The sequence below is a fragment of the Paraburkholderia sp. BL9I2N2 genome (assembly GCF_004339745.1).
In the GTDB taxonomy this organism is placed as follows: Bacteria; Pseudomonadota; Gammaproteobacteria; order Burkholderiales; family Burkholderiaceae; genus Paraburkholderia.
Map to the genome: position 1 here is coordinate 230,687 of NZ_SMGP01000002.1, position 461,373 is coordinate 692,059.

Sequence of the window (461,373 nt, forward strand, 5' to 3'; positions counted from 1 at the left end):
ACGCATCTAACTCTCCATTGCAGTGACTGGCAAAGCGGTAGGGCCGGACTGAAACTTTTCGGTCCGGCGCCGTCTCATCGCGGCGGTGACGTACGCCCCCTTTTCATGATTCCGGCGTTCTAGTCTGGCCTCCGCGAGGCCCTTGTGCGCGAAATCTCCACAAATTCCGCCAGTTCGATCTCGCCATTGACGTATCGGAGAGCAAGGGCATCACATTCCCCACCGACCTTGAATCTTGAAAGCCCCAGTGATGCACGCGCGAAATCGATTGCCTTTTTTCGTTTCCGGCGCTCTGCATCTGAAATGGTGCGACTTGCCGGCTTTGCCGCACTCCCCTCTTCCGACTCACGCTGCTGCACGGGTAAATCTTCGATGCCGGCCATGAAATCCTCAGCAACGCGATAACGATCCTGTTGGAGAAACTCTAACCATGCCGGATAGGATTTCTTGTTCATATCTTTGCCATGCCCCCTTCTTGAAGATTTCAAGACTCCCGTTGGATCATGCCTCGGATAATGGAATCCAACGGTAAGAAAAGACGGCGACGGTCGGCTAGGTAGTGCCTCGCGTGTATGCGACATCTAGCATCCGCTTCGATGCGCAACCACCGGTTCAAGCCCCTTGCTACTCGTTGCCGCTTTTCCACTTCTATGCGCCCATCCTGGATCGCTGCGCGTTTGGTGACAGGACCATTGGGCATCCTCGTCGACGAGACAAACTGAGAGCTGTGTCAATGCTCGGCGTTGCATGGGCCGCCTGCGAAAAAGTTTTGCGAACTAATTGCCCGATGAGAATTGGGTCGTAAATGCCGTGGCCAAAACATGATGATAACTCGACCATCGTGGTATGCAACGGCTATCTGCAAAACTTGATCACGAGCGTCATTTGGCTGCGATTGGCGCGGCACTTCGACGTCATCGCATCGAGTGCGGGTTTTCAAGAAGGCTTGGCGTTGGCCACAGGAATCGACCGTAGTCACATGGGCAAAATCGAGCGCGGTGAGCGCAATCTGACGATTCTAAACTTGATCCGCATAGCTCAAGCACTGCGTCGCACGCCATCTGAGTTGTTGGCGTCCGCGGGGATGTAGCAGTGTCGGCCGCGCTGGCTTCGCTTTTTCGCCGAAAAGAGTCGGCTCTTAGGCCGACTCTTTTAGAGCAATCACATCCCTGCGACAACCGGGTTATTGGCCGTCGCAGACTCGCCTGCTGCTGTACAGATTGTGCGAGTCCCACGCGGTGACGTCTGCAGTGAACAGGCAGAAATCAATTCCCGGCCGGAGGACCCGACGACACTGCTTGCACTGCTGCCTGCCGCGCAACAGCTCGCAATCGACATCAAAGCAGTGCAACGAGCTGCGCCTTTCATGACTATTTCGAAATGCACGTGACTCAGTGCGAGTCGCCGGTGCAGAAGGCCCCAACAATCAAGCCGTGAGTTCGGTGATCTTCCTGTCTACCAACCGACATATTGCCAAGGTCAGATATCGAGCAAACTGGACGAGGTCCATGATCGTACTCGGTTGCGGCACGTTCGTTGCAGTACCCGTATGCGCGCTTTCGTTTCGAAGCTCGGTCAAATTGTTCAGTAGCTGCGTCATCGTCGACGCGGAGTACTTCCTCCCGATCGCGTCGTCCAGCGCGGAGAACCCGCCCTTAATGCCAAGTCCGGCAAGGATTGCGGTTACCACGTCGCTTGACGGGTTACCTTGCGTCCGTGCAAATGCTTCCCAAACAGGGGCCTTAGTCGGGTCCATGATCGGCGCTACAAGTCGCCGAACGAAAGCAGAAGAGTCTGAAAGCGACTTCTTCCGTTTTTGTTCCCGTTTCACCATATCGGAAAGATGCCCGGCTCCCTCCCGCAGGTGAATCTTTAGGAACTCATCTCCCAAGCTATGCATACCTAAACCCTTATTCGACAGCTCAGCAAAGTAACTTGCGCACACGGAGCGGAGAAAAGACTCTAAGAAGCCACTTAACAGAACGACACTTCCAAGCTGAACCGTATTGTGCTGCGCCAGCAAAGCCCTGTCACGCATCGCGTTTGCGGATTCACTCTGAATGCGCTCCATCAATTTTATAATGGGCGCTGCGGATTTCGAGAACTCAGAATACGAAGATCGGATGGACTCGCGCATAGAACTTTAGATCAGAGTTGTTGCAGCATATTTCTCGACAATTTCATTCAAACGCGCGATTCGCGTAGATATCGCGCCTTTACCGTTTGTACCGGTAGTGATGGAGTCACGGAATGCCTTATCATTTCGCCCCAACTCACCTAAGCCTTGCCTTAACGCCTGCGCGGTTTCGTCATCGATCTTGTCAGGGTCGATCCTGGAAAACGCAACCATTACCGCGTCCGCAAGAGGCGCGGACTTCGCTTTTCTCTCCACGTCATCGGGTCGAACGAAAGCATCGGCGACCCCGAATACGCGCTTGATCGAAGCGACGGCGCGATGAAATGCCCGAGCATCGTCCTCGAGTATCTGTTCGTCTGTTTCAGCGGACGCGTTGCGCAATTCCAAATACTGCCCCAGCCACCATTTAAAGCTTTTGCGAATTTTTGAGGGATCTCGGAGGGCAAAGAAGCGCAAAGCCAACTCAACGTCACGCATGTTTGAATAAAGATTATTCTGCTTTCTTTCATTATTGTTTTGCGGAATATCCCACAACTCACGGAAAATGACGTCATCGGTAAGTTTGTGAAGCAATCGATTAAATTTCCCCTGGAAAACTGCATTTCTGATTTCCATGGAGTTAAGTGGCACCCCTCCAGTATTGAGTCTATCAAAGACGTCGTATTTCACCTCCGGCGACGACTCTCGAAGCAATAACACCGCGGGGATGAACCGGCGCTTGATTGTCGGTGCGAGCCCCTTGTCCTCCAGTTCAGCGTACCGCATACCGTTAAGTTCCTTCCAAACCTCAAGACGTTCGAGCGCGTAACTGCCACGAAGAAACTCATAGATAGCCGTCAAGCGCTGTCTGCCGTCCAATACTACGTACGACCCGTACTTATCTTCCCCCAAGAACACCGGGGGTACGGGCACGTTCATGATAATAGACTCCACAAAGCGAGACTGCTTCCTTACGTCCCATCGGTCACGCCGCTGAAAGTCTGGGTTGAGTTTAATCTGCTCCTCGATCATGGTTTTGAGCGTCGAGATTGGAAGCTCTATCTTTTGCGGATGAATCTGCCGCATTTGCTTTGCGTATTTCCTCTCAAGCGCTTCATCCGCATCAAAGTCGGAAACAACATCCTCGTCGGGGTCGTCAATGAAGTCGATCTTTACGTCTGTCATTTTTTGCCTCACGGATGCTTCGAAAAAATTAAAACATCTTCAACGCGAACGTTGGAGTCTCGGTACAGTTTGAACCTCGGATTCGAGCCGGCAATAGTTGGTCGAGAAGGATATTTTCGCGATGTATGCAAGGAAAAACCTGTATTCTCGACCAACTCAATGATTATCCCTCTAAGATCGATTTCCATTTCTTTAAAATACGAATTCTGAACGACAAAAACCAAATGCCCTTTCGGGACAGCGTTGGCAATTTGACCGACTGAAAGAATAAGATCGTTAAAATAGCGCGAAAAATATCTAGTGTAGTACGTCGAAGCGGCTTTCGTGTGATGTTGCCTAATCGCGTCCATCGTTTTCTGCAGTAAATTGCTGCCACAGTCGTCGGAAAATACGCTATTTACATCAGTAACGACCGCGCCCATGATTCGGCGTCGAAGGCTCTCGAACCCCTGCTTCGTCAATTCGCCAAAAGCCAGCAACTCAGGGGTGGTTGCCACTGCATAATCGATCCGTGTGCAATATGGCGGCGACGAAATCACTAGATCAAAAGGGCCGAGTTCGCCTAAATCGTTGCAAGAGTCGCCAAGCACAATTTCAGGCCACCGATGGTCCGGCGACCTTTGGGCCTGCGGTTCACCCGCTGCGTTGCACATCGATCGAGCCACTCCGTCTACCATCGCTTTTATTGAACCGGCGTCCAAACAAATCCTTTGTGATTCGTTCTTTGGACGGCTAAACCAGGACGGATTCGTACCTCGCAGCGGACGAAGCGCTTCGCGTAGCACCTCGGCTAACACCACAAATGCTGCTCCGCAGATCGCCAGTTCTTCTGGCGAACCCGGATCGGAAGCCAGGTCGCGTGAGTAGCCAATCAATGTGCTTCGAAGCCCGCGAATAGCAGCACACGCAGCTTCGTCGAAAAACGTTGCAGCAAAATCCTCCCCGGCTGTCACACCCGGATCGAGGCATAGCTCGGTGGCAGCAGTTCCGATCAGACGCCGACAAAGCTCTTTGGTGAGATCAGGACGAGCCAGCCTTGACCACGCAACGGGCACCATGCCCGGATTTATGTCCACCCCCACGCTTTGAAACCCGCGAGCGGCGCAAGCGCTCGTCGTAGCGCCGCTGCCGTTCCAAGGATCGAGAATTCGCGCTCCAGAGTGACCGTATTGATCAAGAATATCGGAGACGAATCCGGTGGTGTACCCCGCGTAATACTGATACTTGGCAGTTTGCTTTGATGATTGTTTTGGTGTGCGCATCCGCAGAAACACTTGCTGTGCTCGTCGAAACGAGTCTTCACTGGGCGTCAAGTTTACTTGACCTTGTCATTTCCCGACACCGGCTACGCCGTTGGGCGTGATTATTGCATCAATTTAAGCCATCTCCGCCGTTCGATTCCGAGCACCTGCGGCAACTGATTTGGTTGGCCATCAATCGGTCGCCAGCCAAAATTCACTGAGTCCATGCTGCCAGAGCGACCGGGAACGGTCTAGCTGTGCATCGCTGCACTTTACCTATGTTTCCGGCGACGTTTCGCGAGCGAGCGTCAGCCGGCTGAGCCCGAAAGTGCTCGTCTCGAAATCGAGCGACTGCGCGAGCGTACAGGGATTGAACCTGTGCCCCCTGCCGTGTGAGAGCGGCCTCGGGCCCAGTGTGGCCCGTTTGCGGACGTTGGCGCCGCCTTTCACACGGACATTCGAACGTCTGCTCCGCCTTGGCAAAGACTTCCTCACATGAACAACATCATAACGGCGCGAGAAGCGACGTCGCCAAAACAAGAGATACGACGATCGGGCTTGATGCGCGTTTCCAGATAAGGCGGTGACACAATTATTGCGATCTATGGACGCCGGCTGCGGCATGTCGTTAGCTGAGATGCAGGGCGCTCACCGCACTGAAGCCGCCAGAGAGGGCGGCCACAATACACGTGGCCTCGATGATCAGCATCACTAGGACGAGTTCGGCCATTAGAGGCGTCAGGTGCCACCAGCGTTTCGCTGATTGTTTAAGACGCATTGTTCGACTGCCCCCGATATCGGGGTAAGCCGCCCGCGCCCGCTCCTTCCCGGGTTTGACGTGGCCTTCCTTAAGCGGCTCAAAGAAGAGGCTGACACTACACCACGCCGCAAAGGCAGCCATGCCCCAGAGGACAACCCCGATAGCGATCTTCTCCGGTGTCGGCTGCCCGTGGAGTCCGCCGTGCACAAAAACCGCGCCGATGAACACGAGCAAAGCCTGCGGGGTGATATTCCTGAGGAAATCGAGGTAGTGCTTGCGCCCTTCCTTGCACAAATACATGTGTGCCTCCTTGATGCACATGAAAATGAATGCGGCAACGTCCGCGAACCTGGCGCTCGCAGCAACCGCGCTGCCAATCGTAGATGGCCACGACATTGGTTATCGGTAAAGAAGGGCTTATCTAAAGAGCGCCCGGAAGATATTTTTGTCGTCGTCGTCGTCGTCGTCGGGGCGCGGTCGGATGCCCGATCGCCGGCGGGAGCCAGCGCCTGACGACTGCCCCATGCGAATCACGGGAGCGGTTTTAGTAGTCGCGAGGGCTAGCGATTTGTGGGTGAGTCGTCGCCCCAAGCGCTAAATGGCGAGTTCGTCGGAATTGCTCGGACACGGGGCGAGCATCTGTCATCCGGCCAGTACGAGGTTCACGCTGGGTTAGTGCCGCGGACCGCCGTGAGGCAGTGACCGGACAATTTGAGACATTCGACACGTGTTCGAGGATGGTCGACAATCCGATCTAGAGCGTAGACGGAAGGCGCAGTCGAGGCACCCAGAGGTATCGCACCTGAGTGGGAATCTTGAGCGTCAGCTTTCCCAATATCCTGAATTTCGAAATCGGATATGGAATGGTAAATTGGTGACGATCGAGATGGATTCAAAAGGTGTTAAAAGACAATAAAGGATATGGAAAATGAATGAATTGGCTCTGCATTTTTTTTACAAAAAGGGGCATATCCTCAGAAATTGACACTAACGAATATATTCTAGAAGCGGCGAAGACAATTGAGCTGACGCACGACATCGTCACAAATTTGGTTAGAAATAATATCGATCGCCTTCAATATGAACCTGTTTGGTCGATACTTCACGACATGTACTTAAAGTGTCACGAATTTACAAGTGGGTCTTTGACGTCATTTCTCGTCGCGCACATTTCGTCTGCCGAGGCTTTGTGCCGAACCGCTATCGAATCAGCGGTCAACCTCCAATATGCCAGCTACGGCGACGATGTTGGAAATGTTATCGCCTATTTTCGATTGTATCTCGCAACAGAGCGCGATCAAAATAAATCGTGGCTAAAAAGCGTGGAAAAATCAAATGGCCCGAATGAAGAGAAAGAATATCACAGAGATTGCATTAGAAAAAAATATGAGAATCTTGATGTGTGTGAGAATGCACTTAGAGAATCGTTTTCAATTATGGGAATCGACTTCGATAGCCGGCGCGGATCTTGGCCGAGTATATTTGACAGATTTTGCAAAATAAATAAAGAAATTGATTATAGAACAATCTATGCCGCGTTGTGCTCGCAAGCGCACAACGACCCGGAAGACATATTGAATAATTTAATGTCTAGAATCATTCAGATAGATGGAATTGAGGAGAATGGTTACGCGCAGGCTGTTGAGATCGAGCAGTATTTTTTCTCGCTAAACATGGTGTTGACGGCCATCAGCTTTTACGTTGAGGCGACGGCTATGTATCTGGCAAAATACAATATTCCGGTTTCAAAAAATATAATACCGATACTAATCAAAACCAAAGATTTGATTATTGATCTACAGACTAATTCTAAGAGCAGGATTGCGAATCCGGTCCGATTAGCCATACAAGCATCTTTGACGAAGGAGTGAAGATTACGCGATTGAGACCACCCTAAAATGGATTAGGCAGACGCAACCGAATCGGATTGAATACCGCGCCACACCTGACGGTGGCCGCGAGAAAACTGACAATTGCCCAATGCTTGTGTCTCTCCGCTTTGGGTCGCGTGCAGCCAATCTCAGCCTTGCAAGTTTACGGACTGCGTATGCTCATTGCATGAGGCGGCAGTCGGTGGCGGATTCAACCGGTCGATGCAACACCTAGAATCTGCGTGAGCAGCGGAGGTGTTGCAAATGAAACAGCGACCGAGAATTCATTACTCCGAGACTCAGAAAGCGCTGATGTGGGACCGATGGCGCAAGGGCGACACGATTCATCAGATTGCCAAACTGTTCGATCGAGGCCATTCTTCGATTCAGCGGATACTATCGGAGACCGGCGGAATCCAGCCGCCGCAAAGGCACCGCGCGCCACAGGCATTGACGCTGGCAGAGCGCGAGGAGATTTCCCGTTCTCTGGTGTCGGGATTATCGATCCGGTCGATAGCGGCCAGGCTGGGACGCGCTCCTTCCACTATAAGTCGCGAGTTGCAACGCAACGGGGGCAGCCAAGGCTATCGGGCAAGCCAGGCGGACGCGATTGCCTGGGAGCGGGCACGTCGGCCGAAGGTCTGCAAATTGGTGCAAAACCAGACGCTGGCACGAGTTGTCGCTGCGAAGCTGAAGCTGCAGTGGTCCCCTGAGCAGATTGCTGGTTGGCTCAGACATGCGTACGCGGTCAACAAGGACTATCTGGTGTCGCACGAGACAATCTATCGGAGCCTCTATATTCAAGCTCGTGGCGCCCTGAAAAAGGAATTGCTCGAGCACTTGCGACGCTCCCGAACCATGCGCCGATCCCGTCATCACACACTGAAAACCGAGGACCGCACGAACATTCGCGACGCCGTGTCGATCAGTGAACGTCCCGCTACGGCGGAGGATCGGGCAATACCCGGGCACTGGGAAGGTGACTTGATTTATGGCAATGCTACCAGCCAGATTGCGACTCTCGTCGAACGTCAAAGTCGATTCGTGATGCTGGTGAAAGTAGCCAGCAAGAATTCTGAGGCTGTGGTTGACGCTCTGATACGACACGTCAGCAAGTTACCCAGGGAACTATATAAATCGCTGACCTGGGATAGGGGCTCGGAAATGGCCGACCACAACCGCTTTACCGTCGCTACAGACATTGAGGTCTATTTCTGCGATCCTCAACACCCTTGGCAACGCGGTTCGAACGAAAACACAAATGGGCTTCTGAGGCAATATTTTCCTAAGGGTACCGATCTCTCCGTCTACTCGCAGGCCAGACTGGATGCCGTAGCAAGGCGGCTCAACGAACGTCCCCGAAAAACACTAGACTTCGACACCCCGGCTGAACGATTTAACCAAATCGTTGCATCGACCGGTTGAATCCGCCGTCGACTTCTGACCGACAGGGCCGATCAACGGCCCACCACGCCGGCCGCTCTGTGCCGGACCGGGTTCGGTCATCAACGGACGTTCGCCAATGCGCCTTGATAATCGTAAGTTTGCCGTCGCCAATGTATCATTAGGGCTGTTTTTCTATACTGCTAGCGACCGACAATTTTTACGTTTTGCACCAAGACTAGATTAGGAATATCGGGCGCGTACTCACGCCGAGGTTTTCTGACAAAACGGATAACCATAAAAAATTATGCAACCTACAGTAACTGTTATTCCTATTGCCGTAATTTCTGCTATCGCACTATTTTTCACAAAAGAAATACTTGAGGGAGTGCGACGCTATCGCGGAGAGCAACGAAAAATAAAAGCAATTAAAATGCTTATTTCCCGTGAGTGCGAATTAAATCTCTGGACCATAAAATCTATTAAATATATTGTCGAAACGATTCGAGACGAAGCAGAGCTCGGCGCCGAGTTCGAATTCATTTTCCCCAGAAGTGGAAAGACTTTATTTCGTGTAAAACGGAAGAATGACGATACTAAAAGCGGATCATCATTGACTGAGACGCATAGGGAACTTATGGATCGATATCTATTAGACGCGGCGACATTAGACAAAAAACTCTATGCTGCGCTGCAGTCAGCTTATGCCGCAGTTGCTGAGCTAGAGCATGTCCGCCAAAGCTTGATTTATTTTGTTGAACCAGAAGATAATCAGGATGAGATGCATTTGTTTGGTTTTGTTGATTACGCATTAGGTACACTTCAGGAAGTTTCTGACGGACTTGCCGTGCTCTATAAGGAATGTACTGGGGATAATTTGACGAAACATCGATTGCGGTAATAATCGCATCGAATACCCTAGCACTGCGAGACATGTTTCCTAGTGGTAGATGCTCACTGTTTCACCCGATTGAAGACACTGCTTGTAAATTACGTCGTTTTGATTTCGAACCAACTTGGCACTGGCGACGTACAGCCGACTATCTCTTTTATTATTTCATCAACTTCAGCATCGCTCTCTCCCTCCTGGCGTATGAATCGCTTGCGCAATTCGCGTTCCAAGATAGCCGACGCCTGCTTAACGATAACGTGCAATCGCCTTCCCACCTCTAATATGAAAGACCCCTCTAACACAAGCTTTCGATCGCTGAATCTCCGCAACGATGATACTTTGGCGGCGTCCTCCCGAGTAATGGTGCCGCCAGTATGTACGATAGAATGCCGAAGTTGCCACATTAACTCCAGTTCCGCTATGACGGAATTTGAATATATATTGATTTTCGGAAAAATAATTTGAAAATATTGATTCACTCTAGATGGATTGTGCCAAGATACCAGTGAGTCTGCGACTATTTGACCGGGTTCACGAGGTTCTCCACGTGCAGCAAGTATCCGATAGAGCGTGATGTTACATCCTTCTTTTTCGAGTCGCTTTGCCAACTCGAGATCGTCAAAGCCATCCATAAAATCATTCGAATCCACTAGCTCTGAAAACTGCTGTTTTTGAAATACTTCAAAATTGCTCATCAGCATCGCGAACGCTGCCATCACAAACACGCGAAGCGATTCAGACGATTTATCGATCATCGCTTTATCGCCACTGTTCTCAAGAGCGCGCTCACAGTGGGTTACCGAGTCACATATTTCTACGACGCTGCGCAAGAACACCGTTGCTGTCGAGGGTGCATTCGTTATATATGTCCGCGGGCTTGCCGCGTCTTTATGAAAATATGACGTAAGACTCTCGGAAAACATAGACATCCTTCTAAGTAACATTGATTAATAACGTGTATCGCAATATTTAACGAACTGAAGCGGCAGTATATCAACGTTGTGCAGTAACGGAATGATTCGCCTCACTCAAGTGAATACCCCGAATTGTTTTCCGCGACCGTCCGCTAACAAGAAAGTTGAGCGTCTCTTTAGGGGCGGTCCCGGCCCTTCGCTAACTGAGGGAGGGGAGCCTCTCCGCCGGACACCTGCGCCTTTCGAACGCCGCTGTCGAAAACCTGGACTGAAAGCATGCGTCAAGCGCTACGACTGGCCGCCCACGCTCTTTTACCTCGACCCCGCCGCAATTTGAGCCGGAAGGCTACGGCGTGCCGTTTGCCGAATGGAATGGGGACATTTGCGCGGCCATGATGCGGAGCCAGCGAGCGGCGCCTCATGCGCCGACTGCCGACTTTTCAACATGTTGCTTGGTCGCTCAAAGACTAGATTCAGTGCTTTCGCAGACAGCATTTGCCAAAGCAAGAAATTGGCGCAGCATGGTCAGATCTCTTAGCCACGAAATAGCCGAGAGCCGCGGCGGAAGCTGCTTCTCTCCCGAAAGGGGTGTGAAATGTCCTACTGTCCCTTCTTCCAGACGCTGCATGACGAAACACAACCAGTGGGGCATTTTGGCCGGGGAACCCACTATTCGGTTCTGCGGGCTCCGGTCTGGCACGATGAAGCGATCAATCGGCTTGAGCGGTGCGCGTTCCTCGACTTCGCCATCATCTGGGATGAGGATCATGACGATCGGGTGGTCGATGTAATCATGGTCCTTTACATCAGTGGCCTGCTTGCGCCGGTACGGTATATCGGCGAGAGGAAAGGCACGCTCTCAGTACTGTTGGCCCCTGATGTTGCTCGGAACTGGAACCTAGGCACACTGGAGCAGTATCGCGACGATATCAACGACATCTGCCAGTGCTTGGAAGACCCATGGTCGGCAAAAGTCGACAGCGTTGACGTCCACGAACATTCGATCATCCACGGTTCAGCCGAGAACGTCGCTACGTATCTCAGAAACATCGACATTTTGTGGGAGCTGGGTGTGAAACCGAAAAGCCGCCCATAGGTCGGCAGCAAGGGGGATGAGAACGCAACACTGAGTCGGGTAAAACCACGTTTACCGGTCTCACACTGTTGCGTCCTCGGGTAGCCACGGACGCAACAAATAGCAGCGTCACGGTCACGCAACAGGAATTTCCAGAAAAGTGGGCAACTTGTGGATAACTCGGCCGCCTTACCCGTTGAGAGATAAGAAAAAACTGAAAAACTACACCAACGCAACATGTCACCATAGGTGCCAAGAATCAACCATTTAACTGTCAGGGCTTTTTAGAAATGTCCGGTTCTGGCTCATTAGAAATGTCCGGTTCCCGGCTCCGGGCTGGCTGCGGTGGCGCATGCTGCGGCATCACAGCCAGCCCGGAGCCAGACCATGAAAGTGCATTAACAGAAACCGTTATAGAAACTCGACAGAAATCGTTTAGAAATGCGGTCACCGTCCTTTCTATATGGCTTACGTCAAAAAAAGTACGCCCGGATGCTCTTCGGGCATTTCTGAGTGAATTACGTTAAGTCTCCCAAGCCGCCGTGACCGTTGGGCCTCCGTGGTTGCTCCACATCCCTACTGATGTGACGCGAGAAATGGACCATACTGATGTCACCATTAATGCGAGGGCCTTCCAATGCGTATCACCGTGACCATTGACGACGCCCTTTACAAAAAGGCGCTGGAACTGGCCGACCCCGACATGGACAAGTCGGACATTTTTCGCGAAGCCATTAAGACCTTCGTGCGGGTGCAGGCCGGCAAACGCCTCGCGGGTCTGGGCGGCTTGGCGCCAGATATGCCGGATGTCGCGCGGCGGCGCTCGGAGACGGGATCGCAATGAGCGTGCTCGTTGACACGTCGGTATGGGTTGACCACTTCCGTGGTGGCAATTGCGCGTTGGTTGACCTGATCTGAACGGGTTATGTCGTAAAAAGTAACCCCCCAAACCGACATGCGGAGTTTTTGAACGATTGATGTGATTGAATCGTTCACCACTTACAAATAAAGTCATGGTATCCGCCGGTCAGAAAATGTCTTTCCACAGACGCTCGGTACGGCACGATCTGCCAGATCAACACTCCGACCGGTTGACCATCGCTCAGTGCAAAGTCACGAGACGGCGCCATCTGGTCAATGAAACGATATAGAAGACGATCGAAAGCCGTCTGCTTTTCTGCACGCTGGAACACAGGTCTCAGCAGCCCCCGCACTAACGCCAACAGTTCATGGTTCTGCGTAACCCAGCGCTCAAGTCCATCCATGCGAGCGCAGATTGCCGGGGCTTGATCGAGTAGATCCAGATGTAGATCGAGATCAGGCTCTGCTCCTGCCAGATATTGACTACAGGACTTGCAACAAAACGGCTTGGCACGGCAATTCAAATGCTCAGACAGCGGAGCAGTAGCATGCCCACAATAACAACATTCAGACCTCAGAGGGACATCGTGCAACGGGCAGGACCGTAACGCTCTGAATTGATGCCAGACGCTGTGGTAGGCGCATTCGAGACAAATGGGACAGTACCGCATGTGAGTGTCAAATAGCAATTCTCTCGAAGGAAGCCTCTGGAGTCTGAGTTCGATTGTCTCTGGGCATCTCCAGCCCGTGACACGTTTAAACTGTGCCCAGTCGATGGCCTGTCCGCTAGCGCCAAAATGCTCGCTCACTTCTCGCTCATCGAGGGTGTTGCGCCAACAGAATCTCCAAAAGACCGTTAGTGACGACTCATGTGGTAAGGGGCCGAGGTCCCCTCCCGCCCAGCGCGTCCACCGCTTGTTTTCCTCTGAGGACATCAGTTGGAGTTCATTCATCGTTAGCTCGTGCATCAAAGCAATTGCCTCTGACGTTCATAGCGCGGCCACGTTGGCCACATCAATCGGCCGCTGGCCGAACTAGGACATTTTATCGATGCGTTAGCCTATTCGGTCCAGTGAATTGTAGACGTGTCGCATCGGCAAGACGAGTGGCAACGCTGTTTCTGATAGAAGCACATGTTCGAAGTTTCGTACGCGTTTCCATGGACTCCGACTTGGTTCCTCTCTGCATTTCTCAACGGTTTGCGTTAGCGCTCGGCGCTCGGAAGAGTCGCTCTGCATTTCTAAATAATTTACGTAAAAATGTGTAGAGCGAATGCCTCTTGAGGCATCCGACATTCGAAGGAATCTCATGCGTTGAGAGAAAAAACACATGGGGGAAGTAATGGAAGCCTTGCGCAGCAAGGTTCGCCGGGGCGCAAATTTATTAACAGTTTCCGTTAATGCACTATGAACGGACGTGGATTCATCACGATCAGCATGCACGAGCTCGAGCGCGTGAAGATCATCGAGGCGGTCGTCCAGCATCGCCAGACGATCGTACTGGCGGCTGAACGGCTGCAGCTGTGTGAGCGTCAGGTCAGCCGGCTGGTACGGCGCTACGAGGCTGCAGGACCGGCCGGGCTCGTGTCGGCGCGGCGTGGGCAGCCCAGCAACCGCGAACTGCCGGTGGATGTCCGTGCGCGTGCGATGGCGCTGGTGCGTGAGCGCTATGCCGATTTCGGGCCGACGCTGGCGTGCGAGAAGCTGGCTGAATGTCATGGCGTGGTGCTGGCGAAGGAAACCGTGCGGCGCTGGATGCGCGAGGCCGGGCTGTGGATTCCCCGCAAACAGCGGCCACCGAAGCTTCACCAGCCGAGAAACCGTCGGGCGTGTCTGGGCGAACTGGTGCAGATCGACGGCAGCGATTACCGCTGGTTCGAGGACCGCGCGCCGGCCTGCACGCTGCTGGTATTCATCGACGATGCAACGGGCCGGCTGATGGCACTGCACTTTACGGCAACCGAGTCGACCTTCAGTTACTTCGAGGCGATGCGCGCGTACCTTGAACAGCATGGCAAGCCGGTTGCGCTGTACAGCGACAAGGCCAGCGTGTTTCATTGCAACAGCCATTCGGTGACGCCGGGCAAGGGCGTCACGCAGTTTGGCCGCGCGCTGTACGAGCTGAATGTGGATACGTTCTGCGCCAATAGCAGCCAGGCCAAGGGGCGCGTCGAACGCGCCAATCTGACGCTGCAGGATCGTCTCGTGAAGGAACTGCGGCTACGCGAAATCAGCACGAAGGAGGCGGCCAATGCTTACGCGCCCCACTTCATCGCTGACTTTAACGGCCGGTTTGGCAAGATGCCGCGGAGCACATTCGATGCGCACCGGCCGCTGCGTGCCGACGACGACCTTGAGCTGATCCTGACGTGTCGCGTGCCACGGCGCGTGTCGAAGGTACTGACGGTGCAGTACGACCGGGTGATCTATCTGCTGGAGGATACGGTGGCGAACCGCAGCCTGATTCATCGTTATCTGGATGTGTTCGAGTATCCGGATGGGCGCATCGAGATTCGGGTGAATGGCGCTGCCCTGCCCTGTGTACCGTATGACCGGCTCTCGGAGATCGATCAGGCTGCTGTGGTCGATAACAAGCGGCTGGGACACACGTTGCAGATGGCGCAGGTCATTCAGGCGCAGCGCGATGACCGGCGGGCATCCGGATCACCATCGAGGACCAATCAAGGTGAAGCGCCGCGGCCAAAGGAGCGCAAGGTCGGCACCCGCAAGCAGCGCGAGCTGACCCGGGAACAGTTGAATGAAGCGATTCTGGGAACTGCCAGAATGCGGGTTGGCTCGGTGCTTAAAAGCCCTCTAACATAGAGATTTCGGAACCTCAAAACCGGACATTTCTAAAAAGTCCAAACCCGGACATTTCAGAATGGCCTCGACATGAACTGTAGCGGCTTCATGTAAATGTCGTGTTCTAGCCAGATAGAAATGTCGTGTTTCGGACCTCGGTATGCTTGCCGGTTCCTCGTGGGACTGCGGAGCCGGCGATGCATGCAACTGCACTGGTGACACTGAACATGCGCGAACTCAATCGTTTGAAAGTGATTCAGGCGATTGTGAAGTTGGGTCTCAAGCCACTCAGGCCCATCTCCCAACACATGCCCCCATTCCTCAATGCTTCCCATACGTCGCCAGATACTCCGCCAGCCCCGTCCACTGCGGCGAGCTCAGCAATTGCGGATGATCTCTTGCCACCTGAAGCGCGACATTATGAAAACCCTGCGTCGTATCCGACACGCCCGCTTGCACGACTCCATTGAATGCAATCGCGGCGGCATGTATCGGCGCGCCCGTGAACGCTGGCGCAGGTTGAGCCACAGGCTGACCATTAAGAGCACTTGCCAGCCGGTCAAGTTGCGCATTGCGAGTAGTGACAGCATCGGAATACTTCTTCTGCGCGTCGAACTTCTCCGCAAGCATCTGAAGCACCGCAGTATGGTCGAGTCTCCCGGAGAAGACGCTCCCCGGAGTGACAAACGGCGACACCAGAAAAGCCGGCACCCGCAGCCCACTAGTCTTGAACGAAAACCCCGCGATATCGACCGCAATGTCCAACGGCGCCACATGATCGAAGAACCCGCCGTGCTCGTCATACGTCACGATCAGCAGCGTCTCTTTCCACCTGGCCGGATTCGAAATCAAGGTCCGGTAAATATCGGCGATGAACGCTTGCCCACCAGCCATCCCCGTTGGGCAGTGATCGTCGTTGGCGGTGTTGTGAGGGCCGTCCGTATATTCCGGTTCGATGAAAATCACTTTCGGGAGAATGCCGTTGCCCTGCCAGTCATGGGCAAACCTCGAATACCGCCGGAAGTTTCCGCCGGCGTCGTTGAGCGGCAAGGTCAAGGACAGCAGGATCTCCGGAAGCCATTCCTTCATCATGCTGAAGAACGGAAAGAAGCTCCCTGACTGATAGACACACCAAGGTATGCCGCGCTGGCGCAGCCAATCATAGACAAGTGGCTGATCCGGCAGAAAGCTCAGCCCTTGCACGTTATCGTTGATCAGGCTAGTCCCCGCCATCGCCATCAGACGATTCGCCTGAGTCCCTGACGGCAACGGAGCAAACCAGTTGTCGCACACGGTGAAGTGTTTCGCGAGAAAGTCGAAAGTGGGTACAGTGCGAGCGTCGTAATAACCCATCACGTCGGCCAGATTCGACGGTGCCGGCTTGCGGGTTGCATAGCTTTGCACGAATCCACCGAGTTCCGGGCATCCTCCCGGCACACACGGAGTGTCGATCTGCGTGGCGATCGGGCCGCGGTCGTGAGGCGGGTCCGATATGGCGGGTCCATTCGGACTCAATGCATGAATGGGATATTGCTTGCCGTTGTATACGTTGATGAAGTTCGCCTGCCACGCCGGATCCGCGGAAAGGCCGTTAACCTGGCTGCCGTTCAAGCTTAAATAACCGAGTGTGTGATCGAAGGAACGGTTTTCCATCATGGCGATCACGACGGTGTCAATCTGGTCCAGAGCAGTCATCAAAGCTCCTTGAGCACCTGGCATTCAGCGTAAACCGACTCAGTATCGGAAAAGGTAGACGAAAACCATTGTTTTCGCGTCTCAGGTAATTCCCTGAGGTCATGACACGAAGTGCCTGATGTGATCGACTTCCCTCCCCTCTGGTGTTCAGCAGAGCGATGGGAACGACGCCCGGCCGATATCTCGCGGCGAAGGCGCAAGAGTCGCGCGCTGCGCTTGCGTGGCCTTCAAAAGCGACTTGAGCGAGATGATCGTCGATCAGCTCGCTCAACTTGATGGCACACAGCGCGAACCCACAGCGCGAACCTTCAGGCTCTTTCAAGGCGTGCAGTTCGAGCCTAGTTTCACCTTGCGCTTGTCCAGTTGCAGACGATTGCCGCTCAGTTTGACCTTGCCGGAAAACGAAGCGCTCTTCCACTGGATCTTGCAGGTCGCTGAATCGATCGCGTAAACCACCTGCTCGCTGCCGGAATACGTGGAGACGACAAGCTGCTTGCCGTTCGTATAAAGCGGCCGCTCGACGATGCTGACGTTAGGATCCACGGAGCACGATACCCCGCCCGCACGGCTCAGCGTGACCGGACCGAGCCAGGCCGTCGGACTATCCGTGCCGTCGCTCTGACCCAGATCGATCGACAGATCGCCGACGCTGACCTTGCCCGTGCCGGGATTCACTTCGCTGTAGTGACACGATTGCGCGAGGGCAACCGGACCCGCGATCAACAGACCGGCAACGGTCACGACCGCACGCGTGATAAGACTCTGCTTCATGGTTTGATGGCGTAATACTGGACATTCGCGAGATCCGCATGCGTCCAGGAAAAGTTAATGGCGGTGTTTTTCCGTCCGACGCCGCCATATCGGCCCCAATACGCAAGCGGATAAGGTTTCGATTGACCCGGCATGATAATCACGACATGGCCGTGATGCGTCGCCTTCAATCCGGCAACCACCAGATAGCCGAGTCCGGCATAAGCGACGGCCTTATCGGCATCCGAACCGAGTTGAGTCCACGGTGCGCGGCCAATGGCGTCGATAATGCTGTTCGCATCACCCGTCAGCGTAATATCGAGGTCTGCGGCGACGGCCTTCAGGAAGCCGCTGCAATCGGCTTTCCATTGCGTCCAGTGGTTCTCACACAGGGTTTTGATACTTTTTACGCCAGCCATTATCGTTATCCGTTTCGCATGTGATGTTGTCGGTTTTTCTCCGGTCGCAAAAAGCCGCGCCGTAAGCGTTCGGATTATAACGAGGCTTACAGAAATGTAAATAAATGAATGGTGTGGCGTGCTGCGAATTAAAAAATCATGCATCCATGCTGAATGCAATCGCAATCGTTTTCCGCCCCATGTCTTTCTCCGCGATAATCGCGCATTCCGCCCGGCCCGCCGCCGATCAAATAGACGCCTCGCTTCATTTAACAAATCGACGCAATAAAATCCAACGCCCTGCTCGCTTCAGCCGCATTCGCATTGAGCATCGCCAGCACTGCTGCGTTTGCCAGCTGCGGCATCGGCGGAACCAGGAAACGCGTGCCGCCGGTCCTCTAAATCGACCGATATCTCGCTCGCCGTGCGCACCGCCTCTTGTTATAATTCTTTCACCAAATCGAACAAAACATAACGCCCTCCCACACTGCGCGACAGGAGCCTCCATGCTGAAACCCGACCGCCTCCGCGCCCTTGCCGATGCGCTGGCCAGGCAAAACGTGATGCGCCTGCGCGACGCCGCCGGCCTGCTGGGCGTTTCGGAAATGACTGTCCGGCGCGACATTGCCGGCAGTCCCGAGCGATTCACGTATCTCGGCGGCTATATCGTCAGCGCGACCGACGTACCGAATAACGCCGGCTATTCACTCGAAGAAGAGAAAGACCACTTCGCGCAGGCCAAAGCCGAGGCGTCGGCGATCGCGGCGGGACTTATCGGCAACAACGAAACGCTGTTCATCGACTGCGGCACGACCCTCACTACGCTGGCCCGGCTGATTCCGGTCGAGCGGCATGTCACGGTGGTGTGCTATTCGCTGAACGTCGCGGAAATTTTGCGGCGCAAGCCCAATGTGCGGATGATTCTGCTGGGCGGCGTCTATGTACCTTCGTCAGATTCGTTCGCAGGTGAAGAAAGTCTGGAGATGCTGCGCCGCATGGGCATCAACAAGGCATTCATTTCCGCCGGCGGCGTGGACGCGGCGCGCGGTGTGACGTGCTGGAATTTTCACGAGGTCGCCCTCAAGCAGGCGGCTATGGCGAGCGCAGTCGAGCGGCATCTGGTGGTGGATCAGAGCAAGTTCGGCGTCGTCAAAGCGGTGCGTTTCTCGCAAGTCGACGACTTCGATTCCATCATCACCGAGAAAGGCCAGGAACTCCGCAAGCGCCGGTAAGCGCGTATGCGTGCCTCTGCATCGCGGCGTTAGCAATGCAAAGGCCGCAACTCTTCTAGTTCTTACGCTGCAACGCGAACAGCGTCCCGGCGATCAGAATAAACGCGCCGATAATCACCTTCTGCCAGGTGCTCGGCACGCCCACCAGAATCAGCACGCTATTGATCAGCGTGACCAGCACCACGCCGAGCAACGTGCCGGCTACCGTGCCCGTGCCACCCGTAATGCGCGCGCCGCCCAGAATCACCGCCGCGATCACATCGAGTTCCGAGCCCACCAGATCGAACGGATTCGCAAGCCGGTTGTTCGACACATGCAGAATGCCCGCGATGCCGGCGAGCATGCCGGTATAGCCGAACACGAACAGATGGATCGCGCGCAGGTTGTAGCCGAGCCGCTCGGCAATCGCGAGGCTGCCGCCCATCGCATAGACGCCGCGTCCCATCATCGTGCGATTCAGGAGCCACCAAGTGACCACCGCGGCCGCCACCAGCGCTATCACCGACACCGGCAACACGGCGCGCAAGCCATCAGCCGTGTGATAGAAAAACAGCGGAATGCGGCCGAAATGATCCATGCTGTGCGGAATGTTCATAAAGAACGTCGTGCCGATGAACGTCAGCAACAGCCCGCGATACAGATACTGCGTGCCGATCGTGACGATCAGCGAAGGCGCTTTTAGCCGATGCACCAGCACCCCGTTGACAACGCCAAGCACGATGCCGCCGAGCGCGCCCGTAATCAGGATCAGCGCAAACGGCGCGTCCGGCCACCACGCGAACACGGCCTTGGTGATGCCGTACATCGTCAGCGCGGCAATGGCGGTGAACGACACGTCGATCCCGCCGGACGCCAGCACCACCAGCGTGCCTAACGCGAACAGCGACATCGTGGTCGCCGAATGCAACAGGTCGAACAGCGTCGCCAACTGGAAGAAACGCGGATTGATCGCACCGACAATCAGGCACGTCACCGCGATCAATGCCAGGGTGAACCATTCGGGATTGCGCGCGAGCTTGGCCCGCAAGCTCGGCGGCTTGACCTCGGGGGCGACTTCGACGACGGTCGGGGTGGTCATGGTCTGGTTCAGGCGCGAATCGAGGCGCGAGTTCATGAGTAGAGACGTCCTTTATGCGGCTTCCGAAAGCAGCGCGTGATACAGATCGGCTTCGCTCAGCGTGTCGGCCTGGTATTCGCTGGCGACACGCCCTTTCTTCATCATCAGGATGCGGTCGCAGTTCTGCAGCAGTTCCGGCAAGTCGTCGCTGATCAGGATGATGCCGATGCCGCGTTGCGACAGGCGCTGCATGATGCGGTAAATGATGTCCTTCGAGCCGACGTCGACACCGACTGTCGGTCCATGCAGGATCAGCACGCGCGGGTCGATGGCGAGCCAGCGGCCGATCAGCACGCGCTGCTGGTTGCCGCCCGACAGCGATTGCACGGGTTTGTCGACACCCGGCGTGGCGATCTGCAGATCCTTCACCGTCTGTTCCGCGAGCGCCTGCGCGCGAGTGCGGTCGATCTGCCCGAAGCGGTCACGCAGGCTGGAGATCATCGCGGTGATCACGTTGTCGCGGATCGGTTTGTCGAGAAAGAGCCCTTCGTTCAGGCGGTCTTCCGGCACATAGCCGATGCGATGCTCCTTGGCGTCCGAGGGCGTGCGCAGCGAGACGGCCTTGCCGTCGAGCATCACGTGCCCGGATTGCGCCGGCGCGACGCCCGCGAGCGCGCGTGCAAGTTCATTGCGCCCCGAGTCGAGCAGACCCGTAATGCCGAGAATCTCGCCGCCGTGCAGCGCGAACGACACATCGCTGAATTGGCCGGCGCGCGTATAACCGCGTACATCGAGCACGACGTTGGGCTCGCAGGCGCCTTCACGATAACGCTCGTTAGACAGATGACGCCCCGTCATCAACTCGCTGATCTGCGCCTTGGTGAATTGCGCGATCGGTCCTTGCGCCATTTTTTGGCCGTCGCGCAGCACGATGACTTCGCCGCCGATCGCATAGCACTCGTCGAGCTTGTGGCTCACGAACAGCACGGTGACGCCCTGCGCGCGTAAATTAGCGAGCACGGCGATCAGATTGTCGACTTCCTTCTGCGTGAGCGACGTGGTGGGCTCGTCCATGATGACGAACTTCGCCTCGCTGGCGATCGCGCGGGCAATCGCCACGAGCTGCCGCGTGGCGAGCGGCAATTGTTCGATCAGCGTTGCCTGAAACTCGGCGTTGCCGGGCAGCCCGACCGCTTCGAGCGCGCGCGCCGCCGTGCGTGCCAGCTCGCGCCGGTCGAAGGTGCGGGCCAGCTTGCCCGCGTGCGTGGCCAACTCGGACGTGAGCGCGACGTTTTCCGCCACATTCATATTGGGCAGCAACGAGAGATCCTGATAAACGGTCTCGATACCGGCCGCGAGCGATTCGAGCGCGGAGAGCCGCGCATGCCGCACGCCTTCGATTACGAGTTCGCCTTCGTCGGGTGGCTGTGCACCGGAAATGATCTTGATAAGCGTGCTCTTGCCGCAACCGTTTTCGCCGAGCAGGTGATAGATCTGGCCGCGCTCGAACGACAGGCTAACGCCGCGTAACGCATGCACGCCGGTGAAGCGCTTGTGCACGCCGACCACCTCCAGGAATGGCTGCGAAACGTCGGACTGCGGTGACTTCGGTGAGGTTGCGTCTTGATTCATTGTGGCGAGTCGCAGGTTGGGGCGTCCCCTTTCGGGGACGCCGTGACACATGAAACAAAAGTCAAAGCCGCCAGAAAGCTCAGAACGGATACTGCTTGTAGTTCGTCTTGTCGACGTTCACCCAGCCCTGGCCGCGCACGATGATGCCCTTGCCCGGTCCCTTCGCGACCGTGACCTTCGTGTAGCCAGGAATGCCGAGGTCGGCGCCGTTCTCGACCGTCTTGCCGTCCACCAGCATCTGCGCGACCTTGTTCATCGCGATGCCCGCGAGCTTCGGATCCCAGAACGCGATGCCGTTGATCGCGCCGCTTTCGAGGAACTTGCCGGCTTCGGTCGGCAGGCCCGTGCCGTAGACGCAGATCTTGCCCTGCATGCCGGCCTCTTCCACCGCGCGGCCGATGCCGATCACGTCGAGCGACGACGAACCCTGGAAGCCCTTCAGGTCCGGATGCTTGCGCAGCACTTCCTTGGCGACTTCATAGGCGCGCTCACCGTCGTTATTGGTTTCGAGCTTGGGCTCGACCAGGTTCATCTTCGGATACTTGGCCTTGGCGTTGCCGATGCCGCCGTCCGCCCATTGCACCTGCGAGCGGCTGCCGAGCGAACCCACCAGCACGGCCCACTTGCCGTCGTCGTGCATGCACGAGGCGAGACGCTCGTTCAGGCCGGCGCCGTAGGCGGTGTTGTCGAACGCCTCGATGTCGACCATCGTGTTCTTGGCATTGTCGGCTTCATGCGTGACCACCTTGATGCCGCGATCCATCGCCTTCTTCAGCGCCGGTTCGAGCGTCGGCGGATCGTAGGGCACCACGGCAATGGCGGTGACCTTCTTGGCGATCAGATCTTCGATGATCTTCAGTTGCTGCGCCGCGTCCGCGCGGCCGGGCCCGGTCTGATACGCGTTTATGTTGGGGTTGTCCTTGGCGAACTGCTTGACGCCGTCGTCCATCCGGTTGAACCAGTTGATGCCGGTCACCTTGACGACCGTGACGATCGTTTCGTTCGTGGCAGCCTGCGCGGCAGCGATCACACCTACCGTCAGCGCGGCCGCTGCGAGCGCGGCACCCAGTCGAGTCAATTTCATGCAAAGTCTCCTTTATCGTTCGATGTCGCCCACTTGATCGTCGCGGACAGCCAGGGCTCGTTGTCCGCCGCGTACTGAAACCTTGTCGCGCGCCACTAACGCTTAGGCGCTGCACTTGAAGCGCCGGCATTGCTTGCGCCGCCGAAACCAAAGATCGCGCGCACCCGTTCGCCGCCCGCAAACGCCAGCGACAGCAGCAACAGAAACCCCCATGCGCAATCGCCGAAGAACTGCGACACGCCCATCAGGTTGAACAGGCTGGACAGAAACTGCAGCACCGTCGCGGCGAAGAACACGCAGATGATGCGGCCATGCCCGCCCGCGGGATTCACGCCGCCCATCACCGCGATCAGGATCGCGATCAGCAGATAGGAATTGCCGTAGTCCCATTTCGCGCTCGACGTATGCGTCGCGCTGATCAGCCCGGCCAGCGACGCGAGCACGCCGCACATCGCATACGTCGTGATCAGCATGCGCGCGCGGGGAATGCCGGCGTAGAACGCCGCCTTGGGATTGGTGCCCATCAGATAGAGACGCAGGCCGAATGGACTGCGCTTGAGCAGCCACCCCAGCACGATCACCGCGGCGATAAAAATGCAGAACGCGATCGGCACCTGAAACACCGTGCCGTTGCCGATATTCGACAACGGGTCCACGTAGTCGACATGCACCGAGGCGCCGTTGCTGAGCACCACCGCGAAGCCGGTGAACAGCAGCTGCGTGCCGAGCGTGCAGAGAATCGGCGTGAGTCTGAGGCGCGCGATCACCACGCCGTTCAGCAGTCCGCCAAGCAAACCCATCACCACCACGATCACGCAGAACAGCGACGTGTAGAGCGCGGGCGAATCGTCGCCGTTGACGAAGCGCGGCACGATCAACGCGGCAACCATGCCCGACAGGTTGGCGAGCCCGACGCCGGACAGGTCGATGCCGCCGTTGCCCGACACCATCGAGAGCATGATGCCGAGCGCGAGCAGGCCGAGCTCGGGCAACTGGCCGCCCATCGACTGCAGATTGTCGATATCGACGAATTGGCCGCGCGAGAGCCACGTCGCGACCAGCACGACGAGCACGTTGACGATCAGCAGGAAATTCAGTTGCCGGTCGCCGAACAGTTTTCCAGCGGTGAACGAAGACTTCATGGTGACGACACGCTCCTTCAGGCTTCGCAAACGGTCAGGATGACTGGGACACGCCGGCCGGTTGGCTCAGCACTTGATTCACTTCGTCGAGTGTCGGCATGGAAGGCGCCGTGCCCGGACGCGTCACGGAAATACCCGCGAGCGCGCAACCGAAACGCAATGCCGTAATGGCGTCGTCGCCGCGTGCGAGCGCTGCCGCGAAGCCGCCCGTGAAGCCGTCGCCGGCGCCGGCGGTTTCCACCACGCGGCCGCAGTGGTAGGCGGGAACAAGGATCGATTGCTCCGCCGAATGCAGCAGCGCGCCGCCCTCGCCTAGCGTGACGATGACCGTGCCGACGCCCTTGGCGAGCAGCACGTCAGCGGCGCGGCGGGCGTCGTCGGCATTCGCGATCGGCACGCCGGTGAGCGCGGCCGCTTCGGTTTCGTTCGGGGTGATGTAGTCGCACAGCGGGAAGATGGCGTCGTCGAGCGGCATGGCGGGCGCCGGATTGAACACGGTGATGACACCATGCTTACGCGCCACTTCCAGTCCGCGCCGTGCGGCTTCGAGCGGCTGCTCGAGTTGCGTGACGAACACGCGGGCGGCGGCGATATCGGCTTCGATTGCGTCGACGTCGGCGGCTTCCATCGTGCCGGCCGCGCCGGACGCGACGATGATCGCGTTCATGCCAGTGTTGTCGTCCACGAAAATGTGCGCCGCACCGGTCGAGACGCCGTCGATCACCGACGCGCGCGCCGTGATGCCTTCAGCGGCCCACGTGGCGCGTGCGATAGAGCCGAACGCGTCGTTGCCGATGCGCGTGCAGAACACCACTTCCGCGCCGACACGCGCGGCCGCGACCGCCTGATTCGAGCCCTTGCCGCCCGGCCCCATCGCGAACGCCGTGCCCGCGATGGTCTCGCCGATCTGCGGCATACGTCCGGCGCGAAACGTCAGATCGGTGACGTAGATGCCGAGAATGACGATGCGACCGTTTGGTTGCGAAGACGTGTTCATGCGCGTTGCCCCTGTTCCTGAACAGCCGGGTTAAAGGGAACGTCCTTCGATGCCTGAAATGCGCGCGGCACTTCGGCATGCAACAGCGGATCCAGATTCTTCAGCACGTTGTCTCCTCCATTTTCTGGTTGGCGTGCGTGTCTTTACTTTAAGACGTTTGGTACGGCTGCCGGCTTGGCGGTCAATCTCCGTACGGTATCCAGATGTTCTTGACCTGCACGGCCTGGCGCAGAAACGGCCGGCCTTCGCTCGAACAATCGAACCATTCGAACTGGCGGCCGTGATCGACGAACGTCCGTTTCAGATTGCCGACCGATTCACGCTCGACCAGCGTCGAATCCGCCGCGCTGCCGAAGCACCAGACCGCATCCACGTCGTCGTGTTTGACGAGCGCGGGCAGCAATGCGCCGCGTTCGCCCGTGACGATGTTCAGCACGCCGCCGGGCACGTCGGACGTCTCGGCCACCTGATAGAAGTCGGTGACCGTGAGCGGCGACGCCTCGCTCGGCAACACCACCACGCGATTGCCCATCGCCAGCGCGGGCGCCGCCAGCGAAACGAAGCCGAGCAGCGGCGCTTCGTCCGGGCAGGCAATGCCGATCACGCCGAGCGGCTCATGCATGGCCAGCGCGACACCACGCAACGGCGGCGTATGCACCGCGCCGTCGAACTTGTCGGCCCAAGCCGCGTAAGTGAAAAGACGCTGCACCGAGGCGTCCACTTCGGCACGCGCTGAGGCTTCCGTCGCCCCGTTTCGCACCACGAGCTGGCGCACGAATTCGTCCGCGCGCACGGCCAGGTTTTCGGCCAGATAGAACAGCACTTGCGCGCGGTTATGCGTGCTCGCCTGCGACCACTTCTGCGCCGCGCGCGCCGCTTCGACCGCGTTACGGATGTCCTTGCGATTGCCCGCGGCCACTTCGCCAACGGGCGTGCCGTCCGGCGCATGCACCGGCAGCGAATAGCCGCTATCAGGACGCGCCTGCTTGCCGCCGATAAAGAGTTTCGCGGTGCGATCGATCGACGTCACGTTCGACAACGGATCGAGCGTGGCCGCGCTCTCCACGAGACGCGTCTTGCGACGCTCCGCAAGATTGAGCCAGGCTCGCGGTTTCAGATATTCGTAGATGCCCTCACGTCCGCCTTCACGGCCATAACCCGATTCACGATAGCCGCCGAAGCCGACCGCCGCGTCGAACAGATTCGTCGCGTTGATCCAGACGACGCCGCTTGCGAGCCGCGGCGCAACATCGAGCGCGCGGCCGATGGTTTCGCTCCACACGCTCGCGGCGAGTCCATAACGCGAGTTGTTGGCGAGCGCGATCGCTTCATCGGGCGTGCGAAAGCTCATGGTCACCAACACCGGACCGAAGATTTCTTCCTGTGCCAGCGTGGAAGCCGGCGCCACGCCGGTGACGAGCGTCGGCGGATAAAAACAGCCGTTAGCAGGCATCGTCGTGTCAGGCGACTGCCACACCGAGCAGCCTTCACGGCGGCCGGTTTCCACCAGCGACTGAATGCGCTCGAGTTGCACCGGATCGACGATCGCGCCGAGGTCGATGCTCTTGTCGAGCGACGTGCCCACGCGCAGCGTCTCCATGCGCCGTTTCAGTTTGGCGATGAAACGCGCTTCGATGCCTTCCTGCACGAGCAGCCGCGAGCCCGCGCAACAGACCTGCCCCTGGTTGAACCAGATCGCGTCGACGACGCCTTCGACCGCGCCGTCCAGGTCCGCATCGTCGAAGACGATGAAGGGCGACTTGCCGCCCAGTTCGAGCGTCAGCGATTTGCCCGAACCGGCCGTGGCCGAACGGATCAGCCGGCCCACTTCGGTGGAGCCGGTAAAGGCGATCTTGTCGACCTGCGGATGCTCGACCAACGCCGCGCCCGTGCGTCCGTCGCCCGTGACGACGTTCAGCACGCCGGCGGGCAAGCCCGCGCGATGCGCGAGTTCGGCGAACAGCAACGCGGTGAGCGGCGTGTATTCAGCAGGCTTCAACACGACGCAGTTGCCCGTGGCGATGGCCGGCGCGATCTTCCACGCGAGCATTAGCAGCGGGAAATTCCACGGCACGATCTGACCGACCACGCCGAGCGGCGCGTAATCTGCGAACTCGCTCGCCTGCAACTGCGCCCACCCCGCGTGATGCAGGAAGTGACGCGCGACGAGCGGCACGTCGATGTCGCGCGTTTCGCGGATCGGCTTGCCGTTGTCGAGCGCTTCGAGCACGGCAAAGAGCCGGCTATGACGCTGCACCATGCGCGCGAGCGCATACAGATGCCGCGCTCGTCCCGCGCCACCTAGCGCGAGCCAGCCCGGCTGCGCGGCGCGCGCGGCGGCCACCGCTGCGTCGATGTCGGCCGCGTCGCCCTGGGCGATCTCCGCGAGTTGCTCGCCCGTCGCGGGCGCGTGCGAGGCGAAGCGCTCACCGGCCGCGGGCGCATGCCACACACCGCCGATGAAATGCCCGAAGCTGCCCTCATGCTGCGCCAGCCAGGCGCGCGCGGGTTGATCGTCCTCGGGTGCGGGACCGTACTCCATCGATGAAAAATACTCGGCTACGCTCATGGGATCGGTCTTCTGTTCAGGCTACGGGGTGACGGTTGAAAGCGGAGTAACGCCCGCTCACGTAATGTTCGAGCTGGCGTTCGATATCGGCCAGCAGGCTCGATGCGCCAATGCGGAAGAGCTCCGGTTCGAGCCACGCGCGGCCGAGTTCTTCTTTCATCAGGATCTGATACGACAGCACCGACTTCGCAGTCGATACGCCGCCCGCCGGCTTGAAGCCGATCAGCACGCCGGTGCGCTCCTGGTATTCGCGGATCATGCGCACCATCACGAGCGACACGTCCAGCGTCGCGTTGACGCCTTCCTTGCCGGTGGATGTCTTGATGAAGTCGGCGCCGGCCATCATGCAGACCATCGACGCGCGCGCCACGTTCGACAGCGTGCGGATGTCGCCGGTGGCGAGAATGGTCTTCAGATGCGCCGCGCCGCAAGCCGTGCGGAAGTCGCGCACTTCGTCGTAGAGCGCCTGCCAGTTGCCGGTGAGCACATATTCACGCGTGACGACGATGTCGATTTCCTGCGCGCCGTCCGCGACCGACGCTTCGATCTCTTTCAGCTTCAACGGATGCGGGATCAGGCCGGCGGGAAAACCCGTCGATACCGCCGCAACCGGAATGCCGCTGCCGTGCAGCGCGTCGACCGCCGCCGCGACGAACCGGTGATACACGCACACCGCGCCCGTCGTGATGCCTTGCGGTGCGATGCCGAGCGCTTCGAGCAGATCGGCGCGCACCGGTTGGCGCGCTTTTGCGCAGAGCCGGCGCACGCGGCCTTCGGTGTCGTCGCCGTTGAGCGTGGTGAGGTCGATGCAGGTGACGGCTTTGAGCAGCCAGGCCGCCTGCGCGTCTTTCTTCACGCTGCGGCGCGTGCCGAGCGTGGCGGTGCGCCGTTCCACCGCCGACTGATTGACGCGCAGGCCGTCGAGCCAGGACGCGTCGAACGGCATACCCGGATTGCGCTCGGGATGGACGATCGGTGTGCCGCGCAGCGCGACGACCGAGGAAGACTGCAATGGGGCTTCTGGCATAAGACATCCGAAAATATGATGCGACGCACAACAGCCGCCGACAATTTGTTCGCACTTATGCTACAACGATTGATAGAATCATAACAAGCTTTGCGAGCAATCGTTACACGAACAACCGCTGAAGCCCGGCGAAGGCCCGTGAATGTTATTGACGCACCATATTCATGATGCGAAGATCACAACACGGTTTCGGCCGGCTAGCGTGATACAAAGAAAAGAATTTCGTCGCGTGGACGAAGGAGACATGCCAGATGAGTGAGCCGGTTGCGGTCGCGGCCGCGTCATCGCCTCAGGTTCCATTGATCCGTGTTGCGGGCGTCACCAAGCGATTTGGCGGCGTGCAAGCGCTGCGCGGCGTCGACCTCGAAGTGTTGCCCGGCGAAGTCCACGCCCTGCTGGGCGAAAACGGCGCGGGCAAATCCACACTGATCAAGATCCTCAGCGGCGTGCATGCGTACGACGACGGCGTCATCGAAATCGCCGGCCAGGCAGTGGCGTTCGACTCGCCGGCGCAATCGCGTGATGCGGGTGTCGCCGTGGTCTACCAGGATCTGAGTCTCGTCGAATCGCTGTCGGTCGGCGCCAATCTCATGTTGGGCCGCGAGCCGCGCACGCGTCTGGGCTTCGTGAAGAACCGCCAGCTCATGGCCACGGTCGGCGAGTTTTTGCGCTCGCATGGCATTCCGCTCGATCCGAAAGTGCCGGTCGGCTCGCTGCCCTTCGCCTACCGGCAAATGACCGAGATCTGCAAGGCCCTGATGGGCGAAGTGCGCGTGCTGATTCTCGACGAACCCACTTCCGCGCTGACCGGCGGCGAAGAGCAGATTCTGTTCGACGCGATCCGCGCGGTCACGGCTCGCGGCGTCGGCGTGATCTATGTGACGCATCGGTTGAACGAGGTGTTCCGGATTTCGCAGCGCGTCACCGTGTTTCGTGACGGCGCGAATGCCGGCACGTTCACGACGGCGCAAACGGATATGAAGCAACTGGTGGCGGCCATCGTCGGTCCCGCTCATGCCGCGTTGCAGGCACGGCAGAAAACAGCGGTGGGCGATGGAGCGGTTGCCGCAGCCGCAAGCACTGCGGCGACCTCCGAAGAAGCGTCCAATGCCGGCGCTGCGCCCGTGCTCAAGTTATCGAACGTCAGCAACGACCGCCTGCATCACATCGACCTGGTGCTTCGCCGCGGCGAAGTCCACGGACTCGCGGGATTGATCGGCAGCGGCCGCACCGAGATTCTGCAAACCATCTTCGGCCTTCGCTCCGTCGACTCCGGCGCCATCGAGATCGACGGTCGAACGCGTGCCCGCATCACGCCCGCCGAGGCCATTCAACTCGGCGTGGCGCTGGTGCCCGAAGACCGCCATCTCGAAGGGCTCGTGCTCGACCATTCGATCGAACGCAACCTGACGCTGCCGCGCTTGCCGCATTTTTCCCGCTGGGGATGGCTGCGCAGCCAGGCCGCCGTTCAGCAGGCGAAGCGCTCCATGAAAGAGCTGGCCGTCAAGGCGCCCAACTCCTCCACCGCGGTCAAGTTTTTATCCGGCGGCAATCAGCAGAAAGTGGTCTTCGCGAAGTGGAACCATCCGCGCCCCAAGCTGCTCATGCTCGACGAGCCGACCGTCGGCGTGGATGTCGGCGCGCGCGAGGAAATCTACGGCGTGGTGAGCGACGCCGCGCAGGCGGGCACCGGCGTGCTCATCGTGTCGTCGGACCTCGACGAACTCCTGCGCCTGTGCGACCGGATTTCGATTGTCGCGGACGGCTGCATTGTCAACACCGTCGAGCGCGCCGAACTCGCCAACGCCGAAGCGCTGCATCACCTGATCCAACTTTCCCGTTCTTCCCTCGAGGCGCCCGCAACATGAATGAATCTGTCTCGCCGCTGACGGCCGAACGGCAGGCATCGCCGCCGCAGAAAAGCCGTATGCGGCGCATCGCGCAAGCCCTGCTGCAAGGCGACCGACCCTATGCGCTGTATGCCGCGTTCGCGATTCTGCTGGTGGTGTTCAGCTTCGCGTCGCCGTGGTTCTTATCCATCGACAACTTCCTGAATATCGGCCGGCAAACCGCGCTGGTCTCGATCATCGCGATCGGCATGACCTTCGTGATCATTGCGCGGCAGATCGATCTGTCGGTCGGCTCGACGCTGGCGCTCTCGGGCATGTCCGCGGCGCTCGCCATGGCGTATGTGGGCAACAACTGGGTCATCGGCGCGATTGCCGGCATCGGCACCGGCGCGATCGTCGGCGCGATCAATGGGATCGTGACCACGCGGGTCAATATTCCTTCGTTTCTCGTCACGCTCGGCACCCTGAGCGCCGCGCGCGGACTCGCGCTGATGGTCACGACCACCAAGCCCGTGATCATCGACAACGACTCGTTCATCTCGATCTTTGGCGAGGGCGATATTTTCGGCGTGCCGGTGCCGATCATCTGGACGCTGCTCGCCGTGATCGCCGGCATTCTGCTGCTGCACTACAGCGTGTTCGGCCGGCAGATCTACGCGGCGGGCGGCAATCCGACGGCGGCGCTCTATTCGGGCATCAACACGCGGCGCGTGACCACCCTCGCCTTCATTCTCACCGGCATGCTGGCCGGACTCGCCGCGCTCGTGCTCTCGGCGCGCTCGCACGCGGCGCGGCCCGATGTCGTGCAAGGCATGGAGGCTGGATGTGATTGCCTCCGTCACGCTCGGCGGCTGCAGTCTGTTCGGCGGCCGCGGCTTCGTGCTGGGGACGCTGCTCGGCAGTCTGATCATCGGCACGCTCAATAACGGGCTGGTGCTGCTCGGTGTGAGCTCGTCGCTGCAACTGGTGATCAAAGGCGTGATCATCGTCGCGGCGGTTGCCTTCACCAGGAAGTAGGCAAGAATCAGAGTAGTTCGGACGTGAAGACGCGAAGCACAGACATGAAGACCAACGGAGGAGAAACATGAAACAACGTCGTGGCTCAAGAATAGCGTTAGCCAGTGTCGTGGCGGCGGCCGCCGCCGCTTGTCTGGCTTCCTCGGGCGCTTACGCGCAATGCGTAACCAGCCTGCCTGCGGGATCGATCGGACCGAAGACGATTGTCGGGCAAGGACCGAACGGCGAAAAAGCCGCCTCGGTGGATGCCGTGAAGCTGACCGACGCCGACATCGCCAAGATCAAAGCCGGCAAGTTCAAGGTCGGCATTTCGATGCAGACCATGAATCTCGACTGGTCGCAACTGCAGGTGGCGGGCATCACCGATACGCTGAAGAAGTACGGCGTGGAAGTGATCGGCACGGCGTCGGCCGAATATCAGGTGGACAAGCAGATCGCCGATATCGAGAACACGATCCAGCGCCACCCGAACGGCATCATCTCGATTCCGGTCGACGGTACGGCGACGGCCGCCACCTACAAGAAAGTGTCCGCGGCCGGCATCAAGCTCGTGTTCATGGACAACGTGCCGACCGGCCTGAAGCATCCGGAGGAATACTCGGCGATGATCTCGGCGGACAGCGAAGGCAACGGCCAGATCGCCGCCAAAGTGCTTGCCTCGTGCGTGCCGCAAGGCGCGACGGTCGGGCTCGTGAATTTCGGCGTGGATTACTTCAGCACGACGGAGCGGACCAAGGCCGTCAACGACTGGCTGAAGAAAAACCGTCCGGACATCAAGATCAAGCAGGTCGCTTTCACGGACCCGTCCAAAGTCGGGCAGATCGCGGGCGACTTCCTCACCGGCAATCCTGACGTGAAGGGTCTGTTCGCCGTCTGGGATCAGCCGGCGCTGGATACGCTCACGTCGATGCGCGCGCAAGGCGTGAATATCCCCATGACGACGGTCGATCTGGGACTTCAATCCGCGATCGAAATCGCCAAGGGCGGACCGTTGAAGGCCACCGGCTCGCAGCGTCCGTACGATCAAGGCGTCGCCGAGGCGATGGCGATGATGAAGGCGCTGATCGGCCAGACGCCGCCGGCATGGATCGGCGTGCAATCGTTGCCGGTGATTCAGTCGAACGTGCTCGAGTCTTATAAGACCGTGTTCAAGAAAGATCCGCCGCCGCAACTGGCCGAGGCGTGCAAGAAGGCCGCGCCGGCTTGCGGTTGAGGCGGGCGAGCCGCACTTCGTCATCGCGCTGTTCTCCTTCAGCTTCCGAACGCCGGCGCGACCAGCCGGCGTCGGGCGCGAATCCTGCTACTCGATAGACCTACTACGTCGACTCGAACTAGGAGAAAAGATGACCCTGCTCATATATCTGGTTGGCTGGATCATTCTGATCGGCGGCGTGTCCTGGGGATTGATGGCCATGCACGTCGCTCAACATACGATCGCCATCGTGGCGGTCATTCTGCTCGGCGTCGCGGTCATTACCGGCGCAACGCGGGCGCGCAACCGCGACCGTTCGTAGCGTCAGCAACCGGTCGCCGGCGGGGAACCGGACCGTCCCACCTCAATTCGAAGCCGGTTCCCCCTGCGTTGCCGGCATCTGCGCCGTGCGCGCCGCAGCGGCGTCATCCGTGCCGTGCCGAATCGCATAGATCTCCCGATTTCGCGCCACTTCGGTGGCCGACGGCGGATAGTCGTTTTTGCTTGACGGCACCAAACCTTCAGCCTGTGCCTGCTGCAACTGCGCCATCACATCGGCGCGCGTCAGCCCAGATGGACTCGTTTGCGCAAAGGCATTCGCGCCGAACACCAGGCTAAGTGCGGTGACGGCAACAGCGGTAAGCAATTTCATGATGTCTCTCCGGGTTAGGGGCAAGCAATGCGTGGCCTGAACCACGCTTGCCATTCTTGTCATTTCCCCTGTCGAAGCACTGACCTGCCGATTACCGTTTTGTTATCTACGCGCGCCTGAAGACACGCGACGCCACGTCCCGGCGCATTCGCATCAGCGCCTACATAACAGAACGGTAATCTAGCCGACGGCAGCCCGTCAGCGCCGCCACGCCACACTCCTGAATCACGAAGCCCGCGTCACGCGCCCCCCGCAGCACTGCATCGACGCGTGCCTCCATCGGCCTTTTTTCAGGAATCCGTCATGTGGATAGTTAGGCTCGCGCTGCGCCGCCCTTATACCTTCGTGGTCCTCGCCGTGCTGATCTTTATCGTCGGCCCGCTGGCGATACTGCGCACGCCAACCGATATCTTTCCGAACATCGATATTCCGGTGGTCAGCATCGTCTGGAGCTTTAACGGTTTCTCCGCCCAGGACATGGCGAACCGCATCACGTCGAACTACGAGCGCGCGCTCACCTCGGACGTCGACGATATCGAGCACATCGAGTCGCAATCGCTGAACGGCGTCTCCGTGGTGAAGATCTTTTTTCATCCGGGCGCGGACATCAATCGTGCGATTGCCGAGGCGGCTTCCAATTCGGCGTCGATCCTGCGCGTGCTGCCGCCGGGCACATTGCCGCCGAACATCATCACGTATAACGCGTCGACGGTGCCGATCCTGCAACTCGGCCTGTCCAGCAACACGCTCTCCGAACAGCAACTCTACGATCTCGGCAATAGCCAGATCCGCACGCAACTGGCGACGGTGCAAGGCGCGTCGGTGCCGTTGCCGTTCGGCGGCAAGGTGCGGCAGATCATGGTGGATATCGATCCGCGCGCGCTGCAGGCCAAGGGACTCGCGCCGCTCGACGTGGTCAACGCGGTCAACGCGCAGAACCTGATCCTGCCGGGCGGCACGGCGAAGATCGGCACGAAGGAATACAACGTGCAGATGAACGGCAGCACCGACACGGTGGCCGCGCTCAACGATCTGCCGATCAAGACGGTCGCCGGCGGCGTGGTGTACGTGCGCGACGTCGCCCACGTGCGCGACGGCTACGCGCCGCAAACCAACATCGTGCGCAGCGACGGCAAACGCGCGGCGCTCCTGACCATCGAAAAATCCGGCAGCACCTCGACCCTCACGATCATCCAGCAGGTCAAGGCGATGCTGCCGCATATCGCCGCCGGCCTGCCGAGCGCGCTGCACATCACCGCGCTGTCCGATCAATCCGTGTTCGTGAAGTCGGCCGTGATGGGCGTGGCGCGCGAGGCGCTGATCGCCGCCGCCCTCACCGCCTTGATGATCCTGCTCTTTCTCGGCAGCTGGCGCGCCACGCTGATCATCGCGGTATCGATTCCGCTCGCCGTGCTGACCTCGCTGATCGCGCTGTCCGCGCTCGGCCAGACCATCAACATCATGACGCTCGGCGGCCTTGCGCTCGCCGTGGGGATTCTCGTCGACGACGCCACGGTCGCCATCGAAAACATCACGCATCATCTGGAGAACGGCGAGCCGTTGCACGACGCGATCCTGAACGGCTCCGGCGAAATCGCCGTGCCGACTTTCGTCTCGACGCTGTCGATCTGCATCGTATTCGTGCCGATGTTCCTGCTCTCCGGCGTGGCCCGCTATCTGTTCGTGCCGCTCGCCGAAGCGGTGGTGTTCGCGATGATCGCGTCGTACTTTTTCTCGCGCACGCTGGTGCCGACCCTCGCGATGTATCTGATGCGCGCGCGCAGCAACGCGCCGGTCACCGGCAACGGTCCGATTGCGTGCCTGATCCGCTTTCAGACCGGCTTCGAGAAGCGCTTCGAGCGGCTGCGTGAACGCTATCGCGGCGTGCTAGGCGCGGCGATAGCGAGTCCGCGCCGCTTCATCGCGATCTTTCTGCTGCTTTGCATCGGCTCGCTTGCGCTGGTGCCGTTCACCGGGCGCGACTTTTTTCCCCGGCGGTGGATACCGGCGAAATCCGCCTGCATCTGCGCGCGCCGACCGGCACGCGGATCGAGGACACCGCGAGCATTACCGACCAGGTCGAAGCCCGCGTGCGCGACGTGATCCCGAAGCAGGAACTATCGGCGATGCTGGACAACATCGGCGTGCCGGTGAGCGGCATCAATCTGACTTACGACTCGTCGGACCCGATCGGCTCCGAAGATGCCGACGTGATGATCACGCTCGCGCCGAAACACAAGCCGACCGCGCAATACGTGGCGACGCTGCGCACCACGCTGACGAAAGACTTCCCCGGCGTCACGTTTGCCTTCCTGCCGGCCGACATCGTCAGCCAGATTCTCAACTTCGGCCTGCCCGCGCCGATCGACATCCAGATCGTCGGCAACAAGCTCGATGCCAACCGCGTGGTGGCGAACCGCCTGCTCGCGCAACTGCGCGGCGTGCGCGGCCTCGTCGATGCGCGCATTCAACAGCCCGGCGACGCGCCCGCGATCAACGTCAATGTCGACCGCACCCGGGCGATTCAGGCCGGCCTGCTGCAACGCGACGTGTCGCAGAATCTGCTGATCGCGCTCTCCGGCAGTTCGCAGACTTCGCCGAATTTCTGGCTCGATCCGCGCAACGGCGTGAGCTATCCGCTGATGGCGATGATGCCGCAGTACGACGTCAACTCGCTGCAGGCGCTCGCCAATATTCCGGTCGCGCAGAGCGGCGGCAGCTCCGGCGCGACGACGGCAGCGGCCTCGGCCTCGGCGGGCGGCGCCGGTCCCGCGCCGCAGAACCTGCTCGGCGCGTTGAGCACGCTGACACGCGGCACGCAGCAAGCCGTCGTCTCGCACTACAACGTGCAGCCGGTGCTCGATATCTTCGCGTCGGCGCAAGGGCGCGATCTCGGCGGCGTGGCGGCGGACGTGAACCGGCTCGTCGATCAGATCCGGCCGCAATTGCCGCCGGGCGCGTCCATCGTCGTACGCGGCCAGGTGCAGGCCATGCACGATTCGTTCAGCGGCCTCGCGAGCGGCCTCGTGTTCGCCATCGGCCTCGTCTATCTGCTGATGGTGGTCAATTTCCAGTCGTGGCTCGATCCGTTCATCATCATCAGCGGCTTGCCGGGCTCGCTCGCGGGCATCGCGTGGATGCTGTTCAGCACCGGCACCCGCCTGAGCGTGCCGGCGCTCACCGGCACCATTCTGTGCATCGGCATTGCCACGGCCAACAGCATTCTCGTCATCAACACCGCGCGCGAATTCCACCACGGCGGCCAGCCGCCGCTCGCAGCCGCGCTCGAAGCCGGCTTCAGCCGCTTCCGTCCGGTGCTGATGACGGCGCTCGCCATGCTGATCGGCATGCTGCCGATGGCGCTCGGCCTCGGCGACGGCGGCGAACAGAACGCGCCGCTCGGCCGCGCCGTGATCGGCGGCCTCGCGCTCGGCACGGTGTCGACCTTGCTGTTCGTCCCCGTCGTCTACGGGATGGTGCATGCGTGGCTCGACAAACGCCGCGCGGCTCGCAGCGAAAAACACGAATCCGCCGTCCCGGCCCGCACTCTTTGATTTCGACGAGACCTATCCCATGAACGATTCATCACTTCCGCCGGAGTCGGGTAAGCAGGCAACCACGGGCGTGGCAACCGCCGGCACCGCTCACACCGCTGGCGCTGCGCAAGCCGGCGCGGCCGCTCAGCCTGCAAGCGGCAACGAAAGCATGCACGCCGCCGACCCCACGTCCCACCGCGACCCCACCGTCAAACCGCGCCGCCGTCTCTGGCCGTTCGCGCTGAGCGGTCTTGCAGTGGCCTTGCTGATCGTCGGCATCGTGCCGCGTCTGCATGCAAGCGCCGCGCTCACGCAGCAAACACAGGCGCAAAGCATGCTCAGCGTGTCGGTGGTCGCACCGCGCGCCGCGCCGGCCGTCAACGAACTGCTGCTGCCGGGCGCCGTCACGCCATTTGCCGAAGCCTCGATCTACGCGCGCACGAGCGGCTACCTCGCGCACTGGAACACCGACATCGGCGCGCAGGTGAAAAGCGGCCAGACCCTCGCGACGATCGAAGCCCCGGATCTGGACGCGCAACTGCGCCAGGCCCGCGCCGACGAAGCCACCGCGCAGGCTAATTTCGACTTCGCGAAGACCACCGCGCAGCGCTGGCAGGAGATGTTGAAGACTCAATCGGTCGCGCAACAGGACACGGACATGAAGGTCAGCGACATGCAAGCGCGCCGCGCGATGCTGGCGTCGGCGCAGGCCAATGTCGCGCATCTCGCCGAGCTGGTTTCGTACGAGAAGATCACCGCCCCGTTCGACGGTGTGATCACCGCGCGCAACGTCGACGTCGGCGCGCTGGTGACGGCGGGCGGCACGCCCGGCACCGCGGGCATGTCGGGCGAGCTGTTCCATATCCAGCAGAACGGCGTGCTGCGCGTGTTCGTCGACGTGCCGCAGAACGACGCGCCGTACGTCACGCCGGCCACCGGCGCGTATCTGACCGCCCAGCAGTATCCGGGCCGTCGCATCGCGGCGAAGGTGGCGCGCAGCACCGGCTCGATCGATCCGACGAGCCGCACGCTGCGCGTCGAGGTCGACGTCGACAACAAGGACGGCGCGCTGATGCCCGGCGCTTACACGCAGGTGCATCTGCAGTTGCAATCGACCACACCGGCGCTCGATCTGCCCGTCAGCGCCCTGCTGTTCCGGCCGGACGGCGTGACGGTCGCCGTGGTCGACAGCAACGGGCGGGCGCTGCTCAAGACCGTGCACATCGGCCGCGATTTCGGCACGCACGTGGAAATCACGACGGGACTCGCCGCCACCGATCGCGTGATCGACAACCCCGGCGATTCGCTCGCCACCGGCCAGATGGTGCAGATCATGCCGGCCATGCACAGCTGAGTGCCTCGTCACGTCACAGAAAGGATTTGCCGATGTTTTCCCTGTCTCTTTCAAGGCCGCTGCCGCGCCGCGCGCTGGCGGCCACGCTGATCGGCGCGCTGCTCAGCGCGTGCTCGACCTTGCCGCCCTACCAGCGCCCGAGCGCCGACATTCCGGCGCATTACGCGGGCGCCGTGCATGCGGGCGCCGCACCCGGCTGGGCGCAGGCCGCGCCGGCCGACGCCGCGCCGCGCGGCCCTTGGTGGACGCTCTTCAACGATCCCGTGCTGAACCAGCTCGAGGCGCGCATCGACGTGTCGAACCAGACCGTGCGCAAGGCCGTCGCGCAGGTTCAGCAGGCGCGCTCGATGGTGGACTATCAGCGTGCCGGATTCTTCCCGACCATCACCGCCGGTGTCGCGCAGGAGCGCTTCCGGACCTCGCAGAACGTCGAAGGGAGATCGCTCGCGGGCAAGACCGTGCCGGACTATTCGGCGGGCGTGGCCGCGAGTTGGGAACCGGATCTGTTCGGACGGGTACGCGACAGCGTCAACGGCGCGCAGGCCGACGCGCAGGCGAGCGAAACGGACCTCGAAGGCGTGCGCCTGTCGATGAGCGCCGATCTGGCCGTCGACTATTTCTCACTACGCTCGCTCGATACGCAGAAGAAGCTGCTCGACGACAGCGTGAGCGCCTACGCCGCCGCGTTGAAGCTGTTGCAGCAGCAGCTGAAAGACGGCGCGATCGATGCCTCCGCCGTCGCCCAGGCCACGACGCAGCTCGAAGCGACGCGCACACAAGACACCGACATCGACGTGACGCGCGCACAGATGCAGCACGCGATCGCCACGCTGATCGGCGAGCCGGCGTCGACCTTTACGCTGCCGCCGAACGGTTCGGCCGCGACGCCGCCCGCGATTCCACCTGGTGTGCCGTCGCAACTGCTGGAACGGCGTCCCGATATCGCCGCCGCCGAACGGCGCGTGGCGTCCGCGAATGCGCAGATCGGCGTGGCGCATGCGGCGTTTTTTCCGGATCTCGTGCTGTCCGCGAGCGCCGGTCTCGAAAGCACGTTTTTCGCGCCGTGGCTGAGCGCGCCGAGTCTGTTCTGGGCGCTCGGTCCGCAACTGGCCGGCACGCTGTTCGACGGCGGCAAGCGCAAGGCCAGCCTGCATGGCGCCACGGCGCAATACGACGGCGCGGTCGCGGACTATCGTCAGTCGGTGCTGGTGGCGTTCCAGCAGGTCGAGGACAACCTGTCCGCCTTGCATGCGCTCACCGACGAAGCCGCCAGCCAGCAGCGCGCCACCACGGCCGCGGACCTGTCGCTGCGGCTCACGACGAACCGCTTCAACGCGGGCGCGGTCAGCTATCTCGACGTGGTGACCGCGCAGACGATTGCGCTGACGAACCAGCGCATCGCGGATCAGATTGCCGAGCGGCAGCTGGAGTCGAGTGTGTTGTTGCTGAAGGCGTTAGGCGGGACGTGGGGTGGCGAAAGCCAGAGCGCGGCGGGGACTGTGTAACCGGTTGCGCGTCCTCACCTGGCGCGCGGAAACCTCAGCACGAACCGCGTACTGCGCGCATCGCTCTCCGCATGCACCGAGCCGCCGTGCAGTTCCATGATGGTGCGCACGATGGCAAGCCCGAGTCCCGTCGACCCCGTGGACCCTTGCGACAACCCCGCCGACGGCAGCGAACTGCGCGACGGATCGACCCGATAGAAGCGGTCGAAAATCCGTTCGAGATGCTCAGCGGGAATCGGCTGTCCCTGGTTCTCCACGGTCACGCGCACCGCGTCGGCGGACGCGCTCGCGTCCAGCACGATCTCGCCGCCCTGCGGCGTATAGCGAATGGCGTTGGCGAGCAGATTGCTCACGGCGCGGCGGAACAGTTCGAGATCCGCCGTCACGCTGGCCGCGCCGTTCACGCGCACGCGCACATTCGCCTCTTCGGCAATGCCTTCGAAGTAGTCGGCGATATGGGTCAACTCCTGCCCCGCGTCGAATTCGCGCAGTTGTTTGACGAACTGCGGATGCTCGGCGCGCGCCAGAAACAGCACGCTCTCGATCATTCGCGAGAGCCGGTCGCACTCTTCCAGATTCGAGGCGAGTAGCGACTCGTATTCATCGACGGAGCGCGGCCGGGCGAGCGCGACTTCAGCGGCGCCGCGCATGTTGCTGAGCGGCGTGCGCATGTCGTGCGCGAGGTCGGCGGTGAAACGCGACAGACGCTGGAAACCATGCTCGACGCGCTCGAGCATCGCGTTCAGCGAGGCCACCAGCGTCTCGAGTTCTCTCGGCACGCGCGCCACCGCGATCCGCGTATCGAGGCGATTCACCGTGACGAGGCTCGCGCTCGCCGCGATATCGCGCAACGGCCGCAGCGCCGCACGAATCAGCAGGTAGCCGAGCAGCATGGCCAGCGCCACGCCCGCCACGCCCGCCATGTTGAGCTTGTCGCGGTAACGGTCCAGCAGGAGCCAGCGGTCGCTCATGTTGCGCGCCACCAGCACGCTCGCCGTGTCGCCGTTACGCAGCCGCGCGTCCGTGAGAATGCCGCGGATCGGCGCGCCGCCGCGGCCGGTCCAGTCGCCGATATCCGTCTCGGTGATGCGCGCCGTCGCGGCAACCCGCGCGAGCGGCGGCAATGCCGCAATGGTCGCGGCGCCGCTTGCCGCATCCGGCACGGCGAGCGCGCCGGCGATGTTGTGTTCGATCGCCCGCGTGCCGTCGGGATCGAACACTTCCATCGACATGGCTTCGTTGCCGAGCACGATGCTGGTCAAGCGCTCGCTGTGCTCGCGAATGCCCTGCGCGGAATCCAGTTCTTCGGCGAGCCGCCGCGCGTGGCGCGCGGCGAGCACGATGTCGAGATTGTCCTGCGCCTTGATCTGCTTTTCGAGCGCGACATACAGAAAGCTGCCGACGAGCACGAAAACCGCCAGCGTCGTCGCGCCGAACGCCAGCGCAAGCGCCGCGGCAAGCGAACGGCCGCGCATCAAGCGATGTCCTTCAGTTCGAGCACATAGCCCACGCCGCGCACGGTGTGGATCAGCTTGACGGGAAAGTTGTCGTCGATCTTGGTGCGCAGGCGGCGGATCGCCACTTCGACCACATTGGTGTCGCTGTCGAAATTCATGTCCCACACATACGACGCGATCTGCGTGCGGCTCAGCACTTCACCCTGGCGGCGCGCGAGCAGTTGCAACAGCGAGAATTCGCGCGGCGTGAGATCGATGCGCATGCCGCCACGCTTTACGCGCCGGCGGTTCACATCCATTTCCAGATCGCCCACCTTGATCAGTTCGCTTTCGCGTGGCGGGCCGCGGCGCGCCAACGTGCGCACGCGCGCCAGCAATTCGACGAAGGCAAAGGGCTTGACGAGGTAATCGTCCGCGCCGAGTTCGAGACCGCGCACGCGGTCGTCGACGTCGTCGCGCGCGGTGAGGAACAGCACGGGCGTGGTGCGCGTGGCGCGCAAGGTCTTGACGATGGTCCAGCCGTCCATGCCGGGCAGCATCACGTCGAGCACGATCACGTCGTACTCTTCTTCCTGGGCGAGGATCAGCCCTTGCGGGCCGTCGTTCGCCACGTCGACCGCATAGCCGGATTCTTCCAGGCCTTTCTTGAGGTAGGCCGCTGTTTTCAGCTCGTCCTCGATCACCAGGATTCGCATCGGTTGCTCCGCGTGGGCGTTGACGGTGAAATCATACCGTCAAGCACTCCGGCGGGTGATTACGATCCGGTAATGTTCACGCGCTCACTCCGGATGCGCGCCAGCCGTTTGCGACGAACCCTGCATGGTCGGCGCCAGAGCCCAGCCTGTTTCCCCCGCATGCGGCGCCGCAGCACCGGCATACCGTAGTTTCTTCACCCGGCCGAACAGGCCGCGCGCCGCCCGCTGCAACGCGGTGTAACGGCGGCACCGCCGCGAGGGTTGCAACCTATTCGACGTTGTCCGCGACATCGGTCATACGGATCATGTGCGGTTTGACGACGTCGTCCTCGTCGTCATGGGTGTCCGTGGGCGGATGGATCAAGGCCTCGAGCCGCGCCTTGGTCGCCAGAAACTCGGGCGACGTGACCTGCGAATAATCGCGCGGCCGCGACACCGGCACTTCGATCAGCTCCTGCACCTCGCCGGGATTCGCCTTCAGGACCAGGATACGGTCGGCGAGAAAAATCGCCTCGTCCAGATCGTGCGTGATGAACAGCACGGTCACGTCGATGTTGCGCCAGATATCGAGCAGGTGCGTCTGCATCTTCGCGCGCGTTTGCGCGTCGAGCGCGCCGAAGGGTTCGTCCATCAGCAGAATGCGCGGCCGGTTGGCGAGCGCGCGGGCAATCGCCACGCGCTGCTTCATGCCGCCCGACAACTGATGCGGATAGGCATTGGCGAATTTCGTCAGGCCGACCAGATCGAGCCATTGCAGCGCTTCGCGTTCCGCATGCAGGGTGCTGTGGCCGTTCATCTTCAGACCGAACATGACGTTCTTCTTGACCGTGAGCCACGGAAACAGCGTGTAGCCCTGAAACACCATGCCGCGGTCGGCACCCGGCCCCTGCACGGGCTTGTCGTCGAGCAGCACGCTGCCGCTCGTCTGCCGCTCCAGCCCGGCGAGAATGCGGATCAGCGTGGACTTGCCGCAGCCCGACGGTCCGATCACGCAGACGAACTCGCGCCGGTGCGTCTTGAAGCTGATGCCGTCGAGCGCCGTGCGCTCGCCTTGCGGCGTCTCGAAGCGCTTGCCGAGATCGCGCACCTCCAGAATCACCTCGCGCGATTTCAGGCGGTCGAAACGCTCGCGTACCGCTTCGGACTGGATCAGGTACGACGGAATCGGTTGCGGATTTAACATGATGGAATCCTTTGAATGCGGTGCTGTGCTTGCAATAGGCCGTGTCACGAAGCCGTCCACTACGCCTTGAGCGTGCGGTCCCACGGGAACAGCTTGCGGCCGAGCAAGGCCAGCACGAGATCGGTGCCGAGCCCGATGATGCCGATCATCATGATCGCCGCGTAGACGTTGTCGAAGTGCTCGTAGCGCGCCTGCTGCGTGATGTACCAGGTGATGCCGGAACTGGTGCCGACCAGTTCCGCCACGATCAGGTAGGTCCACGCCCAGCCGAGCAGAATTCGCTGGTCGCGGTACAGGTCGGGCAGAATGCCGGGAATCACCACGTGGGTGAGCAGCTTGAGCTTCTTCGTGCCGAGCGTCATGGCGGCTTCGAACAGGCCGTACTCGAGCTTGCGGGTGGTGTTGGCCACGATCAGCACCTGCTGGAACAACGTGCCGATCACGATGATCGCGATCTTCGGGCCGTCGTAAATGCCGAGGATCGCCACCATCAAGGCGCCGAACGCGGGCGCCGGCAAGTAGCGGAAGAACTCGAAGAACGGCTCCTGCAGGCGGGCGATCGCGCTGTACGTGCCGCACACGATGCCGATCGGCACGCCGATCACCGACGACAGCACGAAGCCCCAGAAAATCACCTGAATGCTGTGCCACAGGCTCTGATGCAGCCACACGCCATCGCGCGATGCGGGCGGCGTGGTAAACGCGGTGTAGAACGCGCGCAGCACTTCATGCGGCGCGGGCAGATACACCGGGTTGACCGGCTCGCCTGCCGGCAACGCCGTATGGGCCTCGCGCGCGTGGGCGAGTTCGTCGGCGAACACCTCCTTGTCGACGCGCATGCCCGGCTGGAAATAGTCGACGCTGCCCGGGCTGTCGATCAGCACCTGCGGATGCCAGATGATCGGCACGTAGCTGACCAGACACCAGACGAGAAGCGGCAGCAGAAACGAGCCCGCGCCCAACAGCCATTTGCCGCGCACGGAGAGTTCGCGGCGCACCGCGAACCATTCGGTTCTGTCAATGACGGCCATGTGATTCTCCGGGGCGGACTGCGGTTGCGTCGTGGGCTGACGTCGGGACCGCGGCCCTTTCGTCGATTTTGTCGATTTCGTCGTTCTCGTTGCTTTCGTCGAGCCACGCACGCGCCAGATCGAGCAGCATGGCGTCCTCGTGCGCGCGCGCGACGAAGGTCACGCCGAACGGCAGGCCCGCGTGTTTGCCGACCGTGCAGACGCCGGCCGGCACTGCCAGCGCGGACAGGTCGAGCAGGTTGACGAAGTTCGTGTAGTAGCCGAAGCGCGAATTCACCCGGATCGGGTCCGCTTCCAGTTCGTCGACGGTGGCGGTCGTCGCCGAGGTCGGCGTGACGATGGCGTCGATCCGCTGCCAGACGTCGGCGGCCTGCATGCGCAGGAACGCGAGGCGGTCGAAGGCGGCGAACGCATCGGCCGCGCTCCAGCGCGCCGCGCCGCCGATAATCTCGCGGATCACCGGATGCAGCGCGTCGGGCTGCGTGTCGACGAACTCGCGGATCGCCGCGAGCCGCTCCGCCACCCACGGCCCTTCGTAGAGCAGCCGCGCGGTGGCGAGGAACGGCTCGAAGTCGATTTCGATCAGTTCGGCGCCGGCCGCACGCAAGCACGTCAGCGCGGCGTCGAAAGCGTGCGCGTACGAGGCGTCGCCGAAAAATTCGAGCTGGCTCGCGCGCGGCACGCCGAAGCGCACACCGCGCAGCGACGCTTGCGTGGCAAGCGGTGCGGATGTCTGCGGCGGCTGGAATTCGCGCGCATAGGGGTCGTCCGCCGTCACGCCGCGCGCGGCGTCGAACACGCACTGCGCGTCGTTCGCCGAGCGCGCGAAGATCGACACGCAGTCGAGTGATTTGCACGCCGGCACCACGCCGAGCGTGCTCAACACGCCCTTGGTCGGCTTCAGCCCGATCAGGCCGTGGAATGCCGCGGGCACGCGTCCCGATCCGGCCGTGTCGGTGCCCAGCGAAAACGCCGCCAGCCCGAGCGCGACCGATACCGCCGAGCCGGAACTCGAACCGCCCGACGCGTAACGCCGATCGAGCGCGTTGCGGCACGCGCCGTGCGGCGAGCGCTGGCCGGACAAGCCGGTGGCGAACTGGTCGAGATTGGTCTTGCCGATCGGAATCGCGCCGGCGGCGATCAGGCGCGCGACCACCGGTGCGCTGGCCATGGGCGTGTACGCATAGGCGGGACACGCGGCGGTGGTCGGAATCCCCGCCAGATCGATGTTGTCCTTGATGGCGAACGGCACGCCGTAGAGCGGCAGCGTGTGCATGTCACGGCCTTCGAGCGCATCGGCGTAATGCATCATCTCAGCGCGGCTCAACGGGCGGATCCACGCGTGATGCGGGTCGTCGCCCGAGGTGCGGGCGGCAATCGCGTCCACCAGTTGCGCGGGCGTGAGACTGCCGGCGCGGTAGCGCGCCCGCAGCGCGGCGATCGACATGGACGGGAACAGATCGTCGGGTGATTTCATTTGCACGTAGCCTCCTCGGCGGCGTCGGCTGCAATGCCGGCGCGCATTGCCATCAAGCGTTGACCCGCGACGACCGCCGCGCCCTCCGCGCAGTCGATCGTTTCGATCACGCCGTCGCCGATCGCGGTGACGGAGATTTCCATCTTCATCGACTCGACGATCGCGACCACTTGCCCGTCGCTCACCCGTTCGCCTTGGCCGACCAGCAGCTTCCAGACGCTGCCCGACACGTCGGCGACGATGCCTTGCTGGCCGGCCGCAAGCGCGTCGTTCGCCGGGTTGCCGGCGGCGGCATCGCCATCCGTTTCGCCGACGTACTCGGCATGTCCCGCCGCGTTCCAGCGCTCGCGTTCCGCGTCGAAGGCGGCTTGCTGCGCGCCTTTGAAGGTTGCGATCGACTCGGCTTCGTCCTTCAGGAAGCGGTTGTACGCGCCGAGGTCGAACACGGACTCCTCGATCTTCAGGCTCGCGCGGCCCGCGATGAAATCCGTGCGCAGCTCGGCCAGTTCGGCCTCGCTGACTTCGTAGAAACGGATCTCATCGAAGAAGCGCAGCAGCCATGGCTTGCCCGCCTCGAACTCGCGCGTCGTGCGATAGCGGTTCCACATCTGCACGGTGCGGCCGACGAACTGATAGCCGCCCGGCCCTTCCATGCCGTACACGCACAGATACGCACCGCCGATGCCCACCGCGTTCTCCGGCGTCCAGGTGCGCGCCGGGTTGTATTTGGTGGTGACGAGCCGGTGGCGCGGATCGAGCGGCGTGGCGACCGGCGCGCCGAGATACACGTCGCCTAGACCCATGACCAGGTAGCGCGCGTCGAACACGATGCGCTTCACGTCGTCGATGCTATTGAGCCCGTTGATGCGGCGAATGAACTCGATATTGCTCGGGCACCACGGCGCGTCGGGACGCACCGATTGCATGTAGCGTTCGATCGCGATCCGCGTCGACGGGTCGTCCCAGGAGAGCGGCAGATGCACGATGCGGTTGGGCACGCGCATCGCGTCCACCGCGGGCAGCTCGCGCTCGGCCTGCTGCAGATGCGCGAGCAAAGCGTCGTGCGACAGCACGCGCGGGTCGAAATGCACCTGCAGCGAACGGATGCCCGGCGTCAGATCGACGATGCCCGGCAAGCGGTGCGCGTCGAGCCAGTTCATCAACGCATGCACGCGAAAGCGCAGGTTCAGGTCGAGCACCAGCGGACCGTATTCGATCAACACGTTCTGATCGCCGGAGCGGCGATAGACCACGCCGGTGCCCTCGCCCGCGGCGGGATCGCGATAGAGGATGGCCGGCTCGCTCGTCTGCGTCACGCGTTCCGCCGCCAGGACCGGCACCCGTTCGAAGCGCACCGTATCGCCGGGGCGCAGTTGACCGAGCTTCCACAACTCCTCGCCCACCACGGTGACCGGACAGACGAAGCCGCCCAGGCTCGGACCATCAGGGCCGAGAATCACGGGCATGTCGCCGGTGAAATCCACCGCGCCGACCGCATACGCGTTGTCGTGAATATTCGACGGATGCAGCCCCGCCTCGCCGCCGTCCGTGCGCGCCCATTGCGGCTTCGGGCCGATCAGGCGCACACCTGTACGGCTGGAGTTGTAGTGCACTGTCCAGCGCGTGCCGTAGAGCATCGCGATGTCCTCGGGCGTGAAGAAATCGGGCGCGCCGTGCGGGCCGTCGAGCACGCCGAGCGTCCAGTCGTGCGTCAGCACCGGCACCCGCGCCGGATCCAGTTGCGCGCCCGCTTCGCCGCAGCCCGCGCCGTCGGCGAGATGCAGCACGTCGCCCTTGCGCAATGCGCGCCCCGCGTGGCCGCCGAACTGGCCGAGCGTGAAGGTCGCCTTGCTGCCCAGATAGTCCGGCACTTGCAGACCGCCCTTGAGCGCGAGACACGCGCGCATGCCCGCGCCCGTCACGCCGCCGAGCTTGAGCACCGAACCCGCCGGCGCGCGTGTGACCTGCCAGAGTACGACCGCTTCGCCGTCGAGCGTGGCGGCAAGCGGCGCGCCACCCAGCACGAAGAGTGTCGCGGTGTTAAAGCGCAGCGTGGCGCCCACCATCGCGCATTCGAGCCCCGCAGCGTCGGCGGGATTGCCGAGCAGTTCGTTGGCGAGGCGGAACGACAGATCGTCCATCGGACCCGACGGCGGCACGCCGATGTCCCAGTAGCCGGTGCGCCCCGGCGTCTGCTGCACCGTGGTCTGCACGCCGCCGTCGAGCACGTCGATCGTATGCGGCGCGAACATGAAGCGCGACAGGAACGCGGTGGTCTGCTCACCACGCGCAAACGTCGCCGAGCCGGCTATGGCGCGCAGATAGTCGAGATTCGTCTCGATACCGTAGAGCTGCGTTTGTTCGAGCGCGGCACGCAACGCGGCAAGCGCCGCCTCGCGCGTCTCGCCTTTGACGATCAGCTTCGCGAGCAACGGATCGTAGAACGCGCTGATTTCCGTGCCGGAATCGACCCAGGTGTCGACCCGCGCGTCGGCGGCGAACGCGACATGCGTCAGCACGCCCGCGCTTGGTTGAAACTGCTTGTGCGGGTCTTCCGCATACAGGCGCACCTGGATGCTCGCGCCCTGCGGCGCCGGCGCCAGCGTGTCGAGCGGCGCGAGCTCACCCGCGGCCTCGCGAATCATCCACTCGACCAGATCGATACCCGTGACTTCCTCCGTCACGCAGTGCTCGACCTGCAATCGCGTGTTCACTTCGAGGAAATAGAAACGGCGCGTGTCGGCATCGAAAACGAACTCCACGGTGCCCGCGGATTTGTACTTCACCGCCTGGGCGAGCCGCACGGCGCTCGCATGCAGCGCGCTTCGTTCCGCGTGTGTGAGTCCAGGCGCGGGGGTCTCCTCGATCACCTTCTGGTTGCGCCTCTGTACCGAGCAATCGCGTTCGCCGAGCGATATCACGCCGCCACGGCCATCGCCGAAAATCTGCACTTCGACGTGGCGCGCGTTTTCCACGAACTTTTCGAGGTACACGCCCGCGTTGGCAAAGTTCGCCTCGCCGAGCCGCGCGACCGACGCAAACACGCTCTCCAGTTGCACCGCGTCGCGGCACAGCGACATGCCGATCCCGCCGCCGCCCGCGGTGCTTTTCAACATTACCGGATAGCCGATCGCCTCCGCCTCGCGCAACGCCGTGCCCACGTCGGGCAGGAGCGCGGTGCCGGGCAGCAAGGCGACGTCGTTGGCTCGCGCAAGTTCGCGCGCCGTGTGCTTCAGGCCGAATTCGCGCATCTGCGCGGGCGTTGGGCCGATGAAGCGAATCCCCGCGTCGTCGCACGCTTGCGCGAAGGCCGCATTCTCGGACAGAAAACCGTAGCCGGGATGCACGGCGTCGGCGCCGCACGCGCGCGCCGCTTCGAGAATCGCCGCGCTGTTCAGATAGCTCTGTGCCGCGAGCGCCGGGCCGATGCACACGGCTTCGTCGGCGAGCATCACATGCATGGCGTGGCGATCGGCTTCGGAATATACCGCGACCGACGCGATGCCAAGCCGCTTGAGCGTGCGTATCACGCGGCAAGCAATCTCGCCGCGATTGGCGATCAGGACTTTGCGGAAGCTCATTGGGCGTCCCATATCGTCAGTCGCACGGGCGTCGGGTTATAGCCGTTGCACGGATTGTTCAACTGCGGGCAGTTCGAAATCAGCACCGTGACATCCATCTCGGCGCGCATCTCGACGTATTTGCCCGGCGCGGAAATGCCGTCCTCGAAAGTCAGTTTGCCGAGCGGCGTCACCGGCACGTTCATGAAGAAGTTGATGTTGCTGACGATGTCGCGCTTGTTGAGCCGCGTCCCCACGCCGCATGTGCAATGCGTGATCGCATGCAGGAAGCTGTCGCGGCAGCTATGCATGTAGCGCTTGTCGAGCGTGTAGCGCACCGTGTTGCTTTCGGCCGCGCAAGCGCCGCCGAGCGTGTCGTGGCGGCCGCACGTGTCGGCCACGATGCTCAGCATCGGCTTGCCGAGGTTGGACATCAGTACGCTGCCGGCGGACAGATAAAGATTGCGTTGCGCGCGGATCGTGTCCTGCGCGCTATAGCGTTCGAGCGGATCGGCGCTGTTATAGAACAGCGTGTCGACCGCCTGATTGCCTTCCAGGTCGAGAATGCGGAACACCTGTCCGCGCTTGACTTCGTGCAGCCACGGTTCGCCGGAAGGCAGCGTGAGGTCGTAGACCGCATGACGGAGTTCGAGCTTGCTTTCGATGATAGGCATCGCGGGTCTCCTTAAACGAACAGACGGTCGGTGTTGACAAAGCCGCGCCCGTTCTCGGGGCACGCCGAGCGGCAGGGATCGTCGGCCGGTACGCAGGCGTCGGCCGCATACGCGCGGTACGCGATCAGCTTGACGGGCCTCGGTTCGTATTCGGATGAAGGGTCGAGCGGATGCGGCGCGCTCGAAAACACCGCGAGCGTATCCATTTCGAAGCGCAGGTCGAACGCGGTGCCGGCCGGCGAATGGCCCACTACGAAGTCGAGCGCGCCGTCCTCGCCGATCGCGAGTTTGCTGAAGAAGTTGATGTTGGCGACGAGGTCGCGTGTGCCGAGCCCATGCTTCGCCAGTTCGAGCAGCAGGCTGTCGCGGCCGTTGCGGATCATCGCATTGCGATGCTGCTGATAGCGGGCCACGCCGTATTTAGCGGCGAACAGTTCCGCGTCGCCGACGCCGCCGAGCGGGTCGTGCCAGCCGAGCGTGTCGGCGGTAATCGAGGCCAGCACGCGGCCCATGTCCGAATAGAGCACGTGGCCGCGCGTCAGATGCGCGGTGTGCTGCGCCTTCAGCGTATCGGCCATGTTGTAGCGTTCGAGCGGTTCGTCGTGCCGGTAGAACACGGCGGCCAGATTCGCGCCGCCTTCGGTATCGACCACGCGCAACGCCATGCCTCGGCGCAGCACGCCGGACCAGTGCGTGCCGGCGGGAATCACCGTTTCCCACGCCACATGCGGGATCGGTGCGAGTTCGACAGGGGATTGCGTCGACATGGAGGCTCCAGGTATCGGTTGGGAATAAGCGTGAGAGGGCGATTGACCGACATCGCGACCTCCCGGGCTTTTATCCCTCCGTGGAGCCTCGCCGGCGCCTTGAAAGAAGGTGAACGGCAAGACCGGATTGCTCTCGGACCAGGCATCGTGCGCATCAAGCGTTCGATCGGAACCCTAGCGATCCTGAAGATGATGCAAATTACTTCGCACCTCTCGCTGCGTAGCTAAGCGAGTTGTGTGCCAGGCTCATGTCGAGCATGCGGCAAGCGCGGCGTGGCAAGGGATTGGATGTGATGAGCGATTCAGTTTGGTATGGGAGAGTCGATGGTTCGCGCACCAGCGTCGTTTGTGAATCCGCACCAGTTGAATGCGCCGGGCACCACGATTGGGCTCGATATGAGCGCGCGCGACACTGGCGATGGCTCGAGCCGATGGCATGGTGTGTGCGTATCGATGCACCACGTCCACCACCTTCATCACACGACCATGCCGACGCTTGCCGCCATTCGACGCGCGCTGTATACCCTGATGTCGGCACGTTTCATCGAACTGCAAAAGCAGCAGCGCCGCTCGTAGCCGGAGCGGCGCTGTTGTCGTGACACTCAACCTTGGGCATCCAGTTCCGGGCTCGCATAGCGCGCCTGCTGGCCGAAGCTCGCCAAGGCCTTCGAACCGTCGGGCAACACCAACTCCCCTCGTTCGAGACGTTCCTTCAGATAGGTAAAGCTCTGCGCCGTCTGCGCGAACAGATGGTCGCCGGCCGACACGGGCGGGTATTTCGCCACCGCTTCGGGCGTCGCGAACTGCGGCAGCGGTGCGACGATCGTGTGATAGTCGCAGGCAAAAAAGAGCGGGAACGAGTAGCGCTCCTCCCTCACTTTGCGCACGCGATGCGACGTCGCGACATAGGTCCCGCCTGTCCACACTTCCAGCATGTCGCCGATGTTCACGACGAACGCGTTCTCGACCGGCGGCGCATCGATCCACTCGCCCTCGCCGTTCATCACTTCAAGTCCGGGCGCGGTCGGCAGCAGGATCGTGAAGCATTCGTAGTCGGTATGCGCGCCGATGCCGGGGCGGTCTTCCACGGATGGATCGAGCGGATAGTGGATCAGGCGCAACTGGCTCGGCGGCTTGCGCAGATACTGGTCGAAGTGCTGTTCGGGCAAGCCGAGCGCAAGCGAGAAGCCGCGAAACAGGGCGCGGCCGAGTTCGAACGCCGCTTCGTAATAGCCGCCCACCGCCTCGCGAAAACCCGCTTGTTCGGGCCAGCTATTCGGGCCGAGCATCGGCGTGCCGGCGCGTACGTCGGGGTCGTCGGCGGGCAGTTCCCGGCCGGTGTCGAAGGCTTCCTTCCTGTCGCGCTTGCCGGCCGCGAAAACTTCCTCGCCTTCGGGCACGTAGCCGCGATGCGCCGCCGACTTGCCGATGTAGTAGCGCATCTTCCAGTCATGTTCGGCGGCGAAGAAGCGCTTGGCCTGCTCGATCAGCGCGCGCTGCTGTTCGCGTGATACCTGGTGGCCGGTGACATAGAAGAAGCCGGCCTCGCGTGCCGCGCGATCGAGTTCGCGCGCGGTCGCGAGGCGCCGGTTCTGGTCGTCGCTGAAAAGGCCGCTGACGTCGACGATGGGTAACTGCTGAAAACGGGTGTGAGTTTGGCTCATGAGAGGCGCCTAGGCAAGCTGCGGGTTAGTGTGCGTTTGCCGTCCGCCGCGAACCTCACGGGCGGCGAGAAATGCAGCCAGATGGCGCCGTTCCTCGTGGCCCATCCATGTGTTGATCTCCCACAGATCGGCCACCGGCGCGTTCGTAAACGGCAGCGTGTGCAGATAGCCGTCGGGGCCGAACTCCGGCGTCATCGTCGTGACGGTGTAGCCCTGCTCGATCTGCGCGGTCCACAGCGCTTCCCAGATGCGCTGATGCGAGGCGAGGCAATCCGCGTACTCGGGCGCCGCCGGGTGCGGCACCTGCGGACCTTGCGGATAACCGACACGTCCATGCAGATGATGCGCATGCGGCGCCAGTTCGAGGATCGTGTCCCACTCGCTGTCGAGCAGCCGCTCGCACACCGACACCCAATGGCTGAAGTCGCAGGTCAGCTTGAGCGCGGGCACGGCGCGCGCGACGTCGCGAGTGATCCACGGGTTGTAGAACGAGCGCCCGCGATGCGTTTCGAAGCTGCAGATCACGTCGTGCTGCGCGGCGATCTCCACGGCGCGCGAGAAAAAGTCCACCTGTACCGACGCCGGCCACGCGTCACAACCGGCCATCACGTTGAAGAAGCGCGGTTCGAGCGGCTTGCCCCAGACGATCTTCTCCTCGAAGTCGCGCAGATGATCGGCCGGCGTCGCCGAACGCTCCGGCACATAGCTGCCGGCCGTCGTAATCTCCGCGATGAAGCCGAGGCCTTCGTCCGCGATGGCCTGCGCAAACGCATCGCGCGCCGCGCCGCCGGCCGGCACCGGCGCTTCGATGCCGTCGAAGCCGGCTGCCCGCACGAGCGGAGCGGCATCGCGAGGACCGCCGTCGAATCCCCAGAACGTTTTGAACAATTCGAATTTCATCGCCTCTCCATTTGTATGCAAAATTGCATGCAATAGTACACATGAAAAGCACGAATCAATAAACTATCGGAGCGCGGCCGCACATTATTTCCGCGCGCCCGATTTCCGGCTCAATTAGCACTTAAACTGTGCAGCCCTCCTCCTCGTGGTGAATCGATGAAGAAGAAAATTGCGCGTACCAAGGGGCAAGCCGTCGCGCGCGCCATTCTCGACATGGACTGGCAGTGGTCGGCGCATTTCGGCGATCTTGGCCTGAACGACCTGAACTACAGCGATCTGTTCTGCCGCATGTGGGTGGATCAGGACGACTACTTCGCCAAGACCGCGCTCTACGAATTCATGCCGGGCGTGAGCCGCCGCACCGCCGTGCGCTACGTGCAGGAGTTGATCGACAGCGGCTGGCTGCTGGAGACGAGTTCCGCCGCGGATCGCCGCATCAAGCAGGTGAGCCTCGCGGCCTCGATCGAAGAACGTCTGGAGCAGTTTCTTGCCTATGTGCATCAACGGTTTGCGGCGCTGGATTGACAGTGCCTACGCGGGACCTGGGGGTGAAGCGTCCGCATACCCTCCGTCGCAAATCCCGCTGGCATATTTCTCGCTAGATGTTTGACCGAGAGGTGCGGCAGCGTCGCATCTTAGGGATGCTAGGGTTCCGGTTCGCGAGAATGTCTGGTCCGAGAGCAGCCCGGTGCGCCGACTGGTTCGATGCAGGCTTCATTGCAAGCACGAACCGACGGCCGCACTACACGGCGGGACAAAAGCCCGGGAGATTGGCGATAGCAATGTCTATCGTGCCTCTCCGTGGCCGGTGTGTGTCTCCCGCAGTTTCCGCGCTTGATCGTAGCTTGCTCGCGGGAACCGGTCATGTTGTTTCATCGCGCAGTCGCCGCGCGGTCCAACTCAACAATCGCAATTGACCGGTCTCCTGGAGAAAACGATGAAACGCTTCGAATCCGTCCGCACTTCCCGTGCTTCACTTGCCGCGCCTGCCCGCTTCGCCTCGGCCCTTCGCGTGCGTGGCGCCCTCGCCGCCGCCGCACTCGCTCTCGGTCTTACCGCGGGTCTTGCCGCCACGCCGGCGCAAGCGGCCGCGCCGCTCGCCATCGGCTATAGCGACTGGCCCGGCTTCGTCGCCTTCCAGGTCGCCATCGAAAAAGGCTGGTTCAAGGAAGCCGGCGTGGACGTCAATTTCCAGTGGTTCGATTACTCGGCGTCGCTCGATGCGTTCTCCGCCGGCAAGCTCGACGCGGTCGGCGCGACCAACGGCGACGCGCTCGTGACCGGTGCAAGCGGCGCGAAGAACGTGATGATCCTGCTGACCGACTATTCGAGCGGCAACGACATGATCGTCGCCAAGCCGCCGGTGCGCACAGTGGAAGGATTGAAGGGCAAGAAGGTCGGCGTCGAAATGGGCCTCGTCGATCACCTGCTGCTCGACACGGCGCTCGAAAAACACGCGCTGAAGGAATCGGACCTGACGCTCGTCAATGCGAAGACCAACGAATTGCCGCAGGTGCTCGCCTCGTCCGGCGACGTCGCCGCGGTCGGCGCCTGGCAGCCGAACGCGGGCGAAGCGCTCAAACGCGTACCGGGCTCGCGGCCGATCTTCACCTCCGCCGACGCCCCCGGCCTGATCTACGACGCGATCACGGTCAATCCCGTCAGCCTGCAATCGCGCAAAGCCGACTGGGCCAAGGTGATCAAGGTCTGGTACCGCTGCGTGGCCTATATCAACGATCCGAAGACACAGCCGGACGCGGTCAAGATCATGTCCGCGCGCGTCGGTCTCACGCCGGCGCAGTATCTGCCCTTGCTGAAAGGCACGCATCTGCTTGACTCCGCCGCGGCCAGGAAAGCCTTCACCAAGGGCGACGGGCTCGACTCCGTGTACGGTTCGAGCGTGAACGCCGACAAGTTCAACGTGCGCAACGCCGTGTACAAACAGTCGCAGAATGTGAGCGCCTATATCGATCCGGCACTCGCCAACGCGCAGTAAGCGACCCGCCAGGCACGGCATCCATAACCGCTGAAATAGCCCGCAGACCCGAAACTGTTATTCTTGCGTCTCTCCCGACCGTCAACTGGTCGCCTGCCGCCTTCGGGCGGCACTCCAAGCGGCGCTTTTGCGCCCGACTTCCGAGAGACAGGAATTTGCATGTTCGGTTTTCTGCGCGGCTATTTTTCCAACGACCTGGCAATCGACCTCGGCACGTCGAACACCCTGATTTACATGCGCGGCAAGGGCATCGTTCTCGATGAACCCTCGGTGGTCTCGATTCGTCAGGAAGGCGGTCCGAACGGCAAGAAGATCATTCTGGCCGTCGGCAAGGAAGCAAAACAGATGCTCGGCAAGGTGCCGGGCAATATCGAGGCGATCCGCCCGATGAAGGACGGCGTGATCGCCGACTTCAACATCACCCAGCAGATGATCAAGCGCTTCATCCAGATGGCTCACGAGTCGCGTATGTTCGCGCCGTCGCCGCGCATCATCATCTGCGTGCCGTGCGGGTCCACTCAGGTGGAGCGGCGCGCGATCAAGGAGGCGGCGCATAGCGCGGGCGCCTCGCAGGTCTATCTGATCGAGGAGCCGATGGCCGCGGCCACCGGCGCGGGCTTGCCGGTCTCGGAAGCGACCGGCTCGATGGTGGTCGATATCGGCGGCGGCACCACGGAAGTGGGCGTGATCTCGCTTGGCGGCATCGTCTATAAAGGCTCCGTGCGCGTGGGCGGCGACAAGTTCGACGACGCGATCGTCAACTACATTCGCCGCAATTACGGCATGCTGATCGGCGAGCAAACGGCCGAAGCGATCAAGAAGGAAATTGGCTCCGCCTTTCCGGGCTCCGAGGTCAAGGAGATGGAAGTCAAGGGCCGCAATATGTCCGAAGGGATTCCGCGCAGCTTCACGGTGTCCAGCAACGAGATTCTCGAAGCGCTGACCGATCCGCTCAACCAGATCGTCTCGGCCGTGAAGATCGCGCTGGAACAGACGCCGCCGGAACTCGGCGCGGACATCGCCGAGCGCGGCATCATGCTGGCGGGCGGCGGTGCGCTGCTGCGCGATCTCGACCGGTTGCTCGCAGAGGAAACCGGCTTGCCGGTGTTCGTCGCCGAAGCGCCGCTGACCTGCGTGGTGCGCGGCTCGGGTATGGCGCTCGAACGGATCGACAAGTTCGGCGGGGCGTTCTCTTACGAGTGAGCCTGGCGCGCATCAGGACGCTCAGGCCGTTCAGGACACTCACGACACGAACGGCAGCTTGCTATCGCGCGCCGCGGCGAGCATCGACAGTGTGATCTTGCGCACTTCCAGCTTGCTCTGCGTGATATGCGCGCGCAGCAGAATGATGGCTTCGGTCAGGCGGTTGCGTTCGATCAGGTTGAGCATGGTGGCATGCTCGTCGTAAGTGGCGCTGGTGCGGTGCGGCTTCAGAAAATCGAGCCGCCGCACGATGCGGATGCGCTCGGTCACTTCGTTATGCACGCGCAGCATTTCCGCATTGCCGGTGGCGGCGACCAGTTGACGGTGAAAGTTTTCGTCAATGCCGAACATTTTCACCGGATCGCTCTCACGCAATTCCGGCGCGACGCACCAGATCGCTTTCAATTCCTCGACGGCCGCATGCGCGATATCGCCGCCCGCGCCGACCCGCTCCACCGCCGCGACTTCCAGCACGATGCGCAGATCGTAGAGCTGATCGAGCTGATCGAAGTTGATCGGCGACACTTTCCAGCCGCGCCGGAAACCCACTTCCAGATAGCCTTCGCGTTGCAGACGGAACAGACCGTCGCGCATCGGCGTGCGTGATACGCCGTAGTGTTGCGCAATGCCGTTCTCCGAAAAACGGTCGCCGGGAAACAGGCGAAAGCTGAAGATGTCGTTTTTGAGCTGCTGATAAACCTGCTCGGCGAGCGGGTTGGCCGCGGCCGGCGCGGCGGGCGTCTCCAGCAGATTGGTCGGGTCGTCGTTCATGATGCCAAGATCCCTTTTTCTTATTATCAGCGTTTCATGGCTTGGCGATGAAGCTCACGTGCGCGGGTTGCCCTGCTTCCACAAACCGCCGCAATGAGCGAATCGCACCTTCGGATACTTCGCGGCCATCTTCAGCACGGGCGGGTCGAAGTAGCCGAACGAAGTCGCGAAGATCAGCGTGGCGCCGTCCTGTTCGATCATCGCTTCCATCGTCTTCTGCGCGGCGATGGTCTCGGGCACGTTCTCTTCTTCCACCACCTTCACGTCCGGAATCTTCTTGATCACCGCGGCGGCTGGTCATGGTGTCCAATTCCCGATTGAAGGTTAAAGAGCGCGGGTTCGGGGATCGGTTGACGTGTTTCACTTCAGGCTGGCGAGATACGCGAGCCAGCCGCCGAACGGCGTGATGTCGAGCGCGCCGCTGTCGTCATCCACGGCCGACGGCTCGCAGATGAAACCCTTCACGCTGTGGCCGTCGGCGAGTTGCAACGTGCCGATGCCGAGCGGCGCGGGCACGTCGGCGACGAATTGGCCGAAGCTGCGCAGCGGCACTTCCCATAGTTCGATGGCGATCGGCTGGCCTTGCTGCTGCGTCGCGCGCACGAGACCGGGTTTCGGCGGCTGCGTGTTGGCGAGCGCGTAGAGCTTGTAGCCGGGCGCGGTGTGAGTCGCCTTCACGAAACGCGCGCCGGCTTCCTGGAGCTGCCAGTTCAACGGCTGGCCGCGCAGATGCGCGCCGACCACCGCGAGGGTGATGGTGGGCTCCTGGAACGGCAACGGCGGGATGAGCGTGGGCGTTGCTGCTGACGCCTCGGGGGCATTTGCGAACAAGGCCTGAATCCGTGCGCCGAGTTCGGCGAGACGGCGGTCCGCGCCACTCGGTGCGATCAGCGTGACGCCGGCCGGCAAACCGTCGCTGCGCCGCTGGCACGGCACCGCCAGCGCGCACAGATCGAGCAGGTTGACGAAGTTGGTGTAGTAGCCGAGCTGGCTGTTCAGTTCGACGGGATTGGCCTGCACGTTGGCGATCAGCGGATGCGTCGGCGTGGTGGGCACGATCAGGATATCGATCGTGCCGAAGAGCGCTTCGGCGTGCCGCTTGAGATCGGCCAGCGCGTACTGGCCATTGAAGGCATCGGCGGCGCTGAACTGCTCAGCCTTGCCGATCACTTTGGCCACGACCGCATCTATCGCTTCGTGATGGGTTTCAAAGAATGTGCCGAGCGCCGCGCGCCGTTCCGCGACCCACGGGCCATCGTAGAGCAACGCGGAAACGGCCTTGAGCGGTTCAAAGTCGATAGCTTGCGTCGGCAGATGGAGATGCGTCGTGAGCGTGTCGAGTGTGGTTGAAAACGCCCGGCCCGCGATGGCGTCGCCGTAAAACTCCAATCGCTCCGGCACACCGATGCGCGGCGCCGAGCGCAGCAGGCCAAGGCTCGGCACCTTGCGCGAATAGCCGTTGAGCGAATCGAAGCAGGCGATTTCGCGGAGCACGCGCCAGGCATCGTCGACGTCGTGGGCGAACACGGAGATCGTGTCGAGGCTTCGACACGCGGGCACCACACCGCGTTTGCTGACCAGTCCCAGCGAAGGTTTCAGACCGACCAGACCGTTGAATCCCGCCGGCACACGACCCGAACCCGCGGTGTCGGTGCCGAGCGAAAACGCTACGCAACCCGCCGCTACCGCGACCGCGGAGCCCGCACTCGAACCACCCGACACGCGCAGGGGCGACTCAGTGTGCCGCACGGCGCCATACGGCGAACGCGTGCCGACCAGGCCGGTGGCGAACTGATCGAGATTGGTCTTGCCGATCAGGATGGCGCCGGCGTCGATGAGCCGCTGCACGGCGAAGGCCGATGTGTCCGGCGTATAGGCGAAGGAGTCGCAAGCGGCCGTGGTCGGCAGGCCGGCGACGTCGATGTTGTCCTTGACCGCGAACGGCACGCCGAGCAGCGGCATCTGTTCGAATACAGCGCTGCCCTGCGCTTCGTATAACGCTTCGAGCGCTTTCGCGCGGGCCTGCACGTCGGCTGTAGGCACGCGCAGAATCCAGACTTCCGGGCGGTCGATGGCGTCGATCTGCGCCAGCGCCGAGGTCACGACTTCGGTCGGCGTGAGGCTGCCCGCGGCGTATGCCGCGAGTAGACCTTTGACCGTCATGGGTGAGGAAATGGGCACCTGTTTTTCCTTGAGTTCAATCTTGAATACAAGTTTGGAGTCAAATTAGCAGTAGCTATGCCAGTTGCTTATTTGATCGCGGAAAATCGGTTCAAAGCCAAGCCGGACGGCGCTTCACTACTTCAGTCACAGTGGCCGGGCCGCGCTTGAAACGACGCCGCGCCGCGCCGCCGATGGTGCAGCGCTCACCAACTCGGGGCTCACGCGCCCTGGATTCGCGCCGACGCGTGCATCGGGAACGCCGGCTGCGACGCGACGGCCATGATGAACGCACGCACCTTTTCGCGCGCCTCGGTTCGTGATCTTGCCGCTTACGCGTTTGACCGAAGCATTCGCGGCACGCGAGCGCAATGAACCCGACGACGCAACGCGGTTCGCCGCGCGGGTCGAATCGCCAGGCGCGCAGACATCGCGCGTATGCGTAGCGTTTGCGATGCGCGCTGGCCCACGTGCGATTCGCGGCTCACATCATCTAACAATTGGCGGTCTATACTCGCGGGCACCTTCCGGCGAACCTTCAGTAGCGGAGCTTCGATGAACAATCCAAATCCCGCCGGCACCCACGGCGGCATGGTCACCAGTCCTCATGCGTTAGCCAGCGAGGCCGGCCGCGATGTCTTGCGCGCGGGCGGCAATGCCATCGAAGCCGCCATCGCGATCGGAGCGGCGCTATGCGTGACGTACCCGCACTTCACGGGCCTTGGCGGCGACGCCTTCTGGGTGATCGGCGACCGGCAAGGCACGTTGCGCACGTTATCGGGCATCGGCCAGGCCGCGGCGCAACTGCCGGCGTTCAACGGTGCGATCCCGTTGCGCGGTCCCGCGTCCGCGATCACCACCGCCGCGACCGTCGATACATGGAATCAGGCTTACGAAATCAGCCAAAGCGTTTGGGGCGGCATGCAGTCGTGGTCGTCGCTGTTCGACCGAGCGCACGAGCTTGCCGCTGACGGCTTCCCCGTCACGCCGTCACAGCATTTCTGGCAAACCATGCGCGCCGACGAATTGCAGGCGTTGCCCGGTTTCGCGGCAACTTTCGCGCCGCATGGCCCTATTCCCGCGATCGACGAGCGCTTCGTGCAACCGGCGCTGGCGAAAAGCATCGAGCGCATTGCGCGTTTCGGCGCGCGCGAATTCTATGAAGGCGACCTCGCTGAACGAATTGCCGATGGTCTCCGGCAAGCCGGTTCGCCACTCACTGCCAGCGACCTCGCCCGCACGCATGCGCGCAACGAAGCGCCGCTGCGTGTCGCTTATCGCGGCGGCGAACTGGTGAGCCTGCAGCCGCCCACGCAAGGCGTGACGACCTTGCAGATCATGGGCACGCTGGAGCGCTTCGATCTTGGATCGATTCCGGAAGGCAGCGCCGATTACTATCACCTGCTGGTGGAAGCCGTTAAATGCGCGTTCGTGGATCGTGACCGCTTCGTCTGCGATCCCGAGTTCAACATCGTGCCGGTCGAAGAGATGCTCTCGCCCGCCACGCTCGACGCCCATGCCCGCTCGATTCATCAACGCAAAGCACGCGCATGGCCGCATGTGTTCCGTCCGGGCGATACGGTATTCATCGGTGCGACGGATCGCGAAGGCCGCAGCGTTAGCGTGCTGCAAACGGTTTACTTCGACTGGGGCAGCGGCGTGGTGGCGGGCGACACCGGTATTCTGTGGCACAACCGCGGAGCGTCGTTCAGCACGAACCCCGCGCATCACAACGCCGTGCAGCCGGGCAAGCGGCCTTTCCATACGCTCAACCCCGGCATGTACGTGAAGGACGGGCGTCCGCAACTGCTGTTCGGCACGCAAGGCGCGGACGGTCAGCCGCAAACGCTGGCCGCGATTCTCACGCGGCTGATCGACTACGGCATGGACCCGCTGAGCGCCCTCGCGCGCCCGCGTTTTCTGCTCGGCAAGACCTTCTCCGACACGCGCGATGCATTGAAACTCGAAGCGGACGCCGGCGCTGACGTCTTCGCTGCGCTCGCCGCACGCGGACATGAAGTGAGCGCGATCGATGCGCAAAGTCCGTTGGCGGGGCATCCCGGCGTGATTCGCATCGAGGCGGACGGGTCGGCGACGGGCGCGCACGATCCTCGCAGCGATGGCCGGGCGCTCGCTGTTTGACGCGATGGGCGGCAACGCGTCACTCTAACGTGAAGCGGTCCCGCGTCGTCACATAGTCGCTCGCGCCGAAACGGCCCACCGGGAAATAGTGTTGCAAGCGCACGCGCCACGTTTGCGTGTCGATCAACTCGTCCCGCGCGTGCAGCCGGTGCACGCGTCCGATGAAAATCTGCCGGCTCGTGGTCTCCAGCGTCTCCCATGTCGTGCACTCGAACGCGACCGGCGCTTCGGCGATGCGCGGCGGCTTGACATGCGAGCTCGGCACCGGTGTCAAGCCGACCTCGGCAAGCTCGCTCACATTCGGCGGCAACCGTTCTCCGCAGCGGTGCATTTTCCCGGCAATGGCTTCGTCCGCGAGATGCACCACGAACTCGCCGGTGCGCACGATATTTATCGCCGTGTCCTTCAGCGTGCCGTCGGCCACGCGGTTGACGCTGATCATTACGATCGGCGGCTCCTCGCCGAGCATATTGAACATCGAGAACGGCGCGGCGTTGATCGTGCCGTCCGCGCCGAGCGTGGTGACGAGTGCGATCGGACGCGGCACGATCAGGCTCGCCATCAACTTGTAACGTTGGTATTCGGTGATCGCTTCGAAGTCGATTTCCATGTCCGCCGCCTAGTTGGGAGTCGCTGATGCGGTGATGCCGAGCAACTGGCCGAGGCTTTTTTCGCCGCGCATCCGCGAGGTTTCGATGCGTTCTTCGAGGTCGCGCAGATGCGCCTCCATATGCGCGATCGCGCCCGCTGCATCGCGCGCCTCGATGCAATCGACGATTGCCGCATGCTCCGCGTGTTCGCACGGCGCATGCCCCGGCGGTTCATACACGCCGACGATCAGCGAGCAGCGCGAGACCAGTTCCTTCAGATAGTTTTGCAGAATCGAGTTGCGCGCCAGCGCGGCGATGCGCATATGAAAACCGCTGGCGAGCGTCGCCCACGAAGGCTGATCGAAGCGATGCATCGCTTCATGTTCGCTCGCGAGCTGTTGACGCAATGCCTTGATGTCTTTGGCGTTCGCGCGCTGCACGGCCAGCTCGACCAGCATCCGTTCGACGGAGCGTCGCGCCTCGAAGATCTCGCGCGTTTCCTCGGGCGTGGGTTCGGCGATCACTGCGCCCTTGTTCGGCCGCAACACGACGATGCCGTCATACGCGAGCTTTTCCAGCACGCGCCGAACCACCGCGCGGCCCACGCCGAACAACTGGCACAACTCGGGCTCCGGCAGCTTCGTGCCCGGCGTCAGACGATGATTCAGCACGCCGTCGAAAATCGACTGGTAGATGCGTGCGTCTTGATCCGCGTCGTCTTTCACGACTTTCTTTGCGGTGGCCACGCCGGCTTTCGGGCTCACGCAATGGCCGGGCGCACGATACCGTCCCGCTCCAGCACGTCCATATAATTCGCAATCGCGCCCGGCGTGGTGATCCACGCGTCGCCTCGGGCGCGTGCCGCGGCGATATGTTCGAGCGCGCGGCGCAGATGCCGCAAGCGATACGGCTGCCCGACCAGATACGGGTGCAGTGCGATACCCATCACGAGTGCCTGCGGCTGCGCGCCGCGATTGGCCTGTTCGAGCATCTCGTCGAACTGGTCGATGATCATATCGGCGAAGGCACGGCCATCCATATGGCGGCCCACCATCATCGGCAGATCGTTGAGTTCCTGCGGATATGGGATCGACCACAGCGGTGCACCGCGCGTGGCCATTCGCACGGGACGATCGTCGTGACACCAGTTCAGCGTATAGCGATAGCCGGTCTCGGCGAGCAGATCAGGCGTCAAGTGCGACTCCGAAATCCACGGCGAAAGCCAGCCGTGCGGCGCTGTGCCGGACACTTCCGCGATCCGTTCGCGGCAATGCCGAAGCAGCTCACGCTCGCTGGTTTCGTCGAGATCGCTCTGGCGATGCGCGTTCGTGTGGCCGTGGCCGATCAGTTCGTCGCCGCGCGCCGCGCAGGCCGCGATCAGCTCCGGGCAATGATCGTAGAGCGCGGTGTTGATGAGCGTGCCCGCGGGCAACTCAAGTTGATCGAACAGTTCGATGCAGCGCCACGCACCGACGCGATTGCCGTACTCCCGCCAGCTATGGTTCAGCACATCCGGCTGCGGCGAGACCGGACCGAGCGCGGCGCCGAGCCCTTCCCCAAAGGCAAAGTGCTCGATGTTGAAGCCCAGATAAACCGCGAGGCCGCTGCCGCCAGGCCAGCGGTACGCGTCGCTGTCGGTGATCGGGCGGTACGCGAAGCGGCCATGCGTGGCGAGCAATTGACGCGCGCGGTTCTCTGCAGCGGGCATGTTCCGTGTGTCGTTCATTTGAAGAAGCCGTGGGTGAGGAAAAGCGCCGGGCCGCGGCAGCGCATGAACCGGAATGGCCAGTTCATGCCCCGCGACGGACGCGGCACGCACCGTGATCGCGCAAAAAGAATCGTTGAAATCGCTAACGATCGACGCTGCGGATCGTTTGCAATATGTGAGCCAACTCGTAGACGTTAAGCACACCGGCGCGTCGGCAATTCGTCAACCTCGCGATGCGAACGATGGCACATGTCTTGCATTTGCTTGGCGTCGATCAGGCGCGGCATTGGTTTTCGTGCGCCTTGCTCTGCGTCGCTTCTTCGCCGCTTCTTCGCCGCTTTTTCGTCGTTCACGAGGACACCTCTTCATGATTCAGCCTGCTTCAACGGTGCTCGAAACCAAAGCCGCCGACATCGAACTGGTGCACGTGTCGAAGCAATATGGCGACTCGCTCGCCGTCGACGCGATCGATCTGCGCATCGCCGGCGGCCAGTACTGCTGCCTGCTCGGGCCGTCGGGATGCGGCAAGACCTCGACCTTGCGCATGATCGCCGGGCATGAATCGGTCACCGAAGGTGACATTCTGATTGCCGGCCGCAACGTCACGCGCGCCGAGCCCGCTGCTCGCGGCACGGCCATGGTGTTCCAGAACTACGCGCTGTTTCCGCATCTGAGCGCGCTCGACAACGTCGCGTTCAGCCTGAAGATGCGCGGCATCGCCAAAGACGTACGGCGCAAGCGCGCCGCTGAGTTGCTCGAACTGGTCGCCATGTCGGCGTATGGCGAACGCAAACCGGCGCAGCTATCCGGCGGCCAGCAGCAACGTGTCGCGCTCGCCCGCGCGCTGCTGAATCAGCCGGGCTGCCTGTTGCTCGACGAACCGCTCTCCGCGCTCGACCCGTTCCTGCGCGTGCAGATGCGTGCCGAACTCAAGCGCTGGCAGAAGGAACTCGGCATTACCTTCGTGCACGTCACGCATTCGCAGGAAGAAGCGATGGCGCTGGCCGATCTCGTCGTGGTGATGAGCCATGGCCGTATCGAGCAGAGCGGCACACCGCACGAAGTGTTCAATCGTCCGCGCACCGAATTCGTCGCGCGCTTTCTCGGCGGCCACAACGTCTTCAATACCAACGGCCGGTCGTTTACCGTGCGCGCCGATCATCTGCGCATCGTGCCGCATGGCATTACGCCGGTGCAGACCGCGAGCGGCGACAACGGCTTGACGCGCATCGGCGGTGTGCCTTGCACAGTGCGTGAAGCCGAATATCAGGGCACGCATCTACGCGTGACGCTCGATCCGCTCGACGGCTCGCCCGAACTGGTCTCGCTCGTGAGCGACGGCGATTACGACCCGGCGCGGCTCGGTCCCGACGCGCGTGTGGTGGTCTGGTGGGAGGAGCGGGACGCGCATCCGCTCGCAGCCTGAGTATTGAATTTCGCGCATCAGCCAGGCGATAAGCGACATCAACGAACGTCAAACGAACGTCAAACGAACGTCAACTGAGGAGAAAGCAATGAGTGAAGCGAACGAAAGCCCGGCAGCGGCCGCAACGGATGTGAAGGAAAAAGGCCTGTCGCGCCGCACGTTCATCAAAGGCGCGGTGGCGGCGGCCGGCATTGCCGGTTTTCCGTACGTGCACGCGCAGGAGAAAATCACGTTGCGCTACCTCGGCACGGCGGTCAACCAGAGCGCCGACATCGCGAAGAAATTCAAGGAAGACACCGGCATCGAGATTCAATACGTGCCGGTAACCACCGACGACGTCGCCAAACGCATCATCACCCAGCCGAACTCGTTCGACATCGTCGACACCGAATACTTTGCGCTCAAGAAGCTGATTCCGGCGGGCACGCTGGCCGGCATGGACGCAAAGCGCATCAAGCTCGCCGACAAGATCACGCCAGTGCTCACGCGCGGCGAAGTCAACGGCAAAAAGATCGGCGATCAAGGCACGGCGCCGAAGAAGGTCATGTTTCTCACCGGCCCGCGTTCCACGGAATTCTCCGCCACGCCGACCGAGTGGATGACGCTGATTCCCACGACATACAACGCGGATACGCTCGGCATCCGGCCCGACCTGATCAAACGGCCCGTCGACAGTTGGGCGGAGCTGCTCAATCCGCAGTTCAAGGGCAAGGCCGCACTGTTGAACATCCCCGCGATCGGCATCATGGACTCGGCCATGGCGATCGAGGCGATGGGTCACATGAAATACGGCGACAAAGGCAACATGACCAAGGCCGAGATCGACCAGACCATCAAGATCCTGATCGAAGCGAAGCGCGCCGGCCAGTTCCGCGCATTCTGGAAAGACTTCAACGAGAGCGTGAACCTGATGGCCTCGGGCGAAGTGGTGATCCAGTCGATGTGGTCGCCTGCCGTGACGAAAGTCCGCACCATGGGTGTCGCCTGTAAATTCCAGCCGCTCAAGGAAGGTTATCGCTCGTGGGCGTCGGGCTTCGGTTTCCCGCGCTCGTTGCAAGGCAAGAAGCTCGACGCCGCCTATCAGTTCGTCAACTGGTTCCAGGACGGCTGGGCGGGTGCGTACCTGATGCGTCAGGGCTACTACTCGGGCGTGCTGGAGACCGCGAAGACGCACATGCAGCCCTACGAGTGGGACTACTGGATCGAGGGCAAACCGGCCGCGCAGGACATCAAGGCGCCGGACGGCCAGTTGCTCGAAAAGACCGGCACCGTGCGTGACGGCGGTTCGTACAACCAGCGCATGGGCGCGATTGCCTGCTGGAACGCGGTGATGGACGAGAACATCTACATGGTCCAGAAGTGGAACGAGTTCATCGCAGCTTGATCGGCGCCGTGGTTCGATATGACAGCCGGCACGCGACACGCCGGCTGTCACCAGCTGTCCGAATCAACGCATAGTCATTCTTTAGAAACACGCCCATGGCAACGATCGACCTTCCCTCGCACGCGCAGGACGAGCCCGTCAAACACCGCCGAGCGCCGGCGTGGTTACAGGCGACGCCGCTCTCGCTGACCTTCCTGCTGTTTTTCATCGTGCCGCTGGTCATCACGCTGATCGTCAGTTTCTGGGACTTCAACGAATACCAGATTATCCCTGCGTTCACGTTGAAGAACTACGCGGCGATCTTCAACGGCTGCTCGTCGCTGACGGATGTCTGCGTCACCTTCAAGACGTACTGGTCGACACTCAGGTTCTGCGCGATCGTGTGGGCGGTGACCTTGCTGCTGGGGTTTTCGATCGCCTACTTCCTCGCCTTCCATGTGCGCACCACGAGCATGCAGACTGTGCTGTTCCTCGTCTGCACGATTCCGTTCTGGACTTCGAACGTGATCCGCATGATTTCGTGGATGCCGCTGCTCGGGCGCAACGGTCTCGTGAATCAGGCTCTGCTCGGCACGCACGTGATCGATCAGCCGCTGGAATGGCTGCTGTACTCGAACTTTTCGGTGGTGCTCGCTTTCGTTCACCTCTACACGTTCTTCATGATCGTGCCGATCTTCAACGCGATGATGCGTATCGACCGCTCGCTCCTCGAAGCCGCGCGCGATGCCGGCGCGAGCGGCTGGCAAGTGGTGCGCGACGTGGTCCTGCCGCTGTCGAAAACCGGCATCGTGATCGGTTCGATCTTCGTCATCACGATCGTGATGGGCGATTTCCTGACCGTCGGCGTGATGGGCGGCCAGCAGATCGCGTCGGTGGGCAAGATCATTCAGGTGCAAACCGGCTACCTGCAATTTCCCGCAGCAGCCGCCAACGCGATCATGCTGCTCGCCGTGGTGCTGATGATCGTGTGGGGTTTGACGCGGGTCGTCGACATTCGCAAGGAGCTGTGAAGATGCAGGCCATTCGCCCCAAACATCGGGAGCGCCGTCCGGCGAGTTTCTACTGGCTCGCGCTGCTGTTCGGCCTGTTCGTGCTGTTTCTCTACGGACCGGTGATCACCATTTTCATTCTGTCGTTTCAGGGCCCCGAGGGCGGCCTCACGTTTCCGATGCGCGGTGTGTCGCTGCACTGGTTCGCGATGCTGCGCGACGGTGTGGGCGATGTCGACATCTGGGGCGCGTTCGGGCGTTCCGTGCGGCTCGCGTTGGCGGTCACCGTGCTGACGGTGCTGTTTTCCGTCGCCGCGGGCCTCGCGTTTCGCCGAAAGTTTCGCGGCGATACAGCGGTGTTTTATGTCTCCGTGGCCAGTCTGATCATGCCGTCCATTATCGTTTCGCTCGGCATCGGCCTGACGTTCCGTCTGCTGGATAACGGCGTGAAGTACTTCGCCTCCGCGTGGGGCTATCAGTCTTTCGCCGACAGCTATACCACTTCGATGGGCCTCTTCACGTCCGCACTCGGCGCACATCTGACATGGACGCTGCCGTTCGGTTTGCTCGTCATGTTCGCGGTGTTCAACCGCTTCAATCCGGCTTACGAAGAAGCGTCGCGCGATCTGGGCGCAACGCCGTGGCAGAGTTTCCGGCACGTGGTGCTGCCTATCATCGGTCCGTCGGTGGTGGGCGTCGCCATGTTCGGCTTCACGCTCTCATGGGACGAGATTGCCCGCACCTCGCAGGCGATCGGAGATCAGAACACCTTGCCGCTGGAATTGCAGGGCCTCACCACGTCGGTGACTACACCGGTGATCTACGCGCTGGGCACCATGACGACGGTGTTATCGTTGACCGTGATGGGCGTGTGTCTGCTTGCCGTGCGATTGCTGGCGCGCAGGCGCGCAGTGGCAGGATTGAAATAAGCCGCGCGCCTTGCGGTGGCAAGCGCCCGGACCATTTCACTCCTGCTGCTAAGAATCGGCCAAATACTTGGTTGCTAGCACCCTGCCGCGTCCCTTACCGTTCTCTGATTGCGCCTCACGCGCACCCCGTTTCGGAGAACCCATGTCCGCAGTTCAATCAACGAATCCCGATCACAGCATCGCCGACGCCGCGCAACTTTTCGGCGACGACCCGCTGACGCGTCGCTTCGCGCCGGTTTTCGCGCGTATCGCCGAGGGCGCGGTCGAACGCGAGCAGCATCGCGAACTCGCTTATGCGCCCGTCGAGTGGCTGCGCGAAGCGGGCTACACCAAACTGCGCGTGCCGAGGCAGTACGGCGGTGAAGGCATCTCGCTCGCGCAGTTCTTCGCGCTGGTGACGCGCCTGGGCGAGGCGGATTCGAATCTGCCGCAAATCCTGCGCGTGCATGGTGGCTTTATCGAGTCGCTGCTGGAACAAGACGACGAATCGCTGCGCGACCGCTGGCTCACGCGGATTGCGCAAGGTCAGATCGTCGGTGGCGCGGTGTCCGAGCGCACCAGCGTCACCAACAACAGCGTGCGTCTCACGCAAACCAACGGCGCATGGCATCTGGATGGCGAGAAGTACTACACCACGGGCACGCTCTACGCGGACTGGGTGGACGTCACCGCGCACGACGGCCAGAGCGACGTGCGCGTGCTCGTCAAAGCCGACGCGCCGGGCCTCGAACGCATCGACGATTGGGATGGTTTCGGACAACGGCTCACGGGCAGCGGCACGGCGCGCTTCACACATGTGCCGGTTTCGCACGACAACCTCTACCGTCGCTATAACGCATCCGAGCCGCGTCGCAACAGCCTGCTCACGGCTTACTACCAGGCGCTGCATGTCGCGAATCTCGCGGGGATCAGCCGCGCGGCCTTGCGCGATGCGGTCGCGTTCACGCAAGCCAGGACCCGCACGTTCGGTGTGCCGGGCGAATCGAGTCCGCGTGACAATCCGCTCGTGCATCGCGTGGTCGGCCGCCTCGCGAGCCTGGCTTACTCGACGCAGAGCATCAGCGCGTCGCTTGCGCGCGCCATCGACGATGTCTCGGTCGCGCGGCATGAAGGCCGCACCAGCGAACAGACGTACATCAACCTGGACATCCAGACCTTCCAGGCGCAACAGATCGCCATCGAGCAGACGCTGCAAGCCGCGACGCTACTGTTCGAAGTGGGCGGGGCGTCGGCGACCAGCGAGGCGCGCCGCTTCGATCGCTACTGGCGCAATGCTCGCGTGCTGGCGTCGCACAATCCCGCGATCATTCGCGAGGCCGCGATCGGTGATTTTTACCTGAACGGCAAGGCGCATAGCGAGCGCTTCGGTGTGGCGCGGCAAGCGGCATCGGCGACGGAACTGGCAGCGGCACCGGCATAAAGACCATCATCGCGCGACCGGAACGCGGGTCGCCGGCTTCATGTGGCACAGTATCGTCAGACGCATGCGCTAAGCTTGCGCAACCGAACAGCCCTGACGAGCGACATGAAGAATCTGCCTGCCTACGAGCCGCCGGTCGACGAGAACCAGCTTCTGCTGAAATGGATCCGGCGCGCGCGCGAATCCCAGATGAGCCATTACGACATGGCCGACCTGCTGTCGGCGCGCGACCGCCAGGTCGGCTGGCTGGTGACCGCCCTCACCGCTTTCGTCGGCACGGCGGTGTTCGCATCGCTGAATTTGTCCGCGGTTTCGCCGGGACTCAGGATTTTCATCGGCTTCGTGAGCGTGACGGCCGCGGTCTCGGCCGCGCTGCAAACCTTCCTGCGCTACGCGGAGCGCGCCGAAAAGCATCGTGCGGCCGGCGCGCGCTATGGCGCGGTGCGCCGCAGGCTCGAAGCGATTTTCGCGGGCGATGCCGATGCGCGTGACGGCCACTACCTCACCGCGATCCGCGACGAGCTCGACCGGCTCGCCGAAGATTCGCCTAACGTGCCGCCGCGCGTTTTCTATCGCACGCAGCGGACGCTGTCCGCGGATCGGCAGCGCAACCGCGACAACTAATGCGTGAATTCAACGCGCCGCGGACACCAGCATCATCATCGGGCGTTCGCGTTCTTCCGCGGTTCACGGCTTTATTCGCCTGCGGTGAGGTCGCTGGCGTCGATCCCCAACTCCGCTGCCATGCGGCGGACTACCGCCTGCAGCCGGCTGACTTCATCCGCGAGACGCTTCTGTTCGGCCTTGACCGCTTCGAATGCGGACAGCGGCACCGAATCGTCTTCCTCACCCGGCTGCGCCAACTCGCTTGCGCTCACTTCACCGCACAGCAGATGCGTCCAGCGGTTCTCGCGCTCGCCCGGCACGCGGGCAAGTTTCACGACGCGTGGCGGGTCGTTGGCCGCGAGTTCGTCGAGAAACGCCTCGACCGACGAGATATCCGCGAAGCCATGCAGACGCGCGCTGTTCAGGCGCAATTCGGCCGCGGTTTGCGGACCGCGCAGCAGCAAGGTGGTGAGCAACGCCGCCGACTGGCTCGGCAGCCCCAACACGCGATTCATGTTGTGCTCGAAACGCGGCACTCGGCTGCTGCTGCCTTCCATCACGAGGCTGAGCCGTTTCAATCCGTCGACGGCGGTCAGCACCTCGGCTTCCGTGGCGTTCATCACCGGCGTGCGGCCGGTTTTCTGGTTGCAGCCTAAAGTCAGCGCGTTGAGCGAGAGCGGATAGCTGTCCGGCACCGTGTGCTGCTTTTCGACGAGCACGCCGAGCACGCGTCCTTCAAGCAAGGTCAACGCGCGGATCGAAGGACGGGAAAAAGCGTCGGGAGTGGAGTTCATAGATGATGTCGCGGCATGAGCCGCCGGGTCTCGTAAATGATGTGCTTTACCGCTGCACAGCCGGGCGGCGCTTTCTGGTTTGTGGGCACTATGATAAACGGCCCAGGCCGCGCAGGTGTATGAATCTCCGCTACGGCAAGGCGCGCGTGAGGCTCGTGTGGCATGGGTCGAGCGGGCGTTGTCTGTGGATGCTCTCGAGCGTGTCGCCACACCCGCTACAAGCGTGAAAGACGCGTTGATCGAGCGCGTTTGCTCGTTCCGTTACGACACGTCGGCGCTGCGCATGAACCGGCACGCGTAAGCGGAGCCGCCGGGCCCGTGCATTTTTTCGTTGTTGACGGCCTTCCGTATTAGAGATAATTTCCCTAATATGGAAAAAATACTCTCCGACGACAACGCCATCGACCGCCGCATCGCCCATCGGCTACGTGCGCTGCGCGCCGAACGCAACTGGTCGCTCGACGACCTCGCCAAACTCAGCGGCGTCAGCCGCGCGACGCTGTCACGCCTCGAAAACGCCGCCGTGAGCCCGACGGCGAGCGTGCTCGGCAAGCTCTGCGTCGCGTACGGCCTGCCGATGTCGCGCCTCATGCACATGGTCGAAGAAGACTTTGCGCCGCTCGTGCCGCGCGACGCCCAGCCGCTCTGGACCGACGCCAGCATCGGCTTCCGGCGGCGCTCCGTGTCGCCGCCCGCGCAGGCGCTAAGCGGCGAGGCGCTGGAATGCGAACTCGCCGCCGGCGTGCACATCACCTACGACGCGTCGCCGCGGCCCGGTCTCGAACATCATCTGATCCTGCTCGAAGGGCAGTTGCAGATCACTGTCGACGGCCAGAGCCACGATCTGCAACCGGGCGACTGCCTGCGCTATCAGTTGTTCGGGCCCAGCGCTTTCGTGACGCCCGCGCATAGCGCGGCCCGCTACATTCTCTTCATCGTGTGAGCCAGAGCATGAGCAAGACCACCATCACCCCATTCACCGCCGACGACCTCGTGCGCCGTCTTCCGGAACTCGGCGCACTGCTGCGCGCCTGTGTGCATGACGGCGCCAGCGTCGGCTTCGTCATGCCGTGTGGCGTCGACGAGAGTGAAGCGTTCTGGAACGGCAAAGTGCTGTCTTCGCTGCGCGCCGGCGGGCTGGTGCTGTTGGTCGCGCGTCAAGGGGAGACGATCGCGGGCACCGTCCAACTCGACTACGACACGATGCCGAATCAAAGACATCGCGCCGAGGTGCGCAAGCTGCTGGTCCATCCCGCGTTCCGCCGTCAGGGCATCGCGAGGGCGCTGATGACGGAACTCGAACGCCATGCGCATGGGTTGCAGCGCAGCCTGCTCACGCTCGACACCCGCACCGGCGACCACGCCGAGCCGCTTTATACCGGGCTGGGTTATCGGACGGCCGGCGTGATCCCGGGCTATGCGCGCGGCACGCACGGCCACGAGTACGATGCGACCACCATCATGTACAAGGCGCTATGACGAGCGTGCAGACTGGTCGCTATGGCTCAAGTCGTCCGTGAATACTTGAACGTGCCCTGCGCGCTGGCAATCAGCAGCTTGCCGTCCACCCAGGCCTCGCCGCGCGAGAAGAAAATCGAACGGCCCGCGCGCTCCAGAAAACCCTTCGCGGTGACCGATTCGCCGAGTCCCTTGTCGAGGTAATTGGTGGTCAGCGACAGCGTGAAAGCATGCCGTGCCGGTTCGCCGCTTGGCGCAAAGAGTCCGGCATAGCCCGCCGCCGCATCGAGCAGCGTCGCGATCGCGCCGCCTTGCAGCACGCCCTGCCGATTGAGCTTGCTCGCATCGATCGGCATCAGCAGTTCGGCGTAGCCATCGCGCCATTGCGTGAGACGAACGCCGAGCGATTCGAGAAACGGATTGTCGATGGGAAAGTCGGACATGGGCGTGCCTTTGTGTTCGAGATAAGAAATGCCGGGGCGCGCGTGGTGCGCGGGCAATGATGAACAGTCAGCATACCAGGGTTCACGACCGGCAATTGTCTGAGGCGGCACCAGACTGCGCCGGTTAACTGTTTTCGGCTTGCGCTCGCTACATCGCTCGATGACCCATTGATCGGCCACGCCCCTGCCCGCTTCACCGGCCCGATTGCCCGCTCTCAGGCACAATCGGTTTTTCGCCGCGCCTGCGGCCCGACGTCATTCGCCCGCATTCCATCCTGCCTCGATGAGTTCAGCCACTTCCACCGACGGCGCGCCGCACTGGCAGCGCAATCTCTATGTCTGCCTGTTCGGCTCGTTCACGACCATCGTCGCGATGACGTTGCTGCTGCCCTTCCTGCCGCTCTATGTGCAACAGCTCGGCGTCCATTCGGCCGCGGCCGCCGTGCAGTGGTCCGGCGTCGCGTTCGGCGCGACGTTCCTCGCCGCCGCGCTGGTGTCGCCGCTGTGGGGGCGCATGGCCGACCGCTACGGACGCAAGCTGATCCTGATTCGCGCGAGCCTCGGCATGGCCATCGTGATGTCCTTGCTCGGGCTCGCGCAGAATGTCTGGCAACTGGTGGGGCTGCGGTTTCTGGCGGGTCTCGTCGGCGGCTATGCATCCGGCGCGACCGTGATGATCGCCACGCAGACGCCGCGCTCGCGCACCGGCTGGGCGCTCGGCACGCTGGCTTCGGGCGTGATGGCGGGCAGTCTGGTCGGCCCGCTGGTGGGTGGCGCGCTGCCGCCGCTGATCGGTATCCGCAACACGTTTTTCATTGCCGGCGCGATGATCTTCTGCGCGTTCATCGCGACCACGCTGCTCGTCAAGGAGCAACCGGTCGAGCGCACGCGCGGCAAGGCGCACACACCGGACGCGGCGACCGGCTGGGCCAGCGTGCCCGACCTGCGGCCGGTACTGGCAATGCTGTTCACCTCCGGCTTGCTGATGTTCGCCAACATGTCGATCGAGCCGATCATCACCGTGTACGTCGCCCAACTGGTGCACGACGCAAGGCACGTCACGCTGGTGTCCGGCTTCGTGATGTCGGCGTCTGCGCTGGGCAGCGTGCTGGCAGCTTCGCGTGTGGGGCGTCTGGCCGACCGCATCGGCGCGCCCAAGGTGATCGTGACGTGTCTTGCCGTGTGCGCGGCCTTGCTGGTGCCGCAGGCGTTCGTCACGAGCGGCTGGCAACTGGTGGCGCTGCGCTTTCTGATGGGTTTGGCGCTGGCCGGCCTGCTGCCGTCGATCACGAGCGTGATCCGCCACAACGTGCCCGACCGCTCGGCCGGCTACATTCTCGGTTATGCGACTTCGGCGAATTACGCGGGCCAGGTGGCGGGTCCGCTCGCGGGCGGCTTTGCCGGCGCGCATTTCGGCATGCAGGCGGTGTTCCTAATCACCAGCGCGTTGATGCTCTGCGGGGCGCTGTTCAACGGCTGGGTGTTCAGAGGCTCGGGTGCCGGGTCTGGCTGACCAGGCAACGGATAGCGCGTCTCAAGCGAATCAACGACGCGAATCGAACGCGATGCGTACCGCGAGTCCGGCGAGCACGGTGCCCATCAGCCAGCGCTGCACCAGCAGCCACACCGGACGGCCGGCAAGAAACACGGCGATCGAACCCGCCATGCTTGCGATCAGCGCATTCACCGTCACGCTGATGACGATCTGCACGCAGCCAAGCGCAATGGACTGCGCAAGCACGCTGCCGTGCCCCGGCGAAATGAATTGCGGCAGCAGCGACAGATACATCACCGCGATCTTCGGATTCGCGAGATTGGTGACGAGGCCCATGGTGAACAGCTTGCGGCGGCTGTCGTGCGGCAGATCGCGGACCTGGAACGGCGAACGGCCACCCGGCTTGACCGCCTGCCACGCCAGATACAGCAGATAGAGCGCGCCGCCGAAGCGCAACGCGTCGTACGCGTACGGCACCGTCAACAGCAGCGCCGTGATGCCGAACGCGGCGCAGAACATGTAGAACACGTAGCCGAGCGCGACACCACCGAGCGAAACGAGGCCCGCGCGCCGCCCCTGGCAGAGCGATCGCGAGATCAGATAGATCATGTTCGGCCCCGGCGTGAGCACCATGCCGAGCGAGACCAGACCGAAGGCGAGCAGCGTTGGGAAAGCGGGCACGTCATTCTCCTTTGCAAATGAAGGTTGGGCGGTGCCGCCAAATATAGCCGATGCCGGCCATTTCGGCGCGACATACGGGCCCGAAAATTCGTAGCGACGCATGCCCCGCCTTCATCTCCACTCAAGCAGTTTCAGACCGCCGCTTGCGCAGTGCATAGCAGGAAAGACTTGCGGTGAAATTTTTTGAACGGTATTGTCGAGCCGTTCTGCAATGCAGCGCGGGAGAGATCGTCAGACGTTCGTGACGACGCCGACGGAGCAACCGCCCCGGAAACTCTCAGGCAAAAGGACCGCGCAGCAGGAACATCTGGAGAGCGGCGCACTGGACTACCCTGTGCGCCCACCGAAGGGGATTCCCCGCACACGGCTCGCATCGGGCCCGGCTGCCGCGGGGAAGAAACTCTCAGGTACATGGACAGATGGGGCATCGACGCCGGTTTCGACACGAAATCGACACCGGTGATGCTCAACTACTCTGGACCATGTCATGTCACGAATCGCCATTATCGGCGCCGGCATTACCGGCGTCACGACTGCTCACGCCCTCGCTCAGCGCGGCCACCACGTTACCGTCTTCGAGCGCCATCGCTATGCGGCGATGGAGACTTCGTTCGCCAACGGCGGCCAGTTATCCGCCAGCAATGCCGAAGTCTGGAACAGCGCGGCCACCGTCATGAAAGGCCTGCGCTGGATGCTCACGCGCGACGCCCCCTTGCTGCTCAACCCCACGCCCACCTGGCACAAGTACTCGTGGATGGGCGAATTCCTGCGCGAGATTCCACACTACCGGACGAACACGGTTGAAACCGTGCGGCTCGCGATTGCCGCGCGCGAACATCTGTTTTCGATCGCCGAGACCGAAGGCATCGACTTCGATCTGGAGCGGCGCGGCATTCTGCACATCTACAAGACCCGCAAGGAATTCGACGCCGCGAGCAAGGTGAACGAACTGCTGTGCGAAGGCGGGCTCGACCGCAATCCGGTGACGGCGAGCGAGCTGCATGGCATCGAGCCCACGCTTCACGGCGATTTTTACGGCGGCTTTTTCACACCGTCCGATTCGACCGGCGATATTCACAAGTTCACGCGCGGCCTCGCTCAGGCGTGCGTGCGGCACGGCGTCGAGTTTCATTACGACGCGCAGATCACGTCGATCGAGCAGCCCGCCGAGGGCCGCTTTACGCTGACGGTCGATCTCGAAGGCGAGTCGCAGCGGTTCGCGTTCGAGCGGATCGTCGTGTGCGCCGGCGTGAAGAGCCGCGATTTCGCGTCGATGCTGGGCGATCACGTGAACATCTACCCTGTCAAAGGCTATTCGATCACCGTCTGTCTCGAAGACGAACTCAGCCAGCAGCGCGCGCCGTGGGTGAGCCTGCTCGACGACAGCGCGAAGATCGTCACGAGCCGGCTCGGCGTGGATCGTTTTCGCGTGGCCGGCACGGCGGAGATCAACGGCTTCAACCGCGATATCCGTTCGGACCGGATCGCGCCGCTGGTGGACTGGACGCGGCGTTATTTCCCCGAGGTGTCGACCTCGCGCGTGATTCCGTGGGCGGGCTTGCGGCCGATGCTGCCGAGCATGTTGCCCAAGGTGGGCCGCGGCAAACGGCGCGGCGTGTTCTACAACACCGGGCATGGACATCTGGGCTGGACCTTGTCGGCCGCGACGGCGCAGGTGTTGGCGGGCGCGATTCAGTAGCGCTTGCTGACAGGGTTTTGCAGGCGGCGGTAGCGCGATGTCACCACTGCCGCCGCCGAATGCAAAATTCGCCACTTCTGCTAGTGTTCTCCCCATACGCATCAGTGCCGCGGAGAACTCCATGCCCTACACCCGTGCAGCGAACCACAAGGCAGGCAGCGCACGCCTGAGCGACGCGCAGATCGCCGCGGAGGCGACCCGGCGTCTCGCCTGGGACGCCGCGGTCCCCGAACACGCCGTGACAGTCCACGTCTCGCGCGGCCGCATCACGCTGCGCGGCGAACTGCAACGCGATCAGCAACGCACCGCGGCGCTCGAAGACGTGACACGCCTGTTCGGCGTAACGGGCGTGTCGGATCACACCGTCGTCAAGGCAAAGTGAAGGTCAGCCGGTCTGCGTTTGCCGCAGCAGCGTGCGGCAATGCCGCGCGATCTGCTTTTCCTCTTCGGTGTGAATCGCCCTCACCTTGCCCGCCGGATCGCTTTCCGTTAGCCCCATGAAAGCCAGCCCGTCGCACACGCGCCTGCGAATCTCTCCGCTGTGCTCGCCGATGCCGCCGGTAAACACCAGCAAATCGATTCCGCCCAGCAACGCCGCATAGCCGCCGATGGTCTTGCGCACGGCGGTCGCGAACGCATCGAGCGCGAGTGACGCATTGGCATCGCCCGCTGCTGCGCGTTTTTTCCAGAGCTTGCATATCGCTTTCGCCATCCGCGTAACCGGCGAGGCCGCTCTGGCGATTCAGCAGCGTCTCCAATGCGCCGGCATCGAGCTTCTCCACGCGCATCAGATACAGCAGCACGCCTGGGTCGAGATCGCCGCTGCGTGTGCCCATCGGCACGCCGCCGGTCGGCGTCAAACCCATCGACGTGTCGATCGATTGGCCGTCGCGCAACGCGCAGACGCTCGAACCGTTGCCGAGATGCGCGAACACGGCGCGCGCCGGCAAGTCCGCGCCGAGCCGCGTCACCAGCGATTCGTACGAGAGACCGTGAAAGCCGTAGCGCATCACACCGGCTTCCGCGTAGCGGCGCGGCAACGCAAGGTGTGCCGCGCGCGGCGGCAGCGTCGCGTGAAACGCGGTGTCGAAACAGGCGAAATGCGGCGCGTCGTCGAAAATCTTCTCGGCCTCGTCGATCAACGCAAGCGCGGGCGGAATATGCAGCGGCGCGAAGTGCACGGCATCATGCAATTGACGGCGCACGTCGGCGGTAATGCGCTGATGCTCGCGCAGATGGGGCCCGCCATGCACCACCCGATGCCCCACCGCCGAAGGCCGCGCATGGTGCTGCTCCGTGAGCACCTGCGCGAGCTTTTGCAACGCATCGACCTGCGATTCGAGCACGCGCTCCTGCTGCACCAGCACCTGGCCATCGGGCGCCTTGATCCGCAAACTGCCGTCGTCGCGCCCGATGCCTTCCGCACTGCCTTCCAGCAACAGGGATTCGTCATCGCCCGAGTGCCTGAACAGCCCGAACTTCAGCGACGACGAACCGCTGTTCAACACCAGAATCGTTCGATCGTCAGCGCTGTTTTCAGTGTGCATGGTCATGCCTCGCTCAGCCTTTCCACGTCCAGTTGCGGATTTCTTCCTTATCGATGCCTTCGGAATGCGCATAAGCCAGATGTTCGATGATCTGGCCACGCAACCATTCCTTCGCATGATCGCCGACACCGCGCAGCTTCGGCACGCGGTCGATCACGTCGATCGCCAGCGAAAAGCGGTCGACCTGGTTGATGATCGCCAGTTCGAGCGGCGTGTTGATGTTGCCCTTCTCGTGATAGCCGTGCACATGCAGGTTGTCGTGATTCGTGCGGTTATAGGTCAGCTTGTGAACCAGCGACGCATACGAATGGAAGTTGAAAATCACCGGCTTGGTCGCGGTGAACAGCGAATCGAAATCGCGGTTGGACAAACCGTGCGGATGCGCATGCTCGGGCATCAGGCGGAACAGATCGACCACGTTGACAAAGCGGATCTTCAGGTCGGCGAACTGCTCCTTCAGAATCTGCACGGCGGCGAGCGCCTCCATGGTCGCGATGTCGCCCGCGCAGGCCATCACCACATCCGGCTCGACGCCCTGATCCGTCGACGCCCAGTCCCAGATGCCGATGCCCTTGGTGCAATGCGTGACCGCCGAGTCCATGTCGAGATACTGCAGGTGCGGCTGCTTGTCGGCGACGATCACGTTGACGTAGTCGCGCGAACGCAGGCAATGATCGGCGACGCTCAACAGGCAGTTCGCGTCCGGCGGCAGATAAATACGCACCACGTCCGGGCTTTTATTCGTGACGACATCCAGAAAGCCGGGGTCCTGGTGCGTGAAGCCGTTGTGATCCTGACGCCACACGAGCGACGTGATCAGCAGATTGATCGACGGCACCGGCTGCCGCCAGCCGAGATCGCGCTTGGCCTTCTCCAGCCACTTGGCGTGCTGGTTGAACATCGAATCGATCACGTGGACGAAGGCTTCATACGTGGCGAACAGACCGTGGCGGCCGGTCAGCACATAGCCTTCGAACCAGCCTTCGAGCGTGTGTTCGCTGAGCATTTCCATCACGCGGCCGTCTACCGCGAGGTCGCCGCCGTCCGCGTCGCCCGGTTCGGTTTGCGCGAGCCAGGTTTTTTCCGACGCTTCATAGATCGCGGTCAGCTTGTTGCTCGCGGTTTCGTCGGGGCCGAACACGCGGAAGTTCGTCATGTTGTTGCGCATCACGTCGCGCAGGAACTTGCCGAGCACCTCGGTCGGCGACGTGTACGAGCCGCCCGGCTTTTTGACCGCCACCGCGTAATCGCGAAACGGCGGCATGTCGAGCGTCTTGCAGAGCAAGCCGCCGTTTCGCATGCGGATTGGCGCTGATGCGGCGCGCGCCCACGGGCGCGAGTTCGCGCAGTTCTTTCACGAGGCGCCCTGCTTCGTCGAACAGCGTCTCAGGCTCGTAACCGCGCAGCCAGCTTTCCACCAGCTTCAGGCTCTTGCCGTTGGTCACCGGATCGAGCACGGGCACCTGATGCGCGCGCCACGAACCTTCCACCTTGTGCCCGTCGACTTCCTTCGGGCCAGTCCAGCCTTTGGGCGAACGCAGCACGATCATCGGCCAGCGCGGCCGCGACGCGTCGTTGCTTTCACGCGCACGCTGCTGGATCGCGCGGATTTCGCCGATGCACTGTTCGAGCGTCGCGGCCATCTGCTGATGCATGACGGCGGGATCGTCGCCTTCGACGAAATACGGTTTGTGGCCGTAGCCGGTCAGCAAAGCTTCGAGCTCCTCGCGGGGAATGCGCGCGAGAATGGTCGGATTGGCGATCTTGTAGCCGTTCAGATGCAGCACCGGCAACACCGCGCCGTCGCGGATCGGATTGAGGAATTTGTTCGAGTGCCAGGAGGTGGCGAGCGGGCCGGTTTCCGCTTCGCCATCGCCGATCATCACGGCGACGATCAGATCGGGATTGTCGAACGCGGCGCCGTAGCCGTGCGAGAGGCTATAGCCGAGCTCGCCGCCTTCGTGAATCGAGCCGGGCGTCTCGGGTGTGCAATGCGAGCCGATGCCGCCGGGAAATGAAAACTGCCGGAAAAAACGCTGCATGCCGGCTTCGTCTTCGCTGCGGTCGGGGTAGATTTCCGAGTAGTGCCCTTCCAGATAGCAATGAGCCAGCGTGGCCGGCGCGCCATGACCGGGACCGGCCACGTAGATCATGTCCAGATCGAGCTTTTTGATGAGCCGGTTCAGATGCACGAGCAGGAAACTCTGTCCCGGGTCCGAACCCCAGTGGCCCAGCAGGCGGTTCTTGATGTGTTCGGGCTTCAGCGGTTCGCGCAGCAGCGGATTGTCGCGCAAATAGATCATGCCGGCCGACAGGTAGTTGCAGGCTCGCCAGTAGCGGTCCATGTTGCGCAACGTGTCGGCGTCCAATGTTTGCGGCGGCGTGGGATGAGAGGTTGCTTCAGCCATGGTGTCACTCCTTGGAAAGGACTGTCAGGCAGGTTGGCGGATGCGGCAACGGTGATTCGTGAGGCGGCCGGCGCGAAAGAAACCAGTGGTACCGGCCATGCTGTCATGCGGATGACACAACGAAAGCGTAAGGGCAAAGGCCCGTGGCAGCGGGCCTTTGCGCCCTTGTCTGGTGATCGTCAGTGTGACAGGAAGCGGGCCGCATGGTTCGACGCAATCGTCCAAAGCTTGATCCATCTGCGACTGCGCGACCGTGATGACATTCCGCCTCATGACGCATGCGTTAGACTTTAAGCGCGTATTAAGCGAATGCCTTTAAGCTGCTCATGCTTCATGCGCGACGGCGGACCGCATCTGGCGCGTACCACCTTGCTCGCCCCTTACCAAACATTCCATCATGCCGACACCCAGTCGCCTCAAAGCGCCGTTGATCCTTGTTCTGACATTGGTGTTCCTGTTCGCGGGTGTGGCCATTCTGGTCGGCGTGTTCGGCTTGCTGGTCAAGCTGTTCGGCCACGCCTGAGTGCCGCTGCGCGGGCGTCGCCGGCGCAAAATGTGTATCCTGAGCAATCTTCCCGGCGCCTTCACGTGTGGTCTCCCGCCTTCCCGAGACCTGGGGCGCCCAGCCTGATTGCAAGGAGATTCCATTGACGGACCACGCTGATACTTCCCCGCCCTCCGGCCAGCCGATCGACCCGGAGTTGCTCGAACTGGCGCACCAGGTTTTCGACCTCGCGCGGAGCGGCGATGCCGCCATGCTCGCGGCGGTGATCGAAAAAGGCGTGCCGCCGAATCTGCGCAACGACAAAGGTGACAGCCTCGTCATGCTCGCCAGCTACCACGGTCACGCGAACGCCGTGCGCACGCTGCTCGAACACGGCGCCGATCCCAATCTGCGTAACGACAACGGACAGACGCCAATTGCAGGCGCGGCGTTCAAAGGCTTCGACACCGTGATCGAAACCTTGCTCGCGCATGGTGCGGATGTCGAAGGGGCGTCGCCGGACGGACGCACCGCGTTGATGATTGCGGCGATGTTCAATCGCACGGCGATCATGGAATTGCTGATAGCGCATGGCGCGGACCCGAAGGCCCGCGATGCGAACGGCGTGACGGCACTGGATGCGGCGGCCCGCATGGGCGCCGGCGATGCGCAAGCGCGCCTGAAGGAACTCGGTTCATAAAGCGAACCGGTATTGGCCCGCGGCGCTGTTGCTCTCCATGTGCATGACATATTCATGGAGACGCGCCAGCGCCGCGAACCCTCTAGCGTTTCTCAGCCAACAACGACTCCACGTCGATCTCCGCCAACTCGCCGATCCGCTCCACCGTCACATCCGCCGGCGGATTGCTGGAGATCTCTTTCGGATCGAATGCATAGTGCCCCTGGCGGGGAAACACCGTCGTCAGTTTCGCGCCCCATGCCTTTTTCATGGCTGTGAGAATGCGCAGCTTGTCGTCGACCATGACATAGTGGCGCGCGGGATAGCACTCCATCACCTGATCGAGCATCAACTCTTTGTGGATGTAGATCAGCACGCGCCCTTCGACCTCGTCCCATAGCCCAGAGCGGGAGATCTTGCGCGGTTGGAACACCACGTCGCCGTCGGAGAGAATCACCGTGGGACCGCGCTCGCCCACATGCCGGAGCGCATCCAGCGCGCCCGGATACAGGCGGTTCGCAAACGGATAGTCGATCAGGAACGACGACATCAACAACAGCCGCGTGTCCCGCGGGTGCTCCGAGCGATAGCGCTGCAGCGCGCCCAGGTAGTCGGCATAGCCTAGCTCGGTGCGCAGGTTCTCGAAGATTTCCCAGTACCGCGCGCTGTTCTCCGCGCCGAACTCGCGCATCATGTGCGCGCGCAGATCCGAGAGCACATGGTCGTTGTCCAGCAAGGTGTTGTCGCAGTCGAACAGAAACACGACGTCGTGCGGCGTGGAGGTGGTGGCTTGCATCGCGGCTCCCTGGAATCAGCTTTTCGGCTTATCGGACGGCGTGGCCGATTTCTCGGCGTGGCCACCGAAATCCTTCCGCATGGCCGAGAGCACCCGGTTCGCGAAATCCGCCTCGCCGCGCGAACTGAAACGCGCGAACAGCGCCGCGCTCAGCACCGGAGTAGGCACGCCTTCGTCGATGGCGGCCGCCACGGTCCAGCGCCCCTCGCCTGAATCGGATACGCGTCCTGCGTAGTTTTTCAGCTCGACATCGCTAACGAGCGACCCGGCGATCAGATCGAGCAGCCATGAACTGATCACGCTGCCGCGCCGCCAGACTTCGGTGACGTCGGCGAGATTCAGATCGTACTGGTACAGCTCGGGTCGGCGCAGCGGCGAGGTTTCGGCGTCAGCCTCGCGCGCCTGCTTGCCGGCGTCGGCGTGATGCAGAATGTTCAGACCCTCGGCGTACGCGGCCATCATGCCGTACTCGATGCCGTTGTGGACCATCTTGACGAAGTGCCCCGCGCCCTGCGGCCCGCAATGCAGGAAGCCTTGATCCGCGGTGCTCGAGCCGGCGACACGGCCCGGCGTGGCCGGCTCTGAGCCGGCACCCGGCGCGAGCGTCGCGAAAATCGGTTCGAGCCGCTTCACGATCTCCGGTTCGCCGCCGATCATCAGACAGTAGCCGCGCTCGCGGCCCGCCACGCCGCCGCTGGTGCCGACGTCCACATAGTGAAGCTTGCGCTCGGCCAGTTCGGCGCTGCGGCGGATGTCGTCGTGGTAATAGGAGTTGCCGCCGTCGATCACGATGTCGCCCGGCTCCAGCAACGGCACGAGTTTCTCCAGCGTCATGTCGACCACGGCGGCGGGCACCATCAGCCACACGGCGCGCGGCTTCTCGAGTTGCGCGACGAGGTCTTCCAGCGACGCCGCGCCCGCTACGCCGTCCTGTTTCAGCCTCTCCACCGCCGCCGGTTGCACGTCGAAGGCGATACAGTGCTGACCGCCGTTCGTCAGGCGCCGCACCATGTCGGCGCCCATGCGCCCCAATCCAATCATGCCTAGCTGCATATCTCGCTCCGGAAAGTGCCTCGTTGCGCTGCTGGATTTGCTTCGATGTTTTGCTTCGTTCTACCGCGGCTATGTTGCGTTTTCGCTGAGCGCTTCAGTGGCGGCGTCAGGAATCGCACCTGGCTACACTCACTGTAGTGGTGTTTCTTCGCGTGCGCCGGACACACGGTAGCGGCCCTGATTCGCTCTTGCAGCGAAGCGGGCATCGCCCATGCATCGAAAGACGATACGCCTTTTTGCAGAGGTTTTGCGCGGCGTAAAGTTCCTGGGCAGCGTGCGCTTGCGTCAGGGTTGCGCGGCATGACGCCCGCGCAGGCTTCGATTCGGCTGACCGCTTTCTTGCAGTTCGTGTTTTGCGCTTGAAGCCGGCGCGTCTAGCGTTGTCGCTGTCGTGCCTGGAGTTTGCCGTATTGCGAACGCGCAAAACGCTTCACGGCGTTCCACATCAACGGATAGCGATAGCCCGGCACGGCGAACAGCACCAGCGCGCACAGCGCCAGCAGGCCGCAGAACAGAAACGTGCCGCGATAGCTGAACGCCTGCACCAGCAAGCCCGACAACACGCCCGAGAGAATTGAGCCGACGCGCGCCGCATTGAAAAACAACGCGGTGGCGCGGCCCGGCGACTGTGGCATCAGATCCTGCACATAGGTCATGCCGAGGCACGAGGTCACGGCGACCACGAATGCGTTGAGCATCTGCATCGGGATCAGCACGTGGACATTCCCCGCCAGCGACATGCCGACGAAATACACCGCGTGCACCGCGGCGCAGGCGGCCAGCCAGTTCGGCTTGTGCAGCGCCGACGACTTCGCGCCGAGCGCGAGCATCATCGGAATCTCCATCAAGGCGCCGAGGCCGAGCATGACCGACACGTCCAGATGCGTGCCGTTCAGCCCATGCACGATGTAGAGCGGCAGCACGATCATGGTCGCGTTCGCGGCGAGGCCGAGCAAGGTGAGCGCGGCGACCGCGCGGCCGATGTCGTTGGCCGAGGCGACGCCCGGCAAGTCCTCGTGCGCATCTTCGCCGGGCGTGGTCAGGGGCGGCACGGTGATCGAAGCCGACGGCTCCGACGCCGTGTCTTCCACCGTGTGATCGCCCAGATGGCCCTGCGGCTCCCGCATGCGCCATACGATCGTCGCGCAGGCGCCGAAACTGGCGGCGGCGAACAGGAAGAGCCCGTAAAAGCTGCTGGCGGCGAGCACCAGCGCGCCCACCGACGGCCCAAACACCCAAGCCGCCGACAGAATGGTCCGCAAGGTCGCGCTGGCGAACACGCGCTCCGCCGGGTCCGCTACCGGCAAGGCCGCGCGGCTGAACGAGAACACCATCGAAATGGCCGAGCCGCCCGCGCCGATGAAGACGATCCCGACCACCAGCAGCAGCCGGTAGTCACGCACGACGCATAAGCACAGATAGCCGAGCGCCGCCGCGATCAGCGCGGCCAGCAGCAAGGGCCGGTGCCGCCCGCTCGCGTCGCTCCAGCGGCCCGCGAAGGTGCTGGCGAGCACCCCGCTCGCCGCGATCAGCGTCATGAAGACGCCGAGCCTGAACGGCGTCATGCCGGCGCGCTCGACGCCGAACAGGGAGAGATAGGGAGCGGTGAACGACATCGCCACACCGAGCATGAGCGTCGCGGCGGCGAGCGGCTTGAAGCCGGGAATGCGCAGCAGGTCGAAAAAACGTGAGGTTTTTAACACGAGGGGCGGTGGGTCAGGGAAAGCGAGCCTGCGACGCGCTATGCACGCCGCACACTTCGTGGCCGGAACGACCGGGGCATTATCGGCTTAGCTCGCGGGCGCGTAAACCCGCGCCACCGCATCCCAAAATTGCAGACCGCACCGTTGCCGCGGCACCGACGGCGTGGAGCACGCTACTTGCCGTCCGCCGCGCGCATCTGCTGCGCTTGCGCCTTGTAGTCGTAGGTCGGATAAAACTCGGTGCGATAGCCGCCCCACGCGGTGGTTTCGATCGCCCGGTTCACCTCGCGCAGGCGGCTCGCCGGCACGCGCAGCGTGACCACCTGGCCGATGCCCATCATCACGTACCACGACACCACTTCGATGCCGGGCGGCGGAAAGGTCTTGAAGAATCCTTGTGCGCGCAACTGGTCGTTGATCTTCGGCAACGGCTTGGACTCGTCGTGCCGCAGGAAGATGGTGAGCAGAAAGGTGTCGTCGGGCGCGGATGCGGCGGCCGTTGGCGGTGCCGTGGCGCTCGAAGCACCGGAGGCGCCAGCCATGCCCGCGCCCGGCGCGGCGCTCGGCTCGGCGCCATGCGCAAGCGGCGCGACGCCGAGCGACACGGCCAGCGCGGCGCCGGCCAGGTTGCGGCGCAGCAGGTTGAACAACACGGCGGAACGGCGTGAAGCAACTGCATTTGGCATGGGATGCCTCCATGACGCGTTGGGAATCGGTTCGACGGCGCGCGCTTCGTTGTTTTTGTTTCGCTTCGGTGCATGCACGTGCGGCGTGAGGGTAGCAATATCCGCTCCCGCGCTGCAACTCCCGACCGCGCCTTGCAGCGCGCGTTACTGCACGACGTAACCGCGTTTTTCGAGCGTCCAGCGGTGCCACTGATTGCCATACATACCGCAAGCGATACCGAACAGCACCGACAGCACGAGTCCGATCAGGTCGGCGGTTTCGCCCCATAGACCCGAGCAGAAGAGCAGCAAGTTGATCGCCAGCATGACGAAAGCAGCAAACCACATCTTCTTCGACAAGGCCCAGACGAAGCCCAGCAGACACGCACCCCAACTGAAACCGGTAGCCACCGCGACGGTTTCTTCCTTGCCGGGGTAGCGCAGATAAATCCTTTCGCCCATTTCTTTCCCTTCCTGCCTTCGATGATTCGCCGCCTGCCGGCAGCACCGGACGAATGTTTAACACGCCATGGCGGCAAGAATATGAGTTCGCGTGAAATTTACGCCGCCGCGCGCCGGGCCGCGCATCGGCGGAAGCCAGGCTCACTGACGATCCCGGGGATAGCTGCTACTCTTGGCAACTCCAGCCGCAGGGGCGCCACGGCGGCCCAAGCCCCTGCCTGCACAGGTTAAACCGCTCCGGAGCAAGCATGGCAACCCAGACAGCCTATTCTTCCAAAGCCCCCTCGCGAGCCCAACTCGACGCCCTGGCGGGCGCCACCCTCGTCGAATTCGGCACGGACTGGTGCGGCTACTGCCAGGGCGCGCAGGCGTCGATTGCGCAAGCCCTCGAACCGCACGACGGCCTCAGGCATCTGAAGATCGAAGACGGCCCGGGCCGGCCGCTCGGCCGCTCGTTCAAGGTCAAGCTCTGGCCCACGCTGATCCTGATGCGCGACGGCACGGAAGTCGCGCGGGTGGTCCGTCCGGCCAACGCCGCGGAAATCGCGGACGTGCTGACGTCGCTCTGAGGTCTAGCGGCGCACGCTGCGCCTCACGCGCCGCGCCATCTCCACCCGCCACTATCATGCGACAAGCCATCCACCACCTGAGCGTAAAGGCCCGCAGCCGCGGCCTCGTCGAATTCACTGACGAAGCGCGCCGCTTCGTCGCCGCGCAGGGCATCGACACAGGGCTGCTGACGCTGTTTTGCCGCCATACGTCGGCTTCATTGCTGATTCAGGAAAACGCCGACCCTTCGGTACAGCGCGACCTGGAGCGCTACTTCGCGAGCCTCGCGCCCGAAGACGCCGAGCGTTACGAACACGACGCCGAAGGCCCGGACGACATGCCGGCCCATTTGCGCACCGCGCTCACGCAAGTGCAATTATCGGTGCCGGTCGAACATGGGCGGATGGTGCTCGGCACCTGGCAAGGGTTGTATCTGTTCGAACATCGCCGTCACACGCAGCATCGGGACATCGTGCTGCATCTGATCGGCGAATGACGGCGCGCTCCATTGCACTCGAAAGTTCGATAGAGAACCAAACGGACCGCTCACCGCCTCAAAGCGGCGCCCCGCCGAACGCCTGGCGCTGCGCGAGCGACACGAAGGCCTGCGCGTCGCGCGCCGCCTGCACCACCGCTGCCATGCCGAAGAACTCGTGCGTCGCGCCCCGATAGTTGCGATGCTCGACGGGCACGCCCGCGCTGTGCAGTTTCTGCGCGAGCTTCTCACCGTCCGAGCGCAGCGGATCGATGCCCGCGGTCACTATCACAGCCGGCGGCAAGCGTGACAGATCCGCGCTCACCACGTCGATCAACGGACTGGTGAGATCGCTCTCGCTGTTGATCACGTTATGTATGAACCACAGCATCATGGGCTTGTTCAAGGGCTTGGCATTGCGATTCTCTTCATAAGAGATCGACACGATGTTGTTGCTCGCCACCGGATAGATGAGCGTCTGATGCATCGGCATGCGGATGCCCGTGTTGCGCGCGCGGATCGATACGTTGATCGCCAGATTGGCGCCGGCGCTCTCGCCCATGATCGCGATCTTGTCCGGGTCGCCGCCGACGCTCATTGCATTCCCGATCAGCCAGCCCCATGCGGCGAACGCGTCGTCGTGAGCGGCCGGCAGCCGGTGCTCCGGCGCCTGCCGGTAGTGCGTGGACACCACGATCGCCCGGCTCTGGGCGGCCATGGAGCGCGGCGTGGCATCGTAGGTATCGAGGTCGGCGATCACCCAGCCGCCGCCGTGAAAATACAGAATCAGCGGGAATGGTCCCTCGCCTTGCGGCGTGTAGACCCGCGCGGGATTGCTGCCGGCCGCGCCTGGAATCATGATGTCTTGCGTGCGCACCGCCTCCAGTTCCAGCGCAGGCCGCGCGCTGAACGCGGGGTTCTGCATCAGTTTTTTGACGGCGTCGGCGGGCGTGGGCTGGTGCCTCGCCTCCTCGACCGTGCAATCTTCGATGGGCTTCGGGTCCAGACTCTTGAGCGCGTCGAGTACCGCCTTCATGTCGGCATCGGCATGTCCCGTTGGATCCATGCCGACCATGCCTTTGATCGTATCGCCGAGTGTCATGTCCATGCTCCTGCAGAAAATGAAGGGCACGGACTCATCGGAGGCTTTCAGGACCGGCGCTCGACAACCGTGCATGCTGTCAATTTCAGCAAGCGCTATACCCGTCGACGGCAAGTCGCGCGGGCTGTTCAAAGCCCGCGCCAAGACGAAAATCAGATCGAACCCTCAACGGTTCGGAGTGGTTGCGCGCGCAATCTTATCGAGCAGCGCCTGCAGCGAAACCGGCTTGCCGAGATGCGCGTCATAGCCCGCGCGAATCGCACGCGTGGCATCCTGCGGGCGGCCAAAGCCGGTGAGCGCGAGCGCGGGCACCGACGCCGTGGCCGGCAGTTTGCGCAACGCCGCGATCAGCTCATAGCCGTCCATGCCCGGCATGCCGATATCCGACAGGATCAGGTCGAACTGTTGATGCGCGGCAACCTCCAGCGCGGCCGCGCCATTGGTTTGCGGCCACACTTGCGCGCCCTCCATTTCGAGCAGGCTCTGGAACGCCTGCAGGCTTTCGACCGCGTCGTCGACCAGCAGAATCCGCATGCCCTTGAGCAGACTGACGTCGCCCTGGCTTTCGCGGGGTTCGGCTTGCACTGCGGCGCTATCGGCGGGCAGCCAGACGCGAAAACGCGCACCCTTGCCCGCACCCGCGGACTCCGCCTGCACATGCCCGCCATGCATTTCGGCAAGTTGCTTGACGAGCGCGAGCCCGATGCCCAGACCGCCGCTATGCCGCCGGTGCGCGCCTTCGGCTTGGCTGAACATATCGAACACGTGCGGCAGGAAGGCCGGTTCGATGCCGCGCCCGGTGTCGCGCACCTCGACACACGCGAAGCCGTCCTCATGCGCGAGCCTGATCGTCACGCTTCCGCCCTGCGGCGTGAATTTCACCGCATTGCTGACGAGGTTCCACAGAATCTGCTCGAAGCGCACGGCGTCGGCGTCGATAAGAAACGGTTCGGCCGCACCCTCCACGCTCACCTCGACCTGATGCGACAGCGCATCGGCTTCGATCGCGCTCGCCACCGACGCCGTGATCGCCGCGATATCCACCCGCGAGCGCTCCAGCGCCAGTTTGCCGGTGCGCACGCGCGACAGGTCGAGCAGGTCGTCGATGATCTTCGCAAGGCTGATCACCGAACGGCGGATCGCATCGGCCGCATCGCGCACTACCGGCAGGCCTTGGGTGGACGGCGCGCGGTCCAGCATGTCCGCTTTTACATGAATCAGGTTCAGCGGGTTCTTCAATTCGTGCGAGAGCACCGCGAGGAATTCGTCCTTCAGACGGCTGGCCGCTTCCATTTTCTGCCGCACCGAGCGCTCCAACGAAATCTTGCGCTGCTCGAGCGCCTCGGTGCCTTTGCGCTGCGTCAGATCGCGCACGATCTTCGCGAAACCGCTGAAGGTGTCCGACGCCATCGGCGTGATCACGCCGCTGCAATAGAGCCGTGTACCGTTTCTGTGGATGTACCAGCGTTCGTCCTCGCAACGGCCGTCGGTCTGCGCGCGCCGCCGTTCGTTCGCGGGTTCGCCGGCTTCGCGATCTTCCGGCAGATAGACGCGGTCGAGCGTCTGCCCCGCCATCTCGCTCTCGCTGTAACCGAAGATGCGTTCCGCGCCCTTGTTCCACGTCACCACGCGGCCATCCATGTCCTGCACGATGATCGCGAAGTCGTTGGTGCTTTGCGCGGCGAGGTGCAGGCGCTCCTCGCCGACGCGCACGAGCTGCTCCGCGCGCCGCAACGCTGTGATATCGACGATGGTCAACACCGCGCCGTCGATGTGATCGTCCGTGGTGCGATAGGGCGAGAGGCGCGTGAGGAAATAGCCCCCGTCGGTGCCGCGAATCTCGCGCTCGATCAGTTGCAGCGACTCGAACACAGTGAGCGTGTCGTCGTTCAGTTGCGGATAGTGGAGCCGGTGCGTGATGTCGTGCAGCGGGCGGCCGAGGTCGGACGGAATCACGTTGAACAGATCCGTTGCAGCCGGCGTATACCGCTTGATCCGCATCTCGCGATCGACGAACAGCGTGGCGATGCCGGTCGAGGCGATCACGTTCTGCAAGTCGTCCTTGGCCTTGCCGGTCTCCTCGATCTTGGTCTGCAATTCCGCGTTGACGGTGAACAACTCCTCGTTCAGCGACTGTAGTTCTTCCTTGCTGGTCTCGAGTTCTTCGGTAGCCGCGCGCAACTCTTCATTGATCGCCTGCAATTCCTCGTTCGACGCTTTCAGCTCTTCCGTCGACGCCTCCGACTGCTCGACCGTGGAGCGCAACTCCTGTTTCGTGCGATGCAGTTCATCCTCGAGATGCACCAGCAGCGAATCCTGCGCCGCCGGACCGGCGGGCTGCTTCGACGGTTGCGCGGCGGCGTCGGCCGCAACTTCCTCGAACAGCACCAGCGCGAATTCCGGTGAATCTTCCGTGCGCCGATAAGGGCGCACGACGATCCGCACCTGCGTGCCGGGCGTGAAATCGATCGGCGGAGTGGCCGCTTCGCGGTTGCCGCGCAAGGCCTGAAACAAGGTCGCACGCAGTTGCAGACGCAAATCCGGGTGGACCAGCATGATCAGGTTGTACGACGGCTCGCCCCGCACGAAGCGCAGAAACTGGCCCGCGTGCTCGGACATATGCAGGATGTTCGCGTCCGTATCGACCACCACGCTCGGCGGTGCGTACGACTCCAGGATCCGGTGATGCAAGGCCGAAAACGGCAGCGACTGCGGTAGCGGCGCCGCGGGCCCGATGTTGGCGATGCTGGCCGCGCCGCCTTGTGCAACGACCGGCATGCTGATCGGCGGGCGAACCGTGCTGGCCACGACGTTGGCGCGATAGATCCGGTTTTTCTTGTCGACCGCCGTGAACAGATCGCCGGCGGCCTCGGCGGATTCCGAACTGCCGAGCAGCAGATAGCCGCCGGGCTGCAGGGAGAAGTGAAACATCTGCAGCACCTGGGTTTGTACGCTGCGGTCCAGATAGATCAACAGATTGCGGCACGACACCAGGTCGACGCGGGAAAACGGCGGATCGCGCAGCACGTTATGCACGGCGAACAGCACCTTTTCGCGGATCGCCTTGGTGACGCGAAAGTGTGCGTGCTCGGCCGTGAAGAACTGGCGCAGCCGTTGGGTGGGCACGTCCGCGGTGATCGATTCGGGATACAGCCCCGCGCGCGCGAATGAAATCGCGCGTTCGTCGATGTCGGTCGCGAACAGCTGCGCCTGAATGCCTTCATGCCGCTCCGGATGATCGGCGAGCAGCATGGCCAGCGAATACGCTTCTTCGCCGGTCGCGCAGCCGGCGACCCAGGCGCGCACCGGATCGTCCGCGGACTTCTTCTGGAACAGCTTCGGCACGATCTCGCGCTCGACGACTTCGAAGGTCTCCCGGTCGCGGAAGAAATTGGTCACCCCGATCAGCATGTCCTTGAGCAGCGCCGGCGTCTCGTCGGGATGCGTGAGAACGTAGTCCTGGTAGGCTTGCAGATCGGGAATGCCGTTGACCTGCAAACGGCGTTCGATACGCCGCAAAATCGTGGCGCGCTTGTAGTGCTGGAAATCGTGGCCGGTGCGTGCGCGCAAGGTGGCGAGCACGCCGAGCAAGGCCCGTTCGGCGATTGAAGCCGCATCGGGCTCCTTGACGGCGAGCGTTTCCGGTTCGTCGTCCGCGGACGGCAGGCGGATGGCGCGCGCGTTTTCGGCCAGCTCGCGGAGTTTGCGCGGCATGTCGGCCGCCGGCAACGTGAGGTCGACCATGCCGGTGGCCATCGCGTTCTGCGGCATTTCCGGGTACTCGGCGTCGGCCGGGTCCTGCGCGATCGTCACGCCGCCCTGTTCCTTGATTCGCCCGATGCCGGTCGCGCCGTCCGCGCCCGTGCCCGAGAGCACGATGGCGATCGCCCGCTCGCGGTGCGCGTCGGCGAGGCTACGAAAAAACAGGTCGATGGCGATCGGCCGGCCACGCGGACGATCGGCTTCAACGGGCGTGAGATGGCCGTGGTCCAGCGAGAGATCGTGTGACGGCGAAATCACATAGACGTGGTTCTTTTCCACCTGGACCGGCCGCTGAACCTGACGCACCGGCATGCGGGTGGCGTGCTGCAACACCTGGTCGGCGCTGCTTGCATGGTCGGGCGACAGGTGCAGCACCACCACGAACGCCATGCCGATATCGGCCGGCGCGTTCTCGAAGAAACGCAGCAGCGCCTGCACGCCACCCGCGGATGCGCCAATGCCGACTACCGGAAAGTCCAGCGAGCCTGAAGCGGCCGCCCTGCTCCCCGCGGTATCGGAGTTCGTCTGTGTGCCTGATTGCGTGCTCGTTTGCGCAACGCTCTGCGTGTTCGTTTGAGACGCTCCTGCTTCACTGCCAGCCATACTCATCCTTGTGCGCTGCGCTGCGTCTCAGCCGACCTCGTCTCTTCCTGGCACGGGCCTGTGCTGTATCAACTCATATTGTCGCGTGTGTTGCACCGCATTGCAAAGCCAGCCCGGCTTCGCGCCCGTGCGAAGCGCGCCTGCCGAGGCTGGGTGCGGGAGTTTCGTGTCATCGGTTGGGATCGGAGGCGCCCGCAGCAGCAAGCGCTCCGGAATCCTCGTTCAGCTTTGCCCACTGTGCTTCTCTACGTTACTGCCCCTTCGTATCGCTGCTCGCGTCCGCGCCCGGCATATTGGTCGAGTCGGTAGCAGGCTTCGCCTTCGACGACTTCATGTGATGTTTCTTGGTCGACTTCGAATGCGCCATCGCGCCCGATGCCTGCATGTCGCCACCCTCACGAGTCGCGCCGGCATTGGTGCCGCCACTTGGGTCATTGCCGGCCGGACCGCCACCCCCGCTGCCTTGCGCCATCGCAATTGAGGAAGCGGCGAGCAAGGCCGAGATGAGGACTGCGCTGCGAGTCTTGTTTCTGAGGTGCATGACTTTCTCCTGTGCGAAAAGAAGTGGGTTGCGCCGGCCGGTTCAGCCAAATACGCATACCTCGTCTTCCTCTCAGCAAGGGGTGTGCCGCGAGTCATGAAACACTTCGAACATGCAAGGCGTGCGCCGCGAATGGCGCGCCTTACGGTTCACACGCCACCAGAGCGTGCAATTCGTCGATGTTGAACGGCTTGGCGAGTATCGCCACGCCCAGCCGCCGCGCGCGTTCGAGTTCGTCGGCATAGCCGGTCATCAAGGCGATCTTCTGTGACGGCCACGCGCTGCGCACCTTCTCCGCGAGGTCGATACCGTTGAGCTTGCCCGGCATCTGGATGTCGGACAGCACGAGCTCGAAGCGCGCGCCGCCGGTCAGCACATCGAGCGCCTGGTCGGCGGTCGGTTCATGGCGCACCTCGCAGCCGAAGGTCTCCAGCACCGCCGCCACGCCCGCCGCGACATCTTCGTTGTCTTCCACCAGCAGCACGACGCCGCTCGGCGCAGGCACCGGCGCTTGCACCGTCTCGGCTTGCACCACGGACGCCTTCTGGCGTTCGCGATATCGCGGCAAATACAACCTGACCGTCGTACCGCTGCCCGGCACGCTGTCGATCTTCGCCGTGCCGCCCGCCTGTTCGCACATGGAAAGCACCTGCGCGAGGCCGAGGCCCGTGCCCGAACCGCGCAGCTTGGTGGTGAAGAGCGGCTCGAAGGCGCGCCGCGCGACGGCCTCGGGCATGCCCTCGCCGTCGTCGGAACAGGCGATCAGCACGTATTCGCCGTCGGGCAGCAAGGTATCGCTGCCGACCAGCCGGTTGTTCTGGCAGCGAATCACGAAGCGTCCGCCACGCGGCATCGCGTCGCGCGCGTTCACGGCCAGGTTCATGATCGCGAATTCGAGGTCGGTCGGATCGGCCAGCACCTGCCAGACCTTATCGACCATGTTCAACGCCAGCTCGACGTTGTCGCCGAGCGCAGCGTCGATCAGCGGGGCGGCGCCGGGCATCCACGTGGCGAGATCGAGCGGCTGCTGTTTGAGCGGCTGCTTGCGCGCCACGCTCAGGAGGCGCCGCGTGAGCGATTCGGCGGTGGCGGTGGCGCGCTCCACCGCCAGCACTTCCTTCTCCACATTGTTAAAGCGCTTGAGCCGCGCGAGCTCCGTGTTGGCGGCGACCACCATCAGCAGATTGTTGAAATCGTGCGCGACGTTGGCGACGAGATTGCCGAGCGCGCCCATGCGCTGCAGTTGCCGGCTCGAGGCTTCGGCTGACAGACGCATCGCCACTTCGCCCTGCCAACGTTCCCACGCGCGGCGCTCGCCTTCCAGTTGGCGCAGCGAGTAGAACACCAGCAGCCAGATGGCGATGCAGGGCACGGCCGTGAGTGCCGCGATCATGATGAAGTGCCTCCGCCATGCTTCGCCGATCGACGACGTCGCGTAGGCGCTCATCACATAGAGCGGATAGTCGCCGACACGGCGAAACGCCAGCAGGCGCTCCACACCATCTACCGTGGAATTCAGACGGACGTGGCCGGACAGCTGTTTGTCACGCAACGCCTGAGTGAACTTGCTCCGCGGGCTGGGCTTCGCGCCCGCCGGCCACGGCGGATAGCGCACCAGCAAATTGCCGTCCTGCCGGTACAGGCCCAGCGCCAGCGACGAATCGCCGTTGGTCAGTTCACGATAGAAGCGCGAGAAGTACTCGTTGCGCAGCGCCACCGTGACCACGCCGAGGAACTGGCCGTCGGCGCCCGAACGGCCCGTCGCGGTGGTGAACACATCGGTCTGCGAGAGTGGGCCGAACATCGGCAACGAAAAATACGGATGCGGGCGCATCGCTCTCGCGCTCGTGAAATCCTCGCGCTGCGCGATCGACATGACGGGCGCGGGAAACGTGCGGCTCGATACCAGCAGATCGCCATTCGCGCCAAGCAGATAGATCGACGCGACCTGCGAAAAGTCGCCGCCGATGCCGCGCAGACGGTCGTGCAACATCGCTTCGCGCGCGCGAATCTGCGCGTCGTTGTCATTGCCGAGCAGTTCCACGATGCGCGAGGACATCTGCTGGTTCAGGTCCAGCACCTTGACGGCCTGTTCCTCGGCGACGCGCGCGAGGCGGTCGATCATGTCGTTCGAATCGGCGATCCGGCGCTGGTAATCGAAATAGCCGTAGCCGGCAAGGCAGATCAGAGGAAAGACGACCGAAACGGCGAGGACGATCAGCAGCATGCGCCGCGTCGCCGCGAAATTGCGCGACGGCATGGGGAAATCGACTGCGGCACGTTCCGCACGCTGCACGGTCACGATCTCCATGAAAAGGTCAATTCAGATCAGGGACGCCACGGCACGGCATGCTCGGAGCATGTTCGTGCGCTATTTCCTTTTCCGGAATTTACCGCACTTCGGCCGTTCTCCAAAGCGTGACGGGCGACGAAACAGCGCTCGTGCAGGCGCGCGCATTCGGGCACATGAATTGCTGAACCATTGGCGTTCGGCGGCCTGTAAGGCGTGTTGCACCGCGGCGTGCTGATGCGGGTCGCGCGCCGCCTGCGCTGCCATTGCTCATGCCACCATCCGCGAGGAACCGGCCATGCCCACGACTGCCCGATGCGTCGCTCAGCTCTCGCAATTGCGAACCGACCGCGCTGAACGTGTCGTGGTGAACGACGAAAAGATCCTGCTGGTGCGCGACGGCGATACCGTGCATGCCTATTCCGCCGATTGCCCGCACGCCGGCGCGCCACTCGAAGAAGGTGCGCTATGCCACGGCCGGATCATCTGCCCGTGGCACAAAGGGACGTTCGACGTCGCCACCGGCCACGTGCTCGAACCGCCCGCGCTGGTCGCGCTCGACCGCTATCCCGTGGTCGTGACAGGCGACGACGTGATGGTCACGCCGGAAAAACTCCCCCAGCCGACGCGCAATGCCAGCGCGAAAGAACCGCATTACGTGGTGATCGGTGCGGGCGCGGCAGGCGCAGCCGCTTGCGCCACGCTGCGCGAATGTGACTTTGGCGGCCGTATCACGCTCGTGGGCGATGAGCCGCATGCGCCGTACGACCGCACTTCGCTGAGTAAATTTGTCCCGTCTGGTGAAATGGCGCCTGCCGATGTGCCGCCGCTACTCGCGCCGGACTGGCTCGAGCGGCACGATGTCGAGCGGATTGTCGGCAAGGTCGCGCGGCTCGATGTGCCCGCCCGCACGATTCATTTCGAAAGCGGCGGCGAACTGACTTACGACACCGCCTTGCTCGCCACGGGCAGCGTGCCGAAGCTTCCACCGACTCCCGGTGTGGAACTCGGCGGCGTGCACGTGCTGCGCAGTCTCGACGATGCCGCCGCGCTCGTCGACGCCATCGGCGACGATGCCGGTCAAACCCAGGTCGTCATTCTCGGCAGCAGCTTCATCGGACTCGAAACGGCTTCCTCCCTGCGCAAACGTGGCACGCAAGTGACCGTGATTTCGCCGGAGAAAGTGCCGTTCGCGAGGCAGTTCGGTGAGCGCGCGGGCGCCATGTTCCGCACGCTTCACGAGCGCAATGGCGTGGTGTTCCATTTCGAAGCAAAGGTCGCGTCCCTCGAAGGCGAAGAAGGCAACGTGCATCAGGTGATGCTCGAAAACGGCGAGCATATCGCCGCCGACATCGTGCTGTTAGGCACGGGCGTCGCACCGGCCACCGGTTTTATCGAAGGACTGCCGCTGCAAAAAGACGGCGGCGTGCTCGTCAACGCGGGCATGCAAGCCGCGCCTGGTCTCTATGCAGCGGGCGATATCGCCGTGTTTCCGTTGCATGAAGATCAGGAACCGTTGCGCATCGAACATTGGCGCGTCGCGCAGCAGCATGCGCGCATTGCCGCGCAAAACATGTGCGGCGCGCGGCATCGCTACGCCGGTGTGCCTTATTTCTGGACCTATCACTTCGGCAAGAACTTCGAATATCTCGGCCATGCGAGCGAGTGGGACGAGATCGTGACCGACGGCGAACTCGATAAGCAGCAATTCGTCTCGCTGTACGTGAAGAACGACATGGTGGTCGCTGTGCTCGCCTGCGAACGCGAAGCGCAGACCGCGCGCCTGATCGATGCGATGAGAGGCGGCGTGTCGCGCGCGGATGCAATGGCAATCGTCGGCGGCGCATCGTGCGCCACGAAATGAACACCCGTAACCTGAAGGAGAAACGCGATGACAGAACACAAGGAAAAGCACCCGCACTCGAACAAGAGCGAAAAGCAGATCGACAAGCAGGTCGAGGATAGCTTTCCCGCGAGCGATCCGCCTTCCACCGGCGGCACCACGAAGATCGTCCCCGACAAGGACGCCGCTTCGAAAGACAAGTCGGCCGCAAAGAAACCGGCCAGGCATTAGGCCTTGCTGACCGAACGTGAACCGCCCGACGCGCTGCCGACGGGCGGTTTTCTCCACTTCTGCAACTGCAACCCCTCTGACCGACACTCGCGACCCTCATCACCTTCGCTTTGATGACGTGTCAAGGCGGGTGACGTGCAGGGATTCGTGGCACGCTAGCTATTGACCACGAGCGGCAGTTCTTCCTCGGTCTGGGTTCTCGCCGTCTCGACACGCCGGCAAGCAGCGACGATTTCCTGCAATGAGGTGGCGTAACATTCCGCACCCATCGCGCTTTGCAGATCCGCGCTCCACTTCTCCGTATCTTCCGCCGCCCACAGTCCGACCACGATCGACACCTTCGGCAATCGCGCGCGAATGCGCCTGACCAGATAACGCAAATGCGATGGGATGCCGTCGATCTGCAAGTAAAGAATGCAGACGATGCCGACATCGTCCGCGTCGAGTTGATCGATCGACGCGCGCGATGCGGCCTCATGCGGCAACGCGCGTGACGTAAAGCCGTGCTTGCCGAGCAACTGCAACAGGATCGTTGTCGCTAATGCGTCGAGTGGACCGCGGCCGGGAATGCACAGCACACGGTTGCTGGCTGCGAGCGGCGACGGGTCTGTTGCACGTTCTTCTTTCGAATTGCCTGGAGAAACGAGCCGCGTATTCGCGGGTTGAGCTTGTGCATCGTCGGATGTCCCGGACGCTGAAGAAGGTGCCAACGGTCCCGCCGCGCTCCAGTTTTGTTCCGCCGCGGACGTGACCGGCTCGCGGTCGTCGTAGCCGTCGAGGCCGTCCACGAGGTCGTTCGTCGTCGCCTCGATGCGTGCAAGCTGGGTTGCCGTGACGCTGCCGCGCTCGACGTCGTTGGCCGCGAGCTGCAAGCCCTTGATCGCAACCTCATCGTAGTACGCGGACAATGAGCGCTCACGCAGCAGCACTTCGGCTTGCTCGATCGCCTCGTCCGGGTCGCCCGCCAACGCACGCTGGTAGAAGTTTTCGATGGGCGTGAGCGCCGGCTGGTCGCCCAGCAGCACATCGAGAAATTCCAGGCGCCGCACATGCCGGCCGAGCACGAGCAGGCAAAGCGTCAACGGCGTCGACAGAATCAGTCCTATCGGCCCCCAGATCCAGCTCCAGAAAATCGCCGCCACCACCACCGAAAATGGCGAGAGCCCCGTGCTGCGTCCATACAGCAGCGGCTCGACGATCTGCCCCACCAGCAACTCCACAGTGGCGAATAGCGCCAGCGACCAGATCGCCATCGCCCACCCCGGACTCACGGCGGCGGCGAGCGCGGTGGCCAAGGTCGCCGAGATCCAGATGCCGACGTAAGGCACGAGCCGCAGCAACGCCGCGAGAATGCCCCATAGAATCGGACTCGGCACACCGATCATAAAAAGCCCCGTGCCGATCACCACGCCGACGCCCGCATTCAGACCGAGTTGCGACACGAAGTAACGGCTCAGACGGCGTGCGGCTTCATCCATCACCGTGGTCGTGCGGTGCAGATCGCGCGAGCCGAACAGACGGATTGCGCGGTCGCGCAGATCGTCGCGTTGCAGCAGGATCACCACCATCACGACGAAAACGATAAACGCCGTTTCGAGCGGGCTGATAGCCGGCGACAGCACGCGTCTCGCGAGTTCGAACGGCGTCGGCACCGGCTCGCGCACTTCGACGGGCACGGCGGCGGGTTCACTGGCCGTGGTGTGCGCGCTGCCGCGAGACGCCGGGCCAGCCTGCGGTGCCGGTTGCGGCGGCTCGACGGTCGCGCGTTGCAGCGCCTGACCTGCCGCGCTGGCAAACCGGTTTAGTTTGCCGATGGTCAGGCTGTGCGCCGTTTCCATCTTCTGCTCGATGGTCGCCTGATAGCGTGGCATGCCGGCCGCGAGATCGGTCAGTTGCGTGGCGATCACCGCGCCGAGCATCCCGATCACCGACACCGAGATCACCACCGCGGCGAACACGGACGCCACGTGACCGAGCCGCAAACGCGTCAGCGCATCGGCGAGCGGCGCGACGAGAAAGCTGAGCAGGATGGCGAGCGTAATCGGAATCAGCACGGCGCTCGCAAAGTAAAGACAAGCGACCACCGTGACGCCCACCGCAAGCGCGATCAGGCTGTCCAGGCCGAAGGCCGTGGCGGGCGCTTGAATGCGGGCGGCCGGCCTCACGCCGCGCGGTTGGGGTATGTCCTTCATTTGCGCGAATCTGTCCGGTTACGTTCGGTTGCCGTTCTTGTGTCTTGTGAGGCGTGACAATCTTGTTGGCCAATGCCGGTCAATAGGACTATCGGACCGTCGTCGAAGTCCCATTGCGATAGCGCACTTACTTCAAAGGCTCGTCAGCGATCGGGCCACTTTCTACCGGCGGTGCTTCCTTTTCTATCTCGGCGCGTGCCTGGTCCCAGTACTCGTCAGGCGTGCCTTTCGGATCGTCTGCCTGCTCCCACAGGTAATAAGCGCGCATGCGGATCTGTTCCTCTACAGAGGTTTGTTCCTGTTCCATTTGATCACCTCGGTTAAACCTGGCGTGGGCCGATGTCGGCTGCGCTGCGCGTCCGCCGCAAAAAGAGCGGCATGGCGCGCAGTCCCTTGCAATCGAGCAAGCGCTATACCCGGCAGCGCAAGCTCGACGGCGTTTTACGCCTTGGTGTGTCAGGCTTAGGCGGAGGGTTCGCTTTCGTCGGTAGTGAGCTGCTCTTCGAGGCGGTCGAAAACACGCTGCGTCGCGCGGTTCGGTGCGTCGAGCGCGAACAGCAACAACGAGCGTGCCGTCACCTGATACGCGTCGCCGGCACTGAAGAGCGGCAACTCGGAGCGCACCGGCATGTTGGTATCGAGCAGGCAGGTCCACTGGTCGCCCTCGGGAATATCGGGCAACGTGAAGTTGACGACATCGTGATGCGCATTCAGCACCAGCAGCAGGGTCGCATCCGAGGCCGGACGGCGAATGCCGCTCGCCTGCGCGCGGCCGTCGATCACGAGGCCGAAGCAGCGCATCGACGGATCGTCCCACTGCTCCTGCGAGAGATCCGTGCCGTCCGGCGAGAGCCAACGTGCGTCAGTCACGTCCAGCGCCTCGTTGTATTCACCGATGATAAAGCGGCCACGCCGCAATACCGGCAGACGGTGGCGCAACGTGGTCAGATTCTTGACGAATTCGATGAGCGCACGGCCGTCGTCGTCGATGGCCTCCCAATCGACCCAACTGATCTCGTTGTCCTGGCAATAGGCGTTGTTATTGCCCTTCTGCGTGCGGCCGAATTCGTCGCCCGCGAGAATCATCGGCGTGCCTTGCGAGAGCAGCAGCGTGGCGAGCAGATTGCGTTTCTGGCGCTCGCGCTGCTGACGAATCTCCGCGTCGTCGGTCGGACCTTCCACGCCCATGTTCCAGGACTTGTTGTCCGAGTGGCCGTCGTTGTTGTCCTCGCCGTTGGCGTCGTTGTGTTTGTCGTTGTACGAGACCAGATCGTTGAGCGTGAAGCCGTCGTGCGCGGCGATGAAGTTCACGCTCGCCCACGGGCGGCGGCCACGATGATTGAACCTGTCGCCCGAACCGGTGAGACGCGTGGCGAGATCGGCGACCTTGCCTTCGTCGCCCTTCCAGTATTCGCGCACCGTGTCGCGAAAGCGGTCGTTCCACTCGGCCCAGCCGGGCGGAAAGCCGCCGACCTGATAGCCACCGGGGCCGCAGTCCCACGGCTCGGCCACCAGCCGCACGCTCGAGAGCACCGGGTCCTGCCGGCAACTGTCGAGGAAACCGCCGCCTTCGTCGAAACCATGCAATTCGCGCCCGAGAATCGTGGCGAGGTCGAAACGGAAACCGTCCACCTTCATTTCCGTCACCCAGTAACGCAGGCTGTCGGTCACCATTTGCAGCACGCGCGGATGCGACAGGTTCAGCGTGTTGCCGGTGCCGGTATCGTTGATGTAATAGCGCGGCTCGTCGGGCATCAACCGATAGTACGACGCGTTGTCGATGCCTTTGAACGAGATCGTCGGGCCACGTTCGTTGCCTTCGGCAGTGTGGTTGTAGACCACGTCGAGAATGACTTCGAGATTGTTGTTGTGAAAACGGTCCACCATCTCCTTGAACTCGCCCACTGAATCAATCGACGACGCGAAGAAGCGCGGATCGGCGGCGAAGAAGCCGATCGTGTTGTAGCCCCAGTAGTTGGTGAGGCCCTTGTCGAGCAGATAGCTGTCGTTGACGAAGGTCTGGATCGGCATCAGTTCAACCGACGTCACGCCCAGGTTTCTGATGTAGTCGAGCACGACCTGCTGACCGAGCCCAGCAAAAGTACCGCGCAAATTTTCCGGTACTTCCGGATGTTGTTTGGTAAATCCGCGCACATGGGTTTCATAAAAAATCACGCGCTCCCACGGCAGCGCGTTGCGTTCGGGATGACTCCACGAAAAATTGGCGTCGACCACCTTGCACTTGGGCACGAAGGGCGCGCTGTCGCGCTCGTCGAACGACAAGTCGCCCTCTTCGGAATCCAGCGTATAGCCGAAGATTTCCGGCGCCCATTTGAGTTCGCCGATATGCGCCTTCGCATACGGATCGAGCAGCAGCTTGTTCGGATTGAAACGATGGCCCTTTTCCGGTTCATAGGGGCCGTGCACGCGATAGCCGTAAACCGCGCCCGGCTTGAGGTTCGGCACGTACACGTGCCACACCTCGTCGGTGTATTCCGGCAGTTCGATGCGTTCGATTTCGTTTGCGCCGGTTTCATCGAACAGACACAGTTCGACCTTGGTGGCGTGCGCCGAGAACAGCGCGAAGTTGACACCGCTTCCGTTCCATGTCGCGCCAAGCGGAAAAGGCGTGCCTTCCGAGATGCGCGTCGAGTAGTTGGCCTGGGATGACATAGTGGGTCCTGTGGAAGCAAGAGGCGCTGACGCGCGTGTTTTAGCGTAGGCAGAGGATCCGTCGATGCAGGGATTTCCGTCCGCATGGAATGCATCATCGGAACATCAAACAGCAAGCCCGTTGATTTAGCAAGTTCCGGACCTGAGAGGATTGACGTAGGTATTGGCGCTGCGCGGCACAACTTTTGCAGCAAGCAAGGTGAAAGCTGACTCAATGAAGCGGCGCGGTACAAGAAGCGCCGGACATGTCATCAGGGAGAACAATCACCATGCAACGAATACAGCTCAATTCACTGGCCGCCACCGCCCTGCTCCTCGCCACGCTCGCGTCGTACGGTAATGCGTACGCTCAGGGCGCGCCTCAGGCGATTACGGAAAAACGGACGGACGTGGTGCAACTCGCAAGCGGCTACCGCGCGTCGAAGTTGAGCGGCGCCGATGTCTATAACAAGAACAAGGACACTATCGGCACACTGGACGATCTGATCGTCTCGCCAAGCGGAGACCGCAGCACGTACGCGATCCTGTCGGTAGGCGGATTCCTCGGCATGGGCAAACATCTGGTCGCCGTGCCGTTCAACGACCTGCAGATCAATAACCGGCGTGTGGTGCTGCCTGAAGCCACGAAAAAGTCGCTCGAGGCGCTGCCTGAGTTCAAGTACGCGCCGGACTAAGCGCGGGTCTCTGGTCCGGTCGACCGGTTGCAAGGGACTGCCCTTGCAGACCGGTTAGTTGCGCTGATATCTGTAACAGGTCAACGGCCCGTCACGGCGATATATTCAATTAACCTAAATAATCTGAGTGCCCCTTGACACTCTGCATCTGCTTCAATCTGCGGCGAATTCCATAGCTGCCGCATGGTGAATTTCTTTCAAAGCGCACGCAGCCTTTACGGCGGTCCCGCCGCATGCAGCGCCGCAGCCGATTCGAGCACACGCAACAGACGCTCGGGCGTCAACGGCTTCGCGCAATGCGCATCGAAACCGGCGGCCTTGGCACGTGCCCGGTCGTCGCGCGAGGCGAATGCGGTGCACGCCACCAGCAACATATGCGAAGTCGAAGGATGGGCGCGCAGGCGGCGAGCCAGTTCCAGGCCATCCAGGCCCGGCATCTTGATGTCCAGCACCACCGCAAACGGCTGCCATTCATGGGCCATCGCGCAGACGGCAAAGGGATCCTCAAGCGCGCGGCACTCGAAGCCGTCAGCAGTCAGCAACATCTGCAATGCCTCGGCCGCTTCCCGGTAATCGTCCACCACGAGGACGCGCCGGTGCGACGCCATCGCATACTGGATAGGTCGCCACACTACGACGTCTTCGTTATCGTCCATCCGGTCGTCGAACGTCACCATCTTCTCCTTGGCTTTTTCCGTGCGCCACTCGCGGGCACTTCGGAACACGCGCGCAAGATTCGCTCCCGACGCGCAGACAAAGCTCATCGTTCTCCAGACGATGGTTTCTGTTCGCGTCGCACCGCGCTTGCAGCGCCGCAGCGTACGCCTTACCTCACCATAGCTCACGCAATAAAACGCCGCTGGCTGATTTAGGTGCGTTGAGGCATTGAGAACGGACGTTCACGCATCGGCGAGACGCACTCGCGTCGTGCAGGCCGCCCTTGCCGCGTGCGCTGGATGGCACGCCTTGAGGCTATCATCGATAACGCAGGAATCCTGTCGAGAAAAACCCGGCACCCTTTTAGGGATTTGTACTCAGCGGGTTATCCCGCACGATCATCGATGAAGCCCTTGAGCATGGCCAGCGTATCGGCGTCGTCGATATGTTTGTCGGTGCGCCAGCGCAGCATGCGCGGAAAGCGCACCGCCACGCCGGATTTATGACGCGGACTTGCCTGAATGCCCTCGAAGCCGATTTCGAATACCAGGGTGGGGGTCACACTGCGCACGGGGCCGAACTTTTCGATCGTGGTCTTGCGAACGATGGCATCCACCTGACGCATCTCTTCGTCGGTTAGTCCGGAATAAGCCTTCGCGAACGGCACCAGCGTACGCACGCCGTTCGCTTCGTCCCACACCGCGAAGGTGAAATCGGTGTAGAGACTGGCACGGCGGCCGTGGCCGCGTTGCGCATAAAGCAGCACGGCATCGACTGCATACGGATCGATCTTCCATTTCCACCATGTGCCAGATGCCTTGGTGCGGCCCACGCCATACATCGATTCGCGTTGCTTGACCATCAGCCCTTCCACACCGCGTGATCGGCTCTCGTCGCGTAACGCCGCGAGCGCCTTCCAGTCCGCGGCGCGCACTAGCGGCGACACACGCAGCAGATCGCGCGCGAGCGTGCCGTCGATGGAAATGGCCAGCGCATCCAGTTGCGACCGCCGCTCGGCGAGCGGCGTCATGCGCAGATCCTTGCCGTGCGCTTCGAGCAGATCGTAGGCAAGCAGCGTGGCGGGCGAATCGGCGAGGATTTTTTTAGTCAGCGTTTTACGGGCAATCCGTGGTTGCAGGCGCGCGAACGGCAAGGGCGCCATCGCGCCCGGCTCCCACGCGAGAATCTCTCCGTCGATCACGCAACCGTCCGGCAACGCTTCGCCTAAAGCCGCCACCTCGGGGAATCGATCCGTGATCAGATCCTCACCGCGTGACCACAACCAGACACGTCCACCACGTTTGACAAGTTGCGCGCGAATGCCGTCCCACTTCCATTCGATCTGCCACTGCGACGGATCGCCTAGCGTCGCCGGATCGGCCTGCAATGGATGCGCGAGAAAGAACGGATACGGCAGGCCGAGATCGCTCTCCTGCGGGTGATCGCCGGACTGCGTCTCGTCACCTGTCGCTTCGGGTGCGATCAATCGCAGATAGCGCGCGGCATCGGGCTTCTGTTGAGAGTCGGTCCAACCGACCATGCGTTGCGCGATCCGTTTATGATCGACGCCCGCTACTTCCGCCAGCGCCCTCACCACCAGTTGCCGCGCGACGCCGACCCGAAACCCGCCGCCGATCAGTTTGGTCAGCAAAAAACGGCCGCCCCAGTCGAGTTCGTCCCAGTAGCCGATCAAACGCGTGCGCAACTCTTCCGGCGCGACGCCACGCAAAGTCAGCACGCGTTGCTCGATCCATTGCGTGAGGCCCAATTCGGAACTGCGTTGCGCGGGCGGCAGGATATGGGCGATGGTTTCGGCCAGGTCGCCCACCGCGTGATAGGACTCCTCGAATAACCACGCGGGCAAACCGGCCCGCTCGCGGGCAATCTCCGTCAGTAGACGCGTCGGCACCGACTGGCGCGGTTTACCGCCGGCGAGAAAATACGAGGCCCACGCCGCATCTTCCGGCTCGGCCACGGCGAAGTAGCTCGTGAGCGCTTCGAGTTTGTCGTGCGTGGACGTGGTCGCGTCGAGCGCGGTGTAGAGGGCGGCGAAGCGTTTCATGCGCGGCTCGACGGGTCGGCGGCGTTGGCCGTGTCGTCAGTGGCGGCGTCTTGCTCGGCGGCCTCATGGAACTCGTGTGGCACGCTACCCGTCGTGGCTGTTTCATCCGCGCCCGCGGCGTCGGCCTCGACGGTATCGTCGCCATATTGTGTTTCAAACGCGCCGGCCTCGAGCCCTTGCTCACGCAACCAGCGCACCATCGGCTCGACTGAGCCATGCGTGACGATCACACGTTCAGCGCCCGTCGCCTGAATGGCCGTTTGCAGGCTGGGCCAATCGGCGTGATCCGACAGCACGAAGCCACGGTCGACGCCACGCCTGCGGCGCGCGCCACGCAGACGCATCCAGCCCGACGCGAACGCGTCGCTATAGTCGCCGAAGCGCTTGAGCCATGCGCTGCCCTGCGCGGACGGCGGCGCCACGATCAACGCCTGTCGGAATGCCGCCTTGTCCTTGAGCGGGATCTCGCTCACGAGACGCACCGGCGGCAAGCGCACGCCGGCCTCCCGATACGCGCGATTGAGCGGCTCCACGGCGCCGTGACAGAAAATCGGCCCAATGCCGGCATCGACGCTCGCCAGCACGCGCTGCGCCTTGCCGAACGAATAGCAGAACAGCACCGATGCGCGTCCTGCGGCCGCGTTATGACGCCACCACGAATCGACACCGTCGAACACGGTTTGCGGCGGGTCCCATCGATAGATCGGCAGGCCGAAAGTCGATTCGGTTATGAAGGTATTGCAGCGCACCGGTTCGAAGGCATCGCAGGTCGGGTCGGGGTCGAGCTTGTAGTCGCCCGATGCCACCCATACGCGCCCGCGGTGTTCGATCCGCAGTTGCGCCGAGCCGAGTACATGCCCAGCGGGATGCAGCGACACCGTCGTGCCGTTGAGATCGAGGCGCTCGCCGTACGCCAGGGTTTGCAGTGATATGCCGGGCAAACGCGACAGCAGCACGGTCGCCCCCGCTTGCGACGTGAGATAGTGCCGATGCCCGAAGCGCGCGTGATCGGAATGCGCGTGCGTAATCACCGCACGTTCCACGGGGCGCCACGGATCGATATAGAAGTCGCCGGGCGGGCAATACAACCCCTCGGGCCGTGCCACCACCAGGTCCGCGAAATCTGCTTCGTCAGAGGCTATAGTCAATGGCGGTTCCGATGGAAAAAATGGCACGTCGTGTCTGCGAGTGATAGATGTCTATATGACAATCGCCGTTTTCATACGTGTTGAAGCATGTCGACGCGACGTCGATACAGCCGCCAAGCAAACTGCATTCCTGGCGCGCATTGGCGCACCGGCGTGACAGCAAGAAACGGCAACGCCAGCGTGGCTGCATTCTTGCTTAAGTATGCATGAGCAACAAGGCAAGCGCGTCGGCAAAACCGGCATTCCGGCAGGCCAGCCACGCGCGCTGTGAGGTCACATGCAATCCATCATCGACGACCACGCGTTATATGTGGCGAAACATCCCGGTACATTCGCGCTGCAAACCTTGAAGGCATTTCGCGCCAACCAGGGCTTGCTGCTCGCGGGCGCGGTCGCGTATTACGCGTTGCTTTCGATCGTGCCGCTCATGATCCTGATCGTGATCGCCCTGTCGCGCTTCGTGCCCCAACATACTTTGCTCGCGGCGCTCGCGCATCTATTGCAATGGCTGGTGCCGGGCCAGTCAAATGCGCTGGTGCGCGAACTGGCCAATTTTCTCGCACATCGCGCGGTGATCGGCTGGGTCTTGTTGCTGACGATGATCTTCTTCAGTTCGCTGGCCTTCACCGTGCTCGAAAACGCGATGTCGCTGATTTTCGTCCACCGCGTGGTGGTAAGGCGGCGTCACTTCCTGCTCTCGGCGATGCTGCCGTATTGCTACATTCTGTGTCTCGGCGTCGGCCTGCTGATCGTCACCTTCGTGTCGAGCGGCCTCGAGGCGATCGGCGCCGAAGGCATCGAACTATTCGGCCTGCATGTTTCGTTGCAGGGACTCTCGCGCGTCGTGCTGTATCTGCTCGGCCTCGCGGGCGAGGTGTTCGTGCTGACCTCGATCTATATGGTGATGCCGGTCGGGCGCCCTTCGCTCAAACATGCGCTGTTCGGCGGCGTGGTCGCCGCGGTGCTATGGGAGATTACGCGGCACGTGCTGGTCTGGTATTTCGCGACTCTCTCGCAGGTGAGCCTGGTGTACGGATCGCTGACAATGGCCATCGTGATCCTGTTCAGCCTGGAGTGGCTGGCGACCCTGCTGCTGCTGGGAGCCCAGGTGATTTCGCAATACGAACGATTCGGAAGCGAGCCGCTTCAGGCGCCGCAACCGGAAATCAAGACCGATTGAGCCTCGCCGCGATGCGCCCTACGCCTCGGGCAACATGGCGAATGGCAAGACTGGGGTAACATTCTCCTGAATACCGGCCGGGGCGCACGCCTGGCGTAACCGCCTCCACCCGGCAGGCTTCAGGACCCGACAATGAGCATCACCCTACGCAACAACATACAGATTTCCGGCAACGGCAAGCGGACCATGGTGCTGGCGCACGGCTTCGGTTGCGATCAAACCATGTGGCGCTACCTCGCACCGTCGTTTCATGACGAATACCGGACCGTGCTGTTCGATCACGTCGGCAGCGGCTCGTCGGATCTGAGCGCCTACGACATCGACAAGTACGACTCGCTGTACGGCTACGCCAGCGACCTGATCGAGATCATCCGCGAAGTCGCCGAGGGTCCGGTGGTGTTCGTCGGCCACTCCGTCAGCGCGATGATCGGCCTGATCGCGAGTCTCAAGGCGCCGCAACTCTTCTCCGCGCTCATCATGGTGGGCCCCTCGCCCTGTTATGTGAACGACGGCGACTACGTCGGCGGCTTCTCGCGCGACGATATCGAAGACCTGCTGCGCACCCTCGAAAGCAACTACCTCGGCTGGTCGAGCACGATGGCGCCGGCCATCATGGGCGCGCCGGAGCAGCCGGAGCTCGGCGTCGAACTGACCAACAGTTTCTGCCGCACCGACCCCGAGATCGCGCGGCAATTCGCGCGCGTCACGTTTCTCTCCGACCATCGCGCGATACTGTCGCGCGCCACCACGCCCACGCTGATTCTGCAATGTAGCGACGACATCATCGCGCCGTGCGCGGTCGGCGAATATCTGCACCGCATGATGCCTGGCAGCACGCTGCATCTCATCGAGAACGTCGGCCATTGTCCACACCTCAGCTCACCGAGCGCAAGCGCGGACGCGATGAACGCCTTTCTCGGGCCGATGAGCCTGTAGCACGATGCAAAGCACGGACCGCCCGCTGCCCTCAGCCGACGCACTATTCGAGCACGCCGCCTGCGGCCTGCTCGTCACCGATGCCAACGGACGCATCCTGCGCGTGAACGCGACCTTCTGCGGCTGGCTCGGCTATGAGACCGCGGAGCTTGCCGGGGCGAAGCAAATCCAGGATCTGCTGAGCGCCGGCGGCAAGGTGTTCTATCAGACGCATTGGGCGCCGCTGCTGCAAATGCAGGGTTCGGTGGCCGAGGTCAAGCTGAACATGATGCATCGCGACGGCCACATGGTGCCGATGCTGCTCAACGCGGTGCGCCGCCGTCATGGCGACGTGACTTACCTCGAAGTGGCGGTGCTGATCGTCGCCGACCGCCATAAGTACGAGCAGGAGCTGCTGCTCGCACGGCGCAATGCCGAGGCGTCCGTGGCCGCGCATCAGTTCGCGCAGCGGGAGTTGCAGGAAAGCCGCGACGTGTTGAGTCTCGCCATGCGCGGCGCGCGCATGGGCGCGTGGTCGCACGAACCGAATTCGGGCAAGTTCTGGTGGAGCCGCGAACTGGAAGCGCTCGCGGGCTATGCCGAAGGCCGCTTCGCCAGCACGCCCGGCGGCTTTTTCGAACTGATTCATCCGGGCGATCTGGTTGCGCTGAACGAGGCAGTGGACCATGCGGTGGAAGCCGGTGACGACTACGTCGCCGAATTCCGCTTTCTGCATGCGAGCGGCGACTGGTGCTGGATGGAAGGCCGCGGGCGCGCCACGTATGACCGCCACGGCGAGCCGCTGATGATCTACGGCCTCGGCATCGACATTACCGAACGCAAGGAAGCGCAGACGGTCCTGCTACGCCAGGCCGCGATCTTCGAGCACCTGAGCGATGCGATCGTGATCACCGACCTGCGCGGCAATATCACCGACTTCAACGTGGGCGGCGAGCGCATGCTGGGTTATCGCATGCGCGAGATTCTCGGCAAACCGGTCGCGCTTTTCCTGCCGCCGGAAGAAGCGCTGAGCATCCGCCGGGTAGCGCTCGCGGCGCTCGCCGCCGAAGGCACGTGGCGCGGCGAGTTGCCGTTCGTGCGGCGCGACGGTTCGCGCGGCGTGTGCGAAACCGTGGTCAAGCCGCTCGCGAACGCGCGCGGCGATATTTACGGCGCGGTCAGCATCAACCGTGACATTACCGAGCGACGGCGCGCCGAGCAGCAACTCACGCGGCTGAATCTCGAACTCTCGAAGGCCGATCGCCGCAAGGACGAGTTTCTCGCCACGCTCGCGCACGAACTGCGCAATCCGCTGGCGCCGATGCGCAACGTGCTCGAGATTCTGCGTCTCAAGGAATTCGCCGATCCACAATTGAACTGGTCGCGCGACGTGTTCGACCGGCAACTGCAACATATGACACATCTGGTCGACGATCTGCTGGAAGTCTCGCGCATCACTCAGGGCAAGCTCGAGTTGCGCAAGCAACGTCTCGAACTGGCGCGCGCAATGCAATCGGCCATGGAAGCGGCGCGGCCGACCGTGCAGGCCTCGTCGCATCATCTGAGCGTGACGCTGCCACGCGAACCGCTTTATCTGGTTGCCGATCCCACGCGCCTGTCGCAGATGATCCTGAATCTGCTGAACAACGCCGCCAAGTACACGCCGCCTGGCGGCAGCATTTCGCTCGCTGCGGAACGCGAGGGCGATGAAGCGGTAATCGTCGTGCGCGATTCCGGCATCGGTATTCCGGGCGAGCATCTGGACAGCGTGTTCGAAATGTTCTCGCAACTCGCGCCCGCGTTGGACCGCTCGCAAGGCGGCCTCGCCATCGGCCTCGCACTGGTGCGCGGCCTCGCGGAACTGCATGGCGGCACGGTCGCGGCCTTCAGCGACGGCCCCGGCAAAGGCAGCGAGTTCGTGATCCGCCTGCCGCTGACCAAATCCGCTTCGTTGCCGTCCGACAGTGCGCCGACCGAGACGCCGCACGCGGCGGGTTTGCGCGTCGTGATCGTCGACGATAATGCGGACGCCGCCGACAGTCTCGCGATGGTGCTCGAACTCGAAGGCCACGAAGTGCGCACGGCCGGCGACGGCATCGCCGGTCTTGAACTGATCGGCGCGTTCGCGCCGCAGGCGGTGATTCTCGACATCGGCTTGCCGCTTCTGAACGGCTATGAAGTGGCGCGGCGCATTCGCCACGATTACCAGGACGCCGGCATTGTCCTGATCGCCGTGACCGGCTGGGGCCAGCAGCAGGACAAGCAGACGGCCGTGGCCGCCGGCTTCGACCATCACTTCACGAAGCCGGTCGATCCGGGCGAGTTGCAACGGGTGTTGAGCCGGCAGCGGGTATGAGCGCGCCTTGTTAAACTGACGCGATTTCCGCCCGCCGCCCCTTTATGCCCATCGACACCGCTGCCGCATTCGCCGCCATCTCTTGCGAAACCGTTTCGCCACGCACCGGCAAGCTTGCTCATGCTTGACGGCGCTCAAGTCACACGCACCTTGGCCGCGCGTGGCATCGCGCCCGATGCGAGCCAGCGCGAAGCGATCGGCGCGCTCGTTGCACTGCTCGGCGCGAATGGCCGGCGCGCGCGGTCCAACTCGCCAGCGGCGCATCGAGGCGTGTATTGCCACGGCCTGCCGGGGCGCGGCAAGAGCCTCGTGGTCGACACGGTGTTCGAGTTGGCGACCTGCCGCAAGCGGCGTCTGCACTTTCACGAATTTCTGCGTGAGATGAACCGGCGGCTCGTGAGCGAGCCGCGCGGCGACGACCGCCTCGGCTCGGTCTCGCGGCAATGGCTCGACGGTGTCGAGTTGCTGTGCTTCGACGAATTCCACGTACACGATATCGCCGACGCGTTCCTGATGGGCCGCTTTCTCGATACCGCAATCGGTCTCGGCACACACATCGTGCTCACCTCGAACTACGCGCCGGATGGCCTGCTATCCGACCCGGAGTTTCACGAGCGCTTTCTGCCGACCATCGAACAGATCAAACACTGCTTCACCGTGATTCATTTCGACGGCGCGCGCGACTACCGTTTCGGCGGTGAAGAAGCACAAGTGCCGCATTTCTTCGCGCCGCTCGATGCCGCCAATCGTGAAACCATGCGCCAGATTTTCGTGCGTTATGAAGGCAGCGAAACGCTGGATCCGGTTACGGTGAGCGCGGCCGGCCGCCCGCTTGCCGCACGCGCGGCGGGCGCGGCATTACTGTGGGCGGACTTCGAGAATCTGTGCATGGCGAGCCGCTCGCATCTCGACTATCTGGATCTCGCCGAGCAATGGCACGGTCTGATTCTCGACAATCTGCGCACCGAATGGCTGAGCCAATCCCACCCGCTACAACGGCTGATCTGGCTGGTCGATATTCTCTACGACCGCAAGCGTGCGCTGTTCATCGCCTCGGACGAACCGATCGAAGCGGCGCTCAGCGGCCTGGAAGGCGCGCACGATCTGTCGCGCACGCTGAGCCGGCTCGCCGAAATGCAATCGCGCGCTTATCGCAACACGCTCGACGGGATGGACGAGGACTCGGCGGACACGCCGGCAGATGCAATGGACGGTTCCTCTTAAGCTGCCGGGCAGCTACTTACGTGCGTATTCTGCAAATCTTGCAAAACAATCGCAAATCCTGCGCACCCTCTTTGAATCGCCATCGTCGAGAGAAAACCCCGCTATTCATAGGATGAAACGGCGGATGGCGCCTGCGCGCCGCCATTCGGGAATAGGACCTGCTACCGCCGTTGCGGGCCCATTCTTCAGCGGATAGCGTTCCGCTCTTCCCGTCCTCATGATCAGAACCGCTTCTGTCGCCGCGGCATTGTGCGCGGCCTGCGTCACTTCCGCCTGCGTCCACATCGGACCATCCCGCCTCAAAGCCGATCAGGTCGACTATGCGCGCGCCCTCGGCGATGCGAAGAAACGCGAGATTCTCGCCGCCGTGGTCGGGTTGCGTTACGGCGACGCGCCCGCGTTCCTGACGGTCAGCAGCATCATCGCCGCCTATACGTTCGATGCCACCGCGGGCGCCACGGCCAACGTCGGCTCGGGCAGCCAGCCGAATTACGCGCTCGCAACGGGCAGCGCTTCGTATTCGAATCACCCGACCTTCACCTTCACGCCGACCACAGGCGAAGCCTTCGCGTCAGCGTACATCCGCCCGCTTGCGCCGTCGCTGGTGTTGCCGCTTGCCGAAGGCGGCATTCCGATCGATCTGCTGTTGCGCATCACCGCGCAATCGGTGGGCGGCTTGCAGAACGGCAATGCGCTCGGCGGCGAAAACAGCGCGGGTGCGCCGGGTTTCTTCGAGTTACTGCAAGCGCTGCGACGTCTGCAACTGGCCGGCGAACTGAACGTCGAGTCGCGCCAGGCGGACGGCAAAAGCGGGGCGATGGGCGTGTATCTGGTGATGGGCGCAACCACCAGCGGCGAGTCGCCGGCCACGGCGGCCGATCTTGCCCGCGTGCGCAAACTGCTGCATCTGTCGTCGAATACGCGGACCTATGAGATTGTCTACGGGCCGTCGTCGGCATCGCAAAAGGGCGACAAGATACCGATGGTGACGCGCTCGGTGCTCGGCATCCTTTCCGACCTCGGCGCCCAGGTGCAGGTGCCGGTCGAGCGGATCACCGATGGCTCGACCAAGCCGACCGTCGGCCTGATCGGCGGCGAGACCAGGCCGACCATCATCGTGCACTCCGGCAAAACACCGCCTGAGAATGCCTACGTGATGATCGCGTATGGACCGTCGACGTATTGGGTCGATCGCAACGACTTCGATTCGAAATATGCCTTTACGGTCGTGCAGAATCTGATGGCGCTGGCCGAAGCCGATACGAGCAGCAAGGCGCCGGTGGTGACGATTCCGGCGAATTGATCGCGCGATAGCGGCGGCGGCCCGCGAGTTCGCGGCGGCGGATAAAAAAGCCGGCGGCTCTTATCAAGCCACCGGCTCTTTCCCGCGGCGGACCTATCCGTGCCTTACTCCTGACTGCGCTTGGACTGCACTCGCGCGATCTGCTGCTTCGCCGCTTCGTACACACGCTCCGGCGTGAAGCCGAACTTCTTCTTCAGATCGGCGAGCGGCGCGGACGCGCCGAACGTATGCATCACCACCTGCGCGCCGAGACGGCCCACATAGCGGTCCCAGCCGAGCGAGGCAGCCTGTTCGACAGCGACACGCGCGTCGACGTCCGGTGGCAGCACCGAGTCCTGATACGCCTCGTCCTGGCGCTCGAAGATGTCCCACGACGGCATCGACACCACGCGCGCCGCGATCCCCTCGCCCTTGAGCTTCTCGTACGCGTCGACGCAGATCGAGAGTTCGCTACCCGTCGCCATCAGGATCACTTGCGGCTTCTGTCCATCGGGCGCATCGGCGAGTACATAAGCGCCCTTCTGCGTGCCGCTGGCGGCGGCATAGCGGCTGCGGTCCAACGTGGGCAGCGCCTGACGCGACACGACGATGCACGACGGCCGCCGCGGATCCGACAGCGCCACCCGCCAAACCTCGGCGACTTCGTTGGCATCGCCCGGACGCAGCACGGTGAGCCCCGGCACGCCGCGCAGCGAGGCCAGTTGCTCGATCGGCTGATGGGTCGGGCCGTCTTCGCCCACGCCGATCGAATCGTGCGTGAACACGAAGATGGACGGCACTTCCATGATCGCCGAGAGGCGGATCGGCGGCTTCATGTAGTCGCTGAAGATCAGGAACGTGGAGCCGAACGGCCGCAGATTCGACAGCGCGAGGCCGTTCACCGCCGCACCCATTGCGTGTTCGCGGATGCCGAAGTGCAGATTGCAGCCGCCGTAGCTATCGTGCTCGAAGCTGCCCGCGCCTTCGAATTTCAGGTTGGTTTTGGTGGACGGCGAGAGATCCGCCGCGCCGCCGATCATCCACGGCACGCGCGCGGCAATCGCGTTGAGCACCTTGCCCGACGAATCGCGTGACGCGACGCCCTTCGGATCCGCGTCGAATGTGGGGATGTCGCTGTCCCAGCCCGCCGGCAGTTCGTGCGCTTCCATCTGCGCGAATTCACGCGCGAGCTCCGGGTACTTTTTGGTGTACGCGTCGTACTGCGCCTGCCATTGCTCGCGTGCCGCCTTGCCGCGCGCGCCGATGCCCGCCGCGAAGCGCTCGTGCACGCCGTCCGGCACATAGAAGAACTTGTCCTCCGGCCAGCCGTACGCCTTCTTGGTGAGCGCCACTTCTTCGACGCCGAGCGCTTCGCCATGCGCCGACGAAGTGTCCTGCTTATGCGGCGAGCCCCAGCCGATGATGCTGTGCACCACGATCAGCGTCGGCCTGTCGGTGATGCTTTTCGCTTCGACTAAAGCGGCTTCGAGCGCGGCGGCGTCGTTGGCGTCGTTCACACGCAGCGTATGCCAGTTGTAACCGTGGAACCGGCTTTCCACGTCGTCGCTGTATGCGAGGTCGGTATGACCCTCGATCGTCACGCGGTTGCTGTCGTAGATCCAGATCAGATTGGACAGCTTCAGATGCCCGGCGAGCGAAGCCGCCTCGTGCGAGATGCCCTCCATCATGTCGCCGTCGCCGCACAGCGCGTAGACGCGATGGTCGAAGAGCGGCGCATCCGGCTTGTTGAAGTGGCTCTCGCACCAGCGCCCCGCCATCGCCATGCCGACGCTGTTGCCGAGCCCCTGGCCGAGCGGCCCGGTGGTGGTCTCGACGCCGGTGGTCATGCGGTACTCGGGGTGCCCCGGCGTGTTGCTGTCGATCTGGCGGAAATGCTCTATGTCGTTGAGGGAAACGGCGGGCGCGCCGGTCGGTTTGCCCTCCTCGTCCACCGCCTTCACGTTGGCCAGATGCAGCAGCGAATACAGCAGCATCGACGCATGTCCCACCGAGAGCACGAAGCGATCGCGGTTCGGCCACAACGGCTCGTCCGGGTCGTAACGAAGATGGTTTTGCCACAGATGATAGGCAACGGGTGCCAGTGCCATCGGCGTGCCGGGGTGACCAGAATTGGCCTTTTGCACAGCGTCCATCGACAGCGTGCGGATCGTATTGATGCACAGCTGATCGAGGGCGGGATCGTTTTGCATGGGACACTCCTTGTTCGGCGGTTGAAGAGAAAGCCGGGACGCTCTGTTTCGGCGCACCCGGCGAACCGTGTTACGTGGAAGAACGCATGAGGAACCGCTGCGAGGCTCAACGATGATGCGCCGATGCGCGCAAATCTGCACGGAGCGTTACACGCGGCATCAGATGGGTTCGCTGCGGGGAGCGGATCTTTCGGAGGGCTTGGGACGCGAGCCCGTTCCGATCGGGGCGGACAAGGGGGAAGAAACGGCGTGCGCCAGCATCAAGCCGCGCGCAGCCAGTGCTCGACTAGTGGACCATGTTTGCCGTCGATCGGATCCAGCGGCGGAAAAGGCAACGCCTCCATGGCCGCGAGTTCGTCCGGCGTGAGCGCCTCGCGGCGGATGTCCCACTGCTGGCCTTCCGGATAGCCGGCCACGACCCGAAAATGCCGGGCGAACGATTGCAGGCAATGGCCAGTCCCGGCCGGCAGCAGGATCGCGTCGCCGGCGGATAGCGTCACCACCTTGCCGCCCGGTCCGCCGATGATCACTTGCGCGGAGCCGTCCGTCACGCCGAGTATTTCGTGCGCGGTGGCGTGGAAATGGTGGTAGTCGAAAATGCCGTCGCGCCACTGCGGCGGCCACGCATTGCGTTCGAAGAGAATTTCGAACGCGGCCGCCAGATCGCCGCTATCCGGCATGAGGGCGCGCCTGTAAATCACGACCGGCAATGTGCGGTTGTTCGGCACCCAGTCGTGCGGCTTGAGCATGAAGGCCTCGTACTCGGTCTTGGCGGCGTCGAATCCATGCTTTGAATCGTTGAACATGGTTTGCTCCTTTGCGTCCTGAAGATCGCTGTGCTCCCCTGCAGCCGGCGTTGAAGACAACGCGCCAGCCGGCTCGGGCGATCTTTTCAGCGCCGCATAAAGCGCGCCTGCTTTCGCGCGCGCTTCTTTTTGGGCAATTCTGTGCGCGCTGCCGTGGCGATGGACGAATTTCGCAAACATATGAAGTATTGCTCGCTTAGTCTGTTTATCTCAGTCTGCGTGGCACCGGCCGCGAGGGTCGAGTGCCGCGCATGCCCGTCACCGTTGGTCAGCCGCCGCCGACGCCGGGCGCATCCGCCGAGGCTTCGTCGCCGGGGCTCAGCGGTTCGTTTTCCTGTTGCATGCATCTCTCCCTCGGATTTCCGGCTTGTACTCCGGAACCAGCATACGCCGCATCATTGCTTGCGCTGCGATTCACGTCCGCCGCCTCCGGGCGGCTCGGCATGAGAGCCGGTGCCGAGCGGGACTTCGGTGGTTTGGGCCGGGCGCTCGTTCGAGCGCGGCGGATTGGTCGCCTTGTCCACGCCGGTCTGTTCGACGGGCTCAATACCAAGCGGGCTCGGTTCGACATAGTGCGTGCCGCTCGGCTTGTTGCGCTGTTTCACTTCGTCTGTAACTAGCGCGTCGAGCTGGTCCTGCGGTTTGGTGTCCTGCGGTTTGGTGTCCTGCGGTTCGGTCTGCATGCCGCCCTCCTTCTGATTTCGGATATGTCTTCGATGCAGCAACATCCGGTCCCTCTCCGTCAACACGCCCCTCAGCACGCCAACGGCAAGCTGGGCACAGCCGTTGCGGCAAGTGCGGTGGAGGTCTGGACCGACATTTGTAAAAAGGAGAAGCTCATGACAATGACGACGATTCGCGTATCCGATACTGAAGTACAAGTCGAACGCACCCTGTACACCTTCGCGCAAAAGAACGACGCGGACTCATTCCAGCGCTGCCTCGCCGATACCTCGATCGACAGTTGCTATCGCACGCATCCACCGCTCTCGGCGCGGCCGACGCTGCCTGACGAACATCCCGACGACCCCGGTCGTGGCAGCACGATTTCTCCGTCGCTCGGCGGCATGCCATAAGGCAATCCCTTCTACGGGCGGCGCGAGTGCGCCGCCATCCGTCAGTTCTCAGGGCTCGCGCGATCCGCTGCCACGATCTCACGGCCATAGTCGATCGCGGCGCGGCGCGCCTCGTCGGCGGTCGCGTAGGGCCCGATTTCGGGCGCGCCATCGAATGGAAACAGAATTCTTCTGTCCGCTTTTCTGACAACCTTCAGTCCACCTACGTAACGGCCGTCGCCTGTTCCGTGATAGCTGGCGTAAATCTCGAAGTCATCGTCAGCAACGTCGGCCTTATGTCGCGCCATTTTTCTTTCCCTTGTCCCTGCACTTCAGTGCGTCATATCCAGAGTGATATCGCGGCACGTATCGCCTCTGTGGCGCGACGCGCATGCTGTGGTCGAGCAATAGCTGTTCCACGCGGCGCGGGCTCGCATTCGCGGCGAATGAAGCCGGTGGCATGCCTGTTGCGATTGACAGGCATGCACATCACGGAGACCACGATGACTATGACGAGCAAGCGTTGCATGCCGAGTCTGCATCTGCATACGCCGATGCCACCGGAAGTCGACCCCGACGCCCCGCGCCCGACGAGCGATCCCGATCCGTCGCCGCCGCCCGACGACGTGCCGCCGCATGATCCGGATCGTGCGCCAGACGGCGATCCGCCTGCCAGGCCGCCGCCAGTCAGCGCCGCATGATCCTATGCAAGTGGCGTTGCAAGGCGAGGGCTGGGCGGAATGCGTGTAAGCGCAAATTAAACCAGTGGTCCGGTAATTGCGGACTCTTCGGGTAAGCCGGCGCTCAGGGACCGGCAACCCGCCAGGAGTCAACATGAGCACCGATCACATTGTCGAAGCAGCGCCGCAGAGTGCAACGAAAGGCACACCCGGCACGCCCGATAGCGCGCCCATCAAGGAGTACCGCAACGCCGCGGGCGGCTGGGGCTCGGTGAAAGCGGTCGCGTCGATCCTCGTGCAGGAACACGTGACGTTGAACGGCAGCCGCATCCTCTCGCAGCAAAACAAGGCGGATGGCTTCGCCTGCGTAAGCTGTTCATGGGCCAAACCCGCGGACCCGCATCTCTTCGAGTTCTGTGAAAACGGCGCAAAGGCGACCGCGTGGGAAATCACCAGCAAACATATCGATACGGACTTTTTCTCCGGCCATACGCTGGCCGAATTGCGCTCATGGAGCGGTCTGGAACTCGAGTCGCGCGGGCGGCTGACCGCGCCGATGCGCTGGGATCCGGCGACCGACCGCTACGTGCAGACCACCTGGGAACATGCGTTCGCCGAAATCGCGAGCGAACTGCAGGCGCTCGATCCGAATGAAGCGGTGTTCTATGCATCGGGCCGGGCGTCGCTCGAAACGTCCTACATGTATGCGCTGATGGCGCGCGTGTACGGCACCAACAACCTGCCGGACAGTTCGAACATGTGTCACGAAAGCACCTCGGTCGGCTTGCCGAAGTCGATCGGCGTGCCGGTCGGGACCGTGCAACTCGAAGACTTCACGCATACCGACTGCATGCTGTTCTTCGGCCACAACACCGGCACCAACGCGCCGCGCATGCTGCATCAGTTGCAGGATGCGCGCAAACGCGGCGTGGAAATCATCACGTTCAATCCGCTCAAGGAACGCGGGCTCGTCACATTTGCGAACCCGCAGTCGCCGCTCGACATGCTTACCCCGGCCGATACGCGGATCAGCACGCAATATCATCAGGTGAAGATTGGCGGCGATGCGGCGGCGATTGCCGGACTTTGCAAGCTGCTGATCGAATGGGACGACGACGCGCAACGCGACGGTGAGCCGCGGGTGCTCGACGCGGCTTTCATCGCCGAACATACGCATGGCTTCGAAACCTTCGCTAACGCGATGCGCGCCACTTCATGGGAAGAGATCGAACACCACTCGCAACTCAGCCGCGGCGCGCTCGAAAGCGCGGCACGTGTGTACGCGAAAGCGAATGCCGCGATGGTGCTGTACGGCATGGGCATCACGCAGCATCGCAGCGGCGTGCACAACGTGCAGATGCTGTCGAACCTGCTGCTTCTGCGCGGCAATATCGGCCGGCCGGGCGCGGGCATCTGCCCGATTCGCGGTCACTCGAACGTGCAGGGACAGCGCACGGTCGGCATCACGGAAAAGCCTGAACTCGCGCCGCTCGACAAGCTGAAGGAACTCTACGGCTTCGAGCCGCCGCGCGACAAAGGCATGACCACGGTCGAAGCATGCCGTGGCGTGCTCGACGGCAAGGTCAAAGCCTTCATCGGCCTGGGCGGCAATTTTCAGGTGGCGATTCCCGATCATCATGTGATGGACCCCGCGTGGCAGCGGCTGCGGCTCACGGTGCAGATCGCCACCAAACTCAACCGGAGTCATCTGCTGCACGGCGAGGTCGCGTACCTGCTGCCGTGCCTCGGGCGCATCGAGATCGACCGCCAGGCGAGCGGCGAGCAATGGGTCAGCGTGGAGGACAGCACGGCCTGCGTGCATGGCTCGCACGGACTCGCCGAGCCGGCCGGCGACATGCTGCTGTCGGAACCCGCGATCGTCGCGGGCCTTGCAAAAGCTCTGCTGCCGCGCAATCCGAAGATCGACTGGGATGCGTGGGTGGACGACTACTCGCTGGTGCGCGATGCAATCGAACGCACCTATCCGGATCAGTTCAAGGACTTCAACCAGCGCTTCAGGCAACCAGGCGGGTTTCACCGGCCACTCGCCGCTTGCGAGCGCAAATGGAATACGGCAAGCGGCAAGGCGAATTTCATCGTGCCCGAGACGCTCGACGAAGACGCGGACATGCCGTCGCGAGGTCCAGACGTACTGCGCCTGATGACGGCACGCGGCGACAGTCAGTTCAACACCACCGTGTACGGTCTCGACGACCGCTTTCGCGGCGTGCGTGGCAGCCGCAGCGTACTGCTCATGCATCAGGACGACATGACGCGGCTCGGCTTTTCGGAGGGCGACGCGGTGTGCATCTCCACCGTCTCAGACGACGACGTGACGCGCGAAGTGGACGGCATGCATGTCCACGCGTTCGACATTCCACTGGGCTGCATCATGGGCTACTACCCTGAGTGCAATCGCCTGATTCCGCTCTCGCATCACGCGCAATCGAGTCAGGTGCCGGCGTCGAAGTCGATTCCGGTGCGGCTGCGCAAGTCGGCGGCGAGCGAGGATTTGGCGGCGTGAGAATGCACAAAGGGCGCGCCGGCCTGAACCGGAGCGCCCTTTCTGCGATGCCAAACTGCCTGCAGCCTACGCTGCTTCAGAACTGATGCAACATGCCGACATAAGCACCGGTTTGCGATTCACCCACGAGCGGACTCGTATTGTTGCTCGCATCGCGCGGCGATGCTTCGAGCGAGAAATTCGAGTTGCTGCCATTGCGCACGTAGCCCACGGTGCCGTACAGGAAGGTGCGTTTCGACAGGTTGTAGGTGGTGCCGAGCACATACATCATCGCGTGGCCGGATGGGTCGTGGGCGGCATCGCCCGAGCCGTCGCCGACCTTTATATAGAAGCCGCCCGCCGTCATGGCCCAGCGCGGCAGGAAGTTGTAGGTGGCGCCGAGCCAGTAGTGATCGGCCGAGTCGGCGACGCCGACCGGCGAATCGGGCGCCGAGTAATGCGTGTAGGCGCCCTGAATCTTCACCGCGTCGAAATGCACGTTGACGCCGGCGAAATATTCGCGCGATGCCTGGAAGATGTTGCTGAAGCGGCCGTTGTTGTCACGCAGTTCGTCGTAAATGCCGCGCACGTCGAAGAGCGGCGAGTGGTAGCTCAGCATGATGCCGTCCGAGCGGCCGAACTCGCCGGCCGCGCCGCTGTTGAAAGCGCCCGCCTGATTGCCGAACGCATATTGCGCCTGTACATCGAAACCCCAGAAGACCGGGCTGTGATACTCGACGTTGTTGCTGGTTTGCTGCCAGTTGCGCCCACGCACGAGCGAGGCCGACGAAAACGCCTGCTGCACGAACGGATCGAATTCCCAAACGCCGTCGCTGTCGATAAACAGATTACGGCCAGCCTGCAAGGTGCCCCACTGCTCGCTCTTCAATCCGACGAACGCGCGCCGCGACCAGAGCCGCCCGCCGCTCGTCGTGCCGTTCATGACCTGCAAACCGGTTTCGAGGTTGAAGATCGCGTTGAGCCCGCCGCCCAGATCTTCGTTGCCTTTGAGGCCGAGCATGCTGGTGCCCCAGTCGCCGCCTTCAGCGCTCCAGCGGCTCGAACTGCCGCCCGCGCCATTGTTGATGTGGTTCAGGTATTCCAGACCGGCGTCGAGGCGGCCATACAAGCTCACGCTGGTTTGACCATATGTCAGCGGACTTGCCACGGCGAGCGCCGCCATTAATTTTGTATGTAGTCTCATTGTTTTGCCGTCAAATTTTTGTGTCGCGATGTAGGGCAAAGAGGACTGCGGATGCTTCAAACACGATCCGCGAGAAAGACGTTTGTAAACTACAGCGCTGGGTTCGTCGAACTATAGGCGATACGCGCTCCACGGCCTATTCGTTTGACGCAACAAATATTTGCCCGGCCTAGGCTCGACAAGGCCCGGTTGCCAATGGAATGGGAAGATCGAAAGCCGCTCAAGATAAGATAGTCGCTCATTCGGCCCCAGCCAAATTGCAATGCACGATTCGTTATTGACTATTCAACTTTCGCCATGAACTCGCCCGAACTGACCGAAGACGAAAACCGTGGCCTTTACCAACGCGCAACGGAACACGGCGCCGAATGGTGGCGCGTGAGCGTGGCCGACCGGCCGGAAAATTATCGGCTCGAACATGGCGTCGACAATGGCAGCGGCCCTGGCGCGGTCGATATCGATCTCGTGGTGGACGCGGAAAATCTGCGTGCGAAGCTGAAGAAATGGCGCCGCGAAGGCTTCGCCATCGATACGGACGACGCCGCAAGCGAGCAGTCCGCGGCCGGCCGCGTCGCCTTCATGCCGGAATTGCAGCGCGTCGCGGCGCGAGCTTCCGCGGCGAAATGTAGGCAGTTGGAAGGCGCCGGCGCGACCGTGCGCATCGGTCATGTGGAGGTGCCTTGCGGTTTCGACAATCCGCTCGTGCCACGCCTCAATCCGGCCTATCTGTTCTCCGAGCGCTTTAACGACATCGTCGAGGACATCGTCGAGAACCGCCGCGTGATGCTGATCGGCCACACCGGCGCCGGCAAGACCAGCCTGATCGAACAGGTCGCGGCGCGGTCGCGTCACGGCGTGCTGCGCTCGAACATGAACGGGCAGACCACGGTTGGCGACTTCGTCGGCTTCTGGACCGTCAAGGGCGGCGAGACGCTGTGGGTCGACGGCGTGTTGCCCACGGCCATGCGCGAGGGGCTCTGGCTGATCGTCGATGAAATCGATTTTGCCGAACCGTCGATTCTCGCCGCCCTCACGGCCGTGCTCGAACCGCACGGCCGCCTCGTGCTCAAGGAAAAAGGCAACGAGATCGTTACGCCGCATCCGGCCTTCCGGTTGTTCGCGACAGCCAATGCGGTCGGCGCGATGAGTCAGTTCCGGCATCTGTATCAGGGCGCCAATCTGATGAACGAGGCGTTTCTGGACCGCTGGCGCGTGTATCTGCTCGACTATCTGACGCCCGCCGAAGAAGCCGACGTGCTGATCGCCACCCTCGCCCCGCACATGACGCGCGCACTCGCCACCACGCTCGCCGCGATCGCCGCCGACTGCCGCGCGGCGTTCGCTCGCGAAGATCTCTCGAGCGCGTTCTCGACCCGGCGTCTGCTCGACTGGGCCGAACTGATGCTGCGCACGGGCGACCCCGAACGCGCAGCCGGGCCGGCCATCTACGCGAAGGTGAGCCCGGAAGACGCCGCGTTGATTCGCGGCATCGTTCGCCATCACATCGCGCCGGCTCCTGAAGCGTGAACGCGATGCACGCAACGCGCGACACGCGCGGCTTCGCCTTCGAATCCACGCTCAGCAAGGTGGCCCGCGTGCTGACCGGGCAATACGGCGTGACGGTCGCGTTCAGTCCGGACGGTCCGCGCGTTGAGCCCGGCCGCATTGTGATTCCCGACTATGAGTTCAATGGCGAAGTCGAGCGCGATGTGCTGATCGGCTATCTGGATCTGCTGGTCGCGCGCGCCAAGCATGCGTCGCTCGCGCAACTCGATGCGCTGCCCTCGGGCGTCGCCGCGAATCTCGCGCAGGTGATCGAAGACCGCCGCGTGTGTGGACGGTTGCTCGACGAATATCCGGGCGCGCGCTGGTTCATCGGCAAGCTGCGCGTGCATGCGGCCGAGCGCGTGCGGCAGCGCTGGCCGAAGCTGCACTGGCGCGACCGGCTGGTCTGGCTGGTCGAACGCGCGTTGTGGGATGAACCGCCCACCCGGACCGAAGCGAGCCATTCGCTGCTCGCCGCCTTGCATGCCGCGGAGGATCTGCTGCACGAAGCGCGCGCGAGCCGCTCGACCGCGCAGAGCATCGCGGCGGCGCAGGCGCTCGTGGCGCGCGTGCGCGCGTTGTCGGCGGGTGAGGTGAACAGCATGGCGTTTACGGCGGATCCGGTCGAGGACATCGATACGGAAACGGCCGCTTCGTCATCCGTGCCGCTCGAAGACGACGACACCGTGCTCCCCGATCAGGACAGCGCGAACTCGCCACCGTCCGATCGAAGCGGTGGCGCGCAGGCGGACAACGCGGTCGGCATGGGCCAATCGCTGGCGGACGCGCAGCAACCGTCCGCGCGTTCGGAAGGCGAAGCAGGTAACGTCACTGCGGCTGCATCACAAGCCCGGCTGTCGATTCCGCTCGCCACCGAATTCGACGACATCCGCGATCTCACAGGCCAAGGGGACAGCGCCGCCTGGCGCGAGTTGCGGGCGCAGGCTCGCGCGGACACCGCACCGCTGAAGGAAAAGCTCGAACGCGCGCTGAGCGCCGACGAGCGCACGCGCTGGCGCCGCGAGCAGGAGCGCGGCGAGATCGATCGCACCGCGCTGGCGAAGCTCGCCACCTCGCCCGGTTATCGCACGCCGTTTCGCACGCAGCGGCCCGCCAAAGGACGCGACGTCGCCGTGACGCTGCTGATCGACCGCAGCGGCTCGATGGCCGGCCGCAAGATCGAACTCGCGCGCCAGTGCGCTGCCGCCTTGTGCGATGCGCTGACGCAGCTGTCGTTCGATTGCGAAGTGCTCGGTTATTGCTCGGTCGAATCCGCGCCCATGAAGCAGCTCTACGAGCGGCAACGCGCCGCCGGCGCGGATTTACGACGCTATAACCGCTTCGTCGAACGGCTCGATCTGAAGGTCTATAAGCGCTTCGGCGCGACGGACCTGAGCGGGATCGCCGCGATCGACTGCGGCCACGAGAATCCGGACGGCGAGGCGCTGGCCTGGGCCGCGACGCGGCTTGCCGACCATCAGGCCGAACGGCGCATCCTGATGATGTTCTCCGACGGCTACCCGTCCACCGGCGACGGCGATCCGCAGGTTTTGCGCAGCGATCTGCGCGAACGCGTCGCGGCCATCGGCAAGCGCGGCATCGAGCTGGTGGGCATCGGCGTGCTGACGGACGCGGTCGAGGACTTCTACCCGCACAACGTGGTGGTCAGCCGCCTCGCCGAACTGCCGTCGACGGTGTTCTCCGTGTTGAGCTCGATGCTGCTCACGCGTTGATGGCGGCGCTCACGCGGCTCACAGCGCTCACGCCGACTGCGGCTTGAACGGATACCGTTCGATTTCACCGCCGCGCGCCACCACCGCCGTGCTCTCCGGAATCTCCTGCCACCAGCCCGGCAGGTCGGCGAGCGGTTCGGACAGCACCAGAAACGCATTCGCGCCGGCTGCCTCGATGCGTGGATCGTCGGGATACAACGCGTGCAGTTGCTGAAACGAGCTGCTGTGAAAGAGCGAGCGCGACTGCCCTTCGCTCGAATAGCGCACTGCGACGATCTGCTCGCCGTCGGTGGCGCACACGGTCATGTTCAGCGGTTCGTCCACGCCATGCTTGCGGCCGGTGTCCTCGACGAAGGCCACCATCCGCTCGAGTGCGGTGACCGGCGCCACTTCCAGGCCGAAGGTCAGCGCGAGGAAAAACATCACCTCGGAATCGGTCGAGCCTTCAATGGACGGAAACAGATCGGGGTCGATCGCCACCATCAGATCGCGGCGCACGGACGGATAGTTGCGTATCAGGCCGTTATGCGCGAAGAGCCAGCGGCCATGGCGGAACGGATGACAGTTGGTTTCCTGCGAAGGCGTATCCGTCGCCGCGCGTATGTGCGCGACGAACAGCGGCGCGCGGATCGCCCGCGCCGCTTCGCGCAGATTGCGGTCGCTCCACGCCGGTTGAATGCAGCGGTAGCGAAACGGAATATCGGTCGGCTGGCCGTACCAGCCGATGCCGAAGCCATCGCCGTTGGTCGTGGTCTGGCCGAGCCGCGAATGCAGGCTCTGGTCGATCAGGGAGTGTTTGGCGTTGAACAGCACCGTTTCGAGCTGAATCGGGTTGCCTGTATAAGCGAGCCAGCGGCACATGAGCTTTTCTCCTGTCGACCAGAGTTGGCGCTTTAGCGCCTTACTCTGGTCCCATGCACTTGTTGCGGTCGACCAGAGTTGGCGCTTTAGCGCCTTACTCTGGTCCCATGCACTTGCTGCGGTCGACCAGAGTTGGCGCTTTAGCGCCTTACTCTGGTCCCATGCACTTGCTGCGGTCGACCAGAGTTGGCGCTTTAGCGCCTTACTCTGGTCCCATGCACTTGCTGCGGTCGACCAGAGTTGGCGCTTTAGCGCCCCGGCGCGGTGTGCCGCCGGGTACACGACGTCTACTTCACTACCGGCTGCATCGTCGCGATCGGAATCAGGAATTCGGAGAAGCCGGTCAGCATGATCTGCACGCCGATGCACAGCAGCAGAAAGGAAGATACACGCATCGCGACCTTGGTGCCCTCCACGCCAAGGTACTTCGCGAACACCACCGCGCGGCTATAGATCAGATAAACCGTCACGGCCACCGCCAGCGAGATCACCACCGACGCGATGCTCGAAATCACAAATTCGGAGAGCTTATGCGTGCGGTTCGCGGTCAGCGCGACAGCCGTGGCGATCGAGCCCGGCCCGGTGGTCAGCGGAATGGTGAATGGGAAAAACGCCTTCGACATCGCATTGTCCGCGTCCACCCGCTTGACCGCCGGCTGCTCGGCCGGTTGCGTGTCGGGCGCATTGAGCATCTGCCAGCCGCCCACCGCGACGGCGAGCCCGCCGCCGATGCGCAGCGCCTGCATGGAGATGCCGAAGAAATGCAGGATCGGCGTGCCGATGAAAAACGCCACCAGCAGCACGCACATCACGTTGATGGCGATTTTGCGGGCGAGCGCGGTGCGCTCCTCCGTGGTCAACGAAGCAGTCCGGTCCAGGAAAACGAAAGCAATGCCGATTGGATTGATGATGCTGATCAACCCGGTAAAGCCAAACAGAATGTCCGAGATCAGACTTTCGACCATATGCGTTCCGTGTCGAGCGGCGGCTCGGGTGGCTCCACTGCGCACCCGGCATGCCGCGCCATGTTGATGAAACCGGACTCTCTCCGGTGCTCCAGATGATGCTCGCGCTGCGTGGCGAGATGATATCGCGGCGCGCCAGGGAAACCGTAAAAAAGCCAGCCGCTAGCGCGCCTGCCGCGGCGCGCCTCACTATGCAGCCCGTCTTGCAGCGCAGCAACCGACCCCATAAAGATGCGCCCGCAACTTTCAGAAAGCCTACACTTTTTTGACCTGCTTTACGGGACCAAAGCATCCGGCATACAGTCCCCAGCGAAGCCGCACTTTCAACGAGACGTACTTACCGGTTCGAGGAGTTGCCCCCATGTTGCTTCGTGTACTTGCCGCGCTGCCGTTCATCGGCATTCTGCTCGGTGTTCCGTTTGTGAATCGTGTCGAGCCGCTGATGCTCGGCATGCCGTTCGTGCTGGCCTGGATCGTCATGTGGGTCGTGCTCAGTTCGATCATCATGGCGATCGTCTACCGTCTGGATCCGTCCAACCGTCAGCTCGCCGCCGATGGCGAGGAGGCTAGTTCATGAGCGCACTCATCATCATTGCTGCGATTACGCTGTTTGCGCTCTACCTGGGCGTGCGCGCCAAGCGCGGCCACGACATGAGTCTCGAACAATGGACCGTGGGCGGCCGCAGCTTCGGCACCGCCTTCGTGTTCCTGTTGATGGCCGGTGAAATCTACACGACCTTCACCTTCCTCGGCGGCAGCGGCTTTGCTTATGGCAAGGGCGCGCCGGTCTATTACATCCTGGCGTACGGCACGCTTGCGTACATCCTCTCGTACTGGATGCTGCCGCCAATCTGGCGTTACGCGAAGAATCACCGCCTCGTCTCGCAGCCGCACTTTTTCGCGCGCAAGTATGAAAGCCCGGCGCTCGGCACGCTTGTCGCGCTGGTCGGCGTGGCCGCGCTGATTCCCTACCTCGTGCTGCAACTGAAGGGGCTCGGCATTATCGTCGCAACGGCCTCGTACGGCGCGATTTCGTCGACGGCGGCCGTGTGGATCGGCGCCTGTGTCGTGACGGCCTACGTGATCGTCTCCGGTGTGCGCGGCTCGGCGTGGAATTCGGTGGTGAAGGATCTGCTGATTCTCGCGATCGTGCTGTTCCTCGGCATCTATCTGCCGCTGCACTACTACGGCGGCTTCAGCGACATGTTCCGCGCAATCGACGCCGCGCGCCCCGGCTTCCTGACCTTCCCGGCCAAGGGCTCGAGCGTGACCTGGTTCCAGTCGACCGTGCTGCTGACGGCGCTGGGCTTCTTCATGTGGCCGCATACCTTCGGTTCGATTTTCACCGCGAAAGACGAACGCATTTTCCGTCGCAACGCGATGGTGCTGCCGCTGTATCAGCTGATTCTGCTGTTCGTGTTCTTCGTGGGCTTTGCGGCGACGCTGAAGGTGCCAGGTCTGAAGGGCGGCGACATCGACCTGTCGCTGTTCCGCCTGTCGTTGCAGACCTTCGACCCATGGTTTGTCGGCGTGATCGGTGCGGCCGGCATACTGACCGCGCTGGTGCCGGGCTCGATGATCCTGACGTCCGCGTCGACGCTGCTCGCCAACGACGTGTATCGCGGCATGGTGAGCCGCAAGGCATCGGATGCCACGGTGGCGAAGCTCGCGCGATTCCTCGTGCCGGTCGTGGCGCTTGTCGCGGTCGGTTTCACGCTGCAAGGCGGCGAAACGATCGTTGCGTTGCTGCTGATGGGTTATAGCTTCGTGACCCAGCTTTTTCCGGCGGTGATCTGCAGTCTGCGTCCGCATAACCGCGCGACCAAGCAAGGCGCGTTTTGCGGGATTCTGGCCGGCGTTGCCGTGGTGGCCGTGACGACCACCATGCACTTGAGCATCGGTCAGTTGATGCCGTTCCTGCCCGATGCGTTGAAGGACATCAACATCGGCTTCCTGGCGTTGGCGGTGAATATCATCGTCTTCGCGGCGGTGAGCGCGGTGACGCAGGCGCGGCCGGTCGAGCAGACGCATGCGTCGGTGAATTGAGTTGTAGTTGGGGCAGGTTGTGTTGGCTCGTGATTGAGTCTTCACAGACTGATTAGCTGGATAGTGGGCTCTTTAGTCATTCAAATACGGCACGGGATAACGACCCGTGCCGTTTGCGCTTGTTTTTTCTAAGTTGCCGGCTCGACGCCATCTACGTGAGGATCCAGATGATGCGCTATCGGCGCAACTGGCGAAGCCAACCATCCCGCCGCTTTATCCCTGGATGAAGCTCGCAGGACGATGGATCGAGCAGGCAGGATTCCAAGCAGGGCATCGCGTCAGAATCGCCGTTGAGCATGGACGGTTGACTATTGCCGCTGAATAAATGAAGGGCCGCAATGCGGCCCTTCATTCATACCAAACTCTGAACCCATGCCTCATAAGCAGCACGTTGCTCCGCAACGCTGCAAACTTGCTCGATACTTGCCGAACCAAAAATATCGACCAAATCCTCGCGCTTCGCCGACTTCCCGGAGTGAAGTAGGTAGATTTTTCGACCGCCCCCCATCTGCAAGGCCATTTGTGATGGATAAGCATCCTTGCGAGCGCCATTGCATAGAATAAGATAATTGCTCTGCTCAAGCACACTGCGATAAGCCGACAGCGCATCAAACAAATTGTTGTCAGTAAATGAGAGTTCGCCAAAGCGAGCACTGCGAACCACAATTGTAACGGGCACGCCTTGTGTATATTCAATTTCGCAACATTCTTTTTCACCAACCAAGGATGAAATTTCTACGGAGATATTTGTCATGACTAGTTCCCAACATATACGGGGTTTTTGATAAATGGGCCTATAAAACTACCATTCGGATCAACTTGCCGCGCCCCCATAATGGAAGACGGATGAATCCCGCCGGGAACAGCAATTTCAAGCTCGTGAGGGAACGGACTCTTCGACCCAAGTACTGCGTTCACATCTATCCCCCCAGGTTGACCTTTAATCGTATAGACATATCCTCCACCCTGCATTTCTGCAAACTCTCGAGCTGCGGTCGGGGACTTAGACGTAGATACAAAAATACTTGGTTCGTTTTTTAGGGCGTAATTGTACAAATCAGTATTCTTGCCGAGAGGCTGAAATCCCTCACTGAAAACCACATCCGGTGAGCGGCCATCACCCCGGAAAACAAATCCCGGCTTTCCCGACGGTTTTCCTGCACCATCACCTTCACATGCGAGCCCCCACGGATCAATCCACGAAACCGGATTGGGCGCATACCGATAAAGATTCAATCCCCCGCAAGCCCAATCGGATCCTGACTGACAAACCGCCCCGTTCCCGGATCATAGTACCGGAACGTGTTGTAATGCAGCCCGGTCTCCTCGTCAGCATACTGGCCGGCGAACCGTAGCGGCTCATCGAAGACCCTGTCATCGCGCCACTCAGCCCCTCTGAATTCCCCAAAGCCAGAGAAGCGGGGCTCCCACACCACATCGCCGCTCGCGCTGGTGACGTCGTACACCTGACCGTTGTCATGCGCATGGTGATGCCAGACCATGCGCCGACCACCGGCACGACACTTTCCGTCAACGCTGACGACAGGCTGATCCACCCGCGCCATCGGCCGGTAGGGCGAATCCGGTGAGTAGACATAGGTGCGCACCGTCTCATCGCGCAGCACCTGCACCATACGCATGCCTTCCCACACAAAGCGCGTCTCGTCGGTGGCCGGGCTGCCATCCGCTGCCATGCGGCGCGTGACCTTGGCCGTTCGTCGACCGATTGCGTCGTAGTGATAGACCGTACTGTGCCCGCCATGCCGACCCTGACCCGAAGCGCGAACCATTCGCCCCTCGTCGTCGTAGACGAAGTCCTGGACCATGCCGTCCTGCACCCGGCGCGTGAGCTGGCCAAAGCCGTCGTAACTGTAGCCGGTCCCCCGGAAACGGCCCAGCAGATCGTCCAGAATCCGGCTGGCCGTCCGGTCGCGCGTCGCGTCAATCAGGTTGTCCGCGGCGTCGTAGATGTAACTTTCGTGCAGCCCCTCCTCGTCGTGACAACCCGTCATCCGACCCATCACGTCGTATGCGTAATTCACGACGCTGCGCCCGTGCCGCCCGCCGCCATGTCGGGTCACTTGATGCAGGTTGCCGGCGAGATCGTACTCATAGGCCGACCCGAGCGGCTCGCTGCCCATCATGCCTTGCCGTCCGGACCGCTCGCTCAGCCGCGACACCGTCCGCCCGCGCGGATCGTAAGCCGTCCGGCATACGCGAGGCCCCTGCGTGCGTTGCACTTCGCGGTGCAGCGCATCGCGTTCGATATCGCTGAGCGTTTCGCCGTCCAGACTGATCTGGTGGACATGCCCCGAGCCATAGTGCAGCGTCGAGATTCTCTGGCCCAGCGGAAGATGGCGTTCGGTCACGTTGCCGAGCGCGTCATGGCGCGACTCCGAACGCTGGCCGTCCGCGGTTTCCGCCACCAACCGGCCTAGCGCATCGTACTCAAAGGTCAGCTCGCTGGCGAGGATACCCAGCGCCATGCCGGCGGCACCCGGCTGCCTGTGAACAGCCGTCACGCGATCGAGCAGGTCATGGCTGTAGCGGGTGACCGAACATCGGCTGTGTTTGGACACCAGTCGCCCGGCCGCATCCCGTTCGAGGCCGATCGACTCCGATTCGCCCTGTCGGCCCGTCATCGTCTGTGCGATCGCTTCGCCATTCAGGTTGTAGTGCAATTCGCGCCACACGCCGTTCAGCCGGACTTCATGGGTCATGCGGCCCATGGCGTCGTAAGCGAAGCTGTAACTCGCCCCGTTCGCGTTGGTCAGCCTGACCAGCTGCCCGCGCGCATCGTAGCGATATTCAAGGCTGCGCCCCAACCGGTCCGTAAAACGGTCTGGTTGCCCGCGCGGGCTGTAGTCCCACCGGGACACGTGCCCCAAAGCATTACTGTGCCGCCTGATCTGCCCGAGCGCGTTGTACTCGAAAGTCTCACGGGTGCCGTCGGCATGAACGACGGTTCCGACCGCTCCGCCCGCGTTCCGTAGCAGTTGAGTCACCTGGCCGAGTGCATCGGTCTGGCGAACCAGCTCGCCCTCGTCATTCCACGCGTAGCGCGTGGTCGAACCGGAGCAGTCCGTGCGGCTCAGGAGCAAACCGTAGCGCTCATCGTAGGTGAACCTGCTCGTGCCGCCGCGTTCGTCGGTGTAACACGTGAGCAGCCCGTGCCGGTCGTGTTCGAACCGCGCGACCTGCCCCAGGGCATCGATCCGCTCAACGGGTAAGCCCTGTTCCGTATGCTTCCATTGCCAGACGCTGCCATCAGGCAGCGTGTCGCTCGCCAATCGCAGCGTTTTCAGGTGATACGTGCTTTGCCAGACCCGTCCCGTGGCGTCCACGGCGTCGGTTACGCGACCCAGTGCGTCGTAACCCAGGCGCTGCACACGCTCATCGGGAGATTCGACGCGCACCAGTTGCTGGTGCCCGTCATACTCGAACTGATAACACGCGCCTAGATAGTCGGTCCATTGCGTCACCAGATGATCCGCGTCGTACTTCCAAACCTGCGTACCCTGGTCTTCGCTGCTGACGCGCGCCTGCCCTGACTCGATGTCATAGGTAAAGGCGTACTGCTCGCCGGAACCGGTGCTGTGTTCAACCACCCGCCACCCGTCTTCGTACTGCGCATATCGATAATCACAGGTGAAGCCGAGCGCGTTCACATGCCGGGTCATCAATCCGTCGGTATACGCGAACTGACGCACCAGTTCGTCGGTCCGGCCACGCACGCGGATCAACTGCCCATTGCCGTCATAGCCGTAACGCACGAGATTGCGCCTCGCACCGTCGATCCGGTCGACACCCGTCAGACGGCCGTCGTGATGCTGCAATTCAAGAATGACATCCGCGTCGCTGCGCACTTCGACGAGCACGCCGTGTTCATCGCGACGGAATTCGATAAAGTGTCCGAACTTGTCCTCGATGCGCTCCAGCACGTGGCGCCCTTTCAGCGGTTCCGCGCTGAATCCGTAAAAGGTATCGTCCAGGCCGTTCAGGATATAGCGGCCGTCCAGCGCATGAGACAGATAGAGTTGCTCAAACGGGTTGTACTGGTACTGACCGGTCGGGAGATCGTCAAAGCCGACTTCACGCCCCTGAAATCCCACGTATTCGAGACCACGGCTACTGCGTTTCAGGTGAATGTCCCAGTTATGCTGCCAGCCACGGCCCAGCATGCCACCCGTGTCAATCGCGCTGGAATACGAGCGCGAACCGAAGAGCGGCAGCAGACCTGGCATGCTGAAATCCAGTTCGTTGGTGAGAACTTTCTGGCCGGTCGGGACGTGAACCGGGTGACCAAACAACCCGGACAGCCCCTCCATGACTTTTGAACCAACGTAGATTCCCGCCACCTGGCCGGCGATGAATTTCAAAGCGCATGGCGCCGTTGCCTTCATGCCGTTCTTCAGCGCGCCACCCAGCCCGCCAGCAACGCCCGCAACCATGAACAGGCCGTTTTTCAGATTAACTGCCCACGGCGGTATTTCGCTGGCAACGGCTATTTCACAAGCCTTGTCGCTGCCAAAAAATACGCTCTTCGATCCCTTTGCAATCGTCGCGCCGCATTGAATCTCGTCACCTTTACGCGCCGCAACGTGCTGATTGATAAAGACGGTGCTGGCACCGCAGGCCACCGGTTCGTGCGGCGTATCCTGGCCGCACATGGCGACGCCTATCTGGGCGGGAACGGCCGCGCGCCCGTTGACGAACACATTGGGCGAACCCGCTGCAATCGTGCCAGTTGGACTGGCGAACATGCTTCCTATTCTGGTGGCGATATCAACAATCTGTTCGGCAATCATGCTAGCCAGAAAGCCCGCAATAAAGCCGACAAGAAATGGGCACGCGAACGTCAGCATTGCCACGGCAAAAAATCAGCGCTGCCCCAAGGATCGCGCCGATCAGGAAGCCAGCCAGGGCTGACGTGTGCTGTATCTCGTCTCCAACACGTGCTGCTTCAAACATGCTCCTCCTCTTGACCCGGGTTCCGAAAACGGGGCGCCTTGCGCGGCGCGACACAGGATTGACCTGCTGAACGGCATCGACAGTCGATCAGGCCGGTATGAACGTATCGATCATTCGCCGCCAGATCGCTAACTGAGCTGAAGTGAAGGGAACCGTGTTGGTCGCGGTGAAGATAAGCGCCTTGCCATTGGCGAGGAGAATCGCGCATTGCCGCTGATAAACAGACTTGCCATTGCTGTTGTAACGGGTCTCAATCTCGATGCCGTCTGCGTCGCAACCGGCAAGCACGACTGTCTCGCGCGACTTGATAGACAAGCCCTTGATCTTCCGTTTCAGCAAGCCGATCTGGCGGTCGACATATTCATCAAGGGTTTCATCGTGCCGGGCGGTGTCACGCGCCACCTGAAGATTGGAAAGACCGTCCGTCAGCGGTTCCTGTACAAAGATATTGACCGTTCGGTCGGTGTAGCCAGCAGGCAGGGTGATGCTGCCTTCATCCATCGCGTATTGCACTGTCATCGTCTGTTCGGGAGGCGGGTTGGAAGTTAGCAGTTAAGATTTATCTTGCTGCCTTTCATATTCGTCTCGCCCGTGGATTTGCTGTCGATCGTCTTTGAGATCAGACTGAGCAGCTCCGGGGTCAGGACGACGGTCGTCCCCTCGACAACCAGTTTGATCTGCGTTTTCGCGGAGATCGTCACCGTGCCTTTCTCAGACGTCACGCTGATATCCCCCTCCGTCGAGGTCTGAGAGATGTCATGCTTGATGGTCTCCGTGTGCTGTCCGTTGACGGTCTGTGTCCGGTCGCCCTTCACGGTTGTCACTTCCTGTCCTTTGACGATCTTCGTCCGGTCCGCACCGACCACATGCGTCTCGTTATTCTTGATGGTGCTGTTCATGTCCTTCTCGGCCTGCAACATGAACTCTTCCGAACCCTGCGTATCGTCAAAGCGAATACCGCTGTAATTCGATTTGCCACCCTTCATCGAGCGGCTGATGATCCCGCTTTGTGTCGCACTGCCCGGCAGCGTCCACGGCGGCATGGAAGCCGCATTAAAAACCCGCCCCGTCACGATCGGCCGGTCAGGATCGCCATTCTCGAAATCGACGATCACTTCCTGACCCACGCGCGGTATGTTCACTCCGCCGAAGCTGCTCCCGGCCCACGGGTACGACACGCGCACCCAGCACGATGAGTTCTGGTCGTTCACGGGCGAACGGTCCCAGTGAAACTTGAGCTTCACCCTGCCGTACTTGTCAGTCCAGATTTCCTGCCCGGGAGGTCCTGTCACGATCGCCGTCTGCGGACCCGTCGTACGCGGCTTGTCCACCGTGCGCGGCGCGCGGAACATCGTGGTCGCCGGCTGCACCTCGAACGTCGTGTTGATGCTGTGTTGGCCCGCGCCGGTTTGATCGCCGGTTTCTTCCGCTATCACCTTCGCGCGGATCACGAGGTATTCGCGGTTCGCCGCCTGCTGGGGGTAGCCCGCGAGCGTAAAGGTCGTGCCGCACACCACGTTGCGCAGATGGCCCTTGCCCGTAGCACGCTCGCCTTGGGCGCGGATTTCTTCCATGCGTACCCGTGCGAACCGTGCGCCTTGCATCGGGTCGGCATAGTCGCCCGGCCACTCATAAACCGTCAGCTGGTTATGCGAAGTGTCCCGCGGCAGCGCATTTTCCACCGCCAGCTTCGCACCCGGCTGCGTGAAGTCGAAATCGTCGGTGGTCCAGATGCCCGACTGGATGCTTTCGGTCGTATCGAAGTGTTCGACGTGCTCGCGATCGACCTTGTGCCCCGGTGGGTAGTACCACAGCGTCTGATACGCGACGCTCTCCACGGGTTTGTGCGCACCGAGATTGTCGACGAGCACCATCCGGTGCACCTCCCTGGAGTGCTCGTAAAACCAGTAGATGCCGTGTTCAGTCATCAGGCGCTGAATAAAGGCGAAGTCCGACTCACCGTACTGGACCTGATAGACCAGCTTCGAATACTTGCCGCCCAGACGCTTGACATAGCCGTAGAGATAATTCGCCTTGAGCACCTCGTCAATGATCTCGACTACCGTCTTATTCTGGAAAATCCGGTAATCGGTGCGCCGCTCGGCAAGCACGATCCACGGCTGCAGTTTCAACCGGTAGAGGTACTGGCGGTTCAACTGACTCACCAGACTCGCCGCCGTAACAATGCCGCTAATCTCACGTATCCCGGCACCGAGATTCGCAGCGCCGCCGCCGGCGACGCCCGGCACGAATGTTCCCATGCCATCGAGCTGGATGGTGACAGTCAGCTCCTTGCCAATCATCGCCTTCAGGTCGAAGTTGGCAGCCGTGCTGTCCGGCAGCAGCGGATCGACCGGCGTGACGAGGCTCAGCTCGTATTCATAGATTGTCGACAGGGCTTCTTCGCCCACGATAGCGCGTAGCTGCAATGCCGGCTCGCCATCGGGCAACGTCGGCAGCGCCGCCCCGCTGACCGTCAGCGTACGTGGCGTCACAAAGTTCAGCATATGCAGCTTCCTTGCCGTGCGACCGGCTCGCCACAGGCTGCGTCAGACACGTCGCCCTTGCCGCACGTCATGACGCGCCTTGTCATCAATCCTTGCATTTTTGTAGCCATCCTAATTATTTTGATTCAAATCAAGACACTGCTTCTCACTGCCTATCCCTGAATTGCACGATTGTTCAGGTCACCCCACGCGTGCCCATGCGCACCGGCCACCCCGCGACGCGGCCGCGCTGCACCGAATGCAGTTCGGTTTGAGTAAACGAATGGCCCGATACGTGTCGCGCCAGATAGTGTTCAAGGATCAGGCCGAACAGATATGGGCTGACGCCACCCAGACCGGACTCGTCAACGGTCAGCGTGCACTCGATGCCGCGCCCGAACACGAGATCGTTGGACGGCGGAAGCTTGCGTGTCACCGGCCGGCTCACAACTGTCACCAGACTCCCGATCTGCTGCCGGTAAGCCGTGTCGTCCGCGGCGAGGAACAGTCGCAGCAGATCACGCAGGCCCGCGCCCGACGCCTCGTCAGGTTGTGCTCCCAACGTGAGGTAGTTGAAGTTCAGTTGGCGGATCAGCGACCAGGCCGCCTCACGCTCTGCATAGGGTGCGCGAGGGACACTGGGCGCGCGGATCAGGCCCACGTGCTGAACCGGTGAGGATTGCACCAGCGTGAGATCGCTAACGCCGTTGCACGGGATCAGGTTGGGCAGGTCACGGTTGGTTAGCCACGCGTCAATCGAGAGGTAACGCATGCGCTGTTCATAGGGCCGCTCGTCCTGGCCCACTAGTGAAACGAAAGCCTCCGTGCCGATGTACGGCGTGCGCGTCCCGTAACGGCGCAACGAGTCTGACGTCTGCTGGCGCTCGCGACGCAGCGTAAAAAACTGCCTGTGATTGCCCTCGTCGTTGGTCAGCGCCTGATACAGCGGACGGAACTCAAGGGGCTCCGATGTCTCGCGGACCTGACCATACAATGTCGCGACAGAGAACACTTCATAGTCCTGCGGCGCGAGCTGGTCAGGCACCAGTTGGAATTCAGCGCCTGTGTCGTGCACTTCCACCGGATCGGATCTGTTCCTGAACAGGTTGACGACCGGCGTGCAGAACAGCGCAAATTGCGAGGCATCCACCTGCTCCGCCAACGCACCGGGTGAGCGCTCCAGCAGCACGACAATTTCCGCTTCGCATCCGCGCACCTGGCGCAGGCCTGCATGGAGGCCGGTCAGTGTAAAAAAGTAGAAACGCGACGGGCATGCCGCAAACTCGTGCAGCAGGTTGTGTCCGTGAAACTTCGGCGCAACGAGTGGCAACAGCCCTTGTCCGGCATCAAGCCCCTCATGAACCACCGCCTTGTCGCTCACCGCGTGAAAGAGACCACCGGGCGTGCCGAACTGTCCTGGCTCGCCGATGATCGATGCGAGTCCAGCTGCGTGCAGCAGTTCGAACAGGTGTGACGCAGTCCGCTCGTCGCCCGCCAGATAAACCGGCAGGCGGTTCAGCCCCTGGAGGCGGGCGATCGGTATGGAATTCGTGGTGCGCAGGCGCAGCCGTAGAGCGCCCCGAACCTCGGCGCCGTGGCGCACGTAACGATCGAGCGAGGGAATGTCTGGCGGGATGCCGGTCAGCCGCGCGCCGGTGATCTCAAGCGGATACAGCGTCACGTCCTGGCTGCTGCGGAACTGGCAGGGCGTATTCTCGCCATCGAGCACACCACTGATGAACGACGCACCGCGTGCGATGTGCAAACCTTCGGCAAGATTGCCTTCGTCACTGCCCGGAAACAGTCGGGCAACCGCCATGGATGGCGTGGGTGCAGCGTAGTTCGGATAGACGACTTCGAGCAGCCGTTCCGTGAGGCGCGGAAATTCAGCATCGAGCCGCAACTGCATGCGTGCGGACATGAAACAGAACGATTCGATCAGCCGCTCGACGTATGGGTCGCCAATCTCACCCGCCTGCATGCCCAGGCGCCGGGCGATCTTGGGATGGGCCTGTGCGAATTCGCCCGCCAGCTCACGCATGTAGAGCAGTTCACTCGTGTAGTACTCCAGCAGTCGCGGGTCCACTTTGGCTCCGTTTCATCAAGTCCGGGGGCAGGTACGCACGAGCGTTTCGCCGTGACACATTCCGTGGTCACGCCAGGCGGCACGGTTGGATATGGGCGACAAGCCGGCTTGGCTCTTAAGTCTCTCGCCGCTGCGATCGGCGATCTCGTCCAGAATCTTTGCCCGTCTTTTGTCGCTGTTCATTCCGCCTTTCCGTTCAAAACCCTCGCCCAGTGGCCTCATGGATATGGCCATCCTGGTCACCTTTCCAGACCCACGTGTGCCCCGAGACAGAACAACAAGGCTAACCGATATTCATCTGATGAATTGTCAAGATGTGCAACGATGAAGCGACGCCAAGCGACGCATCCGATGCTTAACCGTGGAATGTCAAATCTACACACGGATGCAAAAACGCTTTCCAGGAGCGACGCGTCAAGACAAAAAAATAGGCCATCCAGGCCAAACAATCGCTCACCCGCACTGCAACACAAACCCTCCTCACTGCCCTTGTAAAACCACGCACCTCAGGCACACCCCTTGCTGAACTGACGCGTCCGCGAATCCCACCGCACTGTGCAAGTGCACAAAACCCGTCCTTGGGGGCCACTTTGCCGCTTAACGTTCTTCTTGTCGCTTCCGAAGCCCTGCCGCTCGCCAAATCCGGCGGCCTCGGCGACATGGTCAGCGCATACGCCGCCGCTCTGCGCGATGCCGGCGTCGATGTCTCGATCCTGATGCCCGCTTATCCGGCCGCGCTCGAACGCGCGGCCGACGTCGCGCCGGTCGCGCGCATGACCGGCCTGCCCGGCGGTGACGCCCGGCTGCTACGCGGCCAGATGCCCGACACCGGCGTGCCGGTGCTGCTTCTGCAGATGGATCACCTGTTCGCGCGCGAAGGCCTCTATCGCGATCCGCAGGGGCGCGACTACCTGGACAATCTCACCCGCTTCGCCTCGCTCGCGGCGGCGGCCGCGCGAGTGGCGCGCGGCGTGCGCAACGTGAAGCGCCCCGACATCGTGCATGCGCACGATTGGCATGCAGGATTGACGCCGCTCTATCTGCGGCTCGCGGGCGTCGCCGCGAAGAGCGTCTTCACGATTCACAACCTGGCGTTCCAGGGCAACCATCCGCTCGCCATGGGCGGCTGGATCGGTGTGCCGCCCGAATTGCTGGCGCCCGCGCTCTCCGATGAACGCAGCATCGAGTTCTATGGTTCGCTGAGCATGATGAAAGCGGGCATCGTCCATTCGGATCGCGTCACGACGGTGAGCCAACGCTACGCGCGCGAGATCCTGACGCCGCACTTCGGCCATGGCATGGAAGGCGTGTTGCAGGCGCAGGCCGGGAAGCTGTCGGGCATCGTCAACGGCATCGATACCGCCGCCTGGAACCCGGCCACCGACAACCAGATCGCGCGCCCCTATTCCGTCGACGACACCGCCGGCAAGCAGGCCTGCAAGCGCGAACTGCAACAGGCCTTCGGTCTGACGCGCGATCCGTTCGCACCGCTGGTCGCCGTCGGCAGCCGCCTGACCGAACAGAAGCTCGCCGATGTCGTCGTGCATACGTTGCCGGCGCTGCTCGAACTGCATCCGCGGCTGCAGTTCGCGATTCTCGGCCAGGGCGAGCACGGTCTCGAACAGGCGCTGCGCGACGTCGCGGCCGCATGGCCGGGACGCGTCGGCGTGCAGATCGGCTACGACGAGCGGCGCGCGCACATGCTGCACGCGGGTGCGGACATTCTGCTGCATGGCAGCCGCTTCGAACCCTGCGGACTCACCCAACTCTATGCGATGCGCTATGGCACGATTCCGGTGGCCTCGCGTGTCGGTGGCCTGGCCGATACGATCGTCGACTATGTGCCGCACGATCCTCGCGGCGAACAGCGAGCGACGGGCTTCCTGTTCGACGGCGAAAGTCCGGACGACGTGATGCACGCGCTCGGCCGTGCATTGGCTGCGTTCGTGCAGCCGTCGTCGTGGCACGTGTTGCAGCGGAATGCGATGAGCCGCGATTTCGGTTGGGATGCGTCGACCAAGAACTATCTCGCGTTGTATGCGGATCTGGTCGATGCACGTCCGGCGGTGCGCGATACGCGGGTTCGCAAGACCCCGGTTCGGGCGCGTACGGCGGCCTCGGCAGGTACGCGCAGGGAAGAGTTCAACGCGGGCGTCGGGGAGATGGCGCGTAGCGCGTGAAGCGCATGAGGCACTCGGGCGTGCTTTGGCGCGCTATGCTATACGGCATTCCAACGTGCCGCGGAGTTGCCCATGCAGCCGCCCGTTCTCCGAGTCGCCCGTCCTACTAACGATCTGCACAAGGTCGCTGATTTCTATACACGGGGATTGGGCTTCGAAGTGCTGGCGAGCTTCGAGAATCACGAAGGCTTCGATGGCATCATCGTCGGACAACGGGGCTGCCCCTGGCACATCGAGTTTACGCACCAGCACGGCGTGACCGTCGAACGGGCGCCGACCACCGAGCACCTTCTCGTGCTGTATCTTCCCGAACGCGATGCATGGAGCGCGGCCGTCGAACGGCTCGAAGCGCTCGGCGTGTCGGCGTGCGAATCGGAGAATCCTTACTGGGACCGTCAAGGCAAAACGTTCGAAGATCCGGATGGGTATCGGATCGTTTTGCAGAATGCGGCTTGGGTATAAACGCGCCGCTGGCCCCGACACCCGCATGCTGACGCGCGATCACGCATGGCGTCATAGCTTCTCGCGCATCCCGTTCCCTCCACCATCCGCTTTGCAGAAAGCTGCTTGACAGCTAACACCGACGTTAGGCAAGCTGCGGCGTGCAGAAGCTTGCACCGCGAGTCCGGTTTCCTGTTGCGCCTGTAGTGCCGCGCTGTTTTGAACGCGCGGTATGAACGAACGATCACGCTGCCGTCGTCCACGGCTCATTCCCGAGGGTCGCAATGCACAGAACACGAACCATCGCTGCCGCGCTACTGGCCATCGTCCTCACCGCCTGCCATACGCCGCCTACCAACGACTTCTCCAAAGCCCCCGTCGCACCCATCAGCGCCAACCGCGCCGACATCCGCTCGATTGCCAAAGACGCGTATATCTACGGCACCCCGATGGTCAATTCGTACGCTGTCATGTATGCGTTTTCGGTGGACACCACCAACCCGCAATACAAAGGCCCGTTCAATTCCATCCTGAACATCTCGCGTGTCTTCACGCCGGACGACACCGCCTTCGTCACGCCCAACTCCGACACGCCCTATTCGTTCGCCGGCCTCGATCTACGCGCAGAACCCGTGGTCATCACGGTCCCGCCGATGGACGCGAAGCGCTACTTCGTGTTCCAGTTGATGGATCTCTATACCTTCAACTTCGCGTATATCGGCAGCCGCACCACGGGCAACAACGGCGGCAAATTCCTGATCGCGGGACCGCGCTGGAACGGCCAGACACCGAACGGCATCACTCAGGTGATCCGCTCCGAGACTGATCTCGTGAACGTGGTCGGACGCACGCAACTGTTCAATCCCGACGACCTCGATAACGTCAAGAAAATTCAGGCGGGCTACAAGGTGCAAACGCTGTCGGCATACTCCGGCAGCACGCCCGCGCCGACCGCGCCGCCGGTGCAGTGGGTCAAGCCGATCGCACCGGCCGCCGCGCGAACATCGCTCGAATTCTTCAATCAACTCGCGTTCGTGTTGCAGTTCGCGCCGGTCAATCCGAGCGAGGCCGGATTGCGCAACCGCCTCGCGCAGATCGGTGTGGTGCCCGGCAAACGGTTCGATGCGAACGCGCTCTCGCCGGAGCAGAAAGCGGCATTTCAGGCCGGCATGCAGGATGGCCAGAAGGCGATCGACGACAAGCGCGCGTCGCTCGGCGGCAAGACCGATACGCTATTCGGCTCGCGCGAGTCTCTGAAGAACGACTACGTGGCGCGCGCCACCGGCACCCAGGTCGGAATCGGCGCGAACTCGCGTGAGGAAGCGCTATATCCGGTGCTCGACAAGGATTCGACCGGACAGCCGCTCGACGGCAGCCAGCGTCGCTATGTGCTGCGCTTTCCGAAAGGACAGTTGCCGCCTGTGAATGCGTTCTGGTCGGTGACCATGTACGCGCTGCCGAGTCAGTTGCTCGTGAAGAATCCGATCGATCGGTATCTGATCAATTCGCCGATGCTGCCGCAACTGAAGAAGGATCGCGATGGCGGTTTGACAATCTACATCCAGGCGAATTCGCCGGGCAAGGCCAGGGAGGCCAACTGGCTGCCGGCGCCGGAAGGACCGTTCATGATCACCATGCGGTTCTACTGGCCGAAACCCGTGCTGCTGGATGGCAAGTGGAAGACGCCGGTGGTCAAGCGGGTGAAGTAGTTGGAATCAAGCGTGCGTGGCGTGAGCCGTGAGTGGCTCACGCTGCTGGGTCGGCCATGTCGCTATCTGGCTCAGCCAGGCCCGTTCGTCACCTTCGTCCATCCATCCGCGCTCCACGCTTCTGAATTCACACCGTGATGAACGAAGAACAGGCCATCGGGATCGTACCGGTTCTTCACGGCAGCCAGCCGCGCATAGTTGCTGCCCCAGTACGCCTGTTGCCAGTCGTCTTCGAAGAAATCGCTTTCGGAAAAGTACGCCCCCGGCACAGCGACGATTTCGCGCAGCGTTCGCGTGGCCTGCTTGATGCGACCAGCGTAACGCCGCCCTTTCTGCTCGTCCGGCTCGTGCCCTTCGATGCCGGGAAAGGCCGGCGGTCCCTCGGCCGCGATGATCGCGAGCGCGAAGGCGTCGAGTACCGCGGGGTTCATCGCCGTATCGCGCGTGGCGTTCAAGGCGTCGTCCGGTGCGCCCGCCAGCCCTTTGTTGAAGTGCAAGTTGACTGTCCACTGCCGCGTGCCTGCGAATAGCGTGTCGGCGAGACGGCCGCGTTGCGCCGCACTCAGCAACGCAGCCGGCAGCCATGTCGAGGTGTAGCCATAAAGATACTGGCCCGCTTCGACGACGTTATCCGCCCAGAACACATTGTCCGCCGGCGCGCCCGGACGGTCGTCCGCGACGAGCACGCCGGGCAGGTGCTGCATGATGAACGCGGCGTCCCAGAAGTGGCGCGCCGCCACGGCAAGAATCTGTGGCGGGCTCGTCTCGCAGCCGTGCTCACGGTTCGCGATCCAGTCGAAAAAAGGTTGCCAGACGCGCGACGCCTCATCGCGGCTCAGTCCCTGGTACAGCATTGAAATGCCCAACGTATTGTCGCCATGAAAGGCGACCGTTTCGCCCCAGTGTTCGTTCATCAGGTTATCGGCATAGAAGGCCATGAACTCGCCGATCAATGCGCGGAACGCCGCGTCGGACGAGGCCTTCACCGTCGCGCGCACGACGCCGACGGTGTCGGGCAATGCGTGCGTGCGCAACGTCAGCCGCGTGACGACGCCGAGACTGCCGCCACCGCCACCCTTCAAGCCCCAGAAGAGGTCCGGGTGCCGGCACGCGTTGGCGATTCGCACCACGCCGTCGGCGGTCACGACTTCGGCTTCCAGCAGACCGGCCGCGGCGGTGCCGAACTTCTTCGAAAAGTTGCCGAAGCCGCCGCCCTGCACGAGACCGGCGACGCCCACCGTCAGACAGCCGCCGCCTTGCACGTAGCGGCCGCCTCGGGTACTCACGGCGTCGTAGACATGGCCCCACAGAGAACCGGCGCCGACCGTCACCGCGGCTTCCGGCTCGACTCGTCCTTCGCAACCCGCCGGCACGAAAGCATCATGCAACGCGATGTCACGCATGGACCTGGTCCAGATCAACAGAGAGTCGGCCGCGTTGGATGTGCCCTGATAGCTGTGGCCGCCGCCCTTCACCACCAGCCGCAGACGATGCCGCCTGGCGAAGTCGACGGTCCTCGCGACGTCCTGCGCGTTGGCCGCCGCCACTACATACACGCTCGGCGCGGATGTCCACGCGTCGAGCCATCCGGCGCTCTGCGTCAGCGCGGGCGTATCGCCGATGTAGTAGGGATTTTTCAAACGCCGGAACAGGTCGAGGCACGCGGCGCTCGTTGGAGATTCCGCGCAGGTTGCCAGCGGCGATTCAACCAGGCTCAAGCGGCCGCCTACAGCCCGGTCGAGGTCCTGCCAGGCGTTCGCCGAAGGCCACGCTGGGTCGCCGGGCCGCACGCGGTGCAGTGTCGGTGTGGTCGTCGCGTCTTTGGAACTTGCTGGCGAAGGCTTTGCGTGTGCCAACGATGCCAGGAACGCATTCAACCATGGCGCGGCCAGCACGCCCTTGAGCAAGGTCCGACGGTCCAGTGCGCACATACGTTGCTTCACCTCCGCAAACATGACCGCGTGCCTGAGTGCCCGCACAGGGCTCGCGCGAGTGCATCGCGCGAATAATCGCGTGCGGGTCGCCGCCTCGATCAGTCGACAAAAAATGAGTGAAGGGATGTTAGTCGCGAAAACGCGAGCGCGCCACTACGAGACTGCGCGTTCCTTCGGCGTTTGCGCATGGGCATCTGTCAGCAACGGCGGTAGACTGTCCGCCGGATCGACACCGGACATCAACCCACTATGCACAGCGATTCCACACCTTACGTGCTTTACTATTCGCCCGGCGCGGCGAGCATGGCCGTTCACTGGATGCTGATAGAACTGGGCATCTCGTTCGAATCCCAGTTGATCGACATAGACGTGGGCCAGCAGCACGACCCGGCGTATCTGCGGCTCAATCCTGCGGGACGGGTGCCGACGCTAATGATCGACGGCGCGCCGCGCCACGAGTCGGCCGCGTTGCTGATGCTGCTGGCCGAGCGGCATCCCGAAGCCGCGCTCGCCCCCGAGCCGAACTCCGTCGATCGCGCCGCGTGGCTCGAAATGATGGTCTATCTCGCCAACACGATTCTGCCCGCCATGCGCGACTGGTTTTATGCGGACTCCGATGGCGACCCCGCCGGCGCCGAAGCGGTTCGCGCGCTCGCATGCCGTCGGATCGACGCAGCGTGGGACAAGCTCGATAGCCATCTCGGCGAAAGCCATGATTATCTGATCGGCGACAAGCTCAGCACGGCCGACTTCATGGCCGTCATGTTGATGCGCTGGACCCGCAATATGCCGCGCCCCGCGCTCGGCTGGCCGAATCTTGCGCGCTATATTCGAAAGCTACGTGCGCTGCCTTCGTTCATCGAATTGAATGCGCGCGAAGGACTGACCGAATGGCGTAACGAGGAAGATTGACCCGCGTCTGAATGTCGTGGCCGCCTCGGCAAGCAGACATCAATTCGGCCGCTTGCCGATGATCACGATGCCGCGTGAAAGCCCGCTCACGCTATCCACCGCCAGCGCCCCCGCGTACAACTGCGCGAGCGGCACCCAGACGGCCGGATATTTGTAGCGCGCCACGTCGAGCAGCAACGCGCTGTCGCTCGCCGAGTCGTAAGCGGCGAGCGGCGACCAGTGTCCGCCGCCCGTCTCGCCGATTTCCACCCGCCTGAAATTCAACAGCACGAAGCGGTCGCTGTGGCCCGTGGTCGCGCGCACGAGGTCGCGAAACTGGCCGAGCGACAGGTCCGCCGCGTGGTATTTCCTGACATCGACCGGAAAGGCATTCAGCGCCGTGCTGAGCTGGTCGAGCGTCATGCCCTCGTGCGAGACCCGCGCGGCGTTGGCCACCTGCGGATCGATGCCGTGAAAGAAATCCTCCTGCGAGAAAAACGGGAAGTCGGGGTACTGCGTCGACTGGGGCCGGCGGATGCCCAATGCGTTGAGCGCCATGACCGAGGTCGCGACGGAGCAATAAGCTTCGTTGCGCTGGGTTTCGAAATACTGCGAGAGGGGCCAGTACGACTGGTTGGACGCGGAGCTCGTCAGCCGTTTCTGGCCGGCCGGCTGCGCCAACGCGACGAGGTTCGGCGGCACCGGCAGCGGGCCGTCCGCCGGGCGTGCAGTAGCTTGTGCGTCGGCGCGGCTGGCGGGCTGAACAGCGGGCTGAATTACGGCAGGCGGAACGGCCACCTGACTGCTGGCCGGCGGCACCGGCGCACACGCGGACAGTGCCGCAGCCACGAAGGCGACGATCCACTCAGGCTGGCTCAAGCGCCCGACGGCGCGCATCAACGAATATCTGGACATGAATCTTTCCGCTGTGGATGAACCCGGAATGACGGCCGCTGTGCCGGTGCATGAAACAGCGCTTACTGGCAAGCCTCGATTTTGTAACACGAAACAAAGTTCAGCGTGCGCGACAGTGCGCGAGCTTCAATCCGCGAAGCGCACTTCTCCCCTACAATGCTGCAGCATTTTTTAACCGACTCTCGCACATCACCGTCGAAGTCAACCCAACGGAAGCGCTGGTCTGAACATGACAATCCAGTCACCCTGCATCGACATTTGCAAACTCGACGGCAAAACCGGCTTCTGCCTCGGCTGCCTGCGTACGCGCGACGAAATTCGCGGTTGGAAGACCATGAGCGATGACGTGCGTCTCGCGGTCATCAATGAACGGCCAGGTCGGGAAGTGATGCTGAGAACGGAAACGCAAGCGCAAGCGATGCAAGCGGTACAAGAGACACAAGAGACACAAACGTCCTGAGCGCTCCGCTCAATCAGCCTGCACCGCAAACGCGTATCCGTTCTTGCCGCCGCGCTTGACGCGATACATCGCGTCGTCCGCCGCGGCGACGAGGCGCTGGTAATCGCTGACGAGATCCGGATAGCTGGCAATGCCGATGCTCGCGCGGACCACGCCGACACCCATCTGCTCGTCGGTATCTACCACACACGCGATGAGCCGCTGAGCAATCTCGGCGAGTTCATACGCCGTCGAATACTCTCGAACCAGCACCGCGAATTCGTCGCCGCCGATGCGCGCGACAACATCCACCTTACGCACCGACTCGCGAAAAGCGTGCGACACCGCAATCAGGAATTCGTCGCCGACGCGGTGGCCGAGCGTGTCGTTGACCTGCTTGAAGCCGTCCAGATCCACATACAGCACGGCGATGTTGCGATCCGTGGGACCGGCTTGCAGATTCGCAGCCGCCTCGTCGAGCGTGGCGAACAGCTTGCGCCGGTTCGGCAAGCCGGTCATGGGATCGTGCAACGCGGCGTACTCGAACTCGTGCGACTCGCCCGCCAGTTGACGATTGCGTTTCGCGTACATGCCGAGCGCGGTGAGCAGCATGCCGAACAGCAGCGCGGCCAGCGCGATCAAGACGTTCGCGACATGGGCAATCCGCAGGCGCACGTCGGCGCCGTCGGCATCGCGCTGGGCGCGCCAATACGGCGGGATCGTGGCAAGCAGCGCATCGGTTCCAGTCAGGCTGGCATCCGGCGTCAATGCCGACGCCGGCACCCGCGGCGCAGCGGACGGACTGGCATTCACCAATGCCGCGAGCGAGTTCAGACGATCGGCGAGTTCGATGCGTGCATGAAGGTAACCCTGTGTTTGCGGTTGACTGTCGCCGGAGTGTAGCTGCCACACGCCGACCATCGCGCGAGCACTTTCCGCGCGCTCCGCCGCTTCGAGCACGAGTCCGGCGTATTCCTGCTTCAACTGATCGGAGAAGATCGTCCTGATCTGCAAGGCGAGATAGAGAAGGCCGACCAGCAGACACAGCAAGGACGCGCTCGCCAGCATGGCGGGAACCCGCCTGAAGCGGCTCATGAAGGCGCCTTTTGAACCGGCACGCCCGGCTCGGCGCCGCTCACGGATGGGAGTAGAGGTCTTGCCGATTTGCGTTGCCATGCTGCCGGTAACTCACACGACGAAAGAAGAGCCCCATGCGGGCGAACAGACTGTTCTTATGCCGCGCGGTCTCGGAGGCGCCGCGGCGCTCCTGCGGCGCGGCCCGGGCATCTTTACCCGGACGCGACGCGGCGAGTTGCTGAGTCGGCGCAGTGGTTGAGCCTGCCGAACGGTGGCCCGAAATAGACGGCGTAGCGGCAGATGCGGGCGTGTCGGGTGCCGCATCCGCCACGACGTCAGGCTGCGCCTTCGATGCCTTGACCTGGCCTGCCCAGGACGCGAACTGCCCGCCCGCTTCCGGATCCGCGCCGGCTGCCGATGCCGCGACCGCCACGCCGCTCGCGGACGTTGCTGGCGACGGTTGCGGCGACTTCGCGAGCACAGCCGCTGCCGGCAACGCCGTCACGCCCGCGCTTTTCGCCATCGCAGCAGCACTCGCCGACGTGCTGTTGCCGAGCGCTCGCCGCGCGCCGGCCATGGCTTCGGCGTACGCCTGCTGATCGTGATTGAACCAGACGCTATACGCCACCGTACCCATCACGCCGATGGCGAGCGCGCTGGCCGCGGCCACGCACATGGCGAGGCGTCCGAACCTCGCGGCGTGGCGGAAAATGACAGACCGCTCGTCTGGCCACCGGCATCCTGGCCATCGAGCACCGATTTGGGCGAGTCCGTATCGTTGTACATCGCAATACTCTCCGGAATCCTTACGTCTGCCCTGCGGGCCGACTTTATTCACACGATTTTGCAGGTCCATGCAAAGCCGTTCGAAGACTGAAACCCGCTCATCGCGCGAACAACCACAACACGGCAATGCTGCGCTTTAAACGTCGTCTTTGCGAGGCAGTTTTGCGCGGAAGAAACAGGTAAAACGTTCCACGCCGCGTGTAGTCGCGCGCGCTATGCGGGAAAGCTTCGCAGGGCAACGGAGCGAGCCGTACAGGGCGTGAGTAGCGGGTATCGCGCAAGTGGCTGCAGGTGGCCGTCAGTCATGCAACAACCACGCCCGAGCACAGCAGGTTTTTCTGTGCTTCGGGGCCGCGTTTTAAACGCAAGTGGCGTTCCTGGTCACCGGCCTGGCGGCGGTAGCGGTTGCCCTAAAAGCGCGCTGTGCGCCGGGCGAATCGCGCAGCGCATAGCAGCATACGTGTTGCTTAATTTATCGCCCCGCCCGGCTGTCCAGAACCGCCGTTTCTCTGGCCGGATCGGCCATACTCCGGCTTGCGCGCTAGCCGTCGATTTCGGCGGCACGCAGCGACGTCTATAAACGCATGGCGTCGAGCGTCGCCGCCATGCCGCCGGGGGGCGCTGCCGATCAAACGTCCCGGCATCAACTCCGTGTTGCGTGCGCCGAAGGCGCCACAGGCAAGACACGCAGCGATGCTGCATGCAATGCGTGAGCGCCCTGGCCGCACTCTATACATTGGTCTCCTACAACGCTCACTGCACGGTAATGGTCTCCTTCATATTCGGGTGGATGCCGCAAAACACCTTGTACACGCCCGGCTTGTCGAACTTGAACTGGTACGTGTCGTTCTGATCGAGTGCCGCGGAGCGAAACATGCCCGCGTCGTTCACGACGGTGTGCGGTTCGCCGTCCAGATTCTTCCAGGTCACGGTCGAACCGGCTTTGACCGTGAGTTCCATAGGCGAGAACATGAAGTTCTTGATGACGACCGCGTTCGGCGTCTCCGCCCGCGCCACGGAGAACCCGGACGATGCCGCGAGCAACGCCGAACTTGCGGCCAATGCCAACCATACGCGGCGAATATTTTTAGTTTGCATAACTGATCTCCTGCGATGAAAAAGTTCTGACTATCAGACGAGCGTCGTGTCGTTGAGCGTGGCTTTCAGCGGATGCCGCGCGATCTTGATGCTGGTCACGCCGAGCATTTTCGGCAGCTGGTCGCTCGCCACCGTCAACGGTCCGGGGCCCGTGCCGTTGCCGGCGGTCGGCTGCGGATAAGCCGTCGAACGCGCCGTGTGGAAGGTGATGTTGCCCTCCACTTTCGACACGATCTGATGAATGTGGCCGTTCAGTACCGTCACCGAACCGAAGCGTTTCAGGTAGCTCATTGCCTGGCCCGCGTCTCCGGTGCCCCAGCCCCACGGCTCGTAGATCGTCCACATCGGCATGTGCGCGAACACGACGATCGGCGTGCTGGACGAGCGCCCTTTCAAATCGTTTTCGAGCCACTCGAGTTGTTCGTCGCCGAGGCCGCCCAGGCCGTTCGGCTTGAAATGCATCACGTTGACCAGGCCGACGAAATGCACGCCCTGATGGTCGAAGCTGTAATAGCCCTTGTTGTCCGAGGCCTTGCCGAAGCGGCTGAAGTATTCGGTTCCGGGGCCGTCCGTCACGTCGTGCTCGCCGGGAACGGTGTGCAGTTCCGTGATGTTCAGGCCGGACATCAACTGGGCCGCGAGATCGAACTCCGCGGGCTTGGACAGATGCGTGATATCGCCGGTATGGATAGTCAGCGCGGGCTTGACCGGCATCGCATTGACGTACTCGATGGTCTGCTTGAGCGTGCCCGCCACGTCCGGATTGGCTTCCTTGTTAAAGCCGATATGCGAGTCGCTGATTTGCAGGAAAAGCGGCACGCCGCCAGTAGCAGCAGATGGTTTCGGGTCGGCGGCGAGTGCCAGTTCCACCGGCGTGAGAATGCCGCCGGCGAGAACGAACACGGTACCCAAGCCACCGAAAGCAAGACACTTCAGTGCGCCGCGCCGCGACGCGTCGAATGATTGATGTGACGACATGTTGACCTCACGATAAAGAGTCGCAGCCGAGCCGTGGATCATCCGGCGGCCCTCGCGAGTCGGTTCGTCAGGCATGACTGAGCCGGCGCCGGTTTTATTCCAGCTTCGATCAATCGGCAGATGAATTGTCTTGGGACGTTGGCGGATCGGCAGAGGGACTCAGGTCGCTGCCGCCGAACGGGCAGCCTGCGTCGAGCGCCTGCATTGTCAAATGCTTCTCCATGCCCGTCAGGCATGCCAGCCAGCTTATAAAGTCTTTTTACTCCGACCGGGAAGCCACTAAATTGCACTCAAGGCAATGATTTGAAGCAGATCGCAACCCGTTTAACCGTACGCCGCCTGCTTCGCTCTCATACCGCAAATACATACCCTCCAGGAGTTGAATATGAGCCACCCCGTCATTCTGATCACCGGCGCACTCACCGGGATCGGCCGCGCCACGGCCCTTGCTTTCGCCGAAACGGGCGCCCGTCTCGTCGTCTCCGGCCGTCGCGAAGCCGAAGGCAAGGCGCTCGAAAAAGAACTGCGCGAACTCGGCGCGGACGCACACTTCATCCTGGCCGACGTGCGCCGCGACGAGGAAGTCGCGAACCTCGTCGACCAGACGGTCGCGCGCTTCGGCCGCATCGACGCCGCCGTGAACAACGCCGGCACCGAAGGCCAACCCGGCGCCATCACCAGCCAGACCGTCGAGAGCTACACCGCGACGTTCGACACCAACGTGCTCGGCACGCTGCTCAGCATGAAGCACGAACTGCGCGTGATGTCGGCGCAAAAGAGCGGCAGCGTGGTGAACGTTTCGTCGACTTACGGTCATGAAGGCGCGGCCTTCGCGTCCGTGTACGCGGGCAGCAAGCATGCGGTGGAAGGCATGACCAAGTCGGCGGCGCTCGAAGTGGCGTCCAACGGCGTGCGGGTCAACGCCGTCGCGCCGGGGCCGACCGACACCGGCATGCTCGACCGCTTCACCGGCACGCCGGAGAACAAGGCCGCGCTCGCCGCGAAAGTGCCGCTCGGCCGTATCGGCAAGCCGGACGACGTGGCGCGCGCCATCGTGTTCCTGGCATCGGATGCGGCGTCGTTCGTCACGGGGCAGATCGTGACCGTCGACGGCGGCAAGACCGCCGGCTGATTGCGGCGCCCCGCTCCACTGCGGCACGTGAAGTGCCATTGAAACAGCGGCCCGCATCGCTGCATCACGATGCGGGCCGCTGAACTACCCAATACCCAACACTGCCGCTTATTGGCCTTGCTGCGCCTGCGGCTTCACTTTGAACTTACCCTGATAGCGGATCGTCGGACGCTGCGATTGCGTCGTCGGCGCCGTCATCAGCAACTGACGCGCAAGCGGTGTGGCCGCCGGACTCAGCGAGCCGATGCTGGTGACGCGCGACGGGTCCGCGAGACCGTTGTTCACCAGCAGCTTCGCCTCGAGTTGCAGACTGGTCAGCAGAACCGGATCCTTCAGCGCGTTACCCTGCGCGAGCAACTGGCTCCACGCGTTGTTGCTGTAGTTGGTCACGTAGTAGTCGAGACCGCTCGGATCGGCGAGCACCGCGGAACAGCCGTTCAGACGCACCTGCGTTTGCGTGTCCTTCATCGCCAGCGTCTTGCGTGAAGTCAGACCGTCGCCGTACGCGAGCGTCAACGGAATGGTCCACTGCGTGCCCGGGTACTGATTCTGGTTCGGGAACGGCGACTGTTTCAGGGTGACCACGGTCTGATTGGTCGTCAGATCGCACTGCGTGTCGAGCGAGATTAGCGGCACGCCTGTTTGCCGCACGAAACTGTCGCCGATCGCCACCATCGGCTGGCCGCTCGCCTTCGCCAGTTCGTCCCACAGACGCTTGGGCGTGACGTTGCCGAACGAATAGTCGGCGAGATACGACTGCAGACCCTTGCGCATCACTTCTTCGCCGAGGTAGTTCTCCAGCATCTTCAGCACGTGACCTCCCTTGTCGTACGTGAAGGCGCTCGCGCTCAGCACGAAGTCGTTCGACGCCCAGCCGTTGAAGTTCGGCTGCACCGGGAACGCGGTGGACTTCAGGTCCGCATTGATCACGGCGTACTTGTTCTTCACGTCGTCGACCCAGCTGAAGCGGTCCGGGAAGAAGCGCACCTTGGTCTTGTTCTCGAAGAACGTCGCGAACGACTCGTTCAGCCAGACGTCGTCCCACCAGTCGAGCGTGACGAGGTCGCCGAACCATTGGTGCGCGGCTTCGTGCGTGAGCACCGTCACACCGTAGTCGGACATGGTCGTGCCGGGCGCCGGCAGAATGTCGTCGGCGAATTCGAGAATCGCGCCCCAGTTCTCCATGCCGCCGAAGTTCAGGTCCTTCTGCTCCTTGAACGCGTCGTTGGCCGCGACGGTGTCGAACTTGGTGAGCGGCAACGGAATGCCGGTGTAGCGGTAGTAGTAATCGAGCGCCTGCTTGGTCTGTTGCATGGCCGGCTTGGCCCAGTCACGCATGCCGGGCGGCGTGAAGATGCGCAGATGCAGCCCTTTTCCGTCGGGCAGCGGGCTCGAAAAGTCGTCTTCGAGAATGTCGAACTGACCGCCGCCGAAGAACAGCAGATACGACGGCATGGGCGGTGTCTTCTCGAACGACACGAGCTTGTAGCCGCTATCCACGTTCACCGCCGGTTTCTCGGCCGCATTCGAGACGACGTTCCAGTTCTGCGGGACTTCCGCACTCACCTCGTAGGTGGGCCGGAAAGCCGGCTCGTCCCAGCCCGGGAACCATTGACGCGCCAGGTTCGATTCGCCTTGCGTGAGGATTGCGCCGCTGGTCGTGCCGTCGGTCGACTTCAGATCGACGCGGAACACCCCTTCGGCCGCGGAGCAGCCCGGATAGGGATCGTCGCCGCAACTACCGCCGGTCTTGGCGACCGGATCGTCATAGGTCTTGAAGTTGATGATGCCGCTCCACTCCATGTGCAGCGAGTAGTTGCCGGCGGCGATCTGCCCGCTCACGGGGCGCAGTTGATAGAAGTCGCCGTCGTCCTGCGGCGTGGCGATCAGCGGGATATTGCCCGGCTGAAGCGTAATCGTGCCGTTGGTGAACTTGACCCGGTGCCCGGCGATCGTGATCGCGTTGACGGCTTTCTGCACCTTGATCTGCACGTCGGCGCGGCCGTCGAACGAAGACAGCGCGGGGTTCGGCCGGAACCATAGCTTGTAGTTGACCGGTGTGACCGTGTCGGGCAACTCGACCGGCGGTACCGTCTTGTTGATCGATGTGTCCGCCACGACCGGCGCGGCGGGCGGGGCCAGCGCCACTTCGGAGGCGGCCGGTGCGGCCGCGGGCGCCTGCCCGGATTTGCTCGTCAAGGACGACGAGCCGTCGCTGCCGCCGCATCCCGCCAGAACCGCAATTCCGGCTAGTGCGAGGCACTGCATCTGCAATCGGAAATTTATACGCATGATTAATCCTCGACTGACAATATCGGCAAAAGAAAGTGCGTTGAGTGCTTATGCTGGTTTTCTCTTTTTTTCAGCGAAAAAGGTCTCCCGCACTAGCACCGAATTGCTAGCGAGAATATAGGGACGTGTTGGCGCCTCAGCACTTGTGGCTGATTTTAGAATTGCGACACACGTTTATTACAATGCTTTCACAACGACAGCTTGGGCCATATTTTCCGGCCTTCATTCGATCGTCCGGCTGACCGGCAAAGCGGCGGCTTACCTGCGTCTCCGGGCAGGTGGATTAAACCGAGGTCAGTTTTTGACGACAGTGCGTAGCCTAGTTTGGCAAACGTTCCCGTGTCAACTTCCTTTCACAATCTTTCTTTGACTTGTGTTTTGCGTATGCAAACCGAATGGCTTCAGTAATGGGACTGAGTTAATCCTCTAGAAATCGCAATATCGTTCTCGACTACGGGAAACTTTATTTTTCTTTGCGCAGTATTGTGCTAAAGCGCAATGGCGCGAGCGAGTAACCGCGAGCGAGGTATTAATTTGAACTAGCTGGAGAGTTCACAAAGCAATTAGCGCGATTACTACGCAAATGATCGGCTAGCCATTCACCGCTGCCACGATTCGTGCGCACATCGCCTTGTCGGGTAATGGGCCAGAACCGGCCCGAACGTTGTCCGCCATGTATTGCGGACGCCCCGTACCTGGAATCACCACCGTCACCGCCGGCTGCGCGAGCACGAACTTCAAAAGAATCTGCGCCCAACTCGTGCAGCCGATTTCCGCAGCCCACGCAGGCAGCGGCGTTTTGCCGACGCGTGCCAGCAGGCCGCCGCCGCCGAAGGGCTGGTTGATCACGACGCCGATGCCCAACTCCGCCGCGAGCGGCAAGATGCGCGACTCGGCGGCGCGGTCGTCGGCTGCGTAGTTGACCTGCACGAAGTCCGGCTTGTCGCTGCGCATGACGGCGGCGACTTCATCGAAAGCACTCGACGTGTAGTGCGTGATGCCGATATAGCGAATCCGGCCGCGCGCTTTCCAGTCGCGCAGCGTGGCGAGTTGCGTGCGCCAGTCGAGCAGGTTGTGAACCTGCATCAGATCGATACGCGGCTGCTGAAAGCGGCGCAGCGATTCTTCCATCTGCGCGATGCCCGCCTCGCGTCCGTCGGTCCAGACCTTGGTGGCGACGAAGGCCTTGTTGTGCGCGTTCAGTTGCGTGAGCAGCGCGCCAGCGACGGCTTCCGACGAGCCGTACATCGGCGATGAATCGATCACCGAACCACCGGCTTCGAACAGGATGCGCAGCACGTCGGCGAGTTGCGCGCGGCCGGCGGGATCGTTGCCGACATCGAAGGTCCGCCAGGTGCCGCAGCCGACCACGGGCAAGCGTTCGCCCGTGGCGGGAATCACGCGTTGCGCCATGCGTGGCAGCGGCGTGCTGGCGGATTCGGTTTGCGACTGAGACGGCGTTGGGGTTTGACCGGCCGCCAATCGCGGCAAAGCGAGCGACGCTGACAAGCCGATTGCGGTGCCGCGTGCCGTGCGCAGAAAACGGCGTCTGCCGGAAAGCCCTACAGCGGTTTTCGACGAAAGTGCCATGACGTGCCCTCGATTCGCGCGCAGTACAGTGACTCCGTACGATACGGCAAATCGGCACAGCACGTTGAAGCCACCCACAGCGCCCTGCTTCGACGATCACACGTCACGCGCCATTAGCGGATAAAGTGCCCGCAAATCGGCATGCTGGCCAGCCGCGCGATCAACGACGATTGTTGTCCGCCATCCGCCGCCGCGAACTGATCCGCAGCCGTCGCGGACCCCGCCGCCGCGCCGATCGCGATGACCGTGATCGCGATCCCGCGCAGCCGCCCGGTGCGGCCGACGAGCGAGCCCGACACGCCGCGCCAACTGGCCAGCAAGGTCATCGATAGTGCAACTATCGCGCAGCACATGGCTCCTCCTCAGGCGTTCGCCGTGGCGCGTTCCTGCCGCGCGGGAAACGGGTCGCGCCATGCGTCGATCGCGTTCAACTGATCGTGCCAGCGCACTAATTCCGGAAACTCTTCAACCGGCATTGCCGCGCTTTTCGCATACGGCAGCGCGATGCCGACCGAGAAATCCGCCACCGACATCTCGTCACCCAGCAGCCACTTGCGCCCCTTCAGATGCTGGTTGAGCACGGCAGCATGCTTGCGGAAAAAACCTTGCGCTTCGGCGACCTTCGCGGGGTCGGGTTCGCCGAGTCCGACCCACGGTTTGATCAGGTACTCGAAGTAAAGCGCGCCGGCATGCCGGAGCAGATGCTGGCTATTCCAGCTGAACCAGCGCACGATTTCGATCTGCTGCTGCGCGCCCCGCGGCCAGAGCGGGGATTCCGCGCGCTGCGCAAGATGGCACAGGATCGCGTCGGCCTCCCAGATGATCTTCTCGCCGTCGACGAGACAAGGCACCTTGCCGTTCGGATTGATCGCCAGATAGTCCGGCCGGGTTTGCTCGCCTTTGCCCAGATCGACAAATGCGTAGTCGATTGGCAAGCCTAAATATTTGGCTAGCGCACAGGATTTTCTGGGAGACAGCGTTTCAGCATAGTAAAGCTTCATGGTCGACCTCGGTATGCGTTGACTTCGGTGGAATGTGCTTCATTCGGCTTCGTTTTCCAGCTCGGCAAGCAGTGCGTCCAGCTTCTCGAATGCACCAGTCCAGCCGCTTTGATGACCATCGCGTGCAGCTTCGTCGAAGAACTGCGCGTGATTGAAATGCAGTTCGGTGCCCTCTTCGATCGGACGAAACCGGATCGTCACCAGCGACCGGCGCTCCGGCAGCGTGACCCACTCCCACGTGAAGACGAGCTTGCGCTCCGCTTCGACCTCCTGGTACTCGCCGCGGCAGTCGTGCGTTTCGCCATCCAGTGTCTGAAACACCACACGAAAGCGGCCGCCCACGCGCGGATCGGCTTCGGCGCTCAGCACCGGCCCGGCGTCCGGTCCCCACCAGCGCGCCATCAACTCGGGCCGCGTCCATGCTGCGTAGACTCTTGCAGGTGGCGCCTTGATGCGCCGCACGATGGTCAGGCTGGGCTTTTCGTTCATTCGTCGTTCCTCTCAACAAAATCGGCGAGCCGGTCGAGACTCGCGGACCAGAAGCGTTCGTAGCGTCGCAACCACGCCATCGCTTCTTCCATCGGGCCGGCAACCAGTTCGACCGAGACGGTTCGGCCACTTTTCGTGCGCGCCACCAGACCCGCGTCGCTCAGCACGTCGAGGTGCTTCATGACGGCGGGCAGTTTGAGCGGCAACGGACGCGCGATTTCCGTGACCGACAGACCAGGCTCACGCTCCAGACGCGCGAGGATGGCCCGCCGCGTGGGATCCACGAGGGCGGAAAACGTACGATCGAGTTGACTGACTGGAGACTTTGCCATATGGTGAACTATAGGCCGTGAGTTCCGGGAGTCAAGGTTTTTTGCGGCCGACTCCGCGAACCCGTAGGCCGGTTTGCACTGTCCGACATCAACGCGCCGCGGCTATCATTCCAACGATTCGCGAGTAGGTCTTCGCTCAGCTTCCAGAGGACAGCACCGTATGGACCTTCTTCAAGGCATGGCAGTGTTCAAGCGCGTCGTCGACGCGTCCAGTTTCACGAAAGCGGCCGATTCGCTGGAAATGCCACGCGCCTCCGTGTCGACGGTCGTGCAGAATCTGGAGAGCCACCTGGGCGTGCGGCTGCTGAACCGCACGACGCGCCGCGTGCAGGTCACCGACGACGGCGCGCTCTACTACGAATACTGCGCACGCATTCTCGCCGAGGTCTCCGACGCCGAGTCGGCGTTATCGAGCAAACGCCAGAGTCCGCGCGGCACGGTCCGCGTCGACACGTCCGCCACATTCGCGGCTCACGTGCTGGTTCCGGTGATGCGCGATTTCAACGCGCGCTATCCCGACATCACGGTGAAGCTGGGATTGGCGGACCGCAACGTGGATCTCGTGCAGGAAGGCGTGGATTGCGTGATCCGCATCGGCGTGCTCGACGATTCGAACCTCGTGGCACGCTCGCTCGGCAGCGTGCGCATGACGATTTGCGCCGCGCCCGCCTATCTCGAGCAGATGGGCGAGCCCGCCACGCCCGACGATCTCGACCGGCATCACGCCGTGAATTATTTTTCCGCGCGCACGGGGCGCGTCTATCCGATGGAGTTCGAAGCGGACGGCATCCTCATCAAAAGACCGATCGAGGGCAAACTCGCGGTCAACGAAGGCCTGGTCTATGTTGCGTCGGCAGTGGAAGGCTTGGGCCTGATCCAGACGCCGCGCTTCATGGTGGCGAAGGCGCTCGAATCCGGCGCGCTGCGTGAGATTTTGCGCGACTGCCATTGCGCGCCGTTGCCGCTCTCGATTCTTTATCCGCACCGTCGTTTGAGCATGTCCGTGCGGGTGTTCAGCGAGTGGGTGCACGAACTGGTACAGCAGAATCCGGACTTCAGCGATTAGCGACTTGAAAACCGCCACAGCCGCTATGTCAACCCGCGACGCTGCAATTCGTCCGACAAAGCGGCGACGCTGACGAACAGGTGCCCTTGCAGTCCCGCATCGACCGCGCCGTTCACGTTGGCCGCCGTATCGTCGACGAAAAGCGTTTGGGCTGCGGGCACGCCGAGTTGCTCCAGACAGCGAAGATAGGTTTGCGCCGCCGGTTTCGCGGCACCAAACGCCGCCGACGAGTAAACGTGCGTGCCGAACAGCCGCGCGACAGGCGGATTCAGATAAGCGATGTGTTCGGTCAACAAGCGGCAATTGTTCGTCAGCACCGCGATACGGTGCCGCTCGGCGACTTTGGCGGCAAGCGCGAGCGCTTCCTGGTTCGGAGTAATCGACGCGTGGCGCGCAGCCAGCCAGTCGTCGCGGCTGACCGGGTAGTTCAGTAGCATGCCCAACTCGCGCAGATACTCGTCATCGCTGATCTGGCCTGCGTCCGCACGCGCTTCGAGGCCCGATCCCCAGATCGCGTGACGCACGATGTCTGGCGAGCACCCCGCGGTGGCCGCCAGATGATCGACCCGTGCGGCGCGGTCGTAATGGGTCAGAACACCTTCCATGTCGAACAGAACCAGCGTGATGGATGCGGTCATGCTGTCGGCCTCGCGTCGAAAGCTTTCAGAAACGAAGCAACCGCGCGGCGCGATGACGCCGAACGGTTGCCTGTTTCCATTGTGCCTCGACAAAACCGCGACTGCCGGCAACAGCCGGCGTCACGGTTTTTTTCTCAGACCTCAGCCAAGCGGTGAAATATGGCTTGCTTCCAGACCTGCCATCATGCGCCGCTGCCGCCCACCGTCTTGACGCTTTTCCATTGGCCTTGCTCGACCTGGAATAAGGTGTACGGCGGCTTGATCAGATCGCCGTACGGATCGAAGGTGATATTGCCGGTGACGCCCGTGACCGTGACCTTGGCGAGACTGTCGACGATCTTCGCGCGATCGAGCGAGTCGGCGGCGTGAATCGCTTTCAGCATGGCGAGCGCGGCGTCATAGGAAAACGGCGCGTACAGTTCGACATCCTGATTGAAGCGCGCCTTGTAGCGCTTGCCGAACGCCTGCGCGGCAGGCAGCTTGTCGAGCGCCGGGCCCGGCTCGAGATCCTGCGTCCCGTTGCCCGCCGTGCCGGCGATCTGCAGGAACGCGTTGCTCTTCAGCGCACCAGCACCGAACAGCTGCGCGGACATGCCAAGCGACCGCATTTGCTTGACCAGCATCGCGCCTTGCTCATCCAGCCCGCCGAAGAAAATCAGGTCGACGTTCTTGCTCTTGAGCGTGGTCAGAATGGCGCGAAAATCGATCGCTTTGTCGTTGGTGAATTCCCGATCGACGATGTTGCCATTCGCTTCCTTGACGCCCTTCTCGAACGCATCGGCCAGCCCTTGCCCAAAAGCGGTGCGATCGTCAATGATGGCAATGCGCTTCGCCTTCATCTGCTCCACCACGAAATGCCCCGCCACGACGCCGCCTATGCCGTCGTGGCCCATCGTACGAAACACGTTCTTGAAGCCTTGCTTGGTCAATTGCGGATTGGTCGAGCCCGGCGTGATCATCGCCACGTTCGCCTGGTGATACACCGTCGACGCCGGAATGCTGCAGCCCGAGTTGTAATGGCCGATCACGCCGACCACGCCGTCGTCGACCAGCTTCTGCGCGACCTGAATCGCCACGCGCGGATCGGCCTGATCGTCCTGCACGTCGAGCACGAACTTGACCGGCTTGCCGCCGATCACCGGGTTCTTCGCGTTCTCTTCATCGAGCGCCAGCTGCGCGCCGTACTGCAAGTCCTTGCCGACGCGGGCAACCGGCCCCGTCAACGGTCCGACGAAACCGATCTTGACGATCTGGGGGTCGGCGGCCCACGAAAACGGCATATACGTGGCGAGTGCACAGACAGTGGCACTCAACAGCCAATAGCGGCGATTCATGATGCGCTCCTTGCGAGATGTGACGTCGCGCGTGTGTGTGCAGGTGGGCCGATCCGATGCGCGACGCGTCGAAACCGCTCTGCGATGCTTGCTGTAAAGCCTGAATAAAACGACTCCGAACCTGTCCTCTGCTGCAATCAAAAGCGCGTGGCCGCGTAGGGCGCGAGATCGAGCGGCGGCGCACGCCGCGCGATCAGATCGGCGACGATGCGTCCGCTCACGCCCGCCAGCGTCAAACCCAGATGCTGATGGCCGAATGCGTAGATCACGCGCTCGCTCGCGCGTGAGCGTGCGAGCACCGGCACGCCGTCGGGCAATGTGGGGCGAAAGCCGAGCCAGTTGCTATCCGGTGTGTCGAGTGCGGGCAACGCCCGTTTCGATGAAAACGTCAGCAGGTCGAGCAGCGAGCGGTTGCGCGTGTCGCCAAAGCCGGCGAGTTCGACCGTGCCCGCCACGCGCAAGCCGTCGCTCATCGGCGTCATGTAGAAACCGCGCTCGGCCCAGCCGACCGGCCGCGACACCAGGTGCTGCGCGCCGGGAAAGCGCACGTGATAGCCGCGCTCCGTGTCGAGCGGAACCGGGTCGCCGCACTGGCTGGCGAAATGGGCCGAACGCGCGCCGGTCGCCACCACCACGTGATCGAAACGCCGCGCCACACCGCCCACGCTCAGGCTCGGGCCATCCGCGCCGGGTTGCACCGCATCGACAGTCGAGCGTTCGAGCTTCAGCCCCTGCGCGGCGAGTTGCTCGTAAAGCGTCTGCAGAAAGCCTTGCGGGTCGGAAAAGTGCCAGCTATTGCTGAACAGCACGCCGCGCTCGAAGATCGGCGCCAGTCCCGGTTCAAGCGCGCGAATAGCGGCGCCGTCGAGCACATCGAAAGCCACGCCCAGTTTTTTCCGCAGATCGAGCGCGGGACGCGCGGCATCGAACGAAGCCGCGTTCGAATACAGATAGAGACACTCGCGCGGCCGGACGAAACGTGCCAGCTCCGCATTGGCAAGCAGCGGCGCGTAGCCGTCCTGCGCGCAATCCAGCAGCGCGGCGAGCGCACCCGCGCTCGTTTCGTAGCGGCGCGGCAGGGAGCTCATCATGAAGCGCACGAGCCACGGCGCGAGATGCGGCAAATATCCCCAACGCAATCTGAACGGACTTTGGTTCGACAGCAGAAAACGCGGTAAGTCTCGAAACACGGTCGGGTTGTTGACCGGAATGCACGCATAGTGCGCGAAGGTGCCGGCATTGCCGAACGACGCGCCCTGCCCCACGCCTGCCGGATCGAACAGCGTGACCCGATGGCCGTCGCGCATCAAAGACGCAGCGCTCGCGAGGCCGATGAATCCCGCACCGATGATGGCAATCTCCGACATCATTTGCGCCCTTCAAATGCTTCCTGGCCGATCTGCGACCGATAGCCCGTCGCGGTGCCGCCGCTCTGCTGGCGTTTCGCTACCAGCATATAAGCCGCCGACGCCACCGCGAGACTCGCCGCGCTCGCCATCAATTGCGGGCGCAGCGACGGATCGGAGCCCATCGCGACGAGCACGCCGACGATCGCCGCCACCACCGCATACGAGAGCCCCGGAAACAGCCACATTTTCAGCGTGAGCCGTTGCGGCTCGGTGGCCTCGATGCGGCGGCGGATGCGGATTTGCGCAAGCGCCGTCGCGAGATAGACGAACAGCATCACGGCGCCCGACGCGTTCACGAGGAACAGGAACACGCCCTGCGGCGACACAATGGCCGCCACGATCGCCACATAGCCGACGACACTGCTCAGCAGCACGGCGAGGCGCGGCACTTTGTGCGGGGTCAACTTCAGCAGCGACTTCGGCGCGTCGCCGCGTTCGGCGAGCCGGAACAGAATCCGCGACGACACATACAAGCCCGAATTCAGCGCCGAGAGCACGGCAACCAGCACGATGGCGTTCATGATGTCCGCCGAGCCGGGAATCCGCATCGTTTCGAGCGCGGCGACGAACGGCGAGTGTCCGGTGACGATGCTGCCCCACGGTACGATGCATGCGATGAGGAACATCGACCCGACATAGAACGTGATGACTCGCAGAATCACCGAGCGCGTCATGGCCGCAACGCTTTTGGCCGGATCATCCGATTCGGCGGCGGCGATGGTGGCGATCTCCGCGCCGCCCACCGCGAAAATCACTGTCGGCACGGCCGCGAAAATCGACATGGCGCCAAACGGCATGAAGCCGCGATTGCTGCTCAGGTTCGCCACGGCGCTGCCGGTATGGCCGAAGCCGAACACATAGGCCGCGCCGATGGCGATAAAGACGATGATCGCCGCGACCTTGATCGATGCGAACCAGAACTCGAATTCGCCATACGATTTCACCGACAGCAGATTGATCAACGTCATCACCGAGAGCAGCACGAGGCCGATCATCCACACCGGTGCGGGAATCCACCGCTGCAGGATCGCCGCGCCCGCCACGGCCTCGACCGCGACGACGATCACCCAGAAGTACCAGTACAGCCAGCCGCTGGTGAAACCCGCCCAATTGCCGAGGCCGATGCGCGCGTATTCGGTGAACGAGCCGACGCCGGGCACTGCCAGCGCCATTTCGCCGAGCATGCGCATGACCATCAGCACGACGATGCCGGCCACGAGATACGACACGCACGCGGCGGGTCCGACGGTGGCGAGCGTCGCGCTGCTGCCGACGAAAAGGCCCGCGCCGATAATGCCGCCGAGCGCGATCATCGTGACGTGCCGCTGACGCAGCGCGGCGCCGAGTTTCGGCGTGGTGTCGGGTGCGGAGGACTGGGGAAAGCTCATCGGACAACTCCTGCTGACAGATTGCTGGACACAGTCCGGCGACGTCTCCTGATTCACGCCACCAGACAAAACATGACATCTAGAATCACACAATATTTTTTTGTGTGCAATTAAAACGCACATTGTGTGGCCCTGGCACTTTCCCTGGATTGCCGCGGGTCTGCTCTTTGCCAGCGCCCTGCGGCCGCGTGAGTAATCGGTTGAAGGCTTGCAGTCAGGCATGTCTGGTATAGAATCGGCAAACCTCCGCACAATTGCGGACAAAGCCGGTTTTGTATGGAGACACCTGATCTTATGGCTTCTGACAAAGACGCCGCCCGCTCCGCCCTTGGCGCCCCGGAGCAGGCGAAACGCTCCACCTATATCGAGGTGTCCAGTTCGATCGAGAACGAGATTCGCAGCGGTATCTATCCGCCCGGCAGCCGCCTGCCGCCGCAGCGGCAACTCGCCACCGAACTGGGCATCAACGTGTCGACGGTTTCGCGGGCGTACAAGGAGCTGCAGTTGCGCGGGCTGGTGATCGGCAGCAAACGGCGCGGCTCGCTCGTGACCGGCGGCGCGATGCCGAGCGTGGAGCCGGCGCAGGCCATGAGCAACGCGGCGATCGATCTGACCGTCAACCGTCCGGCCACGGGCGAGTTCCTGAACTGCCTCGCTCGCACGCTGGCCGAATTGCCGCGCGATCCGCGCTACCCGCAATTGCAGGAGTACCAGCCGCCGCAAGGGCCCGCGTGGGCACGCGTGGCCGGCGCGCGGTGGATGGCCGCGCCCGGCTTTGTGCCGTCGGCCGATCACGTGGTCGTCACGAGCGGCGCGCAGCATGGCTTGTATGCTGTGCTGAACAGCCTGATCGGCACCGACGGCGTGATTCTCGCCGATCAACTCACTTACTACGGCCTCAAAGCGCTGGCGCCAGTGTTCCAGTTCGAGATCGTCGGTATTCCTAGCGATCGCGACGGGCTGCTGACCGACGAAGTGGAGCGCGCCTGCCGGCGCATGCCGGTGAAGGCGATTTTCACGGTGCCGAATCTGCAGAACCCGACTGTCACGACCATGAGTCTCGAACGCCGCATGGCGCTCGTCGATATTGCACGCCGGCACAGCGTGGCGATCATCGAGGACGACGTGTACGGTCCGCTCGTCTCGCAACGTCTGCCGACGATCGCGAGCCTGTGTCCGGAACTCACCTTCCACCTCGCGGCGACCTCGAAGATCCTCGCCCCCGGCCTGCGGCTCGGCTATCTGCTGAGCCCGCCGGACAGCGCCGCGCTATGCGCGGAAGCCGTCCGCACGACGGCATGGATGCCCGCGCCGATGTCGATGCTGATCGCGTCGATCTGGATCGAGGACGGCACCGCGCGCCACATCATGGACGCGCAGCTCGCCGAGATTCGCGCGCGCCAGGACCTCGCGCGCGAGCTGTTGCCGCAGGAGTTGCTGCAGACCGATCCGGCCTGCATGTTCGTGTGGCTCAAGTTGCCGCCGCCGTGGCGCGCCGACGACTTCGCGGCCAATGCGAAGGCGCGTGGCGTCGTGGTGATGCCGTCGTCGGCGTTTGCGGTGGACCGGTCTGAGATCGAGCACGGGGTGCGGATCAACCTCGCCTGTGCGACCAGCCGCGATCAGCTCGTGAGTGCGCTGCGGCTGTTGACCGGCACGCTCAAGGATCGTCCGCGCGCGCTGTTCGGCACGATATAACGCGCCGCCCAACTGGCCGCCCGACACGGGTCGAAAAAACTTCTTTGCCGAAGGAATAAAGCCGCCACGCCACGCGTTCATTAGGCGCAATGATCATTGGTCTGTCAGAGAGGTGCGGCCATGAAATCTGTGCTTAAGTCATTGGGCATCGTCGTGGGCGGCGCAGCATTGGTGGGTCTTATCGCAGCGTGCGGCGGTTCCGATTCGGTCAATAACCAATCGTTTACGTCGACGGCACTCGTATCGGACGGCGCGGTCGCGGCGGCGCATACGGACCCGAATCTGAAAAACGCGTGGGGCGTTGCGTTCAATCCGAAGGGTTTCGTCTGGGTGGCGGACAACGCCACCTCGCTGGCGACACTCTATGACGGCAACGGCACGCCACAAGCGCTTGTCGTCAGCATTCCGAATGGAGTCAACGGGCCGGCGAATCCGACCGGCATCGTGTTCAACGGCACGACGGACTTCGTCGTGACCCAAGGCGGCAAATCGGGCGTAGGCGCATTCATCTTTGTCGGCGAAGGCGGCACGATTACCGCGTGGGCGCCGGCCGTTGCGCCCACCACCGCCTTCGTCGTATTCGACAGCGGCAGCAGCGCCGCGGTCTACAAGGGCCTTGCGCTGGCCAGCAACGGCGGCGCCAACTTCCTCTACGCCGCCGACTTTCACAACAACAGAGTCGACGTCTTCGACAAGAACTTCGCGAAGGTTTCAACACCGGGCAAGTTTCAGGACACGTCGCTTCCGGCAGCCTTTGCGCCGTTCGGCATTCAGGCAATCGGCGCGAAGCTCTTCGTGACCTACGCGAAACAGGATGCGGAGGCGCACGACAACGTCGACGGCGCCGGCCTCGGCTTCGTCGATGTCTTCGATACCGCGGGCAACCTCCTGCAGCGTTTTGCCTCGGGGGGCGTGCTGAATGCGCCGTGGGGCGTCACGCAGGCGCCGGCCAATTTTGGACGGTTCAGCGGCGACGTGCTGATCGGCAACTTCGGCGACGGCACGATCAACGCCTTCGATCCGGCGAGCGGCCAGTCGCTCGGCGCCATCAATCTGCCCGACAACACTTCGTTCGTGCAGCACGGCCTGTGGGGGATCGCGTTCGGCAATGGACTCAGCAATCAGCCGGTGAACACGCTGTTTTTCGCCGCCGGGCCGAATGACGAAGCGAACGGCGTCTATGGTCGTATCGACGTGAAAATGTGACGAGCGGAGGCGCGGTGGGGCGCTCACCGTAATGCGTATGTGACTGACGCGGCTAGCTCTTCACGCCGCGCAGCGCACACGCGGACAGCATCGCGAGCCGCTCCGCGCTCAGCATCCTCGCGATCCGCTTGACCGCGTGGCGCACGCGCCCACGCAGGTGCGCCACGCGCATGTGGCGCCAGAAACGATCCGGCGCGAAATCGTCGAAACGCGCTTCTCTTTCGAGCAGCGCCTTGCCGCCAGGCAGATGAACGAACGAACAGCAGCGGAACCAGCGCAAGTCGCGATAGTTGTTGCCGGGCCAATGGCGCCCTACCGCCTGATACGCGCCGACTTCGATCAGCACCTGTCCTTCGTCGCTGAGCGCATTGAGCGCGGCCGAGATGAACGCTTCGTCGCCGTGATGGCTCAGGTGCTCGCTTTCGCTGAGATAGCGTGCGTAACTGGCTCGCGCGCGCGGCACCAGACGGCGCAGCGAAGCGGGTGTCGCGAGTAGAAATTCGCCGCCGTACCAACGCGGATTCATCAAGCGCTGGTCCGCAACGATCTCCAGATCCGCGACCACGCGTTCGCTGCCGTAGGCCGGAAACACCTGATCCGAAATATCGAATACGCCGAGGCCGGCTTGCGCGCATCGTTCGATCAGATCGTGATCGAGCGGCAGCAGCGCCACCATATCGGCGTCGAGCAACAACATCATCGTGTCGGCGGGCAAGGTCTCCGCCACCTGGTCCATCAGATCGAGTTTGAAATGCGCGGCGTAGAACGGCGTGTTCTTCGGCAACTCGATCGTTGCGGCGAGAGGCGTCACTGCCGGACGATGCTCGGTCGGCATGCCCGCGAGCCGGCGCGCGACCAGGTCCGGCGCGTTAGTCATGATGGTCAAGGTCGGCATGCCCACGCGCCGCAAGCTGTTATTCAGGCAGATCGCCTGGCTCACATACGAGAGCGGATCGCGACTCGTCGAGTTGGGCCCCGGTTTCGCATCGACATCGACATAAACGAGAGTGCACGGAAAAAGATTCACATTGCTCCTCGGCACGCGTGAGCGACAGATCGCCTTTTGAGCGCTGCCGTTACTGTCGGAGGTGGATCCACATGTTCTTGCCTGGGGCACGGAAGCCCCCACAAGGTGCGCGGCATTTGAAATTGCGACTCGTGCCATCGTGGCGTCACATTCGAGCCGGGCACGCTGATCTGCGGCGATGGAGTCGGATGAACCGGGGCGCAGGCATCAGGTATGGTCTATCGTTTCACGTCCTTGCATTGCCTTTCCGCCAAAACGCAGAGAGACATGACGCGGAGAGTGTCGCAGGTTCATGTGGACCATCGGCATCGCGCAAAAATTGCGGATGCGTTATTGAAGGCAGCGAAGAACTTACTTGTGAGCGATTCCGTCGATGTGCTGACGATTGGCAGACACGTCATTTGCGTACCCGGGCGCTCGCAACTTTACGACAGACGACAGCGTTATTCCGCCGCATCCGGTTCATCTCCGTATCGCATGCCATGTGATGTGAGCAGACGGTAAAGCGTGGTGCGTGAGATGCTGAGTTCGCGCGCGGCATCGCCGGGGCGGCCGCGATGACGCAGCAGTGCGAGTTCGATCGCCTGCCGCTCGGCGGTTTCGCGTGCCTGAGCGAGCGTCATGGGTACGGCCGTGGTATAGCTCGACAGTTCGAGGTCGTCCGCCGTAATGGTGCGTGCCTCCGACATCACGATGGCGCGCCGAACCCGGTTGATCAGTTCCCTCACGTTGCCAGGCCAGTCATAGCGATGCATCGCCGTGATCGCGTCCGGTGCAAAGCCGAAGACGCGGCGGGTCGCGTCCTTGCGGTAACGGTCGAGCGTGTATAGCGCGAGCAATTCGATGTCCTTGCCGCGCGCGCGTAGCGGCGGCTCGTCGATCCTCAGTACGCACAGGCGGTGGTACAGGTCCGCGCGAAAGCGGCCGTCTTCGATCGCCGCTTCCATATCCACATGAGTTGCGGAGATGATGCGTACGTCGACATCGATCGAGCCACTGCCGCCCAAACGATTGATGGTGCTCTCCTGCAGAAACCGCAGCAGGCTCGACTGACTCTCGAACGGCAGATCGCCGATTTCGTCGAGAAACAAAGTGCCGCCGTTCGCCGCTTCGACGCGACCGACCCGGCGTTGATTCGCGCCGGTGAATGCGCCGCGCTCGTAGCCGAACAACTCGGACTGCAACAACTGCGCCGGAATCGCGCCGCAATTGATGGCGACGAACGGTGCGTCACGGCGCGGCGAGCGCGCGTGAATCGCCGCCGCGGTCAGTTCCTTGCCGGTGCCGGATTCGCCGGAGATGAAAACCGGCGCGTTGTTGGTCGCAACTTTGCGGATCGAGCGGTACAGCGTGAACATCGCGTCGCACGTGCCGATCATCTCGCCTTCAGCGGTGGACGTGTCGACAAAGGCCGGCTCGCCGAGCGAAATCATGCCGCAGGCGTGGCCCACGGTGTCGACGATCCGCTCATTCGCAGCGGGGAGCGTCACGTAGTCGAAACAGTAGTCGCGCACCAACCGGCGTGTGCTTGCGTCGTCGAGGTGCGGGGCGGCCGCCATCGCCACCCAGCCGATGTTCGGCATGGCGAGACACGCTTGCAGCGCGGCAAGCTGACCTGGTTCGAACACGCTCGACAGATCGACGAGACCACCGGCCAGCGAGCCGTCATGCGCGATTTGCCGAACCTCGCGCACCGAGCCGATGACCTCGACGTCCCACTCGCGTTCCCGAAAGCTCGCCAGCAATCCCGGCACGGGATCGCGTGTGAGATAGATGACGCGCCGCGTAATGGCCTTCGTTTTCTGCATCGTCTTTTTTGCTTGTCCCTCAGCACCTGCCCTGAATCGTATGGCGAAGAGCGCACGCGCCGCTCGTTGTGCGGGTGATCCGTGCCACCGCCCAATCATACGTGCTGATACGAAGCTGAAAACACCGCCTGACCAAATTTAATGGTTGATCGAGATGACGAACAATGCAATGTCTTGTCTCAGGGCGACACGCGGAATCGCAGACTCGCCGAGCGTCGCGCCATCGACTAGATTCCCGACGCCAAACGTCACGGCAGCGTCGTGGCCGCGTTTAACTAGCGCCGCGGCTGCCGCAGCGGCCGAAAGAACTGGCGAATTTCGGCGGCGAGCAGATCGGGCTTTTCCATCGCAGCAAAATGTCCGCCGGACGGCATGTCGGTCCATTGCAAGACATCAAAGGTTCTTTCGAGCCAACTGCGCGGCGGGTGATTGATCTCCTTCGGGAAGTGCGCGAAGCCGACGGGCGGCGCGACGCGTTGTCCTTCGGCAAAACGCATCGGTTGCAAGCGGTTTTCCCAGTACATCTGGATCGCTGGGCCAATGCACTGCGTGTACCAGTAGAGCGAAATGTTGGTGAGCAGTTCGTCTTTCGAAAACACACGCTCCACGTCGCCTTCGCAATCGCTCCACGCCCGAAATTTCTCGCCGATCCATGCAGCCAGTCCCACCGGCGAATCGTTGAGCGACGCCGCGAGCGTCTGCGGCTTGGTGGTGTGCATGTGCGCATAACCGCCTTCGAGCGCGGCCCACTCGTTCTTCTCCCGCAGGAAATTTTCCTCGGCCGGCGTGAGCGGTTTCTGCGCCGCGCCTATGGCCGGCTCATACGAGCTCGGCAGGAAGTTGAGATGAATGCCGTCCACGGCTTGCGGATGCCGCGCGGCGAGCGCGATCGACACACCGGCGCCGAGGTCGCCGCCTTGCGCGCCGAAGCGCTGATAACCTAGGCCTTGCATCAGCGAGGCCCACAGATCCGCCACCTGGAACGCGGACATGCCGGGCTGCGCGGGCGCCTGCGAAAACGCGAAGCCAGGCAGCGACGGCACGACGACATCGAACGCATCGGCAGGATCGCCACCGGATGCGGCCGGGTCGCACAAGCGGTCGAGCAAAGCGTGGAACTCGAAGAACGATCCGGGCCAGCCATGCGTGATCACGAGCGGATAAGGCGCTGGGCCTACGCCACGCCGATGGACGAAATGCACGCGCTGCCCCTGTACATCGGCGAGAAATTGCGGCTGCTGATTCAAGCCGCGCTCGGCCGCGCGCCAGTCGAAATGTTCGGCCCAATACGACACCAACTCGCGCAGCCACGCGGAATCGGCGCCCTGTTGCCAGGCCGGCGACGGCGTCGCCGGCGCCCAGCGGGTCGCGCGAATACGGCGGCGAAGATCATCGATATCGTGATCGGCAATTGCAATCTGAAACGGTTGTGTCTGCATGGCAACTTGTCCGGTACGGGGTGTTGGTTGACGTGCGCGGCTACCTCTAACGGCAAAGTCCACGCTTAGCTCAGGCAGCGAACAAGCACGAGGCAATCCGCATGGTACACAACAGCGAATTTTCTGTTTCGCGTTCTGGAGACCGCCATGCTTCAAGCGCTCGCTGCGCTGCCCGCTGCGGCGCATCGCATCAAACGATAGCGTCGCTCGCACCCAGATCGGCGACCCGCCGATCGCGATGGCGCTCGCTTCCGAGATCGGCGGCATTCCATGCTTGACCGCCGTGCTCGTCATTTCGACGGTGTATTCGGCGCGGTAGTTGACGCCCGCGCCATAGGTGCGTTGAGTGCCGCGTTGAAGGTCGAGTCGCCGCTTGCGACCGCGCCGCTGCTGTTGGTGCTCGAACCGCCGCCGTTCATCTGCAGGTAGCCTGTCGCGACCGCGACCTTCAGTCCGCCGAACACATACGATGCGCCGACGCCATACGCGCGATTGTCCGCGAAGCTGCCCGCCGCATTCGAGAAGCCATACAGCGCGCCGACCTTGAAGCCGCCGTAATCGACGCTCTGGAACTTGACGGCGTTGTTGATACGCACCGAGTCGTTCAGGTTGTCGTTGTCGTACGGATGCGAGGCGAGCGTGCCGCCGTATTGCGTGCCGTTCAGCGCGAGCGGGCCGAGATAGTCGACCACGCTGTCGTACTGGCGGCCGAGCGTGACCGCGCCGTACTGGTCGTTCGACAGGCCGACGAATGCCTGGCGGCCGAACTCGCGGCTGTTCTGACCCAACTTGCCGGTCGAGAGGTTGAAGCCGTTTTCGACGACGAAGATCGCCTTCAGTCCGCTGCACAGATCTTCCGAACCGCGCAGCGTGCAAAGCAATTGATTCCGGTCGGAAAGGCGCTGTTCTGATTGCATCAAGGCAAGCGAGAGCCGATGACAGGATAATGAGGCTTCCCTTCCCTTACCCACCGAGAGGAGTTTGCCGCGATGTCTGCCTATGAATCCAAAGTGCCGCGCGTACTGTTGACGAACGACGACGGTATCGACGCGCCCGGCCTCGCCGTGCTCGAAGCCGTTGCCGCCGAGCTCGCGCACGAAGTCTGGGTGGTCGCGCCCGAGCACGATCAGAGCGGCACGTCGCACTCGATCAGCCTGCATTCGCCGCTGCGCGTGAGCCGCCAGGGCGAGCGGCGTTTCGGCGTGGCCGGCACGCCCGGCGATTGCGTCGTGATGGGCGTGCGCCACCTGATGCGCGACACGCCGCCCACGCTGATTCTTTCCGGCATCAATCGCGGCGGCAATCTCGGCGTGGAAACGATGTTTTCGGGCACCGTCGGCGCCGCCATGACGGGCCTGCTGCTCGGCTTGCCGTCGTTCGCGTTGAGCCAGACTTTCAGCAACCGCGACAACGTGCGCTGGGACACCGCGCGTGCGCTCGCGCCGGACGTGATCCGCCAGTTGCTCGCCATCGAGCATGCCGCGCCCACCTGTCTGAACATCAACTTTCCCGATGTCGATGCGGCGCTTGCCGGTCCGCTCACGCCGGCCCGCCAGGGCGTTGGACTCGTCGAAGATATCGACGTGTTGCCGCAAGTCGATCCGCGCGGCATGGCCTATCACTGGTTGCGCTTTCAACGCGGCACACGCGCGAACGATCCCGATAGCGAAACAGCCGTGGTGGCTTCGGGGCGCGTGTCAGTCACGCCGCTCGCCTTCGATCGCACCGACGAACCTACCTTCGCGCGGCTCGCGGCTTCGCTGAGTTAAGCCTCTGGTCAGCCTCTGCCGATCGCCAGTTTGCGCAGCCTCACGGACGCGGCGCGCCGGTGAGGCTCGGCGCCCCGCCTGGCCCCGCGGGATCGGGATTGCCGAACGCGGGAAGGCCGCCGGTCTCCCGGGCGCGGGCGAGCTCCGCGCGCACCTGCGAGCGTGTCTTCGGGCCGTCGTCCGTTTTCACGCCCGTGGCGGCGGACGGCGTGGACTGAACCAGCGGCAGTGACGGCAGCGTGGCTTGCGTGGTCAGGTCGGCTTGCGGCTGCGCTGGCACTAACGATGCAGCTGGCGGTTTTTGCTCCCGCTGTTGGACCGGTGGTGCCGGCACGGCAACGGGCGCGCTGCTCGTGCTCTGCATCACCTTGAGCCCGGTCTGAATCGACGCCGGTTGACTTGCCATAGCAGGTCCACCGGTAGCTGGCGTTCTCACGTTCGGCGCGCTATTGCTGTCGAGGCGTGCCACCAGCTTGTCCAACGCCGCCTGACTCTTCGCATAACTCGATGAACGGTTCCTATGCTCGCGGCCCGCAAGGCGGCCCTCACGCGACCGCGCATGTTTCGTCGAAGACATCCGGGCTGGCTTCGCGGCAGGTTGCGGCGTCTTCTCGACTTGCCCCGCGTTCACTGCATGCTGCTCGTTATCCGTGCGCGTCTGCACTTCCTTTTGCAGCGCGCGAACCTGATCGTCATCCTGATGGGCCGAATGGACCGCGTCCAATTGCGCCTGTGCGGCGGCAAGATCGTTGCGTTGCAGGCTATTGTGCGCCGCCTGCAGGCTGCCGGCCATCGCACTGCTCGAATCGCTGCGAGCGGTGACCGGACCGGATATGACCGCACCGCTGATGGTGTCGCCGCGCGTGCGGTAAGCCGGCGTGTCACCGCGCGCCGAGCCGAATTCGTCCGTCGACGTCCAGGGTTTGCTGGCGTGCGAAACATACGCGGCGATTGCAACAGCACTGACGACGAGGCCCGTGAGAACGATCTTCCTGGGTTCGCTATGCATGACGTCTCCCCCTTCCAGCCGTGGTACGTGCGCGTCTGCGGAATCAAGTCACGTACGATGTCGCACGCGAACTGGATGCGCCCATTTTCTATTTATATTCTTCAGGCGTCGAATCGTCCGATTGTGCCTGCCTCGTTGGCCGAAAAAGCCAGCTTCGAGGCACGCTTTCCGTTGGCGACTATTTGGAACTGCGAAGCAGTGCCGGGAGCGCAGCGCGCACGCCTAGACGAGCGGCCCCTCTTCCTGCTTCCCACGCATCGCAACGGCAATCGAACTGCCGACAATCAACGCAATGCCGAGCAGCGACATGGCGCCGATCGTCTCGCCCCATGCCACATAGCCGAACAGTGCCGCCCACACGATGCTCGTGTAGTTGTACGGCGCGAGCGCGCCGGCGTCGGCCTGGCGAAACGCCATGGTCATCAGCAATTGTCCGGCGGTGGCGAAGCCACCCAGCAAGGCCATCACCGCGAGCGCCTGGAGCGAAGGCGTACGCCATGCGAAAAACAGCGACGCGCCGGTGACGATCGTGCCGATCACCGTGAAATACAGCACCGTGGTGCCCGAATCGTCGGAGGCGCGAATGCGCTTGATCTGAATGATCGATAGCGCGCCGAAGAAGGCGCTCGACATCAGCAGGACCGGACCGAGCCAGCTCGAATGCGAGCCGTCGGGGCGCACCACGAACAGCACGCCGACAAAGCCGACTGCCGCGGCCACGGCATCGCGCGGCTTCAGCGCCTCCTTCAGCAACAGCGGCGCGAGCACGATCACCAGCAAAGTTTCCGAGTAGACGATCGCCACCGCTTCGCTAAGCGGCATGTACGGCAAACCGGCGAAGAAGAGACCCGAGGCGCCGAGCAACGTCAGCGCGCGAATGGTCTGCCCGCGCACGTCCATATGCCTGATCCGCTCGACGATCGGCTTGCCGCGCAGGCACACCGCCACGGCGGGCAGCAGGCCAAACAGCATGCGGAAGAACGTCACCTCGTTAGCCGGATAAGCAAGCGCCACGGATTTGGCGAGCGCATCGACCAGCGCGAAACAGAACATCGACACGAGGATCAGCGCAACGCTGCGCAAGGGCGCGGCGCTCGTGCGGACAGCGGTGATGGGCGGCATGGAGTGTCCTGGGAGCGAGCAAAACGACGCTTCGCCCCGGTTTTGCGTGCCGGCTACGCGGCTCGCAATGTTGGAAAAACGGATTATGCCTGCGGCTCCGTGAAGGATCGACGGGCGCGCAAGACATTGACCCGGTCCGCCTCGCATTCGCCTCCGGTTTCCACTTCGCCTAGCGCAATCTTTGCCGTTCAACAATTCGGGGTAAGTACGGATACAGGTCCGTCAAACTAATAATATTATTCATATCTATTTCCATATTCATAAGGCTACGACTCACTGCCTCTGGCCCTATGCAGAATTAATAATAATTATGACCATCAATTAAGCGGGGACATCAGGAGATACAGGTGCGCAATTACCTTGTGCTTGCGGCGCTCGCCATGCTGGGCGCTTGCGGTGGCAATGACGGTTCGCCGAACGCGTCAGCGTCGGCGGACAAGCAGGTGGCCGCAGTCGATTCCTCTGCCGCTTCGGCAGCTTTGGCGGCCTCGGCGGCCGACACGGCCAACGTCGAAAGCGAATTCAAGGCCGCGAAGGCCATTCCGGTCGGCATGAAGACGACGACCCCGCCGCTCGTGATCGCCGACCCCACCCTCAACCTTCCGCCCTACACACCGCCGGCGCCCCCCGCGCCGGTCTCCACTACCACCCTTTCGTTCGGCGACCTCACGAACTACCTCGCGCCGGGATCGACCCAGGGCTGGGCGCCGGGCGCCACCAATTCCACCATCACCATTTCCGCGCCGGCCACCAACGGCACCGGCGCGGGCGACAAAACGGTGGCGCTCGCCAGCACCTACGCGAGCGCGTCGTATGAAGCGGACGTGACGGTCAGCGCGCCGGTCGGCAGCGGCGCCGCGAACGCGGGCTTTATCGTGCGCGTCACGAACCCGACGGCCGGCGGCCCCGACAGCCTGACCGGCTACTTCATCGGCCTCGATACGGGTACGCATTCGTTGGTGGTCGGCCGTCAGAACAACAGTTGGACCAACTTCATCTCGTATCCGGTCAGCACGATCGTCGGCGGCAGCACGCACCATCTGAAGGTCACGACGAGCGGCACGGCCATCACCGTCGACCTCGACCAGCAGCGCGTGATCAGCGTGAACGACGCCACCAACGCCCTGCCCGCCGCCTTCCAGTCGGGCAGCTTCGGGCTGCGGCGCTTCGGCGTCGGCGCGACCTTCAGCAACATCACGATCCGCACGTATCCGACCGTGACATCGCCGAGCTACGATTTCTCGAAGGTGGTCGGCGCGGTCTACACGCCTTCCAACGCGGTGAACGCGATCGACTTCTGGGAGAACTACGATCCGGAGATCGTCAATCGCGAACTGACGTACGCACAGACCTACGGCATGAACACAATCGCGGTCTATCTGCATTACCTGGTGTGGGCGAACGACCGTGTGGCATTCCTGAGCAAGTTCGAGAACCTGCTGAAAATCGCCGCGCGCCACGGCATCAAGGTCTCGCCGATCTTCTACGACGACTGCTGGAACCCGACGCCGCAATTCGGCCCGCAGCCGGCGCCGGTCTGGGGCGTGCACAACAGCCAGTGGGTGCAGTCGCCGGGTACGCCGGTGGAACAGGCGTATTTCCAGCCGACCGCGTCCAATTCCGCCATCACGTATAAGGCGAGTCTCGCGAGCTACATCACCGACTTCGTCGCGCCACACCGCAAGGACCCGCGCATCATCTTCTGGGAAACGATGAACGAACCCGGTTGCAGCGGCAATGGTGCATTGCAGGAAACCCGCGCGGCGCTGATGAACGATGCGCGCATCGCCATCCTGAACGCGGGCGCGACGCAGCCGATCAACGCGCCGCAAGTGCAGGAAGACGAAGGCACGTACTTCTCCGACTTCTATGCGTTCCATCCGTACGGCAACCCGTACACGGGTCCGGTGAACGGCAGCAATGTCAGCGCGCTGAATTCCGAAACGCTGCAGCGCGGCTTCCCCGGCACCACGGGTCAAACCATGCCGGGCATCGTGTCGAACTATGGCGGCACGACGGGGTTCATCGTGTGGGAGCTGATGATCGGCCGCACCAACACGCGCTTCCACTGGGGCCAGGTGCCGGGCGCGCCCGCCACGGTCGAACCGGCTACGCCCTTCCAGGGGACGATCTATCCGGACGGCCATCCGTGGCAGACCTCGGAGACGCAGGCGTTGACAGGTGGCTTCAACGTGAAGCTGCCGGTGCTGCAAGTTGGCTACTACAACGATCCGACGTTCGCGAGCGCGCCCGTCAAGACCTCGGTTACGCCGTTGATCGACTTCGATCTGAACACCGAGCGCGGCACCGATTCGCCTGACGCCTCCGCGGGCATCAACGCGACTCACTACGGCGTGCGCTGGACCGGGGCGATCCAGGCGGCACAGGACGGCCTCTATACGTTCTCGATCGACAGCGACAACGTTGCGCGCCTGTGGATCAACGGCGTGAAGATCATCGACAAGAAGACCTCGACGCAATCCACCGTAAGCGGCAAGACCTGGCTCGCCGCGAAGCAGCGCGCGTCGATCAAGGTCGAGTATGTGCACGGCACCGGTGCGGCCAGCATGCATCTGCTGTGGTCGAACCCGGCGGCGAGCAATCCGAACACGCTGCGGATCGTGCCGTCCGATTCGCTCGTGACGTCGAACTAGAGGAAGTCGAACTCAGCGGGCCGGCAGCAAAAGTAAAACCGCCGGCGCGGCTGGTTGTGCAGCGCAGCGGCATGCGCATCTCGCGCATGCCGTTCGCATAGCCGTTTGTAACGCCCCGTAATTTGTGCGATGCTAGCCACGCCCTGGTCATCCCAAGAAGAAACCGTGGGCGCGAGGCAGACCAATCCTGTTGTCCATTCCTCTGGAGGAGACATGATTGAGTCATCGCAATTGCGCAGCTTCGGGCGCGCCGACATCGCATCTCGCACCTCTTTCCGCACCACTGAATCCATCAGGCTGCACCGCATAGCGGCCGCTTCAAGCTTCGTTTTCCTGATCAGTCTCGCCGGCGTCTGCCACGCCGACACCCAGGTCGGCGGCACGCTTCCGCCCGCGCCCGACAAACTCTACGGCGACCTCTTCGTGGCCGTGCAAACCGCGCAGATTTATCCGGACCAGAAGACCTTCGTCGATGCAACGCCGAACGCCGATCCCGCCACGATCGTGCAGTTGTACGAGCAGCAGAAGAACACTACCGGTTTTTCTCTGGCGAACTTCGTCAACCAGTACTTCACGCCGCCGAGCGAGCCGGTCATCACGCCGCCCGCCAACCAGACGCTGCGTGAACACATCAACTGGCTATGGCCCGCGCTGACCCGCACCACCACGAGCGCGCCACCGAACAGCTCGTTGATTCCGTTGCCGAAACCGTATGTGGTGCCGGGCGGCCGGTTCCGCGAAGGCTACTACTGGGATACCTATTTCACGATGCTGGGGCTGCAGGAATCGGGCAACGAAAATCTCGTCGACGACATGCTCGATAACTTCGCGTACGAGATCAAAACCTTCGGCCATATTCCAAACGGCAATCGCACGTACTACCTCGACCGTTCACAGCCGCCGTTTTTCTCGCACATGGTGGAACTCGCCGCGAAGGTGGAAGGCCACGGCGTCTACCAGAAGTACCTGCCGGCGTTGCGCAAGGAATACGCGTACTGGATGCAGGGCGAGAACACCACGCAACCCGGCTCGGCCACGCGCAACGTCGTCGTGATGCCGGATCGCACGGTGCTCAACCGCTACTGGGATGAGCTCGACACGCCGCGCGACGAATCGTATCTGGAGGACATCCAGACCGCGAAACAGGCGAGCGGCCGCAATCCGAACGACGTCTACCGCGAATTGCGGGCGACCGCCGAAAGCGGCTGGGATTTCAGCTCGCGCTGGTTCGGCGACAACATGACGCTCGCGACGGTGCGCACCACGTCGATCATTCCGGTCGACCTGAACAGCCTGATGTTCCACCTCGAGATCACCATCGCCAAGGGTTGCGGCGAGACGCGGGATTTCCGCTGCGTCGGCGAATTCGCGCAACGCGCCGCGAAGCGTGCGCTCGGCATCAACCGCTATCTGTGGAATCCCAACGGCTATTACGGCGACTATGACTGGCAGCTCGCCAAACCGCGGGACAACAAGACCGCGGCGATGGTGTTTCCGCTGTTTGTCGGCGCGGCGTGGCCGGATCGCGCGCTGAGGACGGCGAAACAGGTGCAGTCGACCTTGCTGCAACCGGGCGGCCTCGTCACGACGACCTACAACACGACGCAGCAATGGGACGCGCCGAACGGCTGGGCGCCGCTGCACTGGGCGGCGATTCAGGGCTTGAAGCGTTATGGCCAGGACGCGCTCGCGCAACAGATCGGCACGCGCTTTCTCACCGACGTCAAAGGCGTCTATGCGTCAGATCAGAAACTGGTCGAGAAATACGTGGTGGAAGGCGCGGGAACGGGCGGCGGCGGCGGTGGCGAATATCCGCTGCAGGACGGCTTCGGCTGGACGAATGGCGTGACGCTGAAGCTGCTCGACCTGTATAGCCGAGGCGAGTGAAGCTGCACGGAGGGCGGTCGCGCGGTCGTGGCAGGTCATGAATACTGTATAAAAACACAGTATAATGATTTGCCCGAGCCGCCCTTCGTTTTCCGACCGGCGGCGCCCAGCACACGTCGGAATCATGGTGTCCCAGCAAGCCCTATTCGCGCCCGAGCCCGTCGCTCTCCTCCATGACGAGGAAGGCGGCATCCGCTATCTGCCCGAGTCGATCCCGGCCGACACGGCCCAGGCGTGGTTCGAGGCGGCGCTGCGCAATGTCGGCTGGCTCAGTCAGCAGCGCATGATGTACGAGCGCGAGGTCGCCGTGCCGCGCCTGCTCGCCACCTTCGCGCGCGAAGCAGACGATCTGCCCGCGCCGTTGGGCGAAGCATTCGAAGCCGTGCGCGCGCTCGTGGGCGCGCCGTTCAATCGCGTCGGTCTCAATCTCTATCGCGACGGCAGCGACAGCGTCGCGCTTCACAGCGACAAGACAGAGAAGCTCGTGCCTGCTCAGCCGATTGCCATCGTCTCGCTCGGCGCGACCCGGCGCATGTCGATCCGGCCCAAGGCCGGTGCCGGTGCCGGTGCCGGTGCCGGACGAATCGTGCACGTCGAACTGGAGGCCGGCAGTTGTCTTGTCATGAGCTATGCGTCGCAATTTACCCATGAGCACGGCATTCCCAAACTTGCGGGTATGACGGAGCCGCGCATCAGCCTCGCGTTTCGCTGCTTCAGCGGCTGACGAGCGAGAAGCGCGTCAGAGCAGCGTGACCTTGCCCGTCGCCAGATCGTAAACGCCGCCGACAATCTTGACCCTGCCGCTCTTCACGTATGGCCCGATGAGCGGTCTGGATACGATCAGCCGGTTGGTATTCAACTTGACGTTTTCGATCGTGGCTTGCTCGACGAGATCCTCGCCGTGGCCCACTTTCGCCATTTGCACGGCGGGTTTGAGCGCGCGGACCAGTTCCGGCAGATGGCCGGGCAAACGGGTTCTGTCCTTCAGCGCCTTGACCGTGGCGGTTACCGCGCCACACTGCGTGTGCCCGAGCACCATGATAAGCGGCACGCCGAGAATCTCGACGCCATACTCGAGGCTCGCGAGAATATCGTCGTTGACGAAATTGCCTGCCACGCGCACCACGAACAGATCGCCCGGACCCTGATCGAAGGCGAGCTCCGGCGCGACCCGCGAATCCGCGCAGCCGACGATGGCGGCAATCGGATACTGCGCCGAGACACGCGCCGCGCGGTCAGCGGAATAGTCCTTGTTTGAAGGGGTATTCGCGGCGTAGCGGGCGTTGCCCTGCATCAGGCGGTCGAGCGCTTCAGCTGGTGGAATCGAATTCGGCGCATTGCCGGACGCGGGCTGCGCCGCCACGGCAACGTGCCGCGACAAACCCGCCAGCGTGATCGACGACGCACCAGCCAGCAGCAGATTGCGCCGCATGGGGGAAGCCAGATGACGGCCGCACATGGCTCGCCTCCTATGTCATGAGCAACGCCCCAGCGGTACCGTTCGAACCGGCATGAGCCGTGAAAGTTGGTCGCGCACGCGACGCCTCATCGTGCGCCTCTCACGTTCAAACATCAAGCTAGACGGCGTAAATGTCCGGGTTGTCCGCCAGCGGCAAAAACTTGCCGGTAGGTCCGTCGAGCGCGAGCATCGCACCGCTTTCGATATCGAAGATCCAGCCGTGCAGCCGCAGCGTTTTGTTCGCGAGCCCGACTGCCACCGACGGATGCGTGCGAATGTTCGCAAGTTGCGCAATCACGTTGTCTTTGACCAGGGCTTCGAGACACTCCGCGTCCGAATGGTAAGTGCGTGATGCGTTGATGGCCTTGGCCGCATCCGCGTGACGCAGCCAACCCGCCACCGCCGGCAGATGGTCGAGGTTTTTGCACGTCGAGATCGCCGTCATCGCGCCGCAATTCGAGTGGCCGCAAATCACGATATCGCGAACACCCAATACGGCCACCGCGTACTCGACGGTCGCCGACACGCCGCCCGGCTCCGGACCATAAGACGGCACGATGTTGCCCGCATTGCGGATCACGAACAGCGAACCCGGCTCGGTCTGCGTCAGCAGCTCCGGCACGACACGGCTGTCCGAGCACGTCACGAAAAGCGTACTGGGACTTTGCGCCATCGACAAACGCTTGAACAATGCGCTCTGCTGCGGAAAGACTTCTCGTTGAAAGCGGATGAAGCCTTCGATGATTTCCTGCACGGTTGTTCTCCAGATAAATCAAAGAATGAGCCTGCGGTGCCCGCGACAATACGAAAGCCGGGAGCACGCAGGCGATCTATTCGCGCGACTATACCGCAGCCGCAACCACGAACTCGACGAACCTGCAGGCGCGAGCAGCAACGAGGCCCCTTCATCACGACATCTTCATGCCTCACTGAAGCACAAAAAAAAGCCCCGGCTGTTACCAGCCGGGGCCAACTCTCTCGCTCGCACACCGGAAACCGTGCGTGCATGACTACTTTACCGATACCGACGAAGCCTATCTATACGCCGCGCTGGAAGAGTCCTTTCCAACGTGGCCCAACACACACTGCGTCGGGCCAGTCGAATCAACGGCTGTACATTGCGTTCCAGTCCGCTGCGGACACAGCCGGGCGGCCGCTTTGCGACGAACCCACCACGCTGCCGCCATAACCGCTGGTCTCGCCGTTGCGCGCCGCGACGCGCGCTTGCGCGGCCTGAATCGCTTCCGGATAACGCGTCTGATCGCCGTCGCCGACGTGATAGCCGGCCTGTTGCAGTTGAACCAGTTCCGCGCGCACCTGCTCGCGCGTGATGCGGGAATTCGATTGGGCGAATACAGTGGCCGAAGCAGCCAGCGATGCAACGATAACGACGGCCTTGATCAGGGACTTCATGATGGAAACAACCTCCGGGAATTGATGGTCAGCGGCACTTCGAATCACTCTCCGTGCAACCAGTGAACTCAATATAGGCGCCGATTCCTCAGAGAATAATGGCCGCCCGTCGAAGGGATTGTTCCTGAATCTGGAGAAATCACGCTTAGAAGCGCGTGCGGATCCCCACCGTGCCGACCACCTGATTGCCCGTCGACGACGCGCCGCCCGCCGTGTTGATAAACGCGGTGTAGCCCTTGCCGCTCACGTGCTGGTACATCGCTTCGGCATACACGTCGGTGCGCAGCGACAGCGCATAGACGGCCTGCAGGTTCACCTGATTCCATTTCGGATCGGAGCCGAAGCTCGACGTGCCGCTCACATGCGCGTTCGTATACGTGTAGGCCGCGCCGAGACTCAGCGCCGGCGTCACGGTGTACTTGCCGTTCACCTCGTAGTTGTCGAAGCGCATCGAACCATGCGTGGCGCCGAACGACGCGGTGTTCTGGAACTGGCTATGCGTATAGACGAAGCCGGCCGTCACGGGACCGAAGCCATAGCTCAACGCGGCGCCGGCAGTGCGTTGCACATCGGCGCCGAGCTGGAAGCCGCCCGTGCCGTTGGCCGCGGATTCGCCGAGATCGACTGCGCCGGCCGTATTGGTAGTCGAGTTCGAACCGTTGATCTGCAAATAGCCTGCAGCCGCCTTGAACGGACCGTTGGCATAGCTCACGCCGGCACTATAGGCACGATTGACCGCAAAGTCCGTGTTGTTCGAAAACGCATACATCCCGCCGAACTTCAGACCGGCATAATTCGCGCTCGTGTATTTCACGGCGTTGCTCATGCGCACCGAGTGGTTCAGATTGTCGTTGTCGAACGGATGCGCGAACCCGGTATCGCCGAAGGTGCCCGCCGTGCCCGAGAGCGGCGCGACGAAGTCGACCAGCGAGTCGTACTGGCGGCCGAGCGTGAACGTGCCGTACTGCTTGCTGCTCAAGCCGACGAATGCCTGACGGCCGAACAGCCGGTTATTCTGGCCGAGCTTGCCGTTCTGCACGTTGTAGCCGTTCTCCAGCACGAAGATCGCCTGCATTCCGCCGCCGAGATCCTCGGCGCCGCGCAAGCCGAAGCGGCTGCCGTTGATGTTGCCGCTCGTCGCCTGAACCAGCGCACCCTGCGAGTTGCCCTTCTTCACGTTGTTGGTGTACATCACGCCGGCGTCGATGAGGCCGTACAGCGTGACCGAACTTTGCGCATGCGCGGTGGCGGCGGCGAGTCCTGCAAACGCCGCAACCGCGGCGGAAATCTTTTTCACGTCAATGCTCCTGCGTAGCTGAAATGTCAGGTTGAACAGCGACGCGAGTATAGAAACGCGGGCATCGGAAACGAATGCCCGTGGCCTGGAGCAGTCCTTTATGGAATCTGGAAGAATCGGTCATCGAAACGCAGCAATCGCGATGCGCTGCGCTTTGACGAGGCGTTTTTGAAGGTAAAGACGCGCGGCGATGGGTGTGCGCGGCGTGAACGGGTTGCGTGTGAACAACAACCGTCGAGTGGCTTACGAGCCCGGCGCGCGCGCCGGACTCATCGTCAATCAGAAACCGGGCCGCTCAGGCCCTGTTGAAATCGCCAGTCTCGAGTTCCACGGACTGTCCCCCGTTTTTTTCGAGGACCCGGCGTGTAGCGTTTTCAATCCGCGTGCGATTCGCCTCGAAGGTATTGACAAGGTTGTGGGCCGATGGGCCGTCGTTGCCGAAATGGTCGTTCAGCGCATCCAGCGACACGCTACACCAGACGTCGGCCCCGTCGACATTGGCTTCGAAGGCGACGCGTGCCGCTGCTACGACTTCACGGCGTCCGGTGAATTCGATCCTCATGATGACCCTCCATTTGTCGAAAGAAAGCTTCGAACGCGCAAACGCTGTGCCAAGGCGGCGTGGTCCGCAAGGCCGCCCAGGGTCAGCGCACATTCTCAGCAGGGTGCATACTCGACACCGGCCGTCCTCGTACGGTCGTGCTGATGCGTCACGGTGTGCCCGCTTTTGGCCACGCCGCCCGACGTGCCTTATATCCTAATACTAACTCCTGGCCCATGTCCCGCAACCCGCAATCGTCGCGTCCTCTCGTCATTGCCGCCGTGATGGCGTCCATGGCGATGGTCGCCATCGAAGCCACCATCGTTTCCACCGCCATGCCTCAGATCGTCGCGCAACTCGGCGATCTGCATCTGTATAGCTGGGTCTTCTCGTCGTTCCTGCTCACCCAGACCGCGATGACCGTGGTCTTCGGCAAACTCGCCGACCTGTATGGCCGCAAGCCGATCGTGCTGGCCGGCATCGCGATCTTTCTGATCGGCTCGGTGCTGGCCGGCTTTGCCTGGTCGATGCCGGCGATGATCGCGTTCCGTCTGATTCAGGGCGTCGGCGCGGGCGCGATCCAGCCGGTCACGCTGACCATCGTCGCCGACCTCTATCCCGCGCGCGAACGCGGCAAGGTGCAAGGCTATCTCGCGAGCGTCTGGGCGATTTCGGCGGTGGTGGGTCCGATGGTCGGCGGCTTCATCATTCACAACATGTCGTGGGCCTGGATCTTCTGGATGAACGTGCCGATCGGGCTCGCCTCCGCGGCGGGCTTCATCGCGTTCCTGCGCGAATCGGAACGGCATGCGCGCCCTTCGATCGATTTCGGCGGTGCGGCGCTGTTCATGGCGGCAATCGCCGCGCTCATGATGGCGCTCACTTACGCCGGCGACGACCAGGTCGCGCAAGCCTTGATGGCGGGCGGAGCCTTCGTGCTGTGCGTGCTGCTGTTCGTGTGGCAGGAGCGCCGCGCGGCTGAACCGATGATCTCCTTCGCGCTGTGGAGCCGCCGGCCGATCGCCGCCTGCAACGGCTCGACCTTGCTGTCCGGCATGATCCTGATGGGTGCCACCACGTTCCTGCCAATGTACGTGCAGGGCGTGCTGCATCGCTCGCCGGTGATCGCCGGCCTCGCGTTGACGATGATGATGGTGGGCTGGCCGACCGGCGCCACGTTCGCAGCGAAGTCGTTTCATCGCCTCGGCTTGCGGCGCATTCTGATCGGCGGCAGCACGTTCATTCCGCTCGGCGCGGTGCTGCTGCTGTTTCTGTCGCCCGGCGGCTCGCCGCTCGTCGCCGCGTTCGGTTCGCTCATCATGGGCTTCGGCATGGGCACGTCGAGCGTCAGTTCGCTGGTGCTGATTCAGGAGATCGTCGGCATGGACGAGCGCGGCAGCGCCACCGCGTCGAACCTCTTCTCGCGCAATCTCGGCAGCACGTTGGGCGCGACGCTGTTCGGCGCGGTACTCAACTTCGGGCTCAGTCATTCGAATGGCGCGGCCGTGGTCACCTCGGATCAGTTGAGGGCGCTGCTGCAGAATCAGGCCGTCAATCTCGGCGAGAGCGACATGATCCGCGCGGTATTGCATCAGTCGCTGCACCTCACGTTCATCTCGCTCTTCGTCATCGCGATCTTCGTGGTCGCGCTGCTGTTGTTCGTGCCGTCGATCAGCATCGGGGCGGAGAAGAAGATGCCGCTCGAGGCGTTGTCGCCGCTGGAAGATTGAAATGCGTGGTGAGCGCGGCGCCGCACTGCGCGCTGCCACGCTCGGTTCGATAGCGCGACGGCGCTGTTGCTAGCGTCAGCGCGCGCGCAACGTCGCCGCGAAAAAGCGGATCGCCCGATCAGCAGCCAGCGCATGCACCGCATCACGATCGACGCCCGGCCCGTCCTCGCAGATGCCCGCGAGATGCGCGACCACATCCGCGAGACACGTATCCAGGAATGTGTAGTGCGACGCGCCCGGCACCATCTCGACATGCGCTTTGGGCATCAAGCCCGCGATGCGGTGAATGTTGGTGGCCACGGGCGCGGTGACGTCGGCCTCGCCCGCGAGCAGCGAGACTGGAATCGTCACGTCGGCGAACGAGGCGCTGTCGAAGGCTTCACCGAGCGCGGGCGCAATGGCGAACACGGCTTTAACGCGTGGATCGCGATACGATGCGCCGGACCGTGCGCGCGACGCCCTGGTTTGCGGCGAAAGATCGTCGAGCGTCAAGGGCGTCGCGCCCGATGCGTCGCTGATCCGCGCCGCCTCTGGTGGATGGCAGATGGCGTCGGCCTGGGGTGACGTGCAGAAGCGCTCGAACGCCTGCAGATTGGTCCGCGCACCCGCCAGTTCGAGCACCGTGTAACCGCCCAGCGAGAACCCCACCGCGCCGATCCGCTCGCGGTCCACATGCGGGCCGAGCATCGGATCGGCGAGCACGCCGTCGAGCACTTCGCTCGCGTCAGTGGCGCGCTCCCACCAGAGCATGAAGCCGTCGCGGGTCAGCGGCGCCGCCGCGGTGTTACCCGGATGATTGGTGCCGGCCACGACATAGCCTTGCGCGGCGAGCGCCGCGGCCAGCCAGTCGAGACTGTCCGCGGTGCCGCCCGTGCCGTGCGAAAGCACCAGCAACGGGTAGCTTGTGCGCGCGGTGGACAGCGGCGCATCGTCGGCGGCGGCGTGGCCGTGAAAAATCGGATGACCGGGCGCGCCGATCTCGCGCGGCGTCTGCGGCACCGACGTATCGGCCGGATACCAGATGCGCGTCACCAATGCCTCGGTCTTCGCCCCGCGCCAATTGCGGGCTACAGCGGGATGAAACACCCGCGTCGTCTCGCCCACATGCAAGTCGACCTGATCCGCCGACGCGGCACCCGCCCAGCACAACGCCGCCGCACACGCCAGCCTGGCGATGACGGCACAGCTCACACGAAACATGGTCAGTCCTTGCGGATTGGAATCATCAGGTCGGTCACGCACGTCTGCTGCAGACCGGCGACCAGTGGACTGCGATACAACTCGAGCGCGGGACGCCGGTCGCGCAGAAAGCCGCTTTGCGGCAGCCAGCCGCCGTAAAGTGCGCGAAAGGTCGGCGAGATCAGCGCATACGGGCCGATCAGCCGATGCACCGCATACAGTCCGCCTTCGAGCCGCAAGGGTTCGACGGCGTCGTCCATCTCGACGGCCACGGCATGCGGCCCCGTGACAATCGCCGCGCGATAGCTGAAGCTGTCCTTTACCGCGGGATCGCGCACGCAGATGCCCACGCGCTGATCCATCGCCGCGTTTTCGTCGCAATGCAGCATCGTCATGAGCGAGCGAAAGGTCTGGCCGATGGTCGCGACCGGCCCGTCATGCCGAAGACTGAGCACGTCGAACGGCGCGATCTCCGTGAGTTCGACGGCAGGCAACGCCGGAGCCGGGGCGTTGTTCCGTGACGCGGCGAGCGGTGCGTCCGCCGACCTGCCCGTGCATGGCGCCGCCAGACGTTTCTGGCGCGCCTTGAACTCGCTCGGCGAAACACCGGTGAAGCCGCGAAACGCCCGCGCGAAAGCCTGCGGGCTGTTGTAGCCGGCATCGTGCGCGACCGTGGTGACCGACGCGGCGGCATCGGTCAACCGTTGCGCCGCTTGCGCAAGCCGCAGGCGTTGCACGGTCTCCACGACGCTCTCGCCCGTCAGCGCGCGGTAGACGCGATGAAAATGAAACGGCGACAGATGCGCCACCGCGGCGAGGCTCTCGAGCGTGTGGTGCGCGCCGGGTTCGAGCAGAATCGCCTCGACCACGCGGGCGATCCGTCGGCGGTAGTCACGTTCGGTGCTGGGCTTCATCATGGCGCTAGGATAGCGGCGTCGCTGCCGCAAGACGGTGCAGAGCTTGCGAAATTTCAGGCGGCGCGTGATCGAGCGCCCCGAAGTGCACGCCGACATTACCAACACCGTGTTCTATCCGAGCGCGGATGCCGCCGCGCGCAAATTCGTGCGGCCGGAAATTCTCAACGACCCGACCGTGTATCCGCCTGAGCCCGTGCTGAAAACGTTGTTTCTGCTCAAGCCCTTGCCCGCGCAGATCAAGCGTCTGGAAGGCCGCTTGTGGGCGCAGCTGAAATCGGGTTCGTGATGTACCGCTGAAGTGACCGGGCGGCCGTCAGGCCGCCTGGCCTTCCGCCGTGAGCAACTCGATGCCGTCGAGTTGCGCCGCGCAGGTATCGCGCACGATCGTGACGAAATCATCGAAATAAGGCCGGCTCGCGAAGCCTTTCGCGGCCACCGCGTACAGCTCGCTCCACAGTCCCTGTGTGCCGACGCGTTTGGCCAGCACGTAATCGTGGTCGACGTAATTTTTCACGCCCCAGTTCGGCAGCGCCGCGATCCCGCGGCGGCTCGCCACCAGTTGCATGATGGCGATGGTCAGCTCCGCCGTGCGCCGTTCGAGTTTGATACCGGCCGGCTCCAGCACCTGGCGAATCAGATCGATGCGCGCCTCGGGCACCGGATAGGTGATCAACGTCTCGTCGCGCAGATCGTCCGACACCACCCGGCGCTTGTTGCGCAGCCGATGCTCGTTGGCCATCACCACCAGGATCTCGAAGCGAAATAGCGGCGCGATATGCAGGCTGCGCCGCGTGGCCGGTTTCGAGCCGATCACCACATCGGCCTTGCCGTCGCTCAGCAAGCGCAACGGGTCCGCGTGGAAGCCGGCGACCAGATCCACTTCGACTTCCGGCCAGCGCCGGCGGAACTCGTCCATCACCGGCATCAGCCAGTCGAAGCAGGTATGGCATTCCAGCACGATGCGCAACTCGCCGCGCGTGTCGCCCTTCAGACGCACGAGATCGCGCTCCGCCGCACTCACCGCCGCGATCGTCTCGCGGCCGAGCGCCAGCAGCCGCTCGCCGGCGGCGGTAAAGCGCAAGCCCTGTTTGGTGCGCTCGAACAGCGACACCTCGTAGTGCGCCTCGATATCGCGAATCTGATGCGAGAGCGCCGACTGGCTCAGATGCACGCGCTCGGCGGCCGCCACCAGCTTGCCCGACTCGGCAATGGCAATCAGCGAACGCAAGTGGCGAAGCTCAAGCATGGGATGGCTCCGCGTTGAACGAATCAGGTTGGATATGAATCTGGCTCATACATTGGTGAAAACATGTCGCTTGATGAATCATAGCGTGACTTTCACACTGGGCGCCAATTCACACAACGAACAACAGGACTTCACATGGCCCGCACGCATATTCCCGGCTTTCCTCGCATCGGCGCGCAGCGCGAACTGAAATTCGCGCAGGAATCGTTCTGGCGCGGCGAATCCGACGAACAGTATCTGCGTGGCGTCGCGCGCGAACTTCGCGCCCGTCATTGGCAATTGCAGCAGGATGCCAGGCTGGATTTCGTCACCGTCGGCGACTTCGCCTACTACGACCAGATGCTCAATCTGAGCGCGCTGCTCGGCGCATTGCCGCAGCGGTTCGGCTTCGATCCGAAGGCGCTGTCGCTCGCGCAGTACTACGAGCTCGCGCGCGGCAACGCCGCGCAACCGGCGATGGAAATGACCAAATGGTTCGACACGAACTACCACTACCTCGTCCCCGAACTGGGCCCGCAGACGAGTTTCGACGGCGGCGTCGAGTGGCTGTTCGAGGAGATCGATGAAGCGCTCGCGCTGAATCTGCCGGTCAAGCCGGTGCTGATCGGCCCGATCACTTACCTGTGGCTGTCGAAGAGCCATGTCGCCGGTTTCGACCGCCTGTCGTTGCTGCCGAAGCTCGTGATCCGCTACAGCCGTCTGCTGGACAAGCTCAAGCAGCGCGGCATCGAATGGGTGCAGTTGGACGAGCCGGCCTTGTGCGTCGATCTGCCCGCTGAATGGCTCGACGCGTTTTCCGCCGCGTATGACGTGCTCGGCACGTCGGGTGTGAAAGTGCTGCTGGCCACGTACTTCGAAAGCGCCGCGGAGCAAGCGCCGCGCGTGGCCGCGCTGCCGGTCGCCGGCGTGCATCTCGACCTGGCGCGCGCCCCGCAGCAACTCGACGCGTGGCGCGCGGCCTTGCCCGCGCACGCGGTGTTGTCGGCCGGTGTGATCGATGGCCGCAATATCTGGCGCGCGGACCTCGGCGAGATCGTCGAATCGTTGCAGGCATTGCATGCGGAGTTCGGCGAACGGCTGTGGGTTTCGTCGTCGTGCTCGTTGCTGCATGTGCCGGTCTCGCTCGACGCGGAGAAAAAACTCGACGCCGATCTGAAATCCTGGCTCGCCTTCGCCACCGAGAAGCTCGACGAAGTCGCCACGCTCGCCCTCGCCTTGCGCGATCCCGCGGCAGCCGAAGCGACGCTTGCCGCCACTGACCGCGCGCTCGAAGCGCGCCGCCACTCCAGCTCAGTGGTCAACGCGCTCGTGCAAAAACGCGTGGCCGCGGTGAGCAGCGCGATGGCCGACCGGCAAAGCCCGTTTGCCGAACGCAATCGTCTGCAGCGCGAAGCGCTCGGCCTGCCGCTCCTGCCGACCACCACGATCGGCTCGTTCCCGCAAACGCCGGCGATCCGCCAGGCGCGTGCCGCTTACAAACGCGGCGAACTGCGCGCGCTCGACTATCTGCAGCGCATGCGCGCCGAGATCGAGATCGCCGTTCGCAAACAGGAAGAGTTAGGTCTCGACGTGCTGGTGCATGGCGAAGCCGAACGCAACGACATGGTCGAATATTTCGGCGAACAGTTGTGGGGCTATGCGTTCACGGAAAACGGCTGGGTGCAGAGCTACGGCTCGCGCTGCGTGAAACCGCCGATCATCTACGGCGATGTCTACCGTCCCGAACCGATGACGGTCGAGACCACGCGTTACGCGCAATCGCTCACGCAGCGGCTGATGAAAGGCATGCTGACCGGCCCGGTGACGATGCTGCAATGGTCGTTCGTGCGCGACGACCAGCCGCGCTCGAGCACCGCGCTGCAACTCGCGCTCGCGATCCGCGACGAGGTCGTGGATCTGGAAAAGGCCGGCATTCGCATCATCCAGATCGACGAACCGGCTTTCCGCGAAGGCTTGCCGTTGCGTCAAGCCGATTGGGCCGCCTATCTGGAATGGGCCACGCGTGTGTTCCGCATTTCCGCAGCGGGCGTCGCCGATCAAACGCAGATTCATACGCATATGTGCTATTCGGAGTTCAACGACATTCTGCCGTCGATCGCCGCGATGGATGCCGACGTGATCACCATCGAAACCTCGCGTTCGGCGATGGAACTGCTCGACGGCTTCGGCGCCTTCGCGTATCCGAACGAAATCGGCCCGGGTGTCTACGATATCCACTCGCCGCGCGTGCCGGACGCGCAAGCCATGCAACGTCTGCTGGAACGCGCGTGCGAAGTGATTCCGGCCGAACGCCTGTGGGTCAATCCGGATTGCGGGCTGAAGACGCGCGGCTGGCCGGAAACGGAAGCGGCGCTGACGAATATGGTTCGGGCCGCCAAGGCATTGCGTGCGAAGCTGGCGGCGAGGCAGCCGGATGCATTGACGGCTTAAGAGATCAGCCATTGATCTGGCGTTGGTCGCCCATCCGTGCGCTGTTTCGTGTCGCGCGGATGGGTTTTTTCACGTAGACAGGTTCAGTCTTTCGCGTACAGCGTCGAGTCCGCGAAGCCTTCCGCGGCGAGCACCTGTCCGACCAGAATCAACGCGGTCCGCTCGATGGATGTCGACTGCACCTTGCTGACGATGTCGTCGAGCGTGCCGGTGATCTTCTCCTCGTCCGGCCAGCTCGCGCGATAGATCACCGCGATCGGACATGCGCCGCCGTAATGCGGCCGCAATTCGTCGACGATGCGCGCAAGGTGCCGCACGCCGAGGTGAATCGCCATCGTCGCGCGATGGCGGGCGAGGTCGGCCAGTTGTTCGCCTTCGGGCATGCTGGTTTTGCTCGCGAAGCGCGTGAGGATCAGCGTCTGCGAAACGTCGGGCAGCGTGAGTTCGCAACCCAGCGCCGCCGCGCTTGCCGCCGTAGCGGTGACACCCGGCACGATCTCGTAGGGAATCTTCAGTTCGCGCAGTCTGCGGATCTGTTCGCCGATCGCGCCGTACAAGGACGGATCGCCGGAATGCACGCGCGCCACATCCTGGCCTTTGGCATGCGCGGCCGCGAGCAACGCGATGATCTGATCGAGGTCGAGCTCGGCGGTGTTGACGACCTGCTGCGCCGCGTGACCTTCGAGCACCGCGGCCGGCACGAGCGAACCCGCGTACAGGATCACCGGACAGCTGCGCACGAGGCGCTGCCCTTTTACCGTGATCAGTTCCGGGTCGCCGGGACCCGCACCGATAAAAAACACCGTCATTCACTACTCCATGATTCGTTGAGGCGGCATGGCATGCATGCGCGATTCAGGCTACGGCTTGCAGCGCGTCGAGCAGATCTGAAACGCTTTCGAATTCCCGCTCCGCCGCCGGTAACTCGGGACGGCGCAGCATCACGACTGGCAAACCGCGTTCACGCGCGACTTCGAGTTTCGCCTCGGTTGCGTTGCCGCCGCTGTTTTTACTGACGACCACGTCGAAGGCTTGCAGCGCGAACAACGCGCGCTCGCCTTCGAGCGTGAACGGACCGCGCGCCGCGAGTATCCGCGCACGCGGCGTGTCTGCGTGTGCTTCGAGACAACGCACGATCCAGAACTGATGCGGGGGAATCTCGTCGAGATGCGCGAGCGGCTCGCGGCCGAGCGCGAAGAGCGGCTTTCTGAACGGCGCGAGCGCATCCGTGAGCTCGTTCCAGTTGCCGACCATGCGCCAGTCGTCGCCGGCTTGCGGCTGCCAGGCCGGGCGGCGTAGCGCCCAATATGGCACGCGCATGGCGCGGCTCGCCTGCGCCGCATTCGCGCTGACTTGCGCGGCATAGGGATGCGTCGCGTCGATCACGAGACCAATGCCTTCGCTTTCGATGTAGCGTGCCATGCCTTCGCTGCCGCCGAAGCCGCCCACGCGCACCGCGCACGCCAGATCGTCCGGCACCTTGCCGAGGCCGGCGAGACTATACACGTCCTTAGCGCCGAGTTGCCGCGCGATCCGCAGCGCGTCGCCGGTGCCGCCGAGCAGCAGAATCCGCTTCATTGCGCGGCTCCGATCAGCAAGCCCTGGCGGTCGATCGCGAACATTTCGACGTTGACCTGCGGCGGCACGATCTCGCGCGCCACCGCCAGCGCATGCCGGCAGACGATATCGCCGAGCGGCACCTGCTGCGCGCGCGCCAGCGCAACCGCCTGCTGACTTGTGTTGGCCGCGCGGATCGCAGCCTGAAGCGCGTCGTCGGCACCCTGTTCGGCGGCCCATTGCGCGAGCCGTTCGAGGTCGATGCTCGAATTGCGGCTATGCAGATCGAGATGACCCGCCGCCAGCTTGCTGAGCTTGCCGAAGCCGCCGCACACGCTCAGGCGCTCGACGGGCGCGCGCTTCATATGCTTGAGCACCGCGCCGACGAAGTCGCCCATTTCGATCAATGCGATATCCGGCAGGCCGTAATGCGCGCGCATTGCGTCCTCGCTCGCGTTGCCGGTGCAGGCAGCGAGATGCGTGTAGCCGTTCGCGCGCGCGACGTCGATGCCCTGATGGATCGACGCGATATACGCCGAGCACGAGAAGGGCCGCACGATACCGGTGGTGCCGAGGATCGACAACCCGCCGAGAATGCCGAGGCGCGGGTTCATCGTTTTCAGCGCGAGCGCTTCGCCGCCTTCCACGCCGATCGTCACTTCGAAGCCGCCGCCATACGCATGCTCCGCTGCGAGTTCGGCGAGATGCTCGGTCATCATTCTGCGCGGCACCGGGTTGATGGCGGGTTCGCCGACCGGCAGCGTCAATCCCGCGCGCGTCACCGTGCCGACGCCCGGCCCCGCGCGAAATATCACGCCCGGTTCGGCGACGAGGCGCACGCGAGCGAAGACGACCGCGCCGTGCGTGACGTCGGGATCGTCGCCGGCGTCCTTGACGGTGCCGGCTTCGGCGCCGCCGCTGCCGTTGTCGATCAGGCGGCAGAACACCAGCGGCATTGGCACATGCTGGCCCTTCGGCAACACGATCTCGGCGACCTCGCTGACGACACCCGCGAGCAACAGACGCGCCGCCGCCAGCGACGTCGCGGTGGCGCAACTGCCGGTCGTGTAGCCGCTACGCAGCGGCGCGGGGTGTTCGGGCGTTTCTTCGCGCATCAGGGTTTTTGCGGTAAGTCGGTGTTGGTGGTGCTTGTGCCTTTCGTAGCTTTCGCTTCGTTCGTGACACTCGTGGAGCTCACGGCGTTCGTGGCACTCTTGGCGTTCGCGTCGTTCTTGGCGTTCGTGCCGGTCTTAACGTTGGTAGCGTTCGTGAAACTCCCGGCAGTCGCGGCGTCAATCGCGTTAGCGGTTCCAGCGGCGTTCACGTCCCCGCCCCCGACCGGCTTCGTCGCCTCCAACAGCGTAATCGGCAACGCCTGCCGCCACGTATCGAAACCGCCGAGCGGTTGCGCATCCGCCAACGCGATCCGCGTCAACGTCCCGCCATGCCGCTCGCGCCATGCCGCCAACGCCGCCTCGCCTTGCAACGTGACCGCATTGGCGACCAACCGGCCGCCTTCGCGCAGACTGGCCCAGCAAGCCTCCAGCACGCCCGGCGCCGTCACGCCGCCGCCGATGAACACGGCGTCCGGCACCGGCAACCCCTGCAGCGCTTCAGGTGCGCGGCCCGCCACGAGTTGCAGGCCCGGCACACCCAGCGCATCGCGATTGTGTTCGATAAAGCGTTGCCGCTCCGCGTGTCCTTCAATCGCGATCGCGCGGCAGGTGGCATGCGCGCGCATCCATTCGATGCCGATCGAGCCGCTGCCCGCGCCCACGTCCCACAGCAATTCGCCCGGCGTCGGCGCGAGGCGCGCGAGCGTGATCGCGCGCACGTCACGCTTGGTCAACTGGCCGTCGTGGCGAAAGGCGTCGTCGGGCAAACCGCAGGTCAGCGGCAGACGCGGCGCGCCTTCAGTGGCACGGCAGTCGAGCGCGATCAGGTTCAGCGCGGCCACCTCGCCCGCGGACCACTGATCCGCGCGGCCGTCGATGCGCCGTTCCAACGCGCCGCCCAGGTGTTCCAGCACTGTCATGCGGGTCGCCCCGAAACCGCGTGCATTCAGTAGTTCTGCGAGCACCGCGGGCGTGCGGCCGTCCGCGCTCAGCACGAACACGCGCGCGCCGTCGTGCAGATGCGCGTTCAGCGTGGGCAACGGCCGGCCCACCAGCGACACCGTCGCGACGTCCTGCAACGGCCAGCCGAGGCGCGCGGCCGCGAGCGACAACGACGAGGGCGCGGGCAGCACCCGCAACTCCCCCGCCGGCAATTGCCGCGCGAGCGTCGCGCCGACGCCGAACAGCATCGGGTCGCCGCTCGCCAGCACGCACACGGCGCCACCGCGCTCGGCGAGCAGCGGCGCGAGATCGAACGCACGCGGCCACGCGGCACGGCGCGCGGTGAGGCGCGCGGGCAGCATCGCCAGATGGCGTTCGCCGCCGTACACCACTGATGCTTCCAGCAAAGCACGCCGCGCGGGCCTTCCCAAACCGGCGAAGCCGTCGTCGCCTATGCCCACCACCGTCAGCCACGCCGGCATGCATCCATCCTCATTCTGTGTCTTCAAATAATGCGCTGTGCCACGCCGATCAAAGCGTCCAGCCTCGTTGTGCTGTTCGAAAAAAGGCATAATACAGCCGCCGGTGCCCTTCGGGGCCGAAGAGGGAACACAGTGCCGCTGTGGCTGCCCCCGCAACTGTATGCAGCGAGTCCGCCTGCGCTCCACGCCACTGGTTCGACCGGGAAGGCCGCGGCGGACCACGACCTGCCAGCCAGGAGACCTGCCGGCGAGACTGTTCGTGCCAGCCAACATCGGGCGGGGTGTACCGATGCCGTAGCAATGCCCGCCTCGCGGCTTGCTCGGGCCGTCGCGCGACGCTAAACCCGGTGTCCGTCTTGAATCAAGCTTCGCCTTCCACCGTTTTATCCGACGCGGCTCTCACGCTGCGGCCCTCGGCGTGTCCGGGGCTGCTGCGCATCGTCGCCGCGCGCGACGGCGGGATTTGCCGGATCAAGTTGCCCGGCGGTGAATTGAGCGCGGCGCAGGCTCGGGCGGTCGCGCAGGCCAGCGCACGGTACGCGGCCGGGGTGATCGAGCTGACCAATCGGGCGAATGTGCAGGTGCGTGGGGTGAAGCGCGGTGACGAGGCGGCGTTGATTGCGGCTTTGGTCGATGCGGGTCTCGGGCCGATGCCGGCGACCGGCGCGGGGAACGCTGCGGATAGGACGGTGGCGGATAACGCTGTGGAGACGGGGATAGCGGACGCCGTGGATGCGGAAGGCGAGAACGCGACGGATGCAACGATCGCGAACGCAGCGAATACGGAAGCTGACAGCAAGAGCGCTGCGGACGTACTCGCCGCAGCCGCAGCCGCAGCCGCAGCCGACGACGTGCGCAACGTAATGATCAGCCCCGCTGCCGGACGCGATCCGTTCGCCCTGTTCGACACGCGCCCGCTATGCGCCGAGTTGCTCACGATGCTGCAAAGCGAAGCGCGTTTCGCGGCGCTGTCGCCGAAATTCGCGCTGCTGCTGGACGGCGGCGAGCGGCTCGCGAGAGTGGATCATCCGCACGATGTGTGGCTGGCGGCATCGCAAGAGGCGGATGGCGTGCGGTTCGTGTTCGGGTTGGCGGGTTGTCCGCCTGTTAGCGAGTCTGCTGGCTCTTTAGCACACAACGAGCGCATCGCGCCGGACAAGCCCCGTGCAGACGGCACAGGCGCATTAGCCGCGATACTTCCTTCGCAAGTCACCGCACTAGTCCGCGCGCTGCTCCTCACATTCCTCGACCTCGCTTCCGCCGACGCCACGCGCATGCGCCATCTGCTAGCCGCGCATTCCGTCAATGCTGTACTGAGTCACGCTCAGCGATATCTCGACTTCCCGCTGACGCAAAACGCGAAGCTGGCCAAGTGGCATCGCGTTGCACCGGCCGACGCCAGCCTCCGCCTCGGCGCCCACGCTCAACGCGTGGCCGAAACCTGGCACGTCGGCGGCCAGCCGTCGCTCGGACGCCTCGACGCCGACACCCTTAACGGCCTCGCGACACTTTCGCAACAGCACGGCAACGGCACGCTTCGCCTAACGCCCTGGCAGAGCGTGCTGCTACCCGACATCGCCACGCACGCCGTCCCGACAGTGCTGTCCGGTCTGAACACGCTCGGTCTCGCCTGCGATCCCGCGCAAGCCATCACGCGCCTGATCGCGTGCGCCGGATCGAGCGGCTGCGCGAAGGGCCTCGCCGACACCAAGTCCGACGCGCTGCGCCTCGCGGCCCGCCTGCCTGCGGACGTCGACGTGCATCTGAGCGGCTGCTCGCGCTCGTGCGCCGCCGCGCATTGCGCACCGTACACGCTGCTCGGAGCCGCGCCCGGCCTCTATGACCTTTATCGACGCGACGGCCAGCCCGGTTTCGGCCAGTGCGTCGCGCGCCAATTGACGATCGGCCAGGCCGCCGACATGCTCGAACGCCTCGCCCGGAGTGACACCGATGCTTGATTACATTCGCGACGGTCAGGAGATCTATCGCCAATCCTTCGCGACGATTCGCGCGGAGGCCGACTTGTCGCGCATTCCCGCCGACCTCGAGAAACTCGCGGTGCGCGTGATCCACGCGTGCGGCATGGTCGACGTGATCAACGATCTGCAATCGTCCGCAGGCGCGGGCGCAGCGGGCCGCGCGGCGCTCGCGCAAGGCGCGCCGATCCTGTGCGATGCCGGCATGGTCGCGCAAGGCATCACGCGTGCGCGGCTGCCGGCGCACAACGAAGTCATCTGTACGCTCGCGCATCCGGACGTGCCGTCGCTCGCACGCGAACTCGGCAATACACGCTCGGCGGCGGCGCTCGAATTGTGGCGGCCACATCTGGCGGGCAGCGTCGTGGTGATCGGCAATGCGCCGACCGCCCTCTTTCATCTGCTCGATATGCTCGACGCCGGTGCGCCCAAACCCGCGCTGATTCTCGGCTTTCCAGTGGGTTTTGTCGGCGCGGCCGAATCCAAAGCCATGCTCGCCGACGACAGCCGCGGCGTGCCCTTCGTGGTGGTGCATGGCCGGCGCGGCGGCAGCGCGATGGCGGCAGCCGCGGTGAACGCGCTGGCCACGGAGGTCGAATAAATGACGGCGCAAGGACGTTTGTTCGGACTCGGCGTCGGCCCCGGCGACCCGGAACTCATCACACTGAAAGCGCTGCGTTTGCTGAAGGCGTCGCCGGTGGTCGCGTACTTCGTCGCCAAGGGCAAGAAAGGCAACGCGTTCAGCATCATCGAGGCGCATTTGCACGACGCGCAGCAGCATCTGCCGCTGGTGTATCCCGTCACGACCGAAGCGCTCGAACCGCCGCTTTCGTATGAAGCGATCATCGCCGACTTCTACGACACCGCCGCGGAAGACGTCGCCGCTCACCTCGATGCGGGCCGCGACGTCGCGGTGATCTGCGAGGGCGATCCGTTCTTCTACGGCTCGTACATGTATCTGCACGATCGCCTTGCGGCGCGCTACGAAAGCGAAGTGGTGCCCGGCGTCTGCTCGATGCTCGGCGGCGCCGCCGTGCTCGGCGCGCCGCTGGTGTATCGCAACCAGAGCCTGTCGGTGCTCTCGGGCGTGTTGCCGGAAGACGAACTGCGCCGGCGTCTCGCCGATGCCGACGCCGCCGTCGTGATGAAACTCGGCCGCAACTTCGACAAGGTGCGGCGCGTGCTCGGCGAACTCGGTCTCGCGGACCGCGCGCTCTACGTCGAACGCGCGACGATGGGCAATCAACGCATCGTGCCGCTCGCCGAAGTGGATCCGATGGCGTCGCCGTATTTCTCGCTGCTCGTGGTGCCGGGGGAAAAATGGCAAGGATGAGCGCGCCCGCGATCGTGATTCTCGGCACGGGCGCGTTGGCGACGGCGCGGCGCATTCAGGCGTTGTATGCCGGCAGCCAGGTGCATGCGTTGCAAGGACGCGTCGAAGCGGACGTGTCGTATAACGAACTCGGCGCGCATCTGCGGGAACTGTATGCGCGCGGCACGCCGATCGTCGCGTTGTGCGCGACAGGGATCGTGATTCGTTGCCTCGCGCCATCGTTGTCGAACAAGGGCGTCGAGCCGCCGGTGCTGGCCGTTGCCGAAGACGGCAGCGCGGTCGTGCCGCTGCTCGGCGGTCTCGCCGGCGTCAACCTGATGGCGCGCGAAATTGCCGCGATGCTGGCCGTGCCGGCCGACATCACGACGAGTGGCGAATTACGTTTCGGCACCTGCGTGCTCAATCCGCCCGACGGCTATACGCTCGCCGACATCGGCCAAGGCAAGCGCTTCGTGTCGGACCTGCTGGCCGGCGAAAGCACGCGCATCGAAGGCGAAGCGCCGTGGCTCGACGACGCGCAACTACCCCGCTCCGCCTCGGCGCGTCTTGCGATTCGCGTGACGCCGCGAGCATGGGACGGACGCGAGGATGAGCTGGTGATTCATCCACGCAGCGTGGTCGCGGCGGTGACGGGCGTGGATGGCGGCATCGTGGCGCGCGTGCGCGAGGCACTGGACTCGCATGGTCTCGCGCCGCTGTCGCTCGCGGCCTTGCTGGCATCCTCTGATCGCATGGCGGACCCGGCACTTGCCGAAGCCGCGGCGAACCTGGACGTGCCGTTGCGTTTCGCGCTGGCACGCCCCGAAGATGGCGAGCCGCCTGCCAACCTGCTGCACGCCGCGCTGCACATTCCCTACGAGACGTTGCACAACGATGCAGTTGCTGGCGTCGCGCTGGCGTTGGCGCCGCTCGCCATCGATGCGGACACGATCGGCCGCAAGCGTGGTCGCCTGACCGTGATCGGTCTCGGGCCCGGCAGCGCCGATCTGATGGTGCCGGCAGCTCGCACGGCGCTGAACGTTGCCACCGATATTCTCGGCTACGACACCTACGTAAAGATGGCCGGCCCGTTGCGCGCCGACCAGCGCGTTCACGGCACGGACAATCGCGAGGAAATGCAACGCGCGCGGCATGCGTTCGAACTGGCCAGCGAGGGACGCGCGGTGGTCATGGTGTCCTCGGGCGATCCGGGAGTGTTCGCGATGGCCGCGGCGGTGCTCGAAGCGCTGGAGTCGTCGGATAACGCGGATTGGGCCACAGTCGAACTAAAGATCGTGCCGGGTGTATCGGCGGCGATGGCAACGGCGGCGCAAGCAGGTGCGCCGTTGGGTCACGACTTCTGCATGCTGTCGCTGTCCGATAATCTGAAGCCCTGGACGATTATCGAAAAGCGTCTGAGGCATGCCGCCGAAGCGGACCTGGTGATGGCGTTCTATAACCCGATTTCGCGCGCACGGCCGTGGCAGCTGGATAAAGCGCTGGATATCGTGCGGGAGTATCGTGCGGCGCAAACTCAGGTAGTGCTGGGCCGAGACATCGGTCGACCCGGCAGCACACTGAGGACGATCACGCTAGGCGAACTGCGCTCGTCCGATGTGGATATGCGCACGATGGTGATCGTGGGGTCGTCGACGACGCGGCGGTTTGGCAACGTGGCAGAAGGTCGTGAGTGGGTTTATACGCCTCGGTGGTATGAGTGAGTGGGCAGGCGGTGGTTATGGTGTTTTTCTGTGTATGAACCGGCGTATCGCGAGGCAGCAGACGAGCACAGGTGTGCCGATAAGTAGCGTAGCCACGGCCCAATAAAGGTTCATGACATACGACAACATATCGCCCTCGTTATCTGCCTTACTGCCTTCGCCCGTGACTGACAGCCAGAGTCTGACTATCGCACTGACAGATGACGGGATATGCAACGGGTATGTTGTGTACGGACTCGACAGGTACCATCCAAGATCACTAATGGCGAGAAGTGCAAGTAAAGATGCAATGAGGGTTACGGAAAAAGGCATCCTGGGAGTCTTCTTGCCACTCTTTCTTGCAACGAGATAGCGAGGCAGCCACCCTTTGAATTTCGCCAGAGCTAAAGCAATCAATAACGTAGAAACTAGCCAGTAGAGCAGCCACGCAAGCACGTTGATGTCATCAGGATTTGCCAGATATTCCGTGTTCGTGCAGCGTAGCCAGAATAGGATAAATGCTTCCTCGCTGCTGGACATTTCGACCGGAAGTATGTCGAGAAGATGCACTGCGTACCAACCAGCAATCCCCGATATCATGGTTAAAACGGTGTAAATCGAAAGACGGATTGCGAATCGTTTTTTCATTTCACGTCGATCGTTCCGTAAGCTCGTAAAGCTGTGCCTGGCACTGGCACAGTCTGTCCCCTCGAACGAATGAATTTCTGAAGTCGATCGAATTCCTGAGGGTTCACGACGGTGATACATCCGTGACTCAACCTCAAGTGCCCCATTGGATGCAGTCGGAAGTTACCGCGCTTGATGCCATTGATATTGGTCGTGTCTCCCGTTGCTGGATTCCAGAGCGTGAACCACTTTCGACGGTCGGTAGTGACGGAGTCGGTCGCATACAACCAATCGTACAGAAAACCCATTAAGCCCCCTGACTGACGATCAACCAGACAGTAGGTTCCCTTCGGAATCGGTCCAACGTTTTCTATCGCAGTATCAGCTGGGTTATCCCGGCCGTGACCGGTTCCCGAGAAGGCAGCAACGGGGATGCTTCCCTCGCACAAAAGGACCGAATCCGTCTGCCCATTAAGAACAAAAGTACATTTAACCGGCATCTCCTCTTCCCCCGCCCGGTCACTTCGTAGTGTTGTTCTTGATATACAGCGTCGCGGTCACCGCACCGCCGCTTCCTCCCTGGGCGTTTTGCACGAAGTACTCATGCTTCATCGTAGAAAAAGACAGATGAACATCTTCGTGGCATTCGTCGCCGCCGCCGATCGGCTCGACCTGGGTAATGACCACGTCGTACATCGTGATCATCAGGTATTCGAACGGCACTCCCCGGCCTTGCGCACGGTCAGTTTCACCTGGTCAATATGCTTGCCGGTGAAGCAATATCTGGCCAGATTCGGACTCGCACGGTCCAGCTTGTGCGTGAACTCCAGATCTGAAACGGTGGCCTTGCCCGCGCCACCGCCGGAGCCCGACATCATGGTTGCATCCTGTGAAACCTTCCAGCGCCAACCGATTACGTCGATTTCGTTCAGATGCGAGGCGTCCTGCGATTCGCCGTCGCAGCCGTTAATCTTGATGAACGTGTCTTGAGCCATTGACCACCCCCGTGACATTTGCGACTGTTCAGACGGTCGTCACGCGGAGATGCATAAGCATTCGACACAAGCAGATTTGACTACTGTTGGCAAAAGGCGCAGACCGCAGCGAAGACTCGAATCAGTAGTGTCGGGGGGAATGCCGACTGACGGAGATGCGATCTTTCTGCAAATGTGCGTGGATTTACGCAAATTCATCGGCCGCATGCCACGATTCATGCGGTCTGGCCTGTTCATCCCGACACCGTGCTCGCCTGGCCCGGCGCCCAAGCAGCCACCTTTAAATCCTCAATCGACCGCTGCCTCACGCCGAGATCGTCCCACAGCTCCGGGTGGCACGTGAACACCAGAATCTGATGCCGCGTGGCCGCGTCGATCAGCGCGCGCTTGATCGCATCGCGCCGCGCGGCATCGGTATGCACGGCGGCGTCGTCGAGCATGAGCAAGGTCGGCCGGCCCGACGCCTTCAGCAGATCCGCATACGCGAGCCGAGTCAGAATGCCGAGTTGTTCGCGCGTGCCGAAGCTCAGCGCATCGAGCGTGTCCGCGCGGCCGAAACGGTCCAGCGTGGCGGGACTCAGATCGTCGCCGAGCGCGATGGTCGACTGCGGGAAAATCCGCTTCAGATAATGCCCCAGCCGTTCGGTCAACGGCGCGCGCAATTGCGCCACCGCGGCATCGCGTTCGTCGACCAGCACTTCGTCGAGCAGACTCAACGCGCTCGCGCGCAAGCCGAGTTCGTCCTTGCGCCGCGTGGCCTGCTCGACCTTGGCCTCGACCGCCGCCAGACGCTCGCCGAGACCGGACGCGCCGACCGTCTCCAGTTGACTGCGCAATCCCGCGATCTTCACTTGCCGATCGTTCTGCTCGCCGCGCGCAAGTTCCGCCGACGCGCGATAGCGCTTCGCCTCAGCCGCCGGATCGTCGAGGCGCGCTGCTTCCAGTTCGCGCTCGCGCCCTTCGCGCTGCTTGCGCAATGCCTCGACCTGCACGCGTTGTTCGACGATTTTCGTCAGCCACTGCGCGCGATTGCGGCGGAACGCTTCGTCATTCAACTGCGCTTCCTTGCGCTGCAACTGAGCCGCGAGTGATTCCTCATTCGCCATGCCGGTCGATTTTTTATCGGCCGCCTGGGTCAGCACTTTGCGCGCGGCCTCCAACGCGTCGCGCGCGATCTCGGCGTTGCGGCGCGCTTCGTCGAGCGGCGGCGCAGCCGACACGTCTGGCAAACCCGCGAGCCGCTCGTTGGCGGCCTGCATGCGCGCCGCGGCCGTTGCCGACGCCGCGCGCAACGCCTCGATGCCTTGCGGCGCGTGCACGTCGAGAATCTTCGCCTGGCTTTTCTGCTGCGCGACCGCGGCCTTCCAACGCTCGTGCCTCGACTCGCCCTCGGCGAGCGAAGCGACGCCGAGCGCCTGCAACAATTGCGCATGCTGGGCTTCGAGCGACGCGAGTTCGGACAAGCGCGCCGGCAGATCGGAGACGCCCGGAATCACCTGCAAGTCGCCTAACGTGCCGAGACTGATCCGCTTCTCCTCGTCCAGACGCAGCACGCCTGCGCCGCTCAGCGGCTCATCGTTGACCGTGATCGCGCCGTTCAGGCGGTATTCGATGCGCGTCATGGCAGCTTCGGTGCGGGCGCGCAGCACGCTCAACTCGCTGCCGAGCGAGGCAAGCCGCTTCAGTTTCGCCTCGTCGATTTCGAGCGTGGCCGCCTCGCGCGCGGCTTCGAGCACGGCGTCGTTCGCTTTGCTGGCAGCAACGATCGATGCTTCGAGCCGCTCGCTCTCAGCGCGATAGAGTCCGATCTGGCTACGCAGATCGGCTGCGGTCACTGCCGCGTTGGCCAGTTCGAGCGCGCGGCTGGCATCGGCGAAAGCCTGCTCGAATTGCGTCACGCTGGAGACTGCTTGCCCGTGCTCGGCCTGGACCGCCGCCACGCTCGCCCGCTGTGCGTCGAGTTGCTGGCGCTCGCGCGCGACGGCCGCTTCCAGTTCGAGCGCGTTCTGCTCCTGTTGCAACGGCAGCGCCAGTTCGGCTTCGCTCGCCTTCAGCGACTGCTCAAGTCCTCGCAAGCTGCCCTCGAGTTGCACGACGGCGTCGGCGCGTAACTGCGCCTGCAAGGCCTTCTGCTCGTGAAGCTCCCACGGACGCTTGCGCTGGGTATCGTCGAAAGCTTGCTGCTGCGCGGCGAGACTCGCAATGTTCGCCTCGAACTGTTGACGCTGCTGTTCAAGATCCCCACGCTCTTCGATCAACCTGGCCAGCGCCTGCTCCGCCTCCGCCAGCGGCCCAGTCGGCTTCTGCGTACGCGCGGTGAGCAGTTGCCGAAGCTCACGCTGCACGGCGGCGATCAGCGCATCTTCGCCCGCCGATTCGCGGCTGCCCGAGAGTTGCGACAGCGCATCGCGCAGATACTGCGCCGCGTGACCGGTGGAATCGCGCATCTCCTGCGTGCTGCCTTGCTGCACCCACAACAAACCGGGCACGCCCGCGTTCTCGGCCTTCAACGGCCCACGCGCGGCGCGTGAAAAACCGAGCAAGGCCGCGAGCCTGTCTTCGGCTTCATCTTCGCCGAACGCGCTCTGGCCGATCTTCAACTCGCAGCGCTGCCGCGTGACGAACTGCTTCGACAATCGGCACGCCGTGCCGTCCAGATCGAAACTCACTTCGACCGACGGCTGTCCGCTCGCCTTGCCCCACGGCAACAGGTCTTTCAGATGCGAGGCCTTGTAGCGCTCCAGAAACACGGCGCGTACGGCTTCGGCAATGGTGCTCTTGCCGGCCTCGTTCGGACCGACAAAGAGATTCAAACCAGGCTGCAGATCGTCGATGACGAGCTTGCCGGTGAACTGCTTGAATTCCTGAATCGCAATGCTTTGCAGCTTCATGCGGACCTCGCTTCGCGCGGCAATTCACGTTGAAAACGCGCCAGAAGCAGCAATGCCTCGGCCGCGCGCTTGACCTCTTGCGGGTCGGACTGCGGGTCTTCCTGCAAGCCACGCAGACGCGCCACCACCTTAGCGAGGTAGCCGCTTTGCGCGCCGAGTTCGGCGAGGTCGTCGTCGGTGGGCAGCACTTGCAGGCCGCTCAGGTCGACGCGCAAGGCCCGCACGCGGGCTCGCGCTTCTTCCACCGCGACGTGAAGCGCTTCGGCGTCGGCCAGCGCGGCCGTGCCTTGGACCGTCACGCGCAGCACGTCGTGGCTGCCCAGCGTGGCGAGGCGCGCCTTCAGCGTATCCACATCGGTCGGCACGGCGATGGTTTCGTCCCAGCGATGCCATTGATATTGACCGACCCGCACCGGCTCGACCACCGGCGACGCGCCCGGCTCGTTCAGCGTGACGTCGAGCATGAAACCGGGATCGTTGGCGCGGAAGCGGTCCTGCTCGTGCGTGCCGGCATACCAGATGCGCTCATCGACACGCAGATGGCCGTGCCAGTCGCCGAGCGCCAGATAGTCCAGACGCGCACTCGCGGCACGCGACGGCGCGATCGGATTCGACGAGTCGATGCCTTCCTGCAGAATCCCACTCACGCTGCCGTGCGCGAGCCCGATGCGGTGATAGCCGGGCGGCGTCTCCGTCGTATCGAAGAAACCGGTGGTGTCGTCATACGTGATGCGTTGCGTGAGCGGCGCGCATAGCAGCGCGCAGCGGCACTCGTCCAGTAGCACCACGCCGGGTTCGAGCACGAGGCGCACATTCGGCGCGACGCAGTTCAGGCGCTGCGCGCGGGTCCACACGCTCTCGACGAGCGCGGCGTCGTGATTGCCCGGCAGCATGATCCACGGCCCGGTGAAGGCTTGCAGCGCGCCGAACAGACGGCGGATCACCGTGTCCGAGACCGTTTGCAGATCGAATACGTCGCCGGCCACGAGCACCGCGTCGACCTTGCGCGCGGCGGCTTCTCCGGCGATCCGGCGCACGGTCTCGAAGCGAGCCTCGGCAAGATGCGCCGCTTCGTCCGGCTCGAACTGGCCGAATTGCGTGCCGATCTGCCAGTCCGCGGTGTGCAGAAACCTGATCACTGTGCCTCCCTTCCATTCAATTGCAATCTGCCTCGCCGGGCAAGGCGGCGCAGTCTAACCGCAGATGTTACCGTGCCCACGCGGCAAAGCTAGCCCTTGACGGCCAGCGCGGCCTGGCCCATGCGCTGACGAGCGGCGCTACACTCGCGTTTCCGGACGCGCGAGCCAAGCGCTCCACATTATTTCAATCGACCTAGACCCGCTGCCCTGCCGCCGATGAACAAAGCAATCGAACTGAAGAAGGCCAAGCGCACGCCGTTACTGCTGTTGCTCGCCGCCGCCTGCGTTTTCGTGGTGACCGCGTTCATGCCGCGCGGCATCTGGGTGGACGGCATCAAGGCGATCGCCGAGGCCGCGATGGTGGGCGCACTCGCCGACTGGTTCGCGGTGGTCGCCCTGTTTCGCCGCGTGCCGATCCCGATCGTCTCCGCGCACACCGCGATCATTCCGAGGAACAAGCACAAGATCGCCGACAACCTCGCGGTGTTCGTGCAGGACAAGTTTCTGGATGTGCCTTCGCTAGTCGGCCTGATCCAGAAGCACGATCCGGCGCGCAGCATCACCGGCTGGCTGACGCAGCCGGCCAACACCGCGCGTTTGGGCGACTACGTCGTCAAGCTCACCAGCGGCATTCTTGAATTGACCGACGACGTGCGTATCCAGGTCTTCATCAAGGACGCGCTGCGCGACGTACTGGCCAAGGTGGATCTGTCGCAATCGATGGGCGCGATTCTCGACACGCTCACCAAAGACGGCCGTCATCAGGAACTGCTCGACGCCGGCATCGAACAGGTCGTGGCGCTGCTGCGCGAACCGCATGCGCGCGAGTTCATCGCCGAACGGATCGTCGACTGGGTGAAAAGCGAGTACCCAACGATCGAAAAGATTCTGCCTTCGGCATGGCTTGGCGAGAAAGGCGCCGAAGCCATCGCCAAGGCGGTGAACCGCATGCTCGAACAGATCAGCGAGAACCCCACGCATCAGTTGCGCCAGAAGTTCGACGACGCCGCGCACAAGCTGATCGTCAAGCTCAAAACCGATCCCGCGTTCCTGCAAAAAGGCGAGGAGCTGAAACGCTATCTGGTGGAAGGCGACGCGCTCAGTTCCTATGTGAAAGACATGTGGGGCGAATTGCGCGCGTGGCTCAAGCGCGATCTGCAAAGCAGCGACTCGGCGCTGCATGCGCGCGTGGTGGCGATGGGCCAATGGGTCGGCCGCGAACTCGCGCACGATCCGGCGTTGCGCCAGTCGCTCAATGACCACCTGGAGGAAGCCGCACGCGCGATGGCGCCGGACTTCGCGAAGTTCCTGACGCGCCATATCAGCGACACCGTCAAGAACTGGGACTCGCACGAGATGTCACGGCAGATCGAACTGAACATTGGTAAGGATCTGCAATACATCCGCATCAACGGGACGATTGTCGGCGGCTTTATCGGCCTGCTGCTGTATGCGAGCTCGCAATTGCTCGGCTTGCTGCGTCTGCACATGGGCTGAGCAATAGGCTGTCCCGCGTCAAAGCGCCTACAATCCGGGCATATGAATTGCTCATGCGTATGGCCCGGACTTCCTCTCTGTGTCCGCGAGCGGCGAGCATAAGAACGACAGCGCGTCTCAATCGGAAAGTGTGCTCATGAAAATATCCTTACCGCCGCACGGGCGGCCAAACCGCGTTTACCCGCCGGGCACGCCCAGTCTGCATGGCCTCGCGTCGGTGATTACCGGCGTGGTGGTGGTGTGCGGGTTGTACTTCGGCCGCGCGGTGTTGATCCCGATCACGCTCTCGGTGCTGCTCAGCTTCCTGCTCGCTCCGCTCGTGCAGATGTTGCGGCGTTTCCATATGGGGCAACTGCCGTCGATCTTCATCGCCGTGTTGTTCGCATTGGCCAGCCTGCTCGCGGTGGGTGCGCTGATCGGTGCGCAACTGGTGCAACTCGCGGCCGACCTGCCGCAGTATCAGGAGGCGATCGAGCAAAAAATCGAAACGGTCCAGGAGAAAACCGTCGGCCGCGCCGATTCGCTGATGAGCCGCGCCGCCGTCGCCTTGCAGCGCGTGGCCCCGCCCAAGCCGAACCCGCCGCGTCCCACCGGACGCGCCGCGCGCAACGCGCCCGCCGTGCCGCAGCAGGTCGAAGTGCACGAGCCGTCGCCCACGCCGATGCAACTTGCGCAACGCGCGCTGTCGCCGGCTATCGCGCCGATCGAAACGACCTTCATCGTGCTGGTCGTGACGATTTTCATCCTGCTGCAACGCGAGGATTTGCGCGACCGTTTGATCAGTCTGTTCGGCTCGCGCGATCTGCACCGCACCACCACCGCGATCAACGACGCCGCCGTGCGCCTCTCCCGCTACTTCGTCGCGCAACTCGGTGTGAATCTGAGCGCGGGCGGCGTGATCGCTATCGGTCTGGCCATCATCGGCGTGCCGGGTGCGCTGCTGTTCGGGGTGATCGCCGCGTTGCTGCGCTTCGTGCCGTATATCGGCATCTGGATCGCCGCAATTCTCGCCGTGTTCCTCGCGGCCGCGATTCAGCCGCAATGGACCATGGCGGTCTATACGCTGATCCTGTTCATCGTCGTCGACGTGGTGGCCGGGCAGATCGCCGAGCCGCTGCTGTATGGCCACCGCTCCGGCCTGTCGCCGCTCGCGGTAGTGGTGGCGGCGATTTTCTGGAGCTGGCTGTGGGGACCGGTCGGCCTCGTGCTGTCGACGCCGCTCACGTTGTGCGTGGTCACGCTGGGGCGCTACGCCGACCGCCTGAACTTTCTCACGGTGCTGCTGGGCGATCAGCCCGCGCTCACGCCCGCGCAGAACTTCTATCAGCGGCTGCTCGCGGACGATCCGCACGAGGCCATCGTGCAGGCGGAGCGCCTCTTGCGCGAGATGTCGCTGATCGACTACTACGACAAGGTCGCGCTCGAAGGCCTCAAGCTCGCCCGCAACGACGCGATGCGCGGCGTGCTGATGCCGGACCAGTTGCAGCGTATCAACGACGCGCTGGTGGACATCGTCGAAAACCTGGAAATCGCGGACGGCTTGCCGGACCGCCTCGCGCGCAGCGAACCCGCCGACACCGCGAGCGCGCTGCTCGCTTCGGCCTCGGCCGATCTTTCCGAGCGCCACGATAGCCACATTTCAGCGCAGCCACAGATGCGCCGTGAAACCGAAAAAACGTCGGTGCTGTGCGTACCCGGACGCGGTTCGTTCGACGAAGTCACCACCGCGATCGCCGTGCAGTTGCTCGGTCGCCAGGGCCTCGCGCCGATGATGGCCACGCACTCGGGTTATCGCAGCGCACGCGCCGACGAACCGAGCTTCAAGGACGCGCCGATCATCTGCATCGTCTCGCTCGATGCGCCGGAATCGCCGCCGTATCTGCGCAACATGCTGCGGCGCACGCGCGAATGGCGGCCGCGGGCGACGCTGGTGGTCGGCGTCGGCGGCGCGCCGGAAGGCGGGCCGGAGACGGGCGCGACCGGCGCTTCGCACGCGGCCCCCACCTTCCGCGCGATGATCGAGGAATGCCAGGCGGCCTCGAGCCTGCAGCATGCGCGCCAGCCTTCGCATGTGGGCGGAGCGGACTGAGAGCCTGCTTCGCCGCCGCGGCCTTGCCCCGCTCTTTGTACCCAAAATGAGGACAGCCGCACGCGCGCCCTCCTTCATACTTCGTTATCGATTCGCACCGCCTTGAAGAGCTAACCAGCCCCGGCGGGCAATTCCCGGCATCGAAGATCCAGGAGACACGCATGAGCCGCCCCTTCAAACCCTATCCGTTTTCGCCTCGTCACTATGAGGGCGTGGTGCCATCGCTCGTCGACGGGCGCGACTCGCTCAGGCGGTCCGTGGCGATCGTCGGCGGCGGGCCGGTCGGCATGACGCTGGCGCTCGCGCTGGCTCGCCAGGGCGTGCGCTCGGTGCTGATCGAAGCCGACGACGGTGTGTGCACCGGCAGCCGCGCGATCTGCATCTCGCGGCGCAGTCTGGAGATATTCAAGCGACTCGGCGTCGTGCAAGGCTTCCTGCAAAAAGGCTTGCCGTGGACGGGCGGCCGCAGCTTCTACCGCGACACCGAAGTGTTCCGCTTCGCCATGCATCAGGACGACGAGCAATCGCTGCCGCCGATGATCAACATCGCGCAATACCAGATCGAACAGTTGCTGCTCGACGAGGTGGAACGGCATGCCGATCTGATCGAGATCCGCTGGCAGACGCGCGTGACCGGCATCGAACAGCACGCGGCGGAAGGCGGCCGCGGGAACCTGGAAAGCACGGGCGGGGCGACGCTCGCGCTGCGCACCGGCGACACCGCGTGGCAGATGCACGCCGACTGGGTGGTCGCCTGCGACGGCGGCCGCAGCACGATCCGCGAGGCGCTCGGCCTCAAGCTCACCGGCACCACATATGAAGGCCGCTACGTGATCGTGGACATCGAACTGGACAGCGCACGCGCCACCGAGCGTCTCGCGTATTTCGATCCGCCCTCCAACCCCGGCTCGACGGTGCTGGTGCACAAGCAGCCCGACAACGTCTGGCGCATCGACTATCAGCTTCGCGACGACGAAGACCCGGAAGCCGCCGTGCGGCCCGAGAACGTCATGCCGCGCGTGCAGAGCGTGCTCGACTCCATGGGCGAAACCGGCGCATGGTCGCCGATCTGGGTCACCGTCTACAAGGCCAACGCGCTAACGCTCGAACGCTACCGGCACGGCCCGGTGCTGTTCGCGGGCGACGCCGCGCATCTCGTGCCGATTTTCGGCGTGCGCGGCGCCAATTCCGGTATCGACGACGCGGACAACCTCGGCTGGAAACTGGCCTGCGTCGTGAACGGCGTGGCATCGCCGCGACTGCTCGACAGCTACAGCGACGAGCGCGTGTTCGCGGCACGCGAGAACCTGAGCTACGGCATGAAGAGCACGGAGTTCATGGCGCCGCCCTCGTTCGCCTACGATCTGATGCGCCAGGCGGTGCTCGGCCTCGCGGAGCATCACGCGGCCGTGCGTCCGCTGATCAATCCTCGGCAGACACATGCGATTGCCTATGTGAAGTCGCCGCTCAACGAAGCCGCGGGCGACGTGGCCGATGCTTTCAAGCAAGGCCCGGCGCCCGGCACGGTGTTGCCGGAATGCCGGCTCAAACGTACGGAAGACGGCGTGGTCGTCGATATTCATCTGACGGATCTGCTCGGGCCTTGCTTCACCGCGCTGTGCTTCGGTCCAAACGCGAACGGGAACGACGACTCCGCTCAAGACACAGCGTGGCAGCCATTGCAAACCACGCTGGCCGAACAAGGGATTCCGTTCAAAGCCGTCATGCTGGTCAGGAACGACACGCAAAACGCTACGAGCTCAAACGTGATCGACCACACCGGCCGTCTGCACGACATGCTCGACGCCACGCCCGGCACCGTCTATCTGATCCGCCCCGACGGCCACGTACTCGCCCGCTGGCGGGACGGCAGCGCGGCGGCCACGCAGCGCGCCATCAGCACGGCGCTGACGACTTAACAAAAGGAGACCCACCTCATGACCGATAGCGATCTCGATCTCGTCTACACGACGCTCTGCAAGACCCTCACGAACGAAGGCGAAGCTCAGGCGCCGTTGTATCTGGCCCGCCTCGCGATGCTGTGCCTGACCGAACTCGACAACCCGCGGCGCGCGTTGTCGTTGATCGAAGCGGCACGGCTGCCGGCTTCGACCGCGGTGACGGCATAAGGCGTAAAAAAAGCCGCCGCGCCTCTCATGGCACGGCGGCCTTTCATCGAGGCTGGTGTCACTGCTTCGGATACAAACCCAGCGTGCTCGCGTGCAGGCGCGCGAGACCGAGCAGCGCATCCGTGTACGGCGTAGCGACGCCTGTCAGTTGTCCCAGTTCGCGCACCGCGGCCACCAACGCGTCGAGTTCGACCGCTTTACCCGCTTGCACGTCCTGCAGCATCGAGGTTTTCATCGCGCCGAGTTTCAGTGTGACCTCGTGGCGATCCGCCGGCTCCTGGTCGATCGGAATTCCGAAGCGCGCGCCGATTTCCTTTGCCTCCAGCATGATGCTCGTCACGAAGTTGCGCGCCAGCTCGTCGCTGAGAATCCGGTCGGTGGTCGCGCCGGTGATGGCGCTGATCGGATTCATCGTCATATTGCCCCACAGCTTGTACCAGACGTCGCGCTGGATCTGCGCCGACACCGACGCATTGAAGCCCGCCGCCGCGAGCGTGGCCATGAGCGCCGCGACACGCTCGCTCGACCGCCCCGACGCTTCGCCGATAATCAGCCCATTGCCCTGATGATGGCGGATCATGCCCGGCGCTGCGACCAGACAACTGGCGTGCACCACGCAGCCCACGGTCTGCGCGGAGGGAATCGCGGCGGCAATCGCGCCGTCGGGATCGATCGACTTCAAGCGCCTGCCGGCGAAGTCCGCGCCGAGCCCGTCGCAGAACCACCATGGCACGCCGTTCATCGCGGTCAATACGATCGTTTGCGCGCCAAGCAGCGGCGCGATCTGCGCGGCCACCGACGCCATCGCCGGTCCCTTGACGGCGACCACGACGAGATCCTGCACGCCGAGGTCCGCGGGCTTGTCGCTCGCCTTCACCTTCACGGCATGCGTCACGCCGCCTTCGATCAGACGCAAGCCGTGCTCGCGCAGCGCGTTCAGCGTCCCGCCGCGCGCCACGACGCTTACGTCATGGCCGGTCTGCGCGAGCTTCACACCCATCCAGCCGCCGATCGCGCCTGCGCCGTAGATAGCTACTTTCATCGTTTCAATCCTTGTAACTGGCGTCGATGCGGTCCACTCGCCGCACCAACGCATCGAACACGTCTTGCCCCGCGCCGTGACGCGGATCGAACTGCAGCGCGTCGCGCGAGCAGCGAATCGCCACGTCTTCCGGCACCGGCCGTGCGCGGCCCATCGCGAATGTCGCCATCTGGATTTCGCAGGCGCGGTTGAGCGTCCACAGGACCGCGAAAGTTTGCGGCAAGGTGTGGCCCCACGCAAGCAGGCCATGATTGCGCAAGATCACCGCCTGCCTGTCACCGATGTGCTTCAGGAGGCGCGGACCTTCTTCGGCGTGAACCGTGATGCCCTCGAAGTCGTGATACGCAATGCGGTCGTGCAATTGTGCGCTGTAGAAATTGGTCTGCTGCAGACCGTCCTCCAGACAGGCCACGGCGACGCCCGCCGTGGTATGCGTGTGCATCACGCAGTGCGCGTCGGGCAAGCCTTCGTGAATCGCCGCATGCACGACGAAGCCGGCCGGATTCACCGGATACGGCGAGTGATCGAGCACGCGTCCCTGTGCATCGATCTTCACGAGGTTGCTCGCGGTCACTTCGCTATAGTGCAGCCCGAACGGGTTGATCAGGAACTGCCGCTCGCCGCCGCTCACGCTGGCGGGGACGCGAAGCGTGATGTGGTTATAGATCATCTCGGTCCAGCCGAGCATGTCGAAGATCCGATAGCACGCCGCGAGTTGCACGCGTGCATGCCATTCGTCCGGATGCATCGAGTGGGCCTTCGGCGCGCTCGGCGCTTGTATGTCGAGGGTGGTCATTTGGGTCTCCCTTGTCGACCGGAGTTGGCGCTTTAGCGCTTACTCCGGTCCCATGCAAAGCGGTCGACCAGAGTTGGCGCTTTAGCGCCTTACTCTGGTCCCATGCAAAGCGGTCGACCGGAGTTGGCGCTTTAGCGCCTTCCTCCGGTCCCATGCAAGATCGTTGCTGTTATCGTTCTGTTGATCGAAAAAACGCGCTTATGCGCCCGACACCACGGCCGCGATCGACGCCGCCACATACTCCGCGTTGCGTTCATTCAGACCGGCCACGCACATGCGCCCGGAACGCAGCACATACACCGCGTATTCGCTGCGCAGGCGCTCCACCTGGCTTTCGCTCAAACCCGTATAGGTGAACATGCCGCGCTGCGCGACGTAGCGCGCGCGCATCACTTCATCCACACGGCCCGCGAGTCCGGCGTGAATCGTTCCGCGCATGGCGAGAATCCGCTCGCGCATGGTGGCGAGTTCCGCTTCCCATGAAGCGCGCAACGACGCATCCACGAGCACGTTGGCGACGAGCCGCGCGCCGTGCGTCGGCGGATTGCTGTAGTTCGCGCGCACCGTCGACATCAATTGACCGAGCACGCGGCCGGCCTCTTCCGCGCTCTTGCAAACCACGCTCAACGCGCCGACGCGCTCGCCGTACAGCGAGAAATTCTTCGAGAACGAATTCGCGGCGATCAACGGAATGCCCGCGTCGGCCAGCAGACGCACGCAGGCGGCGTCTTCTTCCAGACCGGCTCCGAAACCCTGATAAGCCATATCGACGAAAGCGATCAGCTTGCGGCGCTGCAAGACCGGCACCAGCTCGGCCCATTGCGCCGGGCTCAGATCGACGCCGGTCGGGTTGTGGCAGCACGCGTGCAGCAGCACGACGCTCTGTTCAGGCAAGCGGCCGATCGTCTCGATCATGTCGGCGAAACGCAAGCCGCCGGTGTGTTCGTCGTAATACGGGTAGGTGTTGACCGTCAGCCCCGCGCCTTCAAACACGACGCGATGGTTTTCCCAGTTCGGATCGCTGATCCAGATCTGCGAGCTGGGGAAATAGCGCTTCAGGAAATCGGCGCCGACCTTGAGCGCGCCCGAGCCGCCGATGGTTTGCAGCGTCGCGATCCGGCCTGCCTTGCGCGCCTCGCTGTCCGCGCCGAATACCAGCGCCTGCGCCGCGTCGCGATAGAGCGGCAGGCCGGCCATCGGCAGGTACGAGCGCGGGCCGATCGAATCGAGCAGCGCGATTTCGGCGCGGCGCACGGCGTCCATCACCGGCAGCTTGCCGGCGTCGTCGAAATAGATGCCGATACTCAGATTGACCTTGTTGGTGCGCGGGTCGAGTTGAAAGTCTTCGTTCAGGCTCAGAATCGGGTCGCCTGGATAAGCGGGAATGTGGTCGAACATGGCAGTTCCTTGAATGCGGCCGCGCTGCGGCCTTGGTGTGACGCTTGGTGTGGCGTAACGACAGCCCGGCGTGAACCGCCTTGCGTGCCCGCCTGGCTCAGACGGCAATCAACTTGCAGGACCGGAGTAAGCACGAAAGCGCCAACTCAGGTCGACAGAGCGAGACCGAAGTCTAAGCGGGTTTGGCTGGGTGCGTCGATTAGGAGAAGTCTCCGCGCATGGCGCACGGCGCACAATCAATCGATTTTTCACGATTCGTTAGTTTTTCTTTAGAATTGCCGAATGCCACTCACGCGCGTCACCATCCGTCAGTTCGAAGCGTTTCTCGCCATCGTCGATTTGCATAGCATCGGCGCGGCGGCGGACCGGCTCGGCCTGACTTCGTCGGCGGTCAGCCAGTTGCTGGCCGACCTCGAAACGGAACTCGGCTTTCGCCTCTTCGACCGAACCACGCGGCGCGTGAATCTGTCGAGCGCGGGGCAGGATTTTCTATCGTCGGCGGAATCGGTGCTGCGCCATGTTCGGGCCGCCGCGCAATCCGCCGACGATATCCGCAACCGCGCCGCGGGCATCGTGCGGATCGGCGCGCCGCTGGTGCTGGCGGCGACCGCGCTGCCCGCGGCCATCGCCGAATATGCGCGCGACAAGCCGAAGGTGGTCGTGCGCATTTGCGACACCGTGGTCGAGCAACTGGTGGAACGCGTGGAAAGCGGCGACGTGGACCTCGCGATCGGACCCGACCGGCAAAGCGGCACACGCGTGCGATGCGACCCGGCGTTCGCGAGCCCGTGGGTGATGTGGTGCGCGCCGAGCCATCCGTTGAACGCGCGCCGCCGCGTGCTGTGGCCGCATTTGCGCGAGGTGCCGATCGTCGCCACCGGCCGCGACCACGAACGGGCGGTCGGTCAAATGCTGGCCAATCTGCCTGCGGAGGCGCGCATCATTCCGGTGGACGTGGTGGACAACGTCACCACGGCGTTCGGCCTGGCCTCGCAAGGGCTGGCCGTTACGCTCGCGCCCGCCTATGTCGCGCCGCTGGCTCGGACCTTCGGGCTGGTAATGAAGCGCATCGTCGATCCCGAAACGATCCGCGAGGTGTGCGTGTATCGCTCCACCGAGCGCGCATTGTCGCCGCCCGCCGACGGTTTCGCGGATTTCATCATGCCGTGGCTGAAGCGCTGGGATCGCGAGACGCAGGCCGATGTGCGGCCCAAGCGTGCGTGACAGGCGACTGCTGAACGCGTCGGCTCAAGCCCGCTCGGGCACCATGCACAGCGCGAACAACTGGCGCTGGCTAGAGATGCCAAGGCGCGCGTAAGCGCGCTTTTGATAGGTGACCACACTGGCAGGCTTGACGCCCATTTGCACAGCGATTTCCGCGGCGCCGGCGCCTTCGAGCGTGCCGCGCAACACATCGAGTTCGCGCGGCGTGAGTGCCGGGCAAGCGCGTCTGACTCGCGCCAGCATCGCGGCGGCCGAACCCTGCTGATGCTGTCCATTCAGCGCGTAATGACTCTTCGCCGCGTGCGCGAACAGATGCGCGAGGCTTTCGACGCGTTCCAGCTCGCCCGGCTGAAACACGCCATAGGCGCGGTCGCGATACAGATTGATCGACAGCCAGACGCTTTCCATCGGCTGCACGAGCAGCGATAGCCGGTCGGACACATTCGGCTGCGCGTAACAGGCCGCGCGATACGCTTCGTTTTCGATCTCTTCGCTTTGTTGCTGGTGCAGCACCAACGCGTCGCGCGCCGGTTTTTCATGCGAACGGCCGATAATGGCGCGATTGCCGTCGAGGGCATAAAAGTGCGTGGCGTAGCGATCGGCGACGTCGCGCAGAAAGCGGCCGCCGCGATGATCGGCGGCTGACACGGTGCGCGGCCTCGCGTCGAATTCATAGGCGAAGATGGTGCACTGCGAGACAGGCAGCGTATCGCCGACGGTTCTAAGGATGCTGGCGGCGAGCGCGTCGGCATCCGCGTGCGAGATCGACATGACGAGCTCGGTCGCGCGCGAGGTGCTGATCTGTTCGTTGCGGTGCGGTGCGGAGATGCGCCAGGAACGCATGATGAGAGTCGGGTCGCCGTGCAAGGGGTTCGGTTCGCCAAGCGTAGCACAGCGCAACGCGGGACTGTTTCCGGTGGTCTGCAAGAACGCCTACAGTTGTCCAGAACGCGTGATCTCACTGACTGAGCAAGGAGCACTGGCATCGCATCGACATGCGCGGACATGCGCTATCGCAGCATCGAGATCGACCGCGTGGACATTTTCTACCGCGAAGCCGGCCCCCGTGACGCATCTCGCCCGCTGATTACCGGACCCTGCCCGTGGCATCGGGCGCTTACTTGCCCGTAAACGACCCGCGCTGGAACGTCACCATTCTCGGCAACTCGATCGTAAAGATCGTCCCTATCGCCTCGTCGGAATGCACGCTGACATTGCCGCCGTGCATCCGCGCGATCTCCTGCACGATATGCAGGCCGAGCCCCAGCCCTTCGCGCGAGCGCGCACCGCTGTTGTTCGGGCCAAACGCCTTGAACAGATGCGGAAACACCTCGGCCGGAATCGTGCCGCGATTGGCGACCTTCAGACGCACGGACTCGACCGCTTCGCCATCCACCTCGACACCGATATCGCTGCCCGGCGCGCCATGATGCAGCGCGTTGCTCACCAGATTCGACACGGCCTGCCAGACCAGGTCCGTGTCCCACGCGCCCGACGTATTGCCCCGGCTCGCGAACACGATCTGCTTGCCGTTCTCGCGCGACGCGAATTCGTCGATCACGGAACGGCACAGCGTCGCCAGTTCGATCGAGCGCGGTTGCAACGGCAGGCGCCCGCCCTGCAAACGCGCGAGATTGAGCAACTGGTCGACCATACGCGCCATGCGCAGCGAACTGTTCTTCACCCGCGCGGCCACTGTCACCGACTGTTCGTCGGCCGCCGTGCGCATCAGATATTCCGCCGACGCCAGCACCGCGCCGAGCGGCGTGCGCAAGTCGTGACTCAGCACCGCCATCAGCATCTCGTTGGCTTCGAGCATCTGCCGCGTGGTGACGAGTTGCGCCGCGAGCTGGCGCTTCTGCTGTTCGAGCTGCACGAACACATCGACCTTGGATTGCAGAATCCGCGGATCGAACGGCTTATAGAGAAAGTCGACCGCGCCGGCTTCGTAGCCGCGGAACGTGCGCGACGCATCCTGCGCGGTCGCCGTCAGAAAGATGATCGGCACGTGCGAGGTGCGCGGGCTGCCACGCATCAGCGCGGCAAGTTCGAAGCCGTTCATGCCGGGCATGTTGACGTCGAGAATCGCCAGCGCGACTTCGTGCTTGAGCAGCAGGTCGAGCGCCGCCGTGCCCGAGTCGGCCACCAGCACGGCGAGATCCGGCCGTGCCAGCAAGGCTTCGAGCGCCGTGATGTTGTGGACGATGTCGTCGACGATCAGAATGTTCACAGGTGAGTTCGTCATGGCATCGGGTCAGAAAGAGGCCGGCAATGCGGCAAGCCGCCGGGCCATGGTTTCGGGAGTGTAAATAAAATCCGCCACGCCGCGTTCAATCGCGGCACGCGGCATCTCGGGGGAAGCAGCGGTGTCCGGCGCCTGCACCCAGGCCGTGCCGCCGAACGCGCGCACGCGCTTCAGGCCTTGCGCGCCGTCGTCGTTGGCGCCGGAGAGCAGCAGCGCCAGCAGGCGTTCGCCATACACGGGGGCGGCCGACTCGAACAGCACGTCGATCGAGGGACGCGAAAAGCGCACGGCGGCGTCGGTCGACAGCGCGACGGTGCGGTCCACCTCCACCAGCATGTGATAACCAGGTGGCGCAATATGCACGCGGCCCGGCATGATGCGTTCGCCCGCATCGGGCTCGAGCACCGGCAACGCGCAGCGATGCGCGAACGCATCCACCAGGTAGCTCGGCGGATCGGGCGGCAGGTGCGTGACGATCAAAACGGCCGGCGCGAAGTCCGCAGGCAGCGCGCCGAGCAGCACGTTCAGCACTTCGATGCCGCCCGCCGAGCCGCCGATCACGACGAGCTCGTAGCCGCGCGCCGCTTCGGCGCGCGGTTCGGAATCGACGGCTGGCTGGACGGTTAAGCGTGGCATGGTGAGCGTGCTAGCGCTTCTGATAAATGCGTTCGCTCGGACGGAATTCGTCGAACGCTTCGTAATGACTGGAAAAACGCAAACTTTCCTTGCTGCCCAAGCCCAGAAAACCACGCCGCACGAGCGCGTTCTCGAACAGACCCAGCGCGCGATCCTGCAAGCCGCGATCGAAATAGATCAGCACGTTGCGGCACGACACCAGATGCGCTTCGAGAAAGACCTCGTCGGTGGACAGGCTGTGGTCGGCGAACACCACGCGCTCTTTCAGCGAGCCCGCAAAACGCGCGCCGCCATAGGCAGCATGGTAGTAGTCGGACAGCGAACGCTTGCCGCCGGCCGCCAGATAGTTCTGCGTGAAGCCCTGAATCCGGTCCAGCGCGTAGATGCCGGACTCGGCGCGCGCGAGCGCGTCCGGGTTGATGTCGGTCGCGTAGAACAGCGTGCGCTCGGTCAGGCCCTCCTCGTCGAAGAGGATTTTCAGCGACCAGAGTTCTTCGCCCGTGCTGCATCCCGCTACCCACACCTTGATCGACGGATAGGTGCGCAAGCGCGGCAGCACGTGTTCGCGCAGCGCGAGGAAATACGCCGGGTCGCGAAACATCTCGCTGACCTGGACCGTGAGGTACTGGAACAGCCGCGAAAACTCGTCGCCGTTGCGCATGATGCGGTCCTGCAACTGCGAGAGCGTCTTCAACCCGAATTCCTCGAGCGCCTGCGACAGGCGGCGCCGCAGCGACGACATCGCGTAGTGCCGGAAGTCGTGCTGATACTTGAGATACACCGCCTCCAGCAGCAGCTTCAACTCGATGTCGAAGTCGCTGATGCGTTGCGGCGCGTCGAATTCGGACTGGCTCATTCTGTTCCCGTGTTCCTGCTACCGTTGCCGCAACCAGACGCGGCACAGCGCGACCAGCTTGTCCACGTCGATCGGCTTCGAGACGTAGTCGTCCGCACCGGCTTCGAGGCAGCGCGTGCGGTCGTTCGCCATGGCCTTCGCCGTCAGCGCGATGATCGGCAGATGGGCAAAACGCGGATTGCGGCGAATCTCGCCCATCGCGGTCAAACCGTCCATCTCCGGCATCATGATGTCCATCAGGATCAGATGCACTTCGGGACCGTTTTCCAGCGCTTCGAGCGCTTCGCGGCCGTTGCGCGCAATCTGCAGTTTCGCACCGAGCGGCTCCAGCACGTGCGAGAGCGCGAAAATATTGCGGACGTCGTCTTCGGCCAGCAGGATCGTGCGGCCCTCGAAGGCATTGTCGCGCTGCCGCACCGTGCGCAGCATGCGCTGCTGCTCGGGCGCGAGCGACGACTCCACGCTATGCAGGAACAGCGTCACCTCGTCGAGCAGGCGCTCGGGCGACTTCGCGCCCTTGATGATGATCGATTTCGAATAGCGGCGCAGGCGGTGCTCTTCCTCGTCGGACAGCATGCGGCCCGTGTAGACGATCACCGGCAGCGCGGCATGCGCGGTGTTCGCGGCAAGCCGTTCGAGCAGATCGTAGCCGGTGCCGTCGGGCAGCGCGAGATCGGTCACCACGCAGTCGAAGGTGAATTTGCCCAGATACTCCAGCGCTTCGGCCAAGGTTGCGACTGCAACGATCTCGGTGTTCTCGCTTTGCAGGAGCGCGCGAATGCTTTCGCGCATCGGCGCGTCGTCCTCGATCACCAGCACGCGTTTGAGGCGCTGCTGCAGACGCGCTTCGAGGCGGCGGATCGCGGCTTCCATCGTGCTGCGCGCGGTCGGCTTGAGCGTATAGCCGATGGCGCCGAGGTGCAGCGCCTTGTCGGCGTGATCGGTGGCCGAGACGATGTGGATCGGGATATGACGCGTGAGCGGATCGTTCTTCAGCCATTCCAGCACGGTCAGGCCGGAACGGTCCGGCAGGCCGACGTCGAGCAGCACCGCCGCCGGGCGCATGTCGCGCACGAGGGCGAGACCGGTGGCGGCACTGCTGGCGTGGACGAAGTCGAAGTCGAGGTCGTGCGTCAGATCGCGCAGGATTTCGGCGAAGGCGAGATCGTCTTCCACCGCGACGATCAGACGGCCGGCGCGCGTGCGGTTGTCGCGGTCGTCGGCAATCGGGCCGTTGGTGGTTTCGGGCGCGTTGCCGTTGATGAAGCCGCTCGTCAGGCCATTGGCCGGCGTGATCACCGTGGGCTGATTACCGCCCGAAGACGGGCGCACGAGCAACGGTTCCATCGTCGATTCGGCCGCGGCCGGCGCGCCGGCTGACGTCTGAGCCGAGGCGAAGGCCGGCGCCGGCGCAGGGTGCGCGCCCTGGCTTGCGTTCAAGGCCGCCTCTGCATCGAGCGGCAACCACAGCGTGAACACACTGCCCTTGCCGACCTCGCTGGCGACGGTGATCCGGCCGCCCAGCAAGCGCGAAAACTCGCGCGAAATCGATAAGCCCAAGCCGCTACCGCCGTATTGTCGGCTGGTGGAACCGTCGGCCTGCTGGAACGCTTCGAAGATCATATCCAGCTTGTCGGCCGCGATGCCGATGCCGGAGTCGCGCACGTCGATACGCAGCATGTCGCCTTCGGCCGGTGCCACCGAGAGCGCCACCTCGCCGCGTTCGGTGAATTTCACCGCGTTCGAGAGCAGGTTGCGCAGAATTTGCGTGACGCGCTGGCCGTCGGTGATGAAGGTATCCGGCGTGCCCGGCGAGCGGTCGAACGCGAGACGCAAATGCTTGGCGCTGGCCATCGGCCTGAATAGTTCCTCCAGTGCCTGCAGGGTTGCGTCGATCGACACCGTTTCGAGTTCGACCGTGACCTGCCCGGCTTCGACCTTCGACAGATCGAGAATGTCGTTGATCAGCACCAGCAAGTCGCTGTTGGAAGCATGAATCGTTTCCGCGTAGCGCACCTGCTCTTCCGTCAGATTGCCGGTGCGGTTCTGCTGCAGCAGCTTCGCGAGAATCAGCGAACTGTTCAGCGGCGTGCGCAGTTCGTGCGACATGTTGGCAAGGAACTCGGACTTGTAGCGGCTCGACTGTTCGAGGCGCGCCGCGTTGGCCGCCAGGTCGTCCTGCGCGCGCAGCAGATCGGACTTCTGCCGCTCGAGACGTTGCGCGTATTCCTCCAGCTGCACGTTGGTCTGTTCGAGCTCGGCCTGCTGCGCCTCGAGCCGTGTTTGCGATTCCATCAGCGCGCGGCCGCGCTCTTCGAGTCCTTCATTGGAGACGCGCAATTCCTCCTGCTGCACCTGCAGTTCTTCGTTCAACTGCTGCGTTTCGGCCAGCGCGTCCTGCAGACGCTCGCGATACAACGCGGCTTCGACGAAGTCGCCCATGCCCTTGGCGATCAGTTCCATAAACTCCTGGTCACGCGCGGTCAACTCGCGCATGAAGCCCAGTTCGACGACGCCATTGACCTCGCCGTCGTTTTCGATCGGCATGACGAGCAGGTTCTTCGGCGCGCTGCTGCCGGTCGCGGATACCACCTGCACGTAATTCGCCGGCACGTCGCGCAAGATCAGCGTGCGGCGCGCGAGAGCCGCCTGGCCGATCAGCGTCTCGCCTTCGGCGAAATTGCGCGCGCTGGCCTGCTCGCTTTCGCGGCTGAAACCATAAGTTGCGATGCGCCGTAGCGCGCCGTGCTGCCTGTCGCGCACGTAGAGCGCGGCCACGGCGGCGTCCAGATATTGCGCGAGAAAGTCGAGCATCGCGCGGCCCACCAGCGGCGAGGTCGCCTGACCGACCACCTTTTCCGCAAGCAGGCGCTGCCCCGAGCGCAACCACACTTGCCCTTGCAGCATCTCGGTCTGTTCGGCCTGCTGGCGCAGCGCGCCGTCATACGTGGTCGACAGGCCCATCAGTTCGCGGCGGCCCATCCACGCGAGCAGGCCACTCACGCTCAGGCTGAACAGCAGGAACACGCTCACCAGCGTGGTGGTGACACGGCGCGTCGCTTCACTGCGCTCCTGACGCAAACGCAACTCGACGTCGAGAAACTCCGCAAATTCACGGCGCGTTTCGTCGAATTCGGTCTTGCCGCGACCGCTCGCCAAGGCGTCCTCGAAATTCTGATTACGACGGCGTGCGTCGATCATCTCTTCAGCGAAACGGCTCCAGCGTTGCTGAATGGCCTCGATCTGCTTGAGCTTCTCGACTTGCGGCGGGTTGTCGGCGACCATCTCCTGCAAGGCCTCGATCTGCGTCTTGAAGCGCGGGCCGCCGGCTTCATAAGGCGCGAGGAAGCTCTCGTCGCCCGTGATCAGGAAGCCTCGCATCGAGGTCTCGCGGTCGACCGCGAGGCGCAGCATTTCATTGGCCTGGCCGATCACGCGTTCGGAATGCTCGGCCCAGTTCATGGTCGAGACCAGGTAGGCAATCAGTCCAACGAAGACGGCCATCGTGACCAGGCCGACACCCAGAGGCAAGGCAATGTTGCGGCGAATGATGCTGCGAAAACGATTCTGGTCGACGGCCTGGGATGCGGTCATTTTTTCTGTCTTCGGCTTGGCGAATCGAGTCGATTCGGAATATTTTTCGGGTATTTCGCGTGATTCATTTTGTCGCGATGCGACGCGCGTAATCATACAGGATGAGGGTTGTTTTTGAGGCGCGTGTCAGCGGTTCAGGCTTGCTGGACGGGCCTGTTGCCGACTCACGCAACTTTGCACCGCTCACGCGGGTCAATCGTGCGAGGAATGCAAATCCGCTCTCTTCGATCAACCGATCGCCGTCCACTCTCTTCCGGTAGCCGATGCCTTCTCACGCCCTCACCGATTTCTCCCGCGCGCCCTTGCGTATCGCCCTCGCCGCCGCGTTCATCTGGCATGCCTCGTTGAGCGGCGCGGCGCAGGTTGCCGAGCCGCCCTCGGCACACGGCAGCATCGTGGCCGCCACCGTGCACGTCGAGGCGCCCACGGAAGCTTCGCCGGTCGTGCCCATCCCGCCGTCAGAACAATATCCGACGCTCTATCGCGATGTGCAGCTCGCGCATCTCTATCCCGACAGCAAAACTTTCGCGGACATGGTGCCGCTTTCGGCGCCCGCGCAGATCGCGGCTACGTATAGCACCGCCAGGCAACAGCCCAACTTCAATCTCGCCGACTTCGTGAAGCACAATTTCACGCTGCCCACGCGCACGGCGAAGGTCTATGTATCCGATCCGAATCAGGACGTGGTGGGCCATATCGATACACTCTGGAATGTGCTGCGCCGCGAGCCGGATGCGACCGCAAGCCCATGGTCCTCGCTGCTGCCGCTGCCGTACGCGTATATCGTGCCGGGCGACCGCTTCGATGAGATCTACTATTGGGACTCGTACTTCATCATGCTCGGCCTCGAACAGAGCGGGCAGCATGCGCTGGTCGTCGACGAACTGAAGAACTTCGCAACCCTGATCGACCGCTACGGCCATATTCCGAACGGCAATCGCACCTACTACCTGAGCCGCTCGCAGCCGCCGTTCTTCGCGCAGATGGTGCGGCTCGTCGCCGAAAAGGATGGCGACGCCGTCTATGCGCAGTATTTGCCCGAGTTGCAGCGCGAGTACGCCTACTGGATGGACGGCAGCGATGGCCTGGCCGCCGGCCACGCGAACCGGCATGTGGTGCGCATGACCGACGGCACGTTGCTCAACCGCTATTGGGACGAACGCGCCACGCCGCGCGACGAGTCGTATCGCGAAGACGTCCTCACCGCGCAGCAGACCCCACAACGGGATGCCGCGGATCTCTGGCGCAATCTGCGCGCCGGCGGCGAAACCGGCTGGGATTTCAGCTCGCGCTGGTTCGCGGACGGCAAGACGCTCGCTACCGTGGACGTGACTTCACTCGTGCCCGTCGATCTGAATTGCCTGCTGGCCGATCTTGAGCGCACGCTGGCCAAGGCCTATCGTCTGCGCGGCGACGTCACGCATGCGGAAAATATGGAGCAGCGCGCCGCCTCGCGCGCCGAAGCCATTCGCCGCTTGCTGTGGGACCCGCAATTGCAGGCATTCGGCGACTACGACTTCGTGCATCACACGCTCACGCACAGGCTCACTGCCGCGACGGTCTATCCGTTGTATACGGGGATAGCCAGCCGTCAGCAGGCGAAAACGGTCGCCGCTACGTTGCAGCGCGAATTGCTGCGCCCGGGCGGACTCGCCACCACGCAAGCGGCGACGGGCCAGCAGTGGGACGCGCCGAACGGCTGGGCGCCGTTGCAGTACCTGGCGGTGATCGGCTTGCGGCGCTACAGCGAAGCGGCGCTTGCGCAAACCATCGCCACGCGCTGGATCAAGACCAATGTGTCGTACTACCAGCACACCGGCAAGCTCGTCGAGAAATACGATATCGACACGGCCACGCCCGGCGTTTCGGCGGGTGGTGGCGAGTATCCGCTGCAGGATGGTTTCGGCTGGACCAATGGCGTGCTGCGCGCGTTGCTCGTGCTGTATCCGCAGACGGTGCAGGCCTCGCGTCCTAGCGATATTCCCGAGGGTCCGGCGGGCGTGTCGGCAGCCGCGGCTTCCGCGGCCGCCGCGCCGAAGAATACGCATCGGCTGCATGGCACGCGGGTGAATCCTTAAGGCTGCGTCATGAAAAAAACCTGGCCGGTGCGAACCGGCCAGGTTTTTCCAACGACTCTTGTGACGTTTAGGCCGGCACTGTCTCAGCCTGCTTCGCACGCGACCACACGCGATGCTGCTCAGCCGCCTTGATGAAGGCCTTCAGCACGTCGGCGGCCTGGTTGTCGTCGCCGGTTGCGACGCCGTCGGCATGGTCCGGCAAATGCGCGGCAGTCAGCACACCACGCCCCGCGCCGATCGCCGCGATCGCCTTCAGATGTTTGAACGCCTCGAGCACGAAATGCCGCGCGTCGCCCGATTCCGCCAGCGTCTTCGCGCCCTTGTCGCCGCCCACCACGATCACCGCGTCGAACATGATCGACGGCAAGCCGGCAATCGTGGCGTCCGGCGCCATGCCGTCGATCGCAGCAAGCGTCGGCGCGATCAGCATGGGCGCCGCGCCTTCGCCTTGCAGCGCCTGCTGCAGCTTCTTGATGGCTGCGCTATCGGAACCCGGCGCGGCCAGCAACGCGATCTTGCAGGTCTTGATGCCCGGCTGCACCCGGTTGAGCAAACTCAGCGCGGGCGATTCCTTGGGACCGGTCAGCTTCGCCGTGCCTTTCTTAGGCGCCGGCAAACCCAGACCTTCAGCCACCTGCGCGGCGAGCTTCGCGTCGAAGTTGGCGATAATCTCGTTCACCACGCGTGCTCGAATTTCCGGCTTCGTCACCTTGCCGAGTTCGAACTGATAGGCCGCGGCGATATGGTCTTTCTCCGGCTGGGACATGCTGTTGTAGAACAGCGCCGCCTGCGAAAAATGATCGGCGAACGATTCGCTGCGCACGCGGATCTTGGTGCCTTCCACGCGCTCCTGATAACTTTCGAAGCCGCCATCCGAGGGCGCCGGATCGGTTTCCTTCGGCCAGCCGCCACTCACCGAATTCGGCTCGTACGAGGCCTGGCCGACGTTGATCGCCTGGCGGTGCATCGCGTCGCGCTGGTTGTTATTGAACGGGCACACCGGCCGGTTGATCGGAATCTCGTGGAAGTTCGGGCCGCCCAGCCGGCTGATCTGCGTATCCGTGTACGAGAACAAACGGCCTTGCAACAGCGGATCATTCGAGAAGTCGATACCCGGCACGATATGGCCCGGATGGAACGCCACCTGTTCGGTCTCGGCAAAGAAGTTGTCCGGATTGCGATTGAGCGTCATCTTGCCGATGATCTTGACCGGCACGATTTCTTCCGGAATCAGCTTGGTCGGATCGAGCAGATCGAAATCGAATTTGTGTTCGTCGGCTTCTTCAATGATCTGCACGCCGAGTTCGAATTCGGGGAAATCGCCGCGTTCGATCGACTCCCACAGATCGCGCCGATGGAAATCCGGGTCCTTCCCGGCCAGCTTCTGCGCTTCGTCCCACAGCAGCGAGTACGAACCCAGCACCGGGCGCCAGTGGAATTTGACGAAACGTCCCTTGCCTTGCGCATTCACGAAACGGAACGTGTGAATGCCAAAGCCGTCCATGGTGCGCAGACTGCGCGGAATCGCGCGGTCCGACATGGTCCACAGCACCATATGCGCGGATTCGGGCACCAGCGAGACGAAGTCCCAGAAGGTGTCGTGAGCGGAGCCGCCGGTCGGCATTTCGTTCGGCGCTTCGGGTTTGACCGCATGCACGAAGTCGGGAAACTTGATGGCGTCCTGAATGAAGAACACCGGCATATTGTTGCCGACCAGATCGTAATTACCTTCCTGCGTATAGAACTTCACGGCAAAGCCGCGCACGTCGCGCACCGTGTCGGCGGAACCGCGCGGGCCCTGCACCGTGGAAAAGCGCACATAAACCGGCGTCTGTGCGGCGGGATCCTGCAGGAACGCGGCCTTGGTGTACTCCTTCATCGACTCGTACACCTGAAACACGCCGTGCGCCGCCGAGCCGCGCGCATGCACGATGCGCTCGGGAATGCGTTCGTGGTCGAAGTGCGTGATCTTTTCACGCATGATGAAGTCTTCGAGCAACGAGGGGCCGCGCGGGCCCGCGCGCAGGCTGTTCTGATTGTCGGAGATCTTGACGCCCTGATTGGTTCTCAGCGCCTGGCCTTCAGGATTGACTCGAAACTGTTCGAGATCTTTCGATTTCGGATCCGCTTGCGGACTATTCGCCTGCGCGTTCTTCGCTGCGGGCTTCGGCGTATTCGTTTTACCTGCCATGAGAATCTGCTCCTTGCGTTCGGGGGCGTGCCGGTGGGGAAATCCGGTCTGACGCACCGAAACAAGGGAGCAAGCGCTGTACCCGCGCGGGCTCCATCGCACTATATGATTGCCGATGAACCAGCCATGCGGGACGAACGATGCGGCGCGCCGCGATTGCGCGCCGCCGGCCATCTTATGCAAGCGCCGAAGCGCGCCATCAGAAACGGTAGTTGATCGAAATATCCGCTACGCCATTGGCTTTGCGGTGCGTGACCGGGCTATTGCCCGCGCTGCCCACCAGTTGCTCGAAGGCGCCGTCCGCGGTGGCGAACCAGTGCTTGTCGAACAGCCACACTGCGCTGATGCCGAAGCCCACCGATTTGAAGCCCGCGCTCGCGTGATACTGCGGGTACTTCGAGTTCGCCGCCTGAGTCTGATTCACGCCGAACCAGCTATTCATGTAAGTGGAGTCCGCGAGTGTCACGTTCGGACCGGCGAACCAGAAGAACTTCTTGGTGCTGCCCGGCATCGGCATATACGCGCCTAAATCGCCGATCCAACCATTCGAGCCGCCAAAATAGCGCCTGACGTCGGCACGCAGCACGAGCGGGAAATCCTTCGACACCACATACTCACCGGACAGTTTGACGCCCGGCGCGGGGTTGATGTTGCCGAGACCGTCCAACTCCTGCGGGTCGTCGTGGCCGCGGCGTCCGAGGTCGTAGACAGCGGCGAGACTCGCGCGCCCAGTTCTCCCCTTGTGCGAAGTTGACCCCGAAACCCTCGCCGCTCGACAGGAAGAACAGATCCTTGTAGCGAACGTCGACGCTCGGACCCGCCATCAGGTGATAACGATCGGAGCCCTCGTAGCGCGGCTGGAACGACGTCGCCGCGCCGACGCGCACCTGCCAGTCCGGAATGTTCGGCTGCCACATCTTCTGCAGCGGAATGCCGACCGAATATTGCCATTCTCCCAGCGGCGAAGGCGTTTGGGCCGAGGCCGAGCCCGGTAGGACGGCGACGCCGCCGATGGTCACGGCGACCAGGGAAGTTGCCGCGATGCCTGTTTGTTTATTGCGGAGCTTGCCGCCCCGCTTTCTACGGCTGTTAAACACCAGAAGCCTCCGATCTCGCGTATCGCGAAGAGGGTTTATGTTCTCGCCCCGGGTCCGCAAGGGGATAAAAAGCACCCGGGCGACTGCCGCATCGTTACTTACGGCATGTAATTTTTTCAGCGAACGCCACGCGCCGCTCGACAAAATACGCGACTCGTTCCGATCGGGAGCCCGTCAATTGGGCATTTGTCTGAACAGACCGGTACGAAAGATTTGCCGACGGACGCACTGGTGCAAAATGCGGGCCTGGTCGCTGGAGAGCGGACTCGATTGGCTGAAGAACAAGAGGCGAATGCGCCGCGCTGCCAGAACGACGACGAAACCCAGGTATGCGGATGCGATGAAGAAAGACACGGCCGGCGTCGCATGTAGCGACGCCGCGCACATTCGCGGCCTACTGCGATGCTTCGACCAGCACCGGCTTGTCGCGATACAGATTCGGGAACAGGCGCTTCAGGTTGGCGACCTTCGGCATGTCGTTGATCGCGATATACGCGGAGTTGGGATGCAGCGTCAGGTAGTTCTGGTGATACGACTCGGCCGGATAGAAGCCCTTGAACGGCTCCGTCTTCGTCACGATCGGCGCGGGGAAGGCGTGCGCCTTGTCGAGTTGCGCGATATAGCTTTGCGCGACGCGCCGCTGCGTGTCGTTCAGCGGAAACACCGCCGAGCGATATTGCGTGCCGCTGTCCGGCCCCTGGCGGTTCAACTGGGTCGGATCCTGAATCACGGAGAAATACACCTGCAGCAACTGGCCGTATGTGACCTTGGTTGGGTCGAACGTGACCTGCACCGATTCCGCGTGCCCCGTCTCGCCGCCGCTGACCGTTTCGTACTGCGCGGTGTCGCGCTGGCCGCCCGAATACCCCGAGACCGCCTTGGTGACGCCGCGCACGTGCTGGAACACGCCCTGCACCCCCCAGAAGCAGCCGCCCGCGAACACCGCCGTTTCTTCATGCGCGGTCGAAGCCGCGACCGGTTCGTCGAGCGCCGGCGGCGCGATCACGACGGCGGCCTCCGATGAGAACGCCATGCGCTGCGCCAGCAGCAGCGCGAGCGCACCGAATCCGACCGAGAGTGAAATCGCCGCCATGCGCGAGCGGGCCGGCCTGCCGTCAATGCGTTTGTCGAAGTTCATGAGGTCCATCCTGATTCGCTCAGTTCACGCGCCCGATGCGGGCGTAAATGTCATCGCCAGACCGTTCATGCAATAGCGCAGGCCGGTCGGCTTGGGGCCGTCGTCGAACACGTGGCCGAGATGGCCGCCGCAGCGCTGGCATAGCACTTCGTCGCGCGTCATGCCGAACGACTTGTCGGTATGCGTGATAACCGCATGGTCGAGCGGCTGCCAGAAACTCGGCCAGCCCGTGCCGCTGTCGAACTTGGTCTTCGACGAGAACAGCGGCAGTTTGCACCCGGCGCATGCAAAAGTACCCGCGCGGTGCTCGTCGTTCAACGCGCTGCTGAATGGGCGTTCCGTGCCCGCCTCGCGCAGCACGCGGTATTGCGCGTCGGTCAGCAGTTTGCGCCATTCGGCGTCGCTGTGCACGACCTCGTAGGCGGCTGCCGCGCTGCCGTTTGCTGCTGCCTGTGCCGCTTGTGCCGCTTGTGCCGGCTGCGCCGCGCGCGCCGTGCGCCACATCGAGGCGCCGCCGGCCAGCGACATGGCGCCAATCAACCTGAAGAAAATCCGTCTGCTGCAAGCCATGATGATCGCTCCGGAAAGTCCGTACCGTTCACCCGTTCCGGCGCTGATCGCGCCGCCCGCGAGTGTTCCCGATGCTTGGTCGCACGAGAGCGGGATAAATGACAGCATGCGCGTCTTTTTGCATGGCGGTGGCAGCAGCAGCGGCGATTACAGCGGAAATTTGGTGGTCGAGAGAATTTCCTTGAGCACCATGAATGAGCGGATTTGCCGGACGCCCGGCAGATAGAGCAGTTGCTCCGCGTGCAGGCGATTGAAGCTGTCGCTGTCGCGCGTGCGGATCGTCATGAAATAGTCGAATTCGCCGGTCACCACGTGGCACTCCATGCAGCCCGCAACCTTTTGCGCCGCTTTCTCGAACTCGGCGAACGACTCCGGCGTGGAGCGATCCAGCACCACGCCGATGATCACCAGCATGCCGGCCCCCGCCGCCTTCGGGTCGATCAACGCGACGACCTCGCGGATCAGCCCGGACTCCTTAAGCCGCTCCACGCGCCGCAAACACGCCGGCGCACTCAGCTTGACCTTCGCAGCGAGCGCGACGTTCGAAATCGACGCGTCGGTTTGCAACTGCCGCAGGATCGCGCGATCGATGCGGTCGAGCGCCTGCAGCGGATCGGCCGGGACGGCGGCAGCAGTTGTCACCGTTGTCGAAGGTCGACGAAATTTTGTTGCGTTCATGAGTTCCTGCACGTTTCTTTTTTGATCTGATTAAGGATTTTCCTTTCCAAAAGTATGCCGAACCCAATTTTTTCGCAAGCTCATTTCCAGCGGATTTCCCTACCATCTGCTTAACGCGACCGGATGCCGTTCGCGTCCCCCTACCGACTACGGAGCTGCCATGAACCTGCAACGATTCCCTCGTTACCCGCTGACCTTTGGGCCAACGCCGATCCAGCCGCTCAAGCGCCTGAGCGACCACCTCGGCGGCAAGGTGCATCTGTATGCGAAGCGCGAAGACTGCAACAGCGGCTTTGCCTTCGGTGGCAACAAGACGCGCAAGCTCGAATACCTGATCCCCGAAGCGCTCGCGCAGGGCTGCGACACGCTGGTGTCGATCGGCGGGATCCAGTCGAACCAGACGCGCCAGGTGGCGGCCGTGGCGGCGCATCTGGGCATGAAGTGCGTGCTGGTGCAGGAGAACTGGGTGAACTACTCGGACGCGGTCTACGACCGGGTCGGCAACATCCAGATGTCGCGCATTCTCGGCGCCGACGTGCGTCTCGTCGCCGACGGCTTCGACATCGGCTTTCGCAAGAGCTGGGAAGATGCGCTGGAAAGCGTGCGGGCCGCCGGTGGCAAGCCGTACGCGATTCCGGCCGGCTGCTCCGACCATCCGCTCGGCGGTCTCGGTTTCGTCGGCTTCGCGGAGGAGGTTCGCCAGCAGGAAGCGGAATTGGGCTTCAAGTTCGACTACATCGTGGTCTGTTCTGTGACCGGCAGCACGCAGGCCGGCATGGTGGTGGGTTTCGCCGACGACGGCCGCGCTGAGCGTGTGATTGGTATCGACGCTTCGGCGAAGCCGGCGCAAACGCGCGAGCAGATCACCCGAATCGCGAAGCAAACCGCGGAACAGGTTGGGCTGGGACGCGATATTACGAGTAAGGACGTGGTGCTCGACGAGCGCTTCGGCGGCCCGGAGTACGGCTTACCGAACGACGGCACGCTGGAAGCGATCCGCCTATGCGCGCGTTTGGAGGGCGTATTGACCGACCCCGTCTACGAAGGCAAATCCATGCACGGCATGATCGAGATGGTGCGCAACGGCGAATTCCCCGAAGGTTCGCGCGTTCTGTATGCGCACCTCGGCGGCGTGCCGGCGTTGAACGGCTACAGCTTTATTTTCCGCAACGGCTAAACGAGGCGCTTCCTCAGATGCTCCCTCAGGAATTCCACGAACGCCCGAATCGTGAGGGAGCTTTGCCTGTGCTGCGGATAAACCGCGTAGACGCTCGTGGCGGTAGGCAGGAATGCTTCGAGCACCGGCACGAGCTGACCGCTTTTGAGCGCGTCGGCAACGATAAAGTCAGGAAGCCGAACAATCCCCAGGCCCGCGACCGCCGCATCGCGCACCAATTCGCCATTGTTGGCGCGCAACGGACCGTGGACCTCGACGCCCTTCGTCGCGCCATCGACGACAAACTCCCAGCTCACGGCGCCGCCGTGGCCATACAACAGGCACGCATGGCGCTCCAGGTCAGCGGGCACCTTAGGCGCGCCACGACGCCGCAAATAGCCAGGACTGCAGCAGGCCACCATCCGGATATCCACGAGCTTCTGCCCGATCAGCGTGGAATCCGGCAAGGTGCCGATGCGGATCGCCATGTCGAAGCCCTCGCCGACCACGTCGACGGTACGGTCGCTCAATTCCATCTCGAAGCGCACGTCGCCGTGCTCGCGCAGGAACATCGCCACCAGCGGCGACAGATGCGCCATGCCGAACGACATCGGCGCGCTCACGCGTAACAGCCCGCGCGGCCCGGCACGGCGCAGCGACATGGCCTGCTCGGCGTCTTCCACTTCGCCGAGGATGCGTTTGGCGCGTTCGTAGAACTCCTGCCCGAGGTCGGTCACCGCCAGCTTGCGCGTGTTGCGGATCAGCAATTGCACACCGAGCCTTTCCTCCAGCGCCATCACCCGGCGGCTGACGAACTGCTTCGACAACGACAGCCGGTTGGCGGCCGCCGTGAAGTTATGCGCGTCGACCGTGGCCACGAAGATCCGCATGTCATCGAGTTGCATCGTATTGTCCACTCCACAGTGACAGTGTTTCCGGTTTGATGGCGATTATACCCATCCGGATTGACCTACACTCTCATTCATGGATCGCGGACAAACATCTGGCCGGATCGCACAACCCAAGGAGAAAAAAGATGCTTGAAATCAGACATGCCAATCAACGCGGCCGCGCGGAGCACGGCTGGCTCAGCTCGCGTCATACGTTTTCCTTCGCTAACTATCACGATCCGAAGCAGAATGGCTTTTCCGACCTGCTCGTGATCAATGACGACCGTGTCGCGCCGGCGCAAGGTTTCGGCAAGCATCCGCACCGCGACATGGAAATCTTTTCGTACGTGCTGGAAGGCGCGCTGGAGCACAAGGACACGATGGGCACCGGTTCGGTGATCGTGCCTGGCGACATCCAGTTGATGAGCGCGGGAACCGGCGTCGCGCACAGCGAATACAACCATTCGAAGAGCGACCCGGTGCACTTCCTGCAAATCTGGATCGCGCCGGGGCAAAAGGGTACGGCGCCGCGTTATCAGCAGCGTCACTTCGGCGCGGATCAGAAGCGCGGTGTGTTGCGCCTCGTGATCTCGCCGGACGGCGCAGACGATTCGCTGGTGGTGCAGCAAGACGCGCGGGTCTATGCCGGTCTCTTCGACGGCGATGAAACGGCGCGGCTCGAACTGGCCAGCAATCGCTATGCGTATGTCCACGTGGCGCGTGGCAGCGTGAGCGTGAACGGCGTCGAGTTCAAGGTAGGCGACGGCGCGCGTGTGCGCGGCGAAGAAGCGCTGACCTTCACGCAAGGCCACGACGCGGAAGTCCTGGTGTTCGACTTGCGCGACATCGAAATGTCGGAGTTGTGGGCTTAAGCGTCTGAATGAGCCCAGTGCGGGCTCGCCGGAGACATTCCGGCGAGCCGCCCTCTTCCTACCCTGTTGAGAAAAAATCATGCGCTATACGCTGTTTGAAAATCAGAAAGACGCGGTCATACTCGTCGCCCGCATCCTGTTGATGGTGCTGTTCGTCATGTTCGGCTGGTCGAAGCTCGCCGGCTTTTCCGGAACCGTGGCTTATATGACGTCGAGCGGTGCGCCGGTGCCCGAGTTGTCGGCGGTGATCGCCGTGGTGATGGAGTTTATCGTGGGCATCGCGCTGCTGGTCGGTTTCCATACGCGGCCGCTTGCCCTGCTGCTCGCGGTTTATACGCTCGGCGCCGCGTTCATCGGCCACCATTACTGGAACATGACCGGCGCGGTGCAGTACGACAATATGATTCACTTCTACAAGAACATCAGCATCATCGGCGGATTATTGCTGTTGTGTGTGACGGGCGCCGGGAAGTATTCGATCGACCGGCGGTGAATCTGCTGTCTTGCACGGCACGCCAGAAAGAAAGCCGCCCGGTTGACGCCGCGCGGCTTTTTTCTCGTGTTGCGCGGTTCATGCTAGCGCGCGAACGCGCTTGCGAATCGCCCGGTGGATATTCGACTGCGCCATGTCGCCACGGTAGTGCGCGGCAGAAACGCCCAGAACGATTCGCCATAGCGCGCACTGGCCGGATCGGATGGCGTCGCCACCCGCACGTAACGCCCACGATTGTGCTCGACGAAAAAATGGCCGTAAGCGACCGGCGCCAGCGTGATCCTGGCGAGCCATCGCTCGAAGCGATCGGTCTTGTGGCCGAGTTCGTGCGCCGTGTCGATCGACACGCCAATTGCCGCGTGGAGTGAGAGCGAGAGCGCGAAGCCCTGGTAGTCGTGCCAAGTCATCGCATGCGTGCCCACGATCCATAAACCACAAACAAAAACGGCGGCCCAAAAGGCCGCCGTCCACTACTCACACAACCGCATCAGGCCACTACCTCAGCTTCAGCTTCTCCAACCACTTCCACTTCTTCACTATTACGGATCAGATGATCGAACGCGGAGAGCGATGCCTTCGCGCCTTCGCCCACGGCGATCACGATCTGCTTGAACGGCACCGTGGTCACGTCGCCGGCGGCGAACACGCCCGGCACCGACGTCGCACCGCGTGCATCTACGACGATCTCGCCGTGCTTCGACAACTCGACCGTGCCCTTGAGCCATTCGGTGTTCGGCACGAGGCCGATCTGCACGAACACGCCTTCCAGTTCAATCTGCTTCACTTCGCCCGAACGCAGATCTTTGTAGACCAGACCGTTGACCTTCTTGCCGTCGCCGGTGATTTCCGTGGTCTGGGCCTGCGTGACGACGGTCACGTTCGCGAGGCTGCGCAGCTTGCGTTGCAGCACTTCGTCAGCACGCAGCGTGGCGCCAAACTCGAACAGCGTCACTTCACGCACGATACCCGCGAGGTCGATCGCCGCTTCGACGCCGGAATTGCCGCCGCCGATCACCGCGACACGCTTGCCCTTGAACAGCGGACCATCGCAGTGCGGGCAGTAAGCCACACCATGATTGCGGTACTCGCGCTCGCCCGGCACGTTGATTTCGCGCCAACGCGCGCCCGTCGCCAGAATGATGGTCCTGGCCTTGAGCACCGCGCCGTTTGCCAGACGCACTTCGTTGATGCGGCCCGGGATCAGCGCTTCGGCACGCTGCACGTCCATGATGTCGACTTCGTAGCTCTTCACATGCTGCTCGAGAGCCGTGGCGAACTTCGGCCCTTCGGTTTCCGTCACGGAGACGAAGTTCTCGATGGCCAGCGTGTCCAACACCTGGCCGCCGAAGCGTTCCGCCACCACGCCCGTCGCAATACCCTTGCGCGCCGAGTAAATCGCCGCAGCCGCGCCCGCAGGACCGCCACCGACGATCAGCGTATCGAACACCGGCTTCTTTTCCAGTTCCTTTGCGGCACGCGCACCGGCGTTGGTATCGAGCTTCGCAAGGATTTCCTTCACGCCGCTGCGGCCCTGGCCGAACACTTCGCCGTTCATGAACATGGTCGGTACCGCCATGATCTGGCGCGCTTCGACTTCGTTCTGGAACAGCGCGCCGTCGATCGCCACGTGGCGGATGCGCGGGTTGATCAGCGCCATCACGTTCAGTGCCTGGACGACTTCCGGGCAGTTCTGGCATGACAGCGAAAAATACGTTTCGAATTGATAGTCGCCGTCGAGGTTGCGGATCTGTTCGATCACGGCGTCTTCGAGCTTGACCGGATGGCCGCCGACCTGCAACAGCGCAAGCACGAGCGACGTGAATTCATGACCCATCGGAATGCCGGCGAAACGGATGCCCGTATCCTTGCCCGGCTCGCCGATCGAAAACGACGGCTTGCGCTCGGCGTCGCCACGACGCTCGATCACGTTGACGCGCTCCGACAACGTCGCGATATCGTTCAGCAATGCCAGCAGCTCTTGCGATTTCGCGCTGTCGTCGAGCGACGCGACGATCTCGATAGGCCTGCTAACCTTTTCGAGGTACGTTTTCAACTGAGTCTTGAGATTGGCATCAAGCATGGCTATTCGATTCCGTGACGATGGGTGTTGGGTTCCCGGCGCCGCACGCTTCCGGGTAGGATAGGTGCGGCCCGGGGACGTGCGAACCACTGTAAGAAGCGGTCCGCACGGTGATGCGCCGCGAGGCGCTAACTGCGCAAGGTGGTGAGACCTTAGATTTTGCCGATCAGGTCGAGCGACGGGGTCAGCGTTTCTGCGCCCGGCGTCCACTTGGCGGGGCACACTTCACCCGGGTGAGCCGCGATGTATTGCGCAGCTTGCACCTTGCGCAGCAGTTCGCCGGCGTCACGGCCGATGCCGTTGTCGTGAATTTCGGCCAGCTTGATTTCGCCTTCCGGGTTGATCACGAACGTGCCGCGCAGTGCCAGACCTTCTTCTTCGATCAGCACGTCGAAGTTGCGCGAGATTGCCAGCGTCGGGTCAGCGAGCATCGGGTACTTGATCTTCTGGATCGTGTCCGACGTGTCGTGCCATGCCTTGTGCGTGAAGTGCGTATCGGTCGACACGCTGTAGATTTCGACGCCGAGCTTCTTGAATTCGGCGTAACGATCGGCCAGGTCGCCCAGTTCGGTCGGGCACACGAAGGTGAAGTCAGCCGGGTAGAAAACGAAAACCGACCACTTGCCCTTCAGGCTTTCTTCGGTGACGGTCTGAAAATCGCCATTGTGATAAGCCTGTGCCTTAAACGGTTTGACTTGACTGTTGATGATCGGCATTTACTGAGTCCTCTTTCGAAGTGGTTGGAAAGTGGAGTCAGTATGTCAGACGACGCTTAATAGGTAAAGCGGTGTGTTTTAATGGTAGCGATAGTCTGACGCTATTTATCTCGCTACGGCTGCCTATCACGCCATGGATCAGTCCTTCAGAAGCCGCCAGAGGGTAGTGCGGCCGATTCCCAGCGCCCGGCTGGCCGCGGCGCGGTTGCCGCCGGCCTGTTCGAGGGCGTGGAGAACGTCCTCGCGGGTCGGGCTGCTGCGGTTTGGCGCGGGGTCTGCGGCGGCATTCGCGCCGTTTGTACCGTTTTTTGTGCCAATGGTGCCGTTAGCGCTCGCCATAAAGGCCGCCGCCTGCCTCATGCGCCCAAATTCCGGAAACACCGCCTGCCAATCCTGACCGGCAACGCCCGCTGCGTCGCCGAGATAGATCGCGGCGCGCGTCAGCAGATTTTCCAGCTCCCGCACGTTGCCGGGCCACGCGTACTGCTCGAACAGGGGCGCGAGAAACGCCAGCACCCGCTCGAGCGCGGCCTCCAACAACCCATATTGAAGCGCGCTGCGGCTCAACAAGTGCCGCGCCAGTTGCGGAACATCGTCGCGCCGTTCGCGCAACGGCGGCAATTCTATCTGAAGCAGGTTCAGACGAAAATACAAATCCGCGCGAAACGCGCCCTGCTCGACGAGCGCGTGCAGATCTCGATGAGTGGCGGCGATCACCCGCACGTCGACCGGCGTGGCGCGTCCCGAGCCGAGCTTCATCACCTCGCGCTCCTGCAGGACCCGCAGCAGACGGCTCTGCAGCGCCGCCGGCATCTCGCCGATTTCATCGAGGAAGATCGTCCCCGTGTGGGCGATTTCGAACAGCCCCGGCTTGCCGCCGCGCCGCGCGCCCGTGAACGCGCCTTCCTCGTGGCCGAACAGTTCGCTCTCGATCAGCCCTTCCGGCAGGGCCGCGCAGTTGAACGCTACGAACGGATTGCCGCGCCGCCGGCTGGCGTTGTGGATGCCTTGCGCGACCAGCTCCTTGCCGGTTCCGCTTTCGCCGCTCAGGAGCACGGTCGCGTCGTGCGCCGCGCCTGCGCGCGCCAGCCGCCGCACGCGCTCGAGCGCCGCCGAGTTGCCGATCAGATCGTCCAGTTGATGCCGCGCGACCAGATGCTTCGGCCGCTGGCTGGTGCGCAGCGACCGGTCGATCCGCTGCGCGACCAGTGCGTCCTGCAAGGTCACCACGGAGCCGGAGCGCACGCCCTGCTCCACGATCGGCACGCAATTGACGATCAGCGCGCGTCCGCCGATCTGCTCGATACGCTCCTCGATCGGCAGGTCGTGCTCGAGCGTTTCGCGCAAGAGCGGCCCGACGGCGCGTTCGACTTGCGCCGGCACGTCCTGGTCGCGGTCGAGACCCAGCAGTTCGAGCATGGCCGGATTGACGGCTTCGACCTGGCCGGCATCGTCGAAAGCGGCGACGCCGTCGCGCAGATGCGCCACGATCGTGTTCAGGCGAACGCGCTTCGATTCCTTCTGGCGGCTCACGCGCGCCAGTTCGACCGAGCGCTCGAACGCTTCTTCGACCGCCCCGAGCGAGTACAGGAAAACGCTCGCGAGGCCGGCCTGCTGGGCGAATTCGCAAGCCATGCCGGGCCCGATGATGACGCTGCAGCCTTCTGCGGCGAGGCTGTCGACGGCGAGCCGCACTTCGTCGATCGAACGGTAGGCGCGCTGTTTCAGGCTGACTTTCAGCCACGCGCTCAGGTCGGCCAGTTCGTGCGATATCGTTTCGTGCAGCACGAGGCCGATCTGCGCGTTCGGCCACGTGGTCGTGGCGCGGGTGATCGCGCTCAGCACGTCGAAACCGTTCACCTTGACCATCACGACCGGCACGTTCAGGTTGTCGCGCAGGTAGGCGCCGTTCGATCCGGCGGCCAGCACGACATCGACCGAGCCTGCGTCCACGTAGGCCTGCAAGGCCGTGACGGCCGCGCTGTAGCCTTCCCGGACCGAGAAGAATTTTGCGCGCCCGGCGTAGCGCGGCGCGACGGTCTCGCAAAGCGACTGCAACCGGCTGATACTCACCCATGCAATGCCTGGGCGGCCCGGATCGGAATTCGCAAGGGACGGCGTGAAAGCGGACATCGCGGCACTCGGTCTATGTTGAAACGTTCCATGGAACGTTTCATGGAACAGTACGTTCATTGTGCCACAGACCGCCGCGCCGCCGCCTTCCAGCTAACTTATTGATTGTTTGGGACAAACCACCAAGGCCGCGAAATGGCACGCTTCCTGCGATTTTTCGTTCGCGCCATTTATCCGACTTCCTGAAAGGAGACACACCGTCATGACCACATCCGCCACCCGCCGCGCCGCCTTCCGCGCCAAAGTCAACCAACGCCAGGGCCTGCTCGTGCCCGGCGCTTTCAATGCGATGAGCGCCCGCGTAATCGAAGATGCCGGTTTCGAGGCGATCTACATCACGGGCGCCGGCGTCACCAATATGTCGCTCGGCCTGCCCGACCTCGGCTTCATCGGTCTCGCCGAAGTCGCCGAACACACGGCGCGGATTCGCGACGCGGTCGCGCTGCCGCTGATCGTCGACGCCGACACCGGCTTCGGCAATGCGCTGAACGTGCGCCAGACGGTGCGCGTGCTCGAGCGCAGCGGTGCCGACGTGATCCAGTTCGAAGACCAGATCATGCCGAAGAAATGCGGCCACTTCTCCGGCAAGGAAGTGGTCAGTGCGAGCGAGATGGTCGGCAAGATCCGCGCGGCCGTCGATGCCCGCGAAGACGGCAATCTGCAGATCATGGCGCGCACCGACGCGGCCGCGGTGCACGGCATCGAGGACGCGATCGAGCGCGGCCATCGCTTCATCGAAGCCGGCGCCGACATTCTCTTTATCGAAGCGACCGAATCGCTCGCCGACATCGAACGTTTGCCGGCGCTGTTCGACAAGCCGCAACTGATCAATATCGTGATCGGCGGCAAGACCCCCGTGCAATCGCGCGAGGCGTTAGCCAAGCTCGGCTACGGCATCGTCCTGTACGCGAACGCGGCGCTGCAAGGCGCGGTGCTCGGCATGCAACGCGCGCTCGGCACGCTGAAGAGCAATGGCCGGCTCGACGAGGACGCCACGCTGGTCGCGCCGTTCAGCGAACGCCAGCGGCTCGTCAACAAGCCGTTGTACGACAAGCTCGATCGCGAGTACGCCGCGAAAGACTGAGCGGTATAGAGAAAACAGTATTTCCGGTAGATGGGGGGATGGGCGCTCCCGCTTGCGGGCACGCCGCTTCCGCCTGCGGTCGTCAGCGGTATGGCGCCGTTTATTGCGTTAGGATTCAGGGCTAGCAGTCGTTTGCGACTGCTGGGGTGCCATTTTTGATGGCTTCGCCGGCGCGTCAACTGCGGCGCGATCCTGTCGCTCGTCCGCCTCGTCCGGATACCGGAAACACGTTTTCAAAAGGTAGTCGCAAGAACATGAAGGCCAAACCATCGCGCGCAAAGCGCCGGCACCGCATCGGCGCTGATACGCGTTCGCACGACACTGCAGGCAGCGCGGCGGGAGCAGCGCAATGAGCGGCAGCGACGCACGCAACGCGCACATCGGCTGGCTGCCGTATATCGTCGCGGCCACCTTCTTCATGGAGTACCTCGACACCACGGTGATCGCCACCGCGTTGCCGCAGATGGCGCGCTCGTTCGGCGTCGGTCCCAACAGCCTCAGTCTCGGCATGACGGCCTACATGCTGGCGCTGGCGATCTTCATCCCGGCCAGCGGCTGGGTCGCCGACCGCTGCGGCTCGCGCACGGTGTTCTTCAGCGCGATCGGCGTGTTCACCGTGGCTTCCGTGTTGTGCGGCCTGTCGCAGAACGTCACCGAGTTCACCGCTGCTCGTCTTTTGCAAGGCATGGGCGGCGCGATGATGGTGCCGGTGGGACGGCTGATCGTGGTCCGCAGCACCGAAAAAAGCCGCATGATGCAGGCGATCTCGACCATCACGTGGCCGGCGATTGCCGCGCCGGTGGTCGGGCCGCCGATCGGCGGTTTCATCACGACCTACGCGTCGTGGCGCTGGATCTTCCTGCTCAACGTGCCGTTCGGCCTCGCGGCCATGGCCGTTGCGCTCGCGCTGGTGCCGAACCTGCGCGGCACCGAACGCAAGCCGCTCGACGTGGTCGGCCTGCTGCTGAGCGGCACGACCTTGACGGCGATTCTCTACGGCGCGGAGTTGGCGAGCCAGCCGGGCGAGAATCCGTGGATAGCCGGCGCGATCATCCTCGGCGGCTTGCTGATGGGCGTGGTGGCGTTCCAGCACGCGAAGCGTCATCCGCATCCGCTCGTCGACGTCTCGACGCTGAAGATTCCGACCTTCTCCGTGACGGTGGTGACGGGCTCGTTCACGCGCATCGGCATCGGCGCGGTGCCTTATCTGATGCCGCTGCTGTTCCAGGTGGGCTTCGGCTTGTCGGCGTTCAAGTCAGGGCTGCTGCTGCTCGCAAGCGCACTCGGCAACCTCGGCATGAAAGCGCTGACCACGCGCATCCTGCAGCGTTACGGTTTTCGCATGGTGTCGATCGTCGATGTGACGGTGGCCGGCGTGTTCATCATCGCGTGCGGATTGCTGAGCCCGAACGTGCCGCTCGCGCTGGTGCTGTTCGTCGTGTTCATCTACGGCGTGGCGCGTTCGATGCAATTCTCGACGCTCGCCACGCTAGCCTATGCCGACGTCGCGCAACCGCAGATGAGCGCGGCGAGCACGCTGTGGAGCGCGGCCGCGCAGATGACGATTGGTCTCGGCATCGCCTTCGGCGCAGTGTCGCTGCGGGCGGCGGCCTTCTTCAACGGCGAGAGCACGGGCCGCGTCTTCACGCTCGACGATTTCCGCCTCGCGTTTCTGTTCGCGGGCGTGGTGACGCTGGCATCCGTGATCGGCTACATGGGTCTTGCACGCGATGCCGGCCAGAGCATCGGCGGCGGTTCGCGCGGCAGCGAAGATCCGGCGAAGGGTTGACGGCGAAGCACTCTGATAAAACGGGCGGAGATACGCGGTGCAAGCACAAGAACTGACTATTTCAAACGACAAGGCCGATCTCGACATCGAGATGGTCTACACGTTCCTGTCGCAAGTAACTCCGTGGGCCAAGGGCATGCCGCGCGAGACGTTCGAGCGGGCCGTCGCGGGCTCGATGTGTTTCGGCGGCTATATCGATGGCAGGCAGATCGCGTTCGCGCGCCTGATCACGGACGAGGCGACCTTCGCGTACCTATGCGACGTATTCGTGCTGCCGGACTATCGCGGCCGGGGACATGCGTCGGCGTTGATGAAGCACGTTTTCGCCAGCCCCTCGCTGCAGGGTCTGCGAAGAATCGTGCTGGTGACGACAGACGCGCATCGCGTGTACGAGCCGCACGGCTTCACCGGACTCGCGACGCCGGAGCGTTACATGGAGCTGCACAACCCGGACGTCTACAAGACGGCCTGAGCGCGGCGCGCGGCGCGAACCTCGCGGCGTTGTCATCGGCGTGCCACGTTGGACGGTTAATTTGCTGCGGGAACACAAACCGCAAAAACAGCAAAAACCGTCCCTAGCCCATGGCACAGCATTTCGCGCGCGAGTCCCGCAGTGATTCCGTCAATGGCGGCCGCCTTGTTTAAGGCCGCCTCCGCCAGCGCGCTGCTCAACGCCTTCCTTTCGGCGATGCAGATCGCCATCGGCCTCATGGCGCATTCGGACGGACTCTTTGCCGACGGCGTGCACACCTTGAGCGACCTCGCCGCCGACGGCGTCGTGCTGATCGTGCTGTACCTCACTACGCGACACCAGCGTACGAAGCTGCGCGATGCTGGCCAAAGCGCCGACACCGGCATCGAGCAGGCGCTGGCCGCGCTGTTCATCGCCGCCGTATTGATGATTACCGCCGCCGACATGCTCTGGACCAGCATCGCGCAGACCTCGACGCTGAGCGGCGGCACCGCGATGCATATCGGCGCGCTGGCCGTGAGCGGCTTCGTGATGCTCGCCAAAGAAGCTCTATTTCGCTATATGCGCGCCGAAGGCGCGCGCACGGGTTCAGCGATTTTGCTGGCCAGCGCATGGCATGCGCGCGTCGACGCGGTGTCGGCGCTGGTGGCGACGTTGGGACTCGCCGGCAGTCTGGCCGGCATGCCGATGCTCGATCACATCGCCGGCGCGGCGATCGGCCTGATGATCATGCGCATGGGCTACGCAAGCGGCCGCGGCGCGTTGAAGCAACTGTTCGCCGGCGCGCCGGGCAACACGACCGCCGGCCAGCCGGCTGAATAGAATCTGGGTTCGGTTTGCGTCAGCCGTAAGCGCGTTCGCGCATCCACTTCGTCATGATCCATTTATCCCCGCCGAGCACCGGCGCGCCGCCATGCAAGGTCAACGGATCGAGTTGACGCTGGCCGTTCATATAGCGGAAATACACCGCGCCGCCCTGCCTTGCCGCGACCGACATGCCCGCTTCGGGAAAGATGGTTTCGCCGCCGTCGGACACGTCGTTCAGATAGATCACCAGCGTGGCGACACGCTGGCCGCCCTGCGCGGTATGCACCGCGCTGCCGGGTTGATCGGGCGGGAAATAGTCGAAATGCGGGCGGTATTCGCCGGTCGTGCCGTAGTGCAGAATCTGCAGCCCTTCGCCGTTCTCGACCGGCCAGTTCATAAGACTCGCAATGCGCCGGTCCATCCGTTCGATGAACGCGTCTTCGCCGCGCTGATACCAGATCCCCTCGCTGGTGCGATTGCGGATCACGTCTTCCTTGCCAGTATCGGGATTGACCGTGGTGGAGCGCTTTAACCGATGCCGCGAGCGCTCGATCATCTCGGCGCATTCGTCCGGCGACAACACGTCGCCGAATACGATCACTTGCGGCCGCTCGCAGCGCATCAGCACACGCACGTCACGATCGTGCGCGCGGATCACATTGCCGCGCGCGACGGGCGGGTCGTCGTATTGGTAAGTCTGTGGCGCGGCTTTGGCGAGCGCCGCCTCGGTCGCGGCCGCCGCGGCAAAGGCCGGATTCGCCGGATTCGCCGGATCCTGGCTGAAGGTTTTGTGCACGGCCGCGCGCGCGGCGTCGGTGGCGAAACCGGCCTGCACCATGGCGTCGACCATCGAATCGGGACTGCAGCCGCGCGCCACGTTGCTGCTCAGCCACTCTTCCCATGCGGCATCCACTACTGGCATAGCATTCCTCATTCGTCCGCTTGAACAAATTCAGCATCACGTGGCTGAATAATAGCAAGCGGGCGTGGCTAGGCCTGATGCTAAGCCGCAGATCAACCGCGCTGCTGCCGGTGCCGGTACAGGTCGAGGCCCTTTCTTGCCTGCGTCCGAATGGCGCGCTGCACGAGCGGCGACCAGCCGAGCAGCGTCCCTTTGAGGCCGAGCGCCTGGCGCGTCCAGCTCCACAAGTCGAAGCTGTCGCGATGTTCGACGATGCGGCCGTCGCGGAACACGAAACGGGCGTCGATGTGGTTGACCACCGCGCGCCCTGTCTGGCTGAAGAGATAACTGGCCACCCAGTGGGCGCGGCCGCTGCGCTCGTCCGCTTCGACGCCCTCGAACGTCAGCGAGAAGTCCTGTGCGCGGGCCACCAGCATGCGCCACATGTCGCGCGCTTCCTCGCCGCGCAACTCGCCGAACGCGGGGTCGCTGAAGACGACGTCGTCCGCGTAACAGGCCACCATGGTTTCGGCGTCGCGTTGCTGAAACGCCGTGTAGAAACGCTGGATCAGTTCGGTGTTGGTGTTGGGATGGCTCATTGTTTTGATATCGTGCGATGCCCGTGTTTGAAGTCGATCCGGAAAAGGCGCCCGGCGACCATTCGATGGCGGGCACGCCGCACACGATATCGGAAAACTGAGCCCAACGGGCGACGCGGCGTGCCTACCCGTTCGAGGCCGCGCCACGCATCCGCGCGGCCTCGCTTTTGCCGGCCAGCAGCCAGACGCCGGCCGCGATCGACACCGCAATGAAAGCGGCCAGACCCAGCGCCGCGGCAAAGCCGCTCGCAAAGCTCGCATGCGCGGCCGACATCAGCGCGGCCCGTACGGCGGGCGGCAAGCTCGCCGTGGCCTGCGCCGTGTCGCCGGCCAACACGCGCGACATGAAGCCGGCGTCGAGCGCGGTTTTCACCTCGGGCGTCAGCGGCGCCGCGGCGAGGAATGCCGTGTGAGTGCGCGCCGCGAGCACCGCGCCGAGTACTCCGACCGAGGTCACGATGGCGGTAAAGCGCGTCGTCGTGCTGATGCCGGAGGCCATGCCCGTGCGATCCGGCGGCACGCAGGCCATGATCGCCTTCTGCGTGTCGCCGTTCAGAATCCCGGCGCCGAGACCCGTCACGATCATGCCGAGCGCGACCAGTGCGTAGCGTTCGTCGCTCGCGATCAACGCCGTCAACAGGTTGCCGAGGGCGATCAGCAGCAAGCCCATCGACAGCACGGCCATGCTCGAAACACGCCTGCCGAGCGCGGCGCCGATGTACGGGCCGATCACCATCGACAGCGCGAACGGCAGCATGCCCACGCCCGCGGCCACCGCCGACAGACCGAACGCGTTCTGCAAATACAACGGCAGGAACGTCATCATCACCTGGGCGCAGGCGGCGTACCCGAACATGGCGAGCACCGCGGCGACAAAGCGCGGTTGCCGGAACAGCGCGAGATCGACCATCGCATGCGCTCGCACCCGCTGCACCTGAACGAACGCGCCGAACAACAGCACGCAGGCCGCGAGCCGCATGGCGGTCGGCCAGCTTGCGAGGCCGTCGGCCGGCACTTCGATCAGCGCCCAGATGCCGAGCGCGAGCGCGCTGCCGAACAATAGACTGCCGGCGATATCGAGCGGACCGGGTTTCGGATTGCGCGACTCGACGATTGCACGCGACGCGCACCACGCGAGCACCGCGCACACGGGCAGGTTCAGCAGAAAGATCCAGCGCCAGCCGAACCATTGCGTGATGACGCCGCCGACCAGCGGCGCCACCGTGGTCGCGAGGCCCATGCAGGTGCCCCACACGGCCCAGGCGCGCACGCGGGCGGGGCCTTCGTGAAACGTGTTCGCGATGATGGCGAGGGCGGCGGTGAGCAGCATTGCCGCGCCGACGCCCTTGACCGCCCGCGCGATGTTCAGCACAGCAGCCGTCGGCGCCACGCCGCAACCGAGCGACGCCAGAAAGAACACCGCCAGCCCGAGCAGCAGCATTTTCTTGCGGCCGACGCGGTCGGCGAGACCGCCCGCCGGCAGCAGGCACGACGCGAACGCGACCATGTACGCGCTGACGACCCATTCGACGTCGGCGAAACTCGCGTGGAACGAGCGCGCGATCGACGGCAACGAGACCGCCACGACATTGGTGTCCAGCACGATCAGCGCGCAGGTGGCCGACGCGGTGGCCAGCACGAATGCGGGGTTGGCCGGCGCCGGGCGGTGGTCTGAGGAAGGAGACGGCATAGGAAGGCGAATGGCGGCGAGTTGAGGTCGACTCAATGTTAGCGACGCCTCTATTTCCTGTCATTGGCATAAAATCACAAAATAATTAGCTCAGGCGGAAATACAGAAAACCATGCGGCAACTCGAACTCCGTCATATCCATGCCTTCGTTTGCGTCGCGAAACAGCTTCATTTCTCGCGCGCCGCCGACGAATTGGGGATCGCCGCGCCGTCGCTGACCAAGCTGATCCAGGAGGCGGAACGGCTGCTCGGCGTGCGGCTCTTTCATCGCACCAAGCGCTCGGTCGCGCTGAGCGCGGCGGGCAGCGCCTATCTCGCCGAGGCGCTGGTCGCGCTCGATCACCTCGCGCGCGGCGAGGAGCGCGCGGTGCTGGCCGAGCGTGGCGAGCTCGGGCGCGTCGAAGTCGGCTATGTGGCGTCGGCGGCGTATGCGGGCGTGTTGCAGCGCGATGTCGGTGGATTTCGCGGCGCGCATCCGGGCGTCGACATTTCGATCCGCGAGGTGCCGATGGACAACGTCGCCGCCATGTTGCGCGACGGCCTGCTCGACGCCGCCTACGTGCGCCCGCCGATGCTGCTGGCCGACGGCATTCAGGCCACGACCGTGCATCGCGATCAATTCGTCCTCGCATTGCCGACCGATTCCGCGCTGGCGGCCTCGCCGAGCGTCAAGCCGGCGCAACTGCGCGACCAGTGCTTCGTGCTGCCGGAGCAGGAAGCCGGCACTTTCGAAGTGGCGCGGCGCGGGCGCTTCTCCGCGCGGCTCGGACCGCGCCCCGGTACGCTCGCCTCGGTGCTGGCCTGCGTGTCGCTGGGCGGCTATGTCGCCATCGTGCCGCATACGCTGGCGGACTGCATCGCTTTGCCGGGTGTGGTGTACCGCGACATCACCGGGCAGCCCATCCCTTCGGAGATCGCGATTGCCTTCCGGAAGTACGAGCGGGCCCCGGCCGTCAAGGCGTTTCTCGACTTCGCACGGCATAAGTGACACCGGTCTGAAGGCGGCTTGAAGCCTGTCCGACGGGTCGGGAAACGGCGTCTGTTCAACACGCCGGCCGCTTTTCGTTATATCCTGCCGAATATCACGGTAGGCTTCGTGGTGCGTGGCGGCGCGTCTTTCAGCGCTTCTGAGAGCCCCGCGCGACGAGGCGAAACGAGCCAGCAGGAGCCAGTAGCGGTGCGCAGTCGATCCATTTCATCCGCCCCGGCAAGACGCCGCGAGCGTCTGCCCAACGAGCTTTCATCGACCATCGTCGCGGTGAAGTCGGCGTCCGAGCGCGGCCGCGCCGAATCGATCCGCGATGTCGTCGACGCCTACCGGCGTCTCTACGGCAGCGTGCAGCGCTTCGTGCTGATGCTGACCGAAGACCGGTTGAATTTCGCCTCGGTCGGCACGTCCGGCTCGCATTCGCTGAACCAGTTGCTGTCGATCCTCGCCGAGCGGGCGAGAGCCGCGGCGTTCGCGCGTCTGCGCGACCTCAAAGCGGCGATCGAGGAAGCGCGCTGCGCCGAACAACTGCGCGACGCGATTTTTTCCGATACGTTCAGCAACGACCTGGCTGCCTTGCGCAAGGTGGTCGCGGAACTCGAACGGCTCGACGCGGCCTTCGTGGGCCTGTGCGTCGGGCATGTGCTCGAACAGCACGCACGGGCCGCGAATGACATGAACCCGACGGCAGGCAAGCGCGCCGGAACCGCGCGAAGCCCTGCGGACAGGGTGGCCGTGCGGCGCAAAGCGCGCGTCGCCGAGCCCGCCCTCGCCTCCTCCAACGACTGATTAACGACAGCCGCAGATGAACGCTCTCTTTCGCCCATCGTTATATCTTTCCGAATATATCGCCGGCCGCGCTTGCGCGGCGAAAGTGCGCCATGAGCTTCACCTGCACTTTCAACCCGCCTGACACCGAACCGGATTCGAGATTCCCATGCACACGCCCCCGTTCCGTCTCGCCCAGCCCGCGCGCCTGAAACTATCCGGCGACGAACTTGCCGGCACCGGCATGCACGTCGCCGACGCATGTTGCGCCCCCGCCAAAGTGTCGTTCTCGAACACCAAACGGCGCGCGCGCCTCGCCGAACTCGACAGCCATCTGCATTGTTCGATCATCGGGACGTGTCTGAGCACGCACGAGTTGCGCAAGCTGGTGCCGAAATTCACGGGACTCGATCGCCGCGACGCGAGCGATCTGGAGATCCATCACTCGGCGGTCGAACTCGCGATCGAAGGCGGCGCGGCCGCCAAGGCGCTGCACAAACTGCTCGACGAACACTATGCGGGCGCGATCCGCCGCTTCGAGAAAGCCACCGACGACGTCGACCTGCTCAATCTCTGGGACGAAGCGCTGAAGAGCGGCGACATCCCGCCCGCCTACTGGGCGTTGATGACGCATCCGTTTGCGACCATGCGCGTGCGCCAGAAAGCATTCGGCGACTTGCACATGCTGTCGCATCTGGTGGGCGCGGCCAATCGCGCGGACATTCGCCGGCTGGTCGCGCTGGAAGAGGAGAACGCCGCATTGAAAGAGAAAATCGAGCGTCAGCAGAGCCGTTTGCAGGAACTCAGCCTGCAACGCGACGCGTCGATTGCGGCGCTCAACGAGCAGATCGCGCAGCTCACGGCGCAGACAAGCCGCCAGATCCCCGCCGATGTCGCCGGTCACGAAGCCGAAACGCAACGGCTGCGCGACAAACTGGCCGACGCCGATCAGCGCGTCGCGCTGCATACGAGCCGTCGCGAGGCCGCGGAACAGCGCGCGCTGCAGGAACAGGACGCGGCGCTCGCGCTGCGCAGAAGCCACGATCAGACGCTGACGCTGCTCAAGCTGGTGCAAAGCGAATGCGACGCCCTCGAACGCGCGACGGTGGACGCAGCGGACGCGGCGAGCGGAGCCGGCACGCGCCGGGCGAGCCTCGACAGCGTGCAAGGCAAACGGATCGCGTATGTGGGCGGCAGGCCGGGTTCCAACGCGGCGCTCAAGCGGCTGGTGGAAGCGGCCGGCGGCGAACTGATCGTGCACGACGGCGGTGTGGAAGATCGCAAAGGTCTGCTTGCCGCGGCGTTGCCGGGTGCGGATCTCGTCGTGTTTCCGGTCGATTGCATCGACCACGATTCGATGAATACGCTCAAGCGCGTCTGCGAACGCCATCAGATCGACTATCACCCGCTGCGCACGGCGAGTGTGGCGAGCTTCGTCGAATTGATGGCGCGCCTGCACCCCGAGCATCTTGCGCAATTGGGCAATCCGCCGCCTTCGGCGTTTTGCCTGCGCCACGGCTGAGCGCACTTGCGCGACCCGGCCCGCTCAGGAGCGGATTAGCCTGGTCAACTCGGCGATCTGTTTCGCGCAACTTCGCTGCGCCTCGACTTCGACGTCGCGGTACAGGCGAATGATGGTTTCGCCCACGGGCGTGAGCGTGCAGCCGCCGCCGCTCTGGCCGCCCTGCTCCGAATGCGTGGCAGGCGACTTGAGCGAACGGTTCAGTTCATCGATCAGCAGCCAGGCGCGACGGTACGACATATCGAGGCTGCGCGCCGCCGCCGAGATCGAGCCGAATTCGCGCACGGCTTCGAGCAATTCGACTTTGCCCGGCCCGAGCGCGACCGCGTCGCCGCTACGGATGCGCATTCTGAAGCGCACTTCTGGACGCGCCTTCGCGGCTTTTTTTGCCGCGGGTGCGGGTTTGGTTTTTGGGGTGTCAGCCATGCGCGAAAGCATACACGAACCGCCTCGTACTGCCACCCTGGCCGAACGGCCATCACAATCCTCCCTGAAGCTCCGGGAAGCAATGCCCGTAGTCTTCACAGCCGGGACAGCCTGGCGCCGGGCCAGGCTGCAAACCCAGTGACAACGCGCGTTGTTCAGCGAGGAACTTCTTCCACCGCAAGTTGGCGGTATTGAGCGCGACGAGCGTGGGGAAATAACGCGTCAGCATCCACGTGACTTCGGCGCGGCCGGCGAGGCCGAGGTCGCGCCACAGGTGATCCGGACGCAAACAGGCATGGGCGATGATCGCAGCTAGACGCTGCGCGTCGTCTGCATGGATCGTGGCGCTGGCGTACGTGAGCAATAGCGCGTGGAGCGTGCGGACGAATTCCGCGTGCTCGCTCGAAGTGACCACGAGCGGCAGCGCGGCCGGGACAGCGGCACGCGCGAAGTGCCGCGCCAGCAGCGCGCGCCACGCCGGTTGCTGAAGTCCGAGCAGCGCGAGTTCGTTGCGCGCGTCGCGCTCGGCGATCAGTTTGGCGAAGAGTTGTGTGTCGGGTGATGCGGCGTCCGTGGCCGCGTCCAGCCAGTGGGTCATCCGCGCGGCGGTCAATGCGTCCTGCGGCAACGACAACGACCGCACCCACAAAGGCGCGTCTTCGCCAGTTGCGGCAACACCAACAACGCGTGCAAGCGGATCGTCAGACATGGCGGCAACGTGATAAGGATCAGCGACCCATGTTACGCCTACCGGCTGTGCCTCGCGTTCACCTATGCCAACGGTCCCAACACATGCGCCTCGATCCGCGCGAGCCGTTTGACATGGCGCGGCGCGGGCAGGATGTCGGATCCGGAAAACAGAATCGGCGCGCCGTCTTCAGCGTCGAGCGCTTGGCCGCCGCACTCGTAGGCGACCATCACGTTCTCGCCGATCGGTGTGTTGAAGAGTTCGTGCCACGAAAACGTCACGACATAGCCGTCGCGCCCCATCGCGACGAACACCGTGCGCTTGAATTCGCCCGGCACGCTATTCGGCAAGCCCGCTTCCGTGATCAGCGTCGTCAGGCGCACGCCGCGATACGGCTCGACGCTGCGAATAAAGCGGTTGGTCGTATAGCAACGCAGATCGAACGGCGTGGCCACCACGCTTTCGTAGCGTTTGAGTTCATCGAGCCCGAATGAAAGCGGCCGCTGGAATCGTCCGCTCAGGACGAGCGCGCTGTCGACAGCGGGCGCGGCAATCACATTCTCACTATCCATATCCGTTTATCTCCAGCATGTGCGCCTGAGCGGCTTGTTCACCCGTTATGTCCGTGTGTATATTACGCTGCGATGGCGGCTTGCGCGCAAAACCGCGTCGATACGCGTCATATCGCCGGGAATATAGCCCGGCCTCACCCTCATTCATAACAATCACGGCCCGCGTGGGCGCGCCGGCATACGGCCGGTGCGCAGCCGGGCCGCTCAGGAGGTCACATGCGCTTCTCACCCGCCTGGCGACGCACCACGTGTCTCGCTTTCGTCTCCCTCGGCCTGATCGCGGCGCTCGCCGGCTGTGGCGGCGACGAGATTACCGTCACGCCGCAAAAGGCCGCCGTCAGCGCGTCGCCGAACGGCATCGCGGTGCGCGCGGCGGACGGCGCCGTCTTCATCACCGACGACCAGACCAATAGCGTGCTCTCCTCGCCGGACGGCCGCACGTTCGCGCATTACGCGAGCGTGCCCGCGGTGGCCGGCCAGTCGAACAGCCTGAGCCAGTTGAGCTTCGCCGACGCGTCCACGCTGATGATCGAACGCTTCGGCTTCGGCACGGCGAGCGCGGTGTTCAGCATCAAGGGCGTCGATGCGGTCGCGGCGCTGAGCGGCCCCGATCCGGCGCGCCGCCGCCTCGGCCTGATCTCGATCGGCTCCAATCGTTTGCTCTCGACGTGGTTCGTCAAAATCGGCAGCAATCCGCTGCAAGGCGGCCTGAGTCTCATCACGTATGATCCGGCCGCTCACACGGCGGTCGAGCGCGATCTGCTGAGCGGACTCGGCAAGCCGGTCGGGATCGCCGTGTCTGGCGACGCGGTCTACGTCTCCGACCAGGCCAACAACGACATCGTCAAAGCGAGTCTGAGCGCGTTGCTGGGCGGATCGCAGGCCGTGACGCCGAGCGGCGCGTTCGTGCGGATCACCAGCCCGGACCTGATGGCCGTCGACGCGGGCGGCAAGCTGTACACCAAATGCAATACCACCGGCCTGTGCCGGATCGCGCCGGACGGCACGATCAGCGTGCTTGCAAACGACTTTCAGGACGCCCGCGGCGTAGCCGTCGACGCGCCGCGCGGCCGGCTGTACGCCATCGACCGCGCCGCCAGTGCGAGCGGCACCAGTTACGTGCGCAGTTTCCCGCTTAACTGATGCAGAGCGGCGTCGTCACACAAGATAATGCGATGACGTCGTAATATAGCGCTCTTAATAACGTATCGGGGTTATCGCATGATTCGCAAGCTGCTCGCTTCTCTCGTCGCTCCTCTCGTGGTCGTTACCGGCATCGTGACGGCCGCGCCTGCTTTCGCGCAGGACAACACGGTCAACGTGCTGTACGCCGGCTCGCTCGTCAATCTGATGGAGCGCAGCATCGGCCCGGCATTCGAGAAGGCCACCGGCCAGCATTTCCGCGGCTACGCGGCGGGCTCGAACAAGATCGCCAACGAGATCAAGGGCAAGCTGCGCCGCGGCGACGTGTTCATCAGCGCGAGCCCCAAGGTGAATGACAGTTTGACCGGCGCTGCAAACGGCGATCACGTCACGTGGTATGTGAACTTCGCCGAATCGCCGTTGATGATCGGCTACAACCCGCAGAGCAAGTTCGCGCCGCAATTCAAGAGCAAGCGCTGGGACCAGGTGCTGCAGGAGCCGGGCATCCGCATCGGCCGGACCGACCCGAAGCTCGACCCGAAGGGTGCCTTCACCGTCGAGATGGTGACCAGGGCGGCTGAGCTCTACCACCAGCCGGACCTCGTCGAGAAGACGCTCGGCGCGGCGGAAAACCCCGAGCAGGTTTTGCCCGAGGAAACGCTGGTTGGCCGCCTGCAATCCGGCCAGCTCGACGCCGGCTTTTTCTATTCCACCGAAACGTCCGACCTGAAGATTCCGGCGATCCGCCCCGCACCTGAATTGCAGGCCAAGGCAAGCTACACGCTGACGATTCTCAGCGACGCGCCGAACCGTGAAGGCGCGAGCAGCTTCGTCGACTTTCTGTTGAGCGCGAAAGGCCGCGCGCTGCTCAAGCAACATGGCGTGGACGTCATCAAACCCACGGTAAGCGGCAACGGGCAAGCCATGCCGCCTTCGGTGCAAGCCGTGATCGACGCCGCCGCGCAGTAAGCGCGGTGAAACGTACCGCTGCGCGTCCGCTGCTGTGGCTGGCGGCGCTGCTGGCCGTCTATCTGTGCGCTCCGTTCGTTGCGAGCGTGCCGCAGCTCGGCCGGGCGGACTGGGCGAATGTCGATTGGCGCGCGACGTGGTCGGCGGTCGGCATCTCGGCGGCGAGCGCGAGCGTGGCCTCGCTCGCGATTCTGCTGGGCGGCGTGCCGCTCGGCTATTTCCTGGCGCGTTCGACTTCGCGCAAGGTGGCGCTCCTCGGCTTCGTCGTGCAGTTGCCGCTGGCGCTGCCGCCGCTCACCAGCGGCGTGCTGCTGCTGTTTCTGCTCGGCCCGTATAGCTGGGTTGGCCGCTTCACCAATGGCGTGCTGACGGATTCGTTCGCCGGCATCGTGCTCGCGGAAGTCTTCGTCGCCGCGCCCTTCCTGATCATTGCCGCCAAGTCCGCGTTCACCACCGTCGACCCGGTGCTCGACGACGTGGCCGCGACGCTCGGCCATCACGCCGGCAGCCGATTTTTCCGCGTCATGTTGCCGGTCGCGTGGCCGGCGATTCGCGCGGGACTCGCGCTCGCGTGGCTGCGCGCGTTCGGCGAATTCGGCGCGACCGTGATGGTGGCCTATCACCCGTATTCGTTGCCGGTCTATACGTACGTCGTATTCGGCGGCCAGGGGTTGCCGGCGATGATGCCCCTGTTGCTGCCGACGCTCGCCATCGCGATCGTCTGCGCGGCGCTGTCGATTTACAGCCTTCGGCAAAAGACCACGCTCGAGCAAACCGAAAACGGCGACGACGCGCTCGAACCCGGCGCGGACCTGACGGCGAGCCGCAGCGAAACCGCGGACCTGCGCCTCGCTTTCCATTTGCAACGCCGGCTGGGCGCGTTCGATCTCGACATCGCATGGACGCCGGTCACACGACGCCTCGCGATCATCGGGCCGTCGGGCTCGGGCAAGTCGTTGGCGCTGCGTCTGATCGCGGGGCTCGAATCCAACGCGTCGAGCAGCGTGACACTCGGCACGACGCCATTGAACACGCTGCCGCCCGAGCGCCGGCAGATCGGCTATATGCCGCAAGACTACGGCCTGTTTCCGCATATGACGGTGGCGCAGCAACTGGCCTTTCCCGTCGATGCCGATCCCGCCAGCGCGCGTTACTGGCTCGATCATCTGGGCCTCGCCCAACTGGTCGCGCGCCTGCCCCATCAATTGTCGTTCGGCCAGCGGCAGCGCGTCGCGCTCGCGCGAGCGCTGACACGGCATAGCGAACTGCTGCTGTTCGACGAGCCGTTCGCCGCGCTGGATACGCCGCGGCGGCGCCGCTTGCAGCAGTCGTTGCGCGCCTTGCAGCGCGAGATCGCGGCGGTGACGATCATCGTCACGCACGATCCGGATGAAGCCGCGTTGCTGGCCGATGAAGTTCTGGTCGTCGAACAGGGCCGCGTGTTGCAAGCGGGTTTTATCGACGCCGTATTCGAGCGGCCGGCGTCGATGCGAGTGGCCGGCCTGCTCGGCTTGCACAATGTAGGCGAAGGCGTGATGAGTGCTTCAGGCAAGGTCGAGATCGCTCAGGGCCTCGTGATCGGAACGGGCGACAGCGGACTCGATCTCGCCGCCGGTCAGCGGGTCATGTGGCGCGTGTCGTCGCACGCCATTGTCGTGACGGTGGACGGCACACATGCCGGTGTGGTCGACGCGGTCGAATTGCGGCGCGGCGAGCGCTATGTCCGCGTGAATATTGCCGGAGTCCGCTTCGACATCGCCAATGAAGCTGGCCGCCTGCGCGAAGGCGCGCCGTGCCGGATCGAGATCCGCGCTTCAGGTGTTGCCGTCTGGCAAGCGAGCGATTCGCATTAACCTTCGTGCGCGTGAGCGCGGCCTCTGATTTCGGCAAGCGACATATCGACCAGCAGCTTGCCGGAATCGAACACCGTCACCAGCGCATCTTCCCAATCGCCTTCGACGGTGCGCTCGTTCCACGCCACAGGCAACGTCGTCGTTCGATATTCGCCCGTGTGGCGATTCACCAGCAGCGTCAGGCGCCCTTTCATCGAGCGCTTTCCGGCGTCCGTGACCGGGTCCTTGAGCACGTCGTGCCACTCGTCGCCTAAACGGATCGCGGAACACTTCATCGCGAAGCGCTGCGTGTCGCGGTTGATCTGCTGCAACAACGCGCCGCCCATGCCGAACACGATGTTGTCCGCCGCGAAGCCGGCTTCGTCCATAGCGGCAAGAATCGCTTCAATCGAATCGGGGTTCACGCCGTCGCCCTGGATCACCCGCACGTTGTTGAGCACGCGCCGCCCTTTGCCGTTCACTACCGATCCGAACGACGTCTCGAGTGCCCGCAGGGTTTGCAGCACGATCGTCCGTGGATCGCCGGAGTCGGGCCGGATCACCAGCGTGCCACCGGAGTCGAGCACCGCCTGCTTCAACTCCGTGCCCCAGGCGTCGAGCGCGGCGAACAGATCGTAGGAATCGGACACCACGGAAACGATTGCCCCTGGCTTGCCGAACTGCGCAATCATGTTGCGAAACGCGTCGGTTTCGCGCTCGCGGCCCCATGACGTGATCGTGCTGTGCTCCGCCGCCGGCACGGAAAACGCCGCCATCGTCTCGTTGTAGTAGTGGTTCGCCGCGACCACGCCGAGCACGGTGTCCGAGCCCATGAAGCTGACGAGGTGCGCGGCGCCGCCGATCGCCGCCGACTCCGCGCTCGACACGCCACGCGCGCCGAAATCGTGCAGCTTGAACGGCAGTTGCGTGAGGTCGTCGCTGCTCTTTAGCAGATAGCCGCGGATCGTCTTGCGCAGATGCCAGCTTTGCGTCGCCACCGTAATCGGATACCACACGCGCAGAAGCATGGTCTCCATATACGACGCCAGCCAGAACACCTGCGGATCGTCGCATTCGACCGTGACGAGCACGTTGTGCGTCGGCACGACCGAGCCTTCCGGCACCGCGCGAATGCGCACCGGCAGATAGCCGCCGTGGTGTTCGACGATGTAGCGCCAGCCCGCTTCGTTGAACGGCTCGCCGTGCGCCGTGAAAAAAGCCTTGGCCTGCCCGATCATGGCCGGAGTCACCGGGCGGCACAGATATTCCTTGATCAGCATCTGCAGGCCGAAGAACAGCGTGCGATCGTAGCGCCCGCCGCGCGACTCGATGTAGGAGAACATCGCCGACGCTTCGGGCGGATATTGCAGGTAGTGCGACGCCTTGTACGAATCCGTGTTGAGGATCGGATTGGACAGGATCGACGCGATATCGTTGAGACCGTTGGACTCGTTTTGCATGGACGATGCTGCGCTCACAGGCGCTCTAGAGAGTAATCAGACAGGCCGCGAAGTGGCTGGCCACCACGACACGATACACTGTCAAAACACACCGGGAATCAAGCGAAAGCACAGCTTGCGTCGATACGCGCGATAGCTGCTCGCCGCGACGCTCTAACGGCGGAGTGGTCCACGTCATTGCCTATTCGTTTCGACATGCGAATTATTATTCTGGCAGGTTACGCCAAAGGCTGCCCGCCTCCCATGATCGCAGCGTAGCAGCGGCACGGATCCGCTATCCAGATCATGCCACGGACGTGCGGATTCGCTTCTGACGAGTGTGTCCAGTTTGACAGAACGGCTTCAATGGCCGGGTTTGAGCTGCGGCGGCACATTCGGCCGCGACGCGAACAGCCGGCCGAGCACGCCTTTGCGGCGCTCGGCGCTGGATGGCCACAGCATGTCCGCCAGCAGGCTGATACCTTGCGCAAGCGTGCTGTCCCGGGCCGATGTCACCAGCGGCACACCGCGGCTGAGCGCTTCATTGGCCTGCTTTTCGTCGCGCGGAAGCTGATGCGCCACCCTCGCGCCGAGCGTCTGTTCGAGCTTCGACAGGTTGATCTGGGCGTTCTTGTCGTAATGGTTCACCACCACCCGCACCTTGCTGGCCGGATAGCCCAGTTCCCTGAAAATATCGAGCATGCGCCGCCCGCCATGCAGGTAAAGCAGGTTCTGACGCACCACCATGCAGATCGTGTCGCTGCGATCGAGTGCATGGATCGTCAACGGATTCAGGCTCTGGCCGACGTCGATCAACACTGCGTCATAGCGCTCGCGCGCCAGCGCGAGAATGCTCTCCATCTGCGCGGGCAGCAATTCCGCGGCCTTGAGCGGATCGCCCGCACCCGCCAGCACATCGAGATTTGCGTGGACATGCATCACGCATGATTCGAGTAGCGCGGCGTCGAGGCGCTCCGCGTGGGAGCAGAGATCGGCAAGCGTGGTGGGTGGCGGTTTGTCGGCCATGAGCAGGCTGGCGTCGCCGAATTGCTGGCTGAGATCGATCAGCAGCACACGCCGGTTGCTCAGCGCGGCAAGCGAATACGCGAGATTCACGGCGATTAGCGTGGTACCGCTGCCACCCTTGCTCGAAGCGAGCGAGACGACACGGCCGACGCGACGGCCGATGGCGTTTTTCCGCACGTCGGCCTGGATGAGGATGGTGGTGATCTCGTCGACGTCGAGCGGCCACGCCAGCACATGCCGCACGCCGACGCGCATCGCCGCGCCCAGCAAGGCGGTGGACGGCGCCGCCGTCATCAGCACGCAATGCAGCGCCGGCGTGCAGGCCAGTGCTTCCTCGACGCCGTCCAGGTCGCGCGCATTCAGTCCGGCATCGTCGACGATCAGCATATCGGCGCTTCGAATCGCACGGTCGTGCGCCCGCACTTGCCGGGCAGTGCCGTGAGCGGTGCGCAGCCGGTAAGCCACGCCGCTTGCCTCGAGGCGAGCGACGATGTCCGGCGCGCGCTCCATGCTGGATGAAATCAGGAAGATGTCGATCATGTCGGCTCTCCGCCGGTCTGACGCCGTTCGGTTGGCGAAGCCACCTCGATAGCGATCGATGTTCTGGTTATTCGTCGGAATCGGACCGGTAAATGTCCGCACCGCGTTCGTAGTTTCGTTCCTGCGACACCGGCATCTCATACACCGAGTCGCGCAACGCCTCGCGCTGAAGCTCCGCTTGCGCCCGGCGCTTGATCGCCTCGGCAATCACCAGCGTCGTCAGATCGACCGGCGGCGCGGCGAACAATGCGCGCGGCGCGGCGATATGCCGGTGATAGGCGACATCCGTTGAGTACATGGTGGTTTGACGAGCCGGCTGTGCTGTGCCGGCCGGCTTGGTGAACTGTCTGGTCATGACAACCCCCAAAAAAAATCTGTTTTTTTCACTGCTCTGTCCAGGTGAGCCGTGTCCGCACATTCGCGGACACGGCGCCCGGTCCACCTCGTAAGCCGCGCCTCTCTACGGAGACTCTGGCCATTCCTCCCCGCTCCATCGCGCCCGGTTGGTCCTCGACCGCGCGCTACCCCGCCGCTCTTCTTTCGCTGCCTTCTTGTTGTTGTGCGTATCGTTCGCTCACCCACTCCGCGAGCGCGGTACTTGTTGTTTTTTGCCATCCCCTTCATGTCCGCCGAAACAGACGGAAAAAGTGGCGAGGTCGACCTTTACATCGTCCGGTCACATTGACCGGTACGTTGTACCGATCATTCGCGCCGTGCTCTTATGTCGTTTGTTTTTCAGTGGCCCCGCCGCCCCCTCGTAAAACGCATTGGCTTCCCCCCGCCGCGCCTACGAAGTTTTATGTGCCGCCGATCTCTCTTCACTCCGGCTTCCCGGAGTTCGGACCGGGCGGCAACAGCATTCGCTGTGAAGTGCTTATTGCAACGGCTATGCCATGTGCCCTCAAACCCTTATGCCACCGTGATCGTTGCTGCGGGGCACCCTGCTCGCGCACTCTTCGCATCTCGCGTTGATTCGAATTCGACACGCACTTAGGCCTCCGCCGACGCGCCGCGGCGACGCGTAGCTGACCGTTGGCTCGCCGGGCAATCCGCAGGTCCCGCGTGGGGCCGGGCGCTGCGTTACATCCCGGTCAAATATGCCGATGCTTCGGAACCCTACCGGGTAGTCTCGACCCCCTGTCCGATGTGTCGCAAGCGTGAGACGAGGCAAATCCCGAACTACAGTTCCGTTTCACATTTGCCGTAAAACGAATTGAGGCGCTATGTGGGATGCCGAGCATAGCGGGACTTGACCGTCCATTTTTTACCGCAAGCACAATGGGGTGATATGAAAAACGTTTCTGAATCCAGACTTGTTTGTATGGCGCTCGAAAGCGGTTTCGCTTATCGTTAAGCCCATGCGCCAAGAAGAGTGCTTGTATCAGGCCAACGAGGTTAAAAACGGTTTGAGTGATTCGGGGAAAAGATCGTGTGACGGTTACAACGGTGAACACCGTTCCCGCCATTCGTCCGATATGTAGCAGCTCGCGGCTCGCGCCGCCCGCTCCATGCCCCCCGAGATTGCCGCTACCGTGAATCGTCACCGCCGGGCGTCGAGTCGCAGAACCCCAAAGCGGTGGATCAATCCATGTCCGGGTCCGCACAAGCGGACCGGCTGGCTCAGTTGGCCGGAAGCCGGCATCTTGCCGGTCTGTTAGGTACGTCGCAGAACAGTCCTGAGAGCTGCATCAAACCGGGGGTAACATGAACACGACTTGCACGCCTGTCGACACGGAACGCACTGTTCTGTATGTGTCGAATTCGCCGGATCAGAAACTCGCCGCTTTTCTGGCGGCTTCTGGCTGGCAAGCGGTGCATGCCAAAAGCACGGCCGTCGCCGAGCGTATGCTCGAGCGCGGCAATATCAAGGTCGGCCTAGTCGAGCTGCCGGGCGACTGCACCTCACAGCATCTGTCCGCACTGGCGTCCTGCATGCGGCGCGTGGAAACCAACTGGGTCGCCCAGATCGCGCCGGGCCAGGCGGAAAACGAACTGGTCAGCCGTTTCATCCTCGACTATTGCTTCGACTTCGTCACGCGACCGTGGCTCAACGACCGGCTCGTGTTCGCGCTCGGCCACGCGCATGGGCTGTCGAGCCTGCGGCATGTGGAGGTCGCGCCGGAGCCGTCGCTCGGCCGGCACGGCATGGTCGGGCAATGCGAGGCCATGCAGCAGTTGTACCGGCGCATCGACAAATGCGGCGTGACCGACGCGCCGGTGTTCGTCGCCGGCGAATCCGGCACCGGTAAGGAACTGACCGCCAAGGCGATTCACGAACGCTCGCCGCGCGCCGGGCGGCCCTTCGTCGCGATCAATTGCGCGGCGATTCCGCCGAGCCTCCTGCAAGCCGAATTGTTCGGCCACGAACGCGGCGCCTTTACCGGCGCGCTCCAGCGCAAGATCGGCCGGATCGAGAGCGCCCATGAAGGCACCCTCTTCCTCGACGAAATCGGCGACATGCCGCATGAATGCCAGGCGGTCCTGTTGCGCTTCCTGCAGGAAGGCACGATCGAACGGCTGGGCGGCAATGGCCCGATCAACGTCAACGCGCGGGTCATTTCGGCGACCCACGTCGATCTGGACAAGGCGGTCGAAGACGGGCGCTTCCGCTCCGACCTGTATCACCGTCTGTGCGTGCTGCGCCTCGTCGAGCCGCCGCTGCGCGAGCGCGGCGGTGACATCAAGCTGCTCGCCAACTATGCATTGAGCATGTACAAACAGGACGGCGCGCGCAAACTGCGCGGTCTGTCGAGCGACGCGATCGTCGCCATGTCGAACTATCCGTGGCCGGGCAACGTGCGCGAACTGATCAATTGCGTGCGCCGCGCCGTGGTGATGAGCGAGGGCCGCTTTATCACGGCAAGCGATCTGGGTTTGCCGGAAGCCGACAACGGGCCGGCCGTGACGCTGGCGGAAATCCGCAGCAAGGCCGAGAAGGACGCGATCGAGCATGCGTTGCAGCGGCATGGCTACAAGTTGTCCGAGGCGGCGGCCGAACTCGGCATTTCGCGGGCCACGCTGTATCGATTGATGCATGCCAACCGGCTGCATCAGGAGCCGGCGGCCGGGCGCGCGTCGAACGCCGCGGGCGGCGCGGATGCCGACGGCGAGACGGAGCGGCGGGCGGCTTCGCTGGTGTGAGCGGGTAAGTCCGGCGTCGCTTCTGCTTCGCTGGGGTCCGCCGGGTCGGGTCTGAACCTCGCTCGCCCGGATGATCGCGGGCCGCGCACGCCGCCATTTCGCGCGCACCATAGGGCGAAATGACGTGACAAGGTGCGCTGGCAGCGCCTGACGCATTCTTCGCGCCTTTCGCCGACACGCCGGCATTGCTATGCTGAAGGCCGTTCATCCATCCGGGAGCGGACTTGGCCGACCAGCACGTACCGGCGCTCGAGCGCCGTTCCTCGTCCGTCCTGCCCGCTCAGGCGAGCCCGTGCGACGCGCTCGTCATTCGCGCGCAACATCCCAGCCTCGTCCATCCGTGCCGGCGTAAAAAACTCGCGCTGGCCGCGACCATTCTCGGCTCGAGCATGGCCTTCATCGACGGTTCCGTGGTCAACGTCGCCTTGCCGTCCATCCAGACCGAACTGGGCGCGAGCGTGGCGGCGATCCAGTGGGTTGTCGACGCCTATCTGCTGTTTCTCGGCGCGCTGGTGCTGGTGGGCGGCTCGCTCGGCGACAAACTCGGCCGGCGCACGGTGTTCATCGCCGGAATCGGGCTGTTCACGCTGGCCTCGATCGGCTGCGGCCTCGCGCCGGGCGCCGCCGCCCTGATCGCGGCGCGCGCCGTGCAAGGCGTGGGCGCGGCGTTGCTGGTGCCGAGCAGCCTCTCGATCATCGGCGCGGTATTCGACGACAAGGAACGCGGCCAGGCGATCGGCACCTGGGCCGGCGTTGGCGCGATCACCTCGGCGCTCGGGCCGGTGGCGGGCGGCTGGCTAGTCGATGCGTTTTCGTGGCGGGCCATCTTCTTTCTGAACGTGCCGATCGCCTGCGCGACCGTCGCGCTGGCGGTCATGGCCGTCCCCGACAGCCGGCAGGACGACGACGGCGATCCGTCAACCCCCGCCGCCGCCACCGGACATGCGGCGGCCGGACTCGACTTGCCGGGCGCGGTCACGGCCACCGCCGGACTGGCCGCCTTGACCTACGGCCTGACTCTCGCCTCGACGCATGGCTTCGGCAACCGCTGGGTGCTGGCGTCGATCCTCGGCGGACTGCTGGTGCTGATCGCCTTCGTCGCGCTCGAAGCGAGAACCCGCAATCCGATGATGCCGCTCGACGTGTTCCGCTCGCGCGACTTCGTCGGCGCCAATCTCGTCACGCTGCTGCTTTACTTCGGCTTGGGCGGCGCGCTGTTCTTCCTGCCGTTCACGTTGATCCGCGCCTATGGTTACAGCGCGACCCAGGCGGGCGCGGCATTGCTGCCGGTGCCGGTCACCATCGGGCTGTTGTCGCGCTTCACCGGCGGCCTGACGAGCCGCTACGGCGCGCGAGCCTTGCTGACCGCGGGGCCGGTCGTCGCCGCGGCCGGCTTCGCGATGCTCGCGCTGCCGTGGGTACGCGGCGAGTACTGGCGCGGCTTTCTTCCCGCGTTGACCGTGCTCGGACTCGGCATGACCATTACCGTCGCGCCACTGACGACGACGGTGATGACCTCGGTATCCGCCGCCCGCACGGGCGTCGCTTCGGGCATCAACAACGCGGTGGCGCGGGTGGCGAGCCTGCTGGCGATCGCGGTGCTGGGCATCGTGTACGTGTGGTCGCACGATGCGGCGCTCGCTGCGCGGCTCGATGCGCTGCATGTGCCGCAGGCGGCGCGCGCAGCGGCAAGCCTGGCGCAGGTCGGCATGGATTCGGGCGCTGGGACCGGTGCGTCGGAAGGAAAAGTGAGCGCAGCAGCGGCAAGTGCCGCAGCGGCGCAAACCCACGCCGATCCGGATGCAGGCGTGGCCCAAACACATGCAGAACCGGCACGAGCGCAAGCCGACATCGCGCAGGCACAAGCCGAAGCCTTGGGCGCGGCATTGCGCGCGGTGGCGCTGGTGTCGGCGTTATGCGCGCTGGCCGGCGCAGCGCTGGCGGCCTTCACGATCCGCTCGCAACGGCCGCTTTAGATGCCCGGCGTCTGATTCATGACTCGCGCACGGTCACCATCCATAGTTCAGAGCGCGCTGAAACATCGCCGGCCGGCGCTCGCCATACTGCAGTCATGGTGCTTCAGACCACGCCTCTCAACCGACCCGGAGCTATGCACATGACAATTACCTGCTTCATCCGCTATCAGATCGATCCTTTCCAGCGCGATGCCTTCGACGAATACGCCCGCAACTGGGGCCGCATTATTCCTCGCTGCGGCGGCCACCTGATCGGCTACTTTCTGCCGCACGAAGGGACCAACGACATCGCGTGGGGCTTGATCGCGTTCGACAGCCTCGCGGCTTATGAGACATATCGCGCGAGACTGCGCGCCGATCCCGAGGCACGCGACAACTTCAAGCTAGCGCAGACGAAGCGCTTCATTCTGCGCGAGGAGCGCACCTTCACCGAAGTCGTGGAAGGCACCTTGGGCGTGCCGGCGGTGCGCGCGTCGGCAGCGACGGAGTAATTGCGAGGGATTGCGATTGCGGCTGCGGCGGTGAAGGTATACGCACGGGCCGGGGGGAATTCCTGCGCGTCGCAGCCGGCATGGGACAATCGGGTACTGTCCGACAGGCAAGTTTTTTGCTACCGCAAGGTGCCGCTGCACGGGGCTCGCCGGATTTCCGGCGCCTCGCGCCACGGCAGGTCAAGGAACTTGTACCGCCAAAACCGTGTCGGTTCATGGTCACGCCGCCGAACCGGTCCGTACGTATCGGCACAGCCGTCCGCATCTGTCCCCCGCTTTACACCCTATGCGCAAATTATTCCAGGTCTGGTTTTTCGTTCTTCTCGCCTTCATCACCGCGCCGGTTTTCGCCGCAACAGCGCCGGCCACGCCCGCGTCGTCGGCCTCCGGCGTCGGCGTCACGCTGACACCCGAGCAGGCCCGCCAGGCTCTCGCCGTTCTCAATGACCCCACGCGCCGCGCGCAAGTCGCCGACACGCTGCAGGCCATCGCCGCCGCCGGCGTGCTGAGCGCGCCGCCCGCTTCCGCGCCCGCGGCCGCCTCGGCGCCCGCTGCGGCGAGCGGCGCCGCCGCCATCGTGCCGGCGGCGTTCAAGTCCAACGGCCTCGCCTCGCAACTGGCCCGCCAGGGCGCGCATTGGGCCGTGCACCTCGGCAAGTCGTTGCGCAGTTCGGTCGCCGCGCTGCTCGACCTCGCGTCGGTCCGCGCCTGGTGGAACTGGCAATCGACCAACCCGCAAGCGCGCGCCGTACTGGGCCACGTCGCGTGGTCGCTGCTGGCCGCGCTGATTCCCGCGCTCGTGCTCGAATGGCTGGCGCGCCGCCTGCTGCGCCGCGCCTACCGGGCGCTGGCAGCGCGCCGCGAACTGGCAGACGAAGACGACGCCGCGCAAGCCGACCTGCCCGTCGACGTCGCGCCACAACCCGCCGACGCGCCGAACGCCGCGCCGCCCTTGCCCGTTTCGCCGCCCTCGCCGGTGAGTACGGCAGAGGCGCAAGCCGCGGCCGTGCCGTCCGGCACCTCCGCCGCGACGAAGGCCAAAGGCCGGGTCAACGAAGCCAAAGGCAAGCAGAACGCCAAACATCACTGGACGCTTCTGCGGCGCCTGCCGCGCGCGCTCCTCTCCATGGCGCTGCGGCTGCTGCCGCTCGTGGTGTTCGTCGGCGCGGCGAGCGCGCTGATGTCGATCTTCGCCGACGACGGCACGCCGCAAGACCGCGCGCTCGATTCGCTGGTCGATATCTACGTGCTATGCCGCGTGATCGTGATCGTCAGCGGTTTCTTCCTGCAACCGGCGGCGCCGCGTCTGCGTCTGCTGCGCATGAGCGACGCGTGGGCCGCTTTCGTGCAACGTTGGATAGTGCGGATCGTCAGCGTGGTGGGCGTGGGTTCCGCGATCGCCGAGATCGCGCAGTCGCTCGGTCTGAACGACGCGGCGCATCTCGCCTTGATGAAAGTGGTCGCGCTCGCCGGCCACGTCATGATCTCGATCCTGCTGCTGCAATGCGCGACCCCGGTCGGCGAATTGATCCGCAAGCGCCTCGCCGCGCGCAAGTCGCTGGAGATGTTCGGCAACGTATTCGCCGAAGTCTGGGCGTGGGCCGCGGTGTTCGTCGTCATGGCGCTGTGGTTCATCTGGGCGCTCGACGTGCAGAACGGCTATCACGCGCTGCTGCATCTCGGCGGCATTTCGCTGGCGGTGCTGGTGGGCGCGCGGGTCGTGTCGATCGTGGTGTTCGGGGCGCTGGCCCGGCTCTTCAATGTGCAGGACGACGCGGCCAAATCGCTCGTGCATCAGCACGCGTACCGCTATTACCCGCTGTTGCGCCTCGTGGTGGCGTGGCTCATCGGCATCGTGACCGCGCTCGCGCTGTTGCAGGTGTGGGGCGTGCACGTGGGCGACCTGTTCCGTACCGGGACGATCGGGCACCGGCTCGCGTCGGCGATCATCACGATCGGCGTGGCGGCCGTGATCGCGCTGCTGGTGTGGGAAGGCGTCAACGTATCGGTCGAACAACGGCTAGACAGTTGGACCACCAGCGGCGACCTCGTGCGCGCCGCGCGCTTGCGCACGCTGCTGCCGATGCTGCGCAGCGCGCTCTTCTGCGCGATCGCGCTGGTGGTGGTGCTCACCGGTTTGAGTGAACTCGGCGTAAACATCGGGCCGCTGCTGGCGGGCGCGAGTATCTTCGGCGTGGCGCTCGGATTCGGCTCGCAAAAACTGGTGCAGGATTTCATCACCGGCATTTTCCTGTTGATGGAAAACGCGATGCAGGTCGGCGACTGGGTCACGCTCGCGGGCGTGTCCGGCACCGTCGAATATCTGTCGATCCGCACTGTGCGGCTGCGCGGCGGCGACGGTTCGCTCTACACCGTGCCGTTCAGTTCGGTATCGACGGTGAACAACACCAACCGCGGCATCGGCAATGCGGCGGTGAAGGTCAATATCGTGTTCGGCGCGGATGTCGATCTCGCCATCAACACGCTGAAGGAAATCGGCGCGGCCCTGCGCGAGGACGACAAGTTCAAGGACGGCATTCTGTCGGACTTCAGCTTCTGGGGCGTCGATGCGCTGGACGGCTCGGCCATCACGCTGGCCGGCCAGATCCAGTGCCGCGACAGTGCGCGCTGGGGCGTGCAGCGCGAATTCAACCGGCGCATTCTCGACCAGTTCCGCGAGCGCGGCATCGAGATCGCGAACCCGCAGCGCAATCTGCTGACGTGGGACCCGGAAAGCGCACCCGCGAGAATCGAAGCGGATGACACACACAAAGACGCACCTGACGCAGCTGATGCACCGAAGGCCGCGCCGCCCGCCGCTGCGCCTTCGTCCGCCGCAGCGGCGCAGAAGGACGTGCCGGTGGAAGACCAGTTGCCCGTCGACCCTAAGCCGGCTGGCGGCCCAGGAACGCCAGCAAATCCCGCTTCAACCTCTCCGCATGAGTGAAGTAAAAGCCGTGACCCGCGCCTTCATAGACATGCAGTGACGCGCCGGGTATCAGCGCCGCGGTGGGCCGCCCGGTCAGTTCGAGCGGCGCCGACGCGTCACGATCGCCATGCAGGATCAGCGACGGCACCTCGATCTTCGCCAATTCCGCGCGGAAATCGGTGATGGTCTGCACGCGCGCCAGTTCGAGCATCGCCTGATGCGAGGTTTGCAGCATCATGCGGAGCGTCCAGTCGAGCGGCGCGCGCGACACGCCCGGCCCGAAGTACGGCGCCGCATTCGCCTCGATCCAGTCGGGAAAGGAACGGCTCAGCGCGAGGCGGCCTTGCTCGAATAAAGCGGCGTCGATGCCGTTCGGGTTGTCCTCGGTTTTCAGCAGATACGGCGTGGCCGCAGGCGCTATGAACGCGACCCGGGCGACGCGCGCCGAACCGTAACGCGTCAGATAACGCACCGCTTCGCCGCTCGCAATCGAATGCGCGACCAGGGTGACGCCGCTCAGATCGAGCGCGCTCAACACGCTCTCCAGATCGTCGGCGAGCGTGTCGAAGTCGTAGCCGCGGCCCGGATCGCTCGAACGGCCATGCCCGCGCCGGTCGTACGCGATGCAGCGGCAATCGAGACGCGACAGCGGTTCCATCTGGTACGCCCACATGTCGGAATTCAGCGTCCAGCCGGAGAGGAACACCAGCGGCGTGCCCTGCCCCCAGTCGCGGTAGAAAAGACGCGTGTTGTCGGCGGTGCGGATGGTGTTCGGTTCGTCGGCGAGATACGGTGCGGTCGCGTTCATGGAAGTCTCCTTGCCTCAAGTGGGAGTCGTGATGCCGTGACGCCACTGTGCCGGGCGACGGTAGGCAGGTCGATTACCTGGGAGGTAAAGAGGCGCGCTAATAACGCGCCGGGCTGGCGCGCTATTGCACGTCCCACCAGCGCGGCAGCAACCGCCGCACTTCCGGCCGCCGGTAGCGGTCGTCGATCAGATGCACCACACCCTGGTCCTGCTCCGTGCGGATCACGCGTCCGGCCGCCTGCACCACTTTCTGCAAACCGGGGTACAGGTACATGTAGTCGTAGCCGTTGCCGAACTTCTCCTCCATCGTGCGACGCATCTGTTCGTTGATCTCGTTCATCTGCGGCAAACCGAGCGTGGCGATGAACGCGCCGATCAATTGCTGGCCGACCAGATCGACGCCTTCCGAAAACGCGCCGCCCAGCACCGCGAAGCCCACGCCCTGATTCATGGTGCGAAAGCGCGCGAGAAACGCGTCGCGCGCCGCTTCGTCCATGCCGGGTTCCTGCGCCCAGACCGGCAAGTCCGGATGCCGCTCGCGCATCAGCGCGACCACGCGCTGCAAATACTCGAAGCTGCTCAGAAAGCCCAGATAGTTGCCCGGCTGCGCCGCATATTGCCGCGCGATCAGATCGACGATCGGCACGAGCGAACGCTCGCGGTCGCGCCAACGCGTCGATACGTTGCCGGCCACGCGCACCTGCAACTGTTCGGCGCGAAACGGCCCTTCCACGTCGAGCCATTGGGTTTGTTCAGGCAGGCCCAGGGTGTCGCGATAGAAATGATGCGGGTTGAGCGTGCCGGAGAACATCACCGTGGTGCGCGCGGCCGCGTAGCGCGGCGCGAGGAACGGCGCGGGAATCACGTTGCGCACGCAGAGCGTGGCATTCGTTTTGTCGCGCGGCGCGTAACGGTCCGCGCTCAGCGTGAGATCGAAGATCGAATGCTCGCCGAACTGCTCGGCCAGCGCGACGAAATGCATCGCGTCGAAGAAAAAGCGCAGCGACGCTTCGTCGATGGAAAGCGGTGCTTCCGCCAGCTGATCGGTGACGGCGCCGATCAGATTCTGCGCGGCCGAGAGCAGTTTGCCGGGGACGTCGGCATAGACCTGATAGGTCGCGGTCTGCGCGCGCTTGACGGCGTTCCACTCGCGTTGCAGCCGTTCAAGCGGCTTGCGCAAGGTGGCCGGCGCCGTTTTGCGCGCGAGCCGGAACGTCGCCTGATCGAGCGACGCGGTGTACATGCGGCGCGCGCGGTCGAGCAGATTGTGCGCCTCGTCCACCAGCACACCCACGCGCCACTGGTTGATCTGCGTGAGCGCATACAGCATGGCGCTGCTGTCGTAGTAGTAGTTGTAATCGCCGACCACCACGTCGGCCCAGCGCGTGAGTTCCTGCGCCAGGTAGTACGGACAGACGTCGTGGGCGAGCGCCGCTTCGCGCACCGCCGCGCGGTCGAGGCGCGGAGCGGCCAGCGCCGCGCTGCGGGCCGCGTCGAGCCGGTCGTAGAAGCCCCGCGCCAGTGGACAGGATTCGCCGTTGCAGGCTTTGTCGGGATGCTCGCAGGCTTTGTCGCGCGCGACCAGTTCGAGGGTTCTCAACGGCAGGCGCGTGGCGCCTCGATGGAGCGTTTCGATCGCATCCAGCGCCAGCGCGCGGCCTGGCGTCTTGGCGGTCAGGAAGAACACCCGGTCGATCTGGTCCGACGCACACGCTTTGAGCAAGGGGAAAATCGTTGCGAGCGTCTTGCCGATGCCAGTCGGCGCCTGCGCCATCAACGGCTTGCCGTCGCGCGCCGAACGATACACCGACACCGCCAGCTCGCGCTGTCCGCTGCGAAACTGGCCATGCGGAAACCGCAGCGCGTCGAGCGCCGCATTGCGCGCGGCCCGATGCGCTTCTTCCTGAACTGCCCAATCGAGAAACCGCTCGCATTGCTCGACGAAGAAAATCTCCAGGTCGCGCGCGGTATGCGTTTGCGTTAGCAACACTTCTTTCTGGGTGCCGATATCGAAGTACACCAGCGCTACCGTCAATTCCGTGAGTTCGCGTGTCCGGCACAGCAGATGTCCGTAGACGAGCGCCTGCGCCCAGTGCAGCGTACGGTGATTGGCCGGCATTCGTTCGAGATCGCCGCGATGCGTCTTGACCTCTTCCAGCCGGTTCGCGCTCGGGTCATAGCCGTCGGCGCGGCCGCGCACGGTCAGGCTGCGATGCGTGCCAGTCAGCGTGATTTCGGCTTCGTAGCCGCTTGCCCGCCGGCCGGCGACCGTCATGTGGCCCGCCATGCCTTCGAGCGAGGTCGGCGCAGGCGTGAAGCGCAGATCGAGGTCGCCGCGCCTTGCGGTGAATTCGCACATCGCCCGCACGGCGACCATGTAGGTCATGCGGTGGCCTCGGTGGTGGCTTTGGCGGCGACCTCGGTGGTGGCTTTGGCGGGTTCGGCAGTGGCCTTGGCGGTGAGCTCGCCGGTGGCCTCGGCGGCAACCTCGGTGATGACCTTGGCGGTCGGCTCGCCAGTGGCCTCGGCGGCGACCTCGATGGTGGCCTCGGTAGCAACTTCAGCCACGCCCCCACCTTCCGCGACTACGGCTTCATCGGCCCAGCGCACGTCGAGCACGCGTACCGGCATGCCGTGCTGCGCGCAATACGCGAGCCAGCGAATCTGATTGTCCTGCAAGCGGTCGCCGGGGCCTTTCACTTCGATCAACTCATAGCGGCGCTCGGCCGGCCAGAATCGGATCAGATCCGGCAAGCCGGACCGATTACCGCGAATATCGCGCAGCAAACGCTCGAACCACAGTTTCAGATGTGCGGCCGGCAGACAGTCGAGCGCCAGCGCGACGAGTTCCGGCGTGAGCATCGCCCAGAACACGAACGGCGATTGCAGCCCCGCCTTGCCATGCAGATGCCGCAAAATCGTCTCGCGATAGACGCCGCTATCGAGTTGTTCCAGACACCCGGCGAACTGATCCGCGCGGCACGCATGAAAATCCGGCGCGTGCAGATCGGCCGGACCACGCTGGAACGGATGAAAAAACGCCCCCGGCACCGCCGCGAAAACCGGCTCCCAGCACAGCAGCCCGAACAACGAGTTGATCAGCGCGTTCTCGACGTAATGCACCGGTGCGGTCTCGCACGTCAAATGATCGCGGGCGACGTACTCGACCGGTATCGGCGCCTCGGGCCGCGGCAGCACCAGCGCGCTGCGCTCGACCGGACGGGCCGCCGGCACACGCGCGACCGCCTCGCCACGCTTGCGCTGCAAACGCGGCAGCATGCGCGCGAGGCGTTGCGCCTCTTCTTCGCTTTCAGGCGCGGCGGAGGCTTGCAAGGCCAGCGCGAAGGCATCGTCGAAACGCTCGCTGCGTTCGAGCACGCGCATGCGCCGATGGCGCGCGCCGGGCCACGCACAACGCTCATAAACCGCGAGCGCGGCCGCCCAGTTCTGCCGACGCTCGCACAGATTGCCGATGCGGAACAGCAATTTCGCGCGCCGCGTCTCGAGCCAGGGGTTGGCAGTCTCAATGGCGGCGACCGAGGTGACAAGCTCGTCGATTGCCGCCGCTTCCGCGTCGCCACCGGGCAGCCATTCGAGCGCCTCGCGGCACGCATGCAAGGCGAGATAGACGTCGACGTCCGCGCGCTGCTGGAAAGCACGCGACGAAGGCGCGAACGCCACTTTCTCGTACTGGAACACACCGAGGTCGGCGAGCACGAACTCCGACCACTCCTGCTGCAAATTGCCGAAGAACATCAAACGCAAACGTTCGCAAAGCGGCGCGATCGCCACGTGAAGGACGCGGTCTTCAGCTCGACCGTGCCATGCCGAAAGCGGGCGCGCCGTGGCACCTTCCTCGTCGCTCTCACTCGCAGAGAAAGGGCGCAGTGTTTCCAGCAGGTCCGGTTTGCGCAGGCTCCTCGCGCCCGGAATCAACGCGATGGTGTCCGCGAAAATCTCCATCAACTCGGCACGCGTGGTGAGCGAGAACAACTCGTCGAGCGTCAGACACGGTTCGGTGTCGACCCAGCCGAGCGCCGCGATCGGCGCGGCCGCCTGCAACGGGCAGCCGATCTCGTCGTAAGACAGGCGGCTCGCGCGGAACAGCGTGCCTTTGCGCATCAGCATGCGAACCAGCAGCGCGCGCGAAGACTGCGGCAACGCGGCGAACTCGCGCAGAAACGCGTGTTCGTGAGTGTCGAACACATCGTCATAACGCTGCGCGAGCCACGCCAGGGCGCGCTCGAAGTTCAGCAGATAGTAGAGAGCGTAGGGAGAGACAGGTGTTGCCACGGCACTTTCATGAAACCTGTATGTTTATACAGTGATGATAGCAAACTCCGTGGCGAGCCCGGCCAGATTGCCTGAAAGGCAACGTCATGGTGCGGCGTCAGCGTACTGCCATTCGAATCCGTCCGCGCCGCGCCTCACCCGCCCCGCCGATGTCTGCGGAAAATGCGCGGTGAAGAGAGTCGCGTCGCGATCGGCCGCGTAGTTCAGCAACCAGTGCCGCGAGTGACGCGCCGACGCCCCATCGAGGCAGAACGTCGAGTTCCATTCCGGGCGGTAGACCTGGATGGGGTTATGCATCACATCGCCGGTAAAGATCGCTTCCTCGCCGCGCGAACGGATCGATATCGACATATGTCCGGCGCTATGCCCCGGCGTGGGATGAAATACGATACCTTCGCGCCACGTGCCGCCCTCGGCAGGAATCGTTACGGCTTGACCGGATTCGATCACAGGCACGACGCTGTCATCGAAAACCATGCGGCGGCTGTCACCCGCCGGGGTCGCGAAGAAATCCTGCTCCGCTTGCGGGAACACGTATTTCGCGTTCGGGAAGGTCGGCTGCCAGCGGCCGTCGATCCACTGCGTATTCCAGCCGACATGGTCCGCGTGCAGATGCGTGAGCAGCACCTCGTCCACCTGCGCCGGCAAGATGCCCGCGTCGGCGAGACGCTCCAGGTACGGATTGTTCAGCTGATGAAACAGCTTGCTGAACGGCCGCTCCTTGAAATTGCCGATGCCGGTGTCGATCAGCACGGTCAGGCCGTCGATCTGCACGACCCAGGTGTGCACGCTCAGCGTCACTTCGTTGTGTTCGAGGTCGAGACTTGCCGACGACAGGCGGCGGCCCAATTCGTCGGCTGCCGACGACGCCCACTCCGGATAGAGGACCGTGGGCGCTAAGGGAAAACAGGTTTCGCTGACGCGGGTAATGCGCGCGTCGCCTATTCGGTGCGTGAGGACCTCAGTCGGCATCATGTGACTCCGTGAAAAGTGCGGCGGCAGCGAGTGGATCGGTTATGCCACTCTTCTGCGGTGAATGGCCTCACTATCGCAAATCCGTGGCTTGCCGGCCAATGCCGTTTTCTGCGTTTGGTGATGCTTTGTGGGCATCGCCATGTGAGGCTCGGTGTCCATCGGTCTATGGGGCGCGACGCGCCTCCATGCAACCATCTCTTGCGCCGGTTCACGCGGCCGCCACCATGCAGGCCATGTCATGCACCGATTCACGCGGACGCGGCCATGCAAGCCGCGTCATGCGCGTGCCAACACCGGCGTGCGTCGCGCCGCCACGCCATACAGCAGCGCGCTGAGCGCAGCCGCCACACCGCCGACGCACGCCAGCGCCACGCCCAAACCAGCGCTTTGCCCGCCGAGCCGCTGATTGATGAAGCCGACCGCGAACGGCCCGAGTCCGCCGCTGATCGCGTTGGTGAGAAACACCAGCAACGCAATCGAGCGTCCGCGCATACGATTCGGAATTGCGATCTGGATCGGCACCGGCGCCAACGCCATCGCGACACTCGCAGCAAACGCGGAGGCGCCATACAGGACCACCGCGATATGCACATCGCCGACGAGCGGCATCGCGATGGCGGCCGGCACGAGCAACGCAGCCGCCGACGCGGACAGCACCAGCACCTTGCGCACGGCGGCGGCATCGCTGACGCGCCCGGCGAGGCACCCCGCGCTCAGCACACCGAGTATGCCGCCGAACATATAGGCCGGCGCTGCCATCTGTCCGACTACGCGTGGCGTCAGATGAAAATGCCGGATCAGCAGCGTCGGAAACCAGGCCGCGTGTGAGTAGAACAGCGTGATCAGCGCGACATAGGCGGCGAAGTACGGCAGGCAGAAGCGGTTCTTCACGAACAGTTCACGCAGCACGTCTTTCAGCGGCGGCGTACTGTCTTGCAATGCCTCGGCCACCACAGCGGCCGATGGCGCAGTTTCAGTCGGGACGACACCCTGCGTGGCCGGGTCCGCGGCCACGTTCCGAAGCGCGGACGACACCCCACGCCGTTGCGGCTCCCGCACCGACAACGCGACGATCGCCGCAAGCGCCAGGCCCGGCAATCCGACCGCGACGAACACCGCCTGCCATCCGTTCAAACCCATGCCCGCGAGCCACGCAGCGCCCGCGCCGTGCTCGATCGAACCGAGCAGCATGCCGCCGCCGAACAGAGCGACGCCACCACCGATGTACGGTCCCAGCATGAACGCGCTGCTTGCTCGCGTGACTTTGCGCGGCGGATACAGATCGCTGAAGATCGACAGCGCCGCCGGGCTCAGGCCCGCTTCCGCGATCGCCGTCCCCGCACGCGCCGCGAGCAGTTCGCCGAAATTGTGCGCGAACCCGCACAGCGCCGTGGAGACCGCCCAGATCGCCACGCACACGGCAATCAACCGCACGCGATTGGAGCGATCAATCAAGCGCGCGATGAACACGCCCGCCGTCGCGTAGCACAGCGTGAACGAAAACCCTTGCAGCAGGCCGATTTGCGTATCGGTGAGCGCCAGCGTTTCCTTGATCGGTTGCACGAGAATGCTCACGATCTGCCGGTCGAGATACGAAAACGCAAAGCAGACAAAGAACAGGACGACGACGTACGTGTGCCCACGACGCGCATCGGCGGCGTCGGCATCGGACGCGGTGGTGACTGCATTCATGGCGAATCTCCGGCTGGCTTCTGTTCGATGGACTGGGTCACTGCCACTGCGCATCCGCAGCCAGCACGGCGATACAGTCGCCCGGTTCGACGCGTGCGAACGAACGCATGCAGACCACCACACCATCGCCCGCAAAACGGATCTCCTGTGGTTCGCTCCACGGCGCGTACGGATCGAACACCCGCGCGGCCAACTGATCCTTTTTGACCTGATCGCCGAGTGCGAACGCGGGTTCGGCCACGCCCGCCCGCGAGGCGAACACGTAGTGCCGCGCGCCGTCCACTTTCAACCAACGCGTGTCGTGCCGCGGCGCAGGCGGACGCTCGTCAGGCGTGACGCCGAGCGTATGCAGCACACGCCGCAGACCATCCTCGACGATCGCGACGCCGTTGGGATCGCAGGCCGCGTAGCCGCCGAATTCACCGCACAGGAACAGCTTGCCGTGCCGCTCGACAGCCGCGCCATACGTGCGGTCCTCGCCGAGCAGATCCATGAGCATGGTTTGTGGCGCGGCAAACGCCTGCACGAGCCGCCGGTATTCCGCACGGCGCGACGCGTCGGCTGGCGGCGCCGCGAGCAAGGCCGGCAGATGATTGAACGACGCGCCGCCCGCGTGCAGATCGATCACGACGTCGGCGCGCGGAAACAGTTCGGTGTCCGCATAGTGCGCAATCATGTCGGTGATATGGCCGTTGCGCGCGCCGGGAAAAACGCGGTTCAGGTTGCCCTTATCGATCGGCGAGGTGCGCGAGCCGTTGATAAAGGCCGGGAAATTCAGCGCCGGCACGACGATCAACCGACCGTTGATCGACATCGACGGCATGCGCCGGACGAGTTTCATCAGCGCAACGGGGCCTTCGTATTCGTCGCCGTGATTGCCCCCGGTCAGCAACACCGTAGGACCGTTACCGCCCTTGAGCACGGTGATCGGAATCGGAATGTGCCCGTACGCGGAGCGGTCGTGCGAAAACGGCACGCGCAGCGTGCCGTTTTGCAGGCCGAGGCGTTCGTAGTCGATGTCGGTGGAAATCAGCGATGGTGTGGACGGCATGGTTGTCTCCCGATAAGAAAGCGGACCACGGCGCTGTCGTCGGATGACGCGCCGTGGTCGTGCTTCAATATCGTCGAGGCAAAAAAACAGCGCCAATGCCGATTTTTAGGGAAGCCGATGCCTTAAAGGCATCACAGCAAGGTATTGCCAGCCACTCACTTCTGCGCCTCGAGCAAGGCAATGAACTGCGCGAGCGCCGGATTGCGATGTTGCTCGTGATACGCAAAATGCAGCGGCAGCACGATCGACAGATCGGACAGTGTGAGGAATTGCACCAGCGCGGGCGGCCGTTCGCGATTGGCCGAGTTGACGATCGCCGCGCCCACACCCGCCGACACTAACGAGAGAATCGCGGCTTCGGTCGACACTTCCTGCACCACGTCGAGCGTCAAACCAGCGCGCTCGCACGCGCCGATCAGGCGGTCGTAGTAAGCGGGATAAACATGGCGCGGAAACGTGATGAAGGGCTTGCCGGCCAGTTGCGCGGCAGGCACGGTCTTGCGCCGGCCGAACGACCACGAAGCCGGCGCCGCCAGCACGACACCGTTTTCGAGCAAGGGCAAGCTGGCGAATTGCTCGGGCAGCGCGCCGAAGTGGTAGATGAAGCCGCCGTCGAGCTGACCCGCGTCGATCGCGTCCAGTTGCTCGGGCGTGTTCATCGGCGTGAGTTCGATGCCGACCTGCGGCGCCTTCTGCTGGAACGCTTGCAGCGCGTTCGGCACGAGGCCGCCCCACACCGCGTTTTCGACGAACCCCATGCGCACATGACCCGACACGCCTGCCGCGACTCGTTGCGCGACGCGCGCCGCTTGCTCGACCTGCTGCAGAATGCCGCGCGCCTCGCGCAGATAGGCGCCGCCCGCCAGCGTCAACCTGAGGCCGCGTGGCGTGCGCTCGAATAGCGCGACGCCCAAGGCTTCCTCGAGGTCCTGGATTTGCCGCGAGATGGCCGGCTGGGTCACGTGAAGTTGCTCGGAGGCGCCGCGCACGCTCGCGTGCTCCGCAACGGCGACGAAGTATCGGAGATGCCGGAGTTCCATGTCAGCAGAGTGGCAGGCTTATCGAACGGGATGCCGCATTGTGCCATTCGATCACGCCGCGGTTACTGCATTTTCATTGCGCCGCGAGCCACACCACCGTCAACGACCGCACGCCTTGCGCGCCGCGAATCAGCACGCCCTCGATATCCGCCGTCGCCGAAGGTCCGGTGACGAGCGCCGCATAACGGGCGTCACGAAAATCATCGCGCCGGTACACGTCCTGCAAGCCGTCGATCAATTGCGCCGGGTCGAGCAGCACGACCAGATGCTGCACGATGTAGCCCAGCGCGTTGACCACATACTCGCGTTCGCTGAACCACACCGAGCCGGTTTCGGCGACGCCGAAGCGTGCCCGCACCACGCCGACGTCGATGTCCTGCAACGAGGCGGGTTCCGTATCGGCTGTGAGCGCACGCGTGCCTGGAACTTCGGCAGTCGCCGAAGCCACCGATGCCGCCGCGCCGAAGCGCTCGCGAATCAGCCCGCTCACATCGGTTGCGGAACTGGCTTCGACGCAGGCGCCGCCCATTGCCTGCAAGGCCGTCGTGAAGCGCGCGCGCAGATCGCCGCCTGCCGAGTCGAACAGCGGCACTTCGGGTCGTGGCCGCGACGGCGGCTGCGCCTGCCGCACCTTGTCCAGAAAAGCCTCACGCGTTGCCATTGTCGCCTCCACGATTCTTCTTGTACCAGGCGTGGAAGGTCAGCTTGGGCGCCTCCGGCAACTCGCGCTGCTTGCCCCAGATATTGAGCGGGTTATACAGCACGAAGTTCGGCAGCCGCCGCAGCGCGCTACCCATCGACGACACCGTCGCGCGATACAAGGTCGGACTCGCCAGCAAACGCCCCGCCATTTTCAGCACTTCCTGCTTCACGAACGGCACTTCATGACGCTCGGCGATCACCGTGCGCCATTTGTAGATCTGCTCGTGGATATTGATCTTCACCGGACACACGTTGGTGCAACTGCCATTGAGCGTCGACGCGAACGGCAACGCGCTGTAGCGCTTCAGATCGAAGGTCGGATTGATGATCGCGCCGATCGGCCCCGAGTACGTGCCGCCATACGACAGCCCGCCGCTGCGCCGGTACACGGGACACGTATTCATGCAGGCGCCGCAGCGAATGCATTTGAGCGAGTACCAGAAGTCCTCCATCGCGAGCCGCTCCGAGCGGCCGTGATCGACGAGGATGAAATGCATCTCCGTGCCCGGACGCGGCGCGCGGAAATGCGAGGTGTATTGCGTGATCGGCGAGCCGAGCGCGCTGCGCGACAGCATGCGGATGAACACGCCGAGGTCCGACACCTTCGGAATCAGCTTCTCGATCCCGATCGACGCGATATGCAAAGGCGGCACGTTCGCCGACAGATCGGCATTGCCTTCGTTCGTACACACCACGACCGTGCCGGTCTCCGCCACCGCGAAATTACATCCGGTCATGCCGGCCGTTTTCTCGCGCACGAAGTACGGCCGCGTGTTCATGCGCTGGCTTTCCGCGAGGTAGTGAATGTCGCTATTCTTCGGATCGGTGCCGATGGTGCGGCCGAACAGTTCGGCTACGTCGGCGCGCAGTTTATGCACCGCCGGCACCACCATGTGGCTCGGGTCCTGATGATCGAGTTGCTGGATGCGTTCGCCCAGATCCGTTTCCATCACCGTGATGCCGCGCGGTTCGAGATACTCGCGCATCTTGCATTCGTCGGTGAGCATCGACTTGCTTTTGACGAGCGTGGTCATGCCGCGCTCCGACATGATCTGGTGCACGAGCGCGTTGTGCTCTTCGGCGGTGGCGGCCCAATGGACCGTCACGCCGTTGGCCTCGGCCGCCGCCGCGAACTGTTCGAGATACCCGGACAGATTGGACAGCGTATGTTCCTTGATACCCGATGCGAGTTCGCGCATCGTCTCCCATTCAGCAATGCCGTGCGCCTGCACATCGCGCTTCTCACGCAAATCCCACAGACGCTTGTCGTGAAACGCCACGTGCTCCGTCTTGCTGATAAAAGCGCCCGCGGCTTTCGCGTGATCGATCCGGTTGCTCATACGCGTGCTCCATTGAGGACCTGCGCGATATGGATGAAACGCGCGTCGGCTTTCATGCGTTCCGCGCAGCCTTGCTGATGCATGAGGCACGACATGTCGCCCGAGACGATGTATTCGGCGCCCGCGTTCAGATGATCGCGCACCTTGTCCTGTCCCATACGCACCGACACCGGCTCTTCGGTGACGGAGAAGGTGCCGCCGAAACCGCAACATTCGTCGGGCCGCGCCAGCTTGACGAACTCGATGCCCTTCACGCCTTCGAGCAAGGTACGCGGCTTCGAAAACGACGTGCCCGCCACTTCCGAAATCGACGCTTCCTTCAGATGCCGCAACGCGCTGCAACTGTTATGCAAGCCCACGCGATGAGGAAACTCGGCCCAGGGAAATTCACGCGCGCCGACCACGTCGTGCAGAAACTCGACGAGTTCGTAAGCGTTCACGCGGACTTTCTTCACTTCGTCGGTTTGTTCGAGCGCGGTCAGATGCTCGCGCACGTGATGGATGCAACTCGCCGACGGCCCGACGATGTAGTCGTAGCCCGCGAAGTTGCGCGCGAACACACGCTCGGTGCCGGCTGCTTCGGCATGCGCGCCGCTGTTGGCCATCGGCTGGCCGCAGCAGGTTTGCTCCTGCGGATAGTCGACCTCGATGCCGAAACGTTCGAGCAATTCGAGCGTGGCGATCCCCACTTCGGGATAGAACGCGTCGATGAAGCACGGGATGAACAGGGCGACTTTCATAAGCTTATTGAAAAGAAAAATGGCAGCCGGCGACCACCTACTCTACTGCGGAATCGCGCCGGGGAACCAGTACGGCGAAGCGGCGGCATGAATCGATTGACAAGGTTTTCGTCGGCCCAGTCAGACTGGTAAGGTTGGTCTGACCAAGAATATAAGGGAAGTTGTGAGAGGGTGTCAATCGCGGGATCGCGACGGATTAGCAGCGATCAGGAACGATAAGGCCGCGCCGTGCGCGCAAGCATCCGCGGCAATGAATCAGCACTGAAGAGGATTTAAAGCGAAGAATTGAAACCGCAACCACGTGGGCGCCAGGTTAGCGTCCAGACAGCATTCAAGCACTCATGCGCTCAAGAAACCGCACTCGACGAAGGCTTCGCCGCGTCTTCCTTGTAGATCTCGCGCACGAAAGTCAAATGACGCTCGGCGGCCTTGCGCGCCTTTTGCGCGTCGCGCGCCATGACGGCGTCGTAGATGGCCTGATGCTGGCTCATCAACTGCTTTTCCATCGCGTCGTCGTAATCGATCAGCCTATGGTACTGGCGCATGCTTTCGCGAATCAGCGTATGGATGCCGTGCATCACATGCGCGAGCGCGATGTTGTGCGTGGAGTCGGCGATCGCGAGGTGAAATGCGGCGTCCAGTTCCGCGAGGTTCACGCGATCCTGCGACTGCGAGCCGGCCTTCAATGCCTCGAACGCCACGCTGATCTTTTTCAGGTCGGCGGCCGTGGCGCGCTCGGCGGCATACACCGTCGAAATCGATTCGAGCCCCTGGCGCAATTCCAGAATATCGGCACTGGTACGTGGATTTTGCAGCAGCAGCTCGGCAAGCGGTTTGGAGATGATCGGCGCGGTGACGTCGACCACCGTGAAACCGCCCCGCCCGGAGGTCTCGATGTAGCCATCCGCTTCCAGCCTGATCAGCGCCTCGCGCAACGACGGCCGCGACACGCCGAGCTGCGTCGCCAGATCGCGCTCGGCCGGCAAACGGTCGCCGGGCATCAGCGTGCCGTCCGAGATCAGTTGCTTGATCTGGTCGGACACCACGTCGGACAACCGTTTGCGTGTGAAGGACTGGATCGGGAGAAATGGCATGGGCAGCGGTGAGTGAAGCCGGTTGAGCGAGCGGTTTTCAGGCGGTGGATAAGCGTCCAGGCGCGGTGCGTTGCACCGTTGCAGTCATACCGCGACGTTGCAACGAATTATACCGTTCAACCGAACACGCCGAATCCGCTTGTAAGGCAAGCCCCGAGCGCCGCGCGAGTTCTTCAGAGTCAGCTAGCGCGCCCCCGCCGCATAGAAACTCGCCAGATCGCGCTTGAGCGTATGCAATGCCGCGTCGTCGAGATAGATCATATGACCGGTCGGATAGTAGGCGATTCGCACATTGGCGCGCAGCGGCCCATCCACGCCAAGATGCGCAAGCGCATATTCGGTCGCATAGAACGGCGTGGCCAGATCGAAATAGCCGTTCACCGACATCACGCGCAAATGCGGATTCTGTCGCATCGCCTCGGCCAGATCACCCGCCGCGTACGGCACAGGCAGATGCTCGCCCCACCATTCGCGATGCTTCCAGTCCCACTGCGCCAACGCTTCGTCGTTGAAGACGCGGTAGCGCTCGGCCGGCATGAAGTGCAGATCCTGAGCGAAATGCTGGTGCAGCGCCGCGTCGAAAGCACTCGAGACGCTACTTACCGACGCATCGTAATCAGGACGCTCGGATACGCTGTCGAAGTCGATGCCTTCGAAACGCGCATCGTAACGGCCGACGCTGCGCGCCTGATCGCGCAGCAATTCACTGCGATAACGCGACGGATAGAGACGCAAGCGGCTGCGCTTCACATAGCCGACATCGAGGCCGGTGAACTGCGCGACTCGCGCGGCGATCGCGTCGCGCTCGGCGTCGGGCAGCGCATCACCTTGCGCGAGCGCCTGCGCATACGGGCCGCGCGCGAACGCGCGGGCTTCGTCGAGAAAGGCCGGCAGACTGGCCGGCTTCGGCACGATCTTGTCGTGATACCAGGCGATCGCCGCGAAGCTCGGCAGATAGCTTTCGCTTTTGAAATCCGAGCCCGCCGAAAACGCGGCCGAGTCGAGCACCGACGACATCAGGATCACGCCGTTGAGCGCGATATTGTTCTGCCCCAACTGATACGCGAGCATCGCGGCACGCGCGGTGCCATACGATTCGCCCAGCAGGTACTTGGGCGAATTCCAGCGCTGATTCACCGTCAGATAGCGGTCGATGAATTGCGAAAACGCGCCGAGATCCTTATCGACGCCCCAGAAGTCTTTGCCGGTGCCATGACCGACCACCCTCGACAAGCCCGCGCCGACGGCGTCGATGAATACCAGGTCGGTCGTATCGAGCAGGCTGTCGGGATTGTCGGCGAGCGTGTAAGGCGCGGGCGGCGTGATGTCGGGACTCGCGGTGCGGACCCGCTTCGGTCCGAACGAGCCGATCATCAGGAACACGGTGCCGGCGCCCGGCCCACCGTTAAACAGGAACGTGACCGGTCGCTTTTCCGGCGTTTTGCTGGCCACGGTGTAAGCGACATAAAAGACGCTCGCGTTGGCCTGCCCCGTCCTGTCGCGCAACAACAGGTTGCCGGCGGTGGCCGTGTAGTCGATCTTGCGGCCATCGAGCCGGATGGAATGCTGCGTGACCGACGAGGTTTCAGGCGGTACCGGAATCGCCGCCGGCTCAGGTTTCGCGTTGCGCTGCGCCGTGCTGCCCGATGTTTCGTTCTGCGTCGTCGCGACGGGGCGTGGCTGGCGAGGCGTGCGCTGCGGCTGGGCTGCGTGCGGCTCATCGAGCGGTGGGTCAGTCGCCTCCGCGCGTTGATTGGGCGTGCCGCTCACGATGCGTGGCGCGTCCGGCGCCGACGCCTCGACGTCCGCGCTTGCAGCGGCTTCCGGCGAATCGTCTGGTTCAGCCGCCGCGCACATCGTGCTGAACGTGGCGAGCGCGAGCAGCACGAGCGCCATCGCGACGAGCGCGGCCGCCATCGATCCTGCCATCAGTGATTGGCGCAACCAGAAGGTGAAGCGAAGGCCCATGAGTTTCCCGACCGCGAGTCGATAGGCGCCGATGTCCGGAAGGTCAATGGTTAAGACGAACTCGGCGCTCGATTTTTGATGCAAGCATTTGCCGCGTCAATCGAAAACTGGCGAGGACGCGCCCTCCTCCCCACGACGTATCGCTGCGTGACGCTAATCGAAAAGCAAACGAAATGTTGACGAAAGACTCAACGACCCGGCAATGCACCGACGAATACAGCGATCCGCTCGCACGCATCGATGAGGCGCGCTTCGTCGACAACGAACCCCAGCCGCACGAACCCATTCGCCGTCTCGCCGAAAGCGCTCGCGTCGAGCAGCGACACGCCCTGCGCGCGAAACAGTTGCCAGGTGAAATCGACCGTATCGAGGCCCGTGCCGCTCACGTCCACCATCATGAACATGCCCGCCTCGGGCAACAGGCACCGCAAGCCCGGCACACGATGCAAACGCCCGAATACCACGTCGCGCCGGCGCCGGTAGATCTCACGCATCTCGGCGGCGATCTGAGCCTTGTGCTGCAACGCCGTCAATGCGGCCTGCTGGATGAAGCCGGGCAAGCCGTACAGCATCGCAAGCGCGAGCCGCCCCATATGCTCGATCAGTTCGGTGGGCCCGATCGCCCAGCCCACGCGCCAACCCGCCATTGCATGCGATTTCGACAGACTGCCGAGCGTCACGGTGCGCTCCGCCATGCCAGGCAGCGCGGCAATGCTCACGTGCTCGCGTTCGAAGGTCAGCTCGGCGTAGACCTCGTCGGACAGCACCCATAGGTCGTGCTCGCAAGCGAGCCGCGCGATACGTTCGAGATCGGCGCGTTGCATGACCACGCCGGTCGGATTGCATGGCGTCGCGAAGAAAATGGCCTTGGTGCGCGACGTGACGGCCGCCTCCAACGCGTCGCAGTCGACGTGAAACGCCCGCGCCGCATCGACCGGCACCGTCACGAGCGTGGCGCCGGCCGCGCGCACGCAGGCCTCGTAGGTCAGATACATGGGCTCGGGGACGATCACTTCATCGCCCGCTTCGAGCAGACACAACGATGCGGCGAACACACCGTTCTGCGCCCCCGCGGTCAGGATCACGTTGGCGGCGCTCACGGCACAGCCGGTCATGCGCGTGTGTTCCGCGGCAATCGCCGCGCGCACCGGCTCGCGGCCGGAGACGGCGCTGTAGTGCGTGTCGCCGCCGCGCAAGGCCTCGATTGCACGCTCGACGATCGGCGCGGGCGTGGCGAAATCGGGGTCCCCCACGCTCAGCACGATGACGTCTTCACCTCTCGCCTCCGCCTGTTGCGCGACACGATGTATTTCCCACGCGGAGGTGCGCCGGCCCTGCAAGCGTTCGACCAGATTCGAGTACTTCATTGAGCCCACCCCGTTTCCCATGGACCCGCCAATGTAAAGGGGCACGCGCGAAACGTCCAGATACGAAAAAGCGCCACGCGAGCGAACAGCCTCGCGTGGCGCTTGAGCGTTGCCCCGTTTTAAGGGGCGGCGCGTTAAAGCTGGCGGCGCAACTCCGCCGGCGGTACCTTCATCAGGTGCCGGTATTTCGCCACGGTGCGGCGCGCCACCAGCACGCCCTGGTCGGCGAGCATTTTGGCAAGCGTCACATCCGAGAGCGGATCGCGCGTGTTTTCCGCGGCGATCATTTCCTTGAGCAGCGCGCGCACGGCCGCGGCCGAACACGTACCGCCGCTTTCCGTGCCCAGTTCGCGCGGGAAGAAGTGCTTGAATTCGAAAATACCGCGCGGCGTGGCCATATATTTGTTGCCGGTGGCACGCGAGATGGTGGATTCGTGCAGGCCGAGTTCCTCGGCGACGTCGCGCAGCACCATCGGCTTGAGCGCGATTTCGCCGTACTGGAAGAAGGCCTTCTGATGCGCGACGATGCATTCGGCCACGCGCTGAATCGTGTCGAAGCGTTGCTGCGCGTTGCGGATCAGCCAGCGTGCTTCCTGCAGTTGCTGCGCGAGCGGCGAACGGCTCGCGCCGGCCGACTGCGCGAACAGTTCCGCATACATGCGATGGATACGCGCGCGCGGCTGCACCGCCGGGTTGATCGCCACGACCCACTTGTTGCGGACCTGACGCACGATCACGTCCGGCACCACGTAGTTGTCTTCGGTACGGCCGTAGCTGTTGCCAGGTTTCGGGTCGAGCTTGCGCACCAGCGCGCAGGCCACGCGCAATTCTTCGGCGCTGCAGGCGATCTGCTTTTGCAGTTCGGCCTGCTCGCGGCGCGCGAGCCGTTCCAGATGATGTTCGACGATTTGCCGCGCGACTTCGCGCCCCGGCGTGTCGGCGGGCAACGCGTTCACCTGGAGCGACAGGCACTCGGACAACGAACGCGCGCCCAGACCCGGCCGATCGAGCGATTGCACGAGACGCAGCGCCACCAGCAATTCTTCTTCGGTCAATTCGGGTTCGAGATCGACGCTGTCCGCGAGATCGGCGAGTTCCTGGCGCAGATAGCCGTCGTCGTCGAGCGCCTCGATGATGAAGCGGGCCACCGCGCGGTCACGGTCGTCGAGTCGGTAAAGGCGCAGCGAATCGTGCAGTTGCTCGCGCAAGGTCGGCTGCGAGCGCGCCCATTCGGCCGGGTCGCTGCTGTCCGAGTCGCCGTTCTGGCGCGTCGAACTGCGGCTGCTGTAGTCGCCGGAGAAGTCGCCCGGCATGTCGTCCTGGCCCGCGCCTTCCAGCGTATCGTTGGCGCCGGATTCAGCCTGCACCGAATCCGGTTCGGCGCTTGCGACGGTGTCGGCGGCGGGCAGCGCGCCGCCGTCTTCGCCGGAGCTTGCGGTTGACAGCGCAACGTCTTCCGTCTCCGACGAGTCGTACTCGAGGAACGGATTGGTGTCGAGCGCCGTGCGCAATTCCTGCTGGAACTCCAGAGACGACAACTGCAACAGACGCACCGATTGCTGCAGACGCGGCGTGAGTGCGAGAGACTGCCTTGTGCGTAGTTCAATTGAAGGCATTGTAGTGAGATCCCGTTAATAGCCGAAAAATGGTGAGTAACCTCCCAAGAGCAACTGTCGTACCAGCTCGCGCAACGCCCTGTTTTTTCTACGCTTTGCCTTTCAGGCCCGCCAATTGCGCAGGCCGCCAGGCGCTTTTTTTACAAGCACCCGGCAAATTCCGGTCCCTCCCGCCGCGAGCCGCCGAGCGTGGCGCCGACGCTTCGCGGCGGCCTATTCCTCAGCCTAAATACCTATGCCGTAACGGCTTTTCCGCGACGGCAGTCTTTTGACGCCATGGCGGGCACACCGCTTGCGTCCAGGCACTATGTGGACGGACGCCGGTCTTTGCAGGCAACGCGCAAGCGCAGCGGATGCAGACCGTCATCCGGTGTCGATAACGGGCCCTGACGGAACCGTAGCGGCAACGATCCCACGCGTGTCATCGGCGGCTCCGGCCGCGATCGACCGCAGGCAACAAGACCGCAATTTTCATCAACACCCGAAGGAGAAACCATGAAGACCATCCAACTTTTGAAGACCGCAGGTAGCATCGCTTGTGTCGCTTTCGCACTGAACGCGACCAACGTCATGGCGCAGAGCAGCGCTCCGTCGGCGGCGTCCGAAACCATCGGCCAGCACGTCGATGACGGCACCATCACCACCAAGGTCAAGGCAGACCTGCTGGCCGCGAAGAACGTCAAGTCGACGCACATCCACGTGAAGACCCGCAAGGGCGTGGTGTGGCTCACGGGAACAGTGCCTTCGGCCGACGACAAGGCAGCAGCCGGCGAAGTCGTAGAGGCAGTGAAGGGTGTCTCGAGCGTCAAGAACCATCTGAAGATCGCTGCTGAATAAGAGCGGCCGGTCGACCCGGGAAGTGCCGCTTTCGTTTGGCGTTTCCCGGTGTTTCTGGTTCAGGAAACAGAAAAGCCATCCGCGTTGCGGATGGCTTTTTTATGTGCAATCGGCTTCCGAATGGAAGCCGATTGCGGTTAAGAAAGAACAATAACCGGCGCCCTATCGAGCGCCGATTGCTCAGCCACTTTTAGCGCTTGGCCGCCGCATATTGATCGCGCAGGTCACGCACGCGGTCATGATTCTGCAGCACGCCCTGGTACTGCCGCTCGACGATCGCCCGCACATCCGCCGGCAATTCCTTTTCGAGCGCATCGTGATAGCGCTTCTTCGCGACGTCCTCGCCCTTCTCGCACTCGGCCAGAATCTCGTGGTCACTGCGATCCGTCACGGCCGACTTCACGTCGACCCAACCGCGATGCAGCGCGCCGCTCATGCTGCCGCCGGTTTCGGGCTTGCCGCCCAGCCCTTGAACCACGTCCTGCAGCTCACGCGCGCCGCGCGTGCAGTCTTCCGCACGTGACAGGAACAGCGTTTTCAACTGCGCGTCGTGCGCGTCTTCGGCTGCTTTGCGAAAGCCCTTCTCGCCGTCCTTCGACGTTTCGACCAGATCGTTCAACACGGAAACAACGTTCGTAGCCATTCAATACCTCCAAGGGTTTCGTTAGTCATGGAATCCGTCGCCGGAGAATCGTCAGGCTGTTGCCAGGCGCCCGCCCTCCGACGATGGAGTTCATGGATCTATTCGCACGAGCCGTGCCCGACGGCTATCGCCGTGGACGTATTGCGCGCTGCGACGACGACGCACGTGCAATCTTGCCAACACGCGTAAATGTTGCCCGCCGCGAAGCCTCGCGACCGCCCGCAAAGCCCCGCCCAGCGGGCTTCCGTTCGATGGCACAGCGGTTGCTTTATATGCTCCGCCCCCAGCACGCGTGCAACGCAACAACAGACTGCAAGACGTGCCAATGGATTGAAAACAATGGGAAGGCAACAACGACAGGGAATATCACCATGAAGATCAGGAGCGCAGAATTTCTGGCCGCCGTCGCGATCATCACCTCGGCCGCCGTGATGCAGATTCGAGAACATGTGCAAGTGCGGGAAGCGCCGTCCGCGAATGCTCAGGCAACGTCGCCTTCGTGTGGCGTGATGCATGATGGACTCGTGCCGGCTGCTTGCGAGCCGACGCGCGATGAGCGCCCGGTGGAGCGCGCGCCGCAGCCGCAACGCAATGCGCCGCAAGTCTGGGTCTGAGCAGAGAGTCGAGTACTGACAGGCACCAAAAAAAACGGCCCGGCTGATGTCGGGCCGTTCAGCTAATGACCGCAGCGAAAACGCGCGTCAACTCAAGCGCTCCTCTCGCTGAACTCACTGAGCGGCACAGGCTGCTTCAACGGATCGAAGTCGGCCCAGCGTCCCTGCTGCCAGCGTCCGCTTGCCCGCTCGATCGCCATGCCGCCTGCTTCGCGCAAAACGCGCGCCGCATCGAACTGATTATCCGGCGAGACGTGCACGGCCACGAGCACGCCGGAATCGCGCGTCTCCTCGTGGAATGCCGGACGATGGCCCGTATGGCCAGCGTGGCCAGCGTCACGCGTTCGCGACATCGCCCCGATCAGCGAGCCGACATACGCGCCGACGCCCGCGGCAATCAACGACACGATGATCGGCGCGGAGAACGCCGCGAAGATCCCGACGCCGACCACGGCGCCGACTACCGCCCCGATGGTGACGCCCATGCCGGCACCTTTGGGCGCATCCCTCGCGCCGGCATCAGTGCTGGTGTCGCCGCCGATCGGAAAACGCGCGTGCTGGCCACGCGGATTGACGAAGAACAGTGTGACGTCTTCCTCGACGAAACCTGCATTGAAGAGCTTTGCCGCCGCATCTTCAGCGGCGGGAAAAGTCGTAAAGCGTGCTGCGACGATGAGTGACATGAGGCCTCCTTGCATCGTTGGATAGCGTTTGCGGACCATGCCGCCGCATTTCGCCGCGCCGCACAGCGCGCGAGCGACGGCACGCGCCGGCACTACGCCGTGGTGCCGCGATCCGGTTCCATGCCTTCCACTCTGAACAGTCCGCTATGCAACACTACGCCTTCACCGTCGTTCTGGTCGAGTGCTTCTGCGCAAACCGAACGGATACGTTGACGGCCTTTGTCGAAGGCGGCCATCAGCGCGGCTTCCAGGGCGGAATCGGCGCCGAAATGATCCTCGAGCGCTTCGGCGGTAATCGTGCAGACGACCGGTTCGCCATCCACCCGCGCCATGAAGCGCACGGTCAGATTCGCTCCGTCGAAGACCGGCTTGTCGTCGGAAAAAGTGATCTGCATAAGGGAATCCTCATAGGCCGGTCGCGGCAGGATCGCGTTCATGGCGAACCCTTCATTGCGCCGGCGAGTTGCTGCGCCATCGCGAGATGATGTTTGATGGTCGGCAGCGCGTGTAGAGCCGCCGCCTTGAGTTGCGCATCGGTGCCGCTGGTGCTTTCCTGCTGGAACAGATCGACCGCTCGCTGATGCGCTTCCACTCCGATCTGCTCGACGTAGGCTTGATCGAATTCCTTGCCCTTGAGCGTCTGGAGTTTGCCGACCAGCGCGGAATCCGCCGACGGCGTCGAGGTGAAGCCCTTCTTCGAGACGAGCGCCGCCATCGCGTGGGAGAGTTTCGTGTGGTCCGTAATCATCTGCTGCGCGAATTTCTTCACTTTTGGATCGCTGGAATTCTTCAGCGCAACCTTGCTGGCTGCGATTTCGGTGGCGTCGGCCTGCGAGGCGTCCTGCACGAATTGCTGATCCGCCGGCGAAAGCTTCGTGCCGCTGACCGGTGCATCGCTCGCCGGAGCGTCGCTGGCTTGCGCGTAGACCGCGCCGATGGACGCCGCGCTCAAACTGAGCGCGACAGCCATCGCTTGTAGGGAATACCGGAATCTCATGCACTTTCTCCCAGGTCGACGGATACACCGAAGCGGAACCGGTGAAACGTGGCGCGACATTCATCAAATGCGAATGCGCGCGCTCCGCGCGTCACTCCGCTCATGCCGCCTTGCGCTTCGACAATTGCGCAATGAGCGTTCTGTTAAAAGCCGGCAGGTCGTCGGGTTTGCGGCTGCTGATCAGATTGCCGTCCTCGACCACTTCCTGGTCCACCCACGTGCCGCCCGCATTGCGAATGTCGTCCTGCAAGCTCGGCCAACTCGTGAGTGTGCGGCCCTTGATGATGCCCGCCGACACCGGCAACCACCCGCCATGACAGATCACGGCGATCGGTTTCTTCGCGTTGTCGGCGGCTTTGACGAAAGCTTGTGCCTGCGGCAGCAGACGAATCGCGTCGCCGTTCACCACGCCGCCCGGCAATACCACGGCGTCATAGTCGTCGGCGCTTGCCTTGTCGAACGTCGCGTCCACCTCGACGGCGTCGCCTTTGTCCACGTGCTTGAAACCCTGGATCTTGCCGGGCTTGGCTGAAATGACGTGCACCGTTGCGCCTGCTTCAGCCAGTGCGCGTCTTGGCTCGATCAGTTCTGCCTGTTCGAAACCGTCCACCGCGAGAACCGCCACCTTGTAACCCTTCAGCGTGTCAGACATGCATATTCCCCTTCCTGTAAGTGCTGGAGCGGGCTTGTCGCGACGCCCGACCCCATCATTAATGTCAGTTCAGCAAAAGACGTGCCCACGCATTCGACCGCCTGCCCGAGCCATGCGCCCATCTCTCATCGCTGTCCGAAGCAGAATCAAAGACCTTGCGGGTCATCGTCGAGGCCATCATCGTCGTTAGCCAGCGGATCGATCACCCGGTCGGGCTCGATATCACCGTCCGGCACAAGCGTCGAATCACCGTCGGCAGCGGCGCGTTCGCCTGTGCCGGCACGATCCGTATCGCTGCCAAGTTCGGTGTCGCCGGTTTCGAGCGCGTGGTTGTCCAGTTCGGTATCCACGTCGAACTCATGACGCTTCGCACCAGCGACGTCGCTGCCGCTATCGGACGAATCGCTCGGACCGAGCGCGCCGGTCGTGCCGGCGGTTTGCTTGACGACCTGTTGCGGCTCTTCATCGGGATTCAGTGTGCTGCTCATCGCGCTCTCCTTGGTTCGTTCGTTCATTAAGGTACCCGTAGCGAGAGTTCGCAAGGACTGTTCCGCTCGTTCACGAAGTAACCAGAAGCAACCAGCAGCAGCCATGCGCGCCACGCCGAAGGCGATGCCAGGCATTGCCTTTGCTTGCAGGCACAGTCACCGGCGCAAAGCGCGCCCTCTGCTTGAAACTTCTACCTGCGACGATGGCTGCCACACCTACTTCGATTCAACGCCGCCCTGAACGCGCGGACGACGACAACGCGAAACAGCCCGCGCCGGCCGCCATGCCGCCGGGCTTGCGCCATGCCGACGATACGAAAGCCGGCATCACGCGTCAGCGTGAGAAAGACGGCTTCGCGTACTTCGATGCGGCGGGCAAACGCATCGACGATGAAGACGAAATCAAACGCATCAATGTGCTCGCGATTCCACCGGCTTATGAGGACGTGTGGATCTGCCCGGATGCGCGCGGCCATATCCAGGCGACCGGCCGCGACGCGCGCGGCCGCAAGCAATATCGCTATCACCCGCGCTGGCGTGAGACGCGCGATGCGGACAAATACGAACGCATGGCCGAGTTCGGCCGCGCGCTGCCCAAGATCCGCGCCCGCGTCGCGCGTGACCTGAATCTGCCGGGCATGCCGTGCGACAAAGTCATCGCCGCGATCGTGCAGTTGCTCGACACGACGCTGATCCGGATCGGCAGCGTCGAATACGCGCGCGACAATCAGTCGTACGGATTGACGACGCTGCGCAAGAAGCACGTGAAGATCGAAGCCGGCCAGTTGCGTTTCAGGTTTCGCGGCAAGAGCGGCATCGAACACGACGTGACGGTGAACAATGCACGCGTGAAGCGCATCGTACGGCGCTGCGCCGAACTGCCGGGCCATGACCTGTTCCAGTACCTCGACGAAGACGGCACGCGCCGCACCGTCGGCTCCGCCGATATCAACGACTATCTGCGCCGCGCGAGCGGTGCGGATTTCACAGCCAAGGACTATCGCACGTGGGCCGGCAGCGTCTATGCGTTGGCCGCGTTGCGCCGCTTGATGTGCAGCAGCGCGGCGGAAGCGCGCCGTCATATCGTCGCGACCGTGAAGGATGTGGCGGCGTTACTGCGCAATACGCCGGCCGTGTGCAAGCGTTGCTACATTCACCCTGCGGTGATCAGCTCATTCGAAGCGGACGAATTGCAGAGCCTCGCGCCCGCTCAATCGCGCCGCGGGCTGAGAGTGGACGAGGTCGCGTTTGCCGCGCTGCTTGCGCAAGCCGAGAAACGCGCGGCGAAGCTCGCGCGGCAGGCTGGCGCGAAGGGGCGCAAGGCGCGCGAAGCGGCGGTGGCGGACAGCATCGACGATTCGATCACTAGCCTGCTGAAGAAGTCGCGCGTGGTGCGTAAAGCAGCGGCGGCAAAGGCCGATGCAAAGGCTGGTGCGCAAGGAACCCGGCGCGCGGCTGCACCTCGGGTTGCGGGCGTGCGCGCGACGGGTGCATCGCGCGCAGCAAAACAGGCGGCGCCTTGAAAGAGCCGCCACTCAAGGTTCGTCACACCTCTTCCGCGAATGCGGCCATCACGAGCCACATGTCGCGCTCGCCATCGTGTACCTCGGCAGCGAGCGCATACGGATCGCCGGGCGAACAGACGCGCTCGAGCGCTTCATGCGCGACCTCGCCGTTGTCGAACACATGGGCCGACAACGGCCGCACTTCCTGTTTTCCTTCGAACATCTGCTGATTCCTTCGATACACGAGGGTCTGCGACTTCCAGTTGCGAAAACATTCCCGGACGTGCGCGAAATCGCCGCCGCAAATGTTCATTTGATAGTGGATCGTTTGCGTCATGATCGTATCTCCCGCGATGCACCGGGCGTGCGCCTCTGCTTCCTGGTGTCCTTGAAACAAGAGAGTCGAACCGCACGCTTTAGTCGCATCGATACAGGCGGAGCAGTGTCTCCGTAGTTGCCGACATTCCACTGCTCCGATACTACACGTTCTTAGGCGTTGATTTTTTCCCCGCCCATCGGGATTCCGAAAGAACCGGCGCTGGGCTCGCGCCGATTGCACCTCACTGGTCGGAAAGCTGCCCGACCCTTCGTCATGGCCCCGCCGCTCGACAGAGTGCTCTCACTGGCCTTTCGTATCGCTGCTCGCATCCGCCCCCGGCATATTGGTGGAATCGGTCTTCGCCTTCTTGGCTTTTGTCTTCGACATGTGATGGGATTTCGAGCCAGTGGAACTCATCGCGCCCGATGCGGCTTGTCCATCCGTGGTCGGCGCTGCGGTCGCCGCGCCGTGCGCGTTGCCCGAGCCGCCGGAGCCACCATTGCCGCCGTTACCGTTGCCACCGCCCGCTTGCGCGAACGCCGCCCCCGACATGGCGAAAAGTGCCGATGCCAGCAGTGCTTTTGAATATTTCATTGAAGTCTCCGAGGATAGATGGACCACATAGACAGCGTTCGTACGTGATTGATCGCGCTGCTGCCTGAGCAGTCAGCAAGGGCTATGCCTCATAGCGGCGCCGTACCGGTATCCTGGTGGCAGGCCATGTTGCCGCCAACCCGTGAACGCACTTTCTCAGTTCTCCTCGTCTATCTATCCCGACGAAATATTTTCAAACGCGTCAGCACCCTTTACGCGTTCAGCGTGACGCTCCACACGCGCTCTTTGCAAACGCAGACGAGCTTCGAGCAAGGATCACCACCACTGCGCCGCTGCACCCCGTCCGGAATTGGAAGGAACGCCGGTTGCTCAGCCTTGCACACACTTACCTGTAGAGGAGGCTCATCATGCTGAACCAGACACAGACACAAGCCGGCATGCGGCAAGACCAAGGCGCCCGAATCGTCGGCAAGGGCAGCGCGACCGCGGACGGCCCCGGCCCGGACGTGATGGCCGCCGCCACGCTCGACGGCAACAAGGTGCTCAGCAGCGACGGCGAGGACATCGGCAAGATCAAGGACATCATGCTCGACGTCGGCTCGGGCCGCGTTGCGTATGCCGTGCTCTCGAGCGGCGGCTTTCTCGGCATCGGCGACAAGCTGCTCGCCATCCCCTGGCATGCATTGACGCTCGATACCGGGCGCAAGTGCTTCGTGCTGAACATGACCGCTGAGCGCGTGAAGAACGCACCGGGCTTCGACAAGGACCACTGGCCATCCATGGCGGACCAGACGTGGGCCACGTCCGTGCATCAGTACTATGGCAGCGAACCCTACTGGGGTCGCGACTCGTATGCGCGTCGCGACGACTACGGTGTCGGCGACGTTCCGCCCGCGTCGTCGGACGCGCCGGAGGCTGGCGGGCTGAAGTTGTAACGCAGGCTCGCGGCGGACGCGCACGAGCGCAACCGGTCACCCGTGTCCGCGCCGATGCGCCGGCATGCCGCCATCGCGGCAGCCGGCGCGTTTCAGTTTGAGCGCACAATAAGCTCGATCAGCGCGCACGACCCGTTGAGGAGGCGCCATCATGGCCACCCGGAAATCCACCAGCAAGTCCAAACGCCCCGTCGCGCGCGGCAAGTCGGGCCGGCCGCCACGCCAGCGGCACGCCCAGGCACACGCGGCGCATCGCGCCAAAAGCCCGAAGAAATGGTCGCATCACGTGATGGAAACCAGTGACGCGATGGATATCCAGCACGATATTTTCAAAACCGGCAGCGCGGAGTCGATTGCGCAATCGCTCAAGCAGTCGTCCACCAAAAGCCGCCGCCGCAAAGGCACGCCGTTCCAGTCGGCGATGTCGATGCTGAACTTCTATATCAATCGCGCCGGCAGGAACCTGCCGAAAACGCGCCGCGACACCTTGCAGCAAGCCAAGCGCAAACTGCGCGAAGCATTCGGACGCGCGCCTTGAAATGACGCGTCAGTGACTGACGCGTTCCGGCGCACCTTTCTTCAACCGGCCACGCATACGGTACGCGTATGCGGGCCCTCACCGGATGCTCATGCACGAAACTTTGTGGTTTCTCATCGTTGGCGCCGTGCTCGTTTTTATGGGCCTGGCGGCAACGGCGCTGCGGCGGCTACCCATCAGCGCCGCCATGTTTTATCTCGCGATCGGCTACTTCCTCGGGCCGCCCGGTATCGGCCTGTTGCGCCTCGATATGATCGCCGACGCGCATCTGCTGCGTACCATCACCGAAGTCGCACTGCTCGTCTCGCTGTTTGCCATCGGTCTGCGGCTGCGGCTCGGCATGCTCGAAAAACTCTGGACCGTGCCGCTGCGTCTCGGCTTCCTTGCGATGCTCGCGACCATTCCGCTGCTGATGCTGTTCGGCGTGTACGTCCTGCATCTCGGGTGGGGGCCGGCCTTACTGCTGGCGGCGATTCTCGCGCCGACCGATCCGGTGCTGGCGCACGACGTGCAAGTGCACAACCCCGGCGATCACGACCTGCTGCGCTTCGCGCTGTCCGGCGAAGGCGGACTGAACGACGGCATCGCGCTGCCCTTCGCGATGCTCGGCCTGGCCTTATGCGCGGCGCCCGCCGCCGAAGCGGGCGACCTGTTGAACCTGGAACTCGCGGGCAGCATCGTATGGGGCGTGGCGGGCGCGATCGCCATCGGCGGCATGCTCGGCTGGGCCACGACGCACGCGGTGGCGTGGCTGCGCACGCGCCACGCGCAGGCGCTCGGGCTGGAGGGTTTCTTCGCGCTCGGATTGATCGAACTGTCGTTCGGCGCCGCGCAACTCGCGCATACCTATGGTTTTCTGGCCGTGTTCGCGGCCGGTGTCGCGATGCGCCGTGTCGAACATCGCGCGAGCGGCGGCCAGTCGCCTCGCGAAACCATCGGCACCGTCGATTCGGAAGACGTCGAAGCGACCGCGGCGAATCCGAGCAAAGCGCACGCTTATATGACGGAGTCGGTGCTCGGCTTCACGATCGAACTCGAACGCATCGCCGAAGTCGCCGTCATGGCGATGGTCGGCAACGTGCTCGCCACGATGCACACCCCGCTCTTCACCTGGCAGACTATCGCGCTGACCGCTGTGCTGTTCGTGCTCGTGCGGCCGATATCGGTGGAGTTGTCGCTGGTGGGATCGAGCGCGACGCCGACGCAACGGCGTTTGATGAGCTGGTTCGGGATACGCGGCATCGGTTCGTTTTACTACCTGGCGTACGCGCTCGAGAACGGCGCCGCTGCCGACGTCGCTCCGCTCGTGCCGCTCACGCTGGCTGTGATCGCGGCGTCGGTGGTGATTCACGGAGTCTCGGCGACACCGTTGATGAATTGGTATCGCCGGCTGCGCAGTCATGAAGGTTAGTCACGATCGCTCAAACACGTGAATGCCCGAGGCATGTAGTCCGTATGCGTGGTGGCCGCCTTCGCCGGACTCCGCGTGTTCTTCACGGCAATCACGCTGCCACTCGATCTCGCGCTCCACGCCACGGCTTGGCCCGTTCGGTGCCGGCGCGCCGGTCTCTGCTCGACCGTCAATTGGAGTCGCTAGAATACGGGACCTTCATGCTGCAACAAACCTTCTCACCTTCGATGACCCCACCCGACGATTCCCGACGCACGGCACGGGCGAGCGCCACCAACTCGCTGTTTGCCTTTCTCAAGTCGTTGCCGCTCGGCGAGCGCCTGATCGAAGGTGGCTTCATGGCCGTGCAGGCGGTCGCCGGCGCGAGTCTCGCCGTCGCCATCGGCCGCTTGCTGCATACCGAGCAGACCTTCTGGGCCGCCATTACGGCCATCGCGGTCAGCCAGCATAGCTACGTCGACACCCGCAACCTGTCGCGCGATCAATTCATCGGCGCGATGGTCGGCGGCTTGTGCGGACTCGTGGGCGCCACGTTCGGCGAGGGCTATTTCGCGGCCTATGCCGCCACGGTGGGTGTCGCGATCGCCCTGTGCTGGGTCCTGAACGTCGGCAGCGCGGCGCGTCTGGGCGGCATTACGGCGACGATCATGCTATTGGTGCCGGGCATGGGTCCCGCGTGGGACAAAGCCCTCATGCGCCTCGGCGAAGTGACGCTCGGCACGATCTGCGCATTGCTGGTGGCCTTCCTGATGTCGTGGATCGAACGGCGCTGGTTCGGCAAGCCGGGCAAACCGTAGCTAGTTCTCCGCCCCATCGTTCTCTTGCGGCCGACGCCGGTAGCGTCCCGGCGGCATGCCGACGCTTTGCTGAAACGCCTTGCCGAAGGCGGCCTCCGATTGATAGCCGACCGCCTCGCCGATCTCGGCCGCGCTGCGCTGCGTGCGGCGCAGCAGATCGCACGCGATGGTCATACGGATCTGCGTGAGAAAGTCCATCACCGTCATGCCCGCGCGCTCGTTGAAATGGCGTGCGTAAGTCGCGCGCGACATGGCGGCGAGTTCGCCGAGTTCGGCGATGGTCCACGCCCGTTCGGGAGCGCTCAACATGCCTTGCACGGAAGCGCCAAGGCGCGCGTCGGCCAGCAGCGCGAGCACGCCCGAAGCCGATGCGTTCTGCTCGCCGTGCACGCGTAGCGCCATGGCGAGGAGCGCATTGCTCAAGGCGGTGACGATCGCGAGGGCGCCCGCCTGCCGTCGTTCGGCCTCGCTGCGCATCAGCGCAATCACCGTTTGCAACGAGTCCAGCGTTTCCATGCCGCCGAGCGAGACATGGAACGGATCGGGCAACGCGTTCAGCAGCAAGGCCGACGAACCGGGCGAGTAGACAAAGCGGCCACACAGAAGATCGAGGTCGGCGGGGACGTGGGCGCCGTCGTGGCCGTCGTTGCGCCGTAAAGGCAGCATGCCGTCATGGCCTTGCGTCACCGGCGCAGTGGCGGCCGAGCGTTGCACATCGCGCACACGATGCGCCGCGCCGCGTGGAAACAGCATGAAGTCGCCCGCGTGCAATGCACGCTGCGCGCCGTCAGCGGTTTCGACGACGCATGCGCCGTCCAGCACCAGGTGGAACGGCGCAATGCCCGCTTCCTCCCGGCCATGATCGATATCGAAAGCGCCCGAGAGCAGGCAACGCAGATCGAGGCTGGCTTGCGGGCGGGCGAGGTCGATCAGTCGGCTGAGCGTATCCATGAGACGATCGCGCTAAAAGTTGAGCGAATCGAGTATTCAGGATATCGCGGCGCAGCGCAATACTTGTCTCACGACGCCGGCACCCGCCGACGCGCAACAGACCAAGGAGCACTGCCATGTTGAACTGGATCGATTACCGTCAAGAACTGTTCGGCCGGATCGGCGAGATCGCCAAACTGTCGCCGGACACCGTCAGGGGCTATCAGGCGTTGTCGAGCGCCGGCCAGAAGAAGGACCTGCTCGGGGCCAAGACGCGCGAACTGATTGCGCTTGCGGCGGCGGTCAGCCTGCGTTGTGACGGCTGTATTACCGTGCACACCGCCGAAGCGCTCAAGCATGGCGCGACGCGCGAGGAAATCGCCGAAGCGCTGGGCGTGGCGGTCGCGATCAATGCGGGCGCCGCGATGGTGTACTCGGCTCGCACAATGGATGCTGCCGCGGCTTATACGGCGCAGGCAGTTGAAGCAGCTCAAGGCGCGGCGGAATAAGCGGCCGCACTGCGAGCCGCTTAAGTAGCCGACGTAGCGGATGCGGCCGCAGCCGCATAGGCGCCCGCTCCGCCAATCGCGCCGGGGGGATGCCAGGACCAGGCACCGCGTTCACAGTCCGTGCTGTTCTCACGCGGTGTCCAGCCGGCATCGGCTTGCTGCGGCTTGCTACGGTTGACTTCGCTGACGGCTGCCGCTACGGCGCCGGATGCCGCGCCTCTTCAAGCTGCTTGCGGCGTGGCTCACCTTGCCGCTCCAGCATCCAGCCCGGATATTCCGCGGGCAGCGTGCTGACCTGATCGAGCTTCGCAAGCTCATCGGCGGTGAGCGAAACGCCCGTCGCGGCGATATTGTCGTCGAGCTGCTCGACCTTCTTCGCGCCGACGATCACCGTGGTCACCACCCGTTGATGCAGCAGCCACGCTAGCGCGATCTGCGCGACCGACACTCGCTTTGCCTCGGCGATGTCGCGCATCACGTCGATACAGTCATAAGCGCGCTCGCGATTGACCGGCGGAAAATCGAACGTCGTGCGGCGGCTGCCCGTTTCGCCCTGCTGCTCACGTCCATACTTGCCGCTCAGCAAGCCGCCCGCAAGCGGACTCCACACCATCAGGCCGAGGCCTTCGCTGTGCAGCATCGGCGCGAGTTCCCGTTCGAGGTCGCGGCCCGCCAGCGTGTAATACGCCTGCAGCGTTTCGAAACGCGCGAGCCCAAGGCGCTCGGAAATGCCGAGCGCTTTCACGATCTGCCACGCGGCCCAGTTCGACACGCCCACATAGCGAACATGGCCGTGCTGCACCAGCGTGTCGAGTGCGCGCATGGTTTCCTCGATCGGCGTGGCCGGATCGAAACCGTGGATCTGATACAGGTCGACGTGATCGAGTTGCAGACGCTTCAAGCTCGCCTTCACACCGTCGATGATGTGATAACGCGAGGCGCCGCGCGCATTGGGAAACTCGCCCGTCTGGCCGAAGACCTTGGTGGCCACCACCACTTTGTCGCGCGGCACCTTGAGGTTCTTCAGCGCCTGGCCCGTGATCTGTTCGGACAGGCCCTCCGAGTAGACGTCGGCTGTGTCGATGAAATTGATGCCCGCGTCGAGCGCCCGGCCGACCAGCCGCTCCGCGTCCCCCTGCTGCAGATCGCCGATCTGCTTCCAGATGCCCCCGCCGCCGCCGAAGGTCATCGTGCCCAAACATAATTCTGAAACAAACACACCGGTACGGCCCAACTGGTTGTATCGCATCGTCGAGACTCCAACGTGGTTCGTGGATGGATGAGGCGTAGAGAGTACTGCAATTGGCAAAATCCGGCAGAGCGAGCGGCAAGCTGTGCCCCACGGCAAAAATTGCCGTAGCGCAGGCTCTCCATTGCGACATAAATGCCGATCTGTAGCGCTCGGCAAAACGCGTGGAAACCTGCCAGACTGGTTCCTGATCCTTGCAACCGGTTGCCTTCGGCGCCCTCTGGATATGGCACGCCCCGCCCCCATCTACGCGAGCATGACTTCGGCTTCCACTACCGCCGCCTTGGGCGCGGCGTCCGCCAATGCATCCGTCGCGACACCCGCCATCGGGCTCTCGACGGCCGGCGCGCTCGCCGATTTCCATCCGGCTGTCGCGAGCTGGTTCCTCAAGACCTTCCCCGCGCCGACCGCCGCGCAAGCCGCCGCGTGGCCGCAGATTCGCCGTGGCCGCTCCACGCTGGTGGCCGCGCCGACGGGTTCGGGCAAGACGCTCACCGCCTTCCTGTCCGCGCTCGACGATCTGGTCCAGCAAGGCCTCGCCAACGGCGGCGCATTGCCGGACGAAACGCTGGTGGTCTACGTGTCGCCGCTGAAGGCGCTCTCCAACGACATCCGCCTCAATCTGCAACTGCCGCTGCAAGGCATCGCCGCGGAACTCGACGCGAGCGGCTTGCCGCCGCTGGATATCCGCACCGCCGTGCGCACCGGCGACACCACGCAGCAGGAACGCAACGCGTTGAAGAAGCGCGCGCCGCATATTCTCGTGACGACACCGGAATCGCTTTACGTGCTGCTCGGTTCGGACTCCGGCCGCCGCATGCTTTCGACCGTGCGCACGGTGATCGTCGACGAAATTCACGCGCTCGCCGGCAGCAAGCGCGGCAGCCATCTCGCCCTCAGCCTCGAGCGGCTCGACGCGCTATGCCAGCGGCGCTTGCCGCGTATCGGCCTGTCGGCGACGCAAAAGCCGGTAAGCGCGGTCGCGCGCTTTCTGGTGGGCGGCGGCGGCATCGACAGCGGCATTCCCGCCGATTGCGCAATCATCGACGTGGGTCATATCCGCGAACGGGACCTCGCGCTCGAAATCCCGCCCGTGCCGCTCGAAGCGGTGATGCCCAACGAGGTATGGGAGCGCGTCTACGACCGTCTCGCCGAGCTGGTGGCGATGCACCGCACCACGCTGATTTTCGTCAACACGCGCCGCATGGCCGAGCGCGCCGCGCGTCATCTGACCGAGCGGCTGGGCAAGGACGTGGTCGCCGCGCATCACGGCAGTCTCGCCAAGGAGCATCGTTTCGACGCCGAGCAGCGCCTGAAACGCGGCGATTTGCGGGTGCTGATCGCCACCGCTTCGCTGGAACTCGGCATCGATATCGGCGACGTCGACCTGGTCTGCCAGATGGGTTCGCCGCGCGCGATCGCACCGTTCCTGCAACGCGTCGGACGCTCGGGCCATCATGTGGGCGGCATGCCGAAAGGCAGGCTGTTTCCGAATTCGCGCGACGATCTGATCGAATGCGCCGCGCTGCTCGATTGCGTGCGACGCGGCGAACTCGACGCGCTGCGGATTCCGCGCGCGCCGCTCGATGTGCTCGCCCAGCAGATCGTCGCGGAAGTGTCGAGCGCGGAATGGAGCGAGGACGCGCTGTTCGAGCTGATGCGGCGCGCGGCGCCGTACGCGGACCTCGAACGCGAACAATTCGACGCCGTGCTGCGCATGCTCGCCGAAGGCTACACGAGCCGCAACGGTCCGCGCGGCGCCTATGTTCATCGCGACGTCGTGAGCGGCACGCTGCGCGGCCGGCGCGGCGGCAAGCTGGTCGCCGTCACGTCGGGCGGCACGATTCCCGAGAACGCCGACTATGCCGTCGTGCTCGAACCGCAGGCGATCAATATCGGCACCGTCAACGAGGATTTCGCCGTCGAAAGTCTGGCTGGCGACGTGTTTCAACTCGGCAACGCGTCGTACCGGATTCTGCGGATCGAAAGCGGGCGCGTGCGCGTGGAAGACGCGCAAGGCCAGCCGCCGAATATTCCTTTCTGGCTCGGCGAGGCGCCGGGGCGCAGCGACGAACTGTCGTTCGGCGTCGCGCGATTGCGCGAACAGATTGGGCGTCTTCTAGATGGCGTGGGAACGGCGGCCGGTTTGACGGACACGACCGGCACCGAGGTCGAAACGCTCCCCGCCCGCATCGACCACGCGATCGACTGGCTCGTCGACAACCTCCATCTCGACGAAGCCGCCGCGCGCCAGATCGTCGACTATCTTGCCCGCGCGCGCGCCGCGCTCAGCGTGCTGCCCACGCAAAACACGCTGGTCATGGAACGTTTCTTCGACGAATCCGGCGGCACCCAGCTCGTCATTCATGCGCCGTTCGGCAGCCGGGTCAACCGCGCGTGGGGCCTCGCGCTGCGCAAGCGCTTTTGCCGGACCTTCAACTTCGAGCTGCAAGCGGCAGCCACCGAGGACGCGATCGTGCTGTCGCTGACCGGCAGCCATTCCTTTGTGCTCGACGACGTGTGGCGCTATCTGCATTCGAACAGCGCCGAGCATCTGCTGATTCAGGCGCTGCTCGATGCGCCGCTGTTCGGCGTGCGCTGGCGCTGGAACGCGACCACCGCGCTCGGTCTGCCGCGTTACACCGGCGGGCGCAAAACCGCGCCGCAATTGCAGCGCATGCGCAGCGAAGATTTGCTGGCGAACGTGTTTCCCGAGCAGGCTGCGTGTCTGGAGAACGTCGTCGGCGAACGCGAACTGCCGCATCATCCGTTAGTGGACCAAACCGTCGACGACTGTTTGCACGACGCGATGGACAGCGAACGCTGGCTCGCGCTGCTGCGCCGTATCGAACAGGGCGACGTGCAACTGGTCGCGCGCGATTTGCCGGCGCCCTCGCCGCTCGCCGCCGAAATCCTCAACGCCAAACCGTACGCCTATCTCGACGACGCGCCAATCGAGGAGCGCCGCACGCAAGCCGTGCTGAACCGCCGCTGGACCGACCCGTCGAGCGCCGATGATCTCGGCGCGCTCGATGCCGAAGCCATCGACAGCGTGCGCGACGAAGCATGGCCGCAGGCGCGCAACGCCGACGAGATGCACGAAGCGTTGAGCGGCCTCGCCTGTATCACCGAGGCCGAAGCGCGGCGCAACGAAGGCTGGCCGGCATGGCTCGCGTCGCTGGCCGAATCCGGCCGCGCCACTCGCCTGCAACTGGCCGGCGACTCGGCCGTGTGGCTGCCTGTCGAACGCCTGACCTGTTTTCAGTCGCTCTTTCCCGACGCCCGCTTGGCGCCGCCCGTTGCCGCGCCGAAAGGCTACACGGAGACCTGGAACGCCGACGACGCCCTGCTCGACGTGCTCCGTGCGCGCCTGACCGGTTTTGGCCCGTTGCCGGTCGGCGCGATCGCTGAAGCGCTGAAGTTGCCGGCGGCATCGGTCGAACAGAGCCTCACGCGCCTCGAAGCCGAAGGCTACGTGATGCGCGGCCGCTTCACGCCGCAAGCCGCCGAGGAAGAATGGTGTGAACGGCACCTGCTCGCGCGGATACACCGCTACACGGTGAAACGCCTGCGGCGCGAAATCGAGCCGGTGGAACGGCACGACTTCATGCGCTTTCTGTTCGAGTGGCAGCATCTGACGCCGGACACGCGCAGCGAGGGGCGCGACGCGCTGGCCGCGGTCCTCGAACAGCTCGAAGGCTACCAGGCCGCGGCGGGCGCATGGGAGGAAGACATCCTGCCCACGCGCGTGAAGGCCTACGCGAATACTTCGCTCGACGAACTATGCCGCGCCGGCAAAATAGTCTGGACCCGCCTGACGGAACGCGCGCGCGGCGCCACCGGGCCGGTCCGCAGTACGCCGATCGTGCTGTTGCCACGCGCGCAGGTCCGCGTGTGGAGCGCGTTGCTCGATCCGTCGAAGCAGCCGGAGTTGTCGGCGCGCGCGCAAAGCGTGCATGACACGCTCGTGCAACACGGGGCAATGTTCTTCGATGAATTGCTCGCCGAAGTTCGCGTATTGCGTATGGAATTGGAGAGCGCGCTGGGCGAGTTGGTGGCCGCGGGGCTCGTGAATTCGGACAGTTTTGCCGGCTTGCGCGCCTTGCTGAAGCCCGTCGCCAAACGCAACGCGTTTTCCAGCAACCGGCGCGCGCGCTCGAGTGCGCTGATCGGCGGCATGGACGACGCCGGACGCTGGGCGCTGGTCAGCCGGCCCAGCGCTGCTGCGGCATCAGAGACCGTGCCGGAGCGCCGCCGGCAGTTCCCACCCGAAGTGCTGGAACATGTCGCGCTGACGCTGTTGCGCCGTTATGGCGTGGTGTTCTGGCGTCTGCTCGAACGCGAGGCCGAATGGCTGCCGCCGTGGCGAGACCTGCTGCGGGTTTTTCAGCGGCTCGAAGCGCGTGGCGTGATTCGCGGCGGGCGCTTCGTGAATGGTCTCGCCGGCGAACAATTTGCTCTGCCCGAAGCGATTCCCGTGCTGCGAGAAGTGCGGCGGCATGCGAACGACGGTGCTTTTGTGTGTGTCGCCGGGACCGATCCGTTGAATCTCGCGGGCACTTTGCTGGTCGGCGAACGTGTGCCCGCTGTCACGGGAAACCGGATTCTGTATCGCGACGGCGTTGTAGTGGCCACGCTCGTGTCAGGGACTTTCTGGTTCGAACCGTCGCTGGAAGCGGTTCCCGTCGAAAGGGAAAAGGCTCGCGCGTGGCTGGCGCGACGGTTTTAGCTGTTTAGAATGTGCGCGGGTTGCCGTAAATCACCTGTGCCTGACGGGAAGAGCGCGGGAAAGAGCACGTAAAAAAGCACCTGAAAAAGCCCTAAAGATGGAAGTCTTACTGACCGTTAATCTTTATAAGCCCTAATTCCAATCGCTTCGCTACAATGGGGACAGTCTTAAGTATGATGAAGACTGTTTGCCGACTCCGCCTTCACGGCGGCCACCGGCACACACCGCCCGGGGATCTCATGAACGACGACCAACACGAGCAGGTGCTTTATGCCCAGTTCGGCACAAGCAGCCCATGCTGGCGTCTGTCGAACGACAGCAACGCGCTAGAACTCACGCCCGTCACCGGCGACGTGCCGGCCAATGTCGCCATTCCGCTGAATCCTCAGCAGGCCTCGCAAATCCGCTGCCTCACCGGCGTGACCTCGCATCTCGTCCTCGACGTGCGGCTGTTCGGCGAACCGCTGCGTTTGCATCTGGTCGGCAAAAAGCTCAGCAGCAACAGCTGGGCCGGCACCGCCTCGGCCTATGACGACACGGAATCCGTCGCCCGCGATCTGGTTCACGGCCTCTCGTTCGCCGAGCAGGTCGTGTCCGAAGTGAATTCGGTCGTCGTGATCGTCGACCGGCATGGCCGAATACAACGCTTCAACCGTCTTGCCGAAGAACTCACGGGCGTCAAGGAAGAGAACATCATCGGCCGCAACGTATGGGCGTTGTTCATGTCCACCGAAGACGGCGCGGCCTCCAGCCAGAACATTGCAGGCTTCTTCAATCGCGGCGTGTCGTACGAAGTCGAGCGGCGCGTCAAGACGGTGCATGGCGAACGGCTCTTTCTGTTCCGCAACAAGTTCGTCCACAGCGGCAGCGGCGTCGAGGAGCAATTCCTGATCTGCTCAGGCACCGACATCACCGAGGAACGGCTCGCGCAGGAACGCCTCACCGAACTGGCGAACACCGACTCGCTCACCGGGCTCGCGAACCGCAACGCGATCCAGGACAAAATCCGCACCGCCATCGAAGACGCCGCGCCGGGCGAAGCGGTCGGCGTGCTGTTCCTCGATCTGGACAACTTCAAGAAGGTCAACGACCACTACGGCCACGTATTCGGCGACCGCCTGATCCGCGACGTGTCGTCGGCCATCAGCGAGTGTCTGAATGAAGGCGATACGCTCGCGCGCCTGGGCGGTGATGAATTTATCGTGCTCGCGGCCAAGGGTACGGCGCACCAACTCGAAACCACCGCGCAACGCATTCTCGAGCGCATGCGCACGCCGTTCGCCCTCGGGCTCGTGGAGGTCTACACGGGTTGCTCGATCGGCATCGCGCTGTATCCGGAACACGGCGACAGCCTCGAGTCACTGATCCGTTCGGCCGACACGGCCATGTACGTCGCCAAGGACGAAGGCAAGCGCACGCACCGCGTGTTCTCGCCGGAAATGAACCGCCGGGTCGCCGAGTATATGTGGCTCGACACCAACCTGCGGCGCGGCCTCGAAGAGGGCCAGCTGACGCTGCACTACCAGCCGAAACTGTCGCTCGCCACCGGCGTGGTGCAAGGCGTCGAAGCGCTGGTGCGCTGGAATTCGCCGGAGCGCGGGCAGATCATGCCCGCCGAGTTCATCCGTTACGCGGAAGAGTCCGGGCTGATCGGCGTGCTCGGTCGCTGGGTCATGGTAACGGCCGCGAAACAGGCCGCCAAATGGAAGGCGGACGGCTACAACCTGCGCATCGCGATCAACGTATCGGCGCGGCAACTGGTCGATACGGCCGTGGTCCGCCATTTCAGCGAGGCGCTGCAGGCCGCCAATCTCGATCCCTGCCTGATCGATCTCGAACTGACCGAGAGCTGCCTGATCGAAGACGAAACAGCCGCGATCGATCTGATCAAGCAGTTCCGCCAGCTCGGCGCGCAGGTTCATCTGGACGATTTCGGCACGGGTTATTCGTCGCTGTCGCAGCTTGGCCGGATTCCGCTCGACGTCATCAAGCTCGACCGCAGCTTCGTGCGCTCGATCAACGCCGACACCAAAGCGCAGGCACTGGTGCGCTCCATGGTGGCCGTCGCGCAGGAATTGAATTTCAAGGTGGTCGCCGAAGGGATCGAGACCGAATCGGAAGAAGTGTTCATGAAGGGCTTGGGCGTGGATTACGTGCAGGGCTTCCTGTACGGCCAGGCCATGCCGACGGCTGAATTCGAACGCTGGTTGCAGGATAGACAGAAGCTCAGGCTGATCGCCTGAGCTTCCGGACCGCCCCCCTTACGGCTTACTGTGTTCGAACCCAGGTCAATTCAGCCGAAATTGGCCGCGCTGGCCGTCTGGCGCAGGTTCGAGGTACGGCGGTTCTGCAGCATCACCAGCCGCTCCATGAAGGCGAGATCCTTCTCCTCGATCGTGAAGGCGGCGTCGACCCAATCCTCGGTGATTTCCATCAGCTCGGCGCGCGAGAGTTGCAGCACGCGCTGGCGCGCCCGCAGCATCGCCCGGATGCCGTTCATTTTCGGCTTGAGCGTGTCGATGAAAGTACGGGTCGCCATATAGGCTTCGCCCGGTTCAAACAGCTGATCGACCAGACCTTTGCCGTAGTGCCATTCGGCCGTGTGCGATTCGCCGACGCCGATCAGCTCCTCCGCGAGCCGCATGCCGGCCTTGCGCGCCACCAGTGAATAACCGCCCATGCCCGGGAACAGGTTAAACGCGATCTCCGGGAAGCCCATGCGTGCGTCGTTCTGCGCGAGCAGAAAATGATGCGCGAGCGCTGCCTCGAAGCCCCCGCCGAGTGCCGTGCCTTCCACCATCGCGATCGAAATCGCCCCCGTGTCGAATCCCCGTGACGCCGCATGCACGCAATCCACACAAGCCCGTGCATAAGCCATGAGCGCCTGACGCTTGCCGGCGCGGATCGCATCCGCGAAGAAATCCAGATCGCCGCCGACGTTGTACATGGTCGGAATCAACGAACCGGTGACCCAGAAATCGATCGGCAATCCCGACTCTCGTGCTGCCTGCGCGAGTTCCAGGATGTCATGGACCAGATCGAGATTGAAACAGGGACGCGGCTGCGCCCGCAACATCATCCACATGACGTTGCGGCCTTCTTCGTAGTAAGCCGAAATTTGCGAAAGATTGCCGGCTTCGAGGAACGGGCGGCAGGCGTGGTGGTTATGCAGATTCATTTTGAACGGTCCTTTTAAGGTTAAACACTGGTATTGCAATGCGAGCCTAAAGCAGACCGGAATCGGATGGGAGCGGGGTAACCAACAGATGAATGCAAGCCGCGTTCAAAAGCCCGCCAGCAGGCGCTCTGCGGGAAAGAGGAAGGTCGATGGCATGTGGCGCGCACGCAAACGCTTGCGCACCGAAGATGGGCGAAAATTGACCCACAAAAAGGCACGCGGCAGCAATCAATATGCGCCCGCGCCGGGATTGAATTTCTTGCCGGATCGAAAAAAGAAAGAAATAGTCGCCGATTAGAAAATGCAATCGAAAATAATCAGCGACGAATGGTTTTTTCTCTGATTGGTGGGCTAGCAGACGGTGTATCCGCTTCGCATGATAAAACGCGGGCGGCCCACCGCGCGCCGCGCCTTTGCATCAGCGTCTTATTGCAAACGCGCGGACCAGTGGCCGGCTTCTTCCGCGCTCATCCCGACGGCCAGCGCCGCGGCGAGAATCTGCGCCCACGTGGCCGCGTCCACGGGAATACCCTCGGCCTCGCGTTGCGCGCGCGTCACGCGCTCGGGTTCGCCGGGCTCATAGATACGGTCGACGCCCGATGCGAGCGGCGATGCCTTCACCCAGTCGATGAACGCGTCGGCTTCGGCTTGCGCATCGGGCGCGTCGAACGCGGCCGGATCGATGATCACCGACAGCATGCAGTTGATGATCGCGTTGGTCGTGCCGAGCGTGGTCGAGTGCGTGGTAAAGCCGCCCGACAGCGCGCCGCCGAAGATCTCGCACAGGGCCGCGAGCCCGAAGCCCTTGTGCCCGCCGAACGGCGTCAGCGAACCGAACGGCGCTTCGTGCATGACTTTGGGTTCGAGCGTGGCGCGGCCCTCGTGATCGATCAGCGCGCCGGGTTGCACCTGCTTGCCCTGGTTATAGGCGACGCGCGTCTTGCCATACGCGACCGTGCTGGTCGCGAAGTCGAGCACGAGCGGCGGCTTGCCGGGCCGCGGATAAGCGGCGCAAAACGGGTTCGTGCCAATGCGCCGGTCGGCGCCGCCGAACGGCGCGACGAGCGGATCGCCCGCCACGTTGACGAAATGGAACGACACGAGACCGGCACGCGCGCACTGTTCGGCCCAATGACCGATGCGCCCGATGTGATGCGCGCCGCGCAAGCCGACCGCGCAGATGCCGATGCGTTTGGCGCGTTCGATGCCCTGCTCCATGGCCTCGAACGCCACCACCTGGCCGAAGCCTCGGCCGCCTTCGACCGTGAGCACGGCGCCCGCGTCTTTCACCACGTCGGCATGCAGGTTCAACTGAAGCTCGCCGTCGGCGAGCGACGCCACATAGCGCGGAATCATCCCCACGCCATGCGAGTCGTGACCGGTCAGATTCGCCGCCACCAGATGATCGGCGACCAACTCCGCTTCGCGTGGCGTGCTGCCCGCCTTTTCCCAGATCGCTCTCACATAGGCATGCAATTGATCGGCCGGAATCCGGGGCGTGGCGAGTTGAGCGGTCGAGTTATCGGTCATTCACAGTGTCGGCGGACGTGACGGGTTCAGGGCAAACGACGGTCGAAGAGATGGCTCAAGGCGCGGCGGCGATCACCTCGGCGACCGCGGCCGTGAGCTTCTTGCCGTACGGCACGTGCAGGAACTCGTTCGGCCCGTGCGCATTCGACTTCGGTCCGAGCACGCCGCAGACCATGAACTGTGATTTCGGGAAGCCCGCCTTCAACACGTTCATGAGCGGGATGGTGCCGCCCTGCCCCATATAGGCGACGTCGGCACCGTAGTGCTGGCGCGACGCGTCGTTGAGCGCCGTGGCAAGCCACGGGGCGAGGTCGGGCGCGCTCCAGCCGCTTGCCGCGCCGGCGTCAGGCTTGAACGTCACCTTGGCGTTGTACGGCGGATCCAGTTCGAGCAGCGCCTTCAGTTCGGCGACGGCCTTCTCCGCCTCGATCATCGGCGGCAGACGCAGCGACAGCTTGAACGCCGTGCGCGGACGCAGCACGTTGCCGGCATCGGCCAACGCGGGCAAGCCGGCCGCGCCGGTTACCGACAGCGACGGACGCCACGTCGAATTGAGCAAGGCCTCCTTCGGATCGGTGGTGGTGGGCAGCACCTGACGGCCGTCCTGGCCGCAGGCCCACGGCAGCTTCTTCCAGACGTCGTCGCCGAGAATCTGGGCGGTGGCTTCCGCTTCGCGCAGACGGTCCGCCGGGATATCGACGTGAAAACCCTTCGGCAATAGCGTGCCGTTGGCGGAGTCTTCGAGACGGTCGAACAGTTGCCGCATGATGCGGAAGCTCGACGGCGCGATGCCGCCATAGCCGCCCGAGTGAATGCCTTCGTCGAGCACCTGCACTTCGAGGTCGCCGGCGACCAGTCCACGCAGCGAGGTGGTGAGCCACAGTTGATCATAGTTGCCCGCGCCCGAATCCAGGCACACGACCAGACCCACCTTGCCGAGCCGCTCGCGCAGCGCATCGACGTACGGCAGCAGATCGTAGCTGCCCGACTCCTCGCAGGTTTCGATCAGACCGACGCAACGCGGACGCTCGACGCCTTGCGCATCCAGCGCGGCAAGTGCGGTGATGCTCGCGTAGATCGCGTAGCCGTCGTCGGCGCCGCCACGGCCGTAGAGCTTGTCGTTCTCGAGCTTGGGCGTCCACGGCCCGAGGTCGTTGCGCCAGCCGTCGAACTCGGGTTGCTTGTCGAGATGGCCGTACAGCACAATGGTTTCCTCGCTGCCCGAACGGGTCGCCGCCGACTCGAAGAAGATCACCGGCGTGCGGCCCGGCAAGCGAATGATTTCGAGTTTCAGGCCGCGCACCGGCTGCTGTTCGGCCCATTGCGCCGCGTCGGTGATCACGCGCTCCAGATAGCCGTGCTTGACCCACTCGGGATCGAACGCCGGACTCTTGGCCGGCACGGCGATGTAGTCCGTCAGCGCGGGCACGATCTCGTCGTTCCACTTGCGGTCCACGAATTCGCGTAGCGTCTCGGGGTTGATGCGTTGGGCCTGCTGGGTATCGTCGGAGATCATGATGGCGGTCCGTGGGGATCTGTTCTGTCGAAACGATCATGATAGACCCGATGCGGGATTGGCTGAACCCCTCGCCGCGCATCGGCTTGGTGAACGACCAGGGCGACTGCCCGTCGCAGCCGTCTCACGAACGGCATGCAACCTTTGCGGCGAGCTTACGCAAACAAAACAATCGCGCGACAATTGCGGCATAGGTCGCGTATCGGGAGCCGCTTCATGGAGGGCAACGTCGTCGTGCAGGCCATCGCCGCGGTGCTGACACTGGCGCTGTATTTTCTGCCGGCCCTGGTGGCGGACCGGCGCAAGCGTCATGACGTGCTGACGCTCGCGCTCTTCAATGCATGCCTCGGCTGGACCGTGTTCGGCTGGCTGCTCGCGCTCTATTGGGCGTTGCAACCAAACCCGCCGAAGAACATCGCGGGCGAGATCGTGGAGACGCGCAAGCTCGTGAGGATGCGAGCGTTTTCGTCCGCGCTGCTGGTGCGCGTGCAACGACGCGCAAGCACGCGGGATCGCTCGGAGAAGTGAATCTGGTGTGGCGTGGATGAAGCACAAAACGGACTGGCCGGCCGGAGCACCGGCCGACCACGCGGGCTGTTCAGGCCGCGCGGCTCATGCGGTTCCACAGAACGGAACCGGCGGGAATCGAGCGCGGCTCGGTGCGCACGCTCGCGGGTGAAAACATCTCGCGGCGCAATTCGCCGTGTTCGTCGAACCATTCGCATATCAGCCAGTCGCCGGGGTTGAGCGCCACTGGGCCTGCATACGTTACCGTCATGCGCGAGCCCCCTTCCTTCAATGTGACGACGTCGCCGACATTGAACTGGGCGGCTGGCGGTGTCTGGAATGCGTCAATGGTAGCGGTCAGCATATTCATCCCCCTACGGAACCGTTGTGCGGTATTTAAGTCATTGCGCCGGGTTTTTCGACTTTAGACCTGCTGAAGGAAAACGCTAAAAAGTTTGCCAAGATTAACAATCGAAATTAATCGCCGCAAGTGCTTTTTATTGATACCGTTTTCATCGACAGTGGAATTGCTTCCACCCTCGAGCTATCGATGGGCAAAACCGGGAAAACCCTTCAATGCCCCGCCAGGCCGCCCCTTCATGCGGCAGTGCACGATCGCAAAACTTACAGCGGCGAACTGCCGGCGGACAGCAGAAAATACGAACGTCTTTCGTCATATCTAATGCCCCGACCAGAACCATTCAGGGTTTATTCTGAGTCGCCACAAGCGAAATTACCTGTGAATGACTAACTCACCGGTAAATGCGCCATGCTTAAAATCGGCCTTGTTTAAAAAAAACGCCTAATAATTTCCGATAGCTTTGTTGAAAACGATTCCCGCTTCCGGATTTTCAAACCGGCTGCGCCGAGCGGCGCAGCGCGATTTGCTGATGCCGCACGAGCAGCACGCTCAGGCCAATGCACACGAACATCAGCAGTGCATTGATTGCGAGGCTGACCTGGAACGCGTGCGCGTAATCGCTTGGTGCCGCGCGGCCGCCGATCGCGCCGAAGAACGCGCCGCTGATGGCCGCCGTGCCGAATGCGGAGCCGATCTGCAGCGTCGACGACACCACGCCTGAAGCAAGCCCGGCCTTCTCCGGCACGACCTCCAGCAACACGATGCGCATGATCGACGGCAGCAGCAAACCATGTCCGACGCCCGCGCACACCAGGCCGCAATAGAACAGCAGATCCGGCGTGGCCGACTGGGTGGCGGACCAGCCGGTGACCGTGAAGCCGACCGTCATCATCGAAAAACCGAGCGTGAGCACATGGCCGCCGATGCGCTTGACCACCGCCGGCGAGGTCAGCGGCCCGACCACGAAACCGATCGCGAACGGCATGATCGCCATGCCGGATGCGAGCGGCGTCCAGTGCAAGCCGGTTTGCAGGAAGATCCCGTAGGTCAGGAAAAACGCGCTATTGCAGTAGAACAGGAACGCGAGCACCAGCCCTAACGCGAAGGCCCGGTTGCGGAACAATTGCAGGTCCACCAGCGGATGGCCGCCGCGGCGCTCGACGCGCTGCTCGGTCATCACGAAGAGCGCGAATGCCGGGACGGCAAGCGCGAACATCACGAAGGTCCACGCCGGCCAGCCGGCTTCGCGGCCGTGCGTCATCGGGTAGATGACCAGCAGCAGCACGGCGGACAGCAGCGCCACGCCCTTCACGTCGATGCCGGTGCGCGTGGCCGGCTGATTCTCCGGCACGAACTTCCACGTGCCGACAAACGCGGCAATACCGATCGGAATGTTGATCAGAAAGATGATGCGCCAGTCGAGCCCGAACGGGTGATACGTGATCAGCGCACCACCGCCCAACTGGCCGACGATCGACGACAAGCCGAACACGAAGCCATACAGGCTCATCACCTTGGTCTGCTGATGCAGCGGCACGACCGCGCGAATCGTCGCGAGCACCTGCGGCGCCATCACGGCGGCCGCGATACCCTGCACGATCCGCGAGATCACCAGCATGTGTCCGCTGGTCGCGAAGCCGCACAGCGCCGAGGCGACCACGAACGCCGCCATGCCCGTCATGAACATGCGGCGACGGCCGAACAGGTCGCCGAGCCGCCCGCCCGTGATCAGCAGCACCGCGTACGCCGACGCATAGGCGGAAACGACGAGTTGCAATTGCGCGTCGCTGGCGTTCAGGCCGGTGTGAATCGAGGGCAGCGCGAGATTGACGATGAAGTAATCGAGCGGTGCGAGGAAGGCGCCGACGAACAGCACCGCCAACGCAAGGCCCTGCCGTTCGAAACGCGGCTGAGCCTTGTCGACCGCTGCTACCACGCCAGTTGCCACGCCCGTTGCCATGCTCGCGGCCGCGGCGCCAGGACAGGTCACCGCTGAAGCTGCGGCGCCTTGGGGTCCAACGAATGCCGCCGGAGCGGACTTGATCGCTTCGCTGTTCATGACTGATCGTTCAAAAATTCGGCAAAAAAATTTAGACGAGCGCGCGCATGGCGACGTCCACGATTCCTATCAGCGCATCTTCCTGATGAGCGACCCGCCCCAGCACGCGCAGACCTTGCATCACGCAGAGGAGGAAATCGCCGACGGCTTTTTCGTCGAGTGTGGAGTTGAACGCGCCGCTCGCCTGGCCGCGAATCACCGACGCCGCCAGCAGCGTGGCCATGCGGCGCTGAATCGCGGCGACGCGCGTGCGCAGTTCTTCGTCGCCGGGCTGCATTTCCAGCGTGGTGTTGGTGATGAGGCAGCTGCGTTCGCCGGTCAGCGCGCACGCGACCCGCGCGTAATGCAGCAAAGCGTTGCGCAGCGCCTCTTCCGGCGGCACCGGCGCATTCAGCCGCTCGGCGAGCCGCGCGACCGAACCTTCCGCGTAGTGATCCAGCGCGGCCAGCATGATGCCGTGCTTGTCGCCGAATACGCCGTAAAGACTGCCGCGCAACAGGCCGGTGGCTTTGCACAGGTCGTCGATCGAGGTGGCGTGGTAGCCGTGGTTCCAGAACACCTGGCTCGCGCTCGCCAATACCGTGTCCGTGTCGAACTCGCGCGGCCGGCCCCGAGAGCAGACCTCGCCGGCTTTCTTCGCGGATTGTTTCGAATCGCCTGATTGCTTCATGCAGCGGATATTATGACTAACCGTTCAATAAAGCAAGACGAGTTTCCGTAGGGCGCGGCACGAAAGCACGAAGGCGCGGAGCGCCGGCGGCATGGCGGAAAATCGTGCAGTGCAGTACAACGGTTAAAACCGCGTCGGCACTTTCGTTTTCCCCTATGAGTTCGACGACTGCTGGGCGACCGCACAACGGAGGTCAGAATGGCAACGACAAAAGACGTTCCCACGATCGGTCTTGCCCTCCAGGGCGGCGGCGCGCACGCGGCGTTCACGTGGGGTGTACTCGACCGGTTGCTGGACGAAGTCGAGCACGGGACACTCTCGATTCTCGCGATCAGCGGCGCGAGCGGCGGAGCGCTCAACGCCGCGGCCTGCACATACGGCCTAAGCAGAAGTCCGACCGATGCCAAACGGTCGCTCGAACAACTCTGGACGCTGGTCGGCGCCAGTTCGAAGTGGCAGCCGTTCTTTAACTTCCCCAAGGATCTGCTGAAGTCTCCCGAGCGCTGGAATGTCGATCTCAATCCGGCGATACTCGCGCAAAGCATGCTCCAGCCGTTTGCCTCTCCGTATGCGATGCCATGGCTGACCAATTCCCTTGGCTCGATCATGGAAACCGTGATTCCGGACTTCGGGGTCGTCAATGACCCGAAGGGCGCCGTGCCCAGGCTCTACGTGGCGGCGACCAACGTCAACCTGACCGCATTGCGCATCTTCGAACCCGGCGAAATTTCGGCGAAGGCGCTGATGGCCTCCGCATGCTTTCCCACGCTCTTCGAGGCGGTGCAAATAGGCGGCGAGTTCTATTGGGACGGCGGGTACATGGCCAATCCGGCGCTCGCGCCGCTCGTCGAGTGGGTCGACGACATTCTGAGCGTTCTCATCGATCCGCTCTGTACGAAACATGGCCCGCCTGAGCGCCCCAGCGAGATCAACAACCGGATCAACGAAGTCAGCTTCGGCGCGTCGTGGGTCACGGAAGTCCGTCAGATCCAGTTGATCAACGAACTCGCCGCTGAAAACCCAGGCCTCGTTCACCGCGGAAAGGCCTACACGCCCAAGCGCTTTCATGTGATTCGCGCCGACCGCTTCATGGACGAGATCGGCGCGGCATCGAAGAACACGCCCTCCATCGAATTCTTCCGAGCCTTGCGACACGCGGGCCATGCCACGGCGGACACATGGGTGCGCGATTGTCTGCCGAGCGTCGGCAAGACTTCCACTTTCGACCTCGACAAGCTCGTGAGAAGCCGGGTCAAAGGGACGCCCGCCGCAATTCATACCGTTCAGCAGGCCGAGGGGAAAACGCTTAGATGAGCCGTGTCTGAGACCGGGCCGAATCGAGTGGCCTCGTCTTCGCGCCAAGCCGGCTTCGTCGCGCTGCAAGAAGGCGCAGTTGTAGCGGCATCGGCATCTCTAACCAAGGCGAGTACACAAAAACCGGCGCCGGGCTTGACCCGTGCGCCGGTTTAATCGCTGCTAGATGACCAGCAAAAACTCGACTCAGGTTTCGAGCTTCGCGTCCATCGTGATCGTGGCTTTCAGCACTTTCGACACCGGGCAACCGGCCTTGGCGTCGGCGGTCGCCTTCTCGAAGGCGGCTTTGTCGCCGCCGGGGATTTTCACGGCCACGTCGAGATGCACCGCGGTGATCGCGAAACCGCCGCCGTCCTTATCGAGCGTGACGGTGGCCGTCGTGCCGATGCGCTCGGGCGTGATGCCGGCCTTGCCCAGTTCCGCCGACAGCGCCATCGAGAAACATCCCGCATGCGCAGCCGCAATCAGCTCTTCCGGGTTCGTGCCGATGCCGTCCGCGAAGCGTGTCGAAAACGAGTATTGGGTCTCCTTGAGGACGCCGCTGTCGGTGGAAATCGAGCCCTTGCCGTCTTGCAGGCCGCCTTGCCAGACTGCTGATGCCTTGCGCTTCATCGCTCTCTCCTGTTTGTGCCTGCTTCGCGCGCGGCACGACCGAATCTGATGCCCACCGCAACGGTCCAGCCCAGGATTTGCGGTTTCGGCATCGGTCGCGAGTGTCGCGCACCACTGCGGGCGCGGGCGTGGACCGAACTTCATCATAGGCGCTTCCGTGTGCCAGCGTCGTGACGACGCCGGCAATCGATCAAAAGAGAAGCCATCCCAGCAATTATCTCGATAACAGTAATAATCTTTCCTCCGAAAGCGGCTTTTTCACTGACCTCGTAGGAAATAGACTGGTTTCAACGGTTCGGCACCGCAGCATTGAACCAATCACATCAACAATCGAATCCAGGAGGTCATCATGAAATCGCTTATTTCCGCAGTCGTTATTGCATCCGCGCTTATCGTCCCGGCTGTTTCGTTCGCCCAGCAGGCCAATGGTCCGGTGACCCGCGCACAAGTGCGCGCTGAGCTGGTTGCCGCGCAAAAAGCGGGCCTTCTGAATCAGAACGACACCGACTATCCGAAGGCCGTGCCGCAAAACGCTACGACAGTGGCCGCCGAGGCGCAGGGCTCGCAGGACGTTGGCGGCGTGAAGGCAGCTTCGTCGGATGCCGGCGCGCGGGACTCCGTGCAGCAACGCCTGTTCTCGACGTATCGCGGTCAGTAAGCCGGTAAACCGCGCGGTTGGCGGTGTCGCAGCAAAAAGGAAAAGCGCCCCATTGCGAAGTTCGCAACGGGGCGCTTTGCTTTGTATTGCGTGGCGGAAAGTTGGGCGAATGCGTTGTAAAAGAGGCGGCGTTCGATGCCGAAGCTGGCCGCGCATCAAGACTGATTACGCCATTGCGGGCCGCGCCCCAGTCCGCTCCCGCACCGTCCGCCCACGCAATCGCCAATCGCACAGCTGCGCCGCCATGCCGCCCGCACTACTCAGCGAACGGCAAGCTCTCCTGCCCCACCGCGCGCATGCCAAACACGTTCAGCGTCATTGCCACCAACGCGTAATAGCCGAGCAGGCCCACCAGGTTGATCACCACCTGATGCCCGAAGCGTTCGACCGCCTTCGCATAGATCGCGTCCGAAACGCGCTTCGTGTCGTACAGCTCGCCCGCGAAGTCGTGAATCAACGCGTCGTCGGCGTCCGCGAAATCCGGGCGCTCTCCGTGGCGAATCGTTTCGGCGTCCGCTTCGGACACGCCGGCTTGCAGCGCGATCGGATAGTGGATGTACCACTCCGCCTGCGCCTGCCAGCGCGCCGCGGTCACCAGGATCGCCAGCTCCGACAGGCGCAGCGGCAAACCCGTCCGATAGCGGCAGAACGCGCCCAGGCGCTGCGCCTGCTGAGCCAGTTCCGGGCTATGAATCCAGCCAAGGAACGGCCCGTTCAGATTGCCGCGCGGGCCGGACAGAATTTCGTCGAGCACCGTTCTCTGTTCGGGCGTGGCGTCGGACAGGTCGAAGTGAGGCAAACGCTCGGTCATCATCGTTCTCGCAAGTCGTGGTGGTGTCGTAGGTCTCAGATGGTGGACAACAGCGCGCCGCTAACCGCATCCGTGAACCGGCTGACGATTTCGTCGATGTCGCGCTCGGTGCAGATGAACGGCGGCGCCAGCAGCACATGATCGCCGATCTGGCCGTCGACCGTGCCGCCCATGGGATACACCATCAAACCACGCGCGAACGCCTCGCGCCGGATTGCCGCGTGCAGCTTGCGGCCGGCGTCGAACGGCGTTTTGCTGGCGCGGTCCTTGACCAGTTCGACGCCGACGAACAGCCCGCGTCCGCGCACGTCGCCGATATGCGGATGTTGCGCGTAGTGCTCGCGCAGCCGGCCACGCAACTGTTCGCCGCGCGCCAGCACGTTGGGCAGCAGCTTGTCTTCCTCGATCACGCGTTGCACTTCGAGCGCCGCCGCGCAGGCGGTGGCGTGGCCGATGTAGGTATGGCCATGCTGAAAGAACCCCGAGCCGCCGACGATCGCCTGATAAATCCGCTCGCTCACGAGCGTCGCGCCGATCGGTTGATAGCCGGCGCCGAGCCCTTTGGCGATGGTCAGGATATCCGGCGCGACGCCGTCTTCCTCGCAGGCATACAGGTAGCCGGTGCGGCCCATGCCCGACATGATCTCGTCGAGAATCAGCAGGACGCCGTAGCGATCGCACACCGCGCGAATCTTGCGGAAGTACTCGCGCACCGGCGGCACGGCGCCGGCCGTCGCGCCGACCACGGTTTCCGCGACGAAGGCGGCGACCGTGTCCGCGCCGAGTTCCAGAATCTTCTGCTCCAGTTCGTCGGCGAGACGCTGCGCGAAGGCCTCTTCCGTTTCGTCGGCACGTTGCTCGCGGTACGCGTAACACGGACTCACGTGATGCGCTTCGATCAGGATCGGCAGGAACGGCTCGCGGCGCCACGCATTGCCGCCGATCGCCAGCGCGCCCAGCGTATTGCCGTGATAACTCTGGCGACGCGCGATGAAATGACGGCGCTGCGGCTCGCCCTTCTCAACGAAATACTGGCGCGCGAGTTTCAGCGCCGCCTCGATCGCCTCCGATCCGCCGGACACGAAGTACACATGTTCGAGCCCTTGCGGCGCGTTCGCCACCAGGCGGTCGGCGAGTTCTTCGGCGGGCGCGGTGGTGAAGAACGACGTGTGCGCGTACGGCAACTGCTGCGACTGCCGTTTGATCGCGTCGATCACGCGCTGGTTGCTATGGCCGAGACACGAGACGGCGGCGCCGCCGGACGCGTCGATATAGCGCTTGCCGGTGGAATCGATGATCTCGATGCCGTCGCCCGCGACGGCGACCGGCAGCGACTGTTTCGGCGAGCGATGAAAAACGGTGGTCATGGTGTTCGGTTCCTGTGGTTTCGGCAAGCGCTTAGGCGCCGGCTTGTTCAGATGCCGCGCGGGCGATGAAGGTGTCGAATGCGCACTGCCCTTGCCGGTAGACTTTCATCGACACACCGGCAATGCCGATGTCGAAGAGCGCGGTGGCGAGCGTGTTTTCGTCGTCCGGATCGAGCGGATCGTCGCGGTAGATCGGCAAGCCCGAGGGCGCGCGATCGTGTAAGACGTCGAGCAAGGCGGCGGGTTGCAACGGGTGGGCTATCGCGGGCAACAAGGCCTCCACGCGCAATTGACGGTCTCGCGAGGAATCCGTGACGATTTGCGCTTCGGCTTCGCAGCCGCGATGAATCATGTGGTTCGCGTGGCCGTAGAGGTGCGGCACGGTTTGCACGGAACATCGCTGCGCGCTTGCTTCGACGCTGAAGATGCGCGCGTCGCCCGCACAGCCGAGCGTGTGATGAAAGCCGCTCGCGGCCGGCGTGTCGCGCAGAATGTGCAACGCTTCGTCGAGCGAAGCCGCATCGAGTACGGCACGCGCGAGGATCATGCGCGGCACGCCGGCAACGGGCGTGCGAATGCGCAAATTGTTGATCGCCTGCACGACGCCGGCGCGGCTCACGGCAAAGGTGTGCCCCGGCAGCGATCCGGGGTAATAGAAACTCACGAAGCCAGGCTTGCCGGCCGGCTGAACCTCGACCAGCGCGCAACGCTCGCGCAGAAACGGATCGCCGTCTTCGTTATGCGCGATGAAGCGCGTGTCGCCAACGACCGCCGCCAACGTGGTGCAACCGTCCGGCGCGTTGTGAATCAGTTCGCCGCGGCAGTTCCAGAGAAACACGTCTTCCCCCGGCCAGCCGAGGCCCGCCGCCATGCCGTCGAGCTCAGCGAGCAGCGCCGGGTAATGCGCCTGCGCCGCGTCGCGCAGTTCCTGCACGAACCGAGTGCCGCGCCAGCGCCGAACCGCCTGCCATGCGCCGCTCTGTTTCATGTAGTCGCCGAAAACCGGACGCGCGAACTCACCTAACTGGTAGCCGATGTCATACGGCTCGCCGCTCACCTGCAAAAGACTCAAACCCTGCTTCGACGCCACCATTCGCACCCATTCAACAATCGGTACGTATTTATACGTTAAAACAACATTTGTTGTCAAACAGCGCAACGCCGAACCAGATGGAGCGGAGCTGCGTCGCGCACGATCTCCGCTCGATTCAGACGGGAATGTTCAAGGCACGTACGCGCCCTTCGCGTGCAGCGACTGCTCGGCGATGGCGAGTTGTTCGACCGCATCCGCGCCTTCCAGCGCAAGCAGATGCGCGACCAGCGACTCGGCCAACGCCGTAGCCGCCACCAGCGACGGAAAGAACGACGGACTCTCGTGTGAAAAGATCAGCACCTTGTCGGCGTTCAAGGCGATCGGCGATACAGCGCTGTCGGTGATGGCAATCAGCTTGCTGCCCTTTTCCAGCGCGGCTTCAGCTACGCGCGCGGCTTCCACCGAGTACGGCGCGAAGCTGATCACGATGGTGGCGCTGTCGCGCTCGATCGTGCGCAACTGCATTTCCAGCGTGCCGGCTTCACCGTTGAGCAAGGACACCGAGGAACGGAACAGCCGGTAACCGTACACGAGGCCGAATGCGACCGCGTAACAGGAGCGGAAGCCGGCCACGTGCACATGCGGCGCGCGCCGCAACAGACGCGCGGCTTCCACGATTACACGGCCGTTATGCGCGGCGGTGACCTCGAGATTGTGTTGTTGAGCGACGAGTAGATCGTTCGCCAGCGCGTCTTTCGATTTGACGAGCGAACGCGCGCGGCTCGTAAGCGGCTCGGGCCGCGTGCGCACGCGCGCGACGAACAGGTTGCGCAATTCGTTCCAACCGGGGAAACCGAGTTGCTGCGACAGGCGTACCAGCGAAGCCGGTTGCACCTGCGCCCGTTCCGCCACTTTGCGCATGGACGAGACCGCAACCTCGTCGGGATGGTCGAGCAGAAAACCCGCTCCCATCTGGAACTGCGGACTCAGTTCGGAAAAGCGCGCCCGGATCAGGGCGGCGAGCTGGTCGAAACTGTCTGGCATGCGGATGTACCGGGCGAACGGTCGATAAGGATGACAACAAATGTTACCACCCGGCACCTCGCATCCAACAGCAGTTCCAGCGTGCTTTCGACGCTTGTTTAAAGAAGCGCGACCACTCGCACGTCGCCCTGCTCCGCCGAGGCGACGACCTTGTCGCCGATGCGGCGGAACGTGATCGACACCGAGGCGTCGCCCACCCGCAAATCGCCCACTTCGAGCCAGTCGATGCCTTCGGGCAGCATCGGCTGTTCGATCAGCACTTCGCGCCGCTCGGCGTCGATCGTGATGCCCAGACACGCTTCGAGCATCATGAACGGCGAACCCGCTGCCCACGCCTGCGGCAGACAGGCGACCGGATACGCGGTGGGCGGCTCGCCGCGCCGCCGTGGGAAGCCGCAGAAGAGTTCGGGCAGGCGCATGTCGAAATTGACCGCTGCCTGAAACAGCGCCTGCAAGAGCCGCACGGCCGCCGCCTTGCCGCCGTAACGAGACAGGCCGCGCGCGCAGAGCGCGTTGTCGTGCGGCCAGACCGAGCCGTTGTGATACGCCATGGGGTTGAAACGCGACTGGCTCGCGGCCAGCGTGCGCACGCCCCAGCCGGTGTGGAACAGCGTGGATTCGAGCGCGCGCACCACCGATTCGCCGCGCTCGCGTGAAGGCAAACCGAAGGCCAGCAAGTGGCCGGCGTTCGACGCCATCACACGGCACAGTTCGCCGTGGCCGTCGAGCGCGATGCCGTAGAAGCCGGCCTCTTTCATCCAGTACTTTTCTTCGACGCACTGACGGATTTTCTTCGCCCGCTCGCTGTATTGAGCCGCCGAGTCGTGCAAGCCGCGCAGCTTCGCGAAGTGAGCCATGGTGTCGAAGGCGGCGCTCGCATAGGCCTGCACTTCGACGAGCGCAATCGGGCCGTCCGGGAAGCGGCCGTCGGCGTGAAAGACGGAATCATGGCTGTCTTTCCAGCCTTGATTCGCCAGACCGCCGTCAGATTCGCGCTGATAGTCCAGCAGGCCAAAGCGATTCTTGTCGCACACGCCCGCGACCCACTGCGCCGCGCGCTCTAGCGCCGGCCACAATTCGTCGATCAACGCGAGGTCGGCCGTGCGCGCTGCATAGGCGCCCGCCAGCACGATGAACAATGGCGTGGTGTCGACACCGCCGTAATAGAGCGCGAACGGCACTTCGCCGGTGGCGGCCATTTCGCCTTTGCGCATCTCATGCATGATCTTGCCGGGCGCGGCGTCGCGAAACGGCGAGTTCTCACGCGCCTGATGTTCGGCGAGAAAGCGCAGCACGCCCGCGGCCAACTGCGGCTGCAGCCACAGCGTCTGCAGCGACGTGATAACGGCGTCGCGGCCGAACGGCGTGGAGAACCACGGAATGCCGGCGTACGGATACGGGCCGGTCACGAGGTCCGTGGTCAGCAGGCCAAGATCGGCGAGCGAGCGGTCGATCCATGCATTGAAAAGCGGATTGCTGGAACGCACGCGCGCGGTGGCGCGGCGGCGCTCGCGCATCACGAGGTGAGCGTCGACGAGCGCGGCACGCACGGCAGCGCGGCCGACACGCGGGCGCTCCGCGTCGATCTGCGACAGGTGCGCTTCGCTCAACGCATGCGTGGGCTGCGAGACGCCGGCGCTGGGTTTGTCCGACTGCGCGACGACCTGCACCGACACCGACAGATAGATCGACACGCAGGCCTGGGCCGGCAGCTTGACGGTGTAGTCGGCGCGGTTGGCGAAAAGTTTGTCCGGTTCCGGCGAGAAAGCAATCTGCACATTGCGCGCCACGTCATCGAGGCCCACATAGCCGAGCAGCACTTCCCGATTCTCGACGCGCGCCGGTTCGACACGGCCCTGCTTGTCGCGCTTCAGGCCGCGCACCTCGAACATGTCGCGGAAGTCGCTGGCGAACGAGATGGACAGCGGCACCACGGCGTCGCTCGTGCCGTAGTTGGTGAGTTCGATGGCTTCGTTGAGCACGGTGCCCGACAGCACCCGCACGCGCTCGACGTGGATCACGCCTTCGGGCGTGCTGTCGCCGCCGAGCGGCGGCAACGGACGGTTGGTCAGATGCGCGGTGAACGACGTGTTGTCGCTGCTGACGCTGCCCGATAACAGCGACGGCGCGCGTCCGCCGAAGGTGAGGCGCAGTTGCGAGAGAACACGTGTGTCGTTGACGAACAGGCCGTCGTCGTGGCCGGTGATATCGCCGAGCGGATCGTTGACGATGAAGGTATCGCCCGACTTCAGCACGTGCTGAGTGGCGCTGGCGACATTGAGGTTTTCTGTCGGGATGAATACGCCGTCCGGCTCGGGTTCGCGGTGATCGATTCCGCCCGAAAGGCCGCCGAGGGCTTCTGGCTGCTGCATCAGGGTCACTCCTATGGGTTCGCTGCTGCGTTCACGCTTTTGCGTTCGGTCTACATCCGGTTGCTAACTGAGTCGCTTCCGATTGTAGAGGGTCTGTCCGCGTCAGACGAACTTATCACAGAGGAGTTTCGGTTTTTTTTCAGTGGCACAGGACGTGCAGAGCCATGGCGCGGCGCTCCTCGTGAGAGCGCCGCGCGGGCGTCGGGCGGGTGGCCGCCGCGACGCTTTAGCGCTTCGCCAGCGGCGCGGCTTCGCGTTGCGATTCGCCGACGAAAAGCTGACGCGGACGACCGATCTTCTGTTCCGGATCGGCGATCATTTCGTTCCACTGCGCAATCCAGCCGACCGTGCGCGCCATCGCGAAGATACACGTGAACATGGCCGTCGGAATGCCCAGCGCGCGCTGCACGATACCCGAGTAGAAGTCGACGTTCGGGTACAGCTTGCGCGACACGAAGTAGTCATCTTCCAGCGCGATTTTTTCGAGCGCCATGGCGAGCTTGAACAGCGGGTCGTCGTGCAGACCCAACTCTTCCAGCACTTCGTGGCAGGTTTCGCGCATCAGCTTCGCACGCGGGTCGTAGTTCTTGTAGACGCGGTGGCCGAAGCCCATCAGCTTTACGCCGGAATCCTTGTCCTTCACCTTCGCGATGAACTCGGGGATGTTGTCGACCGAGCCGATTTCTTCCAGCATGTTCAGCGCCGCTTCATTCGCGCCGCCATGCGCCGGGCCCCACAGACACGCGATCCCTGCTGCAATACACGCGAACGGATTCGCACCCGACGAGCCGGCGAGACGCACGGTCGAGGTCGATGCATTCTGCTCGTGGTCCGCATGCAGGATCAGGATACGGTCCAGTGCCCGCACCAGCACGTCGTTGACCTTGTACTCTTCGGCCGGGTTCGCGAACATCATGCGCATGAAATTCGCGCTGTACGACAGGTCGTTCTTCGGAAAAACGAACGGCTGACCCACGGTGTACTTGTACGCCATGGCCACCAGCGTCGGCAGCTTCGCGATCATGCGGATCGCGGAGATTTCACGGTGCAGCGGATTATTGATGTCGAGCGAGTCGTGATAGAACGCAGACAGCGCGCCGACCGCGGCGACCAGAATCGCCATCGGGTGCGCGTCGCGACGGAAGCCGCGGAAGAAGAAATGCATCTGGTCGTGCACCATCGTATGCTGCGTGACGGTCTTGACGAACTCTTCCTTCTGCTTCGCATCCGGCAATTCGCCCTTCAGCAGCAGGTAGCAGGTTTCGAGGAAGTCGGCGTTCTGCGCCAGATTGTCGATCGGGTAACCGCGGTACAGCAGCTCGCCTTTGTCGCCGTCGATATAGGTAATTTCGGAGTTGCATGCCGCCGTGGACATGAAACCCGGGTCATACGTGAACTTGCCGGTCTGGCCATACAGCTTGCGGATATCGATCACATCCGGTCCGAGCGTGCCCTGATAAATCGGCAGATCAATGGTTTGGTCGCTGTCGGAAAAGCTCAGCGTTGCGTGTGTCTTCGAGTTCATCTACACGTTCCTTTTACTTTCACATCGCACACGTGCCGGCATGCTCGATCGTCAAAGGCGCTTTGGCATGCTCAGGCTCCGCTTGGCATTTTAAGGTCCAGCGGCCCTCGAATTGCGATGATTGACCGCAACAATGCATCTCGGCTGGCGCAACATTCGTTGCCGGCGTTTCCTCTTACAAGGCTTGACGTCGCCGGGAAACTCGCAACGGCGCGGCGCGAGCAAACCGGCTGCGCGGCGCCTGCACGCACTGCCAGCTAAATGAAAGTTGAGCGCTTATTGCAACAATGTTTTGCGGCAGTCAGGCTGCGGAGGCGCGAGTGCATCTGCGATACTGCACTCGTGTTTTGCTTCCCCTGCGAACACATCGCTGTGTTTGGCCCGCCGTTCTACGGCGGGCCTTTTTAATCAGCCAAAAGAACAGGAACGACCACATGAACGCCTCTCTCGAAACGCTGTTTCCGGATCACGTCCACACCGACGAGAACATCGTCACCGCGCTGAATCACCAGGACATCGTCGTCGCGTTGTCGGCGGCGCTGAAGACGCAGGACGTGGCGGTGTTGCACATGCTCTACCCGCGCACCGACGCGCGCACGCATCGCAGCCTCGATACGCTCGTGAACGTGTTGCACGGTCACGGCCTGCATGAAGTCGCGGATCTGATCGCGCAGGAAGCGCACTATCTGCTGTTCAAAGATCCCGTGAAAGCGTGGAAAGCCTTCCACGAAATTCGCAACGACTCACTCGCGATCGGCGTGCATCTCTACTATCACGGGCTTGTGGGCGAAGCGGCGGAACGCGCGCTCGATAAAGACGCGCATCGCAAGGCATGAGGTCGAGCGTTTGATGCGTCGCCGGGGTCGAGCCAGCCCGCGGATCATCGCCGCGAGCGCGAGCCACCCGGCAACGCGTCGTCGTGCATTGATTGCACGTTTATTACGCGTTCATTGCGCTCATTGGTCGTTCACCTGTCGCTCACTGAACGAATGAATTCGTCGACGTAGCGATTGAACGCCGACGGATGCGCGAGATTCATTCCGTGCGACGCGCCGCGCACCGTTTCGCGGCGCGCATCCGGCAGCCAGTCTTGCAGCGCGGCCACGGTACGGCGAAACATGTCGGGACTCTTTTCGCCGTCGATCAGCAGCACCGGGCAACGCACCTCGGCGGCCTCCTCGGGAACATAGGCGGGCAGCGGGTCGCGGAATTGACGCGCGAGCGTGTGCGCATTATCGGTCGCCATCCGGCGAAAACCCGGTGTGCTCATCGCCCAGAAACCGGGCCGGCTGACCGAGTCGACGAACAATTGCAAGCCGGCCTCCACTTCCCCGCTTTCGATCAGTTGCGCCGCTTTCGCGCGCAACGCATTGACCGTCTCCGGCATTCGCGCGGTCGGGCGTCCGGCAATCTGCAACGGACCACCCGGGTCGGCTAGCGTCAACGTCCGTACATGCTCAGGATGGCGCCGCGCGAAATGAAACGCCACACAACCGCCACGCGAATGTCCGACCACGTGCGCCGGTCCCACGCCAAAACGTTCGACGAACTCCGCCACTTCGTTTGCATGCGCGCTCCAGCTGAACGGCAGGCCGGGCTCGGTATCGGCCGCCGGCCAGTAATGCGTGAGACTCACCGCGATACAGCGGTAGTGCTTCGACAGGCCCGCGAGTTGCGGTTGCCAGTAGCGGTAGTCGCACAGCGAACCATGCACGAACAACAGCGGTTCGCCCTCACCGGCTTCCACGCAAGGCATGCGCAAACCGCTTCGCAGTTCGATGAAAGATGACGAAGCAGACGACGCGGTCACTGATTGAGTCACGAGTGGTTCACGGACAGCGCGGCAATGCCCGAGTGCGGCGCTGTCGGCTCGAAATGGAATGGGGAGCGAAAGTGCGTCCCTGAGATTGGGACGCGAAGCGTATTGTCACACAGCCGGTCGAACAGCGTGGCAGCCCGGCCCAATGGCGGACGCGAGCCTCCCGAAGGCAGCAGCGCGGCAAGCCCTGCGCGCAATTATTCGTAAGCGAATTCGTCCAGCAGGCCGGCGGTGGCTGCCGTGCCCGCGCCGCGCACCGCGCAGGTCAGCGGTTCATCGGCGACGCGCACGTCGAGGCCGATCTCGTTCGTCAAGCGGCGGCTCAGGTTGCCGAGCAGCGCACCGCCGCCCGTCAGCACGATGCCGTTGTTGGCGATGTCGGTCGCCAGTTCGGCCGGCGCCTCTTCGAGCCCGCGTTTCACCGCGCCGATCATCTGACGCAGCGGCCCCTCGATCGCATCCGCGATATCGTGGTTGCTCAGTTGAACCGTGCGCGGCAAGCCGTCGTCGACGCTGCGGCCGGTCGCGTTCATATGCTCGCGCGGCACGTCGCGCACGGCCGAGCCGATGCTCTTCTTGACGTGCTCAGCGGTCTGTTCGCCGAGCAGCACGCCGTACAGATTGCGCACGTAGCTCACGATCGCCATGTCGAAACTGTCGCCGCCCACGCGGATCGAGCCGCTATACGCCATGCCGCCGAGCGCGATCACGCCGACCTCGGTCGTGCCGCCGCCGATATCGACCACCATCGAACCGGTCGCCTCGGACACCGGCAAGCCCGCGCCGACTGCCGACGCGAGCGATTCGCCGATCAGGCTCACCTTCCATGCGCCGGCCGCCACGGCCGCTTCCTTGATCGCGCGACGCTCGACCTGGGTCGCGCCGGCCGGCACACACAAGGTGAACGCGGCGCGGCGGCTGAACAGCGGCCGCAGGCGCGCCATGTCGACGAATTGCCGGATCATGTGCTCGGCGGCGGAGAAGTTGGCGATCACGCCGTGGCGCATCGGCCGCACGGTTTCGAGGTTGCACGGCGCGCGGCCCAGAAGCTGGCGCGCCTGGGTGCCTACGGCGGCGACGCGTTTCGGCCCGTCGGCGGCCTCTTTCTGGAAACACACGACGGACGGCTGGTTCAGCACGATACCGCCGTCGTCGGTATAGATCAGGGTGTTGGCCGTGCCGAGGTCCACCGTCACGGAATGACGGAACAAGCGATCGAACAGCGGGTAATGCGGCGTCGGTCTGGCCATAGGAAGGCTCTGATGTGTCGTTATCCGCCCGTACCGGGCAGTCTGGAAAATGCGCCCCCGGTCACCCGAGCCGCATGGGCCGCCCCGTTGGGCGTTCCGCGGTCCGCGCGGCGGGGGTGATTCTCATGCTATGAGCAGTTAACGGCAAGCAGATCAGAAAACTTTAGGGCCGCTTTTCAGGCACGACCGTGTCAGTCGCGCGACAAAGCGCCCAGCGCGTGTTCCAGCGCTTCCTGGCCGAGCTCGACGCCGTCGGCGTTAATCGTGTGACCAATGCCTGGAAGCGCATAGGCGTCGACGGTATAGCCGGCGTTGCTGAACGCGTCGGCGGCGTATTCGAGTTCCTGCACCGGGATCACTTCGTCGTCTTCGCCGTGGATCAGCGTGAGCGCCGTGCCGTTCTGCGCGACGATCACGGAGGCGAGCCGCCCCGAATACGCGACCACGCCGGCCGCGCCTTCCGCGCTGGTCGCCACATGGTGCATCGCCATGATCGAGCCTTGCGAAAAACCAATCAGCGCAAGGCGCCCGAAAGATACCTGCCAGTGCGCAAGCTCGGCTTCGAGCATACGCCGCAACGCCGGATAGGCCGCGGCGACACGGGCCTCGCGATTGCCTTCGTTGACGTCGCGCAGGCTGAACCACTGACGTCCGCCGAAGCCGCCGTCGAAGGCGTCGGTGCCGTCGAGCGAAGTGAAGGCCACATCGGGCAGGCTCTCGCTCCAGATGTCCGCAAGCGGCATCAGGTCGCGCGCATTGCTGCCGACGCCGTGCATCAGCACCACCAAGCCTTTGGCAGGCGCGGTCGCCGGCGCGCGTCGCCAGCCGTGTTCGAATTGCTCCCAGGCCATATTCGTTCCTTCTATTTGTCGATTCGTGGATGGTCGTTCCGCACGCGCTGTGCCAGGCGTGACGAGGGATCGCGCCGTGCGGCCGTGTGCAGCCTCAGCCGCGAGCATACGCTGCCGGATTTGTTTTCGCCGCCGCCTTTGTGCGCGCCGATGACGTCCAAACGTGAATACAGGTATGCTTTTGCGAGCATTCAGCGGACCTGCGGCCCGACGCATCGCGCGGGCACGAAATACAACTTCCCCGCAGCATGTCCGCGGCACACCGATCCGGAGAACCGTTTGAGCCAGTCCACTTCCGCGCCTGCCTCGGCGCCGCCTGCACCACCGCCGCCGCTGAAGGGCGGCCAACTGGTGCTGGCCACGATCGCCGTCGCGCTCGCCACCTTCATGAACGTGCTCGACACGTCGATCGCGAACGTTGCGATCCCAACCATTTCGGGCAATCTCGGCGTCTCGGTCGATGAAGGCACGTGGGTCATCACCGTGTTCGCCGCGGCCAATGCCGTGTCGATTCCGCTCACCGGCTGGCTCACGCAACGCATCGGCCAGGTGAAGCTGTTCGTCGGCGCGATCCTGATGTTCGTGCTGGCGTCGTGGTTGTGCGGCATTGCGCCGACGCTGCCGATCCTGCTGCTCGCGCGGATCTTCCAGGGCGCCGTGGCCGGCCCGCTGATCCCGCTGTCGCAAGCCATTCTGCTCGGCTCGTATCCGAAGGAGAAATCCTCGACCGCGCTCGCCCTATGGGCAATGACCGCGACCGTCGGCCCGATTGCGGGCCCGGCGCTCGGCGGCTGGATCACGGATAGTTATAGCTGGTCGTGGATCTTCTACATCAACATTCCGGTCGGCATTTTCGCGGCCGGCGTCACGTGGATGATCTACCGCACCCGCGAGTCGCCAACCCGCAAGCCGCCCATCGACGTGGTCGGGCTGGGCCTCCTGATCACGTGGGTCGCCTCGCTGCAGATCATGCTCGACAAGGGCAAGGACCTCGACTGGTTTTCGTCGCCGGTGATCGTGATTCTCGGCATTACCGCGCTCGTCAGTTTCGCGTTCTTCCTCGTGTGGGAATTGACCGAGGAAAATCCGATCGTCGATTTGCGGCTTTTTCAGCAGCGCAACTTTCTCGGCGGCACGATTGCGATTTCGGTCGCGTACGGCGTGTTCTTCGGCAACCTCGTGCTGCTGCCGCAATGGATGCAGGAGTATCTGAACTACCGTTCCGTCGATGCCGGTCTCGTGACCGCGCCGCTCGGTGTGTTCGCGGTGCTGCTCGCGCCGGTGATGGGCCGCGTGCTGCCGCGCTCGGATGCGCGTGTGATCGCCACGCTGGCGTTCATCGGCTTTGCGATCGTGTTTTATATGCGCTCGAAGTACGTGATCGAGATCGACACCTGGCATCTGGTGATACCCACGCTGCTGCAAGGCATTCCGATGGCGCTGTTCTTCGTGCCGCTGACTTCGATCATCCTGTCCGGCCAGCCGCCGAGCAAGATTCCAGCAGCGGCGGGTCTGTCGAATTTCGCTCGCGTGTTTTGCGGCGCGGTGGGCACGTCGATCGCCGGCAACGAATGGAACAACCGCACGGTGCTGCATCACGAACGGCTTACCGAGCAGGCCTCCATCAACAACCCGGTGTTCAATCAGCAGATCGATTCGACCCAGTCGCTGCTGCATCTGAATCCGCAATCCGCCCATGCGTTGTTCGATTTCACCGTGAACACGCAGGCGGCGATGATGGGCCTGAACGATATCTTTTTCGTCTCCGCGGTCATCTTTATTCTGATCATTCCACTGATCTGGATTACGCGGCCGAGCAAGGGCGGTGGCGGGCCGGATGCGGCGGGCGCGCATTGAGGGCGATGCCGATGGCGATGCGTCAGCGGAAATAACGTGCGGGCGTGTCGCCGAACGCGTCCCGGAACACGGCGATAAACGACGACACGTCGCTGTAGCCCACCTCGAGCGCCACCTGCGTGACGCTCGCGCCCGCGCCAAGGTGTTCCAGCGCAACCAGCAGGCGAAGCTGCTGGCGCCACTGCCCGAACGTTTGCCCCGTTTCCTTGACGAACAGGCGCGCCGCCGTGCGGGCCGTCACGCCGGCGGCCGCGGCCAGCTCTTCGAGTACCGCGGTGTCGGCCGGGTTAGCGCTCAACGCGTCGGCGATCCGTTCCGCACGCGGATCGCGCGGCCAGTTCAACCCCAACGGCGCAGTGCGCAGAGTCGGCAGACGGTCCAGCAGCACTTGCACGAGACGCGCGGCGGGTTCGTCGAACGGTTGGTCGCGCGGCAGATCAGCCGCGGCGATCAGCAACGCTGCCACCAATGGGTCGGGCACGACGGCGCAGCTGTGCGGCGGGAGCGGCGCGGCGTCCATGCCGACATAGAGCGCATGAAACTCGACAGGACCGGCGGCGGACAAGCGGTGCAGCAGACCCGCGGGCATCCAGACCGCGTGGCCTGGCGGCACGACCCAGCGCTCGGTCTCGGTGCGCACGATCAGCACCCCGGCGCTCACGTGGATCAGCCGCGCGCGACGATAGGCCCCCAACGGTTCGTCCAGCGTCTCGTACCGCTCCCCGATAACGAAGACCGGTTGCTCGACGCCGTCTGGATCAAAAGTCTCCATCATGGAGTCCGTTTTGCCCGATTGTTGCCAGAAAGACAGCAAGATTAGCATAGCCGCTCGGGGACGCTCGCCGAACGCCGCCCGAACCTGGACGCGACGCACGGCGACGTGCGCGATGTCCGGCGCGAACAATTCGCTCCCGCTTGCCAGTAGAATCGCGGCTCCAACGGTCCGAGCCCCATGAACTACGCATCCATCCTCGACCAGATCCACGGCGATCTGCAGCCTTATCTGGGCACCGGCAAGGTTGCCGATTACATTCCCGAACTCGCCAGAGTGCCCGCCGATAGTTTCGGCATGGCGATCGTCACGGCATCGGGCGAGGTCTTCCGCACCGGCGACGCCGACACGCGTTTTTCCATTCAGAGCATTTCGAAGCTGTTCGCCTGCACGATGGCCTTCCGCCTGCTCGGCGACGCGTTGTGGCAGCGCGTGGGACGCGAACCGTCGGGCACCGCCTTCAATTCGCTGGTTCAGCTCGAGGCCGAACAGGGCAAGCCGCGCAATCCGTTCATCAACGCGGGCGCGCTGGTCGTCACCGACGTGCTGTGCCGCCGTTTCGTGCAAGCCGAGACGGCACTGGTCGAATTCATGCGCCGGCTGACGGGCGAAACGAGCATCGACTACGATTCGCGCGTCGCGCAATCGGAATTGCAGAATGCCCACCGCAATCGCGCGATGGCGCATTTCATGGCGAGCTTCGGCAACATGGAGATGCCACCGGAGGTGGTGGTCGATGCTTACTGCCGGCAATGCGCGATTTCGATGAGTTGCGTCGAGCTGGCGAAGGCGGCGCTGTTTCTGACCAATCACGGGGTGGTGCCGGCCACCGGCGAGCGGATTCTCGACACGAGTTCGGCCAAGCGTCTTTCCGCGCTGATGCTGACCTGCGGCACCTATGACGCGGCGGGCGATTTCGTCTACCGGGTCGGCTTGCCGGCGAAAAGCGGCGTGGGCGGCGGGATCGTCGCCGTGCTGCCCGGCGAGATGGCGGTGTGCGTGTGGTCGCCGGGGCTGGATAGCAATGGCAATTCGCTTGTCGGCGCCCGGGCATTGGAACGGCTGACCACGCTTACCGGGCAGTCGATTTTTTGATAACGCTCGCGCAGACGCCCCAAAAAGTCAATTTACGCTGAGCGCAAGCGTGACCGACGCCGGTTGTTCCTCTGGCAGGACTCGCCCCACAAGCGCCACTCGCAGCTCTCTAAAGCGGCTGCCACCTGACCAGGATCTTAGGTTAGCCCTTGTCGCGGGTTTCGATCAGTACCGGACAGCTCGAGCGGTCGATGACTTCTCCGCTGGTCGACGGGTTGGCCCAGCGGCGTAGCCGTGACAAATGGTGATGTCCCATCACAATGACCTCCGCTGTCAGCAGCCGGGCTTGTTCGATGACGACGTCGGCCGGAATTCCCGCGCAGAAGTGCTGTTCCACCGTGAGATTCCGGTCGGCAAGCTGTGCGGCTGCGGCAGCCAGGACGGATCGTGCGAAAGATGTCTGCGCCTGTGCTGGCGGATAGGTCAGGCCATCGGGCGCGACACCGTTTTCGGAACCGGGAGGCAACGCGTAGGATGGGTCGACAACGCATAGAAGGTGTACGGTTGCCGTACCCGGTACCGCCACGCGGCTCGCCAGGTCGACGACGTAGACACTCTGGGCTGAGCCGTCCAGCGGAACGAGGAGGATATTGAACATGGTGGGAGATACCCTTCGAAGATCGGATTGCCGCGCAGGCTGGCATCGCCGCCGGGAAGCGTGTCGGGCCAGTAGTTGCCGGGATCCTCAAACTGGTTCAGCCAATGGTAGAACTCTTGCAAGACGCGGGTCTTCCCAAGGCGAGCCTGCGCGCCAAACGCGACCACCTGCGGCTGCCCACCAAGCGCGTCATGCCACGCCTGGAGCAGCACGGAAAGCTCGTTCTCCCGGCCCACGAATTACATAAAAGGCTCTCGCCATCTGGCGAAGACGCAACCTGTACATTGCAGAATGTGCGAAAGCCCTGTCAAGTACACGATCGAGTGAACCGGAAAAACTGTGCGCGCCGCCGGTTGATGCCGAATGGCTGAATGTGGCCCGGATACTGGTCTACGCAAACGGCATGCTTCGCCCGATTCTCGCGAGCGCGCAGATTAACGCCGCCGGCGCACCAGTCCGTAAATGACCAGCAGGACGATCGCGCCAATGACCGACGCGACCCAGCCCGCCGCCTGGCCTGGTTGATACCAGCCCAGCCCACGCCCGACATAGCCCGCAATCAGCGAGCCGGCAATGCCGAGGATGATGGTCAAAATGAGGCCCATGCTGTCGTCTCCGGGCTTAAGCGCCCGCGCAATCAATCCGACGACCAGCCCTACGATCACCGTACCAATAAAGGAAAGCATGTCGACCTCGCAAGAGTGTGAGTGCTACGGTTTCTTTTATTGCTGGCTACTTACTGTTTCACTGCGATGCTTTTCGGGAGCATACGCGCTAGATGCGGCAGTCGGCCGCCATATGCTCGTCGGTTCGCACATCGAGCACCAGTTGCTCCCGGACGTTCGTCGCCGTCCAGTTGATCCACGAAAGCGTCGTCGCGACAAATTTCGACCATCGCCCGCTCGGTCATTCGACTGACAGGACGCCACCGAAGGCTACCGGTTCGATAGCGGTCCTTTTGACGCCCAATATACAAGAGCATTTTATGCCCGTCTCCGCGATGGTCTGGAGTGTCAGAGCATCCCGTTCGCGCGGGAGATAAACAGCACGGCCCACACGTCGTGCGGCCTCGCGCTATTTGCCCATCGCCGCCTTTCCAGCCTCACAGGGCTTGCAAGGCCCCGACCATCCGAATGTGTCGTCTGGCACCCGATCTCAATGCGCGGCGGCCACTTCGGCCCGTCAGAACAGCCATTCTCAACGGCGGCTTTCGGGTGGCGGATTCAACCGGTGCAAAGCGGTTGCTTTCTCCCCGTGGCAGCAGGCGGGTTCGTTGCAACCTTTGATCCGCCCCATCGTCAGTTCGCCAAGTTATGCGGCGCATCTAATGGGCCAGCCGCAAGGCACTCTCACGGCCGAACCGGTGCTGCCGCCGGGAGATACAGCAGCAGGACGCTGGCGAGCAGGAGCGCCGCGCCCGCCAAGGTACGCAGCGATACCGCCTCGCCGGCAAAAAAGCCGAACAACAGGATTTCCAGGATCGTCACCGCGACCATCAATGGATAGGCAACGCTGAGTTCAACGCGCCTTAGTGCCAGCGCATAAAACAGGAACCCAGCTCCATACGCACCAATCGCCGCCATCCGCAAAAGCAAGGGTCGGCTAGCAAACCCTGCTATCAATACGTCTCCTTGAGCAACGACTATTTTCCCGGCCACACGCAACAAAATACTGGCCATCGCGCTAAAAGTACCGCTCAGCAAAAGAAATAAAATGGACATAGGAACGAAGGGAACCAGTCAGATAGCGACAATAACTGTCGCGATGCAAAGGCCGATGACCAGCATGCTCAGCCGGTCCTTGATTGCAAACACGATTGGATCGTCGTGCATCTGGCCGCGGAATGCAAGCATCCAGACTCGGCTGATCCAGTACAACAAAAGGCCGAACAAGAACCAGAGGGCGTGTTGATGATGATACAGGATGCTGATTTCGGAAGAGTTCATGTAGAGTGCAAGAACCAGCACGGCAAGGTATCCGGACGCGGTACCGAATGAACGCAGGATCCCCAGGTCTTGAGTGATGTAACCGCGCCCTGCTACCGCGCATTCGCCGTCTCGCAACAAGAGTGCATCGAGTTCCGTGTAACGCTTGACCATCGCAAGGCTCAGGAAGATAAGTACTGAAAACATGATCAACCAATGCGAAAGCGGAATGTCGTCGGCCGCGCCGCCAGCGGCAATACGTACGGTGTACAACGCAGCGAGCGTAAAGACGTCGACGAGCATCATGCGCTTGAGCGCGAACGAATAAGCCACGGTCGCGATGAGATAACACGCCAGCACCAGGCCGAATTCAGAAGGCAGCAAAACCGTCAGCGCGGCGCTTGCCGCGAGCAGCGCAAGCGTCAGAAAAATACCGAAGGTCAGTGATAGCTGGCCCGACGCGAACGGCCGGTTGCGCTTGCGCATGTGACGCCGGTCGGCATCGAGATCGAGCATGTCGTTCAGCAAATACACGGATGACGCGCAAAAGCTGAAAGACAAAAAGGCGATGCCTTCGGCGAAGATGGAATTGACATCGGTGAAGCGATGCGACGCCAGTAGCGGCACGAAGATCAGCAGATTCTTGACCCACTGATGAACCCGCATTTCCTTGATGACGAGGCGCACGAAGGAACGTTTCCGCTCGAAGAAAAGGGTCGTATTGTTGACCTTCTGCGCCGCGGCAGCGATATGACGGCTTCCCACGACAATCGCCCTGCGCGCCTGCTTCCAGACGGCGACATCGGCGAGCGCATTGCCGCAGTAATCGAAGCCACCCACACCGAATTCCGCCGATAGCGCGCCCGCCTTGTTTTTGCCGGACAGATTACGCGCCTCGTTACTCGCCATGACACCTTTGAAAAAGCCGAAGTGGGTGGCGACTTGTTCCGCGAATCGTTGGTTCGATGCAGTGCAAAGGTACAGGTCGCGCCCGTTCGACTGTTCCTCGCGCAAGAACTCGACAAACCTCGGGTCGTACGGAAGCACCGACACATCGATTGCCACGCGCGAAGCAATCTGTGCTTTCAGATTCGCCTTCCCTCGCAGTAACCACACGATGCAGTAGAACGCATAGAGAGGATTCCTCTTAAAAAGGACAAGAAAAGACTCAACAAGAAGATCGGTGCACGTTAGCGTCCCGTCGAGGTCGACACACAGGGGAATGCTTGCATCAGACATGTTTTGCCTCGGACTGTCGTCGTTAGTTTTACTTGTATGCCGACGCAACGAACTGTCGGCCTATGAACAGCCTACTTGGGGTGATTTGCATGCGATGGTACGCGGCGTATCGTATCGATCCGTGCGATAGGCCACCTTCATCGCCTCGAAAACCGGGGAACATTCAGCCAGCGCATTTCTTTTGCCCGACGTATTCCTGTGTGCACACGCGGCTACATGCGGCGACTGCGGTAGGGAAAGATATCTGGCGCCTTGCCAGCAATCCCATCTTCTTGGAGGAAGTCCTGATGAACGAACCACTTTCCCGTCCGGGCATTCGCTGGCTTTTTCTCGCTTTCATCTATTTCGTGATGGCTTCCGCGTCGTTCAGCGGCTTCTTCACAAAGTGGCAGTTTCGCGAGGACATGCCAGTTCTGTTTGCGACCGACGCGTCGCTGCCTGCGATGCTCGACGGAACCGCCGAGCGCCCGTATGTATACCGACAACTGTTGCCGCTCATTGCCAACAGCATTGAGCGCGCGTTGCCGATCAGCGTCCGTGATCACGCCACCGCCATATTGTTCGACAAAAAGCGCAACTATCATCCCATTGCAGAGTTCTACCCAAATGCCGTCGACGCCCGCAACCCCCAATACGCCCTACGCTATTACCTGATCTATGCCATGTCGTTCGCGTCGCTGCTGCTGGCGATGTTCGCCCTGCGCGCGGTATGCATCGACATGCAGCCCAACCGGGTTGCCGCCACGCTGGCGCCGATCGCCTTTGCAGCGATCCTGCCGCTTATCCTCACCGTTGGCGGCTATTTTTATGATCCGCCGGAGCTTCTGTTCATGGCGATAGCGGTCTGGTTCTCAATGCGAGGGCGGGTGTTATGGCTCATCGCGATTACCGCACTGGCGACGTTGAACAAGGAGTCTTTTTTCTTTTTCATCCTCACCTTGTTCCCGTTCTTGCGCACACGGTTTTCGGTTAAAGCAACGTTGGCGGTCCAGTGTGCGTTGCTGGTCGTCGCAGCGGCGGTCAACGTGGTGATCAAGCTGAAGTACGCGCACAACGGCGGCGGCGTCGTGACATACCACCTGATGGAGAATCTCGTTTTTCTTATCCATCCGTCGAGTTATATAGGCTTCGAATACAACTACGGCATTCCAACGACCAAGGGCTTCAATGTGATCAATATCGTTTTGGTCGCGGCGCTCGTGCGCACCGCGTGGGGCAAACTTTTGCCGGCCGTGCGACAGCATTTGAAGATTGCCCTGCTGGTCAATGTGCCGTTATTCCTGGCGTTTTGCTATCCTGGAGAATTGCGCAACTTCAGTATGTTGAACGTCGGGTTCGTGATCACTATCTGCGTCAGCATTGCTGCGTATCTGGACCGGAGTTATCGAGCGCTACCTGCAGCGGCGGTGCCCGTGGGCGCAGCTCCCGAAAGCACGGTGCCTGCAGTCGCGCAGTCTGTAAGCGCGCGCACAGCGGTGCCGTGATGATTAACCCAACCGTTTAATCCGTTGGTCGCGGGTTCTAGTCCCGTATGGACCGAGACGAACTAGCTCCCAGTGCATCGGGAGCCTTTTCATTCGTGTCGCGAGTGGTGTGCCGACCGGCATGGAGGAAGTCTGCAGCCTCAATGCACTTTGCTTGCCTCAGTCACCCACTAATCAAATTAGGGCTTGTCGGTCGTGACCCTCCCATCGGCGAACTTCGTGATTAGCGTCGAAGATCCGCCGGTCTTGCTAATAGCGAAACTGGACCATGTCGCGACAGGGGACTTGATCGGGTCGATCAGCGTCTTGGCCGCGGGTTGACCGTAATTAACTGATCGTCCTTAAAGAGCCGAGTTGCCTACCGGCAGGCGATCACGCTCAAGCCGCGTTTCGTACGCGCATACGTTAATCTCGGGGTCGCGTTGCGAGATCTCCGGCGCTTTGATGAGGCATTGCTTCAATTCAAGAAGGCGCTTTCGATCGATCCGAACGACGCAGGCGCGCGCACCAATCGAGCTCAGACGAATTTGCTGCTCGGCGAATTCGAACACGGCTGGCGCGAATACGAATGGCGTTGGCGTGATGGCACCTGCAGCCACGGTTTTCCGCAGAACACCCTATGGACTGGCACCCAACCGATAGACGGCAGGACAGTGCTCGTTCATCATGAGCAGGGGTTCGGCGACACGCTGCAATTCGTGCGTTTTGTAGATCGGCTCAGTGCAGCTGGCGCTCACGTCGTGTTGCGTGTTCAGGATGCCCTGTTGCCGCTCCTCCAAAATTATCGGGATGCGGCCGAAGTCATCGGTGAGACAGGGCAAGTGCCACATTTCGACTATCACATTCCAACCCTGAGTCTGCCGTTTGCGCTCAAGGTTCGTGCACCCGATCTCGCGCTATCCGATGCATATGTGCAGGCAGACGGTGCGCTTGTCCCTCAATGGGACGATTTTTTTACAGGCTCCATTCGACGGCCGAGCATTGGGATCGTGTGGTCGGGAAGCCGTACGCATCTGAATGATCACAATCGGTCCATTTCGCTTGAGCAACTGAAGCCGGTGTTCGATGCCGACGCGGATTTCTTCGCGTTGCAACCGGATGTACGCGACAGTGATCGCGCGTGCCTCGCGCAACTTGAGCAGCGCGGGGTGCTGCGCGATGTTTCCGGGCGGCTCACCACGTTCGCTGAGACTGCTGCGCTGATCGCTCGCCTCGACCTCGTCGTCAGCGTCGACACAGCTGTGGCGCATTTGGCGGGGGCGCTTGGGAAACCCGTATGGATTGCTTTGCCGTTCATGCCGGACTGGAGATGGCAACTCGACCGAAGCGATAGTCCGTGGTACCCAAAGGCGCGGTTGTTTCGACAAACGACGCGAGGCGATTGGACTGGCGTAGTTGCAGCGCTTCGCGCAGAGATCGACGCATTGCGGGGCGCCTGAATGGTGAGCCACCCGATAGAGAGCGCCCCATCCACTGCTCGCCGCAGGTTCGGGTCGCAAATTTGGTCGCGCCTGTTCCGTCGTGCCACTTGCCCGCTTTGAGCGACTAAGGCGCGTCGGATTGCCGGGTCGGGCCAGTTTCTGCCATTCGCAACCGTCCGCTATCGAGCCGACATTGATGTGGTAAAACGGTGCTGGCCAGGCTGCGCTTCGCGCACTAGTCTTTTGCATACAGAGCAGGCGCCTCACATCCAAGCTGCGACCGATGTACGGGCCAGCTCAGAACTCAACCGTTGGAGATACTGGTATGAACGGTAAAGCTCTCGTTACCAGTGTATTGCTACTGGCTGGATTATTCTGCCCCGCGTCGCCTGCATTTTCTCAGTCATCTCCCCCGACGTCCGAGACAGCAAGACAAACCGAGGCGCTTGTCGACAAAGCCGCGGCGTTGATCGGGAGTAAAGGCAAGGTCGCGTTTTCGGAGTTCAGAATCAAAGGGAGCGAGTGGTTCCACGGCGACACCTATCTGTTCGTTTACGATCTGAAGGAAAATGTCTTGTTGAATCCGGCCTTCCCCGCCCGTGAGGGAACCAACGTCAGCGGTCAGAAAGATACCAACGGCAAGCCGTTTCATGACGTCATGATCCAGACGGTTGAAACGAAGGGTTCGGGCTGGGTTGACTACATGTTCCTGAGACCAGGGCAGACTCAGCCATCGCATAAATGGACATATGTGAAGGCAGTGAAGATCGACGGAGTTCCAGGCCTGGTGGGTTCGGGTTTCTATTCGGAGTAGGTTCTGGCTAGCCTCGATTGATCGCCGCGCGACCTTGGCAGAACCCGTTTCGGCAACTGGTGTTGAGCGACCGCACTCGGCCTTCGAATTCCACAGCTTGTAATTCCGCTCCGGGTCGCGTGTCGCCAATCGACGACCGGCAGTGACCGGCCCAGTTAGAGACGATCGGCGTTCCGATGAAGATTGTCGACAATCGGAGCTTGGCAGCGAGTGCGTGTCGGGTCTCTAAGACGGTCCGCCCAACTGCGAAAATACAGTCGCAATGGCCCGAGGTGGCTGTTAGCGCCGCTCGTGACCTCCATAATCGTGTCTTTCGGCAGAAATCGCACAAGTTGATCGCCGGGCGCCACGGGACCGAATTGTTTCGGTCGGCGCATCCAGTTATCGGCTTTTGCAAGGGCTGGGTCGAATCGCCGATCGCCAACGTCGCTGTTCTTGGACCGGGCGGTTGAAATAAGGATGGTCGCCCGCTGCATGCAAGGAAATGGATCGCAACGGTGAGAGGCCATCCGTGCCGGTAAGGGCGGTAACGGTTGCGGCCGACAAAGAAGCACCCACCCAGGTCGCCGTCAGCGTTGCTCGCCAGCGGCGCCCTGCGTACAGCCAACACGACTGGACGTTTGCATCATCGCAGCGTTATTGGCATGTCACATTCACATTGGAGATGTCGCCGTCCGGGACGGTGCCGGTGCCGTTCGTCACTACGCACGTCCGCGTTGGTGGGATCGGTTGCGCCGAGACCGTAACCGAATAAGCATCACCGTAGCGCACCTTCGTGGGAAAGTTGAAACTGCCGTTAGCTGCGAGAGCGAGGGAATTCGCGCCGTTGTTTTGCAGCGTGATGGTCGTACCCGGTGCGAGACCATTCAGGGTGCCACTCAGGGTATGACTGTTTGGGGTACAGACGACGTTAACATTTGCGTCGGCGGGGCCGTAGCCGCTTCCATCCTGGTGGTAGATAGTGCATGACTGCCCGACCGGCTGGGTTAGAACCGTGACGCTAAAGTTGCGGGAGCTGTCCACCGTGTTGTTAAACGAAAATCCCCCGTTGTTGCTCAGCGTCAGATTGTCGGTGCCGTTGTCTTGAAGGGTAACCGAACTGTTGGCGAGAAGCCCGGAGAGGCTGCCACCGACCGTATAGCAAGTGCCCTCGTCCAGACAGTCCCAACCACCCCCGCACGAAGACAATGTCAGTGCTATCGCAGCAGCAGCCAGATACGGGCGACAACGAAACAGGTGATGCGCGCTTTCGGCTGAGGAGTCAGCGGAGTTCATCTAGATCAACCTTAGGTCTGCATCAAAAGGGCTACCTTGCGTCGTCGGGCAACGCGTCTGTCGGTGCTCGACGATCAAAATAAGGTTCGTGCGGGAACCGACCGCGCCGCACCGGAATCATCACGACCTATGCTCACACCGGGCAGGACCACCGTCGGCGGCCATGTCGGCTGTGTCAAACCGCACGCTTCGATCGAGGCTTGTCGAAGCTGCGCCGGCGAGAACAGCGCACAACACTTCAGTCGTCATTCGGAGCATCGTTTGACACGCCAGCGTGTGGAGCGCAGTCGTGAAACCTGTGCGTATTGCGCAGAGCGCGAGAGCGGCTGGCTTACCCGGCAACCTGCGACTAAATTATTACCAAATCATTACGAAGGCTATGCTTCGCATCCGTCCACGACAACCGGGCAAACCCGAGGGTGCACTGCAGCAAACCGTTCTGTAACAAGAGGTGTCGCTGAGCTGCGCCGGGTTGATCCCAAGTAATTTTGGAAACCTGTGCATTCGCGATCCATACGCCACCTGAACGGGCCCAGCGTGAAGGGCGGCTTCCGAAGTGCAATGAGTCGCCATCCGGTGCCACAGCTGACCCGACGCCACGGACCGCGAGTGAATGACCACTGCATCCTGGAATCGGACGGCTAAGTAGGGCTTGGTCCGACGTCCGTAGCGGGTCGAAAGTGTGAGTTCACTGACGCTGGAAGCTGCCGTCCGGCTGCTCGAGGCCACCACCGTCAGCAATCCATCACATTGCTGACGTACAACGGAGACCGCCTCAACGACAGCAAGGGCCGAAATTGAGTCACTCATACGACATTGGCGCAGAAAGCCCGAACACGAGAGCCGCGGCTGTCTTGGCAAACTGGAGACATGGACCGCATTTGGCGCACGGAGGTTCTAGGCGGAGCGAAGGCCTCACTACTCCACCGGCAATTCATACGTTCGCAGCAGCAGTTCGCGGACCTCACATTAAACAGGCAACGCGGATGGGGCTTCCACAGGCCACCGGTAGCGACATTCGCGTGCGTCGCACCCGCTGGCAAATGGTGTTGAACTCGCGGCCATGCGTAACAATTTGCGGCACGCGTCGATTTCGACCGTCTCCACCTATCCTCAGGCAACAACGCTCGTTCGTTTGACATGCTGCTGTTGGCTTAACCGCAATCAAGCACGTCAGTTCGAGGCATTACCGACGCTGTTTGATTGACGCCGACACGCGCCTCGCCCGTCCACCGCATATCCTCGGCCACAAGTTCGGTCCGAGGCCAAGCCGCCTCGGCAGCGGCCTGCTTAAGTCGGACGGTTCAATCAGCTGGAATGACGAGCCCGACACCCTGTGGTCCAGAGGGGGTTTCGCCCTATTCTGGAACCGCCGCCTGACCGACTTGGCTTTAACCCGCGATCCATTGCAAGGCGCGTGGTACGCGTTCTTCCATTCGAAAGAGTTGCGTGCAAACTGGAAAATGGGCAAGACGAGAAACGCCCGTAGGTTGCAAGCGTGGCCAACGCGAGCCACAGGAGCCTCAACTCTCGTCTCTGTATCGGGCCCACCTGCAGATCAGCCACGCCAAAAACTGTGCGCCGCACCATGAAATTCCGCTGTGCCGCATGCTTTGTCGTATCTAAACAGCCGTTCTTTCGATCCCGCAGACTGTGTTGCACGCCCATAAATCGCAAAAAGGGATTTGACAAACTATCTTAAGATATATATCTTAAGACACATCTTAAGACACAAGCGGGAGTACCAAGATGCGTCATCAACACCGTTTTTCGCGTCCGCGCCCAACGGACGACACTTTCTACACCGGCCACGAACGCGGCGCACTTCATGCGTTGTGGCACGCCTTTGCCCATCACCACGACTATCGCGGCGGCGAAGCACGCGGTGACGGCTTCGAACGCCGTCGCGGCGAAGGCGGCCGCAGTGACCGCGACGAATTCCGTGGCGACCTGCGCGGCGGCCCTGGCCGTCACGGCTACGACCGCTTCTCGCTGCACGCGTTGTGGCACGCCATCGGCCGTCATCACGAGCATCGCGGCGGCGGGCGTGGCGGGCGCTTCGGCGGCGGCCCGGGCGGCTTCGGCGGCGACGGCGACGGTTTTCCGCGCGGCCGCAAATTCAGTTCCGACGACCTGCAACTGCTGCTCCTGTCGATGATCGGCACGCAGCCGAGCCACGGCTACGAACTGATCAAGGCGCTCGAAACGCGCTCGAACGGCTTTTACAGTCCGAGCCCGGGCATGGTCTATCCGGCGCTCACGTATCTGGAAGAACTCGGCTACGTGACCGTGCAACTCGAAGGCAACCGCAAGCGCTACGAACTGTCGGAAACGGGCCGCGAATATCTGGCCGCCAACCGCGACCGCGTCGAATTGATGCTGGCCAAGCTGAGCCATATCGCCCGCAAGATGGATTCGGTGCGCCGCGCGTTTGCCGGCGAAGAGCCGGCCGACATCAGCGAAGGCGGCTGGCTGCCCGAGCTGAACGAAGCGCGCCGCGCGCTGAAGCACGCGTTGCTGCGCCGTGACAACGCGCCGGCGGCGCAGCAGCGCCGCATCGCTGAAATTCTGATGCGCGCGGCGAAAGAAATCGAAAGCGAAGTCAAATCGGACAACAGCGAAAACGGCAACGGCGGCGAAGCGGCCCGTTGAAATCGTGCCGCCCGTTCCCGCGTGCGCTTGCGCGCCGGGAGCGCCGCCCGCGCGTGAGCGCGCGCCCATCGAACCAACCGCAACCATCTTGCATGGGACCGGAGCAAGGCGCTCAAGCGCCAACCTCTGGTCGACAGGAGCACCACTCTTATGCCGACAAAAGACCACCAAGCCGACAATCAAACCGACCTCGCAGTCCACCGCGTACGCCATCCGCTGAAGTTCCGTCTGCTGCAAGTCAAGCAGGTGCGCGCGCTGACCCCGCATCTGATCCGCGTCACATTCACGGGCGAAGATCTGCACGACTTCGTCTCCGCTTCGTTCGACGACCACCTCAAGGTGTTCTTCCCCGAACCCGGCGCGGACAAGCCGGTGCTGCCTGAAGCGGGCCCCGACGGTCCGGTGTTTCCCGCCGGCCAGCCACGTCCGATCGCGCGCGATTTCACGCCGCGCCGCTTCGATCGCGAGGCGGGCGAACTCGACATCGAGTTTGCAATGCACGAAGCGGGCCCCGCGGCGACGTGGGCGGCGCAAGCCAAAGTGGGCCAGTATCTCGGTATCGGCGGCCCGCGCGGTTCGCTCGTGATACCTAAGGATTTCGACTGGCATCTGCTGATCGGCGACGATACCGCGTTGCCCGCCATCGCCCGGCGTCTCGAAGAGCTGCCGGCCGGCAAGCGCGTCGCGGCCGTGATCGAAGTGGCCGATCCGTCGGCGCAGATCGAATTCACGACGCAGGCCGAGTTGCATCTCGTGTGGCGCTATCGCAGCGAAGCGGGTGTGCGCGGCGAGGCCTTGCTGCAGGCCGTGCGCGACACCTACCTGCCCGAAAACGGCGAAGGCTATGTCTGGGCAGCCGGCGAAGCCGCGACGATGCGCGCAGTGCGCTATCACCTGTGCACGGAACGCGGCGTCGACAAATCACGCATTCGCGCGGCCAGCTACTGGAAACAGGGCGCCGAAGCGGTACACGAAACGCTCGACGATTGAGTGTCGGCCGTCCGCGGGATCACATGCGTCTTGAGGCGCGTGCGATCCGGCGGCGGCGCGAGTCGCGCGAGCACCGTGCTTCCAAAAACAACAACAAGGAATCGATCGATGTACTCAATAAGCGCAAAGCACGAACGCCACCTGCTGTGGCTGCTCGCGCTGACGCAGTTCACCATCATCATGGACTTCATGGTGATGATGCCGCTCGGCCCGCAGATCATGCACGCGTTCGCGATCACGCCGGCTGCATTCGCGACGGCCGTGTCGGCGTATTCGTGGTGCTCGGGACTGTCGGGACTGTTCGCGGCGACCTATATCGACCGCTTCGACCGGCGCCGTCTGCTGCTGACCATGTATGCGCTGTTCGCGCTGTCGAACCTGGCGTGCGCGCTGGCGAGCAGCTTTCCCTTGCTGCTGGCCGCTCGCGCGTTCGCGGGCATCACAGGCGGCGTGCTGGGCTCGGTGATCATGGCGATTGTCGGCGACGTGATCCCGGTTCAACGCCGCGGCGCCGCCACCGGCACGATCATGACCGCGTTTTCCCTCGCGGCGATTGCGGGCGTGCCGGCCGGCGTGATGCTCGGCGCGCACTTCGGCTGGGCCGCGCCGTTCTTCCTGCTGGTGGCGCTGTCGCTGCTCGTGTGGACGGCGGGACGGCAACTGGTGCCATCGCTGGCGGAGCATTTGAGCCGCCGTCAGCCGCCGCTCGCGGAAGTGCTGCCGGACTTGTGGCGGCTCCTGAGCAACCCGCGGCATCTGAATGCGTTCGCGCTGACCTTCATGATGATGGTCGCGCACATGCTGGTGATTCCGTTCATTTCGCCGGTGCTGGTCGCCAATCACGGCGTGGCGCCCGAGCAATTGTCATGGCTCTATATGGCCGGTGGCGCAGCGACGTTCTTCACTTCGCGCCGGGTGGGCGAACTCGCGGATCGTTACGGCACGCGGCGCGTGTTCCGGATCGCGGCGGTACTCGCGTTTGTGCCGGTGCTGTTCGTCACGCATCTGCCGAATCTGCCGTTTTACGCGCTGGTGATGTTCTTCCCGGTTTTCATGGTGCTGATGTCCGGGCGCATGGTGCCCATGCAGGCACTGCTGACCACCGTGCCCGAGCCTGCCCGGCGCGGCGCTTTTCTCAGCGCGAACAGTGCGCTCCAGGCATTGGGCACGGGATGCGGCGCATGGATCGGCGGCTTGATGCTCAGCAGTTCGCCGAGCGGCCAGATCATCGGTTACGGGACGGTCGGCTGGGCTTCGGTTGCGGTCGCGCTGGCCGGCGTGTTGTGGGTTTCCCGCGTACGCGGCGCGCAAGGCGATGCGCCGGCGGCTGGGATGTTGCATGCTGAAGCGGTCGGCGAAAGTTGATTGCGTGGCTCGCGCGGCGCTGTTGTGCAAGGCGCCGCGCGGAGATGCTTCAGTCTGTCAGGCCGGCATCGTTCAGCTGGCCGGCCACCACCACGACCTTGATGCCGCCTTCGGCCAGCCGCAGCGAGTCGTCCTTCAGCGGCGCTTGCACAGAGCGCCCGCTCCACTTCACCCCTGCTGCGCGCCCAACGCAGCCAGCGGATGCGCCTCGCTCTTCCACGGCGAGGCGAGAAAATGCTTGACGCGCTCGGGCCGCACCTCGGCGAGCGTTGCAGGTGCCCAGCGCGCCTTGCGATCCTTATCGATCAACTGGGCTCGCACGCCTTCACAGAAGTCACCCTCCTCGATCACGCGTTTGACGATACCCAACTCCATGCGGAAGCACTCGGCCAGGCTCATCTGCCGCCCACGCAAAAGCGCCTCACGCGTGACGTAAAGCATGGTGGGCGAATGGCTGGTCAGCGCATCGTAGATGGATTGCAACCACTGCTTCACCTCGCGCGGCGGCTCGCGCTCCAGGTCGTGCCGCACCGTCGCGACCATCCGCTCGACGCTCGAACGGCGGTCGAAATGCCGCAAGATCAGTTGCGTGAACGCCGCCAGCGGCGCGTGCGGAATGATGTTGCACGGCGGCTCGAACACGCCGCGCAAGGCAGCCATCAGATCGCCTTCGAGCGGCATGCGCTGCAGACGCTCTTCGAAACTGGCGAGCCATTCGGCCGGCACGCACAGATCGGCTAGTTGCAGGCGCAACGCATCGGCACCGGACAAGGTCGCGCCGGTCAGCCCGACATATAGCTCGAGCTCCGCCGGCATCACGCTCAGAAAGCGTGTCGCGCCGACGTCCGGCAGAAAGCCGATGCGCGTCTCCGGCATGGCGATCTTGCTGCGCTCGGTCACGATGCGCAGCCGCGCCGCCTGGCCGAGCCCCATGCCGCCGCCCATCGCGATGCCGTCGAGCAACGCGACCACCGGCTTCGGAAAGGTGTGCAGCGCATAGTCGAGCCGGTATTCGTCGACGAAGAACGCGAGCCACCGGCTGTCGCCGTTCTTCGCGAGCCGCTGCACTTCGCGCACGTCCCCGCCCGCGCAGAAACCTTTGGCGCCCGCGCCTTTCAGCACGAGCGCGACGATGCCGTCGTCGGTGCGGCAATGCTCGACCAGCACGGCAAGCTCGCGCACCATCGCGTGCGAAAGCGCATTGAGCGCGGCGGGACGGTTCAGCGTGATGATCGCCACGCGATTCACCACGCGAAACAGGATCTCGCGTTCCGCTTCGAGGCTCGTTTCGGCTATGACGCTTTGCAATGCGCTCATCAACGCGTCTCCTGCTGCGAGGAATCCGCCAGCGCGGCCTGCGTCACCTGCCAGCGCGGCGTGCGCTTTTCGAGGAACGCATTGACGCCTTCGCGCTGATCGGCGCCGTCGAACAGATCGACAAAGCGCTCGCGCTCCAGCGCCAGCGCCGCCGCGCGTGGCACGCCGTTGCGCCCCTGATGAATCAGCGTCTTGCTGAAGCCGACCGCCTGCGGACTCAACGTAGCGACACGCGCCGCCATGGTCAGCGCGGCGTCGCGCGCCGCGCCCTTCTCCACCACTTCTTCGACCAGACCGATGCGCAACGCCGTCGCCGCATCGACGCGCTCGCCGGTCAGAATCATCCGCTTGGCCCAGCCTTCGCCGACCAGCCACGGCAGCGTCTGCGTGCCGCAACCACAGGGCAGCAAGCCGACTGCCGTCTCGGGCAACGCCAGCAACGCATGCTGTTCGGCGATGCGAATATCGCAAGCCAGCGCGCATTCGAGCCCGCCGCCCATCGCATACCCGTTGATCGCCGCGATCACCACCGGCCGCGCGTTCTGCAAGGTCTCGAACGCCGCGCCGAAACGCGCCGCCGCGGTACGCGCGACTTCGCGGTTGCCGTCGGCGAACGTGTTCAGGTCTGCGCCCGCACTGAAGAACTTGGGGCCGTCGCCGGTAATCACGATCGCCCGCACGCGCGCCTCGCCGTTCAGGCGCTCGACGATCTGCTGCAATTGCAACAAGCCTTCGGGCGTGAACGCGTTGGCGGGCGGCCGCTTGAGGGTGAGTTGCGCGACGGCGCCGTCGTGCGCGTAGTCGAGTTCGATCATGCCGCGCCTCCGTCCTTGCCGTCCTGACGATACAGCTTGATGACCGCGGAAAAATCGAGACGTCCCGCGCCTTTCGTGCTCATCGTCTGGTAAAGCTGTTGCGCGAGCGCGCCGAGATAGAGCGGTTGACGCGCGGTTTTAGCGGCGTCGGTGGCGAGCCCCAGGTCCTTGAGCATCAGATCCGTGCCGAAGCCGCCGGTATAACCACGCGTGGAGGGCGCCGTCTCGATCACGCCGGGCATCGGGTTATACGTGTCCGAACTCCAGCAGCGCCCGGTCGACGTATTGATGATGCCGCCCAGCACTTTCGCGTCGATGCCGAGCGCCTCGCCGAGCGACATGGCTTCGGCCACGCCCGCCATCGTAATGCCGAGCACGAGGTTGTTGCAGATCTTCGCGACCTGGCCCGTGCCGGTATCGCCGCAATGCACGATGTTCTTACCCATCGCCGAGAGTACCGGCTTGACCTGCTCATACGCGCTCGCGCTGCCGCCGACCATGAAGGTCAGCGTGCCGGCCGCCGCGCCGCCAGTCCCGCCGGACACAGGCGCGTCGACAAAAGTGTTGCCGTGTTGCTGCGCGAGTTCGGCAAATGATTTCACGCTCGCGGGATCGATCGTGCTCGAATCGATAATGGTCACGCTCTTCGCGATGCCGGCGAAGATGCCGTCGTCCGCGGTCAGCACGCTGCGCACATGGGCGGCGGCGGGCAGCATGGTGATCACGCATTCCGCGTCGGTCACCGCCGCTTTCGGCGAACCGGCCGCTTTCGCGCCCGCATCGACGAGCGCCTGCACGGCTTGCGCGTTGAGGTCGAACACGTTGACCGCGTGGCCCGCCTTGAGCAGGTTGTGCGCCATCGGCGCACCCATGTTGCCGAGTCCGATAAAGCCTATTTTCATGATCTCGTCTCCAGTCTTCAGAAGCCGCGTGGACTCAGCGCAGGCTGATGGTCGTATTGACGCCGTCGTTGACGGTGTCGTCGTCGAACCAGCGGGCGGTGACGGTCTTGGTCTGCGTGTAGAACTGCACGACCTGTTTGCCATACGGGCCGAGATCGCCGAGTTTCGAGCCGCGCGAACCGGTGAAGCTGAAGAATGGCACCGGCACCGGAATCGGAATGTTGATGCCGACCTGACCGATATCGATCTCGCTCTGGAATTTGCGTGCCGCCGCGCCGCTCTGCGTGAAGAGGCCCACGCCGTTGCCGAACGGATTGCGGTTGACCAGCGCGATCGCGTCATCGAGCGTTGCCGCGTTCAGCACCACCAGCACCGGCCCGAAAATTTCCTGACGGTAGATTTCCATTTCAGTGGTGACGTCGCTAAAGACCGTCGGGCCGATGAAGTTGCCTTGCTCGTAGCCCGGCACTTTTACGCCGCGACCGTCGAGCGCGAGCGTGGCGCCTTCCTTCACGCCGGTTTCGATCAGGCCGAGAATGCGCTGCTTTGCCGCGCGCGAAACCACCGGGCCGATGTCCGTGTTCGGTTCGTTACCCGCGTTGACTTTCAGCGTCTTGGCCTTGGCGACCAGGTCCGGCAACCATTGCTGCGCCGCGCCCACCAGCACGACCACCGAGGTCGCCATGCAGCGCTGTCCCGCTGCACCGAATCCTGCGCCGGCCAGCGCGTTCAGCGTCTGCTCGCGGTTCGCATCGGGCAGCACCACGGCGTGGTTTTTCGCGCCCATCATCGATTGCACGCGCTTGCCGTGCTCGCTGCCGAGGCGGTACACGTGCGTGCCGACCGCCGTCGAGCCGACGAACGAAATCGCCTTAACCAGTTCGTGCGTGCAGAGCGCGTCGACCACCTCCTTGCCGCCGTGCACCACGTTCAGCACGCCCTTCGGCACACCGGCTTCGAGCGCGAGTTCGACCAGTTGCATGGTCGAGAGCGGGTCCTGCTCGGAAGGCTTCAACACGAACGTATTGCCGCATACGATCGCCATCGGGAACATCCACAGCGGGATCATCGCCGGGAAGTTGAACGGCGTGATGCCGGCGCACACGCCGATCGGTTGCCGCAGCGTGTACGTGTCCACGCCGCCCGCCACGTTCTCCGCGAATTCGCCCTGCTGCAAGGTGCCGATCGAGCATGCATGCTCGACCACTTCGAGGCCGCGGAAGATATCGCCTTCGGCATCGGGAATCGTCTTGCCCTGTTCCGCGCTCAAGGTCTTCGCGATACGCGGCATATGCTCGCGAATCAGCGCCTGGTACTTCAGCATGATGCGCATGCGCGCACCGATCGGCGTGTCCTTCCAGGTCTTGAACGCGGCGTGGGCGGAACGGATGGCTTCGTTCACCTCATCGGCGGTGGCGAACGGGACGCGCGCCAGCACCTCCTGCGTGGCGGGATTGACGATGTCGCGCCATTCGCTGGTCTTCGATTCGACGAACTCGCCGTTGATCAGCAACTTGACGGTGGCAACGGCAGCAATTGCGCTCATGCTGAAACTCCTCTGCAGTGGCCGCGAGGCGGCCGGACAGTGACTGGGGACAAATAAAATCAACGCACATCCGGGAAATCTTCTTCCCAATACTCATCAGGCAGGCGCGCGGGCTCGGCCTCGCGCTCCATTTCGCGGCGCCGCAATTCGACGCGGCGAATCTTGCCGGAAATGGTCTTGGGCAACTCGCTGAATTGCAGGCGGCGAATCCGCTTGTACGGCGCGAGCTTTTCGCGCGAGAACGCGAACACGGCGCGCGCGAGTTCGGGGCCGGCTTCGTAACCCTGGCGCACGGTGACGAACGCCTTGGGCACCGACAGACGCAGAGCGTCGGCGCTCGGCACCACGGCGGCCTCGCCGATCGCCTCGTGTTCGATCAGTACGCTTTCGAGCTCGAACGGACTCAGGCGGTAATCGGACGATTTGAAGACGTCGTCGGCGCGGCCGACATAGACGTAGTAGCCGTCGTCACGGCGCAGCGCGACGTCGGACGTGCGATAGAAACCGTTGCGCATGGCCTGTGCCGTAGCCTTGGCGTTGTTCGCGTAACCGGTCATCAAACCGAGCGGCCGTTCGGCCAGCGGCAGCGCGATTTCGCCTTCGGTGACGGGCTGGTCGTCGGCATCGATGAGCTCGATGATGTAGCCCGGCAGCGGGCGCCCCATCGAACCGGGCACGACCGGTTGGCCCGGCGAGTTGCCGATCTGACAGGTGGTCTCGGTCTGGCCGAAACCGTCGCGTATCGTGATGCCCCACGCGTGTTTCACGCGCTCGATGACCTCGGGATTCAACGGCTCGCCGGCGCCGACGATTTCGCGCAGCTTGACCGGGTAGTCGGTGAGATGCTCCTGCACCAGCATGCGCCAGACGGTCGGCGGCGCGCACAGCGTGGTGATGTTGAAACGCACCAGCGCGTTCAGCGTGTCTTTCGGCACGAAGCGCGGGAAGTTGAAAACGAACACGCAGGCCTGCGCATTCCACGGCGCGAAGAAGCAGCTCCACGCGTGCTTGGCCCAGCCCGGCGAGCTGATATTCCAATGGATGTCGTTCGGTTGCAGACCGATCCAGTACATCGTCGACAGATGGCCGACCGGATAGCTTTGATGCGTGTGTTCGACGAGCTTGGGCTTCGAGGTCGTGCCCGAGGTGAAATACAACAGCATCGGATCGGTGGCCCGCGTGACGCCCTCGGGCGTGAATTGCGGCGATGCGTCATAGGCCGCGGCGAGATCGATCCAGCCCTCGCGTGGCGTGCCCACCGACAGGCGCGTGAGCGGCGCTTCGAGCGCATCGAATTTGGCCAGCTCCGCGCTATCGACCACCGCGAAATTCGCACCACCGATCTGCACGCGGTCGCGCACGTCGTCGGCGGAAAGCTGGGTGGTGGCGGGCAGCACGATCGCGCCGAGCTTCATGGCCGCGAGCATCACGTCCCACAGTTCGACGCGGTTCGGCAACATCAGCAGCAGACGGTCGCCGCGGCCCACGCCCATGCCGCGCAGGAAATTCGCCATGCGCGCCGAGCGCTCCGACATCTGCGCGTAGGACAGGCGCAGGCCGTCGCTGGCGGGATCGTCGACGATCCACAGAGCGGGATTGTCGTTATTGCGCGCGATTACGTCGAAATAGTCGAGCGCCCAGTTGAACTCGCCTAGTGCCGGCCACGCGAATTCGCGGTACGCGCGGTCGTAGTCGGTTCGATGGCGCAATAACAGGTCGCGCGCGTCGAAAAAGGCCTTCGCTGCAGTCATCGTCGTCTCCTGGTGGCGCGGTATGCGCTCCGCTTTTTTTGTCCCGCGTTGCACTGCTTTCTACTCGGCGGGCAAGCTATTTTGCACTCAAAACCAGCCTCACTTCTATTTACACGTGCCGCGCGATCAGCATGCGCTGCACTTCGCTGGTCCCTTCGTAAATCTGCGTGATGCGCGCGTCGCGGTAATGGCGCTCCACCGCGTAGTCTTCGAGATACCCATAGCCGCCGTGAATCTGGATCGCGTTCGAGCAGATTTCCTCGGCCAGTTCCGACGCGAACAGCTTGGCCTGCGAAGCCTCCGACAAACACGGCTTGCCCGCCGTGCGCAGCCGCGCCGCGTGATGCACGAGCAGGCGCGCGGCGTTCAGGCGCGTGGCCATGTCGGCGAGCATGTTGGCGATAGTCTGATGCTCCTTCAACGCCTTGCCGAACTGGATGCGTTCGTTTGCGTAGAGACGCGCGGCATCGAACGCGGCCCGCGCGATGCCGACCGCCTGCGCGGCAATGCCGATTCGGCCGCCTTCGAGATTCGACAGCGCGATGCGCAAGCCTTCGCCCGGCTCGCCGAGCAGATTGGCTTCCGGCACGGCGCAGTCGTCGAGCGAAATCGGACAGGTGTCGGAGGCGCGAATGCCGAGCTTGTGTTCCGGCTTGCCGACGTTGAAACCCGGCGTATCGGTCGGCACGATGAAGGCCGACAGACCACGCTTGCCGCGCTCGGGATCGGTGACGGCGAAGACGATCGCAAGGTCGGCGCGCGAGCCGTTGGTCACGAACTGCTTGCTGCCATTGAGAATCCACTTGCCGTCGCGCAGCACGGCGCGCGTGCGCAGATTGTTCGCCTCCGAGCCGGCCTGCGGCTCGGTCAGACAGAACGCGCCGATGCGCCGGCCGGTCGCGAGGTCCTGCAAATAGCGGTCTTTTTGTGCTTCCGTGCCGAAGTTGAGAAGCGGCCCGCAGCCGACCGAGTTGTGCACGCTCATCAGCGTGGCACACGCGGCGCAGCCCGCGGCGATCTCTTCGAGCGCGAGCGCATAGGCCACGTAGTCCGTGTAGGAGCCGCCCCACTCCGCCGGCACGATCATGCCGAGAAAACCAAGGTCGCCCATCTGCTTGACGACCTCGGCAGGCAGTTGCGCGTCGCGGTCCCATTGACCCGCATGCGGGGCGAGCCGCTCGGTGGCGAAGTCGCGAGCGGCGTCGCGGATCATCCGTTGTTCGTCGGTGTAGAAGCTGTCCATGGCGCTCGGTCCTGTGCTGTGCGTGTGATCGCGGCTCATGTCGCGCCTCGTGGCGGCGTCGCCCAAGGCAGGCTGTGCGCGATCGGTTGAGGCCCAGTGTAGGCAAGCCGCCGGACAGGTTCGATGCTCAGCCCGATCATTCTGACTGAGCGCATTTGCCATGCTGGTACGATATGAGGCCGCATATATCCACGATTTCAGGCACTTGGCGAATCTCCACAAGGAAAACGCTGAGCGCTTTTGCCAGATTCTCCGTAAAACCGGACACGCATGAAGAACGATAAAGGGACGATTTCCGTCAGCATGGTCGACGAAGCGCTCGCGCTGGCGCGCTCGCGCGGCCTCGACGCGCTGCCGCTTGCCGAAGCCGCCGGCATCGCGGCGCCGATGCTGGCGTCGCAGAAAAGCCGGGTGTCGTCGGCGCAATACGGCGCGCTGTGGGCGGCGATTGCGCGCGCGATGGACGACGAATTCTTCGGCCAGGATTCGCATCGCATGAAAAGCGGCAGCTTCATCGCCATGACGCAGACGGCGCTCACCGCGCGCAATGGCGCCCAGGCGCTGGCGCGCGCGGTCGGTTTCATGCGTCTGGTGCTGGACGATCTCGGCGTGCGGGTCGAAACGGACGCGCAGCGCGTGCGCCTGCGCTTCGTGGAAAACGCCGGCGCGCCGCCGCCGGCCATGTTCGCCTACGCGACCTACTTCATCCTCGTGTACGGGCTGTTGTGCTGGCTGGTTGGGCGGCGCATTCCGTTGCTCGAGGCGCGCTTTCGCTGCACCGAGCCGCCCGCCGCGCACGAGTACCGGCTGATGTTCTGCGATCAGATGAGCTTCGATCAGGCCGAGTCATACGTGGACCTGGCGCCGGCGTTTCTCGACCTGCCCGTGATTCAGACGACCAAATCGGTCAAGCCCTTCCTGCGCGATGCGCCCGGCAGCTTCATCGTCAAGTACCGCAATCCCGGCTCGCTCGCGGCGCGCGTGCGCAAGATGCTGCGCGCCATGCCGATGGCCGGCTGGCCCGCCGCCGATCAGATGGCCGATCGCCTGCACGTCGCCGAGGCCACCATGCGGCGGCGTTTGAAACAGGAAGGCTATACGTACCAGTCGATCAAGGACGACCTGCGGCGCGACATCGCGATCGGCGAACTGCAGGACACCGACCGCACCATCGCCGACATCGCGACCTCGGTTGGCTTTGCCGAACCGAGCGCGTTTCATCGCGCGTTTCGCAAGTGGACCGGCATGCGGCCGACCGATTATCGGCCGGCGCGCGCGGATTTCACGCGCCGGGCGGAATCGGACTAAGCTGTAAGGAGCAGGCCAGCCTTCTTTTGGGGTATCGGCCCGCGCCGGTCGATACGCCCTGACCGCGCGCGGCAGCCGTCAGCGATGAGCACGTATCCACGTCTCCCGTTCCGGCAGTCTGGCTCGCGCATGTCGCTTATCCGTGGCGATGTCGTGGGCCGGTTGATGCGCGGCATGACCGTGCTCGGCGTGCTTTTGACGTTTGGATTCGCGTCATGCGAATTGAATGTCGCTAATGTCCCACTTCGCGCCGCCGTCGCCCCCAACAGCGTCGTCGTCATTCCCGTGAACGGGGCGATCAGTCCGGCCAGCGCCGACTTCATCGTGCGCAGTCTGCAGCATGCCGCTGACGATCGCGCGCAGCTCGCCGTGCTGCAACTCGATACGCCGGGCGGGCTCGATACGTCGATGCGGCAGATCATCAAGGCGATTCTCGCCTCGCCCGTGCCGGTCGCCACGTTCATTGCCCCGAGTGGCGCGCGTGCGGCGAGCGCCGGCACGTATATCGTCTATGCGAGCCACATCGCGGCGATGGCCCCGGGCACCAACCTCGGCGCGGCGACGCCGATCCAGATGGGCATTGGCGGCGCTGAGCCGCCGGGGGGCGGCGGAACGCCGGGCTTGCCCGGCATTGGCGGTGGCAGCGGGGGTGGCGGCGGCGGGTCGGCAAAACCCGCGGCGTCCGCGCCCACCGGCTCCGCCAGCGCCCTGCCGCTCGACACCCAATCGACCGAACTGCGCAAGCAGGTCCACGATGCCGCCGCCTATATTCGCGGCCTCGCCCAGATGCGCGGGCGCAACACCGACTGGGCCGAGCGTGCGGTCCGCGAAGCCGTGAGCCTGTCGGCGGCGGACGCGCTCGCACAGCACGTCGTCGATCTGAATGCGCGCGATGTGCCCGACCTGCTGCGCCAACTGGACGGCCGGGCGATCGTCACGAGCGCGGGCAACGTCAAGCTCAATACGGCCAACGCCCCGATCGTCACGCTCGAAGCCGACTGGCGCAGCCATTTCCTCGCCGTGATCACCGATCCCAACGTCGCGCTGATCCTGCTGATGATCGGCATGTACGGCCTGTTCTTCGAATTCGCCAATCCGGGCTTCGTGCTGCCCGGCGTGGTCGGCGCGATCAGCCTGCTGCTCGGCCTCTTCGCCATGCAGATGATGCCGATCAACTACGTCGGCCTCGGTCTGATCTTTCTCGGCATAGCGTTCCTGATCGGCGAGGCGTTTCTGCCGACCTTCGGCTCGCTCGGCTTCGGCGGCGTGGTCGCGTTCGTGATCGGCGCGCTGATGCTGATCGATACCGACGTGCCCGGCTACGGCATCCCTCTGCCGATGATCGCCGCCGTGGCCGTGTTCAGTGTGGTGTTCGTGCTGGGCGTATCGCGACTCGCGCTGCACGCGCGGCGGCGTCCGGTGGTGACGGGTTCGGAAGCGCTGATCGGCAGCGTCGGCGTGGTGCTCGACGGCGGCCTGTCGCCGGCGGACCTCACCGCGGATGGCGCGCTGGGCGGTTGGGCACAAGTGCATGGGGAACGCTGGCGGGTGTCCAGCACGGCCCCGGTTGCGGCGGGCCATGCGGTGCGCGTTACGGCGCGGCGCGGCCTGACGTTGACCGTGGTGCCCGCGGAAGCACGACAACAAGGAGAAAGCTCATGATCGGTTTCACATTCGGCTTCAGCAGCATTCTGATTCTGCTGGTGGCCGCGCTGATTGCCTCATCGATACGGATTTTTCGGGAGTACGAACGCGGCGTCGTGTTCATGCTCGGGCGCTTCTGGAAGGTCAAGGGACCGGGCCTCGTGCTGATCATTCCGATCGTGCAGCAGGCCGTGCGCATGGATCTGCGCACCGTCGTGTTCGACGTGCCGCCGCAAGACGTGATCACGCGAGACAACGTCTCGGTGAAGGTCAACGCGGTGGTGTATTTCCGCGTGGTCGATCCGGAGAAAGCGGTGATCCAGGTGGCGCGTTACTTTGAAGCGACCAGCCAGTTATCGCAAACGACCTTGCGCGCGGTGCTCGGCAAACACGAACTCGACGAACTGCTGGCGGATCGCGAGCAATTGAACGCCGATATCCAGAAAGTGCTGGACGCGCAGACCGACGCATGGGGCATCAAGGTATCGATCGTGGAAATCAAGCACGTGGATATCAACGAAACGATGATCCGCGCGATTGCCCGTCAAGCCGAAGCCGAGCGCGAGCGGCGCGCCAAGGTGATTCACGCGGAGGGCGAATTGCAGGCCTCGCAGCACCTGCTGGAAGCGGCGCAGACGCTCTCGCGCCAGCCCCAGGCGATGCAGTTGCGCTACCTGCAAACGCTCACGACGATTGCCGCCGACAAGAATTCGACGATTGTTTTCCCGCTGCCGATCGACCTGCTGAGCGCCGTGTTGGACCGCTTCAGCAAACCGTCGCCGCCCTGAGTCGCAGGATCATTCAGCCCGGTTTGATTCGCTGGGCGAAATGGTGCATTGCCTTCAATCGCCTTACTCGAAATGCATATGAAAACTAGAATACCGCTGTCGTTTTTAACCGCTCCATAGGAGCTCGTCATGAAAATCGTTTCTCGAGTTGGACTCGGCGCGCTGTTGGCCGCCGTGAGCATGAGCACCGCGTTTGCGCAGACTTCGGCGCGGCCCTACGATCCGTCGGCGCCGAAAACGCGTGCCCAGGTGAAGGCCGATCTGGCCGACTGGCGTGCCGCCGGCTACGATCCGCTCGACTGGATCGACTACCCGGAAAATGCGCAACGCGCCGGCCGTATCGTCGCGCAACGGCGGGCACAGGGATCGGGTGGAACGATGGCGCAGTAAGCGCCAGTTGCCGCGTGGCATGCGGGGCTGCCTGCGACTGCAACGGTCGCGGGCGCTGTTAGCCCCACATGCCTTTCCCGCTTTCCACTTTCCACTTTCCACTTTCCACTTTCCACTTTCCACTTTCCGCTTTCCGCTTTCCACTTTCCACTTTCCACTTTCCGCTTTCCACTTTCCACTTTCCACTTTCCACTTTCCACTTTCCACTTTCCACTTTCCGCTTTCCACTTTCCACTTTCCACTTTCCGCTTTCCGCTTTCCCGCTTCCCTGCTTCCCCGCTTCCCCGCTTCCCCGCTTCCCCGCTTCCCCGCTTCCCCGCTTCCCCGCTTCCCCGCTTCCCGCTTCCCGCTTCCCCGCTTCCCCGCTTCCCCGCTTCCCCGCTTCCCCGCTTCCCCGCTTCCCCCCAACATCGTAAATTCGCTTGCCGCGCCGCCCCGCGCGCTGGCAAGGTATCATCTCGCCCCTTCGACAACCCGCCGCCGGAATCCGAACCATGTCAATCTGGGTTGACGCCGACGCCTGTCCGGTCGTGATCAAGGACATGCTGTACCGTGCCGCGCGCCGCACCGGCATGACGCTGACGCTGGTCGCCAATTCGTTTCTGCGCGTGCCGCCGTCGCCGTTGATCCGCGCGATCCAGGTGCCGGCCGGCTTCGACGCCGCCGACGACCTCATCGCCGAACGTGTCGCCGCCGGCGATCTCGTGATCACCGCCGACATCCCGCTCGCCGCCGCCGTGCTCGCTAAAAACGCCCAGGCGCTCGATCCGCGCGGCAACTGGTACACGCCCGGCGCGATCGAAGAACGGCTGCGCATGCGGTCGATGCTCGACCAGTTGCGCAGCAGCGGCGTCGATACCGGCGGCCCTTCGGCCTTCAGCCAACGCGACAGTAAGAGCTTCGCGGGCGAACTGGATCGCTGGCTGGCGCGCCAACGGCCGCAGCCTGATGCATCGGCGCCACAATCTCCCGACGAACCGCCCGCCGAATGAGCGTTTACACAGCCGCTCAGCCGCACAATGCGGCACACCGCCGCCAATCCTGACTACAATCCGCCCGTGGCCCCGCGCCCTAGCCCGGCGACGCGGCGCCTTCACCGTCCCAACCACAAGAAACGCTTTCTGAACGACGAGAGACCCGCCTCATGGACTCCATAAAACGCTACTTCGGCTTCGAAGCCGCCGGCACCAACCTGCGCACCGAAGTGCTCGCCGGACTGACCACCTTCCTGACGATGGCCTACATCATCTTCGTCAACCCGGCGATTCTCGGCGACGCCGGCATGCCGAAGGACGCGGTGTTCGTTGCGACCTGCATCGTGGCCGCGCTCGCGTCATTGATCATGGGTCTCTACGCGAACTATCCGATCGCGCTCGCGCCGGGCATGGGGCTGAACGCATACTTCGCGTACACCGTCGTGAAAGGCATGGGCTTCACCTGGCAGGCCGCGCTCGGCGCGGTGTTCATTTCCGGCTGCCTGTTCCTGATCGTCACGCTGTTTCGCGTGCGTGAGGTGATCGTCAACGGCATTCCGCATTCGATACGCATTGCCATCACCGGCGGTATCGGCCTCTTTCTCGCGATCATTTCGCTGAAGTCGGCCGGCGTGGTGGTCGGCAGTCCGGCCACGCTCGTGACGCTCGGCGATCTGCACAACCCGCACGTGATTCTCGCGGTGATCGGCTTCTTCGCGATCGTGACGCTGGATCATCTGCGGGTGCGCGGCTCGATCCTGATCGGGATTGTCGGCGTGACGGTGTTGAGCTTTTTCTTCGGCGGCAATCAGTTCCACGGCATCGTCTCCGCGCCGCCGTCCATTTCGCCGACGCTGTTCCAGCTCGACATTCGCGGCGCGCTGTCGGGCGGCGTGCTGAACGTGATCCTCGTGTTCTTCCTCGTCGAGCTGTTCGATGCGACCGGCACGCTGATGGGCGTGGCCAATCGCGCCGGGCTGCTGGTGGAAGGCAAGATGCACCGCCTTAACCGCGCACTGCTTGCGGACAGCACTGCGATCCTGGCCGGCTCGATGCTGGGCACTTCGTCGACCACCGCGTACATCGAAAGCGCGTCGGGCGTGCAAGCCGGCGGACGTACGGGCGTGACGGCCATCACCGTGGCCGTGCTGTTCCTCGCGGCGCTCTTTTTCGCGCCGCTGGCGAGTGTGGTGCCCGGCTATGCGACGGCGCCGGCGTTGCTGTACGTGTCGTGCCTGATGCTGCGCGAAATGCTCGACCTGCCGTGGGACGACGCCACCGAAGTCGTGCCGGCCGCGCTCACCGCGCTGCTGATGCCCTTCACCTATTCGATCGCCAATGGCGTCGCGTTCGGCTTCATCTCGTATGCGGGCCTGAAGCTGTTGACCGGCCAGGCGCGCAAGGTGAAGCTGGTGGTATGGATCATCGCGGCGATTTTCCTGTTCCGCTATTTCTATCTCGGCAGCGAGTAGGCGCGGCGCGGACGCTCGTCGGCCAAACCCGGGTCTGGATCAACGACGGTTTTATTCGCGGTGCCCATTCCGGTCGGGCACCGTTTATCATCTGACGATTAATAAAACGATCGACCTGGACACGGGAGTCCCCTACATGTCTTACAGCCGCACCTCGGACCGCTATACGGCGCCCGCCATTTTCTTTCACTGGGCCATGTTTCTGCTGATCGCGCTGGCTTATCTGGCGATCGAGATTCGCGGGCCCAAGGGCAGCGACAGCCGCGCGTTCTGGAGCAGCGTGCATTTCTGGTGCGGCACGCTGGTGCTGGGGCTGGCCTGTTTGCGTCTGCTCTGGCGACTGTGGGCCGGCGCGCCCGCCGAAGTCGACAGCAACCGGCTGCTCGCCTTTCTGGCGCGGGCCGCGCATCTCGCCTTGTACATTTTCATCTTCGTCCAGCCGCTGCTCGGCATCCTGATGATCAACACCGGCGGACATCCGGTCACGCTGGCGTGGGTCAACGTCGATTACACGCTGGTCGGCGCCGATCCCGTCGCGCGGCCATTGCTCAAGACCGTGCATGAGTGGCTCGGCAATGCGTTCTACTGGGTGATCGGCTTGCACGCGCTGGCCGCAATCGCGCATCACGTGGTGTTGAAAGATCGGACGCTGCGGCGGATGATTTGAGCGCACTCGCGCGCAAGTTGCGACGCCGGCGGCACGGCTGGCCGCGGACGGTCTGAATGATCGATGCCGCGCGTGGGTTTCCTCGCCTTCTGCTTCTTGCGCGGCTTTCCTGCTTGCGGCGTTGACCGACAGGACGTCGGAAACGCCTTCAGTCAATTACGCCAATTGGCTTCGTAGAAGCGCACATAGCCGCTTCTCAGCACGAGACATTGCGCTCTCGTTTCCGATATCAGGCGTCGCGTGGCCGCTTCGATCCTGGCGCGGTGCGCGTCGAACGCGCCGACCATGTCTTCCAGACGCGGCGATGCGGCGCCGTAGTGGTCTTCCAGTGCCTCCGCCGTGATCATGCATTCCACCCTCTGCCCATCGACCATCGCCGGGAACGCCAAGGTGAGTTCGCGACCTGAATATTCAGGAGTTTCATTCGGGAATAGGATCTGCATGGGTGTTCACCTGGAAGGTAGGTGCTGCGCATGGTGTAGCCTGGTAGTGCGCAAGCCGGTTGCGTCTGATCGCGTCGCTAGCCCACAACCTCCTTGTCCAATGCTGACGACGCGGGCTCGTCACCTGATTGCGGCGGCGGAATAGTTCGCGGCCCGCGGAGGTGATTTGATTCACTTTAGACGAGTTCGGCCACGGCGCAAGTTTTCCTTTTTGTTTGCCTGATTTTGGTGCCCCGCGCGTTTTTTTGAGGCATGCGGCGCCGCATGGCCTCCGTTTTTTCCCTGCCGTGCGCCGCGCGATTCGTCCTGTAATATCGGTGTTCGGCCGTGGGCGCGCATGTTGCGCTGCGGCATCGAGCGGAGGGCAACGTACCCGCCGTGTCCGTTTCACCGGAGACATGCCTTGACCCAACGTTCCGCCACGCCGCCCACTGTGGGTCGGCCCGATGTCATCGCGCAAGCTCACGCCCGCTCGCTCGAAATCGGCCTGCGCGCGTCGGAGACGCCTGACTTTCATCCGCTGCCCCGGCCTGCGCTGCGTGAGCTCGTCGATCGCAATCAATCGCTGTTCACGCATGCGCTTCCCGTCATGGAGACGCTGCATGCGCAGATCGTCGATACGCAAAGCATGGTGCTGCTCACCGACAATCACGGCGTGATCCTGCACAGTCTCGGCGACAGCGACTTCGTCGAAAAGGCCAATCGCGTCGCGCTGTGTACGGGCGTGTCGTGGGCCGAAGCGGATCGCGGCACCAATGCGATCGGCACCGCGCTCGTCGATGGCCAGCCGACCGTCGTGCACGCGGGCGAACACTTCCTGCACGCCAACCGGATTCTCACGTGCTCGTGCGCGCCGATTGCCGATCCGTTCGGGCGCACTATCGGCGCGCTCGACGTGAGCGGCGACACGCGCGGCTTTCATAAGCACACGCTCGCGCTGGTGAGGATGTCGGCGCAGATGATCGAAAATCATCTGTTCTCCAATCAATTCGTCGACGCGATTCGCGTGCACTTTCACGCGCGCGCGGAATTCATCGGCACCCTGTTCGAAGGGCTCGCGGCGTTCGCGCCGGACGGCACGTTTCTGTCGGCCAATCGCAGCGCGCTGTTTCAATTCGGGCAGCCGCTCGCCGAGCTGCAACGGCAACCGTTCGATGCGCTGTTCGGCGTGGCCTTCGCGAGGCTGTTGCAGCAGATCGCGCGCGCACCCGGCGAGAGCATTCTGTTGACGCTGCCGAGCGGCGTGCGCGTGGTGGCGCGCGGCGAATATACGCTGCCACGCTACGTCGGGCCGACGGAAAGCCTCGCCGGCACTTCGCGCGCGCCATTGTCCGGCGAGGCGCGTCATGCGCCGCGCTGCATCGATCCCACGCCGCTAGCCACGCTGGAAACGCTCGACACCGGCGACGCGCAAATCGCCGCGATTCTGCGGCGTGTCGCCAAACTGCGGGGCCGCGATATTCCGATCCTCGTGCTCGGCAAGACCGGCACCGGCAAGGAGTGGCTGGCGCGCGCCATCCATCACGATTCGCCGCGCCGGGCCGCGCCGTTTATCGCCCTGAATTGCGCGTCGTTGCCGGATACGCTGATCGAGGCGGAGTTGTTCGGCTACGAAGACGGCGCGTTCACCGGCGCGAAGAAACGCGGCAGCATCGGCAAGATCGTGCAGGCCGACGGCGGCACTCTGTTCCTCGATGAAATCGGCGACATGCCGCTCGCCCAGCAAGTGCGTCTGATGCGCGTGCTGCAGGAGCGCAACGTCGTGCCGCTCGGCGGAACCCGGGCGATTCCGGTGGATTTGCGCATCGTCTGCGCGACCCACCGCAACCTGCGCGCGATGATCGAAGCCGGCACGTTCCGCGAAGACCTGTACTACCGGATCAATGGACTCGTCCTGACCTTGCCGACGCTGCGCGAGCGCACGGATCTTCGTGTGCTCGTCACGCGCATACTGGAATTGCAAGCCGACGGCGAACGGCTGCCGCGGCGCGTCTCCGCCGAAGTACTCGAACGATTCGCGCAATGCCGCTGGCCGGGCAATCTGCGGCAACTGGCCAACGTGTTGCGCACCGCGAGCATCATGGCCGAAGGCGCGGAACAGATCGAACTCGACGATTTGCCCGAGGATTTTTTGCAGGATTGCGTCGACATCGCGGCTGAGCCACGCGTGCAATCACTGGCAGCGCTTGCGGGCTCAGAATCCTGCGATGAGGTCCGCGCCGCGGCGCAAGCACAGGGGCGGCCGCCGTCCAGCAAGATGGAGGCATGGCAGGCCACGCTGATCGCGCAAACGCTCGAACGGCTCGACGGCAATGTGTCGGCGGCGGCACGCGAGCTGGGATTGGCGCGCAATACGGTGTACCGCTATTTGCGACGCAACGGCACGACTCATTGAAGATGCAACGTGTAAAGTGTGGCGCAATCCGTCACAGATTCACACGATGTCCGACTCTACCCGCCCGCCTCTCGTTCGCGTCGAGCCGCTCGGCCACACCTTCGAAGCGCCCGATTCGCTCACGATTCTCGAAGCCGCCGGCTTTGCGAATCTGCGCTTGCCGCGCTCGTGCCGAAATGGGACGTGCCGCACGTGTCTGTGCAAAATGACTGCGGGACGCGTGCGCTACACGATCGAATGGCCCGGGCTCAGCCGGGAAGAAAAACAGGAAGGCTATATTCTGCCGTGCGTAGCGATTGCGGAATCCGATGTGGTGATCGAAGCGCCGGATGCGGTCGAATTGCCGCCGCTCAAGTGAAGCGCGGCGCGCATCGCCGGCCTTAACGCCCGTTACCCATCGCCCGGGCGATTTTCTTGTCGGTGTTGTACTGGCTCAGCGCGTACACCGACCAGATCGCGGCCGGAATCCAGCCGATCAGCGTGATCTGCAGGATCAGGCAGATGATGCCCGCGAACGGGCGGCCGATCGTGAAGAACTGGAACCACGGCAGAATGATGGCAAGCAATAGCCGCATGCAGATTTCCCTTTGTTGATAATGGCTAGTTGATCGGTGCGAAGCGCGGCACCTTGGCGCCGTCGACTTCGACCAGTTCGAAAAATACCGAGGCTGGACGCGTCCAGATCGTACCATCGCTGGCTTTGTAGACGATCATCGTGACCGTCGGATCCGGCTCGAGCGTGGCCTCGCAAACCAGTTCGTAAATCCCGCCTTTGTAGTGCCGGTAACGCACCATGCTTATCCTCCCTGAATTGACCAATCCCGGCGATTCAGCGACGGTTGAACCGTCAGCCGCCCTCTTTCATCTGCTTCAGAATCTTGTAGACGGTGGCGCGTCCCATCGTCAGCACGGCGGCCACGTAGTTCGCGGAACTGCGGCCGCGAAACGCGCCTTGTGCGTGCAGCGCCTCGACGATTTCCCGCTTGTGTTCGCGCGTGAGCGCATTGATGCCGATCTGGCGTTCGCGCAGCCACGTATGCAGGTATGTGTTGATGCGGTCCTGCCAGTCGTCGCGGAACAGTTCCTCCGCGGGCGCGTCCGTCAAATTGCCGCCCTTGATGAACAGATCGAGCGTGGAGCGCACATCTTCGAACACCGCGATATTGAAGTTGATGCACAGCATGCCGGCCGGCTTGCCGTCGTCGTCGAACAGGATGTTGCTCACGCAACGCATGCGCCGGCCGTCCCAGTTGAGCTTCTCGTACGGTCCGATGGTCTGGCCGCGCGCCGCGTAATGGACTTCGTCCAGCACCGACGGTCCGCCGACTTCGAGCTTCGACAGGTTGTTCACGAGGTACGCGATGGTCTGATCGCGCAGGTCGTGAATCACCACTTCGGCGCACGGATAGAAAAGCGCCGCGATGCCGTCGGCGATGGGAGCGTAGCGCTCGAGCAGCAGGTCTTTCACAGGAGACACGTTTGGGTTGCGCATGGGGTCGCAGTGTTCGAAGGATGCGGCAACTCGCCATTGTAGCCACCCGGCCCGGCCACGGCGACCGTGGCGCCAGCCACGCCGTCAAAAAAAGCAAACGCTGACGCCCTTCGTCACGCGGCGATTTTTGTCCGCTTGGCGAGCCATTTTTTTTCGTGCGATAAAAGACCCATCTATTTGACGGAGCAACAGATGGCCACGCTTGAAGCGTTTCGCGCCGTGCTCGATGACGAAGGCACGCCGGAAATCATCCGCAATCACATCATCGATTCGCTGCAATACACGCTGCGCAATCACGGACAGATCTTCACGTCGAAGGAAGTCGAATGGCTGGCCGGCTGGGACGACGCCCGCATTCCGCTGGCGGCGTCGCGCGAGTTGCAAAAGCGCGTGAGCGAAACTTCCCGCTGAAACGCGAGTCTGTTGATCGTCCAGCGCCCACGCCGTCACGGCGCAACCCCTCACCCGGCGTGCCGCTCATGCCCCGGCACGCCGTTCGCGACGATCGCGTCGCTCGCAAAGCCCCGCCGGCCGGGCGGTTTGTCCCTGCGTGGAACTTTTTGCTATCCAATTAGCCCTATTTAGTGCATCATATTGGAATAGCTGTATCCCGCATTCGCCGCATTCGCATTACCAGGCAACAACCGGCTTGATCAGGCAACACCGGGCAGTCTAAAACCGGCGTCTGCGCACCACCCCCGACTGTTCGACCGCCTGTCGGCGATCCCGTCACCCCGGCAATGCGTCGCATGCATTCGCCGTCGCGAGTTGTGCAGCTGAGTGTTCAGCTTTACGCGCCCGATGTCCGCGCGACATCAGCGTGTTTCTTCTCCATCGAATCCGCGATTTTGCGCGGCCGCGCTCAAGCCCTTGCGATCGGGCCTGTGCCAACCTTTTTCCATGGCGGCGCGCCCCAAGGTGCTGCGCTGCCCGGCCTGTCGTGCCGCGCGTAACACGCGTGACACGCCGGCCACGTATTACAGGACACGTGCTTCATGAATTCAGTTGTCAAGACGTACAAGGGTTATGAAATTCACCCGCTCGTCTATCCGCGCCGCCCGGCGGACGGTCAGACGAGCCGCAATCCGGACGCCGGCTACGACGCGTCGGTGCGCATCTGCCGCGTGGGCGCCAATCCGGCCGCCGACGGGCGTGTGTTCCGTCTGCAGTACCTGTTTCCGTTCGACGGCACGGGCAAGGCGCGCATTGCGTGCATGGCCCACGCCGAGCAATTGATCGACGGCCGTGTAGACGGCCAGTCCGTCGCCGATCTTTGAGCGGTACTATCAGCGCATAGGCTGATGCCGCAGGACGGCGGGCTCGAAAAGCCCGCTTTTGCCCCCATCTGATGTTGTGCTGCCCGGCGTGGGCGACCAACACCCCTTATCCCATCGACCAGGAGTTATGCATGGCGAAAGAAGAACTGCTTGAACTTGACGGTATCGTCGACGAAGTACTTCCGGACAGCCGTTACCGCGTGACGCTCGACAACGGCGTCGTGGTTGGCGCTTACGCGTCCGGACGCATGCGCAAGAACCACATCCGTATTCTCGCGGGCGACCGCGTGACGCTGGAACTGTCGGTCTACGATCTGACCAAAGGCCGGATCAATTTCCGTCACAAAGACGAGCGCGCCACCGGTGGCGGCGGTGCTCGCAACACGCAATTCCGTCGCCGTTAAGGCTGGCGGCACGCTGACCGCGCCGCGCACGGTCCTGGCGTGATCCATTGCGATTAAGTTGTACGCGAAGCCATTCGCGCGCCTTCTCCGGCTTGACTCGTTGACTCGAGCCTGAGCGGCGCGCTGCGGCATCGCTTCGTTGCAGCCTGGTTTTGCCCGATTCGGTTTAGCGCCTGGCCCTTTCTGTTGCCAGCGTGCGTTTCGAACGCCTTCCTCGCTTCCTGCATACACGCGCTTAAAGCCCGAACACCGTCCCGAGATCCTCGCCAACGGCGCTTTTGCGCACCTGCTCGACTACCCGCTCCTCCAATTCCGCCAGGTGCTCGCGCATAGCCGACAGTGCCACGTCGAGATCGCCCGCATCGAGGGCGTCGATGATTTGCGTGTGTTCGTCCGCGGAGCAGGTCGAACCCTTCGACGGGTCGAACAGCGCTTTGTACAGTTCCGTCTTGGCGACCAGTTGCCCGACCAGCCCGAACAACTCCGTGCCGCCCGCCAACTCCGTCAGCAGCACGTGGAACTGGCCGGCAAGACGCACGGACTCTTCGACGGCGCCCGCGCTCAACGCCTTCTCTTCGCTGCGCACATGCGCGCGCAAGCGCCGCTTGTGCTGCGCGCTCAACGCCCCGCACAAAGCCGCGACGATGCCCGCCTCGACGATCTGCCGCGCGCGATACACCTGGCGAATGTCCTCTTCCGACGGCGACGGCACGAACGCACCGCGATTCGCCTCCAGCACGAGCTTGCCCTCGAAGCCCAGCCGCGCCAGCACCTTGCGCAGCGCGCCGCGCGTGCAGCCGAACGCGGCAGCAAGATCGCGTTCGACGAGTTGCGCGCCCGGCCGCAGGCGCCCCTGCAACAACGCGGCGGTAATGGACGCGTAAATACGCTCTTCGACGCTGATCGAATCGTCGTCGCGTGCAACTCGAATGGGCGTTTCCGTGTCGGCAGACGACGGACGCCGGGGACGTGGAGCCATGAATTATGTAATCGGGAATGGAGAGATATCGGCTGGCATTCTAGCGGCGGCGGGCAGCCTGCGCCATCATCCACGGTTCGGGCGAGCAGATGCCCGTGTCGTGCTTGCGTTGAATCTTCTCCGCGCGAAGACGGTCGATGGACATCGCGAGTTTTCAACGTGAACGCCGAAGAGCCGCGGCGATGCTGCTGCGGCGGCACTTCGTGGTTTAAGTTGAAGAGATGCAGGCTTCCGGCTTTGCGGCAGACGTTCTACACGACGTGGGATCGTAGGGGCGTCGACCGTGCCGATGTGAAGACGCCTCAAACACGGCCGAAAGTCGCGCGCTTCTATTGTCCCGTGTTGAGCACAACCCTGAACCGTGCGGCGCCGCTCATCATCCGGTCGTAGGCCTCGGCAGCTTTCGTTAGCGGGAATTCTTCGATCATCGGTTTGATGCCCGATAGCGCGCTGAAGGCGAGCGTGTCCTGAGAATCCGCCGACGTGCCCGACGGCCAGCCTTGCACCGAATTTCGCCCCATGATGAACTGCGCGATCGGCACCTCGACGGGCTCTTCGGAGAGTCCGACCATGATCAGCTTGCCGTTCAATCCGAGACCGCCCACTACGGCGCTCATCGCTTTACCGCTGGTGACCGTGGCAAGAATCACGCGAGCGCCGCCCAAAGCCTGCAACGCCTCTGCGACGTTCACCGCCGTGCTGTCGATGTAGTGATGGGCGCCAAGCTCTTTCGCCAGACTGGCCTTGTCCTGCCCACGCGCGATGGCTACCGTGACAAATCCCATCTTTCGCGCGAACTGCACGCCGAGATGGCCAAGTCCGCCAATGCCCAGAACGGCGACCACGTCCCCGGCACGCGCGCCGCTGTTGCGCAGCGCGTTGAATGTCGTGATGCCCGCGCACAGAAGAGGGGCGGCATCGACATCGGAAAGATCATCCGGAATGCGCGCCAGTGCTTCGACCGGGGCCACCATGAACTCGGCATAGCCGCCGTCGTAGCTGATGCCGGGTACGAGTGCGCGCTGACACAGAACAAAATCGCCTCGACGGCAATGCTCGCACCGTCCGCAATGTCCGCCGTGCCAGCCGACGCCGACTCGCTGCCCCGCCTGCCATCCTTCAACGCCCGCGCCGACCTTGTCGATGACGCCTGCGATCTCGTGCCCGGGCACCCGCGGATATTCCAGGCCCGGCCACTGCCCTTCTTTCGTCAACGCGTCACTGTGGCAGATACCGCACGCCTGGATCTTGATGAGCACCTGTCCGGCACCGGGTTCCGGCACGTCCCGTTCAACGACCTCCAGGGGTCCGCCGGCCTTTGCCACCTGCACTGCCTTCATCGTCCGCATCGCTTTCCTCCTTGTGAAAGAGACGAACGCGAGTCGACCGAACCCGGTTCGCAAATTTGCCGCCGACGTCACCCTCCGGTCGAGCGCTCAGCTTACGCCATATTTTCGGCGGCGCGCCACGGCCTTGCCAATCTGGCGATGAGCGTTGACTCTGTTTCGCACGGGTCTTGCAAGCGGGATCATGGTGGCCGATGGAGCATGAGGCATGGCGTATGGTCACCGTTGGAGAAAGCCGCTTTCCAGGTCCGCGAACCGCGTCGAGTTCCAGGCTGTGGCCGTGGGGACGAGCATTCGACCGGATCACCGAGCGCGTCATGGAAGCGATGACCTCAGCCCCCGGCCCTCTTCGCGCTGTGGCCATACTTTTTTAGCGCCTCGATAACTCGCTCGCAATGGTCACCCTGCACTTCGATCACGCCATCCTTGACCGTTCCACCAGAACCGCAGGCCGTGCGCAACTGCTTGCCTAGCAACGCCAAGGCAAGAGGATCGAGCGCCAGCCCTTTAACGAGCGTCACGCTTTTCCCGCCCCGGCCCTTGGTCTCGCGACTCACTCGCACCACACCATCACCTACCGCTCGTGCCTTGGCGAGCGTCTTGCAGACACATTGCGCGAGCACCTGGCTGCATTCGGGACACATCCGTCCGCCATCGGTGGAATAAACAAGGCCGCCTTTTGAACTACTCTTCATGATTGGCTTACTCAAAGACACTTAAGTCGGAAATCACGACGAGTTTAGCAGGGGCTCCTGTACCGCCTCTCAATGTTTAACGCGCCGCAGCTCGCCACGCGGCGACGATTTCTCGTGTCCTGCCTTCTCCCGGAATCTCTACGGTGATTACACCGATGCAGTAGAGATAGCCGCGAATTCACTGATAGCCGTCCTTGCCACCCGCTTCAATGACAAGCGCGCCCGGTTCGGTTTACTGGGCCACGGGCATCGCGAATTCCGCACCTTTGGCGATGCTGTCGGGCCAGCGCTGCATGACGCTCTTGTAGTGCGTGTAAAAGCGCACGGCTTCCTCGCCGTACGCGTGATGATCGCCGAACAACGATCGCTTCCAGCCCCCGAACGAATGCCACGCCGGCGGCACCGGACTCGGCACGTTGATGCCCACCATGCCGATGTGAATCTGCCGGGAGAATGCGCGCGCCGCGCCGCCATCGGAAGTAAAGAGCGATACGCAGTTTCCCAGTTCGTGCGCATTGACGAGTGCTATCGCACTCGCGAGATCCGGCACGCGGACAACCGACAGGACCGGCCCGAAAATCTCTTCCCGATAGATGCTCATCTCAGGCCTCACGTCGTCAAAGAGCGAACCGCCGAGAAAGAAACCCTCTTCGTGGCCGGGCACGCGATGGCCGCGGCCATCGACGACGAGCCTGGCACCTGCCGCGACGCCCGCATTGATATAGCCCAGCACCTTGGCGCGATGCGCGGCGCTGATGAGCGGCCCCATGTCCAGATCGGGCTCCATGCCGCCGCCGATCCTGAGCGAGCGCACGCGCGGCGCGAGACGCTCGATCAGCTCGTCGCCGATACGCCCCACCGCCACCGCGACCGAGGTCGCCATGCAGCGCTCGCCGGCCGAGCCATACGACGACGCGATCAGCGCATCGACCGCCTGATCGAGATCGGCGTCGGGCATGACGACCAGATGGTTTTTCGCACTGCCCAACGCCTGCACGCGCTTGCCGCGCTTTGCACTTTCGCTGTAGATGTATTCAGCGACCGGAGTCGAGCCGACGACCGATATCGCGGCCACATCGGGGTGCTCGATCAGCGCATCGACGACCGACTTGTCGCCATGCACGACATTGAACACGCCTTTGGGAAAGCCCGCCTCGATGAACAGCTCGGCGAGCCGGATCGATGCCGACGGCGTGCGCTCCGAGGGCTTGAGCACGAACGTGTTGCCGCACGCGGCTGCCATCACGAACATCCAGCACGGCACTACCATCGGGAAATTGAACGGCGTGACGCCCGCGGCCACGCCGAGCGGCTGACGTAGATTCCAGTTGTCGATGCCGCCGCTGATCTGATCGGTGAAATCGGTCTTGAGCAGGTTCGGAATGCCACACGCGAATTCGACGATTTCGATACCGCGCACCACCTCGCCCTTCGCGTCCGAAAACAGCTTGCCGTGGTCGCGCGTAATGAGTTCGGCGAGTTCGTCCGAATGCGCCTCGAGCAGTTCCTTGAACTTGAACATCAAACGGGCGCGCTTGAGCGGCGCCGTTTCGCTCCAGGCCGGGAATGCGGCTTTCGCGGCGGCGACGGCGGCGGCGACTTCAGCTGCGTTTGCGACCGGCACGCGGGCCGCCACCCGGCCTTGCGCCGGATCGAATACGTCGTTGAACCGCCCGCTCGCGCCAGCGGCGCGTCGGCCGTCGATGAAATGACTCAGCTCGCGCACAGCGCCTTGATTTGCTTCGCTCATGTGTACTCCTATGGCGGGATGCGGGCGCTGCGCGCGCCACGCCTCCTCATGTCTTCGAACATGGGTCGTTCGGCTTCACTGTCGATCGGGCCGACGGCTCCGATAGAGGCCAATGTAGGCGCATTGATTCGGATTTCGAACACCCGCGTCCGACAAACAGTCTTGCGCAGCAGGAACAAATCGAAAAATGGTTAACCATTTTTTGTTATTATGGTTGACCAAAACCGAGCCTTCGCACGGTTTTTCACACCGCTCATCCCTCGCCACAGGACCATTGTGAATTCGCCTTCCAGCGCCAGCCCGCCCCGTACTCCCGCTCACCACGCCGCCACGGCGCTGAAGTGGCGGGACGTCGTGTGGCTGGCTGCGATCGTCGCGATCGGCATCAATCTGCGCCCGCTGCTCACGTCGATCAGCCCTTTGATGACGACGATCCGCGACGCAACCGGCCTCAGTTTCTACGGCGCGTCGTTGCTGACCAGCCTGCCGGTCGTCGCGATGGGCATCGGCGCATTCGGCGCGGGCGCGCTGACCCGCACGATCGGCGAAACACGCGGTGTCGTGCTCGGCTTGCTAGCGATCGCGCTGGCCTGCGCGGCACGGTGGACGGCGTCGAGCGGCACGGCACTGCTCGCCACCGCGTTGCTCGCGGGCGTGGGCGTCGCGGCGATCCAGGCGCTGCTGCCCGCCGTGATGAAGCAGCGCTTTCATGCGCGCGTGCCGCTTGCGATGGGCGTGTTCTCAGCGTCCATCATGGGCGGCGGCGGGTTGGGCGCGAGTTTGAGTCCGTGGGTGAGCCGCGCGACGCAGTCGTGGCATGCGGGGCTCGCGGTGTGGGCGATTCCGGCTTGCGTCGCGCTGGTCTGCTGGTGGGCATTGAACCGGCAGGCTTCTGCCAGCGGCGCCACGGCGAAGGTTGCTCCCGTCAACGGCGTTACCCTTTCGCTTTGGCGCACGCGGCGCGCGTGGACGCTCGGGCTCTACTTCGGCATCGTCAACGGCGGCTATACGAGTCTCGTTGCATGGTTGCCGGCGTTTTATCAGCAGCGGGGCGTGAGCGTCGCGGCAAGCGGTTCGCTGCTGGCGGGCATGACGGTGTTCCAGGCCACCGCCGCCCTATTGCTGCCGCTCGCCGCGGCGTCGTTCCGGGATCGGCGGCCGTGGCTCACGCTCGGCCTCGCGGCGCAACTGTTCGGATTGCTTGGCTTGATCGTCTGGCCCGACGCGGCGCCCTTGCTATGGGTCGGCGTGGCAGGCGCGGGACTCGGCGGCACTTTTTCGTTGACGCTCGTGACCGCCATGGATCATTCGGCCGACCATCGCGTAGCCGGCAAGCTCGTCGCGTTCACCCAAGGCGTCGGCTTCATCGTGGCGGCTATCGCACCGATCGTGGCCGGCCTCGTGCGCGGCTGGAGCGGAAGCTTCGGTGTCGCGTGGATCATGCTGGCCGGCTGCGTCGTCGCAATGATCGCGGTGAGTTTTCTGTTCTCGCCCCGCAGTTATAGCGAATGGCGTCGATGAAGTAAGCGGCGCAGCCGTGCGCCGCTTCGGTGCATCGGCCTTGCGTGCCCCGCGCAGGTGCAGCCGCGGCGGCCCATGCAGCCGCCAAGTCCGTGATTGCTTTCGCTTCACCTTCGGGCGTATCGCCTGGCATAGCCGTTGCTTAATACGAGGCTAGCCGTCGATAAAGCCCCACTCCATGCTGCGCGTTCTCCTCGTAACCGACACCGATAAGCCCATCGGCGACCTTCGCGACGCCCTTGCCCGCCTCGGCTACGAGATGCTGGCAGGCACCGCCACGCCGCAAGCGCTGCATCGCGTGGTGCAGTGCGAGCGGCCGGATGTCATCATCATCGATACGGAATCGCCGTCGCGCGATACGCTCGAACAACTCGCCGTGATGAACGCCACCGCGCCGCGTCCGGTGCTGATGTTCAGCCACGACGCCAACCAGCAGTTGATTCGCGACGCCGTCGGCGCGGGCGTCACGGCCTATCTCGTCGAAGGTCTCGCGACCGAGCGCCTCGCGCCGATCCTCGAAGTCGCGCTCGCGCGTTTCGCGCAGGAATCGCAGTTGCGCGAACGTCTCGCGCAAGTCGAGAACGAACTCGCCGAGCGCAAGCTGATCGATCGCGCCAAGCGCATCCTGATGGATCAGCAGAAAATCACCGAACACGCCGCCTACGCCAACCTGCGCAAACGCGCGATGAACCAGGGCGTCAAACTCGCCGAGGTCGCGCGCGCCATCATCGCGGCGGCTGACTCGCTCAAATGAAGCGCCGTCCATGAACTCTCCTACTTCACTCGCCAGAACGTCCACATCGGGGCAACTCGAGAAGACCCATTTGCGGCTCGGCTTCGTGGCGCTTTCGGACGCCGCACCGCTCGTCGCCGCCAAGCTGCTCGAATTCGGCCATGCGCACGGCCTGACGCTGGAGCTGTCGCGTCAGCCGTCATGGGCCGCCGTGCGCGACAAACTGCTGTCGGGCGATCTGGATGCGGCCCACGCGCTCTACGGACTCGTCTACGGCGTGCAACTGGGCCTGGGCGGACCGCAAACGGATATGGCCGTGCTGATGGTGCTCAACCGCAATGGCCAGGCCATCACGCTGTCGAACCGGCTCGCCGATGCGCTCGCCGAACACGGCACACTACCCAAGGCACTCGCGACGCTCGGCCGCAAGCCGGTCTTCGCGCAAACTTTCCCGACCGGCACGCATGCGATGTGGCTGTACTACTGGCTCGCGTCGCAAGGCGTGGATCCGCTGCGCGAGATCGAGAGCGTGGCGATTCCCCCGCCGCAAATGGTCGCGGCGCTCGCCGAAGACAAACTCGACGGCCTGTGTGTCGGCGAGCCCTGGAACGCGCAGGCGGAAGCGCAAGGTGTCGGCAGAACGATCGCTTATACGAGCGACGTGTGGCCGGATCATCCCGACAAAGTGCTGGCGTGCCGGCGCGATTTTGTCGGCGCGAATCCGAATGCAGCACGCGCACTCGTGCAGACCATGCTCGAAGCGTGCCGCTGGCTCGACGGCGCGGGACATCGCGAGGAAATCGCGCATTGGCTTGCGCGGCCCGAGTATGTCTGCATCGATGAAACATTGATCGCCGCGCGCCTGGACGACGAAATTGCCGCTTCCGCACCTGGCGGTCTGCCCATGCGCTTCTTCGACAACGGCGCGGTCAATTATCCGCAAGCGTTCGAAGGCGCGTGGTTTCTCACGCAGTTCGAACGCTGGGGCATGATCGAAGCGCGTGCGGATTACGCGGACATTGCCGCGCGGATCAACCAGACGCAGTTGTATCGCGAGGCGGCCACCGCAGTGAACGTGGCGGTGCCGGAAGAACGCGCTTCAAAGGTATTGATCGATGGCGAAACGTGGAGCGACGGCACGTCACCCACCGCTTACGCACAGCGCTTTCCGATCCGCCGCTGAGTTGCTGGGTTGCTCGCCAACGTCACACCGCTTTCAACGGCGGAAACAACACGCTGACGACCAACCCGCCACCTTGCGCGTCGGTGAGCGCGACCTGCGCGCCGTGCACGCGCGCGATCTCCCGCACGATCGATAAACCCAGGCCGCTACCCTCGACCGCCTGCGTCGCTTCGCTGCGATAGAAACGTTCGAACACCGCGTCGCGTTCGCCGGCGGCAATGCCCGGCCCGTTGTCGATCACCTGCAGCAACGCTTGTTCTCCTTCGCGCGCAACCCGCACGGTAATCACCGCGCCATCGCCGGAATAACGGATGGCGTTGTCGATCAGATTGCCGACCAGTTCCGCAAGCAGATCGATCTGGCCCGTCACGTCGACACGCACGTCCTGTTCGAAACCGAGATCGATGCCGCGCGAGCGCGCCACCGGCGACCAGTCGAGCGTGACGCTGCGCGCCACCTTATGCAGCGGCACCGACGCATGCTTGACCGTGTTGCCGCTGTCCGCGTCGAGCCGCGAGAGCGACAGCAACTGCTGCACGATGCGCACCGCCTGCTGCACGGCGCGATTCAGCCGCCGCAAATGCACCCCTTGCCGGCGATTGCCCCCCGTACTTTCCTCCACGACGTCGATATCGCGCAACGCCAGTTCGGACTCCGCCTGAATCACCGCAAGCGGCGTTTTCAACTGATGCGCGGCGTCGTTGAAAAACCGCCGGCGCGACGACTGCATCAACTGCGTGCGGCCGATGTACTGATTGATCGAATCGACCAGCGGCGCCACTTCGCTCGGCAGACCGACGGTGTCGAGCGGCGTCGGATCGTCCTCGGCGCGTGCGGCCACTTTCGCCGACAGGCGGTTCAACGGCCGCAAGCCGCGCGCCACGCCCAACCAGACGATGCCGAGCGCGAGCACCACCAACAATCCTTCCTGTTGCAGCGACCCGGTCAGAATCTCGCGCGCCAACGCTTGACGCTGCTCGATCGTTTCGCCGACTCTCACCAGCACCACACGCGTCTGCGCGCTCGGCACGTCGTGCACGGGCAGCCTGAGCATGGCGATGCGCAGCGGACGGCCGCGAAACACGTCGTTATAGAACCGCACGCTGTAGGGCTCGCCCGGCACTTTTCCGGGGTCCGGCAAGTCGGGATAGCCCGTCACCACGCGGCCACCTTCCTCGCGAATCTGATAGTAGATGTTGCCGCCGCCGTTCGATTCGAACATCTCCAGCGCGAGGTACGGCAGATCGACTTCGATCTCGCCGTCGCGCAAACGGATGCCGTCGCGGATCGAGCGCAGTGAAAATTCGAGCGCCCGGTCGAAGGCCGCGTGCGCCGCGTTCATCGCGCGCTGATAGGTGAGCCATGCGTCCAGGGCGAGCAGCAGAAGCAGCGGCAGCAACAACCACAGCGCGATCCGTACGCGCAGATTCGGCCGCGTCATGCGCTTTTTGCTTCCAGCAGATAGCCGAGCCCGCGCAGCGTCACGATGCCCACCGAACTGTGTTCGAGTTTCTTGCGCAGGCGGTGCACATAGATTTCGATGGCGTCCGCGTTCACCGATTCGTCGAGCCCGAAGATCTTCTCCGACAACGTGTCCTTGTTGATCGCGCGGCCATTGCGCAGGATCAGCACTTCGAGCACCGAACGCTCGCGCGGCGTCAGCGCGAGTGCTTCGCCGTCGAGCGTGAAGCCGCGATCCACACTGTCGTAAAGCAGCGTGCCGCATTGCGCATGCAACGGCTCCTGCCCATGACTGCGGCGCAAGAGCGCACGCGCGCGCGCTTCGAGTTCGGTGAGCGCGAATGGCTTGGCGAGGTAGTCGTCGGCGCCGAGATCGAGACCGCGCACGCGCTCTTCCACCGAACCGTGCGCGGTCAGCATCAGCACCGGCACTGCATTGCGGCGCGCCCGCAAACGGCGCAGCACTTCGAGGCCGCCGAGCTTCGGCAAGCCGATATCGAGAATCACCAGTGCGTAGTCCTGGGTGCGCAAAACATGGTCGGCGGACTCGCCGTCATGCATGCAGTCGACGGTGAGTTTCGCGCTGGTCAGCGCGTCGGTCAGCGAGCGGGAAAGGATCGGATTGTCTTCGACGAGGAGCACACGCATAGAACGGAATCCCAGGGAAATCCATGAGGTGAATTCGACCATTGTGACGCATTTCCTTCGAAAACTGAAAGCGTTCAGAAAGCCCCAGTCTCTTACCATTCGCCTACACAAAACCAACACGAAGTTTTCTGGAGGAAGACGTGCAAAACGCTTTGAAGGTTCTCGCAGCCGCTCTCGCATTTGCCGCACATTCAGCGTGGGCGGCCATTCCAGCCGGTTATCCGAGTGATTACCAGGCCACGGTCGACGGTGCAAAAAAGGAAGGCAAGCTGATCGTCTACTCGGTCACGGACACCGCACTGGTGCGCCCGCTCATCAAGGATTTTGAAAGCCTGTACGGCGTCAAGGTCGAGTACAACGACATGAACAGCACCGAGCTGTACAACCGCTACATCAGCGAAAACGCGGCGAGCAGCACCAGTGCCGACGTACTGTGGAGCTCGGCCATGGACCTGCAGGTCAAGCTCGTCAACGACGGCCTGATGGCCACTTACGAATCCCCCGAAGCGAAGCAGTTGCCGCACTGGGCGCAGTACCAGAAGCAGGCTTACGGCACCACCTACGAGCCGCTCGCGATCGTCTACAACAAACGCCTCGTGCCGGGCGGCGACGTGCCGCAAACCCGAGCCGATCTGATCAAATTGCTGCAAACCAAGCCCGATCAGTTCAAAGGCCGGGTCACCACTTACGACATCGAAAAGTCCGGCGTCGGTTTCAACTACCTGACCCAGGACGCACGCGTCAACCCGCAGGTCACGTGGGATCTGGTCAAGGCCATGGGCGCCACCGGCCCCAAGCTGCAATCGAGCACGGGCGCGATGATGGAGCGTATTTCTTCCGGTGAGAACCTGATCGGCTACAACATTCTCGGCTCGTACGCGCTGACCAAGGCGAAGAAAGATCCGTCGATCGGTTATGTCTATCCGAAGGACTACACGCTGGTCGTCAGCCGCCTCGTGACGATTTCGAAGAAAGCGCAAAGCCCGAACGCCGCGAAGCTGTGGGTGGACTATCTGCTCTCGCAACGCGGTCAGACGCTGCTGGCTAATCAGGCGAGCCTGTTCTCGATTCGCGCCGACGTGGAAGGCGAAACGTCGATGGCCGGCCTCACGAAGCAACTCGGTGATTCCCTCAAACCGATCCCGATCGGTGCGGGACTGCTGGTCTATCTCGACCAGTCGAAGCGCCTCGAATTCCTCAAGCAATGGCAACAGTCGATCAAGCGCTAGCCATGCGCGTTTGATACGCAAGCGGCCGCACTGCGACGCGGCCGCCGGCCCTTCCTTCCATACCTGTCGATATGCGGCCTGCGTGCCGCAGGGGGACCCTCATGCTTTCCACTAGCGCAACCGGACGCCGCGCCGCGCCGCCGCACGCGGCAGACGGCGGCTCCATCGGCGCGCTGCCGCACGGCGGACTGCAACCGTTCATGGGGCTGCTGCGCTGGCTCGTCGTCGCGGTGCTGACCGTGGCCGTGGCGCTGCCGCTCGGCTTCATCCTGTTGCAGAGCGTGCTGAGCGCGCCGTTCTTCGACGCGAAACGCACGCTCGGCCTCGCTGGCTTCGAATTCATTTTCAGCGACCCCGACTTCTGGTCCGCGCTGAAAAACTCTTTTGTCATCGCGGCCGGGATGCTGTTCATCTCGATTCCGCTCGGCGGCATTCTCGCGTTCCTGATGGTGCGCACCGACCTGCCGGGCCGCCGCTGGCTCGAGCCGCTGCTGCTCACGCCCGTGTTCGTCTCGCCGATGGTGCTCGCCTTCGGCTATGTGGTCGCGGCCGGCCCGGTCGGTTTTTACTCGGTGTGGTGGATGGAGTTGTTCGGCACCGCCGAAGCGCCGTGGACCGTCTACTCGGTGTTCGCCATCACGGTGATCGTCGGCCTCACGCATGTGCCGCACGTGTATCTGTATTCGTCGGCGGCGCTGCGCAATCTCGGCTCGGACGTCGAGGAAGCCGCGCGTGTCGCCGGCGCGCGGCCGTTTCGCGTCGCGCTCGACGTCAGCCTGCCGATGACATTGCCCGCGCTGCTGTTCGCCGGCGTGCTGGTGTTCTTTCTCGGCTTCGAAGTATTCGGCCTGCCGCTCGTGCTCGGCGACCCTGAAGGGCACCTCGTGCTGGCCACGTATCTCTACAAGCTCACCAACAAGCTGGGCGTGCCCTCGTATCACCTGATGGCCGCGGTCGCGATGTGCATCGTCGCGATCACGTTCCCGCTCGTGCTGCTGCAACGCCGGCTGCTGAAGAGCGCGAACCGTTTCGTCACGGTCAAGGGCAAGGCGGGACGTCAAACCGTGCTGCCGCTCGGCGCGTGGCGCTGGGTCGCGCTGGCGATCGTGGCGCTGTGGCTGCTGCTGACGGTGTTCGTGCCGCTCTCCGGCATCACGCTGCGTGCGTTCGTTACACACTGGGGACATGGCGTGCATCTCGCGGATACGCTCACGCTCGCCAACTTCACCGAACTGTTCGAGCAGAACAACCTGGTCCGCGCGATTCTCAACACGCTCGGCATCGGCGTATTCGGTGGCGCGCTGGCAGTGGGCTTCTATTCGCTGGTGGCGTTCGCCGGACACCGTCGCAACGACTGGGCCACGCGCCTGCTCGATTACCTCGTGCTGCTGCCGCGCGCGGTGCCGGGCCTGCTCGCCGGTCTCGCGTTCCTGTGGGTGTTCCTGTTCGTGCCCGGCCTCAAGGAACTGAAGAACTCCATGTGGAGCATCTGGATCGCGTACACCGTTGTGTGGCTCGCCTACGGCATGCGTCTGATTCAGAGCGCGCTGCTGCAAGTCGGGCCTGAGCTCGAAGAAGCAGGACGCAGCGTCGGCGCAACGCGCGCACGCGTCAGCCTCGATGTGACGCTGCCACTCGTGCGCTTCGGCCTGCTCGCTGCGTGGCTGCTGATTTTCATGATCTTCGAGCGCGAGTATTCGACCGCCGTCTATCTGCTCTCGCCCGGCACGGAAGTGATCGGCGCGCTGCTCGTCTCGCTGTGGGCCACCGGGTCGGTCGATCAGGTCGCCGCGCTTTCTGTCATCAACATCGCGATGGTCGGCGCCGGACTCGGCGTCGCGCTGCGCTTCGGAGTGAAATTGCATGGATAAGCTCTCGGTCGACAACCTCTTTCTCAGCTATGGCGACAACCCGATTCTCAAAGGTGTGTCGTTCGAACTGAATCCCGGCGAAGTGGTCTGCCTGCTGGGCGCGTCGGGCAGCGGCAAGACCACGCTGCTGCGCGCGGTGGCCGGTCTCGAACAGCCGTCGTCGGGCCGCATCGAACTGGACGGCAAGGCGTTTTTCGACGGCGCGGCGCATGTCGATCTGCCGGTCGAGCAGCGCTCGCTCGGGCTCGTGTTCCAGTCGTATGCGCTGTGGCCGCATCGCACGGTGGCCGAGAACGTCGGGTATGGATTGAAGCTGCGGCGCGTCACCGCTACCGAGCAGAAAAAACGCGTGCAGGCCGCGCTCGACCAACTCGGCCTCGGCCACCTCGCCGCGCGTTATCCGTATCAGCTTTCCGGCGGCCAGCAACAACGCGTGGCGATTGCGCGGGCGCTCGTCTACAACCCGCCGGTGATTCTGCTCGACGAACCGCTCTCCAATCTCGACGCCAAGCTGCGCGAAGAAGCGCGCGCCTGGCTGCGCGAGCTGATCGTGTCATTGGGCCTCTCGGCGTTGTGCGTGACGCACGACCAGACCGAGGCGATGGCGATGTCCGACCGCATCCTCTTGCTGCGCAACGGACGTATCGAACAGGAAGGCACGCCGGCCGAACTGTACGGCGCGCCCCGCTCGCTCTATACGGCCGAATTCATGGGCAGCAACAACCGCATCGAGGCGCGCGTGGCCGCGGTCGACGGCGAACGCGTGACGCTTGCCGGCGACGGCTGGCAACTGCAGGCGCAAGCACGCGAAGCGCTCACGGCCGGTCAACACGCGCAAGCCGTGATCCGCCTCGAGCGCGTGCAGGTCGCCGACGGTCCCGGCACCAACCGGCTCGAAGCCGAGCTCGTCACGTCGATGTATCTCGGCGACCGCTGGGAATACCTGTTCCATTGCGGCGACCTGCGGCTGCGCGCCTTCGGGCACGTGCCGCGCGCGGCCGGCCGTCACTGGATCGAATTCCCCGCCAACGACTGCTGGGCGTTCGCTCAGGCGAGTTGAAAGCGGCACGCCACGAACCGAAGCAAAAAAAAACCAACCACCGGAGACTATTGATGAAGTGGAGCATGAAGAAAGCGACCGTCGGCGTGACTTGCGCCGGGCTCGCCGGGTTTGCAGCGGGCACGCACGCGCAGTCGAGCGTGACCTTGTACGGCATCGTCGACGCGGGTGTCGAATACGTGAACCATGCAAGCAAGGACGGCGGCGCCACGCGCCTCGTCTCGGGCGGCAAGAACACGTCGCGCTGGGGTTTGCGCGGCGTCGAGGATCTCGGCGGCGGGCTGAAGGCGGTGTTCCAGCTGGAAAGCGGCATCAACATCGCCAACGGCCAGTTCGACGACGGCCCCGGCGCGATCTTCGACCGCCGCGCGACCATCGGCCTGAAAAACCGCTTTGGGCAAATCACGCTCGGCCGCAATTTCACGACCACCTACGATTACATGCTGCCGTTCGATCCGATGGGTTACGCGCCGAACTACTCGTGGGCGACGTCATCCACGGCGACGGGCGGCCGTAAAGACGGTCTGTTCTCGCGCTCGGCCAATGCGGTGCGTTACGACGGCACATTTTCCGGCTTCAAGTTCGGCGCAATGTACGGCTTCGGCAATGTGCCCGGCAGCATGAAGTCGAGTTCGAAGTACGACTTCGGTCTCGGCTACGAGAGCGGTCCATTCGCGGCGGTCGCGACCTTCGACCGGCAGAACGGCGCGAACGACAGCGTCACGCCCGCCGATACGACCAACTACATTCAGGGCATTCACGCGGGCTTGAGTTACGACTTCGGCGCCGTGAAGGCGATGGCGGGCTACCGGAACTACCGGCGCACGTTCCACACCAGCGCGCCTACGCTGCGCAGCGACATGTACTGGATCGGCGGTCAATACGAAGTGACGCCATTCATCTCGCTGTTCGCCGCGCTCTACCATCAGGACATCAAGGACGCGAGCGATGCCGATCCGACGTTGTTCTCGCTGCGCGCGCAGTACGCGCTGTCGAAACGCACGGTGCTGTATATGGCGGGAGGTTATGCGATGGCCAAGCACGGCAATGCAGTGAGTCTGTCGCGCGATTTGATTGGCGCGGCGGATACGCAAGCGGGTGTCACGGCGGGTATCCAGCATCGCTTTTGAAGTATTTCGCTCGCCGCGTCGCACGGCGACGAAGTGGGCACGCTCGATGAATTTTGCCACCTGTAAAGCAGATTTTTCTCGGATCAAATGGAGGTAATGTGAAACCGCAACTGATCCCACCGCGCCCACCGTGAACATGAGTCCACACGCAAGCGTGTGGACAGATACCGAAACCACGTGAGCAAGGTTAAAGAATGTCTTACGTAGCAAATATGGCTGAAGCAAATTCTCTTAAAGGACAACTTGTCGGCAACGGACAATGCGTGACGTTCGTCCATGCTGTTGTTTCCATTCCACCTTCCTCGTCGTGGCACCAGGGAGAAAAAGTAAGAACCGCGAATCTGATCAGACCAGGATCGGTTGTCGCAACATTCGACCCTAACGGCAGGTACGGAAACCACATTGACGGACGCAGCCATGCAGCCATTTATCTTGGCCGCAACGCAGCCGGTATTCAGGTTCTGGATCAGTGGAACGGACATGCGGCGCAGCCCGTCCACGAACGAACAATCCGCTTCAGAAACGGACACGGAGTGAAAGCCAACGACGGAGATCAATTCTATGTGGTGGAGTGAAAGCCTTTGTGTGGTGTTCTGGGCGGTAGCAAGCGGCGCCGCGGTGGCAGCACCGGTTGCTTGTCCGGCCAATGTGCTCGATTCCGGAGTCCGGCATGTCTTGAACAACGCGGCTTTGTACGATGGGCCGCCGGACCAGATGGTGAGCCTTGCACCGGTACCCGCTGGTCCTGTAGATCACTGGGATACCGATAAGATTGACCCCTATCTCGTCTGCAAATACAAGGGCACAGCCAGGACTGTTACGCTTCACGCGAAGAACGTGAGTATGTGTTCAGCAGGCATGAAGCCATTCAGGGCACATTGCAAGTAACAGACGGATGCCACCTTACGAGCTTGGGACAGCTTCCGAACTCGCAACAGCCAAAACAGCGCGATCCGGCCGACGAGGCAACACTCAATCGTGAGCACGATCGCGTTGTGGAACACGCTGTACATGAACGCGGTGCCGACCCGAATATCACATCACGCTCAACGGACCCAACCTCACGACGAAGATCGCGCCCGATCTTTAGCGTCGGCGAATTGCGTCAGTCAAGCTTTAAAAAACACGCGGCGCGTGGACCGCTGAATCGCCCTCACGCCGCGTGTTTCGCGCGTTGCCAAACACTTCAGCCGCGCAACGTCACGCGGTGAAGTGTTGCCGCTCAGAAATTGAAGTTATCGATATTGCTCGAATCAAACGTAGTCGGCGGTCCAAGAATGATTTCGCCTTGCGGCCCGATGGTGCGTTTGCCGAGCTTGCCGGCGTCGAACGACTCGCCTTCCTTACCGCTGATCGTGCCCGACGACAGCGCCGCCGCGGCATATGCGGCCAGGTAGCCGAGTTGACCCGGATCCCACAACTGGAACGCCTTCACGGTGCCGTTCTTCACGAACGCGCGCATCTGGTTCGGCGTGCCCAAGCCTGTCACCGCCACCTTGCCCTTGCTCGACGAGGTCGAGATATAACGCGCGGCGGCGGCAATGCCGACCGTGGTCGGCGCGACTATCGCCTTCAGGTTCGGATACGCCTGCAACAAGCCCTGCGTTTCGACGAACGACTTCTGGTCGTCGTCGTTACCGTAGGCGATTTTCACGAGCTTGATCTTCGCGTACTCCGGCTTCTTCAACTCCTCCTGCATCCACTTGATCCACGTGTTCTGATTGGTCGCGTTAGGCGTGGCCGACAGCACCGCGAACTCGCCCTCGCCGCCCATCAGTTTGGACACCAGTTGAATCTGGCCACGGCCGATGCCTTCAGCGTTCGCCTGGTTGACGAACAGTTGCCGGCCCTCGGGCGCCGTGTCCGAGTCGAAGGTCACGACCTTGATGCCTTGCGACATCGCCTTCTTCAGATACGGCACCACCGCATTGGCGTCGTTGGCGGCAATCACGATCGCGTCCTGGCGCTGTGTGATCAGCGTATTGATGTACTGCACTTGCGACGACGCACCTGCGTCCGACGGTCCCACCGCTTTGCCCACGCCGCCGAATTCCTTGATCGCGGCCATGCCGCCGTCGTCGGCGATCACTTCGTAGGGGTTGTTGATCTGCTTCGGCAAGAATGCGATTTTCAGCCCGCTTTTCAGGCCCGCGGCGGACGCGGCGCAACTGATCGCGATCAACGCGACGCACAGCGCCGCGGTGCCGGTGTGACGTAGAGGTTTGAACATAGAGTGTCTCCTGCCTTGTTGTTGGACGTCGTGTTGTCCGGGTTATCGGTTGTTGGACTTTCTCTTCGTAGACGCAGGCCTTGCTGAAAACGTTAGATGGAAGAAGCGGACTTCGCGATGAAACGCCGGTCGCGCGCCGCGCGCCAGCGGGCAACCAGATTCGGTATCAGCACCGACGCCAGCAGCAGCACACCGGTAACGATGGTGAGCGTTTCGCTGGACACGTCGTCGAGCGTCAGCGCGTTCTTCAGCACGCCGATGATCAGCAGCGACAGCAGCACGCCGATCATCGACCCGCGTCCGCCGAAAATACTCACGCCGCCGAACAGCACCGCCGCGATCACCGACAACTCGAAACCTTCGCCATTGTCGCCGCGCGCGCTGGTAAAGCGCAGCGTATAGACGATGCCCGCCAGCGCGCTCATGGCGCCGGACAGCACGAACAGACGCAAGCGGATCTTCGCCACTTCGATGCCGGAGAACGCCGCGGCGGTCGGATTCGCGCCGATCGCGTAGAGACTGCGGCCGAACGCCGTGGACTGCAGCAGCACGGTGAAGACGATCGCGCCGACGATCACGATGACAAACGGCAACGGTATGAAACTCCCGCCCAGCGTGTCCATGCCGAACGCCGTATAAGCGGGCGGGAAATCCGCCACCGCCTGGTCGCCGAGCAACACATAGGCGAGGCCGCGAAACAGCGCCAGCGTGCCGATCGTGACCGCGAGCGAAGGCAGATTGAGCTTGACGATCACGAGGCCGTTCAGCAACCCGGCCAACGCGCCGGCGGCCAGCACCAGCACGATCACGAGCGGCATCGGCAAGCCCATGTGCCACAGCACGCCCATCAACGCGCTGGATGCGCCGAGCACCGAAGCCACCGACAGATCGATTTCGGCGGCGACGATGATGAGCGTCATCGGCAGCGCCATCAAAGCGATCTCGGTCAGATCGGCTAGCACGTTGCTCAGATTCGCGCCGGTCAGAAACACCGGCGACAGCAAGCGTCCGAGCGCGAGCGAGAGAATCAGCACGATTACCAGCAGCACTTCCCATTGCAGCGGTGTTTCGCGTTTGCGCGTGAGCAGCGCGGAATCGGGTTTAGCCATGATCGCGTTTCCTCATCATGCGTTTGGCGACGGAGCGGGCCAGCAAGGTATCGGCGGTGATCGCGGCGACGATCAATGCGCCTTCAATGGCCTGCTCCCAGAACGGCGACACGTGCAGCACCACCAGCGCGATGCTGATCACGCCGAGCACTAGCGCGCCGAGCGTCGCGCCGAGAATCGTGCCGACGCCGCCGGTGATCGCGACGCTGCCCACCACCGCGGCGGCCACCACCTGCAATTCGATGCCCTTCGCAGTGCTGGCATCCACGGTGCCGAAGCGGGCCAGCCACAATGCGCCCGCAAAACCGGCAATCGCGCCGGACAGCAGAAACCCGGCCATCACGCGACGTTCGACATTCACGCCGGCCAGACGCGCCGCCTCCGGATTCGAGCCGATGGCGTAATGTTCGCGCCCGCCGCGAAACTGTTTCAGATAGACGGCGAGACCGATCAGCACGACGATCGCGATCAGCGCGAGTGTCGGGATGCCGAGGAACGTGCCGGTGGCAAGGCGCGAAAACGCATCGGGCAAGCTGGTGGCGTTGATCTGTCCGCCGTGCACCCACGCGTAGTCCGCACCGCGAAAGATGTACAGCGTGGACAGCGTCGCGACGAGCGACGGCACGCGCCCTACCGCGACCAGCAGCGCGTTGATGGTGCCCGCCACGAGACCGATGGCTAGCCCCGCTCCCAACGCGACGATCACCGGCATATGCGGAAACGCGACATACAGACTGCCGACCGCATATGCGCTGACGCCGACCGTCGATCCGACCGAGAGATCGATATGCCGCATCAGGATCACCACGGTCATGCCGGCTGTCAGCAAGCTGATAATCGACACATTCAGCAGCACGTCGCGCAGGTTCTGCAGATTCAGAAACTGCGGCTTCGCGAGCCCGGTGCCCACGATCAACAGAACCAGCACGACGAAGAGCGTCGTCTCGCGGCTCTTCGCGATGCTCGCGGCGAAACCGCCCGGCGAACTGACCGCGCGCTTCGGGACCGGCGCCTGCACCGGTGCGGGATGAGTGGAAGAATGGCGCATCATGCGGCGTGTCCCAGCGGTGAAATCGGTTGACCGGGTTGGCCAAGTGCCGCGCCCATGATGCGTTCCTCGTCGGCATCGGCACGCGCTATATCCGCGCTAATACGTCCCTCGTGCATCACCAGCACGCGGTCGGCCATGCCAAGGACTTCCGGCAATTCGCTCGAGATCATCAGCACCGCCATGCCGTCGCGCACCAGTTCGGCGAGCGCGCTATACACCTCGGCCTTCGCACCGACGTCGATGCCGCGCGTGGGTTCATCGATGATCAGCACTTTCGGTCCGGTGGCCAGCCATTTGCCGAGCACGACCTTCTGTTGATTGCCGCCCGACAACGTGCCGACCGGCGCGTTGGGATCGCCTGCCTTGAGGCGCAGGCGCGTGCCCCATTGATTAGCGAGTTGCGTCTCGCTGCGCGTGGAGATGAGGCCGTGTTTGACGAGGCGGCCGAGCACCGTCATCGATGCATTGCGCGCGATGCTCAATTCCAGCGCGAGTCCTTGCTGGCGGCGGTCTTCCGGCACGAGCGCAAGTCCGGCGCGCACCGCGGCGGCGGGCCGACCTGCCGTCAGACGCTCGCCGGCAATCCAGATTTCACCCGAGTCGAGCGGATCGATGCCGAAGATCGCCCGCGCGACTTCGCTGCGCCCCGCGCCGACCAGTCCGGCGAGCGCGACGATCTCGCCCGCGCGCACGTCGAAGGAAATGTCCTTGAACACGCCGATGCGCGTGAGGCCACGCACCGACAGGCGCACTTCGCCGGGCGGCCGCTCGGCCTTCGGATAGAAGGTTTCCAGATCGCGCCCGACCATTTTGGCGACGATCGACTCGGTGTTGAGATCGGCGGTCAAACCGTCGAAGACTTTCGCGCCGTCGCGCATGATCGTGACGCGTTGTGTCAGCGCGAATACTTCGTCGAGCCGGTGCGTGATGAACAGAATCGCCACGTCACGCTCGCGCAGCTTGCGCACGATGGCAAAGAGCCGCTCCACTTCGGGCAGCGACAACGCCGCGGTCGGTTCGTCCATGATCAGCACGTTGGCGTTCAACGACAGCGCCTTGGCAATTTCGATCACCTGCTGATCGGCAATCGACAAACCACGCACCAGTTGATCGGCGCGCAGATCCACACCGAGCGACGCCAGCAAGCCGTCCACCTCGCGGCGCATCGCGTCGTACTGAATCCGGCCGATGCGGTCGACCGGTTGCCGTCCCATGAAGATGTTCTCCGCGATCGACAGATCGAAGAACAGCGTCGGTTCCTGATAGATGACCGCGAGCCCGGCGTCGCGCGCCTCGGCGGGTGTCGCGAAGCGGCGCGCCGCGCCGTCCACCAACAACTCGCCGGTGTCCGGCTGATGCACGCCCGCGAGAATCTTCACGACCGTGGATTTGCCTGCGCCGTTTTCGCCGAGCAAGGCATGCACTTCGCCCGGCCAGAGCGCGAGGTCGCCGTCGGAGAGCGCGCGAACCCGCCCGAAAGATTTACTCGCATGCCGCAATTCGAGCCTCGGCACAGCGGATGTGGGTTGCTGCACTACGTGTCTCCTTCTTTTTCGTGTTCCAGGCAACGTCTTTCAGATGCGGTAGCAACGTTCCGCGTTACGGCAAAACAGCGCTTCTTTTTCGGCGACGCTCGCGCCCTCGACAATCGACGCATACGCATGCCACAAATCCGCGTAAGAGCCGAACAGCCGGTCGACCGGAAAGTTCGAGGCGAACATCGCCCGCTCGACGCCGAATGTATCGATCGTTTCGAGCACGTAAGGCCGCAGGCTTTCAACAGTCCACTTATGATCGAACATCGCGAGTCCGCTGATCTTCACGGCGACATTGCGGCAACCCGCGAGCAAGCGCATGCCGTCGCGCCATGCGCGATAGCCGGCCACGCTGCTGCGGTCGACGAACATGCCCGCGTGGTTGATCACGAACTGCGTGTCGCCATGTTCGCGCGCCAACGCCGCCGCCTCTTCCATCTGTGACGGATACAGTTGCAGATCGAACGACATGTCGTAACGGCGCAGCAACGCAAAGTGCTCGCGCCATTGCGGCTCGCGCATGAAATGACGGCCGACGTAATCGAACAGCTTGTTCTCGTGCACGTTCAGAATCTGCCGGATGCCACGCGTGTTGGCGAACGATGCATGCGCTTCGAGCACGGCTGGCGCATTCGGCGCGGACAGATCCACCGCGGCGACGATCGCGTTCGGCATGCCGCGCGATTCCTTGCGATCCGCAATGGACTGCAGCCAGCGCGTTTCTTCGACTGGATCGGCGGGCTCGTGATTCGCTTCGACGTGCACGAGTTTCAGCACCTCGATATCGCCCGCTTCGCTCAACAGATCGTCGAGCAGATAGTCGTGCTTCAGATCGCGCGCGTCGCCCACGAACGACACGCCCGGGTTTTCCAGCCACGGATAGCGATGCGTTTTCAGATCCCACAAATGGATATGCGAATCGACCACCTGCATGCGACATCCTCCGTCCGGTAAAGTCGTTTCGAGGTTTGAGATCCTGCCGGATCAGTTCAGCTTAGCGAATTCAAATGAAAGACCGGTTCGAGCGGCTGCTGCACGGGCGTGTGATCCGGAGCCGTCTGCATGATGTCGGCCATGTAGTCCCACCATTTGCGCATCACCTCGAGTTGCGGCAGTTCGTCCATGGTGTGGTGGCTGTTTCGCGTCAGCACGGCGAAAAGATGATCCGAGCCCGGATCGAAGAAAATCCGATAGTCGCGCACACCGGCGTTGTGCAATGCATCAACCAGCTCAGGCCAGATTTGCGCATGACGCCGTTCGTATTCCTCGCGCATGCCGGGGTTGAGCACCATCCGGAAAGCGATTGTCTCCATTGCGGCCTGTCTCCCGTCGTATCCGGGCGCTTTTCCAGCGAAGCGTGGAAGCGTCTGATACGACTATAATTCCTGCGTCGATAGCATCTCAATCCGAAGTTGGGATTGGGCGATCCACAAACCGAATCGCACCCGCCCCATGAGCCAACCCTCAGCAACTGTCGCACTCGTCAATCGGCTCAAGTTCAAGCACCTCGCGCTGCTCGTCGCGCTCGACGACGCGCGCAATCTCCATCAGGCCGCCGAGGCCGTCAACGTGGCCCAGCCGAGCGCGAGCCGCATGCTCGGCGATATCGAAGAAGCGTTCGGCTTCCTGCTGTTCGAGCGCAACGCGCGCGGCATGACGCCCACGCCGCTCGGCGTCGTCACGCTGGCTTACGCGCGGCGCGCGCTGGCCGAACTGACCCGTTTCGCCGAAGACCTCGACGTGAAACGCCGCGGCGGTCATGGCCAACTGACGGTCGGCGCGATCATGGGCGCCGCGCCCGATCTGCTCGCCATGGCGGTCGCCGCGCTGAAAACCGAGAGCCCTCTGCTGAACGTGCGCATTCTCGGCGAAACGAGCGACCAGGTCGTGCAATTGCTGCATCGCCGCGAAGTCGACTTGGCGCTTGGGCGCCTGACCAGTCCGCTGCAACACAACGATTTCAGTTTCGAGCCGCTCGCGCGCGAGACGTTGTTGCTGGTGGTGCGTTCGGTGCATCCGCTCGCGCAGCGCGCGCGCCTCACGCTGCGTGAACTGATCGACTGGCCGTGGGTGGCGCAACCTGTCACCAGTCCGGCGCGTGTACTGTTCGAAGAGGAACTCGCGCGCGCGGGACTGGCCACGCCGGTGAACCTGACCGAATGCGCGTCGATTTTCGCCACGCTGCAATTGCTCGAGAATTACGATGCGGTGGCGATGCTGCCGGAGTCGGTGGTGCGGGATCATTTGCGCGGCAAACTGCTGGTCGCACTGCCGCTCGAAATCGGCAAGAGCCTCGCCGGCTTCGGCATTCTCACGCGCAAGGAAGAACCGCTCGCCGAACCGGCGTTGCGCTTCATCGACCTGTTGCGCGGTTTCTCTCGCAAGCTCAAGCGCGATGACACCGCCGCGGCCGCTCCCGACTCGGTGATCGCGTCTTCGGCTCCCGTGAACTGAAATCGGCATCGGCGCGTTACTGCAGGTTGACGAAGAGACCGCCGTCCACCAGCAACGCCGCGCCGGTCACATAGCGCGCGCGGTCGGAAGCGAGGAACGTCACGCAATCGGCGACATCTTCCGGGCGGCCCAGTCTGCCGAGCGGAATGCGCTTTTCGAAGTAGGCTTTTTTGGCTTCGTCGGCGAGGTCTTCCGCATTCAGGTCGGTTGCGATGGTGCCCGGCATCACCGAGTTGCAGCGAATGCCGTACGGTCCCAATGCGACCGCGCAGGATTGCATCAGCGAATGCACGCCAGCCTTGGTCGGCGTGTAATGCGTTTGCATGCCGCCGCCCACTAGCGCGCTGATCGAACTCGTCGCCACGATCGCGCCGCCCGTGCCTTGCAGCTTCATCTGTTGCGCGGCGGCTTGCGTGACATAGAAGGCGCCGTTCAGATTGACCGCCACCGTCGATTCCAATACTTCCGGCGGCATGTCGAGAAACGCGTGGAACGGACAGATGCCCGCGTTGCTGGCTAGCACGTCGACTTTGCCGAAAGCCTCGACCGTATGGCGCACCAGTTGCTGACCGGTTTCGCGCGCGGCGACGTTGCCCTCGATCGCAATCACGCGCCGCCCCAGCGCCTCGATTTCGGCGACCACTTCCGCGACCGCAGAGCGGCGTCCATACGATGCATCGTTATCGCCCCAGTAGTTGATCGCCACGTCCGCGCCTTCGGTTGCGCACGCAACCGCGATCGCACGGCCGATGCCGCGCGAGCCGCCGGTGACGATCACGACCTTGTCCTTGAGCAGCACGTCATTCTCCTTTTATGTTTCTACGTTGCGGCAGATTACGCGCAGCGAGCGCCGCAACTCAACTAACGCAATCACGCGCGTAATCAACGCGGATAAGGCCGCACCAATGCACATTCCGGATTCAGCCTCACGCCGAATCCCGGCGTGTCCGGCACCTTCATGCGTCCGTTCACCGGCACCGGCTCGTCGAGCAGCAGCGGCGTGAACATCGGCACGACCTCGTCGGCCTTGGGCGCCATCATCAGAAACTCGGCGAACGGCGAGTTGTGCCGCGTGACCACGAAGTGATAGCTATACACCGATGAACCATGCGGCACGACCATCACATTATGGGCATCCGCTAACGCGGAGATCTTGATCAATTCGGTAATGCCGCCGCACCAGCCGACATCCGGTTGAATCAGATCGCAACATTGCATCTCCAGCAGCATGCGAAAGCCCCAGCGCGTAGCTTCGTGTTCGCCGGTCGACACCATCATGCCGCGCGGCACGTTGCGGCGCAGTTCGGCGTAACCCCAGTAGTCGTCGGGCGGCAGGCATTCTTCAATCCACTTGAGGCCGTATTCGTGCGCCGCTTGCGCGAGCCGCGTCGCATACGGCACGTCGAGGCTCATCCAGCAGTCATACATCAGCCAGAAGTCGTCGCCGACGCGGCTGCGCATGTCCGCGAGCTTTTCCAGATTCTGCTTGAGGCCCGCTTCGCCTTCAGCCGGACCGTGCTGCAACGGCAGCTTGCCGCCGATAAAACCCATCTCCTTCGCGAGATCGGGCCGCGCGCCGGTTGCGTAGAACACGAGTTCGTCGCGCACCGGACCGCCCAATAGCTGGTACACCGGCTCCTTGCGCACTTTCGCGAGCAGATCCCACAACGCGAGATCGACGCCCGAGATCGTATTCAGCACCACGCCTTTGCGGCCGTAGTACAACGTGGAGAAGTACATCTGATCCCACATCTTCTCGATGTCGGTAACGAGTTGGCCTTCGAGAAAACGCGCGAGATGTTTCTCGACGATGAACGCGCCGATCTCGCCGCCCGTCGTCACCGCGAAACCGACGGTGCCGTCGCTCGCTTCGATCTCCACCACCAGCGTGCCGAGCACGTTGATACCGAACGACTGGCGGCTCTGCCGATACTCCGGATAACGCGCCATCGGCGTGGAAATGTGATCGTCGATCCAGTGTCCGCCGGGTTGGTCGTGATAATCCGCACCGCCGCCGCGGACGATGAAGGCACGCACGTGCCGGATGGTAGGCATGGCCATGAATGGGGCTCCGTTATGAGTGCGTCGAGCGAGCGCCTAGCGGGCGCGATGCAGTAAGGTTTCGAAAGTGGTGTGCGGCTGCGCGGGATCGCGGCGCAAGAGCGTGCCGATCAGCAGCGCGGCGAGCAGACTCGACACGCCCAGCACGACCAGTCCCGCCGACGTCGACGAAAACGCGTGTTCCGCCGCGGTGCGCAAGCTCGGTGCGATGAAGCCGCCGAGTCCGCCGAGCGAATTGATCAAGGCGATCCCGCCCGCCGCGGCGGCGCCCGTGAGGTAACGCGTGGGGAAGGTCCAGAAGAGCGGCTGCGCCGCGATAAAACCGCTCGCCGCACAACACAGCGCGAGCAAGCCGAGCAGCGGGCTATGCGCGAGTCCCGACAAGCCGATGCCGAACCCGGCGACGATCAGCAAGGCCACCGCCCAACGCCGATGCTCACCCGTGCGATCCGCGCGCCGCGGCACATACCAGGTCACGGCCAGCGCGCACAGCCACGGTAGCGCGGCGACGAGTCCCACACGCAAACCGACCGTCGTGCCAAGAAATGCCGCCACCTGTTGCGGCAAATAGAAGATCACGCCGTACACGCTCATCTGGATCAGCAGATAGATCGCCGACAGCAGCAACACACGGCGGTCCACCAGCGCCGCGAGAATGCGATGCGGGCCGTGCGCGGACGCAAGCAGTGCGTCGTCGTCGAGAGCCGCGCGCAAGCTGGCGCGCTCTTGCGGTTCGAGCCAACGCGCATCTTCGGGACGATTGTCGAGATACCAGAAGGCCCACACGCCGACCACTGACGCCAGCGCGCCTTCCACCAGAAAGAGCCATTGCCAGCCGGTAAGTCCAAGTGCACCGTGCAATTCGAGCAGCGAGCCCGACAAGGGGCTACCGAAAATAAACGCCAGCGGCGCGCCGAAATAGAAGACGCCCACCGCGCGCGCCCGGGACGACTGCGGAAACCAGTGCGTCAGATAATAGATCACGCCGGGAAAGAAACCCGCCTCGGCGACGCCGAGCAGAAACCGCAGCGTGTAGAACGCGGTCGGCGTATGAGCAAGGCACATGGCCGCCGATACGAGCCCCCACGTCACCATGATCCGGCACATCCAGGCACGCGCGCCAACCCGATGCAGCAGAAGATTGCTCGGCACCTCGAACAACGCATAGCCGACGAAAAACACGCCCGCACCAAACGCAAACGCCGCATTCGACAGACCGGTATCGTGCTGCAAGGCTTTCTGCGCGAAACCGATATTGGCGCGATCGAGAAATGCCAGCACGTACATCAGCAGCAGAAACGGCAGCAGCCGGCGCATAACCTTGCTGTTGATCGCCTCGAGTGAAACGGGCGCAGGCGCTTCCATGTCGTCTCCTTCGCAGAGCGCGCGGGCGGCGGCTCTGCGTTTTCTTGTCTTGTGTAGCGCTACTGAGATCAGGCTCGCGTGATGCCGCGGCGCCTCAGTACGTTGCGCGACCGCCAGACAGGTCGAACACCGATCCGGTGCTGAACGCGCAGTCCTCGGACGAGAGCCACAGAATCAGCGACGCCGCTTCTTCCGGCAACAGGAAACGGTTCATCGGAATCTTCGAGAGCATGTAGTCGATGTGCTGCTGCGACATCGAATCGAAGATCTCGGTTTTGGCCGCGGCGGGCGTAACGGCATTGACGAGAATGTTCTTCGTCGCGAGCTCTTTGCCGAGCGATTTGGTCAGGCCGATGAGCCCTGCCTTGGAGGCGCTGTAGTGCGAGGCGTTCGGGTTGCCCTCCTTGCCGGCCACCGAGGCGATATTGACGATCCGGCCATAGCCCTGCTTGAGCATTTGCGGCACGACCGCGCGACAGGTGAGATACGGGCCGATCAGGTTCACGTCGATCACGCGGCGCCAGACGTCGGGCTCCAGTTCCCACGTGGCGCCGTTGCCGCCGGTAATGCCGGCGCAATTGATCAGCACGTCGATCGCGCCATGATCGGCGACGGTTTGCGCCACCGCCTGCGCGACGGCGGCTTCCTGCGTGAGTTCGACGGTGACCGCGGTGACTTTGCCCAGTTCGCTGAGCTCACGCTGGCTGCGCGCGAGGCGGTCCGCGTCCACGTCCCATAGCGCGACCGAGGCGCCCGAGTTCAGCGCCCGTTGCGCCACCGCGTAGCCAATGCCACGCGCGCCGCCGGTAATGGCGACTACGCGCCCCTCCAGATCGATTCGATTCATCGCTGTGCTCCTTGGCAGGCCTATGCGGCGTGCCTTTGTGTTGTTGTATGCCGGCTGGTTGTGCTGTCAGTGCTGCTTGTGCTGACGGTTCAGCCAATATACGAGCGCTGCGATGCGCTAACAATTCGAGTATTGGAGAGGGTGATAACAAAAGTGGATCGCGGACAGCGAGGCAAACCCTGGTATTAATCCGCCCTCCCCGTCATTGAAACTTCATATATTGACGGGACAATCGCGCCACTGAGAGAGAGCGGGCTGTTGTTGCCCATAAAAATCGAATGCAAATCCAGCTGAATACACCGGCCAGCCGAGTCAGTTTTCATCGGGGATTCGGTCTGCGTGCAAGTACGACGCCCACGGGCGATGGCTTGCACTCGGCGGATCTCATCATCGAAGAACCCGGACGCCCTCCGCGCGCGTTCAACTCGCTAGACTTTTTCTACGACCACGAACAGGCAATTGGCTACGCAACCGCTTGGGGGCGTATCTGGGTCGACTCGAAGATGTAGAGCGCTTCATCGGGCGTCCGTGCCTGAGTCACCGTTGCCAGGACGACGCCTTATTCCTGTGGCAGCGCACGCACGCCTCGCTAGTCCATACTAGTGCAGCGCAATCGCGCTCAAACCCCGGAGGGACGGCCCCATCCAACCCCTTTTACTTTATTTTTTTGCACTTGCACAACCGCTCCATCGAGCCGGATACTGATTTGGCCCGCGCTGTCAGCGGGCGCATCAGTCTTCTCCCGCTCCGCGCGGGCTCATTTCGAACGATGGATGCGAACGTCAGGAGGCGCCATGGAAGTCTGCGATGGATGCTCCGACATCGACGGCCTGCCAGTCGATGTGCAACGGCAGGAAAACCTCACGCTCATCGGTGTCGCGGAGTGCAACGGCACGCTCGTCCTCGAGCACTATCGCTGCGATAAATGCCGGGCCGTTATCGCCAGACAATTCACGGGCGACTCCGACGAACGGGTCTGGAGCGTAATCGAAGCCTCTCCTTAGGCAAGCGACGCCACCATCCGTCAACTCAGTGCCATTCACGGTGAACGCCTACAATCAGCAAGGCATGATGCGGCACACACACGCCGCAGCGCTTCCCTGTTGATTCCGGAGGAACCATGAGTCGAACTGAGACTGCATTGATTGTCGGCGCGGGTAAGGGCTTGAGCGCCTCCCTCGCACGCCTGTTTTCGGCGGAGGGCATGCAGGTCGCGCTCGCCGCCCGCGATACCAGCAAGCTGACGGACCTGGTCGACGAGACGGGCGCCCTGCCCGTGAGTTGCGACGCCAGTCAAACAGACCAGGTCACGGCACTCTTCGAGCGCGTGGAAAAAGCATTCGGCGTCCCCGATCTCGTCGTGTACAACGCGAGCGGCCGCTATCGCGCGCCAGTTGAAGCCATCGAGCCACAGAAGCTCGAAGACGCCTTCAAAGTGACTGCCCTCGGCGGCTTTCTCGTGGCCCAGGCCGCGGCGGTGCGCATGTTGGCGCGCGGCCACGGCACTGTACTGCTGACCGGCGCGACTGCCAGCGTGAAAGGACTGCCCGGCTCGACACCATTCGCCATGGGCAAATTTGCGCTACGAGGCATGGCCCAATGCATGGCGCGCGAGTTGGCGCCAAAGAATATTCACGTTGCCCATTTCGTGATCGACGGCGGCATCGCCAGCAGCGCGAGAGGTCCGGAAGAAGGCGGCGCGGACGACAAATGGCTGGACCCCGATGCCATTGCAAGGGAATACCTTCACATTCATCGTCAGCACCGCAGCGCGTGGACGTGGGAGGTCGAACTGCGCCCGTGGGTCGAGCGGTTTTAGGCCTCGTTGCTCGTCTGACCTAACGCACCAGAAATCCGTGGGTCAGCGGGTCACGCTCGTCGATAATCCAGGTCGCGAAGCCGCACACAAAGGCGTTGCCTTCGACTTCCGGAATGACGGCCTTGAAATCGCCCACCGTGGTTTCGCTCAGGACGCGCCCTTTGAACACGGTGCCGATAATGGACTCGTTCACCAGGGTGTCGTCCTTGCCCAGCTTCCCACGCAGATAAAGCTGCGCGACCCGGCCTCCTGTTCCGGAGCCGGTCGGTGAACGGTCCACCTCACGATCGGCAAACACACAACAGTTCGCTTGCGTCGAATCCGCATGCCGCGGCGCATTCGCAATGATGGTGCCGTAGATGTGGTTGATCTCGGGGATGAAGGGATGCTCGACAGGAAACGCCTTGTTGGCCGCCTGCTTGACTTCATCGCCGAAGCGGATGAGCTCTTCCACCGACGACTCCCGCACCGCGAGACCATGCGGTTCGCCGTCGGTGTAAAAGTAGAACGCGCCGCCGAACGCGATATCGCCCGTCACCGAACCGAAGGACGGCGTCTCGACGGTCACGTCCTGCTTCCAGATAAACGACGGCACGTTGACGAAGCGGACATTGCCGGCGTGCTCGCCATCCCACTTCACGAATGCTTCGATGAACCCGCACGGCGCGTCGATGCCCACGCGCGTTTCGGGTATCTCACGCTGAACCCAACCCAGTTCGACCGCCGCCGTCGACAGCGCGATGACACCGTGGCCGCAATGGTCGCTGTACCCTTCGTTATGAAGGAAGATGATGCCGAAGTCGGCATTCGGGCTGACCGGTTCCGTCAGATACCCGCCGTACATATCGGCATGCCCACGCGGTTCGAACATCAACGCCCGGCGGATATCGTCCGCGTTTTCCTTCAGCCATGCGCGCCGCTTGACGATCGTGTCGCCGGGCAGACGCGGCAAACCGCTGGTGACAATGCGGAATGCCTCGCCGCCGGTGTGAACTTCAACAGTCTGGATAGTGCGTGAAATTTTCATGTTTGCTTCATGAAGTCAATGGGTCGCTTGCCGTTACTGTCCGTACGGGACCGGCAAGCCGTTCTTGATGACGTACACGGTAGTCGGCGCGCCCTTCAGGTCACCGGACTCGTCGAACGAATAGGTGCCCGCGACGCCCTTATAGTTTTCCTTCGCGAGTTGGGCGGCCAGCTTGGCCTTGTCCGTTGTGGTTCCCGCCTTCACCATCGCGTCGGCCAGCAACTTGACGCCGTCGTAGTAGCTCACGGCATAGACCTGCGTATCGATGTTATAGGCCGCCTTGTACTTTTGCAGAAATTCGCGGCCGGCCGCTGTCTTCTCCAGCGCAATGCCGCCCTGCGCGCAATACACGATCGATGCCGCTTCGCCGGCAACCTTGCCCATGTCAGCCGAGCAGATGCCGTCGCCGCCGAGCAGCTTCGCCCTCAGTCCGCGTTGGCGCATCTGTTTGGCCATCGGCGCCCCCTGCGACGCGTACCCGCCGAAGAAAATCACGTCGGGATTTTTGGCCTTGATGGTCGTCAGAATGCCGAGGAAGTCGGTCGCCGACGAGTTGGTGAATTCCTGAGCCACGATCTGAATGCCGTTCGCCTTGGCGACCTTCGTGAACTGTTCGGCGACGCCTTGACCATACGCCGTGCGGTCGTCGATGACAGCAGCCGTCTTGGCCTTCAAGGTCTTCGCGGCGAACTGCCCCATCGTGCCGCCCAGTTGCTCGTCGCTCGCGCCGATCCGGAAGATGTTCTTGAAGCCCTGCTTCGTCAGTGCCGGGTTCGATGCGACCGGCAGCATCGGCACGTTTCCGGCGTTGTAGACGCGCGAGGCGGGAATCGCCACGCCCGAGTTGTACGGTCCGACCACCGCGACTACGCCGCTATCCACCAGTTTCTGCGCAACCTGCACGCCGATTTTCGGGTCCGCCTGGTCGTCTTCCGAGTCCAGTTTAAAGGTGACCTTCTGACCTGAGACGGTAACACCCGCCTTGTTCAGCTCGTCGATGGCGAGCCGCGCCCCGTTCTCGTTGTCCTTGCCGTTCGGTGCCTGCGGACCGGTGAGCGGCGCCGAATGACCGATGGTGACGACAACCTGGGCACTCGCGGACAGGGTGAAACCAGCGGCCATCAATGCGGCCGCAGTCATTGCAAGACATCGCATACCGGACTCCGATTGGACTAGGGAGCAATCACCTTATGCTCAATTGGGTTCCAGTTCAATCGAGCGGTACGCCAGGCTCCGCGCCTCCAGATGATCCATCCGTCACCGCTCGGCTCGAAAATCATCAAAGCCGCAGCAGTTCGTTTTTCATCCACTCGTGAACCGCGTGACTCAATTCCTGCTGGGTCATGTCCTGCGGAGACAACGGCGGCCCGACCACCACGCGAATATGCCCGCGGCCGTCGGGCCAGCCTTTCGTCGGCCAGACCTTGCCCGCGTTCAACACCACGGGCACAGCCGGCACGCCGGTCGCGCACGCCAGCCGAACGCCGCCGGACGTCATTCGCAACGGTGCATCGTGCGCCACCCGGGTGCCCTCCGGGAAAATGACGACGACGTCGCCCTTGGCCAGCCTCTCGGCGCTTTCCTTCGTCACAGCCTGGTGAGCCTGTCGCGCGGAACCGCGATTCAGGCTGACCATATCGAGGCCGCGCAACACCCAGCCGAAGAACGGGATGCGCAGGAGATCCTCCTTGAACACAAAACTGATGCGGCGCGGGAAAAGCGCGAGGAATGCGAGCGTTTCCCACGTCGACTCATGACGGCTCAGGATGATCACCGGGCCGTCGGGAAGATTGTCGAGCCCGTCTACCGAACATGAAACGCCGGGTAGCCAACGCATGACGAAAACCAGCGCGCGACACCACTGCTTGGCGAGCCAGTATCGTCCAGCGCGCCCGACGAAGGGAAAGAGAAGCAGGATAAGGATTGAATACAGCGTGCCGCTACCGAGCAGGTAGACGATAAAAAGCCATTTGGTAAAAGTTGAGCGCATCGGGACCTGAATCGGATGGTAAGCGGCGGAAGGATTTCATGGTAACGCGTTGAGACTCCGACGTGAGTGATACGTTCGGTCGCGCGGGAGACGCGCGCCGGGCGCTCCCGCCGCTCACCGACGGATCGAATTCGGCTTGCGTTCCTCGTCCTTGTCACGCATCCGTTTCTGGACGACACCCGGCGCACTCAGAACGGTCCACGACTCGCGAGCCGGGCATAGTCGTCCTTGAGCGTCCCAATGCGTCGCCGGTAGGCATTGAGCAGACACGATTGATTACCGCCGCATGCTTTTCTGGACTTCAGCCACGCCTGCTGCTCGTCCTGCATATCGCCCCGCGTGCCCATTGCAACCAGGCCCGTGAGCATCTGGTAGCGCACGGACATTTCGACGTCCATCTCACTCAGCTGCCGTGATGCGCATACGGCCTTTTCGTCCGGCAAGCGCGCCCGGCCGCAGTCGAAGCTGGCAGCGAATGCAGATGCGGAACTGAGCGTGACCATTGCCAACAGCGTCCATCGCAAGTGTCGTTTCATGCCTTGATCGCATTGTCGATTCATCACTCTTTCGCGGTCGAGTTGAACTACCGTGAGCATGGTCCGAACGGCTAGACCGCTACCCGACAATTATTCCGTACACGCCGGGCAAGCCACCGCTTCAGCGGCGACCTTCTGCTCGCTGCGGCCAAAGCTCGCCAGCGCGGCGAGCCCCAGCAACGCGAGGCCGCTACCGAACAGAAAGTCGGCGGAAATCCCCACATGGTCGACCACCACGCCGCCCACCAGCGACCCCAGCGCAATCGCCACCTGAATGATGCTCACGAACAATGCCGAGCCGGCTTCGGGCGAGTCCGGCGTGGCACGCTGAATCCAGATGCTGAAACACAGCGGCAACGCGCCGAAGGAAATGCCCCACGCAAGCACCAGCGCCACGACGCCGATCGTCGAATGCTGCAGCAGCGGCAGCAACACCAGGGCGAACATCAGCAGTGAAACCATCGCGCCGACCGACACTTTCAGATTGCGCGTGACCGTCGACGATACGGCGAAGTTCGAGAAGAACCCGATAATGCCGAAGCCGAGCAGCAGCCACGTGATGGTCGACATGTCCAGATTCGCGTTGCGCAGCAGGAAAGGCGTGATGTACGTGTACGAGGAAAAATGCGCGCCGAAAGCGAGTGCCACCATCAGCATGCTTCGGCGCGGATGCGGCTGGCGCAGCAGCGCCACCAGATCACGCAGACGCAGCGCGGCAGTCGACGGCAAGGACGGCACGAAGAAGAATTGCGCGATCAGCGCGACCGCGACCAGCACGCCTGTCGCCATGAACGACACGCGCCATGATGCGAAGCTCGCGATGAACGTGCCGAGCGGCACGCCGATCACCGTTGCGCACGTCACGCCGGTGAGGATCGTCGCCATGGCGCGTGCCGAATCCTTCGGCTTCACGAGACGCCCGGAGGCCGCCGTGGCCAGAGTCCAGAAACCGCCCAGCGCGGCGCCGAGCAGCGCGCGCCCGAGCAGCATGCAGAGGAAATTCGGCGCAAACGCGGAAATCAGATTCGACGCCAGCAGCAAAGCCGTCAGTAAAAGAAAGACCCGCCGGCGATCCATGCGCCCCGCCACCAGCATCAGCCCCGGCGCTGAAATAGCCGCGATGACGCCGGGGACGGTGACCATCAGGCCGGCCGTGCCAGGCAACACGCCCAGATCGGCGGCGACGCGCGGCAACAGTCCGACCGGCAAGAACTCCGTCGTCACGAAAGCGAACGCGCCAATGGCGACTGCCATGACAGCCAACCAGGAACGCAGGGACGACGAGGCGCCATCGTCCAGCGAGGCGGTGCTCGCGGGCAGATTGTCTTCGATCAACATAGTATTGTTTGCGAGTCTCTTAACAACGGGTGGGATTGGAGCGGCCGCACCTCGCTAATCCAGTCGCAGATCGCCCGGCACGATTAAAAAAGCAGGCCATATTGGCCTGCTTGCCGGAAAGTGACGCGATTGCAGTCTGGACAATCAGCGGGTGAAAACCCGAATGGACTACACCATAACATCGTATTAATTCGCTCGCTGACGACTCCGGAAAATTGCAGTCGAGCGTGGGGTTATTGGTGCGGATCTCACGCTTGGCTGCCTGCGTGCGAATGACGCGGCGGGGCATAGCGAAGCGCGAGCGTCACCTGGGCACAGCGCTTGCTGAAGCGCACGTCAGCGTTTTTAACAACCGCTCATCCGCTCACAAGAAAAGAGGACATCGCCCATGGTTACTACCCGCCCTTGCACCGCCACTTGCGTGATCGACGGCATGCCGCTCACCGTCACCTTCTATCCGGACAACGGCGTGCTGCGCATCCCGGATTCGTTGGGGACGTGCATCAAGGAAACGCGCTGGCATGCGTCGTGGCGCGCACTGCTGGACGAATTGCGCGGATTCAGCGAGCGCGCCGATCATCCGCTACACACTATGGCGCTCGCATAACGGCGGCTGACGGGAAGCGGTGCCCGCCATCGCGCACCGCATTCCCAAAGATAGACCGGTCATCGACCAAAATAGATTCTGCATTGCGGCCCGGAAGACGTGCAGGGCTGGCCTTGCCGGCCTCCCGCTTCCGATTGCCCCGTGGCCACGCCTCCGTAGGACACGTTGCGCACCGGCTGGGCGCCGGGCATGCCCTGTCCCGATTCGCTGAACGACATGTCGGTCGTCGCTTGCGCCGATTCGTTCGCGTTCTGTTGCATCAGCGCGCGGCCCGACATGCCGGTGCTCTGCTGGCCTTCGATGCCCAGCGCGGCCGCAGTTTTCGGCACCAGCAGAAGCACGGCGCTGGCCAGCGCCATCCATAATCGTAGTTTCATGTCCAGACTCCTTGAATCCGGCGCAGCAGTTCTCGTCCTCCAAAGAATTGATCCGCGAAAAAAAGCCAGGCTGCCCAATGGGCTGACGGACGAGTCGATGCCGATGCCAACTGCTGCGGCGAGTCATCGAACTAAACGAGTAATGAGTTGCCAGACCTGCAACCGATGTCGGACGCGTTCTCGCGGCTGGCCGGAATCAGTCGCCGCAGGCTGGAAGCACGGATTTTGGCTCCGCTGTTTTCTTTATAGCTCGGCCAATCAGGAATTCAATCGCGGAACACCCGGTCCGGTCTGCCGCAGCCGGAGTAGTTCGATAGAAGGGATTTGCACAAAATCATCCAGACCGGTACGTGCGTTGGCCGCACAGTGCGTTATGATGCTGACATAACGTCAATAATCGGCCCCACGCGAAGTACCGGCGAGAGACGGAGCGTGGAGATGAAACCGGCCTGCCGCAATCAGTGCATCGTCAATACCGTTTTTTCCCTTGTGGGCATGAGGCTCAGCGTGAGTCGTACGCAGCCTTCCTTGCCGCGCGGCAAAGCGCTTGAATATTCACTGATCGACATCCCTGAATTTGATAGGCGGTCGGGTCGGCTAATTGCTGCGCCGCGATATATGGTGCGACGTTTTTTAAATGCTGCCTTTGGAATTTCCTTCAATCGATAACCACACCGCGGGCCGTCCCCATTTATATGGGCCGATGCTTTCGCGGATTTCCCTTGCAATCTGTAATTGACAGAACGCCGGACGTTTTAGAAGGACGAATATCTTATGGACGAAAGGAAGCGAGATAGCATGATTGCGTATCTCCGCCATCGCATGGAAGAGTTTGGCATCAAACCAGAAGACCTTGCTGCAGTGCTGGCATCCGAGCCGGCCGCGCAAAAGGCTGAACGCTACCGTAGCGCAACTGGAGATAGCTGGGACGGCCAGGGCGAAATGCCCCAGTGGCTGAAACAGGCAATCAGCGCAGGTCAATCCATCGACCACTTTGAATTGTCGGCCGCGCCAGCGCCTGCCCCGCAGCCCAAAAAGCGCGTGGACTGGCAGAACGACCCGTTCGCCGGAAGCCCGCTCGCGCGTTCGAACAACCGATAGACCACCGCATTTTCCAGCCGCTAGCGTAGAGAAATCACCCCGCACTTCCTCCGTGGAAATCGCCGTTTCGGCAGATTCGCAAGCACGCCTGTACCCGCGTCACGCACGCATGTGATGCGTTGTCGCGTGCGCTTGACCTGCGTTGCCCGCACTGCTCATTTGCATCCAGACGCCTGTGCCCGCCGTATATCCCGAGAGAACAGCGCAATCGCGCGTTGCATCTCGAGGACCGCTCACGGCAATCACGAGCGGCATACGTCCGGCTCAGAGCGGTCCTGATGCCGATGAGCTCGCAAGGAGAAAGGTCATGCGCAATTCAATGCCGAAAATCATGCTGGGGTGCGTCGCCGCGCTTTCCGTGGCAAGCGGTGCGGCGCTCGCACAAGGCGGCGGCAGCGGCCAGGGCGGCAGCGGCGGAGGCAACGCGCACAGCGCGGCGACCGCGGGCATGACCCATTGGGGCGATCCCGTCTCGAAGCCACTGGACCCGATGCCGGGAACCACCATGAAAAACACGGATTCGGCCAATGGCAAACCGCAGCCGGTGTCGCCCGGCGATTCAATGAATGCAGGGAAGCCCGCGCAGTGACTCTTGCTGGCGTTTCGCCTCAGGCCTGACTAAGACCGAGGCGGCGCCTGCGCAAAGTGTTCAGGCGTCACACGTCGTGACGCGCTGCGTCGCGGCACTCGAAGCGGGGATCGCGGCCGCAGTGGCCGCAACGCCGGCCGGCGTCGCATATTGCGGCAGTTCGATAAACGCGCTCATCTGCCGCACGATTTGCCAGAACACCTTCTCGAATAGACGCGCCCGCTCGGACTCGGCGATGTCGTCGGCGAGAGGATCGGCGAAGGCCCAGGTGCACGACGCAGGCTCGCCAGGAAACGCGGGCGTGTGATGTGCGTCGACGGATTCGTCCAGCGCGACGACTAGATCCATGCGCGGTGCCCACTCGCCGGTGAATTCCAGCCAGCTTTTCGGGCTGAGAATGCCGAGGTCCGAGATGCCGGGCCGCAATTGCGCGACCGCGAACGGATGAACCCGCGCGGCCGGTTCCGGCCCCGCGCTGAACGCGTCGAACCGGTGTCCCGCCAGTTCCCGCAACAAAGCTTCGGCAATGATGCTGCGTGCTGAATTCTCTCGACAGAGAAACAGCACCTTATATTTTCTGGTCACGCTTACCCCGTACCCGTGTTTTTTTGTTTGATTCTGTGTGCAATTCTGCCGGCTCAGTCTTGCGCCCTCGTGACACTACGATGTTCAAATTTGTTGCGCCACGAGAATTTGTACCAGGGTTGGTCGCTCACGTGCACCGCGCGTCGCGCTTGCGCGGGAGTGTACCAGCGCACGCGTCGAGCTTTCATTAAGCCTTCACCGGAGCGCCTGACGGGATCGAGCGCTTCAGACAGCAGCGTCGCTCTCGCGTCGGTCGGAGACGATCCGGTTGGCCGCGTCGTTTCCGTCGGACGCCGCGGCGGGCGACGTGTCGAACATCATGGCCGCGGGCGGGTTGCTGATCGCCTTGACGCCATTGGCGATGCTCGGTGCCGCGACGTAGGGAACAAATGCCGCCACCGCAACTACAACGATGAAAGTGAACATGGCCGTCGTGCCTCTCGGGATTGACTGCGTGAAAGTCAAACGAAGCAGGACCGCGTGGCAATGAGCAGGCGTCGCTCTTCACGGCGGCGTTCGAGCGACCACTGTCGCGGACGTGTCATTGATTCTAGAAGTGCAAATTCGAACGCTAAAGGCCGCTGTCTATATCAATTCGGTCTACCTCTATCGCCTACCGGCCAGAGCGTCATTCCTCACACGGCTGCGGATTCGGTGGTCTCGCGTTGCGGCTCGCCGCTTCGATCGTCGCGCGATCCTGTGCGACTCAAAAACGCGAACGACGCAAATGCGGACAGCAGCGTGATCGCGATCAACACGTGCAACAGGCGAGTGAACGCGTGAGTGTAGGTCAGCGCCAATGCGTGCCTGCCGATTTGGGGCAGGCTCGCGGCCGCTTGCGCCAGGTCGCCCGTCGTCAAGCGCTGCGCGGCTTCGGCGAGATGGGCGGCCATCGCGGGGTCGGCGTGCGGCACGAGTCGCGCGAGGCTCGCCTGCGCCAGTCCGGCGAGCAAAGCCGTGACGATGGCCAGCGCGATGCCCTCGCCCGCCACGCGCGTCGTGCTGAAAATGCCCGACGCCATGCCCGCCCGTTCCTTCGGCACGACGCTTACCGAGAGGCCGTCCATCAAGCCCCACGGCATGCCCGCGCCGATGCCGGTGACGAGCATCGGCAGGATGATCGACGCCCGCGAGGCGCTCATGTCGACGCGGCTCAACCAGTAAAGCCCCGCTGCGGCGACCAGAAAACCGATACCCGACAACACGCCCGCAGAGATCCAGCGCGTGAGTGAAGCGGCGAGCATCGGCACGACGAGCATCGGCGCCGATAGCGCGATCATCAGAAGACCGGCGTCCATCTCGCTGAGACCTTCGGCGCCAATAAAGCGCAGCGGCAGCATCACGATGAGCACGATGTAGCAATAGCAGGTGCCGACCGGCAGAATCTGCACCCCCACGAAGCGCGGGTAGCGGAACAGGCTCAGTTCGAGCATCGGCCGCGCGACGCGCATTTCCACCAGCACGAACGCCGCCAGCAACAGCGTCGACGCCGCCAGCATGCCGGCCACCAGCGGGCTCGACCAGCCGCTTTGCGGCGCCTCGATCACGGCGAAAGTGAAGAGCGCCAGCGTGGCGGTGAAGGTGATCGTACCCGGCCAGTCGAGGCCGCTTGCGGCCGGATCGTGCGTCTCGCGCATACGCGGCACGCCGAAGATGAAGGCCAGCATGCCGATGCCAGCAATCGCCAGGAAGATCGCGCGCCAGCCGAAGTGCGTGATCAACGCGCCGGCCATCAGCGGACCGAACGCGAGTCCGATGCCGAAGCTCGTGCCCAGCATGCTGAACGCCCGGGTGCGGGCGTGGCCGTCGAATTCCTGCGCGAGCGCCGCCGATCCGCTCGCCAGCGACGCCGCCGCGCAGACGCCCTGCACCGCGCGCAACACGTCGAGCCAGACGACGGACGGCGCGAAACTCATCGCCAGCGAGGTCACGATGAAGCCGCCCAGGCCGCTCACGAAAAGCCGCTTGCGGCCGAACTGGTCGGCGAGCGCGCCGGCGGCCATCAGCAGGCTGCCGAAACTGAGCATGAAGGCATTGGTGATCCAGGTCAGCGCGCTCGCGCTGCCGCCCAGGTCGCGCCCGATTGCGGGCGTCGCCACCGCACCGCCGGAAAAAGCCAGCGGCAGCACCAGCGCGGCGAGACAGACGGCGGCGAGAATCAGCGGTTTGCCGCTGTCCGTTCTGTATGAAGTTGCAGTGTTCATCGATTGGCCCTTCGCTAAAAATCCGGAAGTGGCGCGGACGATCGGGCACCGGCCAGGCGCGGGCCGAGCGCGCTTCGTCAAGCGCTCAAGGGCGCTATTCTGTTGGCGGATTGGCGAAGGATAAAGAGCGTGCGTGTCGTCACTGAGCCGCCTGAAACGCGGCAATCGCCGCCGCCTGGCCTGACCCGCAGCCTGGGCATTCGGCGTTGTGCGCCCGCCGATTGTGCTGCTGAGCGCGACGCACTATTTACCCCAGACGGATTTATCGCGGCCAGTCCCGCCTTCATACTGAGCTTGAGTGTTTTTGCGCGGACGTCATGCCGACCGGCCGAACGCCACGCCACGCCACACCACGATGGAAATCACGGGATGCTGAACAGAAACGCCATTAGCTCGGGCGCCTACCTCGAAAGTTTTGAATCGCTGCCCAAGGAAATGCTGTGGACGCAGGCGCAAATCGACGCGTCGCTCGCGCACACCATGCAGCAGCGTCCGGACACCGGCGATGTCTGGGTCTTCGCCTACGGCTCGCTGATGTGGAATCCGATCTCGGACTTCGACAGCCGCCGCATCGCGACCCTGCACGGCTGGCATCGCAGCTTCTGCATCCGCATGATCGCAGGACGCGGCACGCCGCAGCAGCCAGGCCGCATGCTTTCGCTCGAACAGGGCGGCAGCACGCAAGGCGTCGCGTTGCGCCTGTGCGGCGAGACGCTCGAAGAAGAGCTGCGCATTCTCTGGATTCGCGAGATGGTGACCGGCGCCTATCGTCCGACGTGGGCGCCGCTCACGCTCGAGGACGGCACCGAACTATCGGCGATCGCCTTCGTGGCGGATCACGGGAATTCGCAATACGAAGGCGACGCGCGAGCACCGCTGATCGCACCGTTGATGGCGGTGGCGACCGGTCTGTTCGGCACCAACGCGGAGTACGTGTTCAAGCTGCAGAGCGCGCTCGCGGACTGCGGCCTGAACGACCCTTATATCGACGAACTCGCCTCAGAACTGACGCGAATCGCCGGGCAGCCGGCGTGATGCGTCAAAACCGCAAGCCGTTGAGAAACTGAAACCACAAACCTTCCAGTACGCCGGCCGGATGGGTCTCGGCAGCGGGTTCTTCGCGCTTGCCCGAATTGGCGCGGCCGGCCGGCGCGCCCTTGCTGGCGGCGTCCTGTTTCACTGAAGTTGCCTCGGACTGGGCTGAAACATCGGCGACCTCAGACTCCTCTGCGGCCTCGGCCTCGGCCTCCGCCTTCGCCTTCGCCGCTTCGCGGCGCGAGGCCTGCAACGCCGACACGCTGTCCGCGATCTGCGCGGCTCGCCGTGCCTCGCATTGGCGCCCGAGCAGCACGCCGAACAGCACATCGCGGTTGTGGCCGTCGTCGGCGAAACGCATGGCGAGCGAGACCATCTCCGCATACGCGGCTTCGTCGGCAGCGCGCGCCGCCGCTTCGCGCTCGGCTTGCGCCTTCTGCCGGCGTGCGTGCTGCGCTTCCCAACTGCGCATCTGCTCGGCGTACACCGCGTCGTACACCTTGCGCTGCGCGGCGTCGGAGAGGATCGCGTACGCGTCCTTGATTTCCTGGAAGGTGGCGCGTGCCACTTCTTCGGCGCCGCTATTGCGGTCGGGATGCCACTTCATCGCGGCCTTGCGGTAGGCCCGCTTGATTTCTTCGTCCGTGGCGTGCGTGGGCACGCCGAGGGTGTCATAAAGAGTTGCCATTGCTTGCTCGACCTCGCCGTGATTGGCTTCGCGGACGATCGTAACATGCAAAAAACGGCTTTATCGTGAAGTGGCCCGCGTGTGCGCCCTTCAGCCGGCGGATAAAAAAAGGCCCCGCCACTGGCGTGGCGAGGCCGAGTCCCATGTCAAGGAGGTGTCATGGAGGAGACGATTCGATCATAGCCGCAGGTCATCGCGCCCCCAAACAATGCTTCGCCATATGCTTATCCGGGGCGGCTTCAAGTGCATTGCAGCGTACGCGGCATGGGCTCCACGACGCCGGCTGCGGGCACGCCGCCGCGCCGGCAACACGCCGCGCGGTTATATCGTTAGAACAAAAAGTCGCTTCGTGCGGCGCCCGGCGCTGATTAAGATGACACTTCAAAGTCCGGTTCGCCCCGGTCCGCTGCGCGCAGCCCCGCGCCGGCGCGCCGTGAGCCGCTACCGAAGGAGCATTTCGTTGACCAGTTTCGACCATCATCGCCGGCCGCTCGTCATCGGCATCGGCGGCACGACGCGCGCCGCCTCGTCGACCGAACGCGCGCTCGGCTTCGCGTTGCGCGGCGCGCAAGCAGCCGGCGCGAACACCCGCCTGTTCGGCGGCACCTTCCTGCATAGCCTGCCTCACTACGCCCCGGAACAGGCTCACCGCACGGACGAACAGCTTGAACTGATCGAGGCGGTGCGCCATGCGGACGCGTTGATCATCGCCACGCCCGGCTATCACGGCGGCGTGTCCGGTCTCGTCAAGAACGCGCTCGACACGCTCGAGGAATTGCGCGCCGACGAGCGCCCCTATCTGGATGGCCGCGCGGTCGGCTGTATCGTCACCGCGTATGGCTGGCAGGCCGCGGGGTCGGTGCTGACGTCTTTGCGCTCGATCGTCCACGCGTTGCGCGGCTGGCCAACGCCGTTCGGCGCCGGCATCAACACGCTGGAAACGCGCTTCGACACCGTCGATACCTGTTCCGACGTCAAAGTCGTCGATCAGCTCGCCACCGTCGGCCAGCAGGCCGCGCAATTCGCGCTGGCATTCAACGCACACCGCACGCCGGACGCCGCGCCGCTTGCCGGCACCGCGCTCAAGGAAGCACAACCCGCTCGCCTCCTGCACGCGGTTTAAATCCCCGGTTTACATCCCTTTCGCCACAAGACTCACGACGCCGTGGACCCGCTTGCGCGGCCCACGGCGCGGTCGTTCGCGCGAACCGTGCGGCACATAACAGACCCGTGATCCGCAACACCGGATAGTGTGTCTGAACACAGCGAATATGATCCGATCGGGGCTCCTGTACACCTCCCTCCTGATTTGCTTACGACGAAAGATTGGTTCACCCGCTGCGCAGCGCGGCATAGGCTTGATCCTGCCCGCTGATTTACCGGCCGCGTGACGCTACGGGTTGCGTCCGACGTGCCGGCCTTTTCGCAACGCAAGCGGGGCACAACGATTGCCAAAAATCATGAACGCACATATTCGCTACAAGGGTTACGAAGTTGCACCGGCCGCACAACAACTCCCCAACGGCCTGTTCGCCGCCAACCTGACCATCGAAAAAACTTCCGCGAATCACGAGCAGCATTATTCATTTGACGCGCTCGATTACTTCTTCGACGAAGAGCACGCGCTGGCCTACGCATTCCGCTGGGGACGCATGTGGATCGATAACCACCAATAGAATCACCGACAGCGTCAGTTGCATCATCTTGCGCTGGGAGCGGCGCGGGCCAGCTTGCGCCGCTCGGCATCGGAATTTGAACGGTTGTGCCAGAATAGGCGACACATCGAGTTCGCCCTCTGTACGCCTGCCATGTCCGACACACTGACAGATGTTGCCGAAGACCGCACCCTACGCCACTGGACATTCCGCGGCCCCGCCCGCGTGAAGATCGGTTCCGAGGCGCACAAGCAGATGTTTTGCCGGATGCTGCTTGAAACCCACAACCCTTATAAACCCGCCGTGATCGAATGGCCGGCGCTGCCGCCCGATGCGCTCGAGCGGTTGTGCTCGCTGCCGATCTGGGACATCGCGGTGCAGACCGAAGGCCGCGCGTCGATCGCCGTTCATACCTATGCCGCGCAACTGCGCGATCCCCTGCTGCGTGAAGCCATCACCATGGAAGGCGACGAAGAAGCGCGTCACAAGCACGTGCTCTCGAAGCTGGTCGCCGCGTACGGCATCGAGATCGCGCCCGAGCCGGACTATCCGCCGCCGCGCGACGCCGAATGGGAATGGATGCGCACGGGCTATAGCGAGTGCATCGACAGTTTCTTTGCGTTCGGTCTATTCCGCTCGGCGCAGCAGTCGGGCTTTTTCCCCGAGGCGCTGGTCGAGACTTTCGAGCCCGTGATTCAGGAAGAAGCGCGCCACATTCTGTTTTTTATCAACTGGGTCGCGTGGTATCGGCGCACCATGCCACTCTGGCGCAGACCGTGGCATTCGCTGCGCGTGGCCGCGATCTGGGTGGTGCTGGTGTGGCAGCGTCTTGCCATCGCGAGAGGCATCGACGCTAAAGGCATGGCGCACGATTCGAATTTTCTGCCCGCGAGCAGCAGCGTAATCGGTGAAGCCATGAACGCGCGCGACCTGTTCGCGCTCTGCCTCGCGGAAAACGACCGGCGCATGAGCGGTTACGATGCGAGACTGCTGCGGCCCAAGCTGGTGCCCACGCTGGCGCGCTTCGCACTGCGCTTCATGAAACCCTCGCGCCGGGAAATCCCATCAGGACAAGGAGACGCCGGCCATGACATGGACCGTCGATGAACAACTCGCGTTGACCGCTACAGAAGCCGTCGCCGCGATCCAGTCCGGCCGCCTGAACGCCGCCGACTACGTGGCCACCTTGCTCGCGCGCGCAGCGGCGCTCTCGAGCCTCAATGCGCTCACCACGCTCGAGCTCGACGGCGCGCTCGCCGCCGCGCGGCGCATCGACGCCTTGCCCGCGGCCGACAAGGCTCGCTTGCCGCTCGCCGGTTTGCCTATCGTCGTGAAGGACAACATCAACACGGCGGGCATGCAGACCTCGGCGGGCACACCGGCGCTCGAGGGCTTTATGCCGAAGACCAACGCGCCCTCGGTGCAGCGCCTTATCGACGCCGGCGCGATCGTGCTCGGCAAGGCGAATATGCACGAACTGGCATTCGGCATTACGAGTACGAACCTCGCCACGCATGCCGGGCCGGTGCGCAATCCCTACGATCCCACGCTGATTCCGGGCGGCTCGTCGGGCGGCACCGCCGCGGCGATTGCCGCGCGCATCGTGCCCGCGGGTCTGGGCACCGACACCGGCGGCTCGACCCGCATCCCGGCCGCGTTGACGGGCACGGCGGGGTTTCGTCCGTCGGTCGGCAACGGCGGCCCCGAGCGGCGCTATCACGATCCGAACGCCGTGGTGCCGATCAGCCATACGCGCGACACGGTCGGGCCAATGGCGCGCACCGTCGCCGATATCGCGCTGCTCGACGGCGTAATCACTGGCGCCGGCGCATTGCCGGCGGTCGCGTTGAACGGGTTGCGCATCGGCTTGCCCGCGCCGCTCTGGGAAGGGCTCGAGCGCCAGGTGGAAGACGTCGCGCGGGCCGCGTTGAAGCAACTCGAAGCGGCGGGCGTGGTGCTCGTGCCGGTGACGATGAGCGAACTGGACGAGTTGAACGGCATGGTGGGCGGCCCGATCGCGATCCATGAGCCGCTCGAGGACGTGCTGGCCTGGCTCGTCGCCAACGACGCGCCCGTCAAAACCGTCGTCGAAATGGCGGCCCGCATTGCCAGCCCGGACGTGCGCGCGATCTACGACGGCGTGCTCGACGATGTGCTGGGCGACCGCTACGAGGCCGCGCTGAATCATTGGCGTCCGCGCTTGCAGCAGTACATGGCCGCGACGTTCGCCGACGAGCGGCTCGACGCGCTGCTGTTTCCGACCACGCGTCTCGCCGCCGTGCCGATCGACGACATCAACGGCTCGTCGGTAGTCTCGATCGACGGTTCAGCAGCGATCGACACCATGGACGCGTTCCTACGCAACACCGATCCGGCCAGCACCTCGGGCATACCGGGGCTTTCGCTGCCGGCGGGCATGACCGCGAGCGGCTTGCCGGTCGGACTCGAACTGGACGGCCCGCTCGGTGAAGACCGGCGTATTCTTGCGATTGGCGTGGCGTTCGAACAGCTTCTCGGCGCGCTGCCGGCGCCGGTGCTTTGATACCGCAACGACCTTCACAACACCTCTAAAAAAACTCGACTAAAACGCCGATGAAAACACCAATGCCCGCTCTCCCGCAGCGGGCCCTTTTACGCCACGGCGCGCGAATCGCCGCGGCGTTAGCCATCGCCTTGGCCGCCAGCGCATGCGCGCGCCTCGCCGCGGTCGACTCGAACGCGCTGTGGAAGATCGTCGATTTGCGTTGCGTGCCGTCTCAGCAGGCCACCGGCACGCCGGGTCAATGCACGTTTGTCGACCTGAACAAACGTTACGCGATCCTGAAGGATATCGTCGGACGCTCGCAGCATCTGCTGATTCCGACTGACCGCATTACCGGGATCGAAAGCCCGCTCGTGCTCGCGCCGCACGCGCAGGATTACTGGGTCGACGCTTGGGACGCGCGCACCTATGTCGAGAAGTCGGTCAAGCGTTCGCTGCCTGACAATCAGCTCAGCCTCGAAATCAACTCGCAATATCGCCGCACGCAGAACCAGTTGCATATCCATATCGATTGCATACGCGGCGATATCAGCGAAGCGCTCGCGCGCCACGCCAAAGACTCGCCCGATGAGTGGCGCTGGGAGACGCTCGACGGCAATCGCTACCGCATCATGCGCGTGACCTCGCTCGAGGGGGCCGACAACCCGTTTCGCATCGTCGCGCGGGACAATCGGGGCGCTGCGGCGATGGCCGGGCAAACCATTCTCGTGACGGGCGCGGGGCCCTCCGCTCAGAAGGACGGCTGGCTGGTCTTGAATAGCGGGCTCGACGTGGACAACGGCAGCGGCTCGGCAGAAGGCCTGCAGGATCACGCCTGCCGCGTAGCGGACGCGCCGTAAGCGCCTGCCCCGCAAGCTCGCAGAGCGCGCCGGTGCTTAGGCCCGCGCGCCTATGCACGTTTGAGCAGATGCATTGCTGAACAAATTGGTTCTGGCAACGCGCGCGGGTCCGTAGGATCGGTCTGAACCTGCATTCCGACCGATCCCGCCCATGGCGATTTATCTCGACGACACGCAACGCAACGCACTCGCCCGCCTGGCGACAAGCTGGACCTGGCGCACGCAATGGCCGACCTGGGCGCTGATCGTGACGATCTATGGAGGATGGTTCGGCGTGGCGACGCATGCGCGCGAGCTCGGCTTGCCGCTCACCGCTTTCCTGCTGGCCCTGCTCGGCACGTGGTACATGTCCTTGCAACATGAACTGCTGCACGGCCACCCGACGCGTTCGCCGTTCGTCAACGCTCTGCTAGGGTTCGCGCCGCTCGCCGTGTGGTTTCCCTATGGCATCTATCGCGACTCACATCTTCAGCATCACGACGATCCGCATCTGACGCATCCCGAGCGCGACCCCGAGAGCTACTTCGTCAGCGTGCTCGTGTGGCGACGCGCGGGTTGGGCGATTCGCGCACTGCTGACCTTCCGCAATACGTTTGTCGGGCGCCTGCTGATCGGGCCGGCGTTCGCCATTGCCGCAACAGGCGTGGAAGCGCTGCGTCGAATCAGAAGCGGCGATTGGCGCGATGTCCCGGTGTGGCTCGCGCACTTCGCCGCACTCGCCGGGCTCACGGCCTGGCTGCAACGTGCGTGTGGGATTCCGGCGTGGGTCTTTGTCGTCGGCGCGGGGTATGGCGCGCTGTCGTTGGGTTCGATCCGCTCGTTTCAGGAACATCGTGCTGCGCAGGCACACGAGCATCGCACGGTCATCAACGAAGCGGCGTGGTTCTGGCGTCTGCTGTTTCTGAACAACAACTATCATCTGGTTCATCACGACTTGCCGCATGTGCCGTGGTTTGCGCTTCGAGTCGTCTACGAGACCTCCCGCCAGCAGTACATAGAACGTTCAGGAGGCTTTCTCGTACAGGGTTATAGCGAGTGGTTGAGGCTCTACGCATACGCACCGGTTGCGCATCCGGTGCATGGCAATCTGCCCGATTTCATCGAGAGGAATCCGCCTGCTTTCGGCAGGGCGTAGCGCAGTGGCGGTCCGAATCGCCGAGCAAACGCGAACCGGGTGGTCTACTACCAGCCGCATGCATGCAAAGCTGCCGGTCGATAGAAGACGGTGAACGTCCGCACGCAATCTGCTGAGAGAACATTCGCAGGTGACGCGCCGATACATTGATTGTTCGCGCCGGTTCCAGCAGCTGATGTGAAGAGTCTACGGAAACGCACGATCAGGGCGTCCAGCGATAAACAGTAATGCTCGAGCCCTTGACGTTGTTCTTCGTGACCACGTACTCGCCGGTAGATCGGAGGTATGCCCTGATGCCGTACATCGCATCGATCGCGCTGCTGGCGTCCACGGCACGGCTATTGGTGTTGACCAGCGTCGTGTCGAGGTTGCCTGTCGCGAGATTGAAGGCATCGATGTTCGGCAAAGCTTGGCCGCTGCCGAACCAGTAGCCGACGAAAAGATAGCGGCCGGCCGCGTCAATCGACTTGGCGCCGACGTGGGTGAGGTTGATCACCGGATTGGGTGACGTGGTGTTGCCCGCGCTCCAGCCGTGATACACCTCGATCCGCGTGCCTATCGAAGTCCAGTCCGTACTCCCGACGACACCCTGCCCGAGAATCATGGTGTCGCTGTCCGCGAGGTAGACGATGCGCGTCAGCGGCTGGATGCTCGCGGGAATGCGGATAGGGATGCCGGGTCCCCATGTTGGCTTGCCGCTGGCGTCGAAGCCGGTCAGCGGGTAGTGGTAGATGAAGCCCGTCTTATCCAGACCGGCCCAGACGCCCCCCTTGCTGTCGATGTTGAATCCGTCCCTGACCGCCGCGGTCGTTTTGAACGCCGGACCAGGAAGCGTGGCGTCCGGTATGGCGATGTAGCCATTCGCAGCATTGAAGTGGAAGAAGTAGAAGATATCGGGATTCTGGCCGGACGCCACGAGGATCCGGTTGGCACCGACGGTGGCAAGTTGACCGAAGTGCTCGTCCCGTGAGTGATCGTTCATGTTGATGCGCGGGTCCGATGGGTAAGTGAACGGATCGACGGTGTTCGCGACGAAGGTGCCTCCAGCGCTGCCGCTGTAGATGTTGGTGCCGCCATAGAACAAGGCGCCATCCGTGGCCGGGTCCGGGGCGGCGATGCCCTCGAGGTTGAGGGACTGAAGCGTCCACCGCAGGTTGCCGGCACTGTTATACGCATGAATGTCGGTGCCTCCATTGCGGCCGAGGTCCCAGCTTCCGCCCCACGGGTTGTTGAGCACATAGAGGTTGCCCGCGGTGTCCTTGCCGATGCCAGTGACGCGGGTGAAGCGCTTCGCGCCGACCTGGCCTTTGATTCCCGTCGTGGTGTCGAGATAGCCGCCCTGAATGCCGAATGTACCGGCCAGCGTCGGCGTGCCCGAGAGTTTGTAGCGCTTGATGTTCATGTCGGGGCCCTCGTCCCCTATCATGAGTTGCCCCGACAATGCATCGAAATAGAGCGACGATGGCTGCGATCCACTGGGCATACGGATGGTGTTCAGCAGCGCGCCAGTCGGACTGAACTCGACAGTCGAGCCCTCGCTCTTCTGAGCAACCCAGACGTTGCCCGCGGCATCCAGGGCGAGCGCGCCCGGCCCCGACACGTTGATGTCCCGCTTCCAGACACCGTCGGTGGTGTAGATGCGGACGCGATTGCCATAGAAGTCGCTCGCATAGAGGAGCGAGCCCGCCGTGGCGAGTCCGGTGATGACGTCGACCCGAGGCTGGTTGGTCGACGCACTGACCTGAATCAAAAGATCGCGAGCCTTGGTGGTGCGGTTGTATCGTCCCACCGCGCCGCTTCCGTACGACCCGCCGGGCTGCAGTGCCGCGAAGATCGACGTCGCGTTGCCCGTGATCGCGCCGCCCTGAAACTCGCCGTGCGCGCCGATCGAGCCGAGGCTCTTGCCGTTCTGGTAGATCGCGACGCCACCCTCGAACTCGTCCCACATGGATGCCGTATAGATGACGCCCTCGGGCGCGACCCACATGGAACGCGCGGTGTTACCCACGTGGGCGGCGAGAGTCCCATAGGTGTTCGCCAGCCAGTCGGTGGTATTTTGCGCCTGACAGGCCGGCGCAATCGTGGCGATCGCTGCGGCGAAGAGCGCAGCATGAATTCGTTTTTTTTGCACCATGACTGCTGCTCTCCTGGATCTAGCGATCATTCACGTGAATGACCTCATTAACTCGCGACGCATAGCGTGCAATTCGCGCCTCCTCATTTTTAGATCATATTGAGGATGGACTCCAGAGCTTCGTACAGTTCATGTGTTCTTTCGGTCAGGACCTCTTGAGCGAAGGTCGACCGTTTCCTGTTGGCAGCTAACAGGCTCATGCAAGCGGCATACGCGACTCATTCGGCGCGGGTCTGAGCCGCGTTAGCGCGCGGCTTGCAACCTCGCGTGACAAACGCAAGGCGCCAATTTAACTCCTCGTCGATGACAGTTCGATGCGCTTGCGCTGCAAGAACCGGCGCACGGCCGGATCGCGTTCGAGTCCGATCGCGAGATCGTAAGCGCCGAGCGCTTCGGCCGTCGCGCCGGCACGCGCGAGCAGATCGGCGCGCGCGGCCCAGTACGGCTGATAGTCGGCCAGCCGCGGATCGTGCGCATACGGTTCGAGCGCGTCGAGCGCCGCCTGCGGGCCGTCACGCTCGGCCAGCGCAAGCGCGCGGTTCACCGCGACCACCGGTGATGCTGCAATCGTAAGTAGCGCATCGTAGAGCTGCACGACCTCGTCCCAGTTCGGCCGATGCGTCCGGCAGCGATGGACGTGCGCGGACTGCAGCGCGGCCTCGAGCTGAAAGCGTCCGATTGCGTTGAGCGTGTTCGCGCGCCGCAGCAGTGCATTGGCTGCGTCGATCATCGGCGCGTTCCATGTCGCCGGATCCTGAGCCGACAGCGGCACGTAGTCGCCGGCCGCATCGCGTCGCGCATCGCGCCGCGCCTGCGCATACAGCATCAGCGCGAGCAGACCAAGCGTCTCTGGTTCCTCCGGCAGCAACTCGACGAGCAGTCGTGCAAGAAACAGCGCCTCGCCGGCAAGATCGCGCCGCGCGGTATCGCCGCCGACCGGATCGGTCCACCCTTCCGCATACGCCGCATAGACCGCTTCCAGCACCGCGGCGAGCCGGCCGGGCAACTCCTCGCGCTCGGGTACGCTGAACGGAATGCCCGCTTCGCGAATCTTGTTCTTTGCCCGCACAAGGCGCTTGCTCATCGCGGCCGGCGACATCAGGAACGCGGACGCAATCGTCTTCGCTTCGAGCCCCAGCACCACCTGCAGCATCAGCGGCGTGCGAATCGCGGCCTCGAGCGCGGGGTGCGTGCACGCGAACAGCAGCGCAAGCCGCCGGTCGGGCAACATGCCTGCTTCACGCTCGTCGATCTCGTCGGCGAGGATCGCCAGCTGGTTCACCACTTCGTCGCCGACACGGCGATGACGCGCGCCATCGACCGCCCGGCGGCGCGCAACCGTCATCAGCCACGCTTCGGGATTCGCGGGGCAGCCGCGCTGCGGCCAGTCCGCGAGCGCGGCCGCAAACGCGTCGGCCAGCGCGTCCTCGGCCGCGGCGACGTCGCGCGTGCGCATCGCCAGCAGCGCGACGAGCTTGCCGTAACTGCGGCGCGCGACCGCCTCGGCAATCGCATGCGCGGCGCCGTCAGCGTCACGGTCGGCGCCGCCCGGACTCATGCAGCGGATGGCGCATCATAAGGCGCAGTCCAGACCGGGCGCACTTCCATGAGGCCGTGCGCCGCGCCGGGACAACGCGACGCCCACGCGATCGCCGCGTCCAGGTTGGGCACGTCGATCAGGTAGTAGCCGGCGAGTTGTTCCTTCGAATCGGAATAAGGTCCGTCCAGCACCTGCGGCTTACCGTCGACGAGCCGCACCGTGGTGGCCGTGCTCGTCTGCTGGAGCCGGTTGGCGCCCACCAGCGCGTCCGCTTTTTTCAACGATTCGGTGTACGCCTGATAGGCGGCAACCCCTTGCTGCCGCTCGCTGTCGGTCATCTGGTTCCAGCCGTTTTCTTCCGAATAGATCATCAATAGGTATTGCATATGAGCCTCCGTCATGGGGTTAAGGCGGCTGAATGGCATCGGGCCGCCATTACAATGACGCTCGGACCGCATGCTGACGGACAGGCGGCGTTAAAAAAATCGCGAATGGCGCACCCGTGTCAATCGGTCGCCTCCGTCCAGGACCCTGCGCGCGGTCACTTCGGGCGAGCCCGCCATCCGCTCCGCGCGGCTATCAATTTCACCGCACCATTGCAGACTGCATTAAAGCCCGGTTCCCGCAGGTGTCGCAACAATCTCGGTGAGGATATCTGACTTTCAACTGTTCCACGCTTGAGACCCACCAAGGTCGCTCGACTTCTCCCGCAATTGCTCTATCGATAACCTGCCGAGTAACTCGAAGAGTCAATAACTACACCTTGAAGCTGTCGATCAGGTGACACCCGGCCCGCGGTCCGTTTCACCGGCGACGATGCCTGACTGTCGGCAACGGCCGATTGCACGACAGCGGCGATTACGGATGTACAAACCCCTCCACCTCCTGCAAGAATGCGGGGCAACGAGGGCTCCACGATCCGATCCGCGCACGGCGCCCCGCAACCTGAGCCAAAAGTAGGAGTGCGTCCATGAGCAGGCTTGCCAAATCTGCAGCAAGCAACCGCAGTCAGTGGCTGATGGCCGCGATGCTGGCGGTGCTCTGCTGCCTGTGCCAGAGCGCCTTCGCGCAAGCGGCCGGCAACGCAGCGAGCCTGCGCGACAAATACCAGAGTCTGACGCAGCAGCTCGCGCACAACCAGTTCCAGCGACCGCTCTACCTCGAATCGCAGGAGTTGCCCTCGGCGCTCAAGGGCGATATTTACGGTGTGCTCAACTATCCGTTCGCGACGGTCGACGGCACGCTCAACGACCCGACTCAGGGCCCGGCCAACTGGTGCGACGTGCTGATCCTGCACCTGAACACCAAGTACTGCCATGCATCGACGAGCGCCAGCGGTACGGTCCTCGCGGTGAACATCGGCAAGAAAACCGAGGAATCGCTTTCCTCGTCCTACCGTGTGCAATTCAACTATCGGCCGGCCGCGACCAACCCGGATTATCTTCGCGTGGAACTCTCCGCCGCCACGGGTCCGCTGAGTACGAAAGACTACCGTATCGTGATGGAGGCGATACCCGTGGGCGATAACCGCACCTTTATCCATCTGACCTACGCCTACGGCTATGGCACGACAGGACGGCTTGCGATGAAAACCTATCTGGCGACCATCGGCAGCGACAAGGTTGGCTTTTCCTCCACGCCCGATCAGTCGACGGGCGAGACGCAGTACATCGGCGGCGTGCGCGGCCTGGTGGAACGCAATACCATGCGCTATTACCTAGCCATCGATGCGTACCTGGGTGCGCTTTCCAGCCCGCCCAACGCCCGCCTCGAAAAACGCCTCACCGACTGGTTCGATGCGACCGAGCAGTATCCGCGGCAATTGCACGAGGTCAGCCGCGCCGACTACATGCAAATGAAGCACAACGAGTATCAACGTCAGCAGACCGCCCAGTAGATTGCGCAGCGGCGCGGGCGTCGTTGGGACCGGCAGGTTCTGTGAGGTCGCGCAATGGATTCGGAAGCGCGTCGTCCGATATCAATCCTCGCCGGCGTTCCACTGGCGCCGTCACGACTCAAAGTTTTGATCCCTTGGCAAGACCGAGTTTTTCCATTGCCTCATGTGCATCGATCACCAGCGTAGCGATCTCGCTCACCGTGACCCGGAGACTTGTCGCTCTCGAGCGAATGTGCTCGTAGGCTTCATTTTCGCTGAGCTGGTGCGCCTCCATGAGGATGCGGATGGCCTTCTCGACGTGGCGTCGCGCCTTGATCGCTTCCTCGAGCTTCGCGACCTTGCTGTGCAACCGCTGCTGATAGCCTGAGGACGCGCGCGCGAGCACCAGGGTGCTCAGGATGCCGGTGGAACGGTAGGGCTTCGTGATGACGCCATGCGCCTGCGTATCCACCAGCATTTTTAGCGCCGTTGGATTCTCGTAGTCGGATAGCGCGATCAACGTTGCTTCGGTATCGGCTGCGCACCAGTTGCCCGCGCTGCGGGTTTCGGGGCCGACGAGAAAGAAAATCGCGTCGACATCGGCCGGCAGCTGCGACGGAAACGGCCAGAGCACGCGCACCGGACAGCCGATGCGGCGCAACTGCTCTTCCAGAACAATGCGGTCGTCGCCCGGCGGATGAATCACGAGGACGCGCAGCGTGCGTAGATCGTCGAAAAGGCGACGGGCCCCCGTGCTCATACCGATTCTCCATCGAGCCAGAATTCCGCGAATCCGTACGACGTCAGATACGGATCAGGTTTGATCGGACCTCGCCCCTCCCAGACTATGTCGAACGAGCCGTCCGGCCGGCACACGGCAATGCGCGGCGTCAGTATCGCGTGATTGTTCTCCGGGTCGATTTTCAGCAGCCCTTCCGGCGAATCGAATTCGACTTCGTGCACCGCCTCCACCAGCTTCGCCGTATCGAGACTTCCGCTACGGGCCAGCGCCAGCGCAAAGAGATGCACCTGGTTGTACGCCATCTCCGACCACATGCTGGCCGGTTGATCGCCGAATCGCGCATGCCATGATTTCAGAAAGCGCTCATTACTCGCGAGGTTCAGCGTGTTGACGTAACTCGCCGAGATGATGTGGCTGCCGCATAGTTCGGGGCCAATCATCCGCGTTTCGCCTTCGGTCATCGTCAAGCTTGCAATCGGAATCTGTGCAGGGTCGATACCGTGCTCGCGATACAGCCGATAAAAAGCACGCGCACCTCGCCCGATCAGAGTGGAGAACACGACGTCGGGCTCGACGCTCCTGATCTGCCGCACCACTTCTTCCAGCGCCGCCGGATCTGCGTCGCTCGGCAGATAGAGTTCTTCCACGATTTCACCGCCATGCTGCTCGACCATGTCGCGCATGATCCGGTTCGATTCTCGCGGATAGATGTAGTCGGCGCCCACCAGAAAAAAACGGCGGCCATGATTGCGCAGCAGGTAGGCCGCCAGTTGCATGCTGTTCTGGTTCGGCACCGCGCCGGTGTAGATCACGTTGGGCGAATACTCAAACCCTTCGTAGATCGAGCAGTACCATAGCAATGCGTTGGTGCGCTCGATCACCGGCAAAACCGCCTTTCTGCTCGACGAGGTCGAACAGCCGAAAATCACGGTCACGTCGTCTTCCTGCAACATCCGGGTGGCGAGCCGGCGGTATTCATCGGGATCGCTCTTCGGATCGTAAACAACGGGGTCGAGCAGGCGCCCGCTCACTCCGCCGGCCGCGTTGACTTCTTCAATCGCGAGCGCCGTGCCGAAAAAATGCTCCGACTCGGTTGCCGAAGTCACGCCCGTGCGCGAGTACAACACGCCGATGCGCCAACCATCGTCCGCGGGCGCCGGATTGGCCGACTGTCGCGAGCTTGCCTCCATTTTGCTTCCTCCTTGCACCGCTTCCTCGTTTCCTAGGTCGCGGGAACACGTCCCACTGACGCAGCGATCGCCTGCTCGACGAACGCAGCAGCCTCGAGGCATCGGGCATCGTCCCACGGGCGGCAGATCACCTGCACGCCAATCGGGCCGCCTCGTGTGCCCTTCAATCCCGGCACGTTCACGCACGGGCAGCCGAGCAACGTCCAATTGCGATTGAATGCGGGGTCGCCTGTGGACGCCAGGCCGTCGGGCGCTTCGTCGGGTGCGCTGGGCGTCAGCAGTCCGGTCATACCGTCGAACAACCCGGCAAGCCTGGTCTTCGCCTGTTCCGCGAGAACACACGCCTTGGCGTAGCTTGTCGTATCGACCCTCGCAGCACGCTCAAGAAAACCGGCGAGCAGTGGCGATAGATCGGCACGATGATGATCGTACTCGAAGCCCAGTGCCCGATATGACTCGTAGCTCTGAATCGTATTGTGCGCGGCGACCAGGTCGGCCATCCACGGAGCGAAACGCACACGCCGCACACGGCCCCCCGCCTGCTCGATGGCCCGCACCGCCGTGTCGAGCGCGGTGCTGGCATTCGCGGACGGTTCGGTCCATGGGTAGCTGTCCGGCACGCCGAATACCGGGTTGGCGGATACATCGTCCACGGCCAGTTGGTGGCCCGACAGCACCTGCGCGAGGTAAGCCACGTCCCGCGCGCCGGCGCCAAACAGGCCAACCGTATCCAGCGACCACGAAAAGCACTTCATGCCGACGGTCGGCAACATGCCGAGCGTGGGCTTGTAGCCAGCGATGCCGCAGAACGAAGCGGGCCGGATGGTCGAGCCGCCGGTCTGCGAACCGATCGCGAAAGGCACGATCCCGGCGGCCACCGCGGCGGCCGACCCGGATGACGATCCGCCGGGGGTACGCGCCAGGTCGCACGGATTGCGCGTCACCGGCGGGTTCATATAGGCAAACTCGCTGGTGACGGTCTTGCCGATGACGATGCCGCCGTTGCGCCTCAACAGCGTGACAATCGCGGCATCGGACTTCGGCTGATGGCCTTTGTAAATTGGAGAGCCGTAGCAGGTGAGCAGGCCGCTCGTGTCGAAGATATCTTTCACCGCGATCGGCATGCCGGCCAGCGGCCCCGTTGCACCAGCAGCCGCGGTCAACGCCGTTTCGCGCTGCGCAACGGCCGTCAACGCCCTCACCTCCGGCTCGACTTCCTCGATGCGCGCGAGCGACTCGAGGACGACGCGACCGCGCTCGCGAGGGTCGGCGGCAGTTTGCTCGAGCATGTCCAGTCCGGAGCGGGGTCGATAAAATGAGTTTGCGTTCATCATGTGTCGCCTATCGTCATGGTCGTCCCGCATGTTACACACGCAAGTGTTCGAAGATCGATCCCACCGCCGCTTCATCCTTCGCGTTGCCATGCTCGAGGATCTCGCCTTGCTTGAGTACCGCGTAGCGGTCGGCAACCTTCAGCGCAAAGGGAACATTCTGCTCTACCAGCAGCAGCGCCGTGCCGTGCTGGCTGCGTTCCCATAGCAGCGCGTCGGCGAGACGTTCGATCACGGACGGTTGCAACCCTTCCGTAATCTCATCGAGCAAAATGAGCGAAGGACGCATCATGAGCGCGCGCGCCACCAGCAGCATCTTCTGTTCGCCGCCGGAAAGCGTGCCGGCCAATTGCTTCAGACGACTCGCGAACACCGGGAACACCAGCTCGATCCCGGCAAAGCGTTCGTCGAACGCCGATGCCTTCGCGAGCCCAAGACGCAGATTGTCGCGGATGGTGAGGTCCTGAAACAATGCGTGTTCCTGAGGCGCGTAAGCAATGCCTTCTCGCGCGATCTGGTGAGGCGCCATGCGCGTGATTTCTTGCCCCCGCGCACGGATGGCGCCGGCTTGCTTCGGCAGATAGCCCATGATTGTCTTGAGCACCGTCGTCTTGCCCATGCCGTTCTTGCCGAGCAGCGCGACGGCCTCGCCGTCGGCAACGGTCATCGACAACTTGCGGAGCACGACCGAAGCCTTGTACCCGCTCGTCACGTCCTGCAATTCCAGCGCGATCCGGGTCATGACGCCTCCTGTTGTCCGACGTTTTCGCCTGCCGCGGCGCTTTGCGCGGTCCCTGCATAAATCGTTCTGACCAGCTCCGAGTTGACTACCTCGTCGAAGTTGCCTTGCATCACGATACGCCCCTGATGCAGCACCACGATGCGCGTGGCAATCCCGGCCACGAAATCGAGGTCATGTTCCACCAGCAGACAGCAGAGCTGATACTGGTGAGCCAATGCGGCGAGCACATTCCCGATTTGCGTGCGCTCCGTTTTGGTCAAACCCGCCGTGGGCTCGTCGAGCAGCACGATCCGTGGCTCCAGGGCGAGCACCATCGCCAGTTCCAGCGCCTGCTGCTGCCCGTGCGACAGATCCTTCGCCACGGCGCCCAGCCTTTGATCGAGATGAGTGGTACGAAGCACCTCCAGCGCATACGGCGGCAGCGCAAGCGTAGTGGAGCGTCGGAACAGCGATGGCCGTTCAATGATGGTGCCCGCGATTCTCAGGCACTCGGCAACGGTAAGCGTCTCGAAGATATTCGCGTTCTGGAACTTGCGCCCCAACCCGAAATGCACGCATCGGTCCGGCGGCAATTGACGGACATCGTGGCCACACAGCACAACCGTGCCGGCGGAGCGTTCCGCACCATCGCTCATGCAGCGCATGAGCGTCGTTTTGCCGGCGCCGTTCGGGCCGATGAGACCAACCAGCTCACCTCCATTGGCGTTCAGGTCGATGCCTTGCAACACTTTCAGGCTGCCGAAATGCCTGGCAACGCCGTTCATCTGCAGGGCCGGCGCTGACAGCTCCCGTTGATGAGCCACACCTACGTCGCGCTCGACCAGTTCCGGTTCGGCGCCATGACCGGCCAGATGGCGCAATGGCTTTAGCAACAGCGGCACCAGACCTTGCGGCAATAGCACGATGACGGCCACGAACGCGGCGCCCAGGATCAGTTGCCACGCGAATGGCATGCTGCCGCTGAGATAGGCGGTCCCGACATTGATCAGAAGCGCGCCGATCACCGGCCCCCACAACGTTCCTCTGCCGCCGAGCGCGACCCAGATGATCAGTTGGGTGCCGAGGACAAACCCGGCCAGCTCGGGCGCGACCACGCCGCTGAACGATCCGTAGCCGAATCCCGCGAGACCGGCGATGGCTGCGGTCGCAACCAGCAAGGCGATCTTTACGAGCGACGTATTGATGCCGAGGTACGAACAGCGTGATTCGTTGTCGCGAATGGCAGCCAGCACGCGGCCGCCGTCGCTTCGCACGAATAGCCACGCAAGCGTGGCGACGACCAGCAGCGCCGCACCGGCAAGCCAGTACCAGGCCTGCAGCGAAAGATCGAAGGTCTCGTAGCCGGTGAGTCCCGAACTCGAACCGGTCCACGCGCCGCCGGAGAGTAGCAACTGGCTGAGAACGATCGGCAATACGAGCGACATCACAGTCGCGAAAAACGGCGACGCGCCGCGATAGAACGACAACCAGCCGAGCAACGCAGCTACGGCCGCGGTCACCGCGATTGCCGCCCCCAGTGCGAGCACCACATAACCCGCCGAGAAACCACCGTGCGTAAACACGAGACCTGCGGCATAGGCCCCAAGACCGAAGAACGCCGATTGCCCGAACGTCAGATAGCCGGTGTAACCCCACAGAATATCCACGGTCACGGCCACGATGGAAAAGAAGAAAGCCTGAATGAGAACGTTGAGCAGATACGAGCCGAAAACAAGCGGACCGGCGGCCAGCAGAACCACACCCACCCCGCCGGCCATGAGCAGACCGCGTCCGTGAATGGTTGGCCGTTTGCGTGCTTGCCCGTCGCCTTGCACAGTTGGAGCACCGGCACGATGCACCGATTCGTCGACTTTAGCCATGAGAGAACCCCTTGGGACGAATCCGCAACGTGAGCGCCGCCAGCACGGCGATCGTCAATCCGCCCAGTACCGGACTGACGAACGTGCTGACCAGCACCTGGCAAGCGCCGAACACGAGGCACGTCACCAGCAGGCTGAGCATCGAGTGTCCTGAAACCATGACCAGCATGAACGCGCTCACCAGCCACGGCAGCCCCATATCGGGATCGACGCTCGATAGCGGCGTAATGAGCGTGCCGGCGAGGGAACCCAGCGCCGCGCCCAGACTGAAGGTAATGAAACGGATGCGGCCGGAATGAATGCCGAGACCTCGCGCCAGGTCCTCGTTCATGATCACCGCGCGTGTCCTGATGCCAAAGCGCGTTCCCGCGAGAAGCGCGCTCATGAGGACGCACAGACCGAGCGCGATCGGGATCAGCAGCAAACGGTAGGCAGAGTAATCAGTCCCCGCGATAGTGACAGCCCCTTTGAGCGGCGTCTCCACGAACTGCGCCTCGCGGCCAAACGCCATCACGATGAGCTGCCCAATCACGATACCCAGACCCCAGGTGGCGAGGATCGCGTCGAGCGGACGCTTGTAGAGCGGCCGGACGATCACCTGCTCGACGAGCATGCCCACGGCGGTACCCACTACAATCGCGAGTGGCAGCCCGAGCCACGGACTCAGCTTGAGCTGCGTCACGACGAAGCTCGCGTAGGCGCCTATCGTCAGCAGCGCACCATGGGCGAAATTGACGATTTTCATCACGCCGAAAATCACCATCAATCCTGCGGTCACGATGAACAGCACCGCCGCGGTTGTGAAAATATCGAGTGCAAGAACCATTGTCTTCTCCAGTCGCATCCGCCTGTGCGTTGCCTGCGGATATGCATCAGGCGGATGCCGTATTTCGAGTTGCTTCTACTTGATGTTCGGGCACTGCGCGCCCGGGTCCACATTCGGGAAGGTCTGCAGGATCCTCACCGAGCCGTCCGGCTGTATCTGGCCGAGGCGCATGGCAAGAGGCGTGTGCCGGCTCCTGTTCATGGCCACCGGTCCGCGCGGTCCGTCAAACGACACTTGGCCCAGCGCCTTGATCACCTTGTCGGCGTCGGTGGAGCCCGCCTTTTCCACCGCGGCCTTGTACAGGAAGAAGGCTTCGTATTGCGGCTCGGACAACTCGTTCGGCGTCTTTAGATCCTTGCCGAATTTTTTGTCCATCGCAGCGAGAAATTTTTTGTTGCCCGGCGTATCGATGCCCGTCAGGTAGGAGCCCGACATGTACATACCGGCGGCGACGTCGCCCATGCTCTTCGCGGTGCCTTCGTCGATCGCCAGGTTGCCATAAGGCAGCGTCATGCCGGAACCCTTCAGTTGTTTGGCAAGCGACACGTTGGGTGCGCCCCCGGCCGTCGCGCTGATCAGCGCATCAGGGTGAGCCCCACGGATCTTGGAAAGGATCGGCGTCCAGTCGGTGCCGTCGATCGGCAAGTACTCCTCGCCGACTACCTTGCCGCCGTGCTCCTCGATATATTTTCTGGTGAATCCAAGCATGCCGCGGCCAAAAACGTAGTCGTTGCCGACCAGATAGAAGGTCTTGGCGCCCTTGCTTTTCGCGAAATAATCGACCACCGGCGCGACCTGCTGCTCAGGCACCCAGCCGTTCACGTACATCCACGGACTGCACGAACGGCCCTCATAAAACGACGTGTACACCAAAGGCTTCTTGCCGCGCGCCACGATCGGCAGCGCCGCGTTACGCGCGGCGCTCGTTTCCATGGAAATGATCGCGTCGACGTTCTTCTGGAACACCAGCGTGTCGTACGCTTTCTGCGCGCCGACTGCACCGGATGCGTCGTCGGTGATGTCGAGCTGCACCTGGCGGCCCATGATTCCACCCGATGCGTTGATTTCGTCGACGGCGAGTTGCGACGACTGCACGACGGCCGGCGCAACCACACTATTTGCGCCGGACAGTCCCACTGCTACACCGATTCTGATCGGATCGGCGGCGAGTGCGCTGATGCAGGTGCAGGCCGTGGCGAGCGCCACGACTGCGCCGACAAGGATGGGTTTGTTGAACGGAAGCATGGATTTTTTCCTCACAGTGGTCGAATGAAATGCTTGTGCTTCATACAGGTGCGATGGGATGCGTCATGAACGCGACGCAGGCCAGCCGGTGCCCAGCATCGGGTCGTACACGTCCGCGCGCCGGTCGTGCAGCACGTGATTGAAGGTGTTCAGCGTGCGTTCCGAACGGGTGCGCGGCAGATCGATTGAGGCGTACAGGATTTCTTCGCGATCGACACTGGCCGGGCCCGCGACAGGCCATCCGTTACCGCCCACGATCAGGCTCTGGCCGATGAACGGCTGACCGCGCTCCGTGCCGATGCGGTTTGCGCATGCGATTGCCACGCCGTTGCTGTGCGCAGCCGCCATGGTGAGCGTCGTGGCCATGGCGGGACGATCGTCCGGTTGCGCGGGCATCGGCACCCAGTTGGTCGGCACGCAAACGATGTCCGCATCCTGCATCGCGGCAAGCCGGTATGTTTCGGGAAACCACCCGTCGTAGCAGATTGCGATGGCGATTCGTCCCAGCGGCGTATCGAATACTGGAACGCCATGGTTACCCGGCTCGAAGAAGAGATGCTCGTTATTCCACAGATGCAGCTTGCGATAGACGCCGACGTGACCGGCGGGGCCGGTCAGGATTGCTGAGTTGTAGAGTTGGTTGCCAGCGAGTTCGGCGATACCGCTGACGATATGGACACCAAGACGGCGCGCCGTTTCAGCAAGCAGTTGCGCGGTTTCCCCTTGCGGCAACGGTTCGGCCAGCGCGAACGCCTCGGCGCGATCTGTGAACACGTAGCCGGTATTGGCCAGCTCCGGCAACACCACCAGGGACGCACCGTGATCCGCAGCGGCTTCGATGTGCCGGATGCATTGCGCCACGTTCTCGCGCTTTCTGCCGACATGAGGCTCCATCTGAACGCATGCAATGACAAGGCCCTCGAGGCGACGTTCCGTGGAGTTGTACTGCAATGTCACCATTTTGTCTCCCAAAAGCAAAAAGCCCCCGAACCTGCGTTGGACGCGAGTTCGGGGGCTACATAGCCTTCCAAATGTGGCACGGCATCGTTGCCGTGGAACTGCCAAAAACTGACAGTTCAGTGGGAGAGAATTTATGAAGTCAAATTCACGATGTCAAGAGGTTTGGCGGCCTATAGGGAAAGTACTCGCGGGTCGCCCACCATGCCGGCCAGCGTCGCCGCCACAAGGCTCCATGCGTTCCGAAATCCCGCGCCCAGTGCGCCCCTTCCGTCTGGGTGCCGGTGCACTCGATCCGCGGTCTGATCATCTGACGGAGCGTCGCAACGAACGGCCCTTGAACGCACTCATTCCAGGCCTACAGTCAGATCGACGCACGCACCTGGATACGATTGACGACGCCCCCGATCGCATCCATGCACCAGGCGTCCTGTTCCGCTTGCCGGCTTTCGGCTTCGGTCGCCACCCAACCTGCTAGCGTGATCCTGTGGTTTTCCACGTTGACGGTGATCTGCCCGGCGCGCACGCGCGGATCGGTTTCGAGCACCAGGTGCAGGACGTCGGACATTTCATCGTCGCCGTCCGCTTCGGCGGGCACCAACTCCAGCAGGTTCACCACGTCGCGGCAGCCGCCGACCCACCAGGCAGTCACACTCGCCAGGCGCCTGTGAGACAGGCTGATCACTTGCCCCGTCAAGGTCACCACACCGTCCTTGACCGTTATCTCGATGACGCCGCTGCCGTCGTTGCCCGCTTCGTCCATGGTGCCGCGCAGCACTTCGAGCTCGCCCTTCACCCGTGCACAGATCACACAGTTGCGGAAATCCACCGTCTGAGCCAGCCGTTCGCAGATACGTGTGCGCAATTCGCCATCCGCGACCGGCGGGTTGGCGGTGACACGCAACTGGTCGACCACGCGTTTGCCCTCGCTGTGTAGCCGGGTCAACTGAAGAAGGCGCTTCTTGGATGCGACATCCGGCACCTCGCCTGCCACGGTCAAGGCATCGTCGTCGAAACTCATATGAATGGGATGATTGTGAAGCTTCAGGTGTGATTCGCGTTCGAAGGCTGCCACCACCTGCTTCAGGACCGTATCGCTGCGTTGCATGATCCGCCTCGCGCAAAGGTTGGGGACGCAGCGCGCTTCAGGCCGCGCTGCGCAAACCGGGCCGGTCACATCGGCATACCCTGCATGCGACGGGCGAAGCGTGCCCGCTCGGCTCGGTCCATCAGATCCAGGAATTGATCCGTGTCCATATGGATCAGCTCTTCATGATCGCCGGCCTCGAAATAAACGTCCGGCTGCAAGGCGAGGCTCTCGTCAAGATAGGTTTGCATGCCATAGGCCGTACAGACCGGCGGGAGCGCTCCCGCGTCGCAATCCTTGAACAACTCCCGCAGATCGGTCTCTTTGGCGAGCACGAGATGGCGTCCGGTCTTTGCCCAAAGCTCGGAGAGCCGCACGGCGTAGGTCGATGGCAGCACGGTGGCCACATAGCCGTGTTCGTCTTCAAAAAGCACTGTCTTGGCGAGGCGATCGCCGGGAATATGCGCTGCCGCCGCGGTTTCAACGCTGGAATGGCTGTATGGATGATGCACGATTTCGTACTGCGAGCCCTTGCTGCGCAGGCAGTCCTGGAGCGTGGCTGAGATTGACATGACACACCTCCGCTGAAAGCAAACAGGAAACTACTTCGCGAGATCCTTTAAGAATAGTTCGCTTTCGCTAGCGTGTGAAAAACATGCCGACGGCAGCGCCGTGACTGCGCGGGCGCGACAGTGAATGGGACGGTTACCTCATATGGCATATGGCCCACCGCCGCCATGATAGGTAACGCCGCCGAAGGTTTCATCGGCCGCCGCGGTGGGCAAGGGCCAGGTCACTGATTCAGTTCAATGCCTGACGCGTCACGATGGTTGACCCGCGCCGGAACCTCCGGGCGCTGTTGCGGGTGCGGTCAAGTCATCAGCCGCCGCATGGCTAGCCGGCATGCCGCCTGATTGGGTTATTTCAACCCGCAGACTTCCTTGATTATTCCAGTACGCCCAGCTGGCATCGTTGGCGAAGCAATACAGGTACCCCGAGTAGGGAGCCTTGATCTCCACTTCCCTACCAATCCTGAAGTAGAAGGGTTCAGGCGGCACGCCTGTCCTGCCCGGTTGTCCTGGATGTGAGATTGCACCGCAGAGTTCGAACCAGTTCGCTTCCCTGACCCGCCTCGCCCACGCAAACAGGTGTTGCATCCAGTTACCCGGCGTTCCTTGCGCGCCGGATGGAGTGTCCCCATTCAGCCACGCTTGCCCTTCAGGCACCTTGAACCGGTAGCTCGTCCCTTCCTTCATGAAAATACCTGTCCAATTCCACAACGAACTGGCGAAAACCCGCACCTGAACCGCCGACGCAGGGTCTATGTTCGGTCGATAGGGAGCCTGAAAGATTGGCGGACCAACCTGCCGTTTCAATGTCAGATCCGATATCGATTCAGAACATCTTCGTGAACCCTTCGCCAGATATGGAAAGGATCGAGGGCGAAAGCCGATTCTCCTGTAAAAGCCGGTGAGCGAATTGTGAAGCACGCCATGTATTGCCGATGGCGACAACTGGTCCGCATGGGCTAACTGCTTCAACATATCGGGCTCAAACACCGCGCCGCACTGCGCGGCCTCGGAGATCATCCATTTGAGCGTGGCATCGGAAAGGCCTGTCTCTTTGTAGCCGCCCCCAACGTCAGCATGCACGCCAGGAAACCACACTTGCGTCACGCGAGCCAGGTCGCAACCATCCGAGTCCATCCACAACGTTGGAGAGAAGTTGTTCCGCTGCTCATCGATTGCGAGGGCATGTACCGCGCGTTCAACTTCCGGCGGGAGCCTCGTGTCATGAAATTCATAGCGCTTTCTGCCGAACCCGAATATGTCCACAATTTCCGGGATGCCGAGCGCGCCCACCGTCTCCCACACCCCCAGGAAACGAATGGGTGGAGGTTTGCCATGCTCGATGCGGAACCGTTCCTGCCGGCTGACGCTTTCCGGTATTTTCGGGTCGAGCCGGTAGAGGTTCCATGCTTGCGTCACCAGCGTCCAGCTTGCCTCGTGAGGAAGTCCGCAGTGGTGAAGCATGCCGACCAGGCTTCGAGCCGTGAACGCGCCACGCGAGAAGCCGATGACAAAGATTTCGGAGCCTTCTTCGTAGTGATCGGACAGCCACTTGTACGCGGTTCGAATGTCGCGGGAGAGGCCTAGTCCTAGCGCGCCATCCACGAGGCGACGCACCCGGCCTTCGTTAGCGCCAATGCCGACGTGATAATACCGGAGCTGCTCGACGCCATCGTCGCCGCGCTCACGCAATGCGTTGAAAAAACGCACGACATTGGTTGGTACGGGCACTCCCTGAAACTCGTCGCTCTCCGAGTTCCATGTGCCGTCACAGCAAACGAAGAGTCTCTTCATGTTTGCGGCCCTGCTCGTCCGGCGCGATTCTGATACGAAAGCATGACCCGGCATGTCGGGAAACGAAAGGTGCGCCCCGTTTGCCTTCACGGCGATTCACGCGCAGCCCGGCCTTTCCGCCTGGCCCTGGTGGTTGACACCAGCATGATATTGAACCACGTCCCGGCTCGCTACGCGCCGGCCAGTCTGCGCGCGAGCGTATCCGCCACCGTTGCGAGGTTCGGCTCGACGACGAGATCGGTATGCGCGCCGTCGATGTTCTTCACCAGCAGGCCATTCCTCGCGACGCGCTGCCAGGCCGGCAGCGGATCGCCCTGCCCGCCTTCCCTGACGGACGCGCGCACGTAGACAATCGGGCTGCCGAGATAGCGGCGCGGACGATACGTCGCCATCGCGACGCGCATCGACTCGCGTACCTGCCGCAGTACCGGCGGCAGGCCCTGCGTATCGGCTGCCGGCCTGGAAGCCATCTTGCCGAGCCGCATGCGAATCCGGTCGGCGGCTCCGGACACCCTGTCCTTCAGATAGGCAAGGCGACCGCTTGCGGAAAGCGCACGGAACGCTTGCACGCGCTTCGCCATGACCTCGCACTGGAAGCCGAACCACGCATGCAGCGGCAAATAGCGTTCATCGACGTAGGTATCGAGCAGACACAGCAACTCGATCTTCTCGCCCGCCGCGACAAGCTGCTGCGCTATCTCGAACGCGACTAGCCCGCCAAACGAATAGCCGACCAGCGCATACGGACCGCTCGGCTGCACCGCGCGAATCTGCTCGACATAGACACTCGCCATCTCCTCGACGCGCCGCTGCGGCTCCTGGTCGCCATCGAGCCCGCGTGCCTGCAGGCCGTACACAGGCCGCTCGCTTTCCAGCGTGCCGGCCAGCGTCAGGCACTCCATCACCGAGCCCGTGATGCTATGAAGCATGAAGACAGGCCGCCCGCGCCCCGCACGCATCGGCACGACGTTGGGATGCGCGCCCTGCACGCCTTCTCCCGCGATGACGGCCGCGAGCCGCGCAATAGTCGGCGCGATGATGAGCGTCGCAAGCGGCAGGGTTCGGCCGGTTGCCAGCCTTATTTCGGCGAGCATCTGTGCGCCGAGCAGCGAATGGCCGCCGAGTTCAAAGAAGTTGTCGTCGAGACCGACCGGCGAGAAGCTGAAAAGCTGCTCCCAGAGCGCGCATAGATAGACTTCCACCTGCTCGGCCGATTCGCCGGGTTCCGGCAACTCGCGACGTGTGCGGGCAAGCGCGGGATGCGCGCTGATATTCTCGACGCATCCGGGGTTCGCCAGCGACGACAGGTTGCGCACCGGCAGCCCGTTCACCGCATCGCGCGCGGCCGCCTCCGATGCCTTGCCGTTATGCGTGACGGGCAGCGCTTCGACTTCGGCGATCACGTCCGGCACGAGCGCCGCCGAACCCTGCAGCATCAACTCACGCCGCACGCGCGAAGCGAGTGCCGCGCTCATCTTCGCGCCCCTGCGCAACACGAGCAGCAGCACGACGCGCTGGCCTGATCCGCTCGCGTCATGGGCAGTCTGCGCGACGACCATCGACTGATTGATCTCGCCAATACTGCTGACAATGCGGTAAATCTCACCGGGGCTCACGTTGATGCCGCGCACATTCAGCACGCCGTCGCTGCGTCCATGCAGGCGCGCCGATCCCTGCGCCGAAAACTCGATGATGTCGCCGTGCGTCCACACGCCCGGGTTCGCCTTGAAATAGGCGGAGTGAAAGCGGGCGCCGTCCGCGTCGCCGAAGAAGCCAAGCGGGCGCGACGGAAACGGATTGACGCACACCAGTTCGCCGGTCATGGAGGTGAGTGCGCCCTCGTTCCACGCCTGCACATCGAGGCCGAGACTCCTGCACTGTGCTTCGCCTGCATAAACCGGTAGATTCGGGTTGCCGAGCACGAAGCAGCCGATGATATCGGTGCCTCCTGAAATCGACTGGAGCTGCAGCGGCTTGACGTAGGAGCGCACCCATTCGAACTGCGAGTCGTAGAGCACGGCGCCCGTCGACATCATCGCACGCAGCGCATCCAGCCCGAACTGCTCGCCAGGTTTCAGGCCCGAGTCCTCGCACATCTTCAGATAGGCGGGACTCGTGCCGAACACGGTCACGCGTTCATCGGCGACCAGCCGCCAAAGTGTGTCGACTTCCGTAACCGGTCCGTCGTACGTGACGATCTCGGCGCCCGAGGCCAGCACCGACAACTGCCAGTTCCACATCATCCACGAACAACTCGTGTGAAAGTACAGCTTGTCGCCCGGACCCAGGTCGCTGTGCAACTGATGCTCTTTCAGATGTTCGAGCAATGTGCCGCCGGCGCCGTGCACGATGCACTTGGGCTTTCCCGTCGTGCCCGACGAGAACATGATGAAAAGCGGATGATTGAACGGAAAATGCCGCCATTCGAACCGTGCTGCGTCACCGTGAACGATGAGATCGCGCAGCGAGTGCTGAGGCTGGCTGACCGTGCTCGGCAGCGGCGTTTCATCCAGACAGATGACGTGGGTGAGCGTCGGCAATGCCGCGGCCACCGCGGCGACGTGCGCGGCGATCGAGCCAGCCGTATCGAATGAGCGCTGCGTCGTGTGCGCAAACAGCATGCGTGGCTCGAGCGGCTCGAAGCGGTCGAGGATCGCCTGCACGCCAGTCTCAGGCGCCGCGGTGGATAGCGTCGCGCCAACCGCCGTCACCGCGAGCGCCGTGATGATGGCCTGCGCGTCATTTCGCATCATCGCGACCACGCGGTCGCCCGGACGCAAACCGAGTTCGCTGAGCGAATAGGCAAGGCGTGCGACCCGGTCGCGCAGATCGCCGCGCGTCATCGTTTCGCGGCGGCCATCGGCATAACGCGCAGTGAGTGCCGGCGAGTCGTCCGGCGCGATCCTTCGCCCAAGAACGCTTTGGGCGTAATTCAGTTCGACATGCGGAAAGAAAAGCGCGGTCTCGCATTCGTCGCCGATGCAGGCCGTCTCCATGCTACCGCCCCATTCCATTCCTCCGGTCCACTGCAGAAAGCACTGCCAGAAGCGGCGGAATTCGCGCGTCGAATAGGCATGCAGTTCTGGATAGTCCGCGAAACGCTCGCCGGTGAAATTCTCCAGCGCCGCAGTGAAGCGTGACATGCGCGATTGAGCGACGCGCTCCGGCAAGTTCTGAAATAGGGGTTCGCGCGCATACATGCGTATGCTCGCCCCGACGACCCTCTCGTGATTCATCCGCGCACCCGTATTGGAACAAAGCTTTATAAGTATTTATCTGTCTGCCGGCAGGCGCCGGCGACCAGTCGCATTCCGACAATGCCTTGTGCTTGAACATGAGCACCGTCCCCTCGCAAACAGATTACTGCGCGAGGCAACGATGCTATGTGCGACCTCACACAAAATTACATGCGTCGCAAAGAACGTCTCGCGGCACGATGCTTTAAATACCGATTTGTTGCGAGCAGACGAATCTAATTCTCGCGCCGCTTTGCGCTGTGTTATCTAGCGTACCGAACGCCCGCGCAAAGCACGCTCCAATCGACCGGAAACCATCAAACTGGAAAGAGGATCAGGCTCATGCGCTGCACGATAAGAACATTGGGCGGTGCGTTTGCAAAAGAGATTGCAATATCCGTTCTTCGCCACGCGGCCGGCTTCGTGGCCCCTCTTCGGCCGTCCACGAGGGGAAGAATGTGAAACGATGGATTCCAGCGCTTCTAAAAGCGGTCGTGGTCATCTCCATCGCGCTGCCTGATGCAACCCGCTATCGTGCGCAAGGGATCGGGACGTCCGCACCCTGGATAGGCACGTGGTCAGTTTCGCCATCCATTACGGACGATGACGGCTTCAATAATCAGACGTTGCGGCAGATCGTGCGCACCAGCATCGGCGGAACATCCGCGCGAATCCATCTGTCGAATCTATTCGGCTCCGAGCCCCTGGTAATCGGCGAAGCTCAAATCGCGCGGCGCGCGCAAGGTCAAAAAACGGTGGCCGGCAGCGACCGCGCCGTCACGTTCGGCGGCCAGCGGAACGTCACGATTCCCGTGGGCGCTTCGGTCGTGAGCGACCCGATCGCGTTCGAGGTCCCTCCGCTTGCCGATGTCGCCATCAGCCTCTATCTCCCCGTGCGGACCCCGCCGCGTTCGACGGGCCACGTCGATGGCCTGCAAGACCTGTATATTGCCGCTGGAGACGTGGGCGCCGACCCGGCCTTTACCGGCGGGACCACAATCTCCCCAGGCGGCCAGTCCTACTATTTCTTGACGAATCTCGACGTGCAGAACGAGGCGGCGACGGGCGCGATCGTCACGTTTGGCGCCTCCATAACCGACGGCCTCATATCGAGTGTCAATGGCAACCGGCGCTGGCCCAATCGCCTCGCGATACGGCTGCAACAGGCCGGAATGACGGTGGGCGTGCTCAACCAGGGCATCAGCGGCAATAACTTCTTCACGAATAGCGCCGGCCAGGCTGGTCTCAGACGCTTCGGTCGCGACGTGCTCCAGCAACCGGGTGCGAAATGGGTGGTCATCTCGGACGATGCAATCAACAATCTGAATACCGACAGACCTTCCACGGCTCCCCAGTTGATCAGCGCATTGCGACAGCTCGTCGAGCGGGCGCATCGCGCCGACATCAAGGCAATCTGCTCCACGCTGACGCCGTTTGGCGCGACGGACAGCATCGAAGCTGCGCGTCAGGACGTGAACGCATTCATCCTGAGTTCGACTAGCGGCTGCGATGCGGTACTCGATCAGGCGAAGGCAGTCAGCGACCCCGCCAATCCCGCTGTTTTACTGCCGGCCTATAACAGCGGCGATAACCTCCATCCAAACGAAGCGGGCTTGCAAGCAATCGCCAACGCGTTAGATCTGGATGCTCTGACGGCCGGGTCGCCCATTCAGGCGCCGTAAGCGTGCGGTCAGAGGATCGCGTTCCGCGAGAACGACTTCACCGCAACATGCGAGCCGAAGGCCGTCTGACGGTTGTGCAGGCAAACTCATTTACGCAACCATCTTCGACGTCCGTTCGGCTTTCGTGCTCCAGCATTGTGCTTTGACATCTTCTTTTTGTCGGACGTAGATAACAGGACGTCCACTACCGCCAGCAACGAGAGCACGACAACCGCGACGAAAACAACCGTCCCGATGATGCCCAAAAGAGTCATATGACCTCCGTGAGTCAAGGGCAAGCGCGGATCGATGCAGGCTTTACCAATCCCAGGGTTTGCAATCTAATCACATGTCATTGCGCATGCGGACGTTGTTGGCACATCCGGGTGCCACACCCGATTAGCTAGCTCAACCCTGCCTTTCCTATAACGCTCCATTAAGTTGTTAGCAAGACACGCGATACCCGCGCCGCACCCCTGAACGGCTGGCAGGCAATGGCGCCCGGAGCGGTTCAGCGGCGACGACGAGTTCTGCACTGTACCTCACCTGCCCGCGTCCGTTAAGCCGCAGCAAGAATCCCATGGCTGGGAATATGACCACGGCGGCGTTCATCGCGCCTGGATCACTGCCCATTAGCCGGGTTGCTTATTGTCCGCGTATTCCCGCGCAGTTTGATTTGAGTGTGCGCAGCGCCGCAGAAGAGGCGTGCCTTTAGCTCCAACATCGCCATCAAATACATTAAAAGAAGGGGGACCAAAATGGCGATCGGTAAATATACGGCACCAGGTTGAATCGCCTGGATTGAACGCTCCACAGTCGTTCGCGCCCATCAATCGATTCCAATAAAGCAGGCTCGCCATGACCACATTAACCACAATTATTCTAATAGTTTCAGTATGGCTCTTCGTCGTACTCTTCCTTTGCGCGCTGGTTCACAACGGCGCAATACGGGAGCGAGAGGAATATGAAAGGCCGCTCGCAAGCAGGAAGAGGAAGGCTCAAGCACGGCGTCCGGTTACCCGCGACGATGCCGATAGCGCTCACGCAGACTCGCCCGAGATTCATGGGCCGTCCGGACGAAAGAGAACGCCGTGATAGGGAAGGATGTGAATTCTGACAGCCCCGGCGTCACGCGGGGCTGTTTGCTTAAATAGCCCCGCATGCAAGATTCGCTGAGTGCCGTCTACGACTCTGCTTGATGACTCGCCATCGCCAAGGCGTTGTGCAGTCTGCCGAGATGCAGTATCGAGAGGGGATTTATACTGCGGTGAGTCACAATTTACCGCGCGTTTTCATCCCGTCGATGAGAGTCAATCTCCCCGCCCGGTTGAACGTATGCACGCGATCTATGCTTGCGTCCCAGTTGGCTTCTATCCGGCTGGCCGGCGTCTCCTTGTAGGTCGTCTCGTCGATTACGTCGATACGCTGAAACGACAATGCGCGCCCGTATTTGCCGCTGCAATCCTGCGCGGGCCGATACCACTGCCCCTGGTGCTCGAAAATGTTCCCGGCGGGGCGGGCAGTTCTGATATCCGATACGATCGGGTTGCACGGATGAGGATGCCAGTCCTGCGTCAACAGCGAATCGGACCAGAACAGAAACAACTCGTCGGACAGCGGTGCGTGCTCGTTTTCCCGCATGCAGGCGAACAGCCAATACTTGCCGTCGTGACGCCAGATCGTGGTGTCGACGGCCATGACGTCGTCCATCAGGTTCATGACGTGTTCCCATTGATCCGGGAACCGCGTGCACCGGTAAATCTCGATGGCCTTGCTCTCGTTCGTCTCCGGAATCATGTAGAGCTCACCGCCCTCCTCCAGCATGAAAGGATAAGACAGGTGATACGGCCGCTCCAGAATCTTCACAGGAGGCAAGATCGGTTGATCGTTTGCATCGAAACGGATAACCGAAAGATGACCCCTGTTCTTCGAGTATTCGAGTTCTTCGAGGAACACCGCATACTCTCCATGTCTTTCGACGACAAACGGGTCTGCCCAGAAACGGTCCTTGGGAGGCACCAGTTGCTTGAATTCGAAAAGACGGTCAGGGAGATGACCGTTCTCGCCGAAGTGATACAGCAGCATCCACTGTTCGAACTTGCGCAGTCCGCTTGCCTTCTTTGCGACGGTGCGCGCCAACAACTGGCCGATGAACTTGCCATAGGATCCGCTGGTCGGCTCGGCGATCTTCTCTCCGGAATAGAACGCCGGCGGCGTACCAGCCTTCGTGTATTTCAGCCTGAAGTTTTCCTCGCCGATCTGCCTAAGCTCGCGCAACCTTCTCGGCGCGAACGAAAGCGTCTTCCAGTAGCAGTGGCTGCGATTCCTGTGAATCGACACCGGGTAGGTCATCGACCAGGATCTCTGCAGCGTGTGCGGACGTTCGCCCGCGCGGATCTGAAACTGCAAGGCGGACGCCGTCGTTGTGCGGTCGAGAAGAATGTCCCACACGCCGACGGGCCCATCACGTTCGACAACCTCATCACCATGCCGATACGACCAGATGCCGCAAGAAGCCGTGTCGAAGATCTCGCCGCAAGGGCGCAGCGAGCCCAGCCGCAAGAATACGGTGATGCCATAGGCGGCGATGTTCGCGAGGTCGCGAGCATCTAAGTGATCCCCGCATTCCCTGCTCTCCATCTCGACATTCAAGGTCGGGATTCCCGGCAGCGTCGAGACCAGCGGCTCGGTCCTGAACGCGTCATGTCCAACCTTGACGAGCCGCTTGTCGAGCGCCATCCACAGCGACAACAGCCACGGAGCGGCCTGCGCAGCGATCTTCTTTTCCGGCCGCTGTTTATACGCATATTTGACGACAAGGGCGACCTCCATGCCCTCCTCCGTGGCAATCTGACCGAGCATGTGATTCACCCAGGCCGGCAACGCAATGTCGTCGACGAGAACCCCGACCTTTATCTTGTTCATCGCTGATTGTCTTCGTAGATCAATATGCATGTGCCCCGCGCGTCATTCCACCGTCACCGATTTCGCGAGGTTGCGCGGCTTGTCGACGTCGGTCCCTCGCGTGCACGCCGTGTGATACGCGAGCAATTGCAAAGGCAGCACGTGCAGGATCGGCGACAACGCCCCGTAGTACTCGGGCATCTGGATGACGCGCAGCCCTTCCTCGTTTGACAGGTTCGCATCGGCATCGGCGAAGACGTACACCTGGCCTCTGCGCGCACGAACCTCCTGAATGTTCGACTTGAGCTTCTCCAGCAAGCCGTCGTTCGGCGCGGTCACGACGACCGGCATCGCATCGGTCACGAGCGCAAGCGGTCCGTGCTTCAGTTCACCGGCGGGATAGCCCTCGGCGTGAATGTACGAAATTTCCTTGAGCTTTAACGCGCCTTCCAGCGCGATTGGGAAGTGCGCCCCGCGGCCGAGGAAGATCGCGCTGTCCGTGCGCGCAATCTCGTGCGCCCACGCGATGATCTGCGGTTCGCGCGCAAGCACGCCCTGCAGCGCCGTGGAGAGGCCCGAGAGCTGCGAGCGATAGTTCGCTTCCTGCTGGTCGTCAACGTACCCGCGTGAGCGGCCGAGCGTCACCGCGAGAACGAACAGCGCCACGAGTTGCGTGGTAAAGGCCTTGGTCGATGCGACGCCGATCTCGGGCCCGGCTTGCGTGATGAACGACCAGCGCGACTGTCGCACGATCGCGCTCGTCGCCACGTTGCAGATGGCGAGCGTGTGTTCCTGACCCAGCGATTGCGCATGGATCAGCGCACCCAGTGTGTCGGCGGTCTCGCCCGATTGCGAAACGGGCACCACGAGCGTGTTCTTGCCCGCGATCGTCTCGCCGTATCGGTATTCACTGGATATCTCGACCTGGGTCGGAATCTTCGCGATCGATTCGAACCACGCCTTGGCGGTCATCGCGGAATAGTGACTCGTACCGCAGCCGAGCAGCAGGATGCGGTCGATCTGTGCGAATGCGTTCGGATCGGTTGCGCCGAAGAGCGTGGCGTCGAACGCGCTGTTGCGGGGGAACGTTTTCGACACAGCGAGCGGCTGCTCGAAAATTTCCTTTTGCATGAAGTGACGGTACGGCCCGAGCGCTGCCTCGGTGGGCGGGTGGCGCAACGTGCGCGCCTCGCGCACGACCGGCTCGCCATCGCGGTTCATGATGCGAGTGCCGCTGCGGGAGAGATCGGCGATGTCGCCGTCCTGCAGGAACACGAACCGGTCGGTGACATCGGACAGCGCAAGCGGGTCCGACGCAAGAAACGATTCCTTGCCGTTTATCCCGATCACGAGCGGCGAGCCATATCGCGCGCCCACCACGCGTTCCGGTTCGGCTTTGCAGAAGACGGCGATCGCATAGGCGCCGCGCAGTTCGCTTACCGCGCGACGCACCGCATCCGCCAGATCACCCTGGTAGCAACTGTGAATCAGGTGAGCGATCACCTCTGTGTCCGTCTGGCTCGCGAATTCATAGCCCGCGCGGCTCAGTTTGATTTTCAGCGCCTCGAAGTTCTCGATGATGCCGTTGTGAACGATCGCGACCTCGTTCTTCGAGAAGATGGGATGCGCGTTCTGGGTCGCCGGCGCACCGTGCGTGGCCCAACGCGTGTGCGCGATGCCCGTCGCGCCTTCGAGGCCCATCTCGCGGACCTCGGCATCCAGGGAGCGAACCCGCGTCAGACTGCGCACGCGGTGTGGCGCGCCGTCCCGAAGCACCGCCACTCCGCAGGAGTCATAGCCACGGTATTCCAGCCGCCGCAGGCCTTCGAGCAATACCGGAACGACATTGCGTTCCGCGATCCCCGCCACGATTCCACACATATTCCCCTCCGATGGTTTAGCCCGTATCGCGACTCAACAGTGTTGGAATATCGCGTGGACTTCATAAAGCATGCTGTAATGCGCTAAAGCGATCCGTTGCTTCGCGCATATTTCTTCTCTATAGGCATCCGAATTAAATCGTCCGCCTCCAGGCAACGGCGGCGCCCCACAATCAACTCAAACCGTTTCCCCAAGCAGCTGGTCCGCGCTATGGCTGATGAGTTGCATCATCGCCGCCTTCGCCCCCCCCGCATCGCCAGCTTCGATCGCACGCACGACTTTCCCGTAGTCGGCGACCCGCGTATCGTACGCGAGCGCTTGCACGTGAGAGATCGCCTGCATGGCCCTTAGCCCCATCCGGACGATACTGCCCATCTGGCTGAGCAACGCGTCGCCGCTTGCATCGACGATGGCCGCCTGCAATGCGTCTTCAGCGGCTTTCTCCGCGACGTAATTCCCGCTCGCACGCTGGAGAGTCTGATACATGGCGGTGATCGCAATGCGCTGATGCCGGTTCGCGCGAGTGGCCGCGAACGCAGCCGCACGGGGGTCGACGAGCTTGCGGAACTCGATCAGCCCATGCAGATACTCCGGATCTGGCGTGGCGCGAAGCCGCCACTCGGCAACTTCATGATCGATGATCAGCCAGTCTTTCGCAGGCGTGATGCGGGTCCCCGTCTTGGTCCTGACATCGAGCATCCGGCGCGAAACGAGGATGCTGATCGCTTCGCGCATGATGGCCCGGCTCACTCCATGCTTCTTCGAGAGGATCACCTGCGGAGGAAGCACGTCGCCGTCGTAATCCCCGTTGATGATGCCGGTCACCAGTTGATTGACCACTCGCTTGACGAGCGAGGCTTCGAATCCATGGTTCATTTTATTTTCTCGTCACACTGTGAAGTGTTATGTGCAAGATCCGCCTTTTCTCGAATCTTCGCCGTGGTTTACAAGGCTTTCCCCCGTGCCTTTGCATAACCACATGGTGCATCGGGTTTCGCTCCCGCAACGTACGTCCTCACACACTGACCATCTAAAGAAATTCAAATCGCAGCGCAACACGCCGCTCGCAACAGCCCGGGCGCCACGCATGAGCTATCCCGCCCTGCCGCCCGCACCTCAGTGGCGCGGCCGCTCCGCCCCACGCGGCGCGACCACCGGAGCGTGCCGCGTGATCATCAGCCAGCGCGGCGTCCTGATGCGCACGATCGCCACATAGAGCTGAACGTAGACCAGAATGAATGCGATGGTTGCGCCGGCAAGCGCGATCGGGCGGTCCCAGAAGAACGTAGCCGGAACAATGCCGACGAGGCTCAGCACCCACAGATAAACCGAGGTAAATGAATTGCGCAGCGCGCGCTGGCGCAGATTGCCCGCGTCGAGACCCTTTCGCACGATGCGCCGGTACACGAGCGTATGCAGATGAAGTCCGTCAGGAGCGCCTGCCGGCCTTCCGCGCACGATCCTGCGGCGATAGATGGAAAAGAGCGTCTCGAAGGTCGGATAGATGGCGACAGCCATGGCGTACCACGCAGACACGCTCGGGTTGCGCACGATCAGGAGGACGAGCAGCTCCGCCATGATGAACCCGACGAAATAAGCTCCGCCATCTCCGAGGAAGACGGAAGGCACCGGAAAGTTCCACAGCACGAAGCCGCCGATCGCTCCGATCATCGTCAGTGCCATGCTCATGATGAGCCAGTCGTTGACGCTGTGCGCGACGTAGCCGATCGAGGCGAAGATCAGCATCGTCACGACCGACGCGAGTCCGTTAAAGCCATCGATGATATTGACCGCGTTCGTCAGCCCGGCGACGCCGAGCATCGTGAAGCCGATCCCGATCGGCACGATGCGCAGCCACTGATCGACGAGCGGCAAGTCCACCCGCGTGAGCGTGGCGTGCATCAGCAGGCAGGCCGCGAGCGCCGAAGCGAGCGCGCACAGGAGCCGCACGCGCGGACTCACGCGCTTGGTCATGTCCTCGATCACGCCGCCCGCGAACGCCGGCACGGCGCACAACAGGAGCAGCAGTTGACTCGTCCCGGGGTTGGTCGCCCACAGCGGCTGGATGACCGGTACGACAGTGGCGGCACATGCAATCCCAATTCCGCCGATTCGTGGCACCGCGTAGGCGTGGTTCTTCTGAATGCCGCGCAAGTCGTGGTCCATCGTAAGCGACCCGTGCAGACCCGAACTTCGCACGATAAAAAAGATAACCAGGAATGAGACAACAAAGCCAAGCGCAAGATTTAACATCTCGGTCTCCAATATTAACGGAGGAATTTTTATTTTCTTGTCGCTTGAACGTCTTTTTAGGACAAGGATAGTAATGCACACCGTCTCTTATTTTGAGTCTTTCCTCTGTGGCATTCCCAACACAACCCCGACACGATCATTTTATGAACCGACAAATAAGCGTAAATGCGGCGTGCTGCCGAATACGCCGGTTCAGGTTATCGGCGGATCGGGACGTGTATATGAAATGACCATTGCTCATTCTTGCGTCCGGTTCGCACAGGAAGCGCGCTTCGCATTGGCGAGTTCCCCGGCGGCTATCGGACACCTGCTCAGAGAAAGTACTTGTACGTGTCCAGCAGGTAGTTCTTGATAACGTCGTAGGTCAAAATACCTAAGACAAAAGCGACGGTCCACAGGACCAGCGAATTCTTGAGGCGGATCTCCGGCAGCAGGAACGCCAGCAGCAGCGGCCCATAGTAGACAATGCGCTGGGTCCCGAACGGATACACGAAGAAGGAAATGATCAGGAACATGAGCAGGCCGATATGCATGATCGCGATCTTATGGACGACCATTTCGCGCACCGTGTTCTCGATATTTTTTCGACGCAGCATGAGCACGAGCGTCGGTACGATCAGATACAGGGCGAGCGATATCAGGAAGTTCACCGTGAACTCTTCCTGCTGGGTGTATTCTTCGAGCCGGCGGCCGCCGAACGTGTTGAAAAGCCACGCTGACGCCAGCGACATCGCAAGCGCCGCACCGACCACACCCACGATTGCCAGCGCCTTGCTTCGTCTCATGAGAACGTGCGCGAGAATCAGGAACAAGGCCGGATACGCGAACGTGGTGTGAACGATGCTGGCGAGAAGCGCGCCTCGAATGGGCTGCTGCCGGCACATCGCGAAGTACATGGCAATCGACAGAGCAAATCCCTGACGGATCTGGAATAGCCCGACCGTCGCGAGGCCGGTAGGGATCACCGCCCACAACAGCAGGCCGAGAAACGGCCGGCGCGTGCGGCTGAGGGCAAGCGCCATGAGCACGTTCAGCACGACAACCGTCAGCCGCACGGCGGTATCCGGTGAGAAGCCCAGTGAATCGATGCCTAGTACCCAGAGCCGCCAGCCGAGCTCGTCCGTGATCGTCTTCACGATGAAGAGCACCGTCGAATGGCTAGTGGACCAAAGATGCATGATCCAGAGCGGATCGGCATCCCTGAAGTACGCAACGTAATTGTCCTGATCGAGCAGTTTGCTCCGATCGCCGAACGCGATCCTGCACAGGATGAGCACTGCCAATGCCAGGAACGCCAGCATGGAAGGCCGCAACCATCGGTAGCCGACTGATTGGAACTGGAACTTCGAGTTGAGTTGTTGTGCCACTTTCATCTCCCTCTTGCCCGTCGGCTTGCCAGCCCTGCGCAAACCGGAGGAGGTGTTGATTTTTATGCCGCTCAAATGTGCTCCCGGTAATCGCCGTTCAGCGGACCGGGCTCTGCAATCGACGATGCTATCGAGCCATTGAATGGCCTTCGAACTGACATCGCATTACGCCCCTGCACGCTATCAGGCTTTTGTTCGACATTACGAGCGGAATGGCACACAAGTTTTGAATCGACCACGGAACGTTAGTCCGTCAATTCGTATCAACAATAAATCGCATCCGCAATGGCCGCGGACAATTGTCCCGGTCTGTGTACGATGCCGAACGGTAAGGCGGCTGCCCGATCACTTAGCCTTTCACCAGTCTTACCGTGATTACGGATATCAACTCCGTTAAACGACGCGACAGGAAAAGGCGGCCGTCCGCAAGGCATGAATGGCGTTTGTGGAACTCAGTGCTGCTGCAAATGAAACCTGTTTGCCCAACCGAAAAAGATACGGGTTTACATCAACGAATGCCGAACCGTGCGAACGAAATGAAAATCGTCCATATAATCTCGGGCCTCGGTTTAGGCGGCGCCGAAACGCTGCTGCTGAACCTCGTTTCGGAATCGCGCAGCACCGGCGGCACGCACGTCATCATTTCCCTGTCGTCGCTGGATATCATGGCAGAGCGTCTGCGCGCCGCCGGCGCGGAAGTCAGGCTGCTGGGCATGCGGCCCGGCATTCCGAATCCGCTGCTCCTGATTCGACTGGCCAGGTGGATCGTCAAGGCCAACCCCGATGTCGTCCAGACATGGATGTATCACGCGGATATTTTCGGCGGCGTGGCGGCACTGCTGGCGCGGCTGATGTTCCGGCTCAGGGGGCAACGCCACCGGTTCGTGCTCGTCTGGGGCATCCATCGAACCGAAGTGCCCACGGCCAAAGTCGGGCGCGTTCTGAATGCGCTTGCGCGAATCGGCGCAATGACTTCCAATCAGTTGCCGGACTCGGTCATTTGCTGCGCCAACGCGTCGTACAAGACTCACGCCGAGTACGGTTACGATCGCTCCAGGATGCGCGTGATTCATAACGGCTTCGATGTCCGCAAGTTCGTGCCGGATGCCACCGCAAGGGCTACGCTCCTGAACTCGCTCGGCTTGCCGCCACGCTCGATACTGATTGGCATCGTCGGACGCTCCAATCCCGCCAAGGATTACGATAACTTCCTGCGCGCGGCCGCCCTGCTTCATCAGCGCGTGCCGGAATGCCATTTCGTCATGGTCGGCAAGGATGTCGATGCCAACAATAAGGCGCTTGCACGCATGATGAGCGAGCTTGGCTTGACCCGCGTATGTCACTTGCTGGGCGCCCGGAATGACTTGCATCGAATCATGCCGGCGTTCGACATGTTGTGCCTCTCATCCCGAACGGAAGGTTTGCCCACGGTCGTCGGCGAAGCGATGGCCTGCAGCGTTCCGTGCGTGGTCACGGATGTGGGCGATACCGGCCAGCTCGTCGGCGACACCGGTCTGGTCGTTCCGCCACGAGATCCCGTTAGTTTGTCGGATGCGCTTGAAGAGATGGCGACGTTGAGTCTGGAGCAGCGCGAGAAACTCGGCAAGCTGGCACGCGAGCGGATTGTCGAATGCTTTTCTATTACGGTGTGCTGGCAGAAGTATCGGGACATGTACGCGACATTACTGCGTGCGAAAGGCGTAACGCGTTGAGCGTTACGCTATTGAACGCCGCTACCGGATGATCGTGGGATTCGTGATATCGATCTTCGGCCCCGCACGGTCGTAGTCGGTGCTGACAAAGGCGTCTCTTCTCGGACGGATCCACGTCGGTGAATTGCTCGTGATATAGCCGGTCACGATGCGGCCTTTCGTCGCCAATCCGGATACGCTGTAGGCCGCTTCCCTGCTGTCTTCATCCTTGTGTCCACTGATCACGACGCTGACGTACTTTTCCCGGCTGCCCGGCAGTGCCTCCAGATAGACGAGAATGCCGAACTGGCAGTGTCGTGTCGTCGGATTGACGATCCGGATATTTTCGATAACGTCCGTGTTGGCGTTCGGCTCGATGTCGAGTCCGGCGGAAGGAAGCGTACCGGCGATGTTTTCCCACACGGGATGATCGAACAGGATATTCCTGCCGCTGATGATCGACACCCCTTGTCGACGGCAACCCGAGGCATAGTGATTCATCACCCGGATGTCGCTCGAGTAAGGCAGGCCGTTGCCGAAGCTGTTCGCGATATAGATGCCGTCGCCCCAACAGTTGGTCGTGTTGGGGGAAAGTATCGTCACATCGGTGCTTCCCGCGATCGATATGCCCATGCCCCACTCTCCGCCGGTCACGGTGTTCAGTTCCTTGCTGCCGTCCACGCGCGGATTTTCCAGCCGCACATGCCGCACGTCCCAGATACGGATGACCTCATAGTTTTGAGTGTCGTGAGGAAGCAGTTTGAGCGACGCGCCGGGAGCAAAGCGCACGCGGCTGTTGCTGCGCATGTGCAGCCCTTGCGCATCGATCCTGCATGGGCCTGTGATGACCAGTGTCTTGCCGACTGAACTGTCGACTGCCTTTTGAAGCGCGGCACGGTCATTCGTCTTGCCGTCCGCGCTGACTCCGAACCATCGATCGACGACCTCGTCGGCCGCGGCGCGCTGATTGGTCACGACGTCGGCCACCGCAGCGAGCGGGCGCGTGATCGCACCCACCATGCTGCTGAGGAGAAAAGCATTCACCGCTCTTCGGCTATTTCGCACCGTACACCCCCATAAGAAGTTCAGCCCCTCATGCGGCGCATGGCACGCAACGGAGTAGACGTTAAAAAGCGCATCGCCATCGCGATGCCTGGGACGGGGGCTTCGACGCTCGCGGCCTCTGCGAAAGAAATGAACCGCGAGCGGTTTTTCTTCACGAATCCGATGATTCCGTCGATCTCGGCCTCGCTTAGCGTATTGACATGCAGGCAGATGGAATACACGCCAAAGCCAAAATGCACCGGCGTGGCGAACAACTGCGGCACCGCGGTCAGACCGCCGAATTTGTACGGATAGACGCCGCTGCCGTCCGTGAGGTACTTGAAGTCCAGATCGGCTAGTGCGCGGAGCGTCGCTTCATCGAACGAGTGGGAAGGCGCCATGAATACCGGCTGCCAGACACCTTGTTCCTGGAGTATCTTTTTTCCCGCCTGCAGCTTGGCAAACTGCTCGTCGTATGAGAGGCCGGCCAGTTCCGATTTGCTGCCAAGACGCAACAGCCCGGGGTGCTGGGTGACGTATTGATGCGTGTATCCGTGCTGCGCGATGCTCCAGCCGCGATCGACCCAGCCGCGGACCGCATCCCAGAACGCATCTCTCGCCGGCTCGACAACCAGCGTCTGATCGAGGCAGTTAGGCACGACGCCGACGAGCAACGGCAGGTCCTGATCCATGGAAAGCTCATCGAACGGATCGAATCGCGACCAGGCCATTTCCGGGGTGACGTCATCGAAGCGCAGTATGAATTTCGGAGCGACCATACGCACTCAATCTCCTTCAGGATATTTCTTTGAATCTGCCCTGGCGTCCGACGGATATCCGCACGGAAGCGCCAGCCGGGTTCAAATCTGCCGCTCGCGCTGACCCGCGATGACGACTTCTTGAGGCACGGGGTCCAGCAATTCGCTGTAGACCCGTAATGTCTTGCTGATCACGATCGATTCGTCGAATTCGCTCAGGGCTTTTTCCCGCGCCGCGAGACCGAGTCTGCGGCAGAGCTTCCGGTCGTCGTCCAGGCGGCGGATCGCGTCGGCCAGCGCCGCGCTGTCGCGCACGGGAATGAGCAAGCCGTCTTCTCCCGAACAGCTCACGACCTCGCGGCAGCCCGGCGCATCGGTTGTGATCAGCGGCAACGCGCACGCGGCCGCCTCGATCAGCGTCTTGGGCAAGCCTTCGCGATAGCTCGGAAGCACGACGACGTCCACTTCGGACAGCAGCTTCGGCATATCGCTGACATGCCCCAGCCACGTGAGAAGGCCGTCGTTGACCCACCCTTCGACGAGTTCCCGGGAGACAGAGGCGGGATTGCCGTCGTCGGGAGAGCCGGCAAGAAGGAACTTCACCGAGCGGTTTTCACTTCTCAGTGCCCGGGCCGCCTCGACGTACTCGGCGATTCCTTTGTCCCACAACAAACGGGCGGCCAGCACGACCCGCAATGGCGCCCGGGTTTCCTCATCGGTCTCCTGCCGGGCGGAGAACCGCGAACAGTTCACGCCGGATCCCTTGATGAGCCGTATCGACCGGTCATCGACGATTCTCGCCCGTTTGAAAACCGCGACGTCGTCGGGATTCTGCAATATCAGCGCATTGCGCCGGCCATTCAACGCGGAGCGCATCAACTGGCGCACGATAGGCCGCAGTACACGGGCTTTCAAATCCCGGCTCGTGAAGACGTAACCCATACCGGCGACGGCATTGATTCGCGCGGGCACGCCGGCAAGCTTGCTCGCCAGCGATCCGTACACCGCGCTCTTGATCGTGAAGCCGTGGACGAGGTCCGGCTTTTCACGTTGAAGAAACCGCACGAGCCACGCGAGCACGCCAAGTTCGCGCAACGGATTGAGGCTTCGACGATTCATCGGCATGGCATGCCAGCTAAACCCCAGCGCCTGCAGCTTGGGCCCGAACTCGCCCGGCGGAGAGAGCAACACCACTTCATAACCGTCTTGCCGCAGCTTCTGCGCCAGCGAGAGGCGGAAGTTGTAGAGATACCAATCGGTGTTGGCAAAGAGAACTACTTTACGTCCGTTCATGTCCGCTCCTGAATCTCTGAGCTTTTTGTGAATACGGCAGGTCACGACCACAACGATGCCATCGGTTCAATTCAATGCGTCGACTCAACAGGTCTCACCCGCGCCCCGACCCGCTCGAACAACTCGTCCCAGATCTGCAATACCGCCTTCAATGAATAGCGCTCCCGTACCGACTTGGCGGCCTTCCTGCCCAGCTCCGCGCGCAGCGGGTCATCCGAAATCAGGCGGTGTAAAGCGGCGGCCATGGAATGCGCGTCGCCTGGCGGGATGAGCAGTCCGTCCTCGCCGTTTCGCGTCAACTGCCTCGGTCCGCTAGGACAGTCGAACGACACGACAGGCAATCCAATCGCCATGCCTTCCATCAGCGCCATGGGCAAGCCTTCATGACTCGACGACATCGCAAAGACCTGCCCCTTGGCCAGCTCGCTCCACGGGGTCAGCGTCCGTCCTGGCAGAAAAATCCGTTCCCCCATGTGCAGTTGCTCGATCTGAGCCTCCAGTGCGGCGCGCTCAGGTCCTTCTCCCCAGATCCACAAGTCCCAATCAGGGCACTCGTCTGCCAGCAGTGAAAAGGCGCGGATCAGCAAGTCGAACTGCTTTGTCCTGTTCAACCGCCCCAGAGAAATGACGCGCTTGCGCGCCGTCGCTTGTTGCAGTTGCTGCACGAACAGTTCATCGGGCAGCGGATTGGGCATCACCGCAATGTCCTTCATTCCCGGCACGACCTTTCTGAATGGCGCGACCACGTCGTCGGTCAGCAGGGTCAGAAGATCTGCCTTCGGATAGATAAACCGGCACAGCAGTCTCCATAACAACGAACGGCGATCGGCCAGAGGATTGGTGTGCTCGCTCACGATGATGGGAATACCGAGGCCTCGCGACGCGAGAATCGTCGCGACATTCACATTCGTCAGAAACGACACGATCACATCCGCCTGGCTCTCGCGCATGAGCGCGCGCAACGCACTCATGCGCTCGACAAAAGCGAGCGGCCCCCGGCCTCGCCGCGTCACCAGGTCAGCCAGATAGACGAACTTCACACGCGATGAAACGGGGTAATTGCAGGTGCTCCGCCCGGAATACGTGGCGACTAGCGTGACCGAGTCGCCCCGCTCGACCCAGGCATTGACAAGCGTCGCAGCGACACTCTCGGCACCGCCATCCTGCATCGCGCTAATGAACAAGACGATATTCATGGAATGTCAGGTCTCCGCCCGCTTGATGATTGGAAGCAGCGTGGGGTTCACTCCGTCACCCGCACGGAAGGACGATCGATGATCCCCGAAGGTTTCACGCCGGTTTGCGTGAACACGTCACGCCACATCGAGAAGACCCTGGCCACCGAAAACCGCTCGACGACCGCACGCGCGCGCGCTGCCATGAGTGCCCGCGTCCCGTCATCGCTCATCAAGGTCGACAAGGCATTGGCGAGTTCCTGCGGGTCGCCGACTTGACGAACCAGCAGGCCGTCATGGCCGTGCGTGATGATGTCTCCGGGCCCCGCGTCGCAGTCGAAGCTCACCACCGCACAACCGCTCGCCATCGCCTCGACGATCGTCATCGAGAAGCCTTCGAACCGCGAACTCAACACGTATAGGTCCGCACGCTCGTACCAGTCAGGCATATTGCCGACCTGACCCGGCAGGAGCACGCGCTCACTCAATCCCGCCGCGGCTATCTGTGCAACGAGCGCATCCCGGTCATGGCCATCTCCGAGAATGACGAGATCCCACGCGGGAAAATCACTCGCGATCCGACCGAAGGAATCGATCAGAATATCGAAGCCCTTTTGCTCGGCCATGCGTCCCGCCGCCAGCAATACGCGACGCCCGGCGCCGACCACCTGCTGCGGCGGCACGATAGGTTCCACGACAGGAATCGGCAGCGAGATCGAATTCGGAATCACCGTGACGGCCTTGCAATTGCAGTTGTCCTGCAACCACAGCTTGCTTTTCTGCGTCAACGCGACGACCTTGTCCGCGAAGGGGTACGTCCAGCGGCGCAAGGACTCCCAGAGCTTTCCTTCGAAGAGCATCGGCGGATGAATGTGCTCGGTCGCAATCACCTTGCAAGGCAGGCCGAGGCCGGCCAGGATGGCGAGGATCGACGGCCGCGTCTCGATGCCGAGCACGACATCCGGCTTCACCTGTCTGAGCACGCGGCGCAGAGCCAGCATCCGGCGCACATTCGCGAATACCGCGCCCGCCAAACCGCCACTGCCCCCCGCGAGGTCGAGGGTAATGCGGTCGACCGAGTCGTGCAGCGCATAGAAGTCGCTTGCGGTGGATGTCAGCGTCACGACACTGACGTCCAGCCCTTGCGCGACCCATTCGCTCGACAGGTTCATTGCCACGCGCTCCGCACCGCCGTAATGCAAGGAATGGATGAACAGCAGAATCTTCATAGCGGACCCGTCTTGTTCTTTAATGAGCCGTTTGACAACGTGAAAAACAGATAGCAGACGAACGAACAGAGGCCCATGACGCCGGTTGCAAGCACGACCCCCGTGATGCCGAGCCATCGAATCAGGAAGTAATTGGCCACCACCTTGACGGCGAAATTCGCGGCCGCGATGCCCGCCATTGCTTTAAAGCGGCCTTCGCTAGCCAGCAGCTGAACCAGCACCAGCACCGAGAAGTAAAACGGTATCTGAATCAATCCCCAGCGAAACAGGCCAGACACCGCCACCGTGTCCGCAGCGCTAAAGGCGCCGCGCTGAAACAGCAGCTTCACCACCATCGGCGCGAGAAGCCACGCCACCACCGCCACCACGCAGCCGACCGCCAGCATGAATAGCGACCACTTTAGCGCGATGCTTCGGGCGCGAGCGTTGTCTCCTGCACTCAACAGCTCCGATAAAACCGGCAAGGTCGCCCGGCTGATCGCCACGGCGCCCATGCTGACGAGCAGGCCGAGCACGCGGCTGGCATAGCCGAGCGTCGCGATGTTGCCGTCGCCGAGGCCCGCCACGAAATACTGGTCCAGCGGCGTGGCCAGACTCATGATGAACTGGCCGATCATGAACACGCCGACCGCGCGGTACATGTGGGGCCACTGCGGCGAGCTGACAGAGAAGCTGAGCCGTGCGCGGATGTTGTCGGCACGCCCGGAAAGCACGCCCAATATCACCGCCTGAAGGAGAAAGCCGAGCGTGCTGCCCAAGATCAGCGGCAAGGGGGAGCTCGGATCGTGCCAGGCCAGCACGAAGCCCAGCAACACGACGGCCGGCACGCACTCCAGCAGCGTGTTGACATGCTTTTCGCGTGCCTGGAGCCGTGCCGCATACACGCAGATCGTCAGCATGACGATGCCGACCGGCGCCATGCCGAGCATCATCCGGCGCGACATCAAGCGGGTTTCTTCCGACAGGTTGCGCGCCATCAGGTCGAGCGCATGCGGCCAGGCGAAATAGAGAAGGACCGCGAACACCACGCCGACAAAAATCGCCATCACGTCGAGTTCGCCGAGAAACTTCGCTTGCTCCTGCCTGGGCCTACCGCGCAGTTCGACGAGAGCCGGCACGAGCACGACGCTCAGTACAGCGACAAACGTAGCCGGCAGCCAGGTGACCAGCGTGAGCGTGAGCTGATAGGCATCGACGACATTGCTGATGCCATACCGATACGCGATCGCCATTTCCTTGAGCGCGCCCGCCGACTTGCCCATGAGCGCGAACAGGGAAACCCAGACCGCACTGCGTGCGATCCGCGAATGATCGGGATGAATCTGCAGCAGACGGCTTCGCCAACCTGCGATCTGAGACATTGACGTTACTGCCTTAAAAAGATCAACGCGTTGCGCATCCGTCATGCCGAAGCAGCCCGTGAGACCGGGCGTCTGAAGACATCACCTTTGCGATACGAACTCGATGTACCAGGGCATCGCTTTGGACAAGCCTTCTACCAAGGGAATCGTGTTTTCATAGCCGAGCAGCCGCTCCGCCTTGTCGACGTTTGCCTGTGAATGCCGGACATCGCCGGCGCGAAAAGGCCCGAACACCGGGCGCTTGTCGCAGGAGACACCGTTGTCGGCGAGCACGGACCGCAAGCCGTCGTAGAGCTGGATCAACGTCGTGCGATCGCCGACGGCGACGTTGTACACCTCGTTGCGTGCCACCTCGTCCGCCGTCGCCGCCAGGATGTTCGCCTTCACTACGTTGTCGATAAAGCAGAAGTCCCGGCTGGTTTCGCCGTCGCCATTGATCACGACGTCGTCGCCGGCAATGAGCGCGGCCGTCCATTTGGGAATGACCGCGGCGTAAGCGCCGTCCGGATCCTGGCGCTTACCAAACGCATTGAAGTAGCGCAGGCCAATCGTCTTGAAGCCGTAGGCACGAGCAAACACCGATGCGTACAGTTCATTCGCGTACTTGGTGACGGCATACGGCGAAAGCGGCTGCCCGATCTGGTCTTCGACTTTCGGCAAGCCGGGATGGTCGCCATACGTCGCGCTCGATGCGGCATACGTGAAGCTCGACACTTGCGCGTCGCGCGCGGCCACGAGCATATTGAGGAAGCCGCTGATGTTCACTTCGTGGGTCGCGATCGGGTCAACCACCGAACGCGGAACCGAACCCAGCGCCGCCTCATGCAGCACGTGATCGACGCCATTGACTGCGTTCGCACAATCTTCCGCACGCCGGATATCGCCTTCGATGAATCTGAAGCGCTGCCATTGCTCCGGCGAAACGACGGAGCGTACTTCGTCGAGATTGCGCTGGTAGCCGGTAGAGAAATTGTCGAGTCCGACCACGGTCTGGTCGAGCTTGAGCAGCGCCTCCAGCAGATTCGAACCGATAAAGCCGGCCACGCCGGTAATCAACCACTGCTGCGGATGCCCGGCGAGTTGTTGCCGTGTTGTGTCGTAGCGATCAGGCATCGATGCCTCCGGATAAGATGAGGAGGCCATCACGTCGTGATGGCCTCGCGTGCGATGTGCTTAGGGTCTGCTAGAGACGCAGATCACTGGCGTCCGCGGGCAGCAGGTACTTCAGGTCGTACAGTACATGCCCGGGTTTGCCGAAGACACGAATGGCTTGCGCGCCCAATTCCTGGAACCGGCTGTGCGCGACGGCCAGAATCGTCGCGTCGTAGACGCCTTCGGCGGGATGCTCGATGGGGTCCAGGTTGTGTTCGCGCCGGGCCTCCTCTTTCGAGACCCACGGATCGTAGACATCGACTTCGACGCCGTATTCCCGCAACTCGGCAACGATATCGACGACCTTGGTGTTGCGCAGGTCCGGACAATTCTCCTTGAAAGTCAGACCCATGATCAACACGCGGGCACCGGCGACGCCGATCTGCCGCTTGGTCAACGCCTTCACCAGTTGCGACGCAACGTAACCGCCCATGCTGTCGTTCAGGCGCCGGCCGGCGAGGATGATCTCCGGGTGGTATCCAATGGCCTGCGCCTTGTGCGTCAGATAATACGGATCGACGCCGATGCAATGGCCACCCACCAGACCCGGTCTGAAGGGCAGAAAGTTCCATTTGGTTCCGGCTGCCTGCAGGACCGATTCCGTGTCGATGCCCATCTTGTTGAAGATGATCGACAGCTCGTTGATCAGCGCGATATTGACGTCGCGCTGCGTATTCTCGATGACCTTGGCCGCCTCGGCGACGCGAATGCTGCTCGCCTTGTGCGTGCCCGCGACGATGATCTCGCGGTACAGCGAATCGACGAGTTCAGCGATCTCCGGCGTCGATCCCGACGTGACCTTTCTGATATCCATCACGCGGTGCGCCTTGTCGCCCGGATTGATCCGCTCGGGACTGTAGCCGACAAAGAAATCCACGTTGAATTTCAGCCCCGAGGTCCGCTCGAGAACCGGCACGCATTCCTCTTCCGTGGCACCCGGATAGACGGTCGATTCATAGATGACCACGTCATTCTTTTTCAGCACGCGGCCGATAGTCTCGCTGGCGCCGATCAGGGGCCGGAGGTCAGGACGCTTGTAGTCGTCGATCGGCGTCGGAACGGTTGCGATGTACACGTTGCAGGCTTTGAGCTCCTCCACGTCCGACGTGAAGGTCATGCCCGTGGCCGCGGCCAGTTCTTCATCGCTGACTTCGAGCGTGATGTCCCGTCCTTCACGTAACGCCGAGATGCGCACGCCGTTGATGTCGAATCCCACCACCGGGCGACGCTTGCTGAACTCCACCGCAAGCGGCAATCCGACATAGCCAAGACCGACCACGGCGAGTTTCAGCTCGTTTAACGAATGCATGATTGTTGCTCCCCTTTATTATAGATACGCGTCTTTCTTAAAACCCCGTGCAAGATTCAATTGGCCTGAACCTTTGCACGGGCTACGCGCGCTATTTCATTGCCGAATCGGAGTAATAGGCGTCGTATGCGTAGCCGCCATATCTGCGCGACTGGGCGTAATTGCCGCGACTGACCTTGAATCCATTCAGCAGAATGCCTTCCACTTTCGAACCGGTTTGCGCCAGGCGCTTGACCGATTCCGAGATCTCGCCGGCGCGCGTATCGGCGAAACGCGCGACCATGAATATCGAGTCGGCGACGGGCGCCATGGTCACCGTATCCGACACGGCAAGAATGGCGGGCGCGTCGAGCAGCACAATGTCGTAGCGCTCCGAAGCGGCACGAATGGTTGCCCTGAAATTGCTGCTCAACAACAGTTCGGCCGGGTCGTGCGGATACTCGCCGCACTGCAGGACATCGAGATTCGGCAGCACTTCCTTGTGCACGGTGTCTTCGAGCGAGCCAGTGCCGGCGATCACGTCGGCAAGCCCCGCGGCGCGCGGCAAGCCGAAGTACTGGTTCAGATGGCCGCGACGCAGGTCACCGTCCACCAGCAGCACGCGCTTGCCGCCCGCGGCGAGCAACGTGCCGAGATTGGCTGACAGGAACGACTTGCCGATACCCGGCAACGGCCCCGCGAGCATCACCACGTTGTTGCGGTCGCCGTTCATCGCGTATTGCAGCGACGCGCGCATCGTGCGCAGCGCTTCTACAGCCGGGTCCATCGGGTATTGGAAAGCCAGAGCCAGCTTCTCTTCGCCCGTCGTGGACATTTTCCGCGTCAGCTGGAACTGCTGGTCGCTGACCGGGATCGTCGCGTACACGCTCAGGCCGGTGCGGGACTCCAGCTCTTCCGGATCGGCCACGCCCTTGAACAGGAAATCACGCAGGAAGGCAAGCCCGATACCGATGAACAGCCCCAGCACTGCCGCGATCAGCAGCACGAGCGCTTTCGCGGGCTTGACCGGCCGCTCGGGAACGTCCGCCGTATCCAGCAACTGCACGGAAGCGGACTGACCGGCCTTGACCAGCCGCAGGGTGTCGATGTTGCTACGCAACGCCGCGTACATGTCGGAGCTCATGCGCATGTCCCGCATCAGGCGCAGCGCGCCTTGCTCCGCCGTCGGCATGGCCTTGACGCGGCTCGCGAGACTCTCGACGTACTTGTTGGTGCTGGCGATCTGCTGGTCTATCGCCACCACGCTCGGGTGCTCGGCCGTCAAGTGAGCGGTCAGGTCCTGGCGCTGACGCTTGAGGTCGTAGAGGCGCGAGTCCGCTTCAGTGGCCTGTCGCAGGATCAGCCGGCTTTCCTCGTCCGCATCCAGAAGTCCGTGACTGTTGCGATAGGTGTTATAGGCTTCTTCCGCCTGCTCCATCTGGCGCTTCGCCCCCGGCAGCTGCTGCTCGAGGTAGTTCAGCGACTTCTCGGCGTTGGCACCCTTCTGGTTCACGTTCTGGCGCACATACACCGCGCCGATATCGTTGAGGATGTTGGTCACGAGAACCGGGTCGCGGCCTTCCAGCAGGACGCCCAGCACATTCGACTTGTTGCCTTGCTCGTCGATCTGGAGGCCCTTTTGCAGCTGTTCGAGGGCCTCCTGACGCGAGTGGCGCGTGAGATTGAACACGGCCCCGCTCTCGCCGTCGATCTTGCTCACGAGCAGATTGATCGGCCCGTGGCTGCTTTCGAATTGCTCATCCACGCCGACGCGTCCGGTGACCGGCTGTTCCAGTCCCGGTCCGCGCAACTGGTACTGGCCGCCGGACAATGCGGTGACGGTGTACGCGTTGCCTTCCTGTTTCCTCGGCACTTCAAACGTCGCCACGCTGATCGATTCGTCACCCCAGACGAAGCCGCCCCAGCCGAAGAGTCCGGGCGTCATCCGTGTGTCGGTGTGACGCGCGATCAGGCCGCCGAGCACCGGCAGGCGCTTCGGCTCGGCTTCGATATAGAGCTTGAGGTAATCCACCGTCTGCATGGCGATGGCTTTCGACCTCAGGATCTGCATTTCGCCTTCGGCCGAGGACTTCTCCTGGAACAACGACGACGCATTGCGCA

Annotated in this window: 393 protein-coding genes, 13 pseudogenes and 4 riboswitches (2 of these 410 only partly in view); of the genes and pseudogenes, 160 read left to right on the top strand and 246 right to left on the bottom strand. The window is 63.1% G+C overall.

The window, feature by feature from the left end; translation table 11 throughout:
• Both B0G74_RS45845 and B0G74_RS46240 read right to left on the bottom strand, forming a co-directional pair.
• A protein-coding gene (locus B0G74_RS45845; RefSeq protein WP_165923917.1) for a hypothetical protein crosses the window boundary here: on the bottom strand, window positions 1-6 show its 5' end (the start). Its footprint begins 168 nt before the window's first position; 6 of the gene's 174 nt are visible here — the first part of the coding sequence; the start codon lies at window positions 4-6; its stop codon lies off the left edge, out of view.
• A gap of 113 nt (window positions 7-119) precedes the next feature.
• Entirely contained in the window at window positions 120-455 is a 336-nt protein-coding gene (locus B0G74_RS46240) for an antitoxin VbhA family protein (protein ID WP_207915693.1), read from the bottom strand.
• 391 nt (window positions 456-846) lie between these two features.
• Between B0G74_RS46240 and B0G74_RS23005 the strand changes: the two are divergent.
• Window positions 847-1,090: pseudogene (locus B0G74_RS23005) on the top strand (helix-turn-helix transcriptional regulator).
• A gap of 336 nt (window positions 1,091-1,426) precedes the next feature.
• Here the strand turns inward: B0G74_RS23005 and B0G74_RS23010 are convergent.
• From B0G74_RS23010 to B0G74_RS23025, 4 genes are all read right to left on the bottom strand, one after another.
• Entirely contained in the window at window positions 1,427-2,137 is a 711-nt protein-coding gene (locus tag B0G74_RS23010; protein WP_132377186.1) for a HEPN domain-containing protein, read from the bottom strand.
• Window positions 2,138-2,143: 6 nt separating this feature from the next.
• Window positions 2,144-3,301: a DUF262 domain-containing protein gene (locus tag B0G74_RS23015; RefSeq protein ID WP_132377187.1), complete on the bottom strand. Its 1,158-nt coding sequence runs from the start codon at window positions 3,299-3,301 to the stop codon at window positions 2,144-2,146.
• An 8-nt stretch (window positions 3,302-3,309) separates the two neighbouring features.
• Window positions 3,310-4,575: a hypothetical protein gene (locus tag B0G74_RS23020; RefSeq protein ID WP_132377188.1), complete on the bottom strand. Its 1,266-nt coding sequence runs from the start codon at window positions 4,573-4,575 to the stop codon at window positions 3,310-3,312.
• Window positions 4,576-5,170: 595 nt separating this feature from the next.
• Entirely contained in the window at window positions 5,171-5,602 is a 432-nt protein-coding gene (locus B0G74_RS23025) for a hypothetical protein (RefSeq protein ID WP_132377189.1), read from the bottom strand.
• Window positions 5,603-6,234: 632 nt separating this feature from the next.
• Between B0G74_RS23025 and B0G74_RS23030 the strand changes: the two genes are divergently transcribed.
• The 3 genes from B0G74_RS23030 to B0G74_RS23040 all read left to right on the top strand — a co-directional run bounded on the left by B0G74_RS23030 (window position 6,235) and on the right by B0G74_RS23040 (window position 9,457).
• Window positions 6,235-7,173: a DUF5677 domain-containing protein gene (locus tag B0G74_RS23030; protein WP_132377190.1), complete on the top strand. Its 939-nt coding sequence runs from the start codon at window positions 6,235-6,237 to the stop codon at window positions 7,171-7,173.
• Window positions 7,174-7,437: 264 nt separating this feature from the next.
• Complete coding sequence (locus B0G74_RS23035) at window positions 7,438-8,598, top strand: IS30 family transposase (RefSeq protein ID WP_132377191.1); 1,161 nt, start codon at window positions 7,438-7,440, stop codon at window positions 8,596-8,598.
• Window positions 8,599-8,863: 265 nt separating this feature from the next.
• Window positions 8,864-9,457 carry a hypothetical protein gene (locus B0G74_RS23040; RefSeq protein WP_132377192.1) on the top strand — a complete coding sequence of 198 codons (594 nt, stop codon included), beginning with the start codon at window positions 8,864-8,866 and terminating at the stop codon, window positions 9,455-9,457.
• Window positions 9,458-9,546: 89 nt separating this feature from the next.
• Here the strand turns inward: B0G74_RS23040 and B0G74_RS23045 are convergent, their stop codons facing one another.
• Window positions 9,547-10,203: a hypothetical protein gene (locus B0G74_RS23045; RefSeq protein ID WP_132377193.1), complete on the bottom strand. Its 657-nt coding sequence runs from the start codon at window positions 10,201-10,203 to the stop codon at window positions 9,547-9,549.
• Window positions 10,204-10,957: 754 nt separating this feature from the next.
• On the opposite strand from B0G74_RS23045, the gene B0G74_RS23050 reads away from it, so the two are divergent.
• A complete protein-coding gene (locus B0G74_RS23050) occupies window positions 10,958-11,458 on the top strand; it encodes a hypothetical protein (protein WP_132377194.1) in 501 nt (166 codons plus the stop codon).
• A gap of 616 nt (window positions 11,459-12,074) precedes the next feature.
• Window positions 12,075-12,281 carry a type II toxin-antitoxin system VapB family antitoxin gene (locus tag B0G74_RS23055; protein ID WP_132377195.1) on the top strand — a complete coding sequence of 69 codons (207 nt, stop codon included), beginning with the start codon at window positions 12,075-12,077 and terminating at the stop codon, window positions 12,279-12,281.
• A 148-nt stretch (window positions 12,282-12,429) separates the two neighbouring features.
• Here the strand turns inward: B0G74_RS23055 and B0G74_RS23065 are convergent, their stop codons facing one another.
• Window positions 12,430-12,702 carry a hypothetical protein gene (locus tag B0G74_RS23065; RefSeq protein ID WP_132377196.1) on the bottom strand — a complete coding sequence of 91 codons (273 nt, stop codon included), beginning with the start codon at window positions 12,700-12,702 and terminating at the stop codon, window positions 12,430-12,432.
• Window positions 12,703-13,704: 1,002 nt separating this feature from the next.
• Here B0G74_RS23065 and B0G74_RS23070 point away from each other — a divergent pair.
• Window positions 13,705-15,120, top strand: coding sequence for an ISNCY family transposase (locus tag B0G74_RS23070; protein ID WP_132377197.1), 1,416 nt, complete (start codon window positions 13,705-13,707; stop codon window positions 15,118-15,120).
• 300 nt (window positions 15,121-15,420) lie between these two features.
• Here the strand turns inward: B0G74_RS23070 and B0G74_RS23075 are convergent, their stop codons facing one another.
• From B0G74_RS23075 to B0G74_RS23085, 3 genes are all read right to left on the bottom strand, one after another.
• Window positions 15,421-16,818 (bottom strand): alkaline phosphatase family protein, encoded by a 1,398-nt coding sequence (locus B0G74_RS23075; RefSeq protein WP_243658287.1) that lies wholly within the window; start codon window positions 16,816-16,818, stop codon window positions 15,421-15,423.
• A 294-nt stretch (window positions 16,819-17,112) separates the two neighbouring features.
• Window positions 17,113-17,565, bottom strand: a complete 453-nt coding sequence (locus B0G74_RS23080) for a hypothetical protein (protein ID WP_132377198.1) — start codon at window positions 17,563-17,565, stop codon at window positions 17,113-17,115.
• Window positions 17,562-17,963 carry a hypothetical protein gene (locus tag B0G74_RS23085; RefSeq protein WP_207915694.1) on the bottom strand — a complete coding sequence of 134 codons (402 nt, stop codon included), beginning with the start codon at window positions 17,961-17,963 and terminating at the stop codon, window positions 17,562-17,564. The genes B0G74_RS23080 and B0G74_RS23085 overlap by 4 nt, the downstream gene beginning before the upstream one ends.
• A gap of 485 nt (window positions 17,964-18,448) precedes the next feature.
• Here B0G74_RS23085 and B0G74_RS23090 point away from each other — a divergent pair, with 485 nt between their 5' ends.
• On the top strand, window positions 18,449-19,174 hold the full coding sequence (locus B0G74_RS23090; RefSeq protein WP_132377199.1) for a DeoR/GlpR family DNA-binding transcription regulator: 726 nt from the start codon (window positions 18,449-18,451) through the stop codon (window positions 19,172-19,174).
• A gap of 55 nt (window positions 19,175-19,229) precedes the next feature.
• Here B0G74_RS23090 and B0G74_RS23095 read toward each other — a convergent pair whose 3' ends face one another.
• The 7 genes from B0G74_RS23095 to deoC form a co-directional block, all read right to left on the bottom strand.
• A complete protein-coding gene (locus B0G74_RS23095) occupies window positions 19,230-20,288 on the bottom strand; it encodes an ABC transporter permease (protein WP_132377200.1) in 1,059 nt (352 codons plus the stop codon).
• A gap of 15 nt (window positions 20,289-20,303) precedes the next feature.
• Window positions 20,304-21,863, bottom strand: coding sequence for a sugar ABC transporter ATP-binding protein (locus tag B0G74_RS23100; protein WP_132377201.1), 1,560 nt, complete (start codon window positions 21,861-21,863; stop codon window positions 20,304-20,306).
• 79 nt (window positions 21,864-21,942) lie between these two features.
• Window positions 21,943-22,947 (bottom strand): autoinducer 2 ABC transporter substrate-binding protein, encoded by a 1,005-nt coding sequence (locus B0G74_RS23105; protein WP_132377202.1) that lies wholly within the window; start codon window positions 22,945-22,947, stop codon window positions 21,943-21,945.
• Between the two features lie 95 nt (window positions 22,948-23,042).
• Window positions 23,043-24,089 (bottom strand): ABC transporter permease, encoded by a 1,047-nt coding sequence (locus tag B0G74_RS23110; RefSeq protein WP_132377203.1) that lies wholly within the window; start codon window positions 24,087-24,089, stop codon window positions 23,043-23,045.
• Window positions 24,090-24,123: 34 nt separating this feature from the next.
• Window positions 24,124-25,086, bottom strand: coding sequence for a ribokinase (gene rbsK / locus B0G74_RS23115; protein WP_132377204.1), 963 nt, complete (start codon window positions 25,084-25,086; stop codon window positions 24,124-24,126).
• Window positions 25,087-25,267: 181 nt separating this feature from the next.
• Window positions 25,268-27,655, bottom strand: a complete 2,388-nt coding sequence (locus B0G74_RS23120) for an aldehyde dehydrogenase family protein (RefSeq protein ID WP_132377205.1) — start codon at window positions 27,653-27,655, stop codon at window positions 25,268-25,270.
• A 16-nt stretch (window positions 27,656-27,671) separates the two neighbouring features.
• Window positions 27,672-28,682 (bottom strand): deoxyribose-phosphate aldolase, encoded by a 1,011-nt coding sequence (gene deoC, locus B0G74_RS23125; RefSeq protein WP_132377206.1) that lies wholly within the window; start codon window positions 28,680-28,682, stop codon window positions 27,672-27,674.
• Window positions 28,683-28,933: 251 nt separating this feature from the next.
• Here deoC and B0G74_RS23130 point away from each other — a divergent pair, with 251 nt between their 5' ends.
• From B0G74_RS23130 to B0G74_RS45850, 5 genes are all read left to right on the top strand, one after another.
• Complete coding sequence (locus B0G74_RS23130; protein ID WP_132377207.1) at window positions 28,934-30,550, top strand: sugar ABC transporter ATP-binding protein; 1,617 nt, start codon at window positions 28,934-28,936, stop codon at window positions 30,548-30,550.
• Window positions 30,547-31,458, top strand: a complete 912-nt coding sequence (locus B0G74_RS23135) for an ABC transporter permease (protein ID WP_243658288.1) — start codon at window positions 30,547-30,549, stop codon at window positions 31,456-31,458. Before B0G74_RS23130 ends, B0G74_RS23135 begins: the two co-directional genes overlap by 4 nt.
• Window positions 31,391-31,549, top strand: a complete 159-nt coding sequence (locus tag B0G74_RS46760) for a hypothetical protein (RefSeq protein WP_347814523.1) — start codon at window positions 31,391-31,393, stop codon at window positions 31,547-31,549. Before B0G74_RS23135 ends, B0G74_RS46760 begins: the two co-directional genes overlap by 68 nt.
• A 67-nt stretch (window positions 31,550-31,616) precedes the next feature.
• The gene (locus tag B0G74_RS23140) at window positions 31,617-32,762 is read left to right on the top strand and encodes a substrate-binding domain-containing protein (protein WP_132377208.1); all 1,146 of its coding nucleotides are present in this window, start codon (window positions 31,617-31,619) and stop codon (window positions 32,760-32,762) included.
• A gap of 130 nt (window positions 32,763-32,892) precedes the next feature.
• Window positions 32,893-33,063, top strand: coding sequence for a hypothetical protein (locus tag B0G74_RS45850; protein ID WP_165923918.1), 171 nt, complete (start codon window positions 32,893-32,895; stop codon window positions 33,061-33,063).
• Window positions 33,064-33,105: 42 nt separating this feature from the next.
• On the opposite strand, the gene B0G74_RS23145 is transcribed toward B0G74_RS45850, so the two are convergent.
• Window positions 33,106-33,393, bottom strand: a complete 288-nt coding sequence (locus tag B0G74_RS23145; RefSeq protein ID WP_132377209.1) for a DUF4148 domain-containing protein — start codon at window positions 33,391-33,393, stop codon at window positions 33,106-33,108.
• Window positions 33,394-33,696: 303 nt separating this feature from the next.
• Here B0G74_RS23145 and B0G74_RS23150 point away from each other — a divergent pair.
• From B0G74_RS23150 to B0G74_RS23160, 3 genes and pseudogenes are all read left to right on the top strand, one after another.
• Window positions 33,697-36,947, top strand: a pseudogene (locus B0G74_RS23150) (efflux RND transporter permease subunit).
• A gap of 19 nt (window positions 36,948-36,966) precedes the next feature.
• A complete protein-coding gene (locus B0G74_RS23155; protein ID WP_132377210.1) occupies window positions 36,967-38,283 on the top strand; it encodes an efflux RND transporter periplasmic adaptor subunit in 1,317 nt (438 codons plus the stop codon).
• Between the two features lie 32 nt (window positions 38,284-38,315).
• Entirely contained in the window at window positions 38,316-39,788 is a 1,473-nt protein-coding gene (locus B0G74_RS23160; RefSeq protein ID WP_132377211.1) for an efflux transporter outer membrane subunit, read from the top strand.
• 14 nt (window positions 39,789-39,802) lie between these two features.
• Here the strand turns inward: B0G74_RS23160 and B0G74_RS23165 are convergent, their stop codons facing one another.
• The 8 genes from B0G74_RS23165 to B0G74_RS23205 all read right to left on the bottom strand — a co-directional run bounded on the left by B0G74_RS23165 (window position 39,803) and on the right by B0G74_RS23205 (window position 50,632).
• The gene (locus tag B0G74_RS23165; protein ID WP_132377212.1) at window positions 39,803-41,263 is read right to left on the bottom strand and encodes a heavy metal sensor histidine kinase; all 1,461 of its coding nucleotides are present in this window, start codon (window positions 41,261-41,263) and stop codon (window positions 39,803-39,805) included.
• Window positions 41,263-41,940, bottom strand: a complete 678-nt coding sequence (locus B0G74_RS23170) for a heavy metal response regulator transcription factor (protein WP_132377213.1) — start codon at window positions 41,938-41,940, stop codon at window positions 41,263-41,265. The genes B0G74_RS23165 and B0G74_RS23170 overlap by 1 nt, the downstream gene beginning before the upstream one ends.
• A gap of 268 nt (window positions 41,941-42,208) precedes the next feature.
• On the bottom strand, window positions 42,209-43,123 hold the full coding sequence (locus B0G74_RS23180; protein ID WP_132377214.1) for an ABC transporter ATP-binding protein: 915 nt from the start codon (window positions 43,121-43,123) through the stop codon (window positions 42,209-42,211).
• A gap of 59 nt (window positions 43,124-43,182) precedes the next feature.
• On the bottom strand, window positions 43,183-44,154 hold the full coding sequence (locus B0G74_RS23185) for an ABC transporter permease (protein WP_132377215.1): 972 nt from the start codon (window positions 44,152-44,154) through the stop codon (window positions 43,183-43,185).
• The gene (gene atzF / locus B0G74_RS23190) at window positions 44,141-45,631 is read right to left on the bottom strand and encodes an allophanate hydrolase (protein ID WP_132377216.1); all 1,491 of its coding nucleotides are present in this window, start codon (window positions 45,629-45,631) and stop codon (window positions 44,141-44,143) included. The genes B0G74_RS23185 and atzF (B0G74_RS23190) overlap by 14 nt, the downstream gene beginning before the upstream one ends.
• Window positions 45,628-49,212: a 5-oxoprolinase/urea amidolyase family protein gene (locus B0G74_RS23195; protein ID WP_132377217.1), complete on the bottom strand. Its 3,585-nt coding sequence runs from the start codon at window positions 49,210-49,212 to the stop codon at window positions 45,628-45,630. The genes atzF (B0G74_RS23190) and B0G74_RS23195 overlap by 4 nt, the downstream gene beginning before the upstream one ends.
• Complete coding sequence (locus B0G74_RS23200) at window positions 49,209-49,865, bottom strand: urea amidolyase associated protein UAAP2 (RefSeq protein ID WP_132377218.1); 657 nt, start codon at window positions 49,863-49,865, stop codon at window positions 49,209-49,211. Before B0G74_RS23200 ends, B0G74_RS23195 begins: the two co-directional genes overlap by 4 nt.
• Window positions 49,866-49,876: 11 nt before the next feature.
• On the bottom strand, window positions 49,877-50,632 hold the full coding sequence (locus B0G74_RS23205; protein WP_132377219.1) for an urea amidolyase associated protein UAAP1: 756 nt from the start codon (window positions 50,630-50,632) through the stop codon (window positions 49,877-49,879).
• A gap of 57 nt (window positions 50,633-50,689) precedes the next feature.
• Window positions 50,690-50,821: riboswitch (guanidine-I (ykkC/yxkD leader) on the bottom strand.
• Between the two features lie 135 nt (window positions 50,822-50,956).
• On the opposite strand from B0G74_RS23205, the gene B0G74_RS23215 reads away from it, so the two are divergent.
• Window positions 50,957-51,208: a hypothetical protein gene (locus B0G74_RS23215; protein WP_132377221.1), complete on the top strand. Its 252-nt coding sequence runs from the start codon at window positions 50,957-50,959 to the stop codon at window positions 51,206-51,208.
• A gap of 26 nt (window positions 51,209-51,234) precedes the next feature.
• Here the strand turns inward: B0G74_RS23215 and B0G74_RS23220 are convergent, their stop codons facing one another.
• Together B0G74_RS23220 and B0G74_RS23225 are read right to left on the bottom strand one after the other, a co-directional pair.
• Window positions 51,235-52,296 carry a 2-oxoglutarate and iron-dependent oxygenase domain-containing protein gene (locus B0G74_RS23220; RefSeq protein ID WP_132377222.1) on the bottom strand — a complete coding sequence of 354 codons (1,062 nt, stop codon included), beginning with the start codon at window positions 52,294-52,296 and terminating at the stop codon, window positions 51,235-51,237.
• 9 nt (window positions 52,297-52,305) lie between these two features.
• Window positions 52,306-53,196 (bottom strand): TIM barrel protein, encoded by an 891-nt coding sequence (locus B0G74_RS23225; RefSeq protein ID WP_132377223.1) that lies wholly within the window; start codon window positions 53,194-53,196, stop codon window positions 52,306-52,308.
• A gap of 156 nt (window positions 53,197-53,352) precedes the next feature.
• Here B0G74_RS23225 and B0G74_RS23230 point away from each other — a divergent pair, with 156 nt between their 5' ends.
• From B0G74_RS23230 to B0G74_RS23240, 3 genes are all read left to right on the top strand, one after another.
• On the top strand, window positions 53,353-53,721 hold the full coding sequence (locus B0G74_RS23230) for a MarR family transcriptional regulator (RefSeq protein ID WP_132377224.1): 369 nt from the start codon (window positions 53,353-53,355) through the stop codon (window positions 53,719-53,721).
• 108 nt (window positions 53,722-53,829) lie between these two features.
• A riboswitch (guanidine-I (ykkC/yxkD leader) is annotated at window positions 53,830-53,967 on the top strand.
• Window positions 53,968-54,133: 166 nt separating this feature from the next.
• Window positions 54,134-55,192 carry an ABC transporter substrate-binding protein gene (locus tag B0G74_RS23235; RefSeq protein ID WP_243658290.1) on the top strand — a complete coding sequence of 353 codons (1,059 nt, stop codon included), beginning with the start codon at window positions 54,134-54,136 and terminating at the stop codon, window positions 55,190-55,192.
• A gap of 159 nt (window positions 55,193-55,351) precedes the next feature.
• The gene (locus tag B0G74_RS23240) at window positions 55,352-56,395 is read left to right on the top strand and encodes a rod shape-determining protein (RefSeq protein ID WP_007177320.1); all 1,044 of its coding nucleotides are present in this window, start codon (window positions 55,352-55,354) and stop codon (window positions 56,393-56,395) included.
• Window positions 56,396-56,434: 39 nt separating this feature from the next.
• Here B0G74_RS23240 and B0G74_RS23245 read toward each other — a convergent pair whose 3' ends face one another.
• The 3 genes and pseudogenes from B0G74_RS23245 to atzF (B0G74_RS23255) form a co-directional block, all read right to left on the bottom strand.
• The gene (locus B0G74_RS23245) at window positions 56,435-57,166 is read right to left on the bottom strand and encodes a GntR family transcriptional regulator (protein WP_132377225.1); all 732 of its coding nucleotides are present in this window, start codon (window positions 57,164-57,166) and stop codon (window positions 56,435-56,437) included.
• Window positions 57,167-57,229: 63 nt separating this feature from the next.
• A pseudogene (locus B0G74_RS23250) lies at window positions 57,230-57,460 on the bottom strand (BMP family ABC transporter substrate-binding protein); the annotation flags it as partial.
• A gap of 66 nt (window positions 57,461-57,526) precedes the next feature.
• Window positions 57,527-59,329 (bottom strand): allophanate hydrolase, encoded by a 1,803-nt coding sequence (gene atzF, locus B0G74_RS23255; RefSeq protein ID WP_132379308.1) that lies wholly within the window; start codon window positions 59,327-59,329, stop codon window positions 57,527-57,529.
• A 552-nt stretch (window positions 59,330-59,881) separates the two neighbouring features.
• On the opposite strand from atzF (B0G74_RS23255), the gene B0G74_RS23260 reads away from it, so the two are divergent.
• A complete protein-coding gene (locus B0G74_RS23260) occupies window positions 59,882-61,468 on the top strand; it encodes a gamma-glutamyltransferase family protein (protein WP_132377226.1) in 1,587 nt (528 codons plus the stop codon).
• Between the two features lie 19 nt (window positions 61,469-61,487).
• On the opposite strand, the gene B0G74_RS23265 is transcribed toward B0G74_RS23260, so the two are convergent.
• From B0G74_RS23265 to B0G74_RS45855, 4 genes are all read right to left on the bottom strand, one after another.
• A complete protein-coding gene (locus B0G74_RS23265; protein ID WP_132377227.1) occupies window positions 61,488-62,078 on the bottom strand; it encodes a flavin reductase family protein in 591 nt (196 codons plus the stop codon).
• Window positions 62,079-62,087: 9 nt separating this feature from the next.
• A complete protein-coding gene (locus tag B0G74_RS23270; protein ID WP_132377228.1) occupies window positions 62,088-62,822 on the bottom strand; it encodes a GntR family transcriptional regulator in 735 nt (244 codons plus the stop codon).
• Window positions 62,819-63,784 carry a polysaccharide deacetylase family protein gene (locus B0G74_RS23275; protein WP_132377229.1) on the bottom strand — a complete coding sequence of 322 codons (966 nt, stop codon included), beginning with the start codon at window positions 63,782-63,784 and terminating at the stop codon, window positions 62,819-62,821. Before B0G74_RS23275 ends, B0G74_RS23270 begins: the two co-directional genes overlap by 4 nt.
• A gap of 176 nt (window positions 63,785-63,960) precedes the next feature.
• A complete protein-coding gene (locus B0G74_RS45855; RefSeq protein ID WP_165923919.1) occupies window positions 63,961-64,119 on the bottom strand; it encodes a hypothetical protein in 159 nt (52 codons plus the stop codon).
• Window positions 64,120-64,133: 14 nt separating this feature from the next.
• Here B0G74_RS45855 and B0G74_RS23280 point away from each other — a divergent pair, with 14 nt between their 5' ends.
• From B0G74_RS23280 to B0G74_RS23305, 6 genes are all read left to right on the top strand, one after another.
• Entirely contained in the window at window positions 64,134-65,192 is a 1,059-nt protein-coding gene (locus B0G74_RS23280; protein WP_132377230.1) for an ABC transporter ATP-binding protein, read from the top strand.
• 88 nt (window positions 65,193-65,280) lie between these two features.
• Window positions 65,281-66,576 (top strand): extracellular solute-binding protein, encoded by a 1,296-nt coding sequence (locus B0G74_RS23285; protein WP_132377231.1) that lies wholly within the window; start codon window positions 65,281-65,283, stop codon window positions 66,574-66,576.
• Window positions 66,577-66,671: 95 nt separating this feature from the next.
• On the top strand, window positions 66,672-67,586 hold the full coding sequence (locus B0G74_RS23290) for an ABC transporter permease (protein ID WP_132377232.1): 915 nt from the start codon (window positions 66,672-66,674) through the stop codon (window positions 67,584-67,586).
• 2 nt (window positions 67,587-67,588) lie between these two features.
• Complete coding sequence (locus tag B0G74_RS23295) at window positions 67,589-68,494, top strand: ABC transporter permease (protein WP_132377233.1); 906 nt, start codon at window positions 67,589-67,591, stop codon at window positions 68,492-68,494.
• A 142-nt stretch (window positions 68,495-68,636) separates the two neighbouring features.
• The gene (locus B0G74_RS23300) at window positions 68,637-69,914 is read left to right on the top strand and encodes an acyl-CoA dehydrogenase family protein (protein WP_132377234.1); all 1,278 of its coding nucleotides are present in this window, start codon (window positions 68,637-68,639) and stop codon (window positions 69,912-69,914) included.
• A gap of 105 nt (window positions 69,915-70,019) precedes the next feature.
• Entirely contained in the window at window positions 70,020-70,538 is a 519-nt protein-coding gene (locus B0G74_RS23305) for an SLATT domain-containing protein (protein WP_132377235.1), read from the top strand.
• 71 nt (window positions 70,539-70,609) lie between these two features.
• On the opposite strand, the gene B0G74_RS23310 is transcribed toward B0G74_RS23305, so the two are convergent.
• On the bottom strand, window positions 70,610-71,314 hold the full coding sequence (locus B0G74_RS23310) for a YceH family protein (RefSeq protein WP_132377236.1): 705 nt from the start codon (window positions 71,312-71,314) through the stop codon (window positions 70,610-70,612).
• 178 nt (window positions 71,315-71,492) lie between these two features.
• Between B0G74_RS23310 and B0G74_RS47490 the strand changes: the two genes are divergently transcribed.
• The 3 genes from B0G74_RS47490 to B0G74_RS23325 all read left to right on the top strand — a co-directional run bounded on the left by B0G74_RS47490 (window position 71,493) and on the right by B0G74_RS23325 (window position 72,793).
• On the top strand, window positions 71,493-71,615 hold the full coding sequence (locus B0G74_RS47490) for a hypothetical protein (RefSeq protein ID WP_279388614.1): 123 nt from the start codon (window positions 71,493-71,495) through the stop codon (window positions 71,613-71,615).
• A 69-nt stretch (window positions 71,616-71,684) separates the two neighbouring features.
• Window positions 71,685-72,257: a helix-turn-helix domain-containing protein gene (locus B0G74_RS23320; RefSeq protein ID WP_132377237.1), complete on the top strand. Its 573-nt coding sequence runs from the start codon at window positions 71,685-71,687 to the stop codon at window positions 72,255-72,257.
• 8 nt (window positions 72,258-72,265) lie between these two features.
• Window positions 72,266-72,793 carry a GNAT family N-acetyltransferase gene (locus B0G74_RS23325; RefSeq protein ID WP_132377238.1) on the top strand — a complete coding sequence of 176 codons (528 nt, stop codon included), beginning with the start codon at window positions 72,266-72,268 and terminating at the stop codon, window positions 72,791-72,793.
• Between the two features lie 26 nt (window positions 72,794-72,819).
• Here the strand turns inward: B0G74_RS23325 and B0G74_RS23330 are convergent, their stop codons facing one another.
• Window positions 72,820-73,215 (bottom strand): PaaI family thioesterase, encoded by a 396-nt coding sequence (locus tag B0G74_RS23330; protein ID WP_132377239.1) that lies wholly within the window; start codon window positions 73,213-73,215, stop codon window positions 72,820-72,822.
• A 283-nt stretch (window positions 73,216-73,498) separates the two neighbouring features.
• On the opposite strand from B0G74_RS23330, the gene B0G74_RS23335 reads away from it, so the two are divergent.
• Window positions 73,499-74,728: an MFS transporter gene (locus tag B0G74_RS23335; RefSeq protein WP_132377240.1), complete on the top strand. Its 1,230-nt coding sequence runs from the start codon at window positions 73,499-73,501 to the stop codon at window positions 74,726-74,728.
• Window positions 74,729-74,758: 30 nt separating this feature from the next.
• Here B0G74_RS23335 and B0G74_RS23340 read toward each other — a convergent pair whose 3' ends face one another.
• Complete coding sequence (locus tag B0G74_RS23340) at window positions 74,759-75,391, bottom strand: LysE family translocator (protein ID WP_132377241.1); 633 nt, start codon at window positions 75,389-75,391, stop codon at window positions 74,759-74,761.
• 209 nt (window positions 75,392-75,600) lie between these two features.
• Window positions 75,601-75,694: riboswitch (glycine riboswitch) on the top strand.
• A 184-nt stretch (window positions 75,695-75,878) separates the two neighbouring features.
• Here B0G74_RS23340 and B0G74_RS23345 point away from each other — a divergent pair.
• Entirely contained in the window at window positions 75,879-77,090 is a 1,212-nt protein-coding gene (locus B0G74_RS23345) for a D-amino acid dehydrogenase (RefSeq protein ID WP_132377242.1), read from the top strand.
• 121 nt (window positions 77,091-77,211) lie between these two features.
• Window positions 77,212-77,472: a BON domain-containing protein gene (locus tag B0G74_RS23350; RefSeq protein ID WP_132377243.1), complete on the top strand. Its 261-nt coding sequence runs from the start codon at window positions 77,212-77,214 to the stop codon at window positions 77,470-77,472.
• A gap of 3 nt (window positions 77,473-77,475) precedes the next feature.
• Here the strand turns inward: B0G74_RS23350 and B0G74_RS23355 are convergent.
• Window positions 77,476-78,637, bottom strand: a pseudogene (locus tag B0G74_RS23355) (acetate/propionate family kinase).
• Between the two features lie 13 nt (window positions 78,638-78,650).
• Window positions 78,651-81,045: pseudogene (locus tag B0G74_RS23360) on the bottom strand (phosphoketolase family protein).
• A 397-nt stretch (window positions 81,046-81,442) separates the two neighbouring features.
• Between B0G74_RS23360 and B0G74_RS47495 the strand changes: the two are divergent.
• Both B0G74_RS47495 and B0G74_RS23365 read left to right on the top strand, forming a co-directional pair.
• Window positions 81,443-81,568: a hypothetical protein gene (locus B0G74_RS47495; RefSeq protein WP_279388615.1), complete on the top strand. Its 126-nt coding sequence runs from the start codon at window positions 81,443-81,445 to the stop codon at window positions 81,566-81,568.
• A 124-nt stretch (window positions 81,569-81,692) separates the two neighbouring features.
• Window positions 81,693-82,229, top strand: coding sequence for an ankyrin repeat domain-containing protein (locus tag B0G74_RS23365; RefSeq protein ID WP_132377244.1), 537 nt, complete (start codon window positions 81,693-81,695; stop codon window positions 82,227-82,229).
• Between the two features lie 82 nt (window positions 82,230-82,311).
• Here the strand turns inward: B0G74_RS23365 and B0G74_RS23370 are convergent, their stop codons facing one another.
• The 5 genes from B0G74_RS23370 to B0G74_RS23390 form a co-directional block, all read right to left on the bottom strand.
• A complete protein-coding gene (locus B0G74_RS23370) occupies window positions 82,312-83,004 on the bottom strand; it encodes an HAD family hydrolase (protein WP_132377245.1) in 693 nt (230 codons plus the stop codon).
• A gap of 15 nt (window positions 83,005-83,019) precedes the next feature.
• Window positions 83,020-84,057 (bottom strand): phosphogluconate dehydrogenase (NAD(+)-dependent, decarboxylating), encoded by a 1,038-nt coding sequence (gene gnd, locus B0G74_RS23375; protein ID WP_132377246.1) that lies wholly within the window; start codon window positions 84,055-84,057, stop codon window positions 83,020-83,022.
• A 374-nt stretch (window positions 84,058-84,431) separates the two neighbouring features.
• The gene (locus tag B0G74_RS23380) at window positions 84,432-85,760 is read right to left on the bottom strand and encodes a sugar efflux transporter (protein WP_132377247.1); all 1,329 of its coding nucleotides are present in this window, start codon (window positions 85,758-85,760) and stop codon (window positions 84,432-84,434) included.
• A gap of 173 nt (window positions 85,761-85,933) precedes the next feature.
• Window positions 85,934-86,446 (bottom strand): hypothetical protein, encoded by a 513-nt coding sequence (locus B0G74_RS23385; protein WP_132377248.1) that lies wholly within the window; start codon window positions 86,444-86,446, stop codon window positions 85,934-85,936.
• A gap of 144 nt (window positions 86,447-86,590) precedes the next feature.
• Window positions 86,591-86,887, bottom strand: coding sequence for a DUF2628 domain-containing protein (locus B0G74_RS23390; protein ID WP_132377249.1), 297 nt, complete (start codon window positions 86,885-86,887; stop codon window positions 86,591-86,593).
• Between the two features lie 248 nt (window positions 86,888-87,135).
• On the opposite strand from B0G74_RS23390, the gene B0G74_RS23395 reads away from it, so the two are divergent.
• Both B0G74_RS23395 and B0G74_RS23400 read left to right on the top strand, forming a co-directional pair.
• On the top strand, window positions 87,136-87,456 hold the full coding sequence (locus tag B0G74_RS23395; RefSeq protein WP_132377250.1) for a thioredoxin family protein: 321 nt from the start codon (window positions 87,136-87,138) through the stop codon (window positions 87,454-87,456).
• 56 nt (window positions 87,457-87,512) lie between these two features.
• Entirely contained in the window at window positions 87,513-87,932 is a 420-nt protein-coding gene (locus B0G74_RS23400; RefSeq protein ID WP_132377251.1) for a secondary thiamine-phosphate synthase enzyme YjbQ, read from the top strand.
• Between the two features lie 58 nt (window positions 87,933-87,990).
• On the opposite strand, the gene B0G74_RS23405 is transcribed toward B0G74_RS23400, so the two are convergent.
• The 4 genes from B0G74_RS23405 to B0G74_RS23420 all read right to left on the bottom strand — a co-directional run bounded on the left by B0G74_RS23405 (window position 87,991) and on the right by B0G74_RS23420 (window position 96,230).
• Complete coding sequence (locus B0G74_RS23405) at window positions 87,991-89,013, bottom strand: alpha/beta hydrolase (protein ID WP_132377252.1); 1,023 nt, start codon at window positions 89,011-89,013, stop codon at window positions 87,991-87,993.
• Between the two features lie 165 nt (window positions 89,014-89,178).
• Window positions 89,179-93,378 carry a CheR family methyltransferase gene (locus tag B0G74_RS23410; RefSeq protein WP_132377253.1) on the bottom strand — a complete coding sequence of 1,400 codons (4,200 nt, stop codon included), beginning with the start codon at window positions 93,376-93,378 and terminating at the stop codon, window positions 89,179-89,181.
• Between the two features lie 250 nt (window positions 93,379-93,628).
• Window positions 93,629-93,919, bottom strand: coding sequence for a hypothetical protein (locus B0G74_RS23415; protein WP_132377254.1), 291 nt, complete (start codon window positions 93,917-93,919; stop codon window positions 93,629-93,631).
• A gap of 142 nt (window positions 93,920-94,061) precedes the next feature.
• On the bottom strand, window positions 94,062-96,230 hold the full coding sequence (locus tag B0G74_RS23420) for a hybrid sensor histidine kinase/response regulator (protein ID WP_132377255.1): 2,169 nt from the start codon (window positions 96,228-96,230) through the stop codon (window positions 94,062-94,064).
• A 277-nt stretch (window positions 96,231-96,507) separates the two neighbouring features.
• Here B0G74_RS23420 and B0G74_RS23425 point away from each other — a divergent pair, with 277 nt between their 5' ends.
• Together B0G74_RS23425 and B0G74_RS23430 are read left to right on the top strand one after the other, a co-directional pair.
• Window positions 96,508-98,073, top strand: a complete 1,566-nt coding sequence (locus tag B0G74_RS23425; RefSeq protein ID WP_132377256.1) for an FAD-dependent oxidoreductase — start codon at window positions 96,508-96,510, stop codon at window positions 98,071-98,073.
• 27 nt (window positions 98,074-98,100) lie between these two features.
• Window positions 98,101-98,283 carry a hypothetical protein gene (locus tag B0G74_RS23430; RefSeq protein ID WP_132377257.1) on the top strand — a complete coding sequence of 61 codons (183 nt, stop codon included), beginning with the start codon at window positions 98,101-98,103 and terminating at the stop codon, window positions 98,281-98,283.
• 155 nt (window positions 98,284-98,438) lie between these two features.
• Here B0G74_RS23430 and B0G74_RS23435 read toward each other — a convergent pair whose 3' ends face one another.
• From B0G74_RS23435 to glgX, 3 genes are all read right to left on the bottom strand, one after another.
• Window positions 98,439-100,475 carry an AI-2E family transporter gene (locus B0G74_RS23435; RefSeq protein WP_132377258.1) on the bottom strand — a complete coding sequence of 679 codons (2,037 nt, stop codon included), beginning with the start codon at window positions 100,473-100,475 and terminating at the stop codon, window positions 98,439-98,441.
• A gap of 127 nt (window positions 100,476-100,602) precedes the next feature.
• Window positions 100,603-100,782 (bottom strand): DUF2934 domain-containing protein, encoded by a 180-nt coding sequence (locus tag B0G74_RS23440; protein ID WP_132377259.1) that lies wholly within the window; start codon window positions 100,780-100,782, stop codon window positions 100,603-100,605.
• Window positions 100,783-100,937: 155 nt separating this feature from the next.
• A complete protein-coding gene (glgX, locus tag B0G74_RS23445) occupies window positions 100,938-103,148 on the bottom strand; it encodes a glycogen debranching protein GlgX (RefSeq protein ID WP_132377260.1) in 2,211 nt (736 codons plus the stop codon).
• Between the two features lie 269 nt (window positions 103,149-103,417).
• Here glgX and B0G74_RS23450 point away from each other — a divergent pair, with 269 nt between their 5' ends.
• Window positions 103,418-103,822 (top strand): PRC-barrel domain-containing protein, encoded by a 405-nt coding sequence (locus B0G74_RS23450; protein ID WP_132377261.1) that lies wholly within the window; start codon window positions 103,418-103,420, stop codon window positions 103,820-103,822.
• Window positions 103,823-104,037: 215 nt separating this feature from the next.
• Here B0G74_RS23450 and B0G74_RS23455 read toward each other — a convergent pair whose 3' ends face one another.
• The 3 genes from B0G74_RS23455 to B0G74_RS23465 form a co-directional block, all read right to left on the bottom strand.
• Complete coding sequence (locus B0G74_RS23455) at window positions 104,038-104,499, bottom strand: response regulator (RefSeq protein ID WP_132379310.1); 462 nt, start codon at window positions 104,497-104,499, stop codon at window positions 104,038-104,040.
• A gap of 365 nt (window positions 104,500-104,864) precedes the next feature.
• A complete protein-coding gene (locus B0G74_RS23460) occupies window positions 104,865-106,541 on the bottom strand; it encodes an ATP-dependent DNA ligase (RefSeq protein ID WP_132377262.1) in 1,677 nt (558 codons plus the stop codon).
• Complete coding sequence (locus tag B0G74_RS23465) at window positions 106,538-107,689, bottom strand: ligase-associated DNA damage response exonuclease (RefSeq protein ID WP_132377263.1); 1,152 nt, start codon at window positions 107,687-107,689, stop codon at window positions 106,538-106,540. Before B0G74_RS23465 ends, B0G74_RS23460 begins: the two co-directional genes overlap by 4 nt.
• 277 nt (window positions 107,690-107,966) lie before the next feature.
• Here B0G74_RS23465 and B0G74_RS23470 point away from each other — a divergent pair, with 277 nt between their 5' ends.
• The 5 genes from B0G74_RS23470 to B0G74_RS23490 all read left to right on the top strand — a co-directional run bounded on the left by B0G74_RS23470 (window position 107,967) and on the right by B0G74_RS23490 (window position 114,667).
• On the top strand, window positions 107,967-108,869 hold the full coding sequence (locus tag B0G74_RS23470) for a YihY/virulence factor BrkB family protein (protein ID WP_132377264.1): 903 nt from the start codon (window positions 107,967-107,969) through the stop codon (window positions 108,867-108,869).
• 132 nt (window positions 108,870-109,001) lie between these two features.
• Window positions 109,002-109,805 carry an alpha/beta hydrolase gene (locus tag B0G74_RS23475; RefSeq protein ID WP_132377265.1) on the top strand — a complete coding sequence of 268 codons (804 nt, stop codon included), beginning with the start codon at window positions 109,002-109,004 and terminating at the stop codon, window positions 109,803-109,805.
• A 4-nt stretch (window positions 109,806-109,809) separates the two neighbouring features.
• Entirely contained in the window at window positions 109,810-112,140 is a 2,331-nt protein-coding gene (locus tag B0G74_RS23480) for a PAS domain S-box protein (RefSeq protein ID WP_132377266.1), read from the top strand.
• A gap of 120 nt (window positions 112,141-112,260) precedes the next feature.
• Window positions 112,261-113,364, top strand: coding sequence for a cell division protein ZapE (gene zapE / locus B0G74_RS23485; RefSeq protein WP_132377267.1), 1,104 nt, complete (start codon window positions 112,261-112,263; stop codon window positions 113,362-113,364).
• 217 nt (window positions 113,365-113,581) lie between these two features.
• A complete protein-coding gene (locus tag B0G74_RS23490) occupies window positions 113,582-114,667 on the top strand; it encodes a hypothetical protein (RefSeq protein WP_132377268.1) in 1,086 nt (361 codons plus the stop codon).
• Between the two features lie 104 nt (window positions 114,668-114,771).
• On the opposite strand, the gene tkt is transcribed toward B0G74_RS23490, so the two are convergent.
• The 3 genes from tkt to B0G74_RS23505 all read right to left on the bottom strand — a co-directional run bounded on the left by tkt (window position 114,772) and on the right by B0G74_RS23505 (window position 118,345).
• Window positions 114,772-116,856 (bottom strand): transketolase, encoded by a 2,085-nt coding sequence (gene tkt, locus B0G74_RS23495; RefSeq protein WP_132377269.1) that lies wholly within the window; start codon window positions 116,854-116,856, stop codon window positions 114,772-114,774.
• Between the two features lie 260 nt (window positions 116,857-117,116).
• Window positions 117,117-117,662, bottom strand: coding sequence for a cupin domain-containing protein (locus B0G74_RS23500; RefSeq protein WP_132377270.1), 546 nt, complete (start codon window positions 117,660-117,662; stop codon window positions 117,117-117,119).
• Window positions 117,663-118,057: 395 nt separating this feature from the next.
• Complete coding sequence (locus B0G74_RS23505; RefSeq protein ID WP_132377271.1) at window positions 118,058-118,345, bottom strand: hypothetical protein; 288 nt, start codon at window positions 118,343-118,345, stop codon at window positions 118,058-118,060.
• A 156-nt stretch (window positions 118,346-118,501) separates the two neighbouring features.
• On the opposite strand from B0G74_RS23505, the gene B0G74_RS23510 reads away from it, so the two are divergent.
• Window positions 118,502-118,738: a hypothetical protein gene (locus tag B0G74_RS23510; RefSeq protein ID WP_132377272.1), complete on the top strand. Its 237-nt coding sequence runs from the start codon at window positions 118,502-118,504 to the stop codon at window positions 118,736-118,738.
• A 41-nt stretch (window positions 118,739-118,779) separates the two neighbouring features.
• Here B0G74_RS23510 and B0G74_RS23515 read toward each other — a convergent pair whose 3' ends face one another.
• Entirely contained in the window at window positions 118,780-119,025 is a 246-nt protein-coding gene (locus B0G74_RS23515; protein WP_132377273.1) for a DUF6723 family protein, read from the bottom strand.
• A 195-nt stretch (window positions 119,026-119,220) separates the two neighbouring features.
• Here B0G74_RS23515 and B0G74_RS23520 point away from each other — a divergent pair, with 195 nt between their 5' ends.
• Both B0G74_RS23520 and B0G74_RS23525 read left to right on the top strand, forming a co-directional pair.
• Complete coding sequence (locus B0G74_RS23520) at window positions 119,221-119,418, top strand: hypothetical protein (RefSeq protein ID WP_132377274.1); 198 nt, start codon at window positions 119,221-119,223, stop codon at window positions 119,416-119,418.
• 133 nt (window positions 119,419-119,551) lie between these two features.
• Window positions 119,552-121,921 carry an FdhF/YdeP family oxidoreductase gene (locus tag B0G74_RS23525; RefSeq protein ID WP_243658291.1) on the top strand — a complete coding sequence of 790 codons (2,370 nt, stop codon included), beginning with the start codon at window positions 119,552-119,554 and terminating at the stop codon, window positions 121,919-121,921.
• Window positions 121,922-121,997: 76 nt separating this feature from the next.
• Here B0G74_RS23525 and B0G74_RS23530 read toward each other — a convergent pair whose 3' ends face one another.
• Window positions 121,998-123,083, bottom strand: a complete 1,086-nt coding sequence (locus B0G74_RS23530) for a porin (RefSeq protein ID WP_132379314.1) — start codon at window positions 123,081-123,083, stop codon at window positions 121,998-122,000.
• A gap of 318 nt (window positions 123,084-123,401) precedes the next feature.
• Here B0G74_RS23530 and B0G74_RS23535 point away from each other — a divergent pair, with 318 nt between their 5' ends.
• Together B0G74_RS23535 and B0G74_RS23540 are read left to right on the top strand one after the other, a co-directional pair.
• The gene (locus tag B0G74_RS23535) at window positions 123,402-124,631 is read left to right on the top strand and encodes an AAA family ATPase (protein WP_132377275.1); all 1,230 of its coding nucleotides are present in this window, start codon (window positions 123,402-123,404) and stop codon (window positions 124,629-124,631) included.
• Window positions 124,632-124,636: 5 nt separating this feature from the next.
• On the top strand, window positions 124,637-126,382 hold the full coding sequence (locus tag B0G74_RS23540; RefSeq protein ID WP_132379316.1) for a cobalamin biosynthesis protein CobT: 1,746 nt from the start codon (window positions 124,637-124,639) through the stop codon (window positions 126,380-126,382).
• Window positions 126,383-126,409: 27 nt separating this feature from the next.
• Here the strand turns inward: B0G74_RS23540 and B0G74_RS23545 are convergent, their stop codons facing one another.
• The gene (locus tag B0G74_RS23545) at window positions 126,410-127,243 is read right to left on the bottom strand and encodes a class II glutamine amidotransferase (RefSeq protein WP_132377276.1); all 834 of its coding nucleotides are present in this window, start codon (window positions 127,241-127,243) and stop codon (window positions 126,410-126,412) included.
• A gap of 287 nt (window positions 127,244-127,530) precedes the next feature.
• Complete coding sequence (locus B0G74_RS23550) at window positions 127,531-128,208, bottom strand: MarC family protein (protein ID WP_132377277.1); 678 nt, start codon at window positions 128,206-128,208, stop codon at window positions 127,531-127,533.
• A 361-nt stretch (window positions 128,209-128,569) separates the two neighbouring features.
• Here B0G74_RS23550 and B0G74_RS23555 point away from each other — a divergent pair, with 361 nt between their 5' ends.
• The 3 genes from B0G74_RS23555 to B0G74_RS23565 all read left to right on the top strand — a co-directional run bounded on the left by B0G74_RS23555 (window position 128,570) and on the right by B0G74_RS23565 (window position 130,579).
• Window positions 128,570-128,785, top strand: coding sequence for a DUF3311 domain-containing protein (locus B0G74_RS23555; RefSeq protein ID WP_132377278.1), 216 nt, complete (start codon window positions 128,570-128,572; stop codon window positions 128,783-128,785).
• Window positions 128,782-130,254 carry a sodium:solute symporter gene (locus tag B0G74_RS23560; RefSeq protein WP_132377279.1) on the top strand — a complete coding sequence of 491 codons (1,473 nt, stop codon included), beginning with the start codon at window positions 128,782-128,784 and terminating at the stop codon, window positions 130,252-130,254. The genes B0G74_RS23555 and B0G74_RS23560 overlap by 4 nt, the downstream gene beginning before the upstream one ends.
• Window positions 130,255-130,477: 223 nt before the next feature.
• Complete coding sequence (locus B0G74_RS23565) at window positions 130,478-130,579, top strand: SymE family type I addiction module toxin (RefSeq protein ID WP_132379318.1); 102 nt, start codon at window positions 130,478-130,480, stop codon at window positions 130,577-130,579.
• Between the two features lie 27 nt (window positions 130,580-130,606).
• Here the strand turns inward: B0G74_RS23565 and B0G74_RS23570 are convergent, their stop codons facing one another.
• The 6 genes and pseudogenes from B0G74_RS23570 to tssF form a co-directional block, all read right to left on the bottom strand.
• The gene (locus tag B0G74_RS23570) at window positions 130,607-131,008 is read right to left on the bottom strand and encodes a hypothetical protein (protein ID WP_132377280.1); all 402 of its coding nucleotides are present in this window, start codon (window positions 131,006-131,008) and stop codon (window positions 130,607-130,609) included.
• A 2-nt stretch (window positions 131,009-131,010) separates the two neighbouring features.
• A complete protein-coding gene (locus tag B0G74_RS23575) occupies window positions 131,011-131,490 on the bottom strand; it encodes an enterotoxin A family protein (protein WP_132377281.1) in 480 nt (159 codons plus the stop codon).
• Window positions 131,487-135,119 (bottom strand): DUF6531 domain-containing protein, encoded by a 3,633-nt coding sequence (locus B0G74_RS23580; RefSeq protein WP_132377282.1) that lies wholly within the window; start codon window positions 135,117-135,119, stop codon window positions 131,487-131,489. Before B0G74_RS23580 ends, B0G74_RS23575 begins: the two co-directional genes overlap by 4 nt.
• Window positions 135,120-135,312: 193 nt before the next feature.
• Window positions 135,313-135,744, bottom strand: coding sequence for a DUF1795 domain-containing protein (locus B0G74_RS23585; RefSeq protein ID WP_132377283.1), 432 nt, complete (start codon window positions 135,742-135,744; stop codon window positions 135,313-135,315).
• 338 nt (window positions 135,745-136,082) lie between these two features.
• Window positions 136,083-137,732 (bottom strand): annotated as a pseudogene (gene tssI, locus B0G74_RS23590) (type VI secretion system tip protein TssI/VgrG); the annotation flags it as partial.
• A 175-nt stretch (window positions 137,733-137,907) separates the two neighbouring features.
• Window positions 137,908-139,797 carry a type VI secretion system baseplate subunit TssF gene (gene tssF, locus B0G74_RS23595; protein ID WP_132377285.1) on the bottom strand — a complete coding sequence of 630 codons (1,890 nt, stop codon included), beginning with the start codon at window positions 139,795-139,797 and terminating at the stop codon, window positions 137,908-137,910.
• A 590-nt stretch (window positions 139,798-140,387) separates the two neighbouring features.
• Between tssF and glgA the strand changes: the two genes are divergently transcribed.
• The 3 genes from glgA to B0G74_RS23610 all read left to right on the top strand — a co-directional run bounded on the left by glgA (window position 140,388) and on the right by B0G74_RS23610 (window position 144,127).
• Window positions 140,388-141,977 (top strand): glycogen synthase GlgA, encoded by a 1,590-nt coding sequence (gene glgA, locus B0G74_RS23600; RefSeq protein ID WP_132377286.1) that lies wholly within the window; start codon window positions 140,388-140,390, stop codon window positions 141,975-141,977.
• 72 nt (window positions 141,978-142,049) lie between these two features.
• Window positions 142,050-142,439, top strand: coding sequence for a VOC family protein (locus B0G74_RS23605; protein ID WP_132377287.1), 390 nt, complete (start codon window positions 142,050-142,052; stop codon window positions 142,437-142,439).
• Window positions 142,440-142,702: 263 nt separating this feature from the next.
• Window positions 142,703-144,127 (top strand): DUF1254 domain-containing protein, encoded by a 1,425-nt coding sequence (locus B0G74_RS23610; RefSeq protein ID WP_132377288.1) that lies wholly within the window; start codon window positions 142,703-142,705, stop codon window positions 144,125-144,127.
• Window positions 144,128-144,198: 71 nt separating this feature from the next.
• On the opposite strand, the gene B0G74_RS23615 is transcribed toward B0G74_RS23610, so the two are convergent.
• Window positions 144,199-145,845 carry an FAD-binding oxidoreductase gene (locus B0G74_RS23615; protein ID WP_243658292.1) on the bottom strand — a complete coding sequence of 549 codons (1,647 nt, stop codon included), beginning with the start codon at window positions 145,843-145,845 and terminating at the stop codon, window positions 144,199-144,201.
• 465 nt (window positions 145,846-146,310) lie between these two features.
• Between B0G74_RS23615 and B0G74_RS23620 the strand changes: the two genes are divergently transcribed.
• Window positions 146,311-146,973 carry a glutathione S-transferase family protein gene (locus B0G74_RS23620; protein WP_132377289.1) on the top strand — a complete coding sequence of 221 codons (663 nt, stop codon included), beginning with the start codon at window positions 146,311-146,313 and terminating at the stop codon, window positions 146,971-146,973.
• A gap of 39 nt (window positions 146,974-147,012) precedes the next feature.
• On the opposite strand, the gene B0G74_RS23625 is transcribed toward B0G74_RS23620, so the two are convergent.
• On the bottom strand, window positions 147,013-147,867 hold the full coding sequence (locus tag B0G74_RS23625) for a phytochelatin synthase family protein (protein ID WP_132377290.1): 855 nt from the start codon (window positions 147,865-147,867) through the stop codon (window positions 147,013-147,015).
• Between the two features lie 229 nt (window positions 147,868-148,096).
• Here B0G74_RS23625 and B0G74_RS23630 point away from each other — a divergent pair, with 229 nt between their 5' ends.
• Window positions 148,097-148,327, top strand: coding sequence for a DUF1289 domain-containing protein (locus tag B0G74_RS23630; RefSeq protein ID WP_132377291.1), 231 nt, complete (start codon window positions 148,097-148,099; stop codon window positions 148,325-148,327).
• A gap of 9 nt (window positions 148,328-148,336) precedes the next feature.
• Here the strand turns inward: B0G74_RS23630 and B0G74_RS23635 are convergent, their stop codons facing one another.
• The 4 genes from B0G74_RS23635 to B0G74_RS23650 form a co-directional block, all read right to left on the bottom strand.
• Window positions 148,337-149,401 carry a GGDEF domain-containing protein gene (locus B0G74_RS23635; RefSeq protein WP_132377292.1) on the bottom strand — a complete coding sequence of 355 codons (1,065 nt, stop codon included), beginning with the start codon at window positions 149,399-149,401 and terminating at the stop codon, window positions 148,337-148,339.
• 40 nt (window positions 149,402-149,441) lie between these two features.
• A complete protein-coding gene (locus B0G74_RS23640) occupies window positions 149,442-150,059 on the bottom strand; it encodes a hypothetical protein (RefSeq protein WP_243658293.1) in 618 nt (205 codons plus the stop codon).
• An 863-nt stretch (window positions 150,060-150,922) separates the two neighbouring features.
• A complete protein-coding gene (locus B0G74_RS23645) occupies window positions 150,923-151,267 on the bottom strand; it encodes a cupredoxin family copper-binding protein (RefSeq protein ID WP_132377293.1) in 345 nt (114 codons plus the stop codon).
• Between the two features lie 33 nt (window positions 151,268-151,300).
• On the bottom strand, window positions 151,301-152,245 hold the full coding sequence (locus B0G74_RS23650) for a metallophosphoesterase (RefSeq protein WP_132377294.1): 945 nt from the start codon (window positions 152,243-152,245) through the stop codon (window positions 151,301-151,303).
• 385 nt (window positions 152,246-152,630) lie between these two features.
• Here B0G74_RS23650 and B0G74_RS23655 point away from each other — a divergent pair, with 385 nt between their 5' ends.
• On the top strand, window positions 152,631-153,377 hold the full coding sequence (locus B0G74_RS23655) for a glucose 1-dehydrogenase (RefSeq protein ID WP_132377295.1): 747 nt from the start codon (window positions 152,631-152,633) through the stop codon (window positions 153,375-153,377).
• A gap of 108 nt (window positions 153,378-153,485) precedes the next feature.
• On the opposite strand, the gene B0G74_RS23660 is transcribed toward B0G74_RS23655, so the two are convergent.
• The 6 genes from B0G74_RS23660 to B0G74_RS23685 all read right to left on the bottom strand — a co-directional run bounded on the left by B0G74_RS23660 (window position 153,486) and on the right by B0G74_RS23685 (window position 159,081).
• Window positions 153,486-155,669, bottom strand: coding sequence for a M1 family metallopeptidase (locus B0G74_RS23660; RefSeq protein WP_132377296.1), 2,184 nt, complete (start codon window positions 155,667-155,669; stop codon window positions 153,486-153,488).
• Window positions 155,670-156,260: 591 nt separating this feature from the next.
• Window positions 156,261-157,259: an aldo/keto reductase gene (locus tag B0G74_RS23665; protein ID WP_132377297.1), complete on the bottom strand. Its 999-nt coding sequence runs from the start codon at window positions 157,257-157,259 to the stop codon at window positions 156,261-156,263.
• A gap of 113 nt (window positions 157,260-157,372) precedes the next feature.
• Window positions 157,373-157,585: a hypothetical protein gene (locus B0G74_RS23670; protein ID WP_132377298.1), complete on the bottom strand. Its 213-nt coding sequence runs from the start codon at window positions 157,583-157,585 to the stop codon at window positions 157,373-157,375.
• A 36-nt stretch (window positions 157,586-157,621) separates the two neighbouring features.
• Window positions 157,622-158,260, bottom strand: a complete 639-nt coding sequence (locus B0G74_RS23675) for a glutathione S-transferase family protein (protein ID WP_132377299.1) — start codon at window positions 158,258-158,260, stop codon at window positions 157,622-157,624.
• 39 nt (window positions 158,261-158,299) lie between these two features.
• Complete coding sequence (locus B0G74_RS23680) at window positions 158,300-158,749, bottom strand: SRPBCC domain-containing protein (protein ID WP_132377300.1); 450 nt, start codon at window positions 158,747-158,749, stop codon at window positions 158,300-158,302.
• Window positions 158,746-159,081, bottom strand: a complete 336-nt coding sequence (locus tag B0G74_RS23685; RefSeq protein ID WP_132377301.1) for a metalloregulator ArsR/SmtB family transcription factor — start codon at window positions 159,079-159,081, stop codon at window positions 158,746-158,748. The genes B0G74_RS23680 and B0G74_RS23685 overlap by 4 nt, the downstream gene beginning before the upstream one ends.
• Window positions 159,082-159,241: 160 nt before the next feature.
• Here B0G74_RS23685 and B0G74_RS23690 point away from each other — a divergent pair, with 160 nt between their 5' ends.
• On the top strand, window positions 159,242-160,147 hold the full coding sequence (locus tag B0G74_RS23690; RefSeq protein WP_132377302.1) for a LysR family transcriptional regulator: 906 nt from the start codon (window positions 159,242-159,244) through the stop codon (window positions 160,145-160,147).
• 23 nt (window positions 160,148-160,170) lie between these two features.
• On the opposite strand, the gene B0G74_RS23695 is transcribed toward B0G74_RS23690, so the two are convergent.
• The 4 genes from B0G74_RS23695 to B0G74_RS23710 form a co-directional block, all read right to left on the bottom strand.
• Window positions 160,171-160,785: an HAD family phosphatase gene (locus tag B0G74_RS23695; RefSeq protein ID WP_132377303.1), complete on the bottom strand. Its 615-nt coding sequence runs from the start codon at window positions 160,783-160,785 to the stop codon at window positions 160,171-160,173.
• Window positions 160,786-160,967: 182 nt separating this feature from the next.
• The gene (locus B0G74_RS23700; RefSeq protein ID WP_132377304.1) at window positions 160,968-162,119 is read right to left on the bottom strand and encodes a branched-chain amino acid ABC transporter substrate-binding protein; all 1,152 of its coding nucleotides are present in this window, start codon (window positions 162,117-162,119) and stop codon (window positions 160,968-160,970) included.
• A 137-nt stretch (window positions 162,120-162,256) separates the two neighbouring features.
• Window positions 162,257-163,486, bottom strand: a complete 1,230-nt coding sequence (locus B0G74_RS23705; RefSeq protein WP_132379322.1) for an FAD-dependent oxidoreductase — start codon at window positions 163,484-163,486, stop codon at window positions 162,257-162,259.
• Complete coding sequence (locus B0G74_RS23710; protein ID WP_132377305.1) at window positions 163,486-164,916, bottom strand: amino acid permease; 1,431 nt, start codon at window positions 164,914-164,916, stop codon at window positions 163,486-163,488. Before B0G74_RS23710 ends, B0G74_RS23705 begins: the two co-directional genes overlap by 1 nt.
• A 294-nt stretch (window positions 164,917-165,210) precedes the next feature.
• Between B0G74_RS23710 and B0G74_RS23715 the strand changes: the two genes are divergently transcribed.
• Entirely contained in the window at window positions 165,211-166,614 is a 1,404-nt protein-coding gene (locus B0G74_RS23715) for a PLP-dependent aminotransferase family protein (protein ID WP_132377306.1), read from the top strand.
• A gap of 120 nt (window positions 166,615-166,734) precedes the next feature.
• Window positions 166,735-167,820, top strand: a complete 1,086-nt coding sequence (locus B0G74_RS23720; protein ID WP_132377307.1) for a TIGR03118 family protein — start codon at window positions 166,735-166,737, stop codon at window positions 167,818-167,820.
• Window positions 167,821-167,872: 52 nt separating this feature from the next.
• Here B0G74_RS23720 and B0G74_RS23725 read toward each other — a convergent pair whose 3' ends face one another.
• The 3 genes from B0G74_RS23725 to B0G74_RS23735 form a co-directional block, all read right to left on the bottom strand.
• Entirely contained in the window at window positions 167,873-168,847 is a 975-nt protein-coding gene (locus tag B0G74_RS23725; RefSeq protein ID WP_132377308.1) for a hypothetical protein, read from the bottom strand.
• 443 nt (window positions 168,848-169,290) lie between these two features.
• Complete coding sequence (locus B0G74_RS23730; RefSeq protein WP_132377309.1) at window positions 169,291-170,655, bottom strand: sigma-54 dependent transcriptional regulator; 1,365 nt, start codon at window positions 170,653-170,655, stop codon at window positions 169,291-169,293.
• A 275-nt stretch (window positions 170,656-170,930) separates the two neighbouring features.
• Entirely contained in the window at window positions 170,931-172,094 is a 1,164-nt protein-coding gene (locus B0G74_RS23735) for an epoxide hydrolase family protein (protein ID WP_132377310.1), read from the bottom strand.
• Window positions 172,095-172,261: 167 nt separating this feature from the next.
• On the opposite strand from B0G74_RS23735, the pseudogene B0G74_RS47665 reads away from it, so the two are divergent.
• Window positions 172,262-172,466 (top strand): annotated as a pseudogene (locus tag B0G74_RS47665) (LrgB family protein); the annotation flags it as partial.
• A gap of 29 nt (window positions 172,467-172,495) precedes the next feature.
• Here B0G74_RS47665 and B0G74_RS23740 read toward each other — a convergent pair.
• A pseudogene (locus B0G74_RS23740) lies at window positions 172,496-173,011 on the bottom strand (porin); the annotation flags it as partial.
• Window positions 173,012-173,083: 72 nt separating this feature from the next.
• Between B0G74_RS23740 and surE the strand changes: the two are divergent.
• Window positions 173,084-173,863: a 5'/3'-nucleotidase SurE gene (gene surE, locus B0G74_RS23745; RefSeq protein ID WP_132377312.1), complete on the top strand. Its 780-nt coding sequence runs from the start codon at window positions 173,084-173,086 to the stop codon at window positions 173,861-173,863.
• Window positions 173,864-173,903: 40 nt separating this feature from the next.
• Here surE and B0G74_RS23750 read toward each other — a convergent pair whose 3' ends face one another.
• Window positions 173,904-174,872: a DUF4148 domain-containing protein gene (locus B0G74_RS23750; protein WP_132377313.1), complete on the bottom strand. Its 969-nt coding sequence runs from the start codon at window positions 174,870-174,872 to the stop codon at window positions 173,904-173,906.
• Between the two features lie 222 nt (window positions 174,873-175,094).
• Complete coding sequence (locus tag B0G74_RS23755) at window positions 175,095-175,994, bottom strand: DMT family transporter (protein ID WP_132377314.1); 900 nt, start codon at window positions 175,992-175,994, stop codon at window positions 175,095-175,097.
• A 347-nt stretch (window positions 175,995-176,341) separates the two neighbouring features.
• On the opposite strand from B0G74_RS23755, the gene B0G74_RS23760 reads away from it, so the two are divergent.
• The 3 genes from B0G74_RS23760 (at window position 176,342) to B0G74_RS23770 (ending at window position 181,259) form a co-directional block, all read left to right on the top strand.
• Window positions 176,342-178,648: a PA14 domain-containing protein gene (locus B0G74_RS23760; RefSeq protein WP_243658294.1), complete on the top strand. Its 2,307-nt coding sequence runs from the start codon at window positions 176,342-176,344 to the stop codon at window positions 178,646-178,648.
• A gap of 213 nt (window positions 178,649-178,861) precedes the next feature.
• Window positions 178,862-180,535, top strand: a complete 1,674-nt coding sequence (gene treA, locus B0G74_RS23765) for an alpha,alpha-trehalase TreA (RefSeq protein ID WP_132377315.1) — start codon at window positions 178,862-178,864, stop codon at window positions 180,533-180,535.
• Between the two features lie 124 nt (window positions 180,536-180,659).
• Entirely contained in the window at window positions 180,660-181,259 is a 600-nt protein-coding gene (locus tag B0G74_RS23770; RefSeq protein ID WP_132377316.1) for an alpha-ketoglutarate-dependent dioxygenase AlkB, read from the top strand.
• A 15-nt stretch (window positions 181,260-181,274) separates the two neighbouring features.
• On the opposite strand, the gene B0G74_RS23775 is transcribed toward B0G74_RS23770, so the two are convergent.
• From B0G74_RS23775 to B0G74_RS23795, 5 genes are all read right to left on the bottom strand, one after another.
• Complete coding sequence (locus tag B0G74_RS23775; RefSeq protein WP_132377317.1) at window positions 181,275-181,994, bottom strand: carbonic anhydrase; 720 nt, start codon at window positions 181,992-181,994, stop codon at window positions 181,275-181,277.
• A 118-nt stretch (window positions 181,995-182,112) separates the two neighbouring features.
• Window positions 182,113-182,748: a carbonic anhydrase gene (locus B0G74_RS23780; protein WP_132377318.1), complete on the bottom strand. Its 636-nt coding sequence runs from the start codon at window positions 182,746-182,748 to the stop codon at window positions 182,113-182,115.
• 350 nt (window positions 182,749-183,098) lie between these two features.
• Window positions 183,099-183,407 (bottom strand): DUF4148 domain-containing protein, encoded by a 309-nt coding sequence (locus B0G74_RS23785; protein ID WP_132377319.1) that lies wholly within the window; start codon window positions 183,405-183,407, stop codon window positions 183,099-183,101.
• A 145-nt stretch (window positions 183,408-183,552) separates the two neighbouring features.
• On the bottom strand, window positions 183,553-184,704 hold the full coding sequence (locus B0G74_RS23790) for a porin (RefSeq protein ID WP_132377320.1): 1,152 nt from the start codon (window positions 184,702-184,704) through the stop codon (window positions 183,553-183,555).
• Between the two features lie 295 nt (window positions 184,705-184,999).
• A complete protein-coding gene (locus B0G74_RS23795; RefSeq protein ID WP_132377321.1) occupies window positions 185,000-185,266 on the bottom strand; it encodes a DUF1488 domain-containing protein in 267 nt (88 codons plus the stop codon).
• Window positions 185,267-185,481: 215 nt separating this feature from the next.
• Between B0G74_RS23795 and B0G74_RS23800 the strand changes: the two genes are divergently transcribed.
• Window positions 185,482-186,975: an MDR family MFS transporter gene (locus B0G74_RS23800; RefSeq protein WP_132377322.1), complete on the top strand. Its 1,494-nt coding sequence runs from the start codon at window positions 185,482-185,484 to the stop codon at window positions 186,973-186,975.
• Between the two features lie 75 nt (window positions 186,976-187,050).
• Here the strand turns inward: B0G74_RS23800 and B0G74_RS23805 are convergent, their stop codons facing one another.
• Window positions 187,051-188,175, bottom strand: coding sequence for a peptidase (locus B0G74_RS23805; protein ID WP_132377323.1), 1,125 nt, complete (start codon window positions 188,173-188,175; stop codon window positions 187,051-187,053).
• A gap of 2 nt (window positions 188,176-188,177) precedes the next feature.
• Complete coding sequence (locus B0G74_RS23810) at window positions 188,178-189,071, bottom strand: GyrI-like domain-containing protein (RefSeq protein WP_132377324.1); 894 nt, start codon at window positions 189,069-189,071, stop codon at window positions 188,178-188,180.
• A gap of 67 nt (window positions 189,072-189,138) precedes the next feature.
• Here B0G74_RS23810 and B0G74_RS23815 point away from each other — a divergent pair.
• Window positions 189,139-189,357 (top strand): annotated as a pseudogene (locus B0G74_RS23815) (polyamine ABC transporter substrate-binding protein); the annotation flags it as partial.
• 27 nt (window positions 189,358-189,384) lie between these two features.
• On the opposite strand, the gene B0G74_RS23820 reads toward B0G74_RS23815, so the two are convergent.
• Window positions 189,385-190,317 (bottom strand): LysR family transcriptional regulator, encoded by a 933-nt coding sequence (locus B0G74_RS23820; protein ID WP_132377325.1) that lies wholly within the window; start codon window positions 190,315-190,317, stop codon window positions 189,385-189,387.
• Window positions 190,318-190,452: 135 nt separating this feature from the next.
• Here B0G74_RS23820 and metE point away from each other — a divergent pair, with 135 nt between their 5' ends.
• Window positions 190,453-192,747 (top strand): 5-methyltetrahydropteroyltriglutamate--homocysteine S-methyltransferase, encoded by a 2,295-nt coding sequence (metE, locus tag B0G74_RS23825; protein ID WP_132377326.1) that lies wholly within the window; start codon window positions 190,453-190,455, stop codon window positions 192,745-192,747.
• 83 nt (window positions 192,748-192,830) lie between these two features.
• Here metE and cobM read toward each other — a convergent pair whose 3' ends face one another.
• The 4 genes from cobM to cbiE are packed head-to-tail and all read right to left on the bottom strand — an operon-like array spanning window position 192,831 to window position 196,843.
• Window positions 192,831-193,556: a precorrin-4 C(11)-methyltransferase gene (gene cobM, locus B0G74_RS23830; protein ID WP_132377327.1), complete on the bottom strand. Its 726-nt coding sequence runs from the start codon at window positions 193,554-193,556 to the stop codon at window positions 192,831-192,833.
• Window positions 193,557-193,602: 46 nt separating this feature from the next.
• Complete coding sequence (locus B0G74_RS23835; protein ID WP_132377328.1) at window positions 193,603-194,325, bottom strand: cobalt-precorrin-6A reductase; 723 nt, start codon at window positions 194,323-194,325, stop codon at window positions 193,603-193,605.
• Window positions 194,322-195,419 carry a cobalt-precorrin-5B (C(1))-methyltransferase gene (locus B0G74_RS23840; protein WP_132377329.1) on the bottom strand — a complete coding sequence of 366 codons (1,098 nt, stop codon included), beginning with the start codon at window positions 195,417-195,419 and terminating at the stop codon, window positions 194,322-194,324. Before B0G74_RS23840 ends, B0G74_RS23835 begins: the two co-directional genes overlap by 4 nt.
• Window positions 195,419-196,843: a precorrin-6y C5,15-methyltransferase (decarboxylating) subunit CbiE gene (gene cbiE, locus B0G74_RS23845; protein ID WP_132377330.1), complete on the bottom strand. Its 1,425-nt coding sequence runs from the start codon at window positions 196,841-196,843 to the stop codon at window positions 195,419-195,421. The genes B0G74_RS23840 and cbiE overlap by 1 nt, the downstream gene beginning before the upstream one ends.
• A gap of 84 nt (window positions 196,844-196,927) precedes the next feature.
• A riboswitch (cobalamin riboswitch) is annotated at window positions 196,928-197,107 on the top strand.
• A 92-nt stretch (window positions 197,108-197,199) separates the two neighbouring features.
• Between cbiE and cobG the strand changes: the two genes are divergently transcribed.
• The 4 genes from cobG to cobJ are packed head-to-tail and all read left to right on the top strand — an operon-like array spanning window position 197,200 to window position 201,852.
• Window positions 197,200-198,801, top strand: a complete 1,602-nt coding sequence (gene cobG, locus B0G74_RS23850) for a precorrin-3B synthase (RefSeq protein WP_243658295.1) — start codon at window positions 197,200-197,202, stop codon at window positions 198,799-198,801.
• Complete coding sequence (locus B0G74_RS23855) at window positions 198,794-199,420, top strand: precorrin-8X methylmutase (RefSeq protein ID WP_132377332.1); 627 nt, start codon at window positions 198,794-198,796, stop codon at window positions 199,418-199,420. Before cobG ends, B0G74_RS23855 begins: the two co-directional genes overlap by 8 nt.
• Complete coding sequence (locus tag B0G74_RS23860) at window positions 199,421-200,152, top strand: precorrin-2 C(20)-methyltransferase (RefSeq protein ID WP_132377333.1); 732 nt, start codon at window positions 199,421-199,423, stop codon at window positions 200,150-200,152.
• On the top strand, window positions 200,149-201,852 hold the full coding sequence (cobJ, locus tag B0G74_RS23865) for a precorrin-3B C(17)-methyltransferase (protein ID WP_132377334.1): 1,704 nt from the start codon (window positions 200,149-200,151) through the stop codon (window positions 201,850-201,852). The genes B0G74_RS23860 and cobJ overlap by 4 nt, the downstream gene beginning before the upstream one ends.
• Window positions 201,853-201,867: 15 nt before the next feature.
• Here the strand turns inward: cobJ and B0G74_RS23870 are convergent, their stop codons facing one another.
• From B0G74_RS23870 to B0G74_RS23890, 5 genes and pseudogenes are all read right to left on the bottom strand, one after another.
• Window positions 201,868-202,479, bottom strand: coding sequence for a hypothetical protein (locus tag B0G74_RS23870; RefSeq protein WP_132377335.1), 612 nt, complete (start codon window positions 202,477-202,479; stop codon window positions 201,868-201,870).
• The gene (locus tag B0G74_RS23875) at window positions 202,476-202,958 is read right to left on the bottom strand and encodes a DUF2778 domain-containing protein (RefSeq protein ID WP_132377336.1); all 483 of its coding nucleotides are present in this window, start codon (window positions 202,956-202,958) and stop codon (window positions 202,476-202,478) included. The genes B0G74_RS23870 and B0G74_RS23875 overlap by 4 nt, the downstream gene beginning before the upstream one ends.
• Before the next feature lie 19 nt (window positions 202,959-202,977).
• Window positions 202,978-203,453: pseudogene (locus tag B0G74_RS23880) on the bottom strand (type VI secretion system tube protein Hcp).
• 233 nt (window positions 203,454-203,686) lie between these two features.
• The gene (locus B0G74_RS23885; RefSeq protein WP_132377337.1) at window positions 203,687-206,344 is read right to left on the bottom strand and encodes an AAA family ATPase; all 2,658 of its coding nucleotides are present in this window, start codon (window positions 206,342-206,344) and stop codon (window positions 203,687-203,689) included.
• On the bottom strand, window positions 206,341-207,483 hold the full coding sequence (locus B0G74_RS23890) for a DNA repair exonuclease (protein WP_132377338.1): 1,143 nt from the start codon (window positions 207,481-207,483) through the stop codon (window positions 206,341-206,343). Before B0G74_RS23890 ends, B0G74_RS23885 begins: the two co-directional genes overlap by 4 nt.
• A 216-nt stretch (window positions 207,484-207,699) precedes the next feature.
• On the opposite strand from B0G74_RS23890, the gene B0G74_RS23895 reads away from it, so the two are divergent.
• The 4 genes from B0G74_RS23895 to B0G74_RS23910 all read left to right on the top strand — a co-directional run bounded on the left by B0G74_RS23895 (window position 207,700) and on the right by B0G74_RS23910 (window position 213,198).
• Window positions 207,700-208,980, top strand: coding sequence for a DUF445 domain-containing protein (locus B0G74_RS23895; protein WP_132377339.1), 1,281 nt, complete (start codon window positions 207,700-207,702; stop codon window positions 208,978-208,980).
• 136 nt (window positions 208,981-209,116) lie between these two features.
• Window positions 209,117-211,069 (top strand): AI-2E family transporter, encoded by a 1,953-nt coding sequence (locus tag B0G74_RS23900; RefSeq protein WP_132377340.1) that lies wholly within the window; start codon window positions 209,117-209,119, stop codon window positions 211,067-211,069.
• A 161-nt stretch (window positions 211,070-211,230) separates the two neighbouring features.
• Window positions 211,231-212,988 carry an FAD-dependent oxidoreductase gene (locus B0G74_RS23905; RefSeq protein WP_132377341.1) on the top strand — a complete coding sequence of 586 codons (1,758 nt, stop codon included), beginning with the start codon at window positions 211,231-211,233 and terminating at the stop codon, window positions 212,986-212,988.
• Window positions 212,989-213,006: 18 nt separating this feature from the next.
• Window positions 213,007-213,198 (top strand): hypothetical protein, encoded by a 192-nt coding sequence (locus tag B0G74_RS23910; protein WP_132377342.1) that lies wholly within the window; start codon window positions 213,007-213,009, stop codon window positions 213,196-213,198.
• Between the two features lie 58 nt (window positions 213,199-213,256).
• On the opposite strand, the gene B0G74_RS23915 is transcribed toward B0G74_RS23910, so the two are convergent.
• From B0G74_RS23915 to B0G74_RS23925, 3 genes are all read right to left on the bottom strand, one after another.
• Window positions 213,257-214,240, bottom strand: coding sequence for a 2-dehydropantoate 2-reductase (locus B0G74_RS23915; protein ID WP_132377343.1), 984 nt, complete (start codon window positions 214,238-214,240; stop codon window positions 213,257-213,259).
• 4 nt (window positions 214,241-214,244) lie between these two features.
• A complete protein-coding gene (locus B0G74_RS23920) occupies window positions 214,245-215,036 on the bottom strand; it encodes a class II aldolase/adducin family protein (protein ID WP_132377344.1) in 792 nt (263 codons plus the stop codon).
• Window positions 215,037-215,234: 198 nt separating this feature from the next.
• A complete protein-coding gene (locus tag B0G74_RS23925) occupies window positions 215,235-216,434 on the bottom strand; it encodes an amino acid aminotransferase (protein ID WP_132377345.1) in 1,200 nt (399 codons plus the stop codon).
• Between the two features lie 282 nt (window positions 216,435-216,716).
• Here B0G74_RS23925 and B0G74_RS23930 point away from each other — a divergent pair, with 282 nt between their 5' ends.
• Window positions 216,717-217,658 (top strand): LysR family transcriptional regulator, encoded by a 942-nt coding sequence (locus tag B0G74_RS23930; RefSeq protein ID WP_132377346.1) that lies wholly within the window; start codon window positions 216,717-216,719, stop codon window positions 217,656-217,658.
• Window positions 217,659-217,682: 24 nt separating this feature from the next.
• Here B0G74_RS23930 and B0G74_RS23935 read toward each other — a convergent pair whose 3' ends face one another.
• The 5 genes from B0G74_RS23935 to B0G74_RS23955 all read right to left on the bottom strand — a co-directional run bounded on the left by B0G74_RS23935 (window position 217,683) and on the right by B0G74_RS23955 (window position 224,989).
• On the bottom strand, window positions 217,683-218,501 hold the full coding sequence (locus B0G74_RS23935; protein ID WP_132377347.1) for a helix-turn-helix transcriptional regulator: 819 nt from the start codon (window positions 218,499-218,501) through the stop codon (window positions 217,683-217,685).
• A gap of 274 nt (window positions 218,502-218,775) precedes the next feature.
• Entirely contained in the window at window positions 218,776-219,903 is a 1,128-nt protein-coding gene (locus B0G74_RS23940) for a hybrid sensor histidine kinase/response regulator (protein ID WP_132377348.1), read from the bottom strand.
• Window positions 219,904-219,912: 9 nt separating this feature from the next.
• Window positions 219,913-220,539: a chemotaxis protein CheB gene (locus tag B0G74_RS23945; RefSeq protein WP_132377349.1), complete on the bottom strand. Its 627-nt coding sequence runs from the start codon at window positions 220,537-220,539 to the stop codon at window positions 219,913-219,915.
• A gap of 10 nt (window positions 220,540-220,549) precedes the next feature.
• Window positions 220,550-221,395 carry a CheR family methyltransferase gene (locus tag B0G74_RS23950; RefSeq protein ID WP_132377350.1) on the bottom strand — a complete coding sequence of 282 codons (846 nt, stop codon included), beginning with the start codon at window positions 221,393-221,395 and terminating at the stop codon, window positions 220,550-220,552.
• Window positions 221,396-221,413: 18 nt separating this feature from the next.
• Window positions 221,414-224,989, bottom strand: a complete 3,576-nt coding sequence (locus B0G74_RS23955) for a response regulator (protein ID WP_132377351.1) — start codon at window positions 224,987-224,989, stop codon at window positions 221,414-221,416.
• Window positions 224,990-225,252: 263 nt separating this feature from the next.
• On the opposite strand from B0G74_RS23955, the gene treF reads away from it, so the two are divergent.
• Window positions 225,253-227,067 (top strand): alpha,alpha-trehalase TreF, encoded by a 1,815-nt coding sequence (treF, locus tag B0G74_RS23960; RefSeq protein ID WP_132377352.1) that lies wholly within the window; start codon window positions 225,253-225,255, stop codon window positions 227,065-227,067.
• Window positions 227,068-227,134: 67 nt separating this feature from the next.
• Here the strand turns inward: treF and katE are convergent, their stop codons facing one another.
• From katE to B0G74_RS23985, 5 genes and pseudogenes are all read right to left on the bottom strand, one after another.
• A complete protein-coding gene (gene katE, locus B0G74_RS23965; RefSeq protein WP_279388625.1) occupies window positions 227,135-229,432 on the bottom strand; it encodes a catalase HPII in 2,298 nt (765 codons plus the stop codon).
• Between the two features lie 25 nt (window positions 229,433-229,457).
• Window positions 229,458-230,355 (bottom strand): annotated as a pseudogene (locus tag B0G74_RS23970) (MipA/OmpV family protein).
• Between the two features lie 394 nt (window positions 230,356-230,749).
• Entirely contained in the window at window positions 230,750-231,493 is a 744-nt protein-coding gene (msrA, locus tag B0G74_RS23975) for a peptide-methionine (S)-S-oxide reductase MsrA (protein WP_132377354.1), read from the bottom strand.
• A gap of 24 nt (window positions 231,494-231,517) precedes the next feature.
• Complete coding sequence (gene msrB / locus B0G74_RS23980) at window positions 231,518-232,063, bottom strand: peptide-methionine (R)-S-oxide reductase MsrB (protein ID WP_132377355.1); 546 nt, start codon at window positions 232,061-232,063, stop codon at window positions 231,518-231,520.
• A 147-nt stretch (window positions 232,064-232,210) separates the two neighbouring features.
• Window positions 232,211-232,741: an Lrp/AsnC ligand binding domain-containing protein gene (locus tag B0G74_RS23985; protein WP_132377356.1), complete on the bottom strand. Its 531-nt coding sequence runs from the start codon at window positions 232,739-232,741 to the stop codon at window positions 232,211-232,213.
• A 160-nt stretch (window positions 232,742-232,901) separates the two neighbouring features.
• Here B0G74_RS23985 and B0G74_RS23990 point away from each other — a divergent pair, with 160 nt between their 5' ends.
• Window positions 232,902-233,918, top strand: coding sequence for a 1-aminocyclopropane-1-carboxylate deaminase (locus B0G74_RS23990; protein ID WP_012427263.1), 1,017 nt, complete (start codon window positions 232,902-232,904; stop codon window positions 233,916-233,918).
• On the opposite strand, the gene B0G74_RS23995 is transcribed toward B0G74_RS23990, so the two are convergent.
• Window positions 233,915-234,802, bottom strand: a complete 888-nt coding sequence (locus tag B0G74_RS23995; RefSeq protein WP_132377357.1) for a LysR family transcriptional regulator — start codon at window positions 234,800-234,802, stop codon at window positions 233,915-233,917. The two genes, B0G74_RS23990 and B0G74_RS23995, sit on opposite strands and share 4 nt — an antisense overlap.
• Window positions 234,803-234,933: 131 nt before the next feature.
• Here B0G74_RS23995 and B0G74_RS24000 point away from each other — a divergent pair, with 131 nt between their 5' ends.
• Both B0G74_RS24000 and B0G74_RS24005 read left to right on the top strand, forming a co-directional pair.
• Complete coding sequence (locus tag B0G74_RS24000) at window positions 234,934-235,659, top strand: pirin family protein (protein WP_132377358.1); 726 nt, start codon at window positions 234,934-234,936, stop codon at window positions 235,657-235,659.
• Window positions 235,660-235,738: 79 nt separating this feature from the next.
• A complete protein-coding gene (locus B0G74_RS24005; protein WP_132377359.1) occupies window positions 235,739-236,152 on the top strand; it encodes a DoxX family protein in 414 nt (137 codons plus the stop codon).
• Between the two features lie 146 nt (window positions 236,153-236,298).
• Here B0G74_RS24005 and B0G74_RS24010 read toward each other — a convergent pair.
• The 4 genes and pseudogenes from B0G74_RS24010 to prpR form a co-directional block, all read right to left on the bottom strand.
• Window positions 236,299-236,607: pseudogene (locus B0G74_RS24010) on the bottom strand (alkane 1-monooxygenase); the annotation flags it as partial.
• 32 nt (window positions 236,608-236,639) lie between these two features.
• Window positions 236,640-238,232 carry an alkyl hydroperoxide reductase subunit F gene (gene ahpF / locus B0G74_RS24015; RefSeq protein ID WP_132377360.1) on the bottom strand — a complete coding sequence of 531 codons (1,593 nt, stop codon included), beginning with the start codon at window positions 238,230-238,232 and terminating at the stop codon, window positions 236,640-236,642.
• A gap of 152 nt (window positions 238,233-238,384) precedes the next feature.
• Window positions 238,385-238,948, bottom strand: coding sequence for an alkyl hydroperoxide reductase subunit C (gene ahpC, locus B0G74_RS24020; RefSeq protein WP_063499251.1), 564 nt, complete (start codon window positions 238,946-238,948; stop codon window positions 238,385-238,387).
• 138 nt (window positions 238,949-239,086) lie between these two features.
• Window positions 239,087-241,081 (bottom strand): propionate catabolism operon regulatory protein PrpR, encoded by a 1,995-nt coding sequence (prpR, locus tag B0G74_RS24025; protein ID WP_132379326.1) that lies wholly within the window; start codon window positions 241,079-241,081, stop codon window positions 239,087-239,089.
• Window positions 241,082-241,283: 202 nt separating this feature from the next.
• Between prpR and B0G74_RS24030 the strand changes: the two genes are divergently transcribed.
• From B0G74_RS24030 to B0G74_RS24045, 4 genes are all read left to right on the top strand, one after another.
• Window positions 241,284-242,165, top strand: a complete 882-nt coding sequence (locus B0G74_RS24030) for an oxaloacetate decarboxylase (RefSeq protein ID WP_132377361.1) — start codon at window positions 241,284-241,286, stop codon at window positions 242,163-242,165.
• Between the two features lie 349 nt (window positions 242,166-242,514).
• Window positions 242,515-243,954: an MFS transporter gene (locus B0G74_RS24035; RefSeq protein ID WP_132377362.1), complete on the top strand. Its 1,440-nt coding sequence runs from the start codon at window positions 242,515-242,517 to the stop codon at window positions 243,952-243,954.
• A gap of 37 nt (window positions 243,955-243,991) precedes the next feature.
• The gene (locus B0G74_RS24040) at window positions 243,992-244,426 is read left to right on the top strand and encodes a GNAT family N-acetyltransferase (RefSeq protein WP_132377363.1); all 435 of its coding nucleotides are present in this window, start codon (window positions 243,992-243,994) and stop codon (window positions 244,424-244,426) included.
• Between the two features lie 165 nt (window positions 244,427-244,591).
• On the top strand, window positions 244,592-245,248 hold the full coding sequence (locus tag B0G74_RS24045) for a cation diffusion facilitator family transporter (protein ID WP_132377364.1): 657 nt from the start codon (window positions 244,592-244,594) through the stop codon (window positions 245,246-245,248).
• 19 nt (window positions 245,249-245,267) lie between these two features.
• On the opposite strand, the gene B0G74_RS24050 is transcribed toward B0G74_RS24045, so the two are convergent.
• From B0G74_RS24050 to B0G74_RS24060, 3 genes are all read right to left on the bottom strand, one after another.
• The gene (locus tag B0G74_RS24050) at window positions 245,268-246,155 is read right to left on the bottom strand and encodes a 2OG-Fe(II) oxygenase (protein ID WP_132377365.1); all 888 of its coding nucleotides are present in this window, start codon (window positions 246,153-246,155) and stop codon (window positions 245,268-245,270) included.
• A 92-nt stretch (window positions 246,156-246,247) separates the two neighbouring features.
• Window positions 246,248-246,733, bottom strand: coding sequence for a nuclear transport factor 2 family protein (locus B0G74_RS24055; RefSeq protein WP_132377366.1), 486 nt, complete (start codon window positions 246,731-246,733; stop codon window positions 246,248-246,250).
• Window positions 246,734-246,857: 124 nt separating this feature from the next.
• Window positions 246,858-248,423 (bottom strand): MFS transporter, encoded by a 1,566-nt coding sequence (locus B0G74_RS24060; RefSeq protein ID WP_132377367.1) that lies wholly within the window; start codon window positions 248,421-248,423, stop codon window positions 246,858-246,860.
• A gap of 112 nt (window positions 248,424-248,535) precedes the next feature.
• On the opposite strand from B0G74_RS24060, the gene B0G74_RS24065 reads away from it, so the two are divergent.
• The 3 genes from B0G74_RS24065 (at window position 248,536) to B0G74_RS24075 (ending at window position 251,701) form a co-directional block, all read left to right on the top strand.
• Window positions 248,536-249,411, top strand: coding sequence for a LysR family transcriptional regulator (locus B0G74_RS24065; protein ID WP_132377368.1), 876 nt, complete (start codon window positions 248,536-248,538; stop codon window positions 249,409-249,411).
• A gap of 189 nt (window positions 249,412-249,600) precedes the next feature.
• Window positions 249,601-250,200, top strand: a complete 600-nt coding sequence (locus B0G74_RS24070; protein ID WP_132377369.1) for a hypothetical protein — start codon at window positions 249,601-249,603, stop codon at window positions 250,198-250,200.
• A 148-nt stretch (window positions 250,201-250,348) separates the two neighbouring features.
• The gene (locus tag B0G74_RS24075; protein ID WP_132377370.1) at window positions 250,349-251,701 is read left to right on the top strand and encodes a DUF2325 domain-containing protein; all 1,353 of its coding nucleotides are present in this window, start codon (window positions 250,349-250,351) and stop codon (window positions 251,699-251,701) included.
• Between the two features lie 24 nt (window positions 251,702-251,725).
• Here B0G74_RS24075 and B0G74_RS24080 read toward each other — a convergent pair whose 3' ends face one another.
• The 3 genes from B0G74_RS24080 to B0G74_RS24090 form a co-directional block, all read right to left on the bottom strand.
• On the bottom strand, window positions 251,726-252,127 hold the full coding sequence (locus B0G74_RS24080; protein WP_243658296.1) for a LysR family transcriptional regulator: 402 nt from the start codon (window positions 252,125-252,127) through the stop codon (window positions 251,726-251,728).
• Window positions 252,128-252,179: 52 nt separating this feature from the next.
• Window positions 252,180-252,725: a nitrogen fixation protein NifQ gene (locus B0G74_RS24085; RefSeq protein WP_132379330.1), complete on the bottom strand. Its 546-nt coding sequence runs from the start codon at window positions 252,723-252,725 to the stop codon at window positions 252,180-252,182.
• Between the two features lie 173 nt (window positions 252,726-252,898).
• Window positions 252,899-253,387 carry a molybdopterin-dependent oxidoreductase gene (locus tag B0G74_RS24090; RefSeq protein WP_132377371.1) on the bottom strand — a complete coding sequence of 163 codons (489 nt, stop codon included), beginning with the start codon at window positions 253,385-253,387 and terminating at the stop codon, window positions 252,899-252,901.
• A gap of 216 nt (window positions 253,388-253,603) precedes the next feature.
• On the opposite strand from B0G74_RS24090, the gene B0G74_RS24095 reads away from it, so the two are divergent.
• The 3 genes from B0G74_RS24095 (at window position 253,604) to B0G74_RS24105 (ending at window position 257,352) form a co-directional block, all read left to right on the top strand.
• Window positions 253,604-254,530 (top strand): hypothetical protein, encoded by a 927-nt coding sequence (locus B0G74_RS24095; protein ID WP_132377372.1) that lies wholly within the window; start codon window positions 253,604-253,606, stop codon window positions 254,528-254,530.
• Window positions 254,531-254,608: 78 nt separating this feature from the next.
• The gene (locus B0G74_RS24100) at window positions 254,609-255,499 is read left to right on the top strand and encodes an extracellular solute-binding protein (RefSeq protein ID WP_132377373.1); all 891 of its coding nucleotides are present in this window, start codon (window positions 254,609-254,611) and stop codon (window positions 255,497-255,499) included.
• Window positions 255,500-255,504: 5 nt separating this feature from the next.
• A complete protein-coding gene (locus tag B0G74_RS24105) occupies window positions 255,505-257,352 on the top strand; it encodes an ATP-binding cassette domain-containing protein (protein ID WP_132377374.1) in 1,848 nt (615 codons plus the stop codon).
• Here the strand turns inward: B0G74_RS24105 and B0G74_RS24110 are convergent.
• The 3 genes from B0G74_RS24110 to B0G74_RS24120 form a co-directional block, all read right to left on the bottom strand.
• Window positions 257,349-258,791 (bottom strand): nicotinate phosphoribosyltransferase, encoded by a 1,443-nt coding sequence (locus B0G74_RS24110; RefSeq protein WP_132377375.1) that lies wholly within the window; start codon window positions 258,789-258,791, stop codon window positions 257,349-257,351. The two genes, B0G74_RS24105 and B0G74_RS24110, sit on opposite strands and share 4 nt — an antisense overlap.
• Before the next feature lie 342 nt (window positions 258,792-259,133).
• Window positions 259,134-260,336, bottom strand: a complete 1,203-nt coding sequence (locus B0G74_RS24115; protein ID WP_132377376.1) for an AAA family ATPase — start codon at window positions 260,334-260,336, stop codon at window positions 259,134-259,136.
• Between the two features lie 67 nt (window positions 260,337-260,403).
• Window positions 260,404-260,691 (bottom strand): hypothetical protein, encoded by a 288-nt coding sequence (locus B0G74_RS24120; protein WP_132377377.1) that lies wholly within the window; start codon window positions 260,689-260,691, stop codon window positions 260,404-260,406.
• 1,349 nt (window positions 260,692-262,040) lie between these two features.
• Between B0G74_RS24120 and B0G74_RS24125 the strand changes: the two genes are divergently transcribed.
• The 4 genes from B0G74_RS24125 (at window position 262,041) to B0G74_RS24140 (ending at window position 268,891) form a co-directional block, all read left to right on the top strand.
• A complete protein-coding gene (locus tag B0G74_RS24125; protein ID WP_132377378.1) occupies window positions 262,041-263,477 on the top strand; it encodes a sigma-54 dependent transcriptional regulator in 1,437 nt (478 codons plus the stop codon).
• 224 nt (window positions 263,478-263,701) lie between these two features.
• Window positions 263,702-265,453 carry an MFS transporter gene (locus tag B0G74_RS24130; RefSeq protein WP_132377379.1) on the top strand — a complete coding sequence of 584 codons (1,752 nt, stop codon included), beginning with the start codon at window positions 263,702-263,704 and terminating at the stop codon, window positions 265,451-265,453.
• A 140-nt stretch (window positions 265,454-265,593) separates the two neighbouring features.
• Window positions 265,594-265,944, top strand: coding sequence for an NIPSNAP family protein (locus B0G74_RS24135; protein WP_132377380.1), 351 nt, complete (start codon window positions 265,594-265,596; stop codon window positions 265,942-265,944).
• Window positions 265,945-266,230: 286 nt separating this feature from the next.
• Entirely contained in the window at window positions 266,231-268,891 is a 2,661-nt protein-coding gene (locus B0G74_RS24140) for a mechanosensitive ion channel domain-containing protein (RefSeq protein ID WP_132377381.1), read from the top strand.
• Here B0G74_RS24140 and B0G74_RS24145 read toward each other — a convergent pair.
• The 14 genes from B0G74_RS24145 to B0G74_RS24210 all read right to left on the bottom strand — a co-directional run bounded on the left by B0G74_RS24145 (window position 268,830) and on the right by B0G74_RS24210 (window position 287,559).
• Window positions 268,830-269,681 carry an alpha/beta hydrolase gene (locus B0G74_RS24145; RefSeq protein ID WP_132377382.1) on the bottom strand — a complete coding sequence of 284 codons (852 nt, stop codon included), beginning with the start codon at window positions 269,679-269,681 and terminating at the stop codon, window positions 268,830-268,832. The two genes, B0G74_RS24140 and B0G74_RS24145, sit on opposite strands and share 62 nt — an antisense overlap.
• Before the next feature lie 121 nt (window positions 269,682-269,802).
• A complete protein-coding gene (locus B0G74_RS24150; protein WP_132377383.1) occupies window positions 269,803-272,067 on the bottom strand; it encodes an ATP-dependent DNA helicase in 2,265 nt (754 codons plus the stop codon).
• Window positions 272,064-273,974, bottom strand: a complete 1,911-nt coding sequence (locus B0G74_RS24155; RefSeq protein WP_132377384.1) for a VRR-NUC domain-containing protein — start codon at window positions 273,972-273,974, stop codon at window positions 272,064-272,066. Before B0G74_RS24155 ends, B0G74_RS24150 begins: the two co-directional genes overlap by 4 nt.
• Window positions 273,975-274,058: 84 nt before the next feature.
• Window positions 274,059-274,946: an MBL fold metallo-hydrolase gene (locus B0G74_RS24160; RefSeq protein ID WP_132379332.1), complete on the bottom strand. Its 888-nt coding sequence runs from the start codon at window positions 274,944-274,946 to the stop codon at window positions 274,059-274,061.
• Between the two features lie 279 nt (window positions 274,947-275,225).
• Window positions 275,226-276,641, bottom strand: a complete 1,416-nt coding sequence (locus B0G74_RS24165; RefSeq protein ID WP_132377385.1) for an MFS transporter — start codon at window positions 276,639-276,641, stop codon at window positions 275,226-275,228.
• 37 nt (window positions 276,642-276,678) lie between these two features.
• The gene (locus tag B0G74_RS24170) at window positions 276,679-277,692 is read right to left on the bottom strand and encodes a succinylglutamate desuccinylase/aspartoacylase family protein (protein ID WP_132377386.1); all 1,014 of its coding nucleotides are present in this window, start codon (window positions 277,690-277,692) and stop codon (window positions 276,679-276,681) included.
• 155 nt (window positions 277,693-277,847) lie between these two features.
• Window positions 277,848-278,732, bottom strand: a complete 885-nt coding sequence (locus tag B0G74_RS24175; RefSeq protein WP_132377387.1) for a LysR family transcriptional regulator — start codon at window positions 278,730-278,732, stop codon at window positions 277,848-277,850.
• Between the two features lie 73 nt (window positions 278,733-278,805).
• Window positions 278,806-279,393, bottom strand: a complete 588-nt coding sequence (locus tag B0G74_RS24180; RefSeq protein WP_132377388.1) for an LUD domain-containing protein — start codon at window positions 279,391-279,393, stop codon at window positions 278,806-278,808.
• Window positions 279,380-280,774 carry a lactate utilization protein B gene (locus B0G74_RS24185; RefSeq protein ID WP_132377389.1) on the bottom strand — a complete coding sequence of 465 codons (1,395 nt, stop codon included), beginning with the start codon at window positions 280,772-280,774 and terminating at the stop codon, window positions 279,380-279,382. The genes B0G74_RS24180 and B0G74_RS24185 overlap by 14 nt, the downstream gene beginning before the upstream one ends.
• Window positions 280,771-281,514 carry a (Fe-S)-binding protein gene (locus tag B0G74_RS24190; protein WP_132377390.1) on the bottom strand — a complete coding sequence of 248 codons (744 nt, stop codon included), beginning with the start codon at window positions 281,512-281,514 and terminating at the stop codon, window positions 280,771-280,773. The genes B0G74_RS24185 and B0G74_RS24190 overlap by 4 nt, the downstream gene beginning before the upstream one ends.
• 347 nt (window positions 281,515-281,861) lie before the next feature.
• On the bottom strand, window positions 281,862-282,608 hold the full coding sequence (locus tag B0G74_RS24195) for a FadR/GntR family transcriptional regulator (RefSeq protein ID WP_132377391.1): 747 nt from the start codon (window positions 282,606-282,608) through the stop codon (window positions 281,862-281,864).
• A 183-nt stretch (window positions 282,609-282,791) separates the two neighbouring features.
• Window positions 282,792-284,576: a peptidase S10 gene (locus B0G74_RS24200; protein ID WP_132377392.1), complete on the bottom strand. Its 1,785-nt coding sequence runs from the start codon at window positions 284,574-284,576 to the stop codon at window positions 282,792-282,794.
• Between the two features lie 188 nt (window positions 284,577-284,764).
• Window positions 284,765-285,943 (bottom strand): aminotransferase class I/II-fold pyridoxal phosphate-dependent enzyme, encoded by a 1,179-nt coding sequence (locus B0G74_RS24205; protein ID WP_132377393.1) that lies wholly within the window; start codon window positions 285,941-285,943, stop codon window positions 284,765-284,767.
• Window positions 285,944-286,077: 134 nt separating this feature from the next.
• Window positions 286,078-287,559, bottom strand: coding sequence for an RNA polymerase factor sigma-54 (locus B0G74_RS24210; protein ID WP_132377394.1), 1,482 nt, complete (start codon window positions 287,557-287,559; stop codon window positions 286,078-286,080).
• Window positions 287,560-288,054: 495 nt separating this feature from the next.
• Here B0G74_RS24210 and B0G74_RS24215 point away from each other — a divergent pair, with 495 nt between their 5' ends.
• Window positions 288,055-288,396 carry a BON domain-containing protein gene (locus B0G74_RS24215; RefSeq protein ID WP_132377395.1) on the top strand — a complete coding sequence of 114 codons (342 nt, stop codon included), beginning with the start codon at window positions 288,055-288,057 and terminating at the stop codon, window positions 288,394-288,396.
• A 190-nt stretch (window positions 288,397-288,586) separates the two neighbouring features.
• Here B0G74_RS24215 and B0G74_RS24220 read toward each other — a convergent pair whose 3' ends face one another.
• Window positions 288,587-289,039, bottom strand: coding sequence for a PA2169 family four-helix-bundle protein (locus tag B0G74_RS24220; protein WP_132377396.1), 453 nt, complete (start codon window positions 289,037-289,039; stop codon window positions 288,587-288,589).
• A 371-nt stretch (window positions 289,040-289,410) separates the two neighbouring features.
• On the opposite strand from B0G74_RS24220, the gene B0G74_RS24225 reads away from it, so the two are divergent.
• Entirely contained in the window at window positions 289,411-289,653 is a 243-nt protein-coding gene (locus B0G74_RS24225; RefSeq protein ID WP_132377397.1) for a hypothetical protein, read from the top strand.
• 92 nt (window positions 289,654-289,745) lie between these two features.
• On the opposite strand, the gene B0G74_RS24230 is transcribed toward B0G74_RS24225, so the two are convergent.
• The 5 genes from B0G74_RS24230 to B0G74_RS24250 all read right to left on the bottom strand — a co-directional run bounded on the left by B0G74_RS24230 (window position 289,746) and on the right by B0G74_RS24250 (window position 292,473).
• Window positions 289,746-290,336, bottom strand: coding sequence for a hypothetical protein (locus B0G74_RS24230; protein WP_132377398.1), 591 nt, complete (start codon window positions 290,334-290,336; stop codon window positions 289,746-289,748).
• Window positions 290,337-290,428: 92 nt separating this feature from the next.
• Window positions 290,429-290,773 carry a DUF1488 domain-containing protein gene (locus B0G74_RS24235; RefSeq protein WP_132377399.1) on the bottom strand — a complete coding sequence of 115 codons (345 nt, stop codon included), beginning with the start codon at window positions 290,771-290,773 and terminating at the stop codon, window positions 290,429-290,431.
• On the bottom strand, window positions 290,770-291,333 hold the full coding sequence (locus tag B0G74_RS24240; protein WP_132377400.1) for a DUF4142 domain-containing protein: 564 nt from the start codon (window positions 291,331-291,333) through the stop codon (window positions 290,770-290,772). Before B0G74_RS24240 ends, B0G74_RS24235 begins: the two co-directional genes overlap by 4 nt.
• 100 nt (window positions 291,334-291,433) lie before the next feature.
• A complete protein-coding gene (locus B0G74_RS24245) occupies window positions 291,434-291,985 on the bottom strand; it encodes a type 1 glutamine amidotransferase domain-containing protein (protein ID WP_132377401.1) in 552 nt (183 codons plus the stop codon).
• Window positions 291,986-292,131: 146 nt separating this feature from the next.
• On the bottom strand, window positions 292,132-292,473 hold the full coding sequence (locus B0G74_RS24250; RefSeq protein WP_132377402.1) for a chemotaxis protein: 342 nt from the start codon (window positions 292,471-292,473) through the stop codon (window positions 292,132-292,134).
• A 203-nt stretch (window positions 292,474-292,676) separates the two neighbouring features.
• On the opposite strand from B0G74_RS24250, the gene B0G74_RS24255 reads away from it, so the two are divergent.
• Window positions 292,677-293,996 (top strand): DNA topoisomerase IB, encoded by a 1,320-nt coding sequence (locus B0G74_RS24255; RefSeq protein ID WP_132379334.1) that lies wholly within the window; start codon window positions 292,677-292,679, stop codon window positions 293,994-293,996.
• A 22-nt stretch (window positions 293,997-294,018) separates the two neighbouring features.
• Here the strand turns inward: B0G74_RS24255 and B0G74_RS24260 are convergent, their stop codons facing one another.
• The gene (locus B0G74_RS24260; protein WP_132377403.1) at window positions 294,019-294,315 is read right to left on the bottom strand and encodes a hypothetical protein; all 297 of its coding nucleotides are present in this window, start codon (window positions 294,313-294,315) and stop codon (window positions 294,019-294,021) included.
• A 282-nt stretch (window positions 294,316-294,597) separates the two neighbouring features.
• Complete coding sequence (locus tag B0G74_RS24265) at window positions 294,598-294,891, bottom strand: hypothetical protein (protein ID WP_132377404.1); 294 nt, start codon at window positions 294,889-294,891, stop codon at window positions 294,598-294,600.
• A gap of 368 nt (window positions 294,892-295,259) precedes the next feature.
• Here B0G74_RS24265 and B0G74_RS24270 point away from each other — a divergent pair, with 368 nt between their 5' ends.
• From B0G74_RS24270 to B0G74_RS24285, 4 genes are all read left to right on the top strand, one after another.
• The gene (locus B0G74_RS24270; protein WP_132377405.1) at window positions 295,260-295,787 is read left to right on the top strand and encodes a PRC-barrel domain-containing protein; all 528 of its coding nucleotides are present in this window, start codon (window positions 295,260-295,262) and stop codon (window positions 295,785-295,787) included.
• A 151-nt stretch (window positions 295,788-295,938) separates the two neighbouring features.
• Window positions 295,939-296,325, top strand: coding sequence for a DUF3175 domain-containing protein (locus B0G74_RS24275; RefSeq protein WP_132377406.1), 387 nt, complete (start codon window positions 295,939-295,941; stop codon window positions 296,323-296,325).
• A 91-nt stretch (window positions 296,326-296,416) separates the two neighbouring features.
• Window positions 296,417-297,736, top strand: coding sequence for a cation:proton antiporter (locus B0G74_RS24280; RefSeq protein ID WP_132377407.1), 1,320 nt, complete (start codon window positions 296,417-296,419; stop codon window positions 297,734-297,736).
• 227 nt (window positions 297,737-297,963) lie between these two features.
• Window positions 297,964-298,533 (top strand): FUSC family protein, encoded by a 570-nt coding sequence (locus B0G74_RS24285; RefSeq protein ID WP_132379336.1) that lies wholly within the window; start codon window positions 297,964-297,966, stop codon window positions 298,531-298,533.
• On the opposite strand, the gene B0G74_RS24290 is transcribed toward B0G74_RS24285, so the two are convergent.
• The gene (locus tag B0G74_RS24290; RefSeq protein WP_132377408.1) at window positions 298,534-299,484 is read right to left on the bottom strand and encodes a cupin domain-containing protein; all 951 of its coding nucleotides are present in this window, start codon (window positions 299,482-299,484) and stop codon (window positions 298,534-298,536) included.
• A gap of 116 nt (window positions 299,485-299,600) precedes the next feature.
• Between B0G74_RS24290 and B0G74_RS24295 the strand changes: the two genes are divergently transcribed.
• Complete coding sequence (locus B0G74_RS24295; RefSeq protein WP_132377409.1) at window positions 299,601-299,972, top strand: carboxymuconolactone decarboxylase family protein; 372 nt, start codon at window positions 299,601-299,603, stop codon at window positions 299,970-299,972.
• A gap of 196 nt (window positions 299,973-300,168) precedes the next feature.
• Here B0G74_RS24295 and B0G74_RS24300 read toward each other — a convergent pair whose 3' ends face one another.
• Complete coding sequence (locus tag B0G74_RS24300) at window positions 300,169-301,221, bottom strand: aldo/keto reductase (RefSeq protein ID WP_132377410.1); 1,053 nt, start codon at window positions 301,219-301,221, stop codon at window positions 300,169-300,171.
• 226 nt (window positions 301,222-301,447) lie between these two features.
• Between B0G74_RS24300 and B0G74_RS24305 the strand changes: the two genes are divergently transcribed.
• Both B0G74_RS24305 and pdeR read left to right on the top strand, forming a co-directional pair.
• Complete coding sequence (locus B0G74_RS24305; protein ID WP_132377411.1) at window positions 301,448-305,950, top strand: DEAD/DEAH box helicase; 4,503 nt, start codon at window positions 301,448-301,450, stop codon at window positions 305,948-305,950.
• A gap of 239 nt (window positions 305,951-306,189) precedes the next feature.
• Window positions 306,190-308,193, top strand: a complete 2,004-nt coding sequence (gene pdeR / locus B0G74_RS24310) for a cyclic di-GMP phosphodiesterase (protein ID WP_132377412.1) — start codon at window positions 306,190-306,192, stop codon at window positions 308,191-308,193.
• A gap of 50 nt (window positions 308,194-308,243) precedes the next feature.
• Here the strand turns inward: pdeR and B0G74_RS24315 are convergent, their stop codons facing one another.
• On the bottom strand, window positions 308,244-309,128 hold the full coding sequence (locus B0G74_RS24315; protein WP_132377413.1) for a crotonase/enoyl-CoA hydratase family protein: 885 nt from the start codon (window positions 309,126-309,128) through the stop codon (window positions 308,244-308,246).
• A gap of 1 nt (window position 309,129) precedes the next feature.
• Between B0G74_RS24315 and B0G74_RS24320 the strand changes: the two genes are divergently transcribed.
• The gene (locus B0G74_RS24320) at window positions 309,130-309,426 is read left to right on the top strand and encodes a hypothetical protein (protein WP_132377414.1); all 297 of its coding nucleotides are present in this window, start codon (window positions 309,130-309,132) and stop codon (window positions 309,424-309,426) included.
• A 128-nt stretch (window positions 309,427-309,554) separates the two neighbouring features.
• Here B0G74_RS24320 and B0G74_RS24325 read toward each other — a convergent pair whose 3' ends face one another.
• Complete coding sequence (locus B0G74_RS24325) at window positions 309,555-310,658, bottom strand: malate/lactate/ureidoglycolate dehydrogenase (RefSeq protein ID WP_132377415.1); 1,104 nt, start codon at window positions 310,656-310,658, stop codon at window positions 309,555-309,557.
• Window positions 310,659-310,713: 55 nt separating this feature from the next.
• Entirely contained in the window at window positions 310,714-312,174 is a 1,461-nt protein-coding gene (locus tag B0G74_RS24330; protein WP_132377416.1) for a M20 family metallopeptidase, read from the bottom strand.
• Between the two features lie 216 nt (window positions 312,175-312,390).
• Here B0G74_RS24330 and B0G74_RS24335 point away from each other — a divergent pair, with 216 nt between their 5' ends.
• The gene (locus B0G74_RS24335; protein ID WP_132377417.1) at window positions 312,391-312,702 is read left to right on the top strand and encodes a superinfection immunity protein; all 312 of its coding nucleotides are present in this window, start codon (window positions 312,391-312,393) and stop codon (window positions 312,700-312,702) included.
• A 70-nt stretch (window positions 312,703-312,772) separates the two neighbouring features.
• Here the strand turns inward: B0G74_RS24335 and B0G74_RS24340 are convergent, their stop codons facing one another.
• The 3 genes from B0G74_RS24340 to B0G74_RS24350 form a co-directional block, all read right to left on the bottom strand.
• Window positions 312,773-313,045 (bottom strand): YodC family protein, encoded by a 273-nt coding sequence (locus B0G74_RS24340; protein ID WP_132377418.1) that lies wholly within the window; start codon window positions 313,043-313,045, stop codon window positions 312,773-312,775.
• Window positions 313,046-313,532: 487 nt separating this feature from the next.
• Window positions 313,533-315,101: an MFS transporter gene (locus tag B0G74_RS24345; protein ID WP_132377419.1), complete on the bottom strand. Its 1,569-nt coding sequence runs from the start codon at window positions 315,099-315,101 to the stop codon at window positions 313,533-313,535.
• Window positions 315,102-315,132: 31 nt separating this feature from the next.
• A complete protein-coding gene (locus B0G74_RS24350) occupies window positions 315,133-315,771 on the bottom strand; it encodes a TetR/AcrR family transcriptional regulator (protein ID WP_132377420.1) in 639 nt (212 codons plus the stop codon).
• Window positions 315,772-315,969: 198 nt separating this feature from the next.
• Between B0G74_RS24350 and B0G74_RS24355 the strand changes: the two genes are divergently transcribed.
• The gene (locus tag B0G74_RS24355; RefSeq protein WP_132377421.1) at window positions 315,970-317,085 is read left to right on the top strand and encodes a patatin-like phospholipase family protein; all 1,116 of its coding nucleotides are present in this window, start codon (window positions 315,970-315,972) and stop codon (window positions 317,083-317,085) included.
• Between the two features lie 186 nt (window positions 317,086-317,271).
• Here the strand turns inward: B0G74_RS24355 and B0G74_RS24360 are convergent, their stop codons facing one another.
• A complete protein-coding gene (locus B0G74_RS24360; protein ID WP_132377422.1) occupies window positions 317,272-317,697 on the bottom strand; it encodes an OsmC family protein in 426 nt (141 codons plus the stop codon).
• 349 nt (window positions 317,698-318,046) lie between these two features.
• Between B0G74_RS24360 and B0G74_RS24365 the strand changes: the two genes are divergently transcribed.
• Window positions 318,047-318,355, top strand: a complete 309-nt coding sequence (locus tag B0G74_RS24365) for a DUF4148 domain-containing protein (RefSeq protein WP_132377423.1) — start codon at window positions 318,047-318,049, stop codon at window positions 318,353-318,355.
• Between the two features lie 256 nt (window positions 318,356-318,611).
• Here B0G74_RS24365 and B0G74_RS24370 read toward each other — a convergent pair whose 3' ends face one another.
• From B0G74_RS24370 to gltA, 6 genes are all read right to left on the bottom strand, one after another.
• Window positions 318,612-319,166 carry a carboxymuconolactone decarboxylase family protein gene (locus B0G74_RS24370; RefSeq protein WP_132377424.1) on the bottom strand — a complete coding sequence of 185 codons (555 nt, stop codon included), beginning with the start codon at window positions 319,164-319,166 and terminating at the stop codon, window positions 318,612-318,614.
• Between the two features lie 35 nt (window positions 319,167-319,201).
• Window positions 319,202-320,533, bottom strand: coding sequence for an aspartate aminotransferase family protein (locus tag B0G74_RS24375; protein WP_132377425.1), 1,332 nt, complete (start codon window positions 320,531-320,533; stop codon window positions 319,202-319,204).
• Window positions 320,534-320,564: 31 nt separating this feature from the next.
• Entirely contained in the window at window positions 320,565-321,626 is a 1,062-nt protein-coding gene (locus B0G74_RS24380; RefSeq protein ID WP_132377426.1) for a C45 family peptidase, read from the bottom strand.
• Window positions 321,627-321,755: 129 nt separating this feature from the next.
• The gene (locus B0G74_RS24385; protein WP_012427335.1) at window positions 321,756-322,610 is read right to left on the bottom strand and encodes an SIS domain-containing protein; all 855 of its coding nucleotides are present in this window, start codon (window positions 322,608-322,610) and stop codon (window positions 321,756-321,758) included.
• A 98-nt stretch (window positions 322,611-322,708) separates the two neighbouring features.
• The gene (locus tag B0G74_RS24390; RefSeq protein WP_132377427.1) at window positions 322,709-324,982 is read right to left on the bottom strand and encodes an amylo-alpha-1,6-glucosidase; all 2,274 of its coding nucleotides are present in this window, start codon (window positions 324,980-324,982) and stop codon (window positions 322,709-322,711) included.
• Window positions 324,983-325,208: 226 nt separating this feature from the next.
• Window positions 325,209-326,507 (bottom strand): citrate synthase, encoded by a 1,299-nt coding sequence (gene gltA, locus B0G74_RS24395; protein ID WP_132377428.1) that lies wholly within the window; start codon window positions 326,505-326,507, stop codon window positions 325,209-325,211.
• 434 nt (window positions 326,508-326,941) lie between these two features.
• On the opposite strand from gltA, the gene B0G74_RS24400 reads away from it, so the two are divergent.
• Window positions 326,942-327,343: a hypothetical protein gene (locus tag B0G74_RS24400; protein WP_132377429.1), complete on the top strand. Its 402-nt coding sequence runs from the start codon at window positions 326,942-326,944 to the stop codon at window positions 327,341-327,343.
• Window positions 327,344-327,474: 131 nt separating this feature from the next.
• Here B0G74_RS24400 and B0G74_RS24405 read toward each other — a convergent pair whose 3' ends face one another.
• From B0G74_RS24405 to B0G74_RS24415, 3 genes are all read right to left on the bottom strand, one after another.
• Window positions 327,475-328,263 (bottom strand): alpha/beta hydrolase, encoded by a 789-nt coding sequence (locus B0G74_RS24405; protein ID WP_132379338.1) that lies wholly within the window; start codon window positions 328,261-328,263, stop codon window positions 327,475-327,477.
• A gap of 260 nt (window positions 328,264-328,523) precedes the next feature.
• The gene (locus tag B0G74_RS24410; RefSeq protein ID WP_132377430.1) at window positions 328,524-329,576 is read right to left on the bottom strand and encodes a rod shape-determining protein; all 1,053 of its coding nucleotides are present in this window, start codon (window positions 329,574-329,576) and stop codon (window positions 328,524-328,526) included.
• Window positions 329,577-329,767: 191 nt separating this feature from the next.
• Entirely contained in the window at window positions 329,768-330,427 is a 660-nt protein-coding gene (locus B0G74_RS24415) for a dienelactone hydrolase family protein (RefSeq protein WP_132377431.1), read from the bottom strand.
• A gap of 279 nt (window positions 330,428-330,706) precedes the next feature.
• Between B0G74_RS24415 and B0G74_RS24420 the strand changes: the two genes are divergently transcribed.
• On the top strand, window positions 330,707-332,284 hold the full coding sequence (locus B0G74_RS24420) for a DHA2 family efflux MFS transporter permease subunit (RefSeq protein WP_132377432.1): 1,578 nt from the start codon (window positions 330,707-330,709) through the stop codon (window positions 332,282-332,284).
• 22 nt (window positions 332,285-332,306) lie between these two features.
• Here the strand turns inward: B0G74_RS24420 and B0G74_RS24425 are convergent, their stop codons facing one another.
• A complete protein-coding gene (locus B0G74_RS24425; protein WP_132377433.1) occupies window positions 332,307-333,059 on the bottom strand; it encodes a helix-turn-helix transcriptional regulator in 753 nt (250 codons plus the stop codon).
• A gap of 177 nt (window positions 333,060-333,236) precedes the next feature.
• Here B0G74_RS24425 and B0G74_RS24430 point away from each other — a divergent pair, with 177 nt between their 5' ends.
• Window positions 333,237-334,151, top strand: a complete 915-nt coding sequence (locus tag B0G74_RS24430; RefSeq protein ID WP_132377434.1) for a glutaminase — start codon at window positions 333,237-333,239, stop codon at window positions 334,149-334,151.
• A gap of 142 nt (window positions 334,152-334,293) precedes the next feature.
• Here B0G74_RS24430 and B0G74_RS24435 read toward each other — a convergent pair whose 3' ends face one another.
• The 4 genes from B0G74_RS24435 to B0G74_RS24450 form a co-directional block, all read right to left on the bottom strand.
• Window positions 334,294-334,749: a universal stress protein gene (locus tag B0G74_RS24435; protein ID WP_132377435.1), complete on the bottom strand. Its 456-nt coding sequence runs from the start codon at window positions 334,747-334,749 to the stop codon at window positions 334,294-334,296.
• 434 nt (window positions 334,750-335,183) lie between these two features.
• Window positions 335,184-335,435 carry a GlsB/YeaQ/YmgE family stress response membrane protein gene (locus B0G74_RS24440; RefSeq protein ID WP_132377436.1) on the bottom strand — a complete coding sequence of 84 codons (252 nt, stop codon included), beginning with the start codon at window positions 335,433-335,435 and terminating at the stop codon, window positions 335,184-335,186.
• A 663-nt stretch (window positions 335,436-336,098) separates the two neighbouring features.
• Complete coding sequence (locus B0G74_RS24445) at window positions 336,099-336,470, bottom strand: ligand-binding protein SH3 (RefSeq protein ID WP_132377437.1); 372 nt, start codon at window positions 336,468-336,470, stop codon at window positions 336,099-336,101.
• An 18-nt stretch (window positions 336,471-336,488) separates the two neighbouring features.
• Window positions 336,489-337,913: a UbiA family prenyltransferase gene (locus B0G74_RS24450; RefSeq protein WP_132377438.1), complete on the bottom strand. Its 1,425-nt coding sequence runs from the start codon at window positions 337,911-337,913 to the stop codon at window positions 336,489-336,491.
• Between the two features lie 287 nt (window positions 337,914-338,200).
• Between B0G74_RS24450 and B0G74_RS24455 the strand changes: the two genes are divergently transcribed.
• The 3 genes from B0G74_RS24455 to B0G74_RS24465 all read left to right on the top strand — a co-directional run bounded on the left by B0G74_RS24455 (window position 338,201) and on the right by B0G74_RS24465 (window position 341,632).
• Window positions 338,201-339,397 (top strand): hypothetical protein, encoded by a 1,197-nt coding sequence (locus B0G74_RS24455; RefSeq protein WP_132377439.1) that lies wholly within the window; start codon window positions 338,201-338,203, stop codon window positions 339,395-339,397.
• 371 nt (window positions 339,398-339,768) lie between these two features.
• Window positions 339,769-340,836 (top strand): glycosyltransferase family 9 protein, encoded by a 1,068-nt coding sequence (locus B0G74_RS24460; protein ID WP_279388626.1) that lies wholly within the window; start codon window positions 339,769-339,771, stop codon window positions 340,834-340,836.
• 307 nt (window positions 340,837-341,143) lie between these two features.
• Window positions 341,144-341,632: a cache domain-containing protein gene (locus B0G74_RS24465; protein WP_132377440.1), complete on the top strand. Its 489-nt coding sequence runs from the start codon at window positions 341,144-341,146 to the stop codon at window positions 341,630-341,632.
• 636 nt (window positions 341,633-342,268) lie between these two features.
• On the opposite strand, the gene B0G74_RS24470 is transcribed toward B0G74_RS24465, so the two are convergent.
• Window positions 342,269-342,907, bottom strand: coding sequence for a hypothetical protein (locus B0G74_RS24470; protein WP_132377441.1), 639 nt, complete (start codon window positions 342,905-342,907; stop codon window positions 342,269-342,271).
• A gap of 1,012 nt (window positions 342,908-343,919) precedes the next feature.
• On the opposite strand from B0G74_RS24470, the pseudogene B0G74_RS46770 reads away from it, so the two are divergent.
• From B0G74_RS46770 to B0G74_RS24485, 4 genes and pseudogenes are all read left to right on the top strand, one after another.
• Window positions 343,920-344,114: pseudogene (locus B0G74_RS46770) on the top strand (hypothetical protein); the annotation flags it as partial.
• 542 nt (window positions 344,115-344,656) lie between these two features.
• A complete protein-coding gene (locus B0G74_RS24475) occupies window positions 344,657-345,559 on the top strand; it encodes a PadR family transcriptional regulator (RefSeq protein ID WP_132377442.1) in 903 nt (300 codons plus the stop codon).
• Between the two features lie 150 nt (window positions 345,560-345,709).
• On the top strand, window positions 345,710-346,549 hold the full coding sequence (locus B0G74_RS24480; protein ID WP_132377443.1) for a siderophore-interacting protein: 840 nt from the start codon (window positions 345,710-345,712) through the stop codon (window positions 346,547-346,549).
• A gap of 108 nt (window positions 346,550-346,657) precedes the next feature.
• Window positions 346,658-347,914, top strand: a complete 1,257-nt coding sequence (locus B0G74_RS24485) for an MFS transporter (protein WP_132377444.1) — start codon at window positions 346,658-346,660, stop codon at window positions 347,912-347,914.
• Between the two features lie 168 nt (window positions 347,915-348,082).
• On the opposite strand, the gene B0G74_RS24490 is transcribed toward B0G74_RS24485, so the two are convergent.
• From B0G74_RS24490 to B0G74_RS24515, 6 genes are all read right to left on the bottom strand, one after another.
• Window positions 348,083-349,231, bottom strand: a complete 1,149-nt coding sequence (locus B0G74_RS24490) for an enoyl-CoA hydratase/isomerase family protein (RefSeq protein ID WP_132377445.1) — start codon at window positions 349,229-349,231, stop codon at window positions 348,083-348,085.
• A complete protein-coding gene (locus B0G74_RS24495; RefSeq protein ID WP_132377446.1) occupies window positions 349,231-350,046 on the bottom strand; it encodes an enoyl-CoA hydratase in 816 nt (271 codons plus the stop codon). The genes B0G74_RS24490 and B0G74_RS24495 overlap by 1 nt, the downstream gene beginning before the upstream one ends.
• A complete protein-coding gene (gene mmsB, locus B0G74_RS24500; RefSeq protein WP_132377447.1) occupies window positions 350,043-350,948 on the bottom strand; it encodes a 3-hydroxyisobutyrate dehydrogenase in 906 nt (301 codons plus the stop codon). The genes B0G74_RS24495 and mmsB overlap by 4 nt, the downstream gene beginning before the upstream one ends.
• 34 nt (window positions 350,949-350,982) lie before the next feature.
• Window positions 350,983-352,494, bottom strand: coding sequence for a CoA-acylating methylmalonate-semialdehyde dehydrogenase (locus B0G74_RS24505; RefSeq protein ID WP_132377448.1), 1,512 nt, complete (start codon window positions 352,492-352,494; stop codon window positions 350,983-350,985).
• 59 nt (window positions 352,495-352,553) lie between these two features.
• The gene (locus B0G74_RS24510; RefSeq protein WP_132377449.1) at window positions 352,554-354,245 is read right to left on the bottom strand and encodes an AMP-binding protein; all 1,692 of its coding nucleotides are present in this window, start codon (window positions 354,243-354,245) and stop codon (window positions 352,554-352,556) included.
• Between the two features lie 109 nt (window positions 354,246-354,354).
• Window positions 354,355-355,488: an acyl-CoA dehydrogenase gene (locus B0G74_RS24515; protein ID WP_132379340.1), complete on the bottom strand. Its 1,134-nt coding sequence runs from the start codon at window positions 355,486-355,488 to the stop codon at window positions 354,355-354,357.
• Window positions 355,489-355,758: 270 nt separating this feature from the next.
• On the opposite strand from B0G74_RS24515, the gene B0G74_RS24520 reads away from it, so the two are divergent.
• The 7 genes from B0G74_RS24520 (at window position 355,759) to B0G74_RS24560 (ending at window position 362,731) form a co-directional block, all read left to right on the top strand.
• Window positions 355,759-356,796 (top strand): AraC family transcriptional regulator, encoded by a 1,038-nt coding sequence (locus tag B0G74_RS24520; protein ID WP_132377450.1) that lies wholly within the window; start codon window positions 355,759-355,761, stop codon window positions 356,794-356,796.
• An 84-nt stretch (window positions 356,797-356,880) separates the two neighbouring features.
• A complete protein-coding gene (locus B0G74_RS24525) occupies window positions 356,881-358,458 on the top strand; it encodes a nodulation protein NfeD (RefSeq protein ID WP_132377451.1) in 1,578 nt (525 codons plus the stop codon).
• Complete coding sequence (locus B0G74_RS24530) at window positions 358,455-359,228, top strand: slipin family protein (RefSeq protein ID WP_132377452.1); 774 nt, start codon at window positions 358,455-358,457, stop codon at window positions 359,226-359,228. Before B0G74_RS24525 ends, B0G74_RS24530 begins: the two co-directional genes overlap by 4 nt.
• 129 nt (window positions 359,229-359,357) lie before the next feature.
• Complete coding sequence (locus B0G74_RS24535) at window positions 359,358-359,618, top strand: DUF4148 domain-containing protein (RefSeq protein WP_132377453.1); 261 nt, start codon at window positions 359,358-359,360, stop codon at window positions 359,616-359,618.
• A gap of 494 nt (window positions 359,619-360,112) precedes the next feature.
• Complete coding sequence (locus B0G74_RS24550; RefSeq protein ID WP_132377454.1) at window positions 360,113-360,610, top strand: YaiI/YqxD family protein; 498 nt, start codon at window positions 360,113-360,115, stop codon at window positions 360,608-360,610.
• Window positions 360,611-360,762: 152 nt separating this feature from the next.
• On the top strand, window positions 360,763-362,064 hold the full coding sequence (locus B0G74_RS24555; protein WP_132377455.1) for an NCS2 family permease: 1,302 nt from the start codon (window positions 360,763-360,765) through the stop codon (window positions 362,062-362,064).
• Window positions 362,065-362,200: 136 nt separating this feature from the next.
• Window positions 362,201-362,731, top strand: coding sequence for a cytochrome b (locus B0G74_RS24560; RefSeq protein WP_132377456.1), 531 nt, complete (start codon window positions 362,201-362,203; stop codon window positions 362,729-362,731).
• 152 nt (window positions 362,732-362,883) lie between these two features.
• Here the strand turns inward: B0G74_RS24560 and B0G74_RS24565 are convergent, their stop codons facing one another.
• Window positions 362,884-363,174: a DUF1488 domain-containing protein gene (locus B0G74_RS24565; protein ID WP_132377457.1), complete on the bottom strand. Its 291-nt coding sequence runs from the start codon at window positions 363,172-363,174 to the stop codon at window positions 362,884-362,886.
• 403 nt (window positions 363,175-363,577) lie between these two features.
• Between B0G74_RS24565 and B0G74_RS24570 the strand changes: the two genes are divergently transcribed.
• The gene (locus B0G74_RS24570; RefSeq protein ID WP_132377458.1) at window positions 363,578-365,569 is read left to right on the top strand and encodes a sigma-54-dependent Fis family transcriptional regulator; all 1,992 of its coding nucleotides are present in this window, start codon (window positions 363,578-363,580) and stop codon (window positions 365,567-365,569) included.
• A gap of 46 nt (window positions 365,570-365,615) precedes the next feature.
• Window positions 365,616-365,927 carry a 2Fe-2S iron-sulfur cluster-binding protein gene (locus tag B0G74_RS24575; protein ID WP_132377459.1) on the top strand — a complete coding sequence of 104 codons (312 nt, stop codon included), beginning with the start codon at window positions 365,616-365,618 and terminating at the stop codon, window positions 365,925-365,927.
• A 22-nt stretch (window positions 365,928-365,949) separates the two neighbouring features.
• Here B0G74_RS24575 and B0G74_RS24580 read toward each other — a convergent pair whose 3' ends face one another.
• From B0G74_RS24580 to B0G74_RS24590, 3 genes are read right to left on the bottom strand one after another with little or no spacing between them, the layout of a single operon-like run.
• Window positions 365,950-366,144 (bottom strand): YqaE/Pmp3 family membrane protein, encoded by a 195-nt coding sequence (locus tag B0G74_RS24580; protein WP_028194701.1) that lies wholly within the window; start codon window positions 366,142-366,144, stop codon window positions 365,950-365,952.
• A 25-nt stretch (window positions 366,145-366,169) separates the two neighbouring features.
• Window positions 366,170-366,364, bottom strand: a complete 195-nt coding sequence (locus B0G74_RS24585) for a DUF1653 domain-containing protein (protein WP_132377460.1) — start codon at window positions 366,362-366,364, stop codon at window positions 366,170-366,172.
• Between the two features lie 52 nt (window positions 366,365-366,416).
• Entirely contained in the window at window positions 366,417-367,061 is a 645-nt protein-coding gene (locus B0G74_RS24590; RefSeq protein ID WP_095421107.1) for a PAS domain-containing protein, read from the bottom strand.
• A gap of 192 nt (window positions 367,062-367,253) precedes the next feature.
• Here B0G74_RS24590 and B0G74_RS24595 point away from each other — a divergent pair, with 192 nt between their 5' ends.
• The 3 genes from B0G74_RS24595 to infA all read left to right on the top strand — a co-directional run bounded on the left by B0G74_RS24595 (window position 367,254) and on the right by infA (window position 368,742).
• Window positions 367,254-367,472, top strand: a complete 219-nt coding sequence (locus B0G74_RS24595; RefSeq protein ID WP_132377461.1) for a hypothetical protein — start codon at window positions 367,254-367,256, stop codon at window positions 367,470-367,472.
• 584 nt (window positions 367,473-368,056) lie between these two features.
• Entirely contained in the window at window positions 368,057-368,338 is a 282-nt protein-coding gene (locus B0G74_RS24600; RefSeq protein WP_035557986.1) for a hypothetical protein, read from the top strand.
• Between the two features lie 131 nt (window positions 368,339-368,469).
• A complete protein-coding gene (gene infA / locus B0G74_RS24605; RefSeq protein ID WP_012427521.1) occupies window positions 368,470-368,742 on the top strand; it encodes a translation initiation factor IF-1 in 273 nt (90 codons plus the stop codon).
• 235 nt (window positions 368,743-368,977) lie between these two features.
• Here the strand turns inward: infA and B0G74_RS24610 are convergent, their stop codons facing one another.
• From B0G74_RS24610 to B0G74_RS24625, 4 genes are all read right to left on the bottom strand, one after another.
• Window positions 368,978-369,721, bottom strand: a complete 744-nt coding sequence (locus tag B0G74_RS24610; RefSeq protein WP_243658297.1) for a GntR family transcriptional regulator — start codon at window positions 369,719-369,721, stop codon at window positions 368,978-368,980.
• 329 nt (window positions 369,722-370,050) lie between these two features.
• Window positions 370,051-371,070, bottom strand: coding sequence for an alcohol dehydrogenase (locus B0G74_RS24615; RefSeq protein WP_132377462.1), 1,020 nt, complete (start codon window positions 371,068-371,070; stop codon window positions 370,051-370,053).
• Between the two features lie 329 nt (window positions 371,071-371,399).
• Entirely contained in the window at window positions 371,400-371,762 is a 363-nt protein-coding gene (locus B0G74_RS24620; protein WP_132377463.1) for a translation initiation factor Sui1, read from the bottom strand.
• Between the two features lie 232 nt (window positions 371,763-371,994).
• On the bottom strand, window positions 371,995-373,512 hold the full coding sequence (locus B0G74_RS24625) for a CoA-acylating methylmalonate-semialdehyde dehydrogenase (RefSeq protein WP_132377464.1): 1,518 nt from the start codon (window positions 373,510-373,512) through the stop codon (window positions 371,995-371,997).
• Between the two features lie 276 nt (window positions 373,513-373,788).
• Here B0G74_RS24625 and B0G74_RS24630 point away from each other — a divergent pair, with 276 nt between their 5' ends.
• The 3 genes from B0G74_RS24630 to B0G74_RS24640 all read left to right on the top strand — a co-directional run bounded on the left by B0G74_RS24630 (window position 373,789) and on the right by B0G74_RS24640 (window position 376,949).
• Window positions 373,789-375,033 (top strand): cyanate transporter, encoded by a 1,245-nt coding sequence (locus B0G74_RS24630; protein WP_243658298.1) that lies wholly within the window; start codon window positions 373,789-373,791, stop codon window positions 375,031-375,033.
• Between the two features lie 178 nt (window positions 375,034-375,211).
• Complete coding sequence (locus tag B0G74_RS24635) at window positions 375,212-375,787, top strand: ANTAR domain-containing protein (RefSeq protein ID WP_132377466.1); 576 nt, start codon at window positions 375,212-375,214, stop codon at window positions 375,785-375,787.
• A gap of 10 nt (window positions 375,788-375,797) precedes the next feature.
• On the top strand, window positions 375,798-376,949 hold the full coding sequence (locus B0G74_RS24640) for a CmpA/NrtA family ABC transporter substrate-binding protein (protein WP_132377467.1): 1,152 nt from the start codon (window positions 375,798-375,800) through the stop codon (window positions 376,947-376,949).
• A gap of 22 nt (window positions 376,950-376,971) precedes the next feature.
• Here the strand turns inward: B0G74_RS24640 and B0G74_RS24645 are convergent, their stop codons facing one another.
• Complete coding sequence (locus B0G74_RS24645; protein WP_132377468.1) at window positions 376,972-378,390, bottom strand: sensor histidine kinase; 1,419 nt, start codon at window positions 378,388-378,390, stop codon at window positions 376,972-376,974.
• Entirely contained in the window at window positions 378,387-379,058 is a 672-nt protein-coding gene (locus tag B0G74_RS24650; RefSeq protein WP_132377469.1) for a response regulator, read from the bottom strand. The genes B0G74_RS24645 and B0G74_RS24650 overlap by 4 nt, the downstream gene beginning before the upstream one ends.
• Window positions 379,059-379,198: 140 nt before the next feature.
• Between B0G74_RS24650 and B0G74_RS24655 the strand changes: the two genes are divergently transcribed.
• The 6 genes from B0G74_RS24655 (at window position 379,199) to B0G74_RS47670 (ending at window position 385,236) form a co-directional block, all read left to right on the top strand.
• Window positions 379,199-380,287, top strand: a complete 1,089-nt coding sequence (locus B0G74_RS24655) for an ABC transporter substrate-binding protein (protein WP_132377470.1) — start codon at window positions 379,199-379,201, stop codon at window positions 380,285-380,287.
• A 101-nt stretch (window positions 380,288-380,388) separates the two neighbouring features.
• Window positions 380,389-382,158: an iron ABC transporter permease gene (locus B0G74_RS24660; protein WP_132377471.1), complete on the top strand. Its 1,770-nt coding sequence runs from the start codon at window positions 380,389-380,391 to the stop codon at window positions 382,156-382,158.
• Complete coding sequence (locus tag B0G74_RS24665) at window positions 382,151-383,218, top strand: ABC transporter ATP-binding protein (protein WP_132377472.1); 1,068 nt, start codon at window positions 382,151-382,153, stop codon at window positions 383,216-383,218. Before B0G74_RS24660 ends, B0G74_RS24665 begins: the two co-directional genes overlap by 8 nt.
• Window positions 383,219-383,271: 53 nt before the next feature.
• A complete protein-coding gene (locus tag B0G74_RS24670; RefSeq protein ID WP_132377473.1) occupies window positions 383,272-384,348 on the top strand; it encodes a porin in 1,077 nt (358 codons plus the stop codon).
• Window positions 384,349-384,542: 194 nt separating this feature from the next.
• Window positions 384,543-384,923, top strand: a complete 381-nt coding sequence (locus B0G74_RS24675) for a BPSL0067 family protein (protein ID WP_132377474.1) — start codon at window positions 384,543-384,545, stop codon at window positions 384,921-384,923.
• On the top strand, window positions 384,910-385,236 hold the full coding sequence (locus B0G74_RS47670) for an STY0301 family protein (RefSeq protein ID WP_132377475.1): 327 nt from the start codon (window positions 384,910-384,912) through the stop codon (window positions 385,234-385,236). The genes B0G74_RS24675 and B0G74_RS47670 overlap by 14 nt, the downstream gene beginning before the upstream one ends.
• A gap of 334 nt (window positions 385,237-385,570) precedes the next feature.
• Here the strand turns inward: B0G74_RS47670 and rhaS are convergent, their stop codons facing one another.
• The 6 genes from rhaS to rhaM all read right to left on the bottom strand — a co-directional run bounded on the left by rhaS (window position 385,571) and on the right by rhaM (window position 391,586).
• A complete protein-coding gene (gene rhaS / locus B0G74_RS24685) occupies window positions 385,571-386,578 on the bottom strand; it encodes a rhamnose ABC transporter substrate-binding protein (protein ID WP_132377476.1) in 1,008 nt (335 codons plus the stop codon).
• Window positions 386,579-386,670: 92 nt separating this feature from the next.
• The gene (locus tag B0G74_RS24690) at window positions 386,671-387,687 is read right to left on the bottom strand and encodes an ABC transporter permease (protein WP_132377477.1); all 1,017 of its coding nucleotides are present in this window, start codon (window positions 387,685-387,687) and stop codon (window positions 386,671-386,673) included.
• Window positions 387,680-388,738, bottom strand: coding sequence for an ABC transporter permease (locus B0G74_RS24695; RefSeq protein WP_132377478.1), 1,059 nt, complete (start codon window positions 388,736-388,738; stop codon window positions 387,680-387,682). The genes B0G74_RS24690 and B0G74_RS24695 overlap by 8 nt, the downstream gene beginning before the upstream one ends.
• Window positions 388,735-390,273 (bottom strand): sugar ABC transporter ATP-binding protein, encoded by a 1,539-nt coding sequence (locus tag B0G74_RS24700; RefSeq protein WP_132377479.1) that lies wholly within the window; start codon window positions 390,271-390,273, stop codon window positions 388,735-388,737. Before B0G74_RS24700 ends, B0G74_RS24695 begins: the two co-directional genes overlap by 4 nt.
• Before the next feature lie 39 nt (window positions 390,274-390,312).
• Window positions 390,313-391,206: an amidohydrolase family protein gene (locus B0G74_RS24705; protein ID WP_132377480.1), complete on the bottom strand. Its 894-nt coding sequence runs from the start codon at window positions 391,204-391,206 to the stop codon at window positions 390,313-390,315.
• Window positions 391,207-391,262: 56 nt separating this feature from the next.
• A complete protein-coding gene (gene rhaM / locus B0G74_RS24710; RefSeq protein ID WP_132377481.1) occupies window positions 391,263-391,586 on the bottom strand; it encodes an L-rhamnose mutarotase in 324 nt (107 codons plus the stop codon).
• Window positions 391,587-391,725: 139 nt separating this feature from the next.
• Here rhaM and B0G74_RS24715 point away from each other — a divergent pair, with 139 nt between their 5' ends.
• Window positions 391,726-392,727 carry a LysR family transcriptional regulator gene (locus tag B0G74_RS24715; RefSeq protein WP_132377482.1) on the top strand — a complete coding sequence of 334 codons (1,002 nt, stop codon included), beginning with the start codon at window positions 391,726-391,728 and terminating at the stop codon, window positions 392,725-392,727.
• A 16-nt stretch (window positions 392,728-392,743) separates the two neighbouring features.
• Here the strand turns inward: B0G74_RS24715 and B0G74_RS24720 are convergent, their stop codons facing one another.
• From B0G74_RS24720 to B0G74_RS24735, 4 genes are all read right to left on the bottom strand, one after another.
• Window positions 392,744-393,526, bottom strand: coding sequence for an SDR family NAD(P)-dependent oxidoreductase (locus B0G74_RS24720; protein ID WP_132377483.1), 783 nt, complete (start codon window positions 393,524-393,526; stop codon window positions 392,744-392,746).
• An 83-nt stretch (window positions 393,527-393,609) separates the two neighbouring features.
• On the bottom strand, window positions 393,610-394,788 hold the full coding sequence (gene rhmD, locus B0G74_RS24725; RefSeq protein ID WP_012427543.1) for an L-rhamnonate dehydratase: 1,179 nt from the start codon (window positions 394,786-394,788) through the stop codon (window positions 393,610-393,612).
• Window positions 394,789-394,824: 36 nt separating this feature from the next.
• Window positions 394,825-396,153 carry an MFS transporter gene (locus tag B0G74_RS24730; protein WP_132377484.1) on the bottom strand — a complete coding sequence of 443 codons (1,329 nt, stop codon included), beginning with the start codon at window positions 396,151-396,153 and terminating at the stop codon, window positions 394,825-394,827.
• Between the two features lie 94 nt (window positions 396,154-396,247).
• Window positions 396,248-397,000, bottom strand: a complete 753-nt coding sequence (locus tag B0G74_RS24735) for an SDR family NAD(P)-dependent oxidoreductase (RefSeq protein ID WP_132377485.1) — start codon at window positions 396,998-397,000, stop codon at window positions 396,248-396,250.
• A 794-nt stretch (window positions 397,001-397,794) separates the two neighbouring features.
• Here B0G74_RS24735 and B0G74_RS24745 point away from each other — a divergent pair.
• Both B0G74_RS24745 and B0G74_RS24750 read left to right on the top strand, forming a co-directional pair.
• Window positions 397,795-398,004 (top strand): hypothetical protein, encoded by a 210-nt coding sequence (locus B0G74_RS24745; protein WP_132377487.1) that lies wholly within the window; start codon window positions 397,795-397,797, stop codon window positions 398,002-398,004.
• Between the two features lie 116 nt (window positions 398,005-398,120).
• Window positions 398,121-398,819 carry an SDR family NAD(P)-dependent oxidoreductase gene (locus tag B0G74_RS24750; RefSeq protein WP_132377488.1) on the top strand — a complete coding sequence of 233 codons (699 nt, stop codon included), beginning with the start codon at window positions 398,121-398,123 and terminating at the stop codon, window positions 398,817-398,819.
• A gap of 19 nt (window positions 398,820-398,838) precedes the next feature.
• On the opposite strand, the gene lhpH is transcribed toward B0G74_RS24750, so the two are convergent.
• The 5 genes from lhpH to B0G74_RS24775 all read right to left on the bottom strand — a co-directional run bounded on the left by lhpH (window position 398,839) and on the right by B0G74_RS24775 (window position 403,710).
• Complete coding sequence (lhpH, locus tag B0G74_RS24755) at window positions 398,839-399,846, bottom strand: trans-3-hydroxy-L-proline dehydratase (RefSeq protein WP_132377489.1); 1,008 nt, start codon at window positions 399,844-399,846, stop codon at window positions 398,839-398,841.
• A 33-nt stretch (window positions 399,847-399,879) separates the two neighbouring features.
• The gene (locus B0G74_RS24760; protein WP_132377490.1) at window positions 399,880-401,001 is read right to left on the bottom strand and encodes a branched-chain amino acid ABC transporter substrate-binding protein; all 1,122 of its coding nucleotides are present in this window, start codon (window positions 400,999-401,001) and stop codon (window positions 399,880-399,882) included.
• A gap of 124 nt (window positions 401,002-401,125) precedes the next feature.
• Entirely contained in the window at window positions 401,126-401,836 is a 711-nt protein-coding gene (locus tag B0G74_RS24765) for a lysophospholipid acyltransferase family protein (protein WP_132377491.1), read from the bottom strand.
• Between the two features lie 188 nt (window positions 401,837-402,024).
• Window positions 402,025-402,339 carry a lysozyme inhibitor LprI family protein gene (locus B0G74_RS24770; protein WP_243658299.1) on the bottom strand — a complete coding sequence of 105 codons (315 nt, stop codon included), beginning with the start codon at window positions 402,337-402,339 and terminating at the stop codon, window positions 402,025-402,027.
• Between the two features lie 123 nt (window positions 402,340-402,462).
• Window positions 402,463-403,710 (bottom strand): MFS transporter, encoded by a 1,248-nt coding sequence (locus B0G74_RS24775; protein WP_132377492.1) that lies wholly within the window; start codon window positions 403,708-403,710, stop codon window positions 402,463-402,465.
• A gap of 388 nt (window positions 403,711-404,098) precedes the next feature.
• Between B0G74_RS24775 and B0G74_RS24780 the strand changes: the two genes are divergently transcribed.
• Complete coding sequence (locus tag B0G74_RS24780) at window positions 404,099-404,317, top strand: hypothetical protein (protein WP_132377493.1); 219 nt, start codon at window positions 404,099-404,101, stop codon at window positions 404,315-404,317.
• A gap of 59 nt (window positions 404,318-404,376) precedes the next feature.
• On the opposite strand, the gene B0G74_RS24785 is transcribed toward B0G74_RS24780, so the two are convergent.
• Complete coding sequence (locus B0G74_RS24785; protein WP_132377494.1) at window positions 404,377-404,694, bottom strand: hypothetical protein; 318 nt, start codon at window positions 404,692-404,694, stop codon at window positions 404,377-404,379.
• Window positions 404,695-405,132: 438 nt separating this feature from the next.
• Between B0G74_RS24785 and B0G74_RS24790 the strand changes: the two genes are divergently transcribed.
• The 3 genes from B0G74_RS24790 (at window position 405,133) to B0G74_RS24800 (ending at window position 406,384) form a co-directional block, all read left to right on the top strand.
• Window positions 405,133-405,363 (top strand): hypothetical protein, encoded by a 231-nt coding sequence (locus tag B0G74_RS24790; RefSeq protein WP_132377495.1) that lies wholly within the window; start codon window positions 405,133-405,135, stop codon window positions 405,361-405,363.
• A gap of 105 nt (window positions 405,364-405,468) precedes the next feature.
• Complete coding sequence (locus B0G74_RS24795) at window positions 405,469-405,795, top strand: H-NS family nucleoid-associated regulatory protein (RefSeq protein ID WP_132377496.1); 327 nt, start codon at window positions 405,469-405,471, stop codon at window positions 405,793-405,795.
• 307 nt (window positions 405,796-406,102) lie between these two features.
• A complete protein-coding gene (locus B0G74_RS24800; RefSeq protein WP_132377497.1) occupies window positions 406,103-406,384 on the top strand; it encodes a hypothetical protein in 282 nt (93 codons plus the stop codon).
• Between the two features lie 60 nt (window positions 406,385-406,444).
• Here B0G74_RS24800 and B0G74_RS24805 read toward each other — a convergent pair whose 3' ends face one another.
• The 3 genes from B0G74_RS24805 to B0G74_RS24815 form a co-directional block, all read right to left on the bottom strand.
• Complete coding sequence (locus B0G74_RS24805) at window positions 406,445-406,969, bottom strand: low molecular weight phosphatase family protein (RefSeq protein WP_132377498.1); 525 nt, start codon at window positions 406,967-406,969, stop codon at window positions 406,445-406,447.
• Window positions 406,970-407,194: 225 nt separating this feature from the next.
• Window positions 407,195-407,395 (bottom strand): hypothetical protein, encoded by a 201-nt coding sequence (locus tag B0G74_RS24810; RefSeq protein WP_132377499.1) that lies wholly within the window; start codon window positions 407,393-407,395, stop codon window positions 407,195-407,197.
• A gap of 209 nt (window positions 407,396-407,604) precedes the next feature.
• Entirely contained in the window at window positions 407,605-409,173 is a 1,569-nt protein-coding gene (locus B0G74_RS24815; protein ID WP_132377500.1) for an MFS transporter, read from the bottom strand.
• Window positions 409,174-409,542: 369 nt separating this feature from the next.
• On the opposite strand from B0G74_RS24815, the gene B0G74_RS24820 reads away from it, so the two are divergent.
• Window positions 409,543-410,208, top strand: a complete 666-nt coding sequence (locus B0G74_RS24820; RefSeq protein ID WP_132377501.1) for a gamma-glutamylcyclotransferase — start codon at window positions 409,543-409,545, stop codon at window positions 410,206-410,208.
• Window positions 410,209-410,212: 4 nt separating this feature from the next.
• On the opposite strand, the gene B0G74_RS24825 is transcribed toward B0G74_RS24820, so the two are convergent.
• Window positions 410,213-410,896, bottom strand: a complete 684-nt coding sequence (locus B0G74_RS24825) for a J domain-containing protein (RefSeq protein WP_132377502.1) — start codon at window positions 410,894-410,896, stop codon at window positions 410,213-410,215.
• 460 nt (window positions 410,897-411,356) lie between these two features.
• Here B0G74_RS24825 and B0G74_RS24830 point away from each other — a divergent pair, with 460 nt between their 5' ends.
• From B0G74_RS24830 to B0G74_RS24855, 6 genes are all read left to right on the top strand, one after another.
• Window positions 411,357-412,019 (top strand): NAD(P)H-dependent oxidoreductase, encoded by a 663-nt coding sequence (locus B0G74_RS24830; protein ID WP_132377503.1) that lies wholly within the window; start codon window positions 411,357-411,359, stop codon window positions 412,017-412,019.
• Window positions 412,020-412,356: 337 nt separating this feature from the next.
• The gene (locus tag B0G74_RS24835) at window positions 412,357-412,572 is read left to right on the top strand and encodes a transcriptional regulator (protein ID WP_106277508.1); all 216 of its coding nucleotides are present in this window, start codon (window positions 412,357-412,359) and stop codon (window positions 412,570-412,572) included.
• A 132-nt stretch (window positions 412,573-412,704) separates the two neighbouring features.
• Window positions 412,705-413,658 (top strand): ferritin-like domain-containing protein, encoded by a 954-nt coding sequence (locus B0G74_RS24840; protein ID WP_132377504.1) that lies wholly within the window; start codon window positions 412,705-412,707, stop codon window positions 413,656-413,658.
• Window positions 413,639-415,093: an indoleacetamide hydrolase gene (iaaH, locus tag B0G74_RS24845; protein ID WP_132377505.1), complete on the top strand. Its 1,455-nt coding sequence runs from the start codon at window positions 413,639-413,641 to the stop codon at window positions 415,091-415,093. Before B0G74_RS24840 ends, iaaH begins: the two co-directional genes overlap by 20 nt.
• Before the next feature lie 62 nt (window positions 415,094-415,155).
• The gene (locus tag B0G74_RS24850) at window positions 415,156-415,932 is read left to right on the top strand and encodes a CDP-diacylglycerol diphosphatase (RefSeq protein WP_243658300.1); all 777 of its coding nucleotides are present in this window, start codon (window positions 415,156-415,158) and stop codon (window positions 415,930-415,932) included.
• A 151-nt stretch (window positions 415,933-416,083) separates the two neighbouring features.
• The gene (locus B0G74_RS24855) at window positions 416,084-417,067 is read left to right on the top strand and encodes a fatty acid desaturase (RefSeq protein WP_132377507.1); all 984 of its coding nucleotides are present in this window, start codon (window positions 416,084-416,086) and stop codon (window positions 417,065-417,067) included.
• A gap of 202 nt (window positions 417,068-417,269) precedes the next feature.
• On the opposite strand, the gene B0G74_RS24860 is transcribed toward B0G74_RS24855, so the two are convergent.
• The 3 genes from B0G74_RS24860 to B0G74_RS24870 all read right to left on the bottom strand — a co-directional run bounded on the left by B0G74_RS24860 (window position 417,270) and on the right by B0G74_RS24870 (window position 421,127).
• Entirely contained in the window at window positions 417,270-419,201 is a 1,932-nt protein-coding gene (locus B0G74_RS24860; RefSeq protein WP_132377508.1) for an SMP-30/gluconolactonase/LRE family protein, read from the bottom strand.
• A 289-nt stretch (window positions 419,202-419,490) separates the two neighbouring features.
• Window positions 419,491-420,759: a DUF6596 domain-containing protein gene (locus B0G74_RS24865; RefSeq protein ID WP_132377509.1), complete on the bottom strand. Its 1,269-nt coding sequence runs from the start codon at window positions 420,757-420,759 to the stop codon at window positions 419,491-419,493.
• Window positions 420,756-421,127, bottom strand: a complete 372-nt coding sequence (locus tag B0G74_RS24870) for a YciI family protein (protein WP_132377510.1) — start codon at window positions 421,125-421,127, stop codon at window positions 420,756-420,758. The genes B0G74_RS24865 and B0G74_RS24870 overlap by 4 nt, the downstream gene beginning before the upstream one ends.
• 641 nt (window positions 421,128-421,768) lie before the next feature.
• On the opposite strand from B0G74_RS24870, the gene B0G74_RS24875 reads away from it, so the two are divergent.
• Window positions 421,769-422,638, top strand: a complete 870-nt coding sequence (locus tag B0G74_RS24875; protein ID WP_243658362.1) for a hypothetical protein — start codon at window positions 421,769-421,771, stop codon at window positions 422,636-422,638.
• Window positions 422,639-422,756: 118 nt separating this feature from the next.
• Here the strand turns inward: B0G74_RS24875 and B0G74_RS24880 are convergent, their stop codons facing one another.
• The 12 genes from B0G74_RS24880 to B0G74_RS24935 all read right to left on the bottom strand — a co-directional run bounded on the left by B0G74_RS24880 (window position 422,757) and on the right by B0G74_RS24935 (window position 438,195).
• Window positions 422,757-423,377, bottom strand: coding sequence for an ANTAR domain-containing protein (locus B0G74_RS24880; RefSeq protein ID WP_132377512.1), 621 nt, complete (start codon window positions 423,375-423,377; stop codon window positions 422,757-422,759).
• Complete coding sequence (locus B0G74_RS24885; RefSeq protein ID WP_132377513.1) at window positions 423,374-424,549, bottom strand: transporter substrate-binding domain-containing protein; 1,176 nt, start codon at window positions 424,547-424,549, stop codon at window positions 423,374-423,376. The genes B0G74_RS24880 and B0G74_RS24885 overlap by 4 nt, the downstream gene beginning before the upstream one ends.
• Window positions 424,550-424,581: 32 nt before the next feature.
• Window positions 424,582-425,883 (bottom strand): amidase, encoded by a 1,302-nt coding sequence (locus tag B0G74_RS24890; protein WP_132377514.1) that lies wholly within the window; start codon window positions 425,881-425,883, stop codon window positions 424,582-424,584.
• A gap of 31 nt (window positions 425,884-425,914) precedes the next feature.
• Window positions 425,915-426,622: an ABC transporter ATP-binding protein gene (locus B0G74_RS24895; protein WP_132377515.1), complete on the bottom strand. Its 708-nt coding sequence runs from the start codon at window positions 426,620-426,622 to the stop codon at window positions 425,915-425,917.
• Window positions 426,619-428,481 (bottom strand): branched-chain amino acid ABC transporter ATP-binding protein/permease, encoded by a 1,863-nt coding sequence (locus B0G74_RS24900; RefSeq protein WP_132377516.1) that lies wholly within the window; start codon window positions 428,479-428,481, stop codon window positions 426,619-426,621. The genes B0G74_RS24895 and B0G74_RS24900 overlap by 4 nt, the downstream gene beginning before the upstream one ends.
• On the bottom strand, window positions 428,474-429,307 hold the full coding sequence (locus B0G74_RS24905; protein WP_132377517.1) for a branched-chain amino acid ABC transporter permease: 834 nt from the start codon (window positions 429,305-429,307) through the stop codon (window positions 428,474-428,476). The genes B0G74_RS24900 and B0G74_RS24905 overlap by 8 nt, the downstream gene beginning before the upstream one ends.
• A 75-nt stretch (window positions 429,308-429,382) precedes the next feature.
• Complete coding sequence (locus tag B0G74_RS24910) at window positions 429,383-430,552, bottom strand: substrate-binding protein (RefSeq protein ID WP_132377518.1); 1,170 nt, start codon at window positions 430,550-430,552, stop codon at window positions 429,383-429,385.
• A 63-nt stretch (window positions 430,553-430,615) separates the two neighbouring features.
• Entirely contained in the window at window positions 430,616-431,512 is an 897-nt protein-coding gene (locus B0G74_RS24915) for a nitrilase family protein (RefSeq protein ID WP_132377519.1), read from the bottom strand.
• A 361-nt stretch (window positions 431,513-431,873) separates the two neighbouring features.
• Window positions 431,874-432,617 carry a BON domain-containing protein gene (locus B0G74_RS24920; protein ID WP_132377520.1) on the bottom strand — a complete coding sequence of 248 codons (744 nt, stop codon included), beginning with the start codon at window positions 432,615-432,617 and terminating at the stop codon, window positions 431,874-431,876.
• Window positions 432,618-432,682: 65 nt separating this feature from the next.
• Window positions 432,683-433,168 carry a YbaK/EbsC family protein gene (locus B0G74_RS24925; RefSeq protein ID WP_132377521.1) on the bottom strand — a complete coding sequence of 162 codons (486 nt, stop codon included), beginning with the start codon at window positions 433,166-433,168 and terminating at the stop codon, window positions 432,683-432,685.
• 249 nt (window positions 433,169-433,417) lie between these two features.
• Complete coding sequence (locus tag B0G74_RS24930) at window positions 433,418-434,959, bottom strand: DUF2235 domain-containing protein (RefSeq protein ID WP_165923922.1); 1,542 nt, start codon at window positions 434,957-434,959, stop codon at window positions 433,418-433,420.
• 170 nt (window positions 434,960-435,129) lie between these two features.
• The gene (locus tag B0G74_RS24935) at window positions 435,130-438,195 is read right to left on the bottom strand and encodes an acetoacetate--CoA ligase (protein ID WP_132377523.1); all 3,066 of its coding nucleotides are present in this window, start codon (window positions 438,193-438,195) and stop codon (window positions 435,130-435,132) included.
• Window positions 438,196-438,653: 458 nt separating this feature from the next.
• On the opposite strand from B0G74_RS24935, the gene B0G74_RS24940 reads away from it, so the two are divergent.
• Entirely contained in the window at window positions 438,654-439,877 is a 1,224-nt protein-coding gene (locus B0G74_RS24940) for a GDSL-type esterase/lipase family protein (RefSeq protein ID WP_132377524.1), read from the top strand.
• 1,251 nt (window positions 439,878-441,128) lie between these two features.
• On the opposite strand, the gene B0G74_RS24945 is transcribed toward B0G74_RS24940, so the two are convergent.
• Window positions 441,129-442,595 (bottom strand): hypothetical protein, encoded by a 1,467-nt coding sequence (locus B0G74_RS24945; protein WP_132377525.1) that lies wholly within the window; start codon window positions 442,593-442,595, stop codon window positions 441,129-441,131.
• On the opposite strand from B0G74_RS24945, the gene B0G74_RS24950 reads away from it, so the two are divergent.
• Window positions 442,560-442,787 carry a hypothetical protein gene (locus tag B0G74_RS24950; RefSeq protein WP_132377526.1) on the top strand — a complete coding sequence of 76 codons (228 nt, stop codon included), beginning with the start codon at window positions 442,560-442,562 and terminating at the stop codon, window positions 442,785-442,787. The genes B0G74_RS24945 and B0G74_RS24950 overlap by 36 nt on opposite strands.
• Window positions 442,788-442,823: 36 nt before the next feature.
• Here B0G74_RS24950 and glmS read toward each other — a convergent pair whose 3' ends face one another.
• From glmS to B0G74_RS24970, 4 genes are all read right to left on the bottom strand, one after another.
• Window positions 442,824-444,641 (bottom strand): glutamine--fructose-6-phosphate transaminase (isomerizing), encoded by a 1,818-nt coding sequence (gene glmS, locus B0G74_RS24955; RefSeq protein WP_132377527.1) that lies wholly within the window; start codon window positions 444,639-444,641, stop codon window positions 442,824-442,826.
• A gap of 177 nt (window positions 444,642-444,818) precedes the next feature.
• Window positions 444,819-445,517 carry an FCD domain-containing protein gene (locus B0G74_RS24960; protein WP_132377528.1) on the bottom strand — a complete coding sequence of 233 codons (699 nt, stop codon included), beginning with the start codon at window positions 445,515-445,517 and terminating at the stop codon, window positions 444,819-444,821.
• A 240-nt stretch (window positions 445,518-445,757) separates the two neighbouring features.
• Complete coding sequence (locus tag B0G74_RS24965; protein WP_132379346.1) at window positions 445,758-446,894, bottom strand: glycosyltransferase; 1,137 nt, start codon at window positions 446,892-446,894, stop codon at window positions 445,758-445,760.
• 311 nt (window positions 446,895-447,205) lie between these two features.
• Window positions 447,206-448,261 (bottom strand): EpsG family protein, encoded by a 1,056-nt coding sequence (locus tag B0G74_RS24970; RefSeq protein WP_165923923.1) that lies wholly within the window; start codon window positions 448,259-448,261, stop codon window positions 447,206-447,208.
• 536 nt (window positions 448,262-448,797) lie between these two features.
• Between B0G74_RS24970 and B0G74_RS24975 the strand changes: the two genes are divergently transcribed.
• On the top strand, window positions 448,798-449,973 hold the full coding sequence (locus B0G74_RS24975; protein WP_132377530.1) for a glycosyltransferase: 1,176 nt from the start codon (window positions 448,798-448,800) through the stop codon (window positions 449,971-449,973).
• Between the two features lie 21 nt (window positions 449,974-449,994).
• Here B0G74_RS24975 and B0G74_RS24980 read toward each other — a convergent pair whose 3' ends face one another.
• From B0G74_RS24980 to B0G74_RS25020, 9 genes are all read right to left on the bottom strand, one after another.
• Window positions 449,995-450,996 (bottom strand): right-handed parallel beta-helix repeat-containing protein, encoded by a 1,002-nt coding sequence (locus B0G74_RS24980; protein WP_243658301.1) that lies wholly within the window; start codon window positions 450,994-450,996, stop codon window positions 449,995-449,997.
• A gap of 41 nt (window positions 450,997-451,037) precedes the next feature.
• Entirely contained in the window at window positions 451,038-451,775 is a 738-nt protein-coding gene (locus B0G74_RS24985; protein ID WP_132377531.1) for a DUF2334 domain-containing protein, read from the bottom strand.
• A gap of 81 nt (window positions 451,776-451,856) precedes the next feature.
• The gene (locus B0G74_RS24990) at window positions 451,857-453,092 is read right to left on the bottom strand and encodes a glycosyltransferase family 4 protein (RefSeq protein WP_243658302.1); all 1,236 of its coding nucleotides are present in this window, start codon (window positions 453,090-453,092) and stop codon (window positions 451,857-451,859) included.
• 26 nt (window positions 453,093-453,118) lie between these two features.
• Window positions 453,119-454,243 carry a glycosyltransferase family 4 protein gene (locus tag B0G74_RS24995; RefSeq protein WP_132377532.1) on the bottom strand — a complete coding sequence of 375 codons (1,125 nt, stop codon included), beginning with the start codon at window positions 454,241-454,243 and terminating at the stop codon, window positions 453,119-453,121.
• 47 nt (window positions 454,244-454,290) lie between these two features.
• A complete protein-coding gene (locus B0G74_RS25000; protein WP_132377533.1) occupies window positions 454,291-455,451 on the bottom strand; it encodes a glycosyltransferase family 4 protein in 1,161 nt (386 codons plus the stop codon).
• Window positions 455,448-456,812, bottom strand: a complete 1,365-nt coding sequence (locus tag B0G74_RS25005) for a lipid II flippase MurJ (RefSeq protein ID WP_132377534.1) — start codon at window positions 456,810-456,812, stop codon at window positions 455,448-455,450. The genes B0G74_RS25000 and B0G74_RS25005 overlap by 4 nt, the downstream gene beginning before the upstream one ends.
• Window positions 456,813-456,893: 81 nt before the next feature.
• Window positions 456,894-457,925: an SDR family oxidoreductase gene (locus B0G74_RS25010; RefSeq protein WP_132377535.1), complete on the bottom strand. Its 1,032-nt coding sequence runs from the start codon at window positions 457,923-457,925 to the stop codon at window positions 456,894-456,896.
• Between the two features lie 70 nt (window positions 457,926-457,995).
• Entirely contained in the window at window positions 457,996-459,273 is a 1,278-nt protein-coding gene (tviB, locus tag B0G74_RS25015) for a Vi polysaccharide biosynthesis UDP-N-acetylglucosamine C-6 dehydrogenase TviB (protein ID WP_132377536.1), read from the bottom strand.
• 91 nt (window positions 459,274-459,364) lie between these two features.
• A protein-coding gene (locus B0G74_RS25020; RefSeq protein ID WP_132377537.1) for a polysaccharide biosynthesis tyrosine autokinase crosses the window boundary here: on the bottom strand, window positions 459,365-461,373 show its 3' portion. 235 nt of this gene lie beyond the right edge of the window; the window shows 2,009 of its 2,244 coding nt (coding positions 236-2,244); its start codon lies off the right edge, out of view; its stop codon occupies window positions 459,365-459,367.

Coding starts and splice junctions, on each gene's coding strand:
- B0G74_RS47670 (WP_132377475.1), top strand. CDS start 384,910: ATGTGGTGGAGTGAAAGCCTTTGTGTGGTGTTCTGGGCGGTAGCAAGC.
- B0G74_RS24760 (WP_132377490.1), bottom strand. CDS start 401,001: ATGCGATGTCTTGCAATGACTGCGGCCGCATTGATGGCCGCTGGTTTC.
- B0G74_RS23775 (WP_132377317.1), bottom strand. CDS start 181,994: ATGTGCGGCCGTCATCTGGCTTCCCCCATGCGGCGCAATCTGCTGCTG.
- B0G74_RS24375 (WP_132377425.1), bottom strand. CDS start 320,533: ATGACCACCGTTTTTCATCGCTCGCCGAAACAGTCGCTGCCGGTCGCC.
- B0G74_RS23770 (WP_132377316.1), top strand. CDS start 180,660: ATGGTGTCCCAGCAAGCCCTATTCGCGCCCGAGCCCGTCGCTCTCCTC.
- cobM (WP_132377327.1), bottom strand. CDS start 193,556: ATGACGGTGTTTTTTATCGGTGCGGGTCCCGGCGACCCGGAACTGATC.
- B0G74_RS23390 (WP_132377249.1), bottom strand. CDS start 86,887: ATGGGCGAAAGGATTTATCTGCGCTACCCCGGCAAGGAAGAAACCGTC.
- B0G74_RS24160 (WP_132379332.1), bottom strand. CDS start 274,946: ATGCCGACTGAGGTCCTCACGCACCGAATAGGCGACGCGCGCATTACC.
- B0G74_RS23705 (WP_132379322.1), bottom strand. CDS start 163,486: ATGTCGGAGATTGCCATCATCGGTGCGGGATTCATCGGCCTCGCGAGC.
- msrA (WP_132377354.1), bottom strand. CDS start 231,493: ATGAACTTCGACAAACGCATTGACGGCAGGCCGGCCCGCTCGCGCATG.
- B0G74_RS24110 (WP_132377375.1), bottom strand. CDS start 258,791: ATGCAAAACGAGTCCAACGGTCTCAACGATATCGCGTCGATCCTGTCC.
- B0G74_RS23700 (WP_132377304.1), bottom strand. CDS start 162,119: ATGAATCGCCGCTATTGGCTGTTGAGTGCCACTGTCTGTGCACTCGCC.
- B0G74_RS45850 (WP_165923918.1), top strand. CDS start 32,893: ATGACCCTGCTCATATATCTGGTTGGCTGGATCATTCTGATCGGCGGC.
- B0G74_RS24440 (WP_132377436.1), bottom strand. CDS start 335,435: ATGCTTTCCTTTATTGGTACGGTGATCGTAGGGCTGGTCGTCGGATTG.
- B0G74_RS23560 (WP_132377279.1), top strand. CDS start 128,782: ATGAGCGCACTCATCATCATTGCTGCGATTACGCTGTTTGCGCTCTAC.
- B0G74_RS24495 (WP_132377446.1), bottom strand. CDS start 350,046: ATGATCGAACTCGACTACGCGCACGACGGCGCCGTCGCGCAACTCACC.
- B0G74_RS23265 (WP_132377227.1), bottom strand. CDS start 62,078: ATGGAAATCGACTTCGAAGCGATCACCGAATACCAACGTTACAAGTTG.
- B0G74_RS23930 (WP_132377346.1), top strand. CDS start 216,717: ATGCCACTCACGCGCGTCACCATCCGTCAGTTCGAAGCGTTTCTCGCC.
- B0G74_RS23235 (WP_243658290.1), top strand. CDS start 54,134: ATGAAACGCTTCGAATCCGTCCGCACTTCCCGTGCTTCACTTGCCGCG.
- B0G74_RS24895 (WP_132377515.1), bottom strand. CDS start 426,622: ATGACCCGGATCGCGCTGGAATTGCAGGACGTGACGAGCGGGTACAAG.
- B0G74_RS23515 (WP_132377273.1), bottom strand. CDS start 119,025: ATGGCGCGACATAAGGCCGACGTTGCTGACGATGACTTCGAGATTTAC.
- B0G74_RS23910 (WP_132377342.1), top strand. CDS start 213,007: ATGACCGATAGCGATCTCGATCTCGTCTACACGACGCTCTGCAAGACC.
- B0G74_RS24185 (WP_132377389.1), bottom strand. CDS start 280,774: ATGAGCAACCGGATCGATCACGCGAAAGCCGCGGGCGCTTTTATCAGC.
- B0G74_RS23645 (WP_132377293.1), bottom strand. CDS start 151,267: ATGCAAACTAAAAATATTCGCCGCGTATGGTTGGCATTGGCCGCAAGT.
- ahpC (WP_063499251.1), bottom strand. CDS start 238,948: ATGCCGATCATCAACAGTCAAGTCAAACCGTTTAAGGCACAGGCTTAT.
- B0G74_RS24235 (WP_132377399.1), bottom strand. CDS start 290,773: ATGAACGCGATCCTGCCGCGACCGGCCTATGAGGATTCCCTTATGCAG.
- treA (WP_132377315.1), top strand. CDS start 178,862: ATGATTGAGTCATCGCAATTGCGCAGCTTCGGGCGCGCCGACATCGCA.
- mmsB (WP_132377447.1), bottom strand. CDS start 350,948: ATGAAAATAGGCTTTATCGGACTCGGCAACATGGGTGCGCCGATGGCG.
- B0G74_RS23695 (WP_132377303.1), bottom strand. CDS start 160,785: ATGACCGCATCCATCACGCTGGTTCTGTTCGACATGGAAGGTGTTCTG.
- B0G74_RS24455 (WP_132377439.1), top strand. CDS start 338,201: ATGAACGAACCACTTTCCCGTCCGGGCATTCGCTGGCTTTTTCTCGCT.
- B0G74_RS24945 (WP_132377525.1), bottom strand. CDS start 442,595: ATGGCGCTCGACAAGCGGCTCGTCAAGGTTGGACATGACGCGTTCAGG.
- B0G74_RS24435 (WP_132377435.1), bottom strand. CDS start 334,749: ATGTTCAATATCCTCCTCGTTCCGCTGGACGGCTCAGCCCAGAGTGTC.
- B0G74_RS23855 (WP_132377332.1), top strand. CDS start 198,794: ATGCTTGATTACATTCGCGACGGTCAGGAGATCTATCGCCAATCCTTC.
- B0G74_RS24535 (WP_132377453.1), top strand. CDS start 359,358: ATGAAAATCGTTTCTCGAGTTGGACTCGGCGCGCTGTTGGCCGCCGTG.
- B0G74_RS23950 (WP_132377350.1), bottom strand. CDS start 221,395: ATGAGCCAGTCCGAATTCGACGCGCCGCAACGCATCAGCGACTTCGAC.
- B0G74_RS23040 (WP_132377192.1), top strand. CDS start 8,864: ATGCAACCTACAGTAACTGTTATTCCTATTGCCGTAATTTCTGCTATC.
- B0G74_RS24210 (WP_132377394.1), bottom strand. CDS start 287,559: ATGCCTTCAATTGAACTACGCACAAGGCAGTCTCTCGCACTCACGCCG.
- B0G74_RS24240 (WP_132377400.1), bottom strand. CDS start 291,333: ATGAGATTCCGGTATTCCCTACAAGCGATGGCTGTCGCGCTCAGTTTG.
- B0G74_RS24885 (WP_132377513.1), bottom strand. CDS start 424,549: ATGGAGGCAAGCTCGCGACAGTCGGCCAATCCGGCGCCCGCGGACGAT.
- B0G74_RS24335 (WP_132377417.1), top strand. CDS start 312,391: ATGGAGGGCAACGTCGTCGTGCAGGCCATCGCCGCGGTGCTGACACTG.
- lhpH (WP_132377489.1), bottom strand. CDS start 399,846: ATGAAAATTTCACGCACTATCCAGACTGTTGAAGTTCACACCGGCGGC.
- B0G74_RS23630 (WP_132377291.1), top strand. CDS start 148,097: ATGACAATCCAGTCACCCTGCATCGACATTTGCAAACTCGACGGCAAA.
- B0G74_RS24340 (WP_132377418.1), bottom strand. CDS start 313,045: ATGCTGACCGCTACCATTGACGCATTCCAGACACCGCCAGCCGCCCAG.
- B0G74_RS24120 (WP_132377377.1), bottom strand. CDS start 260,691: ATGACCAGACAGTTCACCAAGCCGGCCGGCACAGCACAGCCGGCTCGT.
- B0G74_RS24595 (WP_132377461.1), top strand. CDS start 367,254: ATGGCCACGCTTGAAGCGTTTCGCGCCGTGCTCGATGACGAAGGCACG.
- B0G74_RS23535 (WP_132377275.1), top strand. CDS start 123,402: ATGAACTCGCCCGAACTGACCGAAGACGAAAACCGTGGCCTTTACCAA.
- B0G74_RS23185 (WP_132377215.1), bottom strand. CDS start 44,154: ATGGCCGTCATTGACAGAACCGAATGGTTCGCGGTGCGCCGCGAACTC.
- B0G74_RS24840 (WP_132377504.1), top strand. CDS start 412,705: ATGTCCGACACACTGACAGATGTTGCCGAAGACCGCACCCTACGCCAC.
- B0G74_RS23755 (WP_132377314.1), bottom strand. CDS start 175,994: ATGCCGCCCATCACCGCTGTCCGCACGAGCGCCGCGCCCTTGCGCAGC.
- B0G74_RS23420 (WP_132377255.1), bottom strand. CDS start 96,230: ATGGAGATCGTGACCGTGCAGCGTGCGGAACGTGCCGCAGTCGATTTC.
- B0G74_RS23330 (WP_132377239.1), bottom strand. CDS start 73,215: ATGTCCGACTTTCCCATCGACAATCCGTTTCTCGAATCGCTCGGCGTT.
- B0G74_RS24915 (WP_132377519.1), bottom strand. CDS start 431,512: ATGGTGACATTGCAGTACAACTCCACGGAACGTCGCCTCGAGGGCCTT.
- B0G74_RS24670 (WP_132377473.1), top strand. CDS start 383,272: ATGAAGTGGAGCATGAAGAAAGCGACCGTCGGCGTGACTTGCGCCGGG.
- B0G74_RS24390 (WP_132377427.1), bottom strand. CDS start 324,982: ATGCAGCAGCCAGAAGCCCTCGGCGGCCTTTCGGGCGGAATCGATCAC.
- B0G74_RS23440 (WP_132377259.1), bottom strand. CDS start 100,782: ATGGAACAGGAACAAACCTCTGTAGAGGAACAGATCCGCATGCGCGCT.
- B0G74_RS23545 (WP_132377276.1), bottom strand. CDS start 127,243: ATGTGCCGCTGGCTCGCTTATACAGGCAACCCGATTCAGCTCGAAACG.
- B0G74_RS24730 (WP_132377484.1), bottom strand. CDS start 396,153: ATGGAAGCGCCTGCGCCCGTTTCACTCGAGGCGATCAACAGCAAGGTT.
- B0G74_RS24695 (WP_132377478.1), bottom strand. CDS start 388,738: ATGATGCGCCATTCTTCCACTCATCCCGCACCGGTGCAGGCGCCGGTC.
- B0G74_RS24265 (WP_132377404.1), bottom strand. CDS start 294,891: ATGAAATATTCAAAAGCACTGCTGGCATCGGCACTTTTCGCCATGTCG.
- B0G74_RS24165 (WP_132377385.1), bottom strand. CDS start 276,641: ATGAATGCAGTCACCACCGCGTCCGATGCCGACGCCGCCGATGCGCGT.
- B0G74_RS24930 (WP_165923922.1), bottom strand. CDS start 434,959: ATGAAGAGACTCTTCGTTTGCTGTGACGGCACATGGAACTCGGAGAGC.
- B0G74_RS24960 (WP_132377528.1), bottom strand. CDS start 445,517: ATGAACCATGGATTCGAAGCCTCGCTCGTCAAGCGAGTGGTCAATCAA.
- B0G74_RS24270 (WP_132377405.1), top strand. CDS start 295,260: ATGCTGAACCAGACACAGACACAAGCCGGCATGCGGCAAGACCAAGGC.
- gnd (WP_132377246.1), bottom strand. CDS start 84,057: ATGCAGCTAGGCATGATTGGATTGGGGCGCATGGGCGCCGACATGGTG.
- B0G74_RS23120 (WP_132377205.1), bottom strand. CDS start 27,655: ATGAGCGTAGCCGAGTATTTTTCATCGATGGAGTACGGTCCCGCACCC.
- B0G74_RS24800 (WP_132377497.1), top strand. CDS start 406,103: ATGCGCAATTCAATGCCGAAAATCATGCTGGGGTGCGTCGCCGCGCTT.
- B0G74_RS24810 (WP_132377499.1), bottom strand. CDS start 407,395: ATGTTCACTTTCATCGTTGTAGTTGCGGTGGCGGCATTTGTTCCCTAC.
- B0G74_RS25000 (WP_132377533.1), bottom strand. CDS start 455,451: ATGAAGATTCTGCTGTTCATCCATTCCTTGCATTACGGCGGTGCGGAG.
- B0G74_RS23200 (WP_132377218.1), bottom strand. CDS start 49,865: ATGCCTATCATCGAAAGCAAGCTCGAACTCCGTCATGCGGTCTACGAC.
- B0G74_RS24650 (WP_132377469.1), bottom strand. CDS start 379,058: ATGCGTGTGCTCCTCGTCGAAGACAATCCGATCCTTTCCCGCTCGCTG.
- B0G74_RS24770 (WP_243658299.1), bottom strand. CDS start 402,339: ATGGTCACGCTCAGTTCCGCATCTGCATTCGCTGCCAGCTTCGACTGC.
- B0G74_RS24370 (WP_132377424.1), bottom strand. CDS start 319,166: ATGACCGAGCGTTTGCCTCACTTCGACCTGTCCGACGCCACGCCCGAA.
- B0G74_RS23055 (WP_132377195.1), top strand. CDS start 12,075: ATGCGTATCACCGTGACCATTGACGACGCCCTTTACAAAAAGGCGCTG.
- B0G74_RS23945 (WP_132377349.1), bottom strand. CDS start 220,539: ATGCCACGCTTAACCGTCCAGCCAGCCGTCGATTCCGAACCGCGCGCC.
- B0G74_RS24490 (WP_132377445.1), bottom strand. CDS start 349,231: ATGAGCGCATTGCAAAGCGTCATAGCCGAAACGAGCCTCGAAGCGGAA.
- B0G74_RS24815 (WP_132377500.1), bottom strand. CDS start 409,173: ATGAACACTGCAACTTCATACAGAACGGACAGCGGCAAACCGCTGATT.
- B0G74_RS24575 (WP_132377459.1), top strand. CDS start 365,616: ATGTCCGACTCTACCCGCCCGCCTCTCGTTCGCGTCGAGCCGCTCGGC.
- B0G74_RS24920 (WP_132377520.1), bottom strand. CDS start 432,617: ATGCAACGCAGCGATACGGTCCTGAAGCAGGTGGTGGCAGCCTTCGAA.
- B0G74_RS24875 (WP_243658362.1), top strand. CDS start 421,769: ATGCTGGCGGTGCTCTGCTGCCTGTGCCAGAGCGCCTTCGCGCAAGCG.
- B0G74_RS23450 (WP_132377261.1), top strand. CDS start 103,418: ATGCAACGAATACAGCTCAATTCACTGGCCGCCACCGCCCTGCTCCTC.
- B0G74_RS23625 (WP_132377290.1), bottom strand. CDS start 147,867: ATGTCCAGATATTCGTTGATGCGCGCCGTCGGGCGCTTGAGCCAGCCT.
- B0G74_RS23555 (WP_132377278.1), top strand. CDS start 128,570: ATGTTGCTTCGTGTACTTGCCGCGCTGCCGTTCATCGGCATTCTGCTC.
- B0G74_RS24035 (WP_132377362.1), top strand. CDS start 242,515: ATGAGCGGCAGCGACGCACGCAACGCGCACATCGGCTGGCTGCCGTAT.
- B0G74_RS24365 (WP_132377423.1), top strand. CDS start 318,047: ATGAAATCGCTTATTTCCGCAGTCGTTATTGCATCCGCGCTTATCGTC.
- B0G74_RS24820 (WP_132377501.1), top strand. CDS start 409,543: ATGCTGAACAGAAACGCCATTAGCTCGGGCGCCTACCTCGAAAGTTTT.
- B0G74_RS23680 (WP_132377300.1), bottom strand. CDS start 158,749: ATGAACGAAAAGCCCAGCCTGACCATCGTGCGGCGCATCAAGGCGCCA.
- B0G74_RS24555 (WP_132377455.1), top strand. CDS start 360,763: ATGGACTCCATAAAACGCTACTTCGGCTTCGAAGCCGCCGGCACCAAC.
- rhaS (WP_132377476.1), bottom strand. CDS start 386,578: ATGTTCAAACCTCTACGTCACACCGGCACCGCGGCGCTGTGCGTCGCG.
- B0G74_RS23100 (WP_132377201.1), bottom strand. CDS start 21,863: ATGAATCAAGACGCAACCTCACCGAAGTCACCGCAGTCCGACGTTTCG.
- B0G74_RS24260 (WP_132377403.1), bottom strand. CDS start 294,315: ATGACGCAAACGATCCACTATCAAATGAACATTTGCGGCGGCGATTTC.
- B0G74_RS24355 (WP_132377421.1), top strand. CDS start 315,970: ATGGCAACGACAAAAGACGTTCCCACGATCGGTCTTGCCCTCCAGGGC.
- B0G74_RS24675 (WP_132377474.1), top strand. CDS start 384,543: ATGTCTTACGTAGCAAATATGGCTGAAGCAAATTCTCTTAAAGGACAA.
- B0G74_RS23195 (WP_132377217.1), bottom strand. CDS start 49,212: ATGAGCTTCCGCAAAGTCCTGATCGCCAATCGCGGCGAGATTGCTTGC.
- B0G74_RS24825 (WP_132377502.1), bottom strand. CDS start 410,896: ATGGCAACTCTTTATGACACCCTCGGCGTGCCCACGCACGCCACGGAC.
- B0G74_RS24785 (WP_132377494.1), bottom strand. CDS start 404,694: ATGAAACTACGATTATGGATGGCGCTGGCCAGCGCCGTGCTTCTGCTG.
- B0G74_RS23405 (WP_132377252.1), bottom strand. CDS start 89,013: ATGACACTCGGCGATACGATCAAAGGCATGGTCGGCATGGATCCAACG.
- B0G74_RS23750 (WP_132377313.1), bottom strand. CDS start 174,872: ATGCATAGCGAACCCAGGAAGATCGTTCTCACGGGCCTCGTCGTCAGT.
- B0G74_RS24560 (WP_132377456.1), top strand. CDS start 362,201: ATGTCTTACAGCCGCACCTCGGACCGCTATACGGCGCCCGCCATTTTC.
- B0G74_RS23050 (WP_132377194.1), top strand. CDS start 10,958: ATGTCCTACTGTCCCTTCTTCCAGACGCTGCATGACGAAACACAACCA.
- B0G74_RS23285 (WP_132377231.1), top strand. CDS start 65,281: ATGAGTGAAGCGAACGAAAGCCCGGCAGCGGCCGCAACGGATGTGAAG.
- katE (WP_279388625.1), bottom strand. CDS start 229,432: ATGGCCGGCGGCGCGCAATCGCGGCGCGCCGCATCGTTCGTCCCGCAT.
- B0G74_RS23675 (WP_132377299.1), bottom strand. CDS start 158,260: ATGAAGCTTTACTATGCTGAAACGCTGTCTCCCAGAAAATCCTGTGCG.
- B0G74_RS24480 (WP_132377443.1), top strand. CDS start 345,710: ATGCCGACAAAAGACCACCAAGCCGACAATCAAACCGACCTCGCAGTC.
- B0G74_RS23820 (WP_132377325.1), bottom strand. CDS start 190,317: ATGCTTGAGCTTCGCCACTTGCGTTCGCTGATTGCCATTGCCGAGTCG.
- B0G74_RS23565 (WP_132379318.1), top strand. CDS start 130,478: ATGAAGCTCGCAGGACGATGGATCGAGCAGGCAGGATTCCAAGCAGGG.
- rbsK (WP_132377204.1), bottom strand. CDS start 25,086: ATGAACACGTCTTCGCAACCAAACGGTCGCATCGTCATTCTCGGCATC.
- B0G74_RS24515 (WP_132379340.1), bottom strand. CDS start 355,488: ATGGACAGCTTCTACACCGACGAACAACGGATGATCCGCGACGCCGCT.
- B0G74_RS24765 (WP_132377491.1), bottom strand. CDS start 401,836: ATGCGCTCAACTTTTACCAAATGGCTTTTTATCGTCTACCTGCTCGGT.
- B0G74_RS23915 (WP_132377343.1), bottom strand. CDS start 214,240: ATGAAAGTAGCTATCTACGGCGCAGGCGCGATCGGCGGCTGGATGGGT.
- B0G74_RS23345 (WP_132377242.1), top strand. CDS start 75,879: ATGTCACGAATCGCCATTATCGGCGCCGGCATTACCGGCGTCACGACT.
- deoC (WP_132377206.1), bottom strand. CDS start 28,682: ATGCCAGAAGCCCCATTGCAGTCTTCCTCGGTCGTCGCGCTGCGCGGC.
- B0G74_RS24170 (WP_132377386.1), bottom strand. CDS start 277,692: ATGCCGTCCACACCATCGCTGATTTCCACCGACATCGACTACGAACGC.
- B0G74_RS23985 (WP_132377356.1), bottom strand. CDS start 232,741: ATGAACGCAACAAAATTTCGTCGACCTTCGACAACGGTGACAACTGCT.
- B0G74_RS24005 (WP_132377359.1), top strand. CDS start 235,739: ATGCGCTATACGCTGTTTGAAAATCAGAAAGACGCGGTCATACTCGTC.
- B0G74_RS23045 (WP_132377193.1), bottom strand. CDS start 10,203: ATGATCGATAAATCGTCTGAATCGCTTCGCGTGTTTGTGATGGCAGCG.
- B0G74_RS24665 (WP_132377472.1), top strand. CDS start 382,151: ATGGATAAGCTCTCGGTCGACAACCTCTTTCTCAGCTATGGCGACAAC.
- B0G74_RS23920 (WP_132377344.1), bottom strand. CDS start 215,036: ATGACCACCCTCGACATACAAGCGCCGAGCGCGCCGAAGGCCCACTCG.
- B0G74_RS24745 (WP_132377487.1), top strand. CDS start 397,795: ATGGAAGTCTGCGATGGATGCTCCGACATCGACGGCCTGCCAGTCGAT.
- treF (WP_132377352.1), top strand. CDS start 225,253: ATGCCTTCTCACGCCCTCACCGATTTCTCCCGCGCGCCCTTGCGTATC.
- cbiE (WP_132377330.1), bottom strand. CDS start 196,843: ATGCCGGCGTGGCTGACGGTGGTGGGCATAGGCGACGACGGCTTCGCC.
- B0G74_RS24780 (WP_132377493.1), top strand. CDS start 404,099: ATGGTTACTACCCGCCCTTGCACCGCCACTTGCGTGATCGACGGCATG.
- B0G74_RS23835 (WP_132377328.1), bottom strand. CDS start 194,325: ATGAAGCGGATTCTGCTGCTCGGCGGCACCGGCGACGCGCTGCGGATC.
- B0G74_RS24225 (WP_132377397.1), top strand. CDS start 289,411: ATGAAGATCAGGAGCGCAGAATTTCTGGCCGCCGTCGCGATCATCACC.
- B0G74_RS24330 (WP_132377416.1), bottom strand. CDS start 312,174: ATGATCTCCGACGATACCCAGCAGGCCCAACGCATCAACCCCGAGACG.
- B0G74_RS23870 (WP_132377335.1), bottom strand. CDS start 202,479: ATGAAAAAACGATTCGCAATCCGTCTTTCGATTTACACCGTTTTAACC.
- B0G74_RS24625 (WP_132377464.1), bottom strand. CDS start 373,512: ATGAGCGAAGCAAATCAAGGCGCTGTGCGCGAGCTGAGTCATTTCATC.
- B0G74_RS23860 (WP_132377333.1), top strand. CDS start 199,421: ATGACGGCGCAAGGACGTTTGTTCGGACTCGGCGTCGGCCCCGGCGAC.
- B0G74_RS24565 (WP_132377457.1), bottom strand. CDS start 363,174: ATGCAGATCCTATTCCCGAATGAAACTCCTGAATATTCAGGTCGCGAA.
- B0G74_RS24890 (WP_132377514.1), bottom strand. CDS start 425,883: ATGATGAACGCAAACTCATTTTATCGACCCCGCTCCGGACTGGACATG.
- rhaM (WP_132377481.1), bottom strand. CDS start 391,586: ATGGAGACAATCGCTTTCCGGATGGTGCTCAACCCCGGCATGCGCGAG.
- B0G74_RS23840 (WP_132377329.1), bottom strand. CDS start 195,419: ATGCGCGAAGAAACGCCCGAACACCCCGCGCCGCTGCGTAGCGGCTAC.
- B0G74_RS24350 (WP_132377420.1), bottom strand. CDS start 315,771: ATGAAGCAATCAGGCGATTCGAAACAATCCGCGAAGAAAGCCGGCGAG.
- B0G74_RS24450 (WP_132377438.1), bottom strand. CDS start 337,913: ATGTCTGATGCAAGCATTCCCCTGTGTGTCGACCTCGACGGGACGCTA.
- B0G74_RS25005 (WP_132377534.1), bottom strand. CDS start 456,812: ATGTCTCAGATCGCAGGTTGGCGAAGCCGTCTGCTGCAGATTCATCCC.
- B0G74_RS24775 (WP_132377492.1), bottom strand. CDS start 403,710: ATGTTGATCGAAGACAATCTGCCCGCGAGCACCGCCTCGCTGGACGAT.
- B0G74_RS24250 (WP_132377402.1), bottom strand. CDS start 292,473: ATGAGCAGCACACTGAATCCCGATGAAGAGCCGCAACAGGTCGTCAAG.
- B0G74_RS23455 (WP_132379310.1), bottom strand. CDS start 104,499: ATGGTGACGTTCGACGACCGGATGGACGATAACGAAGACGTCGTAGTG.
- B0G74_RS23230 (WP_132377224.1), top strand. CDS start 53,353: ATGAAGAAGAAAATTGCGCGTACCAAGGGGCAAGCCGTCGCGCGCGCC.
- B0G74_RS23320 (WP_132377237.1), top strand. CDS start 71,685: ATGGAAAAAATACTCTCCGACGACAACGCCATCGACCGCCGCATCGCC.
- B0G74_RS24385 (WP_012427335.1), bottom strand. CDS start 322,610: ATGCCAGACAGTTTCGACCAGCTCGCCGCCCTGATCCGGGCGCGCTTT.
- B0G74_RS23810 (WP_132377324.1), bottom strand. CDS start 189,071: ATGATGAAGCCCAGCACCGAACGTGACTACCGCCGACGGATCGCCCGC.
- B0G74_RS24645 (WP_132377468.1), bottom strand. CDS start 378,390: ATGACGCGGCCGAATCTGCGCGTACGGATCGCGCTGTGGTTGTTGCTG.
- B0G74_RS23635 (WP_132377292.1), bottom strand. CDS start 149,401: ATGAGCCGCTTCAGGCGGGTTCCCGCCATGCTGGCGAGCGCGTCCTTG.
- B0G74_RS24180 (WP_132377388.1), bottom strand. CDS start 279,393: ATGGCAACGCGTGAGGCTTTTCTGGACAAGGTGCGGCAGGCGCAGCCG.
- B0G74_RS24445 (WP_132377437.1), bottom strand. CDS start 336,470: ATGTCCATTTTATTTCTTTTGCTGAGCGGTACTTTTAGCGCGATGGCC.
- B0G74_RS24360 (WP_132377422.1), bottom strand. CDS start 317,697: ATGAAGCGCAAGGCATCAGCAGTCTGGCAAGGCGGCCTGCAAGACGGC.
- B0G74_RS23095 (WP_132377200.1), bottom strand. CDS start 20,288: ATGAACTCGCGCCTCGATTCGCGCCTGAACCAGACCATGACCACCCCG.
- B0G74_RS24000 (WP_132377358.1), top strand. CDS start 234,934: ATGCTTGAAATCAGACATGCCAATCAACGCGGCCGCGCGGAGCACGGC.
- B0G74_RS24795 (WP_132377496.1), top strand. CDS start 405,469: ATGGACGAAAGGAAGCGAGATAGCATGATTGCGTATCTCCGCCATCGC.
- B0G74_RS23735 (WP_132377310.1), bottom strand. CDS start 172,094: ATGCAGACACAACCGTTTCAGATTGCAATTGCCGATCACGATATCGAT.
- B0G74_RS23470 (WP_132377264.1), top strand. CDS start 107,967: ATGCAATCCATCATCGACGACCACGCGTTATATGTGGCGAAACATCCC.
- B0G74_RS23690 (WP_132377302.1), top strand. CDS start 159,242: ATGGACCTTCTTCAAGGCATGGCAGTGTTCAAGCGCGTCGTCGACGCG.
- B0G74_RS23110 (WP_132377203.1), bottom strand. CDS start 24,089: ATGAAGTCTTCGTTCACCGCTGGAAAACTGTTCGGCGACCGGCAACTG.
- B0G74_RS23225 (WP_132377223.1), bottom strand. CDS start 53,196: ATGAAATTCGAATTGTTCAAAACGTTCTGGGGATTCGACGGCGGTCCT.
- B0G74_RS24230 (WP_132377398.1), bottom strand. CDS start 290,336: ATGTCACTCATCGTCGCAGCACGCTTTACGACTTTTCCCGCCGCTGAA.
- B0G74_RS24880 (WP_132377512.1), bottom strand. CDS start 423,377: ATGAGCACGGGGGCCCGTCGCCTTTTCGACGATCTACGCACGCTGCGC.
- B0G74_RS23995 (WP_132377357.1), bottom strand. CDS start 234,802: ATGCAACTCGATGACATGCGGATCTTCGTGGCCACGGTCGACGCGCAT.
- B0G74_RS23520 (WP_132377274.1), top strand. CDS start 119,221: ATGACTATGACGAGCAAGCGTTGCATGCCGAGTCTGCATCTGCATACG.
- B0G74_RS23655 (WP_132377295.1), top strand. CDS start 152,631: ATGAGCCACCCCGTCATTCTGATCACCGGCGCACTCACCGGGATCGGC.
- B0G74_RS24275 (WP_132377406.1), top strand. CDS start 295,939: ATGGCCACCCGGAAATCCACCAGCAAGTCCAAACGCCCCGTCGCGCGC.
- B0G74_RS23805 (WP_132377323.1), bottom strand. CDS start 188,175: ATGTTTCGTGTGAGCTGTGCCGTCATCGCCAGGCTGGCGTGTGCGGCG.
- B0G74_RS47495 (WP_279388615.1), top strand. CDS start 81,443: ATGCCGACACCCAGTCGCCTCAAAGCGCCGTTGATCCTTGTTCTGACA.
- B0G74_RS24610 (WP_243658297.1), bottom strand. CDS start 369,721: ATGGCTCCACGTCCCCGGCGTCCGTCGTCTGCCGACACGGAAACGCCC.
- B0G74_RS23145 (WP_132377209.1), bottom strand. CDS start 33,393: ATGAAATTGCTTACCGCTGTTGCCGTCACCGCACTTAGCCTGGTGTTC.
- B0G74_RS24470 (WP_132377441.1), bottom strand. CDS start 342,907: ATGAACTCCGCTGACTCCTCAGCCGAAAGCGCGCATCACCTGTTTCGT.
- B0G74_RS23275 (WP_132377229.1), bottom strand. CDS start 63,784: ATGAACGACACACGGAACATGCCCGCTGCAGAGAACCGCGCGCGTCAA.
- B0G74_RS24060 (WP_132377367.1), bottom strand. CDS start 248,423: ATGCCGTCTCCTTCCTCAGACCACCGCCCGGCGCCGGCCAACCCCGCA.
- B0G74_RS24315 (WP_132377413.1), bottom strand. CDS start 309,128: ATGAATCTGCATAACCACCACGCCTGCCGCCCGTTCCTCGAAGCCGGC.
- B0G74_RS46240 (WP_207915693.1), bottom strand. CDS start 455: ATGAACAAGAAATCCTATCCGGCATGGTTAGAGTTTCTCCAACAGGAT.
- B0G74_RS23460 (WP_132377262.1), bottom strand. CDS start 106,541: ATGAAACGCTTCGCCGCCCTCTACACCGCGCTCGACGCGACCACGTCC.
- B0G74_RS24835 (WP_106277508.1), top strand. CDS start 412,357: ATGAACGCACATATTCGCTACAAGGGTTACGAAGTTGCACCGGCCGCA.
- B0G74_RS23030 (WP_132377190.1), top strand. CDS start 6,235: ATGAATTGGCTCTGCATTTTTTTTACAAAAAGGGGCATATCCTCAGAA.
- B0G74_RS23415 (WP_132377254.1), bottom strand. CDS start 93,919: ATGCACCTCAGAAACAAGACTCGCAGCGCAGTCCTCATCTCGGCCTTG.
- B0G74_RS24100 (WP_132377373.1), top strand. CDS start 254,609: ATGATTCGCAAGCTGCTCGCTTCTCTCGTCGCTCCTCTCGTGGTCGTT.
- B0G74_RS23730 (WP_132377309.1), bottom strand. CDS start 170,655: ATGCAGAAAACGAAGGCCATTACGCGGCGCGTCATCTATCTCACACGC.
- B0G74_RS24145 (WP_132377382.1), bottom strand. CDS start 269,681: ATGAACGCGACCGCACCGTATCTCGCCGACGAACCGAACACCATCCGC.
- B0G74_RS24865 (WP_132377509.1), bottom strand. CDS start 420,759: ATGAGTCCGGGCGGCGCCGACCGTGACGCTGACGGCGCCGCGCATGCG.
- B0G74_RS24935 (WP_132377523.1), bottom strand. CDS start 438,195: ATGAATCACGAGAGGGTCGTCGGGGCGAGCATACGCATGTATGCGCGC.
- B0G74_RS24175 (WP_132377387.1), bottom strand. CDS start 278,732: ATGGAACTCCGGCATCTCCGATACTTCGTCGCCGTTGCGGAGCACGCG.
- glmS (WP_132377527.1), bottom strand. CDS start 444,641: ATGTGTGGAATCGTGGCGGGGATCGCGGAACGCAATGTCGTTCCGGTA.
- B0G74_RS24085 (WP_132379330.1), bottom strand. CDS start 252,725: ATGACCCACTGGCTGGACGCGGCCACGGACGCCGCATCACCCGACACA.
- B0G74_RS23990 (WP_012427263.1), top strand. CDS start 232,902: ATGAACCTGCAACGATTCCCTCGTTACCCGCTGACCTTTGGGCCAACG.
- B0G74_RS24075 (WP_132377370.1), top strand. CDS start 250,349: ATGCACACGCCCCCGTTCCGTCTCGCCCAGCCCGCGCGCCTGAAACTA.
- B0G74_RS24850 (WP_243658300.1), top strand. CDS start 415,156: ATGCCCGCTCTCCCGCAGCGGGCCCTTTTACGCCACGGCGCGCGAATC.
- B0G74_RS23280 (WP_132377230.1), top strand. CDS start 64,134: ATGATTCAGCCTGCTTCAACGGTGCTCGAAACCAAAGCCGCCGACATC.
- B0G74_RS23080 (WP_132377198.1), bottom strand. CDS start 17,565: ATGAAGCAGAGTCTTATCACGCGTGCGGTCGTGACCGTTGCCGGTCTG.
- B0G74_RS23490 (WP_132377268.1), top strand. CDS start 113,582: ATGATCAGAACCGCTTCTGTCGCCGCGGCATTGTGCGCGGCCTGCGTC.
- B0G74_RS24975 (WP_132377530.1), top strand. CDS start 448,798: ATGAAAATCGTCCATATAATCTCGGGCCTCGGTTTAGGCGGCGCCGAA.
- B0G74_RS24195 (WP_132377391.1), bottom strand. CDS start 282,608: ATGCCATTTCTCCCGATCCAGTCCTTCACACGCAAACGGTTGTCCGAC.
- B0G74_RS23710 (WP_132377305.1), bottom strand. CDS start 164,916: ATGAGCTTTCCCCAGTCCTCCGCACCCGACACCACGCCGAAACTCGGC.
- B0G74_RS24135 (WP_132377380.1), top strand. CDS start 265,594: ATGACAATTACCTGCTTCATCCGCTATCAGATCGATCCTTTCCAGCGC.
- B0G74_RS23220 (WP_132377222.1), bottom strand. CDS start 52,296: ATGAGCCAAACTCACACCCGTTTTCAGCAGTTACCCATCGTCGACGTC.
- B0G74_RS23875 (WP_132377336.1), bottom strand. CDS start 202,958: ATGCCGGTTAAATGTACTTTTGTTCTTAATGGGCAGACGGATTCGGTC.
- B0G74_RS24790 (WP_132377495.1), top strand. CDS start 405,133: ATGAAACCGGCCTGCCGCAATCAGTGCATCGTCAATACCGTTTTTTCC.
- B0G74_RS24660 (WP_132377471.1), top strand. CDS start 380,389: ATGCTTTCCACTAGCGCAACCGGACGCCGCGCCGCGCCGCCGCACGCG.
- B0G74_RS24190 (WP_132377390.1), bottom strand. CDS start 281,514: ATGAAAGTCGCCCTGTTCATCCCGTGCTTCATCGACGCGTTCTATCCC.
- B0G74_RS24380 (WP_132377426.1), bottom strand. CDS start 321,626: ATGGTGGCGTCGAAGCAGGGTTTGAGTCTTTTGCAGGTGAGCGGCGAG.
- B0G74_RS24530 (WP_132377452.1), top strand. CDS start 358,455: ATGATCGGTTTCACATTCGGCTTCAGCAGCATTCTGATTCTGCTGGTG.
- B0G74_RS23715 (WP_132377306.1), top strand. CDS start 165,211: ATGGCTTCTGACAAAGACGCCGCCCGCTCCGCCCTTGGCGCCCCGGAG.
- B0G74_RS24715 (WP_132377482.1), top strand. CDS start 391,726: ATGAGCCAACCCTCAGCAACTGTCGCACTCGTCAATCGGCTCAAGTTC.
- B0G74_RS23240 (WP_007177320.1), top strand. CDS start 55,352: ATGTTCGGTTTTCTGCGCGGCTATTTTTCCAACGACCTGGCAATCGAC.
- B0G74_RS24615 (WP_132377462.1), bottom strand. CDS start 371,070: ATGCGGACGATGAAGGCAGTGCAGGTGGCAAAGGCCGGCGGACCCCTG.
- prpR (WP_132379326.1), bottom strand. CDS start 241,081: ATGTCCGCTTTCACGCCGTCCCTTGCGAATTCCGATCCGGGCCGCCCA.
- B0G74_RS24245 (WP_132377401.1), bottom strand. CDS start 291,985: ATGTCTGACACGCTGAAGGGTTACAAGGTGGCGGTTCTCGCGGTGGAC.
- B0G74_RS24910 (WP_132377518.1), bottom strand. CDS start 430,552: ATGCTTCCGTTCAACAAACCCATCCTTGTCGGCGCAGTCGTGGCGCTC.
- B0G74_RS24295 (WP_132377409.1), top strand. CDS start 299,601: ATGTTGAACTGGATCGATTACCGTCAAGAACTGTTCGGCCGGATCGGC.
- B0G74_RS23500 (WP_132377270.1), bottom strand. CDS start 117,662: ATGTTCAACGATTCAAAGCATGGATTCGACGCCGCCAAGACCGAGTAC.
- B0G74_RS23385 (WP_132377248.1), bottom strand. CDS start 86,446: ATGCCAAATGCAGTTGCTTCACGCCGTTCCGCCGTGTTGTTCAACCTG.
- B0G74_RS23580 (WP_132377282.1), bottom strand. CDS start 135,119: ATGCTGACGTTCGCGTGCCCATTTCTTGTCGGCTTTATTGCGGGCTTT.
- B0G74_RS24410 (WP_132377430.1), bottom strand. CDS start 329,576: ATGGCCAGACCGACGCCGCATTACCCGCTGTTCGATCGCTTGTTCCGT.
- B0G74_RS24640 (WP_132377467.1), top strand. CDS start 375,798: ATGAACTCTCCTACTTCACTCGCCAGAACGTCCACATCGGGGCAACTC.
- B0G74_RS23370 (WP_132377245.1), bottom strand. CDS start 83,004: ATGCAAGCCACCACCTCCACGCCGCACGACGTCGTGTTTCTGTTCGAC.
- msrB (WP_132377355.1), bottom strand. CDS start 232,063: ATGGCTTGCAGCAGACGGATTTTCTTCAGGTTGATTGGCGCCATGTCG.
- B0G74_RS23135 (WP_243658288.1), top strand. CDS start 30,547: ATGAATGAATCTGTCTCGCCGCTGACGGCCGAACGGCAGGCATCGCCG.
- B0G74_RS24050 (WP_132377365.1), bottom strand. CDS start 246,155: ATGCCAGTAGTGGATGCCGCATGGGAAGAGTGGCTGAGCAGCAACGTG.
- B0G74_RS24305 (WP_132377411.1), top strand. CDS start 301,448: ATGGCACGCCCCGCCCCCATCTACGCGAGCATGACTTCGGCTTCCACT.
- B0G74_RS24080 (WP_243658296.1), bottom strand. CDS start 252,127: ATGGCTGACACCCCAAAAACCAAACCCGCACCCGCGGCAAAAAAAGCC.
- B0G74_RS24580 (WP_028194701.1), bottom strand. CDS start 366,144: ATGCGGCTATTGCTTGCCATCATTCTGCCGTGGTTCCAGTTCTTCACG.
- B0G74_RS25010 (WP_132377535.1), bottom strand. CDS start 457,925: ATGCCTGATCGCTACGACACAACACGGCAACAACTCGCCGGGCATCCG.
- B0G74_RS23170 (WP_132377213.1), bottom strand. CDS start 41,940: ATGCGAATCCTGGTGATCGAGGACGAGCTGAAAACAGCGGCCTACCTC.
- B0G74_RS24090 (WP_132377371.1), bottom strand. CDS start 253,387: ATGGATAGTGAGAATGTGATTGCCGCGCCCGCTGTCGACAGCGCGCTC.
- B0G74_RS23085 (WP_207915694.1), bottom strand. CDS start 17,963: ATGGCTGGCGTAAAAAGTATCAAAACCCTGTGTGAGAACCACTGGACG.
- B0G74_RS24585 (WP_132377460.1), bottom strand. CDS start 366,364: ATGGTGCGTTACCGGCACTACAAAGGCGGGATTTACGAACTGGTTTGC.
- B0G74_RS24200 (WP_132377392.1), bottom strand. CDS start 284,576: ATGGGCCTTCGCTTCACCTTCTGGTTGCGCCAATCACTGATGGCAGGA.
- B0G74_RS23015 (WP_132377187.1), bottom strand. CDS start 3,301: ATGACAGACGTAAAGATCGACTTCATTGACGACCCCGACGAGGATGTT.
- B0G74_RS24750 (WP_132377488.1), top strand. CDS start 398,121: ATGAGTCGAACTGAGACTGCATTGATTGTCGGCGCGGGTAAGGGCTTG.
- B0G74_RS24220 (WP_132377396.1), bottom strand. CDS start 289,039: ATGGCTACGAACGTTGTTTCCGTGTTGAACGATCTGGTCGAAACGTCG.
- atzF (WP_132377216.1), bottom strand. CDS start 45,631: ATGAAATCACCCGACGATCTGTTCCCGTCCATGTCGATCGCCGCGCTG.
- B0G74_RS23245 (WP_132377225.1), bottom strand. CDS start 57,166: ATGAACGACGACCCGACCAATCTGCTGGAGACGCCCGCCGCGCCGGCC.
- atzF (WP_132379308.1), bottom strand. CDS start 59,329: ATGACGGTCAAAGGTCTACTCGCGGCATACGCCGCGGGCAGCCTCACG.
- pdeR (WP_132377412.1), top strand. CDS start 306,190: ATGAACGACGACCAACACGAGCAGGTGCTTTATGCCCAGTTCGGCACA.
- B0G74_RS24520 (WP_132377450.1), top strand. CDS start 355,759: ATGAAGAACGATAAAGGGACGATTTCCGTCAGCATGGTCGACGAAGCG.
- B0G74_RS23155 (WP_132377210.1), top strand. CDS start 36,967: ATGAACGATTCATCACTTCCGCCGGAGTCGGGTAAGCAGGCAACCACG.
- B0G74_RS23290 (WP_132377232.1), top strand. CDS start 66,672: ATGGCAACGATCGACCTTCCCTCGCACGCGCAGGACGAGCCCGTCAAA.
- B0G74_RS23665 (WP_132377297.1), bottom strand. CDS start 157,259: ATGGCACTTTCGTCGAAAACCGCTGTAGGGCTTTCCGGCAGACGCCGT.
- B0G74_RS23650 (WP_132377294.1), bottom strand. CDS start 152,245: ATGTCGTCACATCAATCATTCGACGCGTCGCGGCGCGGCGCACTGAAG.
- B0G74_RS24205 (WP_132377393.1), bottom strand. CDS start 285,943: ATGAAGTACTCGAATCTGGTCGAACGCTTGCAGGGCCGGCGCACCTCC.
- B0G74_RS23425 (WP_132377256.1), top strand. CDS start 96,508: ATGCCCACGACTGCCCGATGCGTCGCTCAGCTCTCGCAATTGCGAACC.
- B0G74_RS24620 (WP_132377463.1), bottom strand. CDS start 371,762: ATGAAGAGTAGTTCAAAAGGCGGCCTTGTTTATTCCACCGATGGCGGA.
- B0G74_RS24055 (WP_132377366.1), bottom strand. CDS start 246,733: ATGAGCCATCCCAACACCAACACCGAACTGATCCAGCGTTTCTACACG.
- B0G74_RS23955 (WP_132377351.1), bottom strand. CDS start 224,989: ATGACCGCATCCCAGGCCGTCGACCAGAATCGTTTTCGCAGCATCATT.
- iaaH (WP_132377505.1), top strand. CDS start 413,639: ATGACATGGACCGTCGATGAACAACTCGCGTTGACCGCTACAGAAGCC.
- B0G74_RS23570 (WP_132377280.1), bottom strand. CDS start 131,008: ATGACAAATATCTCCGTAGAAATTTCATCCTTGGTTGGTGAAAAAGAA.
- B0G74_RS23785 (WP_132377319.1), bottom strand. CDS start 183,407: ATGAAGTCCCTGATCAAGGCCGTCGTTATCGTTGCATCGCTGGCTGCT.
- B0G74_RS23475 (WP_132377265.1), top strand. CDS start 109,002: ATGAGCATCACCCTACGCAACAACATACAGATTTCCGGCAACGGCAAG.
- B0G74_RS23550 (WP_132377277.1), bottom strand. CDS start 128,208: ATGGTCGAAAGTCTGATCTCGGACATTCTGTTTGGCTTTACCGGGTTG.
- B0G74_RS23430 (WP_132377257.1), top strand. CDS start 98,101: ATGACAGAACACAAGGAAAAGCACCCGCACTCGAACAAGAGCGAAAAG.
- tkt (WP_132377269.1), bottom strand. CDS start 116,856: ATGCAAAACGATCCCGCCCTCGATCAGCTGTGCATCAATACGATCCGC.
- B0G74_RS23295 (WP_132377233.1), top strand. CDS start 67,589: ATGCAGGCCATTCGCCCCAAACATCGGGAGCGCCGTCCGGCGAGTTTC.
- B0G74_RS23540 (WP_132379316.1), top strand. CDS start 124,637: ATGCACGCAACGCGCGACACGCGCGGCTTCGCCTTCGAATCCACGCTC.
- B0G74_RS24140 (WP_132377381.1), top strand. CDS start 266,231: ATGCGCAAATTATTCCAGGTCTGGTTTTTCGTTCTTCTCGCCTTCATC.
- B0G74_RS23350 (WP_132377243.1), top strand. CDS start 77,212: ATGCCCTACACCCGTGCAGCGAACCACAAGGCAGGCAGCGCACGCCTG.
- B0G74_RS23720 (WP_132377307.1), top strand. CDS start 166,735: ATGAAATCTGTGCTTAAGTCATTGGGCATCGTCGTGGGCGGCGCAGCA.
- gltA (WP_132377428.1), bottom strand. CDS start 326,507: ATGAACTCGAAGACACACGCAACGCTGAGCTTTTCCGACAGCGACCAA.
- B0G74_RS24475 (WP_132377442.1), top strand. CDS start 344,657: ATGCGTCATCAACACCGTTTTTCGCGTCCGCGCCCAACGGACGACACT.
- B0G74_RS24415 (WP_132377431.1), bottom strand. CDS start 330,427: ATGGCCTGGGAGCAATTCGAACACGGCTGGCGACGCGCGCCGGCGACC.
- B0G74_RS23180 (WP_132377214.1), bottom strand. CDS start 43,123: ATGTTAAATCCGCAACCGATTCCGTCGTACCTGATCCAGTCCGAAGCG.
- B0G74_RS24400 (WP_132377429.1), top strand. CDS start 326,942: ATGAACGCCTCTCTCGAAACGCTGTTTCCGGATCACGTCCACACCGAC.
- B0G74_RS24030 (WP_132377361.1), top strand. CDS start 241,284: ATGACCACATCCGCCACCCGCCGCGCCGCCTTCCGCGCCAAAGTCAAC.
- infA (WP_012427521.1), top strand. CDS start 368,470: ATGGCGAAAGAAGAACTGCTTGAACTTGACGGTATCGTCGACGAAGTA.
- B0G74_RS23335 (WP_132377240.1), top strand. CDS start 73,499: ATGAGTTCAGCCACTTCCACCGACGGCGCGCCGCACTGGCAGCGCAAT.
- B0G74_RS24290 (WP_132377408.1), bottom strand. CDS start 299,484: ATGGATACGCTCAGCCGACTGATCGACCTCGCCCGCCCGCAAGCCAGC.
- B0G74_RS24345 (WP_132377419.1), bottom strand. CDS start 315,101: ATGAACAGCGAAGCGATCAAGTCCGCTCCGGCGGCATTCGTTGGACCC.
- B0G74_RS24095 (WP_132377372.1), top strand. CDS start 253,604: ATGCGCTTCTCACCCGCCTGGCGACGCACCACGTGTCTCGCTTTCGTC.
- B0G74_RS23530 (WP_132379314.1), bottom strand. CDS start 123,083: ATGGCGGCGCTCGCCGTGGCAAGTCCGCTGACATATGGTCAAACCAGC.
- rhmD (WP_012427543.1), bottom strand. CDS start 394,788: ATGGCCATGCCTACCATCCGGCACGTGCGTGCCTTCATCGTCCGCGGC.
- B0G74_RS23640 (WP_243658293.1), bottom strand. CDS start 150,059: ATGTGCGTGGCCGCGGCCAGCGCGCTCGCCATCGGCGTGATGGGTACG.
- glgX (WP_132377260.1), bottom strand. CDS start 103,148: ATGTCATCCCAGGCCAACTACTCGACGCGCATCTCGGAAGGCACGCCT.
- B0G74_RS23010 (WP_132377186.1), bottom strand. CDS start 2,137: ATGCGCGAGTCCATCCGATCTTCGTATTCTGAGTTCTCGAAATCCGCA.
- B0G74_RS23310 (WP_132377236.1), bottom strand. CDS start 71,314: ATGAACTCCACTCCCGACGCTTTTTCCCGTCCTTCGATCCGCGCGTTG.
- B0G74_RS23940 (WP_132377348.1), bottom strand. CDS start 219,903: ATGACGAACTCACCTGTGAACATTCTGATCGTCGACGACATCGTCCAC.
- B0G74_RS23105 (WP_132377202.1), bottom strand. CDS start 22,947: ATGAAATTGACTCGACTGGGTGCCGCGCTCGCAGCGGCCGCGCTGACG.
- B0G74_RS23140 (WP_132377208.1), top strand. CDS start 31,617: ATGAAACAACGTCGTGGCTCAAGAATAGCGTTAGCCAGTGTCGTGGCG.
- B0G74_RS24900 (WP_132377516.1), bottom strand. CDS start 428,481: ATGGCTAAAGTCGACGAATCGGTGCATCGTGCCGGTGCTCCAACTGTG.
- B0G74_RS23525 (WP_243658291.1), top strand. CDS start 119,552: ATGAGCACCGATCACATTGTCGAAGCAGCGCCGCAGAGTGCAACGAAA.
- B0G74_RS23305 (WP_132377235.1), top strand. CDS start 70,020: ATGAAGAATCTGCCTGCCTACGAGCCGCCGGTCGACGAGAACCAGCTT.
- B0G74_RS23610 (WP_132377288.1), top strand. CDS start 142,703: ATGCACAGAACACGAACCATCGCTGCCGCGCTACTGGCCATCGTCCTC.
- B0G74_RS24590 (WP_095421107.1), bottom strand. CDS start 367,061: ATGCGCAACCCAAACGTGTCTCCTGTGAAAGACCTGCTGCTCGAGCGC.
- B0G74_RS24325 (WP_132377415.1), bottom strand. CDS start 310,658: ATGACCGATAACTCGACCGCTCAACTCGCCACGCCCCGGATTCCGGCC.
- B0G74_RS24735 (WP_132377485.1), bottom strand. CDS start 397,000: ATGAATCGAATCGATCTGGAGGGGCGCGTAGTCGCCATTACCGGCGGC.
- B0G74_RS24510 (WP_132377449.1), bottom strand. CDS start 354,245: ATGACTGCAGCGAAGGCCTTTTTCGACGCGCGCGACCTGTTATTGCGC.
- B0G74_RS24860 (WP_132377508.1), bottom strand. CDS start 419,201: ATGGTGCAAAAAAAACGAATTCATGCTGCGCTCTTCGCCGCAGCGATC.
- B0G74_RS24115 (WP_132377376.1), bottom strand. CDS start 260,336: ATGATCGACATCTTCCTGATTTCATCCAGCATGGAGCGCGCGCCGGAC.
- zapE (WP_132377267.1), top strand. CDS start 112,261: ATGCTTGACGGCGCTCAAGTCACACGCACCTTGGCCGCGCGTGGCATC.
- B0G74_RS24705 (WP_132377480.1), bottom strand. CDS start 391,206: ATGCAGGTGGTCGATTCGCATATCCATTTGTGGGATCTGAAAACGCAT.
- B0G74_RS23900 (WP_132377340.1), top strand. CDS start 209,117: ATGAAAATATCCTTACCGCCGCACGGGCGGCCAAACCGCGTTTACCCG.
- tviB (WP_132377536.1), bottom strand. CDS start 459,273: ATGCATTCGTTAAACGAGCTGAAACTCGCCGTGGTCGGTCTTGGCTAT.
- B0G74_RS23605 (WP_132377287.1), top strand. CDS start 142,050: ATGCAGCCGCCCGTTCTCCGAGTCGCCCGTCCTACTAACGATCTGCAC.
- B0G74_RS23260 (WP_132377226.1), top strand. CDS start 59,882: ATGAACAATCCAAATCCCGCCGGCACCCACGGCGGCATGGTCACCAGT.
- B0G74_RS24870 (WP_132377510.1), bottom strand. CDS start 421,127: ATGCAATACCTATTGATGATCTATTCGGAAGAAAACGGCTGGAACCAG.
- B0G74_RS23410 (WP_132377253.1), bottom strand. CDS start 93,378: ATGGCTGGCAGTGAAGCAGGAGCGTCTCAAACGAACACGCAGAGCGTT.
- B0G74_RS24995 (WP_132377532.1), bottom strand. CDS start 454,243: ATGAATATCGTCTTGTTCATTAGCGCGATGCAGGATGGCGGTGCCGAG.
- B0G74_RS23505 (WP_132377271.1), bottom strand. CDS start 118,345: ATGCAGACCGAACCGCAGGACACCAAACCGCAGGACACCAAACCGCAG.
- B0G74_RS23025 (WP_132377189.1), bottom strand. CDS start 5,602: ATGTATTTGTGCAAGGAAGGGCGCAAGCACTACCTCGATTTCCTCAGG.
- B0G74_RS24065 (WP_132377368.1), top strand. CDS start 248,536: ATGCGGCAACTCGAACTCCGTCATATCCATGCCTTCGTTTGCGTCGCG.
- B0G74_RS23660 (WP_132377296.1), bottom strand. CDS start 155,669: ATGCGTATAAATTTCCGATTGCAGATGCAGTGCCTCGCACTAGCCGGA.
- B0G74_RS23395 (WP_132377250.1), top strand. CDS start 87,136: ATGGCAACCCAGACAGCCTATTCTTCCAAAGCCCCCTCGCGAGCCCAA.
- B0G74_RS23685 (WP_132377301.1), bottom strand. CDS start 159,081: ATGGCAAAGTCTCCAGTCAGTCAACTCGATCGTACGTTTTCCGCCCTC.
- B0G74_RS23925 (WP_132377345.1), bottom strand. CDS start 216,434: ATGTTCGACCACATTCCCGCTTATCCAGGCGACCCGATTCTGAGCCTG.
- B0G74_RS24525 (WP_132377451.1), top strand. CDS start 356,881: ATGAGCACGTATCCACGTCTCCCGTTCCGGCAGTCTGGCTCGCGCATG.
- B0G74_RS23795 (WP_132377321.1), bottom strand. CDS start 185,266: ATGAGGATCGAATTCACCGGACGCCGTGAAGTCGTAGCAGCGGCACGC.
- B0G74_RS23800 (WP_132377322.1), top strand. CDS start 185,482: ATGTCCCGCAACCCGCAATCGTCGCGTCCTCTCGTCATTGCCGCCGTG.
- B0G74_RS23585 (WP_132377283.1), bottom strand. CDS start 135,744: ATGACAGTGCAATACGCGATGGATGAAGGCAGCATCACCCTGCCTGCT.
- B0G74_RS23480 (WP_132377266.1), top strand. CDS start 109,810: ATGCAAAGCACGGACCGCCCGCTGCCCTCAGCCGACGCACTATTCGAG.
- B0G74_RS23205 (WP_132377219.1), bottom strand. CDS start 50,632: ATGTCGACGCAATCCCCTGTCGAACTCGCACCGATCCCGCATGTGGCG.
- B0G74_RS24425 (WP_132377433.1), bottom strand. CDS start 333,059: ATGATGGAGACTTTTGATCCAGACGGCGTCGAGCAACCGGTCTTCGTT.
- B0G74_RS23035 (WP_132377191.1), top strand. CDS start 7,438: ATGAAACAGCGACCGAGAATTCATTACTCCGAGACTCAGAAAGCGCTG.
- B0G74_RS23885 (WP_132377337.1), bottom strand. CDS start 206,344: ATGAAGCTGCAAAGCATTGCGATTCAGGAATTCAAGCAGTTCACCGGC.
- B0G74_RS23510 (WP_132377272.1), top strand. CDS start 118,502: ATGACAATGACGACGATTCGCGTATCCGATACTGAAGTACAAGTCGAA.
- B0G74_RS24690 (WP_132377477.1), bottom strand. CDS start 387,687: ATGGCTAAACCCGATTCCGCGCTGCTCACGCGCAAACGCGAAACACCG.
- B0G74_RS23325 (WP_132377238.1), top strand. CDS start 72,266: ATGAGCAAGACCACCATCACCCCATTCACCGCCGACGACCTCGTGCGC.
- B0G74_RS24125 (WP_132377378.1), top strand. CDS start 262,041: ATGAACACGACTTGCACGCCTGTCGACACGGAACGCACTGTTCTGTAT.
- B0G74_RS24855 (WP_132377507.1), top strand. CDS start 416,084: ATGGCGATTTATCTCGACGACACGCAACGCAACGCACTCGCCCGCCTG.
- B0G74_RS24550 (WP_132377454.1), top strand. CDS start 360,113: ATGTCAATCTGGGTTGACGCCGACGCCTGTCCGGTCGTGATCAAGGAC.
- B0G74_RS24905 (WP_132377517.1), bottom strand. CDS start 429,307: ATGGTTCTTGCACTCGATATTTTCACAACCGCGGCGGTGCTGTTCATC.
- B0G74_RS24255 (WP_132379334.1), top strand. CDS start 292,677: ATGGCTGCCACACCTACTTCGATTCAACGCCGCCCTGAACGCGCGGAC.
- B0G74_RS24285 (WP_132379336.1), top strand. CDS start 297,964: ATGACCCCACCCGACGATTCCCGACGCACGGCACGGGCGAGCGCCACC.
- B0G74_RS24215 (WP_132377395.1), top strand. CDS start 288,055: ATGAAGACCATCCAACTTTTGAAGACCGCAGGTAGCATCGCTTGTGTC.
- B0G74_RS23935 (WP_132377347.1), bottom strand. CDS start 218,501: ATGCGTTCCTGGCGCATCTCCGCACCGCACCGCAACGAACAGATCAGC.
- B0G74_RS24505 (WP_132377448.1), bottom strand. CDS start 352,494: ATGAGCGCAATTGCTGCCGTTGCCACCGTCAAGTTGCTGATCAACGGC.
- B0G74_RS23620 (WP_132377289.1), top strand. CDS start 146,311: ATGCACAGCGATTCCACACCTTACGTGCTTTACTATTCGCCCGGCGCG.
- B0G74_RS24950 (WP_132377526.1), top strand. CDS start 442,560: ATGTCCAACCTTGACGAGCCGCTTGTCGAGCGCCATCCACAGCGACAA.
- B0G74_RS23075 (WP_243658287.1), bottom strand. CDS start 16,818: ATGCCAGGTGCTCAAGGAGCTTTGATGACTGCTCTGGACCAGATTGAC.
- B0G74_RS23400 (WP_132377251.1), top strand. CDS start 87,513: ATGCGACAAGCCATCCACCACCTGAGCGTAAAGGCCCGCAGCCGCGGC.
- B0G74_RS24465 (WP_132377440.1), top strand. CDS start 341,144: ATGAACGGTAAAGCTCTCGTTACCAGTGTATTGCTACTGGCTGGATTA.
- B0G74_RS24635 (WP_132377466.1), top strand. CDS start 375,212: ATGCTGCGCGTTCTCCTCGTAACCGACACCGATAAGCCCATCGGCGAC.
- B0G74_RS23165 (WP_132377212.1), bottom strand. CDS start 41,263: ATGCGCGGCCGTTCGCTTGCCGCGGCGCTTGCGCTGGCGTTCGGCGCG.
- B0G74_RS23130 (WP_132377207.1), top strand. CDS start 28,934: ATGAGTGAGCCGGTTGCGGTCGCGGCCGCGTCATCGCCTCAGGTTCCA.
- B0G74_RS23905 (WP_132377341.1), top strand. CDS start 211,231: ATGAGCCGCCCCTTCAAACCCTATCCGTTTTCGCCTCGTCACTATGAG.
- B0G74_RS24485 (WP_132377444.1), top strand. CDS start 346,658: ATGTACTCAATAAGCGCAAAGCACGAACGCCACCTGCTGTGGCTGCTC.
- ahpF (WP_132377360.1), bottom strand. CDS start 238,232: ATGCTTGATGCCAATCTCAAGACTCAGTTGAAAACGTACCTCGAAAAG.
- B0G74_RS23895 (WP_132377339.1), top strand. CDS start 207,700: ATGAACAAAGCAATCGAACTGAAGAAGGCCAAGCGCACGCCGTTACTG.
- B0G74_RS23160 (WP_132377211.1), top strand. CDS start 38,316: ATGTTTTCCCTGTCTCTTTCAAGGCCGCTGCCGCGCCGCGCGCTGGCG.
- B0G74_RS24965 (WP_132379346.1), bottom strand. CDS start 446,894: ATGTTAAATCTTGCGCTTGGCTTTGTTGTCTCATTCCTGGTTATCTTT.
- B0G74_RS23065 (WP_132377196.1), bottom strand. CDS start 12,702: ATGGATGGACTTGAGCGCTGGGTTACGCAGAACCATGAACTGTTGGCG.
- B0G74_RS23670 (WP_132377298.1), bottom strand. CDS start 157,585: ATGACCTTGCTGGCCAGTTGGCGCGGCGTGTCGGGCTCGCTCGTCGGC.
- B0G74_RS24600 (WP_035557986.1), top strand. CDS start 368,057: ATGAATTCAGTTGTCAAGACGTACAAGGGTTATGAAATTCACCCGCTC.
- B0G74_RS23215 (WP_132377221.1), top strand. CDS start 50,957: ATGGTTCGCGCACCAGCGTCGTTTGTGAATCCGCACCAGTTGAATGCG.
- B0G74_RS23070 (WP_132377197.1), top strand. CDS start 13,705: ATGAACGGACGTGGATTCATCACGATCAGCATGCACGAGCTCGAGCGC.
- metE (WP_132377326.1), top strand. CDS start 190,453: ATGGCCCGCACGCATATTCCCGGCTTTCCTCGCATCGGCGCGCAGCGC.
- B0G74_RS24300 (WP_132377410.1), bottom strand. CDS start 301,221: ATGCGATACAACCAGTTGGGCCGTACCGGTGTGTTTGTTTCAGAATTA.
- B0G74_RS24430 (WP_132377434.1), top strand. CDS start 333,237: ATGAACTACGCATCCATCCTCGACCAGATCCACGGCGATCTGCAGCCT.
- B0G74_RS24985 (WP_132377531.1), bottom strand. CDS start 451,775: ATGGTCGCTCCGAAATTCATACTGCGCTTCGATGACGTCACCCCGGAA.
- B0G74_RS24925 (WP_132377521.1), bottom strand. CDS start 433,168: ATGTCAATCTCAGCCACGCTCCAGGACTGCCTGCGCAGCAAGGGCTCG.
- B0G74_RS24150 (WP_132377383.1), bottom strand. CDS start 272,067: ATGACCTACATGGTCGCCGTGCGGGCGATGTGCGAATTCACCGCAAGG.
- B0G74_RS23435 (WP_132377258.1), bottom strand. CDS start 100,475: ATGAAGGACATACCCCAACCGCGCGGCGTGAGGCCGGCCGCCCGCATT.
- B0G74_RS24280 (WP_132377407.1), top strand. CDS start 296,417: ATGCACGAAACTTTGTGGTTTCTCATCGTTGGCGCCGTGCTCGTTTTT.
- B0G74_RS24405 (WP_132379338.1), bottom strand. CDS start 328,263: ATGCCTTGCGTGGAAGCCGGTGAGGGCGAACCGCTGTTGTTCGTGCAT.
- surE (WP_132377312.1), top strand. CDS start 173,084: ATGTCTGCCTATGAATCCAAAGTGCCGCGCGTACTGTTGACGAACGAC.
- B0G74_RS23090 (WP_132377199.1), top strand. CDS start 18,449: ATGCTGAAACCCGACCGCCTCCGCGCCCTTGCCGATGCGCTGGCCAGG.
- cobJ (WP_132377334.1), top strand. CDS start 200,149: ATGAGCGCGCCCGCGATCGTGATTCTCGGCACGGGCGCGTTGGCGACG.
- B0G74_RS23300 (WP_132377234.1), top strand. CDS start 68,637: ATGTCCGCAGTTCAATCAACGAATCCCGATCACAGCATCGCCGACGCC.